The 455,305-nt window shown below is 71.7% G+C and carries 384 protein-coding genes, 9 pseudogenes and 2 riboswitches (1 of these 395 cut by a window edge); of the genes and pseudogenes, 223 read left to right on the top strand and 170 right to left on the bottom strand.

Going from position 1 to position 455,305, the window contains the following annotated elements; translation table 11 throughout:
• Together ACIQ7M_RS05515 and ACIQ7M_RS05510 are read left to right on the top strand one after the other, a co-directional pair.
• A protein-coding gene (locus tag ACIQ7M_RS05515) for a threonine aldolase family protein (protein WP_386979813.1) crosses the window boundary here: on the top strand, window positions 1-127 show its 3' portion. It extends 947 nt beyond the left edge of the window; 127 of the gene's 1,074 nt are visible here — the last part of the coding sequence; its start codon lies beyond the left edge, outside the window; it ends in the stop codon at window positions 125-127.
• A gap of 89 nt (window positions 128-216) precedes the next feature.
• Window positions 217-789 carry a transglutaminase domain-containing protein gene (locus ACIQ7M_RS05510; protein ID WP_403639996.1) on the top strand — a complete coding sequence of 191 codons (573 nt, stop codon included), beginning with the start codon at window positions 217-219 and terminating at the stop codon, window positions 787-789.
• A gap of 40 nt (window positions 790-829) precedes the next feature.
• Here ACIQ7M_RS05510 and ACIQ7M_RS05505 read toward each other — a convergent pair whose 3' ends face one another.
• Both ACIQ7M_RS05505 and ACIQ7M_RS05500 read right to left on the bottom strand, forming a co-directional pair.
• Window positions 830-1,558 (bottom strand): lysophospholipid acyltransferase family protein, encoded by a 729-nt coding sequence (locus ACIQ7M_RS05505; RefSeq protein WP_355769542.1) that lies wholly within the window; start codon window positions 1,556-1,558, stop codon window positions 830-832.
• Window positions 1,559-1,743: 185 nt separating this feature from the next.
• Window positions 1,744-2,160 carry a DUF4395 domain-containing protein gene (locus ACIQ7M_RS05500; RefSeq protein ID WP_403639993.1) on the bottom strand — a complete coding sequence of 139 codons (417 nt, stop codon included), beginning with the start codon at window positions 2,158-2,160 and terminating at the stop codon, window positions 1,744-1,746.
• Window positions 2,161-2,235: 75 nt separating this feature from the next.
• Between ACIQ7M_RS05500 and ACIQ7M_RS05495 the strand changes: the two genes are divergently transcribed.
• The 4 genes from ACIQ7M_RS05495 (at window position 2,236) to ACIQ7M_RS05480 (ending at window position 5,480) form a co-directional block, all read left to right on the top strand.
• Window positions 2,236-2,649: a TlpA family protein disulfide reductase gene (locus ACIQ7M_RS05495; RefSeq protein ID WP_389837104.1), complete on the top strand. Its 414-nt coding sequence runs from the start codon at window positions 2,236-2,238 to the stop codon at window positions 2,647-2,649.
• A 242-nt stretch (window positions 2,650-2,891) separates the two neighbouring features.
• Complete coding sequence (locus tag ACIQ7M_RS05490) at window positions 2,892-3,401, top strand: flavin reductase family protein (RefSeq protein WP_355769550.1); 510 nt, start codon at window positions 2,892-2,894, stop codon at window positions 3,399-3,401.
• A 231-nt stretch (window positions 3,402-3,632) separates the two neighbouring features.
• A complete protein-coding gene (locus ACIQ7M_RS05485) occupies window positions 3,633-4,418 on the top strand; it encodes an electron transfer flavoprotein subunit beta/FixA family protein (RefSeq protein WP_389837100.1) in 786 nt (261 codons plus the stop codon).
• Between the two features lie 99 nt (window positions 4,419-4,517).
• On the top strand, window positions 4,518-5,480 hold the full coding sequence (locus tag ACIQ7M_RS05480) for an electron transfer flavoprotein subunit alpha/FixB family protein (RefSeq protein WP_403639988.1): 963 nt from the start codon (window positions 4,518-4,520) through the stop codon (window positions 5,478-5,480).
• Window positions 5,481-5,534: 54 nt separating this feature from the next.
• On the opposite strand, the gene ACIQ7M_RS05475 is transcribed toward ACIQ7M_RS05480, so the two are convergent.
• Entirely contained in the window at window positions 5,535-6,428 is an 894-nt protein-coding gene (locus ACIQ7M_RS05475; RefSeq protein ID WP_403639985.1) for an endonuclease/exonuclease/phosphatase family protein, read from the bottom strand.
• Window positions 6,429-6,643: 215 nt separating this feature from the next.
• Between ACIQ7M_RS05475 and ACIQ7M_RS05470 the strand changes: the two genes are divergently transcribed.
• On the top strand, window positions 6,644-7,948 hold the full coding sequence (locus tag ACIQ7M_RS05470; RefSeq protein ID WP_403639982.1) for a DUF6986 family protein: 1,305 nt from the start codon (window positions 6,644-6,646) through the stop codon (window positions 7,946-7,948).
• A 15-nt stretch (window positions 7,949-7,963) separates the two neighbouring features.
• Here the strand turns inward: ACIQ7M_RS05470 and ACIQ7M_RS05465 are convergent, their stop codons facing one another.
• Window positions 7,964-9,046: a LacI family DNA-binding transcriptional regulator gene (locus ACIQ7M_RS05465; RefSeq protein ID WP_355769562.1), complete on the bottom strand. Its 1,083-nt coding sequence runs from the start codon at window positions 9,044-9,046 to the stop codon at window positions 7,964-7,966.
• A 236-nt stretch (window positions 9,047-9,282) separates the two neighbouring features.
• Between ACIQ7M_RS05465 and ACIQ7M_RS05460 the strand changes: the two genes are divergently transcribed.
• The 4 genes and pseudogenes from ACIQ7M_RS05460 (at window position 9,283) to ACIQ7M_RS05445 (ending at window position 12,274) form a co-directional block, all read left to right on the top strand.
• Window positions 9,283-10,236 carry an ROK family protein gene (locus ACIQ7M_RS05460; protein WP_403640909.1) on the top strand — a complete coding sequence of 318 codons (954 nt, stop codon included), beginning with the start codon at window positions 9,283-9,285 and terminating at the stop codon, window positions 10,234-10,236.
• A gap of 380 nt (window positions 10,237-10,616) precedes the next feature.
• A pseudogene (locus ACIQ7M_RS05455) lies at window positions 10,617-10,709 on the top strand (DUF6986 family protein); the annotation flags it as partial.
• Window positions 10,710-10,906: 197 nt separating this feature from the next.
• Window positions 10,907-11,104 carry a hypothetical protein gene (locus ACIQ7M_RS05450; protein ID WP_403639978.1) on the top strand — a complete coding sequence of 66 codons (198 nt, stop codon included), beginning with the start codon at window positions 10,907-10,909 and terminating at the stop codon, window positions 11,102-11,104.
• Window positions 11,105-11,233: 129 nt separating this feature from the next.
• Entirely contained in the window at window positions 11,234-12,274 is a 1,041-nt protein-coding gene (locus ACIQ7M_RS05445) for an NUDIX domain-containing protein (protein ID WP_355769573.1), read from the top strand.
• Between the two features lie 164 nt (window positions 12,275-12,438).
• Here ACIQ7M_RS05445 and ACIQ7M_RS05440 read toward each other — a convergent pair whose 3' ends face one another.
• Window positions 12,439-13,794: a dipeptidase gene (locus ACIQ7M_RS05440; protein ID WP_403639975.1), complete on the bottom strand. Its 1,356-nt coding sequence runs from the start codon at window positions 13,792-13,794 to the stop codon at window positions 12,439-12,441.
• Window positions 13,795-13,970: 176 nt separating this feature from the next.
• Between ACIQ7M_RS05440 and ACIQ7M_RS05435 the strand changes: the two genes are divergently transcribed.
• Window positions 13,971-15,227: a geranylgeranyl reductase family protein gene (locus ACIQ7M_RS05435; RefSeq protein WP_355770065.1), complete on the top strand. Its 1,257-nt coding sequence runs from the start codon at window positions 13,971-13,973 to the stop codon at window positions 15,225-15,227.
• A 219-nt stretch (window positions 15,228-15,446) separates the two neighbouring features.
• On the opposite strand, the gene ACIQ7M_RS05430 is transcribed toward ACIQ7M_RS05435, so the two are convergent.
• On the bottom strand, window positions 15,447-15,896 hold the full coding sequence (locus ACIQ7M_RS05430; RefSeq protein ID WP_355770067.1) for a nitroreductase family deazaflavin-dependent oxidoreductase: 450 nt from the start codon (window positions 15,894-15,896) through the stop codon (window positions 15,447-15,449).
• Window positions 15,897-16,129: 233 nt separating this feature from the next.
• On the opposite strand from ACIQ7M_RS05430, the gene ACIQ7M_RS05425 reads away from it, so the two are divergent.
• From ACIQ7M_RS05425 to ACIQ7M_RS05415, 3 genes are all read left to right on the top strand, one after another.
• The gene (locus ACIQ7M_RS05425) at window positions 16,130-16,858 is read left to right on the top strand and encodes a TetR/AcrR family transcriptional regulator (protein ID WP_403639970.1); all 729 of its coding nucleotides are present in this window, start codon (window positions 16,130-16,132) and stop codon (window positions 16,856-16,858) included.
• A gap of 351 nt (window positions 16,859-17,209) precedes the next feature.
• Window positions 17,210-18,448, top strand: a complete 1,239-nt coding sequence (locus ACIQ7M_RS05420) for a sensor histidine kinase (protein WP_403639967.1) — start codon at window positions 17,210-17,212, stop codon at window positions 18,446-18,448.
• On the top strand, window positions 18,445-19,110 hold the full coding sequence (locus tag ACIQ7M_RS05415; protein WP_403639964.1) for a response regulator: 666 nt from the start codon (window positions 18,445-18,447) through the stop codon (window positions 19,108-19,110). The genes ACIQ7M_RS05420 and ACIQ7M_RS05415 overlap by 4 nt, the downstream gene beginning before the upstream one ends.
• Here the strand turns inward: ACIQ7M_RS05415 and ACIQ7M_RS05410 are convergent.
• Together ACIQ7M_RS05410 and ACIQ7M_RS05405 are read right to left on the bottom strand one after the other, a co-directional pair.
• A complete protein-coding gene (locus tag ACIQ7M_RS05410; protein ID WP_403639961.1) occupies window positions 19,071-19,418 on the bottom strand; it encodes a DUF6332 family protein in 348 nt (115 codons plus the stop codon). The genes ACIQ7M_RS05415 and ACIQ7M_RS05410 overlap by 40 nt on opposite strands.
• A gap of 66 nt (window positions 19,419-19,484) precedes the next feature.
• Complete coding sequence (locus ACIQ7M_RS05405) at window positions 19,485-21,011, bottom strand: MFS transporter (RefSeq protein WP_403639958.1); 1,527 nt, start codon at window positions 21,009-21,011, stop codon at window positions 19,485-19,487.
• An 85-nt stretch (window positions 21,012-21,096) separates the two neighbouring features.
• Between ACIQ7M_RS05405 and ACIQ7M_RS05400 the strand changes: the two genes are divergently transcribed.
• Complete coding sequence (locus ACIQ7M_RS05400) at window positions 21,097-21,510, top strand: MarR family winged helix-turn-helix transcriptional regulator (protein ID WP_389837078.1); 414 nt, start codon at window positions 21,097-21,099, stop codon at window positions 21,508-21,510.
• 62 nt (window positions 21,511-21,572) lie between these two features.
• On the opposite strand, the gene ACIQ7M_RS05395 is transcribed toward ACIQ7M_RS05400, so the two are convergent.
• The 4 genes from ACIQ7M_RS05395 to ACIQ7M_RS05380 all read right to left on the bottom strand — a co-directional run bounded on the left by ACIQ7M_RS05395 (window position 21,573) and on the right by ACIQ7M_RS05380 (window position 26,782).
• Window positions 21,573-22,343: a maleylpyruvate isomerase family mycothiol-dependent enzyme gene (locus ACIQ7M_RS05395; RefSeq protein WP_403639954.1), complete on the bottom strand. Its 771-nt coding sequence runs from the start codon at window positions 22,341-22,343 to the stop codon at window positions 21,573-21,575.
• A gap of 282 nt (window positions 22,344-22,625) precedes the next feature.
• Window positions 22,626-23,792, bottom strand: a complete 1,167-nt coding sequence (locus ACIQ7M_RS05390) for an MFS transporter (RefSeq protein WP_403639951.1) — start codon at window positions 23,790-23,792, stop codon at window positions 22,626-22,628.
• A 454-nt stretch (window positions 23,793-24,246) separates the two neighbouring features.
• Entirely contained in the window at window positions 24,247-25,692 is a 1,446-nt protein-coding gene (locus ACIQ7M_RS05385) for a glyceraldehyde-3-phosphate dehydrogenase (protein WP_355775444.1), read from the bottom strand.
• A gap of 310 nt (window positions 25,693-26,002) precedes the next feature.
• Window positions 26,003-26,782, bottom strand: coding sequence for a DeoR/GlpR family DNA-binding transcription regulator (locus tag ACIQ7M_RS05380; protein WP_355775445.1), 780 nt, complete (start codon window positions 26,780-26,782; stop codon window positions 26,003-26,005).
• A 122-nt stretch (window positions 26,783-26,904) separates the two neighbouring features.
• On the opposite strand from ACIQ7M_RS05380, the gene ACIQ7M_RS05375 reads away from it, so the two are divergent.
• The 3 genes from ACIQ7M_RS05375 to ACIQ7M_RS05365 all read left to right on the top strand — a co-directional run bounded on the left by ACIQ7M_RS05375 (window position 26,905) and on the right by ACIQ7M_RS05365 (window position 30,595).
• On the top strand, window positions 26,905-27,786 hold the full coding sequence (locus ACIQ7M_RS05375) for an SIS domain-containing protein (RefSeq protein ID WP_403639947.1): 882 nt from the start codon (window positions 26,905-26,907) through the stop codon (window positions 27,784-27,786).
• 184 nt (window positions 27,787-27,970) lie between these two features.
• A complete protein-coding gene (locus ACIQ7M_RS05370; RefSeq protein ID WP_355775449.1) occupies window positions 27,971-28,822 on the top strand; it encodes a class II fructose-bisphosphate aldolase in 852 nt (283 codons plus the stop codon).
• 540 nt (window positions 28,823-29,362) lie between these two features.
• Entirely contained in the window at window positions 29,363-30,595 is a 1,233-nt protein-coding gene (locus ACIQ7M_RS05365) for an MAB_1171c family putative transporter (RefSeq protein ID WP_403639944.1), read from the top strand.
• Window positions 30,596-30,712: 117 nt separating this feature from the next.
• On the opposite strand, the gene ACIQ7M_RS05360 is transcribed toward ACIQ7M_RS05365, so the two are convergent.
• Together ACIQ7M_RS05360 and ACIQ7M_RS05355 are read right to left on the bottom strand one after the other, a co-directional pair.
• A complete protein-coding gene (locus tag ACIQ7M_RS05360; RefSeq protein WP_403639942.1) occupies window positions 30,713-32,110 on the bottom strand; it encodes an NAD(P)/FAD-dependent oxidoreductase in 1,398 nt (465 codons plus the stop codon).
• Between the two features lie 140 nt (window positions 32,111-32,250).
• The gene (locus ACIQ7M_RS05355) at window positions 32,251-33,393 is read right to left on the bottom strand and encodes a methyltransferase (protein ID WP_403639939.1); all 1,143 of its coding nucleotides are present in this window, start codon (window positions 33,391-33,393) and stop codon (window positions 32,251-32,253) included.
• 71 nt (window positions 33,394-33,464) lie between these two features.
• On the opposite strand from ACIQ7M_RS05355, the gene ACIQ7M_RS05350 reads away from it, so the two are divergent.
• From ACIQ7M_RS05350 to ACIQ7M_RS05330, 5 genes are all read left to right on the top strand, one after another.
• On the top strand, window positions 33,465-34,142 hold the full coding sequence (locus ACIQ7M_RS05350; protein ID WP_355763733.1) for an alpha-ketoglutarate-dependent dioxygenase AlkB: 678 nt from the start codon (window positions 33,465-33,467) through the stop codon (window positions 34,140-34,142).
• 81 nt (window positions 34,143-34,223) lie between these two features.
• Window positions 34,224-35,462, top strand: coding sequence for an ROK family protein (locus tag ACIQ7M_RS05345; RefSeq protein ID WP_386979750.1), 1,239 nt, complete (start codon window positions 34,224-34,226; stop codon window positions 35,460-35,462).
• A 209-nt stretch (window positions 35,463-35,671) separates the two neighbouring features.
• Window positions 35,672-35,971 carry an SHOCT domain-containing protein gene (locus ACIQ7M_RS05340; RefSeq protein WP_355763660.1) on the top strand — a complete coding sequence of 100 codons (300 nt, stop codon included), beginning with the start codon at window positions 35,672-35,674 and terminating at the stop codon, window positions 35,969-35,971.
• On the top strand, window positions 35,968-36,726 hold the full coding sequence (locus ACIQ7M_RS05335; RefSeq protein ID WP_403639935.1) for an ABC transporter ATP-binding protein: 759 nt from the start codon (window positions 35,968-35,970) through the stop codon (window positions 36,724-36,726). The genes ACIQ7M_RS05340 and ACIQ7M_RS05335 overlap by 4 nt, the downstream gene beginning before the upstream one ends.
• A complete protein-coding gene (locus ACIQ7M_RS05330) occupies window positions 36,723-39,284 on the top strand; it encodes an FtsX-like permease family protein (RefSeq protein ID WP_403639932.1) in 2,562 nt (853 codons plus the stop codon). Before ACIQ7M_RS05335 ends, ACIQ7M_RS05330 begins: the two co-directional genes overlap by 4 nt.
• Before the next feature lie 62 nt (window positions 39,285-39,346).
• Here ACIQ7M_RS05330 and ACIQ7M_RS05325 read toward each other — a convergent pair whose 3' ends face one another.
• Together ACIQ7M_RS05325 and ACIQ7M_RS05320 are read right to left on the bottom strand one after the other, a co-directional pair.
• Window positions 39,347-39,862 (bottom strand): ATP-binding protein, encoded by a 516-nt coding sequence (locus ACIQ7M_RS05325; RefSeq protein ID WP_355763668.1) that lies wholly within the window; start codon window positions 39,860-39,862, stop codon window positions 39,347-39,349.
• Window positions 39,863-40,076: 214 nt separating this feature from the next.
• The gene (locus tag ACIQ7M_RS05320) at window positions 40,077-40,400 is read right to left on the bottom strand and encodes a hypothetical protein (RefSeq protein ID WP_403639926.1); all 324 of its coding nucleotides are present in this window, start codon (window positions 40,398-40,400) and stop codon (window positions 40,077-40,079) included.
• A 361-nt stretch (window positions 40,401-40,761) separates the two neighbouring features.
• Between ACIQ7M_RS05320 and ACIQ7M_RS05315 the strand changes: the two genes are divergently transcribed.
• Window positions 40,762-41,886: a PLP-dependent cysteine synthase family protein gene (locus ACIQ7M_RS05315; RefSeq protein WP_386979740.1), complete on the top strand. Its 1,125-nt coding sequence runs from the start codon at window positions 40,762-40,764 to the stop codon at window positions 41,884-41,886.
• Between the two features lie 66 nt (window positions 41,887-41,952).
• Here ACIQ7M_RS05315 and ACIQ7M_RS05310 read toward each other — a convergent pair whose 3' ends face one another.
• On the bottom strand, window positions 41,953-42,432 hold the full coding sequence (locus ACIQ7M_RS05310) for an SRPBCC family protein (protein ID WP_403639923.1): 480 nt from the start codon (window positions 42,430-42,432) through the stop codon (window positions 41,953-41,955).
• A 128-nt stretch (window positions 42,433-42,560) separates the two neighbouring features.
• A complete protein-coding gene (locus tag ACIQ7M_RS05305) occupies window positions 42,561-43,388 on the bottom strand; it encodes a DeoR/GlpR family DNA-binding transcription regulator (protein WP_384783260.1) in 828 nt (275 codons plus the stop codon).
• Between the two features lie 280 nt (window positions 43,389-43,668).
• Between ACIQ7M_RS05305 and ACIQ7M_RS05300 the strand changes: the two genes are divergently transcribed.
• Window positions 43,669-46,032, top strand: a complete 2,364-nt coding sequence (locus ACIQ7M_RS05300; RefSeq protein ID WP_403639920.1) for a hypothetical protein — start codon at window positions 43,669-43,671, stop codon at window positions 46,030-46,032.
• 40 nt (window positions 46,033-46,072) lie between these two features.
• Here ACIQ7M_RS05300 and ACIQ7M_RS05295 read toward each other — a convergent pair whose 3' ends face one another.
• From ACIQ7M_RS05295 to ACIQ7M_RS05280, 4 genes are all read right to left on the bottom strand, one after another.
• Window positions 46,073-48,502, bottom strand: coding sequence for a right-handed parallel beta-helix repeat-containing protein (locus ACIQ7M_RS05295; protein WP_403639917.1), 2,430 nt, complete (start codon window positions 48,500-48,502; stop codon window positions 46,073-46,075).
• A gap of 172 nt (window positions 48,503-48,674) precedes the next feature.
• A complete protein-coding gene (locus tag ACIQ7M_RS05290; protein WP_403639914.1) occupies window positions 48,675-49,280 on the bottom strand; it encodes a hypothetical protein in 606 nt (201 codons plus the stop codon).
• Window positions 49,281-49,453: 173 nt separating this feature from the next.
• Complete coding sequence (locus ACIQ7M_RS05285; protein ID WP_355763712.1) at window positions 49,454-50,296, bottom strand: MOSC N-terminal beta barrel domain-containing protein; 843 nt, start codon at window positions 50,294-50,296, stop codon at window positions 49,454-49,456.
• 45 nt (window positions 50,297-50,341) lie between these two features.
• A complete protein-coding gene (locus ACIQ7M_RS05280) occupies window positions 50,342-50,767 on the bottom strand; it encodes a DUF6643 family protein (RefSeq protein ID WP_355763715.1) in 426 nt (141 codons plus the stop codon).
• Between the two features lie 292 nt (window positions 50,768-51,059).
• On the opposite strand from ACIQ7M_RS05280, the gene ACIQ7M_RS05275 reads away from it, so the two are divergent.
• The gene (locus tag ACIQ7M_RS05275; protein WP_403639910.1) at window positions 51,060-52,385 is read left to right on the top strand and encodes a TerD family protein; all 1,326 of its coding nucleotides are present in this window, start codon (window positions 51,060-51,062) and stop codon (window positions 52,383-52,385) included.
• A 7-nt stretch (window positions 52,386-52,392) separates the two neighbouring features.
• Here the strand turns inward: ACIQ7M_RS05275 and ACIQ7M_RS05270 are convergent, their stop codons facing one another.
• Window positions 52,393-53,568: a glycosyltransferase gene (locus ACIQ7M_RS05270; protein WP_403639907.1), complete on the bottom strand. Its 1,176-nt coding sequence runs from the start codon at window positions 53,566-53,568 to the stop codon at window positions 52,393-52,395.
• A 58-nt stretch (window positions 53,569-53,626) separates the two neighbouring features.
• Between ACIQ7M_RS05270 and ACIQ7M_RS05265 the strand changes: the two genes are divergently transcribed.
• Together ACIQ7M_RS05265 and ACIQ7M_RS05260 are read left to right on the top strand one after the other, a co-directional pair.
• The gene (locus ACIQ7M_RS05265) at window positions 53,627-54,412 is read left to right on the top strand and encodes an aspartate/glutamate racemase family protein (protein ID WP_355763723.1); all 786 of its coding nucleotides are present in this window, start codon (window positions 53,627-53,629) and stop codon (window positions 54,410-54,412) included.
• Between the two features lie 222 nt (window positions 54,413-54,634).
• Window positions 54,635-55,180 (top strand): hypothetical protein, encoded by a 546-nt coding sequence (locus tag ACIQ7M_RS05260; RefSeq protein ID WP_355763726.1) that lies wholly within the window; start codon window positions 54,635-54,637, stop codon window positions 55,178-55,180.
• A gap of 59 nt (window positions 55,181-55,239) precedes the next feature.
• Here the strand turns inward: ACIQ7M_RS05260 and ACIQ7M_RS05255 are convergent, their stop codons facing one another.
• Window positions 55,240-56,301, bottom strand: a complete 1,062-nt coding sequence (locus ACIQ7M_RS05255; protein WP_403639904.1) for an O-antigen ligase family protein — start codon at window positions 56,299-56,301, stop codon at window positions 55,240-55,242.
• A 238-nt stretch (window positions 56,302-56,539) separates the two neighbouring features.
• On the opposite strand from ACIQ7M_RS05255, the gene lnt reads away from it, so the two are divergent.
• The 4 genes from lnt (at window position 56,540) to ACIQ7M_RS05235 (ending at window position 61,653) form a co-directional block, all read left to right on the top strand.
• Window positions 56,540-58,153, top strand: a complete 1,614-nt coding sequence (gene lnt / locus ACIQ7M_RS05250) for an apolipoprotein N-acyltransferase (protein WP_403639901.1) — start codon at window positions 56,540-56,542, stop codon at window positions 58,151-58,153.
• Between the two features lie 94 nt (window positions 58,154-58,247).
• Window positions 58,248-58,721 (top strand): NUDIX hydrolase, encoded by a 474-nt coding sequence (locus ACIQ7M_RS05245; protein ID WP_403639898.1) that lies wholly within the window; start codon window positions 58,248-58,250, stop codon window positions 58,719-58,721.
• 60 nt (window positions 58,722-58,781) lie between these two features.
• On the top strand, window positions 58,782-59,582 hold the full coding sequence (locus ACIQ7M_RS05240) for a 3-hydroxybutyrate dehydrogenase (protein WP_355766449.1): 801 nt from the start codon (window positions 58,782-58,784) through the stop codon (window positions 59,580-59,582).
• Window positions 59,583-59,727: 145 nt separating this feature from the next.
• Window positions 59,728-61,653, top strand: a complete 1,926-nt coding sequence (locus ACIQ7M_RS05235; protein WP_403639895.1) for a helix-turn-helix domain-containing protein — start codon at window positions 59,728-59,730, stop codon at window positions 61,651-61,653.
• Between the two features lie 88 nt (window positions 61,654-61,741).
• On the opposite strand, the gene ACIQ7M_RS05230 is transcribed toward ACIQ7M_RS05235, so the two are convergent.
• Window positions 61,742-63,127 carry an MFS transporter gene (locus tag ACIQ7M_RS05230; RefSeq protein ID WP_386979696.1) on the bottom strand — a complete coding sequence of 462 codons (1,386 nt, stop codon included), beginning with the start codon at window positions 63,125-63,127 and terminating at the stop codon, window positions 61,742-61,744.
• A gap of 216 nt (window positions 63,128-63,343) precedes the next feature.
• Here ACIQ7M_RS05230 and ACIQ7M_RS05225 point away from each other — a divergent pair, with 216 nt between their 5' ends.
• Both ACIQ7M_RS05225 and ACIQ7M_RS05220 read left to right on the top strand, forming a co-directional pair.
• Window positions 63,344-63,820, top strand: a complete 477-nt coding sequence (locus tag ACIQ7M_RS05225; RefSeq protein ID WP_403639891.1) for a hypothetical protein — start codon at window positions 63,344-63,346, stop codon at window positions 63,818-63,820.
• A 178-nt stretch (window positions 63,821-63,998) separates the two neighbouring features.
• Window positions 63,999-66,356, top strand: coding sequence for an FUSC family protein (locus ACIQ7M_RS05220; RefSeq protein ID WP_403639888.1), 2,358 nt, complete (start codon window positions 63,999-64,001; stop codon window positions 66,354-66,356).
• 145 nt (window positions 66,357-66,501) lie between these two features.
• Here the strand turns inward: ACIQ7M_RS05220 and ACIQ7M_RS05215 are convergent, their stop codons facing one another.
• Genes ACIQ7M_RS05215 through ACIQ7M_RS05205 form a run of 3 tightly spaced genes read right to left on the bottom strand, consistent with a single transcriptional unit; the run spans window position 66,502 to window position 68,049 of the window.
• On the bottom strand, window positions 66,502-67,278 hold the full coding sequence (locus ACIQ7M_RS05215; RefSeq protein WP_403640905.1) for a hypothetical protein: 777 nt from the start codon (window positions 67,276-67,278) through the stop codon (window positions 66,502-66,504).
• 41 nt (window positions 67,279-67,319) lie between these two features.
• Window positions 67,320-67,688: a hypothetical protein gene (locus ACIQ7M_RS05210; protein ID WP_355766434.1), complete on the bottom strand. Its 369-nt coding sequence runs from the start codon at window positions 67,686-67,688 to the stop codon at window positions 67,320-67,322.
• 34 nt (window positions 67,689-67,722) lie between these two features.
• On the bottom strand, window positions 67,723-68,049 hold the full coding sequence (locus ACIQ7M_RS05205) for a TraR/DksA family transcriptional regulator (RefSeq protein WP_403639885.1): 327 nt from the start codon (window positions 68,047-68,049) through the stop codon (window positions 67,723-67,725).
• Between the two features lie 356 nt (window positions 68,050-68,405).
• Between ACIQ7M_RS05205 and ACIQ7M_RS05200 the strand changes: the two genes are divergently transcribed.
• From ACIQ7M_RS05200 to ACIQ7M_RS05180, 5 genes are all read left to right on the top strand, one after another.
• Window positions 68,406-69,359, top strand: a complete 954-nt coding sequence (locus tag ACIQ7M_RS05200) for a HAMP domain-containing sensor histidine kinase (RefSeq protein ID WP_403639883.1) — start codon at window positions 68,406-68,408, stop codon at window positions 69,357-69,359.
• Window positions 69,356-70,021, top strand: a complete 666-nt coding sequence (locus ACIQ7M_RS05195; protein ID WP_355766427.1) for a response regulator transcription factor — start codon at window positions 69,356-69,358, stop codon at window positions 70,019-70,021. The genes ACIQ7M_RS05200 and ACIQ7M_RS05195 overlap by 4 nt, the downstream gene beginning before the upstream one ends.
• 742 nt (window positions 70,022-70,763) lie before the next feature.
• Window positions 70,764-73,067, top strand: coding sequence for a protein translocase subunit SecD (gene secD / locus ACIQ7M_RS05190; RefSeq protein ID WP_403639879.1), 2,304 nt, complete (start codon window positions 70,764-70,766; stop codon window positions 73,065-73,067).
• Between the two features lie 75 nt (window positions 73,068-73,142).
• Window positions 73,143-73,922 carry a helix-turn-helix domain-containing protein gene (locus tag ACIQ7M_RS05185; protein ID WP_403639876.1) on the top strand — a complete coding sequence of 260 codons (780 nt, stop codon included), beginning with the start codon at window positions 73,143-73,145 and terminating at the stop codon, window positions 73,920-73,922.
• Between the two features lie 215 nt (window positions 73,923-74,137).
• Entirely contained in the window at window positions 74,138-75,307 is a 1,170-nt protein-coding gene (locus ACIQ7M_RS05180; RefSeq protein ID WP_403639873.1) for a 4-hydroxybenzoate 3-monooxygenase, read from the top strand.
• A gap of 135 nt (window positions 75,308-75,442) precedes the next feature.
• Here the strand turns inward: ACIQ7M_RS05180 and ACIQ7M_RS05175 are convergent, their stop codons facing one another.
• From ACIQ7M_RS05175 to ACIQ7M_RS05160, 4 genes and pseudogenes are all read right to left on the bottom strand, one after another.
• Window positions 75,443-76,954 (bottom strand): DUF4246 domain-containing protein, encoded by a 1,512-nt coding sequence (locus tag ACIQ7M_RS05175; RefSeq protein WP_403639870.1) that lies wholly within the window; start codon window positions 76,952-76,954, stop codon window positions 75,443-75,445.
• 328 nt (window positions 76,955-77,282) lie between these two features.
• Window positions 77,283-77,470: pseudogene (locus ACIQ7M_RS05170) on the bottom strand (hypothetical protein).
• Window positions 77,471-77,597: 127 nt separating this feature from the next.
• Complete coding sequence (locus ACIQ7M_RS05165) at window positions 77,598-78,713, bottom strand: aminotransferase class V-fold PLP-dependent enzyme (protein ID WP_403639867.1); 1,116 nt, start codon at window positions 78,711-78,713, stop codon at window positions 77,598-77,600.
• Between the two features lie 340 nt (window positions 78,714-79,053).
• Window positions 79,054-80,766, bottom strand: a complete 1,713-nt coding sequence (locus tag ACIQ7M_RS05160; protein WP_386975759.1) for an MFS transporter — start codon at window positions 80,764-80,766, stop codon at window positions 79,054-79,056.
• 271 nt (window positions 80,767-81,037) lie between these two features.
• On the opposite strand from ACIQ7M_RS05160, the gene ACIQ7M_RS05155 reads away from it, so the two are divergent.
• Entirely contained in the window at window positions 81,038-81,808 is a 771-nt protein-coding gene (locus tag ACIQ7M_RS05155; RefSeq protein WP_403639864.1) for a TetR/AcrR family transcriptional regulator, read from the top strand.
• A gap of 39 nt (window positions 81,809-81,847) precedes the next feature.
• Here the strand turns inward: ACIQ7M_RS05155 and ACIQ7M_RS05150 are convergent, their stop codons facing one another.
• Entirely contained in the window at window positions 81,848-82,687 is an 840-nt protein-coding gene (locus ACIQ7M_RS05150; protein ID WP_403639861.1) for a TIGR03943 family putative permease subunit, read from the bottom strand.
• Complete coding sequence (locus tag ACIQ7M_RS05145) at window positions 82,684-83,703, bottom strand: permease (RefSeq protein WP_403639858.1); 1,020 nt, start codon at window positions 83,701-83,703, stop codon at window positions 82,684-82,686. The genes ACIQ7M_RS05150 and ACIQ7M_RS05145 overlap by 4 nt, the downstream gene beginning before the upstream one ends.
• Before the next feature lie 498 nt (window positions 83,704-84,201).
• On the opposite strand from ACIQ7M_RS05145, the gene ACIQ7M_RS05140 reads away from it, so the two are divergent.
• The 3 genes from ACIQ7M_RS05140 (at window position 84,202) to pqqB (ending at window position 88,742) form a co-directional block, all read left to right on the top strand.
• The gene (locus ACIQ7M_RS05140) at window positions 84,202-87,069 is read left to right on the top strand and encodes a carbohydrate binding domain-containing protein (protein WP_403640902.1); all 2,868 of its coding nucleotides are present in this window, start codon (window positions 84,202-84,204) and stop codon (window positions 87,067-87,069) included.
• Between the two features lie 208 nt (window positions 87,070-87,277).
• On the top strand, window positions 87,278-87,691 hold the full coding sequence (locus ACIQ7M_RS05135; RefSeq protein ID WP_355772933.1) for an SseB family protein: 414 nt from the start codon (window positions 87,278-87,280) through the stop codon (window positions 87,689-87,691).
• Between the two features lie 169 nt (window positions 87,692-87,860).
• Window positions 87,861-88,742 (top strand): pyrroloquinoline quinone biosynthesis protein PqqB, encoded by an 882-nt coding sequence (gene pqqB, locus ACIQ7M_RS05130; protein ID WP_403639855.1) that lies wholly within the window; start codon window positions 87,861-87,863, stop codon window positions 88,740-88,742.
• 27 nt (window positions 88,743-88,769) lie between these two features.
• Here the strand turns inward: pqqB and ACIQ7M_RS05125 are convergent, their stop codons facing one another.
• From ACIQ7M_RS05125 to ACIQ7M_RS05100, 6 genes are all read right to left on the bottom strand, one after another.
• Window positions 88,770-89,162: a MarR family transcriptional regulator gene (locus tag ACIQ7M_RS05125; protein ID WP_355772927.1), complete on the bottom strand. Its 393-nt coding sequence runs from the start codon at window positions 89,160-89,162 to the stop codon at window positions 88,770-88,772.
• Window positions 89,163-89,220: 58 nt separating this feature from the next.
• Window positions 89,221-89,571, bottom strand: coding sequence for a VOC family protein (locus ACIQ7M_RS05120; RefSeq protein ID WP_355772925.1), 351 nt, complete (start codon window positions 89,569-89,571; stop codon window positions 89,221-89,223).
• Window positions 89,572-89,735: 164 nt separating this feature from the next.
• On the bottom strand, window positions 89,736-90,767 hold the full coding sequence (locus ACIQ7M_RS05115; RefSeq protein WP_403639851.1) for a LacI family DNA-binding transcriptional regulator: 1,032 nt from the start codon (window positions 90,765-90,767) through the stop codon (window positions 89,736-89,738).
• Window positions 90,764-91,669, bottom strand: coding sequence for a carbohydrate ABC transporter permease (locus tag ACIQ7M_RS05110; protein WP_403639848.1), 906 nt, complete (start codon window positions 91,667-91,669; stop codon window positions 90,764-90,766). Before ACIQ7M_RS05110 ends, ACIQ7M_RS05115 begins: the two co-directional genes overlap by 4 nt.
• Window positions 91,666-92,589 (bottom strand): carbohydrate ABC transporter permease, encoded by a 924-nt coding sequence (locus ACIQ7M_RS05105; RefSeq protein WP_403639845.1) that lies wholly within the window; start codon window positions 92,587-92,589, stop codon window positions 91,666-91,668. Before ACIQ7M_RS05105 ends, ACIQ7M_RS05110 begins: the two co-directional genes overlap by 4 nt.
• On the bottom strand, window positions 92,586-93,908 hold the full coding sequence (locus ACIQ7M_RS05100) for an ABC transporter substrate-binding protein (protein ID WP_403639842.1): 1,323 nt from the start codon (window positions 93,906-93,908) through the stop codon (window positions 92,586-92,588). The genes ACIQ7M_RS05105 and ACIQ7M_RS05100 overlap by 4 nt, the downstream gene beginning before the upstream one ends.
• Before the next feature lie 310 nt (window positions 93,909-94,218).
• Here ACIQ7M_RS05100 and ACIQ7M_RS05095 point away from each other — a divergent pair, with 310 nt between their 5' ends.
• The 11 genes from ACIQ7M_RS05095 to ACIQ7M_RS05045 all read left to right on the top strand — a co-directional run bounded on the left by ACIQ7M_RS05095 (window position 94,219) and on the right by ACIQ7M_RS05045 (window position 106,257).
• On the top strand, window positions 94,219-96,240 hold the full coding sequence (locus ACIQ7M_RS05095) for a beta-galactosidase (protein WP_403639839.1): 2,022 nt from the start codon (window positions 94,219-94,221) through the stop codon (window positions 96,238-96,240).
• A gap of 599 nt (window positions 96,241-96,839) precedes the next feature.
• Window positions 96,840-98,399 carry a glycosyl hydrolase 53 family protein gene (locus tag ACIQ7M_RS05090; RefSeq protein WP_403640899.1) on the top strand — a complete coding sequence of 520 codons (1,560 nt, stop codon included), beginning with the start codon at window positions 96,840-96,842 and terminating at the stop codon, window positions 98,397-98,399.
• Between the two features lie 146 nt (window positions 98,400-98,545).
• Window positions 98,546-98,833 carry an ArsR family transcriptional regulator gene (locus ACIQ7M_RS05085; protein ID WP_403639836.1) on the top strand — a complete coding sequence of 96 codons (288 nt, stop codon included), beginning with the start codon at window positions 98,546-98,548 and terminating at the stop codon, window positions 98,831-98,833.
• A 4-nt stretch (window positions 98,834-98,837) separates the two neighbouring features.
• The gene (locus ACIQ7M_RS05080) at window positions 98,838-99,815 is read left to right on the top strand and encodes an SMP-30/gluconolactonase/LRE family protein (RefSeq protein ID WP_403639833.1); all 978 of its coding nucleotides are present in this window, start codon (window positions 98,838-98,840) and stop codon (window positions 99,813-99,815) included.
• A 223-nt stretch (window positions 99,816-100,038) separates the two neighbouring features.
• On the top strand, window positions 100,039-100,515 hold the full coding sequence (crcB, locus tag ACIQ7M_RS05075; protein ID WP_403639830.1) for a fluoride efflux transporter CrcB: 477 nt from the start codon (window positions 100,039-100,041) through the stop codon (window positions 100,513-100,515).
• On the top strand, window positions 100,512-100,916 hold the full coding sequence (locus ACIQ7M_RS05070; protein ID WP_403639827.1) for a DUF190 domain-containing protein: 405 nt from the start codon (window positions 100,512-100,514) through the stop codon (window positions 100,914-100,916). Before crcB (ACIQ7M_RS05075) ends, ACIQ7M_RS05070 begins: the two co-directional genes overlap by 4 nt.
• Window positions 100,913-101,287: a fluoride efflux transporter CrcB gene (crcB, locus tag ACIQ7M_RS05065; protein WP_355770146.1), complete on the top strand. Its 375-nt coding sequence runs from the start codon at window positions 100,913-100,915 to the stop codon at window positions 101,285-101,287. Before ACIQ7M_RS05070 ends, crcB (ACIQ7M_RS05065) begins: the two co-directional genes overlap by 4 nt.
• Window positions 101,288-101,370: 83 nt before the next feature.
• Window positions 101,371-102,207 (top strand): undecaprenyl-diphosphate phosphatase, encoded by an 837-nt coding sequence (locus ACIQ7M_RS05060; protein ID WP_355770143.1) that lies wholly within the window; start codon window positions 101,371-101,373, stop codon window positions 102,205-102,207.
• A gap of 218 nt (window positions 102,208-102,425) precedes the next feature.
• Window positions 102,426-103,367: a glutaminase gene (locus ACIQ7M_RS05055; RefSeq protein ID WP_386975806.1), complete on the top strand. Its 942-nt coding sequence runs from the start codon at window positions 102,426-102,428 to the stop codon at window positions 103,365-103,367.
• Window positions 103,368-103,468: 101 nt separating this feature from the next.
• Entirely contained in the window at window positions 103,469-104,875 is a 1,407-nt protein-coding gene (mptB, locus tag ACIQ7M_RS05050) for a polyprenol phosphomannose-dependent alpha 1,6 mannosyltransferase MptB (protein ID WP_403639822.1), read from the top strand.
• Window positions 104,876-104,955: 80 nt separating this feature from the next.
• The gene (locus ACIQ7M_RS05045; RefSeq protein WP_403639819.1) at window positions 104,956-106,257 is read left to right on the top strand and encodes a glycosyltransferase 87 family protein; all 1,302 of its coding nucleotides are present in this window, start codon (window positions 104,956-104,958) and stop codon (window positions 106,255-106,257) included.
• Here ACIQ7M_RS05045 and ACIQ7M_RS05040 read toward each other — a convergent pair.
• The 4 genes from ACIQ7M_RS05040 to ACIQ7M_RS05025 form a co-directional block, all read right to left on the bottom strand.
• Window positions 106,140-107,426: a D-alanyl-D-alanine carboxypeptidase family protein gene (locus ACIQ7M_RS05040; RefSeq protein ID WP_403639816.1), complete on the bottom strand. Its 1,287-nt coding sequence runs from the start codon at window positions 107,424-107,426 to the stop codon at window positions 106,140-106,142. The genes ACIQ7M_RS05045 and ACIQ7M_RS05040 overlap by 118 nt on opposite strands.
• 267 nt (window positions 107,427-107,693) lie before the next feature.
• Complete coding sequence (gene rho, locus ACIQ7M_RS05035; protein ID WP_403639813.1) at window positions 107,694-108,947, bottom strand: transcription termination factor Rho; 1,254 nt, start codon at window positions 108,945-108,947, stop codon at window positions 107,694-107,696.
• Window positions 108,948-109,510: 563 nt separating this feature from the next.
• Entirely contained in the window at window positions 109,511-110,308 is a 798-nt protein-coding gene (locus ACIQ7M_RS05030; RefSeq protein ID WP_403639811.1) for a nitrilase-related carbon-nitrogen hydrolase, read from the bottom strand.
• A 158-nt stretch (window positions 110,309-110,466) separates the two neighbouring features.
• Entirely contained in the window at window positions 110,467-110,916 is a 450-nt protein-coding gene (locus tag ACIQ7M_RS05025; RefSeq protein ID WP_403639808.1) for a MarR family winged helix-turn-helix transcriptional regulator, read from the bottom strand.
• A gap of 133 nt (window positions 110,917-111,049) precedes the next feature.
• On the opposite strand from ACIQ7M_RS05025, the gene ACIQ7M_RS05020 reads away from it, so the two are divergent.
• The 5 genes from ACIQ7M_RS05020 to ACIQ7M_RS05000 all read left to right on the top strand — a co-directional run bounded on the left by ACIQ7M_RS05020 (window position 111,050) and on the right by ACIQ7M_RS05000 (window position 115,668).
• On the top strand, window positions 111,050-111,883 hold the full coding sequence (locus ACIQ7M_RS05020; RefSeq protein ID WP_403639805.1) for an alpha/beta fold hydrolase: 834 nt from the start codon (window positions 111,050-111,052) through the stop codon (window positions 111,881-111,883).
• Window positions 111,884-111,961: 78 nt separating this feature from the next.
• A complete protein-coding gene (locus tag ACIQ7M_RS05015) occupies window positions 111,962-113,215 on the top strand; it encodes a cytochrome P450 (protein ID WP_403639802.1) in 1,254 nt (417 codons plus the stop codon).
• Window positions 113,216-113,309: 94 nt separating this feature from the next.
• Window positions 113,310-114,056, top strand: a complete 747-nt coding sequence (locus tag ACIQ7M_RS05010) for a nuclear transport factor 2 family protein (RefSeq protein ID WP_403639800.1) — start codon at window positions 113,310-113,312, stop codon at window positions 114,054-114,056.
• Complete coding sequence (locus tag ACIQ7M_RS05005) at window positions 114,053-114,394, top strand: YciI family protein (RefSeq protein ID WP_403640896.1); 342 nt, start codon at window positions 114,053-114,055, stop codon at window positions 114,392-114,394. Before ACIQ7M_RS05010 ends, ACIQ7M_RS05005 begins: the two co-directional genes overlap by 4 nt.
• Window positions 114,385-115,668 carry an RNA polymerase sigma factor gene (locus tag ACIQ7M_RS05000; protein ID WP_403640893.1) on the top strand — a complete coding sequence of 428 codons (1,284 nt, stop codon included), beginning with the start codon at window positions 114,385-114,387 and terminating at the stop codon, window positions 115,666-115,668. The genes ACIQ7M_RS05005 and ACIQ7M_RS05000 overlap by 10 nt, the downstream gene beginning before the upstream one ends.
• Before the next feature lie 397 nt (window positions 115,669-116,065).
• Here ACIQ7M_RS05000 and ACIQ7M_RS04995 read toward each other — a convergent pair whose 3' ends face one another.
• Window positions 116,066-117,685 carry an alpha-amylase family glycosyl hydrolase gene (locus tag ACIQ7M_RS04995; protein ID WP_403639797.1) on the bottom strand — a complete coding sequence of 540 codons (1,620 nt, stop codon included), beginning with the start codon at window positions 117,683-117,685 and terminating at the stop codon, window positions 116,066-116,068.
• Between the two features lie 117 nt (window positions 117,686-117,802).
• Between ACIQ7M_RS04995 and ACIQ7M_RS04990 the strand changes: the two genes are divergently transcribed.
• Window positions 117,803-118,585: a class I SAM-dependent methyltransferase gene (locus ACIQ7M_RS04990; protein WP_403639793.1), complete on the top strand. Its 783-nt coding sequence runs from the start codon at window positions 117,803-117,805 to the stop codon at window positions 118,583-118,585.
• A 22-nt stretch (window positions 118,586-118,607) separates the two neighbouring features.
• Here the strand turns inward: ACIQ7M_RS04990 and ACIQ7M_RS04985 are convergent, their stop codons facing one another.
• Window positions 118,608-119,333, bottom strand: coding sequence for a GntR family transcriptional regulator (locus tag ACIQ7M_RS04985; RefSeq protein WP_355769726.1), 726 nt, complete (start codon window positions 119,331-119,333; stop codon window positions 118,608-118,610).
• 628 nt (window positions 119,334-119,961) lie between these two features.
• Here ACIQ7M_RS04985 and ACIQ7M_RS04980 point away from each other — a divergent pair.
• A complete protein-coding gene (locus ACIQ7M_RS04980; RefSeq protein WP_403639789.1) occupies window positions 119,962-120,906 on the top strand; it encodes an aldo/keto reductase in 945 nt (314 codons plus the stop codon).
• 86 nt (window positions 120,907-120,992) lie between these two features.
• Window positions 120,993-121,694 (top strand): hypothetical protein, encoded by a 702-nt coding sequence (locus ACIQ7M_RS04975; protein WP_403639786.1) that lies wholly within the window; start codon window positions 120,993-120,995, stop codon window positions 121,692-121,694.
• Between the two features lie 248 nt (window positions 121,695-121,942).
• On the opposite strand, the gene ACIQ7M_RS04970 is transcribed toward ACIQ7M_RS04975, so the two are convergent.
• The 5 genes from ACIQ7M_RS04970 to ACIQ7M_RS04950 form a co-directional block, all read right to left on the bottom strand.
• The gene (locus ACIQ7M_RS04970) at window positions 121,943-122,281 is read right to left on the bottom strand and encodes a beta/gamma crystallin domain-containing protein (protein ID WP_355769718.1); all 339 of its coding nucleotides are present in this window, start codon (window positions 122,279-122,281) and stop codon (window positions 121,943-121,945) included.
• Between the two features lie 372 nt (window positions 122,282-122,653).
• Entirely contained in the window at window positions 122,654-123,055 is a 402-nt protein-coding gene (locus ACIQ7M_RS04965) for a nuclear transport factor 2 family protein (RefSeq protein WP_403639783.1), read from the bottom strand.
• A gap of 8 nt (window positions 123,056-123,063) precedes the next feature.
• Complete coding sequence (locus ACIQ7M_RS04960; protein ID WP_403639780.1) at window positions 123,064-124,029, bottom strand: acetylxylan esterase; 966 nt, start codon at window positions 124,027-124,029, stop codon at window positions 123,064-123,066.
• Window positions 124,030-124,129: 100 nt separating this feature from the next.
• The gene (locus ACIQ7M_RS04955) at window positions 124,130-124,582 is read right to left on the bottom strand and encodes a hypothetical protein (RefSeq protein ID WP_403639778.1); all 453 of its coding nucleotides are present in this window, start codon (window positions 124,580-124,582) and stop codon (window positions 124,130-124,132) included.
• Between the two features lie 220 nt (window positions 124,583-124,802).
• A complete protein-coding gene (locus ACIQ7M_RS04950; RefSeq protein WP_403639775.1) occupies window positions 124,803-125,498 on the bottom strand; it encodes a hypothetical protein in 696 nt (231 codons plus the stop codon).
• 522 nt (window positions 125,499-126,020) lie between these two features.
• Here ACIQ7M_RS04950 and ACIQ7M_RS04945 point away from each other — a divergent pair.
• A complete protein-coding gene (locus ACIQ7M_RS04945) occupies window positions 126,021-126,803 on the top strand; it encodes a leucine-rich repeat domain-containing protein (protein WP_403639773.1) in 783 nt (260 codons plus the stop codon).
• A 188-nt stretch (window positions 126,804-126,991) separates the two neighbouring features.
• Here ACIQ7M_RS04945 and ACIQ7M_RS04940 read toward each other — a convergent pair whose 3' ends face one another.
• Entirely contained in the window at window positions 126,992-127,741 is a 750-nt protein-coding gene (locus ACIQ7M_RS04940; RefSeq protein WP_403640890.1) for a ferredoxin reductase, read from the bottom strand.
• A 4-nt stretch (window positions 127,742-127,745) separates the two neighbouring features.
• Window positions 127,746-128,351, bottom strand: coding sequence for a sulfite oxidase-like oxidoreductase (locus ACIQ7M_RS04935; RefSeq protein WP_355769701.1), 606 nt, complete (start codon window positions 128,349-128,351; stop codon window positions 127,746-127,748).
• 364 nt (window positions 128,352-128,715) lie between these two features.
• Here ACIQ7M_RS04935 and ACIQ7M_RS04930 point away from each other — a divergent pair, with 364 nt between their 5' ends.
• Window positions 128,716-129,486: a GNAT family N-acetyltransferase gene (locus ACIQ7M_RS04930; RefSeq protein WP_403639769.1), complete on the top strand. Its 771-nt coding sequence runs from the start codon at window positions 128,716-128,718 to the stop codon at window positions 129,484-129,486.
• A gap of 36 nt (window positions 129,487-129,522) precedes the next feature.
• Here the strand turns inward: ACIQ7M_RS04930 and ACIQ7M_RS04925 are convergent, their stop codons facing one another.
• Window positions 129,523-129,942: a MarR family winged helix-turn-helix transcriptional regulator gene (locus ACIQ7M_RS04925; RefSeq protein ID WP_403640887.1), complete on the bottom strand. Its 420-nt coding sequence runs from the start codon at window positions 129,940-129,942 to the stop codon at window positions 129,523-129,525.
• 408 nt (window positions 129,943-130,350) lie between these two features.
• Here ACIQ7M_RS04925 and ACIQ7M_RS04920 point away from each other — a divergent pair, with 408 nt between their 5' ends.
• The 5 genes from ACIQ7M_RS04920 (at window position 130,351) to ACIQ7M_RS04900 (ending at window position 135,612) form a co-directional block, all read left to right on the top strand.
• On the top strand, window positions 130,351-131,145 hold the full coding sequence (locus ACIQ7M_RS04920; protein WP_403639766.1) for a putative protein N(5)-glutamine methyltransferase: 795 nt from the start codon (window positions 130,351-130,353) through the stop codon (window positions 131,143-131,145).
• Between the two features lie 111 nt (window positions 131,146-131,256).
• Complete coding sequence (locus ACIQ7M_RS04915) at window positions 131,257-132,060, top strand: alpha/beta fold hydrolase (RefSeq protein ID WP_386975874.1); 804 nt, start codon at window positions 131,257-131,259, stop codon at window positions 132,058-132,060.
• A 269-nt stretch (window positions 132,061-132,329) separates the two neighbouring features.
• On the top strand, window positions 132,330-134,345 hold the full coding sequence (locus ACIQ7M_RS04910; RefSeq protein ID WP_386975877.1) for an FAD-dependent oxidoreductase: 2,016 nt from the start codon (window positions 132,330-132,332) through the stop codon (window positions 134,343-134,345).
• 93 nt (window positions 134,346-134,438) lie between these two features.
• Entirely contained in the window at window positions 134,439-134,888 is a 450-nt protein-coding gene (locus ACIQ7M_RS04905) for a spore-associated protein (RefSeq protein WP_355775977.1), read from the top strand.
• Window positions 134,889-135,057: 169 nt separating this feature from the next.
• Window positions 135,058-135,612, top strand: coding sequence for a PadR family transcriptional regulator (locus tag ACIQ7M_RS04900; protein ID WP_403639762.1), 555 nt, complete (start codon window positions 135,058-135,060; stop codon window positions 135,610-135,612).
• An 88-nt stretch (window positions 135,613-135,700) separates the two neighbouring features.
• Here the strand turns inward: ACIQ7M_RS04900 and ACIQ7M_RS04895 are convergent, their stop codons facing one another.
• On the bottom strand, window positions 135,701-136,261 hold the full coding sequence (locus tag ACIQ7M_RS04895; RefSeq protein ID WP_355775441.1) for a hypothetical protein: 561 nt from the start codon (window positions 136,259-136,261) through the stop codon (window positions 135,701-135,703).
• 183 nt (window positions 136,262-136,444) lie between these two features.
• Window positions 136,445-137,428, bottom strand: a complete 984-nt coding sequence (locus ACIQ7M_RS04890; protein WP_403639759.1) for a fibronectin type III domain-containing protein — start codon at window positions 137,426-137,428, stop codon at window positions 136,445-136,447.
• Window positions 137,429-137,793: 365 nt separating this feature from the next.
• On the opposite strand from ACIQ7M_RS04890, the gene ACIQ7M_RS04885 reads away from it, so the two are divergent.
• Window positions 137,794-138,504 carry a glycoside hydrolase family 75 protein gene (locus tag ACIQ7M_RS04885; RefSeq protein ID WP_403639756.1) on the top strand — a complete coding sequence of 237 codons (711 nt, stop codon included), beginning with the start codon at window positions 137,794-137,796 and terminating at the stop codon, window positions 138,502-138,504.
• Between the two features lie 14 nt (window positions 138,505-138,518).
• Here the strand turns inward: ACIQ7M_RS04885 and ACIQ7M_RS04880 are convergent, their stop codons facing one another.
• Window positions 138,519-139,283, bottom strand: coding sequence for an SDR family NAD(P)-dependent oxidoreductase (locus ACIQ7M_RS04880; RefSeq protein WP_403639752.1), 765 nt, complete (start codon window positions 139,281-139,283; stop codon window positions 138,519-138,521).
• 190 nt (window positions 139,284-139,473) lie between these two features.
• Between ACIQ7M_RS04880 and ACIQ7M_RS04875 the strand changes: the two genes are divergently transcribed.
• A complete protein-coding gene (locus ACIQ7M_RS04875) occupies window positions 139,474-140,139 on the top strand; it encodes a TetR/AcrR family transcriptional regulator (protein ID WP_403639749.1) in 666 nt (221 codons plus the stop codon).
• Between the two features lie 85 nt (window positions 140,140-140,224).
• Here the strand turns inward: ACIQ7M_RS04875 and ACIQ7M_RS04870 are convergent, their stop codons facing one another.
• The 3 genes from ACIQ7M_RS04870 to dhaK all read right to left on the bottom strand — a co-directional run bounded on the left by ACIQ7M_RS04870 (window position 140,225) and on the right by dhaK (window position 142,313).
• Window positions 140,225-140,641: a PTS fructose transporter subunit IIA gene (locus ACIQ7M_RS04870; protein ID WP_403639746.1), complete on the bottom strand. Its 417-nt coding sequence runs from the start codon at window positions 140,639-140,641 to the stop codon at window positions 140,225-140,227.
• Entirely contained in the window at window positions 140,634-141,233 is a 600-nt protein-coding gene (gene dhaL / locus ACIQ7M_RS04865; RefSeq protein WP_355766258.1) for a dihydroxyacetone kinase subunit DhaL, read from the bottom strand. Before dhaL ends, ACIQ7M_RS04870 begins: the two co-directional genes overlap by 8 nt.
• 87 nt (window positions 141,234-141,320) lie before the next feature.
• On the bottom strand, window positions 141,321-142,313 hold the full coding sequence (dhaK, locus tag ACIQ7M_RS04860; RefSeq protein ID WP_403639743.1) for a dihydroxyacetone kinase subunit DhaK: 993 nt from the start codon (window positions 142,311-142,313) through the stop codon (window positions 141,321-141,323).
• A gap of 771 nt (window positions 142,314-143,084) precedes the next feature.
• On the opposite strand from dhaK, the gene ACIQ7M_RS04855 reads away from it, so the two are divergent.
• The gene (locus ACIQ7M_RS04855; protein ID WP_403639740.1) at window positions 143,085-143,921 is read left to right on the top strand and encodes a calcium-binding protein; all 837 of its coding nucleotides are present in this window, start codon (window positions 143,085-143,087) and stop codon (window positions 143,919-143,921) included.
• Between the two features lie 568 nt (window positions 143,922-144,489).
• Here ACIQ7M_RS04855 and ACIQ7M_RS04850 read toward each other — a convergent pair.
• The 6 genes from ACIQ7M_RS04850 to ACIQ7M_RS04825 all read right to left on the bottom strand — a co-directional run bounded on the left by ACIQ7M_RS04850 (window position 144,490) and on the right by ACIQ7M_RS04825 (window position 150,919).
• Window positions 144,490-145,671, bottom strand: coding sequence for an acyl-CoA dehydrogenase family protein (locus tag ACIQ7M_RS04850; RefSeq protein WP_403639737.1), 1,182 nt, complete (start codon window positions 145,669-145,671; stop codon window positions 144,490-144,492).
• A gap of 326 nt (window positions 145,672-145,997) precedes the next feature.
• Window positions 145,998-146,570 carry a TetR/AcrR family transcriptional regulator gene (locus ACIQ7M_RS04845; protein ID WP_355766270.1) on the bottom strand — a complete coding sequence of 191 codons (573 nt, stop codon included), beginning with the start codon at window positions 146,568-146,570 and terminating at the stop codon, window positions 145,998-146,000.
• A 280-nt stretch (window positions 146,571-146,850) separates the two neighbouring features.
• Window positions 146,851-147,765, bottom strand: coding sequence for an ATP-binding cassette domain-containing protein (locus tag ACIQ7M_RS04840; RefSeq protein ID WP_403639734.1), 915 nt, complete (start codon window positions 147,763-147,765; stop codon window positions 146,851-146,853).
• 8 nt (window positions 147,766-147,773) lie between these two features.
• Window positions 147,774-148,841, bottom strand: a complete 1,068-nt coding sequence (locus ACIQ7M_RS04835; protein WP_403639731.1) for an ABC transporter permease — start codon at window positions 148,839-148,841, stop codon at window positions 147,774-147,776.
• Complete coding sequence (locus ACIQ7M_RS04830) at window positions 148,841-149,860, bottom strand: sugar ABC transporter substrate-binding protein (protein ID WP_403639728.1); 1,020 nt, start codon at window positions 149,858-149,860, stop codon at window positions 148,841-148,843. Before ACIQ7M_RS04830 ends, ACIQ7M_RS04835 begins: the two co-directional genes overlap by 1 nt.
• A gap of 147 nt (window positions 149,861-150,007) precedes the next feature.
• Window positions 150,008-150,919, bottom strand: a complete 912-nt coding sequence (locus ACIQ7M_RS04825) for an oxygenase MpaB family protein (RefSeq protein WP_403639725.1) — start codon at window positions 150,917-150,919, stop codon at window positions 150,008-150,010.
• 297 nt (window positions 150,920-151,216) lie between these two features.
• Here ACIQ7M_RS04825 and ACIQ7M_RS04820 point away from each other — a divergent pair, with 297 nt between their 5' ends.
• The gene (locus ACIQ7M_RS04820; RefSeq protein ID WP_403639723.1) at window positions 151,217-152,059 is read left to right on the top strand and encodes an enoyl-CoA hydratase/isomerase family protein; all 843 of its coding nucleotides are present in this window, start codon (window positions 151,217-151,219) and stop codon (window positions 152,057-152,059) included.
• Between the two features lie 169 nt (window positions 152,060-152,228).
• Window positions 152,229-152,837 (top strand): DJ-1/PfpI family protein, encoded by a 609-nt coding sequence (locus tag ACIQ7M_RS04815; RefSeq protein ID WP_403639720.1) that lies wholly within the window; start codon window positions 152,229-152,231, stop codon window positions 152,835-152,837.
• 78 nt (window positions 152,838-152,915) lie between these two features.
• Here the strand turns inward: ACIQ7M_RS04815 and ACIQ7M_RS04810 are convergent, their stop codons facing one another.
• Both ACIQ7M_RS04810 and ACIQ7M_RS04805 read right to left on the bottom strand, forming a co-directional pair.
• Complete coding sequence (locus tag ACIQ7M_RS04810) at window positions 152,916-153,935, bottom strand: aldo/keto reductase (protein WP_403639717.1); 1,020 nt, start codon at window positions 153,933-153,935, stop codon at window positions 152,916-152,918.
• A gap of 23 nt (window positions 153,936-153,958) precedes the next feature.
• On the bottom strand, window positions 153,959-154,855 hold the full coding sequence (locus ACIQ7M_RS04805) for a helix-turn-helix transcriptional regulator (protein ID WP_403639715.1): 897 nt from the start codon (window positions 154,853-154,855) through the stop codon (window positions 153,959-153,961).
• 423 nt (window positions 154,856-155,278) lie between these two features.
• Here ACIQ7M_RS04805 and ACIQ7M_RS04800 point away from each other — a divergent pair, with 423 nt between their 5' ends.
• From ACIQ7M_RS04800 to ACIQ7M_RS04790, 3 genes are all read left to right on the top strand, one after another.
• A complete protein-coding gene (locus ACIQ7M_RS04800) occupies window positions 155,279-156,163 on the top strand; it encodes an aldo/keto reductase (RefSeq protein ID WP_403639712.1) in 885 nt (294 codons plus the stop codon).
• A 119-nt stretch (window positions 156,164-156,282) separates the two neighbouring features.
• On the top strand, window positions 156,283-157,317 hold the full coding sequence (locus ACIQ7M_RS04795) for a zinc-dependent alcohol dehydrogenase family protein (protein ID WP_403639709.1): 1,035 nt from the start codon (window positions 156,283-156,285) through the stop codon (window positions 157,315-157,317).
• Window positions 157,318-157,469: 152 nt separating this feature from the next.
• Window positions 157,470-158,393 carry an ADP-ribosylglycohydrolase family protein gene (locus ACIQ7M_RS04790; protein ID WP_403639706.1) on the top strand — a complete coding sequence of 308 codons (924 nt, stop codon included), beginning with the start codon at window positions 157,470-157,472 and terminating at the stop codon, window positions 158,391-158,393.
• A 178-nt stretch (window positions 158,394-158,571) separates the two neighbouring features.
• Here the strand turns inward: ACIQ7M_RS04790 and ACIQ7M_RS04785 are convergent, their stop codons facing one another.
• The 12 genes from ACIQ7M_RS04785 to ACIQ7M_RS04730 all read right to left on the bottom strand — a co-directional run bounded on the left by ACIQ7M_RS04785 (window position 158,572) and on the right by ACIQ7M_RS04730 (window position 172,347).
• Entirely contained in the window at window positions 158,572-159,501 is a 930-nt protein-coding gene (locus ACIQ7M_RS04785; RefSeq protein ID WP_403639703.1) for an LD-carboxypeptidase, read from the bottom strand.
• A 48-nt stretch (window positions 159,502-159,549) separates the two neighbouring features.
• Window positions 159,550-160,716, bottom strand: a complete 1,167-nt coding sequence (locus ACIQ7M_RS04780) for a M20/M25/M40 family metallo-hydrolase (RefSeq protein ID WP_403639700.1) — start codon at window positions 160,714-160,716, stop codon at window positions 159,550-159,552.
• Window positions 160,709-161,548, bottom strand: coding sequence for a M55 family metallopeptidase (locus ACIQ7M_RS04775; protein ID WP_386975974.1), 840 nt, complete (start codon window positions 161,546-161,548; stop codon window positions 160,709-160,711). The genes ACIQ7M_RS04780 and ACIQ7M_RS04775 overlap by 8 nt, the downstream gene beginning before the upstream one ends.
• Window positions 161,545-162,699: an o-succinylbenzoate synthase gene (gene menC, locus ACIQ7M_RS04770; protein WP_403639696.1), complete on the bottom strand. Its 1,155-nt coding sequence runs from the start codon at window positions 162,697-162,699 to the stop codon at window positions 161,545-161,547. The genes ACIQ7M_RS04775 and menC overlap by 4 nt, the downstream gene beginning before the upstream one ends.
• Window positions 162,700-162,729: 30 nt before the next feature.
• Window positions 162,730-163,584 carry a hypothetical protein gene (locus tag ACIQ7M_RS04765; RefSeq protein WP_403639693.1) on the bottom strand — a complete coding sequence of 285 codons (855 nt, stop codon included), beginning with the start codon at window positions 163,582-163,584 and terminating at the stop codon, window positions 162,730-162,732.
• Window positions 163,581-164,612, bottom strand: coding sequence for an ABC transporter ATP-binding protein (locus ACIQ7M_RS04760; protein WP_403639690.1), 1,032 nt, complete (start codon window positions 164,610-164,612; stop codon window positions 163,581-163,583). The genes ACIQ7M_RS04765 and ACIQ7M_RS04760 overlap by 4 nt, the downstream gene beginning before the upstream one ends.
• On the bottom strand, window positions 164,609-165,649 hold the full coding sequence (locus tag ACIQ7M_RS04755) for an ABC transporter ATP-binding protein (RefSeq protein WP_355775343.1): 1,041 nt from the start codon (window positions 165,647-165,649) through the stop codon (window positions 164,609-164,611). Before ACIQ7M_RS04755 ends, ACIQ7M_RS04760 begins: the two co-directional genes overlap by 4 nt.
• Window positions 165,650-165,654: 5 nt before the next feature.
• Window positions 165,655-166,608: an ABC transporter permease gene (locus ACIQ7M_RS04750; RefSeq protein WP_403639687.1), complete on the bottom strand. Its 954-nt coding sequence runs from the start codon at window positions 166,606-166,608 to the stop codon at window positions 165,655-165,657.
• A complete protein-coding gene (locus ACIQ7M_RS04745; protein ID WP_403639683.1) occupies window positions 166,605-167,657 on the bottom strand; it encodes an ABC transporter permease in 1,053 nt (350 codons plus the stop codon). The genes ACIQ7M_RS04750 and ACIQ7M_RS04745 overlap by 4 nt, the downstream gene beginning before the upstream one ends.
• 3 nt (window positions 167,658-167,660) lie before the next feature.
• The gene (locus ACIQ7M_RS04740) at window positions 167,661-169,505 is read right to left on the bottom strand and encodes an ABC transporter substrate-binding protein (RefSeq protein WP_403639680.1); all 1,845 of its coding nucleotides are present in this window, start codon (window positions 169,503-169,505) and stop codon (window positions 167,661-167,663) included.
• A 289-nt stretch (window positions 169,506-169,794) separates the two neighbouring features.
• Window positions 169,795-171,210, bottom strand: a complete 1,416-nt coding sequence (locus tag ACIQ7M_RS04735; RefSeq protein WP_403639677.1) for a M20/M25/M40 family metallo-hydrolase — start codon at window positions 171,208-171,210, stop codon at window positions 169,795-169,797.
• A 120-nt stretch (window positions 171,211-171,330) separates the two neighbouring features.
• Window positions 171,331-172,347 carry a MurR/RpiR family transcriptional regulator gene (locus ACIQ7M_RS04730; RefSeq protein ID WP_403639674.1) on the bottom strand — a complete coding sequence of 339 codons (1,017 nt, stop codon included), beginning with the start codon at window positions 172,345-172,347 and terminating at the stop codon, window positions 171,331-171,333.
• 338 nt (window positions 172,348-172,685) lie between these two features.
• Between ACIQ7M_RS04730 and ACIQ7M_RS04725 the strand changes: the two genes are divergently transcribed.
• The 3 genes from ACIQ7M_RS04725 to ACIQ7M_RS04715 all read left to right on the top strand — a co-directional run bounded on the left by ACIQ7M_RS04725 (window position 172,686) and on the right by ACIQ7M_RS04715 (window position 177,272).
• The gene (locus ACIQ7M_RS04725) at window positions 172,686-173,333 is read left to right on the top strand and encodes a helix-turn-helix domain-containing protein (protein WP_403639672.1); all 648 of its coding nucleotides are present in this window, start codon (window positions 172,686-172,688) and stop codon (window positions 173,331-173,333) included.
• 4 nt (window positions 173,334-173,337) lie between these two features.
• Complete coding sequence (lysA, locus tag ACIQ7M_RS04720; protein ID WP_403639669.1) at window positions 173,338-174,726, top strand: diaminopimelate decarboxylase; 1,389 nt, start codon at window positions 173,338-173,340, stop codon at window positions 174,724-174,726.
• 482 nt (window positions 174,727-175,208) lie between these two features.
• Window positions 175,209-177,272 carry a prolyl oligopeptidase family serine peptidase gene (locus ACIQ7M_RS04715; protein ID WP_403639666.1) on the top strand — a complete coding sequence of 688 codons (2,064 nt, stop codon included), beginning with the start codon at window positions 175,209-175,211 and terminating at the stop codon, window positions 177,270-177,272.
• 62 nt (window positions 177,273-177,334) lie between these two features.
• Here the strand turns inward: ACIQ7M_RS04715 and ACIQ7M_RS04710 are convergent, their stop codons facing one another.
• A complete protein-coding gene (locus ACIQ7M_RS04710) occupies window positions 177,335-177,868 on the bottom strand; it encodes a hypothetical protein (RefSeq protein WP_403639664.1) in 534 nt (177 codons plus the stop codon).
• Window positions 177,869-177,884: 16 nt separating this feature from the next.
• Here ACIQ7M_RS04710 and ACIQ7M_RS04705 point away from each other — a divergent pair, with 16 nt between their 5' ends.
• A complete protein-coding gene (locus ACIQ7M_RS04705; RefSeq protein ID WP_403639661.1) occupies window positions 177,885-178,613 on the top strand; it encodes a hypothetical protein in 729 nt (242 codons plus the stop codon).
• A gap of 214 nt (window positions 178,614-178,827) precedes the next feature.
• Here the strand turns inward: ACIQ7M_RS04705 and ACIQ7M_RS04700 are convergent, their stop codons facing one another.
• From ACIQ7M_RS04700 to ACIQ7M_RS04675, 6 genes are all read right to left on the bottom strand, one after another.
• Entirely contained in the window at window positions 178,828-181,107 is a 2,280-nt protein-coding gene (locus ACIQ7M_RS04700; protein ID WP_403639658.1) for an ABC transporter permease, read from the bottom strand.
• A complete protein-coding gene (locus tag ACIQ7M_RS04695; RefSeq protein WP_403639655.1) occupies window positions 181,104-181,796 on the bottom strand; it encodes an ABC transporter ATP-binding protein in 693 nt (230 codons plus the stop codon). Before ACIQ7M_RS04695 ends, ACIQ7M_RS04700 begins: the two co-directional genes overlap by 4 nt.
• A 58-nt stretch (window positions 181,797-181,854) precedes the next feature.
• On the bottom strand, window positions 181,855-182,265 hold the full coding sequence (locus ACIQ7M_RS04690) for a hypothetical protein (protein ID WP_329297335.1): 411 nt from the start codon (window positions 182,263-182,265) through the stop codon (window positions 181,855-181,857).
• A 289-nt stretch (window positions 182,266-182,554) separates the two neighbouring features.
• A complete protein-coding gene (locus ACIQ7M_RS04685; RefSeq protein ID WP_403639652.1) occupies window positions 182,555-183,727 on the bottom strand; it encodes a 4-hydroxybenzoate 3-monooxygenase in 1,173 nt (390 codons plus the stop codon).
• Window positions 183,728-184,013: 286 nt separating this feature from the next.
• Window positions 184,014-186,665: a glycoside hydrolase family 78 protein gene (locus ACIQ7M_RS04680; RefSeq protein ID WP_403639649.1), complete on the bottom strand. Its 2,652-nt coding sequence runs from the start codon at window positions 186,663-186,665 to the stop codon at window positions 184,014-184,016.
• 38 nt (window positions 186,666-186,703) lie between these two features.
• Window positions 186,704-187,345, bottom strand: a complete 642-nt coding sequence (locus tag ACIQ7M_RS04675; protein WP_355768027.1) for a hypothetical protein — start codon at window positions 187,343-187,345, stop codon at window positions 186,704-186,706.
• Window positions 187,346-187,653: 308 nt separating this feature from the next.
• On the opposite strand from ACIQ7M_RS04675, the gene ACIQ7M_RS04670 reads away from it, so the two are divergent.
• Window positions 187,654-188,475: a hypothetical protein gene (locus tag ACIQ7M_RS04670; protein WP_403639646.1), complete on the top strand. Its 822-nt coding sequence runs from the start codon at window positions 187,654-187,656 to the stop codon at window positions 188,473-188,475.
• Window positions 188,476-188,602: 127 nt separating this feature from the next.
• A complete protein-coding gene (locus tag ACIQ7M_RS04665; protein ID WP_355768032.1) occupies window positions 188,603-189,001 on the top strand; it encodes a hypothetical protein in 399 nt (132 codons plus the stop codon).
• A gap of 246 nt (window positions 189,002-189,247) precedes the next feature.
• On the opposite strand, the gene ACIQ7M_RS04660 is transcribed toward ACIQ7M_RS04665, so the two are convergent.
• Window positions 189,248-190,405, bottom strand: a complete 1,158-nt coding sequence (locus ACIQ7M_RS04660; protein WP_403639642.1) for a Gfo/Idh/MocA family protein — start codon at window positions 190,403-190,405, stop codon at window positions 189,248-189,250.
• A gap of 165 nt (window positions 190,406-190,570) precedes the next feature.
• A complete protein-coding gene (locus ACIQ7M_RS04655; RefSeq protein WP_386976103.1) occupies window positions 190,571-191,134 on the bottom strand; it encodes a PadR family transcriptional regulator in 564 nt (187 codons plus the stop codon).
• An 82-nt stretch (window positions 191,135-191,216) separates the two neighbouring features.
• Here ACIQ7M_RS04655 and ACIQ7M_RS04650 point away from each other — a divergent pair, with 82 nt between their 5' ends.
• Window positions 191,217-191,609 (top strand): nuclear transport factor 2 family protein, encoded by a 393-nt coding sequence (locus ACIQ7M_RS04650; protein ID WP_355768039.1) that lies wholly within the window; start codon window positions 191,217-191,219, stop codon window positions 191,607-191,609.
• A gap of 536 nt (window positions 191,610-192,145) precedes the next feature.
• Here ACIQ7M_RS04650 and ACIQ7M_RS04645 read toward each other — a convergent pair.
• Window positions 192,146-192,730, bottom strand: coding sequence for a histidine phosphatase family protein (locus tag ACIQ7M_RS04645; protein ID WP_403639639.1), 585 nt, complete (start codon window positions 192,728-192,730; stop codon window positions 192,146-192,148).
• A gap of 218 nt (window positions 192,731-192,948) precedes the next feature.
• Window positions 192,949-193,039: riboswitch (cobalamin riboswitch) on the top strand.
• Between the two features lie 62 nt (window positions 193,040-193,101).
• Between ACIQ7M_RS04645 and ACIQ7M_RS04640 the strand changes: the two genes are divergently transcribed.
• Window positions 193,102-193,323, top strand: coding sequence for a CbtB-domain containing protein (locus ACIQ7M_RS04640; RefSeq protein ID WP_355768047.1), 222 nt, complete (start codon window positions 193,102-193,104; stop codon window positions 193,321-193,323).
• Between the two features lie 273 nt (window positions 193,324-193,596).
• Here ACIQ7M_RS04640 and ACIQ7M_RS04635 read toward each other — a convergent pair whose 3' ends face one another.
• Window positions 193,597-194,223, bottom strand: coding sequence for an XRE family transcriptional regulator (locus tag ACIQ7M_RS04635; protein WP_403639637.1), 627 nt, complete (start codon window positions 194,221-194,223; stop codon window positions 193,597-193,599).
• Between the two features lie 12 nt (window positions 194,224-194,235).
• Window positions 194,236-194,982 carry a GntR family transcriptional regulator gene (locus ACIQ7M_RS04630; protein ID WP_403639633.1) on the bottom strand — a complete coding sequence of 249 codons (747 nt, stop codon included), beginning with the start codon at window positions 194,980-194,982 and terminating at the stop codon, window positions 194,236-194,238.
• A gap of 109 nt (window positions 194,983-195,091) precedes the next feature.
• On the opposite strand from ACIQ7M_RS04630, the gene ACIQ7M_RS04625 reads away from it, so the two are divergent.
• The 9 genes and pseudogenes from ACIQ7M_RS04625 to modA all read left to right on the top strand — a co-directional run bounded on the left by ACIQ7M_RS04625 (window position 195,092) and on the right by modA (window position 207,506).
• A complete protein-coding gene (locus ACIQ7M_RS04625) occupies window positions 195,092-195,625 on the top strand; it encodes a YbhB/YbcL family Raf kinase inhibitor-like protein (RefSeq protein WP_403639630.1) in 534 nt (177 codons plus the stop codon).
• A gap of 33 nt (window positions 195,626-195,658) precedes the next feature.
• Window positions 195,659-196,530, top strand: a pseudogene (locus ACIQ7M_RS04620) (hypothetical protein).
• Window positions 196,531-196,799: 269 nt separating this feature from the next.
• Window positions 196,800-197,990 (top strand): acyl-CoA dehydrogenase family protein, encoded by a 1,191-nt coding sequence (locus ACIQ7M_RS04615; protein WP_386976123.1) that lies wholly within the window; start codon window positions 196,800-196,802, stop codon window positions 197,988-197,990.
• 777 nt (window positions 197,991-198,767) lie between these two features.
• Window positions 198,768-200,297: a DUF6531 domain-containing protein gene (locus ACIQ7M_RS04610; RefSeq protein WP_403639627.1), complete on the top strand. Its 1,530-nt coding sequence runs from the start codon at window positions 198,768-198,770 to the stop codon at window positions 200,295-200,297.
• Complete coding sequence (locus ACIQ7M_RS04605; RefSeq protein WP_403639624.1) at window positions 200,236-203,292, top strand: RHS repeat-associated core domain-containing protein; 3,057 nt, start codon at window positions 200,236-200,238, stop codon at window positions 203,290-203,292. The genes ACIQ7M_RS04610 and ACIQ7M_RS04605 overlap by 62 nt, the downstream gene beginning before the upstream one ends.
• A 13-nt stretch (window positions 203,293-203,305) precedes the next feature.
• The gene (locus ACIQ7M_RS04600; protein WP_403639621.1) at window positions 203,306-204,049 is read left to right on the top strand and encodes a hypothetical protein; all 744 of its coding nucleotides are present in this window, start codon (window positions 203,306-203,308) and stop codon (window positions 204,047-204,049) included.
• A 147-nt stretch (window positions 204,050-204,196) separates the two neighbouring features.
• A pseudogene (locus tag ACIQ7M_RS04595) lies at window positions 204,197-204,340 on the top strand (MMPL family transporter); the annotation flags it as partial.
• A gap of 872 nt (window positions 204,341-205,212) precedes the next feature.
• The gene (locus ACIQ7M_RS04590) at window positions 205,213-206,349 is read left to right on the top strand and encodes an FAD-dependent oxidoreductase (protein ID WP_403639618.1); all 1,137 of its coding nucleotides are present in this window, start codon (window positions 205,213-205,215) and stop codon (window positions 206,347-206,349) included.
• A 454-nt stretch (window positions 206,350-206,803) separates the two neighbouring features.
• Window positions 206,804-207,506 (top strand): annotated as a pseudogene (gene modA / locus ACIQ7M_RS04585) (molybdate ABC transporter substrate-binding protein).
• Between the two features lie 70 nt (window positions 207,507-207,576).
• On the opposite strand, the gene ACIQ7M_RS04580 reads toward modA, so the two are convergent.
• The gene (locus ACIQ7M_RS04580) at window positions 207,577-208,221 is read right to left on the bottom strand and encodes a sulfite oxidase-like oxidoreductase (protein WP_403639615.1); all 645 of its coding nucleotides are present in this window, start codon (window positions 208,219-208,221) and stop codon (window positions 207,577-207,579) included.
• A 285-nt stretch (window positions 208,222-208,506) separates the two neighbouring features.
• Between ACIQ7M_RS04580 and ACIQ7M_RS04575 the strand changes: the two genes are divergently transcribed.
• From ACIQ7M_RS04575 to ACIQ7M_RS04565, 3 genes are all read left to right on the top strand, one after another.
• Window positions 208,507-209,712 carry a molybdopterin molybdotransferase MoeA gene (locus tag ACIQ7M_RS04575; protein ID WP_403639612.1) on the top strand — a complete coding sequence of 402 codons (1,206 nt, stop codon included), beginning with the start codon at window positions 208,507-208,509 and terminating at the stop codon, window positions 209,710-209,712.
• Window positions 209,713-209,866: 154 nt separating this feature from the next.
• Complete coding sequence (locus ACIQ7M_RS04570) at window positions 209,867-210,805, top strand: LysR substrate-binding domain-containing protein (protein ID WP_403639609.1); 939 nt, start codon at window positions 209,867-209,869, stop codon at window positions 210,803-210,805.
• A 102-nt stretch (window positions 210,806-210,907) separates the two neighbouring features.
• Entirely contained in the window at window positions 210,908-212,068 is a 1,161-nt protein-coding gene (locus ACIQ7M_RS04565; RefSeq protein ID WP_403639606.1) for an NAD-dependent formate dehydrogenase, read from the top strand.
• An 87-nt stretch (window positions 212,069-212,155) separates the two neighbouring features.
• On the opposite strand, the gene ACIQ7M_RS04560 is transcribed toward ACIQ7M_RS04565, so the two are convergent.
• Window positions 212,156-212,824 carry a DUF4389 domain-containing protein gene (locus tag ACIQ7M_RS04560; RefSeq protein WP_355767233.1) on the bottom strand — a complete coding sequence of 223 codons (669 nt, stop codon included), beginning with the start codon at window positions 212,822-212,824 and terminating at the stop codon, window positions 212,156-212,158.
• A gap of 443 nt (window positions 212,825-213,267) precedes the next feature.
• On the opposite strand from ACIQ7M_RS04560, the gene ACIQ7M_RS04555 reads away from it, so the two are divergent.
• Both ACIQ7M_RS04555 and ACIQ7M_RS04550 read left to right on the top strand, forming a co-directional pair.
• A complete protein-coding gene (locus ACIQ7M_RS04555) occupies window positions 213,268-214,026 on the top strand; it encodes a hypothetical protein (protein WP_403639602.1) in 759 nt (252 codons plus the stop codon).
• Window positions 214,023-214,529 carry a hypothetical protein gene (locus tag ACIQ7M_RS04550; protein ID WP_355767239.1) on the top strand — a complete coding sequence of 169 codons (507 nt, stop codon included), beginning with the start codon at window positions 214,023-214,025 and terminating at the stop codon, window positions 214,527-214,529. The genes ACIQ7M_RS04555 and ACIQ7M_RS04550 overlap by 4 nt, the downstream gene beginning before the upstream one ends.
• 66 nt (window positions 214,530-214,595) lie before the next feature.
• Here the strand turns inward: ACIQ7M_RS04550 and ACIQ7M_RS04545 are convergent, their stop codons facing one another.
• Complete coding sequence (locus tag ACIQ7M_RS04545; protein WP_403639598.1) at window positions 214,596-216,254, bottom strand: acyl-CoA dehydrogenase family protein; 1,659 nt, start codon at window positions 216,252-216,254, stop codon at window positions 214,596-214,598.
• Window positions 216,251-216,904, bottom strand: a complete 654-nt coding sequence (locus ACIQ7M_RS04540) for a TetR/AcrR family transcriptional regulator (protein WP_355767243.1) — start codon at window positions 216,902-216,904, stop codon at window positions 216,251-216,253. Before ACIQ7M_RS04540 ends, ACIQ7M_RS04545 begins: the two co-directional genes overlap by 4 nt.
• Window positions 216,905-217,004: 100 nt before the next feature.
• Here ACIQ7M_RS04540 and ACIQ7M_RS04535 point away from each other — a divergent pair, with 100 nt between their 5' ends.
• The 8 genes from ACIQ7M_RS04535 (at window position 217,005) to ACIQ7M_RS04500 (ending at window position 228,239) form a co-directional block, all read left to right on the top strand.
• Window positions 217,005-217,607, top strand: coding sequence for a TetR/AcrR family transcriptional regulator (locus tag ACIQ7M_RS04535; RefSeq protein WP_403639594.1), 603 nt, complete (start codon window positions 217,005-217,007; stop codon window positions 217,605-217,607).
• Window positions 217,608-218,019: 412 nt separating this feature from the next.
• Entirely contained in the window at window positions 218,020-218,895 is an 876-nt protein-coding gene (locus tag ACIQ7M_RS04530; RefSeq protein WP_403640884.1) for a TauD/TfdA dioxygenase family protein, read from the top strand.
• 77 nt (window positions 218,896-218,972) lie between these two features.
• Window positions 218,973-220,412, top strand: a complete 1,440-nt coding sequence (locus ACIQ7M_RS04525; RefSeq protein WP_403639591.1) for an MFS transporter — start codon at window positions 218,973-218,975, stop codon at window positions 220,410-220,412.
• 92 nt (window positions 220,413-220,504) lie between these two features.
• Window positions 220,505-222,217 (top strand): aldehyde dehydrogenase family protein, encoded by a 1,713-nt coding sequence (locus ACIQ7M_RS04520; protein WP_403639588.1) that lies wholly within the window; start codon window positions 220,505-220,507, stop codon window positions 222,215-222,217.
• Window positions 222,218-222,583: 366 nt separating this feature from the next.
• A complete protein-coding gene (locus ACIQ7M_RS04515) occupies window positions 222,584-224,863 on the top strand; it encodes a tetratricopeptide repeat protein (protein WP_403639584.1) in 2,280 nt (759 codons plus the stop codon).
• Window positions 224,864-225,035: 172 nt separating this feature from the next.
• Complete coding sequence (locus ACIQ7M_RS04510; protein ID WP_403640881.1) at window positions 225,036-225,443, top strand: YciI family protein; 408 nt, start codon at window positions 225,036-225,038, stop codon at window positions 225,441-225,443.
• Window positions 225,444-225,451: 8 nt separating this feature from the next.
• Window positions 225,452-226,597, top strand: coding sequence for an RNA polymerase sigma factor (locus ACIQ7M_RS04505; RefSeq protein ID WP_403640878.1), 1,146 nt, complete (start codon window positions 225,452-225,454; stop codon window positions 226,595-226,597).
• A gap of 76 nt (window positions 226,598-226,673) precedes the next feature.
• Window positions 226,674-228,239: a phytoene desaturase family protein gene (locus ACIQ7M_RS04500; protein WP_403639581.1), complete on the top strand. Its 1,566-nt coding sequence runs from the start codon at window positions 226,674-226,676 to the stop codon at window positions 228,237-228,239.
• A 145-nt stretch (window positions 228,240-228,384) separates the two neighbouring features.
• On the opposite strand, the gene ACIQ7M_RS04495 is transcribed toward ACIQ7M_RS04500, so the two are convergent.
• Window positions 228,385-230,238, bottom strand: a complete 1,854-nt coding sequence (locus tag ACIQ7M_RS04495) for a serine hydrolase (RefSeq protein WP_403639578.1) — start codon at window positions 230,236-230,238, stop codon at window positions 228,385-228,387.
• Window positions 230,239-230,409: 171 nt separating this feature from the next.
• Between ACIQ7M_RS04495 and ACIQ7M_RS04490 the strand changes: the two genes are divergently transcribed.
• Complete coding sequence (locus tag ACIQ7M_RS04490) at window positions 230,410-231,522, top strand: NAD(P)H-dependent flavin oxidoreductase (protein WP_403639575.1); 1,113 nt, start codon at window positions 230,410-230,412, stop codon at window positions 231,520-231,522.
• The gene (locus ACIQ7M_RS04485; protein ID WP_403639572.1) at window positions 231,519-233,069 is read left to right on the top strand and encodes an acyl-CoA synthetase; all 1,551 of its coding nucleotides are present in this window, start codon (window positions 231,519-231,521) and stop codon (window positions 233,067-233,069) included. The genes ACIQ7M_RS04490 and ACIQ7M_RS04485 overlap by 4 nt, the downstream gene beginning before the upstream one ends.
• Before the next feature lie 65 nt (window positions 233,070-233,134).
• Here ACIQ7M_RS04485 and ACIQ7M_RS04480 read toward each other — a convergent pair whose 3' ends face one another.
• Window positions 233,135-235,582: a penicillin acylase family protein gene (locus tag ACIQ7M_RS04480; RefSeq protein WP_403639569.1), complete on the bottom strand. Its 2,448-nt coding sequence runs from the start codon at window positions 235,580-235,582 to the stop codon at window positions 233,135-233,137.
• 151 nt (window positions 235,583-235,733) lie between these two features.
• Here ACIQ7M_RS04480 and ACIQ7M_RS04475 point away from each other — a divergent pair, with 151 nt between their 5' ends.
• The gene (locus ACIQ7M_RS04475; RefSeq protein WP_403639566.1) at window positions 235,734-237,233 is read left to right on the top strand and encodes an acyl-CoA synthetase; all 1,500 of its coding nucleotides are present in this window, start codon (window positions 235,734-235,736) and stop codon (window positions 237,231-237,233) included.
• A gap of 51 nt (window positions 237,234-237,284) precedes the next feature.
• On the opposite strand, the gene paaK is transcribed toward ACIQ7M_RS04475, so the two are convergent.
• From paaK to ACIQ7M_RS04450, 5 genes and pseudogenes are all read right to left on the bottom strand, one after another.
• The gene (gene paaK / locus ACIQ7M_RS04470; protein WP_403639563.1) at window positions 237,285-238,592 is read right to left on the bottom strand and encodes a phenylacetate--CoA ligase PaaK; all 1,308 of its coding nucleotides are present in this window, start codon (window positions 238,590-238,592) and stop codon (window positions 237,285-237,287) included.
• 142 nt (window positions 238,593-238,734) lie between these two features.
• Entirely contained in the window at window positions 238,735-240,069 is a 1,335-nt protein-coding gene (locus ACIQ7M_RS04465; RefSeq protein WP_403639560.1) for an enolase C-terminal domain-like protein, read from the bottom strand.
• A 110-nt stretch (window positions 240,070-240,179) separates the two neighbouring features.
• Window positions 240,180-241,148: a 5-dehydro-4-deoxyglucarate dehydratase gene (locus ACIQ7M_RS04460; protein ID WP_403639557.1), complete on the bottom strand. Its 969-nt coding sequence runs from the start codon at window positions 241,146-241,148 to the stop codon at window positions 240,180-240,182.
• A gap of 69 nt (window positions 241,149-241,217) precedes the next feature.
• Window positions 241,218-241,478 (bottom strand): annotated as a pseudogene (locus ACIQ7M_RS04455) (hypothetical protein); the annotation flags it as partial.
• Between the two features lie 61 nt (window positions 241,479-241,539).
• Window positions 241,540-243,222: an acyl-CoA synthetase gene (locus ACIQ7M_RS04450; RefSeq protein ID WP_403639554.1), complete on the bottom strand. Its 1,683-nt coding sequence runs from the start codon at window positions 243,220-243,222 to the stop codon at window positions 241,540-241,542.
• A 198-nt stretch (window positions 243,223-243,420) separates the two neighbouring features.
• Between ACIQ7M_RS04450 and ACIQ7M_RS04445 the strand changes: the two genes are divergently transcribed.
• The 7 genes from ACIQ7M_RS04445 (at window position 243,421) to ACIQ7M_RS04415 (ending at window position 251,523) form a co-directional block, all read left to right on the top strand.
• Window positions 243,421-244,221, top strand: a complete 801-nt coding sequence (locus ACIQ7M_RS04445; protein WP_386986910.1) for a crotonase/enoyl-CoA hydratase family protein — start codon at window positions 243,421-243,423, stop codon at window positions 244,219-244,221.
• A gap of 78 nt (window positions 244,222-244,299) precedes the next feature.
• The gene (locus tag ACIQ7M_RS04440) at window positions 244,300-245,241 is read left to right on the top strand and encodes a Zn-ribbon domain-containing OB-fold protein (RefSeq protein WP_403639551.1); all 942 of its coding nucleotides are present in this window, start codon (window positions 244,300-244,302) and stop codon (window positions 245,239-245,241) included.
• The gene (locus tag ACIQ7M_RS04435; RefSeq protein WP_403639548.1) at window positions 245,242-246,297 is read left to right on the top strand and encodes a thiolase domain-containing protein; all 1,056 of its coding nucleotides are present in this window, start codon (window positions 245,242-245,244) and stop codon (window positions 246,295-246,297) included.
• Complete coding sequence (locus tag ACIQ7M_RS04430) at window positions 246,294-247,460, top strand: thiolase domain-containing protein (protein WP_403639546.1); 1,167 nt, start codon at window positions 246,294-246,296, stop codon at window positions 247,458-247,460. The genes ACIQ7M_RS04435 and ACIQ7M_RS04430 overlap by 4 nt, the downstream gene beginning before the upstream one ends.
• 83 nt (window positions 247,461-247,543) lie before the next feature.
• Window positions 247,544-247,786, top strand: a complete 243-nt coding sequence (locus ACIQ7M_RS04425; RefSeq protein ID WP_355763416.1) for a DUF397 domain-containing protein — start codon at window positions 247,544-247,546, stop codon at window positions 247,784-247,786.
• Window positions 247,787-248,030: 244 nt separating this feature from the next.
• A complete protein-coding gene (locus ACIQ7M_RS04420) occupies window positions 248,031-250,922 on the top strand; it encodes an ATP-binding protein (RefSeq protein WP_403639541.1) in 2,892 nt (963 codons plus the stop codon).
• Window positions 250,923-251,025: 103 nt separating this feature from the next.
• Window positions 251,026-251,523 carry a hypothetical protein gene (locus tag ACIQ7M_RS04415; protein ID WP_326789595.1) on the top strand — a complete coding sequence of 166 codons (498 nt, stop codon included), beginning with the start codon at window positions 251,026-251,028 and terminating at the stop codon, window positions 251,521-251,523.
• Window positions 251,524-251,544: 21 nt separating this feature from the next.
• Here the strand turns inward: ACIQ7M_RS04415 and ACIQ7M_RS04410 are convergent, their stop codons facing one another.
• The 3 genes from ACIQ7M_RS04410 to ACIQ7M_RS04400 all read right to left on the bottom strand — a co-directional run bounded on the left by ACIQ7M_RS04410 (window position 251,545) and on the right by ACIQ7M_RS04400 (window position 257,444).
• A complete protein-coding gene (locus tag ACIQ7M_RS04410; RefSeq protein ID WP_403639538.1) occupies window positions 251,545-253,863 on the bottom strand; it encodes a PAS domain S-box protein in 2,319 nt (772 codons plus the stop codon).
• Between the two features lie 206 nt (window positions 253,864-254,069).
• Window positions 254,070-256,040 carry an N-acetylmuramoyl-L-alanine amidase gene (locus ACIQ7M_RS04405; RefSeq protein WP_403639535.1) on the bottom strand — a complete coding sequence of 657 codons (1,971 nt, stop codon included), beginning with the start codon at window positions 256,038-256,040 and terminating at the stop codon, window positions 254,070-254,072.
• A 264-nt stretch (window positions 256,041-256,304) separates the two neighbouring features.
• Window positions 256,305-257,444: an aminoglycoside phosphotransferase family protein gene (locus tag ACIQ7M_RS04400; protein WP_355763404.1), complete on the bottom strand. Its 1,140-nt coding sequence runs from the start codon at window positions 257,442-257,444 to the stop codon at window positions 256,305-256,307.
• Here ACIQ7M_RS04400 and ACIQ7M_RS04395 point away from each other — a divergent pair.
• A complete protein-coding gene (locus ACIQ7M_RS04395; RefSeq protein WP_386976526.1) occupies window positions 257,443-257,616 on the top strand; it encodes a hypothetical protein in 174 nt (57 codons plus the stop codon). The genes ACIQ7M_RS04400 and ACIQ7M_RS04395 overlap by 2 nt on opposite strands.
• A gap of 59 nt (window positions 257,617-257,675) precedes the next feature.
• On the top strand, window positions 257,676-259,175 hold the full coding sequence (locus ACIQ7M_RS04390) for a hypothetical protein (RefSeq protein ID WP_389836633.1): 1,500 nt from the start codon (window positions 257,676-257,678) through the stop codon (window positions 259,173-259,175).
• 180 nt (window positions 259,176-259,355) lie between these two features.
• Here the strand turns inward: ACIQ7M_RS04390 and ACIQ7M_RS04385 are convergent, their stop codons facing one another.
• The 3 genes from ACIQ7M_RS04385 to ACIQ7M_RS04375 all read right to left on the bottom strand — a co-directional run bounded on the left by ACIQ7M_RS04385 (window position 259,356) and on the right by ACIQ7M_RS04375 (window position 262,944).
• Window positions 259,356-260,822 (bottom strand): PP2C family protein-serine/threonine phosphatase, encoded by a 1,467-nt coding sequence (locus ACIQ7M_RS04385; protein ID WP_403639530.1) that lies wholly within the window; start codon window positions 260,820-260,822, stop codon window positions 259,356-259,358.
• A gap of 282 nt (window positions 260,823-261,104) precedes the next feature.
• The gene (locus ACIQ7M_RS04380) at window positions 261,105-261,785 is read right to left on the bottom strand and encodes a TetR/AcrR family transcriptional regulator (protein ID WP_403639527.1); all 681 of its coding nucleotides are present in this window, start codon (window positions 261,783-261,785) and stop codon (window positions 261,105-261,107) included.
• Between the two features lie 145 nt (window positions 261,786-261,930).
• A complete protein-coding gene (locus ACIQ7M_RS04375) occupies window positions 261,931-262,944 on the bottom strand; it encodes a Gfo/Idh/MocA family protein (RefSeq protein WP_403639524.1) in 1,014 nt (337 codons plus the stop codon).
• A 202-nt stretch (window positions 262,945-263,146) separates the two neighbouring features.
• On the opposite strand from ACIQ7M_RS04375, the pseudogene ACIQ7M_RS04370 reads away from it, so the two are divergent.
• Both ACIQ7M_RS04370 and ACIQ7M_RS04365 read left to right on the top strand, forming a co-directional pair.
• Window positions 263,147-264,565: pseudogene (locus ACIQ7M_RS04370) on the top strand (basic amino acid/polyamine antiporter).
• Between the two features lie 31 nt (window positions 264,566-264,596).
• Window positions 264,597-265,859 carry an arginine deiminase gene (locus tag ACIQ7M_RS04365; protein WP_403639520.1) on the top strand — a complete coding sequence of 421 codons (1,263 nt, stop codon included), beginning with the start codon at window positions 264,597-264,599 and terminating at the stop codon, window positions 265,857-265,859.
• A gap of 76 nt (window positions 265,860-265,935) precedes the next feature.
• Here ACIQ7M_RS04365 and ACIQ7M_RS04360 read toward each other — a convergent pair whose 3' ends face one another.
• Both ACIQ7M_RS04360 and ACIQ7M_RS04355 read right to left on the bottom strand, forming a co-directional pair.
• On the bottom strand, window positions 265,936-267,504 hold the full coding sequence (locus ACIQ7M_RS04360; RefSeq protein ID WP_403639517.1) for an FMN-binding glutamate synthase family protein: 1,569 nt from the start codon (window positions 267,502-267,504) through the stop codon (window positions 265,936-265,938).
• Between the two features lie 91 nt (window positions 267,505-267,595).
• Complete coding sequence (locus ACIQ7M_RS04355; protein WP_403639514.1) at window positions 267,596-269,173, bottom strand: alpha/beta hydrolase; 1,578 nt, start codon at window positions 269,171-269,173, stop codon at window positions 267,596-267,598.
• A gap of 262 nt (window positions 269,174-269,435) precedes the next feature.
• On the opposite strand from ACIQ7M_RS04355, the gene ACIQ7M_RS04350 reads away from it, so the two are divergent.
• On the top strand, window positions 269,436-270,173 hold the full coding sequence (locus tag ACIQ7M_RS04350; protein WP_403639511.1) for a chaplin: 738 nt from the start codon (window positions 269,436-269,438) through the stop codon (window positions 270,171-270,173).
• Between the two features lie 236 nt (window positions 270,174-270,409).
• Window positions 270,410-271,267 carry a GNAT family N-acetyltransferase gene (locus tag ACIQ7M_RS04345; protein WP_403639508.1) on the top strand — a complete coding sequence of 286 codons (858 nt, stop codon included), beginning with the start codon at window positions 270,410-270,412 and terminating at the stop codon, window positions 271,265-271,267.
• On the opposite strand, the gene ACIQ7M_RS04340 is transcribed toward ACIQ7M_RS04345, so the two are convergent.
• The 3 genes from ACIQ7M_RS04340 to ACIQ7M_RS04330 form a co-directional block, all read right to left on the bottom strand.
• On the bottom strand, window positions 271,250-272,005 hold the full coding sequence (locus ACIQ7M_RS04340) for a class I SAM-dependent methyltransferase (protein WP_389836613.1): 756 nt from the start codon (window positions 272,003-272,005) through the stop codon (window positions 271,250-271,252). The two genes, ACIQ7M_RS04345 and ACIQ7M_RS04340, sit on opposite strands and share 18 nt — an antisense overlap.
• On the bottom strand, window positions 271,989-276,488 hold the full coding sequence (locus tag ACIQ7M_RS04335) for an aminotransferase class I/II-fold pyridoxal phosphate-dependent enzyme (RefSeq protein ID WP_403640875.1): 4,500 nt from the start codon (window positions 276,486-276,488) through the stop codon (window positions 271,989-271,991). Before ACIQ7M_RS04335 ends, ACIQ7M_RS04340 begins: the two co-directional genes overlap by 17 nt.
• A 187-nt stretch (window positions 276,489-276,675) precedes the next feature.
• Window positions 276,676-277,422 carry a TetR/AcrR family transcriptional regulator gene (locus ACIQ7M_RS04330; protein WP_389836611.1) on the bottom strand — a complete coding sequence of 249 codons (747 nt, stop codon included), beginning with the start codon at window positions 277,420-277,422 and terminating at the stop codon, window positions 276,676-276,678.
• A 190-nt stretch (window positions 277,423-277,612) separates the two neighbouring features.
• Here ACIQ7M_RS04330 and ACIQ7M_RS04325 point away from each other — a divergent pair, with 190 nt between their 5' ends.
• The 4 genes from ACIQ7M_RS04325 to ACIQ7M_RS04310 all read left to right on the top strand — a co-directional run bounded on the left by ACIQ7M_RS04325 (window position 277,613) and on the right by ACIQ7M_RS04310 (window position 283,414).
• The gene (locus ACIQ7M_RS04325; RefSeq protein WP_403639504.1) at window positions 277,613-279,145 is read left to right on the top strand and encodes a glycosyltransferase; all 1,533 of its coding nucleotides are present in this window, start codon (window positions 277,613-277,615) and stop codon (window positions 279,143-279,145) included.
• A 72-nt stretch (window positions 279,146-279,217) separates the two neighbouring features.
• A complete protein-coding gene (locus tag ACIQ7M_RS04320; protein WP_403639500.1) occupies window positions 279,218-280,549 on the top strand; it encodes a UDP-glucose dehydrogenase family protein in 1,332 nt (443 codons plus the stop codon).
• Window positions 280,550-280,567: 18 nt separating this feature from the next.
• Window positions 280,568-281,545, top strand: a complete 978-nt coding sequence (locus ACIQ7M_RS04315) for a UDP-glucuronic acid decarboxylase family protein (protein WP_355775864.1) — start codon at window positions 280,568-280,570, stop codon at window positions 281,543-281,545.
• 78 nt (window positions 281,546-281,623) lie between these two features.
• On the top strand, window positions 281,624-283,414 hold the full coding sequence (locus ACIQ7M_RS04310) for a glycoside hydrolase family 15 protein (protein ID WP_403639497.1): 1,791 nt from the start codon (window positions 281,624-281,626) through the stop codon (window positions 283,412-283,414).
• A 98-nt stretch (window positions 283,415-283,512) separates the two neighbouring features.
• On the opposite strand, the gene galE is transcribed toward ACIQ7M_RS04310, so the two are convergent.
• Window positions 283,513-284,568: a UDP-glucose 4-epimerase GalE gene (gene galE, locus ACIQ7M_RS04305; RefSeq protein ID WP_355774868.1), complete on the bottom strand. Its 1,056-nt coding sequence runs from the start codon at window positions 284,566-284,568 to the stop codon at window positions 283,513-283,515.
• Between the two features lie 172 nt (window positions 284,569-284,740).
• Window positions 284,741-285,490, bottom strand: coding sequence for an MBL fold metallo-hydrolase (locus ACIQ7M_RS04300; RefSeq protein WP_403639493.1), 750 nt, complete (start codon window positions 285,488-285,490; stop codon window positions 284,741-284,743).
• A 572-nt stretch (window positions 285,491-286,062) separates the two neighbouring features.
• Here ACIQ7M_RS04300 and fusA point away from each other — a divergent pair.
• On the top strand, window positions 286,063-288,165 hold the full coding sequence (gene fusA / locus ACIQ7M_RS04295; protein WP_403639490.1) for an elongation factor G: 2,103 nt from the start codon (window positions 286,063-286,065) through the stop codon (window positions 288,163-288,165).
• Window positions 288,166-288,304: 139 nt separating this feature from the next.
• Here fusA and ACIQ7M_RS04290 read toward each other — a convergent pair whose 3' ends face one another.
• A complete protein-coding gene (locus ACIQ7M_RS04290) occupies window positions 288,305-288,709 on the bottom strand; it encodes a cupin domain-containing protein (protein ID WP_403639487.1) in 405 nt (134 codons plus the stop codon).
• Between the two features lie 233 nt (window positions 288,710-288,942).
• On the opposite strand from ACIQ7M_RS04290, the gene ACIQ7M_RS04285 reads away from it, so the two are divergent.
• The 12 genes from ACIQ7M_RS04285 to ACIQ7M_RS04230 all read left to right on the top strand — a co-directional run bounded on the left by ACIQ7M_RS04285 (window position 288,943) and on the right by ACIQ7M_RS04230 (window position 300,467).
• A complete protein-coding gene (locus ACIQ7M_RS04285) occupies window positions 288,943-289,503 on the top strand; it encodes a carboxymuconolactone decarboxylase family protein (protein WP_403640873.1) in 561 nt (186 codons plus the stop codon).
• 38 nt (window positions 289,504-289,541) lie between these two features.
• A complete protein-coding gene (locus ACIQ7M_RS04280) occupies window positions 289,542-291,077 on the top strand; it encodes a sugar ABC transporter ATP-binding protein (RefSeq protein WP_403639484.1) in 1,536 nt (511 codons plus the stop codon).
• The gene (locus ACIQ7M_RS04275; RefSeq protein ID WP_403639482.1) at window positions 291,074-292,087 is read left to right on the top strand and encodes an ABC transporter permease; all 1,014 of its coding nucleotides are present in this window, start codon (window positions 291,074-291,076) and stop codon (window positions 292,085-292,087) included. Before ACIQ7M_RS04280 ends, ACIQ7M_RS04275 begins: the two co-directional genes overlap by 4 nt.
• A 109-nt stretch (window positions 292,088-292,196) precedes the next feature.
• Window positions 292,197-293,162 carry a sugar ABC transporter substrate-binding protein gene (locus ACIQ7M_RS04270; protein ID WP_403639480.1) on the top strand — a complete coding sequence of 322 codons (966 nt, stop codon included), beginning with the start codon at window positions 292,197-292,199 and terminating at the stop codon, window positions 293,160-293,162.
• Between the two features lie 228 nt (window positions 293,163-293,390).
• On the top strand, window positions 293,391-294,302 hold the full coding sequence (locus ACIQ7M_RS04265; protein WP_403639478.1) for a LysR family transcriptional regulator: 912 nt from the start codon (window positions 293,391-293,393) through the stop codon (window positions 294,300-294,302).
• Window positions 294,303-294,421: 119 nt separating this feature from the next.
• Window positions 294,422-295,342, top strand: coding sequence for a VOC family protein (locus ACIQ7M_RS04260; protein WP_403639476.1), 921 nt, complete (start codon window positions 294,422-294,424; stop codon window positions 295,340-295,342).
• 86 nt (window positions 295,343-295,428) lie between these two features.
• A complete protein-coding gene (locus ACIQ7M_RS04255) occupies window positions 295,429-296,877 on the top strand; it encodes an NAD-dependent succinate-semialdehyde dehydrogenase (protein WP_403639474.1) in 1,449 nt (482 codons plus the stop codon).
• 5 nt (window positions 296,878-296,882) lie between these two features.
• Window positions 296,883-297,683, top strand: coding sequence for a fumarylacetoacetate hydrolase family protein (locus tag ACIQ7M_RS04250; protein ID WP_403639472.1), 801 nt, complete (start codon window positions 296,883-296,885; stop codon window positions 297,681-297,683).
• On the top strand, window positions 297,680-298,051 hold the full coding sequence (locus ACIQ7M_RS04245) for a VOC family protein (protein WP_389836579.1): 372 nt from the start codon (window positions 297,680-297,682) through the stop codon (window positions 298,049-298,051). Before ACIQ7M_RS04250 ends, ACIQ7M_RS04245 begins: the two co-directional genes overlap by 4 nt.
• Before the next feature lie 50 nt (window positions 298,052-298,101).
• Window positions 298,102-298,884, top strand: a complete 783-nt coding sequence (locus tag ACIQ7M_RS04240; RefSeq protein ID WP_403639469.1) for an alpha/beta fold hydrolase — start codon at window positions 298,102-298,104, stop codon at window positions 298,882-298,884.
• Complete coding sequence (locus tag ACIQ7M_RS04235) at window positions 298,881-299,441, top strand: heme-binding protein (RefSeq protein ID WP_403639467.1); 561 nt, start codon at window positions 298,881-298,883, stop codon at window positions 299,439-299,441. The genes ACIQ7M_RS04240 and ACIQ7M_RS04235 overlap by 4 nt, the downstream gene beginning before the upstream one ends.
• A 3-nt stretch (window positions 299,442-299,444) precedes the next feature.
• Window positions 299,445-300,467 carry a methionine synthase II (cobalamin-independent)-like protein gene (locus ACIQ7M_RS04230; RefSeq protein WP_403639465.1) on the top strand — a complete coding sequence of 341 codons (1,023 nt, stop codon included), beginning with the start codon at window positions 299,445-299,447 and terminating at the stop codon, window positions 300,465-300,467.
• A 101-nt stretch (window positions 300,468-300,568) separates the two neighbouring features.
• Here the strand turns inward: ACIQ7M_RS04230 and ACIQ7M_RS04225 are convergent, their stop codons facing one another.
• Window positions 300,569-300,856: a putative quinol monooxygenase gene (locus ACIQ7M_RS04225; RefSeq protein WP_403639463.1), complete on the bottom strand. Its 288-nt coding sequence runs from the start codon at window positions 300,854-300,856 to the stop codon at window positions 300,569-300,571.
• Between the two features lie 207 nt (window positions 300,857-301,063).
• On the opposite strand from ACIQ7M_RS04225, the gene ACIQ7M_RS04220 reads away from it, so the two are divergent.
• The 12 genes from ACIQ7M_RS04220 (at window position 301,064) to ACIQ7M_RS04165 (ending at window position 314,802) form a co-directional block, all read left to right on the top strand.
• On the top strand, window positions 301,064-302,512 hold the full coding sequence (locus ACIQ7M_RS04220) for an aldehyde dehydrogenase family protein (protein WP_403639461.1): 1,449 nt from the start codon (window positions 301,064-301,066) through the stop codon (window positions 302,510-302,512).
• A 32-nt stretch (window positions 302,513-302,544) separates the two neighbouring features.
• Complete coding sequence (lhgO, locus tag ACIQ7M_RS04215; RefSeq protein ID WP_403639459.1) at window positions 302,545-303,756, top strand: L-2-hydroxyglutarate oxidase; 1,212 nt, start codon at window positions 302,545-302,547, stop codon at window positions 303,754-303,756.
• A gap of 131 nt (window positions 303,757-303,887) precedes the next feature.
• Complete coding sequence (locus tag ACIQ7M_RS04210) at window positions 303,888-304,748, top strand: amidohydrolase family protein (protein WP_389836566.1); 861 nt, start codon at window positions 303,888-303,890, stop codon at window positions 304,746-304,748.
• Between the two features lie 13 nt (window positions 304,749-304,761).
• The gene (locus tag ACIQ7M_RS04205) at window positions 304,762-306,495 is read left to right on the top strand and encodes a thiamine pyrophosphate-dependent enzyme (RefSeq protein WP_403639456.1); all 1,734 of its coding nucleotides are present in this window, start codon (window positions 304,762-304,764) and stop codon (window positions 306,493-306,495) included.
• 20 nt (window positions 306,496-306,515) lie between these two features.
• Complete coding sequence (locus ACIQ7M_RS04200; protein WP_403639454.1) at window positions 306,516-307,589, top strand: Ldh family oxidoreductase; 1,074 nt, start codon at window positions 306,516-306,518, stop codon at window positions 307,587-307,589.
• 250 nt (window positions 307,590-307,839) lie between these two features.
• Complete coding sequence (locus ACIQ7M_RS04195; protein WP_355771049.1) at window positions 307,840-308,490, top strand: GntR family transcriptional regulator; 651 nt, start codon at window positions 307,840-307,842, stop codon at window positions 308,488-308,490.
• 75 nt (window positions 308,491-308,565) lie between these two features.
• A complete protein-coding gene (locus tag ACIQ7M_RS04190; protein ID WP_403639451.1) occupies window positions 308,566-309,354 on the top strand; it encodes a PIG-L deacetylase family protein in 789 nt (262 codons plus the stop codon).
• Entirely contained in the window at window positions 309,351-310,061 is a 711-nt protein-coding gene (locus ACIQ7M_RS04185) for a 4-carboxy-4-hydroxy-2-oxoadipate aldolase/oxaloacetate decarboxylase (RefSeq protein ID WP_403639450.1), read from the top strand. Before ACIQ7M_RS04190 ends, ACIQ7M_RS04185 begins: the two co-directional genes overlap by 4 nt.
• Window positions 310,062-310,185: 124 nt before the next feature.
• Window positions 310,186-311,247 (top strand): 4-oxalomesaconate tautomerase, encoded by a 1,062-nt coding sequence (locus ACIQ7M_RS04180; RefSeq protein ID WP_403639448.1) that lies wholly within the window; start codon window positions 310,186-310,188, stop codon window positions 311,245-311,247.
• Window positions 311,248-311,256: 9 nt separating this feature from the next.
• Window positions 311,257-312,207: a catechol 2,3-dioxygenase gene (locus ACIQ7M_RS04175; protein ID WP_403639446.1), complete on the top strand. Its 951-nt coding sequence runs from the start codon at window positions 311,257-311,259 to the stop codon at window positions 312,205-312,207.
• Between the two features lie 299 nt (window positions 312,208-312,506).
• A complete protein-coding gene (locus ACIQ7M_RS04170) occupies window positions 312,507-313,835 on the top strand; it encodes an MFS transporter (RefSeq protein ID WP_403639444.1) in 1,329 nt (442 codons plus the stop codon).
• A gap of 190 nt (window positions 313,836-314,025) precedes the next feature.
• The gene (locus tag ACIQ7M_RS04165) at window positions 314,026-314,802 is read left to right on the top strand and encodes a GNAT family N-acetyltransferase (RefSeq protein WP_403639442.1); all 777 of its coding nucleotides are present in this window, start codon (window positions 314,026-314,028) and stop codon (window positions 314,800-314,802) included.
• Window positions 314,803-314,823: 21 nt separating this feature from the next.
• On the opposite strand, the gene ACIQ7M_RS04160 is transcribed toward ACIQ7M_RS04165, so the two are convergent.
• A complete protein-coding gene (locus ACIQ7M_RS04160; RefSeq protein WP_403639440.1) occupies window positions 314,824-315,705 on the bottom strand; it encodes a GNAT family N-acetyltransferase in 882 nt (293 codons plus the stop codon).
• 187 nt (window positions 315,706-315,892) lie between these two features.
• Entirely contained in the window at window positions 315,893-316,156 is a 264-nt protein-coding gene (locus ACIQ7M_RS04155; protein WP_355771073.1) for a GlsB/YeaQ/YmgE family stress response membrane protein, read from the bottom strand.
• 300 nt (window positions 316,157-316,456) lie between these two features.
• Here ACIQ7M_RS04155 and ACIQ7M_RS04150 point away from each other — a divergent pair, with 300 nt between their 5' ends.
• Complete coding sequence (locus tag ACIQ7M_RS04150) at window positions 316,457-317,902, top strand: hydrolase (RefSeq protein ID WP_403639438.1); 1,446 nt, start codon at window positions 316,457-316,459, stop codon at window positions 317,900-317,902.
• A 56-nt stretch (window positions 317,903-317,958) separates the two neighbouring features.
• Here the strand turns inward: ACIQ7M_RS04150 and ACIQ7M_RS04145 are convergent, their stop codons facing one another.
• Both ACIQ7M_RS04145 and ACIQ7M_RS04140 read right to left on the bottom strand, forming a co-directional pair.
• A complete protein-coding gene (locus tag ACIQ7M_RS04145; RefSeq protein WP_403639436.1) occupies window positions 317,959-320,685 on the bottom strand; it encodes a glycosyl hydrolase 2 galactose-binding domain-containing protein in 2,727 nt (908 codons plus the stop codon).
• A gap of 123 nt (window positions 320,686-320,808) precedes the next feature.
• Window positions 320,809-321,990: an ROK family protein gene (locus ACIQ7M_RS04140; RefSeq protein ID WP_403639434.1), complete on the bottom strand. Its 1,182-nt coding sequence runs from the start codon at window positions 321,988-321,990 to the stop codon at window positions 320,809-320,811.
• A 238-nt stretch (window positions 321,991-322,228) separates the two neighbouring features.
• On the opposite strand from ACIQ7M_RS04140, the gene ACIQ7M_RS04135 reads away from it, so the two are divergent.
• Entirely contained in the window at window positions 322,229-323,683 is a 1,455-nt protein-coding gene (locus ACIQ7M_RS04135; RefSeq protein WP_403639432.1) for an APC family permease, read from the top strand.
• Between the two features lie 167 nt (window positions 323,684-323,850).
• Here ACIQ7M_RS04135 and ACIQ7M_RS04130 read toward each other — a convergent pair whose 3' ends face one another.
• Window positions 323,851-324,423 (bottom strand): GNAT family N-acetyltransferase, encoded by a 573-nt coding sequence (locus ACIQ7M_RS04130; RefSeq protein WP_403639430.1) that lies wholly within the window; start codon window positions 324,421-324,423, stop codon window positions 323,851-323,853.
• 158 nt (window positions 324,424-324,581) lie between these two features.
• Between ACIQ7M_RS04130 and ACIQ7M_RS04125 the strand changes: the two genes are divergently transcribed.
• Complete coding sequence (locus ACIQ7M_RS04125) at window positions 324,582-326,117, top strand: AMP-binding protein (protein WP_403639428.1); 1,536 nt, start codon at window positions 324,582-324,584, stop codon at window positions 326,115-326,117.
• Window positions 326,118-326,153: 36 nt separating this feature from the next.
• Here ACIQ7M_RS04125 and ACIQ7M_RS04120 read toward each other — a convergent pair whose 3' ends face one another.
• On the bottom strand, window positions 326,154-326,756 hold the full coding sequence (locus tag ACIQ7M_RS04120; RefSeq protein ID WP_355775485.1) for a TetR/AcrR family transcriptional regulator: 603 nt from the start codon (window positions 326,754-326,756) through the stop codon (window positions 326,154-326,156).
• A gap of 174 nt (window positions 326,757-326,930) precedes the next feature.
• Here ACIQ7M_RS04120 and ACIQ7M_RS04115 point away from each other — a divergent pair, with 174 nt between their 5' ends.
• The 5 genes from ACIQ7M_RS04115 (at window position 326,931) to ACIQ7M_RS04095 (ending at window position 332,041) form a co-directional block, all read left to right on the top strand.
• The gene (locus ACIQ7M_RS04115) at window positions 326,931-327,749 is read left to right on the top strand and encodes an MBL fold metallo-hydrolase (RefSeq protein WP_403639426.1); all 819 of its coding nucleotides are present in this window, start codon (window positions 326,931-326,933) and stop codon (window positions 327,747-327,749) included.
• A 161-nt stretch (window positions 327,750-327,910) separates the two neighbouring features.
• The gene (locus ACIQ7M_RS04110) at window positions 327,911-329,236 is read left to right on the top strand and encodes an NAD(P)/FAD-dependent oxidoreductase (protein ID WP_403639424.1); all 1,326 of its coding nucleotides are present in this window, start codon (window positions 327,911-327,913) and stop codon (window positions 329,234-329,236) included.
• Window positions 329,233-329,964, top strand: a complete 732-nt coding sequence (locus ACIQ7M_RS04105) for a DUF1365 domain-containing protein (protein ID WP_403639422.1) — start codon at window positions 329,233-329,235, stop codon at window positions 329,962-329,964. Before ACIQ7M_RS04110 ends, ACIQ7M_RS04105 begins: the two co-directional genes overlap by 4 nt.
• Window positions 329,961-331,238, top strand: coding sequence for a class I SAM-dependent methyltransferase (locus ACIQ7M_RS04100; protein WP_403639420.1), 1,278 nt, complete (start codon window positions 329,961-329,963; stop codon window positions 331,236-331,238). The genes ACIQ7M_RS04105 and ACIQ7M_RS04100 overlap by 4 nt, the downstream gene beginning before the upstream one ends.
• Window positions 331,235-332,041, top strand: a complete 807-nt coding sequence (locus ACIQ7M_RS04095) for a DUF1295 domain-containing protein (RefSeq protein WP_355775748.1) — start codon at window positions 331,235-331,237, stop codon at window positions 332,039-332,041. The genes ACIQ7M_RS04100 and ACIQ7M_RS04095 overlap by 4 nt, the downstream gene beginning before the upstream one ends.
• A gap of 137 nt (window positions 332,042-332,178) precedes the next feature.
• Here the strand turns inward: ACIQ7M_RS04095 and ACIQ7M_RS04090 are convergent, their stop codons facing one another.
• From ACIQ7M_RS04090 to ACIQ7M_RS04080, 3 genes are all read right to left on the bottom strand, one after another.
• Window positions 332,179-332,931, bottom strand: coding sequence for an anti-sigma factor domain-containing protein (locus ACIQ7M_RS04090; protein ID WP_403639418.1), 753 nt, complete (start codon window positions 332,929-332,931; stop codon window positions 332,179-332,181).
• The gene (locus ACIQ7M_RS04085; RefSeq protein ID WP_355775278.1) at window positions 332,928-333,512 is read right to left on the bottom strand and encodes a sigma-70 family RNA polymerase sigma factor; all 585 of its coding nucleotides are present in this window, start codon (window positions 333,510-333,512) and stop codon (window positions 332,928-332,930) included. Before ACIQ7M_RS04085 ends, ACIQ7M_RS04090 begins: the two co-directional genes overlap by 4 nt.
• A 102-nt stretch (window positions 333,513-333,614) precedes the next feature.
• A complete protein-coding gene (locus tag ACIQ7M_RS04080) occupies window positions 333,615-334,208 on the bottom strand; it encodes a sigma-70 family RNA polymerase sigma factor (RefSeq protein ID WP_386976413.1) in 594 nt (197 codons plus the stop codon).
• A gap of 113 nt (window positions 334,209-334,321) precedes the next feature.
• Here ACIQ7M_RS04080 and ACIQ7M_RS04075 point away from each other — a divergent pair, with 113 nt between their 5' ends.
• Entirely contained in the window at window positions 334,322-335,320 is a 999-nt protein-coding gene (locus tag ACIQ7M_RS04075) for a MerR family transcriptional regulator (protein ID WP_403639415.1), read from the top strand.
• Window positions 335,321-335,385: 65 nt separating this feature from the next.
• Here ACIQ7M_RS04075 and ACIQ7M_RS04070 read toward each other — a convergent pair whose 3' ends face one another.
• The 3 genes from ACIQ7M_RS04070 to ACIQ7M_RS04060 all read right to left on the bottom strand — a co-directional run bounded on the left by ACIQ7M_RS04070 (window position 335,386) and on the right by ACIQ7M_RS04060 (window position 339,516).
• Window positions 335,386-336,177, bottom strand: a complete 792-nt coding sequence (locus ACIQ7M_RS04070; protein WP_403639413.1) for a DUF4142 domain-containing protein — start codon at window positions 336,175-336,177, stop codon at window positions 335,386-335,388.
• Between the two features lie 211 nt (window positions 336,178-336,388).
• Window positions 336,389-337,762 carry a cryptochrome/photolyase family protein gene (locus ACIQ7M_RS04065; protein WP_403639411.1) on the bottom strand — a complete coding sequence of 458 codons (1,374 nt, stop codon included), beginning with the start codon at window positions 337,760-337,762 and terminating at the stop codon, window positions 336,389-336,391.
• Between the two features lie 227 nt (window positions 337,763-337,989).
• Window positions 337,990-339,516, bottom strand: coding sequence for an SDR family oxidoreductase (locus tag ACIQ7M_RS04060; RefSeq protein WP_403639409.1), 1,527 nt, complete (start codon window positions 339,514-339,516; stop codon window positions 337,990-337,992).
• Window positions 339,517-339,729: 213 nt separating this feature from the next.
• Between ACIQ7M_RS04060 and ACIQ7M_RS04055 the strand changes: the two genes are divergently transcribed.
• A complete protein-coding gene (locus tag ACIQ7M_RS04055; RefSeq protein ID WP_403640870.1) occupies window positions 339,730-340,188 on the top strand; it encodes a MarR family winged helix-turn-helix transcriptional regulator in 459 nt (152 codons plus the stop codon).
• Window positions 340,189-340,353: 165 nt separating this feature from the next.
• Window positions 340,354-342,495 (top strand): MMPL family transporter, encoded by a 2,142-nt coding sequence (locus tag ACIQ7M_RS04050; protein WP_403639407.1) that lies wholly within the window; start codon window positions 340,354-340,356, stop codon window positions 342,493-342,495.
• Between the two features lie 40 nt (window positions 342,496-342,535).
• On the opposite strand, the gene ACIQ7M_RS04045 is transcribed toward ACIQ7M_RS04050, so the two are convergent.
• Window positions 342,536-342,703 (bottom strand): hypothetical protein, encoded by a 168-nt coding sequence (locus ACIQ7M_RS04045; protein WP_355774671.1) that lies wholly within the window; start codon window positions 342,701-342,703, stop codon window positions 342,536-342,538.
• Window positions 342,704-343,063: 360 nt separating this feature from the next.
• On the opposite strand from ACIQ7M_RS04045, the gene ACIQ7M_RS04040 reads away from it, so the two are divergent.
• The 3 genes from ACIQ7M_RS04040 (at window position 343,064) to ACIQ7M_RS04030 (ending at window position 346,011) form a co-directional block, all read left to right on the top strand.
• Window positions 343,064-343,546 (top strand): hypothetical protein, encoded by a 483-nt coding sequence (locus ACIQ7M_RS04040; protein WP_386976393.1) that lies wholly within the window; start codon window positions 343,064-343,066, stop codon window positions 343,544-343,546.
• A gap of 691 nt (window positions 343,547-344,237) precedes the next feature.
• Entirely contained in the window at window positions 344,238-344,792 is a 555-nt protein-coding gene (ssuE, locus tag ACIQ7M_RS04035) for an NADPH-dependent FMN reductase (protein ID WP_384796070.1), read from the top strand.
• 76 nt (window positions 344,793-344,868) lie between these two features.
• Window positions 344,869-346,011, top strand: a complete 1,143-nt coding sequence (locus ACIQ7M_RS04030; protein ID WP_403639404.1) for an LLM class flavin-dependent oxidoreductase — start codon at window positions 344,869-344,871, stop codon at window positions 346,009-346,011.
• Here the strand turns inward: ACIQ7M_RS04030 and ACIQ7M_RS04025 are convergent.
• Window positions 346,001-347,098, bottom strand: coding sequence for an acyl-CoA dehydrogenase family protein (locus tag ACIQ7M_RS04025; RefSeq protein ID WP_403639402.1), 1,098 nt, complete (start codon window positions 347,096-347,098; stop codon window positions 346,001-346,003). The two genes, ACIQ7M_RS04030 and ACIQ7M_RS04025, sit on opposite strands and share 11 nt — an antisense overlap.
• A gap of 103 nt (window positions 347,099-347,201) precedes the next feature.
• Between ACIQ7M_RS04025 and ACIQ7M_RS04020 the strand changes: the two genes are divergently transcribed.
• The 4 genes and pseudogenes from ACIQ7M_RS04020 (at window position 347,202) to ACIQ7M_RS04005 (ending at window position 351,052) form a co-directional block, all read left to right on the top strand.
• Window positions 347,202-347,555, top strand: a complete 354-nt coding sequence (locus ACIQ7M_RS04020) for a YciI family protein (protein ID WP_403639400.1) — start codon at window positions 347,202-347,204, stop codon at window positions 347,553-347,555.
• The gene (locus ACIQ7M_RS04015; RefSeq protein WP_403639398.1) at window positions 347,555-348,754 is read left to right on the top strand and encodes an RNA polymerase sigma factor; all 1,200 of its coding nucleotides are present in this window, start codon (window positions 347,555-347,557) and stop codon (window positions 348,752-348,754) included. Before ACIQ7M_RS04020 ends, ACIQ7M_RS04015 begins: the two co-directional genes overlap by 1 nt.
• A 305-nt stretch (window positions 348,755-349,059) precedes the next feature.
• On the top strand, window positions 349,060-349,965 hold the full coding sequence (locus tag ACIQ7M_RS04010; protein ID WP_403639396.1) for a universal stress protein: 906 nt from the start codon (window positions 349,060-349,062) through the stop codon (window positions 349,963-349,965).
• A 75-nt stretch (window positions 349,966-350,040) separates the two neighbouring features.
• Window positions 350,041-351,052, top strand: a pseudogene (locus ACIQ7M_RS04005) (zinc-dependent alcohol dehydrogenase).
• Between the two features lie 18 nt (window positions 351,053-351,070).
• Here ACIQ7M_RS04005 and ppk2 read toward each other — a convergent pair.
• Window positions 351,071-351,874, bottom strand: a complete 804-nt coding sequence (ppk2, locus tag ACIQ7M_RS04000; protein ID WP_403639394.1) for a polyphosphate kinase 2 — start codon at window positions 351,872-351,874, stop codon at window positions 351,071-351,073.
• 86 nt (window positions 351,875-351,960) lie between these two features.
• Here ppk2 and ACIQ7M_RS03995 point away from each other — a divergent pair, with 86 nt between their 5' ends.
• Both ACIQ7M_RS03995 and ACIQ7M_RS03990 read left to right on the top strand, forming a co-directional pair.
• The gene (locus ACIQ7M_RS03995; RefSeq protein WP_403639392.1) at window positions 351,961-354,345 is read left to right on the top strand and encodes a phosphoketolase; all 2,385 of its coding nucleotides are present in this window, start codon (window positions 351,961-351,963) and stop codon (window positions 354,343-354,345) included.
• A gap of 133 nt (window positions 354,346-354,478) precedes the next feature.
• Window positions 354,479-356,857, top strand: coding sequence for a glycoside hydrolase family 65 protein (locus ACIQ7M_RS03990; protein WP_403639390.1), 2,379 nt, complete (start codon window positions 354,479-354,481; stop codon window positions 356,855-356,857).
• Window positions 356,858-356,927: 70 nt separating this feature from the next.
• Here the strand turns inward: ACIQ7M_RS03990 and ACIQ7M_RS03985 are convergent, their stop codons facing one another.
• Window positions 356,928-357,632 (bottom strand): response regulator, encoded by a 705-nt coding sequence (locus tag ACIQ7M_RS03985; protein WP_403639388.1) that lies wholly within the window; start codon window positions 357,630-357,632, stop codon window positions 356,928-356,930.
• Between the two features lie 308 nt (window positions 357,633-357,940).
• Window positions 357,941-358,405: a cyclic nucleotide-binding domain-containing protein gene (locus tag ACIQ7M_RS03980; RefSeq protein ID WP_355773113.1), complete on the bottom strand. Its 465-nt coding sequence runs from the start codon at window positions 358,403-358,405 to the stop codon at window positions 357,941-357,943.
• Between the two features lie 353 nt (window positions 358,406-358,758).
• Between ACIQ7M_RS03980 and ACIQ7M_RS03975 the strand changes: the two genes are divergently transcribed.
• Together ACIQ7M_RS03975 and ACIQ7M_RS03970 are read left to right on the top strand one after the other, a co-directional pair.
• The gene (locus ACIQ7M_RS03975; protein ID WP_403639386.1) at window positions 358,759-359,379 is read left to right on the top strand and encodes a hypothetical protein; all 621 of its coding nucleotides are present in this window, start codon (window positions 358,759-358,761) and stop codon (window positions 359,377-359,379) included.
• 190 nt (window positions 359,380-359,569) lie between these two features.
• Window positions 359,570-360,454: a universal stress protein gene (locus ACIQ7M_RS03970; RefSeq protein ID WP_403639384.1), complete on the top strand. Its 885-nt coding sequence runs from the start codon at window positions 359,570-359,572 to the stop codon at window positions 360,452-360,454.
• 24 nt (window positions 360,455-360,478) lie between these two features.
• On the opposite strand, the gene ACIQ7M_RS03965 is transcribed toward ACIQ7M_RS03970, so the two are convergent.
• Window positions 360,479-361,063, bottom strand: coding sequence for a hypothetical protein (locus ACIQ7M_RS03965; RefSeq protein ID WP_355775466.1), 585 nt, complete (start codon window positions 361,061-361,063; stop codon window positions 360,479-360,481).
• 277 nt (window positions 361,064-361,340) lie between these two features.
• Here ACIQ7M_RS03965 and ACIQ7M_RS03960 point away from each other — a divergent pair, with 277 nt between their 5' ends.
• From ACIQ7M_RS03960 to ACIQ7M_RS03950, 3 genes are all read left to right on the top strand, one after another.
• Entirely contained in the window at window positions 361,341-362,033 is a 693-nt protein-coding gene (locus ACIQ7M_RS03960) for a helix-turn-helix domain-containing protein (protein ID WP_403639382.1), read from the top strand.
• Between the two features lie 256 nt (window positions 362,034-362,289).
• Complete coding sequence (locus ACIQ7M_RS03955) at window positions 362,290-362,730, top strand: pyridoxamine 5'-phosphate oxidase family protein (RefSeq protein ID WP_403639380.1); 441 nt, start codon at window positions 362,290-362,292, stop codon at window positions 362,728-362,730.
• Window positions 362,731-362,862: 132 nt separating this feature from the next.
• On the top strand, window positions 362,863-364,404 hold the full coding sequence (locus ACIQ7M_RS03950; RefSeq protein ID WP_403639378.1) for a hypothetical protein: 1,542 nt from the start codon (window positions 362,863-362,865) through the stop codon (window positions 364,402-364,404).
• Window positions 364,405-364,492: 88 nt separating this feature from the next.
• Here ACIQ7M_RS03950 and gndA read toward each other — a convergent pair whose 3' ends face one another.
• The 3 genes from gndA to ACIQ7M_RS03935 all read right to left on the bottom strand — a co-directional run bounded on the left by gndA (window position 364,493) and on the right by ACIQ7M_RS03935 (window position 368,425).
• On the bottom strand, window positions 364,493-365,935 hold the full coding sequence (gene gndA / locus ACIQ7M_RS03945) for an NADP-dependent phosphogluconate dehydrogenase (protein WP_386976347.1): 1,443 nt from the start codon (window positions 365,933-365,935) through the stop codon (window positions 364,493-364,495).
• A 221-nt stretch (window positions 365,936-366,156) separates the two neighbouring features.
• On the bottom strand, window positions 366,157-366,954 hold the full coding sequence (gene thiD / locus ACIQ7M_RS03940) for a bifunctional hydroxymethylpyrimidine kinase/phosphomethylpyrimidine kinase (protein ID WP_386976344.1): 798 nt from the start codon (window positions 366,952-366,954) through the stop codon (window positions 366,157-366,159).
• A gap of 70 nt (window positions 366,955-367,024) precedes the next feature.
• Complete coding sequence (locus tag ACIQ7M_RS03935; protein WP_403639375.1) at window positions 367,025-368,425, bottom strand: purine-cytosine permease family protein; 1,401 nt, start codon at window positions 368,423-368,425, stop codon at window positions 367,025-367,027.
• Window positions 368,417-368,511, bottom strand: a riboswitch (TPP riboswitch). Its footprint overlaps the gene before it by 9 nt.
• A 309-nt stretch (window positions 368,512-368,820) precedes the next feature.
• Here ACIQ7M_RS03935 and ACIQ7M_RS03930 point away from each other — a divergent pair.
• The 4 genes from ACIQ7M_RS03930 (at window position 368,821) to ACIQ7M_RS03915 (ending at window position 372,483) form a co-directional block, all read left to right on the top strand.
• Window positions 368,821-369,654 carry an alpha/beta fold hydrolase gene (locus tag ACIQ7M_RS03930; protein ID WP_403639373.1) on the top strand — a complete coding sequence of 278 codons (834 nt, stop codon included), beginning with the start codon at window positions 368,821-368,823 and terminating at the stop codon, window positions 369,652-369,654.
• Between the two features lie 131 nt (window positions 369,655-369,785).
• Window positions 369,786-371,153 (top strand): RICIN domain-containing protein, encoded by a 1,368-nt coding sequence (locus ACIQ7M_RS03925; RefSeq protein ID WP_403639371.1) that lies wholly within the window; start codon window positions 369,786-369,788, stop codon window positions 371,151-371,153.
• Window positions 371,154-371,245: 92 nt separating this feature from the next.
• Window positions 371,246-371,854: a hypothetical protein gene (locus ACIQ7M_RS03920; protein WP_403639369.1), complete on the top strand. Its 609-nt coding sequence runs from the start codon at window positions 371,246-371,248 to the stop codon at window positions 371,852-371,854.
• Between the two features lie 134 nt (window positions 371,855-371,988).
• Window positions 371,989-372,483, top strand: coding sequence for a hypothetical protein (locus ACIQ7M_RS03915; RefSeq protein ID WP_403639367.1), 495 nt, complete (start codon window positions 371,989-371,991; stop codon window positions 372,481-372,483).
• Between the two features lie 66 nt (window positions 372,484-372,549).
• Here ACIQ7M_RS03915 and ACIQ7M_RS03910 read toward each other — a convergent pair whose 3' ends face one another.
• The 3 genes from ACIQ7M_RS03910 to ACIQ7M_RS03900 form a co-directional block, all read right to left on the bottom strand.
• A complete protein-coding gene (locus ACIQ7M_RS03910) occupies window positions 372,550-372,831 on the bottom strand; it encodes a hypothetical protein (RefSeq protein ID WP_403639365.1) in 282 nt (93 codons plus the stop codon).
• A gap of 198 nt (window positions 372,832-373,029) precedes the next feature.
• Entirely contained in the window at window positions 373,030-373,446 is a 417-nt protein-coding gene (locus ACIQ7M_RS03905) for a hypothetical protein (protein ID WP_403639363.1), read from the bottom strand.
• Window positions 373,447-373,536: 90 nt separating this feature from the next.
• Window positions 373,537-374,280 carry a phosphatase PAP2 family protein gene (locus ACIQ7M_RS03900; protein WP_403639361.1) on the bottom strand — a complete coding sequence of 248 codons (744 nt, stop codon included), beginning with the start codon at window positions 374,278-374,280 and terminating at the stop codon, window positions 373,537-373,539.
• Between the two features lie 363 nt (window positions 374,281-374,643).
• On the opposite strand from ACIQ7M_RS03900, the gene ACIQ7M_RS03895 reads away from it, so the two are divergent.
• Window positions 374,644-375,036, top strand: coding sequence for a VOC family protein (locus ACIQ7M_RS03895; RefSeq protein ID WP_403639359.1), 393 nt, complete (start codon window positions 374,644-374,646; stop codon window positions 375,034-375,036).
• A gap of 92 nt (window positions 375,037-375,128) precedes the next feature.
• Window positions 375,129-376,193 (top strand): adenosine deaminase, encoded by a 1,065-nt coding sequence (locus tag ACIQ7M_RS03890; RefSeq protein ID WP_389848528.1) that lies wholly within the window; start codon window positions 375,129-375,131, stop codon window positions 376,191-376,193.
• Here ACIQ7M_RS03890 and ACIQ7M_RS03885 read toward each other — a convergent pair.
• Both ACIQ7M_RS03885 and ACIQ7M_RS03880 read right to left on the bottom strand, forming a co-directional pair.
• Window positions 376,181-376,690 carry a DUF664 domain-containing protein gene (locus ACIQ7M_RS03885; protein ID WP_355774061.1) on the bottom strand — a complete coding sequence of 170 codons (510 nt, stop codon included), beginning with the start codon at window positions 376,688-376,690 and terminating at the stop codon, window positions 376,181-376,183. The genes ACIQ7M_RS03890 and ACIQ7M_RS03885 overlap by 13 nt on opposite strands.
• Before the next feature lie 231 nt (window positions 376,691-376,921).
• Window positions 376,922-377,815 carry a LysR family transcriptional regulator gene (locus ACIQ7M_RS03880; protein WP_403639357.1) on the bottom strand — a complete coding sequence of 298 codons (894 nt, stop codon included), beginning with the start codon at window positions 377,813-377,815 and terminating at the stop codon, window positions 376,922-376,924.
• A 147-nt stretch (window positions 377,816-377,962) separates the two neighbouring features.
• Here ACIQ7M_RS03880 and mgrA point away from each other — a divergent pair, with 147 nt between their 5' ends.
• Entirely contained in the window at window positions 377,963-378,955 is a 993-nt protein-coding gene (gene mgrA / locus ACIQ7M_RS03875; RefSeq protein WP_386976301.1) for an L-glyceraldehyde 3-phosphate reductase, read from the top strand.
• A gap of 97 nt (window positions 378,956-379,052) precedes the next feature.
• Here the strand turns inward: mgrA and ACIQ7M_RS03870 are convergent, their stop codons facing one another.
• Entirely contained in the window at window positions 379,053-379,430 is a 378-nt protein-coding gene (locus tag ACIQ7M_RS03870; RefSeq protein WP_403639355.1) for a nuclear transport factor 2 family protein, read from the bottom strand.
• A 369-nt stretch (window positions 379,431-379,799) separates the two neighbouring features.
• Between ACIQ7M_RS03870 and ACIQ7M_RS03865 the strand changes: the two genes are divergently transcribed.
• The 4 genes and pseudogenes from ACIQ7M_RS03865 to ACIQ7M_RS03850 all read left to right on the top strand — a co-directional run bounded on the left by ACIQ7M_RS03865 (window position 379,800) and on the right by ACIQ7M_RS03850 (window position 384,548).
• Entirely contained in the window at window positions 379,800-380,210 is a 411-nt protein-coding gene (locus tag ACIQ7M_RS03865) for a hypothetical protein (RefSeq protein WP_355774111.1), read from the top strand.
• Window positions 380,211-380,278: 68 nt separating this feature from the next.
• Window positions 380,279-382,621 (top strand): FHA domain-containing protein, encoded by a 2,343-nt coding sequence (locus tag ACIQ7M_RS03860; RefSeq protein ID WP_403639353.1) that lies wholly within the window; start codon window positions 380,279-380,281, stop codon window positions 382,619-382,621.
• Window positions 382,622-382,627: 6 nt separating this feature from the next.
• Window positions 382,628-383,114 (top strand): annotated as a pseudogene (locus tag ACIQ7M_RS03855) (hypothetical protein); the annotation flags it as partial.
• A gap of 435 nt (window positions 383,115-383,549) precedes the next feature.
• Window positions 383,550-384,548, top strand: coding sequence for a serine/threonine-protein kinase (locus ACIQ7M_RS03850; RefSeq protein ID WP_403639351.1), 999 nt, complete (start codon window positions 383,550-383,552; stop codon window positions 384,546-384,548).
• Between the two features lie 126 nt (window positions 384,549-384,674).
• Here ACIQ7M_RS03850 and ACIQ7M_RS03845 read toward each other — a convergent pair whose 3' ends face one another.
• Window positions 384,675-385,970: a streptophobe family protein gene (locus ACIQ7M_RS03845; protein WP_403639349.1), complete on the bottom strand. Its 1,296-nt coding sequence runs from the start codon at window positions 385,968-385,970 to the stop codon at window positions 384,675-384,677.
• A 188-nt stretch (window positions 385,971-386,158) separates the two neighbouring features.
• On the opposite strand from ACIQ7M_RS03845, the gene ACIQ7M_RS03840 reads away from it, so the two are divergent.
• Window positions 386,159-387,436, top strand: a complete 1,278-nt coding sequence (locus ACIQ7M_RS03840; RefSeq protein WP_403639347.1) for a DUF6777 domain-containing protein — start codon at window positions 386,159-386,161, stop codon at window positions 387,434-387,436.
• A 61-nt stretch (window positions 387,437-387,497) separates the two neighbouring features.
• Window positions 387,498-387,989 (top strand): helix-turn-helix domain-containing protein, encoded by a 492-nt coding sequence (locus ACIQ7M_RS03835; RefSeq protein ID WP_403639345.1) that lies wholly within the window; start codon window positions 387,498-387,500, stop codon window positions 387,987-387,989.
• Between the two features lie 84 nt (window positions 387,990-388,073).
• Here the strand turns inward: ACIQ7M_RS03835 and ACIQ7M_RS03830 are convergent, their stop codons facing one another.
• From ACIQ7M_RS03830 to ACIQ7M_RS03820, 3 genes are all read right to left on the bottom strand, one after another.
• A complete protein-coding gene (locus tag ACIQ7M_RS03830; RefSeq protein WP_355775765.1) occupies window positions 388,074-388,676 on the bottom strand; it encodes an ATP-dependent Clp protease proteolytic subunit in 603 nt (200 codons plus the stop codon).
• A 1-nt stretch (window position 388,677) separates the two neighbouring features.
• On the bottom strand, window positions 388,678-389,331 hold the full coding sequence (locus ACIQ7M_RS03825) for an ATP-dependent Clp protease proteolytic subunit (protein ID WP_403639343.1): 654 nt from the start codon (window positions 389,329-389,331) through the stop codon (window positions 388,678-388,680).
• 195 nt (window positions 389,332-389,526) lie between these two features.
• Window positions 389,527-390,723: an epoxide hydrolase gene (locus ACIQ7M_RS03820; protein ID WP_355775762.1), complete on the bottom strand. Its 1,197-nt coding sequence runs from the start codon at window positions 390,721-390,723 to the stop codon at window positions 389,527-389,529.
• 248 nt (window positions 390,724-390,971) lie between these two features.
• On the opposite strand from ACIQ7M_RS03820, the gene ACIQ7M_RS03815 reads away from it, so the two are divergent.
• On the top strand, window positions 390,972-391,454 hold the full coding sequence (locus ACIQ7M_RS03815) for a VOC family protein (protein ID WP_403639341.1): 483 nt from the start codon (window positions 390,972-390,974) through the stop codon (window positions 391,452-391,454).
• A 74-nt stretch (window positions 391,455-391,528) separates the two neighbouring features.
• On the opposite strand, the gene ACIQ7M_RS03810 is transcribed toward ACIQ7M_RS03815, so the two are convergent.
• Window positions 391,529-392,713, bottom strand: a complete 1,185-nt coding sequence (locus ACIQ7M_RS03810; protein ID WP_403639339.1) for a PP2C family protein-serine/threonine phosphatase — start codon at window positions 392,711-392,713, stop codon at window positions 391,529-391,531.
• A 100-nt stretch (window positions 392,714-392,813) separates the two neighbouring features.
• On the bottom strand, window positions 392,814-393,830 hold the full coding sequence (locus ACIQ7M_RS03805; protein WP_355774117.1) for a zinc-binding alcohol dehydrogenase family protein: 1,017 nt from the start codon (window positions 393,828-393,830) through the stop codon (window positions 392,814-392,816).
• A 140-nt stretch (window positions 393,831-393,970) separates the two neighbouring features.
• On the opposite strand from ACIQ7M_RS03805, the gene ACIQ7M_RS03800 reads away from it, so the two are divergent.
• Window positions 393,971-394,768 (top strand): VOC family protein, encoded by a 798-nt coding sequence (locus ACIQ7M_RS03800; RefSeq protein ID WP_386976271.1) that lies wholly within the window; start codon window positions 393,971-393,973, stop codon window positions 394,766-394,768.
• A 90-nt stretch (window positions 394,769-394,858) separates the two neighbouring features.
• Window positions 394,859-395,566, top strand: coding sequence for a ribonuclease H (locus tag ACIQ7M_RS03795; RefSeq protein WP_403639336.1), 708 nt, complete (start codon window positions 394,859-394,861; stop codon window positions 395,564-395,566).
• A 75-nt stretch (window positions 395,567-395,641) separates the two neighbouring features.
• Here ACIQ7M_RS03795 and ACIQ7M_RS03790 read toward each other — a convergent pair whose 3' ends face one another.
• The 3 genes from ACIQ7M_RS03790 to ACIQ7M_RS03780 form a co-directional block, all read right to left on the bottom strand.
• Complete coding sequence (locus ACIQ7M_RS03790; protein WP_403639334.1) at window positions 395,642-396,874, bottom strand: cytochrome P450; 1,233 nt, start codon at window positions 396,872-396,874, stop codon at window positions 395,642-395,644.
• 255 nt (window positions 396,875-397,129) lie between these two features.
• A complete protein-coding gene (locus tag ACIQ7M_RS03785; RefSeq protein ID WP_403639332.1) occupies window positions 397,130-397,954 on the bottom strand; it encodes a tyrosinase family protein in 825 nt (274 codons plus the stop codon).
• A gap of 32 nt (window positions 397,955-397,986) precedes the next feature.
• Window positions 397,987-398,391, bottom strand: a complete 405-nt coding sequence (locus tag ACIQ7M_RS03780; RefSeq protein WP_355774132.1) for a tyrosinase cofactor — start codon at window positions 398,389-398,391, stop codon at window positions 397,987-397,989.
• A gap of 337 nt (window positions 398,392-398,728) precedes the next feature.
• Here ACIQ7M_RS03780 and ACIQ7M_RS03775 point away from each other — a divergent pair, with 337 nt between their 5' ends.
• From ACIQ7M_RS03775 to ACIQ7M_RS03765, 3 genes are all read left to right on the top strand, one after another.
• Window positions 398,729-399,931, top strand: a complete 1,203-nt coding sequence (locus tag ACIQ7M_RS03775; RefSeq protein ID WP_403639330.1) for an FAD-dependent monooxygenase — start codon at window positions 398,729-398,731, stop codon at window positions 399,929-399,931.
• Between the two features lie 214 nt (window positions 399,932-400,145).
• Entirely contained in the window at window positions 400,146-401,612 is a 1,467-nt protein-coding gene (locus tag ACIQ7M_RS03770) for an MFS transporter (protein WP_355773317.1), read from the top strand.
• Window positions 401,613-401,761: 149 nt separating this feature from the next.
• Entirely contained in the window at window positions 401,762-402,274 is a 513-nt protein-coding gene (locus ACIQ7M_RS03765) for a TetR family transcriptional regulator (RefSeq protein ID WP_355773321.1), read from the top strand.
• Window positions 402,275-402,464: 190 nt separating this feature from the next.
• Here ACIQ7M_RS03765 and ACIQ7M_RS03760 read toward each other — a convergent pair whose 3' ends face one another.
• Both ACIQ7M_RS03760 and ACIQ7M_RS03755 read right to left on the bottom strand, forming a co-directional pair.
• The gene (locus ACIQ7M_RS03760) at window positions 402,465-403,091 is read right to left on the bottom strand and encodes an alpha-ketoglutarate-dependent dioxygenase AlkB (RefSeq protein ID WP_403639328.1); all 627 of its coding nucleotides are present in this window, start codon (window positions 403,089-403,091) and stop codon (window positions 402,465-402,467) included.
• Window positions 403,092-403,147: 56 nt separating this feature from the next.
• Window positions 403,148-403,855 carry an SDR family NAD(P)-dependent oxidoreductase gene (locus ACIQ7M_RS03755; protein ID WP_403639326.1) on the bottom strand — a complete coding sequence of 236 codons (708 nt, stop codon included), beginning with the start codon at window positions 403,853-403,855 and terminating at the stop codon, window positions 403,148-403,150.
• 102 nt (window positions 403,856-403,957) lie between these two features.
• On the opposite strand from ACIQ7M_RS03755, the gene ACIQ7M_RS03750 reads away from it, so the two are divergent.
• Window positions 403,958-404,797 (top strand): helix-turn-helix transcriptional regulator, encoded by an 840-nt coding sequence (locus ACIQ7M_RS03750; protein ID WP_403639324.1) that lies wholly within the window; start codon window positions 403,958-403,960, stop codon window positions 404,795-404,797.
• Between the two features lie 66 nt (window positions 404,798-404,863).
• Here ACIQ7M_RS03750 and ACIQ7M_RS03745 read toward each other — a convergent pair whose 3' ends face one another.
• The gene (locus ACIQ7M_RS03745; protein ID WP_403640867.1) at window positions 404,864-405,745 is read right to left on the bottom strand and encodes an aminoglycoside phosphotransferase family protein; all 882 of its coding nucleotides are present in this window, start codon (window positions 405,743-405,745) and stop codon (window positions 404,864-404,866) included.
• A 341-nt stretch (window positions 405,746-406,086) separates the two neighbouring features.
• Between ACIQ7M_RS03745 and ACIQ7M_RS03740 the strand changes: the two genes are divergently transcribed.
• From ACIQ7M_RS03740 to ACIQ7M_RS03730, 3 genes are all read left to right on the top strand, one after another.
• The gene (locus ACIQ7M_RS03740) at window positions 406,087-407,139 is read left to right on the top strand and encodes a hypothetical protein (RefSeq protein WP_403639322.1); all 1,053 of its coding nucleotides are present in this window, start codon (window positions 406,087-406,089) and stop codon (window positions 407,137-407,139) included.
• Complete coding sequence (locus ACIQ7M_RS03735) at window positions 407,136-408,212, top strand: polyprenyl synthetase family protein (RefSeq protein ID WP_403639320.1); 1,077 nt, start codon at window positions 407,136-407,138, stop codon at window positions 408,210-408,212. Before ACIQ7M_RS03740 ends, ACIQ7M_RS03735 begins: the two co-directional genes overlap by 4 nt.
• A 383-nt stretch (window positions 408,213-408,595) precedes the next feature.
• The gene (locus ACIQ7M_RS03730) at window positions 408,596-410,386 is read left to right on the top strand and encodes a M4 family metallopeptidase (RefSeq protein WP_403639318.1); all 1,791 of its coding nucleotides are present in this window, start codon (window positions 408,596-408,598) and stop codon (window positions 410,384-410,386) included.
• Window positions 410,387-410,459: 73 nt separating this feature from the next.
• On the opposite strand, the gene ACIQ7M_RS03725 is transcribed toward ACIQ7M_RS03730, so the two are convergent.
• Window positions 410,460-411,137: an AIM24 family protein gene (locus ACIQ7M_RS03725; protein WP_386976241.1), complete on the bottom strand. Its 678-nt coding sequence runs from the start codon at window positions 411,135-411,137 to the stop codon at window positions 410,460-410,462.
• 125 nt (window positions 411,138-411,262) lie between these two features.
• Window positions 411,263-411,826, bottom strand: coding sequence for an NAD(P)H-dependent oxidoreductase (locus ACIQ7M_RS03720; protein WP_403639316.1), 564 nt, complete (start codon window positions 411,824-411,826; stop codon window positions 411,263-411,265).
• 127 nt (window positions 411,827-411,953) lie between these two features.
• Here ACIQ7M_RS03720 and ACIQ7M_RS03715 point away from each other — a divergent pair, with 127 nt between their 5' ends.
• The gene (locus tag ACIQ7M_RS03715; protein WP_403639314.1) at window positions 411,954-412,619 is read left to right on the top strand and encodes a TetR/AcrR family transcriptional regulator; all 666 of its coding nucleotides are present in this window, start codon (window positions 411,954-411,956) and stop codon (window positions 412,617-412,619) included.
• A gap of 73 nt (window positions 412,620-412,692) precedes the next feature.
• Window positions 412,693-413,820, top strand: a complete 1,128-nt coding sequence (locus tag ACIQ7M_RS03710) for a sulfite oxidase (RefSeq protein WP_403639312.1) — start codon at window positions 412,693-412,695, stop codon at window positions 413,818-413,820.
• Between the two features lie 126 nt (window positions 413,821-413,946).
• Here the strand turns inward: ACIQ7M_RS03710 and ACIQ7M_RS03705 are convergent, their stop codons facing one another.
• Window positions 413,947-415,143, bottom strand: coding sequence for a glycoside hydrolase family 64 protein (locus ACIQ7M_RS03705; protein ID WP_403639310.1), 1,197 nt, complete (start codon window positions 415,141-415,143; stop codon window positions 413,947-413,949).
• Window positions 415,144-415,384: 241 nt separating this feature from the next.
• Here ACIQ7M_RS03705 and ACIQ7M_RS03700 point away from each other — a divergent pair, with 241 nt between their 5' ends.
• From ACIQ7M_RS03700 to ACIQ7M_RS03685, 4 genes are all read left to right on the top strand, one after another.
• Entirely contained in the window at window positions 415,385-416,071 is a 687-nt protein-coding gene (locus tag ACIQ7M_RS03700) for a FadR/GntR family transcriptional regulator (RefSeq protein ID WP_403639308.1), read from the top strand.
• On the top strand, window positions 416,068-417,450 hold the full coding sequence (locus tag ACIQ7M_RS03695; RefSeq protein ID WP_403639306.1) for a hypothetical protein: 1,383 nt from the start codon (window positions 416,068-416,070) through the stop codon (window positions 417,448-417,450). Before ACIQ7M_RS03700 ends, ACIQ7M_RS03695 begins: the two co-directional genes overlap by 4 nt.
• Window positions 417,447-419,288 carry a GMC family oxidoreductase N-terminal domain-containing protein gene (locus ACIQ7M_RS03690; RefSeq protein WP_403639304.1) on the top strand — a complete coding sequence of 614 codons (1,842 nt, stop codon included), beginning with the start codon at window positions 417,447-417,449 and terminating at the stop codon, window positions 419,286-419,288. The genes ACIQ7M_RS03695 and ACIQ7M_RS03690 overlap by 4 nt, the downstream gene beginning before the upstream one ends.
• A 130-nt stretch (window positions 419,289-419,418) precedes the next feature.
• Window positions 419,419-420,036: a hypothetical protein gene (locus tag ACIQ7M_RS03685; protein WP_403639302.1), complete on the top strand. Its 618-nt coding sequence runs from the start codon at window positions 419,419-419,421 to the stop codon at window positions 420,034-420,036.
• A gap of 128 nt (window positions 420,037-420,164) precedes the next feature.
• On the opposite strand, the gene ACIQ7M_RS03680 is transcribed toward ACIQ7M_RS03685, so the two are convergent.
• The gene (locus ACIQ7M_RS03680) at window positions 420,165-421,985 is read right to left on the bottom strand and encodes a coagulation factor 5/8 type domain-containing protein (protein ID WP_403639300.1); all 1,821 of its coding nucleotides are present in this window, start codon (window positions 421,983-421,985) and stop codon (window positions 420,165-420,167) included.
• Between the two features lie 423 nt (window positions 421,986-422,408).
• On the opposite strand from ACIQ7M_RS03680, the gene ACIQ7M_RS03675 reads away from it, so the two are divergent.
• The 5 genes from ACIQ7M_RS03675 (at window position 422,409) to ACIQ7M_RS03655 (ending at window position 430,463) form a co-directional block, all read left to right on the top strand.
• Window positions 422,409-423,503, top strand: a complete 1,095-nt coding sequence (locus ACIQ7M_RS03675) for a DUF1996 domain-containing protein (protein ID WP_403639298.1) — start codon at window positions 422,409-422,411, stop codon at window positions 423,501-423,503.
• Window positions 423,504-423,706: 203 nt separating this feature from the next.
• Entirely contained in the window at window positions 423,707-425,455 is a 1,749-nt protein-coding gene (locus ACIQ7M_RS03670) for a discoidin domain-containing protein (RefSeq protein ID WP_403639296.1), read from the top strand.
• A gap of 47 nt (window positions 425,456-425,502) precedes the next feature.
• Window positions 425,503-428,274 (top strand): glycoside hydrolase family 3 C-terminal domain-containing protein, encoded by a 2,772-nt coding sequence (locus ACIQ7M_RS03665; RefSeq protein WP_403639294.1) that lies wholly within the window; start codon window positions 425,503-425,505, stop codon window positions 428,272-428,274.
• A 63-nt stretch (window positions 428,275-428,337) separates the two neighbouring features.
• Complete coding sequence (locus tag ACIQ7M_RS03660; protein ID WP_403639292.1) at window positions 428,338-429,378, top strand: LacI family DNA-binding transcriptional regulator; 1,041 nt, start codon at window positions 428,338-428,340, stop codon at window positions 429,376-429,378.
• Window positions 429,379-429,584: 206 nt separating this feature from the next.
• Window positions 429,585-430,463 carry a universal stress protein gene (locus tag ACIQ7M_RS03655; RefSeq protein ID WP_403639290.1) on the top strand — a complete coding sequence of 293 codons (879 nt, stop codon included), beginning with the start codon at window positions 429,585-429,587 and terminating at the stop codon, window positions 430,461-430,463.
• 40 nt (window positions 430,464-430,503) lie between these two features.
• Here the strand turns inward: ACIQ7M_RS03655 and ACIQ7M_RS03650 are convergent, their stop codons facing one another.
• A complete protein-coding gene (locus tag ACIQ7M_RS03650; RefSeq protein ID WP_261707414.1) occupies window positions 430,504-430,857 on the bottom strand; it encodes a hypothetical protein in 354 nt (117 codons plus the stop codon).
• A 107-nt stretch (window positions 430,858-430,964) separates the two neighbouring features.
• Between ACIQ7M_RS03650 and ACIQ7M_RS03645 the strand changes: the two genes are divergently transcribed.
• The 4 genes from ACIQ7M_RS03645 (at window position 430,965) to ACIQ7M_RS03630 (ending at window position 434,223) form a co-directional block, all read left to right on the top strand.
• A complete protein-coding gene (locus ACIQ7M_RS03645; RefSeq protein ID WP_403640864.1) occupies window positions 430,965-431,630 on the top strand; it encodes an NUDIX domain-containing protein in 666 nt (221 codons plus the stop codon).
• A gap of 72 nt (window positions 431,631-431,702) precedes the next feature.
• On the top strand, window positions 431,703-432,689 hold the full coding sequence (locus ACIQ7M_RS03640; RefSeq protein ID WP_403639288.1) for an aldo/keto reductase: 987 nt from the start codon (window positions 431,703-431,705) through the stop codon (window positions 432,687-432,689).
• Window positions 432,690-433,308: 619 nt separating this feature from the next.
• Window positions 433,309-433,794 carry a hypothetical protein gene (locus ACIQ7M_RS03635; RefSeq protein WP_403639286.1) on the top strand — a complete coding sequence of 162 codons (486 nt, stop codon included), beginning with the start codon at window positions 433,309-433,311 and terminating at the stop codon, window positions 433,792-433,794.
• A gap of 66 nt (window positions 433,795-433,860) precedes the next feature.
• Window positions 433,861-434,223 carry a hypothetical protein gene (locus ACIQ7M_RS03630; protein WP_403640861.1) on the top strand — a complete coding sequence of 121 codons (363 nt, stop codon included), beginning with the start codon at window positions 433,861-433,863 and terminating at the stop codon, window positions 434,221-434,223.
• A gap of 191 nt (window positions 434,224-434,414) precedes the next feature.
• Here the strand turns inward: ACIQ7M_RS03630 and ACIQ7M_RS03625 are convergent, their stop codons facing one another.
• The gene (locus tag ACIQ7M_RS03625; protein ID WP_403639284.1) at window positions 434,415-436,685 is read right to left on the bottom strand and encodes a Dyp-type peroxidase; all 2,271 of its coding nucleotides are present in this window, start codon (window positions 436,683-436,685) and stop codon (window positions 434,415-434,417) included.
• A 353-nt stretch (window positions 436,686-437,038) separates the two neighbouring features.
• Here ACIQ7M_RS03625 and ACIQ7M_RS03620 point away from each other — a divergent pair, with 353 nt between their 5' ends.
• Entirely contained in the window at window positions 437,039-438,928 is a 1,890-nt protein-coding gene (locus ACIQ7M_RS03620) for a galactose oxidase-like domain-containing protein (protein ID WP_403639282.1), read from the top strand.
• Window positions 438,929-439,152: 224 nt separating this feature from the next.
• Here ACIQ7M_RS03620 and ACIQ7M_RS03615 read toward each other — a convergent pair whose 3' ends face one another.
• Window positions 439,153-441,699, bottom strand: a complete 2,547-nt coding sequence (locus ACIQ7M_RS03615) for a SpoIIE family protein phosphatase (RefSeq protein ID WP_403639280.1) — start codon at window positions 441,697-441,699, stop codon at window positions 439,153-439,155.
• 190 nt (window positions 441,700-441,889) lie between these two features.
• Entirely contained in the window at window positions 441,890-442,810 is a 921-nt protein-coding gene (locus ACIQ7M_RS03610; RefSeq protein WP_403639279.1) for a LysR family transcriptional regulator ArgP, read from the bottom strand.
• Between the two features lie 66 nt (window positions 442,811-442,876).
• On the opposite strand from ACIQ7M_RS03610, the gene ACIQ7M_RS03605 reads away from it, so the two are divergent.
• The 4 genes from ACIQ7M_RS03605 to ACIQ7M_RS03590 all read left to right on the top strand — a co-directional run bounded on the left by ACIQ7M_RS03605 (window position 442,877) and on the right by ACIQ7M_RS03590 (window position 446,327).
• Complete coding sequence (locus tag ACIQ7M_RS03605) at window positions 442,877-443,488, top strand: LysE/ArgO family amino acid transporter (RefSeq protein ID WP_403639277.1); 612 nt, start codon at window positions 442,877-442,879, stop codon at window positions 443,486-443,488.
• Window positions 443,489-443,601: 113 nt separating this feature from the next.
• Window positions 443,602-444,990, top strand: coding sequence for an MFS transporter (locus ACIQ7M_RS03600; protein ID WP_355768444.1), 1,389 nt, complete (start codon window positions 443,602-443,604; stop codon window positions 444,988-444,990).
• Window positions 444,991-445,028: 38 nt separating this feature from the next.
• A complete protein-coding gene (locus ACIQ7M_RS03595) occupies window positions 445,029-445,847 on the top strand; it encodes a methyltransferase domain-containing protein (RefSeq protein WP_403639274.1) in 819 nt (272 codons plus the stop codon).
• A gap of 111 nt (window positions 445,848-445,958) precedes the next feature.
• The gene (locus ACIQ7M_RS03590; protein ID WP_355768438.1) at window positions 445,959-446,327 is read left to right on the top strand and encodes a DUF6479 family protein; all 369 of its coding nucleotides are present in this window, start codon (window positions 445,959-445,961) and stop codon (window positions 446,325-446,327) included.
• Window positions 446,328-446,394: 67 nt separating this feature from the next.
• On the opposite strand, the gene ACIQ7M_RS03585 is transcribed toward ACIQ7M_RS03590, so the two are convergent.
• Window positions 446,395-447,336 (bottom strand): ATP-dependent DNA ligase, encoded by a 942-nt coding sequence (locus tag ACIQ7M_RS03585; RefSeq protein WP_403640858.1) that lies wholly within the window; start codon window positions 447,334-447,336, stop codon window positions 446,395-446,397.
• A 151-nt stretch (window positions 447,337-447,487) separates the two neighbouring features.
• Window positions 447,488-448,381, bottom strand: coding sequence for a Gfo/Idh/MocA family protein (locus ACIQ7M_RS03580; RefSeq protein WP_403639271.1), 894 nt, complete (start codon window positions 448,379-448,381; stop codon window positions 447,488-447,490).
• Between the two features lie 274 nt (window positions 448,382-448,655).
• On the opposite strand from ACIQ7M_RS03580, the gene ACIQ7M_RS03575 reads away from it, so the two are divergent.
• Together ACIQ7M_RS03575 and ACIQ7M_RS03570 are read left to right on the top strand one after the other, a co-directional pair.
• A complete protein-coding gene (locus ACIQ7M_RS03575; protein ID WP_403639269.1) occupies window positions 448,656-449,444 on the top strand; it encodes a PIG-L deacetylase family protein in 789 nt (262 codons plus the stop codon).
• A gap of 121 nt (window positions 449,445-449,565) precedes the next feature.
• Complete coding sequence (locus ACIQ7M_RS03570; RefSeq protein ID WP_403639267.1) at window positions 449,566-450,993, top strand: M1 family metallopeptidase; 1,428 nt, start codon at window positions 449,566-449,568, stop codon at window positions 450,991-450,993.
• Window positions 450,994-451,025: 32 nt separating this feature from the next.
• On the opposite strand, the gene glgB is transcribed toward ACIQ7M_RS03570, so the two are convergent.
• The 3 genes from glgB to ACIQ7M_RS03555 all read right to left on the bottom strand — a co-directional run.
• Window positions 451,026-453,305 (bottom strand): 1,4-alpha-glucan branching enzyme, encoded by a 2,280-nt coding sequence (gene glgB, locus ACIQ7M_RS03565; protein ID WP_403639265.1) that lies wholly within the window; start codon window positions 453,303-453,305, stop codon window positions 451,026-451,028.
• 129 nt (window positions 453,306-453,434) lie between these two features.
• Window positions 453,435-454,808, bottom strand: a complete 1,374-nt coding sequence (locus ACIQ7M_RS03560) for a phosphotransferase (protein WP_403639263.1) — start codon at window positions 454,806-454,808, stop codon at window positions 453,435-453,437.
• 47 nt (window positions 454,809-454,855) lie between these two features.
• A partial coding sequence (locus ACIQ7M_RS03555; protein WP_403639261.1) for an alpha-glucosidase C-terminal domain-containing protein occupies window positions 454,856-455,305 on the bottom strand: 450 nt, incomplete at its 5' end.

The following is a 455,305-nucleotide window of genomic DNA, read 5'->3' as shown; positions in this document are numbered from 1 at the left end:
GCGCTACCGCTTCTACTTCTGGGACGAGGCCGCGGGCGACGTCCGCTGGATGTGCGCCTTCGACACGACCGAGGACGACGTCGACGGTTTCGTGGCCGCGCTCAAGGAGGAGATGGCCCAGCAGTAGCGGGGCCGGCACCGAACAGAGTGCATAGATATGCGACCACCCGAAGAGTTATTGACTCTCGGGTGGTCGCATTCTTATGCTCTACGGGTATGGAGCTGATCCAGACAACGAGCGACCTGTCCGCCTATCTGGCCGCCGACGAAGTGGTCGACCACCATCATCCACGCGTCCGCGAGACGGCGGCGCGGCTCGCCAAGGATTCCGTGGATTCGTATGCCTATGCGCGATCGGCGTTCGAGTTCGTGCGGGACACCATCCCGCACTCGGCCGATTCCGGTGATCCGCGGGTCACCTGGCGCGCCTCCGACGTACTGGAACAGCGCACCGGCATCTGTCACGCCAAGGCCCACGCGCTCGCCGCGCTCCTGCGGGCCGAGGACATTCCCACAGCGTTCTGCTACCAGAAGTTCGAGGTGCTGCACGGTCTCGTCGCCGTACGCCTCGACGGCGCCTGGCACCGGCAGGACCCCCGGGGCAACAAGCCCGGCGTCGACGCCCGTTTCTCGCTCGACGGCGAACGGCTCGCCTTCGCGCCGGACCCCGGCCTCGACGAGCTGGACTATCCCGGGTTGTACGCCGAACCGCACCCCGCCGTCATCGGCGCCATGAAGGCCGCCCCGGGCCGGGTGTCCCTGCTCCGGACGCTTCCCCTCGCGCTGTGACGCGGGGGGAAGCGTTCCTCACGGTGAGGAGGGGAGAGGGTCAGCGGGCCTCGGCCGCGCGCACCTCTTCGGGGGTCGGTGCGGTGCCGCCGAGGTGGGCGGGCATCCACCAGGTGTCGTCCGGCCCCTTGGGGCGTACGGGATAGGCGCGCTGGGCCGATTCGAGCAGCTCCTGGACCCGCTCGCGCAGCCGCCGGGTGATGGCGCCCGCGTACTGGTCCTTCGGGGCCTCCACCGGCTCGCCGACGCGGATGGTGATCGGGGTGTGGCTGCGCTTGAAGTTGCGCGGGTGACCCTTGGTCCACAGCCGCTGCGTGCCCCACAGGGCCATGGGGATGAGCGGCACGCCGGCCTCCTGGGCCATGCGCGCGGCGCCGGACTTGAAGCTCTTCAGCGTGAACGACTGCGAGATCGTCGCCTCGGGGAAGACGCCGACGATCTCACCGGAGCGCAGCGAATCCAGCGCGTGCTGGTAGGCGGTCTCGCCCTGGGCGCGGTCCACCGGGATGTGCTTCATGCCCCGCATCAGCGGACCGGAGATCTTGTGCCGGAACACCGACTCCTTCGCCATGAAACGCACCAGGCGCTTCTGCGGCAGGGCGGCCAGACCGTCGAAGATGAAGTCCAGGTAGCTGATGTGGTTGCTGACCAGCACGGCGCCGCCCGAGCGCGGAATGTTCTCCGATCCCTGCAAGTCGATCTTGAGGTCCCACGCCTTGAAGAGCGTTTGGGCGAGTCCGACGACGGGACGGTAGACAAGCTCAGCCATGGACGGGGTGGACCCTTCTCTCTGCCTGGGAAGGGGTCTCCCGGCGGGAAAGTTACGCTGCCGTAGGTTTACGGCAATGCGCAGATCGTGCCCGAAGAACGGACGGGTGGCCAGTCCTGGTGCCGCGGAGCGGCGAGATCCTCGTCACGTCGCCCCTTGATCCACCTCGGGGTTTTAACACGCCTTTACTTTGCGCGTACCGTCACACGCCGTACGAGCAGGTACATCTCGCATCCGAGGCAGTACCCGAACGCGGCATTGAGAAACGCCGCCGCGAGGGCGCACGCGGTCGCCGCCGACCCCAGCCACGCCGGCCCCACGGTCCAGCCGATCAGGCCCACCACCGCGAAGCCGAGCCCGACCGCCTGCGCGAACCGCGGGGGCTCCGGCGCCTCGAAGTCCGTCGGCGGGCCGAGCCGCGGCCGTACGGCCTTCCGGAAGACCCAGCCGTACGGCGAGCGCGTCACGCCGCCCGCCGCGCCCAGGGCGAACGCCAGCGTCTGCCACGCCAGCAGCCAGACGTTGCCGGTGATCAGCGTGACCGCCAGCACGACGGCCGTCACCGCCGCGCCGAAACGCGGCCCTCTCGCATCGATGTCCATGAATCAAGCATTCCGCACGAAGGGCGCCCCCCGGACCCGGGAATCTTTGCGGTCTCGTGAATGCTTGTGCATGTGATGAGCGGACTTGTGGTGTGCCTGGTTGTGCTCGCGGCGGCGAGCGTCTTCGGAGTGCTGCACCGACGGCGGAGCGGGAGGGTGCGGGTGAGCGGGCGCGACGGCGGAAAGCGGCTCGGCGCGGCGGAACTGGGACAGGCTCTCGGGGAACGGGCCACGCTCGTGCAGTTCTCCAGCGCCTTCTGCGCCCCCTGCCGGGCCACCCGGCGCGTGCTGGGCGAGGTGGCCGGCATGGTTCCCGGCGTGTCGCACGTGGAGATCGACGCCGAGGACCACCTGGACCTCGTACGCGATCTCGGCATCCTCAAGACGCCCACCGTGCTCGTGCTCGACGCCGGCGGTCTGATCGTGCGGCGCGCGGCGGGACAGCCGCGCAAGGCGGACGTCATCTCGGCGCTCGGCGAAGCCGTCTGACCGGCGGCGATCATGGTGAGCCATCTCCCACATGCCCGTACGCCCTTGACTGCGCCCGCCGCCTCTCGTCAGCCTGACCGTATGTCACCGCACAGCCTTCTCCCCGAGCTCGCCGACACGGACCCGCCCCGCACCGCGGGCGCGCGTCGTCCGGGCTGTTGACCGGTCACGGACCGTCTCCCGCCCCCGGTTCCGCCCGAGAGGCGGGAACCTCCCGCCGGCTCTCGCAGAAGGACAGTTCCATGACGGCCACCCCCGGCCTCGGCACTCCACGGCCCGCGTCACCCGATCTGCTGCGCTCGGTGTTCCGGCGCCACGCGGCCGGTGTGGCCGTGATCACCGCCTCGGGTGCCCGCGGTCCCGTCGGCTTCACCGCCACCTCGCTCACCTCGGTCTCGGCCGAACCCCCGGTCGTCTCGTTCGGCATCGGCACCGGCGCCTCGAGCTGGCCCGCGATATCCGAGGCCGGTCACGTCGGCGTCCACGTGCTCGGCGAACACCAGCGGGAGCTGGCCGCCACCTTCGCCCGCAGCGGCGCCGACCGGTTCGGCGCGCCCACCCGTTGGCGTAAGGGGCCCGAGGAAGTTCCCGTGCTGGACGGCGTCCTGGCCTGGCTGGTGTGCCGTGTCGTGGCGCGGGTGCCGGCGGGCGACCATCGCATCGTCCTGGCGGAGGTCGTGCTGGGCGATCACTCGGGTGCGGGCAGCCCCCTCCTGTACCACCAGGGCCGGTTCAACGGCCTGCGTGACTGAACCGGCAGGCCGGGGGCAGTGGCTTTGCTACTCACCGGTTCTACTCGCTGGTTACACAGCGTTGCGAAGGTCACAGTCCAAAGCGCTTGCTCAGTGCGTGCCCACTGGGTGTACTGGTGAGTAATATTTCGTTCGGAGCGCGGGCCGCCCCGACCGGGATCGGCCGCTTCAGGCGCCTATGCTGCCTGAAAGAAGGCAGCCCAGACATGACGATGCAGTAGGAGAGCCGGCGTGAGCTTGAGGATCGTTGTCACTGTGAAGTACGTGCCCGACGCCACTGGCGACCGGCACTTCGCCGATGACCTGACCGTCGACCGTGACGACGTGGACGGCCTGCTGTCCGAACTCGACGAGTACGCCGTCGAGCAGGCGCTGCAGATCGCCGAGAACGCGGACGACGCCGAGATCACCGTGCTGACCGTCGGCCCCGAGGATGCCAAGGACGCGCTGCGCAAGGCGCTGTCCATGGGTGCCGACAAGGCCATCCACGTCGAGGACGACGACCTGCACGGCACCGACGCCGTCGGCACCTCGCTGGTGCTGGCCAAGGCGATCGAGAAGGCCGGCTTCGACCTGGTCGTCTCCGGCATGGCCTCCACCGACGGCACCGCGGGCATCGTCCCGGCGCTGCTGGCCGAGCGTCTGGGTGTCCCGCAGGTCACCCTGCTCTCCGAGGTCTCCGTCGAGGACGGCGTGGTCAAGGGCCGCCGTGACGGCGACACCGCCTCCGAGCAGCTCGAGGCCTCCCTCCCCGCGGTCGTGTCGGTCACCGACCAGTCGGGCGAGGCGCGTTACCCGTCCTTCAAGGGCATCATGGCCGCCAAGAAGAAGCCGGTGCAGTCCTGGGACCTGTCCGACCTCGACATCGAGGCGGACGAGGTCGGTCTCGAGGGTGCCTGGACCAAGGTCGACACCGCCACCGAGCGTCCGGCGCGCACCGCCGGAACGATCGTCAAGGACGAGGGCGAGGGCGGCAAGCAGCTCGCCGAGTTCCTCGCGGGCCAGAAGTTCATCTAGTCGTCGAGGGCCCGGGGGCGCACCCCCGGACCGTCTCCGCGGCCAAGGCCCACCCGCTTACCGCCCCTCAGACTTCGCAATCCGCAGGAGAGCATTCCCATGGCTGAAGTTCTCGTCTACGTCGACCACGTGGACGGTGCCGTCCGCAAGCCCACCCTCGAACTGCTGACGCTGGCCCGCCGTATCGGCGAGCCCGTCGCCGTCGCCCTCGGCTCCGGTGCCGAGAACACCGCCGCCGCGCTCGCCGAGCACGGTGCGGTGAAGGTCCTCACGCACGACGCCGCCGAGTACGCCGACTACCTCGTCGTGCCGAAGGTGGACGCGCTCCAGGCCGCGTACGAGGCCGTCTCCCCGGCCGCCGTACTCGTCCCGTCCTCCGCCGAGGGCAAGGAGATCGCGGCCCGCCTCGCGGTCCGCATCGGCTCGGGCATCATCACCGACGCCACCGACCTGGAGGCCGGTGACGAGGGTCCGGTGGCCACGCAGTCCGCGTTCGCCGCCTCCTTCACCACCAAGTCCCGTGTCGCCAAGGGCACCCCGGTCATCACGGTCAAGCCGAACTCGGCCGCCGTGGAGGCCGCCCCGGCCGCCGGCGCCGTCGAGGCCCTCGCGGTCACCTTCTCCGACAAGGCCACCGGCACCAAGGTCACCGCCCGCACCCCGCGCGAGTCGACCGGCCGCCCCGAGCTGACCGAGGCCGCGATCGTCGTCTCCGGCGGCCGTGGCGTCAACGGCGCCGAGAACTTCTCGATCATCGAGAACCTCGCCGACTCGCTCGGTGCCGCCGTGGGCGCCTCGCGTGCCGCGGTCGACGCCGGCTGGTACCCGCACACCAACCAGGTGGGCCAGACGGGCAAGTCCGTCTCGCCGCAGCTCTACATCGCCTCCGGCATCTCCGGCGCCATCCAGCACCGCGCCGGTATGCAGACCTCGAAGACGATCGTCGCGATCAACAAGGACGCCGAGGCGCCGATCTTCGACCTGGTCGACTACGGAGTGGTCGGCGACCTCTTCGACGTCGTCCCGCAGCTCACCGAGGAGATCAAGTCCCGCAAGGGCTGATCCCCAAGCGCTGAGGAAGGCCCCCGCGACCGCACCGGTCGCGGGGGCCTTCGGTCATCCCAGGGTCAGCGACGCCCGTACGGGTAGATGGTCGCTCGGGAACTGGCCGTGCAGCGAGAAGGTGTCGACCGACGCCCGGGCCACCTCGGTGCCGGGGCCGGCCAGGATCCAGTCGATGCGGTCACCGTCCGGCGTCAGCGGGGCGTAGCCGTGGAAGGTCGCGTAGAGCCTGCTCCGCGAGGCGGCCGTGTCCCAGGTGTCGGTGAGTCCGGCGCCCAGCAGGATGTCGTAGGCCTCGTTCCGGTGCGCCGGCGCGTTGAAGTCCCCGGTGACCAGGCGCGGCAGGGACGGATCGAACCGCGCGATCCGTTCGGCGACGAGCGAGGCGGCCCGTACGCGCGCGTACTGGCTCGCGTGGTCCAGGTGGGTGTTGAGAACGTGGAACTGCCGCCCGCCGTCCCGCAGATCGCGGAAGCGCACCCAGGTGGCAATGCGGGGGAACGCCGCGCCCCAGGTGTTCGAGGCGATCACCCGGGGGGTGTCGGAGAGCCAGAACGTGTCGTGCTCCAGCGGGGCCAGCCGGCGCGTGTCGTAGTAGATCGCCGCGGCCTCGTCGCTGCTTCCGCCCCCTCTGCCGGTGCCGATCCACGCGTAGTGCGGCGCGAGGTCGGCCTCGATGTCGAGGAGTTGGTGGTAGAGGCCCTCCTGGGTGCCGATGACGTGGGGCGAGGCGCGGCGCAGGAGCTCCCGCATCACCGGACGGCGCACCGCCCAGCTGTTGGGCTCGACATCGCTCGCGAAGCGCAGGTTGTAGGTCATGACGTCGAGACGGGGGCGGGGGCGCCGGGTGGCGGAGGCCTGCGCCGTGGTGAGCAGGGGCAGGGCGACCGCGGCGGCCACCGCGTTTCTCAGCCCGGTGCGTCGGGCCACTCTCCTGGAGTCGGGCACGTGTGATCCTTCGCTCGCGAGTCGGGACGGGGGCGCGCACCACCGAAGGGGAAGGAACCGGGAAAGTCTGCCCCGGGCGACCGGGACGCGAGTGAACGCGGCGGCGCCGTGGCGTTTCCCGCGGTCCACGAGAGTGTTGACCCGCGGGAAGGCCGCCGGATAACTTCATTCAACAGATTGTTGATTCCATGCTGCGGAAAACAGGAGGCTGTCGGATGGGTAAGGGTCAGCAGGAGACGGTGGCGACCAGCCTCTCGGGCGCCGTCATCGAAGCGGTCGGCGCCTCCCTCGCCCCCGTCGACGCCGAACTGGAACGCCGCTATCCAGGAGACCCCGGCTCCCGCCAGCCCGTCCATACCGTGTACGTCCCCGGAGACGCCTTCGCCGCCGACACCGTTCGCGCCTGGGGTGATCGTGCCCTCGCCGCCCTCGACGAACACGCCCCCGACGCCGCGTCCTTCGCCGCCGTCCTCGGTCTCACCGACGAACTCGCCGGACCCGTGTACGACCGCGTCCGGGCCAAGCTGGAACGCGAACCCGTCGAAGACCTGCGCGTCGACTTCGAGGACGGCTACGGCGCCCGCCCGGACGCCGAGGAGGACGCGGCGGCGGCCCGCGCGGCCCGGATCGTCGCCGAGGCGTACGACAACGGCACCGCGGCCCCCTACATGGGCATCCGCATGAAGTGCATGGAGGCCTCGGTCCGCGACCGGGGCATCCGCACCCTCGACATCTTCCTGACGGGCCTGATGGAAGCGGGCGGCCTGCCCGGCGGGCTCGTCCTCACCCTGCCCAAGGTGACGTACGCGCGGCAGGTCACCGCGATGGTCAGGCTCCTGGAGGAGTTCGAGAAGGCCCGCGGCCTGGAACCCGGCCGGATCGGCTTCGAGATCCAGATCGAGACCAGCCAGGCCATCCTCGCCACGGACGGCACGGCCACCGTCGCCCGCATGATCCAGGCCGCTGAGGGCCGCGCCACCGGACTGCACTACGGCACCTTCGACTACAGCGCCTGCCTCGGCGTCTCCGCCGCCCACCAGTCGAGCGACCATCCCGCCGCCGACCACGCCAAGGCGATCATGCAGGTCGCGGCCGCCGGCACCGGCGTACGCGTCTCGGACGGCTCCACCAACGTCCTGCCGGTCGGCCCCACCGAGAAGGTCCACGACGCCTGGCGCCTGCACTACGGCCTCACCCGCCGCGCCCTGGCCCGCGCCTACTACCAGGGCTGGGACATGCACCCCGCTCACATCCCCACCCGCTACGCGGCCGTCTTCGCCTTCTACCGAGAGGGCTTCGAACAGGCCGCCGCCCGCCTCTCCCGCTACGCCGGCCACGCCCCCGGCGACGTCCTGGACGAACCCGCCACGGCCAAGGCCCTCAGCGGCTACCTCCTGCGAGGCCTGGACTGCGGCGCCCTGGACCTTCCGGAAGTCGCCCGCGCGTCAGGCCTGACCCGCCCGGAACTGGTGGGCTTCGCGGGGCCCCGACGGGGGGATCTCACCGCGTCGGGGCGGTAGCGGCGCGGCCGTCGTTCAGCGCGCCGGCGGCAGTTCGCCCGAACCGCGGGTGATCAGGCGGGTCGGGAGTTCGATGCGTTCCGGGGCGATGAGGTTGCCGTCGAGCTGGCGGAAGAGGCGTTCGGCGGCCGTGCGGCCCAGGGCCGCCGCGTCCTGGGCGACGACGGTGACGCCGGGCTCCAGGAGGTCGGCGAGCTCGATGTCGTCGAAGCCGACGAGGGCGACCGGGCGGCCGCGCTCGGCGATGACACGGACGACGGTCACGGTGACACGGTTGTTGCCCGCGAAGACCGCGGTGACCGGGGAGGGGCCCGACAGCATGTCCTCGGCCGCCTTGCGCACGCGCTGCGGGTCGGTGACGCCGAGGGACATCCAGTCGTCCTCGACCGGTATCCCCGCGTCCTCCATCGCGGCCCGGTAGCCGCGCAGCCGCTCGGCCGCGGTGTGGATGCGCGGCATGTCGCCGATGAAGCCGATCCGGCGGTGGCCGTGGGCGATCAGGTGGGCGACACCGTCCCGGGCGCCGCCGAAGCTGTCCGACAGGACGACGTCGGCGTCGATCCGCCCCGCCGGGCGGTCCACGAAGACCGTGGCGACGCCCGCCTTGATCTCCGGCTCCAGATAGCGGTGGTCGTCGCCGGCCGGGATCACGACCAGCCCGTCCACCCGGCGCGCGCACAGCGCGAGGACCAGTTCCTGCTCGCGGTCCGGGTCCTCCGCGCTGGATCCGTTGATCAGCAGCGCTCCGTGCGCCCGCGCCACCTCCTCGACCGCGCGGCTCAGCGGCCCGTAGAACGGGTCCGCGAGGTCCTCCAGCACCAGCCCGATGCTCGCCGTGCGGCCCTTGCGCAGCACCCGGGCGCTGTCGTTGCGGCGGAAGCCCAGCGCCTCGATGGCCTCCTGGACGCGCCGCTCCGTGTCCGGGGTGACCCCGGGCTCACTGTTGACCACGCGGGAGACCGTCTTGAGACCGACTCCCGCACGCGCCGCTACGTCCTTCATCGTCGGACGGTTGCCGTAGCGGTTCTCGGATCGGCGGGCGGTCTCGGCCACGATGTGCTGTCCTGTCCTGTCGTCCACGGGGATGCGTAGGTCCATGGGGTTGTATGAGGATGTGGCGTCGAGCATAGAGCCTGGACAACGTTGTCAGATGCGGGAGACACTGTCCACCGCAATCTCCGGCCTGCGTCTTCCCCAGGGCGCACGGTCCTTGGGGTCCGTCGGCGCACTCCGCGCGGCCTACGACGGGACCCGATCCGAACCGTTCCCGGCCGGAGACCCGGACCCGCGGCGCGGCGGGCCCGTCACCACACCTCATGGGAGACCTGAAACTGATGCACACCGACCTCGTGGCCGCGCTCGACATCGGCGGCACCAAGATCGCCGGAGCGCTGGTGGACGGCCACGGCCGGATCGTTCTGCGCGCGCAGCGCCCGACGCCCGCCCAGGAGGACGGCGACACCGTGATGCGTGCCGTCGAGGACGTCATCGGTGAGCTTGCGGTCTCCCCGCTGTGGAGCGGCGCCAGGGCCCTGGGCATCGGCAGCGCGGGCCCCGTGGACGCCTCCGCGGGCACGGTGAGCCCCGTCAACGTCCCCGGCTGGCGGGGCTACCCGCTCGTCGAGCGGGCCTCCGAGGCCGCGGGCGGACTGCCCGTCGAGCTGATCGGCGACGGCGTCGCGATCACCGCGGCCGAACACTGGCAGGGCGCCGCCCGTGGCCACGACAACGCGCTGTGCATGGTGGTGTCCACCGGCGTGGGCGGCGGGCTCGTCCTGAACGGGCAGCTCCACGCCGGCCCCACCGGGAACGCGGGCCACATCGGGCACATCAGCGTCGACCTGGACGGCGACCTGTGCCCCTGCGGCTCCCGGGGCTGCGTCGAACGCATCGCCAGCGGCCCGAACATCGCCCGCCGCGCGCTGGAGGCGGGCTGGCAGCCGGGCCCCGACGGCGACGCCTCCGCCGCGGCGGTCGCCGCGGCGGCGTGCGCCGGTGACCCGGTCGCCGTGGCCTCCTTCGAGCGGGCCGCGCAGGCTCTCGCGGCGGGCATCGCGGCGACCGCGACCCTGGTCGAGATCGACATCGCGGTGATCGGCGGGGGAGTGGGCAAGGCCGGCGACGTGCTCTTCGCACCGCTGCGCCGGGCCCTGGCCGACTACGCGACGCTTTCCTTCGTACGGCGCCTGACGGTGACGCCCGCCCTGATGGGCACCGACGCCGGGCTGGTCGGCGCGGCCGCGGCGGCACTCACCCGCCGGTCGCGGACGGCTACGGCACGCGTCTGATCCCGTGGTCGCGGGTCGCTTCGTACGCACGTGACCCGCGACCCGGGGGCGCCGACCGGCTCAGGGGATCCGCCGGGCCTCGGCCGGTGGGTGGGGCGGGGCCGTGCCGGTGCATCAGCCCGTCGCCGTTGGGTGAGGTGTGGTCGTCGGTGGCGACGGGCATCGATGTACCGGCACGTCCCCTCGCGTCGGATCCCGGGTGCGGGTGGTTCGTGGTGCCGACGTGCGTCGATGTGCCGGAACGGCTCCTCGCGTGCGCGGCCGGGTGCGGGTGGTTCGTGGTGGCGACGTGGCGACGGGCGTCGATGTGCCGGCACGTCCCCTTGCGGCGGATCCCGGGTGCGGGTGGAGGATGCAATTTCTGCGGCCCGCCTCTCGTCGCCGGCTCCGGTGCATGCGTCTCGGACGGCTCCACCAACGTCCTGCCGGTCGGCCCCACCGAGAAGGTCCACGACGCCTGGCGCCTGCACTACCGCCGACTCCTACCGGCACGGTCTGCTCGCCTTCGGTATCGGCCCGGACGCTCGGCGCCGGACGACAGGGACCAGGCGGGGTGTCGGCGCAGGGCACCAGGTGGCGGTACGCCTCACCCACCGGGCGGATCGGGGTGTCCGAATGAAGGTGCTCCCTCCACCCGTGACTCCGTCCGGCCTGCGTAGTTGAACCGGGCATGAAGAAGCGCAGCATGCTCGCCATCGCCTCCCTCGCCACCGGGTTCGTCGTCGCGGCGATCACCCCGTCCCACGCGCTGAGCGGGGACAGCCTGAGCGACCTGAACGTCAACGACTCGCTCAGCTCGCTCGACCACACCGTCGGCGCCGACGGTGTGGCGGTCGACGAGGCCGCCCCGGGCGGCCAGAACGGCTGAAGGCCCCCGCGCCGCGCCGGTGTCCCCGCCACGGGGGCACCGGCGTCGCCGTGTCCGCGCTCTCATCAGGGGCTGGTTTCCGTGGCAGGGTGGAGCGGGCAAGCCTCAGGGGGCCACAGAAGAGGGGGAATCGTGATCGTCTGGATCAACGGTGCGTTCGGTGCGGGAAAGACCAGCACCGCACGGGAACTGATCGAGCTGATCCCGAACAGCACGCTCTTCGACCCCGAGCTCGTCGGGGCCACACTCACGCAGTTGCTCCCGGCCAAGCACCTCGCCGAGGTCGGCGACTTCCAGGACCTGCCGATCTGGCGCCGGCTCGTGGTCGACACCGCGGCCGCCCTGCTCGCCGAGCTCGGCGGCGTCCTCGTCGTCCCCATGACCCTGCTGCGGCAGGAGTACCGCGACGAGATCTTCGGCGGGCTCGCCGCGCGCCGGATTCCCGTGCACCATGTGCTCCTCGCTCCGGCGGAAACGATCCTGCGGGAGCGAATAGCCGGGCGGGAGGTCCCGCCGGACCTCCCCGATGGAGAGATGCGCGTCCGTCAGTGGTCCTACGACCACATCGAGCCCTACCGCGCCGCGCTCCCGTGGCTCACGGCCGACGCCCACCCCGTCGACACCAGCGCGCTCACCCCGTACGACTCCGCCCTGCGCGTCGCCGAAGCCGTACGCACCGGGGAGGCACCCGTGTGCGACATCGTGCAGACTCCCGAACCCACCGCGGAGACGGTCGCCGCCGGCGTGCTCCTCTTCGACGAGGACGACCGGGTCCTGCTCGTGGACCCGACGTACAAGGCGGGATGGGAGTTCCCCGGCGGGGTCGTCGAGGCCGGCGAGGCCCCCGCCCGCGCCGGTATGCGCGAGGTCACCGAGGAGACCGGGATCACCCTCGACGAGGTGCCCACGCTGCTCGTCGTGGACTGGGAGTCCCCCGCACCGCCCGGCTACGGCGGTCTGCGGCTTCTCTTCGACGGCGGCCGCCTCGACGAACAGGCCGTACGAGGGCTACTGCTGCCGGGACCGGAACTGCGCGGCTGGCGCTTCGTCACCGAACAGGAGGCGGCCGACCTGCTGCCCCCCGTGCGCTACGAGCGCCTCCGCTGGGCCCTGCGAGCCCGCGAGCGCGGCGCGGCGCTGTACCTGGAGGCCGGAGTGCCACTCGGCTGATACCGCCCACCCTGTCGGGTGTCGGGTGTCGGCTGTTCCGTCGGCCGCCCAGTGCGGATCCCTGTGGTCCGGCGCCCTTACGGCCGTCGAGCCCGAGGGGTGAACGAGCGGACATGGCAAGGGCCCTCACCTGTCGGTGAGGGCCCTTGCCATGTCCGGGACGATCAGCTCGCCGCGTAGTTCCGCAGGAACAGGGCCTCCGCGACCGACAGCCGCTCCAGCTCGTCCGGCGACACGCTCTCGTTCACCGCGTGGATCTGCGCCTCCGGCTCGCTCAGACCGATGAGCAGGATCTCCGTGTCGGGGTACAGCGAGGCCAGCGTGTTGCACAGCGGGATCGAGCCGCCCATGCCCGCCGACTGCATCTCCTGGCCCGGGTAGGCGACCGCCATGGCCTCGGCCATCGACGCGTACGCGGGGCTGGAGGTGTCGGCGCGGAACGCCTGACCCTGACCGACGCGCTCGGTGCTCACCCGCGCCCCCCACGGCGTGTGCGCCTCGATGTGCGCCTCCAGCAGCTTCGTCGCCTCGACCGCGTCGACGCCCGGCGGCACCCGCAGGCTGATCAGCGCACGGGCGCCCGCCTGCACCGACGGCGTCGCGCCGACGACCGGCGGACAGTCGATCCCGAGCACTGTGACGGCCGGGCGCGCCCAGACCCGGTCGGCGACCGTGCCGGAGCCGATGAGCTCCACCCCGTCGAGCACCTTCGCGTCCTCACGGAACGCCTGCTCCTCGTACTGCAGCCCGTCCCACGCGGACTCGCCCGCCAGGCCGTCCACAGTCGTCGAACCGTCCTTCGCCCGAAGCGAGTCCAGGACGCGGATCAGCGCCGCCAGCGCGTCGGGCGCCGCACCGCCGAACTGACCGGAGTGCAGGTTCCCTTGGAGGGTGTCCACCTGCACCCGTACGAGGGTCATGCCGCGCAGGGTCGCGGTGACCGTCGGCAGGCCCGCGCGGAAGTTGCCGGCGTCGCCGATGACGATGGTGTCGGCGGTCAGCAGCTCCGGGTGCGCCTCGGCGTACCGTTCGAGACCGCCGGTGCCCTGCTCCTCGGAACCCTCGACGATGACCTTGACGTGCACCGGCACGCCGCCGTTCGCCTTCAGGGCACGCAGCGCCAGCAGATGCATGACGACACCGCCCTTGCAGTCGGCGCTGCCCCGTCCGTACCAACGGCCGTCACGCTCCACCAGCTCGAACGGAGGCGTCGTCCAGGCCGCCTCGTCCAGCGGCGGCTGCACGTCGTAGTGCGCGTACAGCAGGACCGTCTTCGCGCCCTCGGGACCCGGCAGGTACCCGTACACCGACTGCGTGCCGTCCGGGGTGTCGAGCAGTGCCACGTCCTGGAAGCCCTCGGAGCGCAGCGCGTCCGCGATCCAGTTGGCGGCACCCTCGCTCTCGCTCCTCGGATACTGGTCGAAGTCCGCCACCGACTTGAAAGCCACCAGCTCGGTGAGTTCCGCCTTCGCCCGGGGCATGAGCGAGGCGACGGTCTCGGCGACCGGATTCGACGACATGGGCACGCTCCTTGTAGGTGCGACGTTGTACTTCTGTGTACAGATGATCGAGTGATGCGGACTGGTGTACAGGACGCATCCGTGGCAGATCCTCCCACAGCGGCCGGCGGTGACGCCCGCCGTAGGATGCGGGGGACAGGTGCGGCAGACGGCTGGACTGGGAGCAGTAGACCAACGTGAGCAGCGAGAACTCTTCGGCGGGCGACGAGCGGCGTGCGACGGACGACGAACAGCAGGTGTGGGACGTCGTGGTCGTCGGTGGAGGGCCGGCGGGTGCCTCGGCCGCTTACGCGGCAGCGGTCGCGGGACGCAGCGTCCTGCTGTTGGAGAAAGCCGAACTGCCCCGCTACAAAACATGCGGCGGCGGCATCATCGGCCCCTCGCGCGACGCGCTGCCTCCGGGCTTCGAACTGCCGTTCAGGGATCGGGTGCACGCGGTCACCTTCTCGATGGACGGCAAGTTCGCCCGCACGCGGCGGTCCCGGCACATGCTGTTCGGGCTCATCAACCGTCCGGAGTTCGACCAGCAGCTCGTCGAGTTCGCGCAGAAGGCCGGCGCCGAACTGCGCACGGGTGCCACGGTCTCGCGTGTGGAGCAGCACGGTTCGGCGGTGCCGGACCGTCGCACCGTGGCCGTGGTCCTCCAGGGCGGAGAGACCGTTCTGGCGCGCGCGGTCGTCGGTGCCGACGGCAGTGCCAGCCGGATAGGAGCCCACGTCGGTGTGAAGCTCGACCAGGTCGATCTCGGCCTGGAGGCCGAGATCCCGGTGCCGGAGACGGTCGCCGAGGACTGGCGGGGTCGCGTCCTGATCGACTGGGGCCCCATGCCGGGCAGTTACGGATGGGTCTTCCCCAAGGGCGACACGCTCACCGTCGGCGTGATCTCCGCGCGCGGTGAAGGCGCCGCCACCAAGCGGTACTTGGAGGACTTCATCGCCCGGCTCGGTCTCGCCGGCTTCGAACCGTCCATCTCCTCGGGCCACTTGACCCGCTGCCGGGCCGACGACTCGCCGCTGTCGCGCGGCCGGGTCCTCGTCTGCGGCGACGCGGCGGGACTGCTCGAACCCTGGACCCGTGAGGGCATCTCGTTCGCCCTGCGCTCCGGGCGCCTCGCGGGCGAGTGGGCGGTACGGATCGCCGAGGCGCACGACGCGGTGGACGCCCGGCGGCAGGCGTTGAACTACGCCTTCGCGATCAAGGCCGGGCTCGGTGTCGAGATGAGCGTCGGCAAGCGCCTGCTCGGCGCCTTCGAGCGTCGCCCCGGCATGTTCCACGCGGGACTCACCGGCCTGCGCCCGGTGTGGAAGGCCTTCACCGGAATCACCCGCGGCTCCACCACGCTCGGGGAGATCATCCGGACCCACCCGATGGTCGGGCGCGCCCTGACGACCCTCGACCGCCGGCCCCAGGTGGCGGAAGGCGCGGAGGAGTAGGAGCAGGGGGACGGAAGCAGAGGGCCAGGAGCAAGAAGCAGAGGGCCAGGCGCAAGGGGACTGAAAGCAGGGCCACCAGCACCTGGACCTGCCCGACGCTTTCCTCCGGCACTCGAAGACTGCCGGGGTGGACGGGAATCGTCGGGCGGGTTCTGGTTCAGGGGGCGGCGCGCGGAATCGTCGGACACGCGCGGGGTTCAGGAGACGACGCGGTCGGCGTCAGCCGTTGACGGTGATCCGGAAGACCGGGTGATCGGGAGCGATGCGCCGCAGCTCCTCGTCGGACGAGTCGGGGCCCACGCCGCCGAAGAACACGCCGACCTCTGCCTTCCAGCGCTTCAGGTACGCGCGCAGGATCGACGCCTTGTCGTCGTCGGACACCTCCACCGCGGTGAAGGTCTCCACCTTCTTCCCGAGGCGCAGCTCGCCCCCGCCGGCCGCCCGCATGTTGTGCGTCCACTGGACATGACCGCGGGGTGCTACGAGGTACTGCTCACCGCCGAGGGTGAGCGGATTGACCGGGGTCGTCCGCCACTCACCGCTCTTGCGGCCCCGGACGGCCAGAACGCGCGAGCCGCGGAGGCTGAGGCCGCGCTTGGTGATCCAGGCCACGGCACGGTTGAGGACGTTGACGGTGAACCAGCCGGGCTTCTGGACGTGAGTGGACACGGTGACCTCTCGGGGAGGGGCGGGTTGATGAGAGCGCCGATCTGTTTTGTGAGCACCGCTCTCGCTTGAGAAGAGTCTGCATCGGATCGGTGATCCAACGCAAGAGCGGTGCTCTCGTTTTTGTGCGCCGATCTCTTTTGTGGCGGGTGATCGCTAGATGGAGCATCGATCCATTTTCGGATCGGCGCTCTCGTTTGTGTGCACTGCTCTGAAAACGTGGGAGACTGCTCCGTATGAGTACCGCGCGAGGGGCACGTGCCCGAGCCAGGATCGAGGTCACGGCGGCCATCAAGGACGAGGCGCGCAGACAGCTCGCCGCCGAGGGTGCCGCGAAGCTCTCGCTGCGGGCCGTCGCCCGTGAGCTGGGGATGGTCTCCTCCGCCCTCTACCGGTACTTCCCCAGCCGGGACGACCTGTTGACCGCGCTCATCATCGACGCCTACGACTCCCTCGGCGAGGCGGCCGAGTCGGCCCACACCGAGGTCGTCACTGCCGGCCCCCGCGAACGCTGGATCACCGTGTGCGTGGCGGCGCGGCGCTGGGCGCTGGAGCATTCGCACGAGTACGCGCTCATCTACGGTTCGCCCGTCCCCGGGTACGTCGCGCCGCAGGAGACCGTTCCGTCCGCCTCCCGGGTCGGCCTGCTCCTGATCGGAGTCGTCCGGGACGCGTACCGGGGGAAGGGCGTGGCCCGTACGCCGCTGTCCGACGGACTGAAGACAGAGGCGCGGCGGATGGCCGCCGATCTCGCGCCGGATCTGCCGCCCGAGGTGGTGGTCGCGCTGGTGGCCTCGTGGGCGCAGCTCTACGGGCTGATCGGGTTCGAGCTGTTCGGCCAGTTCAACCGGGTCGTGGAGGACCGGGAGCCGTTCTTCCGGCATGCGGTGGGGCGGCTCGCGCAGGACGTGGGGCTGGTGTATCCGGAGACGGGCGAGACCACCGCCGGGTCGTCGGCGTCGTAGGCGTCGTTGTAGGCCGGGCCGCCGTCTACGTGGGTCGGGTTCCGGGCATGGGCGGGGCTTCCCCGGTGTGGGTCGGACCGCACTCGGTGCTCGGCGAGCTTCTGTCGGCGTGCGCCTCTCTCGGCGTGGATCGTGTCGCCCATGGGCTGGACCGGGCCTCGGCGTGGATCGTGCCGCTCTTGGGCTGGACCGGGCCTCGGCGGCGTTGCGCAGGCCGGGTCGTCGTCGGTGCAGGCCGGGCCGCGCCTGGTGCGGGTCGGGTCCCGGCCGCCTCGTACTCCGTGGGGAGTACGGGTGATCACCTCGCCCGGCGGACGCCGCCGTCGCGGTCGGCCGTCTAGCGTGACGGCCATGGAAGAGCAGCACACACCCGCGGCGCCGACGTGGGGCGGTCCGTCGCGCTGGTGGCACGGGCCGCCCGGGTGGGACCGCCGGGACGACGAGGGGCGCCGCGCGCGCTGGCCTTGGCGTTCCACACTGCTGCTCACCGCTTTCGTGTTGATCGGTTCCAACTTCGCCGCCCACGCCCAGCACGGCGATCGGCTCGCTCTGGACCCCTTCTCCCGGGCGCTTCTTCTGGTGGGCTCCGGCCTGTTGCTCTGGCGCCTGCGGCACCCCGTGTTCGTCGTGTTCGGCACGGCCGCGGTGGCCCTGGTCTACGTGGCCGCCGGATATCCCTACGGGCCGGTCTTCCTCCCCGTTGCCGTGGGCTGCTTCAGCGCCGTGGTGGCCGGGCACCGCAAGGCGGCCTGGACGGCGCTCGGACTGCTGTGGGCGGGGCATCTCGTGGTCGCCCACTGGCTGTATCGCGAGTTGCCCCCGACGGGCGACCACCCGCCCTCCTGGATGCAGGAGATCGGCATCGCCACCTGGGTCGTGGCGGTGGTGGCCCTGGCGGAGCTGGTGCGGGTGCGCCGCGAGCAGTGGAACCGTGAACGGGCCGAGCGCGCGCAGGCGGCCCGGCGCCGAGCCGACGAGGAACGGCTGCGGATCGCCCGCGAACTGCACGACGTGCTGGCGCACAGCATCTCGGTGATCAACGTCCAGGCGGGCGTGGGTCTCGCGCTCCTCGACTCCGATCCCGAACAGGCGCGTACGGCGCTCACCACCATCAAGGCGGCCAGCAAGGAGGCGCTCGGCGAGGTCCGGCAGGTGCTCGACACCCTGCGAGCGCCAGGGGAGGCGCCGCGCGCGCCCGCTCCCGGGCTCGACCGGCTTCCCGAGCTGGTCGAGCAGGCGGCGAGCGCCGGTCTGACGGTCGAGGTCGAGGGTGAGGTCCCGGCGCCCGCGCCCGGCACCGACCTCGCCGCGTTCCGCATCGTCCAGGAAGCGCTCACGAATGTCGTACGGCATTCGGGGTCGCGCCGGGCCCGGGTGCGGTTCGATCACGAGGAGGGCGTGCTGCGGCTGCGGATCGACGACGACGGTCCGGCCACCGGCGCGGACGCGGGCGGAAGCGGCAACGGGCTCGCGGGCATGCGGGAGCGGGCGGCCGCGCTGGGTGGCACGATCGAGGCCGGTCCGCGCGACGACGGAGGGTTCCGGGTGCTGGCCGTACTGCCGTGGAAGGCCAAGGAGGAGAATCGGTGATCCGCGTACTGCTCGCCGACGACCAGTCATTGGTCAGGGCCGGCTTCAAGGCGCTGCTCGACGCCCAGCCGGACATCGAGGTGGCCGGGGAGGCCGCCGACGGCGAGGGAGCGGTGCGTGCGGTCCGTGAACTGGTTCCGGACGTCGTCCTGATGGACATCCGGATGCCCGTGCTGGACGGCCTCGCCGCCACGCGCCGTATCACCGGCGACGGAGCGCTCGGAGACGTGAAGGTGGTCATGCTCACCACGTTCGAGCTGGACGAGTACGTCTTCGAGGCCATCCGCTCCGGTGCCTCCGGCTTCCTGGTCAAGGACACCGAGCCCGATGAACTGCTGCGCGCGGTACGGGCGGTGGTCGAGGGCGACGCCCTGCTCTCGCCCGGGGTGACGCGCCGGCTGATCTCCGAGTTCGCGGCGCGCTCGAAGGAGCCCGAGTCGGTCGCGACGCTGGCCGGACTCACCGAGCGGGAACGGGAGGTGATGGCGCTGGTCGGCATCGGCCTCTCGAACGAGGAGATCGCCCGCCGCCTCGTCGTCAGCCCGCTCACCGCCAAGACCCACGTCAGCCGGACGATGGTGAAACTCGGCGCCCGTGACCGCGCCCAACTGGTCGTACTCGCCTACGAGTCGGGGCTGGTACGACCGGGCTGGCTGGGCTGAGGAACGGAGGCTTCCCGGTGGAAGCTGAACAGCACGGTGGCCACCCGTAGCGCGAAGAGGACGGCGGCCAGGGTGCCGCCCACGGTGATGAGCGCGTGCACCGTGGCGGACGACAGGTCCAGGAAGAGAGCGGGACCGGTCACGACGCCGAAGGCGACCGCCGCGACGAACACCGCGCTGGCCAGGGCGTATCCGATCTCGACCGTCACGGCGTCGCGCCGTGCCTGATGCTGTGCTTGGGTGCGCGGCACCCGCGTCACATCCGTACCGCTGCGGCAACTGCCCGTGATTTCCCCGTCGTTGTCCATGGGCCGAGTCAACAGCCGCGCGCCCGGCGGAGCAAGAACCCCGTCGGGCGCGCGCGTCGGACGTGTTCAGCGATCGTGGACGGCGACCCGTTCCGACTCAGACTCCGACTCCGACTCCGCCACTGTCCGGCCGGACTGGCTGGACTGGTCGGACCGGTCGGACCGGGCGACGACGAGGGACTCCCGCTGTCGCCGTGCGCGCAGGCCGGGCAGCGTGATCAGCAGGCCTGCCAGGGCGATGCCGGTCACCACCACCAGGCCGGTGCGGTAGCTGTCGAGGACGTCCTGGGGCGCGGACCCCGCGGAGGAACTCGCGGTGACGACGGCCGTGACGACCGCGAGGAAGATCGCGCCGCCGACCTGCACGGAGGTGTTGAGCAGGCCCGAGACCATGCCCTGCTCGTGGTCGTCGACGCCGTTGGTCGCCTGGATGTTGAGGGACGGGAAGACGAGGGCGCAGGCGGCGCCGATGAGCAGCATGGTGGGCAGGATGAGCGTCGCGTACACGGGGTCGAGGTCGACGCGGAGGAAGAGCGCGTACCCGGCGACCATCAGGGCGAAGCCCGCCGCGATGAGCCGCGGTGTGCCGAACCGGTCGACGACGGCCCCCACCTTCGTGGAGGACAGGGCGACCAGCGCGCCGGCCGGCAGGAAGGCGAGCGCGGTGTGCAGGGCCGACCAGCCGAGCAGCGACTGCATGTACAGCGTGACGAGGAACTGGAAGCCGACGTACGAGCCGAAGAACGCCATCGCGCCGAGCTGGGCCCGGACCTGGCTGCCGGAGCGCAGCACGCCGAGCCGGATCAGCGGGCTCGGGCTGCGCCGCTCGATGCCGGCGAAGACGGTGAGCAGCACGGCGACGGTGAGGAAGGACAGCAGGGTCCGGGCCGATCCCCAGCCGGCTTCGGGCGCCTGGACGACGGTGAAGACGAGCAGCAGCATCGAGGCGGTGCCGATGACGGCGCCCGGGATGTCGTAACCCCCGTGGCCCTTCTCGCGTTCGCTGCGCGGGATGAGCTTCAGGCCCGCGAACAGGGCGACGACGGCGATGGGGGCGGGAAGCAGCATGGTCAGCCGCCAGCTGGCCTCGGTGAGCAGCCCCGACAGGACCAGGCCCATGGAGAATCCGGTGGCCGCGCAGGTGGTGTAGATCGAGAGCGCGCGATTGCGCAGTGGACCCTCGGCGAACGTCGTGGTGATGATCGACAGGCCCGCGGGTGCGGTGAACGCGGCGCTCAGTCCCTTGATGAAACGGCTGGCGATCAGCAGCGGGCCCGAGTCGACGAGACCGCCGAGCAGCGAGGCGAGCGCGAACACGGCAAGGGCCACGAGGAAGACCTGGCGGCGGCCCAGCAGGTCGGCGGTGCGCCCGCCGAGAAGCAGCAGTCCGCCGTAACCCAGGATGTAGCCGCTGACGACCCATTGGAGCGTCGAGGTGGAGAGGTCGAGTTCGGAGCCGATGGACGGCAGCGCCACGCCGACCATCGACACGTCCAGCGCGTCCAGGAACATCGCGGCGCAGAGCACGAGCAGGGTGCCCCACAACCGGGGCGTCCAGCGTCCCGGTACAGGGTGGGTGAGCGGAGAGGTCATACCGCCGACAGTACATGCACATGCATTCAATGCAAGCGCATTTAATTACGACGCAACAAAGTCGATTCTTTGCTACGGTGCGTGCATGGCTGCCGAGAATGCCGAGCAGGGGCTCGTGGACCAGTGGCGCGGCATCCTGACGGTGCACGCCCGCACCCTTTGCGAACTCGACCGCGAGCTGCATCCGCACGGTCTGGGAGCCAGCGACTTCGAGGTGCTCGACCTGCTGACGGCGGGCACCGCGGCGGACGGCGGCCCCAGCTTCCGCGTCCAGGAGATCTCCGAGCGCGTCCACCTCAGCCAGAGCGCCCTGTCCCGGCTCATCGGACGCCTGGAGAAGGACGGCCTCGTGACGCGTGGAATGTGCGCCGAGGACCGGCGGGGCGTGCGTGTGTGCGTCACCGCGAAGGGGCGCGAACTGCACGGCGAGGTACTGCCGTTGCAGCGTGCGGTCCTGGCCCGGATGCTGGCGGGCGACCCGGCGGTGTGCGGGGAGTGACCGGGCCGTCCGGTTCACGGTCCGCCGCCCGGACCCGGAGGCCCGTTCGGCGGACGTGACCCTCAACTCCAGTTGATGGCGGACCTCTCCCGCCACAGGGTGGCGAGTGAGGCGTCCCCCGTCACGGTCGGGAACGGGGCGCGGTTCCACAGGGCCAGGTAGAGGCCCGCGACCGGTCCCGCCAACTCGCAGTCCACCTCCACGTCTGCGTTCTGGTCGGTGTCGGGGTCCGGGTGACCGCCGCGCTCGGCGAACGGCGCTTCGGACGACAGGCGTACGGTCCACACGGCGTCCGCGCGGTCCGTGGCACGCACGCGCAGCACACGGGGTTCCTCGGTGCGGACCTTGCTCCTGTCCCGGCCGTGGAATCCGCGCAGCAACTCGTCGATCCCGTCGACCGCGAAGTCCGGCTGGACGGCGGTGGGTTCTCCGCCGAGCGCCGACTCGGCGTCGACCCGGTGCACGGTGGTCTCGTGCGCCTGACGGCGTGCCCAGAAGGCCAGGGGTGAGGGTGCCGGGAGGAAGGTCCAGCACCGCACGTCCGGCGAGGCGTCGGTCAGGGTGTCCACGAGCCTGCGGTGCCCGTCACGGAACCAGGACAGCAACGCGTCGTGGTCCAGCTCCGGCAGACCGCCGTCGGGGTGGTACGAGGTGTGCCCCTCGGCGACGAACGCGGTGGCCCAGCGGTGGACCATGCCCGTGTGCCGCACCAGATCCCTGACCTGCCAGCCCGCGCAGGTCGGGACCTCGGCGTCGACGCCCGACTTCTCCGCGGCGGTGGCCAGCGACCGGCCCTCCCGGTCCAGGGTTTCCACGAACTCCCGAATCTCCATGCCGAGAAGTGTGCCGGACGCGGGCGCCTCGCGCGGAGGACGGGGCCGAAGTGCGAGGGAGGGACGGGGGCGAAGTGCGGGGGAGAGGAGGCGACTTCAGCATGCCGGAACGGGATCTCGGCCCCGCCGGCGTCTGCTCGCCTCCGTGGGCCCATGGCGGGGCGGTGCCTGCCCGCATCCGCCGGCCCAGGTCGGCCCAGCGCCTCCCCGCCCCGTCGCCACGGCGGTGCTGAGCCTCGCACCGCCGTCGGCCCATGGCGGCCCGGCGCGTCCTCGCCCCCGTCAGCCCACGGCGGCGCGGCGTGTCGCGAATCCGATCAGGGCGGCAACGGCCGCCAGTGCCGCCACGCTGGTGAGCGCCGTAGGCAGTGAGTACCAGTCGGCCATGAATCCGATCACGGGCGGGCCGATCAGCAGACCCCCGTACCCGAGGGTGGAGGCGACCGCGACACCGTTCGCTCCGGCGAGCGCGCCGGCCCGGTCGACCGCCACGGGGAAGACGTTGGCGAGGCCGAGCCCGGTGACGGCGAAGCCGAGGAACGCCGCCCAGACGGACGGCGCGAGGGAGCCGAGCAGCATGCCGAGCGAGGCCGTCGCGCCGCCCATGACCAACGTGCGGGTCCGGCCCAGCCGTTCGAGGAGTGCCGTCCCGCTCAGCCGGCCGATCGTCATGGCGAGGGCGAAGCAGGAGTAGCCGACGGCGGCGGTCCCCGGGCGGGCGTCCAGGTCCTGCTGCAGATGCAGCGCTCCCCAGTCCGCGAGAGCGCCCTCACCGTACGCGGTGCACAGGGCAATCAGCCCGAAGACGAGCACCAGGCCGCGGGTGCGGGAGTCGAGACGGCGTCGCCGCTCGGGCGCGTCGCCCAGCGCCCGCTCCGGTGACACCGGGACGTCCTCGCGGAGCAGCGCGTGTCCCGCGACGCCGGTCACGAGCAGGCCGATGACGGCGATGCCGAGCAGATGGCGGGTCGGTGACAGATACCCGGCCACCAGCCCGCCGAGAGCCGCTCCGAGCATGCCGCCGAGACTGTAGGCCGCGTGGAAACTGGGCATCACGGGACGTCGTAGCGCGGCCACGAGATCGACGGCCGCGCTGTTCATGGCGACGTTGATACCGCCGTAGCCCACGCCGAAGATCAGCAGGAACAGTCCGAGCAGCGGCACGGAGTGGGCGAGCGGGGGCAGGACGATGCTCAAGGACAGCAGCACCGCGCAGGCCACGGTCACCGGGTGACTGCCGAACCGCCGGCACAGGCGCCCCGTCAGCATCATGGTGATCACGGCTCCGGCGGAGACGCCGAGAAGGGCGAGGCCGAGAGCGCCGGCGGAGGCGCCGGTCTGGTGCTTGATGGCGGGGATACGGACGACCCACCCGGCGAAGACGAAGCCGTCCAGGGCGAAGAAGGCGGTGAGGGTGACACGGAGTCGGGTGAGGGAACGATCCGGCACGACACTGTGCGGAACGGGTTTGTTTATTAGCGGCACAAACGTACGTTAGACGGCTGCCACGCTCGGGGCAAGGGGAGCGGCGGGCCGGGATGGGAGGGGTGAGATCGTATGAACGCGCTGGTGGAGGGCGGATGGAACCCGCCTGGGCACTCGTCGAGCCCGGCCCGGATGCGCGCTCGGCGAGCCCGGCCTGGGTGCGCGTTCATCGAGCCCCGGTCGAGCCGAGGGGCGCCGATGCCGGACGAAAGCACGTTCCGCGCGGTCACGGAAGTGGCGCGGGCGCGGGACCTGCGCCCAGCCGCCGATCACTGAGGGCCGCCATCCGGAAACGGATGGCGGCCCTCGGTGAGCGTGGTTCTGCCCGTCGAGCTTCTGTCCCTGAGCGGGTCAGCGGTTAGGCGCGACCGCCCCGGCATCCCCGCCGGAACGGGAGGAGCCGGGGGTGGATCCGGACTCAGACCGCCGGAGCCGGGAAGGTCGGGTACTCCACGCCCGAGACGTGCTGGACGACGCGGATGACCTGGCAGGAGTAGCCGAACTCGTTGTCGTACCAGAGGTAGAGGATCGCGTTGTCGTCCTCGACCTTGGTGGCGCCGGCGTCGACGATCGAGGCGTGCCGCGAGCCGATGAAGTCGCTGGACACCGCGTCGGGGGCGCTGATGAAGTCGATCTGACGCTTGAGCGGCGAGGTCAGCGAGACGTTGCGGAGGTAGTCGAGGACCTCCTCGCGGGTGGTCGCGCGGCCCAGGCGCAGGCTGAGGATCGCGATCGAGACGTCCGGCACCGGAACACGGATCGAGCTGCCGGTGATGGGCGCCTTGAGGTCGGGCAGTGCCTTGGCGACCGCGGAGGCGGCACCCGTCTCGGTGATGACCATGTTGAGCGGCGCGGAGCGGCCACGGCGGTCGGAGCTGTGGTAGTTGTCCAGCAGGTTCTGGTCGTTGGTGAACGAGTGGACGGTCTCCACGTGGCCGCGCAGAACGCCGTACTCCTCGGCCATCGCCTTGAGCGGCGGCACGATCGCGTTGGTGGTGCAGGAGGCGCAGGACAGGATCTGCTCGTCCGGCTTGATCGTGTCGTGGTTGACGCCGTGCACGATGTTCGGGACGTCGCCCTTGCCCGGAGCTGTCAGGACGACCTTGTCGATCCCGGGGCGCAGGTGGTTCGAGAGGCCCGCGCGGTCACGCCACTTGCCGGTGTTGTCGACGAGGATGGCGTCCTTGATGCCGTACGTCGTGTAGTCGATCTCGGACGGGTCGTTGGCGTAGATGACCTTGATCTCGTTGCCGTTGGCGATGATCGTGCTGTTCGCCTCGTCGACGGTGATCGTGCCCTGGAACTGGCCGTGGATGGAGTCGCGGCGCAGCAGTGAGGCGCGCTTGACGATGTCCTGGTCGCCGCCCTGGCGCACGACGATGGCGCGCAGGCGAAGGCCGTTGCCGGAGCCGGTCTTCTCGATGAGCAGACGGGCGAGCAGACGGCCGATGCGGCCGAAGCCGTAGAGGACGACGTCACGGCCCTCGCGGCGCTCGATCTTGTTCTCGCCGGTGGCGCCGGCGACCGCCTCGGCGGTGAACTCCTCGACGGACAGCCCGCGGTCGTCGGCGGCGTACGTCGCGGCGAGCATGCCGATGTCGATCTGGGACGGGCCGAGATCGAGCGTGGTGAGCGTCTGGAGGAACGGAAGCGTGTCGGTGACCGAGAGCTCCTCGCCGGCGATCTGCCGGGCGAAGCGGTGGGTCTTGAGAATGCTCACCACCGACTTGTTCACCAAGGAGCGGCTGTGCAGGAGAACGGTGACGTCCTGCTCCCGGTGCAGCCTCCCGATGATGGGGATCATCGACTCCGCGATCTCTTCGCGGGTCTTCCAGTTGGTGAACGCGTCGTCGTTGACAGTCACAGGAATCATCTTTCGAGCTAGGTGGCGCTCATATGGTAACCGGCCCCTGTTTCCGACGTTCATGCGGTGTCCACTCGTGGGGAGGCCGACGTCCGCCGGGGCGTTCGTGGCATGGGATCGGGGGCGGCCGGGTCCCGCCCCGCGAGCCGGGTTTCGCCCCGTGAACGGGTTCCGCCCGTGAGTGGGGACGCCCCGTGAACGGGGGCACGCCACGCGTGCCGGGTTCCGCTCCACAAACCGGTCCCGCCCCGCGAGTCGGGTCCTTCAGGCGCGGGCGGTCGTCCGGTTGAAGCGCCGGACGGTCATACGGTCATACGGCGATGACCTCGATGCCGGCTTCCTCGAACCGTCCGATCGTCTCGGGTCCCGCCGCCGCGTCCGTGACGAGGGTGTTCACCGACTCGGCCGCGCAGATGCGCGCGAACGCGCGCTGCCCCAGCTTGCTGGAGTCGGCGGCGACGATCACGCGCTCGGCCCGCTCGCACATGAGGCGGTTGATCGCGGCCTCCGCCTCGTCGTGGGCGGCGGCGCCGTGCGTGGCGTCGAACGCGACCACGCCGAGGACCGCGACATCCAGGGTGATCTGCTTGAGGACGGCATCCGCGAGTGGTCCGATCAGCTCGTACGACTGCGGCCGGGCGACCCCGCCGGTCGTCACGATCTTGAACTGGGGGCGTACGGCGAGCTCGTTCGCGATGTTGAGCGCGTTCGTGACCACGGTCAGCGCGGGGGAGCCGGACGTCAGGTCCGGGCGTACGGCGAGAGCGCGGGCCACCTCGGTCGTCGTGGTGCCCCCGGTGAGACCCACCGCTTCGCCGGGGGTGATCAGGTCGGCGACCGCCTTCGCGATGCGCTGCTTCTCAGAGGCGTGACGGGCGGTCTTGTAGCGGAGGGGCAGTTCGTACGAGACGCCGTGCACGACCGCGCCGCCCCGGGTGCGGACGAGCATCTGCTGCTCGGCGAGCTGGTCGAAGTCGCGCCGGATCGTGGCCGCCGAGACCTCCAACCGTGCCGCGGCCTCCTCGACGTCCAGACGGCCCCGCTCCACGAGCAGTTCCAGCAGCGCCTTCCACCGGGCGTCCCGCGACATCAGGGCTCTCCATTCCTCGCTCCTCCGCGACCTTAACGCACCCCATTCGCGCTCAGATGCTTGATTGTGCTTGAAACCTCGCTATATCTTGCAGAAACGAGCATCGGTGGGAGGGGTAAGCCATGACGTATGTCGAAGACGAACTGAACAGCCAGCCCGAGTGCTGGATCCGCGCCGCCGACGAGGCGACAGCGCACGCGGCCGCGCTGCCGGCGCCGGGGGAGCGCGTCGCGATCGTGGGATGCGGCACCTCGTTCTTCATGGCGCAGGCCGCGGCCGCGCTCCGCGAACGGTCCGGGCAGGGGGAGACGGACGCCTTCGCCGCCTCGGAGTTCCCCGCGGGCCGCTCGTACGATCGCGTGGTCGCCCTGACGCGCTCCGGGACGACCACCGAAGTACTCGAACTGCTCGGCCGGCTGCGCGGACGGACCCGTACGACCGCCGTCACCGCCGATCCGGACACGCCCGTGATGAAGTCCGCGGACGACGTCGTCGTGCTCGGCTTCGCCGACGAACGGTCCGTCGTGCAGACCAGGTTCGCGACGACCGCGCTCACCCTGCTCCGCGCCCACCTCGGCCTGCACCGCGAGGCCGTCGTCGCGGACGCGCGCACCGCACTCGACACCCCGCTGCCCCAAGGGCTCGTCGACTGCACGCAGTTCACCTTCCTCGGCCGCGGATGGACGGTCGGGCTCGCCAACGAGGCCGCGCTCAAGATGCGGGAGGCGTCCCTCGCCTGGACCGAGGCCTACCCCGCGATGGAGTACCGGCACGGCCCCATCAGCGTCACGACCCGGGGCACCGCCACCTGGATGCTCGGCGAAGCGCCCGAGGGACTCGCCGAACAGGTTCGCGGGACCGGTGGGCTGTGGGTCGACGGGGGCCTCGACCCGCTCGCCGAACTCGTCCGCGCCCAGCGCCTCGCCGTCGCCGTCGCCGCGGCGCGCGGCCTCGATCCCGACCGGCCCCGCCACCTCACCCGCTCGGTGATTCTCGACGGCTGAACCGGCTGAACCGGCTGAACCGGCTGAACCGGCTGCACTCCCTGCACTCTCTCAAGCCGCTCAAGCCGCTCAAGCCGCTCAAGCCGCTCAAGCCGCCGGAGTCGCGGAGCCGTCGGGCCCTTGGCGCCGCCGGTGCCGCCGAAGCCGCCACTCCGGCTCGATCCCCCATGGAACAGGAGGAGTTGTGCCCCTCGCAGCAACCGGAGAACTGGTCGCCCGGACCGCCGCGGACCGGACCGCAGTCGCCGCCTTCAACGTCATCACCCTGGAACACATCGAGGCCGTCATAGCGGGGGCGGAGTCGGCGGGCGCGCCCGTCGTCCTCCAAGTCAGCGAGAACGCGGTCAAGTTCCGCCACGGAAGGCTGCTGCCGCTGGCCCGTGCCGCCACCGCCGCCGCCGAACGGGCCTCCGTGCCCGTCGCCCTGCACCTCGATCACGTACAGAGCGACGATCTGCTGCGCCAGGCGCCCGGCGCCGGGTTCAGCTCCGTCATGTACGACGCCTCACGCCTGCCGTACGAGGAGAACCTCGCGGCGACCCGCGCCGCCGCCGACTGGGTGCACGCCCAAGGCCTGTGGATCGAAGCGGAGTTGGGGGAGATCGGCGGCAAGAACGGCGAACCTCCGCGGGACGCGCACGCGCCGGGTGCCCGTACCGACCCCCTGGAGGCCCGCGCCTTCGTGGCGGACTCCGGCGTGGACGCCCTGGCCGTGGCGATCGGCAGCTCGCACGCCATGACCACCCGGACCGCGGCCCTCGACCACGACCTCCTCAAGCGACTTGCCGTCACGCTCGATGTCCCCCTCGTCCTGCACGGTTCCTCCGGGGTGCCCGACGGAGAACTCCGGGCAGCCGTCGAAGGCGGTATCGCCAAGGTCAACATCGGCACCGCGCTGAACATCGCGATGACGGGCGCCATACGGGAGTTCCTCACCGCCAGTCCCGACGCCGTGGACTCACGCAAGTACCTGGGCGTGGGGCGCGAGGCGATGGCGCGGACGGTGGCGGGACTCATCGCCGTACTACGGGGGTGAGGGTCCTCGCGTCGCGCGGGTGAGCCGCCGCCGGGTGCGCGCCTCGCGCCGAGGGTCTGAGCGCCCCTCCACATACCGCTACGGCCGGATATGCGCCCCAAAGCGACCGTCCGCCGCGCACCGAGGCGGGCGGAAGCCGTTTTCCACGCATGTGCTTTTGCACCGACGGCAGTTCGAGCGGGTGACAAGGTGGCTAGGGTGAACGACTATGAGGAGGCCGAAAGGGCACGGCAGGCTCGCGGGTGAACCTTCACCCCGGAGGCCACTCGGGCACGCGTCCGGATGCCCCCATGAACGCGGGGAGCAGGGGTTTGCGGTGTTTTCGGGGCAGGGCGGGCACCGGGCCGGGCGCGGGACGGAGAAGGCCTTGAGCGGTCAACTTCTGGCCGGTATAGGTAGGTCGGCGCCCGAGGACGGGTCGTACACCCCGGTGAACAGGGCGATCTCCGCCACCGGCCCTGACCGCGGCCCGTATCGGGGCGTGCGCCCTCGCCGCGGGGACGGTCGGGGACCCCGCCCGCGCGTGCCTCTGGGCCCGCTGTGAACGGACTGATCTACTACCTGGCCGCCGCCGTCCTCTGGATGGGGCTCGCCGCTCAACTCCCCGACCTGCGACGGCACCGCGAGGACCCGCTCAAGCGGTCCTTCTGCGCGGTCATCCTGCTGTCGGGACTCTGTTTCGTGCTCGGCGCGCCGCCCACCGTCATTCTCGTCAACAGCGTTACGGGCATTCCGAACATGGCGGCGCCGCTGACCTACGGCGCGGTGACCGCCTTCGGCGCGGCCTCGCTCATCCTCATCGTGCACTGGCGGGGCAATGACCCCGTCCAGGTGCGGCGCACGTCGCGGGCATGGCTGTTCAGCTACCTGGGAGTGATCGCCGCCGAGGGCGTGCTGTTCTCGCTGGGCGACGCTCCGGTCGAGCGCCGGGCCGACTTCGACACCTACTACGCCTCGACGCCGTTCATCCGGGAGATGATCGTGCTGTACCTGGTGGCGCACATGGTGGCCGCGGTGACGACGACCCTGCTGTGCTGGAGCTGGATACGGAAGGTGAAACGCTGGACCCGGGGGTCCTTGGTCCTGCTCGTTCTGGGCTGGCTGTTCACCAGCGCCTACGGCGTCGTCAAGTCCGTCGCGCTGACCGCTCATTGGCTCGGACACCGCTGGGACAGCCTCAGCACCAGCGTCGCGCCGCTGGTGGCCGTCGGCTCCTGTCTGGCCTCGGCCGGCTACATCCTTCCCCTCGTCGGCCCGCGCATCGATTCGGCCATCACGTTCGTACGGCTGCGTCCGCTGTTCCGGCTGCTGGCGGGGCCGACCAGCCGTCGGCGCTGCGTCACCGCGCTGTCGTGGCGGATGATCGGCGACGTCGAACTGCGGCTCACGACAAGGGAGACCGCCATCCGCGACGGCCTCAAGCGGCTCGCCGGACAGCTCGACGAGCAGGTGCGCAGCCATGCCTACCGGGACGCGCTGGCCGCCGGATCCTCGGCGGCGGAGGCCGAGATGATCGGGATGGCCGCGATGGTCGCCGTCGCCGCTCTCGCCGAGGCGCCGACTCCCATGGCGGAGACCGGCACCATCGGCATCTCGGTGGGTGACGTCGACGTCGTGGTCTCGGTCAGCGCGCGCGTGCGACGGCCGGCCGTCGGTTCGCGGTCGCTGGACACGGGGCAGCCGTCCCTGCTGAGCCTGTCCAAGGCGGTCCGCACACCGATCGTCGACGCCGCGATCCAGTCCCGCAGAACCGCGGTGCGACAGCCGTCCTGACCGCGTATCGCGCGGTGGGCCCGCGCGTCATCGGCCGCCCCCTGCGCTCGTACGACGGCAGGACGGAAGCCCGGAGCGTGAACGGCCGCGACCGCGCCCCTACCGTACCCACCGCCGTCACACGGCGAGCGGGCCCACCGACTCGACGAAGGCGCTCTCCTCGAAGGTCAGCGGAGGCCCGGCCTGCGGCTCCGTGCCGGGGCCCTTCAAGGTGGCCATGAGCAGTTCGCTGTGCAGGAGGCGGCTCGGGTCGGCCTGGAGCGTGAGGACCTTGCACCGGGCCGCGGACACGGCGTACGAGGTGGTCGCCACCCGGGCCATCCGGCCCAGGTACTGGCTGATCAGCCGGTCCGAGAGCGTCGGAGCCCTGCCGACGACCTCCGGGAACCACTGGTCCTGCGACGTGCTCACCGTGTAGGCGGCCGAGACGGACCTGGCGGCCGCCCGCTGCACGTCGCGGGCGAAGCCCGGAGCGGTGACATCCGTCTGCCGCAACTGCCGGCTCAGCGCCTGGGCGCCCAGGGCCGCGACCGACATGCCCTGGCCGTGGACGGGGTTGAAGGTGGCGACGGCGTCACCGAGCACCACCAGCCCTTCGGGCATCGCCGCCTTCTCGAAATCGCGGCGCCTGTTGCGGGTGCTGCGGCTGAGGAACACCTCGCCGAGCGGCTCGGCGGCCGAGATGAGCCGGCCGATCAGCGGGTGACGCAGGCCGAGGGCGAAGTCGGTGAACGCCTCGGGACGGGGGCTGGGTTCGCCGCCGCGGGTGCCCGCGAGCGTGACCAGCCAGCGGCCGTCCTCGATCGGCACCAGCGTCCCGGAACGCCCCGGACGGGACGTGGCCGGGTCGGCCTCGATCTGGGTCAGCGGGAAGTCCTCGGCGCCCCTCGGGACGCGGAAGACCCGGCTGGCGCAGACGAGCCCCGAGTCGACCTCGTCGGTCGGTATGTCCGTCACGCCGAGCGCTTCGAGCCAGTGCTCGGCACGTGAACCCCGTCCGCTCGCGTCGACGACGAGGTCGGCGCGCAGATCCTCCTGGAGGCCTTCGGAGAGGACACGTACACCGGTGACGCGTTCCGCGGTTCCCAGCAGGGACAGCGCCTCGGCCCGGCGGACCCGGACGGGAGTGGTACCGAGGACCGCGTCACGCAGGGTCCAGTCGAGCAGGTCACGGCTGCAGCAGGTGAGCAGCAGGTCCTCGGTCACGGTCGCCCAGCGCCCGTACCAGCCCTGAGGGCCGAAACCCAGCATGTCGGTCATGGACTGCTCGCGCGCTCCCGAAGCGAGCAGGCGGCCGTGCACGTTCGCCACCGGAAGGAGTTCCCGGATCGCGTCGCGTCCGCTCGGCAGCAGGATGTGGGCGTGCCGTGCCTGGGGGATCCGCTTGCGCGGGGACGGTCTGTCGGGCAGTTCGTCGCGCTCCAGGACGATCACCTCGTCCATGGACCGGAACAGGGCAGCGGCGGCGAGCATGCCGGCCAGGCTCCCGCCGATGACGACAGCGCGGCGCGACATGGTTCCCCCAGTTGTCCTTGGTGATCGGCATCACTCTACGGTCGTTCGCGCGACTGTCCAGGGGTGATCAAAAAGTGAGCGGAATGTGCCCTTGGTGCGGAGCGCGGGCATCTCTCCCGAGTCGGTCGGCGCGGGTCGGCCTACTGCCCGGCATCCTTCTTCACGGCCCGCAGAATCACGAACTTGGCGTCGCCCGCGACCAGTTCACTGTTGCCAAAGAGCCGGCGCAGCTTCAGGTGGTAGCCGAGATGGCGATTGCCGATCACCCACAGCTCGCCGCCCGGCCGCAGCGCGCGCCGGGCGTCCGCGAACATCCGCCAGGCGGTCGTGTCCGTCATCGCCTGATGGGAGTGGAACGGGGGATTGTTCAGGACGAGGTCGACAGTCCCGGACGGCACGCCCTCCAGCCCGTCGGCGACACGGAACTCGGCCTTCCCGCCGGCGTTCGCCCGGTAGGTCGCCTCCGCCGAGGCCACCGCCTGGTACGACTCGTCGGCGAACAGCACCTCGGCCTCGGGATTGGCGAGCGCCACGGCCGTACCGAGCACGCCGTTGCCGCAGCCCAGGTCCACGACCCGCTCGGCGCCCCGGCTGCGCGGCAGGTGCCGCAGGAAGAAGCGGGTGCCGACGTCGAGGCGGTCGGCGCAGAAGACACCCGCGTGGTTGACGACCGTGCGGCCGGAGACCGGGCCGACGTCGTCGGGCAGCTCGTAGCGGTACGGCCAGGGGTTGGCCTTCCGGGCGATCCCCTGGAGCGGTGTGCAGAAGATGAGGCGGGCCTTCTTCTCGGCCAGCGACGTACGGGTCGGACCGAGGATCCGCTCGAAGAGGTGCAGCGTCGAGGTGTGGATCTCCTTGACCATCCCGGTGCCGATGACGACCGTGTCCTCGTGCACCCCGGGCGCCAGCCGGTGAAGCTGGTCCTCCAGCAGGGCGAGGCTCTTCGGCACCCGCACGAGCAGCACGTCGATCCGCTCGGGGGGCGGGTCCTGGGTCGTGAGGAGGCGGACGGCGGACTCCTCGGCGCCGGCCCGCGCGAGGTTGGCGCGGGTCGACTCCCAGGCCAGGTGGGAGTCGGTGATCAGCGTCGGCCGCCGCGCGGACAACGCGGTGGTGAGGGCGCCCCACCGGTCGCCGAGGACGACGACCGAACCGGTCAGCGGGGTGCCGCTCTCCGCGAGATGCCGCAGCAGATACGTGTCGGCGGCGTCCCAGGCACGCAGCCGGTCGCGCGGGTCCTCGGGGAAGCGGGCGAGTTCGTACTCGCCCCAGGGTGTCGTCATCCGGTCGTTCATCGTGGGTCCAGGCTAAGGGACCGGGACCGTGTGACGTGCGCGAGGATGGGGGCATGTCGATGGACGCGGAGCTGTTCCCGCGCGGCAGGACGGAGATCGCGCCCGGAGCCGTGCACCTCCCCGACTGGCTGGACGGCGGACGTCAGCGGCACCTGCTGGAAGCCTGCCGCGGCTGGGCCCGTCCGCCGGCGGGCCTGCGTACCGTCCGCACCCCCGGCGGCGGCACGATGACCGCGCGGCAGGTCTGTCTGGGCTGGCACTGGTACCCGTACGGCTACGCGCGGACGGTGGTCGACGGTGACGGTTCGCCGGTGAAGCCCTTCCCCGACCCGCTCGGCGAGCTGGCCCGCGAGGCGGTCACGGACGCCCTCGGCCCCGATGCCTTCGGCGCGGATCCGTCCGCCGCGTACGACATCGCGCTGATCAACTTCTACGACGCGGAGGCCCGGATGGGCATGCACCGCGACAGCGACGAATCGTGCGACGCCCCGGTCGTGTCGCTGAGCCTGGGCGACACCTGTGTCTTCCGTTTCGGCAACACGGAGTCCCGGACACGGCCGTACACCGATGTCGAGCTGCGCAGCGGCGATCTCTTCGTGTTCGGCGGCCCGTCACGGCTCGCCTACCACGGAGTGCCGAAGGTGTACGCGGGCACGGCTCCCCCCGAGTTGGGTCTGACCGGGCGGCTGAACCTCACGCTCCGGGCGAGCGGCTTCCCGCCGGGGCCCGCCCGGTAGCCGCGGACGCCGTCGCGCTCGTGCGGCGGCCGCCGCCACCGGGCGGGCCCCGTGGGAGCGGATCATGGGAGACTCGCCCTCATGAACGGCAAGGCGGCCCCCCGGACGGCGGGGGATGGCAGTACACGGACACGGCTCGACCGGGGGCGCGGAGCACTCGGACCGGCGCTGGAACTTGTGCACACCGGGCGTGCGCCGACGCGTGCCGTGCTCACCGCCGAGCTGGGCGTCACCCGGGCGACCGCGGGCGCGGTGGCCGCGGAGCTGGAGGCCCTGGGACTCATCCGCGTCGACGCGCGGCCCGGTGCCGCCGCCGGTTCGCAGGGGCGGCCCTCGCACCGGCTGGAACTCGCCGACGACGGGCCCGTCGCCTTGGCCGCGCAGGTGCACGCCGACGGCTTCCGCGCCGCGCTGGTCGGTCTCGGCGGCCGGATCGTCGCGACCGCCCCCGGCTGCGAGACCGTGGACGCCGATCCGGCGAAGGTGCTCGGCTCGGTCGTCGACGCGGGCGCCGAACTGCTCCGCGAGACCGGGCGCCGCTGCGTGGGCGCCGGGCTCGCCGTGCCCTCGGCCGTCACCGAACCCGAAGGGCTCGCGCTCAACCCCCTGCACCTGGCCTGGCCCGCCGGTGCCGCCGTACGGGAGATCTTCGCCGAGCGGGTGCGCGCGGCCGGGATCGAGGGCCCGGCGTTCGCCGCCAACGACGTCAACCTCGCCGCGCTCGCGGAGCACCGGCACGGTGCGGGCCGAGGCGCCCGCGATCTGCTGTGCGTGGCCACCGGCCACCGGGGCGTCGGCGGTGCCCTGGTGCTCGACGGGCGTCTGCACACCGGCAGTTCGGGACTCGCCCTCGAAGTCGGCCATCTCACGGTCAACCCCGAGGGCCGCCCCTGCCACTGCGGAAGCCGCGGCTGTCTCGACGTCGAGGCCGACCCGCTGGCGTTCCTCACCGCGGCCGGCCGGACCCCGGGACCCGAGGTGTCGCTGCTCCAGCAGTCCAACGAGCTGATCCGCGACGAGAGCGCCGATCCGGCCGTCCGCACGGCGATCGAGGCACTGATCGACCGGCTGGGCCTCGGCCTCGCGGGTCTCGTCAATATTCTGAATCCGGACCGCATCATCCTCGGCGGACTGCACCGCGCCCTGCTGGACGCCGACCCCGACCGGCTGCGCGCCGTCGTCGCCGACCGCAGCCTGTGGGGACGGAGTGGCGGGGTACCGATCCTCGCCTGCACGCTGGACCACAACAGCCTGGTCGGAGCGGCCGAGTTGGCCTGGCAGCCGGTGCTGGACGACCCGCTGACGGCGCTGCCCGTCTGATCCCCGGGTGCGCCCCGGGGACGGTGGCGTGCCCGGTCGGCCGGGGGAACCGACGCGCGAAGCAGCCCGGCGAGCCCGGCGTACTCCCGGGGAGGTACGCGCACGGCCGCTGGCCGTACGACGACGCGGACCCCCTCACGGAGCGAGTCTCGAGACATCACCAAGAGATCCCGCGCGGACGCGCGGTTCCACCGAGGAGATGACTCGAGATGCAGACCCTGGCGCACTGGGACGGCGGTCCCGGCCCGTGGATCCTGTTCTTCCCGCTGATCTGGGCGGCCGTCGTGATCGGCGTCGTGACCGTACTGCGGCGCACCGCCCGGCGATCGGGCCGTGGCCCCTGGCGGGCGACGGGCGGCTTCGGCCCCGGCGGGTCCCTGCCGGCCGGTGACGCGCCGATCGCCGTGCTCGGCCGCCGCTTCGCCTCCGGAGAGATCGACGAGGACGAGTACTGGCGCCGGCTGTCCGTCCTCGACGAGCAGTTCGGGCGCAAGGGCGGTGCGGTATGACCACCGCGACCGTCCGCCAGGACGCGGCCCGTGTCGTCGACGCCGTGAAGGTGTACGGCGGCGGCGACACCGCTGTCCGGGCCCTGGACGCGGTGAGCGTCGGCTTTCCGGCCGGCCGCTTCACCGCGATCATGGGGCCCTCGGGCTCCGGCAAGTCCACCCTCATGCACTGCGCGGCCGGTCTCGACACCCTCACCTCCGGGGCCGCGTACATCGGCGACACCGAACTGGGCGCCCTCGACGACCGCCGGCTGACCCTGCTGCGCCGCGACCGGATCGGCTTCGTCTTCCAGGCGTTCAACCTCATCCCGACGCTCACCGTCGCCGAGAACATCGCCCTGCCCATGGACCTCGCCGGGACCAAGGGCTCCCGCGAGTGGACCGACGCCCTCGTCGACGTCGTCGGTCTGCGCGACCGGCTCCACCACCGGCCGAGCGAGCTGTCCGGCGGACAGCAGCAACGCGTCGCCGTGGCACGGGCGTTCGCCTCGCAGCCCGACGTCGTCTTCGCCGACGAACCCACCGGCAACCTCGACTCCCGCTCCGGGCGGGACGTCCTCGACCTCCTCGGCCGGGCGGTGCGCCGGATGGACCGTACGGTCGTCATGGTCACCCACGACCCGGTCGCCGCCGCGCACGCCGACGAGGTGGTCTTCCTCGCCGACGGACGCCTCGTGGACCGGATGGAGAACCCGACGGCCGACAGGGTCCTCGACCGCATGAAGGCCTTCGACGGCAAAGGCGCGCCCGTATGAACGCCGCACTGCGCCTCAGCCTCTCGTCGCTGCGCGGGCACAAGCGCCGCTTCGCCGGGACGTTCTTCGCCGTGTTCCTCGGCGTCGCCTTCCTGGCCGGCACCCTCGTCATGGGGGACACCCTGCGCGCCGGGTTCGACACGATGTTCGGCAACGCGACCAAGGGAACCGACGCCGTCGTCCGCAGCGCCGGCGTCATCACCACGCCGGGACAGAGCCAGGGCGTCCGCGCGCCCGTCGGCACCGATCTGGTCGGCGCGATCGAGCGGGTCCCCGGTGTCGCCGCCGCGGCGCCCGACATCCAGGGCGCGGGCCAGCTCATCGGCTCCGACCACGAGCCCATCGGCGGACAGGGCCCGCCCACCCTCGCGGGCAACTGGATCGACGACCCCAAGCTCAACGCGTACCGGCTCGCCGAAGGCCGCGCCCCCGAGAAGTCCGGCGAGGTCGTCGTCAACCGCGGAGCCGCGAAGAAGGGCCATCTGAGAATCGGTGACACGACGGTCCTGCGCACACCCGACCCCGTCCGGGTGACCGTCGTCGGCCTCGCGACCTTCGGCGGCGAGGACGGCATGGCCCAGGTGACGTTCACCGGCATGACACAGGCCGACGCGGAGAAATACCTGACCGCGAAGCCCGGCGAGGCCGCGAACATCCGCGTGCGCGCCGGCCCCGGAGTCGGTCAGGACGAACTCGTCTCCGCTCTGACTCCCGTACTCCCCAAGGGAGTCGAGGCCATCACGGGACAGGAGTCCGCACGGGAGAACACCGACATGGTCTCCAGCCAGTTCCTCACCCTCTTCACCACGCTCCTGCTCGTCTTCTCCGGCATCGCGCTCCTGGTGGCGACCTTCTCCATCCACAACACCTTCGCGATCGTCGTCGCCCAGCGCACCCGCGAGAACGCGCTGCTGCGCGCCCTCGGTGCCTCGCGCCGGCAGGTCACCGTCTCGACCCTGGCCGAGGCGAGCGCCGTCGCCGTGGCCGCCTCGGCCGCGGGGATCGCCGGCGGCATCGGGATGGCGGCCGGACTCCAGGCCCTCTTCCCGGCCATCGGCTTCCCCTTCCCCGACGGCAGCCTGGTGATCAGCGGCCTGTCCATGCTGCTGCCGCTGGTCGTCGGCGTCGTCGTCTGTCTCGGCTCCGCCCTGCTGCCGGCGGCCCGTGCCGGACGGACCGCTCCGCTCGCCGCCCTGCGGGAGACGGCGGTCGACGAGTCCGGTGCCTCGCGCACACGGGCGACGGCGGGCGCGGCACTGGCCGTCCTGGCGGTGACCGTCACCCTGACCGGTGTCCTGCTCACCCCGTCGCTGTGGCTCGCCGGGCTCGGCGCCGTGCTGGCCCTCGCCGCCTTCGTCGTCCTCGGACCGGTCGCGTCCTCGGCGGCCGTACGCGTCCTCGGCGCGCCGGTCGCCAGGCTGCGCGGCGTCACGGGCGGACTCGCCCGGCGCAACGCGCTGCGCAGTCCCCGGCGGACCGCCGCCACCGCGGGCGCCCTGATGATCGGCGTCGCCGTCGTCTCGTTGTTCACGGTCTTCGGCGCCTCGCTCAAGGCCACCATGGACCAGACGGTCTCGCGGTCCTTCGCCGGTGATGTCGCCGTCAGCACACCGTCGTTCGGAGCGGGCGGCAGCGGACTCAGCCCGAAACTGGCTCCCGCCCTCGCGCGCCGGCCGGTGGTCGAGTACGCCGTGGGGCTGGGCAAGGGAGTCGCCGAGGTCAACGGTGAGGGCCGCGCGCTGACGGTCACCGATCCGGTCACGCTCGGCAAGGTCTTCGACCTCGGACAGGTGCGGGGCTCGCTGGACGGCCTCGGCACCGACGGCATCGCCATCACCCGCGCGGAGGCCGCCAGACAGCACCTGACGACCGGCGACACCGCCCGCCTGACCTTCACCGACGGACAGCGGGCGAACTTCACTGTCCGTGCCGTCTACGGCCGTTCGGAGCTCGCGGGCGACTACGTCATCAGCCGCGCCGCATGGGCCCCGCACCGCACCCAGGACGCCGACACGGTCGTCGCCGTCTCCTTCAAGGACGGTGTGAGCACGGCCGACGGCAAGGCGGCGGTGCGGAAGGTGGCCGAGCGGTACGGCAGTCCCGAGGTGCAGACCCGGGAGGAGTACGCGCGGTCCTCGGCGTCCGGCATCGACATGATGCTGACCCTGGTGTACGCGCTGCTCGCGCTCGCGGTGCTCATCGCGCTGCTCGGCATCGCCAACACCCTCACGCTGGCGATCCACGAACGCACACGGGAACTCGGTCTGCTGCGGGCCGTCGGACAGACCCGGGCGCAACTGCGCGCCATGGTTCGCTGGGAGTCGGTCCTCGTCGCCGCGTTCGGCACGGCGGGCGGCCTCGCCCTCGGTGCCTTCCTCGGCTGGGTGCTGGTCGAGGCGTCCGACGGGGCGTCGGACAGCGCCTTCGCCTTCGCGATCCCGGCGTCGCGCCTCGCGGTGGTGGCGCTGGTGGGTCTCGCCGCCGGTGCCCTCGCGGGACTGCGTCCGGCGCGGCGGGCGGCCCGCCTCGACGTGCTGCGGGCCATCGCCACGGAGTGAGCCACCCGGTGCCGTACGTCGTCCGTGAGCGAACGGCGTACGGGAGGGGGATCACCGCCCGGTCAGCCGGCAACGGCCGACCGGGCGGGAGCGTGTTCCGGCCTGAGCACGTCGACGGTGTGCCGGAGCGTGACCTCGGCGGTGGCCTCGTACGGCGGACGCAGCGAAGCCGTCACCACGGGGGTGGACGCCGGAAGGGTGAACCACACGACCTTGCCCGACTCGCCGTCGGGGCGCACACCCCAGCTCTCGCTCACGGCCGCGACCATGGCGAGGCCGCGTCCGCAGGTGGAGCCGGGGTCGGCCTCGCGTACCACGGGAAGCCGGGGGTCGTGGTCGTGCACCGACACCGTGAGCCGGTCGAGCAGCAACTCGATCTCCACGGTGCAGAGTTTGTCCGGCTGGGCGTGCCGGTGCACATTCGACAGCAGCTCGGTCACCCCGAGCGCGGCCCGGTCTATCAAGGGGTCGAGATGCCAGTAGCGCAACTGCGCAGAGACGATTCTGCGGACCTGGCCGATCCGCGACGGCAGGGCTTGGAGCTCCACCGTGCAATGCCTGTTTGGCTGGCTGATCACGGCTGCGACTCCCCGAATTGAGGTCCGGAAGAAGGCGGAGATCGGATCCAGCAGAGTGGCTGAGTCGAACGGCCGCCTGCTGTGATGACCGGCGGGCTGGTTCGCAGCGTTATCGCCGGTAAACCCAGAGTGATGTGACATCAGAGTGACTCAGGGGGCACGGTCCCGCAACTCGCGGTGCTCCAGGGTGTGGGGCGGGCGCGGTCGGCGCACGTCAGCGGCTGCTTCCGGCCGCCTTGCGGACCGCCTCGATGAAGCGGCGCGCCGACGGGGGCCCGGGCCGGCCGGGTGCCGGATCGTGCTCGCCCAGCGTGAGCGAGTACCGCGTGCCGTTGACATCCGCCAACGCCCGGTCCTCGTGAGCGAACCAGGGTTTCGAGGCGCGCACCGCCTGCACCGGCGCGCTGTCGATCTCGCTGCCGTAACTGGTGAGCAGTTCCAGCCTGCCTTCGCTGATCCGGACCTGTCCGGCCCGGGTGAGCGAACGCAGCCTCTTCCCGATCCGCACGCCCGTGGCCGTGAACTCCGGCTCCGCCATGATGCCCCGCCCCCTTGTGCGCTCCGGCTGTGCCCTGTCGTGACCCAGTGTGCATCCGCGTCGGGGACGACCGCCCCGCGCGGTGCAGTCTGCCCGCAGGTGGCGACGAGCACCAGTGCGTATGTCGAGGTGGTCGCGGTGACGGGAGCAAAGGCCGGGATGCGCCCCCCTGGACGGGATCCGAGGGACCCGGAACCGGGATCCGGCGGGCCCCGGATGCGGATTCCCCACCTCCCCCCAGGGGCGGCTTTGGGCTGCCCAAAGGTGTGTTTATGCAGGTGAGAAGCGTGTGGAAGGTGCCTATGATCGAGGTGTCCGACCAGTCGAAGCGGTGTCGGCGCCACGCGTTAGGAGCCTTCCCGTGAGCACTGCCCAGCCGATCCGGACCGGTGAGACCCTCGATGTCGACCGGAGTGACGCGGAGTACCGGAGCTGGCTCAAAGAAGCCGTGCGCAAGGTCCAGGCGGACGCGAATCGCTCGGCGGACACCCATCTGCTCCGCTTCCCGCTCCCCGAGGAGTGGGGTGTCGACCTGTATCTGAAGGACGAGTCGACCCACCCCACGGGCAGCCTCAAGCACCGCCTGGCCCGCTCACTCTTCCTGTACGGCCTGTGCAACGGCTGGATCCGGCCCGGCCGCCCGGTGATCGAGGCGTCCAGCGGCTCGACGGCCGTGTCCGAGGCCTATTTCGCGGGGCTCGTCGGGGTGCCCTTCATCGCCGTCATGCCGCGCACGACGAGCGCGGAGAAGTGCCGGCTGATCGAGTTCCACGGCGGGCAGTGCCACTTCGTGGACGACTCGCGCAAGATCTACGAGGAGTCCGTTGCTCTCGCGGCCGAGACCGGCGGCCACTACATGGATCAGTTCACCTACGCGGAAAGGGCCACGGACTGGCGCGGCAACAACAACATCGCCGAGTCCATTTTCCGCCAACTGGCCCTCGAGCGGTTCCCGGAACCCACGTGGATCGTCGCCACGGCCGGCACCGGCGGCACCTCGGCGACCCTCGCCCGCTACGTCCACTACATGCAGGCGGACACCCGCATCTGTGTGGCCGACCCGGACAACTCCTGCTTCTTCGAGGGCTGGATCACCGGAGATCCGGACGTCACCTGCGACCGCGGCTCGCGCATCGAGGGCATCGGCAGACCGCGCGTCGAGCCGAGCTTCGTGCCCGGGGCCATCGACCGCATGATGAAGGTGCCGGACGCGGCGAGCGTCGCCGCCGTACGCGCCCTGGAGCAGGCCATCGGCCGCAAGGCGGGCGGCTCGACCGGCACCGGTCTCTGGAGTTCCCTGAAGATCGTCGCCGAGATGGTGGCCGAGGGGCAGAGGGGAAGCGTGGTGACGCTGCTCTGCGACCCCGGTGACCGTTATCTCGACAAGTACTACTCGGACGCGTGGCTGGCCGAACAGGGCCTGGACATCGCGCCGTACATGACGGCGATCAACTCCCTGCTGGAGACGGGCGTCTGGCCGGCCTGACCAGGGCCGGGCGCGGCGAACGCCCTTATGCCGGGCCGCCGTTCGGCCGGAGAGGGTCGGGCAGTCTCAGGCGGGCGTCGACGCGAGCCGTCGGTCCAGCGTCGTCACCGCGTCGCGGAAGGCGCGGCCCAGGCCGCTCCGCCCCACGGTCAGTGCCGCCCGGAACAAGGCGGTTCCGTCGGCGGCGAAGGTCCACTGCACGCGCGTCCCCTTGCCCGAGGGCGTCAGCCGCCATTCCTCGACCAGGGCGCGGAGCCCCGGCGCGTTCGTGGCGTCGGCCCGGTAGGTGTACACCTCGGGAGCCTCGCTGACCAGTATGGTCTCCTCGAAACGCGTTCCGCCGCGGAGCCGCACCTCGCGCCCCTTGCCGTCGGCGGCGGGCCGCACGAGCGTCACCGCCGAGAACCACTCGCTCCAGCCGGACACGTCCTCGGCGAGCGCTGAGAAGACGGCCCCGGGAGGTGCGGTGACCTCCCGTGCGAACACCAGTCGCAGCGGAGCGGTCTCGACGAAGTCGGATCCCATCGGACGCAGTCGACGTGCCATGCGCGAACCCCCTTGTGGCAAGCGGAACTTGGCCCCCGCCGGTACGGAACGTCCGTGACGGACCGCGTCACGGACAACACCCACGCCGTGTGTGCGGCGCGGGCGGCGTCACCCTAGCTGACGGACCGTCAGATGTCTGTATCGTCCTCGGGTTCACCGGCCACCACCAGGCGCAGGTGCTCCGAGATCTCCGCGCGCGCCTCGGCGGGCATGCCGCCGTCGGTCACCAGCGTGTCGACCTGGTCCAGCGCGGCGAACGAACTGAGGCCCACCGTGCCCCACTTGGTGTGGTCCGCCACCACGACGACCCGTCGCGCGGACTGCACGAGCCGCCGGTTGGTCTCCGCCTCCGCGAGGTTCGGCGTCGACAGCCCCGCCTCCGCCGATATGCCGTGCACACCGAGGAAGAGGACGTCGAAGTGCAGGGCCGCGATGGCCTGATCGGCGACCGGCCCGACGAGCGAGTCGGACGGCGTGCGCACCCCGCCGGTGAGGACCACCGTCGCGGCCCCCTGACGCTGGCCGGAGGTGCGCTGCGCGGAGTGGAACACGTCAGCCACGCGTACCGAGTTGGTGACCACGGTCAGGTCCGGGACGTCCACCAGATGATGAGCCAGCGCGTACGTCGTCGTACCACCGGAGAGCGCGATCGCCGAGCCCGCCGCGACCAGTTCGGCCGCCGTCCGCGCGATGTCCTCCTTGGCGGTCAGCTCCAGACCCGACTTGGCCTCGAAACCCGGCTCGTGCGTGCTCGCCTCGACCACGGGCACCGCGCCGCCGTGCACCTTCTCGACGACCCCCTGACGGGCCAGCGCGTCGAGGTCACGGCGGACCGTCATGTCGGAGACACCGAGTCTTCGCGTCAGCTCGTTCACGCGGACGCCACCGCGGCGACGTACCTCGTCGAGGATCAGAGCGCGACGCTGCTCCGCGAGGAGGTTCTGATTCTCACTCACGACCGCTCCGGTCCTTTCGTCGCTGCCTGCCCGACACTCCGCCCGAACCCACTCCCACGTGGACATTCTCCTTGCCCGAGGTCTGGAGGACGCCCCATCCTTGCACGGCACACCCTCGGCCGCGCCACTGCCCGGGCACCCGCTGTGCACCTCCTGTGCCACGGCGTTCACACGTATCGGGGAGATTTGGTGCCTTCGGGTGCGCACGACGACCCGAGCGCGAGAGCCTGTGCCTGCACATGACACCTGAGACACGCGTGGCACGGGGAAGTGCGGAACAGTGGAACGTGCACGGGAACAAGCCGTCGACGGGGAGCCCGGCAGCCCCGCACAGCGGCCCGAAGCAGCCGGTACAGCCCTGGAACTCCTGGTCCACGGCGTCGGTGGCGCCACGCCGGAGGAGATGCTGAACGATCCGCGGACGGTGCGCATCACCGGCGACGCGACGGCCGCCGTCTTCCGGCGCGCCGACGACACCGACGCCGAGGAGCACCCCGGCGACCCCCGCGGCGGGCCGGTGCGCGAGGCGTACGTGTGGTGCAACCTCACGTCCGGCAACGGAGCCCGTGCCCTGTGGCTTCTCCTCCTTCCCTTCATGGTGGTCAACCTCGCGCACTGGATGCGTCCCGCCTCGCACGGTCACGGACGGACGGTGCGCCTGTACGGGCTGCTCGTACGTCTGGCCGGACTCACCCTCACGGTGCTGCTGGTCGCCGCCGCCTGCGAGGTCGCCCTCGATCTGGCCGCCTGGCAGTGCGCCGGAACCCGTCTGTGTGTGCGCAACCACTCCTGGCTCGGGTTCCTCTCCCCGGACCGGCCCGACGCCGGCTGGTGGAGCCGTCCCGGCCGCCGCCTCGCCCTGGCCGCACTGGTGCCCGCGGCGCTCACCACGCTCCTGTGGTACCTCTCCCACCGCACGTGGAGCGCGTACGAGTCGCAGCAGCCGCCGGCCCGCGCGGCCGAGGCCGACGAGGAGACCGACGGCACGGGACTCGGCCGCCCCGGCTTCTGGTACGGGCGCCGCCTGGTGGCCCGGCTGCGCGCCGCGCACACCGCCGCGGGGTTCCTGACCGTCGCCGCGGCCGTGGGTTCCCCGGCCACCCACCACGACCGTGCCCCGGGCGGCTCCGCCGTACTGGAGACGCTGGGCGGACTCCTGAACGCAACGCTCCTGGCGGGCGGGGCCGTTGTGCTGTGGGTGGTCTGCCGTCGCGGCCGCAGCGAGAACCGGATCGACCACGGACGCGACCTTGCGCTCGTGCGCCGACTGCCGCTGGGCGCGGTCGCCCTGCTCGCCCTCACCCTGGTGTACGCCGGCTGGTCGCGGCCCCACTGGCGGTCATCGGGGCGGCTCGCGGCCGACGCCACGTTCGGCGGCCTCACCCTCGTCCAGGGCCTGCTCGTGATCGCACTGTGCGCGGTCGCTCACGCTCTGTACCGCACGGCTCCCCAGGCCGAGGATCCTGGCCGGACAGCGGACGGCGCCCCCGGCCCGCGCACCGCGATGCGCGGCTTCGCCGGACCCGCCGTCGCCATGCTCGGCTGCGCGCTCGGCGGCGTGATGTCCGGAGGCGTGTCCCAGCGGGTCGCCGACTGGCTCGACGGCACCCGCCACTCGATCCCCGGGCCGCCCGTCCTGCTGACCTGGCAGGCTTCCGCGATCCCGCCGCTGCTCGTCGTCCTGCTCGCCCTCGTCGTCCTGCTCGCCCGTCGCACCTGGCGGCAGCGCCGCCACGAGATGGGCGCCGTCGAGCGCGAGTACCCGGGCGAGCCCAGGGACTCCGCCCGTACCCGCCGCATCGCGAGCACCCGCGCGATGGCCGCTCTCACCGACCGGGCGCCGCTCATCGTCGGGGTCCTGTCATCCGTGACCCTGCTGCTCGGGGCCGGTGCCCTGGTCGGGGCCCTCGCCACCGGTGACACCCCGAGCGCGGCGGCCCGGGGCGCGAACGGCTTCGTCCACGGCGCGGCCGAGACCGCGCAGGCCCTGGGTTCCTGGCTCATCGGCCTCGGCTTCATCCTCTTCGTCACCTGGGGCCGGCGCGCCTACAAGGACCCGGCCGCCCGCCGCACCATCGGCATCCTGTGGGACGTCGGCACCTTCTGGCCGCGCGCCGCCCACCCCTTCGCGCCGCCCTGCTACGCCGAGCGCGCGGTGCCGGACCTCACCTGGCGGATGGCCACCTGGACCCGGGCGACCGGCGGACGCCTGGTGCTCTCCGGACACTCCCAGGGCAGTGTGCTGGCGGCCGCCGCGGCCTGGCAGCTCAAGCCCTCGGTAAGGGGGAGGATCGCGCTGCTCACCTACGGTTCACCGCTGGAGCGCCTGTACGGACGCTGGTTCCCGGCCCATTTCGGCCCCGCCGCGCTGGCCTCGCTGCACCGTGAGGTCGCCTGCTGGCGCAATCTGTACCGGAGCACCGACCCGATCGGCGGACCCGTCCGGCTGCCCGGCGACTGCGGCCCCGAAGTCGACCGCGAGCCCCTCAAGGACCCGCTCGCCTACGGGCGCACCGACCGGCAGCCGCTGCCCGCGCCGGTTCTCGGTCACTCCGACTATCAGGCGGACCCGGTGTTCGCCGCCGAGCGTGAACTCCTGCTGGAGCGGCTGCTGCCCGAGGTCCCGGGTCAGCGACCCCGCTAGAGCCTGGCGGAAGGGATGCGGGGGACAGGCTCCGGGGCACTCAGGGCAGGTCCGGCAGGTCCTCCGCGTAGAGCAGGGTCAGGTCGTCCGTGCTCGGCTCGTCCAGCTTGGCGACGCGGCCCGCGTGTCGCTCCACCATCGCCTCGAACGTCTGCCGTGCCGTGCGGCCGTTGCCGAAGGCGGGCCCCCTCGGTACGGCGGTGAAGTGCTTCAGAACCGCCTCCGGGGCGCCCGGACCCAGCCGGTACTCGTGCTCCTCGGCCTGTTGCTCGACGATCCGCAGCAGTTCGGTGGGGATGTAGTCGGCGAAGGTGATCGTCCGTGAGAAGCGGGACGCCACTCCGGGGTTGACCGACAGGAACCGCTCCATCTCCGCGGTGTAACCGGCGACGATCACCACCACCGCCTCCCGGTGGTCCTCCATCAGCTTCACCAGCGTGTCGATCGCCTCACGCCCGAAGTCGCGGCCCGAGTCCTCCGGGGAGAGCGCGTACGCCTCGTCGATGAACAGCACGCCGCCGCGCGCCCGGTCGAACGCCTCCTGGGTACGGATCGCGGTCGATCCGATGTGCTCACCGACCAGATCCACCCGGGACACCTCGACCAGATGACCCCGCTCCAGCACCCCAAGCGAGGCCAGGATCTCGCCGTACAGCCGGGCGACGGTGGTCTTGCCGGTGCCGGGGGAGCCGGTGAAGACGAGATGACGCCGTGCGGACGCCGCCTTGAGGCCCGCCTGCTGCCGGCGCCGGCCCACCTCGATCATGTCGGTGAGGGCGCGCACCTCGCGTTTGACGTTGTCCAGGCCCACCAGCGTGTCGAGTTCACCGAGAACGATCTTCGATCCGCGGGCCGGAGCGGCGGGCTCCGCGCCGGTGACGACCGGTTCCCGCTCGGTGCCCCGCTGGCCGGGGATCGTCCCCGGCGCACTCACGGACGAAGCCGAGGTCTCGACCGCCGCCTCGTGCGCCGGGGTACGCAGCGACGCACTCTCGTCACTCGCGCAGTCCTCGACGATCGGACCCGAGCCCGGGGCCGAGCCCGCGTCGGCGAACTCGTAGCCCCCGCGCGCGCATCGTTCCGTCCGGCACTTGCGCAGGGTCGACCGGCAGCCGTCGATCACGTGGAAGCCGTAGCCCCCGCTGTCCGCCACCCGGCAGTGCGTGAAGCTGCCCCGGCCGTCCGCGGAGACGTAGAAGCCCGCCTCGGCGGGCGAGGTGACCGTGCAGCGCTCGAAGGCCGGATCGGCGCCCTTGGTGACGATCACGCCGGTCTGTGTGCCGTCGATGACGCATCCGGACAGCGTGCCGCCGCTGCCGTGGTCGCGGAACCAGGCTCCGGTGGCCGCGTCCCGGATGCGGCAGTCGTCGAGCTGCGCGGTCGCTCCGTCGCTCACCGACACCGCGGTGTTGCGCACCTGGGTGATGTCGCAGTCGACGACGTCCGCGCGCGAGCCCCGGTCGAGGACGAACAGCGCGTCCGGCACGTCGTGCACCCGGCACGAGTCCAGGACGGCGGTCGCCCCGTCGCTCACCCACACCGCGGGGTAGTCGCCCGTGCTGTCGAAGATCTCGCACTGGTTGGCGTCGACGCGCGTGCCCGGGTCCCAGACCGACAGGCCGTTGCGTCCGAACTGCCGCACGCTCGTGCGGGTCAGGGTGAGCACCGAGCGCGAGCGCAGATCGACCGCGTTCTCCGGGATGTCGTGGATGCGGCAGTCGGCGAGCGTGAGCACGGCGTCGGTGTCGAGGGTGACGCCGTCCGCGGTCGTCCGGTGCACGTCGCAGTCGGTGAGGTGGGCCGTGGCCCGGGCGGTGATCTGCACCCCGGAGCCCTTGACCTCGTACACCTCGCAACCCACCGCCTCCAGCAAGGAGTTCTCGCCGGTGGCCGACAGCCCCGGACCGGAAGTGTGGTGTACCCGGCAGCGCTCGAAGCGCGGACGCGCGCCCCCGCGGACCACGACCCCCGACTGACCGGCCGCCACGACCTCGCACTCCTCGAACACCCCGCCTCCGCCGTCCAGTACGGCGATGGCGACGCCCGCCGGGTTGTCGACGGTGCACCGGCGCACGGTCGGGCGGGCACCCCCGCGGACCTCGATCCCGGCCGCGGAACGTGTGACGATCCGTATGTCCAGCAGTTCGGGCGTGCCCTCTTCGACCAGTAGTGCGGGCGAAGCCGAGTCCTGGCCCTCCACATGCAGGTCCTGGACGACGGCCGAGGCGCGTACGGTCAGGGCCACGCCGTCGATCGGCGCGATGCGCACGGAGCCGGGGGAGCCCTCGGGGCCGCGCAGTGTCACCGCGCGCTCCACCACCAGGTTCTCCCGGTAGGTGCCGGGAGCGATGGTCAGCACGTCGCCGTCGGCCGCGGCCTCCAGGGCGGCGGCCAGCGAAACGTACTCACCCGTGCGGCGCCGCCACCGCGAGGTTCCGGTGTGCGTCACCTGGACCGTGCCCTGTGCCATGGCGCTGTTGTGCCCCCACCTCGTCGTACACGGGTCCTGCGAGGCCGTGCTGATGCCCCGTCGGTCGGGATCCCGGTCCCTGCCGGACAGCCTCTCACGACGGTGCCGAACAGTTCGGAGGGTCCACCGTAGCGTGCGCGGGGGTGCCCGGTTGACCGGAGCGGGAAGGCCGTCAGCTGCCGGTGTCTGCCTTGCCCCAGTCGGGACCCGCCTTGGCCCAGGCCCGGTCCCACCGGGCGTGACGCCGGCGGATCATGTGCCACAGGATCAACCGCCTGCCCCCTTCAAGCAGTCCGGCCGACAGCACCGCGGCACCGAATCCGGCCAGGACGGAGTGCGCGGTCGCGGTGGCACGGTCCAGCGGGCGGCCCATTATTCGACCGTGCCGGTCGGTCCAGATCGAGAACCGGTCGCCCGGCCGCGGCGACTTGAGGTCGGCGATCACCGTGCCGCGCCGGGGGGTGCCGTCCGGCGAGGTCCAGTCGGCCACGACACGGCTGTGGGCGTCCCGCCCCGCCGGGGTCTCGGGATCGGGGGCCAGCGGACCCCGCGACAGCTTCCTGACGACGACGGCCGCCACATGGTGCCGGTCCTTGCGCTGGTCCCGCACCGCCTTCTGCAACGTCCCCTGCACCGAGGCCCCGACGGCCACTCCGGCGAGGGGTGCCGCGAACAGGACGAGCAGGAGCGCGGCCAGGGCCAGCCAGGCCTCCACGAGATCTGTCGTGCGGCGCAGCGGATTGCGTCGCCAGCGCCAGAGACCGATGATCGCGCGCACCGTCCCGCACCCCCTTCCGCCTCCGTGATGTCCAGCAGCGGAGCCGTTCAAGCGCGGGGTCCGGGAAGAGAGGCCGACCTCACCCTCCCCCAGGGCCCTTCATGAACATCTCCCGAGGACTCAACGATCCCGCCCAGCCGTAGGGTTCCCGGTGGCCAGGCTCTGGCGGGATGTCATCGGGCGGGCCGCTCCAGGACCGTGACCGGGTCGCCGACCCGCACCGAGCCGCGGTTCTCGGGCACCAGGTTCTGCCCGAACATCGCCTTTCCGCCGAAGCGCCGGTGCCGGGCGAGCGTACGCAGCGGCTCCTTGCCGCGCCGGGCGGTGTCCTGGTCGGTCGTGGTCACGATGCAACGGCCGCACATCTTGGTGACCCGGAACGTGACGTCACCGATGGCGATCCGGGACCAGCCGTCCTCGGCCCAGGCGTCGGTACCCGAGATGACGACGTTCGGCCGGAAGCGGCTCATCGGCACCGGGCCCTCCGCGGCCCGGTCTCCCCGCGCGATCAAGGAGTTGAGCGCGTCCAGCGATCCGAGTGTGGTGACGAGCAGCGGATAGCCGTCGGCGAAGCTGACGGTGTCGCCCGGCAGCGCGAACTCCGGGTCGACGGGCCGGCGGACGGCCGGATCGTCCATGTGGGCGAGACGCACCTCGGCGCCCACGTAACGGCTGCACCAGTCGTGCGCGGCGGCGTCGGCGAGGACGGCTTCCACCTTGTCGCCGAAGATCTCCACCGTGGTCGTACCGACGGTTTCGGTCACGGGCACGGCCACCGTCACCGGCTCGCGGTTCTCGGCGGAGAGACGGAGGCCGCCGCCGGAGAGTATCTCGGCGGCGGCCAGCGCCAGACGCGGCTGCTCGCGTTGCGTGACGACCTTTCCCCCGTCGTCGATCAGGACCCAGCGTCGGTCTCCGGCCAGCCCCCAGGGCTCGACCTCGACCTCCTGGAGCGACGTGCTCCGGAAGGCTTTGACCGGATGGACGTGAATCGAGTGCAGTACCGCGTTCCCCATGACCGCCATGGTGCCAGGAAGCACCGACAATCCGGTCAGGGGTGGTCAGTACCCGCGGTACTGCTGACCGTTGTACGGGTCCTGGTACGGAGCGGGGGCGGGCCGGGGAGCCGCGGGGCGCATGGCCTCGAAGCCCGAGGGGGCCGCCATCGGGCGGGGCTGCTGCGGCTGGGGGCTGGGATAGCCCCGGGGTGCGCCGGCCTGCTGCGGGATGTACGGCGCGGGAGCCTGCTGCAGCGGAGAGGGCTGCTGGGCCTGCTGGTAGCCGTAGGAAGAGGGGCCGGCCGGCAGCGCGGGGAGCGCGGACGGCAGTGCCGGGAGGTTGTTGCTCATGCCCGAGTCGTAGGCGGAAGGGACCCGGATCGGGGCGATCTGAGGGGTACCCCGCTCGGCGACGAGGGAGTCGTAGATCGGGGTGTCAGGGAAGGCGGAGTAGTAACCGCCGCCATAGGTGGAGCGGGGGGAGGTCATGGCACATAAGTTAAGCCCACGATGTGCTGGTTGGGGAGACCGATAAGAGGGTTGTTTTTTGGTGTCCGTGGTGACGTGGGATCCCCAATGCGAGCGAACTTGGCAAAAAAGGACGTCAAAGATGGTTGAGATCGTGTAAAGGCCCAGCCTCGGACGGGTTACCGGCGGTTGACCAGGATCTTCCTGTGAGAGCCATGGGAGTCGGCGGACCTGGGGATTAGGTTTGGCGGGAACGGAGCCGGGGGTCCGTTCGGGACTCGTACCGGCGCGGAGACACGTGATGGGGGCGTACATGTCAATGCCTAAGGGATCTAATGTTCCTGTCCCGACGAGCGCACTCAGGGTGGAATTGGGGTGGCGTTCAGGACAGGGGGTGCCCGACGTCGATGCGTCCGCCCTTCTCCTGGTGGCCGGAAAGGTCCGTTCGGACGGCGACTTCGTCTTCTACAACCAGCCGGCGCACTCCTCGGGCGCCGTGCGCCACGAGGGCAAGCGGAACGACGCCGGCCAGGTGACCGACACGCTGTCCGTCGACCTCGCGCGCGTGGAACCCGTCGTCGAGAACGTGGTCCTGGCCGCGTCGTCAGACGGCGGCTCCTTCGGGCGCGTACCCGGCCTGTACATCCGGGTGCTCGACACACGGGCCGGCACGGAGATCGCACGCTTCGACAGCACCGACGCGACCGTGGAGACCGCCTTCGTCCTGGGCGAGTTCTACCGGCGCCAGGGTGCCTGGAAGTTCCGCGCCGTCGGACAGGGCTACGGAAGCGGCCTCGAAGGGCTGGCCACCGACTACGGCATCACGGTGGACGAGCCGCAGCGCGCGGCCCCACCCGCCGCCGCGCCGCAGGGGCCCGCCACCCTCGTACAGGGGCCCCCGCCCCCCGTCGCGCCACCGGTCACCGCGCCGCCGGTCGCCCCGCCCGTCACCGTGCCGCCACCCACGGCCCCCCGGCCGCCCATGGCCCCTCCGGTGCCCGTCCGCCTCACCAAGGTCACACTGACCAAGGAGGCGCCCTCGGTCTCCCTCGCCAAACAGGGCGGCACGGGCGGCACCATGCGCGTGAACCTCAACTGGGAAGTGCGCAAGCAGTTCTCGGGCTGGGGCAGCAAACGCGGCCGGGCCGTCGCGATGCACGCGGACCTCGACCTCGACCTGTGCGCGCTGTACGAACTGTCCGACGGCCGCAAGGGAGTCGTACAGGCGCTCGGCAACGCCTTCGGGGCCCTGCACCAGCCGCCGTTCATACATCTCGACGGTGACGACCGGACCGGGGCCGTGGCCAGTGGTGAGAACCTGACCATCAACCTCGATCACAAGCAGAGCTTCCGGCGCATCCTCATCTTCGTGACCATCTACGAAGGCGCGCGCTCCTTCGCCGATCTGCACGCCACGGTCACCCTCCAGCCGCAGAACGGCGCGCCCATCGACTTCTCGCTCGACGAGTGCACGGTGCCCTCCACCGTCTGCGCGCTCGCCCTCATCACCGGCAACGGCGCCGACCTCGTCGTCCAGCGCGAGGCCCGGTACCTGGTACCCGCGCGCGGGGTGAGTCCCCAGCGCACCGTCGACCACGTGTACGGCTGGGGCATGAACTGGACGCCCGGCCGGAAATGACCCGTCCTCAGCTCTCGTCGAGGGCGGCGCCGGGGCGCGTGTAGGTGCGGCCCTTCCAGGCCGCGCCGCGCCCCCTGTAGTGCTGCACGGCGGAATCGACCGTCATGAGGAGATAGAGGAACGCGATGACCGGCAGCAGGGGAGCGAGCGCCAGCGGCTGCCGGTAATACCGGAGCATCGGTACGTAGGTCGCCGTCATCACCAGCCAGGCGAGCCCCCCGGCGGCGGCCGCCCCCGCGCTCCCGGCGACGAGGCCCGCCACCAGGGCGACCGGCGGCACCAGATACACCACGGCGAGCCCGGCGACCGTCCCCGCCAGCAGCAGAGGGTTGTGCCGCAGTTGGGCGTACGCGCTGCGCGAGACCATGCGCCACAGATCTCGCAGCCGCGGATAGGGGCGCACACTGTCCACCCGCTCCGCCAGGCCCAGCCAGATGTGGCCGCCGCTTCCCTTGACGGCACGGGCGAGCGCCACGTCGTCGATGACGGCGTGCCGGATCGCGTCCGGGATCCGTGCCCGCTCGGCGGTCTCCGCGCGCAGCAGGACGCATCCCCCCGCCGCGGCCGCCGTCCGCGCGCCCTTCACGGCGATGCGACGGAAGGGGTAGAGCTGCGCGAAGAAGTAGACGAAGGCGGGCACGACGAGCCGTTCCCACAGGCTCTCCACCCGCAGTCGAGCCATCTGCGAGACGAGGTCGAAGCCACCCGTGCGCGCCGCCGCCACCAGGAGCCGCAGGCTGTCCGGGGCGTGCGCGATGTCCGCGTCGGTCAGCAGGAGGAATTCGGGGTCCCGTGCGCGGGCGAGGCCGATGCCGTGGCGCACGGCCCACAGCTTGCCCGTCCAGCCTGCCGGCGGCTCACCCGGTGAGGCGACGGTGAGCGGCAGCCCGCCGTGCCGGCGCGCCAGCGCACGGGCCAGCTCGCCCGTGCCGTCCGAACTGCCGTCGTCGACGAGGACGATCTCGGCCCGCCCCGGATAGTCCTGGGCCAGGAGCGAGGGAAGGCTGTCCGGCAGGACGGCGGCCTCGTCCCGGGCCGGCACCACGACGCAGACAGAGGGCCAGTCCGACGGCTCACGGCAAGCGGGCAGCGTTACGTCCGTACGCCAGAAGAAGCCCTGACCGAGCAGCAGCCACAGCCACGCTGCCAGTGATCCGACGGCGATCCACAGGAGGGCGCTCACCCGCCGCAGTCTGCCCCACCGAGGTCGCCCGTCAACACGGATCGTCTATGGTGACCGGGTGAAGATCGCGCTCATGGACTCCGGAATCGGACTGCTCGCTGCTGCCGCCGCGGTGCGTCGACTGCGGCCCGACGCCGATCTCGTCCTCTCCTCCGACCCCGGCAGCATGCCCTGGGGACCCCGTACACCGGAAGACGTCACCGCACGTGCCCTCGCGGTCGCCGAGGCCGCCGCGCTGCACCGGCCCGACGCGCTGATCGTCGCCTGCAACACCGCTTCCGTACGCGCCCTGCCCGCTCTGCGCGCCCGCCTCGAACCGGAGGTGCCCGTCATCGGCACCGTTCCGGCCATCAAGCCGGCCGCCGCGGGCGGCGGACCCGTCGCGATCTGGGCCACGCCCGCCACCACGGGCAGCCCGTACCAGCGCGGACTGATCGAGGAGTTCGCCGCCGGAGTGGCGGTCACCGAGGTGGCCTGTCCCGGACTCGCGGCCGCCGTCGAGCACGCCGATCAGGCGGCCATCGACGCGGCGATCGAGGCGGCCGCGGCGCACACCCCCGAGGACGTGACGGCCGTCGTCCTGGGATGCACCCACTACGAACTCGTCGCCGAGCGCATCCGCGCCGCCGTCCAGCGCCCCGGCCACCCGCCGCTCGTGCTGCACGGTTCCGCCGGAGCGGTCGCCGCCCAGGCACTGCGCCGCATCGGCGAGCTGCCGGACCCCGGAGCCCCCGCGGACTCCACGGTCGTCGTGCTTCAGGGCGGCCGCGAGGGCGCGCTGCCCGCCACGGCGCTCACCTACGAGGAAGGCCGCATCCTGTCGGCGGTCAGCCCCGCACGCTGAGCGACGGAAACCGCGCCCGCACATCACCTCGCCGTACCGTCCCGGTGCCGTCCCCGTTTGAGGACGTCCGGCCCTGGACACCCGTGGAACACAGGCTGACACCCGCTCCACGGGCACATTAGGTCACCGCCAGGGCACCTTCGGTGGGACCCTCGTCCACCCGGCCGAGTCACGCTCCGCGATCCGGTGCCCGCAGAGCGGAATCTGAGTACTCTCATGGGCATGAGGGACCACCCCCACGGCGAAACCTCCTCGCACCCGGCTATCTGGACCGGGCGCGCGAGGAACCGTGTCCAGTGGCTGCCCGCCCTGGGCGGCGTGGCCTGTCTGGCTCTCGGGATCGAGCTGGCCGTCAGCTCCGGCGGGACGTCGGGAACGGCACCGCTGGTCATGTCCGTCGTCGGATGCATCGCCGCCGGACTGCTCATCCTCTTCGGCACGCTCGCCTTCGTACACGTCGCCGTGCGGGTGGACGAGGACTGTCTGGAGGTGCGCTGCGGCCACATGGGGCTGCCGCGCCGCCGCATCCCGCTCTCCACGGTCGTCGGAGCCGACTTCGCACCCCAGGTCACCCCGCGTCAGTGGGGCGGCTGGGGGTATCGCTGGCGCCCTGAGCAGGGAACCGCCGTCGTCGTCCGGCGCGGCGAGGGCATGGTGCTGCGCCTGGGTGACGGCCACACGTTCACGATCACCGTGGACAACGCCGAGGCGGCGGTCCGGATCATCCGCGGCCGGCTGCGTCCGGACACGACCGGCGTGGGGCGCTGAGAGGCTGTCCGGCCGTCAGACACGTATCGGGGTGACCGCCGGAGTGCGCGCCCCGGGGATCACTCACGTATCGAAGTGACCGTCGAGCCGTCGGCCCCGGCCCGCACGCCGTCCGGCTCCGCCGGTGCGAGCGGCCGCGCGGTCGCGAACCCGGCCAGCAGTCCCGCACCCGCGGTCACCGTCATGAAGCTCAGCGCGTTGCCGATCGACGCTATCGCGGCCACCGCCGTCAGGGCCGCGCCCGCCGTCAGCACGATCGGCGTGGGGCGCGGCGAGCGCAGAAGCGCGTACAGGACCCAGCAGAACGCCGCCGCGAGCAGGGCCACTCCGGTCAGCCCCTGCTCGGCGGCCTGCTGCAGGGGTGCGGAGTGAGGTTTGCCGTCGGGCAGCAGGGACTGGGCGACCGTCGGACTGAGCGCTCCGTAGCGGCCGGGCCCGACCCCCAGACCGGGATCGGTACGGGCCATGCGCAGGGCGTCGTGCCACAGGAGAACGCGGTGCTCGGTGAGCAGTCCCTCCAGGGAGGCGGTCAGTCCGCCCGGCAGCGCGTCCTCGCCGATCGCCCAGGTCGCCCCGGTCACCAGAGCCGTGCCGGCCGCGAACCCCGTGAGTCCGAGGGCCCGGTGGTGTACCCGCGCGGTGGCGAGCGAACAGAGCAGGACCCCGGTGCAGGTGACGACTCCGGTGGTGGAACCGAGGAGTGCCGCCGTCACCGCGGTCCCGGCGGCCGCCAGACGCAGCGCGAACCGCGGGGCGGCGGCGCGCGCCGCCCAGGCCGCGCAGCACGCGGCTCCGCAGGAGAGGGTGAGCAGGGCGGCCGTGGCACCGGTGTGACCGAGCTGCAGGCTGATCTGCGGGCCGGGCGTGGCGATCGCGAGGCCGAGTCCGGCCGCCGCCGCGGCGCAGGGGGCGGCCACCGGCAGGAGCGCCGCGGAGATCCGCCCCGCGGCGTAGCCCGCCGTCACGGCGAGCACCGCGAGCAGCATGCCTTCGGGCCTGCCCTCGTGCGCCGCCGCCGTGATCAGCGACCAGGCGGCGCAGGCCACGAGCACGACCATGCCGACGACGTCCGACGCGCTGCGTCTTTCGCCCGTGGCCACCTCTTCGGCCGAGGACGTCATCCCCGCGGAACCCACCCCCGTCGCCCCCCGACTGTGCCCGCCCCGGGCGCCGTCACCGCATCAGGCCGCACGTCAGAGGCTCGGCCACACGGTAACGGGTGGTGCGCCGGTTTGGGGACCGTTGTGCAGGAACGTTGCGGCAGGTCCGTACGAGGAGACCTGTCAAGGGGTGTTCCGCCCACCGGGACCCGGCGGACCGAGCTGTCCGCGCCCAGGTCAGGCGCCGTACACTCCCCGAGTGACCGCCACCGCAACCACCGTAGACGAGCCGGAACAGCTCGAACCCCAGGTCGCGCCCGCCTCGCGCGGGTCCGCCCTGGTCCGTCGCCTCGTTCCGGCCGCCGCCGCCGCGCTCTCCGGAGTGCTGCTGTACGTCAGCTTCCCGCCACGGACCCTGTGGTGGCTCGCCCTGCCGGCCTTCGCGGTCTTCGGATGGATCCTGCGCGGTCGCTCCTGGAAGGCCGGACTCGGCCTCGGCTATCTCTTCGGCCTCGGATTCCTGCTCCCGCTGCTGGTCTGGACCGGCGTCGAGGTCGGCTCCGGGCCCTGGCTCGCGCTCGTCGCGGTGGAGGCCGTCTACGTCGCGCTGGTCGGCGCGGGGATCACCTTCGTCTCCCGGCTGCCCGGGTGGCCGCTCTGGGCGGCCGCCCTCTGGATCGCCGGAGAGGCGGCACGCGCGCGTGCGCCCTTCGGCGGCTTCCCCTGGGGGAAGATCGCGTTCGGACAGGCCGACGGTGTCTTCCTGCCGCTCGCCGCGGTCGGTGGCACCCCGGTCCTCGGCTTCGGCGTCGTGCTGTGCGGCTTCGGGCTCTACGAGATCGTCCGCCTCGCCCTCGAACGGCGTGCCACCGGCGTCCTGCGCCGCGGCGCTGCCGTCGTCGCCCTGCTCGCCGTCGCAGTCCCCGTCGTCGGAGCGCTCGCCGCGCGGGTGCTCGTCAGCGACAAGGCCGAGGACGGCACCGCGACGGTCGCGGTCATCCAGGGCAACGTCCCGCGCGCGGGACTCGACTTCAACGCCCAGCGGCGCGCCGTCCTCGACCACCACGTGCGCGAGACCGAGCGCCTGGCCGCCGAGGTCAAGGCGGGCAAGGTCGCCAAGCCCGACCTGGTGCTGTGGCCGGAGAACTCCTCCGACATCGACCCCTTCGCCAACTCCGACGCGAGCATCGTGATCGAGCAGGCGGCCAAGGCGATCGGCGCCCCCGTCTCCGTCGGCGCGGTCGTCGAGCGGAACGGCAAGCTCTACAACGAGCAGATCCTGTGGGACCCGGAGAAGGGCCCGGTGGACACCTACGACAAGCGGCAGGTCCAGCCGTTCGGCGAGTACCTTCCGCTGCGTCCGCTGCTCAACGCCATCAACAAGAACTGGACCAGCATGGTCCGCCAGGACTTCAGCCGCGGCAGCAAGCCCGGTGTGTTCACGATGAACGGCACCGGCGTCGGGCTCGTCACCTGCTACGAGGCGGCGTTCGACTGGGCCGTGCGCAGCACCGTCACCGACGGCGCGCAGATCATCTCGGTGCCCAGCAACAACGCGACCTTCGACCGCAGCGAGATGACCTACCAGCAGCTCGCCATGTCCCGCGTCCGCGCCGTCGAGCACAGCCGCACCGTCACGGTGCCCGTGACGAGCGGCGTCAGCGCCGTGATCATGCCCGACGGGAAGATCACCCAGAGGACCGGGATGTTCGTCGCCGACTCGCTGGTCCAGAAGGTTCCGCTGCGTTCCTCGGAGACCCCGGCCACCAAGCTCGGCATCGTCCCCGAGATCATCCTGGTGCTCGTCGCGGCGGGCGGCCTCGGCTGGGCCGCCACGACGGCGGTCCGCTCGCGGCGCGGCACCGGCGCCTAGGACCTGTCCGGTCACTCACGACGGAGGGCGCGGCCGGCACCTGCCGGCCGTCCTGCGCGCGGGGCGCCGGAGTCGCGCGGATAGGGTCGGGGCCATGCCTACTCCCGACTTCATCCGCGAGATCCGTGCCTTCGCCGGCCACCAGCTCCTCTGGCTCCCCGGCGTCAGTGTCGTGGTCCTCGACGACGAGGGCAGGATTCTGCTCGGCCAGCGCTCGGACAGCCACAAGTGGGCGCTGATCTCCGGCATCCCCGAGCCGGGGGAGCAGCCCGCCGCCTGCGCGGTGCGCGAGGTGTACGAGGAGACGGCCGTCCACGTCGAGGTCGAACGCGTCGTGATGATCCAGGCCGGGGGACAGGTGACCTTCCCCAACGGCGACGTCTGCCAGTTCATGGACACCACGCTCCGCTGCCGTGCCGTAGGCGGTGAAGCCCGTGTCAACGACGACGAGTCGCTCCAGGTCGGCTGGTTCGCCGTGGACGCGCTGCCGAAACTGGACGACTACGCGCTCGTCCGGATCAAGCAGGCGCTGCTCGACGAACCCACATGGTTCGAGCCCATGACCTGAAGACGAAGTGTGTGCGCTGACCACATCGGACGGGATCTGGGCGCTGCCTAGGGTCGAGGCATGACCGCGCCCAGCGCCCTTCCGGGCCCCCACGCCTTCAACCTCGACCTCGGCGGACGCACCGCGCTCGTCACCGGAGCCGCGAGCGGCATCGGCCGCGCCTGCGCGCTGCGGCTCGCCGCCGCCGGCGCCAAGGTGAGAGCGGTCGACCGGGACGCCGAAGGTCTGGAAACCCTCGCCGAGCGGACGCACGGCCTGGCCGGGACGGTCGAGCCGCACGTCCTCGACCTCACCGACCTCGACGCGGCGGAACAGGCCGCGGCCGGCACCGACGTCCTCGTGAACAACGCCGGACTGCAACTGGTCCGCCCCCTCGAGGAATTTCCGCCCGACGTCTTCCACACGGTGCTGACCGTGATGCTGGAAGCCCCGTTCCGGCTCATCCGCGGCGCCCTGCCCCACATGTACGGGCAGGGCTGGGGCCGCATCGTCAATGTCTCCTCGGTCCACGGCCTGCGCGCCTCGGCGTTCAAATCGGCGTACGTCGCCGCGAAACACGGACTCGAAGGGCTGTCGAAGACCGCGGCCCTGGAAGGCGCGCCCCACGGAGTCACCTCGAACTGTGTGAACCCCGCCTACGTGCGCACCGCGCTCGTCGAGAAGCAACTGGCCGATCAGGCGCGCACGCACGGCATCCCCCGGGAGCGCGTCCTGACCGAGATCATGCTGCGGGACAGCGCGGTCAAGCGGCTCATCGAGCCGGAGGAGGTCGCGGAAGCGGTGGCCTACCTCTGCGGACCGCAGGCGGCCTTCATGACCGGAACATCGCTGGCGCTGGACGGGGGCTGGACCGCGCACTGAGCCGGAGCCCGGCCTCCTCCCCCTCCCGCCCGCGAAGCGTGCCGCATCCGGGCCGGGGACGATTCGTCCAGCAGGCCGAGGTCCCTCCGCGGATGGTTGTCCACAGGGCCGGGGTGCCGACCCGCATATGCGCGATCCTGTTGCCATGCCCAGCGATCACCTGCCATCAGCCGAGCGCTCCGCCGACAGCGTGGAAGCGCCGTTCCTGGAACTCCTGACCCGAGGAGCGACCGCCGACGCCTACGAGCAGCCGGTGCTGCTCGCCCGCGCCGAGGGCCTGCCCGACCGGCACGTCGCCGCGCTCGAACAGGCCAAGCTGCTCGCGCTGCGCGTGCGCACGGAGATAGAAGGACGGCGCCGCCGCGAGGCCGAGCTCTCCGCGCTCTTCGAGACCGCGCACGACCTCGCGGGCCTGCGGGATCTCGACGCCGTCCTGCGGGCGATCGTGCAGCGGGCGCGGTCGCTGCTGGGCACGGACATCGCGTATCTCAGCCTGAACGACGCGACCAGGGGTGACACCTACATGCGTGTCACCGAGGGCTCGGTCGCCGCGCGCTTCCAGCAGTTGCGGCTCGGCATGGGAGAGGGGCTCGGCGGACTCGTCGCACAGACCGCCCGCCCGTACGTCACCGACGACTACTTCAAGGACGAGCGCTTCCAGCACACCCGGACCATCGACGCGGGCGTGCAGGACGAGGGGCTCGTCGCGATCCTCGGCGTGCCGCTGATGATCGGGCCCCAGGTCATCGGCGTGCTGTTCGCCGCGGACCGCAGGGCCCGGGTCTTCGAGCGCGAGCAGATCGCCCTGCTCGGCTCCTTCGCGGCCCTGGCCGCGGCCGCCATCGACACGGCGAACGCACTCACCGAGACACGCTCCGCCCTGGACCGCCTGGGCCGGGCCAACGAGATCATCCAGGACCGCAGCGCGGTCATCGAACGCGCCTCGGACGTCCACGACCGGCTGGCCGAACTCGTGCTGCGCGGCGGGGGAGTGCACGACGTCGCCGCCGCGGTGTCCGAAGTCCTGGACGGCACGGTCGAGTTCACGGAGCCGGGCAGCACACCGACAGTGGCCGTGGAGGCGGCCCGCGCCGACGGCCATGCCGTACGGCACGGCGACGACTGGGTCGCCGCGGTGGCGGCGGGAGGCGAACTGCTCGGCGCGCTGGCACTGCGCGGGCATCCGGGTCTCGACCCCGTCGACCAGCGCACCCTGGAGCGCGCCGCGATGGTCACCTCACTGCTCCTGCTCGCCAGACGCTCGGCCTCCGAAGCCGAGCAGCGGGTGCGCGGCGAGCTGCTGGACGACCTGTTGGAGGGTCGGGACCGCGATCCGGGGCTGCTGCGGGCGAGGGCGGCGCGGCTGCACGCCGATCTCGACGGACCCCATGTCGTGCTCGCGGCCCGGCTCGACGTCGTGGCCGCCGACGCCGGCCAGGAGGCGGGCGCGCGCAGACGGCTCTGGTCGGCCGCGTCCCACCTCGCCGCCACCCGTCACGGACTGGCCGCTTCCCGCGACGGAGGCACCGTCCTGCTGCTCCCGCTCGGCCCCGGCGACACGGCGACGACACTGGCCCGCCGCACGGCGAAGGAACTGGGCACCGCCGTTCAGGAGGCGGTGACCGTGGGTGCCTCCGCACCCTTCGACCGGCTCGCCGCCCAGCCCGAGGCGGTGGCCACGGCCTACACGGAGGGGCAGCGCTGCCTGGAAGCGCTGCGCCTGCTCGGCCGGACCGGGGACGGCGCGGCGGCCGAGGACTTCGGGTTCCTTGGACTGCTGCTCGCCGGAGACCGGGACATCTCCGGCTTCGTCGCCCGGACGATCGGCGGGGTCGTCGCCTACGACGAACGGCGCGGCACCGACCTGCTGCGCACCCTGGACGCGTACTTCGCCAGCGGCATGAGCCCGGCCCGCACGAAGGACACCCTGCACGTCCATGTGAACACGGTGGCGCAGCGGCTCGAGCGGGTGGGGCGTCTGCTCGGGGACGACTGGCAGAGCCCGGCCCGCATATTGGAGATCCAACTGGCCCTGAGACTGCACTGGTTGTCGTCGGACGGGCCGCGCTGATCCCCGCACGCGACATTGCGTACGGGGATCAGGAACCGCGGGCCGGGGTCGGACCGTGCGGGCCGGCGTCAGACCGTGTGGGCCGGCGTCAGACCGTGTGGGCGTCCGCCGGCGCGACCGGAGCCGGCCGGTCGTCGGTCACGGCGTCGACGGCGGACAGGTCGCGGTCGCGGGTCTCCTTGGCGAAGCCCACCGCGATCAGGGTCAGGACGACCGCCCCGATCACATACAGGGAGATGGGAGTGGAGCTGTCGTAGGAGGAGAGGAGGGCCGTCGCGATGAGGGGCGCGGGCGCGCCCGCCGCGACGGAGGCGAACTGGGCCCCGATGGAGGCACCCGAGTAGCGCATCCGGGTCGCGAACATCTCGGAGAAGAAGGCGGCCTGGGGCGCGTACATGGCGCCGTGCAGGACCAGGCCCACGGTGACGGCGAGGATCAGGTTCGCGAAGCCGCCGGTGTCGATGAGGGAGAAGAAAGGGAACATCCAGAGACCGACGCCCGCGGCGCCGAGCAGATAGACGGGGCGGCGGCCGATGCGGTCGGAGAGGGCGCCCCAAGCCGGGATCACGGCGAAGTGCACGGCGGAGGCGATGAGAACGGCGTTGAGCGCGGTCTGCTTGGAGACGCCGGCGGAGGTGGTGGCGTACACGAGGATGAAGGCGGTGATCACGTAGTAGCTGATGTTCTCGGCCATGCGGGCGCCCATCGCGACGAGCACGTCACGCCAGTGGTGGCGCAGGACGGAGACCAACGGGAGCTTCTCGGGCTCGTCCGTCCCGGCCGACTTGCGGGCCTCGGACCGCGCCAGCGCCTCCTTGAAGACGGGCGATTCATCGACAGACAGACGAATCCACAAACCGACGACGACCAGGACCCCGGAGAGGAGGAACGGGACGCGCCAGCCCCAGGAGAGGAAGGTGCTGTCCGACTGTGTGGCGGTGAGCAGCGACAGCACACCGGTCGCCAGGAGCTGGCCGGCCGGAGCGCCGGTCTGCGGCCATGACGCCCAGAACCCCCTGCGCTTGGCGTCACCGTGCTCGGACACCAGCAGAACCGCGCCGCCCCACTCGCCGCCCAACGCGAAGCCCTGCACCAGACGCAGGGTGGTGAGCAGGACGGGAGCCGCCGCGCCGACGGTGGCGTGGGTGGGCAGCAGACCGATCGCGAACGTCGCCCCGCCCATCAGCAGCAGACTCAGCACCAGCAGCCGCTTGCGGCCGAGCCGGTCACCGAAGTGCCCGAAGACGAGCGCGCCAAGCGGGCGGGCCGCGAACCCGACCGCGTACGTGAGGAAGGACAGCAGCGTGCCGACGAGCGGGTCGGAGTCGGGGAAGAACAGCTTGTTGAAGACCAGGGCGGCGGCCGAGCCGTAGAGGAAGAAGTCGTACCACTCGATGGTGGTGCCGATGAGACTGGCGGCGACGATGCGCTTCAGGTTGGCGGATGTCGGGGGAGCGGATGCTGCGGAGGCCATGTGCGCCACTTCCTCGTGTGCGGTGGGGACGGGTACGTGTCGGCACACCGTAGGAACAGCCAGTTCAGGCGCACATGTGATGGGACAACATAGTTCCGGGGGCGTCTGTGCGTGCGGCCACCATGTCGGCTCACGGAAGGGCGGTTGGCGTCCTTGCGCGGGAACCGACTGCTCATTCATCGCGTCAAGTGCAACTGGTAACGGAGAAAGGCGCATATGAAAAGACTGGCCCTTTCCTTCGGCAGCGGCCTGCTGGTCGCCGGGATCACCGCAGTCGTGTGGTGGAACGGGTTCCGCGAGCCCTATGCCATGGCCGATGCCCCCAGGGTCGACGTGACGGTGCGCGCGGAAAAGTCCAGGTACCCCGACGTACGGGAGACGGCCGAGGACGTCGACACTCTCGTGCGGGTCTACGTCCAGCGGCTCAAGGGCGGAGACGCGAAGGGAATCGCGGAGCTCGCCGGGCCCGCCTACGAGCGGCCCGGGCCTGCCGCGGCACAGTACGTGCGCACGTACGGCCGGGCGGCGGGCGGCCCCGTCGAGGTCACCGTACGGGAGGGGGTCGTCAGCTACTTCAACCCGGTGACGGTGACGTACGAGGACACCGGTCAGCGGCAGGAACTGCTCCTGGTGAAGGACGACGGGCACTGGTGGATAGGCCTCGGCAAGGGCGATCCCGCAGCGGGCATGTAGCGACAACCGCGGACGACAGCGCTTGCGGCACGGCCTCCTCTCCGCGAGGGGCGACGCCTCGCGGCGGAACCAGGGTCGCGCGACCCTCCCGGGGTCGGAACCTGACGTGTCTTCAAAGGACGAGCTGTCAGAGTGACGTGACGTGCGAGAGACCGGATGTGTCTGGGAGGCGTCTGCTGTGAACGTCCTGCGGTCCCTCCTTCGGCGCGACGCGGGTCTGACCGCGCTCCGCAGGTCTGTCAGAGCCGCGATCGTCGCTCCCGGCCTCTTCGCCGTCGCGATGGCGATCACGGACAGCCCGGTCGTCCCGCTCTTCGCGGCGTTCGGGTCGATCGCGATGCTGCTGTTCGTGGAGTTCGCGGGGCCCATGCGCGACCGGCTCGTCGAACAGGCCGCACTCGTCGTGACGGGCGCCGTGCTGATCTCCCTCGGAACGCTGGTCTCCCGCGAGGTATGGCTGTGCACCGTCGCCACGGCGGTCGTCAGCTTCGTCGTGCTGTTCTCCGGTGTCGTCAGCTCGGCCCTGGCGGGCGCCTCCACCCCCTTGCTCGTGAGTTTCGTCCTGGCCGCCACCCTTCCCGGGACGGCACAGGCGATCCCGGACCGGCTCGCCGGCTGGGGTCTGGCCGGTGTGACCTCGCTCCTCGCCGTCCGGCTGCTGTGGCCCACTCCCGTGCGTGAACCGCTGCGGAACGCCACCGCCAACGCGTGCCGAGCGCTCGCCGTACAGCTCAGGGCCGAGGCGGACTGCGTACTGCGCGGCTTCGGCACGGCGGACCGCACGGCGCTCGACACGATCGTGGGCGAGGCGAGCGACGCGGTGACGGCGCTGCGCGAGGCGTACTTCGCCACCCCCTACCGGCCGACGGGCCTCTCCACGTCCACCCGCGTCCTGATCCGTCTGGTCGACGAGGTGCTGCTGCTCGCCACGGTCCTGGACCGTGTGTCCGTGGGCGAGAAGGCGACCCCCTCGGACGCGGTCGTCTGCGGGGTGAAGACGGCCGCCGCGGATCTGCTGCGAGCGAGCGCGGAGGCGCTGTCCACGACTGACGACCAGGAGCCCGGACACCTGACTCCGTTGCAGGAACGCCTTGCCCTGACCCGGTCGGCGATGGAGAACACCGTCACCTCGTTCCGGCCGGTCACCACCGATAGCCGTCGGGCCGGGCAGCCCGAGGACGACAGACGGCCGGATCCGACCGCGACACGCTTCGTGAGCTCGCTGGAACCGAGCTTCCGCGCCCAGGAGATGAGCTTCGCGGTCTCCGCCATCGCCAGGAACGTCGAGCTGATCCTCGCGGCGCGCGGGCGCAGCCTGTGGCAGCGGCTCATCGGACAACGCCCCGAAGGCGCTGCCTCGACCCTGGCCTCGGCCCAGGAACGCGCGGGTGCGCACACCGAGCGACACTCGGCGTGGCTGCGCAACAGCGTCCGCGGCGCGATCGCGCTGGCTCTCGCCGTGCTGGTCGCCGAGCAGTCGGGTGTGCAGCACAGCTTCTGGGTGGCCTTCGGAACCCTGGCCGTCCTGCGCTCCAGTGCCGTGCTGACCGGGCAGAACTCGCTGCGGGCGATCGCCGGCACCGCGGTCGGCATCCTCATCGGTGGTGGACTGATCTACCTCATCGGATCGAACACCCCGTTCCTCTGGGTCCTGCTCCCCGTGGCCGTGCTCTTCACCGGCCTCGCCCCGGCGACCATCTCCTTCGCCGCGGGCCAGGCCGGCTTCACCGTCTCGATCCTGATCCTGTTCAACCTCCTCGAACCCGTCGGCTGGCGCGTGGGAATCGTGCGGATCGAGGACGTCGCGATCGGATGCGCCGTGAGCGTCGTCGTGGGAACGCTGTTCTGGCCCCGCGGTGCTGCGCCTCTCCTCGGGCACGCCCTCGCGGAGGGGTTCTCGGAGAGCACCCGGTATCTGCGCGGCGCGATCGGCTACGGCGTGACCCGCTGCGACAGTCTCGTACGGACCGCTCCGCTCCCGGACGAGGAGCGCTACCGTGCCGCGGCGGCGGCCCGGCGACTGGACGACGCCTTCCGGGGGTTCCTCGCGGAACGCGGCACCAAGCACCTCCCGCTGACCGACGTCACCACCCTGGTCACCGCCGTCGCCGTGCTCCGGCTCACCGCTGACGCCGTACTCGACCTGTGGGAGCGGGACCAGGGGCAGTCGGGTGCCGACCGTACGGCCGCGCGCTCGGAGATCGATCGCTCGGGGGACGCGCTGCTCTCCTGGTACGAGGCGACGGCGAACGCCATGACAGGGTCCGGCGACGTGCCCGAGGCACAGCCCAGGGATGTCGGGGCCGACGAACGGCTGATCCACGCGGTCGAGCGTGACCTCGTCGACGGGAGGAGCGAGCAGTCACCGACCGCCATCCGGGTCGTATGGACCGCCGACCATCTCGAGGCGGCGCGGCGGCTGCAGCGACTCGTACTGAAGCCGGCCCGTGCCGTGGCCGAACGGCAGCGCGAACACAACGCCCGCCTGGGCCTGTTCCGGCCCTCCGCACGCCCCCACGGGAACGGGACACGCTGAACCGGCTTGGCTCCGGGCGGCGCACGGCAGTCGATTGCCGCTCGGCAACCCGAGGGTTGTGCCGCTCCGGCCCGTGAACGCGTGGCGGCCTCGTCCGGTCGTGCGGGGATGTGGGTGGTGGAACGCGGGGTGTGGGGACGGGGGGCTAGCGGCGGTGTGCGGGGTCCGTGATGGCCTGGGCGGAGGGGTGGGCCCGGGCTGCCCGCAGGAGTTTCGCGGCGCCGCGGACCGCCGCCGTGTGCGGCGCGGGGACGGGCTGGACCGGCGCGTGCAGTCGGTCGGCGAGGCGATAGGTGATCTCGGGCCGCAGCGCGCCCCCGCCGGCCAGCAGGGCGCCCCGGTGGAGGGCCTCGTACGTCTGCGAGGTGTGGTCCTGCTCCAGCATGGTGGTCACCATGGCGACGACCGCCTCGGTGATCCTCGCGGGCGGGGTGCGGCCGTCCAGGTCGCTGGTGCCCAGGGCGGTGTGGCGCGCGTCCGTCACCGCGCCGTCGGCGAGCAGCGTGACCTCCGTGAGGTGTGCGCCGATGTCCACGACGAGCAGCGGACAGGTCGGGTCGGCGTCGGCGGCGACGGCCACGGCACGCGCGGTCGGGACGGTCAGGACCGAACGCGGGCGCAGGACGTCGACCGCGCTGCGGGCCTGGGCCCGGTAGGCGATTCCCCCCAGTACGGGCGTGGTCAGGACGACCAACGGACGGCCGAAGCGGGGCAGGCGATGGCCGAGCAGCCGGTTCAGCATCCGGGCGGTTCCGGGTGCGTCGACGATGGTGCCGCGCTGGATGGGGTAAGAGGCGCCGGTGCCCGGGAAGGTCACCGTAGGTACGTCGAGGATCATGCGTCGCCCCGACATCCAAGCACGCGTGCGGGCGCTGCCCAGGTCGAGGGCGATACCGGCGTACGGCCGGCCCCGGGACCACATGCGGTGCCGTACGGGCGCGGGGCCGGGCCCCAGTGGAATCGTCACCGCCTGGCCTCCCGGACGTGTTGGCACCGGCCGCAGTAACGCGCCTGCGGCACGATCATCAGTTGTTCGCGGGCCATGGGCCTGCGGCACAGGTGGCAGATTCCGTAGTGGCCCTGGTCCATCCGCGCGAGGGCGGCTTCGACGTCGGCGAGGACCATGCCCGCGGAGGCCGCGAGCTTGACGCGGACCTCCATCTGGGCGGCCGTCCGATGGTCGAGAAACGCGTCGGCACGGGACGCGGCGTCCGAGAGCTGCTGCAGTTGCTCCCGGCGGAACAGGAGCTGCTCGCGCAGGTCTTGGCGCAGTACGGCGACGTCCTCGGGCGACAGAGCCGTAGCGCGGTCGTCGATGATCTGGTGGTTCACCCATTCACCCCCGGGCAGTGCGGACGGGCGGTTGTCAGCCGGCGCTACGCTGGCAGGGGACGCAGAACGGCGTGTGGGGCAGGATCTCCAGACGCTCGACCGGAATCGCTTCGGAACAGGTCCCGCAGACGCCGTAACTGCCGTCCTGGACCCGGGCGAAGGCGGCCTCGACCTCGGTGAGTACGCGTTTGACGGTCTCTTTCTGCGCGGCCATCGCCTGCTCCTGCCCGTCCGGCGCGACCTCGCCCATGGCGCGTAGCTGCGACAGGCGGGAGGAACGTTCGTGTTCGAGGCGCTGGAGTGCCTCGTGTGCCGTCAGCCGCTCGCGGCGGGTTCCGGCCTGGGGCGTATCGAGTGACATGGTGGTTCCTTCCTTCGACGGGGAGGCGGGTCGCGCCGGGCGGCGCGTCGGCGGGGGAGCCGGGACCGGGGGAGGGCGGTTGTGGTTCATGCCTTCACCGTCGTCGCAAGGCCACGCGGAAACCATCGGGCGCGATACCCATCTCCTGCCGGTCCCGGAGCCCATCGCGGCGTGGGCGGCGCAGGTCCGGAAATGGGCATTGGAGCCCATCGACGCCGGTCCAGGAAGCGGGCAGCCTGGCAATGGGCCGGTCGGGACCGGTGGCCGCGGCTCATCCTCGGGATGTGCGGTGACCGACAGCAGAGGCAGGGCCATGACACACGCGGCCATGTCCCACAGAGAAAGGCGTCATCCGGGTGTCCCTGTTCTGGCGGGTCTTCGCACTCAACGCGGTCGTGCTGGGAAGCGCCACCGCGCTGCTGCTGTGGGCTCCCGTGACCGTCTCCGTGCCCGTGGTGCTGACCGAGGCGGTCATCCTCGTGGCCGGCCTGGTCGTCATGCTGGTCGCCAACGCGGCCATGCTGCGGATCGGACTGGCCCCCCTCGACCGGCTCACCCGGCTGATGGCCACCGTCGATCTGCTGCGCCCCGGGCAGCGGCTGCCGGAAGGGGGCCGCGGCGAGACCGCCGAACTGATCCGCACCTTCAACGCGATGCTCGACCGCCTCGAACAGGAACGGGCCTCCAGCAGCGCCCGCGTCCTGCTCGCACAGGAAGCGGAGCGGCGCCGCATCGCCCAGGAGCTGCACGACGAGGTGGGCCAGAGCATGACCGCGATCCTGCTCGCGCTGGAGCGGGCCGCCGCCGACGCGGACGAGCCCCTGCGCGGTGATCTGCGGCAGGTACAGGAGATCACCCGGGGGAGCCTGGACGAGGTGCGCCGTCTGGCGCGTCGTCTGCGGCCGGGCGTGCTGGAGGACCTCGGTCTGATCAGTGCCCTGACCTCGCTGACCGAAGAGTTCTCCACACACGTCGGGCTGCGCGTGGTGCGCCGTTTCGACACCGGCCTGCCGGTGCTGGACCAGCAGACGGAGCTGGTGCTGTACCGCGTAGCCCAGGAAGCCCTGACGAACGCGGCCCGCCATGCCGAGGCGAGTCAGGTCGAGGTGAGCCTGCGGCACACCGATGAGGCCGTCGTGCTCGCCGTCGTCGACGACGGCCGCGGAAACGGAGTCGCCCGCGAAGGGGCGGGAATCCGCGGCATGCGCGAGCGGGCCCTGCTGATCGGGGCCACGCTGGACGTCACCTCTCCACCGCAGGCCGGCACACAGGTCCGGCTGACCGTGCCCTCCGTCAGGAAGCAGCCATGAGCACGCCCCACACCTCCGTGATCCGCATCCTCCTCGCCGACGACCACGCGCTGGTACGTCGCGGTGTGCGGCTCATCCTCGACCGGGAGCCCGACCTCGAGGTCGTCGCCGAGGCCGGGGACGGCGCGGAGGCCGTCGACCTGGCCCGCACCCACGAGGTCGACCTGGCCGTGATGGACATCGCCATGCCCCGGATGACCGGCCTGCAGGCCACCCGGGAACTCCTCGCGCTCAAGCCGCACCTACGGGTGCTGATGCTGACCATGCATGACAACGAGCAGTACTTCTTCCAGGCGCTGAAGGCCGGAGCCAGCGGTTATGTGCTGAAGTCCGTGGCCGATCGCGACCTGGTGGCGGCATGCCGCGCCGCCATGCGGGACGAGCCCTTCCTGTATCCCGGCGCGGTCACCGCGCTCGTCCGCAACTATCTGGACCGTGTCCGCCGGGGCGAGGAGCCACCGGAGCAGGTGCTGACGGCGCGTGAGGAGGAGGTCCTCAAGCTCGTGGCCGAGGGCCACTCCTCCAAGGAGATCGCCGAGATGCTCTTCATCAGCATCAAGACCGTTCATCGGCATCGGGAGAACCTGCTGCACAAGCTCGGCCTGCGTGACCGGCTGGAACTCACCCGCTACGCGATTCGCGTCGGCCTCATCGAGGCCTGAGCCCACCGACCGCCTCAGGGCCCCGGCCCCCTTCCCCCGAACCGGGGCTCTGAGGCTCGACACCCGGGTTCGCCGCGCAGGCGCAGGCGCAGGCCGAGCCGGACGGCAACCGGGACGGCAACCGGCCCAGGCCGCGGCCGCGGCCACGGCCGCCAGATCATCATCGAGACCGAAGGGGCGGGGATGGCCCGGTACGTGCCTGTCCTTCCGCGCCGCCCCCATGGTCCGGCGGTGGTGCTGGCGTATTTGCTCGCCGCGCTCCTCACCTTGCTCGGCCCGTCTGCTCCGGGCGGCGAGAACTCCCGGGCGTCCGTTGGTTCTGCGCCCGTCGTTACGGCAGCCGTCGACACCGCGTCCGTCAGCACCGCGTCCGTCTGTACGGCGTCCGTCTGTACGGCGTGCGGCGCCGAGGACGTGTCGGTGCACAGCGACCCGTACATGGACCGTGGGGATCCCGCCCTCACCGCCGCTTCCGTGCGAAACCTTCGGGATGCCGCCGGAGAGCGTCAGGCTCCGCCGCTCTCCGCCCCGGGTGCGTCACGTGGTGGCCCGGCCGTCAACCCGCTCCGGCCCGCGCGGCCCCCGCTCTGCGCCGTGGGCCCCCGCGCGTCCGGGCAACCCCCGCACCGTCATGGGGTACGGGCACCTCCATGGCCCTCCGGCATCTGAACCTCCTTCCCCGCTTCTCACTTCCTGGCCGTGGCCGGTGTCCTGGCCGCGGCATGCCTGCCGGAGGCACCCTGTGAACCGATCCCCGCACATCAGAGGCCTGATCGCCCTCGTCACTGTCGCCCTTTCCCTGTACGTCGCACTCACCGTGCCCGTCACCCTCGGACTCGATCTGCGGGGAGGCACCCAGATCGTGCTGGAGACCCGCCCAACCATCCACGCAGACGCAGACGCAGACCCAGACGCCGATACCGAGTCCGAGTCCGACGTCACGGATCGCACCGTGGAGGTGCTCCGCGGGCGTATCGACGCGCTCGGTGTCACCGAACCCACCGTCACCCGCTCCGGAAGCGACCGGATCGTCGTAGAACTGCCCGGCCTGCAGGATCCACGGAAGGCGGCCGACGTGCTCGGCCGCACGGCCCAGCTCACCTTCCACCAGGTGCTCGGCACGGCGGTCAGTACCGACGACGTATCGGATCCCCTGCCCAAGCGGGCCCGCGAGCAGGTGATGCCCGACGAGTCGGGCGGCCTGCTGCGCCTGCGGGACGCCTCCTTGACCGGCAACGACGTGGACAAGGCAGCCGCCCGCTTCGACCCGCAGGGCGGTGCCGGATGGCATGTGACCGTCGACTTCACAGGAGCCGGTGAAGGGCGGTGGGCCCGTCTGACCGGCGAGGCCGCGTGTCACGCGGCCGGGGAACCCACCCGCCGGGTCGCCATTGTCCTGGACAACAAGATCATCTCTTCACCGCAGGTCGATCCATCGGTGGAGTGCCGGTCCGGCATCAGCGGCGGTTCCACCCGGATCACCGGATCCTTCGACGACGGCGAGGCCAAGGAACTGGCCCTGCTCATCAACGGCGGCGCCCTGCCGGTACCGGTCGAGACCATCGAACAACGCACCGTCGGCGCGACCCTGGGAGCGGAGGCGATCACGGCCGGCGCCTGGGCAGCCGTGATCGGTACCGCTCTGACCGCACTCTTCATCATCGCCGTGTACCGGATCATGGGCGTCCTGGCCACCGTGGCCCTGGCCTGTTACGGACTGATCTCCTACGCCGCTCTGGCCGTTCTCGGCGCCACCCTGACACTGCCGGGCCTCGCCGGGTTCGTCCTTGCCATCGGCATGGCCGTCGACGCCAATGTGCTGGTCTTCGAACGGGCCCGCGAGGAGTACGCCTCCCGCCGTCGCCCCACTCCACGGTCGGCACTGAACGCCGGCTTCCGCCAGGCCTTCAGCGCGATCGCCGACTCCAACATCACCACGTTGATCGCCGCCGGCCTGCTGTTCTTCCTCGCCTCCGGGCCCGTGCGCGGCTTCGGAGTCACTCTGGGGATCGGCGTGCTCGCCTCCATGGTCAGCGCCCTGGTCATCACGCGCGCCCTGGCCGAGTACGCGGTCGCCCGCCCCCGACTGCGCCGCCGCCCGCGGCTGACGGGCATCGCCCACACCGGCATCGTCCGCGACCGTCTCAGCCGCACCGCCCCGAACCTGATGGGCCACCCGCGCCGGTGGCTGGCGGCCTCCGTGGCCGTCCTCGTCCTCGCCGCTTCCGGGATCGCCGTACGGGGCCTGGACTTCGGCGTCGAATTCACCGGTGGCCGTCTCGTGGAATACACCACGGCCACTCCCGTCCATCCCGATCGGGCCCGCAGCGCGCTCTCCGAGGCCGGCTTCCCCCGGGCCGTCGTCCAGAGCTCCGGCGAGAACCAGCTCACCGTCCGCACCGGGCAGTTGAGCGACGCCCAGGCGGCGGCCGTCACCGATACCGTCACCGGCCTGGCGGGCCGAGCCGACACGATCCGGGACGAAGCGATCGGGCCCAGCCTCGGCAAGGAACTTCGCCAGGGCGCGCTCATCGCCCTGCTGGTCGCCCTGGCCGCCCAACTCGTCTATCTCGCTGCACGTTTCCGTTGGCTGCTGGGAACCTCCGCGGTCGCCGCGCTCGCCCACGACGTCGTGATCCTCATCGGTGTCTTCGCCTGGCTCGGCAAGCCCGTCGACGGTGTCTTCCTGGCCGCGCTGCTGACCGTCATCGGCTACTCGGTCAACGACTCCGTCGTCGTCTTCGACCGGATCAGGGAACTCGGCCGCCGCGAGGTCGCTGAGCCCTTCGCCCGCATCGCCGACCGGGCCCTCCTTCAGACGCTGCCCCGCACCGTCAACACCGGTATGGGGGCCGCCTTCATTCTCACCGCACTGGCCGTCCTCGGCGGCGACACCTTGACCGATTTCGCCCTCGCTCTCCTCATCGGCCTCGTGGTGGGCACCTACTCCTCGATGTTCACCGCAACACCGCTGGCCATCGAACTGCACAAGCGCCGGACCCGTACGGGCATCCGCGAACTCGCGCCTTCCGGCCGAGCCCGATGAAGCCGGATGCCCCTGCCGGTTTCCGCGAGACCAAGGCCTCGAAGGACGTCGGGGGCACCGGTAATCTGGCACCTGATGCCGAGAACCCGCCAAGCTTCGACGACGCCCGCGCCATCGGACGAGCCGATTCTGCAAGGGGGTGCCTGGCTGCCGCACGGTTTCCGGCTGGACCCGCACAGTCACGCCCAGGGCCAGCTCGTCTACGCCGCCGCGGGGGCGCTCGCCACCGCCACGGAACGGGGAACCTGGGTCGCTCCGGCCAACAGGATCACCTGGACACCCCCGCGCTTCGCCCACGCGCACCGCTTCTACGGACCGACCGACGTGCGCCTGGTGGTCGTCCCGCTCGACCTGTGCGGCGAACTCGTGGACCACCCCAGCGTCTTCACGGTGAGCCCGCTGCTGCGCGAAGCCCTGCTGGCCCTCACCGACGAGCCGGAGAGGCGGCCCGGGGCGCACCGGCGGCTCCTCGCCGTCGTCGTGGACGAGCTGGCCGATGCCGCGGAGTCGTCCCTGCATCTGCCCGAGCCGGTGGACGACCGGCTGCGTGCGGCCACGGATCCGCTGCACGAGGATCCGGCGCGTCCTGCCACCCTGGCGGAGCTGGGCCGGGCGGTGGGGGCGAGCGAGCGCACGTTGAGCCGCCTGTTCCATGCGGAGCTGAGCATGAGCTTTCACCGCTGGCGCACCATCTTGCGCATCCATCACGCGCTCGCTCACCTCACCGACGGCATGTCCGTGACCGACACCGCGGTTGCGTGCGGCTGGTCCAACCCCTCCAGCTTCATCAATGCCTTCACGGAGGTCGTCGGTCAGACGCCCGGCCGCTATCGAGCGACCCTCCGCGCTCGCTGAACGTAGCCGTCCCACCCCTTTTGCGCCGACATGAGGCCCGGCCCCCGACAGGTTGGCGGCTTTTCGGTACCGGCTGTCCGACCGCCGGTGGATTCCGACATCGCGGCACTTCCACAGTGGTGAGTGAGCGCGCGTCGCATGATCGAGGCGGCGCCGATGCGCTGCGATCCCGGCGCGCTCAGCAACCGCCCGGAACACGGAAGGCCCGTACATTCATGACCGAGACACGCGAAGACACGGCCGTCGTCATCATCGGAGCAGGAGTCGCCGGGCTGACGCTCGGCACCTTGCTGCTGCGCAACGGCGTCGACTGCGTCGTGCTGGAGAAGCACCCCCGCGCGTACGTGGAGCAGCGCCAGCGCGCCGGCACCATCGACGCCTTCGGCGTGCGCATGTTCCGCGACTGGGGCCTGGAGGAGGTGCTGGAAGGCGAACCCGTCCCGCACAGCGAGGGCGGCTTCTACATCGACGGCGAAGCGATGCCGATCGACGTGGACGACGACAACGAAAGCCTCTACTGCCCGCAGCAGGTCCTCGTCCGCAACCTCACCGACGTCTTCCTGCGCGAAGGCGGACACCTGCGCTACGAGGCCGCCGACGTCACCCTTCAGGACGTCACCGCCGAGCGTCCCGTCGTGCGGTACCGGAACGCCGACGGCACGTCGACCGCGGTCGACTGCGACCTCATCGCCGGCTGCGACGGCTTTCACGGTGTGAGCCGCCGTACCATCCCCGCGTCAGCGCTGACCCAGTACTCCCACGAATACGGCTACTCCTGGCTCAGCGCCCTCGCCACGGTCCCCACCAGCCCCTCCGGTATGGCGATTCACGGACTGGGCTTGGCCGGCATGATCCCCCGCGGCCCCGAGGCCAGCCGCATCTACCTCCAGTGCCCGGTCGACGACACTCCTGAGCGGTGGCCGGACGAGCGCATCTGGAGCGAACTTGAAGCCCGCTTCGGCTGTCCCGTGTCGCGTGGTGAGATCGTCAGCAAGCAGATCGTGCCGCTGCGCAGCGTGGTCTTCGACCCGATGAGCTACGGCCGGCTCCACCTTCTGGGAGACGCCGCCCACATCGTGCCTCCGATGAGTGCCAAGGGAATCCACCTCGCCCTGCACGACGCGGAGGTCTTCGCCCGCGCCGTCATCCGCAAGTTCACAGACGGCGACGGCAGCCTCCTCGACACCTACTCCGAGACCTGCCTGCCCCACATCTGGAACTACCAGGCGTTCGCGACCTGGATCACCGACATCATGCACGACGCCGGCTTCACCGGATACGAAGGCGCGTTCCGCAAGCAGATCGCCCGCGCCGAACTCCAGCGGCAGTTCACCTCCCACGCCGCGAACAAGCTGTTCGGCGAACTCACCGCCGGAACCAACTAGCCACGCCCCCGCGGCCCTGCCCGGCCGGCCACCGTGGCGCCGAGGTCATGTCGTGCGGGCCGCGCCGGTGGTGCCGCCGCACCACCTCGGCGCGGGCGACGACCTGCACATGCCGAAGCCGACGGGCCGGGATCCTCAGTGCTCGCAGAGGGAGAATTCCCGTTCGTAGAGCTGCTCGTTGTGTTCGTCGACGAAGAACTTGCGTTCCCGCATGAGCTGTTCGCGGTAGTTCTTGGCCTGCTCAAGCGTCATGGTCGAGGTCTCGGACCAGGGTTGCTGCGGTGGCACATCGGAGGTCGAGACGATCGTTTCCGACGGGTCGACCAGGAAGAACGCGAGAATCTTGCGACAGCCCGGGCGGGTGTCGTCCGTGAGGCGGAATGAGCCGACGCGGTGTTGCAGCATGTTCGGGAACGCCAGACAGCGGCCCGCCGGGGTCGACGCCGATCCCAGCACCTGGTTCAGTGCGTCCTCGTTCTCCAGGCCGTAGACCTCACGCACCCCGTTGTCGTCACTCTGTTCGTAGTTCGGGTCGTCGAGCGCCGCCCGGAAGCTCAGCCGGCTCTCGGTGATGTTCTCGCTGTCCCAGTAGTAGATGCCGGTCGAGACGATCCGCTCGTTCAGCATCCCCTCGACATGCCAGGAACCCCCGGCGTACTCGGGCTTGTCCGGGGTGAGTTGAATGGTGGCGAGCTTGACGATGACCTGGAGGCGGCGACCGCGCAGGTCGACCCGGGCGGATTCGTCGGGCGCCTCGGGCGGGGCGAAGGCCGGGGCGTCCGGAATGGCCGGGCGGCGGGTCTCCCACCAGTCGTCGTGGGCCTCTTCCCATGCGCGGACGGCCTCCGCGTAGGCCGTCCCGTCATCGCTGAAGGAGGACTTGTTCGGATACTCCGGCTCCGAGTCGTACCACCCGTAGGGATCGGCCTCGATCCGCAGGGGTCGTGGATGGCGCAGATCGGTGAGCACGTTCTCCAGCAGCGGACGCATGCTCGCGAACAAGTCCGGGAGGACGGAGGCCAGTTCGCGGTGAGTCTCGGGATGGACGTTGTTGACGTAGGAACGGAAGGCGACATCGCCGTCGTCACTGACGTCGACGTCCGTGGGCAGCCACTGGAACTTCTCCGAGAACTCGTACTTCGAGTAGCGGTTTGTCGGGTTCCGCCAAGCCCGCTCGGGTGAGCCGCCGACGTCTCTCACCAGGCAGAACAGTGAGGGGTGGACCAGATCCAGTACCTGGCCGTCGGATCCGGGATGCCAGTCCCGTTCTGCCTCGGGGACTTGCTCCAGAGCCCGAACCGCCTCGCGCAGCCGGGTTCTGAGCTTGTCGTCGACCAGCGTGTCCGACTGCCACACCCCGTCGACGGCGGAGACCTCGACGCCGGTTCGTGCGTCCCGCAGCGCGGCGTAGTGCGCGAGTTCGTCAAGCACGAAACGAACTTGCGCTTCGGTGAGGCCCTGAGCGACCGCTTCCCGTGTCCACTTGGCCACGATGCCGGCGTCGTTCATTTTGTCGAACCACCCCGGCTTCGCTCGGATATGCGAGCTGCACTGCATGATCTGAAGTTCCCGCAGCGTTCGCGGTGTCGCGAACGATATGGAACGCGAAGCATGAAAGGGCAGCGGGAAAGCGGGCAGGGCAGTCAATTCTCTCGGTCCTCCCAGTCGGTGTGCGGTGGCGGGAAGGATACGTGAGCGGACTGACATCACCGGCGTGGCCGAAGCTCGTCCGGGACCGACGCGGATCGTCAGTCGGGCTCGGGACGAAGAAGGAGGGATCCCCGCTCACAACTCGGGTGACGGGGAGACGTCGTTGGCGCCGGCGTGTGGCGGTGATCAGTACAGAGGGAGTACGCCTCGACGTCGAGCACGACCGGCCCTGGTACGAGGGCTGGGGGAAGCGTCCGGTCGACCGGGCGACGGCTTCGGCCACGGCGCGATGGCGGGCGCACTCGTGATCCGTGCTCCCGGGGACCTACCGCTTCTGTTCCCTGTAGCGCTTCATCAGCACGGTGATCCGTGCGGGGTCCGCCTGGCCGTTGAGTTCGGCAACGAGATCGTCAGGACACAACTCGTAGAGATCGCCCCACCAGCGACGTCCGCGGCTGTTCCAGATCCGGTAGCCCCCGGCACGCCGCGGGCGACGTAGCGTCTCCTGCTCACGGTCCCCCATCCCCGGCACCGTCCCGTGCCGTCCTCCCGCGATTCACCCTTGACGCGCGACCATACGTGAGCCTCGGCCAACCGGCGCGATTCCCCGCTGTTCCCCGGTCATCTCGTCAGCCGAACCTCATGAGTTCCCCAGTGACGACAGGGCCGCCGCCACCCGTTCGGAGACCTCCGGCGGCGTCGAGGCATGGGGGGAGAAGCGGAGTGAGTCGGTGCGTACTGTCGGGGTGACACCCTCGGCCTGTAGGGCCTTTGCCACGACGGACGGGTCGCGGTCCGGCATCGTGAAGGAGAGGATGCCCGCGCGGCGTGCCGGGTGGGTGGGGGAGAGGATGCGGCCGCCGTGTGCCGTGACCGTCTCGGTGAGTTCGGCGATCCGGGTGGCGACGGCGCCCTCGATCGCCGCGATGGTGTGTCGCTCCACCAACTCCAGCGCGGCCGCGAACGCCGCTGCCGTCACCGGGCTGAGGTTCGTGATCGACCAGCGCCGCGCGTCCGCCGCCGGTGGGTGTTCCTCGCCGTCGAAGACGCCGACCTCCTCGACGCCCGTCCAGCCGGTGAGGACCGGTTCCAGGGACTCCAGCGCGCGGTCGGACAACGTCGCGAATCCTGTTGCCCAGCCCGCGCGCAGCCACTTCTGGCCGCCCGCCACCACCACGTCGGCCGCGTCCCAGTCCATCTCTGCCACGCCGAACGCCTGGATGGCGTCCACGATCAGCAACCTGTCCGGTCCGATCGCCTCGCGCAGCGCCGCGAGGTCCGCGCGGAATCCGGTGCGGAAGTCCACGGCGCTGACGGACACCGCGACGACGTCGTCGGTCAGCGCGGCACGCACCAGGTCGGGCGTGACGCCGCTGCCCGGCGCCGGGTCGAGCCAGCGGGGCGTGGCCCGGCCCAGGTCCGCGGTCCGTCGCCATGGATAGTGGTTGGCCGGGAAGTCGGTACGGGGGGTGAGGACCACGCCCGTCGGGATGCCGAGGGCCGCGTGGAACAGGCCGGTCGAGGTGTTGGGGAGCAGCACGGTGTGCCGGCTGTCGGTGCCCGCGAGGCGAGCGGCCGTGTCGCGGGCGAGCGACTCCGCGCGCATCAGGCCGTCCACGGTGGTGTGGTCGGCGCGAGCGGCCTCCTCCATGGCCCGCGCGGTGGCGGCCACGGCGTCCCGCGACGGCGGACCGAACCGTGCGAAGTCGAGATACCCGGCGGGTGTGTCGAAGTGGGCTGCGTACGACGTGAGCACGGGGCTCGTCCTCCCGGGACGGTGCGGTGTGGATGACGGTGCGGTGTGGACAGGGGGCCGGGCGGGGCGGTCGGGTGTGACGGCTCCCGCACCTGGTGAGCGGTGCCGAGGGCCCTCGGACCGGCGCACCGCGTCGTGCCGACCCGGGCGCCTTCCACTCGCTTGCACGGTACGCGTCGCGCTCCGCGCCGATGGGCAGGGGGTACCGGCACGGAGCGTCGCCCTGGGAGTGACCGCGCGGAGAACGGGACGGCCGGGCACCCCTGGGGGTACCCGGCCGTCCCGTTCCCGGATGCCGCAGCCGCGGCCCCGCGATGAAGCCCCGCCTCGTGCCCGTGTCTCAGTGCCCCGCCGACTCCTCGGGCCGCGCGTGCCGCGGCAGCAGGAACGCCAGCAGGAACGTCAGCGCCAGCATGCCGTCCACGATCCAGAGCACCGTCTGCATGACGGAGCCGAAACCGCTCCGGAAGGCAGACGACGCGGTGGCCTGGAGTGCGGCCGGTATCCGGGCGCCGTCCTCGGGCGAGGTCACGGCGGACCGGGTCTCCTTCTCCAGGCGGGCGCAGGACGCCGGGGTCACTTCGAAGTCCTTGGCGGTGGCGCGGTCCGCGGCACAGGCACGCAGGCCCGCCACGATGCGGTCCTGGGCTTCGGGCGCGACATGCGCGGCCGTGAGTTGGCTTCGCAGACCGTCCGAACGGTGGTCGACGGCGGTGGCGATCCCGCCGCCCAGCAGACCGAAGAACACCGTGCCGAGGATGGCCACGCCGAAGGCGCCGCCGAGCTGCTGGACCGCGGTCATCGTGCCGGACGCCGAACCCGTCTCGTGCTGCTCCACGCTGGCGAGCACGATGTCGAAGAACGGAGCCATGAGCAGGCCCATCCCGATGCCCGTCACGAGCAGCGACGGAAGGAGCTGCCAGGGGCCGACGTCGGACCCCACCTGGTCGAGGGTCAGCCACACGCCGAAGACGCCGAGGGCCATGACCAGCGCGCCCGCCTGGAGCACGGTCCGGCCGAACCGGACCACACCCTGGGCGACGCCGAAGCCGACGATCATGCCGCCCGACCAGGGCACCATCACCAGACCCGCCTTGAGCGGCGAGTAGCCGAGGCCGATCTGGGTGTAGAGGTTGAAGACGAGCATGAAGCCCTGCATGGCCGAGAAGAAGACCAGTCCGAGGATCATGCCGCCGCTGAAGCCGCGCTTGCGGAAGAGGCTGGGGACGACCAGCGGGTCCTGGCCGGCCTTGTTGCGGCGCGACTCGTACACGGCGAAGGCGACGAAGACGACGACGGAGGCGCCCATCATCAGGAACGTCCACGCGGGCCAGTCGTACTCACGGCCCTGGACGAGCGGGAAGATGAGGAGCAGCGCGGCCACGGAGACCAGGATCATGCCGGGGATGTCGAGCCGGGGCTTGCTCTCGGACCGGCCCTTCGGCAGGTAGCGCACGGCACCGAGGATGGCGGCGGCGCCCAGCGGCAGGTTGATGAGGAAGATCATGCGCCAGCCGGTGCCGAAGTAGTCGGCGTCGACCAGCCAGCCCGCCAGGATCGGCCCGCACACCGCGGACAGGCCCATGACCGGGCCGAACATGCCGAAGGCCTTCTGCGACTCCTTCGGCGGGAACATCTCCTTGATCATGCCGAGGCCCTGCGGCAGCATCACCGCGCCGAACAGTCCTTGCACGACCCGCGCGCCGATCAGCATCCCGGGCGACACGGACACCGCGCACAGCAGCGAACCGAAGGTGAAGCCGGCGGCTCCGACCAGGAACATCGTGCGGCGTCCGTGAATGTCGCCGAGCCGTCCTCCGGTGACGAGCCCGACGGCCATCGAGAGGGTGTAGGCGGCGGCGAGCCACTGGAGCGTGGAGGCGCCGCCGCCGAGGTCGGCCCGCATGGAGGGACCGGCGATGTTCGTGACGACGGCGTCGAGGAGGTCCATCACCTCGGCCGCGAGGATCACGAACAGCGCAGCCCAGCGCCACCGGTAGGGCGCTGGTGAGTCGATGGGCGTCTCGGCGGACGCGACACCGGTGGTGGACATCGGAAACTCCTCGCGAAGAGGCCGCGCCGGGTCGACCGGAGCGCGGTGGGGCGGACGGGTGTGACTGCCCGGCTTGCCGTCTTGGAGGAAGAAACACGAGACGAGACGCCGGTGAACGCCGTTCACCCTAACAGAACAGTGCTCATCAAGAGAACGGCGTTCATTAAGATATAGCGCAACTCGGCGACACGGACAAGATATATCGCGTTGCGGCGAGGTGAACGCCGCTCTCCATGAGAGAACACTGCTCTCCGGCGCCTAGACTGTGGTCATGAGCGACGCGGCCGCCGGCACCCCCGAATCACCCCCGCCGTCCCCCTGGGAGCGCGAGCGTCCCGTCCGCGCTCGCGCCACCCCGGCGCGCGAGCCGCTGTCCCGCGAGCGCATCGTCGAAGCCGCCTTCGTCGTGCTGGACCGGTCCGGACTCGACAAGCTGTCGATGCGTCAGGTGGCGGCGGAACTGGAGGTCGCGGTCTCCGCCCTCTACGCCTACGTCCGCTCCAAGGACGACCTTCTGGAGCTGATGTACACCCGGCTCTTCGCCGGCTTCACGCTGCCGGAACCCGACCCGGAGCGGTGGCAGGAGCAGGTGCGGGACTACGCGCGGTCCTGGCGGTGGCGTCTGCTGTCCCATCGCGACATGGCCAGGATCTCCATGGCGCACGTTCCCTTCACCGCCGAACTGCTGCCGTACGTCGAGGCGTTGCTCGCCATCTTCCGCACCGCCGGACTGCCCGACCGCATCGCCGCCGAGGCCGGTGACCTCATCTCCACGTACATCGACGGGTTCGTCCTGGAGGAGGGCATGTGGCAGGACCGGGCCGCCCAGCACTCCGGCGGTGGCTCGCTGGCCCGCCCCGACTGGCGTGAGATGGCCGACGAGATGCAGAACTACTTCGCGTCGCTGCCCGAAGAGGACTTCCCCCATCTGCGAGCCCTGTCCGGGTCGATGGTGACGGAGTCCTCCGACGAGAGGTTCGACATCGGGCTGGAGATCATCCTGCGTGGCCTCGCGAGCTATCTGCCGGACCGCGAGGCCTGAGCCCAGGGCGGGGTGTCGTGGACTTGCCCCGCCCTCGGCTCAGTTGTTCCAGCTCTCGTCGTACGGATCGCGCGGCGTCGGGACCGGCCGCGCCGAACTGACATCGAGGTACGGGATGATGCCGCCGTTGACCGGGTCCGCCGTGCGCTTGGCGGTGTAGCGGCCGGTGACTTCCAGCCAGGTGTCGGGCCGCAGGACGGGCGGCGTCCGTCCGGACAGGCCGATCTTGACCGGCTGGGCGTCCGCGGCACAGCAGTTGAGGGCCATGCGGACGAGATACGGAGCACCGGAGCGGTCGAGCGCGACGAATCCCGTGATCTTGACCTGCCGGCCGCCGAGGGAGCGGCCGTGGCCGTACGCGGCCCTGCTCGCGTAGTCGACCAGTCCGAGGGCGACCGGGTCACCGGCGGGCAGCTTGGCATAGCCGAAGGGCGCCTGCAGCGCCGTACCGGTGCGCATCGCGCTGTACGAGCCGAGGGCGGGCGGCGCGACCAGGATGAGCGCGAGCAGCGGGAGTACGAGGAGCCACGAGATCCGCGGCTCACGATGACCGTGCCCGTGACCGTGGTCGTCCCCGTGTCCGTCGCTGCCCAGGGGCTCATGCTCGTCGCCGTCCAGGGGCCGGTGTCCGTCACCGTGCCCGTCGTCCTCCGCGTCCGCGGGTTCGTGTCCGGCTCCGGTCCGGTCGGCGGAGGCCCGGTGGTCGCGTATCTCGTACCAGACCGTCGCGAGGGCCGTGACGATGAGCACCACGCCGGCCGCGAGCAGCAGGGGCCGCAACCCGGCCTTCACGTACCGCAGATAGAGGTCCGTGACGCTCGCGTGCAGCACCGCCGCGCCGACGAGGAAGAGCACGGCCGCCTGGGCCTGACGGTTCACAGGAGCACCGCCCCGATCAGTACGGACACGAGGATCGCCAGGGCGAAGGTGGTGGGCGCGAACCGTGTCGCGAAGCCGCGGCCGAACGTGCCGACCTGCATCGCGAAGAGTTTCAGGTCGATCATCGGGCCGACGACCAGGAACGCCAGCCGGGCGGTGAGCGAGAACTGGGTGAGCGAGGCGACCACGAACGCGTCGGCCTCGGAGCAGATCGACAGCAGGACGGCCAGGATCGCCAGGGCCAGGACGGACACCACCGGATTTCCGGCCGCGGCGTGCAGCCAGCTCGCCGGGACGACGGCCTTGAGCGTGGCGGCGGCCATCGCGCCCAGTACGAGGAACCCGCCCGCGTGCATGATGTCGTGCCGCACCGACCCCCAGAACGCGGCCCCCTTGCCCTGGCCCTCGTGCGCGGGGCGGGCCGGCTGGCGCAGCCAGTCGGCGCGGCCGAGGCGCTGCCACAGCCAGCCCATCGCGCAGGCCACGAGAAGGCTGGCCACGAAGCGGGCGAGAACCATCTCCGGGTTGCGGGGGAAGGCGACGGCGGTCGCGGTCAGCACGATCGGGTTGATCGCCGGGGCGGACAGGAGGAACGCCAGCGCGGCGGCCGGGGTGACGCCGCGGCGCACCAGCGCCCCGGCGACGGGCACGGAGGCGCACTCGCAGCCGGGCAGGATCGCCCCCGCCATCCCGGCGACCGGCACCGCGAGCGCCGGACGCTTCGGCAGCGCGCGGGCGAAGAACGACGGCGGGACGAACACCGCGATGACCGCCGACAGCAGGACGCCCAGGACGAGGAAGGGCAGGGCCTGGACCACCACCGCGACGAACACGGTCATCCAGCTCTGCATCACCGGGGCGGACAGCGTCCCGCGGATCGGTCCCTGCGCCGCGACGACCAGCAGCAGGAGCATCGTCAGGGCGAGCGGGGAGTTGAAGTTCCAGCCCTGCCGGCCCCGGCGGTCGTCCTCGTCCCGCCGCCGGACCGGCGGCGGGGCTTCCTTGGTGATGGTCACGCTCGAGGTACCTCCGGTCGGGGAAGGGCGCGGCTGCGGATGCCCTTCCGCCTTGAATACGCCGGTCCGGCCACAGCTTCTCACCGGGTGACGAGGGGATTGCCCGCGCCCGGGGGTTTCTTGACCTCCGCCTGACCGGGGCCCGCCGTGCTCACCGTGCGTAGCGGGGCCTACGCCTGACGGGGTCCGAAATGCCACCGCGCGTGGCCGTCTCCCACCTGACCCGGGGCGTCGGGCACGCACCGCGCGCCACGGTCGTTGTCACATCTCTTTACGTGGCTGTCATGGACCTGTAGCTTCCGGGCCGCAAGTCCTTTCAGGAACTTGCCGGTTCTCCTTGCAAGGCACCTCCTCCCCGCCAACTCCCCTTCCCCGCACCCGCATCGGAGCCGCCCCATGAGCCGCAGACGTGGACGCCCGCCCCTGAGAGCGCTGATGGCGCTCCTGGCGGTGACCGGACTGTTCGGACTGACCCCGCCGGACACGGGGTCCGTCCCCATGGAGAGCACGGCCGCCACCTCCACGACGGCGACCGTCTTCTACTACACGAAGACCAAGAACTGGCCGTCCACCTACCTCCACTACGCGCCGGACGGCGGTTCCTGGACCACCGTGCCCGGCGTGCAGATGGAGGCGGCCTGCACGGACTGGGTGAAGAAGACCGTCGACCTCGGTTCGGCCGCCGGGCTCCAGGCCACCTTCAACAACGGAAGCGGCACCTGGGACAACAACGGCGGCAACAACTACGCGCTGGGCACCGGCACCATCACCGTCAAGGACGGGGTGATCGCCCACAGCGACCCGTGCGCCGACACCGGTACGGGCTCCGGCAACCAGGCCACCGTGTACTACTCGACCGCCACCTCGGGCTGGACCACCGCCAACATCCACTACGCGCCGACGGGCGGCTCCTGGACGACGGTCCCCGGCGTCGGCATGGAGAGCGCCTGCACCGGATGGTGGAAGAAGACCCTCGACATCGGAACCGCCACGTCGCTCAAGGCGGCCTTCAACAACGGCAACGGCGTCTGGGACAACAACAACAGCGCCGACTACGCGATCCCGTCCGGCACCACGACCGTGAAGGACCGGACGGTCACCTCCGACGCCAAGGACCCCTGCGCTGCGCAGGCCCCCGACACCCAGGCGCCGACCACGCCCGCCGGGGTGAAGGCGACCGCCACGAACACCTCGGTGGTGGTGAGCTGGGATCCGTCCACCGACGACACCGCCGTGACGAAGTATCAGCTCACACGCACGGGTGGCACGAAGGGAACCGTCGTCACCGACGTCGGCTCGACGGTGTACTCCGACACGGGACTTGAGGAGGAGACCGACTACACCTACACCGTGAAGGCCGTCGACGCGGCCGGGAACACCTCGCCCGCCTCCGCCGCGGCCACCGTCAGGACCGGGGAGAAGGCGCCCGCACCGGCCGCCGGGACACCGCTCGGCACCGATCCGCGCAAGGACCCCATCTACTTCGTCCTCACCGCCCGCTTCTACGACGGCGACAGCTCCAACAACCGCGGCGGGAGCCAGGACGTCAAGTCCGGCAACGCGGCCAACAACGACCCCATGTTCCGCGGCGACTTCAAGGGTCTCGTCGACAAGCTCGACTACGTCAAGGCCCTCGGGTTCTCGGCCGTGTGGATCACCCCGGTCGTCCTCAACCGTTCGGACTACGACTACCACGGCTATCACGGGTACGACTTCTACAAGGTCGACCCGCGCCTGGAATCCGCCGGCGCCTCCTACCAGGACCTGATCAACGCGGCCCACGCCAAGGGCATGAAGATCTACCAGGACGTCGTCTACAACCACAGCTCCCGCTGGGGTGCCAAGGGCCTGTTCACCCCGACCGTCTACGGAGTGCGCGACTCCCAGTGGAGCTGGTACTACGACGAGAAGAACGACGGCTTCGTGTACGACGGTCTGACCGTCGAGCCCAAGTCGGGGAAGTCGTACTACAACGGCGACCTCTGGTCGACCGCCGAACCCTCCGGCAACACCTGCCTCAACTGGGGCAAGCCCACCGGCGGCAAGAGCGCCGAGGGCTACACCCTGTACAACTGCCAGTGGCCGAGTCCCACCTCGGGCATGTTCCCGAAGGCGTACTACCACCAGTGCTGGATCGGCAACTGGGAGGGCGAGGACTCGCGTTCGTGCTGGCTGCACGAGGACCTGGCCGACTTCAACACCGAGAACGCCACCGTCCAGAACTACTTGATCGGCGCGTACGACAAGTACATCGACATGGGCGTCGACGGATTCCGCGTCGACACGGCCGTCCACATTCCACGCGTCACCTGGAACCGCCGCTTCCTGCCCGCCATCTACGACCGGGTCACCCAGCGGTTCGGCACGGAGGCGGCGAAGAACTTCTTCGTCTTCGGCGAGGTCGGCGCCTTCGTCAACGACAAGTGGAACCGCGGCTCGGTGAACCACTCCGCGCAGTTCTACACCTGGAAGGAACGCAAGGACTACAGCGCCGACGACGAGACGGCCGCCATCGAGCAGTACACCTACGAGGAGCAGCTCGGCACCGGCAACCAGCCCACCTCCACCAACGCCTTCCTGAGCGGGAACAGCTATCACACCCCGGACCGCAGCCAGTTCTCCGGGATGAACATCATCGACATGCGCATGCACATGAACTTCGGTGACGCGCAGAACGCGTACAGCAACGGCAAGGACTCCGACGACTCCGTCAACGACGCCACGTACAACGTCGTCTACGTCGACAGCCACGACTACGGCCCGAACAAGTCGAGCACCCGCTACAGCGGAGGCACCGACGCCTGGGCCGAGAACATGGCCCTGATGTGGACCTTCCGCGGCATCCCCACGCTCTACTACGGATCGGAGATCGAGTTCCAGAAGGGCAAACAGATCGACTGCGGGCCGACCTGCCCCCTGGCGACGACGGGACGCGCCTACTACGGCGACCACCTCGCGGGGAGCGTCACGGCCTCCGACTTCGGCAAGGCCGACTCCGCGAGCGGCGAGGTCGCGACCACCCTCGCACAGCCGCTGGTCAAGCACCTCCAGCGGCTCAACCAGATCCGCCGGGCGATCCCGGCCCTCCAGTCGGGTCAGTACTCGACCGACGGCGTCAGCGGATCGATGGCCTTCAAGCGCCGCTACACCAGCGGATCGACCGACAGCTTCGCCCTGGTCACGGTCACCGGCGGCGCGACCTTCACCGGCATCCCGAACGGCACGTACACGGACGCCGTCACCGGTGACGTGAAGACCGTCTCCGGCGGCACGCTCACGGTGGCCGCGCCCGGCAAGGGGAACCTGCGGGTCTACGTACTGAACGGACCCGGCAGGATCGGAACGGACGGTCCCTACCTGAAGTAGCCCGTCCGCGGACAGATACGGAGGCGGCGGTCACCGCGGCCCCGCCCGGGCGTCCCACGCCCGGGCGGGACGGCCTGACCGCCGCTCTCGCACCGGCCGGGAGCCAGGATGAATGGCGTGCGGAGCGTTGGGTACGCGACCGAACGACACGCCCGGGAGCAAGACCCTCCCGGGTGGCCGCCCGCCCGCCACGACCCGGGGATCTGCCATGGACACGCCCTTGAACAACCACCACCCCAGCGCACCCGAGGCGACGCCCGCCCAGGAAGCCCTGGACACCCTCGCCACGAACACGTCCGACACCGAGGCGCTGGACACCCTCGCCGGCAGCGACGTACTGGTGCCCGTACCGGACGACGCCACGGACGCGGACGTCGCCGACCCCCACGCCGTGGCCCTGCCCATCCTGGACGATCCCGAAGGCGGACAGGTCGTTCCGGTGTTCACCTCGGAACAGGAACTGGCCGAGCTCCTGCCCTCCGTCTCCCGCTACCGCCTCGTGCCGCTCGGCGCGCTCGCGGCCCAGTGGCCCTCGGGCGATCTGGACCTCATCATCGACGCCGCCTCACCGCACGGCCTGACCCTCACCTCCGAAGGCGTACGCACGCTCCTGGTGCGATAGCGACACCCTCGGCCGCGCCACGCGGGCCCCGCCCACGCCACCGCCCCGGGATCCCGTGGGGTGGGCCCGCGGGCGAAGGATGTCCGGATCCGCTCCTCGGCGAGGAGTGGCCCGGAGCGTCCGAAAGGGGAAGATCCCTGGAAAGCCGCCGCGGAGGAGTGGGGTTCCCTTGAGAGTCGTCCTGCTGGGTACGGCCGCCGCCGGCGGCTTCCCTCGGTGGAACTGCGCCTGCGCGCCATGCTCGGCCGCCCGCGACGGAAAACTGCCCGCGCGCACCCAGGAAGGCGTCGCCGTCAGCGGCAACTCCCGCGACTGGTGGCTGCTCAACGCCTCACCCGACATCCGTACGCAGCTCAACGCCACCCCCGCGCTCGCACCCGGACCCGGGGGCACGCCCGTGCGAGGCGTCCTGCTGACGGACGCCGAGGCCGCTCACGCGACCGGGCTGGCCGGGCTGCACGGTGCCCCGGGGCTGAAGGTCTACGCCTCGCCTCCCGTCCTCGCCGCGCTCTCCCCGCTGCGTCCCCTCCTCGACCGCCCGGCCGCGTGGGCCTGGGCGGACAGCTTCACCGAGGGCGGATTCGTCCTGGCCGGGGGCCTGGTCGTCAGCGCCCACGCGCTCGGTTCCCGGCCCCCCGGCCACATCCCCGGGGCCGCCGACGACGACCGCTGGGTGACGGCGTACCGGATCGAGGACCTGGCCAGCGGGGGTGTACTCGTCTACGCACCGTGCCTCGGCCGGTGGACGCCGGCCCTTGACGAACTGCTCGACGGCGCGACCTGCGTCCTGCTCGACGGCACCCTCTACGAGGCCGGCGGGACGGACACCGCCGTACGGGCGCCCCGCGGGCGGACCGCCGCGGCGTGGCATCTTCCGGTCTCCGGCGCCGACGGCAGCCTGGCGGAGCTGGCCCGGCACCCCGGCCCGCGCGTCGTCTTCACCCACTTCGACAGCGCGAACCCGCTGCTCGACCCGGCCACGGACGCCTGCGCGTCGGTGACCGGGGCCGGCGCGGAGGTCCTGCCGGACGGAGCGGAACTCGTGCTCTAGCCGTGCCCTCTCATGAGGGCGGACCGCTCAGCCTCGCAGCATGCGGGCGAGCACCGACCGCTGCAGGGGGAGCACCTCGGCGTGCAGAGCGCGGCCCTTCGGGGTGAGCGCGACCCACACTCCGCGGCGGTCCTCCTGGCAGACGGTGCGTTCCACCAGGCCGTCCTTCTCCAGCCGGCCGATGAGCCGGGACAGCGCGCTCTGGCTCAGATGGACGCGGTCCGCGATGTTCTGCACCCGGCAGTGCTCGCCGGGCTCCGCGACCGTCTCCGCGACGAGGATGTCCAGGACCTCGAAGTCACTGGCTCCCAGGCCGTGCGGATGCAGCACGCGGTCGATCTCGCACATCGTGCGCGCGTGCACCGACAGGATGTCCCGCCACTGGTCCTCAAGGCGGGCACTGGGCGTCTGCGTTGCCATAATTGAACGGTAACAGAGATCCGGCCACTAGTTGAGGATGCAATTAGTGCGCCCGCATTCAGTTGGTCGGGTCCTCGATGAGCCCGTACATGTTGCCCTCCGCGTCCTTCACGGACGCGACCTGCCTGCCGTTGCCGACGTCCTGGAGCTCCTGGAGCGTCTCGGCGCCCGCCTCGATCAAGGCCGCCAGGGTCGCCTTGATGTCGTCGACGTGCCAGAAGGGGACCGGGCCGGTCAGGCCCTTGGCGTGACCGTTCGGGTCGAGTCCGACATCCTGGCCCGCGTCCTTGAAACCGACGTAGTACGGCTCGTCCACATAGGGCTCCACCCCGAGCAGTCGGGTGAACAGGGCCTTGGCCTTCGCGATGTCCTTGACGGGGTAGATGATGGTCTTGACTCCGGCGGTCATCTCGACTCCTGTGCGGTGCGTGCGGCCGTGTCGGCCGGCTGTCGTGCCGTCGGCGTTCCGGCGGCACTTTCACGCTAAGCCGGGGGAGCCGGGTACGGCTTCTCGAATCCTGACCGGTACGCGGGAGAGTTTCCCCCCTGTACCGGCGTCCCCCGGCAGGCTCCTCAGGTGGATTCGCGGCGCACCAGTTCCGTCGGCAGGATGACCGCCGCCGGATCCTCGCCGCCGATCTGGGCGAGCAGCACCCGGACCATCTCGGAGCTGATGCGGTCCCAGGGCTGGCGGATGGTGGTCAGGGCCGTGGCGGCGGCCGTGGCGGCGGGGGAGTCGTCGAAGCCACCGACCGCGACGTCCTCCGGAACCCGGCGGCCCGCCTTGCGCAGCGCGGCCAGCACGCCCTGGGCCATCAGGTCCGAGGCGACGAACACGGCGTCCATGTCCGGGGCGCGGTCGAGGAGCAGTTCGGCCCCCGCCTCACCACTGGCGCGGCTGTAGTCCCCGGAGGCGATGAGACGATCGTCGGCCTCGACGCCCGCCTCGGCGAGCACTTCCCGGTACCCCGCGAGACGCTCGACACCGCCGGGGGTGTCCAGCGGTCCCGTGACCATGCCGATCCGGCGCCGCCCGAGGGAGAGCAGGTGAGCGACCATGTCCCGGGCGCCGTCGCGGTCGTCGGCGGCCACATAACTCACCTTGGAACCGAGCCCGATGGGCTTGCCGCACGCGACGAGCGGCACGCCCGCCTCGCGCAGTTCCTCGGCGACCGGATCGCCGGAGTGGCTGGAGACCAGCAGAACTCCGTCGACATGGCCGGCCGTGATGTAGCGCGTGATGCGCCGCCGCTCGTCCTGGGTGCCGGCGAGCATCAGCAGGAGGGGGACGTCGTGCGCGGCGAGTGCCTGGGTGCAGCCGCGCAGCAGGACGTTGAAGTTCGGGTCCTCGAAGAACCGCTCCTGGGGCTCGGTCAGCAGGAAGCCGACCGAGTCGGACCGTCCGGTGATCAGCGAACGGGCGTGCCGGTTCACGACATAGCCCGTCCTGCGGATGGCGGCGTTGACCGCCTCCGCCGCCGAGGGGCTGACGTAGTGCCCACCGTTGAGCACGCGCGAGACGGTACCCCGCGAGACACCCGCCTCACGCGCGACGTCATGGATCGTCGGCGGCCTGCGCCGGCCCCCCGTGTTGCTCATGGTCATGACTTTACGGCTCCGGACAGCAGGTCGAGGCTCCAGAAGCGTTGGATGACCAGGAACAGCGCGACCAGCGGGACGATCGCGAGCAGGGCGCCGGTGATGACCAGGGTGTACAGGGCCGGGGTGTTGGAGCCCTGTTCCAGAAGCGTGAACAGGCCGAGGGTGATCGGGAACTTCTCGTCGTCGCTGAGCATGATGTAGGGGAGCAGGAAGTTGTTCCACACGGCGACGAACTGGAACAGGAACACCGTCACCAGGCCGGGCACCATCATCGGCAGCGCGACCCGGGTGAAGATCCGCCACTCGCCGGCGCCGTCCATCCGGCCGGCCTCGACCACGTCGTCGGGGACGGCCGCGGCCGCGTAGATGCGGGCGAGGTAGACGCCGTACGGGGACAGGACGAGCGGCAGCAGCACGGAGGCGTACGAATCCGTCAGGTCCGCATTGGCGAGCAGCAGGTACTGCGGGATCGCGAGGATCACCGGCGGCATCAGCACGCCCGCCATGAGCACGTTGAAGATGGTCTCGCGGCCCCGGAAGCGGTAGACGGCCAGGGCGTAGCCGCTGACCGCGGAGACGGCCGTCGACAGCAGGGCGCCCAGACCGGCGTAGAGCGCGGAGTTGCCCATCCACTTCCAGTAGATGCCGTCGCGGTAGGCGCCGAGGTCCTTGATGTTCTGGGTGAACCCGGTGCCGGGCAGGAAGGTGAACGTCGAGAACAGTTCGCGGCCCGACTTCGTGGCCGCGATCACCACCCAGGCGACGGGCAGCAGACAGTAGAGCGCGCCGAGCAGCAGGGTGAGGGTCGGGACCAGGGCGATCCGGCCGAGCGGGGGCGGTCCCTGGGCGGTGCCGGGCGTCGTGCCCGCGGCCGGCGCGGCCTTGCGGAGGGCGAGAGAACTCATCGGGCTTCCTCCTGCTTGGTACGGGAGTTCGCGGCGCGCAGGAAGCCGAAGGACAGGACCAGCGTGACCGCGGCGATGATCACTGCCTCGGCCGCGGCGGCGTAGATGTCACCGGTGTTGAATGCGTCCCGGTAGACCTTCATGAGCGGACTCCAGGTCGTGGAGACGGAGTTGGTGAGGGGTTTGAGGGTGGTCGGCTCGCTGAAGACCTGGAGGGTGGCGATGATCGAGAAGAAGAAGGTGAGCACCAGGGAGGGCGCCACCATCGGGATCTTGATCCGCAGGGCGGTCTGCAGCGGGGTGGCGCCGTCCAGCCTCGCCGCTTCGAGCACCTCGGCCGGGATGGCCTGGAGCGAGGTGTAGATGACGATCATGTTGAAGCCGGTGCCGCCCCAGACCGCGATGTTGGACAGCGCGAGGTACAGCGGGCCGCCGTCCAGCAGGTCGGGCTGGGGCAGGCCCAGCTTGCCGAGGACGAAGTAGAAGGGACTGACGTCCGGGAGGTACAGGAAGCCCCACAGCAGGGCGGCCACGACGCCGGGGATGGCGTACGGCAGGAAGATCGCGAGCCGGGTGAAGGGGGCGAGCCGCACCTTCTCGGCGTCGAGCATGAGCGCGAAGAGCAGCGCGAGGCCGAGCATCACCGGCACCACGATGGCGCCGTATCCGGCCACGCGCAGCGCGCCGTCGACGAGTTCGCTGTCGGTGAGCGCGTCGGTGTAGTTCCCGATGCCCGCCCAGACTTCGTTGCGGGCTCCGGCGCCCAGACCGAGGCCCTTGACCTGGACCTTGTGCAGGCTCAGCCAGATCGCGTAGCCGATGGGCAGTGCGAAGAAGAGGACGAAGAGGATCGTCGCGGGGAGGAGGAAAACGTACGGGGCCCCCTTGACCCCGTACGGCTTCCGGCGTGCGTCGGTCACTGAGCGACCCCGAAGCCCTGCTTCTTCAGGTCGGCGACGGTCGCGTCCTGCATGGTCCTCAGCGCCGCACCGAAGTCCGACCTGTTCTTCGCGGCGGCGCCGAAGGCGTCGTTGAAGGATGTGTAGGCGACGTTCACGTTCGGGCCCCACGCGGACGGCGCGGTGGTCTTCGCGATCTCCGAGGCCTTGGTGTAGAAGTCCGGCTGGTTGGAGAAGAAGGCCGGCGGCTGTGCGAACGCGTCACTGGTCTGCGCGCTCGTGGACGCCGGGTAGATGCCGCTCTCCTTCGCCAGCGCGGCCACCGCCTGCGGGTCGGTGTTCAGCCAGGCGGCGAACTTCGCGGCGGCCGCCTTGTGCGGGGAGTCGGTGGTGACGGCCGTCGAGGAGCCGCCCCAGCTCCCGGTGACGTTCTCGCCCGCCGACCACTGCGGCAGCGGGGCCATCGCCCACTTGCCCTTGGTCTGCGGGGCCGCCGTGGTCAGGGTGCCGGGCGCCCACACCGCGCTGACCCAGGCGATCTCCTTGCCGGTGTTCAGCGCCTTGTTCCAGGCCGGCTGGTACATCGGCTGGTTGTCGATCGCGCCCTCCTTGACGAGACCGCCCCAGAAGTCGGCGACCTTCTGGGTGGCCGCGTCGTCGATCCCGACCTGCCACTTGTCGCCTGAGGTGGTCCACCACTTGGCGCCCGCCTGCTGCGCCAGTCCGGCGAAGAGGCCGGAGTCGTTGGCGGAGAAGGTGGTCAGGGCCTTGTCCGGCGCCTTCTTCTTCAGCGCGCGGGCGGTCTCGGCGAACTGCTCCCAGGTGGTGGGGACGGTCAGGCCGTACTTCTTGAACAGGTCGGCGCGGTAATAGAACATCATCGGGCCGATGTCCTGCGGGATCGCGTAGACCGCGTCCGTCCCCAGCGTCGTCTGCTGCCAGACGCCGTCGGCGAACTTGGTCTTCGCCTCCTTCGACTCGGCGGCTATGTCGGCGAGCGCGTCGTTGCTGACCAGGGTCGGCAGCGCCTGGTACTCGGCCTGGACCAGGTCCGGTGCCTTCTTCGCCTTGTGCGCGGTGAGGATCTTGGTGATGAGCGAGTCGCCCGAGGCCTGCTTCTTCACCTCGACGGTGATCTGCTGCTTCTTGCCCGGCCCCTTGTTCCAGAGGTCGACGACCTTGTCCATGCCCGGCGCCCAGGTCCAGAACGTCAGTGTCGCGGGACCGGACTGGGATTCGCTCTTGTCGTCGTCGGACGAGCCGCAGGCGACGAGCGAGGTGGCGCCGAGGACGACGGCGATGGTGCTGGCCACGAGGCGGCTGTGCTTCGTGTTGGGCATGGAACGTTCTCCCCTGACCTGGGCCTCCGCCTGTTGCGGAAGGCCTGCCCTGTGCTTGCGCGGTTCGCTCTCCGGGGTGCGCCGGCGGCATCGGGACCACGAGCGTGCGCGGGGCTCTTCGAGCCTTCGCGTGGTCGTCCGCCGACACCTGAGCGCCCCTTCGGCTCACTTGCCGTGCTTCTGTGAGCGTTCACAGTAGAGAAACATCCCGGACACTTGTCAATGGTTGTTGCTGTGCGGTTATGTTGGACTCACGCCGCTGGCGTTGTGTGTGCACGTTCCCAAATGATCGATTACATGGGAGAGATCCATGCCGGAGACCAACCCCAAGGGCCTCACCGGGCTCGCCTTCGGTGGGGACTACAACCCCGAGCAGTGGCCGGAAAGCGTCTGGCCCGAGGATGTCCGGCTGATGCGGGAAGCGGGCGTCACGATGGTGAGCGTCGGGATCTTCTCCTGGGCCCTCCTCGAACCGGCCCGGGGCACCTACGAGTTCGGCTGGCTCGACCGCGTGCTCGACCTGCTCCACGAGAACGGCATACGCGCGGACCTGGGCACCCCGACCGTCGCACCGCCCGCGTGGTTCTATCGCGAACACCCCGAAGCGCTGCCCGTGGCCGCCGACGGCACCCGCTACGCCTTCGGTTCACGCGGCGCCATCTGCCACAGCGACGCCCACTACCGCGCCGCCGCCGCCGATATCACCACCCGGCTCGCGACCCGGTACGCCGACCACCCCGCCCTCGCCCTGTGGCACGTCCACAACGAGTACGGCGTCCCCGTCTCCGCCTGCTACTGCGACTCCTGCGCCGCACACTTCCGCCGGTGGCTGGCCGGCACCTACGGGACGGTCGACGAGCTCAACGAGGCCTGGGGTACGGCCTTCTGGGGCCAGCGGTACACCGCCTTCGACCAGATCGACCCGCCGCGCGTGACCCCGACCGTCGGCAATCCGGCGCAGGCGCTGGACTACAAGCGGTTCGCCGACGCGACCATGCGCGAGAACTTCGTCGCCGAACGGGACATCCTCCACCGCCTCGCGCCGGGCATCCCCGTCACCACCAACTTCATGACGGCCCTCAGTCAGTGCGACTCGGTCGACTACTGGGCATGGGGCCGCGAGGTCGACCTGGTCACCAACGACCACTATCTGATGACCGACGGGCGCCGCACCCATGTGAACCTCGCGATGGCCGCAGACCTCACCCGCTCCGTCGCGGGCGGCGCCCCCTGGCTGCTCCTCGAACACTCCACCTCGGGCGTCAACTGGCAGCCCCGCAACCCCGCCAAGGCGCCCGGCCAGATGGCCCGCAACTCCCTCTCCCACGTGGCCCGCGGCTCCGAGGGTGCCCTGTTCTTCCAGTGGCGGCAGTCCCGCAGCGGCGCGGAGAAGTTCCACTCCTCGATGCTGCCGCACGCCGGCACCGACTCACGGGTGTGGCGCGAGGTCGTCGAACTCGGCGCGTCCGTCGACTCGTTGGCCTCCGTCAAGGGCACATGCACGGTCGCCGACGTGGCCGTGCTGTGGGACTGGCAGTCCTGGTGGGCGCAGAGCCTGCAGTGGCGCCCGAGCGAGGACCACGACGCCCGCGAGCGCGCCGACGCCTTCTACGAGGCCCTCTACGACCGTCACCTCACCGTCGACTTCGCCCACCCGGAAGCCGACTTGTCGGCGTATCCCCTTGTCGTCGTGCCCGCCCTCTATCTGATGACCGAGGCGGCGGGGAACAACCTCAGGGAGTACGTCGAGCGCGGCGGTACCCTCCTCGTCTCCTACTTCTCCGGCATCGTCGACGAGCACGACGCCGTCCATGAGGGCCCCCACCCCGGCGCTCTGCGGGAGGTGCTCGGCCTGACCGTCGAGGAGTTCTCCCCGCTGCTCCAGGGGGAACTCGTCCGGATCACCGGGCCCGACGGCTTCGAGCTCACCGGCGACGTGTGGACCGAGTTCGTGGTGCCGCGCGGTGCCGAGACGGTGTGGACGTACGCGAGCGGACTCACCGCCGGACATCCCGCGGTCACCCGGCACCGGAGCGGCTCGGGCTCGGCCTGGTACGTCTCCACGCGCCTCGCGGCCGAGGGACTCGACGCCCTGATCGGCCGGGTGGCCGACGACGCGCGCATCGCCCCGCGCGCCGACCTGCCCCGCGACGTCGAAGTGGTGCGCCGCAGCGGCGAGTCGGGCACCTACGTCTTCGCCGTCAACCACACCGCGTCCGACGCCAAGGTGCCGCTGGACGCGCACGGCACCGAGCTGCTGACCGGCGAACGCGCCGCGGGCCGGCTGGCGGTCCCGGCGGGCGCGGTGCGGGTCGTACGCCTGGACGCGTGACTGGCCGTGGGGCGTTCGGGGGTGAGCGCCGGAGTGGTCCGGCCGGCCGGGGTCGGTGGGTGGAGCGAGGGCCGGGCTCTCTGGGCTCGGGGTCAACCGGGTTCCGCTGCACGGGAGGTGTCGGGCCTGGTCCAACTTGACTCCGCTGTACGGGAAGTGCCGGAGCCGGTCCAACCTGGCTCCGCTGCACGGGAGGTGTTGGAGCCGATCCAACCGGTCACCGGTGTACGGGGTTTGACTGGTCCCGGACCATCCGACCGGCTGCCCGACCGGACAGCCCCGGGCATCTGATCGGCCGTCCGCCGGGCAGCCCCGACAGGCCGCCCCGATGCGCCCTCCCGCCTCGGCTCCGGCCACCGCGCCCGAGTCACGCAGCGCGCAGCGCACCTCCCGGAGATCCCCCACCGGCAGGGCCGAACGGCCCGCCGTTCGCTCCAACCGCCGCCCGGGTCATGGCACTCGGCGGCCACCCGCCCCCCTCCGCCCGTGCGAGCCAGGAAGCCGCGGGCGGAGGGGTTCGCCCCCGAAGCACATCCGCATCACCCCGGATCCACCGGGGGCGTCTTCTCCCCACCACGTCGAAGGGACGACGGACGATGATGTTCCATCCCAGACGCACGCTCAGGGCCCTGTTGTTGCCGCTCGCGGCCGGGCTCGCCCTCGCCGCCCTGCCCGCGGGGACCGCGCACGCGGCGAGCACCCTGACCAATGCCGGGTTCGAGGCCGACGGGACCGGCGCCGCCGTGCCCGCCGGCTGGTCGGAGTCCGGCTCCACCGGCGCCTCCTACGTCGAGGCCGGGGGCCACGGCGGGAGCTACCGCCTCAGCCACTACTCCGCCTCGGCCTACAAGGTGGAGACCTACCAGACCCTCACCGGGCTCACCAACGGCAGCTACAAGCTCACCGCGTGGGTGCGCTCGGGCGGCGGGCAGAACTCCGCCTACCTCGCCCTCAAGAACTGCGGCGGCACCGCACAGCGCACCGACCTGCCGGTCTCCACCAGCGGGTGGATCCACCTGGTCGTGCCCGTCTCCGTGACCGGCAGCCAGTGCACGATCAGCGTCTACTCCGACGCCAACGCCGGGAACTGGATCAACGTAGACGACCTGACCTTCACCTCCGGGACCACCGGACTGTCCGTCAAGGGCTCCGACATCTCCTCCCTCGCCAAGAGCGAGGCCTACGGCGGTGTCTACAAGACCGGTTCCGGCACCACCGGCGACGCGCTCGCCATCCTCAAGTCCTCCGGGATGAACTACGCGCGCCTCAAGGTCTGGGTGAATCCGGCCGACGGCTACAACAACAAGGCCCGCGTCCTCGCCATGGCCAAGCGCATCAAGGCACAGGGCATGAAACTCCTGGTCGACTTCCACTACTCGGACACCTGGGCGGACCCCGGCAAGCAGACCAAGCCGGCCGCGTGGTCCGGGCATTCGTACAGCCAGCTCAAGACGGACGTCTACAACCACACGTACGACGTCCTGAACGCCCTGAAGGCGCAGGGCACCACGGCCGACATGGTGCAGATCGGCAACGAGATCAACGGCGGCATGCTCTGGTCCGAGGGCTCCACGGACAACTTCGCGCAGCTCGCGGGGCTGCTCAACTCCGGCTACGACGCGGCCAAGGCGGTCAGCTCGGCCACCGTCGTGGCCCTCCACCTCGCCCAGGGCGGCGATCTCACCGGCACCCGCTGGTGGTTCGACACCGCGCTCGCCAACGGCGTGAAGTTCGACGCCATCGGCCTGTCCTACTACGGCTACTGGCACGGCTCGCTCTACGACTTCCAGACCACCCTGGACGACGCGGCCGCCCGCTACGGCAAGCCGGTCTTCGTCGCCGAGACGGCCTACCCCTTCCGTCTGGACAGCGACGACGCGCTCGTCAACCAGATCGACACGACGGGCGAACTGGTCTCCGGCTACGCGGCCACGACCACCGGGCAGTCCAACTGGCTTCGTGACGTCATGAGCATCGTGGAGGCCGTGCCGAACGGACGGGGCCTCGGCGTCTTCTACTGGGAGGCCACCTGGACGGCCGTGACCGGCAACGGCTGGGACCCGGCCGATCCCTCCTCCGGCAACGGCTGGGAGAACCAGGCCCTGTTCGGCTTCGACGACAAGGCGCTTCCGGCCATGTCCCTGTTCGGTCACCGCTGAACGGAAAGGGGTCCGGCCGCCGGTGCGGCCGGGCCCCTTGCGTCCTGTGAGGCGTTCGGCTCCGGCCAGGGTCGCGGGAAGACCGTGCGTGCCGCCGTCGGCTGCGGGACAGTGGCGGGAGACCGCCACGACGGAGGGGGACCGCGATGCTGAGGGGAGCCGGCAACGGCCAAAGACTGGACATCCTGGAGTGGTTGCGCACCCCCGCGGCGCACTTTCCGCCGCAGCGCGGTGCCGACCTCGTCGAGGACGGTGTCAGCCCCGAGGCCCTGGCCGCCAAACTCGGAGTGAGCCGGGCCGTGGCGCGCACCCACCTCGACCTCCTCACCGGAGTCGGCCTCCTGCGTGCCAAGAGGCGGGGGCGGCGGACCTACTACCGACGCGACGAGTACCGTATCGCCGAGGTGAGCCACTACTTCGAGAAGGGCTGGTAGGCGCGTGGGAGACGGGTCCGGCACGACGGCCGCAGCTCTTTCGCCGAAGCGCGCGGTGCCGCTCGGCGGCCGCGGCCCCGAGGACGTGGTGGCCGACTCCCGGGGCGGGGTGCTGACCGGACTGGAGGACGGCCGCATCGTACGCGTCGAAGGCCTCGGCGACCCCGACGGCACCACGGTCCGGGTCGTCGCCGAGACGGGCGGCAGGCCACTCGGCCTCGAAATCCTCCCGGACAACGCCCTGTTGGTGTGCGACGCCGAACGCGGACTGCTGCGGGTCGGCCTCGGGGACGGAGTGGTCCGCGTCCTGGCCGACCGGGTCGCCGGTGTTCCGCTGCGCTTCTGCAGCAATGTGGTCGCCCTCTCGGACGGCACCGTGTACTTCACCGTCTCCAGCCGGAGTTACCCCCTCAAGCAGTGGATCGGCGATCTCGTCGAACACACCGGATCCGGCTGTCTGCTGCGCCTAGCGCCGGGCGAGACCGAACCCGAAGTACTGCTGGAGGGGCTGCAGTTCGCCAACGGTCTCGCCGCCTCCGCCGACGAGTCGTTCCTCGTCCTCGCGGAGACCGGCAGGTTCCGCCTCGTCCGCTACTGGCTCACCGGACCGCGAGCGGGCCACTCCGAGACCTTCGCCGACGACCTCCCCGGCCAGCCGGACAACCTCTGGCGCGCCCCGGACGGCCCGATCTGGGTGGCCCTGGCGGGCCCCCGCGTCGGCGCCCTGGAACTCCTGCACCGCCGGGGCCCGGCCGTCCGGCGCACCGCGGCCCGGATCGCCGTGCGGGCGCCCTTCCGGCCGCCGGGCACCACCGGAGTCCTCGCGGTCGACGACGACGGCGCCGTCGTGCACCACCTGGAGAGCCGCCGCGCCCGGTTCCGGATGGTGACCAGCGCCTGTGAGTCCGACGGCCGGCTGATCCTCGGCAGCATCTGGGAACGGGGCCTCGCCGTCTGCGATCTTCCGGGCGCCACCGGCTGAGCCGCCGGGCCGTCCGCAGGGGCCGCCGTGCGCGGTTCGCGGAGCGGACCGGGTGTGCGCGGCCCGCGCGCCCGGCGTTACCCTGGTCACCAGCCGCGATCTTGCAGCGCGGCACGGCGGTGGGGCCCGCCGTACCCGAACCGCGGCGCGGATGCCGCCAACGGTCCCTGCTTGCGATGCCGTGTGCCCGCACCCGGCCCGGCGAGTAGGAGCACCGGAAACCATGACCGTCCCGCACCCCGAGCACGTCGGCGAGTCCGGCGCCCCCGTACGCGCGCCCGCGCGCCCACCGTCCCCCTGGCGCGGCCAGGGCCCGGTCGTCGCGGCGGTCTCCCTGGGCGGCACCATCGGCGCCTCGGCCCGCTACGGCGCGGGCCTGCTGTGGCCCACGCCGGACGGCACCTTTCCCTGGACCACGTTCACGATCAACGTCGTGGGTTGCGCCGTCATCGGCGTGCTCATGGTCCTGGTCACGGACGTACGGTCGGTGCACCGCCTCGCCCGCCCCTTCTTCGGCACCGGAGTCCTGGGCGGCTTCACCACCTTCTCGACGTACGCCGTCGACATCCGCGACCTGGTCGGCACCGGTCACCCGGGGACCGGGCTCGTGTATCTCGCCGCCACCCTGTTCGCGGCGCTCGCGGCGGTGTGGATCGGCACCACGGCGACCCGCCGTGCCCTGGCATGGAGGCGGCGATGACAAGGCTGACCGGCGACGCCCTGAGACTGACGGTGCTCATCGGCGAGAACGACACCTGGCACCACAAGCCGCTCTACGCGGAGATCGTGCACCGCGCCCACGCGGCGGGCCTCGCGGGCGCCAGCGTCTTCAAGGGCATCGAGGGTTTCGGCGCATCCTCCCTCATCCACACCTCGCGGCTGCTCTCGCTGAGCGAGGACCTGCCGGTGGCCGTGATCGTCGTGGACACCGAGGAGCGGGTCCGGGCGTTCCTGCCGCGGCTCGACGAACTCGTCACCGAGGGCCTGGTGCTCCTCGACCCCTGCGAGGTCATCCGGTACGTGGGCCGTGGCGGCTCACCGGGCGGCCCCTCCGGCGCGACCGGCGGCGACCCGTCCGGGGAAGGCGGGACCGCGCGGTGAACTGGCTGCTGGTGATCATCGGCGCCGCGGTCGGCGCACCCCTGCGTTACCTGACCGACCGGGTGGTACAGCTCAGGCACGATACGGTCTTCCCCTGGGGCACCCTCGTCGTGAACGTGGCAGGGTGCCTGATCCTCGGGCTGCTGACCGGTGCCGCCTCGGCGGGGCAGGTGTCGGAGCACCTGCGCCTGCTGATCGGGACCGGGCTGTGCGGGGCGCTGACCACGTACTCGACGTTCTCCTACGAGACCCTGCGGCTGAGCGAGACGGGTGCGGCGTTCTACGCTGCCGCCAACGTGATCGTGAGCGTGACGGCGGGCCTGGGCGCGGCGTTCGCCGGGGTCTCGTTTGCCCAAGCTTTGTGGACGTAGGTGCCGGGCGCCCGCTGCCATAGGTAACACTGTCTCCTGCATCGTCTACAGCACTGTCGACCAACTCCTCAGAACTGGATCCCATGAGCGTCATCAACGTCGGTCAGGCCGTCGTCCTCGGAGTCGTCGAGGGGGTGACCGAATTCCTCCCCGTCTCCTCGACAGGTCACCTCAAGATCACCGAGGGACTGATGAACATCCCCGTCGACGACGACGCCGTCGTCGGCTTCTCCGCGGTCATCCAGGTCGGCGCGATCGCCGCCGTGCTCGTGTACTTCTTCAAGGACATCGTGCGGATCGTCTCCGCCTGGGGACGCGGCCTGCGCGACAAGAACGAGCGCCAGAACCACGACTACAAGTTCGCCTGGTGGGTCATCTACGCGACGATCCCGATCGTGGCCGTGGGCCTCGCGGCCAAGCCGCTCATCGAGGGTCCGCTGGCCTCCCTGTGGGTGGTCGCGGGCTCGTTGATCGCGGGCAGTGCCGTGATGTGGGCGGCCGACCAGATGGGCCGTCACAAGCGCGGTGAGGACGACGTCTCCTTCAAGGACGCGATGCTGGTCGGCAGCTCCCAGATCCTCGCCCTGCTCTTCCCCGGCTTCTCGCGCTCCGGCGCCACCATGTCGACCGGCCTCATCCTCGACCTGGACCGCGTCGCCGCCACCCGGCTCTCCTTCTTCCTCGGCATCCCGGCGCTGACCGGCGCGGGCCTTTACGAGTTGAAGGACGCCCTGGGCACCGGCGTGGGCGCCGCTCCGCTGATCACCGGCACCGTCGTGTCGTTCGTGGTCGCCTACGCCTCGATCGCCTGGCTGCTGAAGTTCGTCGCCAAGCACTCCTTCAACGCCTTCGTGATCTACCGCATCGTCATCGGCGTGCTCCTCTTCGGGCTGCTCGGCGCGGGCGTCATCGACAGCTGACACCGCTCCGGGCGCCGGTGCGAACCGGCTCCGGGCACGAACGGTCCGCCCACAGGGGGCGCGAAGCCGGATTCCGGCTCCGCGCCCCCTGTGCCGTTCCCGCGCACCCGGTTCGATCAGGCGGCAGGGAGGCGGCAGAGGGGACACAGGAGGACAGGAAGGCAGGGGGAGGCAGGGCCGCCGGGCCGCGGGACGGAGCGGGCGGCACAATGGCGATCATGCCCGGGAATTCGCCGTACCCGTCCTCCCACACCTTCCAGCCGATCCTGGAGCGCATCGCCACCGAGATCGCGCAGACCCCGGGACGCGGTCGGCCCGCCGACTACATCCCGGCGCTGGCCGCCTGCGACCCGCGCCGCTTCGGCATGGCCGTCGCGGAGCTCGACGGCACGGTGTACGGCGTGGGGGACTGGCGGCAGCCCTTCTCCACGCAGTCCATCACCAAGGTCTTCACCCTCGCCCTCGACCTGGCCCGCGAGGGCGACGCCCTGTGGGAGCACGTCGGGCGGGAGCCCTCCGGCAACCCGTTCAACTCCCTGGTCCAGCTCGAGTACGAGAACGGCATCCCGCGCAACCCGTTCATCAACGCCGGAGCCCTCGTCGTCACCGACCGGCTCCAGACCCGTACCGGGGACGCGGCCGGCGTCCTGCTGGAGTTCCTGCGCGCCGAGAGCGGCAACGCGGGGCTCGACTTCGACCGGGACATCGCCGCCTCCGAGACCGCGAACGGCGACCGCAACGCGGCACTCGGCCACTTCATGGCGTCCTACGGCAACATCGACAACCCGGTGCCGGTCCTGCTCGACCAGTACTTCCTGCAGTGCTCGATCGCCGCGTCCTGCGCCGATCTCGCCCTCGCCACCGGATTCCTGGCCCGGCACGGCATCCGGGCCGACGGCGGGCGGCTGCTCCCCCGGAGCCAGGCCAAGCAGGTCAACGCGATCATGCTGACCTGCGGGACCTACGACGCCGCGGGCGACTTCGCGTACCGGGTCGGGCTCCCGGGGAAGAGCGGCGTGGGCGGCGGCATCATCGCCGTGGTGCCCGGCCGCTGCACCCTGTGCGTCTGGAGCCCGGGTCTCGACGAACGCGGCAACTCGGTGGCCGGCGTGGCGGCCCTGGACCGGTTCACGACCCTCACCGGCCTGTCCGTGTTCTGAGAACCGTCCCACCACAGGGAGGTCATACTCCGGACCCCGTCCGGAGAGCGCAGCGTCGCCTTCCGGCCACTCGGCGTTGACACGCTTGCGGAGTGTTGGCCATGGCTTTCCCCGTCGATCTCCGCCGCTGCCAGGCTCTGGGCCTGGCCGGTACCGCCGTTCTCGCGCTGGGCGGCGAGACCGCCGGGGCCCTGCCCGCACGGGATCTCCTCGCCCCCGGATCGGGGAGGGCCGTACTCGGCCTGGTCGGGGTGTACTTCGGTGTCGTCCTGCTGATAGCCGCCTGGGCGCTGCTGGGCACCGTCGTACGCGGACCCGAACCGCCGACTCCGCGTGCCCTGCTGCTCGTTCTGGCCACCTGGGCGGCGCCGCTGCTGCTCGCGCCACCGCTCTTCAGCCGGGACGTCTACAGCTATCTCGCGCAGGGCGCCATGGTCGACGCCCACATCGACGTCTACGCCTACGGCCCCACGCGGCTCGGCGGGCCGCTCGCCGACGAGGTGGCGCCGGTGTGGCAGAGCACGACGACGCCGTACGGCCCGGTCTTCCTCGCCGTCGCCCGCGGACTGTCCTTGCTGACCCGCGGGGAGATACCGGCCGGACTCCTCGGCATGCGCGTGGTCGCCCTGCTCGGTGTCGCCCTGATGGCGGCGGCCCTGCCCCGCCTCGCCCGGCACAGCGGCGCCGATCCGGCCGCCGCGCTCTGGCTGGGCGCGCTGAACCCCCTGGTCCTGCTGCACCTGGTGGCGGGCGCGCACAACGACGCCATCATGCTCGGACTGCTCGGCGTCGGCCTGGTGGCCGCGCGCGGCCGGTGGCCCGTCGCGGGCATCGTCCTCGTCACCCTCGCCGCCCTCGTCAAGGCACCCGCCGCGCTCGGCCTGGTGGCGGTGATCGCGCTGCGCGGACGCGGGCAGGGGCGCCGGGGCATCGCGCGGGCCACGGCGACCACGGTCGTGGTCGCCGTGGCGACGACCGTGGCCGCGACGACGGTGGCCGGTACGGGCTACGGCTGGATAGCCGCCCTCAAAACCCCTGTCTCGCCGCACAACTGGTCACCCACCAGCGTCCTCGGACGCGCCACCGGCGCCCTGCTCCAGAAGCTCGGCAGCGGTCTCGCGCCGTTCGCGATGCCCGCCTGGCACGCCGTCGGACTCGTGGCGACCGTGGGGCTGCTGCTGTTCATATGGCTGCGGCTGCGCCCGCACCCGGTCTACGCGCTGGGCCTGAGCCTGGCCGCGGTCGCCGTGTTCGGTCCCGCGATCCGGCCCTGGTACGCGCTGTGGGGCCTGTTCCTCATCGCGGCGGCGGCACCCACCGGTTCGGTGCGCGGGCGCGTCGCGGCCGCCAGCGCGGTGCTCGCGCTCGCGGTCCTGCCGAGCGGTTCGCCGGCGGACGCCGGACAGGTGATCCTCGCCGTCTCCGGCGGCCTGCTCGCGCTCGTCGTGCTCTGGCAGGCCCACCAGGCGGCACAGCCGCAGGCACCCGGACTGGAACGGACGGCATGACGGACGACACGGAACACGGAACGCACCCGGGCGGGGCGAGAGGCACGGGGGAGGCGAGCGGGGCGATCGGGACGAGGGCCATGAGCGCGCGGAGCACGACGACGAAGCCGACGGGTGCGCGGACGCCGGTCGGCGCGCGGGGGTCCGCCGGTGTGACGGCGCCGCTGAGCACCGACCGCCGGCGCTTCCTCCTCGTCCTCGGACTGGCCGTCGCCGTCGGCGTGTTCACGGCCACCGTGCCGCTGCTGCGCGACTGGTTCGACCTGCGCGTCTACTACGGGGCGGTCGACACCTGGGTCCACCACGGCGGCAGCATCTACGACTACCGGGTGCCGGGGACGACGTACGGATTCACCTACCCGCCGTTCGCCGCGGTCGGCATGCTGCCGATGGCGCTGGTCGGGCTCGGTACGGCGATCGCCGTCACCCTGCTCCTCAACCTCGCCGCCCTGACCCTGGTCGTGGCCATCCTGGCCTGGCCCGAACTGCGCCGCTACGGCTGGTTCGGCTGCGCTCTGACGGCGTGTGTGCTGGCGCTGCTCGAACCGGTCCGCGACACCTTCAGCTTCGGCCAGGTCAACCTGGTGCTGCTCGCCCTCGTCCTGAGCGACGCCTGGCTGCTGTCGAGCGGGCGGGGCCGCCGGGCCGGCGTCGGTATCGGTCTCGCCGCCGCGATCAAGCTCACCCCCGCGCTGTTCATCGCGCTGCTGCTGCTCGGCCGCCGCTGGCGGGCCGCCGGTGTCGCCACGGCCGTCGCCGCGGCCGCCACCGCGCTGGCGGCCTGGGCGGCGCCGGACGCCTCGCGCTTCTACTGGACCGACGCGCTGTGGGACACGACCCGCATCGGGCGCCTGGACTATGTCTCCAACCAGTCGCTCCAGGGGGTGCTGGCACGGCTCGTGGCACCGCAGGAGCCGAGCAGGGCCATGTGGGCGACGCTGGCCCTGCTGGTCCTGTGCGTGTGGGTGCGGCGGACCTCGCGCGCCCTCTCCGACGAGGACTGGATCACCGCCTTCGCCCTGACCGGGCTGGCCGCGTGTCTCGTCAGCCCGATCACCTGGGTGCACCACCTCGTCTGGTTGCTGCCGTCCTTCGCCGTGCTGCTGCGACGGCGCCGGCTGCGGGTCGCGGCGGCCCTGTACGCGGTGCTGTGCAGCAGTGTGGTGTGGCTGTGGTTCGACGACGCGTCCGGCCTCGACGGCTTCCTCGGCAGCAACACCTATACGTGGATCACGCTCGGGCTGCTGCTGTGGCTGCCGGTGGGTCAGCCGCGCCCGGACCGGGCCGCCTTGAGCCGCAGGCCCAGAGCGACGCCCGCCGCGCCCAGTACGGCGGCACCGGCGATCTCGGCCGCGCCGGACCAGTCGAGACCCTCGTCCTGAGAGGACGCCGCGGCGGTCGGCCGCGCGCTGTGCTGCGGCCGGGCGGCGGCCGCGGGTCCGGCGGCGCTACCGGGTCCGGCGGCGCGACCGGGTCGCGGGGCGGGCTGGGCTGGGGCGGAGGGTCCGGCCGGAGGGGCGGCGGGCGCTTCGGGCAGCGTCCCCACGGGATCGACCTCTCCGGCCGCAGCGAAGCCCCAGTCGAGCAGCGAGCGCGCCTCCTCGTACACGGTCAGTCCGCCGCCCGCCTGCGGGTTCATCACCGTGACGACGAGGGTGCGCCCGCCGTGCTTGGCCGCGGCGACCAGGGTGTTGCCCGCGTTGGTGGTGTAGCCGTTCTTGACACCGATCAGACCCGGGTACCGCTCGACCCCGTTCGCTCCGGTGAGCAGCCGGTTGGTGTTCTGGATCCCGTACGAGGTGCCGGCCAGGCCGGGGAACATCGCCTCGGCGGTGGAGCAGTACCGGGCGAAGTCGGGGTTGCGCAGTCCGTCCCGTCCGAACACCGCGAGGTCGTACGCCGACGAGACCTGGCCGGGTGTGTCGTAGCCGTCGGGCGAGACGACGCGGGTGTCGTCCGCGCCGAGGGAACGGGCCTTGGCCTGCATCTGGGCGGCGGTGCTCGTCCAGCCGCCGTTCATCGAGGCGAGCACGTGCACGGCGTCGTTGCCGGAGTTGAGGAAGACACCGCGCCACAGGTCCGCGACGCGGTACGTGATTCCCTCGGCCACGCCGACCATGCTGCTGCCCGCGCCGATGCCCTCCAGTTCCCGCTCCCTGACGGTGTGCAGGGTGCTGCCGGGCAGCGTCGGCAGGACGGTGAGGGCGAACAGGGTCTTCAGGGTGCTCGCGGGCGGCAGTCTGCGGTGGGCGTTGTGCGCGGCGAGGATGTCGCCGGTCCGGGCGTCGGCCACCAGCCAGGACAGCGCTGAGACGTCCTCGGGGACATCGGGTGCGCCGGGCCGGGGCCGTACCTGTGTGCCCGGCTGATCGAGCGACGAACGGGGCGGCGTGGCGGGCCGGGGCGCCCCGGGGACCGCGTCGGCGAGTGCGGTGGCCGGGCTCTGCGCGGCGGCCAGCAGACCGGCCGCGCAGACGGCGGAGCAGGCCAGGGCGGCACGCGTGACCGCGGAGCGAGAGGCGACGGTCCGGAATGAGAATCCGATGGTCATACCGCAAACGTAGGAACGGACGCGGGACACGCCGGGGTGGCCGGGCCGAGTGGCGTCATCGAGCACCCGGATGCCGCAGGCGCGGGCGCAAGGGCAGGCGTCGGGGCGGGCGTCGGAGCGGCGGGGGCCGGATGCGGAACGGGGGTCAGGGCGGCGGGCGTCAGGGCGGCGGGGTGGGCCGGATGTGGAACAGGGGTCCGGACGGCAGGGTGGGGTGGGTGTGGAGCGGGGGCCGGGACGGCGGGTGGGCCGAACGCGGGGCGAGGGTCAGGACGGCAGGGTCGGCTGGATGTGGCGCAGGAAGGTCGCGTTGTCCGGAGTGGCGCGCAGCCGCTCCAGGAGCGTCTCCAGACCCGACTGGCCGTCACGCGTCAGCAGGGCGCGGCGCAGCCCCCGTACGGCGGTCGACTCGGCCGCCGACAGCAGGAGTTCCTCGCGGCGGGTGCCGGAGCCGGTGATGTCGGCCGCGGGGAAGACCCGTCGGGCGGCCAGGGTCTTGTCCAGCCGGAGCTCCATGTTGCCGGTGCTCTTGAGCTCCTCGAAGAAGTAGTCGTCGGCGCGGGAGCCGGTCTCCACCAGGGCGGTGGCGAGGATGGTGAGCGAGCCGCCCTCCTCGGCGAGGCGTGCCGCGCCGAAGAGCCGCTTGGGGCCCTGGAGCGCGGCGGCGTCCACTCCGCCGCTGAGGGTGCGCCCGCCGGCGGCGGCCGCGTTGTTGTGCGCGCGGCACAGCCGGGTGAGCGAGTCGAGCAGGATCACGACGTCCTGGCCCGCTTCGACGAGCCGCTTGGCCCGTTCGACGACCAGTTCGGCGAGCGCGATGTGCTGCTTGGGCGTCCGGTCGAAGGTGGAGGCGTAGACCTCGCCGCGTACGGAGCGCCGCATGTCGGTGACTTCCTCGGGACGTTCGTCGAGCAGCACCACCATCAGGTGGCACTCGGGGTGGTTGCCGGCCACGGCGGCGGCGATCTGCTGGAGCAGGACCGTCTTGCCGGTCTTCGGCGGGGCGACGATCAGGCCGCGCTGGCCCTTGCCGACCGGCGAGACCAGGTCCATGACGCGTCCGCTCAGACCGCTCGCCGGGTGCTCCAGCCGGAGCCGGTCACGCGGGTGCAGCGGGGTGAGGTCGCCGAAGTGCGGGCGGCGGCGCGGCTCTTCGGGGCCGCGGCCGTTGATCCGCTCGACCTCGGTGAGGGTCCGGGGCCCGCCGCGAACCCCTTCCACGGTGTCGCCCTTGCGCAGGCCGTGACGGCGGATCAGCGCGGTGGACACCTGGAGGTCGTCGGGTGAGGGCAGGAGGTTCGCGGAGCGAAGGTGCCCCTTCCCGTTGCCGTCGATGTCGAGGACACCGGCGACGGTCCGGGCCTCGGGCCGCTCCTGTACTGGGGGGTGTTCGAGTGTGGTGGTCATGGGATGTTGTCCTCTCGGGGACGGGATCGCATGGGCATGCGTGAGGGAGGGGGGAGGCCGCGATGAGAGGGCGCGGGGCGCGCCTCGGTGCGGCGGGAACATCACCTCGGACACGACGGGAGAAGTCCCCGGTGGTGTGCGGGAGGTGGTGCCGAGAAGCCGGTCCGCCCGTCGGAATCGACGGTGTGGCGGCGGGAGAAAGGAACTGGCACCGGCGCCTGAAGGAAGAGGCGTACACGAGTGCTGTACGCACAGTAGCACGGGTTGGGGTGACGGGGATGTGATCCGCGTCTCGGCGGATCGGGAGCCCGGTGAACGGCGCCGGGGCACGCGCCCCGGCTGACGGGCGCCCACGCCCCGGCTGGCAGGCGCCCACGCCGCGGCGCCATCCCGGCCCGATCCGCGGCGGGATCCGCCGGCTCCCGGTTGCGCCGATCCGCTGGGGCGGGCGCCGGATTCGCCGTGTGCGCGGCACTCCTTGCCCGGTCTGACGTGGGATTCGCCGGTTCCCGGGCGCCCCCATCCGCTGGGCCGGGCACCGGATTTGCCGTATGCCCGGAACCCCTTGCCCGCCCTGACGTGGGATCTGCCGGCTCCCGAGCGCCTCGACCCGCTGGGCCGGGCGCCGGATCAACCAGCTTCCGAAGCGCCTCGGTCCGCCTGGTTCGCGGCCGGATTCACCGCGGCCGGGGAGCCTCGATGGCGAGCACGCGGTCGCGCAGGACGGGGAGTTCGGCGCGCATCAGCGCGACCTGGGCCATGTCGAGGTCCACCGTCAGGGTGTCCTCCGCGGTGCCGGCCTCGCCGAGGACGGTTCCCCACGGGTCGACGGCCACGCTGTGTCCGCCCTGCCGCATTCCGCCGTGCGTGCCCGTCGCGCAGCACGCCAGGAGGAAGACCTGCTCCTCCAATGCCCTTGTCCGCGTGAGGAGTTGCCAGTGGGTGAGCCGCGCCGCCGGCCATGCGGCGGGTATCGCGATCAGCTCGGCGCCCGCGTCGAGCAGGCCCCGGAAGAGTTCGGGGAAGCGCAGGTCGTAGCAGATGGCGAGGCCGATCACCCCGAAGTCGGTGGGCACGGTGACGATGGCGTCGCCCCCGCCCATCAGGGTCGCCTCGCCGGTGTCGAACCCGTACCGGTGGATCTTGCGGTAGCACCCGCGCAGCTCGCCTGCCCGGTCGAAGAGCAGCGCGGTGTTGTACAGCGTTCCGTCCGCGTCCCGTTCGACGATGGACCCCGCGTGCAGCCAGACCCCGGCCTCGCGTGCCGCGGCGGACATGGCCTCCACGGTGGGGCCGTCGAGTCCCTCGGCGTCGTGCCCCCAGCGGTCGTACGCCCACGCGCCGGCCGCCCACAGCTCCGGCAGCACCACCAGATCGTCGCCGGCCCGGGCCCGGACCAGCGAGGCCGCCCGGTGGCGGCGCTCGTCCGCGGAGTCCGCGTCGTCCACGGAAAGCTGCATCAGCGAGGCACGCATGCCTGTCACCTCCGGGACCGCGTTCCACGCGATCCAAGGAAACGTGTCCCTACGAGCGTAAGGAGGCAGGTGCGCATTCCGCTTCCCGTGGAGGGAGCCTTCGGGCCCGGCGGGCCCCGGTCATGTCCCTCCGGGCTGATGGGCCGGCCGGGCCCGGGTCAGCGCAGGCGCCCGAGAACGTCGGGCGACAGCCGTTCGGCGAGCCGTTCCAGGAGGGCGACCGTCTCGGCGATCTCCGCGTCGTCCTCGGTGCCGAGAGCGGCGCCCAGCGCGGCGTCGACCGGGGTCGCCGCGACCTCGGCCCGGCGGCCGGTGACCTCGGGGACGCGCCGGATCAGGGAGCGGCGGCGGTCGGCGGGGTCGGTGACGGTGAGGACCGAGCCCGCCTCCTTGAGGCGCGCCACGCACGCCGACACGGCGCTCTGCGGCATGCCCGTGCGGACGGCGACCTCGCCGACCGTGGTGTCGGGGTTGGCGTACACGTCCAGCATCACGATCAGCATGGACCGGGTGCTCGTGGACCGTCGGCCCACGCCCTCGGCGGGGATGGCCTCCTCGCCGATCTTCATCAGGGTCCGGCCCAGAAGGAAGAGTTCCGCTCCGTTCATGGCTCGAGATCGTATCAAGCAAGATGCATCAGGAATAATGCATCTCTCTTGATGCATCAAAAATGATGGATTATCTTCGAGAAGAGACGCGACACCGAGGGGTGTCCGCGAGCGACCATGTGAGGAGCCCGTCATGCAGGCCACCCGTACCGGCTCACTGTCCGTCCCCGGCGCCGCCCTCCACTACGAAGTGCGAGGTGAGGGGCCCCTGTTGCTCGTGTCGCAGAGCGGCGAGGGCGACGCCAACCGCAGCGACGCGATGGTCGACCACCTCGTCGAGGCGTACACCGTGGTGACGTACGACCGGCGCGGGCTGTCCCGCAGCGTGCTCGACGACCCGGCCCGCGGCGCCACGCTCGACGAGCACGTGGACGACGTGGACCGGCTGCTGGCCCACCTCGCCGACGGGCCCGCGCTGATGCTCGGGTGCAGCATGGGCGCCGTCATCGGGCTCCGTCTCGCCCGGCGACGGCCCGAGCGGCTGAGCGTCCTGGTCGCCCACGAACCCGCCATCCCCGGCATGCTCCCCGAGGCCGAGAAGCTGCGCGCCCGGCGGGAGCTGGACGAGATGCGTGAGGTCTTCCGCGAGCAGGGCTGGATCGCCGGAGTGCGCAGGATCGGCGAGATCCTCGGCATCGACCCGGCCCGCCAGGACGTCGAGCCGGGCGTCAGACCGGCCCCCTTGGACGCGTCCCGCGAGGCGAACTTCACCTTCTTCATCGCGCACGACGCCGTGACCATGAGCCGGGCCGAACTCGGACAGGACGAGATCGCGGCGCTCCGCGGCGGACCGGTCCGCATCGTCCCCGCGGCCGGACGCACCACACCACGCCAGGTGTTCGACTACCGCTGCGCCGAGGAGCTGGCCGCCGGACTCGGCGTCGCGCCGGTCCACTTCCCCGGTGGCCACAACGGCAACCTGACCCACCCGAAGGGCTTCGCCGAGCTGCTGCGCACGCTGCTGTGAGCAGGCACAATCGATCGTCGTACGGGGCCTGTTGGCGTCGTACGACCGTCAACCCGGCCCAGCAGCAAGGAGAACACGGTGGACACCTCGTCCGTCACACCGCACCGCCTGGACCCCGCGGGCGGCTGCCCGCACGCCGACAACGCGCGGCTGCTCGCGCGGGGCGCCGTCGCGACGGTGGAGCTGCCCGGAGCGGTGGAGGGCGCGGTGGTGCTCGGGCACGAGGCGTTGAAGGAGTTCCTCGCCCACCCCGACGTCGCCAAGGGGGCCCAGCACTTCACGGCCCTGCGCGAGGGGAGGATCGCCGCCGGCTGGCCGCTCATGACCTTCGCCACCGTCCAGGGGATGACCACCGCCGACGGTGACGACCACCGGCGGCTGCGGTCCCTCGTCAGCAAGGCGTTCACCGCGCGACGCGTCGAGCGACTGCGGCCCCGCATAGAAGAGTTGACCTCCGGACTGCTCGACGGCCTGCACGCGGCGGCCGAGGCTGGAGGGGGAGCGGCCGACCTGCGCGAGCACTTCGCGCTCCCGCTGCCCATGAGCGTCATCGGCGAACTCCTCGGTGTCGACGCCGAGTACCGCGACCGGCTCCACCATCTGACGAACCAGGTCGTCGCCACCGACATCGGCCCCGAGCAGGCCGTCGCCGCCAACCGCGAACTGGTGGCCGTGCTGAGCGCCGTCGCGACCGCCCGCGCCGAGAATCCCGGCGACGACCTCACCAGCGCACTGATCGCCGCCCGGGACGAGGACGGCGACCGGCTCAGCCAGCAGGAGCTCATCGGCACCCTGGTACTCATGATCATCGCCGGGCACGAGACCACCCTGAACCTGATCACCAACGCCGTACGAGCGCTGTGCGGGCACCGGGACCAGCTCGACTCGGTCCTCGATGGCGAGGCGAGCTGGGGGGACGTCGTCGAGGAGACCCTGCGCTGGAACGCCCCCGTCAGCTATTTCCCCTTCCGCTATCCGGTACGGGACCTGACCGTCGACGGGACCGTCATCCCCCGGGGCACGCCCGTCCTCGCCGGCTATACGGCAGCGGGCCGCGACCGGGCGGCGCACGGGCCGGACGCCGACCTGTTCGACGTCACCCGCCCCGGGCGCCCCGACGCCGTCCGCCACCTCTCCCTCGGCCACGGCGCCCACTACTGCCTCGGCGCGCCGCTCGCCCGGATGGAGGCCACCATCGCCCTGGAACGGCTGTTCACCCGCTTCCCCGACCTGGACCTCGCCGTGTCCGAGTCGGAGCTCACGCAGCAGACCAGCTTCGTCGGCAACAGCGTCCAGGTCCTTCCCGTACGGCCCGGCGCCTCCCGCTTCTGACGGCGTTCGGGAAAAAAGATTTCGCCGCCTGTCGATTCGCCGGAGTGCCGTCCGTCGGTGGGGTGTAGGAAGCTCATGAGTACCAGGAGGAACCATGAAGTACATGCTGCTGGTCTGCGGCGACGACACCGCCGACGCCTCCGGGATGGCGCCCGTCGAACCGTGGGTCGAGGAACTGGGCGCCGAGCGCGGCGTCCGCCTGCACGGCCACCGGCTCCGGCTGCCCGCCGACGCGGTCACCGTCCGCGTACGCGACGGCGAAGTGCTCCGCACCGACGGGCCGTTCGCCGAGACGAAGGAGTACGTCGCCGGCTTCGACATCCTCGACTGCGCCGACATGGAGGAGGCGATCGAGGCCGCCGCGAAGCACCCGGTCGCCACCATCGGCGCCATGGAGGTCCGCCCCTTCTGGGACGACGAGGACGCCGCGGGGGAGATCCGCCGCCTCGACGCCGAACTCACCGAGGCCCTGCGCGAACGGGACCTCGACCGGGCCATGGCCTGCTACGCCCCCGACGTCGAGGTCTTCCACCCCGTGAGCGGTATGGAACAGAGCGGCGCCGACGCCCTGCGCAAGGCGGAGGAACAGTGGTTCGCGGCGCTCGCCGGCCCCGCCGACCGCGAAGTGCTCGACTTCCGGCTGCGCATCGACGAGAGCGTCGCCTTCAGCCACGCCCTGGTGCGCGTACGCGCCCCGCTCGCGGACGGCACGACACTGGATTCCACCACACGCGTCACCACGGGCTACCGCGCGGCCGGTGACCGCTGGCAGATCGTGCACCAGCACATCTCGGTGCCGTCGGACGCCGGCCGCCCGCCGGCCGGCGAGGCACGGCCATGAAGTACGCCCTGTTCATCTGCACTCCGGTCGACGGCGAGGAACTCACCCCCGAGGAGATGGCCGACGACCCCCGGTTCACCTCGTACATCCAGGAGGTGCGAGAGCGCGGCATCGCGAAGGGCGGCGCCCGGCTGCGCCCGGCCGCCGACGCCACCACCGTCCGGGTCCAGGGCGACGAAGTCCTCCTCACCGACGGACCGTTCGTCGAATCGAAGGAGTACGTCGCGGGCATCGACATCATCGAGGTCGCCGACCTCGACGAGGCCATCGCGCTCGCGTCCCGGCATCCGGCGGCGCTGGGCGGCGGCTCCGTGGAGGTGCGGCCGCTCTGGGAGTGAACGACGGCGTCGAGGAGGCGGTCGCGGCCGCGTTCCGTGCGGAGTGGGGCCAGGTCGTCGCCACCCTGATCCGGGTGACCGGCGACTGGGACCTCGCCGAGGAGTGCGCGCAGGACGCCTTCGCCCAGGCGCTCGACCGGTGGCGGCGCGACGGGGTGCCGCGCCGCCCCGGCGCCTGGCTGACCACGACCGCACGCAACCGTGCCCTGGACGTGCTGCGCCGCGAGGCGGTCGGTGCGCGGAAGCTGCGGGAGGTGGCGGTGTCGACGCGCGACGATGGACCGTACGACCCGTACGGTCCGTACAACCTGTACGCACCGGAACCCGACGAGGAGAGCGGGGTCCACGACGACCGGCTGCGGCTGATCTTCACCTGCTGCCACCCGGCGCTGGCCATCGAGGCCCGGGTGGCGCTCACCCTGCGCACCCTGGCCGGGCTCACCACGCCCGAGATCGCGCGCGCCTTCCTCGTCCCCGAGGCGACGATGGCACAGCGACTGGTGCGCGCCAAGCGGAAGATCCACAACGCCGGCATCCCCTACCGCGTACCGCCCGCGCACCTCCTGCCCGAACGCACCACCGGCGTCCTCGGCGTGCTCTATCTGCTCTTCAACGAGGGGTACGCCGCCAGGGCCGGCGCCGATCTGGTGCGCGCGAACCTATCCGCCGAGGCGATCCGCCTGGCCCGCGTGCTGGCCGGTCTGATGCCCGACGAGCCCGAAGTCCTCGGGCTGCTCGCGCTGTTGCTGCTCCACGACGCCCGCAGCGGCACCCGCGTCGACAGTTCCGGCGACCTGGTCACCCTGGAGGACCAGGACCGTACCGCCTGGGACACCTCCGAGGCGGACGAGGGCGCCGCACTCCTGGAGACCGCCCTGCGCCGCGGGCGCCCCGGCCCGTACCAGATCCAGGCCGCCATCGCCGCCTGCCACACCACCGCCGCCACGGCCGAGGAGACCGACTGGGCCGACATCGCCGGCCTCTACGGCGAGCTCCGGCGCTTCGTGCCCTCCGCCGTGGTCCGGCTCAACCGGGCGGTCGCCGTGGGCATGGCCGAAGGCCCCGACGCGGGCCTCGCCCTGGTCGCCGAACTGGAGGCGGAGGGCGAGCTGGACGCCTACCACCTGCTGCCCGCCACCCGCGCGGACCTGCTGCGCCGCGCCGGACGCGCGGCGGAGGCCGCCGAGGCGTACGACAGGGCCCTCGGACTGGTGGAGAACGCGGCCGAGCGGAGATTTCTGGAGAAGCGGCTCGCGGAGTGTCGATCCGCGTAGGGGCCCTTCGTCGGTGGGGTGAAGGCGCCTCCCGGCCATTGTCGGGCCGGGGGCGACCCTGCCACTGTCCCGACGCTCCAGGAGGTTCCGTCCCATGACTGCCCAGGCCCCCACGACCGTGTCGCTCCGGGTATGCGCGACGGATGCTGCGCCGGTCTTGACTGTCCCCAGCCCCAGCCCCAGCCCCAGCCCCAGCCCTGCCCCCGCCCCCGTCCCTGGCCCCGTCTCCGGCCCCGCCGTCGGTACGGCCGCGCCGGCGGCGATGTCCGCCCCGGTGCGGCGTGCCCGGAGAGCCCTCGGCGCGCTCCTCGCCCCCCGCGCGCGGACGAAGCGGTCCGTGTCGGCGGCCCCGCGCTCGGAAGCCGTCCCGAACACCCCGGACGTCTGGCTCGCCGGGCTACGTCTGGGCGGCTGATCCGGGCCGCGAGCCGGTGAGTTCGAAGACGCCGTAGCCGAATCCGCGGGCGCTCACCGTTCCGGCGCCGATCCCGACGCCGTCCGATTCCAGGGAGCGGACGGCGGAGGTCCACTCGACACGACAACTCGCCTGTTCCCGGCGTGGGTTGACCACGACGAGATACCGGCCGCCCCGCACGTACACGAACGGGTATCCGGCGTGCAGCACCTCGACCGAGCCGGTCGCCCCCAGCTCCGGCGCCCCGGTGCGCAGCGCGACCAGTCGGCGTACGAGACGCAGGAGCGAGGTGTCGTCGGCCCGCTGTGCGGCGACCGTCGGGCGGTCCGGGGACGGATCGAGGGGGAGGTACAACCGGTCGGAAGGAGCCGTGGAGAAACCGGCGTTGGGGCTGTCGTCCCACTGCATCGGCGTTCGGGAACCCGCGCGGTTGTAGCGCGGTCCCAGCACGCTGCCCTCCTTCTCGGGCAGTCCGGTAACGTAGCGCATGCCGATCTCGTCGCCGTAGTAGATCGCCGGAAGGGTCGGCCAGGTGAGCTGGAAGACGAACGCGGCGGGAAGCTGACCGGCCGTGCGGGGGCCGCAGTTGAGACGGGAGAAGTCGTGGTTGGCGGTCGGCAGCGCGATGAACCCGCTCTTGCCGACCGCGCCGGTGGCCTTGCGCCAGGCCTCCAGGAACGGGCCCGGTGAGCCGCGACCCTCGGCGTCGAAGAAGCAGTCGAGCGGGTCCCAGGACTCGTTGACCGTGCCCTCGCCGTTGCTCCACAGCGAGCGCAGGGCCAGCCCGTCGGTGGGGCCGCCGAACTGGAGGAAGAAGTCGGCGTGGAACCCGGCCGGGACGGACACCTCGGGTTCGCCCCATTCCGAGAGGAGCACGGCCTCCGGATGCGCGCCGTCCAGCCAGCGCCTCAACTCCGTCCAGATCGCGGCCGTCTCCCGTTTGTCCGGGTCGTCCTTCACGAGCGAGGCGGCCATGTCCACGCGGAAGCCGGCCAGGCCCAGGCCCAGCCAGTGGTCCATCACCGTCCGCAGTGCGGCCCGGTTGGCGCGCGGACCCGGTGCGTCGACCGGCAGGCGCCAGGGTTCGTCCGGACGGGCGCGCCCGTAACCGAAGTTGAGGGCGGGCTGGAACGCGAAGAAGTTCGGCAGGTAAGCCCCCGGGCGGGTTCCGGGGGAGGGGACGAAGCCGTCCGGGGCCTGTCCCTCGGGCGCCCAGATGTAGCGGTCGTCGGCCGGATCGTCCAGTGCGGCCCGGAACCAGGGGTGTTGGTCGGAGGTGTGGCCCGCCACGAGGTCGAGGAGCACACGGATGCCGCGCCGGCCCGCCGCGTCGACGAGACGGGCGAGGTCGTCGGCCGTTCCGTAGCGGGGTGCGACGCGCAGATAGTCGGCGACGTCGTACCCGGCGTCCCCGAACGGGGACTCGAAACACGGATTGAGCCATACGGTGTTGACGCCCAGCCACGCGAGATGGTCGAGGCGTTCGGTGATTCCGGCGAAGTCGCCGATGCCGTCACCGTTGGAGTCGGCGAACGACTGCGGATAGATCTGGTAGAAGACGGCGTCGGCCAGCCAGGCGGGGGCGGGGCGGAACGAGGTCATGCCCCGGACGATAGATGAGCGCACCCGGCGCCCGCTGCCCCACAGGCCGCCGTCCCCCTCATGGCGCCGTCGGCATCCTCCACCCTGACCGGCCGGACAGGTCCTAAGCTCGGCGGGATGTTCACCCCGCAGGGTCCCACCCTCCGCGAGCTGGCCGTGCAGGCTCTCTCGTCGATCGAGCACGGCTACGACCTGCTCGCGCCCAAGTTCGACCACACGCCGTTCCGGACCCCGGACGCGATCCTCGAAGCCGTGGGGAGCGCCCTCGAACCGATGGGGCCGTTCGCCACCGGGCTCGACCTCTGCTGCGGCACCGGCGCGGGCGTGGAGGTCCTGCGGGATCTGTGCCGGGACAGCGTCACCGGGGTCGACATCAGCGCGGGCATGCTCGCGGTCGGACGCTCGCGGCTCGGGACGGGGAAACAGGCGTCCCCGGCGGGCGGGAGCGGGGCGCCGTCGGTCGCCTTCGTCCGGGCGGACGCCCGCGCCCTGCCCTTCGGGCCGGAGTTCGACCTCGTCGTGAGTTTCGGCGCCTTCGGGCACTTTCTGCCACGTGAGCTGCCCGGCCTGTTCTCCGGCGTCCGCGCCGTCCTGCGCCCGGGCGGACGCTTCGCCTTCCCGATCATGGCCCCGCCACGGGCCGACTCACCCTGGTACTGGGCCCTGCTGGGTTTCGACACGGTGATGCGGGTGCGCAACGCCGTCCGGCGTCCGACCTTCGTCATGTACTACCGCACGTTCCGGCTCGGCGACGTCGAGCGGGAGCTGGCGCGGGCCGGATTCCGGACGGAGCTTCACGCGCTGAACGAGTTCGGCCGCCGACGGGACGGCAGTCCGCGCGCCCGCATGGTCGTGGCCACACGTGAGGACACCCCGGGAGCGCCCGGTGGCGGCGTGTGACGCCGTTCCCCGCCCCCGGTGCTCACGTGGCCGCCGGCAGCGTGAACTCGTAGACCAGGGCGTCCTGTTGGGCGTCCACGGTGAGATCGGTGATTTCCAGGGGGCGGTCGTACTGGTCGTGCACGCGGCGGGTGACCCGTACGGACTGCGGGAGTCTGGTGATCGCGTCCCGGTGGTGCAGGGTCAGACCCGCCTTGCGCATCCAGTCGTAGGCGCGTGAGAGTTGTGCCGAGGCGTGGCCGTCCGCCCGGTCGCGGTAGCGGGCGAGCTCCTCCACCTCGGTCACGGCGATGGCGGAAAACGATGTCACGGCCGAGCGCAGTCCGCTTCCGTCGGTCGCGGCCGACTCGTAGCGATGGACCAACGTCGCCCGCCGCGGGGCGAGTCCGAGGGCCTTCGCGTGTTCCGGTGGGGGAGTCTCCCAGGTCACGGTGGTCCGGCGGCACCCCTCGGGTTCTCCGGTGTGCGCGCCGACGGGGAAGTCGAGGGACGGGACGTGTTCGGCTCCGGTGCCGGACAGCGTCGCATGGCTGCCCCGTCGGTCGGTGGAGACCTGGCCGTCGCGCCGCAGCATGTGCAGCGCCTGCCGTACGGTCTCCCGGCTGACGCCGAAACGAGTGGCCAACTCGCGTTCCCCCGGCAGTCGTTCGCCGGGCGGAATGATCCCGTCACGCAGCTCGCCGAGCAGCTGTGCGGCGATCCGCGCGTAGAGCGGTTCGTGGTCGGTCGGATGGGTGGTGCGGGCCATGTCCGCGCCTCCTGCATGGTGACATGAAGTAGCCGTGTGAGCTCGGTGCGCCACCACATGTAGCATTGGTCTAAACCACTAGCAAAGAGCGTCCGGGGACTTCGGCCGAATTCCGCCCGCGCTCCCGATCGCCCCGCGCCGCGCCCGGAGGGCTCCGCCCCCGGCGTCCTCGCGTGCGGACATCCTTGGGCCGAGGGCGATGCGTGGGTCCGCCCGACCGGTCACGCATCTCGGCGCACCCCTGCCTGCGGGGCCGCGAGATCGCGAGACCCACCCGACCCATCGTGTCCGAAAGTCCCCGGCCGGACGCCGATCGCGCGGGCCCCGGACCGAGGGTCTGTCGGCAGGTCCAAGGGAACGTGTGTCAGCCGGCCCAAGGGAAGGTCTGGCAGCAGGTCCAAGGGAACGTCTGGCAGCAGCTCCCAGGGGATGCGGCAGCAAGTCCATCCGATGCTCTCTCAGGAGGTTCAACGGCCGTGCAGGGACGGTTCGTTCCCGAATCGAGTGTGACAATTCGCCCGGCCCGCACCTCTGTCGGCACGCCTCGTGGCCGCCGCATACTCCTGGCTCCGGCCGGAGGGTGAGACGACCGTCCACCCAGGCCCGGGACGAGAGGAGACGGTGCACAGTGAGCGCGGCGGCCGCGGGGACTTGGAAACTGGGCGACCTGGAGGTCAACCGGATCGGCTACGGAGCGATGCGACTGACTGGCAACGGCATGGCCGGGAACTCGGACGGCCCGCCGATCGACCGCGACCTCGCGGTCAACCTATTGCGCCGGGCGATCGACCAGGGCGTCAACCACATCGACACGGCCTCCTTCTACTTCTCACCGCTGCGCTCGGCCAACGAGCTGATCAACCGCGCGCTGTCGTCCCGCCAGGACGACGCGGTCGTCGTCACCAAGGTCGGGCCGGGCCGCGACCCGTCCGGCGAGTGGTACGCCATGGCCCGCCCCGACCAACTGCGCGGTCAGGTGGAGGAGAACCTGCGGCAGCTCGGCCGGGACCATCTCGACGTGGTGAACCTGCGCCGGAACGGTCGTGACACGCACTCCGTCGCCGAGCACTTCGGGGCGCTCACCGAACTGCGCGAGGCGGGTCTGATCCGTCACCTGGGCCTCTCCAACGTGGGCCCCGAGCATGTCACCGAGGCCCGGTCCATGGGTCCGGTCGTCTGCGTGCAGAACTCCTACGGGCTCGACGCGCGCGGGGCCGACGAGAGCGGACTGGTGGATCTCTGCGGCGAGCTCGGCATCGCCTTCGTCCCGTTCTTCGCGGTCTCAGGACTGCGCAGGGAGGCGGCGGCCGGACAGGAGCGGGACGAACGGGTCCGCACGGTCGCCCGCGCCCACGGCGTGACGCCGGCCCAGGTGCGGCTCGCCTGGACCCTCCACCGCGGGCCCCACGTCCTGGCCATCCCGGGCACGGCCGACCCGGCCCACCTCGACGAGAACATCGCGGCCGGCGCCCTGCGGCTCGCCCCGGAGGAGCTGGAACTCCTCGATGCGCCGACGGGCGGCGGAGAGCGGGCAGGCGGCGGGGCGTCGGGCGCACGCGGGGCGTCGGCATAGCGGGTGCCCCAATACGCCGATGCGGGGGAGGCGTTGTCAGGGTCGGCCGTAGTCTCGCCGCGTCAGGTTCGGTGGATGGAGGCGACGTGAGTTTTGACCTTGCGGTGTGGTTCGAGTCCGGGCGCGTCTCGGTCGCCGACGCCACGCGCACGTACGAGCGGCTGTGCGACGGCGACCTGACCGGTGCCGGAGTCGCGGCGAACGAGGCCGTGGCCGCCTTCCACCGGGAACTGACCGACCGGTTCCCCGGGCTCTCGACCGCGGCGGACGACGACGCGCGGACGGAGGCGTCCCCCTGGGCGGCCGGCCTCGACGTCTCCGCCGCGCATGTGATCATGCCGATGTCCTGGAGCCGGGCCGACGACACGGCACCCGAGGTGGTGGCCCTCGCCGGCCGGCACGGTCTGGTCTGCCTCGACCCGCAGGCCCAGGTGCTGCACCGTCCGCCCGCGCAGCGCGGGGCCGACGGGCTGAGCCTTCGGCCGTGCGTCGGGCTGAAGGTGGAGGACGCGGACCCCGAGGTGATCGACCGCGCCGTGCGCCGACTGTCCGCGGAGAACTGGTTCCTGATCCTGGAGCGGCGCAGCGGCCACTTCCTTCAGGTCGGCCACGGCCCCAACGCGGGCCTCGCCACGGACGGCTTCGCCGTCGAACACCGGGAAGGCTCGATGGAACACCACTACCGCTGTGTGCTGAGCGGGCGGGACGAGGTGGCCGCGCTCTGCGCCGACTACGCGGCGGGAGCGAGCACCTGGAGCGTTGACGCGCAGTGGGCCGGCCTCTTCTGACACGACCGAGTCGTCATCGGTGGAGATCGCTCTTCTCCCCGCACGCCCGTGATCGTGCCCCCGGAATGACCCGGAATGACACGGGAACAGGCCGATACAGGCCGCGCGAAAACCGCGCGACCTGTATCGATAACCCGGAGAGAATTCGGTTGATCCCGGTGTGGAATTCAATTCCACGCGGGACGAATTCATATCCGGGAAGGGCGCGCGTCAGTGCGGACCCTCCTGGGGAGTTTCCTGATCGTCCCCTAGAGGATTTCGATGTCCTTGACCAGCGGGGGACGGCTCGGGAAAGTGATGTCGGTCCACCGGTTGATGCGCACGGAGTCGCCGTTCGCGTCGTAGTAGATGAGATCGTTGTTGCCTGTCGAAATGCGGTCGACCCACCAGGAGCCGAAGTTGGTCCGGCCCTTGTTGGCGTAGCAGTCCACGCTGGACCTCCCGTCCAGGTGCGACCAGATCTTCAGGTAGTCCGCCCCGCCACGGCACTCGATGTGGTCGATGGCGAACGCGTTGCCGGTGGGCATGGCCATCGTGACGGCCAGGGTGGACACCGCCGCCACGGCCACGGAACGGGCTACCCTCATCGTCCTTGAGATCACAACTTCTCCTTCTTTCAATATTTTAACGGGGAGAGCACGACACGGCCGGACGCGTGAAGGCTTGCAAATACGGTGCCTTTCTGCCTCCGTGCGATCCTTCCGTCGTCTTGTCTCGGGCTTTCCCCATGAAGATCCTGCAAGGCGGCTGCATGGGGCAAGGATCTATGGCGCCCCGGGCCGGAATGTGCCCCTGAATGTCTAGATCGGGGCCGCTTGGAGCGGGGTTAAAGCCCGGTTTTCGGCCGCCCGTAAGTCCTTTTGGCCAAGGAGAAGAAAGGAGTCTCCGGTCGACAGGAATACGGATTGTCGACGTCCCTTTTCCTGGCGCCGGCAGTCACGGCGGAAGCCGTCGCGGTACTAGGCCGTCCGCCACGGAAGAGCGGGTACGGACCCTTGGGTGCTGTGCCAGTAGTCCCGTGTCTCCACCGCCAGGCCCGCGGCGTCGAAGCGGACGAGGACACAGCCCGCGAGGGTCGTGGGGCGGCCGTCCTCCTGCGCGAGGACGCGGAACTCGGCGACCGCCCGCCCGTCCTGGCCGACCATCGGTTCGGAGAAGCGGACGTCGGTCGTGTTCTCGGACTCGAAGGACCAGCGGAGGTACGCGGCGAGCTCGTCCCTGCCGTGATGGGGCTCGCGGAACGGCATGGACCGGTGGACGCAGTGGTCCGCGTACAGCTCCAGGATCGCCTCGACGTCGTGCGCCGCCCAGGCCCGCTCCCACACCCGGACGAAGCGCCGGGCCGCCGCGGTCGTGTCCATCGCCGGCCTCAGACGCGCCGGGGCAGCCAGCGCAGCTGCGCCGCCTGCTGGTAAGGGCCGCCGCCCTCATGGTCGTTGAAGTCGTACACCTCGATCTCCTTGTCCGCGTTCCCCCAGGCGTTGAAGGCCGCGAAGACCGTCGACGGCGGACAGGTCTGGTCCTCGAGCGCCGCCGAGAACAGGGCGGGTGCCCGGCCGCGCGCCGCGAAGTGCACCCCGTCGAAGTAGGAGAGGGTGCGCCACACCTGTTCCGTGCGACCGCGGTGGGTCTTGAGGTAGTTGCCGATCTCGCGGTAGGGGGCGCGGTCCGTGAGGGTCGTGGCGCGCGGGAAGTCGCACAGGAACGGGACGTCGGGGGCGATCGCCACCAGGTCGGGCACCAGACCGCCGACCGCGATGGTGATGCCGCCGCCCTGGCTCCCGCCGAGCGCGGCCACCCGCGCCGGGTCGACCAGCGGATGCGAGCGGGCAGCCTCCACGGCGCGCACCGCGTCCGTGAACAGCCGTCGGTAGTAGTAGGTTTCCGGGTCCTCGATCCCTCGCGTCATGAACCCCGGGAAGGCGGGCGCGCTGCCCACCGGGTCCGGGGTGTCACCGCCGCCCCACACGCTCGCCTGGCCGCGCGTGTCCATCACGAAGTGCGCGAAGCCGGCCGACGCCCACAGCAGATGCGTGTGCGGGAGTCCGCGCCCGCCGCCGTACCCGATGAACTCGACGACCGTAGGCAGCGGGGAGTTCGCCCACGCCGGCACGGTCAGCCAGCCCTTGATCGGATGTCCGCCGAACCCGGCGAACGTGACGTCGTGGACCGCGACCGTCTTCAGCGGGATCCCGACCGGCTCGAAGCGGGCGGCGAGGTCGTGTTCGCGGGCTTCCTTGAGCGTTCTGGCCCAGAAGGAGTCGAAGTCCTCGGGCTCGGTGGACGCGCTGCGATAGGAGCGGAGTTCGTCGAGCGGGAGGTCGAACAGGGCCATCAGGGACCACCTTTCGGCACGCGAACGAGGATGATCACACCGTACGTCCGCCCTCGCGGGCCCGCCACGGCCACGTGGGCGCACCCACCAGAGCGGTCCGTCAGCGTACGACGGAGGCCCGTGGAACGACCTCACAGCGAGCGATCTCGTCCAGGGGGCCCATGCTGGCGACGGCCACCCGGAGCCTTGTCCTGCCCTTCGCGGACACGGACACCTGGTCGTAGCTCTCGCTCATGGTGAATCCGTCCGCGTTCTTGTAGTGGACTTTCACGGCGAAGAGGCCCTCGCGACTGTTCGGATTCCTGACCTCGACGGTCACGTACGGGTCGTCCTCGTTCGCACAGTGCGTGAGCAGGGCGGTGCCGGCCTTCAGGGGCCGGGCGGTGACGGAGGGGGACGCCGTGGGGGTGGAACGCTGAGTGCCGCCGCTTTCACCGGTACTTGACGCGGAGTCGGCACCGGGGGTGCCGAGCGGGCTGCCGGACGTCGCCGTCGGCGAGGGCCGCGGAGTGGACTTCGCCTGGCCCGATTTCGTGGCACCACACCCGGACAAGGCTATGACTGCAGCCAAAACCACTCCGGCGGTCATGTGCACCCGCTTGATCACGTCACTCTTCCGAAGAACGGAGCCGCAGGACAGATTTCCAGGACGGCTGCGCAGGTCAGCGCGTGCAGAGGCTACCAGCGAGCGGAGATCCGGAGCCGCCGAGGCGAGGTGCCGGCGTCGGGATGCGTGTGCTCGACGATCGGCAGGACGGATGCGAAGCGGGGGATCACAGGTCTCCCGAAGTACCCCGCCCACGGCCGAAGGAAGTGTTCGAGCGGGGCTTGACGATCGATGGGCAGGAGTTCCACAACTCCACACCGGCAGTGACCAGTTCCAGAACAGCCCGTCGCTCTGTGGGTGTCCATGTGGAGCACTCGCCTCCGAACAGCTTCTCGTAGGCGCTGTCATGCACCGCGTTCTGCGGAGGCAGCCGGTGAACTTCACCGAGTCCTCCGGCCAGGTCTTCGAAGAAGTTCCAGGCCTCCAGCAGCGCACCCGAGGGGACATTCCGGCGTGCTGGATTCTCCAGCCAACGCTGGACACGGCCGAGCTCCAGGGTGTCGGCCTCAGGACAGGCGAGCCTCCGCCCCCGTCGGTCCGCGTACATCCGCGCCTGCCGAACTGTCGCGAACAACGGCACCCGAAAGTGATCACCTTCCGGCAACGCCAGCACGTGGTCGGGCTCGTCGTCCTCACCGCCGATCCAGAGGACCACGGCGCTGCGGCCGAGCCCACGCACCCGGTAGGCGTAGAGAAGTCCACGCCCGCCCCGGCGCCCGGCCGCAGGCACATCTGTCGTCTCGATCTTCGCCACGCCCTCACACTGGCACGGCGAGCCCGCGAGCGACGGTTCATTACTTTTCGGCGGAACCCATCGCTGGCCCTGGCCGTCGTGGGTGGCTCGCGCGCTGAGCTGCAGCATGACGCGCATCCTGGTGACTTGCCCGGAGCGCGTCAACCGGCGCCACCTGCGACAATGCCGCGGCAGTGACGATACCGGTGAGGTGGGGGGACGGCTTGATTCAGGGGGTGCTCGCCCTCATCGCGGGCTGCGCTTTCATCGTGGTGGCATGCGGCTATCGCGGCGCGGACATTTGGGTGTGGGACTGGGCGGATGTGATGTTCACGCACAGGACGCGATGGGGCACGCCCTGGACGAGCCTTGAACGTATGAGGCTCCAGTTCGGATTCATGGGAGTCGGGTTGCTGATCGTGGGATCGGTGGCAGTGACCCGCTGACAGCGCCCTGGCGAGAGCGCCCCGCGTTGGTCTGAGCATCGGGCTCGATGCCACCCGCTCCTCTTGCCCCGCCCCCACGGCGGCGTCGACTTCGCCGACCAAGCGTTGAACTGGGTGTTTTTCGAACCCACTTATTCACCGTGACGGATCCGGACACCTTCCGTATTTTGGCGCCATGACGGACGAGGGAGAGCCGCGGCTCCTCGTGAACCGCTGGGGCGACACGTCAGGTCAGGCGCTTGGCGCGGGCGGGCCCCGAAAGGTCGATGCGTGCTCGTGCCTCGACCAGGGCAGGCCGCGCCCGCGGGCTCGGGTCGGTTTCCACGCCGAACGGCAGGACACCTCCGCGCCAGGCTGGCGGCGCTTGCTGGACATGGTCGACGAGGCCGCCGCCGACGGACGTGAGGAGTTCCGCCCGCTGATCGAGCTCAGCCCCCAAGAGCGGCGACAGATCATCACCTTGCCGCCGAGCATCGCCAAGCTCACCGCCGTCAGGCACCTCGTGCTCTACGGCAGCAACCTCGTCCGGATCCCACCCGAGATCGGTGCCATGAGCGGCCTGGAGGAGTTCACCCCCTACACCTCCTACCGGCTGCACTGGTTCCCGTACGAGATCACCCGATGCCGGAAGCTGACCCGTAGCACGGTGAGCACGCGCGCGTTGTTCGGCAACTACAAGCTGCGAGCGCCGTTTCCACGACTTGTGTCTTCCGCGGGCTCGGCTGTGGAAGGTGATCTGGGAAACCTCGAACCGCGGCGCCGGGGCGCCACGGCCATCCGCGGTTGCAGTGTCTGTGACGGTCCGATCGTGCCCGGTGGACTCCATCAGGTGTGGATCTCGCGGCGCGTGGCCACCGACGTGTTACCTCTGCTGGTCAACGCCTGCTCGCCGAAGTGTGTGGCCGAGCTACCCGCCGGCGCCCCGGACCACATCCCCGCACCGCACCAAGGTGGCCGAGTGGACCAGCCGACGTCCGACTGGGACTGACCCGGCCGACCCCTCACGCGGCAGGCTCCGCCAGCGCGTTCATGGTGTCGTTGTGGAAGCGGCGTTCGGCGTCGCGGCATGTGGCGTCGCTCGCCTGTCAGCCCACCGTCCGACGAGGCGTGCTCCTGGTGAATCTCCCCCACGGCTCACGCAGCCCCGACTCGACACCCGCCACCCGACACCAGACCTCAGCCGAACCGTTCGATCCGGATTCGGTCCACCGGCTGGCCTGCCTCGACCAGCAGGCGTGAGGCGTGTTCCGCGAATCCGTTGGAACCGCAGATGTAGGTCTCCCACCCACCGGGCGGCTGTTCAGCCAGGAGTGGCGCCACATGTGCGGCGGTCATACGTCCGACGGGCGCACCGGCCGGGGCCGCGCGCGTGAACACGGCTGTGGTTTCGGCACCGTACTCCCGCGCGTAGATGAGCTCTTCGGGGCTGCGCGCGGAGACCAGAAGGCGCAGCGGTACGTCCAGGGCCCGCGCTCGGTGGTGTCGCAGCATCGACATCAGCGGTACGACGCCGGAACCCGCTCCGACGAGCAGCGCGGGCCGGTCCCCGGGCCAGGCGAAGAAGCCGCTGTTCGGACCGCGGACCTCGACGGAGTCGCCGGGCCGGGCCACGGTGTGGAACCAGCCGGAGACCTCACCGCCGTCGACGTGGTCCAGGGTCAGTTCGATGTGGCCGGTGTCGTCGGGGGAGGACGCGATGGAGTAGTGGCGCTGCGCCACATATCCGTCCCCGGCGGTGAGCCGCAGCATCAGATGCTGGCCGGGCAGATGTCCCGCCCACGCGGGAACGGCGAACCGGAAGGTGGCCGCGTGCGGGGTCTCGGGCCGGATCTCGGTGAGTGTGGCGGTCTGCCAGGTGGTGGCCGTTTGTGTGTCCACCGCGATGCGTCCGGGCACGGCGAACCGTGTCGGCGGTACGAAGGTCATGGTCTCAGTCACCGGAGTAACGCTGCTCTTCCCAGGGGTTGCCGCGGGCGTGGTAGCCGTTCTGTTCCCAGAATCCCGGCTCGTCGCGGTCGAGGATCCTGATGCCCGCGATCCACTTGGCGCTCTTCCAGAAGTACAGATGGGGCACGATGAGCCGCGCCGGGCCGCCGTGCTCGGCAGGCAGCGGGCGCCCGTCGTACTCCCACACGATCCACGCGCGACCGCCGGTGAGGTCGGCCAGCGGCAGGTTCGCGGTGTACCCGGTGTGCGCGTACGCGACCGCGTGCGTGGCCGCCGGATCGGGTCGTACGGCCTCCAGGAACGTGTCCAGTGACACGCCCCCGAACCGCACCCCGAACTTCGACCAGCTCGTCACGCAGTGAATGTCGCCCTCGTACGACGAGGCGGGCAGCGCGTGCGCCTGCTCCCAGTCCCAGGTCCGCGGTTCGGCCACCAGGCCGTCGATCCGCAGGGTCCAGTCGGCGGGCGCCAGGTCCGGGGTCACCTCGGCGGACAGGACGGGCCAGTCGTCGCCGGCGTCGTACTGTCCCGGCGGCAGTCCGGCGTTGTGGACGCGCGGGCGGCCGGTGAAGCCTCGCGTGACGTTCATACGGGTGGTGCCTCCAGGACCGCGGGGGACGACGGCCCGCGGATCGAGCGTGGTCGTCGGCGACGATCGAGCGTGGTCGCCGGCGACGGCGGTCGGCCGGCGGATCGAGGGTGACGGTGGTACGGGCGCGGGTCGGTGTCCCGGCGCACGCTGCTTGACCATTCAACGGTACGCGCACATGGATCGTGCTCCGAGCCGGTACCGGCCGCCGATCATTGCGTGCGTATGAACTCTCCCGCGACCGGGAATAGCCGCGCCCGGATCTTCCTTGCCTCTGGAGCGGACTCCGGTGGCCCGTACACGCACAGACGGTGAGCGGTGTCACGGTGACCGGTGACCAACGCGAAGGAGAGTGAGGGAGCAGATGACCGAGGCGTACGTCTCCACACGGTTCGAGGGCCCGGAGACGCAGGGGACCACCGCCGGCCGTCACCCTCTCGACAACCCGGCGCTCGGCTCCCTCACCGGGCCCCACGCGCACTTCGCCGAACGGCGCGGACGGGTGCTGCGCTACCCCCTGGACGTGTCTCCCTGGCTGGCGCTTCCCGACGATCCCGGGCCGGCGGACTGGGCGGATCTGGCGGTACTGGTGGGCCCCGGGGGCGAGGTTCCGCTGGCCGGTTTCGACGGGCGGACCCCGGACGGCTGGGAAGTGATCTTCAGCCTCGACGGAGTCCAGCTCGTGGACGACGGACTGGACGCGGCGCCCGACGCCGAGGCGGTGCGGCTCGGCCCCGCCGACGTGCCGGACATGCTGGACCTGGTGGAACGGACCCAGCCGGGCCCCTTCGAGCAGCGCACGGTCGAGCTCGGCACGTATCTCGGGATCCGCCGGAACGGAGCCCTGGTCGCCATGGCCGGCGAGCGGCTCCACCCGACGGGCTGGACCGAGATCAGCGCGGTCTGCACGGATCCCGGCCATCGCGGCGAGGGCCTTGCCACCCGGCTGATCCTGGCCGTCGCCCACGGCATCCGGGAGCGCGGTGAGACCCCGTTCCTGCACACCGCCGCGAGCAACACCGGCGCCATCCGCCTCTACGAGTCGCTGGGATTCCGGCTGCGCCGCAACGTCCGCTTCATGGCCGCGCGGGTGCCCGGGCACCTGGGCGACGACCGGACCGCGGGCGTGGGATGACACCGCCGAACGGGTGGCACCACTGAACGTGCCGGGTCAGTCCGTCGTGGCCCGGTTCGGGGTGGTGTCGCGGGCGGTGGCCGTGGCGTTGTAGCGCAGCAGATACGCGGCGAAGCGGGCGAGGTCCTCATCGGGCCAGCCCGCCAGCCGCTCGCGGAACGCCGACCGGCGGCTCCGGGTCACCTGGGAGAGGATCTCCGTGCCCGCGGCCGTCAGGTCCAGCACCTGGACGCGATGGTCCTCGGGATCCATGCGCCGCTCGACCAGCCCGGCCCGCTCCAGTGCCGCCACCTGGCGGCTGACCGTGGACTTGTCCAGCGCGTAGTGCGCGGCGAGGTCCGTGGCCCGGCAGCCGCCGACCTCCTCCAGATGTCCGAGGAGGGTGTACGAGACCAGCGACAGCTCGGGATGCATGCGTCCCGCCGAGGCGCGGGCCCGCCGGGCGAAGACGGTCATCTCCCGCTGGATGATCTCCACCGCGTCGTCGGCCGGCACGTCGTCGGCCGGTGTCCCCGTTCCGACGGCGTGTTCACCGGATCCTGCGGATGCCATGACGGGACCTCCCTGACCTGCCCTGGTTGCATAGTACAACTTGGGACAGGAGGGGCGAGAGTCACCCATGTCGACCCGAGTGAATCCGGTGGCGAGCGGTCGTCGCACGACGGTCGCATGCTCCCGCCCGTCCACTGATCGTTCCTGTAAGGTGGCCGTCCCGGCCGAGGACGACTCGGCCGTCGAGCCGTCGAGGAGGTGAGACCCATTACCGCTGTGTCAGGTCGGGTGCTCTCCTCTCCAGGCAATCCGGTCGCCGTCTGACGGTGGCCGTGGGAGCGCCCTTCGGTTCGTCGAAAGGCCCTCGGCTTCATGCCTCCTCTCTCTCCTGATGCTCCCGACGCGGCAGACCCCCTGGTCGCCGCGCTCCGCTCCGCCGGCTGTGTCTTCGCCGAGGACGAGGCGGAACTGATCCGCTCCGTCGCCCGCACCCCGGACGAGGCCGCCGCGATGGTGGACCGGCGTGTCGCGGGACTGCCGCTCGAACACGTCCTCGGTTGGGCCGAGTTCCACGGCCTGCGGATCGGCCTCGACCCCGGTGTCTTCGTACCGCGGCGCCGTACGGAATTCCTGGTCGACCAAGCCGTCGCGCTCGCGCGCGGCGCGTCCCTCGTGGTGGACCTGTGCTGCGGCTCGGGCGCCGTCGGCGCCGCGCTGGCCGCCTCTCTCGGCGGTCCCGAACTGCACGCCGCCGACATCGACCCGGCGGCGGTGCGCTGCGCCCGCCGCAACGTCGCGCCGTTCGCGGGCCGGGTCCACGAGGGAGACCTCTTCGCGGCTCTGCCCGCCACGCTGCGCGGCCGGGTCGACGTCCTGGCCGCGAACGTGCCGTACGTCCCGACCGACGAGGTCGGCCTGCTGCCGTCGGAGGCCCGCGACCACGAACCCCTGGTCGCCCTCGACGGCGGCGCGGACGGACTCGACCTCGCGCGCCGGGTCGCCGCCGAGGCGCCGCGCTGGCTGGCCCGCGGCGGCTGTCTCCTCGTCGAGACGAGCGAGCGGCAGGCGCTCACGGCCGTCGAGGCCTTCGCCCGCGCCGGACTGATCGCGCGACTGGCCGTCTCGGAGGAGTGGAACGCCAACGTGGTGATCGGCGTGAAGCCCTGACCCGGCGGGCCGGGCGCGGGCGACATGCCGCGTTCGGCCCCTGATCGGCCGTTCCTTCCGCTCCGCGCGCCACACTCTGGCTGACGACAGGTGCCAGCGGAAGGCCCGGACATGACCAGCACCCCCGAGAAGTTCGACGCGTGGGACATCAAGGAGTCGGGGCCCGCCGACGCGGACACCCGGGTCCTGCTGCTGCCCGGCGGGATGTGCGGCACCGTGTTCTACGACGACCTGATGGCCGCACCGTCGCTCGCTTCCGCGCCGGTGCGGCTGGTGGCCGCGACCCTCCCGGGCCACGCGGGCACCACGCCGCCGCGCGATCTCTCCATCGAGAACTACGCGGCGATGGCGGGAGCCCTGGCCGCGGAGCGGGGCTGTGGCGTGGTGGTCGGCCACAGCCTGGGCGCCAACGTCGCCCTGGAGATGGCGGCCGGCGGGCACTTCGCCGGACCCGTGGTCCTGCTCTCCCCGTCGTTCTCGGTGTCCGACGAGGACAAGGCGCTCACGATCGCCAACAGCCTCGGGCGGGTGCCGGGCCTCGGGGCGCTGACCTGGTTCGGCCTGGTCAAGGCGACACCGCGCGTCGTGGGGCAGATGGTGCCCCCGGACCGCCGCGAGGTGCTGGGCGCCGACCTGGCCAAGAACGACCCGGCGTTCTGCCGGGTCATGATCCGCCGCTACTTCGACCACCTGGACCGGTACGGGACGCTCGTCCCCCGGCTCCGTGACTCGGGTGTGCCCGCCTGGGTCGTACGCGGCGACCGTGACGAGATCGGCCTGAAGGACGAGGAGAGGGCCGGGCTGGAGGCCAGCCCCAACGTGACGATGGTCCCGGTCGCCGACGCGGGCCATGTGGTGATGGTCGACCAGCCCGAGGCGGTCGCCGCCCTCGTGGCCCGCGTGGCCCTCGGCTGAACCGCGAAGCGGCCCGCGGCCGACGGTGCCTCCGGCTTCAGGGCGGGTGTCCCACCGGCCGGCGCCCGCGGGTCGCGCTAGCCCCGCGGGTCCCTCGCCTCACGGGACCCTCGCCTCACGGGCGCCCCATGCCCCCGCGGGGTCCCGCGCCGGCGCCGCCCTCCGCCCGCGGCCGTCGGTCAAGTGATCCTCCTCATTGTGCAACTAGTTGCATAACGCGCGGCCCGTCGTCTACAACAGACGTACGACACCGCCCACGGAGGGGCCCGATGAGCCGTTACCCGCATCTGCTGAACCCGCTCGACCTGGGCTTCACCACGCTGCCCAACCGCGTACTCATGGGCTCCATGCACGTGGGCCTGGAGGAGGCCGAGCGCGGCTTCGAGCGCATGGCGGAGTTCTACGCCACCCGCGCGCGAGGCGGCGTGGGCCTGATCGTCACCGGCGGCATCGCGCCCAACGACGCCGGCCGGCCGTACGAGGGCGGCGCCAAGCTGACCACCGAGGCCGAGGCCGCGCAGCACGCCGAGATCACCGCCGCGGTGCACCGCGAGGGCGGGAAGATCGCGATGCAGATCCTGCACTTCGGCCGGTACGCCTATCACCAGGACCTGGTCGCCCCCAGCGCGCTGCAGGCCCCGATCAGCCCCTTCGTGCCGAACGAGCTCAGCGACGCCGAGATCGAGCAGACGATCGACGACTACGCCCGCGCCGCCCGGCTCGCCCGGCAGGCCGGATACGACGGCGTCGAGATCATGGGCTCCGAGGGTTACCTCATCAACGAGTTCATCGCCCTCCAGGCCAACCGGCGCGACGACCGCTGGGGCGGCTCGTACGAGAACCGGATGCGCTTCCCCGTCGAGATCGTCCGCCGCGTCCGCGAGGCCGTCGGTGACGACTTCATCATCATCTACCGGCTGTCGATGCTCGACCTGGTGCCCGGCGGCTCCTCGCTCGACGAGGTCATCACGCTCGCGCGGGCCGTCGAGGCCGCCGGAGCCACGATCATCAACACCGGCATCGGCTGGCACGAGGCCCGCATCCCCACCATCGCGACCTCGGTGCCCCGCGGCGCCTACGCCTGGGTCACCAAGAAGGTCATGGGCTCGGTCTCCATCCCGCTGGTGACCACCAACCGCATCAACACCCCGGAGATCGCCGAGCAGTTGCTCGCCGAGGGCCACGCCGACATGGTCTCCCTGGCCCGCCCGATGCTCGCCGACCCCGACTTCGTCGCCAAGGCCGCGGCCGGACGCCCCGAAGCCATCAACACCTGCATCGGCTGCAACCAGGCCTGCCTCGACCACACGTTCAGCGGCAAGATCACCTCCTGCCTGGTCAACCCGCGCGCCTGCCACGAGACGGAGCTCGTCCTCGCGCCGACCCGGCTGCGCAAGACCGTCGCCGTCGTGGGCGCCGGACCCGCCGGACTCGCCTGCGCCGTCAGCGCCGCCGAACGCGGCCACGACGTCACGCTGTTCGACGCCGCGGACGACATCGGCGGTCAACTGAACGTCGCCCGCCGGGTTCCCGGCAAGCAGGAGTTCGACGAGACGATCCGCTACTTCCGCACCCAGCTCGAACTCCACGGCGTGGAGATCCGGTTGAACACCCCGGCCACCGTGGACAACCTGGAGACGTACGACGAGGTCGTCGTCGCCACGGGCGTCAGCCCGCGCACCCCCGAGATCCCGGGCGTCGACCACCCGAGCGTCGTCGGCTACCTCGACGTCCTGCGCGACGGCGCCCCCGTCGGCGACCGTGTCGCCATCCTCGGCGCCGGCGGCATCGGCTTCGACGTCGCCGAGTTCCTCACCGACAGCGGGGACAAGGCGAGCGAGGACCCGGCGACGTACTTCCGGAGCTGGGGCGTCGACATGGACTACCGGACCCCCGGCGGTCTCGGCGCCCCCGAACGGCCCGCCCCGCCGCGCACGGTGCACCTCCTGCAGCGCAAGGCGTCCAAGGTCGGCGCTGGACTCGGCAAGACCACCGGCTGGATCCACCGCACCGAGCTCAAGCACCGGGGCGTCACCATGGTTCCGGGTGTCCAGTACGACCGGATCGACGACGCCGGACTGCACGTCACCGTCGACGGCCACAGCCAGGTCCTGGAGGTCGACACGATCGTGCTGTGCACCGGACAGGAGCCGCGCCGCGACCTGTACGAGGCGCTGCGCGCCACGGGCCGCGGAGTCCACCTCATCGGCGGCGCCGACGTGGCCGCCGAACTGGACGCCAAGCGCGCCATCAAGCAGGGCACGGAACTGGCGGCGGCGCTCTAGAACGACTTTCGCGGAGAGGTACAACCGTTTCGGGGTGTCGTGGGTCACATCAGGTAGGAGCAAACGCCTCCAAAGATCCACAAGGGGGAAATAATGGGATTCAACCGTTCCGCCCTGATGGCCGGCACCTTCGCGGCGGTGCTGGTGGGAGCCACCGCCGCTCTGGCGGCGCCCGCCTCGGCCGCGGCCAACACCACACCGCAGAAGGTCTGCGGCAGCGCCTACAAGACCGTGAACTCGGCGCCCATCGGCTCCCTGGGCACCGTCTACCTCACGTACAACTCCTCGAACGGCAAGAACTGCGTCACGACCATCCGCAACAGCCCGGGCACCGCCGTGGACATGTCCGCGTGGGTCTACGTCTCCGACACCGGCCTGGGCGACGACGACTACGGCCGGTACACGTCGTACGCGGGACCGACGTACGTGTACGGCAAGGGCCACTGCGTGGACTGGGGCGGCCAGATCAAGAACGTGTACACCCAGGTGTCCGGCTCCAACTGCGGCGCCTTCAAGGAGCAGCGGGTGACCTTCACCCGCTGACCCGCCGCCCCGGACGGCTCCCGCGCACCACCCGGCGGGCGCCCCGGGACGCGTGACCCGGCTCGCCCCGGCGGACTCACCGAGTTCCGCCGGGGCGAGCTTCCATCGCTGTCCGGGGGAGCGTGGCCGGTCATCGGGCGGTGCCCGCGGCGCTCCCTAGGATGACCTCATGTCACTCCCGCACGCGATCCTCACCGCCCTGCTCGAGAAGCCCTCGTCCGGCCTCGAACTGACCCGGCGGTTCGACAAGTCGATCGGCTACTTCTGGTCGGCGACGCACCAGCAGATCTATCGCGAGCTGGGAAAACTGGAGGCCGAGGGATACATCAAGGCCCTGCCTCCCGAGCAGCACAGCAGGGGCCAGAAGAAGAGTTACGAGGTCCTGCCCGCCGGCCGCGCCGAACTCGCCCGCTGGACCGCTGCCTCGCAGGACCCGAAGCCGCTGCGCGACACGATGCTGCTGCGCCTGCGGGCCGCGGCCGTCGTCGGCACCGAGGGAATCGAGGGCGTGGAAGCCGATCTGCGCCGGCATCTCGCCCTGCACCGCAGCCAGTTGGCCGAGTACGAGGAGATCCAGGACCGGGACTTCCCGCCGGGGAAGAGCACGCCCGAGGACCGGCTGCGCCACCTCGTCCTGCGCGCCGGCATCGACCTGGAGACCTTCTGGACCCAGTGGCTGACCCACGCCCTGGCCGAGTTCGAGAGCATGCGCGCGAGCGACTGAGCACCGCGGGGCACGGCCGGACCCGGTCCGAGGCGGCCGTCCGTGACCGGAGTCGGCGGAACGGCCGCCCGTCGCGACGGACCCCGGATCAGAGCCGGTGCGGCTTGGAGCGGCGGCGCAGGAACCAGCCCGCCGCCAACGTGCCGGCCACGACCAGGACTCCGCCGCCGACGACCGTGGCCGTGCCGTAGTCCTTCACGGCTCCGCCCAGCCCGCCCATGACGCCACGCGACGCCGACGGCGACGGCGAGACCGTCGTCGAGATCGTGGGTGTCGCGGGCGCCGCGCTGGCGGCGACGACGATCGCCTGGGTGCCCGCCGTCGTTCCGTCCTGGCAGACGACGATGACCGTGAAGGTCCCGGGGCTCACGCCCGTCCAGGCCGCCGACTGGTTGCCGCTCGTCCCGGTGAGCGGCATCTGGCGGCCCTGGGCGAAGTTGCTCTGCCCGCTGGAGAGCAGCGAGGCGTTGCCGAAGCTGCTCCCGTTGCTCGGGCAGGCGCTGGTGGTGACCGAGACCGAGGTGCCACTGGTGCTCACGGAGATCCCGGAACCCCATGCGACGGCCGCCGGGGCGGCCAGGGTGAGCGGAAGCGCAGCGGTGGCGGCCACGGTCAGGCCGGAGCGGAGAAGTCTCTGAGTGGTACGCATAGGAACTGCCCTCCAGCGGCACGGTTGGCGGTACCCCATGCGCCGCCGAGGATGGGAAAGGCCCGTGCGCCTCAGTGCGAGCCAATGCGCCCCGGCCGGGGCGCGCATGCGGACGGGGACCGGGCAGGTGACGGATTCCATCGTCCGGCGCACTGCGCGGCGCCGATGCCGGGGCGGTGGCGGTCAGCGGCCCGTCGTCACGGAGCGCTCCGGGGACAGCGCGCCCCAGGTGCCGTCGGGCAGCTTCGCCCGGAGCCGTACCCGGTGTGTGACGTCCGCGTCCCGGCCGATGTAGAAGCTGTGGGTGCAGGTGCCGCTGGGCGGGCTGCCGCCCCAGACGAGCGAGGTCACGGCACGGCCGTCGAGCTGGATCCGGTACTCCGTGATCACCCCGTCGACCTCGGGCGCGGTCCACGCCAGGTCGATGTAGTACGCCCCGTCGCGCCCGTGCGTCGTCGCCCGGAAGCCGGCCGGTGCCGTGCTCCGGTCGTCCGCCGGCCCCGGCGCGGTGGTGAGCCCGACGGAGCCGCTCGGCCCCGAGACGTTGTCCGCGGCGTCGCGGGCCCGCACGGTGAACACGTAGTCCGTGCCCGGCCGCAGCCCGGTGACGACGGCGGCCGTCTGTGCGCCCCCGACACTGTGGATCTTCGACGTGCCCTGGTAGATGTCGTACGAGGTCACGCCCCGCGCGTCGGACGACGCCGTCCAGGAGAGCTGGACCGCCCGGCCGCCGACGGCTCTCCCCTCCGGGCTGCCGGGGCGGGTGGGCGCGATGCGGTCGGCCGCGGCCGCCTCGGGGGTGGTGGCCCGCACGGGCCGGCTGAGCGGCCCCGGGACTCCGTCCGCGTTCCGGGCCCGGACCCTGAAGACGTACGAGGTGGACGGCTGGAGCCGCGTGATGTCCACCATGTGCTCCGAACCCGATACCTCCTTGACCTTCGTGGTGCCGCGATACACCTCGTAGCGGGTGATCCGCGGGTCCTCGGTGGTCAGGTTCCACATGACGTGGACGCTGGTCGAACTGCCCGCGGCGGCGGTCACGCCCGTCGCCGCGGCGGGCACCCGTTCGCCCTGGCCGGACGCGGGGGCACCCCAGCCGCAGGAGGTGAGCGCGAGGAGCGCCCCGCACACCAGGGCGCGCGGGACGGTGGGGGGAACGCGTCGCACGGGTCTGCCCTCCCTCGACGGGATTGGTCTGTACCTATAAGACACGGGTGACGCGGCCACATCAAGAGGGCGGACGCCCTCGACCGAACCGCCGCGGGGGTACGTATGCTGATCCTCGACGCGGTGTGAACTCGCCCCGGTTTCAGGGGAGTTCCTGCCCACGGCGCGGAACGCTGTCGTCGCTGATCCCGCGCCGGAGCGTGCGGCCGGGCGGCCGGAGCCGGGTTCGGCTCGGGCCCTCGGCCGTGCGGAGTCCGCGGACGCGGCCGTGCACCGTCCGGCCCCCTCCCGGTGGACGCGCTGTCGAAGGCCCACCAGATTTGGCCAAATGAGCGTCCATGTCCCCCAGGAGAGGGTCTCCCATCGTGCGTGTCCAGTCGCTGACGCTGGCCGCGGCCGCCGCAGCCGCCCTGCTCGCCTCGGCCCCCGTGGTGCTGTCCACGACCTCCGGCACGGGCCGCCCCGGAAGCCCCGCTGCACCCGCGCGGGAGGGCTCCGTCGAGGCCGCCGACCTGCTGGCGAAACTCGGCGGCTGCGTCCCCGTCTCGCACGGGCGATACCGCAGCGACGACGGCACCCGTGCCGACATTCCGGTCTGCGGCATCCCGGGCGCGGTCTTCTGGACGGCCGACATGGACATCGACTGCGACGGCAGGGCGGGCCCGCTGTGCAATAGCCGCACCGACCCGCTCTTCTCCGAGTCCACGGCCTTCACGCAGTCCGACGGCCGATATCTGAGTGCCGAGACCCTGCCCTACATCGTCGTACCGGCGCAGAGCGACATCTGGAACTTCCGGGACCACGGCATCGGGCCCGGCTCGGTCGCGGCCGTCATCTACCGGGACCGCGTCCAGTACGCCGTCGTCGGTGACACCGGCCCGCAGAGCATCATCGGCGAGGCCTCGTACGCGACGGCCGCGGGGCTCGGGATCCGTCCCGATCCCCACGGCGGCGGCACGCCTTCCGGGGTCACCTATCTCGTGTTCAAGAACGCCCGGGTGTCACCCATCGAGGACCACGCCGCGGCGGTGGAGGCGGGGGAGAGGCTGGCCCGGGCGCTCCTGGGCGACGGCTGAGGGCCGCTTCGCCGTCAGACGGCCGCCCAGCCGTTGTCGACGGGCAGGATCACGCCGTTGATGTTGCTCGCCGCGTCCGAGGCGAGGAACACGATCGCCGCGGCCTGCTCCTCGGCCTCGGCGAGCCGGCCGACGTTGCCCATGTAGGCGCCGAGGACGGCCGGACCGTGCGCGTCCGGCTCGATGTCCACGGTGATGCCGGTGCTGGTGCCGCCCGGTGCGATGGCGTTCGCGCGGATGCCCTTGTCCCGGTACATCACGGCGAGCGACTTCGTGAGCCCCACGACGCCGTGCTTCGAGGCGGTGTACGCGGCCCCGGCGGCACTGCCGCGCAGGCCCGCCTCCGAGGCGGTGTTCACCACGACCCCCTTGCCGGCGGCGAGCATGTGCGGCAGCACGGCCCGGGTGAGCAGGAACGGGGCTGTGAGGTTGACGCGGATGACCCGCTCCCACTCCGCGTCGCCGACCTCGCCCAGGGCCGACATGCGGTCCATGATCCCGGCGTTGTTCACCAGCACGTCCACCCCGCCGAACCGCTCCACCGCGGTCGCGGTGACTCGGTCGACGACCTCCTGCTCGCTGAGGTCGCCCGTCACCGCCACGGCGCTTCCGCCGGCCGCCTCTATCTCCGCGACGACCGCCGCCGCGCCCTCGGCGTTGAGATCGGCCACGACCACCCGCGCGCCCCGGGCCGCGAAGGCGAGGGCGGTGGCACGGCCGATGCCCGAGCCGGCGCCGGTGACGACGACGCTGCGGCCGTCCGGTCCCGTGGTGCTCATGACGTTCTCCCAGAGGTTGCTTGCCGGTGCGGGTGACGTCCCGCGCCGCCACAGTACGACTTATTGTCGCTGAATGACAGAAAGTCTTGGGGAGATCGTCCTGGACGGGATCGGAGATCGCTAGACTCACCGCAGCCGCAGTCCCAGGCGGCGGCTTCCGAGGACGGAAGCGAGAACCGAGGAGTCACCAGTGCCGGACGGCGCGATCGGCGAACACCCCGGCCGAGGCCACGGCCGTACCGGGCGGCCGCCGCTCACCGACGAACGCAAGGCCGAGATCCGGCTGGAGATCGCCCGCGCCGCGGTGGAACTGTTCGTGGACCAGGGCGTCGCCGCCACCACCGGCGACCAGATCGCCCAGGCCGTGGGCCTGTCCACGCGGACCCTGTGGCGCTACTTCCCCGGCAAGGAGAGCTGCGTGAGCCCGCTGTTCGCGGCCGGGATCGACGCGATCGCCGCGGCGCTGCGGGCCTGGCCCGCGGGCGCACCCCTGGAGGACGCCCTGGAACGCGCGTCCACGAGCGGCGAGGGCTCGATGCTCAGGCCCGAACCGCCCAGGGTCCGTACGCTGCTGAGGCTCACCCGGACCGAACCGGGACTGCGTGCCGTCTGGCTCCAGGCCCACGACGAGGCCGAGCCCGTCTTCGCCCGCGCGCTCGCCGACCGCGCCGGTCTCGACGCCGTCGACCTGCGCTCGCAGATCCAGGCCGCCATGCTCAACGCGGCGCTGCGCGCGGCCGTCGAACACTACGCGTGGCGCACCGACAAACCGGATCCCGACCCCGCGAAGGCCCGCTCCGAACTGGCGGCGATCATCCGCTCGGCCCTGATCTTCACGGCGAACGGAATCACCTGATACGGGCTGCCACGCTTCCCGGTCCCAGGCGTCACGGCGTCGGCCCCCCTCCACCGAGCAGCCGGCTTCCGGTAGCTTCCGGCTCTCAAACCTTCCGGTAGGTGTACGCCTCCGCCGCCGCGGCCTCCACGGCCGCGAGGTCGGCGCCCGCCGAGGCCGTGACGACCGCGGCCACCGCCCCCTCGACGAAGGGAGCGTCCACCAGCCGTGTCCCCTCCGGCAGTTCGTCGCCCTCGGCGAGCAACGCCTTGACGGTGAGCACGGCACTGCCCAGGTCGGTGAGCACGGCGACCCCGGCGCCGCGGTCCACGGAGGCCGCGGCGGCGGCGATGACGTCCGCACTGGTGCCGAGCCCTCCGTCCAGGGTGCCGCCCGCCGGCGCGACCGGAGCGACCACGCCGCCACCGGCCAGACCCACGGCCAGTTCGGCCACGGACGCGGCGACGGCAGCGCTGTGCGAGACCAGCACTATTCCTACGCGTCGTTCCTCGGTGTCACTCACCGGCCGCCTCCACGAGTGCGGCGATCAGCAGGGCCGAGGAGGTGGCGCCGGGGTCCTGGTGCCCGATGCTGCGCTCGCCCAGATAGCTCGCCCGGCCCTTGCGGGCCTGCAGGGGCGTCGTCGCCACGGCGCCCTCCTCGGCGGCGGACCTGGCCGCGCCGAACGACTCGGTGAGCGCGTCGACCGCGGGAACCAGGGCGTCGATCATGGTCTTGTCGCCGGGAGCGGCTCCGCCCAGCGCCATCACCGCGTCGACGCCCATGCGCAGCGCGTCCGCGAACTGTTCGTCGGTGACCTCGGCGGCCTCGCCGAGCGCCTTGCCGGTCCGGCGCAGCAACGTGCCGTACAGCGGCCCGGACGCGCCGCCGACCGTCGAGATCAACTGCCTCCCGGCGAGCGTGAGTACGGCACCGGGGGTGTCCGGGGCCTCCTTCTCCAGGGTGGCGGTCACGGCGGCGAATCCGCGCTTCAGATTGCTGCCGTGGTCGGCGTCACCGATGGGCGAGTCCAGGTCGGTGAGCCGTTCCGCCTCGCGGTCCACCGAGGCTGCGGTCGCCGTCATCCAACGGCGGAAGAAATCGGCGTCGAGCACGGAATCTCCTTGCGTGGTACGGAACTTGCCCTGGCCGCCGTTCAAGGACCCTCGCGGCATGTGCCGTTCGGGTCACCTCGACGTCGTTCACACGCCCCAGCGCAGCCCCGGCGTCTTCACCGGCGCGTCCCACAGGCGCAGCAGGTCCTCGTCCACCTCGCACAGAGTCACCGAGGCGCCCGCCATGTCGAGGGAGGTGACGTAGTTGCCGACGAGGGTGCGCGCCACCGGGATGCCCCGCTCGGCCAGCACCCGCTGGACCTCCGCGTTGAAGCCGTACAGCTCCAGCAGGGGGGTGGCGCCCATGCCGTTGACGAGGAGCAGCACCGGATTGCGTGGCGCGAGGTCGTCCAGAACGGCGTGCACGGAGAAGTCGGCGATCTCGCGCGCCGTCATCATGGCGCGCCGCTCCCGGCCCGGTTCGCCGTGGATGCCGACACCGAGTTCGAGCTCTCCGGCCGGCAGGTCGAAGGTCGGGCTGCCCTTGGCCGGGGTCGTGCAGGCGCTCAGTGCGACGCCGAAGCTGCGGGAGTTGTCGTTGACCTTCCGGGCCAGTGACTCGACCACCTCCAGGGGCGCGCCCTCTTCGGCGGCGGCTCCCGCGATCTTCTCGACGAACAGCGTCGCGCCCGTTCCGCGCCGGCCCGCCGTGTACAGACTGTCGGTGACGGCCACGTCGTCGTTGACGAGGATCTTGGCGATCTGGATGCCCTCGTCCTGGGCCAGCTCCGCCGCCATGTCGAAGTTGAGGACGTCGCCGGTGTAGTTCTTCACGATGAACAGCACGCCCGCGCCGCTGTCCACGGCCGCGGCGGCCCGCACCATCTGGTCGGGCACCGGAGACGTGAAGACCTCACCCGGGCATGCCGCCGACAGCATCCCGGGGCCCACGAATCCGCCGTGCAACGGCTCGTGCCCGGACCCGCCGCCGGAGACGAGGCCGACCCGTCCCGCGACCGGGGCGTCCCTGCGGACGATCACGCGGTTGTCGACGTCCACCGTCAGCTCCGGATGGGCCGCCGCCATGCCCCGCAGCGCGTCCGCCACCACCGTCTCCGCCACGTTGATGAGCATCTTCATGGGTACCTCCTGGTGAGCTGAACAGACGGGTTCCTGACCTGCGTTTTCCCTGGTCAAACCTAGTGCGGACAGTCCTTGATCTTGGCGCTTCACGACGCTCGCCATCGGGCTCCGGCGGTACCGACGCAGACCCGATGCTGATTTCCGTGACGGCCTGTCAGATGAGTGGGGCAGTGGGATGGGGGTCGGCGGGAGTGCTGTCCCTTGCAGTATTGACCTTGCGGCAGCGAAGGTCACGCGGGCGGACGCTCGGGGATGTGCCCACGTACTCGAACCGCTCTCCGGCCCCCACGTCCGGGTCGGGGGCGAGCTGGACCGGGTACCGGGCGGTGATCGACTCCTCGCATGTGAGAGCTGCTCGGCGGGGCTCCGAAGCGGTCCCGGCATCCCGCCGCTGCCCCACTGTCGCAACAGCCATCCCGTCGAGACTCCTGTCACCGCCACCGTTGAAGCGGAACGCCCCGCCCGTGCCCAGATCAGTACTCAAGCCCGTCACTGGAGGGGGAGCTAGGAAAGAACACATTCCGGCGCCCTAAGGATTAACCAAAGGTAAATCGAGGTTGTCTGCGAGAACTGAGTGACGTTCCTGTGCAACCTCTGCCCGGGATGCGGTGTCTGAACGTGTGATCGGAAACCACCACCCCGCATGTAAGTGCGGGATCGCGACTCGTTCGCCGGCGGCCGTTATGACGGCGGCAGCGGCGACTAATTCACCGGCGCCTTTCTTCGTCGGGCCTGATCATCACTGCTTTCGTGAAGGGTTATTTCTGCATGCGCACGTTACGAACCATTGCCGCCACCGCCTCTCTCGCTCTCTCCCTCGGCGGAGGCGTGTTCGCGGCGTCCACCGCCCAGGCGGCCCCGGCGAGTTCGGCTTCACTCGTCCACGCCGACGGAGAGCTCTGGTACAAGGCCGGCGCCGGACAGGCCAACAATCTGACGGTCACCGCGAAGGTCGTCGACGTCGACCCCTCCCAGTTCGGTGAGGACTACCTCCTCACCTTCAGCGACAAGTTCGACATCACCATCTCCACAAACGCGTGCAGCTATCCGTCTGCGGCCAACCACAAGGTCGCCCAGTGCACGGTGGCCATCCCTCTCGGCTCCGACGACTCGGACGACTACGACGTCGACCTCGGTGACGGCAACGACACCGCGGCGGTCACCGGCTCCGCGTACACCTCGATCCACGGCGGCAAGGGCAACGACGTCCTCAAGGGCAGCCCCGCCGCCGTGTTCTACGGGGACGACGGCAACGACCGCCTCGACGGCGGCGGAGGCGTCTGGGCCGTAGGCCCCTTCGGCGGCGCGGGCAACGACACGATCACCAACTGCAACGCCGAGTGCCACGGCGGTCCCGGCAACGACACGATCACGGGTACCGCCTCGGGGCAGGGCTTCGGCATGTACGGGGACGACGGCAACGACGTCATCCACGGCGGCTCCGGCGCCGACCTCATCCACGGCGGCAGGGGCAACGACAAGCTGTACGGCGACAGCGGCAACGACAAGATCTACGGCAACAGCGGCAACGACCTGCTGCACGGTGGCACGGGCACGGACACGCTCTCCGGCGGCCCCGGTGCCGACAGGATCTACCAGAACTAGACCACTCGGAACGCAGGGCCATCAAGGCCATCAGGGGCGTGAGGGAAAACGTTCTCCCCCACGCCCCAACCTGGCATTTTCGGCGCGCGATACTCGCCACACCCGTTCATTAGCAATACCGCGTGACCGCTCGATCGCGATCTTTCCTCGAAATGAGCCGCGCCTGATGTCCTCCGCCGTGGCGGCGATCGCGCTCATCTTCCCCGCCCCCTGGAGTTGGTCGTCGGCGGCACGGTGCTGGCGGTCACCGCGGTCAGGTGGATGGGAACCACCGTCACGGGTTCCGTGACCATGGTGGCGACCGACCTTGCGGAAGTCGGTGGAATCCTGCGGACGAGATCAACAACAGGATCGGCCTCCAACTGGCGGACGACGTGAAATCCGAGGACGACTGCCTGCGGCACGCCCGGGAGATGTGGACGGCCGGAAAACTCGCCACGCGAATCGACCTGCATTCGGTTCAGCTCAGTGCGGGGGGGCGTACAAGCTCGTCGTGAACCGGCTTGCCCTGTGGGGCGGGTGGGAAGGATGCTCACCGGTTCCACCTGGCGGGTCCGTGCCGCTCTGGCTACTTCCCGGCGTGGCTCACCCGGAGGCTGCCGCGGTCGCTCTCCTTCAGGCCGCGGCCGATGATCAGGCGCTGGATCTGGTTGGTGCCCTCGAAGATCTGCATGACCTTGGCCTCGCGCATGTAGCGCTCGACCGGGAAGTCGCGGGTGTAGCCCGCGCCGCCCAGCACCTGGACCGCGTCGGTGGTGACCTTCATGGCGTTGTCGGTGGAGATCAGCTTGGCGATCGACGCCTCGGACTGGAACGGCAGCCCCTCATCCTTGAGCCGGGCGGCGGCGAGCGTGGTGGCCCGCGAGACCTGCACCGCCGCGGCCATGTCGGCGAGGACGAAGGCCAGTCCCTGGTGCTCGATGATGGGCCGGCCGAACGTCTCCCGCTCCCGCGAGTAGCGCAGCGCGTGGTCCAGCGCCCCCTGGGCCAGGCCCGTGGCGACGGACGCGATACCGAGCCGTCCGCAGTTCAGTCCGGCGAACGCGATCCTGAGCCCCGCGCCCTCCTCGCCGATCCGGCGGCTCGCGGGGACGCGCACGTTCTCCAGGCGCACGGTGGCGGTGGCGGACCCGGTCAGGCCCATCTTCTGCTCCGGCGGATCGGCCACCACACCGGGTGTGTCGGCCGGGACGAGGAAGCAGGAGATGGCGTGCGAGCCCTCGTCGGACGTGCGGGCCATGACCGTGTAGAAGTCCGCGTGCCCACCGTGCGTGGTCCAGGCCTTGGCGCCGTTCAGTACGTAGTCGTCGCCGTCCCGGACCGCCCGGGTGCGCATGGCGGAGGGGTCGGAACCGGCGTGGGCCTCGGACAGGCAGTAGGCGCCGAGCAGCTCGCCGCCGAGCATGTCCGGGAGCCACTCCTTCTTCTGGTCCTCGGTGCCGAACTCGGCGAGGGCGAAGCAGGACAGCGCGTGCACCGAGACGCCCACCGCGACGCTCGCCCACACGGAGGCGATCTCCTCCACGGCCTGGAGGTACACCTCGTAGGGCTGCTCGCCGCCGCCGAACGCCTCGGGGTAGGGCAGGCTGAGCAGCCCGGCCCGTCCGAGCGTACGGAAGACCTCGCGGGGGAAGCGTCCCTCGGCCTCCGCCTCGGCGACGCGCGGGGCGAGCTCCTTCTCGGCGAGCTCGCGGGTCAGAGCGATCAGGTCGACGGCTTCCGACGTGGGGAGAGTGCGGGTCGCGGGCATGGCATGTCCTCGGTGGTGGCGGTTCGCCGGACGATATTGATACGCCAGGCGATACAACAGTATCGTTTTTGGTACCACCAGGCCATGCGGGCCGTCGACGGATTCGTCTCGGGGCGTGGGTGGCGTGGGGGAGGGGCTCTCGCGGCGGCGCTCGACGGGGCTCGGCGGGGCGGTCGGGGTGGCCGACGTCAGGGGTGTCCGGTGCCCGGGGGCCACGTCTGGGGTGGCCGATACCAGGGGTGGGCGGCGCTGGGGCGGACCGCGTCAGAGGGAGTCGGCGCTGGGGTGGACCGCGTCAGAGGGAGTCGGCGCTGGGGTGGACCGCGTCAGGGGGAGACGGCGTGCACGATGAGCGAGGCGAGCTCGGCGTAGGCCTCGGCGTCGCTCAGACCGGTGCGTGCGGCCACCTCGCCGCGCTGGATCTCCTGCATGGTCGCGGCGACGACCTCGCCCACGAACGCGGCGTGGACGTCACGGAACGCCCCGGCGGCCACGCCGTCGGCGATCAACTGCCGGATCCTTCCCGCCGCGAGGCGCGTGTTGGCCTCGTACACCTCGCGGGCGGGTTCGAACTGGGCCATGTCGTCGAGGAACTGCCGGGACAGCGGCCTCAGCCGCTCGGCGACCGTGTCCAGGTAGACCACCACGCGCTCGGAGGGCGCGGAGGTGTCGGCCACCCTCTTCTCGACGGCCTGGGCGGCCTCCCGGAAGTAGTGCTTCACCGCTTCCCGGACCAACTCCTGCTTGCTTCCCGCCAGTTGGTACAGCGTCGTCTTCGAGCAGTGCAGTCGCTCGGTCAGCTCGTCGAGCGTGAACGCCGCGAAGCCCTCCGCCACCAGCAACGCGACCAGCCGCTGGAGCAGGTCGGTCTGGCGCGCGGTACGACGTGTGGACGGCATGATCTCAGCGTAACCGTTCCTCCATCACCGTGACCGTCGCCCCTCCGGGGGTGTGATCCGGGCCATGCGGGGCGCTGTCCTGCGGCGACGCCCCCCGGGGAGGTTCGGCGCCGCCCGCCGGGCCGTCCGCCCGCTCCGGTCCGGGGGACGTCACCTCCCCCGGCCGCCGGTCTCCTCCCCGGCGGCCGTCGGGGAGGAGACCGGTCGCCGGGCCCGTCTGTCACGCCGTCCGCCACTCCGGGTGCGTCGGTTGTGTCGGGCGCCCGACTGACGCGGAGCGTCAGGGGGAATCGCCGGGGGAGTCCGGTGCGGGTGACCCAAGACCGTCCGCCTCCGGGAGCCGCTGTACGTCGACCCCGCGCACCTGCGCCAACTCGTGCTTGAGAGCGGCCAGTTCGACGCCGCCCGCCATGTGGTCGGTGAGCTCCTCCAGGCCGACCTCACCGCGGTCGGCGCTGAGTTCGAGCGTGCCGAGCCGCAGCACGCTGAAGTGGTCGCCGACCATGTACGCGTGGTGCGGGTTGTGGGTGATGAAGATGACACCGAGGCCGCGATCGCGGGCCGCGGCCATGTACTTGAGGACGACACCGGACTGTTTGACGCCGAGCGCGGCGGTCGGCTCGTCCAGGATGAGGACGCGGGCGCCGAAGTACACGGCGCGGGCGATGGCCACGGACTGGCGCTGCCCGCCGGAGAGCGTTCCGATCGGCCGGTCGAGGTCGTCGAGGACGATGCCCATGTTGCGCAGTTCCTCGTCGGCGGTCCGCTTCATACGGGCGATGTCGAGCCGGCGTACGGGCCAGGGGCCCTTGGTCATCTCGGAGCCGAGGAAGAAGTTCCGCCACACCGGCATCAACGGCACCGTCGCGAGGTCCTGGTAGACGGTGGCGATGCCGCGGGCGAGGGCCTCGCGCGGGGTGCTGAAGCGCACCGGCGCACCGTCCACGAGGAGCTCGCCCTCGCTGTGCTGATGGAGCCCCGAGATGATTTTGATGAGGGTGGACTTGCCGGCGCCGTTGTCGCCGAGGACGCAGGTCACCCGGCCGGGATGGACGGCGAGGGAGACGTCGTGCAGGGCGCGGATGTTGCCGTACGACTTGCCCGCGCCGCGCAGCTCGACGATCGCGGCGTCACCGTCACCGGGAGGGGTGTCCCGGCGTACGGCGCCCACGGTTCCGGATCCTTTGTCTGCCATGGGTCGGTTCACCTCCGGGTCGCCGTGCGGCGGACCCACAGATTGACGAGCGTGGCGCCGAGCAGCATCACGCCGAGGAAGGCCTTGAACCAGTCGGGGTTCCAGCCGGCGTAGACGATGCCCTGGTTCACCATGCCGAACATGAAGGCGCCGAAGACGGGGCCGATCGCGGAGCCGTAGCCGCCGGTGAGCAGACAGCCGCCGATCACCGCCGCGGCGATGTAGATGAGTTCCTGGCCGACGCCCTCGCCCGACTGCACCGTGTTGAACGAGAACAGTTGGTGCATGCCGACGAACCAGGCGCCGAAGCCGACCGCCATGAACAGCGTGATCTTGGTGAAGGTCACCGGCACGCCGACCGCGCGGGCGCTGTCCTGGTCGCCGCCGACGGCGAAGACCCAGTTGCCGTACTTGGTGCGCAGCAGCACCCAGGTGGCGAGCGCCGCGAAGACGAGCCACCACACGACCGTGATCTTCACCTGGACACCGCCGACGTCGAACGACGAGGCGAAGACCCTTCTCGCCTGGCCGAAACCGTCCATGTCGCTGATGTCGTCGGTGGCGACGTTGTCGGTGACCAGCTTGGTGACCGCGAGGTTCACGCCCTGCAGGATCAAAAAGGTCCCGAGGGTCACCAGAAAGCTCGGCAGTCCGGTGCGGACCATCATCCAGCCGTTGAACGCGCCGATCGCGAGCGAGAGGACGAGCGCCGCCACGACACCCGCCCACACGTTCACGGTGAGTTGGTAGCTGAGCATGCTCGCCGTCAGCGCCGAGGTGATCACCGCGACACCGGCGGACAGGTCGAACTCGCCGCCGATCATCAGCAGGGCGACGGGCAGGGCCATGAGACCGATCGTCGACGACTGGTAGAGCACCGTCGCCATCGAGCCGCCGGAGCGCACGGACGGCGCCGCGATCAGGAAGAAGACGAACACGGCGGCGGCGCCGAGGAACACACCGACCTCGGGGCGGGCGAGCAGCCGCAGCGCCAGGGGGCGCCGCGCCGTCCGCCCGCCGGTCGTCCCGGGGCCGGAGGCCGGCGGCGCGGTCGCCGTCGGCCCGGCCGCGCTCATCACCGAGTGCCCTTCGTGGCGAACTCGGCGACGGTGTCGACGTTGCTCTTGTCCACGAACGCCGGACCGGTGAGCACCGGCTGCTCGCCACCACCGCTGTAGTTGCCGTTGTTCTTGTAGAGCCACAGCGAGTCGATCGCCAAGTAGCCCTGAAGGTAGGGCTGCTGGTCGACGGCGAACTCGATGGTGCCCTTGCTGATGGCGCCGGTGAGTTCCTTGTTGAGGTCGAAGGTGGCGATCTTCGCCTTGCTGCCGGCGTCACTCACCGACTGCACCGAGGTCAGGGCGTACGGGGCACCCAGCGCGACGACGTAGTCGATCGCGGGGTCCTGCTTGAGCTTGGCGGTGATCGTGGACTTCACGGACGGCATGTCGGTGCCGTTGACGTACAGGTTCACGGTGGTGCCGCCGAACGTCTTCTTGACGCCGTCGCACCGCTGGGTGAGGCCGATGTTGCCCTGTTCCTGGATGACGCAGACGGCCTTCTTGGCCCCTTCCGCGTTCAGCTTCTTGCCGAGTGCCTCGCCCGCGACGGTCTCGTCCTGGCCGAAGAACTCCATCAGGCCGAGCTTCTTCCAGTCGCTGAGGCCCGAGTTGAGACCCACGACGGGTATGCCGGCCGAAGTAGCCTTGCCCACCGCGTTCTTCATGGCGTCGGGCTTGGCCAGGGTGATGGCGATGCCGTCGACCTTCTGGTCGATCGCGTTCTGCACCAGGTTGGCCTGGTTGCCCGCGTTCGGGTCGTGGGCGTAGACGAGCCGGATGTTGTCCTTGGCGGCCGCGGCCTCGGCGCCCTTGCGGACGATGTCCCAGAACGTGTCGCCGGGCGCCTGGTGGGTGACCAGGGCGACGGTCATCCGCGGTGTGTCCGCCTTGCCCGCGGCGCCGCCGTCCCCGCTCTCCTCGGCCTTCTTGCCGCCCGAGCTGCTGGAACACCCCGCGGCGAGCAATAAGGCCGCGGCGGTCAGGGCGACGAGCGGGACGATTCTCCGTGAACGGGCGTCCAATGTGCGATCCATCTCTGCAGCACCTCACTGTGCGACCGGGGCCTGTGTGTCTCCTCCCGTACATCCCCAGCAACAGACGCATCACGCATGTGAACGGAATCGGACCAGCAGGCAACACCCGTGAACGGGACGTGGCTTGAGCCCCTCACGGACGGCGGCTCACCTCGGGGCCAACTGCACAGCGGGGGAAGGGAGTCCGGCGGCCGAGCGGCGCGCGGCGTAGGCGAGGGGGAGGTAACGCAGCCGCTCAGGGAGCAGCGGGACCGTCCTGCGAACGACCGCCCCGAAGCGGCGCAGCCTGCGTTCGTCCCGGGCACTCCATGTGAGTCCGAGCCGCTCCCGTGCCGCGGGCGGCAGCAGGCCGGTCGTGACGAACACGTTCAATCGCGCCAGCGGCGGGCGCAGCAGGGGCCAGAGGCGCCGGAGCAGGGCGGGCGATCCGTCCGGGAGTGCGACGGGGCGGTGCGGGTCGAGGAGTTCCCGGACGACGGCCGTCGCCTCCAACTCGTCGTGGACCATCGCATCGAAGTACCGCCAGTACGCCTCCGGTGTGGGCGGCATGTCGCGGCGGTGGATGCCGAGAATGTCACCGAGCTGGAGGAGTTCGTCGTAGAGGCGGCGCTGTTCGTCCTCGTCCAAGGGGCGGGAGAGACAGTCCGCCGCCCGTATGAAGACGGGGTAGGCGGTGGCGTGGACCCAGGCGTAGTAGGCCGGGGTCAGGGCGTGATAGGCGCGGCCGTGACCGTCCGTACCCGAGATCGTCCGGTGCAGGCGCCGCAGCCGGCGTCCCTCCTCCAGTGCCTGCTCGCCTCCGTAGACCCACAGTTGGAGCGACCGCAGCGAGCGTTGCGCGCGGCCCCAGGGGTCGGTGCGGAAGACCGAGTGGTCGTCGACGCCGGCACCGACGGCCGGGTGCGCGACCTGGAGCACCAGGGCGGCGGGCAGGGAGAACAGCATCCGTACGTCACCCGCGAGGTCCCACAGGACGGATCCCGGTGCGAACGGGACAGGCTCGGGCGACGGCGTTCGAGCCGCGCCACCGGTTCCGGATGCCTTCGACAGGCCCTGCATGATGCCCCCGTCCCTCGTTCCGCCCGGGATGCCGACGTCCCCCGATGAAACAGATGATGAGTTTTCGTCTCTTCGCCTCACTCGACGATACGTCCCGCTCATTCGACGGAGGTAGGCCCGCTGGGCCGAAGTGACCGAGGAAGACGCGGCCGAGGTCCCGGCGGGACTGTCACCAGGTGCCCGTGTCGGCGTACCCATGAACGCGCTCAGGTGTGTCCCCACGTGCCCGCGGTGGGGAGAGGCGCATGCTGGGACTGAGGCTCGGTCCCAGCGTCCACCTCACCTCCGGGAGCCATCATGAGCGTCGACCGTCCGGCCATCCGGACCCGGCTGGAGGACGGCGTCCTGTTCGCCACCCTCGACGCCGGCACCCTGAACCTCCTCGGTGTCGACCTGGTCCGTGACCTGGTCTCCCTGGTCGACATGCTGTACACCGACCCGGGTGACGTGCGCGTCGTCGTCATCGACAGCGCTTCGCCGGACTACTTCTCCGCGCACGTGGACCTCGCGGCGGTACCGCAGTACACCGCGGAGGCCGCGAAGGCGGGCGGCCCTGGTGATGCCTCGCTCGGCATGTTCCTGCACAAGCTGGCGAGGGTGCCGGTGATCACCATCGCCAAGGTCCGCGGGCGCGCCCGCGGCGGCGGCAACGAACTCGCCCTCGCGTGCGACATGATCTTCGCCTCGCGCGAGAAGGCGGTCTTCGGACAGTTCGAGTCCGGCACCGGCGCCCTGCCCGGCGCGGGTGGCGTTCAGCACCTTGCCCGACGGCTCGGCCGGACCCGCGCCATCGAGGCCATCGTCGGCGCCGACGACTTCGACGCCGACACCGCCGAGCGCTACGGCTGGATCAACCGCGCGCTGCCCGACGCCGAGCTGGACGGCTTCGTCGAGCGCCTGGCGAAACGCGTCGCCGGCTTCCCGCCCGAAGGGGTACGGGCGGCCAAGCGTGCCGTCAACGACCTCACGCTGGCGTCCCCCGCGCACATCCGCTCCGACGCCGCGACCTTCCAGAGCCTGATCGCCCGGCCCGAAAGCCGTGAGCGCCTGGACCACCTCGCCGAGCGGGGCCTCCAGACCCGGGGCGACCTCGAACGCGACCTCGGCAAGGCCGTAGGAGACTTCCCCGCTGAGCGCTGAGCGCTGAGCGCTGAGCGCTGAGCGCTGAGTGGGGAAAATCCCCTGGCCACCGACAACGGCAGCACCGACGGACGAGCCACTGATCGCCCATTGGCCCGCGACCGGGGCGCGGAGCGTCTGAGAGGCTGCGCCTCCCGTGCCGTACGCGCCCTGCCTTTGAGGAGATGCCATGCGGGTAGCCGTGGTCACCTTTGACGGATTCAACGAGCTCGACAGCTTCATCGCCTCCGCCCTGATCAACCGGTGCCGGAAGGACGGCCTGGAAGCCTTCATCACGACACCGACGCCGGTGGTCACGTCCATGAACGGCGTCGAGGTGACCGGGCAGCGCCCGATGGAGTTCGTGACAGAAGCCGACGTGGTGCTGATCGGCAGCGGAGTGAAGGCACGAGACGTGGTCGCCGACGACCGGTTGCTCGCCAGACTGCCGCTCGCCCCCTCGCGACAGTTGATCGGCGCGCAGTGCTCCGGCGCGCTGGTGCTCGCCCGGCTGGGGCTGCTGGACGGCATGCCCGCCTGCACCGACGTCAAGAGCCGGCCCTTCGTCGAAGCCGACGGCATCACGGTGCTGGACACGCCGTTCCACGCCGAGGGCAACATCGCCACCGCGGGCGGCTGCCTGGCCTCCCAGTATCTGGCCACCTGGGTGATCACCCGCACGCTCGGGGAGGACGCCGCGCGCGACGTCATGGGCTACGTGGCCCCGGTCGGCGAGAACCAGGAGACCGTCGAGCGCGCCCTGCGGGCCGTCGGCGCCGGTGAGGTCGCCCTGCGCTGAGGTGGCACCCGGCGAGTCCCCGCACCTGCACGTACGAGGACACGGTCCGGGCGCCGGGCGGGCGACGGTCCCGTCGTGTCAGCGGCGCCGCTGGTCGGCCCGCAGTTCGTGGTCGCCGTAGCTGTTGTCGGCGGGGTTGACCGTGACGCCGGGCGCGACGATCTCGTCGACGCGGTCGAGGACGTCGGCCGCGAGCGTGATGTCGGCGGCCGGGAGGAACGCTTCGAGCTGTTCCATGGTGCGCGGCCCGATGATCGCCGACGTGACGCCGGGATGGTTGATCACGAAGGCGACGGCCAGCTCGATCAGCGACAGGCCCGCCTTCTCGGCGAGGAGCGCGAGCTGTTCGACGGCGTCGAGCTTGCGCTGGTTGGCCGCGCTGCTCATGTCGAAGCGGGCCTGCGGGCGTGCGGCGGAGGCCGGGCCGGAGGCGGCGTCCCTGCGGTAGCGGCCCGAGAGCCACCCGCCGGCGAGCGGGCTGTAGGTCAGGGTGCCCATGCCGTGGCGGCGGACGGTGGGCAGGACGTCCTCCTCGATGCCGCGGACCAGGATCGAGTACGGCGGCTGCTCGGTCACGAACCGCTCCAGACGGCGCTCGCGTGAGACCCCCTGGGCCTCGACGATCTGGGAGCCCGAGTAGGAAGAGGAGCCGATGTAGCGGATCTTCCCCTGGTGCACGAGGTCGGAGAGGGCGCCGAGAGTCTCGGCGACATCGGTGTCGGGGCTGGGGCGGTGCACCTGGTAGAGGTCGATGTAGTCGGTGCCCAGGCGGCGCAGGGAGTTCTCGACCTCGCGGATGATCCAGCGTCGCGAGCCTCCCCGGGCATTGGGGTCGTCCTGGCTCATCGGCATGAAGAACTTGGTCGCCAGGACCACGTCCTCGCGCCGGTCCTTGAGCGCCTTGCCGACGATCTCCTCCGAGACCCCGCCGGAGTACACGTCCGCGGTGTCGACGAAGTTGATGCCGGCGTCGAGGGCACGGTGGATGATCCGTACCGAGTCGGCCTCGTCCTCGTTGCCCCAGGGGCCGAACATCATCGCGCCCAGGCAGAGCGGGCTGACCTGGACACCGGTGCGTCCGAGCGGTCGGTAGTGCATGAAGGTGTTCTCCTCGGTGGGTTTCAGTCGTTGCGTGAGGGGACGACCGTGCCGGCGCCGGCCCAGCTGGCGAGCAGGCCCAGGGCCTGCCGCTCGGGCGAGTCCGGTTCGGGCGTGTAGAAGTTGAGCCGCAGACCGGGATCTGCGGGCAGCTCCATCGCCTCGTAGGGCAGCGCGAGCTCGCCGATCAGGGGATGGCGCAGGCGCTTGAGGCCGGAGCGGTGGAACTTCACGTCGTGGCGGGCCCACCGGCGCGCGAACTCCTCGCTCTTGGTCGTGAGCTCGCCGATCAGGTCGGTCAGCGCCTTGTCGTGGAGTGCGCGGCCCGCCTCCGTGCGCAGGAAGGCCACCGAGTCGTCGGCCCCCTTGTCCCAGTCGACCCAGAAGTTCTGCGCGGCGGGGTCCAGGAACAGGAAACGGGCGGTGTTGACCGGCCCGCGCTGGGCGAACAGCGGCGAGTCGAAGACCGGCGCGTACAGGGCCCGCCCCAGCGCGTTGGCGGCCAGGACGTCGAAGCGGCGGTTGCGCACGTAGGCGGGCACGTCCGTCATCGAGTCCAGAAGCCGCACGATCGTCGGCCGGACCTGGGTCATGGTCGCGGTGGGCCGGCGCCCCGAGACACCGGAGGCACGAGCCAGGTCGTAGAGGTGGGTGCGCTCGGCCTCGTCGAGTTGCAGCGCGTGGGCCAGGGCCTCCAGTACCGCGTCGGAGGCTCCGCCGAGGTTGCCGCGTTCGAGGCGGACGTAGTAGTCGACGCTCATGCCCGCGAGCAGGGCGACTTCCTCGCGGCGCAGCCCCGGGACGCGACGCTGTCCGCCGTAGACCGGCAGCCCGGCCTGCTGCGGGGTGATCCGCGCCCGCCGGGTACTCAGGAACTCGCGGACCTCCGCGGCCAGGTTCTTCTTCTGGGAAGCGTCCATGGTCACGGCCCCGCCGGTGCTGCGAGCCCGCCACCGGGACATAGCCCGCCACCGGGACATAGCCCGTCGCCGGGACAGAGCCCGTCGCCGGGACAGAGGCCGCCACCGGGACAGAGCCCGCACGGCACGCCTGCCGCCCGGGACGGAAGGGGTGTGCGGGGCACGGGCTGCTCCTTCGGATCGGTGCGCGACGAAAGGGACGGGGTTCCCTCGGTTCCTTCACCGTAGGTCGGCTCCCGGACGGCTGCGAGGTACTGCCAGTACCCGGAAGAGCAGTGACTCCCACTTGCGCGCGGGAAGACGTTGCATGGAGAAGGCAGAAAGGGCCACCCGGTCCGCGATCGATCCGAAGGAACACCGTGCGGCACCGGGGCGGGGCGCAGAGCGTGCCCGCACGGGCCGGCCGCGACGAAAGGAGCTGTGATGCAGACCCTCACCCTCAACAACGGTGTCGACATGCCCGCCCTCGGGCTGGGTGTCTTCCAGACCCCGCCCCCGGAGACCCGGGCCGCGGTCACCGCCGCCCTCGAGCTGGGCTACCGGCACATCGACACCGCCGCCGCCTACGGCAACGAGCGCGAGGTCGGCCAGGCCGTCCGCGACTCCGGAGTACCCCGCGACGACCTCTTCATCGAGACGAAGATCTGGATCAGCGACTACGGCTACGACCAGACCCTGCACGCCTTCGACAAGAGCGCCACCAAGCTGGGCGTCGACCGGATCGACCTGCTGATCCTGCACCAGGCGCTGCCCTCGGACTTCGACCGGACCCTCGCGGCCTACCGGGCTCTGGAACAGCTCCTGGCCGACGGAAAGGTCCGGGCCATCGGCGTCAGCAACTTCATGACCGACCACCTGACGGCGCTGCTGGAGGCGACGTCCGTCGTCCCCGCGGTCAACCAGTTGGAGATCCATCCCTACTTCCAGCAGCGCGCCGTCCTCGACTTCGACGACCGGCACCACATCCTCAACCAGGCGTGGTCGCCGATCGGAGGCATCACCTTCTATCCCGGCTACGGCGAGCACCGCACCAGCGTCCTCGAGGACCCGGCCGTCACCGCCATCGCCAAGGCACACGGCAAGAGCCCGGCACAGGTGCTGCTGCGCTGGGGACTGCAGCAGGGCCGCTCCGTCATCCCCAAGTCCACCAAGCGCGAGCGGATCGCCGAGAATCTCGACGTCTTCGACTTCGACCTCTCCGCCGATGAACTCAACGCCCTCGACGCACTGGAGACCGGCCGGCGCGGCGGCCCCGAGCCCGACGCGGTCACCCTCGCCGATTTCGGCCGCGCCATCCCCGAAGCCTGAGACCCCACCGCGGCGCGACCGACCTTCATGACACACGCGCGGGCCGCCGCCAAGAACCAACGACACCGTCCGCTGCCGCGGGAACGAACCCTGCCCACCCCATCCGAGGAGCCGCGCCGATGCGAGCCACCCTGCTGTACGGGGCCGACGACGTCCGTGTCGAGGACGTCGCCGACCCGAAGATCCAGAACCCCACCGACGCGGTCGTGCGGATCGTGCTGTCGTGCGTCTGCGGCAGCGACCTGTGGCCCTACAAGTCGCTGCCGCCCACCGACAGCCCCCGCCACATGGGCCACGAGTTCCTCGGCGTCGTCGAGGAGACCGGTTCCGCCGTCACCGGCCTGAGGCCCGGCGATGTGGTGGTGGCCCCGTTCGTCTACAGCGACAACACCTGCGCCTACTGCCGCGAGGGTCTGCACACATCCTGCGTGCACGGCGGCCAGTGGGGCGTGCGCGGGGTCGACGGCGGGCAGGGCCAGGCCGCCCGTGTCCCGCAGGCCGACGGCACCCTGGTGAGACTGCCGGTCGGCGAGGACTCCGATCTGCTTCCGGACCTGCTGACCCTGTCCGACGTCCTGTGCACCGGCTACCACGCCGCCCGCACCGCCGGCGTCACGCGCGGCGACAGCGTCACCGTGGTCGGCGACGGCGCCGTGGGCCTGGCCGCCGTCATCAGCGCGAAGCTGCTCGGCGCCGAACGCATCGTCCTCATGGGCCGCCACCGCGTACGCACCGACCTGGGCCGCGCGTTCGGCGCCACCGACGTGGTCGCCGAACGCGGCGAGGAGGGCGTCGCCCGGGTACGTGACCTGACTCGCGGCGAGGGCACCCGCAAGGTCCTCGAATGCGTGGGGCTGAAGGACGCCCTCGCCCAGAGCTTCGGCGTGGTCCGCGACGGCGGCACGATCAGCCGGGTCGGCGCACCCCAGTACCCCGAAGTCCCCTTCGGGTTCGGTGACTTCCTGCGCAACATCACCCTCACCGGCGGAGTCGCTCCGGCCCGCGCCTACATCGAGGAGCTCATGCCGCACATCCTCGACGGCTCCATCCGCCCCGGCCGCGTCTTCGACCGCACCCTCGGCCTGGAGGACATCGCCGACGGCTACCGGTCCATGAACGAACGCGAGGCACTGAAGGTCCTCATCACACCCTGACGACTGAGCGGGCGGCACGGCGGCCCGAGTCACACTCGACCCACCGCTGAGAGCGCCGGCAACCGCGATCGCTCAGCGCCACGGCCGGATCAGAGGCATGTCCGCGCCGAAATAGGTGGGCCGGTGCGCCCGCGCGCTGTGATACTGCTCCGATGATCAACATTCCCACGGCCGCACTGGACTCGTTGCAGGGGCTTGCTTTCGGTGACGCCTTCGGCGATCGCTGGTTCAGCATCCTGCGCCAGGAGGGTTCGGCAGCCTTGGAGGCGCGGACGTTGCCCCCGGAGCCCCTGTGGCGGTGGAGTGATGACACGGCCCAGGCGCTTGTTCTCGTCCGTGAACTCGCCGAGGGCGGCGGCACCGTGGACCAGGACCGCCTCGCTCTGAGTCTCGCGGCGGCCTACGCCGAGGACACGCACCGTGGCTACGGCGCCTCGATGCACGACGTGCTCCGTCGGATCGGCGCGGGCGAGCCCTGGAGGGAGGTGGTCGCCGGACAGTTCGGCGGTCAGGGCTCCTGGGGCAACGGCGCGGCCATGCGTGCCGCTCCGCTCGGCGCCTGGCACGCCGTCGACCTCGACGTCGTCGCCGAGCAGGCCGCCTGTCAGAGCGCGGTCTCGCACCACCACCCGGAGGCGATCGTCGCGGCGGTGGCGGTCGCCCTCGCCGCGGCTCTGGCGACACGCAGCCGGGGCGGGCCGGCCCCGGCACGCCCGGACCTCCTCCGGGCGGTCGCCGAACGACTCCCCGACAGCGATGTCCGGTCGGGGGTGCGGATCGCGGCCCGGATGCCGCAGCACACCTCTGTTCGGCACGCCGCGGAGGTCCTGGGCTCCGGCTACCGGATGTCCGGGCCCGACACCGTCCCGTACGCGCTGTGGTGCGCGGCGGGACACCTCGACGACCTGCACGAGGGACTCTGGTTCACGGTCGCCGGGCGCGGTGACATCGACACCACCTGCGCCATCGCGGGCGGTGTGATCGCCGCTCGTACGGGCGTGGCCGCCCTCCCCTCCGCCTGGCACGCGGCATGTGAACCGCTGCCACCGGTCGTGTCAGTACGCATCCGAGGGTGAGGACGGCTTCGGCGCTGTCGTCGTGGAACTCCCGGCGGATCCGCTTGCGGTGGAACCGGTGCAGGGCGAATGTGCGCTCGACGAACCCGCGTTCAGTGCCGATTCCGGAGCCGTGCCCGGCACCTCGGCGGGGCCGGGAGGCCCCGCCGAGTGGGGACGAGTGGTCCTTCCCGCCTGCTCAGGCGAGTACGGGATCCAGGAACGTGAGGACGCCCGCGTCGGCGTCGAGCCGGGCCCGGGTGCCGATGGGGAACGTCTGCTGGGGCACGCCGTGGCCGATGTCCGCGCCGACGAGGACCGGGATGCCGAGGTCGCCGAGACGGTCGTGCAGGAGTTCCTCGACGCGCTCGCGTGTGCCGCAGTCGGTGAAGGTGCCGCAGACGATGCCGGCCGCGCCGTCGAAGTATCCGGCGCGGCGCAGCTGGGTGAGGAACCGGTCGAGCCGGAAGGTCTCCTCGTCCACGTCCTCCAGCAGGACGATGCCGCCCCGCGCGGACAGCGAGGTGTCGGTGCCCAGGGAGCAGGCGAGCAGGGTGACCGTACCGCCCAGGGTGACACCCTCCGCGGTGCCGCCGACCAACGGGCGGGAGCCGGGGAAGCGCAGTTCCTCGACGGACGCCGGGTCGGTGAGCAGCGCGGCGAGCCCGTCGAAGTCGGCGCGGCCGGGGCGGAAGCCGCGGATGGCGGGCATCGGTCCGAACAGGCCCGTCCAGCCCAGCTTCACCGCCACCGCCTCCAGCAGCGCCGTGACGTCGGAGAATCCGATGAGGGTGCGCGGGGTGGGCGTGCCGATGGCGTCCCAGTCGACCAGTTCCAGGGTGCGCTGGGCACCGTAGCCGCCGTTCGCGCAGAAGACGGCCGTGAACGCCGGGTCGGTGAGGGCGGCGGTCAGGTCGCGGGCGCGCAGCGCGTCGTCTCCGGCGAGGTATTCGCCCCTCGCCCGCGCGGAGGCGAAGACCTCGGGCTGGAGGCCGAGTCCGCGCAGCGACTCCAGGCCGGTCTCCAGGTTCTCCTGGTCGGTCGGTCCACTGGCGGCGATGACGGCGACTCGGTCACCGGGCTTGGGCGCGGCGGGGCGGATGAGGCCCTCGGAGGGCAGGGTGGGCATGGGGATCCTTGGGGAGTGAGGGAGCCAGTCAGTGGGCTGGTGCGGGGGTCAGTGGGTTTCCAGGAACGTGGCGATGAGCGCCGCCCGCTCCAACAGAGAGGACAGTGAGGCGTGTTCGTCCTCGCCGTGGGCGCCGGCGCCCGCGGGGCCCAGGCCGTCGACCGTGGGGATGCCGAGCGCTCCGGTGAGGTTGGTGTCGCCCGCGCCGCCGGAGGAGCCGAGGGACAGGTCCAGGCCCAGGGTGGCGGCGAGCGCGGTCAGTTCGGCCGCCAGCGGGTTGGCCGGGTCCATCGCCCAGGCGGGGCGGTGGGACAGCGTCTCGGCGGACAGGGCGGCCCGCCGCCGCACCGGGGTCGGTTCCAACAGGGCCGACAACAGGGCTCGTTCGGTCTCGGCGGTGGCATAGCGCAGGCCGATCTCCGCCTCGGCGTGGTCGGCGACCACGTTGGCGCGGGTACCGCCGGTGATCGTGCCGACGTTCAGCGCGGCGTCGGGAAGGGCGGCGGCCGTCGCCCGCAACCACGTCAGCTGGTCCACGAGTTCGTCGATCGCGGAGACGCCGAGCGCGGCGTCGAGGCCGGCGTGGGCGCTGACCCCCCGCACGCTCAGCCGCACACGGGCCACCCCGCGTCGGCCGATTTTCAACGCGCCGCCGGGCAGGGGCGGTTCGAGGCCGAGCACCGCGTGGGCGCCCTCGGCGTGCCGGGCCACGAGGCGGCTGCCGTCGGGGCTGCCGATCTCCTCGTCGTTGACCACCACGAGACGTACCGGACGCCTGGGCGTACCGCCCGTACGGGACAGCAGGTCCATGGCCAGTTCGACGGCCACCAGTGAGCCCTTCATGTCGAAGACCCCGGGGCCGGTGACCGTGTCGCCGTCCTCGGCGAGCGTGAAGGGGCGCCGGGCGACCGTCCCGGCCGGGAAGACGGTGTCGCTGTGGGCCACCAGCAGGGTGTGCCCGTCGCCCGGGCCGTCGTCCTGGGACGCCGTCCCGCGCCCGTTCCAGTACGCCACCAGGTGGTCGCCGCCCGGTCCCGGCGGGTGCTCGATCCGGTCCGCCGTGGCGGCGAGGCCGGCGGCCAGCTTCTTGCCGAACACGGCAGCGCGGTCCGCGTCGTTCGACGGGGTCTCCAACGAGACCAGGTGTTCCCAGCGTTCCAGCACCGGGTCGCCGAACGTGCGGGCCAGTGCGAGGAGTTCGGCGGGCTCAGCCATAGCAGTTCTCCACGGCCGAGGTGACCACCCGGGTCAGCGCGCGGAAGCAGCGGATCGCCTCGTACATCGTCGGCAGCGTGAACCGCACGGTCAGCGGGTCGGTCTGGACGACGCCGGGGATGTAGCTGGCGGCGGGCGCCAGGTGGGCGGCGTCGAAGCACACCTCGTAGGTGTAGCCCCCGGCGGGCGGGGCGAGCGGGCCGGTGGGGGCGGGCAGGGCGGTGAGGCCCTCGCGGGCGGCCTCGGTGATCCGGGCGGCGCTGACCTCGGGCGGCAGACAGATCGCGGCGTAGCGGTCCACGCAGGTCTTGACCACGGCGTGGGCGGCGTGCGGCGCCCAGTCGCGGGCGTCCTCGCAGCACAGGTCGTCGCCGGTGACCAGGACCACGGGGACGCCGTACTCGTCGGCGAGCAGCGCGTTCATCCGGCCCTCGGAGGCCGGCTCGCCGTTGATCCGCACCGCGGTGATGGTGTTGGGCAGATAGGTGTGGGCGAGCACGCCGGGCTGGCCGGCGCCGGTGTGGTAGCCGACGAAGGCGACCGCGTCGGGGGAGCGGTCGACGCCCTCCATCATGCCGAGCGGCTTGTGCGTGCCGATCAGCAGCGTGGCCCGTGTGTCGAGCCGGTCGAGGAGCAGGTTGCGCTGGTCGGAGTGGGCCTCGTTGACGAGGATCTCGGTGGCGCCGGCCGCGGCGAATCCGGCGATCGCGGCGTTGACGTCGGCGGTGAGGAACTGCCGGTTGTACTCCCAGCGGGCGTGGCCGGGCTCGCAGTCGTCGGGGAAGGTGACGCCGGTGACGCCCTCCATGTCGGCGGAGATCAGGACCTTCATGCTGCTTTCCCCTCAGGGGTGGTGAGTTGGGCGCGGGGACGGATGGTCCAGGTGCGGACGGTGTGCCGGCCCAGTTGGCCGAGGTCCACGTCGAGGCCGATGCCGGGCCGGGATCGGGGCACGGCGACCATGCCGTCCACGGCGCGGATCGGCGGTGTGACGATGTCCCGTCGGTAGTACTTGTCGGAGCCGGAGACGTCCGAGGGCAGGGTGAAGCCGGGCAGCCCGGCGAGGGCCAGGTTGGCGGCCCGGCCGATGCCGAACTCGTGCATCCCGCCGCACCACACCGGCACCCCGGCGTCCCGGCACAGGTCGTGCACCGTCCTCGACGGGCCGAGCCCGCCGAGCCGGGACACCTTGATGTTGACGACGTCGGCCGCCCCCAGGTGCAGCGCGGTGCGCAGCACGTCCGGGGTGGTGACCGACTCGTCCAGGCACACCGGGGTGTCCAGACGGGCGGCGAGCCGGGCGTGGGAGAGCAGGTCGGTGGCGGCGTACGGCTGCTCGATCATCAGCAGGCCGCGGCCGTCCAACTCCGCCAGTACGGAATCCTGTTCGGGCCGGTAGGCGGTGTTGGCGTCCACCTGGAGGGGGACGCCGGGGAAGGCGGCCTGGACGGCGCGCACCGGTTCGAGGTCCCAGCCGGGGCGGATCTTCAGCTTGATACGGCGGTAGCCGTCGGCGACATGGCGGGAGACCTGCGCGAGCAGCGCTTCGATCGTCGGCTCGATGCCGAGGCTGACCCCGGCGGGCACCGCGTCGGCGTCGGCGCCGAGCAGGTCGGCCAGGGGCTCGCCGCGCCGCTGCCCGTACAGGTCCCAGCAGGCCATGTCGAGGCCGGCGCGGGCGAAGTGGTTGCCGCTCACCTTGGCGGTGAGCCGGGCCGCGTCCTCGGGGTGGTCCCAGGGCCGGCCGAGCAGCATCGGGGCGAGGTGCTCGCCCAGCACCTGCCAGCAGCTCCAGGTGGACTCGTCGCAGTAGTACGGGTCGGTCGGCGAGGCGCACTCGCCCCAGCCGACGCTGCCGTCCTCGGCGGTCGCGCGGACGACGATGTGCTCCAGGTGCGACTTGCGGTGCGAACTGGTCTCGAAGGAGTGGACGAGATCGAGCCGGACCAGCGCCAGCTCGATCTCGGCAAGGGTGACGGTCATATGGGGTCGTCCTACCGTGCGGGGCCCCGGTCAGGGGCGAGGGGCCGTGCCGGGTGCGGCGGCACGGGGGATGAAGCGGTACGCGGCGAGACCGCCCGGCAGCCGTACGCAGGAGACGGCCGTGCGGTCGGCGAGCAGCCGGGCGAACGTGGGCGTGAGGCGGCCGCGCAGCCGGGCGGCGTGCTCGGGGCCGGCCTCGGCGCGCAGCCGGTGCCAGTCGTCGGGCAGGATCACGATCCGGTCGTCGCCGTCGTCGTACACCTGGCCGACGTTCCAGCCGCCCGGCGGCGGACCGGGAGCGGGTGCGGCGGGCCGTGCCGGGGCGTCCAGGTGCCAGGAGACGATGAAGCGGTCGGTGGACTCGCCGGTGGCGGCGCCGAAGCCCGAGGCGCCGTACATCGCGGGCTTGAACGCGTCCACCACCGTGCCGAGCACGTCCAGGTTGAAGTGGGCGTTTCGGGTCTGCATCGGGTCGTACGCCCAGCGGATCAGCGTCGTCCCCTCGGCGAGGCAGCGGTCGCGCTGGCCGAGCTTGAGCAGCCGTCCGATGCCGAGGCCCTGGCGTTCGTGCGCCACCACGGCCAGCTGCGAGTACTGGTACAGGCGCGGGCCCTGCCCGTCGGTGCCCCGCTCGCGGGCGAGGAAGCTGTAGGTGAATCCCACCAGCGCCTCGCCGAGATAGGCGCCGACGACCAGGCCGCTGTTGTCCTGAAGGGCGGTCAGCAGCCGCGGGTTGAGGCTGCCGTCGCCGGGGCGCAGGCCCATGACCCGGTCGTACAGCGCGATGCAGTCGGCCATCTCCAGGGGGCCGTCCACGTCACGGACGACCAGCGGCGGAGCCTGCCGGGCACCGGCCGCGCACCTCGGGGTCGCCGTCGCGTTCACGACACGCTCGCGAGGTGACACGCGGCCCGGCCGCCCGCGGGCGCCTGCGCCGGCAGGACCGGCAGTGTCCGCCGGTCGCAGCCCGCTTCCGCGCGGCCCGCCGTGTCGAGGCCGGCCCACACCGGGCAGCGCGGATGGAACCGGCAGCCCGCGGGCACGTCCGTGGGGTCCGGCGGCTCGCCCTGGAGGAGCTGGGGCCGCCGCTCGCCGCGCCCGCCCTCCGCGGAGACCACCGACAGCAGTGCCTTGGTGTACGGGTGTTTCGGCGCGAGCAGGACCTCCTCCACGGTGCCCACCTCGACGATCCGCCCCAGGTACATCACCGCCACCCGGTCCGCGATGTTCCAGGCCAGGCCCAGGTCGTGACTGACCACCAGCGAGGACAGGCCGAGGTCGCGCCGCAGGTCGAGGACGAGCTTGAGGATCTCGCCGCGTACGGAGGCGTCCAGGGAGGCCACCGGTTCGTCGGCCACGATCACCGAGGGCTCCAGCGCCAGCGCGCCCGCGATCACCACGCGCTGCTGCTGTCCGCCGGACATCTCGTGCGGGAATCGCGACAGGAACTGCTCCGGAGGGCGCAGCCCGGCCTTGGACAGGGCGGAGTGCACGCGCTGTTCGAGGCCGTCCTTCAGCCGGTGCAGCCGGGGACCCTCGGCGACCGCGTCGAACACGTTCTGCCGCGGGTTCAGGGCACCGCCGGGGTCCTGGAGGACGAACTGGACCTGGCGACGGTGCGCCTTGAGCGCGGCGCTCGTGTAGCGCAGCGGCACGCCGTCGCACAGCACCTCGCCCGACGTGGGCTTGACCAGCCCGGTCAGGGCGCGCGCCAGCGTGGACTTGCCGCAGCCGGACTCGCCGATCAGGGCGAGGATCTCGCCGCGGCCCAGCTGGAGGTCGACGCCGTCCACCGCGCGGGCGGGGCCGCGGCCTGCCCGGGGCGGATAGGTGATGTGCAGGTCGCGGACCTCCAGCGCGGGCGCCGTGGCCGCGTCGGATCCGGTGACCGTGCCCGTGGTGGTGACGGTCATGAGCGGGCTCCTTCCGCGGACGGTTCGGGAACGGGCGGGGCCGTGGAGAGGTTCGGGAAGCCGGGCAGGACCCGCAGGCACGCGGACTGTCGTCCGGGACCGGCCGGCCACAGCTCGACGGGGGTGGTGTCGCAGAGCTCGTGCACGTCGGGGCAGCGGGCCGCGAAGGGGCAGCCCGCGCCCAGCGCGGCCGGGTCGGGCGGGTCGCCGGGCAGGCCGGCGGGCGCCCTGCGGGAGGCGGGGTCGCCGATGGTGGGGAACGCGCGGGACAGCGCCCGGGTGTAGGGGTGCCTCGGGTCGTCCAGGAGCTGCCGGGACGGGCCGGACTCCACCAGCTCACCGGCGTACATCACCGCCAGCCGGTCGCACATCTGGCCGAGGACGGACAGATCGTGGCTGATCATGATCACGCCGATGCCCTCGTCGCGTACCAGGTCCGACAGCAGGTCCAGGATCTGCGCCTGCACCATCACGTCCAGCGCGGTCGTGGGCTCGTCCGCGATGATCAGGTTCGGGCGGCAGGCCAGTGCCATCGCGATCATGATGCGCTGGCGCTGCCCGCCGGAGAACTCGTGCGGATAGCTGCGCATCCGCCGTGCCGGGACGCCCACCGACTCCAGCAGCTCGGCCGCGCGGGCGCGGGCCTGCTTCTCGGTGATCCGGCCGCCCTCCTCGCCGGCCCTGCGGCCGTGCAGCAGGATCGGCTCGACGATCTGGTCGCCGATGGTGTGCACCGGGTTGAGGGCGGTCATCGCACCCTGGAAGACCACGGAGGCCTCCGCCCAGCGCACCGCGCGCATCCGGCTCCAGTTCGCGGTGAGCAGGTCCTCGCCCTGGTAGAGCACCTGGCCGGTGACCTCGGCGGCGGCCGGCAGCAGCCGCAGCAGGCTCATCGCCAGGGTGGACTTGCCCGAGCCGGACTCGCCGGCCAGGCCGAGCGTCTGCCCGGCGTCCAGCGTGAGGTCCACCCCGCGCACGGCGGGCACCGTGCGCCCGCCGCTGCGGTACGTGACCTTGAGGTCCTTGACCTCCAGCATCGCGTTCAACGTGTCTTCACCGACCTCGGGTTGAGAATGGTCTCCACGGCGCGGCCGGTCAGGGTGAAGCCGAGGACGACGATCAGGATGGCGATGCCCGGCGGGTACAGGTACCACCAGGCGCCGGCGGTGACGGCTCCGCCGCTCAGGGCCGAGTTGAGCATCGCGCCCCAGGAGATGCCGGTCGGGTCGCCCAGACCGAGGAAGGTCAGGGTCGCCTCGGACAGGATCGCCGAGGCCACCGTCAGCGTGGAGGAGACCAGGATCAGCGGGGTGACGTTCGGCAGGACGTGCCGCAGCATCACCTGCGGCCCGCCCGCGCCCAGCGCCCGCGCCCGCTCGATGAACGGCTTGGCCTCCACCGCGAGGGTCTGCGCCCGTACCAGCCGGGCCGTGGACGACCAGCTCGTCACCGCGATGGCGATGGTGATGGAGGCGCTGCCCTGCCCGATCACCGCCGACAGCGAGATGGCCAGCGGCAGGCTGGGCAGCGCGATGAACCAGTCGGTGAGGTGCATCAGCGCCTTGCCGATCCAGCCGCCGTAGTGTCCGGCGACCAGGCCGACGGCGCTGCCGAGCACCACCGTCAGCACCGTCGCCATCAGACCGATGGACAGCGAGGAGCGGGCTCCCCAGATGACCAGGAGGAGGATGGAGCGACCCTCCTGGTCGGTGCCGAGCGGATATCCGTCGGTGGGGGAGTGCAGCGAGGGGCCGTCGACCTTGATGACGTCGAGGTCGTCGCCGGAGATGAACAGCGGCGCGCACAGGGCGAGCAGGCCGAACAAGACCAGGATGCCGAGGCCGGCCACGCCGGAGCGGATGCGCACGAAGGACCGTACGAAGGCGCTGAATCCGGCGCGGCGCGGTGTCGGTGCGGCCGGTGCGAGCGGCGGCGCGGGGTCGGCCCCCGCCGGCGGCGGGGTGACGGCCTCGGTGAGGGGTTCGTGGTGGGTCACTGGGCACGCACCCGGGGGTCGAGGAAGCGGTAGATCACGTCGGCGAGGAGGTTCATGAGGATCACCGACGCGCTGAAGACGATGAACGTGCCCTGGAGCAGCGGCAGATCGGGCACCTTCAGGGCCTGGTAGCTGAGCTGGCCCAGACCCGGCCAGGAGTACACGGTCTCCACGGTGATGGCACCGCCGAGCACCGTGCCCAGGTGCATGAAGATCATCGTGACCGAGGGCAGCAGCGCGTTGGGCACCGCGTGCCTGCGCCGTACGACGTCGTCACGCAGCCCCTTGGCCCGCGCGGTGAGCAGATACGGGCTGCCCAGCTCGTCGATGATCGACGAGCGCATGACGGCGACGTACTGGGCGAAGATCACCAGGACCATGGTCAGGCAGGGCAGGACGAGGTGTTCGGCCACGTCCAGGACGTGGTCCGGGCCGCCGGTGATCGCCGGATCGCTCATCCCGCCCGCGGGCAGGAATCCGGGGATCGGGCCGATGCCGACGCTGAAGGTGATCAGCAGGATCATGCCGAGCCAGAAGGTCGGCACCGACCACAGCGTCAGGGAGGCGCCGGTGGCGATGCGGTCCAGCCAACTGCCGTGCCGCCAACCGGACCTGACGCCGAGCCAGAGGCCGAGCACCACCGAGATGGCGGTGGCCGTGCCCATCAGCAGCAGGGTCGGCCACAGCCGGTCGCCGATGAGGGAGCTGACCGGCTGCTGGAACTCCCAGGAGTCTCCCAGGTGACCGGTCAGGGTGTCGGTGACGAAGTGGAGGAAGCGTTCGGGCACCGACTGGTCCAGGCCGAGCTGTTGGCGCAGCTGAGCCATCTGCGCGTCGCTGGTCGGCCGGCCGCGGGTGATGGACTGCACCGGGTCGGCCGGCATCAGGCTGAACAGGACGAAGCCGATGACGAGGGTGGCCAGGAAGCTGACGGCCGCGGCCACCAGCTTCGTGACCAGGTAGCGCCCGAGTCCGGAGCCGGGCCGGCGCCCGCCGCTCGGTGCGGCGGGCGCGGCCGTGACGCCGGTGGCGTCGATGGTGTCGGCCACGGTCTACTCGCGGTCGTCGGAGGAGGAGCGGCGGCGTGCCATGAGCACTCCGCCCGCGGCCAGGACGACCACCACGGCCGCCGAAGCGCCGATCAGCGTGCCGGAGTTGCCGTCCGAGGAGGAGGACGAGGCCTTGGCGGGGGTCGCGTTCACGTACTGGTGGAAGGAGTCCTGTGCGGGGTAGGCGCCGGCGGAGTTCGCCTTGCCGGCCACGATGCCGCTCACGCGGTCGGTGCGGTACGCGGCGAGACCACTGGCGTTGTAGATCATGATGTTCTCGTTGGCCTTGTACAGAATGGCCTGCATCTGCCGCAGCAGATCCGCCCGCTCCTTGTCGTCGAAGGCGCTCTGCTGACGCAGGAACAGGCTGTCGTAGTCCTTGTCGCAGAAGAACGAGTCCGTGCTGCCGCCCTCGCCCTTGCTGTCGGGCAGCGCCGAGCAGGTCTGGATGCCCAGCAGGTACGTCGGGTCGGGACCGGTCGACCAGGAGTCCATCAGGATGTCCCAGTCGCCCTTGGCCAGGTCGGCGTTGAGCTTGGCGGAGCTCATCGACTGGATGTCGACCTTGACGCCGATCTCCTTGAACCAGCCCGTGAGGTACGTGGACACCTTGGCGTCGCCGTCGTCGTCGGAGTGGATGCCCAGGCGGAACTCCAGCTTGCGCTTCGACTTCGGGTCGACGCGGATCCCGTCCGAGCCCTTCTTGTAACCCGCCTCCTCCAGAACGGAGTTGGCCTTGGCCGGGTCGAAGCCGAACTTCTCGGAGTCGGAGGGCTGCCACGCGTACTGCGGCAGCGACTGCGGCAGATAGCTGCCACCGACCTCCGCCAGGCCGTTGCGGACCTTCTTCACGATGGTCGCCCGGTCGATGGCGCGTGCCAGCGCCTCGCGCACCTTGACGTCGCCGAGCGCCGGGTGACCGGTGCCGATCTTCTTGCCGTCGCGGGTACGGGCGCCGCCGTTGACCTCGATGCCGCTCCAGCGGTTGCCGACCTGCTCGTAGGCCTTGATGCCGGACTGGCCCTTGAGCGCCTGGTACTGGGTGGGGTTGAGACCGCTGACGTAGTCCAACTGACCCGAGCGCAGGGCCGCCACCGCGGCGTCCGTGTTCTTGAACGACTGCTCGATCATGTGGTCGTACTTGGGTGCGCCGAGCACGAAGTCCTTGTTCGCGTCGAACTTGGCGTACTGCTCGGGCTTGTAGTCCGTCAGCGTCCAGGGGCCGTAACCGACGATCGGGAAGCTGTCGTTCTTGTAGTTCTTCAGATCCTTGACGTGGGATTCCCATACGTGCTTCGGCACGATCGGGATGCCCGACACCGGGATGCTGACCGACAGCATCGTGGCCTGCGGCTTCTTGGTCTTCACGATCAGCGTGGTGTCGTCCGGCGCGGTGACCGACGCGAAGTTGCTCACCAGGGAGCCGTTGGCGGTGGCCGCCGTGGAGTTGCTCATGATCAGGTTGAACGTCCAGGCGGCGTCCTCGGCCGTGATCGGCTTGCCGTCGCTCCACTTCAGACCCTTGTGGATCTTGAAGGTCCAGGTGAGCTTGTCGCTGGAGGTCGTCCAGGAGTCCGCCAGGTACGGCTTGACGGTGCCGTCCTGCTCCACCGTGTCCAGCGCCGGGTAGATGCCGGCGAACACGTCCAGGCTGCCCGCGAAGTAGGCCAGGAACGGGTTCAGGGAGTCGATGCCGATGCCGGTGATCGGCATCCGGAGCGTGCTGCCGGCGTCGTCGGCCGCGGCGGCCGGCGCGAGGGCGAGGCCCGCGCCGGTGGCGAGCAGCAGTGACGTGGCCAGCGCGGCGGCCTTGCGGCCGATTCTGTGCACAGGGGCGGGCGTGGTCATCGTGGACTTCTCCTGGAGGTGCCGGCGGCGCGGGGCCGCGAGGGGACGGGAGGTGGGACGGGGCCGCTGCGCCGCGGACCCGGGAGTGGGCCGTACGGCGCGACGATAAGTGCACGTTGCATCTATTGGTCCATGCATTGGTGTGTGCATTGGTTCATGCATTGGTGCATGCATGAATGTGAACGTGCTTGCGGTGGGACGGGGGTAGTGGGGTTCTGGTTGGCGGGGGAGGGGCCGGTCCGCGGAGCCGTTGCCGGCCCGCGCGGGGTTCAGCGGAGGTGCGGGGCGGTCATCGCACCGCGTTCCGGGGCCCGGTGCCGGAGCTCGTACCGGTGCCTGTGGCGGTGTTCGCGCCGGTGCCCGTGCGCAGGAAGTCCTCCAGCACCCGTACGCCGAACTCCAGGCTGCTGACGAGGACCTGCTCGTCGACGCCGTGCACGTACCGCCACGCGTCGAAGCCGGGCGGGGTCAGGCCGGGGCCGAACCCATAGCACTGGATGCCCAGTCGGGCGAACGCCTTGGCGTCGGTGCCGCCCGACATGATGAACGGCAGTACCAGCGCCTGGGGATCGGCGCGGCGCAGCGCCGCCGCCATCTCCTCGAACGCGGCCGAGGTGTGGTCCGCGAAGACCGGCGCGGCGAAACTGTGGAAGGACCGGGAGACCTTCTCGCCGAGCAGGGCGTCCACGGTCGCGAAGAAGTCCTCCTCCGCGCCCGGCAGGATCCGGCCGTCCACGCCGGCCGTCGCCTCGCTCGGAATGACGTTGTGCTTGTAACCCGCCTTCAGCATGGTCGGGTTGAGCGTGTTGGCGACGGTGGCCTCGACCAGCTTGGCCGCCTCGCCCAGCTGCGCGAGGGACGCGGGGTCCGCCGGGTCGACCGTGACGCCCAGACGGGCGGAGAGCCCCTCGAGGAGCGCGGCCACCGCCGGCACGATCCGCACCGGCCAGCGGTGCGCGGACAGCGCGGCGAGGGTGGCCGCCAGGGTGGCGACGGCGTTGTCCGTGCCGGGCCGGGAGCCGTGGCCCGCCGCGCCGCGCGCCGTCAGGTCCATCCAGGCGCTGCCGCGCTCGCCGACGGCGATCGGGTAGAGCCGGGAGGAGTCCGGCAGATGGACCGAGTACCCGCCGGACTCGCCGATCGCGGTGGTGACGCCTTCGAAGAGGTCCGCGTGCCGGTCGACGAGGAAGCCCGCCCCCAGCTCGCCGGTGTCCTCCTCGTCCGCGACGAACGCCATCACGATGTCGCGGGCCGGCCTCACCCCGCGGCGCGCCCAGGACCGGGCGGCCGCGAGCATCATCGCGTCCATGTCCTTCATGTCCAGCGCCCCACGGCCGAGGATCGCGCCGTCGCGTATCTCCCCGCAGAACGGGTCGAAGCTCCAGTCGGCGGGCTCGGCCGGAACCACGTCGAGGTGGCCGTGGACCAGCAGCGCCGGGGCGTCACGGTCCTCGCCGGGGATGCGGACCACGGTGCTGGCCCGGCCCGGCGCCGCTTCCAGCACGACGGGCTCGTAGCCGGACTCGGCGAGCAGTCCGGCGGTCCACTCGGCCGCCTCCCGCTCACCGCGGGAGTCGCCACCGCCGTAGTTGCTGGTGTCGAAACGGATCAACCGGGCGCACAGCTCGGTGACTTCGGAGGTCAGTGAAGCGTCCTCGGCGGGGGAGAGAGCGCCGCCGTCCTGGTAGAGGGAGGGGTCGTTCATGGAGGGGTACCACTTGCTTTCCCGGCGGCAGGGCGCGAGGACGAGGCCTCTGCCGTCGATGGCTCAGCGAGACGGGCTCGCGGAAACGGGGAACAGGCGGGACGGGGAAGGAGGGGGCGGTCACCGCGTGGGCGGGGACTCGTCCTCGGGTACGGGTAAGCCGGACGCGTCCGCGGCGCGGGCGCCGGGAAGCCCCGCGGCGGGTCCCGGCAGATCCGGCGTGCCCTCCGCCTCGCCCGGGGCCGCGACGGACGGTGTCTGGCCCATGCCGTAGCTGCCCAGGGAGCGGAAGAGCTCCGTCCGGCGCCGGTTGCGCCTGGCCGCACCCTTGGCACCCGCGGCGGCCAGCGCCGCCAGTACATGGGCCGCCGCCGCCACCGCCGTGGGCGAGTGGTGCGGCGACTCGCTGCGGGTGTCCACCGCCAGGACGTGTGTGGCGAAGGAACACACCGGACTGGTGTAACTGTCGGTCAACGCGATCACCGAGGCGCCCAGCGCGCGGAACTCCCGGGCCACGTCCACCGTCAGGCCGCTGTAGTTGCGGAAGCTGAACACCACCAGGACGTCGTCCGGGTGCGCGTCGCTGATCGCGTTGACCGCCGCGCCCGTCGCCGGCTGCACGAGGAACACGTCCCGCATGCTGCTGGTGAGGTCGCTGGTCAGCAGCGACGCGTACCCGGCCGACTTCAGGTCGCCGAGCACCCACCGCCGCCGCGCCCGCAACAGGGCCGCGGCCGCCAGCTCCAGAGCGCCGTTGGCCTGCAGATCGGCCAGCGTGCGACGGAGGTTGCCCTCCTCCGCGGTGATCATCCGGCGCAGTGCCGAACGCTCCCGCGGCTCGGACTCCGGATCGCGGCTGGTGAACCGCAGATCCGGCTCGGCCAGGCGCAGGCCGCTCTCCCGGGCCGCCAGCAGACGCAGGTCGTCGGTGGAGGCGACCCCGGCCGCCGCGAGCAGTCCGTCGAGGTCCGCGGCGCTCGCGTCGGCCGCCCGCAGCAGTTGACCGGGGCGGCGCTCCAGTGAGGCCGGGTAGTCCTCCGCCAGTACCTCGAACAGGCGCTGCGCGGTGGGACCGCACAGCTCGGCCGCGGCACGCAGCAGTTCGAGGGTCGGCGTAGGCGCCAGAGGACCGGTCACTGCTCACCCCTCCCACTCAGGGCAGCCCACACCTGGGAATCCGGGTGGTGAACTGCATCTCTGCTGACAGTTAAACGTCGGCGTCAGATTGCTTGATCTAAGCGATGCGTGAGTCTTACTGTCGCCGCATGACCTCGTCAAGAGCCACCGGCGCGGAAAACTCTTCGGCCGATCCCCCCACCTCGCAGCAGAACTCGCGTCGCGCCACGGACGGTTCCGCGCGGTCCGAGGGCGAATCGGACAGCAGGGCGGGAAAGACCGACTCCACAGTCACCGGTCGAGGCGCCCGGCCCGACGGCGCGGACACGCGCCGAGGCGTGCGGGCCGGTAGTGCGGACATGAGCGGAGGCGTCCCGGCCGACAGCCCGGACACCGATCGCGGCGCGCCGCCCGCCTCCACGGACACGGGTCGGGGCGCGTCCCCCGAACGCGCGGACACCGGCGACGTGCTCGCCGCCTCCGTCGCCCGTGTCCGCCGCGCCGCCGGGCTCACGCTGAGCGCGGTGGCGACCCGGGCCGGCGTCTCACCGGCCTACGTCTCGCAGATGGAGTCCGGCGCCGCCAACCCCACGGTCCGCACCCTCGGCCAGATCGCCGACGCCCTCGGCGCCACCCCCGCCGAACTCCTCGGCGGCACCGGGCCGGTCACCGCCACACCCGCTCCGGCCTTCCCGCCGCGCTTCGCCCCGGCACCGCTGCTCGCCCAGGCCGACGGCCACCACGGCATCTGGGACCTCACGGCCCCCGGCGCGAGCCGGATCGGAGCCCGGCTGCTCCACGCCGACCTCGGCGACCACGACCACCCGACAGCCCACCCCGGCGAGGAGTTCGCGCTCGTGCTCGCCGGCTCCTGCCGGGTGTCGGTGGGCGGTGTCGTACGGCTGTTGCGCCGCGCCGACAGCTGCCACTTCGCCGCCACCGACGAACACCACTTCACCGACCCCAGCGACGACCTGCTGATGCTGGTCGTCCTCACCGAGGAGTAGCCCCGTGTCCACCGCTCCCTCCCTGCCCGCACCCCGCGCGGGGACCCCGCTGCCCGACGGACTGGCATCGGCCGCCTCACCCGAGACGGCCCCCGAGGTGTGGCCGCTGACCGCCCGCACCGTCGAGGGCCGGCTGTACGTGGGCGGCGTCGCCCTGGACGACCTGGCCGAGGCCTGCGGCACCGCGCTGTACGTGGTGGACGAGGCCGACTTCCGCCACCGGGCCCGGCTGTGGCGCGAGTCCGGCGCCGACCGGGTGCACTACGCCTCCAAGGCGTTCCTGTGCGCCGAGATGGTCCGCTGGGTCGATTCCGAGGGGCTGCACCTGGACGTGTGCAGCGGCGGCGAACTCCGGCTCGCCGTGGACACCGGCTTCGATCCCGCCCGGATCGTCTTCCACGGCAACAACAAGTCCGTACCCGAACTGGAGGCCGCCGTCGCCCACGGCGTCGGCGTGGTGGTCGTCGACTGCCTGGAGGAGATCGACCGGCTCGCGCGTGCCGCCGCGACCGCCGGCCGGGTCCAGGACGTCTACGTCCGCATCGCCCCCGGCGTCGCCGCCGAGACCCACGACTACATGGCCACCGGCGGCGACGACGTCAAGTTCGGCTTCCCGGTGCGCGGCGGCCACGCCGAGCGGGCCGTGCTCGCCGTCGCGGCGCGCCCTTCGCTGCGGCTCGCGGGGGTGCACTCCCACATCGGCTCGCAGATCACCGCCACCGAGGGGCTGACCCTCGCCGCCGAGCGGGTCGCCGCCTTCGTCGCCCTGCTCGCCGAGCGGCACGGCATCACGGTCGCGGAGATCGACCTCGGCGGCGGCGCCGGCATCCCCTACCTGCCGGGCCAGCCCCGCCTGGACCCGGCCGCGTTCACGGCCGCCCTGCGCGCCGGCCTGGAACGGGTCCTGCCCGGCTCACCGATACGGCTCGCCGTCGAGCCCGGCCGGTCGATGATCGGCACCGCCGGGGTGACGCTCTACCGCGTCGGCGCCGTCAAGGACGGGCTGCGCCGCCGGTTCGTCTCCGTCGACGGCGGCATGAGCGACGCCCTGCGTCCCTCCCTCTACCTCGCCCGGTACACCGCGTGGACCGCGAACCGCCCCGCCGAGGGCGAGCCGGTGCACGCCGTGGTCGTCGGCCGCCACTGCGAGAGCGGGGACGTGGTCGTGCCCGACATCGCCCTGCCGGCGGACATCGCCGCCGGAGACCTCCTCGCGGTCCCCGCCACCGGCGCCTATCACCACGCCATGGCCAGCAACTACAACGCCCAGCCCCGGCCCGCCGTCGTCGCCGTACGCGACGGCCGCGCCCGCCTCATGGTCCGCCGGGAGACCCCGGAGGACCTGCGCCGCCGCGACGCCCACGGCGAGCCGGTGCGGTTGACCGCCGGGTGACCCCGGCGGGGCTCCTGTTCGCCTGGACCCGGCCGCCTTCCGGCCGGATCCGTGCGCACCTGTGGCTCACGCGGCGTGCGTGCGCGGCTTCCCGCGGGCGCCGCCGCGACGCCCATGGTGAGCCGGTGCGCTTGACCGCCGGGTGACCCCGGCTGGGCTCCTGTTCGCCTGGCCCCGGGCGCCATCCGGCCGGATCCGTGCGCACCTGTCGCTCACGCGACATGCGTCCACGGATCCCCGCGGGCGCCGCCGAACCGGCACACCGGCCCCGGGACTTTCCTTCCAGGGCCCTTCTCTCCGGGACTGCCCCGAGGGGCTGCCCACCGGGGGCTGCCCCTTGGGACTGTCGCCCCCCAGGTTTCCCCAAGGGGACTTCCCCCAGGGGCCGGTGACCCGCACCCACAACCCCCGCCCCGGCAGTCCACGACTGTCCACCGCCCGCACCACCGCCCAACTCCCCCTCCCGTACTCGGAGTCACCCCATGTCCACCGCGCCCCGACTGCCCTACGGCACCTGGCCGTCCCCGATCACCGCCGAAGCGGTCGCCGACACCTCCGGATCCAACTCCTGGCCCTCCGGGGCCGGCGAAGAGAACTGGTGGTGCGCGAACGACCCGGCCACCGCGACCGTACGGCTGCTGCGCAATGCCCCCGGCCACGAGAAGCCCGTCCCGGTGCTCGCCCCCGGCGTCTCCGTGCGCAACCGCTCCCTCGGCTACGGCGGCAAGCCGTACTGGGTACGCGCCGCAGACCCGGCCACCGGCAGCCACCTGCTGGTATTCACCGACCACGGCGACCAGCGGCTGTACCGCGCCGAGGTGCCCCGTCTCGGGGTCGCCGAGGACGACGCGTTCCCGGTGCCCGTGCCGCTCACCCCGGCCGACCCGGCCGACCGGGAGACCTGCTGGGCCGACCCGGTGACCGGCCCGGACGGGACCGAGGTGTGGTGCGTACGGGAGACCACCCGCGCCGCCACCGGAGAGCACGACGCCGACCCGGCACTCCGCACCGTGCGCGAGATCGTCGCCGTACCGCTGTCCGGTGCCGCCGCCGACGACCCCGGCGCGCTGCGCGTGGTGGCCCGCTCGCACCACTTCCTCTGCGGGCACCGGCTCTCCCCGGACGGCGGGCGGCTCGCCTGGATCGGCTGGGACCACCCCCATATGCCGTGGGACAGCTCGGAGTTGATGGTCGCCGAGCTGCACGACGGCGTCGCGGGCGAGCCCGTCCGGCTGCTCGGCGGCAGCCACGACGGCACCGAGGTCTCCGTCTCCCAGGCCGCGTGGGCGGACCCCGACACCCTCTACGCCATGGCGGACCCGGACGGCTGGTGGAACCTGCACCGCGTGGACCTGGCCACCGACCGGCCGACGCCCACCGCTGTCACCAACGTCCTTCCCCTTCAAGAGGATTGCGCCGGTCCCATCTGGCGCGTCGGCGCGAGCTGGTTCACCGTGACGCCGTACGGCGTGGTGCTGCCGCACGGCAACGGCCGGCAGAAGCTGTCCCGTTGGTCGCCCGACAACGGCGAGTTGACCGAACTCGCCGACGGCTGGAGCAGCTTCGCGGGCGACCTCTGGTCGGACGGCGAACGGATCCTGGTCCGTGCCGCCGACCCGGCCCTCGGCTCCGCCCTGCTGTCGGTGCCCCTGGCCCCCGGTTCCGGCCCGGCCCGCCGCACCAGGCCCAAGTCCGAGGACCCGCTGGCTCCTTGGCAGCCCCGGCCCGAACGCCGCACCGTCCACGACGCCCAGGGCCGGCCCGTCCACTTCGTGCTGCACCGGCCGACCCACCCCACCGCCTCCGCACCCGACGGCGAACTGCCGCCCCTGCTGGTGCAGGTCCACGGTGGCCCGACGAGTTCCACCGGCGTCACCGCCGACCTGGAGTACTCCTTCTTCACCAGCCGCGGCTTCACCGTCGCGGACGTCGACTACGGGGGCTCCACCGGCTACGGCAGGGCCTACCGCGACCGGCTGCGCGGCCAGTGGGGAGTGGTGGACGTCGACGACTCCGTCACCGTCGCCCGCGCCCTGGCCGCCGAGGGTCTGGCGGATCCCGCCCGTACGGCCGTGCGCGGCGGCTCGGCCGGCGGCTGGACCACGCTGGCCTGTCTGGTCCACACCGACGTCTTCTGCGCGGGTACGGTCCTCTACCCGATCAGCGACCCGGCCCGATGGAGGGCCGAGCAGACCCACGACTTCGAGTCCCGCTACGTGGACACCCTCGTCGGCGTCCTCCCGCAGGACCAGGCTCTGTTCGACAAGATCTCACCCGCCGCGAACGCCGACCGCATCACTGCACCGCTGGTGATGCTCCAGGGCGCGGACGATTTCATCTGCCGCCCCGACCAGGCCACGTGCATCGTGGACGACCTGGCCGAACGCGGAGTGTGGCACCGCTTCCTGCTCTTCGAGGGCGAGGGACACGGCTTCCGCCGCGCCGACAGCGTCCGCCGCTCCCTGCTGGCCGAAGTCGCCCTCTATCGCGAGGTCCTCGGCACCCACATCGCCCCCGACGTCCCGCTGGACGCCGACGCCCTGTGATCCGACACGGCCGGGCGACGCGCTGTGCGTCCCCGGCCGTACGAGTGGCAGCGTGCGGGCCTTCAGTAACCGCCGCTCGGTGACGACGGCGGGGTCTTGGTGATCTCCTTGCCGTCGGTGCCCAGCACGTACCACTTGGCGCCGAAGGCGTCGAGCCCCTGTCCGTTGGTCTGCCCGGCCTTGGTGTCGTCGACGAACGTGTAGAGCGGGTGCCCCTTGTACGTGACCTGCTTCGAGCCGTCGCTGCGCGTGATGGTCGACAGCAGCTTGCTGTTGACGCCGGTCCCGGCGGTCGGCTTCCCGTGCGCCTTCAGCGGCGGCCAAGCCTTGGCACAGTCACCGTTGCACGTGGACTTGCCGGTCTTGTCGGACTGGAACAGGTAGAGGGTGTGCCCCTTGTTGTTGACCAGGATCTTGCCGAGCGGACCGGACGTGGCGGACACCGTCGCGGAGGACGAGGCGCTCACCGCCGATCGCGCTGTCTGTACGCTGCGTGCCTCCCCGTGGCCGCTGCCATCGGCGTACGCCGCGGTGGCCCCGGTCAGGAAGAGAGCCGTTCCGGCGGCTGCGATGAATGCTCGGGTGTGGTACCTCACGAGAAGTCCTCCGGCTGTGATCGCCTCGGAGTGTCTTGTGGCCGTTGTGCTTCGGCCTGCATCGCGTACCTTCCATTACACGCCCATCTCGACAACACGGCCACAGGGCCGTCCCGCGACACGCTGCCGACTGGCCGCCGAAGAGATCAACAAGGCCGGCGAGGAGCTCCGGCTGCTGGAGGCCGACTGCGGAGCCCGACCGGAGAAGGCCGCCGAGGAGGTCGAGACACTGGTGGTGACCGGTGCGGTAGACGGGGTGACACCCGGCGCACCGCCCGGACCGCCCGCCGCTACGCCTGCGCGCTGCGGGGCCGACAGGTCGGATCTGTCGAGCGGGATGCGCTCGCAGTTGGGCCCCTTGGTCGCGACGGGCGATCCGGACGGCGCTAGCTGGGTGAGCTGGGCGGAGCTTGCATCGATCGACCACGCCACCGTTCCCGATCTCCGCACCGCCCGACTGACCTGGCACACGAAATCGCATCCATGGGTGCGGCATCGACAGTTCGTGGACGATCCGTGGCCGGCGGAAGTCGTGTCCGCGGTGGGCGTGCCGCCCGCAGGCGTGCGGGGCGCCACAGAACGTGTGGAATGGACCACCGGAGAGCTGGTCTGCACGTACGAACCGTTGACCGTCGGCGCTGTCCTGGGTCCTGACACGCACTGGCCCCATGTCTTCGCCGTGATGAGTGCTCTGGCCGGCCGCTTCGGGGATGAAGCCGTTCGCCTGGTCGTGGCATTCGACTGACGTCGCGGAGCCTGGAGTCGTCTCAGCGGCACGCCGCGCTGCGACGGAGCGTTGATGTTCGGGGGGTTGGTCTGGTCTGGTCTGCTGTCCGGTCTTCGGTTTGGTGGCCTGAGTTCCTTGCCGACGGCGTTGACGGTCCGGGACGACTCGGCTCGGCCCGCTCGATGCGGAGCGGTCCGAGCCGATGGATCAGGTGCGGGGTCGAATGCTGCGGTCAGTCGCGCCGGATCAGTTCCGGGTCGATGCGCCGTCCCACGAGCGGGAGTGTGCCGACGGCGGACACGGCCGCCACGCCCGCGGCTGCGAGCCCGAGCACCGGGATGCCGGCGACGTCCCAGTAGATCTCGCTGCCCCCGGTGACCAGGTAGCACGACTCGGCGACCTTGCCCGTCACGAGCGCCAGTGCGAGCCCGATGCTCAGGGGGAGCACGACCTGTACGCACTGCACGGCTCGCATGGTCCGGGCCCGTGCTCCGATCAGCGTGATGGCGGTGACCTGTGCGCGCCGCTCCACCGCCCGGTCGGTCACCGAGACGACGAAGGCCGCAGTTCCGATGACCAGGCCCATGATCATGCCGACGGCGAGCAGGGTCTCGAGAACGGCGATCTGCTGGAGGCCCTCGATGTTCACACCTATGGGCTCGACTTCGACGGTCGGGGCGACAGCGGCGACACCGTCGAGGACCCTGCGGACCTCGTCATGATCGGAGCTGCTGGTGAGGACGTACCGCGCCCCCTCCGGGCGGGTCGTGGCGGACAGCGCCGACGGCGGGACGAGCACGTCCGCTCCGTGTACCGCCGACGGGTCGTACGCGCTGTAGGTGATGGCGTCCTGCGGAAGTTCGATGTTCAGGGTCTTGCCGGGACCGCCCTTCGGGTTGCCGAAGGGGAGGGTGTCACCAGGGCGAGCCCCCTGACCGGTGCCCGCGTTCGGGTCGCTGAGCCGCATCACCTTGCCGTCGACGCATCCGTGGGAGTGCCTTACCAGCTTGGACAGTTGGCCGCAGGTGGCGACGACGGCACTGGCCCAGGGCTGGTCGGCGGAACCATTGGGGTCGGTCCAGGTCTCCATCGTCACGGCGTGCGCGCGTACCCCTGGCAGGGCGGCGAGATCGTGCTGCTGCCGAGCCGTGAGCGACGACAGAGGGATGGAGTAGTCCTGCACGGGAGAGGACGGCCGGGTGACCTGCTCCAGTTGGATCAGGACGCCCTGGGCCAGGGAGGCGGAGAAGACGAGGAGCACGAGGCCGGTGACGACCCGCATGGTGCTGCCCGGCTCGACCTCGTTGCGGCGCATCGCCAGGTTCAGGGTGAGGGACTGGGTGGTTCGCGCCAGTCGGAGGGCAAGGGAGTAGGAGATCAGGGGCAGCGTCAGTACCAGCCCCAGGCCCGTCAGCAGAATGCCCGCCGGCATCACGAGCGCGTTCGGGCCGAGGCTGTTGGCGGGATGGTCGGTGAAGCCGGTGGCGCAGTAGCCGACGACGATGCCGAGGCCGGTCACAAGGAGCAGGCCGCCCCACTTGGCGGGGCGCTTGGGGATGGCGGTGCGGCGTACCGCCAGTGGGTTGGCGGCGGCATCGCGTGCGCTGGCCCGGCCGACGAACCAGGCGAGGAGCGGGGAGCCGATCAGGCAGACGCCGACGGTCGTCGCGGACAGCTCGCCATCGGCCGGGTACCACCTCAGACTGGGCAGTCCTGTCCGGGTCATCACCTGGTTGAGGACCCAGTACTCGCCGAGGCCGAGAATCGCGCCGAGCAAGGCCGCCATCACGGTTTCGGCGGCGTTGACGCGCTGGGTTCCCCTGGCACTGAGGCCCAACAGACGCAGTGAGGCGAGGCGACGGTTCCGGCTTGCGGCGGAGAGCCGGGCGCAGACGGAGAGGAAGATACCGAGGGGGAGCAGGACCAGTGAGCCCAGGGCGAAACGGATGTACGTCAGGGTCGAGGGTTCGACAGCGGGGAAGGGCGCGTAGCTGTATCCCCATCCCTTCAAGGCGCGGCCCTCGCCGGCGATCTTGTCGCGCGTCGTGCCGATGTAGGCGAACAGCTCGTCGGGGTGGGCGAGTCCCCTCGCGCCGATCAGCCCCTTCTCGTGACCTGGCAGAAGTCCCTTGACGGCGGGTCGGTCACGCAGCAGGTCGTGTACGCGAGGAGAGACGAACACCTCGCCCGGGTCCGGGAGTTCCCTCAGCCCTGGCGGGGTGTTGTCGGCGTTCTTGACCCCCTTGGCGACGAACACCCGGGTGAACGCCTTCGAGCCGTAGGGGTCGGTGCGCTGGAGCAGCAGGGTGGAACCCGTTGGCCGTGCGGAAGTGGTCTGCGGCTGTCGTGCGGCGGCCCGGCCGTCGTGTGCGTCGAGGATCTGCGGGACGGTGAGGACGAGAGCGAGGCAGCAGACCCCGAGGGAGCCGCCGGCCGCCATGAGGAAGAAACGTACGCGGTTGCCGCGGCCGGAGCCGAACAGCAGGCGCAGACCGAGCTGGAACTCCCTCACGCCGCCCCCCGGTGGGCGAGGATTCCGTCGGACATCGTGTAGTGGGTGTCGGCCTGCGCGGCGACGGCGGGGTCATGGGTGACGAGGATGACGGCAGTGCCCTGTGAGCGCGCCAGGCCGAGGAACTCCTTCAGTACGGCGGATGCGTTGGCGCTGTCCAGGGACCCGGTCGGCTCGTCGGCGAACACGACGGCCGGGCGGTGGACCAGGGCCCGTGCGACGGCGACGCGTTGGCTCTGACCACCCGACACCTGCGACGGGCGGCGCTCGCGCAGTTCGCCGAGTCCGAGCCGGGCGAGGACTTCACCGGCGGCCGCGAGCGCGGGCCGCTTGCGCTGCCCGGCCAGTCGTAGGGGCAGGGCGGTGTTCTCCTCGATGGTCAGCTCGGGGAGCAGTTCGCCGTACTGGAAGACGAAACCGAAGCGTTCACGGCGCAGCGTGCTGATCTCGTCGTCGGTGAGATCGCCGAGCGACTTCCCTTCGAACCGGACCTGCCCGCGCGCGGGATGAAGCACTCCCGCGAGGCAGTACAGCAGCGATGACTTCCCCGAACCGCTCTGTCCGGTGATGGCCGTGACCTCCCCCCGGGAGATCGAGATGTGGGCGTCGCTGACAGCCAGGTGTTTGCCGTAGGAAAGGTCGACGCCCTTGGCGGAAAGGACTTCTGACGTACTGATGGCTTCCCCCAAAGAAGCGACCGGGCCCAGGAGGTCAGCCTGGGCCCGGTACTTGGCGGTGTGCTTTTGCTTACCGCTGGTAGTGCTTGGTAGGCGAGCAGTTGTCCGGGTTGAACGAACCCTTGTCACGGCAGACGCGGATGTACGCGTCGTCGGTGTAGCGCTGCGAGGGCGCCCAGTTGGAGTAGTTCAGCGGAACGGTCTGCCCCTGCTTGCCGTTGTAGCGGCTCCAGTCGTAGCCCTCGACCTTCACCTGTACGTACACGTTGTGGTCGTCGCCGTGGTCGGCGTCCTGGAGCTGGCCCTTCCACTCGAAGGCGCCGTGGTCCTCGCCCGCGGGGTGCCACGCGTACTCGCCGTGGTGGAACTTCGCACCGCCGGTCGACAGTGTCGGAATGTCGTGCCACGAGGCGGCGAACGCTGTGCCCGCCCCCATGGCGAAGAGGCCGGCCGCGAGGGCGCCTACTGCCAACTTGCGCACTTTTTCTCCCGTTTGTTTTCTGTTGTATGACTCTGATGGTCAGGTCAGAGCGGTATGAAAACTAACATCAGCTAATTGGCGGGATCATGGCGATGTGTTGGATCTTGCTCCGTCTGTCCGGTCTGACGACAAGTGATCTTTGTGATGCCTTTGCCCAACCCATGCGTTGCCATGACTATGGGGGGCCATGCGCAATGCGTCATTAGTCTGGTTCGCTCCGGTGGGGTCTCACGGCGGATGGATGTGCACTGACACCGTTCGGTCTTCGGACGAGAGCGATCGCGGCCGGCTAGGGACGCAGGGGCCATCCGGTGTAGGCCTCGGAGAGGTAGGCGCGGCCCGCGTCCGACTCGACGACGGAGCGCAGTTCGCCGATCTGGCGCATCCGGTCGAAGCTGCTCGCCCCGGGTTGCAGGTGCAGCATGTTCGTCATCCACCAGGAGAAGTGCTGCGCCTTCCAGATGCGTTGGCGCGCGGTGTCCGGGAAGGCGTCGAACAGGGTCTCGTCGCTGTCGAGCAGCAGCGCATCCAGCGCCTCGGTGAGCAGGACGACGTCCGCGACGGCGAGGTTCATGCCCTTGGCTCCCGTGGGCGGCACGGTGTGCGCCGCGTCGCCGACCAGCACGACCCTGCCGCGCCGCATCTCGTGCGCGACGAAGCTGCGGAAGCGCAGCACGTCACGCTGGAAGATCCGGCCTTCCTTCAGAGAGGTGCCGGGGACACGCGATCGCAGGATCTCCCACAACTGGTCCTCGGTGTAGGCCTCGTTATCGGTTTCCGGGTCGCACTGGAAGTACATGCGCTGCACCTCGGGGCTGCGCCGGCTGATGAGCGCGAAGCCGTTCGGTGAGTTGCTGTAGATCAGCTCCTCGGCGCTGGGCGAGGCGTCGCACAGGATGCCGAACCAGGCGAACGGGTACTCGCGGAAGTAGCCGCCGAACGTACCGCAGACCGCCTCGCGGACAACGCCGCGCGAGCCGTCCGCGCCGACCACGACGTCGGCCTCGATCTGGAACGTGTTGCCGTCCGCGTCCCTGGCGACGACGCGCGGCCGGCTCGATTCGGCGTCCTCGACACGGTCGGCCCTGACTCCGAAGCGGAGGTCCTGGCCGGCGGCGAGGCGAGCGGCGACAAGGTCCTTGAGCACTTCGTGCTGCGGGTAGAGCCACACGGCCCGGTCGACGCTGTCGGCGAAGTCGATCCGGTGACCCTCACCGTCGAAACGGAGTTCGATGCCGTCGTGCCTCTGCCCGACCGTGAGCACCCGATCCGAAGCCTCCGTCTCATGGAGGATCTCCACAGTGCCCTGTTCCAGGATGCCGGCCCGGATGGTGGTCTCGATCTCGTCGCGTGTGCGGGAGTCGAGGACCACTGATTCGATGCCGCGCCGGTCGAGCAGATGGGACAGCAGCAGACCGGCGGGTCCTGCGCCGATGATCGCTACGCGGGTACGTTCAGGCATGTCGACTCCAAGACGGCTCACGGGGGTTGCAAGGAGTCTGGCCGCGGCAGGTCCTCGCCGACGATACCGATTCCCATTGAACGGGAATCGACTTTGTATGCCTGACCTGCCCCCTTCCGCGGCAGGTCGGGCCACCGTGCGCCCCAGGTGGCCTGCGCCGAACAGGATCGAAGCGGGTCTCCATCAACAAGGCCGGGACGCCACGGAGTTCGCAGCCGCCCGTCGCGAGGGGGTACGGCCGGGATGTCTGCCGTCGTAGCGGCAGCCGAATCCGCGACCCTGGCCGTCAGTGCTCTCCCTCGGCGACCATTTCGGCGAGCGGAAACGGCGGGGACGGGTGCCATGCGCGATCGGCGGACGGGCCGGGGTGCGGCACCACGAAGCGATGCCTGCCGCATGCGATCTCCCTGGGTTCGAGGCCCGGCAGGACGACTGTCGCGACCGAACCGGTCGGCACGGTGACGTCGACGCGGAGTTCACCCTCGGCTCGCTCCCACGCCACCTCGGCCAACCCGTAGGGGGTGCGGTGCGCCGTGCGTGCCCACGCGATCCGTCCCCCGGGTCGCGGCTCGATCCGCAGCGACCGGTACCCCGGCGAGCCGGGCCCGAGCCCGGCGACCACCCGATGCATCCAGTCGGCCACCGCGCCCAGGGCGTAGTGGTTGAACGACGTCATCTCCCCGGGGTTGACCGAACCGTCGGGGAGCATGGAGTCCCAGCGCTCCCAGATCGTCGTGGCCCCCATCGTCACCGGATACAGCCAGGAGGGGCACTCGGTCTGGAGCAGCATCCGGTACGCGTCGTCGATCGCTCCCGCGGACGTGAGGGCGTCGCAGATCACCGGCGTACCGAGGAAGCCCGTGGCGACCTTGTGGCCTTTCTCCCGCACCAGTCGGACCAGTTGCCGTGCCGCCCGCGCGCGTTGTCCGGCGTCGGGCAGCAGGGCGAACTCGAGCGCCAGGGCATAACCGGTCTGCCCGGAGTCGGTGATCCGGCCCCCCTGCGTGACGTACTCGTCGTGGAACGCTTGCCGGACCCCGCTCGCGAGTTCGTCGTACCTGGCCGCGTCCGCGTCCTCGCCGATCACCGCCGCGATCCGGGACAGCAGCCCGGCGACGTGCGCGCGGTAGGCGGTGGCCACCAGGTGCGCGTCGGTCTCGGCCTGCCAGGGCGCGTCCGGAGGCGCCGCCGGGTCGAGCCAGTCGCCGAGTTGCAACGCCGGCTTGTCGAAGAGGCCGGCCGACCCCAGCGACGCGGTCACGCCGTCTACCCAGGCCCGCATGCTCGGGTACTGGCGACGGAGCAGCCCCGCGTCGCCGAACCGCTGGTGGAGCACCCAGGGGACGATCACCGCGGCGTCACTCCAGCCGGCCGTCGGAGCGGGCTCCGCGAACGGGCCCGGGAAGTCGATCCGCGGCACGAACAGCGGGACGACGCCCTCCGCGGTCTGATCCGCGGCGAGATCGGCCAGCCAGGACGTGAGCAGGCCCGCGCAGTCGAAGAGGTAGGCGGCCGTGGGCGCGAAGACCTGGATGTCGCCGGTCCAGCCCAGGCGCTCGTCCCGCTGCGGACAGTCGGTGGGGACGTCGACGAAGTTGCCGCGCATCCCCCACACGACGTTCTCGTGCAGACGGTTGAGCAAGGGGTCGGAGCACTCGAACCAGCCGGTCCGGCGCATGTCCGAGTGGTAGACGACCGCCGTCACCTCGAGTTCGTCGTAGTCCCCGCTCACCTCGGCGTAGCGAAAGCCGTGACAGGTGAAGGACGGCTCCCAGTGCTCGCCGCCGGCGTCCCCGGCGAGCACATATCGGTCCGTGGCCGTGGCCGTGCGCAGCGGTCGCACTCCGAGCTCGCCGCTCTCGAGCACCTCGGCGTGGCGCAGGGTGACGGTCGCGCCGCGGCGGCCGCGCACCCGGATGCGGAGTCGTCCCACCAGGTTCTGGCCGAAGTCGAGGACGGTACGACCCAAGGGAGTGGTGATCGTGTCGACCGGTACGCGTTCCTCGACCGCCCGGACGGGCGGCCCCGACGGCGCCACGAGGGTGGCGGGGTCGCGCTCGCCGCGATGCACACCGCCCCACTCCTGGTCGTCGAATCCGGGAGACGACCAGCCGGGGAGTGCCATCGTCGCGTCGTAGGTCTCGCCCTCGTAGAGGTCCGCGGACCGGATCGGCCCGGTCGAGGAGCGCCAGCTCTCGTCCGTGGGGATGATCTGACGCCGGCCGTCGGCGTAGTCGATCTCGAGTTGGGCGAGCAGGCCCAGCGCGCTGCCGTAGGTGTCGCGCCACCCGGGCACGAACCCGACCCGGCCTCGCCACCAGCCGTCGGCGACCTGCGCCCCGATCGCGTTCTCACCGGCGCGTACTTGCCCGGTGACGTCGTAGGTCTGGTAGCGCAGCCGATGGTGGTAGCTCGTCCACCCCGGGGCGAGGGCGTCGTCGCCGACCCGCTCGCCGTTGAGTTCGGCCACATAGAGACCGTGCGCCGTGATGTAGAGGCGGGCGCGGGTGATTTCGCCGTCGGTGACGAAGGAGCGTCGCAGGAGCGCCGCCGGACCCCGCTCGTCCCTGGCCGGCTCGATCAGCGTGGCCTTCCAGTCGGGGGCGTCGAGACCGCGTTCCACGCTGACCGGGTCGCTCCAGTCGGAGACCTCGCCGTCGGTGCCGATGACGCGGACCCGGACCTCGCGCGCCTCGCGGGACGCCAGCGGCCTCGCGGGCCACGGCACCAGCACGGAGTCGGCCGAGTCGACGTGGAAGAACTCGTCGCCGATGGTCAGTTCGTAGGCGGCCTGTCGGCGTCCCTGTTGCTGACCGGCTCGCCCTCTGCCGAGGGCTGTGTCGCCCCTGCGCCTCGCCCGGCTGTGGGTGAACCGGACGGGTCGTGATCCGCCTGAGAGCCCGCCGGGAGTTGGGCTGTGTCGCCGGAGCGTGATCACGTGGCGTCCCTCGCCGGGGCCGGTCTCCCCGGGGCATGTCACAGCGCGAACACCGGCACTCCGGGGGTACGGGTCACAGCGCGCACCCCCCGTGCCCGCGGGCGCGCCGCGGGCGGCGGCGCGAGGGCCGGCCCGATCAGCGGCATGACGGCCGCCAGCATCTCCGCCTCGCTCGCGGTCCCGTCCACGACCAGATCGGCCGCTGCCCGGGAGGGCGCGACATGGGCCGCGTGGCGGTCCCTGCCGGTCTGCAGATAGTTGCGCAGGGACAGCCGGGGGTCCTGCCGCTGCATCTCGATCTTCCGGAGGATCTTGCGGGCCAGGCGTATGTCGTCGGGGGTGTCGACGTACACCCGCCACGCCGCCCGCCGGACCACGGACGGCAGTGACAGCGCGAACAGGCCCTCGACCACCACCAGCAGCACGCCGGGGCGCAGCAGCGCCGCGTCGATGGCGTGTGCCACCGCTGTCTCGTCGATCGACCCCGGATGGTTCCAGTCGAGGACGGCGTGCCCGTCGGCACTGACCGTCCACACACCTGTCAGGGGGTCGTGCGCGGGCACGTAGTAGTCGTCCAGATGGACCAGCGCCACGCTCTCGGGACACTTCAGCGACAGGGCTTCGGCAAGGGTGGACTTGCCGGATGCGGTGCCGCCTGCGACCGCCATTACACCCGTCATATCGGGCGCTCCTCATGTGCTCAAAGGGGATAGACGAAGCGGCCGGACAAGCCGGGTGGAGGGAATGTACGGCGGTGTGATCGCCTCTGGCAAGCGCGGTGTGATCGCCAGTGGCAGGCAGGGAAACGCGGCCCGCTTCAGCTTGGAATGCAGTGATCGTTTCGGGGCTTCCCTTCCTGTCGGTGGGCAGGTCGTCATGCTGGGCACGCGTCGCCTGACACCGGAACTCGTGACCTCCGCCGGCATTGCCTTGACCAGTGGATTTGTGTGGCCGAGAGTGGCCGTACTGATCGACTGGGGTGGGAAGCGTGACGCACGACGAATACGCGGACCGCTGCGAGGAGCTCTTCGCGGTGGGCGGGTTCGCGCAGGTCCGGAAGCTGTCCGAAGCCGGTCTGGAGGAGCTCGGGCCCGATCCGGTGCTCTACCGGTGGCTCGGCCTGGCACACGCGGCGGAGGATGAGGACGACCACGATGCCGAGGCGGAGAAGGCCTACGAGGCCGGGCTCGCACAGTGGCCCGACGACCTCGGACTGCTCGTCTCCTACCTGGAGTTGTGTCTGCGGGCCGACGCTTGGACCTACCCGGGGCGTAGCCGTCGGGCTGTCGTGCTCAAGGAGCGGATCGCCGTCCTGGCTCCGGCGGGTTCGCCCGAGGCTGCGCGGGTGGAGGACGCGCTCGGCTGGGCCGGGCGTGGCTACTGGCAGGACGTACGGGAGAGGACGGCCACCGTGCGGGCAGAGCGGGCGGCTCTGACCTCCCACAGCATGGATGTGGCGGAAGCGCTGGAGCGGGGTGGGCAGGCGCCCGCTCATCCCGAGGACGTGCGGGCCGCCGAGGTGGCGGCCGCGCTGGAGCTGCTGGCGGGTCCGTGGCGGGCCCCACTCCGGCTCATGGTCCGTCATCGGGTGGCCGCATACGTCGTCACGTTCGTGCTCGTCCTCGCCACCAACAATGCGCTCGTACTGAGTGGGACTGTCACATACAGCGTGTGGGGCTGGATCTGGTACGTGCCCCTTCTGCTGGCCGACGGAAAGCTCAAGCTGGCCCGGCGGGTGGCTCGTCGGCGGGTGATCGCCGCGATGGAGGCTCGGCACGCCGACACGGCCGCCTCCGCGGGCCAGAGGTAGGTCCCTTCGCGTCGACGACTCACGGTCCGGCGGGCTGCGTCGATCGTGTGTGGCGGCGCCGCCCGCGCTCTGTCGGCGTGCGGGGCGGCGGGTGTGTACTGGGGGCTTGCCGCATCGAGGGGGAAGCATGCCGCGAACGCCGGATTCGGGAGCGCCCGAGTCGGCGCAGGAGGAGGAGCGCTGGCTCGACCGTCGCGAGGTCGCCGAGCTGTGGCCGGTGCGGGAGGAGTGGCTGCCGGGCGCCGCTCGTCGTGCGGATGTCCGCGTCCGTCAGTACGGAGGGGAGAGCCGGGGCACGTACGGGGCGGCGCCGACCTTCTACTCCTATCACCCCGGGGATGCGCGGCGGGCCGCGACGGCCATCGCCGAAGGTCGCGTCGACATCCCGTCGGTCTGGCGCACCGACACCCCCGAAGGTCGGCGGGCGGAGTACTGGAGCAGGTTCCGGTTCCGAGCCACCTGCGCCGTCATTCTGGCCTTCGCCCTCTTCATCCTGGGGTTGGTGCTCTACAGCGTGGTGACTTGACCGTTGAGCCGGCGGGCCGTGGATCCAGGTCGGCCGGGCGGGTGGCCACGTTGCCCGGTATCCGGGGCCGCCTGCGCCGAGCGACGCTGTCGAGCGGGTGTGTCCGACGGTCATCCGACGGTCCTGGTCCGTCTTCTCCGGGGTCGGCCATCGAGCTGCGCCCCCCACCAAACTCACGTCTGATGCAACAGCGACGGGTGGCGGTCCAGACACGGCTCCGACCCGGCCGGTGACGGGTCCGGAGGGCTACGCCTCCAGCGTCACCCACGCCCCCGACGCCGCCGAACGTGCCATCGCGTCCAGCGCCGTCGCGCTGCGGACCGCGTCGACGAGAGTGGCCCCGTACGGTCTGTTGTCGGCGATGGAACGCAGGAAGGTGTGCGCCTCGATGACCTTGAGGTCGTCGTAGCCCATGCTGTTGGCCGCGCCCGGCTGGAAGGACGCGTAGTCCCCGGTGCCCGGACCGACGTACACGGTGCTGACCGGCTGGTCCTGGTACGTCGTGCCCCGGCTGACGCCGAGTTCGCCCATCCGGCGGAAGTCCCAGAACAGCGCGCCCTTGGTGCCGTGGATCTCGAACCCGTAGCTGTTCTGCTCGCCCACCGAGACGCGGCACGCCTCGAGGACGCCGCGGGCACCGGAGGCGAAGCGCAGCAGGCAGTTGACGTAGTCCTCGTTCTCCACGGCGGCCGGCTCGCCGCCCGCCGCGCGCGTGTGACCCGCGGTCGCGCCGGCCGGCCGGGGTCGCAGCGGTACGAAGACCGCGGTGTCCGCCGCCAGTGCCTCGATCTCGCCCACCAGGAAACGCGCCAGGTCGACACCGTGCGAGGCCAGGTCGCCGAGGACGCCGCTGCCGCCCCGCTCCCGCTCGTACCGCCACGTCAGCGCGCCCTCCGGATGGGCCGCGTAGTCGCTGAAGAGGCGGATGCGTACGTGCGTCACCTCGCCGATGTCACCGGAGGCGATCAGGTCGCGCGCCGCCACGACCGCCGGTGCGCCCCGGTAGTTGAAGCCGACCGTGCCCCGGACCCCGGCCTCGGCCACCGCGCCCGACACAGCCCGGGCGTCTTCGGCGCTCAGTCCCACCGGCTTCTCGATCCAGATGTGTTTGCCGGCCGCGGCCATGGCCACACCGATCTGACGGTGCAGGAAGTTCGGCGCGGTGATACTCACGGCCTCGACACGCGGATCGGCGGCGATCTCCCGCCAGTCATGGGCGGCGGTCGCGAAGCCGTACCGCGCGGCGGCCTCCTCGGCCCGGCCGGGCACCTCGTCGGCGACGACGATCGGTTCGGGACGCAGGGCGAGCTCCGGGAAGTGGTGGAGAACGCGAGCGTAAGCCTGCGTGTGCACCCGTCCCATCCAGCCGAATCCCACGACAGCGACACCGAGCACACGCACCACGATCGCCCTCCTCAGCACCGGACCGAACGCGAACGGACCAAACCAGGCTCACATCAAACCGGCCCGAATCGAAATGAGCTTCTACGAAACGACACGAACCGCTGTCAATCGCCGTGAAACGCAATCGTTGCGGGCCGCGACCAGGCTAGTGCGAACGGGTCGCCTTCAGGGGGAGAGCGACGCCCGCTGTTCCAGGACCCTCAGCGCCCGCTCCGCCCAGTCGATGATCGCCTGCTCGAAGGCACGTCCTCCCAGGAGAGTGAGATACGGGCCGACGCGCTCCGCCCCGGCCAGGTACTCGTCCTCGGTGCGCCCGTCGAGCAGGCGGGCGCCGATCCGTTCGTAGTGCGCCAGCTTGGCGCGTGACCACTTGAGGCGCTCGGCGATGGCCACCCGGACGGCGTCGGCGTCCCCCATGTCGAGGGCGTACACCTTGACCATCAGTTCGTCGCGGATCGCGGTGGGCTTCGCCGGTCCCGAGGTGAAGGAGGCCAGCGCTTCGAGGCCGGTCGTGGTGAGCGAGAACAGTCGCTTGTTGGGGCGGCGCTCCTGCTGGACGACCCGGGCCTCGATCAGCCCCTCGGACTCCATCCGGTCGAGTTCCCGGTAGAGCTGCTGCGGGGTCGCCATCCAGAAGTTGGCCACCGAGGCGTCGAACCCCTTGGCCAGGTCGTACCCCGACGCCTCACCCTCCAGGAGTGAGGCCAGTACCGCGTTGCGCAATGCCATCCCGCAAGGCTAGACGCCCCGCACTCGCAGGACTAATCTTATCCGCACCTAATCAATTAATTGAGTATGAGAGGCGGACGCAATGAACTCCTTCCGCAAGGCAGTGGAGGCCGGAGACCTCGGCGCGGTCGAGGAGCTGCTGGCCGACGACGTCGTGTTCACCAGCCCGGTCGCCTTCAAGCCGTACCCGGGCAAGCCGATCACCGCCGCCATCCTGCGTGGCGTCTGGCGAGTCTTCAGCGACTTCCGCTACGTCCGTGAGATCGCCGGCGCCGACGGCCGCGACCACGCGCTCGTCTTCACGGCCAAGGTGGGCGACAAGGAGATCAACGGCTGCGACTTCCTGCACTTCGACGAGGACGGTCGCATCGACGAATTCACGGTGATGGTCCGCCCGTTGTCGGCGGCCCAGGCGCTCTCCGAGGCCATGGGCGCGCAGTTCGAGCAGATCTCCCGGGAAGCGGCCGGAGCATGAGGCTCCGGCCTCGCGCTGTTTGAACCGACTCCCTCCGGCTACCCGCCTGTTGTGACGACGACGCCTTCACAGCAGGAGCTCTTCCGGTACTTGGAGGACCGCTTCGAGTGTGCTCGGACCTGTGCCGAATGCGCCAGGACCTCCACGCTGCGCGCGAGCCTCATGGATCCGGACGGGCCGAAGCGACAGGAGGCCGCGCGGCGTTCGGGCATTCTGTGCGCGGAGGTCTGCGAGGCGACCTGCCATGTGCTGTCCCGCCATCCGGGGCCGAGTGACCGGGAGCTCCGCGCTCGGCTGGAGTGGTGCCGGGACGTCTGCCTGGAGTGTGCCGAGGCCTTCGACGCGTGTCCGGGGTCGGAGGCCGCCGCGCGGAAGTGCCGTGAATGCGCCCGCTCGTGCGCGGACTTCATCGCCACGCTGGGGTGAGGCGGGCGAGTCGTGAGCGCCGGGCGGCAGGAACCGCCCGGGTCGCGCTCCAGGTTTCGCCCAGGTGGGCCCCGATCCGCCCGGCTCAGGCGGTCCCAGACCCTCCAGCGTCAGGCCGATCCGACGAGCGGGCGTCCGGCGCGGAGGTTCCAGCGTCCCGCGCGCCCGCTCAACTCCGTGACGGTGAGCGGCGGCACGTCCACGCGCCAGAACGCGTGCTCCGGTGCGCCCAAGACCCGTACCACCAGGGCCCGTACGACATCGGGCTCCACCACGGCGACGGTTCGGCCGTCGAAACCGGCCGCCGCGTCCAGGTGTTCCGCCACCCGGTCGCAGAACGTCCGCACCGACTCGCCGTCGTGCGGAGCCGACGCCGGATCGGCGAGCCAGCGCGCCACCGCCTCCGGCTCCTTCGCGCTCACCTCGGCCAGCGTCGCCCCGCGCCAGCGGCCGACATCGAGGGGCGCCAACCCCGGTGCCTCGACGGCGCCTTCGAGCCCGAGTGCCTCGGCGGTCTGCCGGCATCGCACGGTGGGGGAGACGCGCAGCCGCCCGCCCGCCGGAACGGCGCCCGCGTCGGCCGCAGCCCGGACGGCCCGCAGGCCCGAGGCGTCCACCGGACTCCCGTCGTCGAAGCGGGCCTCGCGCAGCGCCTCGCCGATCGCCGCGGAGATCAAGATCACTCGGCTGGTCATGCCATCACTCTCATGGGTCGTGGACCGGGACGATGAGCCATGATCCAGCATGGTGTGTCGTGCACGGGAGCGGAGGTGGAACCCCCGGGTTCATCAGCCGAGTTGCCGTCCACCTCCATGTTCCACGAACCTGGGGCGCACGCTGCGCGGAGGTATGCGCCCTTGGCCGGGTCGGCGGCTTCGCGGTACCGTCACATGGATATTGACGACGGTTCGGCGGAAGCCCGGTGGAAATCCGGCACGGTCGCGCCACTGTAAGCCCGGCACACGTCACTCCGGCCAGGGGTGAGGGACGCGGGCAAGTCAGACCCGTGACTGTCGTCCTGTGCACCACCGAAATGGGACGCGAGTTCCCCGGGAGGTTCTGCCCCATGGCGCAGTCCGTCGTTCAGCCGACCGTCACGCCCACCGCCGTTCCCGCCAAGCTGCCGATCGGCGCGATCGTCCCCTGGGCGGCGTTCTTCGGCATCCTGATGCTGGTCCTGCTCTACTTCGTCGGCGCCGAACAGGGCGCCACCTCCCTCGTCTCCGGCGAGAACGTCCACGAATGGGTCCACGACGCCCGGCACCTGCTCGGGTTCCCCTGCCACTGACGGCCGCGGGGAACGTACGGGCCACGATATTCCGCGAGGGCCGGGAAACCGGCCCGCACCAGGGGCGGTTCCCGGACGACCGGGAGCCGCCCCTCGCGTGTGCGCGCACGCGCCCGGTGCCCCATCGAGCGACGTTCGCCCTCAACCGCCTCGCCGACCGGCCAGACGTGGCCGAACGTGTCCCCCTGTGTACGCCATCGCCGGCGGTGGGGTCATAGCCGAAGACGGCGAGCCGAAGTCGTCTTCCGCCTGGGCGAGTTCGCCGCCTGTCGGTTACCGCGTACTGCCGTCGTCGAGTCCGGCGATGACTCCGACGTCTGCTTCGGACATGCCCAGGACCTTGGAGATCTCCTGGGTGAGAAGCGGCTCCGGGTTGTGCCGTCCGCTGCGAAGCATGTGGATGGTGGACATCGATCGTGCGGTTTCCCTCGCCATCCGCTTGACCGGAATTCCGCGCAGGTCCATCAGCCCGGTGAGCACCCGTGCGAACGGATGTGGCTCCAGCCGCCCGGCAGGGGCAACGGCAGGACCGAGGACCACGTCGTCGATCTTGGCCTGGAATCGGATCAGCCGGTCACCCGCGAACCCGACCTTCGCGACGAAGGGCAGGCTCTCGCCACCGCTGGAAGCAACCGTGCCCGGCACTGACACCTCGGTGAACCTCGAAGGGTGACCGTGGTGATCACTCCCGATCTCCAGGGGAAGACCCGGTTCGACGTGGCTGACCTTCCAGTCGCGGTTCCACCAGGGAAGATCCCGCAGCACCTCGTTGAAGAAAGGGGAGAGAACCGTGAGATCCACCGGGTCCGGAGGGTTCTTCTGACCTCCCCAGATGATGTCGGGCCAGTACGTCAACGCCGCGATCACTTCCACCGTCAGCGTGCGGTTGGCGATTTTCATGACCGCACTCTCTCATCGGTCGAGAGCGCAATCCGCCGCGACCGGGCGGACGTTGGCCGACGCGGCACTAGGGGCTCGACCTGAATCGTCGGTCAGGGCGGCCGCGGTCAAGGTGAGGTGCTGGACCAGGACCGCGGCCGCGGTGTCGGCGTCGCGGGCCAGCGCCGCCTCCTCCAGCATGCGGTGTTCCCTCGCGCCGTCCCGGTCGGGGTTGCGGTGCGCCGACCAACGGCGGGCCAGCTCACTGGCGGTCCACAACCGGTCGAAGGTGTCCAACAGCGCGCGGTTGCCGCACCCCTCCAGCAGCGTGCGGTGGAAGGCCCTGTGTGCCTCGGCCCAGGCGTCGGTGTAGTACTCGCCTTCCTCCAGCACGTACGCCGGAGTGCGCACCAGACGATGGTGCGCGGCCCGCACGCGGGCCTCCCAGTCGACATCGCCGCGCTCGACGGACAAGCGCAGTACGACCGGTTCGATGGTCCGGCGGGCTTCCGCGATCTCCTGCCAGCGCTGGTCGGAGAAGGACGGCACGGCGAAACCGCGGTTGGGCAGCCGGTCGGCGAGCCCGTCGCCGACCACCCGCACGAGCGCCTCGCGCACCACGGCCAGACTCACGCCCTGCTCCTTGGCGAGATCCTGCGGCTTGAGGGGGGCGCCGGGGGAGTGGTCCCCGCGCATGATCGCGTCCCGCAGGTGTGCGTAGACCTGCTCGGAGAGCATCTGCTTCCCCGGCGGGGTCGAGGGGGGCGCCGTCTGAGTCATGGGCCCATCCTAGCGACCGGATAGACGATCGCGAAGATAATCGATTATCCGTGTTATCGTCGATTCTGTACTCGATGAGGGCGTCCTCGCCCGGAAGGGAACGACCGCTGTGCCTGCCAACGACCCCTTCGCCCGCCTCCCCCGGGCGGCCTCGTTCACCGTCACCAGCGCCACCGTCACCGACGGCGCCGCGTGGCCGCCCGAGCAGCACTCCTCCGGCCTGCCCGGCGGGAAGGACGTGTCCCCGCATCTGTCGTGGAGCGGCGCCCCGGACGGCACCAAGAGCTATGCCGTCACCGTCTACGACCCCGACGCCCCCACCGGGTCCGGGTTCTGGCACTGGGCGGTCGCCGACATACCCGTCACGGCCACCGAGCTTCCCGAGGGCGCCGGCGATGACACCGGCTCACAACTGCCCGTGGGTGCGTATCAGTTGCCCAACGACGCCCGCGTGGCCCGCTACATCGGCGCCGCCCCGCCGGCCGGACACGGCCCGCACCGCTACTTCGTCGTGGTGCACGCCCTCGACATCCCCTCGACAGGCGTCCCGGCCGACGCCACACCGGCCGTCCTCGGCTTCACCATGGCCGGTCACACCCTCGGACGCGCGGTGTTGACCGCCACCGCCGAAACGCCCGCATGACACGCCGCCCGACTTCCCGGGGGCACCACCGCCATGTACCTCGACGACCTTCCCGGCTCCGCCCGATCCGACGACGGCCCGATGGACCTGTCGCCGTCGGTGACGTCAGCCGCGCCGTCAGCGCCGCTCACCTGTTCATCTACTTCGCCCCCGAGAGTGCCGAGGAGGCGGCCGAGTTGGGCGTGACCGACCGCGGGCCGGCGTATCTGGCCTTTCGGTCGGCCGCGATGGGCGCGGTTCCGTGGCAGGTCACGCTCGCGGCCTTCTACAACTTCAGCCCGCGGGCAGTGCGGGCCATGGCGGGCGTGTGGGACGCCGCGCCGCCGGAGCGGTGGCAGGCCGCCCGCTTCCTGGCCGCCGGACGGGCGATGCGGCGCGTCGGCGTACACCTCACGGACGACCACCTCACCGAGGCGCGCTCGCTGATCGACCCGGTCCTCGCCGGTGCCGACTACGCCGGCAAGGTGCTGGCCGCCGCGAACGCCTCGATCCCGCTTCCCCCGGATCCTCTCGTCGCGCTCTGGCAGCAGATCACGGTGGCGCGCGAGTGGCGCGGCGACGCCCATCTCGTCGTACTCGCCGACAACGGCCTCGGGCCGTGCGACTGCCTCGTGCTGCACACCGCGACCGGCCGCCTTCCGACAGCTCTCGCGCGAGCGACCCGTCAGTGGGACGACGAGGAGTGGAGCGCGGCGACGGCACGTCTCGTCGCGCGCGGCTGGCTCGACTCCCACGGCGTGATCACCGACGCCGGCAGTGCGGCACGCGAGCGCATCGAAGTGGAGACGGACGAGCACTGCGCCGCCCTGTGGGCACCGATCGGCACCGCGGGTGCCCGCCGCTTCGCCTCGCTCATCACGCCGATCACCGACGCGTTCGCCGCTGTCCCGTCTCATCGGGTCTAGCGACGGCCAATGCCTGCCCGCCAAGGAGTGGTGGCCGGTGCGAGGACAGGGCATGCCGGGCGTCGCGAGGAGGCGAACGCCGCCTGCTGCGGCACCGGCTGCCGCGCCCACACCCTTCAGCCCGGCAATCTCCTGTAGGCGAGGCGAGGCGAGGCGAGGCGCGGCGTGGCGAGGCGGGGCGAGGCGTCGGCGTCATCGGCATTCCCTATTTCTGGAACGCGTTCTACGGTGTGCGCCGTCAGGTCGGGCCCAGGGAGGCAGGAGGCGCCGTGCATCTCGAATACACGCCGGAGCAGCAACGGTTGCGGACCGAACTACGTCTCTACTTCGCCGAGTTGGTGCCGGACAACGCCTACGCGCGCTACGGCGATCCGGCGGCGCAGAAGCGCTTCTACCGCGAGACGATCCGACGCCTCGGCACGGACGGCTGGCTCGGGGTCGGCTGGCCCGAGGAGTACGGCGGGCGGGGCCTGAGCCCGATGGAGCAGTTCATCTTCTTCGACGAGGCGGCCCAGGCCGGGGTGCCGTTGCCGTTGATGGCGCTCAACACCGTAGGGCCGACGATCATGCGGTTCGGTACGGAGGAGCAGAAGTCGTACTTCCTGCCGAAGATCCTCGCCGGCGAGATCGACTTCGCGATCGGCTACAGCGAGCCCGGCGCCGGGACCGACCTCGCCGCGCTCCGGACCAGGGCCGTGCGGGAAGGCGACGAGGAGAACGGCCACTACACGGTCGACGGCCAGAAGATCTGGACGACCAACGGTGACACGGCCGACTGGGTGTGGCTCGCGGTCCGCACCGATCCGGACGCCCCGCCGCACAAGGGCATCACCATGCTGCTCGTACCAACCTCCGACCCCGGCTACTCGTGCACGGTCATCAACACGCTCGCCTCGCACGACACCACGGCCAGCTACTACGAGAACATCCGCGTCCCCGCCACGCGCCGGGTCGGCGAGGAGAACAAGGGCTGGCGGCTGATCACCAATCAGCTCAACCACGAGCGCGTCACCCTCGCCGCGCACGGCACCATGGCGATCCGCGCCCTGCACGACGTCCAGCGCTGGGCGATGGAGACCAAGCTCGCCGACGGCCGCCGCGTCGTCGACCTCCCCTGGGTGCGCCGCCTCCTCGCGCGCACGCACACCCGGCTGGACGCCATGAAACTCCTCAACTGGCGCATGGTGAACGCCGTCCAGGAGGGCACGCTCACCCCGCAGGACGCCTCCGCCGTCAAGGTGTACGGCTCCGAGGCTCGCCGGGACGCGTACGCCTGGCTGATGGAGATCGTCGCGGCCCCCGGTGTCCTCAAGGAGGGCTCCGCCGGCGCCGTCCTGCACGGCGAGCTCGAACGCGGCTACCGGTCGGCCGTGATCTTCACCTTCGGCGGCGGCAACAACGAGATCCAGCGGGAGATCATCTCGTGGATCGGGCTGGGGATGCCGCGGGTACGGCGCTAGGCGTCTGTGACGAAGCTTTCTAGTTGGCACAAAAGCGGGATAGTCGGCACCGTACCGAGGGTGCGGACCGGAGGGCAGCGGACCTGGCTTGCAGACTGTCTGAGACGGCTGACCTGCTGCTTCCTCAGGGTTGGTGAGGTTCGGGCGTCCTGCGCTTTCGTGTCTCTGCCGGGAATGGTCTGTGGCGCCTGCGGCATGGCAGTGGTTTCCCCATTCGAGCGTTGGGCGAACGGCGGCAGTCCGTATGCACCTTCGCCGTTCGCCCAGGGGCGTCGGCGTATGGTGTGCCCCTTTTCTGCGGAGACTCGGCCTCGCGGAAGTGCGCAGCCCGTACCCGGATCTCGAGGTCGCCCGTCTGCACCAAGGCAGCGGGCCGGTCGCAGGTGGTGGCGAGGACGTCGGAGTATGTCTCGAGGCGGAGCAGCAGCTCGCGTTTGCCGCCCTTACTCCCTTCGCGCACGGTCACCTCGTCGAACGTTCCGAGCTCGGCGAGGCGTGAGCCACACCAACCGGCCTTCTCGTCACGACAGATACCGAGTCTGAGGTCTGGCTTCACGGCTTGCGCATGCGTCCCGAGGCGGCCGCCCTCCCGAGTGCGAGCTCGGCCGGGTCGTCACGCGATTTTCCCATCGAACGTCAGTACCAAGTAACTTCGCATGTGCGTATGTGTGGTTGACGGTGTTGGCGTGACGGGGTTGAGTGGTGGCGGGGTATCGGCCGACGGATTGGCATGTGCTGGACCTGGAGAGGGATCCGACGCCGGGGGATCCGGCTCGGGTGAAGTCGCTTGCAAGGAGTCTGCACGACTTCGCCGATGACGTGCAGGACGCGTTGCGGTTGGTGAAGGGGATGGCGGAGGAAGACGCTGTCCTGACGATGGCGGGCAGGACCGCAGAAGTGTTCCGGGACGAGTTCTCGGGTGTGCCGAAGAGTTTGAAGAAGCTGAAGAAGTCGTACGACCTGGCGGGTGACGCGCTGGCGGCGTACTGGCCGAAGCTGGAGCGCGCGCAGGCCCTCGCGGACAAGGCCCTGGCCGACGGGCGGGAGGCCCGGTCCGATCTTTCATCCGCCAAGTCCCGTCTCTCGTCGGCCGATTCGTGGGTCACTCGCGCCAACAAGGAAGCCGAAAAGTACGAGGAGGACAAGGCTGCGGGCAAGGACGTACCGAAGCCGGACGAGGCGAAGGTGCGCGCGGCGACCCGGGACGCGCAAAGCGCCAAGGCCGCGCACACGTCGGCCCAGTCGGACGTGACGTCTGCGCAGAGCGCGTTGGACGCGGCGAAGAAGATGGCCGCGGATGCCCGTCGGATGCGTGAGGAAGCGGCGGGTGAGGCGAAGCGCAAGATCGATGAGGCGTCCGACGCGGGGATCAAGTGGTACGAGGAGGTCGGGGACTGGTTCGTCGACAACTGGGACACCATCGTCGCCGTCTGCAAAGTGGTCGTCGCCGTCCTGGGGATCATCGCGATGATCATCGGTGGGCCGATTCTCGGGACGATCGTGCTGATCGCCGCACTGGTCGTCCTCGCGGACACCTTGAACAAGTACGCCAAGGGGCAGGCGTCGCTGTGGGACGTGGCGTTCGCCGCGCTGGACTGCATACCCGGCATGAAGGGCCTGACCACGCTCGGGGGTCTCGCCAAGGGACTCAGGTCGCTGGGCAAGCTGGGCCTCAAGGGCATGGTCAAGGGCCTGAAGACCGGGCTGCGCAGGGGCGCGGACGACGCGGTGGCCGCCGGCAAGCCCGCCAAGGGCCGGTGCAAGAACGGCGACCCCGTCGACATGGTCTCCGGCGAGATGCTCATGACGCAGACGGACGTCCTCCTCCAGGGAGTGCTGCGTCTGGGTGTGGCGCGAACGCATGTGTCGACCTACCGCTGGGGGCGCTGGTTCGGGCCCTCGTGGGCATCCACGCTGGACCAGCGCCTGGAACTCGACGACGAGGGTGTGCTGTTCGCGACGGAGGACGGGATGATCCTGGTCTATCCCGTACCGGTCGGCGCGGACGCCGTCATGCCGGCGGAAGGCCCGCGGTGGCCCCTGGCCTGGGACAGCGAGCGGCCGGGCGCCATGCACGTCACCGACCCGAGGACCGGTCTGACCCGGCACTTCGCCCCGGTCGGCCGGAACCAGCGGCACGACACCGCCTTCACGCTTCCCGTCACGGCCGTCTCGGACCGCAACGGGAACCGTGTCGACATCGACTACGACGCCTCCGGCACCCCGACCCCCCTGCGGCTACCACGTGATCGTCGAGGCGGACGGCGCGCGCGTGACGGGGCTCGGGCTCCGCCGCTCCGACGGTGAGCCGACCCCCCTGGTGCGGTACGCCTACCAGGACGGACACCTCACCGAGATCTACAACTCCAGTGGCCTGCCGTACAGGTTGACCTACGACGGCGACGACCGGATCACCTCCTGGACCGACCGCACCGGGGACTGGTACCGCTACGAGTACGACACCTTCGACCGGGTCGTCAGGGGCACCGGCGTGGACTCCGTACTGAACTGCGTCATCGCCTATGACGAGGAGGAACGCACCACGCGGTACACCGACTCCCTCGGCCGCGACACGACGTACCGCCACAACGAGCGGCTCCAGCTCGTCTCCACGACGAACGCCCTCGGCGAGTCGGTCACCGCCGAATGGGACCGGTTCGACCGCCTCGTCTCCCAGACCGACCCGCTCGGCGGGACCGTCCGCTACCGGCACGACGCCGCCGGCAACGTCACCGCCGTCGTCCGTCCCGACGGGACCTCGGCCGAGGCGACGTACGACGAGCTGCACCGGCTGGTGCGGGCGGTCACTCCGGGCGGAGCGGTCTGGCGGAACGTCTACGAGGGCGCCAACCATGTCGCCACGATCGGCCCGACCGGTCTGGAGACCCGGTACGCCTACGACGAGCACGGCGGCCTGGTCGCCGCCACGGACCCGGCCGGCCGGACGAGCCGAGCCCGCTGCGACGGCGCGGGGCTCCCCGTGGAGTTCACCGACGTCCAAGGCGCGGTGACCACCGTCGAACGCGACGACTTCGGCAGAGTGTCCGGCGTCACCGACCCGCTCGGCCGCACCACACGCCTGGGGACGACGGTCGAGGGCCGGACCGTGTGGCGCCGGGGTCCCGACGGGCACCGGGAGACCTGGGAGTGGGACGCGGAGGGGAATCTGCTCGCCCAGACCGACCGGGCCGGACACGTCACCTCCTTCACGGTCGGGCCCTTCGGCCAGGTCGCGGCGCGGACGACGAGCGACGGCACCACCCTCTCGTTCGGCTACGACACCGAGCTGAACCTGCTGAGCGTCACGGATCCGCACGAGCGGTCCTGGCGGTACACGTACGACGCGGTGAACCGGCTGATCGAGGAGAGCGACTTCACCGGCCGGACCCTCACCTACCGGCTGGACGCCATGGGCACGCTCGCGTCCCGGACCAACGGCGTCGGCGAGACGGTGGAGTTCGGCCGTGACGTGCTCGGCCGGCTCACCGAGATGCGGCACGACGGCCTCTCGATCAGCTACGCCTACGACGCGGCCGGGCGTGTGGTGCGGGAGAGCGGCCCGGAGGTCACCGTCGAGCGGGAGTACGACGGGCTCGGCCTGCTGCTGTCCGAGAGCATCGACGGCAGGACCACCCGCTACGCGTACGACTCCCTGGGGCGCCGCGTCCTGCGGCGCACCCCCACGGGCATCGAGTCCACCTGGACGTACGACGGCGCCGGTCGTCCCACCGTGCTCGACACCGACGGACACCGCATCACGTTCGGGTTCGACGCCTTGGGGCGGGAGACCGAGCGGGGACTGCCCGGCGGCGTCACGCTCGACCAGTCCTGGGACACCGCGGGCCGGCTCGGCGCCCAGCACCTGGTCCGCGGTTCAGCGGGGGCGGACACGCTCCTCCAGCGGCGTGAGTACACCTACCGGCCCGACGGCATCCCGACCGCCATCGAGGAACTCACCGGGGGAGAGAAGCGGTTCGGCCTCGATCCGCGGGGCCGCGTCACGGCGGTCGACGGACGAGGCTGGACCGAGCGCTACCGGTACGACGAGGCGGGCAACGTCAGCCACGCCGCGCTCCCGGGGACGGACGACACCGACGCGGACCGCACCCACGCCGGCGACCGGATCACGCACCGCGGCCGCACCCGGTACGAGCGGGACGGCGAGGGCCGCGTCGTGCGCTCCGTGCTGCGCCTCCTCAACGGGCAGCGGCGGACGCAGACGTACACGTGGAACAGCCGCAACAGGCTGACCGGGACGACGACCCGGGACGGCGAGCGCTGGACCTACCTGTACGACTCCCTCGGGCGGCGCGTGGCGAAGCAGCGACTCGACGACGGGGGAGCCGTCGCCGACGAGATCCGCTTCTCCTGGGACGGTACGAGGCTCATCGAGCAGGTCGATCGCGCCGGCCGGGCCACGTCGTGGGACTACCGCCCGGGCGGCCACCAGCCGGTGGCCCAGCTCGACCGGCCCGGCGCCGACCGGGACGCGCGCTTCCACGCCGTCGTCACCGACCTGTCGGGCGCTCCGTCCGAGCTGGTCTCCGCCGACGGTGAGGTGGCCCGGCAGCCCCGCACGACCCTGTGGGGGGAGCGCCTCCCCGAGCGTTTTCAGGGCGCCGGCACCGGGGAGACCGAGTGCCTCCTGCGCTTCCCCGGCCAGTACGCCGACCGGGAGACCGGGTGGCACTACAACTACGAGCGCCACTACGACCCCGCGACGGCGCAGTACACCAGCCCGGACCCGCTCGGCCTGGCCGCCGGCCCCAACGACAGCGCCTACGTGCCCAATCCCTACCGGTGGATCGACCCGCTGGGCCTGTCCTGGCAGGACCCGAACAACGGCATGCGGTTCGGGCGGGACCCGGCCCTCCCGGAGGGTGAGCGCGAGTACACGCGCGACAATCAGTACCCTTCCGAATACCGGACATCCACCCACGACTACATGGTCGAGAACTACACCGACGAGGGCCGGGCGCTCGGAGGAGTACCGCGTGACGCGAACGATGTGAGAGTCCCGCGCGACCAGCTCACCTGGCGCAACGGCAACGACGAGCTGATCTGGGACCCGACCGCCGAGAACCCGAAGCCCTTCAACCGGACGGTGACCTACGAGCATCTGGACCCGGTGGTCCAGCACTGGAACCGCGAGGGACGCTTCAGTGACAGGGCGGCGCGCAACGGCTTCTACAACAACACGGATCATCTGGAACCGATGGACTGGAGCGAGAACTCACGCGGCGGTGGCCGTATGACGGACACCTACATCCAGGAAGTCGGAGAAGGCTACTCATGCACCTGATCGTGGAGGAATCATGGACATCCGTGCCGTAGTGAGCGGCTTCCCCAATGTGGAGCCGCTTCCCGGCCCGGCGGACGCCTGGCACTGGGCACCCGCTCCGGGGATCGACTTCGCGGGCGCGCTCTCGGCGGACGGCCGGCGGCTGCTCCAGCTCAGTGCCCGCAATTCGTACGATCAGGAACTGGCTGTCGCCACACTGGAGTTCGCGCGGGAGCACGAGGAGGACATCTTCGCGGGCCATCCCCATCTGGGTACGGTCGGCGGATTCGCGGCGCCCGGGGGAAGGCGTTTCGACGTGGTGGCGGGGGTGGGGCCGCAGGTGCACGGCTTCTACCGGGTCGAGAATCCCGACCTCACTCCGCACGTGCGCCTGACGTTTCCCGCCCATTCCTGCGAGTTCTCCGGAGACGAGAGCCTCGAAGAGGCTGTCTCGCGGTACCGCATGCTCAAGATGAACAACTTCGACCGCGAGCCTCTCCCCTTTCTCAAGATGCGCTACACCAATACGCGCACCCGGGGCCGGAGCGGCAACCCCGGACGCGGCCTGACCGAACCGAAGCGCCTGCTGGAGGAGCTTCGGCTGATGGAGGGCGGTGAGGGCAGCTTCGTCGAGTTCGAGAACCGTCACGGCAAGGTGTGGCGGGTCGAGTGGCACGGAGCGTGGTTCATCGCGGAATGGGAGACACCCGACGGCCGGCCCCGCGAGATCGGGGGCGACGACCTCCTGTTGTTCGCGCAGAGCCGGTTGACCGAGTAGGCCGTGCCGAATCCCCCGGGCCGCCGCTTCCCTTTCCCGCACACTGCTGCTCGGGCGTGCGCTCGCGCAGTATCACGGAACTGCGGCCAGAGCCGGTTTCCACGTGCACCGTCACCCCGTCGGACGCTTGGAGTTCAGAGGCACCCTTTCGGAGCCTTCGTCCTCAGCGGCGACCGTATGCTCCAGCAGTTCGGACTCGGCCTTGCCGTTGCCGTCCTGCTCGACGCCGTCGTCATCCGATGCCTCATCGTTCCCGCGGTCATGCAGATGCTCGGCACATGGGCCTGGTGACTCCCTGCCCCACTGGCCCGAAAGCTGCCCAAGGTGTCCATCGAGTGCCCTGAGCAGAGCTGACATCGGCTCGACGCGGCTCGGATCACCATCAAACCCCCGTCACTTCCGCAGCCGGCGGTCAGGGCGAAGAGGTGCATCGAGCCGACCGCGACATCAGCCCCTGGCTGCAACGCATGGGCCTCGCGGTCCGAATGGCCGTGGTTCGCTCGCAAACCGGCCTGGGAAAGGAGAGTTGGAGCACGGTCGAGCGTGCCGACGGGCACAGGGGGCGGGCGGCGGCGATCCGGACGACCGGGCGGTGATTGAGGACATCCAGGGCTTCAGTTCCTCGCCCCGGGCACCCTCTTCGAGCCCGACCCCGAGGCTGTCCCGCTGGGCCCGGCGGACGTGCCGGAGATCCTCGAACTGATCGACCTGGCGCGCCCCGGCCCGTTCCTGGCGCGCCCGGTCACCCTCGGCGGCCATGTCGGCTTCCGGTGGGAAGGGCGGCTGATCGCCATGGAGTCCAGCCACGGCGACACGCGTTGTGACCTGCGGTGTACCAAAGTGCCAACCATCTTGCTGATTTCATGCGGCCAGCCGCTCAAGCCACTTGGCATCGGTGCAGGTCACGAACGTGACCTGGTGCCAACTATCGAGCCTGGTCACAGCGTCCGTGGCGGAGCCGGTCGTGGCTCACTCGCAAACAGAGCTGGGGCAAGGAGAGTTGGAGCACGACCGAACGTGTCGACGGGCACAGCGTCGGGCTGCGGTGACCCGGCCGGTTCGCTCCGGGCTGACGGCTGATAGAAAGTTGCAGGTCACACCGAAATCCTCGGGGCGTCCGGTTGCCCGGTCGGACCGGATCGTTCACCAAAGGATCGAACATCGTGTCTCCTCGTCGAGTCGTCGTCATCGGCGGCGGGGTCATGGGCTCGTCCGCCGCATGGCGGCTTGCTGCGCGGGGGGACCGCGTCACCCTGCTGGAGCGCTTCCCGCCCGGCCACGACCGGGGCAGCTCGCACGGCACCTCGAGGATCTTCCGGCTGGCCTACGCGGACCCCTTCTACGTCGGTCTCGCCGTGCGGTCGCTGCCGCTGTGGCGGCGGCTGGAAGAGGAGACGGGACGGCAGGTGCTCACCCTCACCGGCGCCGTCGACCACGGCCCGGCCGCCACGACGGAGGCACTGTACGAGGCGCTGACCGCCGCCGGACACCCCGCCGAGCGGCTGGCCCCGGAGGAGGTCGCCGAGCGCTGGCCGGGGCTGCGCGCCGACACGGGTGCCGTCTTCCACCCGGAGGCCGGACGCCTGCACGCCGACGAGACGGTGACCGCCTTCCAGCAGGCGGCGCGGGCGCACGGCGCGGAGGTCCGGCACGGCGTCCGGGTCACCGGGCTGTCGGTGCACGGCGACGCCGAGGTCCGGGTGGTCACGGACACGGAGGAGGAACTGCGCGCCGATGCGGTCGTCGTCGCGGTCGGCGGCTGGGCGCCCGGAATGCTGGGCGGCGGCACCGCTCCGCTGGTCGGCGGCGTACCGGTGCTGCGTGTCACCCAGGAGCAGCCCGCGCACTTCCCCGCGCCGGACGCGCTCACCTGGCCCAGCTACATTCACCACCCAGGTGCCGCGCTGCCCGTGGACGGCCTCACCGCGGACGGGGTGTACGGACTCGGCAGCACCGACGGCGTCAAGGCGGGCTTCCATGGCGTCGGCCCGGTCGTCGACCCCGACCGGCGCGACCGCACCCCGGACGCCGCGATCCTGCGGGAGCTGGCGGCGTACGCCGAGCGCTGGCTCCCCGGCGTGGACCACACCGCGCCCGAGGCCGTGACCTGCCTGTACACCACCACCCCCGACCATGACTTCGTCGTCGACCGGCAGGGCCCGGTCACCGTGCTGGGAGGGTTCTCCGGGCACGGCTTCAAGTTCGCTTCGGTCATCGGCGAGCTGGCGGCCGCGCTGGTACGCGGAGAGCCCGGACCGAGCCGGTTCGCGCTCGGACGCCCGCGTCCCGCGAGTCAGTGAGCCGCTCCCGAAGTGTGTCCCACCGGTCCCTGAGCCGTTCCGAAGCTCGTCCCACGAGTCACTGAGCCGTTCCCGAAGCACGGGCACCCCCATCAAGCGCCGGCCGGGCGCCGCCTGTCGAGCCCGGTCGCGGAGTGCTCGGCTCACCGCGAGGGGCGACACGGTCCGTATGCGCGCGGTATAAGCACTTTCGCCTGCATATGGTCATTTCGCTTGGAGGGTCGGCCTTCCTGGTCTCGCGGCGGATGGCGACGGGCGGGGAGTTCGGCCGCGTCGCCATGTGACCCGCCCGGACACCGGGCAGCCCCGGAGGAGAGCCTTGTCCATGATCCGTGCCGCGCGCCGTGACCGTCGTACGCATCGGACCTCACGGGCGGTCGGTGCGGGAGTCGCCGCACTGCTGACCCTGAGCGCCTGTTCCTCCTCGTCCAAGTCCTCCGACTCCTCGACGGAGGTGGACGCCTCCGCGGCGGCGGCCGCCTCCTCGAAACTGTCCGGCACGGTGACCGTGTTCGCCGCCGCCTCGCTCAAGGAGACCTTCACGGAACTCGGCAAGGAGTTCGAGAAGGAACACCCGGGCACGAAGGTGACCTTCAGCTTCGGCGGCAGCGATTCCCTCGCCGCGAGCATCACCGGCGGAGCCCCGGCCGAGGTGTTCGCCGCGGCCGGCCCCAAGACGATGAAGATCGTCACGGACGCCGGGGACGCCTCCGGAGCGCCGGCCGCCTTCGCGCGCAACCAGTTGGAGATCGCGACCCTGCCCGGAAACCCGGACAAGATCGCCTCCCTGAACGACCTCACCAAGTCCGGCCTCAAGGTCGTCCTCTGCGACAAGGACGTGCCGTGCGGCGCCGCCACCCAGACGGTTCTGGACTCCGCGGGAGTGAATCTCCTACGAGCAGGACGTGAAGGCCGCCCTGAACAAGGTGGTGCTGAAGGAGGCCGACGCGTCCATCGTCTACAAGACCGATGTGAAGGCGGCGGCCGACACGGTGGCCGGCGTGGAGTTCCCCGAGTCCGCCGACGCCATCAACGACTACCCGATCGTCGAGCTCAAGGCCGCGAAGAACGCCGAGGCGGCCAAGGAGTTCATCGCCCTGGTGCGGTCCTCCGAGGGCCAGAAGATCCTGACCGAGGCCGGATTCCTGAAGCCGTGACGGTCGGTCCTCTCCTGGACGGATCACGGGCATGTTCGGGCCGGGTGCCGACGGTGGGTGAGTCCGGTTCTCAGTCGTCGTGCTCCGGACCGTCGCCGTCCTGCTCCTGGTAGGAGTAGCGCTGCTCCTTCCAGGGGTCGGCGATGTTGTGGTAGCCGCGTTCCTCCCAGAAGCCGCGGCGGTCCTCGGTGAGGTACTCGATGCCACGCAGCCATTTGGGGCTCTTGTAGCCGTACAGGTGCGGCACGACCAGACGGAGCGGGAAGCCGTGTTCGGCGGTGAGGGGCTCGCCGTTGTGGTGGGTGGCCAGCAGCGTCCGCGGGGTCGTGAAGTCGGCCAGCCGGAGGTTGGCGGAGTAGCCGTACTCCGCCCAGGCCATGACATGGGTGACCTCCGGAGCCGGCGGGACCAGGTCCAGAACCGCCGTGGCGGGGATCCCGTACCACTCGTGGTCGGTGGAGGTGGGGCCCGTCGCGCAGTGCAGGTCGGCGACGACCGTGACGTGCGGCAGTCCGGTCAACTCGTCGAAGGACCAGCCGCGCTCGGCGCCGTCGGCGGTGGCGCCGAACACCCGCAGGCTCCAGCGCTCGGGACGGAAGCGGGGGACGGGCCCGTAGTGCGACACCGGCCATCCGTTCACATGACGCTGGCCGGGCGGGATGTGGCGCGACGCGCCGGCAGCCGTCCCGGCCGTGCCCTGTCGGTCGCTTGCCACGCGGGGTGTCCTCCCTCCGCCGGAGTCCCGGTCACCGCTACCTTGCCCGTGCAGGGTAGGCGCTCACGCGGGGCGAGGCGGAGGCAGGGGATCGGAGGGCGTCGGAAGCGCCGGTGGGCCCGCCGTCCCGGAGCACGCTACGCCCCGGAGTCCTGCCACGGGGCGGTCGGTCGATCGTCAGCCGCCGATCCTCACCGACGGGCAGGGCCGCGGGTGAGGGGACCCGAGCGCATCGGCAACCTGACGTGCCGCCGGGTGAAAAGCCGCGGTGGCACGGTGGGCGGCATGACCCTCCTCGCCCCGGACCCGGTGATCGTCTCCTGCCACGACGTGCCCTGGGCACAGGCGCGCGAACTGGCCCACGCGGCTCCGCGCCGCCCCCTGCCCGTGCGCCAGGTCCTGCTCGCGGAGGCCGCTGGACTCACGTCGGCCGAGGACCTGCGCACCACGCGGCCCATGCCCGGCTTCGACACCGCCGCCATGGACGGCTACGCGGTGGGCGCGGGCCCCGGCCCCTGGTGGCTGCGGGGCGTGGTGCGCGCGGGTTTCGCCTGGACGGGCGGGGCACTGGCCGGGGCGGACGCCGTCGAGATCTCCACGGGCGCTTCCGTGCCGCCCGGTGCGACAGGCGTGCTGCCGCTGGAGAACGCCGTCCGGGACGGGGCGACGGTGCGCGGACCGGCACCCGTCGGCGGCAAGCACATCCGGCGGGCGGGTGAGGACGCGCCGGCCGGTGCCGTCCTGGTCCCGGCCGGAACCCGGATCGGCCCCGCCCTCATCGGCCTGGCCGCCGCCTGCGGCCATGACACCCTTTCCGTACGGCCTCGGCCTCGCGTCCGGGTCCTGGTCACCGGCGACGAACTCGTCCACACGGGCCGGCCCGGCCCCGGGCGTGTGCGTGACGCGCTGGGCCCGCTGCTGCCCCCGCTGGTCGAGGGCCTCGACGGCGAGGTCACCGCCGTCCATCACATCCCCGACCACCCGGCCGGGGCGCTGGCCACCGCCGTGCACAGCGCGCCGCACGAAACGGACGTCGTCCTGGTGACCGGTTCCACCTCCGTCGGCGCCACCGACCGACTGCGGGTGCTGCTGGCCGACGCGGGCGCCCGGTGGGTGGTGGACACCGTCGCCTGCCGCCCCGGCCACCCACAACTTCTGGCTCAACTTCCCGACGGCCGCTGGACCTTGGGTCTGCCCGGCAACCCGTACGCCGCCCTGGCCGCGGCCCACACCCTGCTCGCGCCGCTCCTGGTCGGCCTCACCGCACGCCCGCTGCCCGTCCTGCCCCGCATCCCGCTGACCGGTGACATCCGCACCGCCCCCGGCCGCACCAGGCTCATCCCGGTGACCTGGGACGGCGCCACCGCCCGACCCGTCGGCGGCCACCGCCCCGCCTTCCTGCACGGCGCGGCTCTCGCGGACGCTCTCGCCGCCGTGGCCCCCGACTGGCGGCCCGGACAGCCGACCCCGCTGATACCGCTCACGCGGTGAACGCGTCGGTGACTCGGGGCCGGCGCAGCTCATGGAGCCAGGCGGCATCCTCTTTGCGGTACGGCCGGAAAGGATCGCCGGCGTGCGGCCTGGCCGATGCTGTACGTCGGCACGCCCGACGCCTGGAGGCGGAGACCCGTCGTGGAGGACGATCATGCTGCTGCGTCAGCTCGAGTATCTCGTCGCCCTCGCCCGTGAGCGCCACTTCGCCCGCGCCGCGGCGGCCTGCTACGTCTCGCAGCCGTCGCTGTCCGCCGCGATACGGCGGCTGGAACACGATCTGGACGTGCCGATCGTGCGGCGGGGGAGAAGGAAGTACGAGGGCCTGACCCCAGAAGGTGAGGTGGTCCTGGCCTGGGCGCACCGGATCCTGGCCGAACAGGTCGCGCTGCGACAGGAGTTGTCGGCGCTGCGCGGCGGGCTGACCGGCACACTGCGGCTGGGCGTGGTTCCGACGGCCCTACCGGTCGCCTCCCTGCTGACCACCCCGTTCTGCGAGCGCCATCCGCGCGCCGGTGTGAGCCTGGAATCGCTGTCGTCGGTGGAGATCACCCACGGTCTGGCGGAGTTCGAACTGGACGCGGCGATGACATACCTGGACGACGACACCCTGCGCCAGGTCCGCCGCTTCCCGCTCTACGAGGAGCGGTACATGCTCCTCACCCCGGCAGACGGCCCACTGGCCGCCTCGGACACGGTGCGCTGGGCACAGGCCGCGGCGTTACCGCTGTGCCTTCTCTCGCCCCGGATGCGCAACCGGCGGATCATCGACGAGTGTTTCGCCGCCGACGGCGCCACCGCCACGCCCGCGATCGAGACGGACAGCGTGGCCGGCCTCTACGCCCATCTACCCGGCGGCCGTTGGTCCAGCGTCATCTCGCACGCCTGGCTCCACATGTTCGGGGTGCCGGAGGGAATGCGCGTCGTGCCCCTCGGCGGCCCGGCCCAGGGACCCCGTGTCGGGCTCGTGGTCGCGCGCAGCGAACCGGAGTCGGTCCTCGCCGGAGCCCTCGTCGCCGTGGCGCGCGAGGCCGGTGTCCGCGACGCGCTCGACACGCTGCTGCGCGCCTTCCTGCGCGAGCGCGACTCATAGGAGCCGGCTATGAGGACATAGCGAAGTTCGCTTTGACCAGTGCGAACGGCCCCGAGGATCGTGAACGGCACCTTCCCGCAACGCCAGTTGAGGAGCCGCGACATGGCCAAGGTGCTCTGCGTCCTGTACGACGACCCCACCGACGGATACCCGACGACGTACGCCCGCGACGACCTCCCCGCCCTCGACCACTATCCCGGCGGCCAGACCACCCCCACCCCCGAGGCGATCGACTTCACCCCCGGCCAGCTGCTCGGCAGCGTCTCCGGCGAACTAGGCCTGCGCGCCTACCTGGAGAAGGCCGGACACACCGTCGTCGTCACCTCCGACAAGGACGGCGACGGCTCGGTCTTCGACCGGGAGCTGGCCGACGCGGACGTGGTGATATCCCAGCCGTTCTGGCCGGCGTACCTGACCGCGGAGCGGATCGCCGCCGCGAAGAACCTGAAGCTGGCCGTCACCGCGGGCATCGGCTCCGACCATGTCGACCTCGACGCCGCGATCGCGCACGGAGTCACGGTCGCCGAAGTGACGTACTGCAACAGCATCAGCGTCGCCGAACACGTGGTGATGATGACGCTGTCGCTCGTGAGGAACTATCTGCCCTCCCACCAGGTGGTCCTCGACGGCGGCTGGAACATCGCCGACTGCGTGGCCCGTTCGTACGACCTGGAGGGCATGCACGTCGGAACGGTCGCCGCCGGGCGCATCGGCCTCGCGGTCCTGCGCCGTCTCGCCCCCTTCGACGTGAAGCTGCACTACACCGACCGGCACCGGCTGCCGGAGGAGGTCGAGCGCGAACTGGGTCTCGTCTTCCACGCCTCGGCCGCCGAGATGGTCCCGCACTGCGATGTCGTCACCATCAACGCCCCTCTGCACCCCGAGACCGAGGGCCTCTTCGGCGACGACCTGCTGGCGACGATGAAGCGCGGCGCGTACCTCATCAACACCGCACGGGCGAAGATCGTCGACCGGGACGCCGTGGACCGCGCGCTGCGCGGCGGGCAACTGGCCGGCTACGCGGGGGACGTCTGGTACCCGCAGCCGGCCCCGGCCGACCACCCCTGGCGGACCATGCCGCACCACGGGATGACCCCGCACATCTCGGGCTCGTCGCTGTCCGCGCAGGCCCGGTACGCGGCGGGCACCCGCGAGATCCTGGAGTCCTGGTTCGCGGGCCGCCCGATCCGTGACGAGTACCTGATCGCTGACGGCAGGGGGCTGGCCGGAACCGGCGCGCACTCCTACTCCGTCACCAAGTGATCCTCGGGAGGCCACCGTCCGGTGGCCGGTGGCCTCCCGCACCGGCCGTCGAGGGAAATGTGGTGGGTGCTCGGGGTCAGCTCAGGGTCACGGCCGCTGCTGTGGAGCAGCGGTCGTCTCGTAGCCGCCCTGGTCCAGGCGGAACGGTGGGTAGGCGTCCGTCATGAGGGTGGCGTAGGCGGTGACGCGCAGGACCCACCTGTTGAGGCCGATGATCAGGTCGAACAGGTCCTTCGGATACTTCTCGGTGAAGGCCAGGATCACCGCCGCGATGATCGTCAGGACGCCGATCAGCCCACCGGACCACCATCCGAACTGGGCGCCGCCGAGGAAGAAGCCGATGACCACGTAGTGCGGGATGGCCAGGAGCCACCACTTGACCAGTACCAGACCGCGGGAGAGCCGCTCGGGGTAGACGATGTCCAGCCGGGCCGGGTAGTCCGGTTCCTCGCCCAGGCTGAACGGCGGGTACCGGTCGGTGCCCAGGGCGTCGTACGAGTAGTACGAGACCCGCCAACTCCAGCGCAGCACACCCAGGTTGAAGTCGAACAGGCCGCGGGGGTAGCGCTCGGTGAACAGGATGGCGAAGAACGCGATCACGGTCACCACGGTGAAGGCGATCCAGAGGAAGAACAGCACCACGTAGTGCGGAATGGCGAGGATCCACTTCACGAGCCACAGCCATCGGGACAGTGGCGAGTCGATACGCGCGTTCACCCGGACCGGGCGCTCCGGGAATCCCGCCAGGTTCGTCATGGTGATCAGCTCCTTCACCTCGGCAGGGACGCCGAGGGGGCTCATGACCAGCCTGGCCGCTTCCGCCCGATGCCGCGAGGGCAGCGTGGGATCGTACGGGCACCCGTCGCACCGCGCGCCCGACGGTTCGGGGCGCAGCCGCCCGGACAGGCGGCGGAGCCGAAAGGGCCGCCTGCCACGCCCGGGCCCACCCGGGGGTCCGCCCGGGTGTTCTCCTCGGGTCCAGCATCGGGCGGTCAGCCCTGCTGAGCAAGCGCCGGCCGGGGTTGCTGTACCGGGTCACGGTGATTCCCCTGGAAGCGCGGGCCGAGGGTCGCCATACCGGGTCGTCCCATCAGGTCCGCGCCGTGAGAGGTCCGCGCCGTGAGAGGTCGAGTTGCGTGCCTCGTGCGCTGCGGGAGACTGAGTACTGTACGCATTTGCTAGGGAAAGAAACCCAGGCCATGAGTACTGAACTGCTCGATCTGGCTATCGCCACGGCCGGCGGCAGGGAACTCTGGGACACGGTAGGTGCCTTGAAGGCCGATGTCTCCATCGACGGCCCTGTCTGGGGGATGAAGGGCTGGCCGCCGGGGACGAGCTTCGATCAGGTTCTGACGATCGACACGGCCAGAGAACATATCGTGTTCACCCCGTTCACCCGCCCCGAGTGGCAGATGACCTTCGATGCGGCAACCGACACTGTCACCGTGCAGACGCTCGACGGCGAACCGGTCGAGACCCTCGCACCCGCCCGCGCCGCCTTCAAGGGAATGCTACGGAACACCGATTGGGACGCTCCGCACCTCGGCTACTTCCTGGGCTACGCCTGCTGGAACTACTTCACCAGCCCGTTTCTCTTCACCTACCCGGGCGTGCGGGCCCGCGAGATCGAGCCGTGGCACGAGGCCGGCCAGACGTGGCGGCGCCTGCAGGTGCGCTTCCCGGCCGACATCGCCACGCACAGCCCGAACTCGGTTTTCTACTATGACGCGTTCGGTATGCAGCGTCGCATGGACTACGTCGCCGAAGTCAACAACAGCTTCCTCGTCGGTCATTACACCGGCCACCACCAGAATTTCGACGGGCTGGTCATGCCGACGCGACGACGCATGTTCCGCCGCAACCCCGACAACAGCGTCAACCTCAACTTCCCCTCCATCACGGTCGACGTCCACGGTGTCGAGCTCATCCGCTCCAACGACGAACAGGGACGACCATGACCACCGCCGGCACCACCGTCGACCACCCCGCGCGGAGGCTTGTCGTGACGCTGCCGCTTCCCTACGACGCGGCTTGTGAGCAGTTCGAGACCCTCGTCCCCGAGGCCGACCTCCCCCGCTTCTACCAATTGGGCTCGTGGAAGGCCGTGCTCGAACTCACCGAGATCAACGGCCCCCACGGGTTCATGCGCTACTACCGCAGCGACGTCTGCGCCCTCATGGCCGGCTCTCAGTCCCTGTGGAAGGCCACCCAGTACCTGATGGGCAACCACGCCGTCGCCGAATCGGCGTTCCGGGAGGACGCGTCGGCCGTGCTGCACGCACCGCTTCCCTCGTTGATCTACGCCGATCCGGACGGCGACACCAAACTAGCCGTCGACCAGCCCAGCTTGTCGTTCGACAGCTACGAGAATCCGCGGATCGCTGAAGTCGGCCGCGAACTGGACGCGCGCCTGGGCCAGTTGATCACGCTCCTCGGCGGTGAGGTGCCACCCCAGCTCTGAGCCCGGCGACCACTCCTGTCGCCGGGCCCTGGAGGCCGCCGTTTCCGTCGTCGGCCCTGGTGGCCGTCAGGCCGGGAGTCGTTCCAGTACCCCCGCGAAGTCGGTCCCCGGCGGCAGGGTTCCGAAGGCCAGGCCCCGGTCGCCGGCCAGGCGCGACGCGCAGAAGGCGTCGGACACCGCGGGCGGAGCGTGGCGGACGAGCAGGGAGGCCTGGAGGACGAGGGCGGCGCGTTCGGCGACCCGGCGGGCGCGCAGGGGCGCGTCCTCCGTGAGGACGAGTTCACCCCGCAACTCCCGCCAGGCGGCGTCGAATCGCGGGTCGGCGCCGGTCGCCGCCTCGATCTCCGCGTGGAACGCCTCCAGCGAGTCGGGCTCACGTGTGAGGGCGCGCAGCATGTCGAGGGCGCTGACGTTGCCGGAGCCCTCCCAGATGCTGTTGAGCGGGGCCTCGCGGTACAGCCGGGGCATGCCGGACGCCTCGTCGTAGCCGTTGCCGCCGAGGCATTCGAGGGCTTCGGCGACCGCGGCGGGCTGGCGCTTGCACACCCAGTACTTGCCGACGGCCGTGGCCAGTCGCAGGAAGGCGCGCTCACCGACGTCCCCGCGCTGGGCCCGGTCCGCGGCACCGGCCAGTCGCAGGGCGAGGGTGGTGGCGGCCTCCGACTCCAGTGCCAGATCGGCGAGGACGTTGCGCATGAGCGGCTGGTCGATCAGCTTGGCGCCGAACGCGGAGCGGTGGCGCGCGTGATGGGCGGCCTGGGCGAGGGCCGCGCGGGTACCGGCGGCGGAGCCGAGCACGCAGTCCAGGCGGGTCATGGTCACCATCTCGATGATGGTGCGCACGCCCTTGCCCTCGTTGCCGACGAGCCAGGCCACGGTGTCGTCGAACTCGGGCTCGCTGCTGGCGTTGGAGCGGTTGCCGAGCTTGTCCTTCAGCCGCTGGACGCGGAACGTGTTGCGGCTGCCGTCGGGCAGCACGCGCGGGACCAGGAAGCAGGAGAGTCCGCCGGGCGCCTGCGCGAGGACGAGGAACAGGTCGTTCATCGGGGCGCTCGTGAACCACTTGTGGCCGCGCAGCCGCCAGGTGCCGTCGCCCTGCTCGGTCGCCGTGGTGGTGTTGGCGCGGACGTCGCTGCCGCCCTGCTTCTCGGTCATGCCCATCCCGGCGAGCAGGCCGGGCTTCTCGGCCGGGGTGCGCAGTCCGGGTTCGTAGACGCGGCTCGTGAGCAGGGGCTCGTAGACCTTGGCGAGTTCGGGGGAGTGGCGCAGGGCGGGGACCACCGCGTACGTCATCGAGACGGGGCACAGATGGCCCGGCTCCAGCATCGTGGCCAGCATGAAGCCTGCGGCCCGCGCGACATGGGCGCCGGAACGGTCGTCGGCCCAGGCGGCGCCCGCGAGGCCCGCGCTCACCGAGGCGTCCATCAGCGAGTGGTACGCGGGGTGGAACTCGACCTCGTCCACGCGATGGCCGTAGCGGTCGTGGGTCCGCAGTTCCGGCTCGTGGCGGTTGGCCTGGTCCGCCCAGGTCTGCGCCTCCGCGCCGCCCACGTACCGGCCGAACCGGTGGAGGTCGTCGAGGTGCCAGGAAGCGCCCTCGCGGCTCACGCCTTCGAGCAGCACGGGGTCGGCCGCGGCGTCGTGACCCGTCAACGGCGGTGCCTGGTTGGTCACTTCGTGCGTCACGGCGGTGGGACGGCTGTGCGCCGTGGTGGTCGCGGTCATGAGGGAACCTCCGGTGTGCGGTCGGCGGGGAGGAGCGGGGAAGAGCGGGGAGGAGCGCCCGCGCACCGCAGGGCCATCGCGGTGATCTCCGCGAGGAGTTCGTCGGGCGTCCCTTCGGTGGGGGCGCCGAGCGGGTCCACGAGCACCTCGCCGATCGCGCCGGTGAGCGCCGCGGCGGTGATCTCGCCGTTCTGCGCGGGCAGCAGACCCGCCGCCATCCCCTGACGCACCACCTCGGCGAACAAGGCGCGGTAGCGGCGCCGGAACGCGAGGCGCTCGGCGCCCACCGCCGCCTCGGCCGGGGCCGCGAGCAGGGCGTAGGCCAGGCCGCGGTTCTCCAGGGCCCGGCGCGCGAACACCTCGATTCCGAGGGCGAGCCGTTCGACGGGGTCGCCCTCGCCGCCCAGTACCTCGCCGAGCACCTCCACCTCGCGGCCCGCGGCGCGCCGGAACACCTCCACGGCGAGGGCCGCCTTGGAGGGGAAGTGCTGGTACACCGAGCCGGCCGAGATCCCGGCCGAGTCGGCGACCGCGGTCACCGACGTCCGGGCCCAGCCCACCTCGGCGACGACCGAGGTGGCGCAGACGATCAGGTGCTCTCTGGCGGCTTCCAGCCGGCGGATCTCGGACGGTGTCTTGCGGTACGCCATAAAAGAAGTGAACCACCATTCAGAACTTCCCGCCAGAGCCCGTTCGACCGCCGAGCGGTGTCGGGAGAACCGGCCCCGGCGCGTCGACTAGGGTCGCGACATGGCGGAACAGCGGGTGGAGGGCGTACGGCGGGGGCCGGGACGGCCGCGGCAGGAGCACGTCACGGCGGCGGTGCTGGACGCCGTGGTGGCGCTGGTCACGGAGAGCGGTATGGGCGCGCTCACCATGGACGCCGTCGCGGCCCGCGCCGGGGTGAGCAAGCCGGCGATGTACCGGCGCTGGCCCACCAAGCAGGACCTCGTCATCGCCGCCGCCGAGTCGCGGATCGGGTCGCTGAGCGTGCCGGACATGGGTGACTTCCGTGCCGAGCTGCGGGCCGTCCTGACCGCGCGCATGGAGGCGTACCGGCAGCCCGGTGTCGCCCGTCTGCTCGCCGGGGTGATCGGCGCCTCCGCCGAGGCGGGTGCCGAGCCCGCCGCCTACCGTGCCTACACGGCACGGGTGATGAGCCAGACCCGACACCTGCTGGAACGCGGTGTCGCCCGGGGCGAGGTGCGTTCCGACGTCGACCTGGCGGACGCCTCGACCCTGGTCGCGGCCTCACTGGTCTTCCGGATGGTCGGGGAGCAGCGACTGCCGGACGAGGCGCTCGTCGACTCGATGGTGGACATGATCGCCCGGGCGGTGGCCGTCCGGCCCTGACGCCGGACGGTTGGCCGGGCTTCTCTCGGACGCCGAGGCCGGCCTGCCCACGCGTCGGCAGGCCGCGCGCCCGTTTCGCCCGAGCGGTGGCCGTCCGGCCCTGACGCCGGACGGCTGGCCCGGCTTCCCTCGGGCGCCGAGGCGGACCTGCCGGTATGTCGTCCGCCCGCCCGCCCGCCCGCCCGTACGTCGACCGGCCGCCCGCCCCTCCGGCGTGCCCTCGGTAGGGCCTCCGGGCACTCCCGGCCCGCGCAGGCCTCTCGAAATCCACCTGCCGCACCCCCTTGCCCTGCCGCCTCTCAATATCGATACTGCCGGTTACGTATTTGGTTCACCGTCGGGAGGAACCCCCGTGCACCCTGTCGTGACCAGTCCCGTCGAGCGCCCGAAGCCCGTACTGGACAAGCCGCTCATGCACTACGGAAGCCGCGTCCTGGAACGGCTCGCCCCCGGTGCCCGGCCCGCCGCCTACGAGCGCCTGCGGATCGACCCGCTCACCCCGCACTTCGGCGCCGTGCTGGGCGGGGTCGACCTGACCCGGCCGATCGACGACGAGCTCGCCGAGGAGCTCAGGCAGGCGCTGCTGGAGTGGAAGGTGATCTTCTTCCGGAACCAGACCGGCTTCACCGCCGACCACCAGCTCGCGCTCTCCGCCGTCTGGGGCTCCCCGGAGCCCAACCCCTTCTTCCCGAAGACGGAGACCGCCGGTGTCTCCCGCCTCGCCAAGGACGCGAAGGCCGCCGGCAACAAGAACATCTGGCACAGCGACCACTCCTTCATGGCCCACCCGGCCCTCGGCTCCGTGCTGCGCGCCGTCGAGGTGCCCGCCGCGGGCGGCGACACCCTGTGGGCGGACATGGCCGCCGCCTACGACAACCTGCCCGACGGCATGAAGGAGCGCATCGAGCACCTCACCGCCGTCCACGACTGGGAACCCAGTTGGGGCGCGCTCATGAACGACGAACAGAAGGCCGCCTTCCGCGAGTTGTGGCCGCGTGCCGAGCACCCCGTCGCGGTGCGCCACCCGCGCAGCGGCCGCAGGACCCTGTACGTCAACGAGCCCTTCACCACCCGCATCCAGGGTCTGACGGAGGCGGAGAGCCGCGAACTGCTTGACATCCTGGTGCTCCAGGCGCGCATTCCCGAGTACCAGGTCCGCTTCCACTGGGAGCCCGACTCGATCGCCGTCTGGGACAACATCGCCACCCAGCACTACGCGATCAACGACTACTACCCGCGGCGCCGCGTCATGGAGCGCATCGCCATAGCGGGCGTCCCGCTGTCCTGAACCCGTTCCGGTCCGGCCCGCACCACCCCGACAGGCCTGCCGCGCAAGGCCGTCGCCCTTCTCCGACAGGAGCAACCATGACCGCGGTACCCACCGTGCACCGGCCGTCGGCCGGGACCTCCCCGGCCACCGGCGGCGGCACCCGTGCCTGGACGGTGACCGCGCTGCTCGTCGTCTTCATGATGGTCAACTTCGCGGACAAGTCCGTGCTGGGTCTGGCCGCCGACGAGATCCGCGCCGACCTCGACCTGAGTGCCACTCAGTTCGGGCTCGCCAACAGCGCGTTCTTCCTGTTCTTCTCCGTGGCGGCGGTGGCCGTCGGACTCGCGGCCGACCGGCTGTCCACGAAGACGCTCATCCTCGTGATGGCCGTCCTGTGGTCGGTGGCCCAGGTCCCGGCCGCGTTCGGCGGCGGCCTCGCGGTGCTCGTCGCCTCGCGGATGTTCCTCGGCGCCGCGGAGGGGCCCGCGTTCCCCGTGGCACAGAAGGCCACCCTCGCGTGGTTCCCCGACGAGCGGCGCAATCTGCCCGGCGCGCTGGTCACGCTGGGCGTCACCCTCGGAGTGATGGTCTCCGCGCCCGGACTGTCGTGGGTGATCCAGCACCACGGATGGCGGGCCGCCCTGGGGGTCCTCGCCGCCGCGGGACTGCTGTGGGCCGCGGCCTGGGCGGCCCTCGGCGCCGACGGCGGACACGCCGTCGGCACGGACGTCCGTACGGAGGTCGGCACGGACGTCCGTACGGAGGTCGGCACGGACGTCCGTACGGAGGTCGGCACGGACGTCCGTACGGAGGTCGGTACGGACGTTGGTACGGAGGGCGGTAGCAGAATCGGTGCGGAGGCCGTTGCGGAAGCGGCCGTCCAGCCGGTGCCGACGCGGGCGGACGCGCCGTACCGGAAGATCTTCGCCAGCCGTACCTGGATCGGCGTCACGCTCGCCTACTTCACCAGCTACTGGTGTGTGGCCCTGATGCTGGTCTGGCTGCCCTCCTATCTGCGCAACGCCCTCGGATACCCGGTCGACGAGGCGGGCACCGTCGTGGTCGCCCCCTGGCTCGTCGGGGCACTCGCCCTGCTGGGTCAGGCGGGCGTCACCGGGTGGTTGATGCGCCGCGGCGTCGAGAGCCGCCGTGCCCGCGGATGGGTGGGCGGCGGGCTGCTCGCCCTCGGTGCCGCCTGCTGTCTGGCCCTGCCGTTCGCCGACGGCAGGACCGCGACGACCGTCCTGGTCGCCCTCGGCTTCGGCCTCGGCGGCTCGTACGCGACGATCGCCGCGACCACCGTCGCCGAACTCGCCCCGGCGACCCGCGCGGGCGGTGCCCTGGGCACCATGAACGCGGTGGTCACCGCCGCGGGACTCGCCGCGCCCGCCGTCGTCGGAGCCCTCGTCGACGCCCGGGGCACCGACGGATACCAGAGCGCGGTCCTGCTGTCCGGGCTGCTCCTGGCCCTCGGTGCCGTCGCCTCCTTCCTGCTGGTCGACCCACGGCGGGACATCGCCCGGCTGAAGGGCTGACCCTCGAAGCCGAGCCGAGCCAAGGCCGGCCCAGCCGAGGCCCCGCTCCGGCCCCCTCGCCCCAACCGCGCCCCACACCACAGGAGTTGTCCTTGACCACCGTCCCGGCCCTCGACACCGCCTCCCTCGACCGCGCGCTCGCCGACCTGCGCGCGAACGCCGGGAGCTGGACCGTCACCCCGCTCGCGCAGCGGATCGGCCTGCTGGAGCGCATGCTCCCGCGGATCGACGCCGCCGCACCCGCCCTGGTCGCCGACGCGGCCCGCGCCAAGGGCTACGACGCGACGGCCGGCTGGGCCGCCGAGGACTGGGTGACCGCGCCCTGGGCGCTCGCCCAGACCGTGGGCGCGTACCTCCACGTCCTGCGCAGGATCGCCGCCGGCAAGGAACCGCTCCCCGCCCGCGCGGTCCGTGACCGGGACGGCCGGACCGTGGTCGACGTGTTCCCGGCCACTGTCACCGACCGTCTCCTGCTCAACGGCTTCTCGGCGCAGGTGTGGACCCGGCCGGGAACGACGCCCGAGCGGGTACGGGAGCGTGCCGCCGGGCCGTACCGGGGAACCGCGTCGCGCCCCGCCGTCGGGCTGGTGCTCGGCGCGGGGAACGTACCGGCGATCACCCCGCTCGACGTCCTGCACAAGCTGTACACGGAGGGGCAGGTCGTCGTCGCCAAGACGAACCCGGTCAACGGCTACCTCCGCCCCCACTTCGAGAAGGTCTTCGAGGAGTTCGTGGACCGCGGCTGGGTCCGCTTCGTCGACGGGGGAGCGGAGGCGGGCGCGTATCTCACCGCCCACGACCACGTCGACGCCATCCACGTCACCGGCAGCGAACGCACCCATGACGCCATCGTCTGGGGCACGGACGAGCGGGCCGACGAGCGCCGCCGCGAGAACGCGCCCCGCATCGGCAAACCCCTCACGAGCGAACTGGGCGGTGTGAGCCCCTGCATCGTCACACCGGGGCCGTGGAGCGCGGCCGACTTCCGCTACCAGGCCGAACACATCGTGACCGGCAAGATGAACAACTCCGGCCACAACTGCGTCGCGACCCAGATCCTCCTCGTGCCCCGCGACTGGGACGGCACCGAACGGCTGCTCGCCGAGATCCGCCGGCTGCTGCGCGATCTGCCGCCCCGCGGCGACTACTATCCCGGCGCGGCCGACCGCCTGGACGCGGTGACCCGGGTGCACCCGGAGGCCGAGGTGTTCGGCGACGGCGCCTGCCGTCTCCTGGTGCCCGACATCACCGACCCGGACGACCCGATGCTCACCGACGAGGTGTTCGCCAGCGCCCTGGGCGTCGTCCGGCTGCCCGGCGAGGACGCGTCCCAGTTCCTGCCCAGGGCGGTCGAGTTCGCGAACACCCGGCTCCCCGGCACGCTCGGCGCGACCCTGCTCATCCACCCCCGCACCGAGCGCGCGCACCGCGCCGCCGTGAACGAGGCGATTTCAGCGCTGCGTTACGGCACGCTCGGCGTCAACTGCTGGTCGGCGTTCGGTTTTCTGCTGGGCTACACGCCGTGGGGCGCGTTCCCGGGACACACGCGGCAGGACATCGGCAGCGGCATCGGGTTCGTCCACAACGCCTTCATGCTGGAGGACGTGGAGAAGACGGTGCTGCGGGCACCCTTCGCGCCCGCGCCACGCGGCCTCCTCACCGGATCGCCCTCCCTCTCGCCCCGGCCGCCGTACTTCGTCACCAACCGCACGGGCTGTACGACGATGCGCCGGCTCACCACCTACGCCGCGAGGCGCAGGGTGTCCGCACTGCCCGGCATCTTCCTGTCGGCCCTGCGCGGCTGAGCGGCCCGCCCGGCGGAGCGCCGACCTCGCTGGGCGCGCACGCCCTCGCTGGGCGCGCTCGACCTCGTGGGGCGTGCGCGCCAGGTCCGCGCGCCCTCTCGTGTCGTCGTGCGCCCACGTCCGGTGCGGCCGCCCCGCACCCGGCTCCCGTCGCAGTGATCCGGCGCCGGGCGTCCTGGGTGCCACCGCGCGCCGTGTCCCCGCACGGCCGCGCCGGAGACTCCCGGTCGGAGACATTCTCCCGGCCGTGTCACGGCTCGGCCCCGGCTCGCCTTCGAGGCCGTACAAAGTCGGCTGATCGCTCGTCATACTGGACGTGGCCGGGGGCGGGCTCGGGGCCGAGCATGACGGGGGCGATCTCAGGAGATGGCGGAGAGCAGGCTGATCCAGGGCCGGTACCGGCTCCTCGATCCGATCGGGCGCGGCGGCATGGGCGAGGTGTGGCGGGCGCGGGACGAATCGCTGGGCCGCCAGGTGGCCGTCAAGTGCCTCAAGCCGCTCGGCCCGCACCACGATCCGTCCTTCGCCCGTGTCCTGCGCGAGCGGTTCCGGCGCGAGGCCAGGGTCGCCGCCTCCCTTCAGCACCGCGGCGTGACCGTCGTCCACGACTTCGGCGAGTCCGACGGGGTGCTGTATCTGGTGATGGAACTGCTGGAGGGACACAACCTCGGCCAGCTCCTTGAGGACAACCGGCCTCGTCCGCTGGCAGTGGACGACATCGTCGACATCGCCGACCAGGTGACCGCCGCGCTCGCCTACACCCACCAGCAGAGCATCGTGCACCGCGACTTGAAGCCGGCGAACATCATGCGGCTGGCCGACGGCACCGTGAAGATCTGCGACTTCGGCATCGCCCGCCTCGGCCACGACATCGGGTTCACCTCGCGGCTCACCGGCACCGGCGTCGCGATGGGCACCCCGCACTACATGTCGCCGGAACAGATCAGCGGCGCCGAGGTCGACCAGCGCAGCGACCTCTACTCCTTCGGGTGCGTGCTCTACGAGATCGCCACCGGAGCCCCGCCGTTCGACCTCGGCGACACCTGGGCCATCCTCGTCGGCCACCGCGACACCGTGCCCGAGCCGCCGCGCAGCCATCGGGCCGACATCCCCGAGTACCTGGAGCGGATCATCCTCGACCTGCTCGCCAAACGGCCCGAACAGCGTCCGCCGGACGCCGGTGAACTCGCCCGCCGCATCACCGCCGGGCGCACCACGCCGATGTACGTGCCGACGGTGGTCGCCCCGGCCCCGCCGCGCCCCGGAGCCGAACGGCACTCACCGGCACCGCGGTTCCCGTCCCGGCCCGAGCAGCCGCCCTCCCGCGCGCCCCGGCTGCCGTCCTGGACCCAGGGCATGACGACCGGCCACAAGGCGACCGGAGCGGTATGGCGCGGCACCCCGCCCGACGCGTCCGCCGGTCTCACCGGAGAGTGGACCACCCGCCCCTCCACCGCCGTTCCGCCCCTCCCCGGCCGCGGCGAACGACCCGCTCCCGCGGCGGAGGCGATCACCGCCCTGGTGAGCCGGCACAACTCCGGTCTGAGCCTCGGACGGCTCGGCCGGTGGACCGAGGCGGGCGAGATCCACCGTTCGGTCGCCGCCGAACGGGAGCGACTGCTCGGGCCCGACCACCCCGACACGCTCGCCAGCCGGTACGAGGTCGGCTTCACCCTCAGTCGCACCGGACGCCCCGACGAAGCACTCGGCGAGTACGCGCGGGTCGCCCAGGCCAGAGAGCGGGTGCTCGGCGTCGACCACCCCGACACCCTGGCCGCGCGACAGGAAATGGCCTACGTGCTCGGCCAGTTGGGCCGCCACTTCGAGGCGCACCAGGCCTATACGTCGGTCCTCGCCGCCCGGCAGCGCGCGATGGGCCCCGACCACCCGGACACCCTGCGCTGCCGCCACAACCTCGCCTTCAACCTCAGCAGACTCGGGCGCCTGGAGGACGCGCACCGCATGGCGGCCGAAGTCGCCGCGGCCCGTGCCCGGGTGCTCGGCCCGGCCCACCCGGACACCCTCGTCACCCGCTACGAAGTGGCCTACGTCCTGGGTCAGTTGGGGCGCTGGCCCGAGGCGCTGCACACGTATCGGGAGGTGGCCGCGACGCGTACCGGGGCGCTCGGCCCCGACCACCCGGACACGCTCGCCGCCCGCTACGAGGTGGGCATCTGCCTGGGCAGACTCGGCCACAGCGCCCAGGCGCTGGAGCTGTACCGCTCGCTCGTAGGCGACCGCACCCGAGCGCAGGGCCCCACCCACCCCGAGACCCTGCGGGCCCGGCACGGGCTCGGCGTGAACCTCGGCCGCCTCGGCCGCTGGGAGGAGGCCCTCGCCGAGGCGCGGGACGTGTGCGCCATCCGCGAGCGCGCCCTCGGGGCCGACCATCCCGACACCCTCGTCAGCCGTCGCGAGGTCGCCGTCGGGCTCGGCTGGCTCGGGCGCTGGGCCGACGCCCTCACCGAGTACCGGCGTGTCGCGGCCGCCCGCGAGCGGGTGCTCGGCGCGGACCACCCCGACACCCTCGCCGGCCGCACCGACGAGGCGCACTGCCTGGAGCAGCTCGGCCACGGACGGGAAGCGGCGGAGCTGTACCGCAGGGTGGCCGCCCTGCGTCAGCGGCGCGCGGCCCAGGGGCGCTGACCGCCCGACCCGGTCGGCGGCGGCCCGTCGGGAGAGCGCGCTGACCTGCGCTTCTCGCCACATGCCGAACGGGAGAAAAAATCTTGGCCGGTGATGTCGAGAACCCGTGGCCCGCTCCGTCCCAGCAGTGAAGGCGACCACAATGGGTCGCACCCGTACCGAGGAGATCACCATGGCCAAGTACCTGCTGCTCAAGCACTACCGGGGCGCCCCGGCCGCGGTCAACGACGTACCCATGGACCAGTGGAAGCCGGAGGAGATCACCGACCACATCCAGTACATGAACGACTTCGCGGTCCGGCTGGAGAAGACCGGTGAGTTCGTCGACGGTCAGGCGCTCGCCCCCGAGGGCCAGTGGGTCCGCTACGACGGCGAGGGGCGCCCGCCGGTCACCGACGGCCCGTTCGCCGAGACCAAGGACCTCATCGCCGGCTGGATGGTCATCGACGTCGACAGCCACGAGCGCGCCGTCGAACTGGCCGGGGAACTGTCGGCCGCCCCCGGCGCGGGCGGCGAGCCGATCCACGAGTGGCTCGAGGTCCGCCCGTTCCTGACCGCCCACCCCACGGTCACGGAGTGACCCCACCCATGGACGAGGCCCTGCTCCGGAGCCTCACTCCGAGCGTGCTCGCCGTCCTCGTCCGCCGCGGAGCAGACTTCGCGGCGGCCGAGGACGCCGTGCAGGACGCGCTCGTCGAGGCCGTCCGCGTCTGGCCGGCCGACCGGCCGCGGGACCCCAAGGGCTGGCTGGTCACCGTGGCCTGGCGCCGGTTCCTCGACGCGACCCGGGCGGACGCCGCCCGTCGCCGGCGCGAGGACCTCGTCGAGGAGGAACCGGAGGCCGGACCCGCGGCCTCGGTGGACGACACGCTCCAGCTCTACTTCCTGTGCGCCCACCCGTCGCTGACACCGTCGTCCGCCGTCGCGCTCACCCTACGGGCCGTCGGCGGGCTCACCACCCGTCAGATCGCCCAGGCCTACCTGGTGCCCGAGGCGACCATGGCGCAGCGCATCAGCCGCGCCAAGCGCACCGTGTCCGGTGTGCGGTTGGACCGGCACGGTGACGTCGCCACCGTGCTGCGCGTCCTCTACCTGGTCTTCAACGAGGGCTACTCCGGCGATGTCGACCTCGTCGCCGAGGCCATCCGGCTCACCCGGCAGCTCGCGGCCCAGGCCGACCACCCCGAGGTGGCCGGCCTGCTCGCCCTCATGCTGCTCCACCACGCCCGGCGCGCCGCGCGGACCGCGCCCGACGGCAGCCTGGTGCCGCTGGCGGAGCAGGACCGCGGCCTGTGGGACACCACGGCGATCGCCGAGGGCGTCGAGATCCTCCAGGCGGCCCTCGCCCGCGACCGGCTGGGCGAGTTCCAGGTCCAGGCCGCCATCGCCGCCCTCCACGCCGACGCCCCCGTCGCCGAGGAGACCGACTGGATCCAGATCGTCGAGTGGTACGACGAGCTCGCGCGCCTGACGGACAGCCCCGTCGTCCGGCTCAACCGCGCGGTGGCCGTCGGCGAGGCCGACGGGCCGCGCGCCGGACTCGCCGCGCTCGCGGAGCTGGACGACTCGCTGCCCCGCCACACCGCGGTGGCCGCGTACCTCCACGAGCGCGACGGGGACCTGGCGAAGGCGGCACGGCTGTACGCGGAGGCCGCGCGCAAGGCGCCCGACCTGGCCGAGCGCGACCATCTGACCCGCCAGGCCGCCCGCCTCAACACCCGCCGGGGAGGCTGACGGACCGATCCGTACGGGTGCCGCCGCTTGCCGCGCACCCCTGGCCGCCGTAGATCATCACGTGCTACGAAGAGGCATGCCTGTACACGAGGGATATGACGTCGTGATCGTCGGCGGAGGCCACAACGGACTGGTCGCCGCCGCCTACCTGGCTCGGGCGGGGCAGTCCGTGCTGGTGCTGGAGCGCCTGGGGAACACCGGGGGCGCCGCCGTGTCCACCCGACCGTTCGCCGGGGTCGACGCGAGGCTGTCGCGCTACTCGTACCTGGTGAGCCTGCTGCCCCGGAAGATCGTGCGGGACCTGGGCCTCGACTTCCGGGTCCGGGGCCGCACCGTCTCCTCGTACACCCCCGTGGAGCGCGACGGACGGCCCACCGGGCTGCTCGTCGGCGGCGGCGAGCGGCGCACCCGCGAGGCGTTCGCCAAGCTGACGGGATCGGAGCGCGAGTACGAGGCGTGGCAGCGCTTCTACGGGATGACCGGCCGGGTCGCCCAGCGGGTGTTCCCGACGCTCACCGAACCGCTGCCCACCCGCGAGGAACTGAGGGCGCGCGTCGACGACGAGGACGCCTGGCGGATCCTCTTCGAGGAACCGGTCGGCACGGCCGTCGAGGAGTACTTCGCCGACGACCTCGTGCGCGGTGTCGTGCTCACCGACGCGCTCATCGGCACCTTCGCCGACGCCCACGACCCGTCGCTGCGGCAGAACCGCTGCTTCCTCTACCACGTGATCGGCGGCGGCACCGGCGCCTGGGACGTGCCCGTCGGCGGCATGGGCGCGCTCACCGACGCGATCACCGGCGCGGCGCGCGCGGCGGGTGCCGTGATCGAGACCGGCCACGAGGTGCTGCGGATCGACACGGACGGCCGCGCCGCCGAGATCACCTATCGCACGGCCGACGGCGAGGGTGTCGTCGCCGCCCGTCACGTGCTGGTGAACGCCTCGCCGCAGGAGCTGGCCCACCTCACGGGAGACGAGCCGCCGACGCCCGCGGAGGGCGCGCAGCTCAAGGTGAACATGCTGCTCAAGCGGCTGCCGAGGCTCCGCGACACCTCCGTCGACCCGCGCGAGGCGTTCTCCGGGACCTTCCACATCGCGGAGGGGTACGAGCAACTGGCGGCCGCCCACGCGCAGGCCGCGGCCGGTGAACTGCCCACCGCCCCGCCCTCCGAGATCTACTGCCACTCGCTCACCGACCCCAGCATCCTCGGCAAGGACCTCGTCGAGCGGGGCTACCAGACCCTCACGCTCTTCGGCCTCCACACGCCCGCCCGGCTGTTCGAGCGGGACAACGACGCCGTACGCGAGGAGTTGCTGAAGTCGACGCTGGCGCAGCTCGACGCGCACCTCGCCGAGCCGCTCGCCGACTGTCTGGCCACCGACGCGGACGGCCGGCCGTGCATCGAGGCGAAGACCCCGCTCGACCTGGAGCGGGACCTGCGGCTGCCGGGCGGCAACATCTTCCACCGCGACCTCGCCTTCCCCTACGTCCAGGAGGACACGGGCCGCTGGGGCGTGGAGACCCCGCACGCCAACGTGATGCTGTGCGGGGCGGGCGCGGTGCGCGGCGGCGGGGTGAGCGGGGTCCCTGGCCACAACGCGGCGAAGGCCGTACTGGAGTCACTGGACCGGAAGGGCTAGGCCGGCGGCTGTGGCGCGCCCGTGTCAGGAGCGGGCGCGCCTCGGCCAGGAAGGGGACGCGCCTCCGGGGAGAGCGCGTGCTCCCGCCGGGAGCGGGCGCGCCTCCGCCGGGCGCGCCTCCGCCGGGCGCGCCCCCGTCCGGCCGTCAGTCCTCGGACGGCACCCACCCCGCCGCCGCGATCCGGCCGGTGTCCGCGGGGCGTGACGCGTCGAAGAGGGCGCGGTCGCCGGACTCGACCCGCAGTTCGTCGACGTACGCGCCACGTCCGACGTACAGGCGGTCGGTCGTGTACCGCCAGCGCAGCGTGAGCGCGGGCGTGCTCGGCAGGTCGGCGGTGAGGCGGTGCCAGGCACGGCCCGACCAGCCGGTGGCCGTTCCCGTCGGATGGTCCTGCGGGTCCTCGGGGCGCCGTCGGGTCGTGAAGGGGACCGGTTTCCAGGTCGCGCCGGTGTCGGTGGAGGCTTCCAGGAACAGGACGTCAGAGCCGGGTTCGGTGTCCCACCACAGCGCGCAGCGAAGCCGGGCGGGACCGGCGCTGGTGTCGAGCGCGGGCAGGGTCAGGGTCGCCGTGGTCGTGCTCGCCATCCCGGAGAACCAGGACGTGCGGCCGTGCGCCGGACGCACCGCGACGGCTCGCGCGAGGTTGTTCCCGGCGGCGACCCGGGGAGCGGAGCCGGATCGCCAGGTGCGCACGGGGTGGACGGAGTTGCCGAGGACGATCAGGAAGGAGTCGGTCGTCGGGTCCAGGACGAGGGATGTGCCGGTGAAGCCGGTGTGCCCCGCGGTGCGCGGTGTCGCCATCGCGCCCATGTACCAATGCTGGTAGAGCTCGAAGCCGAGGCCGTGCTCGTCGCCGGGGAAGGCGGTGTTGTAGTCGGTGAACATCAGGTCCACCGACTCCGGCCGCAGGATGCGCGCTGTGCCGTACGCGCCGCCGTTCAGGAGGGTGCGCCCGAGGACCGCCAGGTCCCAGGCGCTGGAGAAGACCCCGGCGTGACCGGCGACCCCGCCCAGGGAGTACGCGTTCTCGTCGTGGACCTCGCCCCATACGAGCCCGCGGTCCAGTCCCGACCACGGGAGCCGCGCGTCCTCGGTGGCGGCGATCCGCGGTTTCCAGGAGGCGGGCGGGTTGTAGCGGGTGCTCTCCATGCCGAGGGGTTCGGTGATCTCGTCGCGCAGCAGGGTGTCGAGGGTCCGGCCGGTGATCCTCTCCAGGACGAGCTGGAGCGAGATCAGGTTCAGGTCGGAGTACAGGTACGCGGTGCCGGGCGCGGTGGCGAGCTTCTCGTCCCAGATGAGCTGGAGTTTTCCCTCGCGCGTCGGGGCCTTGTACAGCGGGATCCAGGAGCGGAACCCGGAGGTGTGGGTGAGCAGTTGACGGATGGTCACGTCCTGTTTGCCGCCGCCCGCGAACTCCGGGAGGTACGAGGCGACGGTGGCCTCCAGCTCCAGTGCCCGGCGTTCCAGTTGCTGCACCGCGAGGATGGAGGTGAACAGCTTGGACACGGAGGCGAGGTCGTAGACCGTGTCCCCGGACACCGGGATCTGCTGTTCGGCGGGGAACTCGACGCCGGTGTCGGTCTTCTCGTCGTACGCCGCGTAGCGCACGGCCATGCCGATCGGCTCGTGCAGGGCCACGGTGCCGCCCCGGCCCGCGAGCAGGACGGCACCGGCGTACCAGGGGTGTTGGGGCGAGGGGCCGAGGAACGCCCGGGCGTCCGTGACGAGTTGACGCAGATGGCCGGCGAGGAGCCCGGCCTGCCGGGGTGTGCCGTGCCTCAGCGTGCGGTGGCCTTCCCCCGCCGAAGCCGAAGCCGAAGCCGAAGCCGAAGCCCTCGCAGAAGCCCCTGGCGAGGCCGCCGCCGGTCCCGCGGGGAAGGGGGCGAGGGCCAGCGCCCCGCCCATCGCCAGTACACCTCTGCCCCACTGACGGCGGGTCGGACCGCCACCCGTTCCGCCCTGTGTGCCGTTCGCCGGGGCCTTGACGCCTTCGGTCATCGGAAGCCTCTCGCTCGCGTCGCCTGAAAGTATCTTTCCGGATCTGCCGTGCCGAGTGAAACTTTCCCGTCACGGGTGGGCGTGTCAACCCTCCGGAAGGAGCGTCGAGGTATCTGACGGAGTATCAGAAAAGGCCTTCCCTCGTCCGGACGTCTGCGGCATCCTGCGCCCATGCAGACGGAGCTGAGCAAGGAACTGGGAGTCGAGCACGCCATTTTCGGCTTCACGCCGTTTCCCGCCGTCGCCGCGGCCATCAGCCGTGCGGGCGGGTTCGGTGTGCTCGGCGCGGTCCGCTACACCACTCCCACCGACCTGGAGCGCGACCTCGACTGGATCGAGGCGAACGTCGACGGCATGCCCTACGGCCTGGACGTCGTCATGCCCGCCAAGAAGGTCGAGGGCGTCAGCGAGGCCGACGTCGAGGCGATGATCCCCGAGGGGCACCGCCAGTTCGTCGCGGACACCCTCGCCAAGTACGGCGTCCCCGAACTCGCCGAGGGCGAGGCGTCCGGCTGGCGCATCACCGGCTGGATGGAACAGGTCGCCCGCGGCCAGCTCGACGTCGCCTTCGACTACCCGATCAAGGTCCTGGCCAACGCGCTGGGTTCACCGCCCGCCGACGTCGTCCGGCGGGCCCACGAGCGCGGGGTGCTCGTCGCCGCCCTCGCGGGCAGCGCCCGGCACGCGCGCAAGCACGCCGAGGCCGGCATCGACATCGTCGTCGCCCAGGGCTACGAGGCGGGCGGACACACGGGGGAGATCGCCTCGATGGTGCTCACGCCCGAAGTCGTCGACGCCGTGGGCCCGTTGCCCGTCCTGGCGGCGGGCGGCATCGGCAGCGGAGAGCAGGTCGCCGCCGCACTGAGCCTCGGCGCCCAGGGGGTGTGGCTCGGCTCGGTCTGGCTGACCGTGACGGAGGCCGACATGCACTCCCCGGCCGTCACCCGCAAACTGCTCGCGGCCGGCTCCGGAGACACCGTCCGCTCCCGCGCCCTGACCGGCAAGCCCGCCCGCCAGTTGCGCACCGAGTGGACCGACGCCTGGGACGACCCGGACGGACCCGGCACGCTCCCCATGCCGCTCCAGGGCCTCCTGGTCGCCGACGCCGTCTCCCGCATCCAGAAGTACGAGGTGGAGCCGCTGCTCGGCACACCGGTCGGCCAGATCGTGGGCCGGATGACCAGCGAACGCTCCGTCCAGGAGGTCTTCGACGACCTGACCCGGGGCTTCGAGCGAACCGTCGACCGCATCAACCGCATCGCGGGCAGGGGGGAACAAGCATGACCACATCACCCAACGGCTTCTGGGCCCAGGCCGCCGCAGACCCCGGGCGCGTCGTCCTGATCACCCCCACCGGCGAGGAGTGGACCGCCGGGCGGCTGCACGAGGCGGCCAACCGCCTCGTCCACGGGCTGCGCGCCGCCGGACTCGAACGCGGCGACTCCTTCGCGGTCGTCCTGCCCAACGGGATCGAGTTCCTCGTCGCCTACCTCGCCGCCTCGCAGGCGGGCCTCTACCTCGTCCCCGTCAACCACCACCTCGTCGGCCCCGAGATCGCCTGGATCGTCTCCGACTCGGGCGCCAAGGTCCTCATCGCCCACGAACGGTTCGCCGACGCCGCCCGGCACGCCGCCGACGAGGCGAAGCTCGCCCCGGCACAGCGGTACGCCGTCGGAGCGATCGACGGCTTCAGGCCGTACGCCGAACTCCTCGACGGACAGCCAGGCTCCGCGCCCGCCGACCGCACGCTCGGCTGGGTCATGAACTACACCTCGGGCACCACCGGCCGCCCGCGCGGCATCCGGCGCCCGCTGCCCGGCAAGCTCCCCGAGGAGTCGTACCTCGGCGGCTTCCTCGCCATCTTCGGCATCCGGCCGTTCGACGACAACGTGCACCTCGTCTGCTCGCCGCTCTACCACACCGCGGTCCTCCAGTTCGCGGGCGCGTCCCTGCACATCGGCCACCGGCTGGTGCTCATGGACAAGTGGACCCCCGAGGAGATGCTCCGGGTCATCGACGCGCACCGGTGCACCCACACCCACATGGTGCCGACCCAGTTCCACCGGCTGCTGGCCCTCCCCGACGAGGTGAGGGCCCGCTACGACGTCACCTCCATGCGGCACGCCATCCACGGGGCGGCCCCGTGCCCCGACCATGTGAAACGGGCCATGATCGCGTGGTGGGGGGAGAGCGTCGAGGAGTACTACGCGGCCAGCGAGGGCGGCGGGGCCTTCGCGACCGCCGGGGACTGGCTGAAGAAGCCCGGCACCGTCGGCAAGGCCTGGCCCATCAGCGAACTGGCCGTCTTCGACGACGACGGCAACCGGCTGCCGCCCGGCGAACTCGGCACCGTCTACATGAAGATGAGCACCGGCGGATTCTCGTACCACAAGGACGAGACCAAGACCCGCGACAACCGCATCGGCGACTTCTTCACCGTCGGCGACCTCGGCCTGCTCGACGAGGACGGCTACCTCTTCCTCCGCGACCGCAAGATCGACATGATCATCTCGGGCGGCGTCAACATCTACCCGGCCGAGATCGAGGCGGCGCTGCTCTCCCACCCCGCCGTCGCCGACGCGGCCGCCTTCGGCATCCCGCACGACGACTGGGGCGAGGAGGTCAAGGCCGTGGTCGAGGCCGCGCCCGGCCACGAGGCCGGACCGGCGCTCGCCGCCGACATCCTCGCCCACTGCGAGCGGCAACTCGCCGGGTACAAACGGCCCAAGAGCGTCGACTTCATCGCCGTCATGCCCCGCGACCCCAACGGAAAGCTGTACAAGCGGCGGCTGCGCGACCCCTATTGGGAGGGCCGCACCCGCACGATGTGACCCGGCGACGCGCGGTGCCCGGATCCGCTCCGGGCACCGCGCGCGCCGTCACCCACCGCCCGAGGTCAGCGGTGGTCGCTCACCTCGACCACCCGGAGCCCCGGCGACGCCAGGATGTCCTTCTCGCAGAACCGGGACGTCACCCACCGCCCGCCCGAGAACAGCCGCGTCTGATCGCTGAAGTGCGGCGAGTTCGGATTCGAGGACTGGGAGTACGTCAGCAGGGTGCGGGCGACCGGACAGCGGCCTCCGTCCCATCCGACGGCCTGGATGTACGAGGATCCCGTCGTGACCTCCCTATAGCCGCCGGCCGCGGCGTTCCACGGCATCTCCACCTTGTTCCAGACCCCGAGGGACTCCGTGCCGCCCGGTACGGGGATGTGCCGGCCGTCCCGTACGACGAACTGGCCGGAGCCCAGCCGCGCGTCGAGGGCGATTCCCGCCGTCCGCAGCTCCGTCACCGTGTCGGCCAGCGCTGTCGCGAAGCCCGGTACGGAGGTGTCGAGGGTGTTCGGGGTGCGGACCGGATCGGCCGCCGAGAACGGGACCTTCCAGAGTTGCGCCGCCGGTACCGTGGCCGTCAGCTTCCGCCAGAAACGGTCGAAGAGCAGCGCGCCCCGGCTGCCGGTGTCCATCGAACGGTCCCAGGCCCGCAGCACACCGCACGCCTCGCTCACGTCGACGGCCTTGCCGTCGGAGCCCGTCGCCGTGCCGCCCGGCAGCGCGGCACACGCGCGCGCCGCGTCGGCCGCTACGAGATCACCCGCGGGCACCCGGTTCGCGAACTGCTGTGTCTGGAGATCCCGCACGGTGAGCCGGCCCCGCGCGGCCATCGAGGCCACGTCCTCGACCGCGCCGCGCGTGCGCATCGAGCGCTGCGTGCCGATCGTGCCGAACACCCGCTCGTACCCGGTCAACGGCCGGTCCGCGTTCGCCAGCCAGGCGCTGTCGTTCGAGTTCTCCGCGTACGGCGCGTCCTTCAGCACCGGCATGCTCGCCGGACCGAAGATGCCGGGCTGCACGGCGTCGGGATCACTGCCGAGCGCGCAGTCGCCGCGCGACCCGTCCAGCACGGCGACGCCGGACGACGGGTACAGGGCCCGGCCCAGTGGTGTCGAGCAGCGCTGGACCAGCTCGTCGGTGATGCGCGGGAGCACCTGTGACTGGGTGAAGAGGGTGTGGCCGCCGGAGTCGGCGGCGATCGTGTTCACCCACGGCAGGCCCTGGGTCCGGGTGAGCGCCGCGAGGACGCCCGCCGTGTCACGGGCCTTGCTGAAGCCCAGCGCGGTGTCCGGGGCACGGAGGTTGGCCGCGTTCGGGTCGTTGAGCGCGTACGCCGTCGTGGCCGTCCACGGCAGCGGCACCTGGGCGCCGAGCGAGGTGACGACGGGGCCGTACCGGGTCCACCACTGGGCGCGCGTCACCGGCGTACCGTCCCGCACGTCGACGGTGACGCTGCGCCGCGTCATCCGCTCCGGCCTGCCGTCCACCAGATACGTCGTCGGATCGGCCGGATCGAGCGTGAGCTGATGGAGGTTGAGCGTGACGCCCGTCGCGACGGTGTGACTCCAGGCGATCCGGGCGGTGTGACCGACGGACACCGTCGCCGTGCCGAGCAGGGCGCCGCCCTGCACGTTCAGCTCGCCGGGGATCGTCTGCTGCACCTGCCAGAAGCGGCGTCCGCCCTGCCAGGGATAGTGCGGATTGCCGAGCAGCAGACCACGGCCGTTCGCGGTCGAGGCACCGCTGAAGGCCACCGCGTTCGATCCCATGTCGGCGGTGTCGAACTCCTCACGCGCGGCCGCGGCGGTGCGCTTCACGTCGGGCTCACCGGTGCCCGCCGCCGTCGCCGTTCCTGAGGTCGCCGCCGCACCCGCCTGCGTTCCCGTCGTCGGCGGCCGCGCGGCCGTGATGCCGTCGGCGCCGCGCCCCTGGCCGCCGAGCACGGCCAGCGCGAACCCGCGCGCGGCGACGTCCACTTGGGTCACCGGGCGGACCCAGGCGGCTCCCCGGCACGCCGGATCGGTGACGCGGTTCCGCGCCAGCCACGCGTTGTAGCCGGCCGCCCAGCCCCGCATCAGGTCCTTGACATCGCGGCTGGGGCCCCGCGGCGCGGGCTCGGTGAGCAGTTTCTCGACCGTGCCGGCCTCGCGCACACCGCCGTAGTAGAGGTCGCTGGAGAGGTTCGTGGACGCTGAGGAGAGCGAGCCGTCCGGTGTCGCGGCGGGTCCGAACCAGCGGGACCGCTCGCCGCGCAGGGTCACGAACCCGTCGGCCAGGGTGCACACCTGGTCGGCGGCCTGGGCCCAGCCGGTGCCGAAGCCGAGGTTCGCGTAGTCCTTGGCGAGAATGTGCGGGATGCCGTACTCGGTGTAGCGGATCACGGCCGACAGGCCGCCCCGCGAGGGATGTTCCTGTGCGGCGTGCCGCTCGGCCGCGGCCGCGGGCAGCGTGGTCGCGGCGGTCAACAGAGCGACGGCCGCGACGAGTAACCGTCTTCCACGGGTGCGCATCGTGCCTCCCAACATCATTGAGGGAAGGGGCGGTTGAGCGTACCAACGGGTAGTGCGCCGTCGGAGTGTCCGGCCGGCTCCGGCCCGGCTTCCGTCCGGCCCGCGTGCGGTGACTTGACCTCCCCCTCCCGTGGACCGAGGATCACGTGACATGACGCCTGGACACGGCAGTACGGTTGACGGGGTGCTGCGGCGCAGTGCCCGGCGCACACCGGCGCGGCGCGCCGTCGATTATCGAGAGCGCTCCTGGACGTACGCGGAACTCGACGAGGCCGTCTCCCGCGCGGCGACCGTCCTCCTCGGCGAGGGGCTGACCCCCGGGGACCGCGTGGGCGCCTACGGCCACAACTCGGACGCCTATCTGATCGGCTTCCTCGCCTGCGCCCGCGCGGGACTCGTCCATGTGCCCGTGAACCAGAACCTGACCGGTGACGACCTCGCCTACATCGTCGGCCAGTCGGGATGCGCCCTGGTCCTGACCGACCCCGACCTCGCCGGCCGGCTCCCGGAGGGCGTACGGACCCTGCCGCTGCGCGACGCCGACGACTCGCTCCTCGTACGCCTGGAGGCGGCACGCCCGTACGACGGTGACGAGCCCCGCGGCGACACGCTCGTGCAGCTCCTCTACACCTCGGGCACCACCGCGCTGCCCAAGGGCGCGATGATGACGCACCGCGCGCTGGTGCACGAGTACCTGAGCGCGATCACCGCCCTCGATCTGAGCGCCGGGGACCTGCCGGTGCACTCGCTGCCGCTCTACCACTCGGCGCAGATGCATGTGTTCCTGCTGCCCTACCTCGCGATCGGCGCCTCGAACACGATCCTCGACGCGCCGGACGGTGGACAGATCCTCGACCTGATCGAGGCGGGCCGCGCGGACAGCCTGTTCGCCCCGCCCACGGTGTGGATCGGGCTGTCGAACCGTCCCGACTTCGCCGAACGCGACCTGAGCGGCCTGCGCAAGGCGTACTACGGAGCGTCGATCATGCCGGTCCCCGTCCTGGAACGGCTGCGCGAACGGCTGCCGAAGCTGGCCTTCTACAACTGCTTCGGCCAGAGCGAGATCGGTCCCCTCGCCACCGTCCTCGGACCCGACGAGCACAAGGGCCGGATGGACTCGTGCGGAACTCCGGTGCTGTTCGTGGACGCGCGGGTCGTCGACGAGGACGGCAAGGACGTGCCGGACGGGACACCGGGCGAAGTCGTCTACCGCTCACCGCAGTTGTGCGAGGGCTACTGGGACAAGCCCGAGGAGACCGCCGAGGCGTTCCGCGACGGCTGGTTCCACTCGGGCGACCTCGCCGTGCGCGACGCCCACGGATACTTCACCGTGGTGGACCGGGTGAAGGACGTCATCAACTCCGGTGGAGTCCTGGTCGCTTCCCGCCAGGTCGAGGACGCCCTGTACACCCATGAGGGGGTCGCCGAGGTCGCCGTCGTGGGGCTGCCCGACGAGCACTGGATCGAGGCCGTCACCGCGGTCGTCGTCCCCCGGGGCGAGGTCACCGAGGACGAACTGATCGCCCACGCACGCGAGAAGCTCGCCCACTTCAAGGCACCCAAGCGGGTCCTGTTCGTGGAGGAGCTGCCGCGCAACGCCAGCGGGAAGATCCTGAAGCGGGAACTCCGCGACCGGTTCGGCAAGGCGTAGCGGACAGGGCCGCGGGGGTGTCAGGCGCCCCGCGGCCCTGTCCGCGGTCGGTCAGGCGCGCGGGCGCAGGTCCACGATCCGCTTCAGCTTGCCCACCGACCGTTCCAGGGACTCCGGTTCGACGATCTCCACCGTGACCGAGACACCGATCCCGTCCTTGATGCCCGCGGTGATCGCCCGCGCCGCCGCCTCGCGCGCCTCGGGGGTGGCGCCGGAGCGGGCCTCCGCCCGTACGGTGAGGGCGTCGAGGCGGCCCTCGCGGGTCAGCCGGAGCTGGAAGTGCGGGGCGACGCCCGGTGTCCGCAGCACGATCTCCTCGATCTGGGTGGGGAAGAGGTTGACCCCGCGCAGGATGACCATGTCGTCACTGCGCCCGGTGATCTTCTCCATCCGGCGGAAGACCCGTGCCGTACCGGGCAGCAGCCGCGTCAAGTCCCGTGTCCGGTAACGGATCACGGGCATGGCCTCCTTGGTGAGCGAGGTGAAGACCAGTTCGCCCTCCTCGCCGTCCGGCAGCACCTCACCGGTGAAGGGGTCGACGACCTCGGGGTAGAAGTGGTCCTCCCAGATGTGCAGACCGTCCTTGGTCTCCACGCACTCCTGGGCGACGCCGGGGCCGATGACCTCCGAGAGGCCGTAGATGTCCACCGCGTCGATCGCGAACCGCTCCTCGATCTCGCGGCGCATCTCCTCGGTCCACGGCTCGGCCCCGAACACGCCGACCCGCAGCGAGGTGCCGCGCGGGTCCACGCCCTGGCGCTCGAACTCGTCGAGGAGGGTCAGCATGTACGAGGGTGTCACCATGATGATCTCGGGCTTCAGGTCCTGGATGAGCTGGACCTGACGTGCCGTCATGCCGCCGGACGCGGGGATCACCGTACAGCCGAGCCGCTCCGCGCCGTAGTGGGCGCCGAGTCCGCCCGTGAACAGCCCGTAGCCGTAGGCGATATGAACCTTGTCGCCGGGCCGGCCGCCCGCCGCGCGGATCGAACGGGCCACCATGTCGGCCCACATGGACAGGTCGTTCTCCGTGTAGCCGACGACCGTGGGGCGGCCGGTCGTCCCGCTCGACGCGTGAAGCCGCCGGATCCGGTCCTGCGGCACGGCGAACATCCCGTACGGGTAGTTCTCCCGCAGATCCGCCTTCGTCGTGAAGGGGAACCGGGCCAGGTCGGCGAGCGAGCGACAGTCGTCGGGGCGCAGCCCGGCCTTGTCGAAGGACTCCCGGTAGAAGGGGACGTTCTCGTAGGCGTGGCGCAGCGATGCGCGCAGCCGTTCGAGCTGGAGCGTCCGCAGCGCCTCCGCGTCCAGTCGCTCGCCCGCGTCGAGCAGGCCCTTCGAGTCCGTCGAGCCCGCCATCGCGCTCTCTCCCTCGCCAACCGTGCCATAGTGGACGACCGATCATTCGGTCGTTCTGTACCGGACAGTAATTCAGGTGTCCGCCGTCAGTGCAAGGGGTCGGCGGCGCTTTTCGCGGAGCGGGTCCGGGTTCGGGCGGCCGTCAGCGCACCAGGGCGGGCCGCTTGGCGTCGAACTCCCAGCCGGGAACGAGGTGGCGCATGGCGACGGCGTCGTCCCGGGCACCGAGGGCCTCCTTCAGGTACAGCTCGTGCGCCGCCAGCAGCCGGTCCATGTCCAGCTCGACGCCGAGGCCGGGTGCGTCCGGCACCGCGATCTCGCCGTCGACGATGCGCGGCGGGTCGACCGTCAGCCGTTCCAGCCCCTCCTGCCAGATCCAGTGCGTGTCGAGCGCGTTGTACGGGCCCGGCGCCGCGGCTCCGCAGTGGGTGACCATGGCGAGCGAGATGTCGAAGTGGTTGTTCGAGTGGCAGCCCCAGGTCAGGCCCATCGCGTTGCAGAGCTGGGCCACGCGCACCGAGCCCCGCATGGTCCAGAAGTGCGGGTCGGCGAGCGGGATCGAGACCGACTGGAGCGCCAGGGCGTGGGTGAGCTGCCGCCAGTCCGTGGCGATCATGTTGGTCGCCGTCGGCACTCCCGTCGCCCGGCGGAACTCGGCCAGGATCTCCCGTCCCGAGTAGCCGTCCTCGGCGCCGCAGGGGTCCTCGGCGTAGGCGAGGGTGCCGACCAGGGGCCCGCACAGCTCGATCGCCTCGCGCAGCGACCAGGCGCCATTGGGGTCGAGCGTGACGCGGGCCTCGGGGAAGCGGTCCTTCAGCGCGCGTACGGCCCTGACCTCCTCGGCGCCCTCCAGGACACCGCCCTTGAGCTTGAAGTCACGGAATCCGTACAGCGCGTGGGCGGCCTCGGCCTGCTGGACGATCGCACCGGGCGTCAGTGCCTCCTCGTGCCGCAGGCGGTACCAGTCCACGTCCGCGTCGCGCTCGCGGACGTACGGCAGATCCGTGCGGTCCGGGTCGCCGACGAAGAAGAGGTAGCCGAGCACCCGCACCCGGTCACGCTGCTGCCCGTCCCCGAGGAGGGCGGCGACGGGCACGTCGAGGTGCTGTCCGAGCAGGTCGAGCAGGGCCGACTCGACGGCGGTGACGGCGTGGACGGTCGTGCGCAGGTCGAAGGTCTGGGCGCCCCGGCCCCCCGCGTCCCGGTCGCCGAAACGGTCCCCGATCTCGCGCAGGACGCGCTGGTGGTCGCCCACCTTCGTGCCGAGGACCAGGGACCCGGCGTCGCGCAGCGTACGGGTGATCTTCTCCCCGCCCGGCACCTCGCCGAGACCGGTACGCCCCTCGGAGTCCTTGAGGACCACCACATTGCGTGTGAAGTACGGACCGTGGGCGCCCGACAGGTTCAGCTCCATGCAGTCCCGTCCGGCGACGGGGTAGACGGAGAACTCGGTGATCGTCGGCTGCTGACGCTTCATCACATTCCTTGTGTACGCGGGGCGATGGCTGACCGGTGCCGGGGACTCCAGGATGACGGCGGCGGGCGTGGCCGAGGGCCGGTCAGCCCCGTGCCCCGCCGGGCCGTCCCTCACCTGCTTCGGACGGGCCCGCGCACGGCTCCGACGAGGGCCAGGCCGGTGTCGAGGATCCGCTCCAGTACCGCCAGATCGGCCGGTCCCGGATCGGTGAGCGGCGCGCGCACCGGGCCGACGGGAAGGCCCCGCAGCCGGGCGGCGGCCTTGACCAGGGACACGGCGTAGCCGGGCACCTTGTCGCGCAGTTCGACGAGCGGGACGTAGAAGTCGCGCAGCAGCTTGCCCACGGTCGCCTCGTCGTCGGCGCGCAGGGCGGTGAAGAAGGCGCCGGCGATCTCGGGCGCGAAGGCGTGGACGGCCGACGAATAGGCGGGGACGCCGACGGCGGCGTACGCGCGGGCCTGGATCTCGGCGGTGGCGGCCCCGTTGAAGAACAGGAAGCCGTCGGGCGCCGCGAGCGTGAGGCGCTGGAGCCGGTCGAGGTCGCTGTGGCCGTCCTTGAGCCCGATGACGCCCGGGACGGCCGCGAGGGCCCGCAGCCCCTCGGGGGAGAAGGCGACCGGGCCGCGCTGGTAGGGGATGAGCGGCAGCCGCGTGCCGGCGGCGATCCGGCGCACCTGCTCGACCAGGCCGGACTCGGGGGCCTCGACGAGGTAGTGGGGCAGCACGAGAAGGGCGTCCGCGCCGGCCTCCTCGGCGATCCGGGCGAAGCGCAGCGCCTGCGCCCATCCGTAGCCGGTGCCCGCGACCACGGGCGTGCGGCCGTCCGCGATCTCGACCGTGGCGGTGACGACCGCGCGGTACTCGTCCTCGTCCAGCGCGCTGAACTCGCCGGTCCCGCAGGCGGGGAACACCGCGCCCGGGCCCGTGGCGAGCTGGGCGGTGAGGTAGGCCCGGTAGGACACCACGTCGAGGTCGCCGTCCGCCGTGAAGCTCGTGAGCGGGAACGACAGGACCCCGCCCGCCATACCGTCCCGCAGCCGCTCGACCACGCTGTCCGGATCCGCGCTGAACCCTGCCATGAGTCTCATCCCTGTATGCAGACGTCGTCTATGTATGAGAACTCAGATTAGATTCGTGAACCTCCGGGGTCAATGGGCGGGGTCGGGGGTCCCGGGGTTGGGGGCTGGGGTTTCGCCTCCGTCGGGTTCACGGATGCGCGGAAAGGCACGGCGGGCCCGCGGCCGGTGTGGCTGCGGGCCCGCCGTGCCCGAATTCGGGCCGTACGCCGTCATGAAGCGGTCGCGGAACGTGTTCATCGCCCATTCCGGCGCGTCGGCCGCGGGCCTGAGCCCGTCCGTCCAGGAGGCGGTTCCGTCATCCCTCGTACGGCCGTCGGCCACCTGTGGATCGAGGAGGGCCGGCCGCGCACAGAGTACGTCGCGAGGATCAGGCGAATGACACGGCGGGAGGTCACAGATCCGCCGCCACGGCCACCTCCCGGGCCCACCGGTAGTCGGCCTTGCCGCTCGGCGAGCGCTGGATGGAGTGCGTGATCACCAACTGGCGCGGGACCTTGTACCCGGCCAGCCGGGCGCGGCAGTGCGTCTGGATGTCGTCGAGCGACGGCCGCGGCGCGCCCTCGCGCACCTGGACGACGGCCGCCACGTGGCTGCCCCACTTCGGGTCGGGCACTCCGGCGACCAGGGCGTCGTACACGTCCGGATGCGACTTCAGGGCCTGTTCGACCTCCTCCGGGTACACCTTCTCGCCGCCGGTGTTGATGCACTGCGAGCCGCGGCCGAGGACGATGACGATGCCCTCCTCGTCGACCGTGGCCATGTCGCCGAGGAGCACCCAGCGTTCGTCGCCCTTGCGGAAGAACGTCTCGGCGGTCTTCTTCGGGTCGTTGTAGTAGCCGAGAGGCACATGGCCGCGCTGCGCGACCCGTCCCGGCTCACCCACCGCGACCGGTTCGTACGTCACCGGATCCACCACCTGCGTACGGGCGTTGACGCGGATGCGGAAGCCGCGCTCCGGGCCGGAGTCGGCCGTCGCGGTCCCGTTGAAGCCGGACTCCGAGGACCCGAAGTTGTTGAGCAGCATCACGTTCGGGACGAGGGCCTGGAACTGTTCGCGCACCGTGTCCGACATGATCGCGCCGGAGGAGGAGACGCTGAACAGGGCGGAACAGTCCGTGCCCTTCAGCGGGCCGTTCAACGCGTCGATCAGGGGCCGCAGCATCGCGTCGCCGACCAGCGACACGCTGGTCACCTTCTCCTTCTCGATCGTCCGCAGGACGTCCTCGGGCGAGAACTTGCGGTGCAGCACGACCCGTTGGCCGAAGTTGAAGCCGATGAACGCGGTGAGCGTCGACGTGCCGTGCATCAGCGGGGGAGTGGGGAAGAAGGTGATCCCGGCACCTCCGGCCGCGACGCGCTCGGCGAGCTCCTCCGGCTTCGACACCGGATCGCCGGTCGGCGCGCCCCCGCCGAGGCCCGCGAAGAAGAGGTCCTCCTGCCGCCACATGACGCCCTTGGGCATCCCCGTCGTGCCGCCGGTGTAGATGATGAACTGGTCGTCCGCGGAACGCGGGGGGAACCCGCGCAGCGGAGAACCGGCGGCCTCGGCGTCCCCGAACTCCACGACGTCCGACGCGCCTTCGGCATCTGCCGGATCCGCCGCGCCCACCGAACCTTCGGCACCTGCCGTGTCCACCGTGCCCGCTCCGGGTGCGGCAGCCCCCACGCGGACGAGATGGCGCAGCCGCGGCGCCCGTGACCGAGCCGCCGCCACCCGGTCGGTGAACTCCGCGTCGAAGACCAGCGCCACCAGGTCCGCGTCCTGGTAGAGGTAGGCCAACTCTTCCTCGACGTAGCGGTAGTTGACGTTGACCGGCACGATCCGCGCCTTCAGACAGGCCAGCACCGTCTGCAGGTACTCGACGCCGTTGTACAGATGGAGACCGAGGTGCTCGCCGGGGCGGATCCCGCTGTCGATCAGATGGTGCGCCACACGGTTCGCCGCCGCGTCCAGCTCCGCGTACGTCAGACGACGCTCGGCGCCCGTGCCCGGGAGATCGACGTGGACCAGCGCCTCGCGGTCCGGGACCACGTCGACGACCGACTCGAACAGGTCGGCAAGGTTGTACTCCACCGCTCCTCCTGACCGTGCACGTCCGTGGCCGAGTGCCGCCAGGGCGTGTCCCGCCCCGGACCCGACGGTCATCAGAGCAAAGCCCGACCCAAGTGGGAAGGGTCCCGGCAGAAGAAATCTGACTGTCTGTCAGAAAACCCTTGTACTGGATGGACGGCTCCTGCAACCTGTTCTCGCATCCGAGACGGGAGGACGCCCATGGGTGGGACCGAACACCTCACCGTGCACCGCGAAGGCGCCACACTGGTGCTCACGCTCAACAGGCCCGAGGCCAGGAACGCGCTCTCGCTGCCGATGCTGGTCGGCCTGTACGACGGCTGGGTCGAGGCCGACGAGGACGACGCGATCCGCTCGATCGTGCTCACCGGCGCGGGCGGTGCCTTCTGTGCCGGGATGGACCTCAAGGCCCTGGCCGGCCGGGGCATGGAGGGCGAGCAGTACCGGGACCGCCTCAAGGCCGACCCCGATCTGCACTGGAAGGCCATGCTGCGCCACCACCGCCCCCGCAAACCGGTGATCGCGGCCGTCGAGGGGTACTGCGTCGCGGGCGGCACCGAGATCCTCCAGGGCACCGACATCCGGGTCGCGGGCGCCTCCGCGACCTTCGGGCTCTTCGAGGTCAGGCGCGGACTCTTCCCGATCGGCGGCTCGACGGTACGGCTGCAACGCCAGATCCCGCGCACCCACGCCCTCGAAATGCTGCTCACGGGACGCCCGTACACCGCCCAGGAGGCCGCGGACATCGGGCTGATCGGTCATGTGGTGCCCGACGGGACGGCACTGGACAAGGCGCTCGCCGTCGCCGAGCAGATCAACGCGTGCGGCCCGCTCGCCGTCGAGGCCGTCAAGGCGTCCGTGTACGAGACCGCCGAACTGACCGAGACCGACGGGCTCGCCGCCGAACTGCGGCGCGGCTGGCCGGTGTTCGACACCGCCGACGCCAAGGAAGGCTCCCGGGCCTTCGCCGAGAAGCGCCCGCCCGTCTACCGGCGGGCCTGACCCGCAAGCCCGGCCCCGGACGTGCCCCGTCCGCCCCGCGGACACGGCACGACCGGCCGTTGGAAGGAGAGATCCGGGATGCCCGAAGTCCTCAAAGCCCCCCTCGTCGTCGAGTTCCCCTTCACTCGCTCGCTCGGACCCGTGCAGAGCGCCTTCCTCACGGGGCTGCGCGAACAGATCGTCCTCGGCGTACGGACCGCCGACGGACGCACCCTCGTCCCACCCGTCGAGTACGACCCCCTCACCGCCGAGGAACTGTCCGACCTCGTCGAGGTCGCCCCCACCGGCACCGTCACCACCTGGGCCTGGAACCACGAACCCCGCCGCGGCCAGCCCCTCGGCACCCCGTTCGCCTGGGTCCTGGTCAAGCTCGACGGCGCCGACACCGCCCTGCTGCACGCCCTCGACGCCCCCGGCCCCGACGCCGTGCGCACCGGGATGCGCGTCCGCGTCCGCTGGGCCGCCGAGCGCTCCGGCGCCATCACCGACATCGCCTGCTTCGAGCCGTACGACGGCCCCGCCGCCGAACCCGCGGGCCACGACGGCCGGTTCGAGGACATGGTGACCGGGATCGTCGCCCCCGCACGGCTCGACTACGTCTACTCGCCGGGCCGCGCCCAGACCGCCTACATCGCGGGCCTCGCCGAGCGGCGGATTCTCGGCGAACGCTGCCCCTCGTGCCGCAAGGTGTACGTCCCGTCCAGGGGCGCCTGTCCCACCTGCGGGGTGGCCACCGGCGAACAGGTCGAGGTCGGCCCGCGCGGCACCGTCACGACGTACTGCATCGTCAACATCAAGGCGAAGAACCTCGACATCGAAGTCCCCTACGTCTACGCGCACATCGCGCTCGACGGCGCCGGACTCGCGCTGCACGGCCGGATCGGCGGCATCCCCTACGACGAGGTCCGCATGGGGCTGCGCGTGGAGCCCGTGTGGTCCGAGGGGGGCCGCTACCCCGACCACTACCGGCCCACCGGAGAACCCGACGCGGACTACGAGACGTACAAGGAGATGCTGTAGATGGAGCCCATCAGGGACATCGCCGTGGTCGCCTTCGCGCAGAGCGACCACCGGCGCACCTCCGACGAGCTCTCCGAGGTGGAGATGCTCCTCCCCGTCCTGCACGAGGTCCTCGACCGGACGGGCCTGCGCGCCGGTGACATCGGCTTCACCTGCTCCGGCTCCACCGACTATCTCGCGGGCCGCGCCTTCTCCTTCACCATGGCGCTCGACGGCGTCGGCGCCTGGCCGCCGATCTCCGAGTCGCACGTCGAGATGGACGGCGCCTGGGCGCTGTACGAGGCCTGGACCAAACTGCTCACCGGCGACGCCGACACCGCGCTCGTCTACTCCTACGGCAAGTCCTCGCCCGGCTCCGTACGCGACGTCCTGACACGGCAGTTGGACCCGTACTACCTGGCCCCGCTGTGGCCCGACTCGGTCGCCCTCGCCGCTCTCCAGGCGCGGGCGCTCATCGACGCGGGCGAGACCGACGAGGCGGAACTCGCCTCCGTCGCCGCCCGCAGCCGGGCCTCCGCGAGCGCCAACTCCCACGCCCAGCTCCGCGGTCCGAGGCCTCAGGGGGACTATCTCGTACGCCCCCTGCGCACCGGCGACTGCCCGCCCATCGGCGACGGCGCCGCCGCCGTGATCCTCGCCGCGGGGGACCGGGCCCGCGACCTGTGCGATCGGCCCGCCTGGATCCGGGGCATCGACCACCGCATCGAGCCCCACTCCCTCGGCGTACGCGACCTGACCGACTCCCCGTCCACCCGGCTGGCCGCCGAACGCGCGGGCGTCTTCGAACGACCCGTCGACACGGCCGAGTTGCACGCCCCTTTCTCCTCCCAGGAAGTCGTCCTGCGCAAGGCGCTGCGGCTCGACGACAGCGTGCGCGTCAACCCCTCGGGAGGCGCTCTCGCCGCCAACCCGATCATGGCGGCCGGACTCATCCGCATCGGCGAGGCCGCGGCCCGCGTCCACCGCGGGGAGTCCGACCGGGCACTCGCCCACGCCACCTCCGGCCCCTGCCTCCAACAGAACCTGGTCGCCGTACTCGAGGGGGACGCCCGATGAGCAAGGAACCCGTGGCCGTCGTAGGCATCGGCCAGACCAAGCACGTGGCGGCGCGCCGGGACGTGTCCATCGCCGGACTCGTCCGCGAGGCCGCCCGCCGCGCGCTGAGCGACGCCGAGTTGACGTGGGCCGACATCGACGCGGTCGTCATCGGCAAGGCGCCCGACTTCTTCGAGGGCGTCATGATGCCCGAGCTGTATCTCGCGGACGCGCTCGGCGCGACCGGCAAACCGATGCTCCGGGTGCACACGGCGGGCTCCGTCGGCGGATCGACGGCCCTCGTCGCCACCAACCTCGTCGCCGGCCGCGTCCACGGAACCGTCCTGACCCTCGCCTACGAAAAACAGTCCGAATCCAACGCCATGTGGGGCCTGTCGCTGCCCATCCCGTTCCAGCAGCCGCTGCTCGCCGGCGCGGGCGGCTTCTTCGCTCCGCACGTACGCGCCTACATGCGGCGCACCGGCGCACCCGACACCGTCGGCTCGCTCGTCGCCTTCAAGGACCGCCGCAACGCGCTGAAGAACCCGTACGCGCACCTGCACGAGCACGACATCACCCTGGAGAAGGTCCAGGCCTCGCCCATGCTCTGGGACCCGATCCGCTACTCGGAGACCTGCCCCTCCTCCGACGGGGCCTGCGCGATGATCCTCACCGACCGCGCCGGCGCGGCCCGTTCACCGCGCCCGCCCGCCTGGATGCACGGCGGCGCGATGCGCAGCGAACCGACCCTCTTCGCCGGCAAGGACTTCGTCTCCCCGCAGGCCGGCAAGGACTGCGCGGCCGACGTGTACCGCCAGGCCGGGATCGCGGACCCCCGCCGCGACATCGACGCCGTCGAGATGTACGTGCCGTTCTCCTGGTACGAGCCCATGTGGCTGGAGAACCTCGGCTTCGCCGACGAGGGCGAGGGCTGGAAACTCACCGAGTCCGGCGTGACCGAACTGGAGGGCGACCTGCCCGTCAACATGTCGGGCGGGGTCCTCTCCACCAACCCGATCGGCGCCTCCGGCATGATCCGCTTCGCCGAAGCGGCCCTCCAGGCGCGCGGCCAGGCCGGAGAACACCAGGTCGACGGGGCACGCAGGGTGCTCGGCCACGCCTACGGAGGCGGATCCCAGTTCTTCTCGATGTGGCTGGTCGGCTCCGCGCCGCCCACCTCCTGAGACCGTCCCTCCGACATGGCCTGTGCGCGGCACCGGCCGATCGCTAGGCTGGCCGCGGACGACGAACCGGGAGGAGCACGGACGTGGCCGAGAGCACCATCGAGCAGCACCCGCTCGCGGGCTGGGACAAGCCGGAGCTGGACCTCAGCAACGCCGACTGGCAGTCCAGCAGCCGAGGGCGCGGAGATGTCCAGATCGCCTTCGTCGAGGGTTTCATCGCGATGCGCAACAGTGTCCGCCCCCAGAGCCCTTCCCTGATCTTCACGCCCGCGGAGTGGGGGGCGTTCGTATCGGGGGCCCGCGAGGGGGAGTTCGACCTGACCTGACCGACGACCGCCGGAACCCGCTCCGCCGCCCCCAGAGTGAGGAAGGGCGGCGGCCGGGGTCCCCGCGCCCGGGAGGCCGCCCGCCGTCCGGTCCTCCCGCGGCCCCGTCGTCGCGCGAGAGGTTCTGACCAGGAGCGTCCGAACGGGCTGCCCCGTGGATGATCGGGGCGTACGCTGAGGTGCCTGTAGGTCACGGTGCGCATCCGCTCCCCGCGCGGACGCGCGATCGTGGCAGGGGGTGATCATGGGGCAACGAAGCCTTCGCAGCCGTCGGACGCTCTTCGAGCGCGAGAGTGAACTATCCGCCGCGGACGAGGCGTTGAGCGATCTGGTCGGCCTGCGCCGGGAACCCGGCGAGCCGCCGGGCCGCTCCCGCGGCGCGCTCCTCGCCTTCGCCGGACGCGCCGGCATCGGCAAGACGACCCTCCTCGGCGAGGTCCGCAGGCGCTCCGCGGCCAAGGGCTGCACCGTGCTGAGCGCGCGCGGCGGTGAACAGGAACAGCGCGTCGCCTTCCACGTCGCCCGCCAGCTCCTGCAACCGCAGCTCGCCCGGTACTCCGAGGCCGAACTCCGCTCCTCCCTGGGGAGTTGGTACGCCATCGTCGGCCCCGCGCTCGGCCTGTGCGCGCCGTCCGAGGGCGCCCCGCCCGACCAGCAGGGCCTGCGCGCCGGACTCGACTGGGTGCTCACCCACCTCGCCGTGCAGCACGCCCCCATGGTGCTCCTCCTGGACGACGCGCACTGGGCCGACGCCGAATCACTGAGCTGGCTCGCCGCCTTCGCACCCCGCGCCGAACAACTCCCCCTGCTGCTCGTCGTCGCGTACCGCCCGGACGAACTGCCCGAACACGCCGAGGCGTTCAGGGGACTGCCCGGCCGTGCCGGACAGCGTCCCATCGGCCTCGAACCGCTCAGCGCCGGCGCCGTCGCCCGGCTCGTCCGGGAGGACCTCGGCACCCAGGCCGACGACGCGTTCTGCCGCGAGTGCTGGGCGGTCACCGCGGGCAACCCGTTCGAGGCCGTCGAACTGACCGCCAAGGTCCGGGACCGCGGACTCACCCCGACCGAGGACGGAGCGCACCTCCTGCGCGACCTCGCCGCCGCCGTCAAGGGCAGCGGCATCGTCGCCCGCCTCGAACGCCTCGGCACCGCGACCGTCCGCTTCGCCTGGGCCTGCGCCGTGCTCGGCACCGAGATCCGCCCCTCACTCGCCGCCGCCGTCGCCGGACTCGGCTCCGAGGAAGCCGCCGACGCGGCGGACGCCCTGCGCATCGCCCGCATCCTGACCGGCGTCGACCCCCTCGAATTCGTGCACCCGCTGATCGCCACCGCCGTCTACCGCGACATCCCCGGAAGCGTCCGCGTCGCCCTGCACGGCCAGGCCGCCTGGTGCGTGATCGACGAAGGACTCGGCCCGGCCGCCGCCGCCCGCCACCTCATGGAGACCCACCCGGACGGCGACACCTGGATCGTCCAGCAACTGCGCGCCGCCGCCCGCGAGACCCAGCGCGCCGGAGCCCCCGACGCCGCCCGCCGCTACCTCGCCCGTGCCCTGCGCGAACCGCCGCCCTTCGAGGACCGCGCCGCCGTCCTCTACGAACTGGGCTGCGCGTCCCTGCTCACCGAGCCGGGAACCACGGTCAACCATCTGCGCGCGGCCCTGGAAGAACCGATCACCGACCCCGAGCTGCGCCACAACATCGTCTACCGACTGTCCCAGGTGCTCGCCCACAGCGACCGCCTCGCCGAGGCCTCCGAGACCCTCGCCCGCGAGATCCCGGTCACCGGCGACGCCCGCGTACGTCTGCGCATGCAGTCCGAACAGTTCATGTGGGACGCCTTCCGCGCCGACGAACCCGACTCGCCCTCCCGCTCCCGGCGCCTCGCCCGGCTCGCCGACCGGCTCACCGGCCACGACCTCACCGAGCGCTATGTCATCGGGCTGCGCGCCTGGGACGCCACCCTGCGCGGCGAACCCGCCCCCGTCGCCCTCCACCACGCCGAGCGCGCCCTGACCGGCGGCCTCGGCTGGGCCGAGGCCGACCGCGGCTTCGAGGTCCCCGTCCTGGTCGCCATGACCTTCATGTACGCCGACCGGCCGGGCCGCACGGAAGAACTCTTCGCCACCGGGATCGCCGACTTCGAATCCCAGGGCTGGCACGGCGCCCACCTCTCCTTCGGCTACACGATCCTCGGATACGTCCGCTTCCGCCGCGGCCGTCTGGCCGAGGCCGAGGACTTCGTCCGCGCGGGCCTCCGACTCGCCGAACGCGTCGGGCCCGGTACACCCGTCCACTGGTACGCGGTGGGCACCCTCATCCAGGTCCTGCTCGCCCGGGGCCAGGTCGAGGAGGCCGCGCGCACCGGCGAGGCCTACGCCTTCCACGCCCCGTTCCCGGCCGCCGTGACCTTCCCCGACGCCCAGACCGTGTACGGCGAACTCCTGCTCGCCCGCGGCCTCACCAGGGACGCCGCCGTCGAGCTCGCCTCCGCCGGCCGCCGCCTGGACCCGCGCGGCATGCGCAACCCCGCCTGGTGCCCCTGGCAACTCCACCTCGCCCGCGCCGAGAGCCACGACGCCCCGGAACGCGCCGTCGCCACGGCACTCGAAGCGGTGAACCGCGCCCGCCAGTACGGCGCCCCCTCCACGATCGGCCAGGCCCTGCGCGTCGCCGCCGAGGTCTCCCCGGGACCCGACCGCGTCCGGCTCCTCGAAGAGTCCGTCGGCCATCTGGAGCGCTCCCCGGCCGCATACGAACTGGCCTGTTCCCTGGTCGCCCTGGGCACCGAACTGCGCCGCGCCGGACGCCCCAGGGAAGCCGCCGAGCACCTGTACCGCGGCCTCGACGCGGCGGTCCAGTGCGGTGCCGACGGACTGATCGAGGACGCCCGCGACGAGCTGGCCTCGGCGGGACTTCGGCCGCGACGGCTGCACAGCACCGAGACGGACGCCCTCACCGCCCGCGAGCGCACCGCCGCCTCGCTCACCGCGCGGGACCGGACCCCGGCCCAGATCGCCGAGGAACTGCACATCGACGAGCACGCCGTCGTCCGTCTCCTGTCGGCGGTCTACCGCAAGGTCGGCACCGACCGCCGGGGACTGGCCGCGGCACTGGAGGACCAGGCCATCTCCTGACACCGCCGGCCCGCCCTCCGGCCCCGCGCGCACAGAGCCCGCGGGGCCGGTACGTACGGCGCCCGTGGGGCCCGCTACGCGCCCGTGCACGTACCATTGCGGCATGTCCTTCCTCCGCCGCCGCAGCGCCACGCCCGCCGGGCCCGAGTTCGATGTTCTGGCCATGGATCCGGGCGACTGGCCCGGCAATCTCGGCGCGGGCCTGCTGCCCGCCCCCGACGGAAGCTGCCAGGGCGTCTTCCTGCGGTACGACCTGTTCGGCGGCCGCGGTCCCGCGATGATCATCGGCAACCTGCCCGAGGGCTCCCAGGCCCGGGACGTCGCCGAGAACGAGGTCCCCTTCGAGGTGGCCCAGCTCCTGATCGCGCTGGAGAACAACGAGGAGGTGACCGTCACCGGGACCGAGGACATGCCGGTGATGCAGGGCGACAACCTCCTGATCGTGCGCCGGCTGAAGCTCTCCGAGACCCGCATCTCCTGCGTCCAGTTCGACCGCAGCGACAACGTCCTGGTGACCATCGCCGCCTGGGACCGTCCGATCACGGACGACCTGTACGCACTCCTGAAGCCGCTCCCGGCGGAGCTGTTCCAGCAGGGCTGAGGCCGAACACCCCACCCGGCGTCACAGTTTGAGGGTGAACCAGGTCGTCTTGCCCGCGTCGGTGGGCCGTACCCCCCAGTTGTCGGCGAGCGCGCGGACCAGGATCAGGCCCCGTCCCGACTCCTCGTCCTCGCCGGCCGTCCGCGGCTGCGGCAGATGCGGACTGCGGTCGCTGATCTCCACGGTCAGGTCGGTCGCGCTGCGGCACAGATGCACGCCGATGGGCCCCTGCGCGTGTTGTACGGCGTTGGTGAGGATCTCCGAGAGCAGCAGCCGGGCGTCCTCCCCGGCGGGAACGCAGTCCCAGGCGGTGAGCGCCTTGCTGAGGAAGGCGCGGCCCTCCGGGACCGACTCGGGCACCGCGGGAAGGTCCGTGTTGACGGTGGCCAGGGGCCCGTCGGGGAGCCGGGTGAGCAGCAGTGTGACGTCGTCGTTGTGCCCGTCGGAGTCCGGCAGCAGGGCCGACAGCACATGGTCGGCGGCCTCCTCCAGATCGGGTGCGGTGTCGAACAGGCCCGCGAGGGTGACGGTCAGTTCGGTGAGCTGGTCCTCGATGTCGCTGCCGGGCGTCTCGATGAGACCGTCGGTGTACAGGACGAGTGTCGCCCCGGGAGGGATCACCGAGGTCGCCTGCTCGTAGAGGATGCCGCCGACACCGAGCGGCGCGTTCACCGGCGCGGGGAGCTGCCGGGCACCGGTGCCGGGCGTGGCCACCAGGGTCGGCAGATGCCCGGCCGAGCAGACCGTCACCTCACCCGCGTCGGCGGAGATGACCAGATAGCAGCAGGTCACGAGCTGGTCGGGCACATCCAGATCGCCGACGACGGCCTCCAGGGCCTGCATCAGCTGGCGGGGCTGCATGCCGGTCTTGGCCAGGGCGTGTGCGGCGGAGCGCAGTTGGCCCATCACGGCGGCGGCTTCCAGACCGCGGCCCATCACATCGCCGATCAGCACCCCGACCCGGCCGGCGCCGAGCGGGATCAGGTCGAACCAGTCCCCGCCCACGCCCGCTCCCTGCGTGGCGGGCCGGTACCGGCTCGCGGTGGTCAGCCCCGGGATGGCGGGCGGCGTTCCCATGAGGCTGCGCTGGAGGGTGAGGGCGATGTGCCGCTGCTGCTCGTACAGGAAGGTCAGCTCCGCCTCGGCCCGCTTGCGGTCGCTGATGTCCCGGACGATCGCGCACGCGCCGATCACCGTGCCGTCCGCGTCCCGGGTGGGCCACAGCGTGATGTCCACGTCCAGCAGGGCGCCCGAGCGCGTCAGCCGCAGGGTCTCGAAGTGCTCGACCTTCTCACCGCTGCGCAGCCGGTCGAGGAGCATGTCGATCTCGCCGCGCCGCTCCGTGGTCGCGAGCAGGGACACGTGCCTGCCCATCACCTCGGCGCGCGAGTAGCCGTACAGCCGCTGCGCGGCGGCGTTCCAGTAGGTGATGTGACCGTCCAGGGTCTTGGCGAGGATCGCGTCCTGTGAGGACTCGACGAGACCGGCCAGTTCGTTGATGCGTGCCTCGGCGCGCTTGCGGTCGCTGACGTCCCGGACGGCCGCGGAGACGAGGAGTCCGTCGCTGGTCTCCAGCGGGCTGAGGCTGATCTCGACGGGGAACTCGGTGCCGTTCTTGCGCAGGCCGTGGAGTTCGAGTCCCGCGCCCATCGGACGGACCTGGCGGTTGTCCGTGTAGCCGTTGCGGTGCCGGTGGTGGTGGCCGCGGAAGCGGCCGGGTACGAGGAGGTCCACGGAGTGCCCGAGCAATTCCTCACGGCGGTAGCCGAAGAGGGCCTCGGTCTGGGCGTTCACGAGTTTGATCGTGCCGGTGTCGTCGACGATGACCATGGCATCGGGTGCCGCCTCCAGCAGACCCCGAAACCTTTCCTCTGCGGCCTTGCGGTCGCTGACGTCGCGGACGGCGGCGGAGACGAGGAGTCCGTCGGCTGTCTCCAGCGGGCTGAGGCTGATCTCGACGGGGAACTCGGTGCCGTTCTTGCGTAGGCCGTGGAGTTCGAGTCCCGCGCCCATCGGACGGACCTGGCGGTTGTCGGCGTAGCCGGCGCGGTGGAAGGAGTGATGGGCGCGGAAGCGGCCCGGCACGAGGAGTTCCACGGGGCGGCCCAGCAGTTCCTCGCGGGTGTAGCCGAAGAGGGCCTCGGTCTGGGCGTTGACGAGTCTGATGGTTCCGGTGTCGTCGACGATGACCATGGCATCGGGTGCCGCCTCCAGCAGACCCCGAAACCTTTCCTCGGCCCCCGCGGGCGCGTCGTTGCGGGGTTCGCCACCGCACTCGCATCGCCGGGGGACCGCCGCACCGGCCGGCCGCGCTGAAGTCTCTTTGACGAAGTTGCCCATGCCTGCCCCAGGGTGTGCCGTGTTCGTGAACGGCCCATCACAGCGCACGGAGAGCAGACGTGCGGTTACATGTCGTTAACTGGCCCGAGCGCGGCCGAACCTGTCCTGGAGGGCACTTTCCCTGGTCGCTTGCCGGTGTCAATGTCTTCGGCGATCCGGACGCCGGGCCCGCACCGCGCGGACCCGGCCCCGGAACGCCGGACGGACTACCGGACCAGGTCCACGTCCGCCGCCCGCACGAACTCCACCCGGTGCCCGTACTGGATCTCGTAGTACAGGTCCGTACCGATCACGACCCGGTGCGAGGTGGTGTCGAAGGTCGGCGAGAAGAAGTACTCGCCGGGCACCTTGTCACCGGCCGCGTAGCGCTGGCCGGCGAGGATCTTGTACGGCAGCGGCGAGACGGCCTGGACGGGCACGCCCGCCGGGTACGCCTCCTTCTCCGGGTACGCCCTGCCGTACACGGGGATCTCCGCCAGGCCCTCCTTGGGTGTCACGGCCGGCCCCGACGCCCGCACCGCGGTCGGCTGCTTGCGCGGGTTCTCGAACCAGGCCTTCTGGCCCAGGTACCAGATCGCCGTCCAGTCGCCGTCCCGTCCGGCGAGCGCGTACCGCTGTCCTGTGGAGACCCGCGAGGCGACGTCGTTCACCCCGGTCGTCGAGGCGTCGCCCTTCGGGTACAGGCCGATGTCCTGGATCAGCGGTGAGCTCTCGTCCGGCTGGGAGTAGAGGCGCACCTCGCTGGAACCGTGCGCGGCGCAGGGCTCGCCCTTGGTGACGCAGCCCGTGTACACCGGCTGGTTCGCGTCGAAGTCGGGCAGGACCGTCACCAGGTCGGCGCCCTTGCCGTACGTGGGGTGGAAGGGGTGGCCGAGGAGGGTGAAGTAGTGCTGCCAGTCCCAGTACGGGCCCGGGTCCGTGTGCATGCCCGGGATGGTGGAGGTGGTGGGGCCCGGGACGTTGTCGTGCCCGAGGATGTGCTGCCGGTCCAGCGGGATGTCGTACTTCCGGGCGAGATACCGCACCAGGCGGGCGGAGGCCCGGTACATCTCCTCCGTGTACCAGGTGTCGGGCGCGGTCAGGAAGCCCTCGTGCTCCAGACCGACCGACTTCGCGTTGATGTACCAGTTTCCCGCGTGCCAGGCCACGTCCTTGGCCCTCACATGCTGGGCGATGTGCCCGTCGGTCGAGCGCAGGGTGTAGTTCCACGACACATAGGTCGGGTCCTGGACCAGATTCAGCACCCCGTCCCAGGTGCCTTCCGTGTCATGGATGACGATGTACTTGATGCTCTGCGAGGCGGGCCGGTCGCCCAGGTCGTGGTTGCCGTAGTCGCCCTCGCCGAACTCCTCGTACGGGGCGGGGATCCACTCGCAGGACACGCTCCTCGGGCACTCCGTGCCGTCGGCGGAGGCCGTCCGCAGTCCCGCCCCGCGCAGTTGCGCGGTGTCGGGGCTCAGCCCGGGCCGGGCGGCGAGCGTCACCCGCCGGCCCGTGTCCGTGACCCGCGACTCGCCGGTGCGCATCACGTCGTACGCGTCGTCGGCGTAGGTCGCCGCGGTGCCGCTGTCGTCGGCTCCCGAGAATCGCGCCACCGCTCCGTACCAGTCGGCGGGGTCGTCGCTCAGGGGTTCGCCGAGGTCCCGCTGCGCGGCGGCCAGGAGCGCGGCGCCGCCCGCGACGTTCGCCGCCGCGTCGGTGCGCAGTCGTTCCGCTGGCAGGCCGCTGAGGTCGGCTGCCTTCGTCAACGTCTTGAGCCGTGCCGGGAGTTGGGCGTTCGTGGGCACCGTCGTATCGGGCGTGAGGGCGGCGCGCGAGTTGTCGCCGCGGGCGTCCTCCGTGCCGTCGCTGTGGTGCGGAGTTCCGGCGATCGCCGTACGGGCGTCGGTCAGGTGCATGGGGCCGTAGCCGCCCGTGACGCTCGGGGCGCCGGCGTGCGTGTCCCAGCGGGACTGGAGATACGAAACGGCGAGCAGCACGCTCGACGGGACGTGGTACTCGGCGGCCGCGGCGGTGAAGGCGTCCTGAAGCCCGTTCGCGGGCGCCTCCTCGGCCGAGCTCGAAGGGGCCGCGCCGAGCAGCGGCAGCAGCAGTGCCGCCGAGGCGACGGTTCCCGCCGTTCTGCGCGCGCGTCTGTGCCTGGTGGTGCCCTGGGGTTCGGTGACGGACCAGTGCAAAGCAGCCTCCTGGGACGGTCGTGCGCGGTGGGGCGTGCGAGAGCCGAACGCGTCAGTGCTACCGGCTCTCCGACGATCCGTCAATCATGCCCAGGAGGAGGCGATTTCCCATGTCAACGTGGGGTGAGCGGGGTTTCGTGGCGACGGCCTCCCGGCCTGCGAGGCGTCAGTGGCCTGGACCATTGCCCCGAACGGCGGGTCGTGAGCGTGAGGGAGGTCCGCGGCGCGCCGAGTGCCGGCGTCACCGCGGACCTCCGTCCCCCTTCAGCGAGTGCCGACCGCCGCGCGCACGGCCCGGCGGGCCATCTGGCAGTCGTCGTGCAGCCGCCTCAGCAGCAGCCGCTGTTCCTCGCCGGACGGCGCAGCAGCAGGGTGGGTGGGGCCCGCCGCCGCCGGGGCCGCGTCGTGCAGGGAACGCTGCACGGCCATCTCGTACGTACGGATCTCGCGGGTCAGGACGATCATCAGGTTCACCAGGAAGGCGTCCCGTGCCGCCGGGCCCGCCGACTGCGCGAGCTGGCTGATCTGACGGCGCGCCACGGGAGCGTCACCGAGGACCGCCCACAGCGTCGCCAGGTCGTACCCCGGCAGATACCAGCCCGCGTGCTCCCAGTCCACCAGCACTGGACCGGCCGGTGAGAGAAGGATGTTCGACAGGAGGGCATCGCCGTGGCAGAACTGACCCATGCCCTGGCGGCCGGAGGTCGTCGCGATACCGTGCACCAGCTTCTGCAGGTCGCCCATGTCCCGGTCGGTGAGCAGCCCCAGCTCATGGAAGCGGGAGATCCGTTCCGCGTAGTCCAGCGGGGCGTTGAAGGTCCCGGCCGGCGGCCGCCAGGCGTTCAGCCGGCAGATGGCGCTCAGCGCGGCGCGGATGTCCGCGCGGGGCGGTGCTTCGACCGGGTGTCGCTGGAGCGCGGCCACCCGGCCCGGCATGCGCTCGATCACCAGTGTGCAGTTGTCCGGATCCGCCGCGATCAGCCGGGGCACCCGCACAGGCGGGCGGTGCCGGACGAACAGACGGTATGCAGCTATTTCGTGCCGGATCCGCTCGGCCCAGACGGGGGATTGGTCCAGTAAGCACTTGGCGACGGCCGTGCTGCGCCCCGTCGTGCCGACGAGGAGCACGGAGCGTCCGCTGCGGCGCAGCACCTGGACCGGAGCGAACTCCGGACAGATCCGGTGCACCGACGCGATCGCCGTGCGCAGCTGGGCCCCCTGAGGGCCGGACAAGTCGAGTCTCCCGCTGAGCGGTTGGGTGCCGAGCCCCGGCACGCGCCGCGTCCGGCCGGCACCCAGTACGGGGGCCGCCTGACGCGTGGGGTCGAGGTAAGGGCCGCTGCCCACCGGGCGGGGGTGCAACGACCGGGGCGGAGCGGACACGGAGGACGATGCTGTGTACATGGGCGAAACAGATCCCTTCGTGTGCCTGCGAGTTGCCGCGCTGCCCGCCCCGGCCGCCTGGTTCATCCTGGGGAATGTCCCTGGCAACCGGGTCGGGGTGGCGCATTCCTACCTGACACCCGATGCCCACTGGCACACCATCTGGCGCACCCTGGCGAACCCTGGCGAATAGTCGCTCAGCAACTGACAGACGGTTACTGTCGAAATCAGCCGAGAACCTGGGGGCTTGACGTGAACGGACAACCCAACACTCGTCTGTCGGACCTGTTCGGCCTGGCCGGCTGGTCCAAGGGTGAACTCGCGAGGCTGGTCAACCGGCAGGCGGCGGCCATGGGCCACCCGCAGCTCGCGACCGACACCTCGCGGGTGCGGCGGTGGATCGACATGGGAGAGATCCCGCGCGATCCGGTGCCGCGAGTGCTGGCGGCCCTGTTCACCGAGCGTCTCGGCCGTGTCGTGACCATCGAGGACCTCGGTCTGGTCAGGCACGGGCGCGCGGGGAAACGGCAGAGCGGCGGGAGTGTGGAACATTCCGATGCCATGCCGTGGGCGCCCGACCGAACCGCCGCGGTCCTCACCGAATTCACGGGAATGGACCTCATGCTCAACCGACGCGGCTTGGTGGGCGCGGGTGCCGCGCTCGCCGCGGGATCCGCACTCAGCCCTGCCATGCACGACTGGCTCCGCAACGATCCGGCCCTCGCGGCCGACGCTCCGCAGTTCGAGGACCCCCTGCACGCCGACCCCGCCGGGTTCGACCGCTATGAGGCCGCCCCCATCGGGTCGCAGGAGATCGAGGAACTGGAGCGCTCCGTCGAGGTGTTCCGGGCCTGGGACGCATCCCGCGGAGGCGGGCTGCAACGCAAGGCCGTGGTGGGCCAGCTCAACGAAGTGGGAGGCATGCTCTCCTACCGGCACCCCGACCATCTCCAGCGGCGCCTGTGGGGCGTCGCCGCCAACCTCGCCGTCCTCGCGGGCTGGATGTCGCACGACGTCGGCCTGGAGCCAACGGCTCAGAAGTACTTCGTCATCGCCGCCCACGCGGCCCGTGAGGGCGGCGACCGGCCCCGTGCGGGGGAGGCGCTCTCCCGGGCGGCCCGCCAGATGGTGCACCTGGGCCGGCCCGACGACGCACTCGACCTCATGAAGCTCGCCAAGTCCGGTTCGGGGGACGAGGTACTGCCCCGCACCCGGGCGATGCTGCACACCATCGAGGCTTGGGCGCAGGCGTCCCTGGGCAAGGGACAGGCCATGCGGCGCACCCTGGGTGTGGCGGAGGACCTGTTCGTCTCCGACCGCGGGGACGTCCCGCCGCCCAGCTGGATGCAGTTGTTCGACGAGGCCGACATGCACGGCATGCAGGCGCTCGCCTACCGCACGCTCGCCGAGCACGAGCCGGCCGCCGCGGCGATCGCGCAGCGTCACGCCAAGGAGGCGCTGAAACTGCGGGAGTCGGGGCGGGACCGGTCGAAGATCTTCGACCACATCTCGCTGGCGTCGGCCTGCTTCATCGCCGACGATCCCGAACAGGCCGATCGGTACGCGCGACTGGCTCTGACGTCGATGGGCTCCAACTCCTCCCATCGCACCTGGGACCGGCTGCGCGAGATGTACCGGCTCACCGGGCAGTACTCCAGCTATCCGAAGATCAGCGATCTGCGTGAGGAGATCAAACTCGCGCTGCCGAAGGGTTCGCTCAAGCCCCGGCGCGGCGACGGCACGCGCGTCTAGAACGCGGCGCACGCGTCCAGGGCGTGGCGGCTCGGCTGACAACGGCGTCGGTCGCCGTCAGCGCAGGATGCCGGTTCCGGCCGTCCGCGCCGTCTCTGCCCCCTTGTCCGGATCCGGTGCCTTCGGGCTCCGGTGTTCTCGGCGTTCCCATCGGCCTCGTCGCGCTCGGCGTCTCCCGCGTCAGGATCCGATCCGGGCGATGAGTACGCAGGCGTCGTCCTCGCGCTCGGTTCCGCCGAACTCCTCGACAACCATCCGAATACAGTCCTGGGCCGTACGGGCCTCGCCGAAGCGTGGGGCCAGGTCGAGCAGCCTCTGGACGGCCCTCGCTCCTTCCTGACTCCCGGTCTCCTCCGGGAGCGGGGCCTCTGTTCGCCGGGGTACCAGTCCCTCGGTGCGCAGGAGCAGCAGGTCGCCCACGCGGAGGCTTTCCTCGGCCTGCCCGTAGACGGCGCCGGAGGTGGCTCCGAGCAGGACGCCGTCCGGTGCGGACAGCGCGCGCCCCGTCCCGGCGCGGTACAGCAGCGGGGCGGGGTGTCCTGCCTGCGCCCAGCTCAGGGTGCGGGTCGCGGGGACGTAGCGGCAGCAGACGGCGCTGCCCAGAGCGGGCTGGACGGTGGCGTCGAGCAACTGGTTCAGCCACGAGAGGAGTTGACCGGGCTGGGTGCCGGCGACCGACATGCCGCGCAGGGCGCCGAGCAGCATCGCCATTCCCGACGTCACCGTGACTCCGTGGCCGGTGAGGTCGCCGACGCTCAACAGGGTCTCCCCATCGGGGAGTTCGAGGGCCTCGTACCAGTTTCCGCCGATCAGGGCGGTGCTCGACGACGGCAGGTAGTGAGCCGCCACGTCCAGCGCCCGGGGTCCCTGGCGGGGGAGGCGCAGGGAGCCGCGCCAGGGCGGCAGCACGGCCTCCTGGAGTTCGACCGCGAGCCGGTGCTCGGTCCGGGCCACGTGCCGCTGCCGCTGGAGGGACTCCTGGGTCTCGCCCACCGTCCGCTGACTGCGGCGCAGTTCGCTGACATCGCGCAGCACGGCCCACATCGAGGCGGTGCTGCCGTCGGCGTCGAGCACGGGTTCGCCCATCATGTGCACGGTCCGCACGCCGCCGTCGGGTCGCACGATGCGGAACTCCCCGTCGATGGGTTTGGCGTCGATGAGGCAGTCGGTGACCATCGCCGTCAGCATCGTCCGGTCCTCGTCGAGGACCAGTGAGGGCAGCTCGTCGAGGGTGAGCGGGGGTGAGGCGGCGTCACGGCCCAGGATCTGGTAGAGCTCACCGGACCAACTGGCCTCGTCCGTCAGCAGGTTCCACTCGGCGCTGCCCACCCGGCTCAGCAGCGAGCCGTGCGGGGGTGCGGCCGGGGCGGTCCGGGTGGCGACGGGGCCCTCGGGCGGGACGGACAGTTCCGACGGTCCGTCCCGAAGCTGGGCCAAGTGCGCGTCCAGGTCGTTCAGCTGATGCAACGCCAGATTGCACAGCGCGCGCTGCCAGCGCCCTTGCGCGTCCTCCTCGTCGGCGGGAGCCTCACGCCGTACGGCGTCCACCTCGCCGCGCAGGGCGCGGGTCTGCGAGATGAGCGCGTCGACCGTGCCGCGGCTGGGCGGCTGGGCGGCGGGGCGGTCCGCAGAGAGATGGGGTGGCATGACGTACTCCGATGCGGGGACGGTACGACCTCGGTGACGGAAGGACCGCTACGACTGTCGCACAGCCCGCGACGCACTGTAAGTGGTTTGGCAACACCCGATACGGTCATGCTTCTGACATATGCCGCAGTCCTCTCGGAGTGGGTGACCGGTCCCGATGCGGTAGTCGCCGTGTGGAGTCAAGTCGTAGACACCGTACGTGACTTGAGGGGCGGAAGCAGTCCCCCGAGCGGCTTTCATTCTGCTGTTCGAAGGGCGTTTGTGCGAGTGTTCGGGGCTCGTTCACAGCGAGCGGGCGAAGTCCGCCACCTCGGCCTCGTACAGATAGGACGGATCGACGCCCATCGACGCGAAGTTGCCCTCGATCTCCAGGCCGACCATGCCGTGCAGATGGGCCCACAGCAGGGTGGAGCGCGCGGCGACCGCCTCCGGCGCGCCCTCGAAGCCGTGCCGCTCGCGCCACTCCCGGAACTGTGCCGCCGCGCCGTCCGGGGCCCGCGGATCCGGCTCGGCCAGGGCGCCGACCGCGTCGAGGAGCACGGCCATGGCCGGCTGCGAGGCCTCGACCAGGGTCGCGGCCTGGGCGTCGTAACCCTGGAGCGGCGCCCGGAAGAGCAGGCGGTAGCGGTGTGGTTCGGCCAGCGCCCAGGCCCGGTAGGCGTGCACCAGCCCGGTCAGACGGGCGGCCGGGTCCGCCGGACCGGTCTCGGCGGCCCGGGCGAGACTCGACGCCAGGTCCCCGTAGGCGTCGACGACGAGGTCGGTCAACAGGCTGTCGCGGTTGGCGAAGTAGCGGTAGAGCGCGGGTCCCGTCATGCCGAGCTGCTTGGCGATCGCGTTGAGGGACAGTGCCTCCGGGCCGCCCTCGGCGAGCTGGCGCAGCGCCGCGGTCTTCACTTCCTGGCGGACCTGCGCGCGGAACCGGTCGCGCGGGCCGGTCCCGGTCCGACTGTCTGCGGCCATGTCGTCGCCTCTTCGTGTCGGGGTGCGGAACATCGGACCGTTAGATCCTATCACGGACGCGATATCCCATAACGCAGCCGCAGCCGCAACCCCCGGCCGCAGCCTCGACTCGGCCGGAGCGCCCGCACCCCGACGGGCGGGCCGGTCAGGAGTAGAGGGCCGGGCGCGGGACGAGTTCGACGGCTATGCGGCCGCCGCTCTCCAGTGCCAGGACTCCCGCCTCGGCGACGGCGGCCGCCGCGTACCCGTCCCAGACCCCAGGGCCGGTGACCCGGCCGGCCCGGGTGGCGTCCACCCAGGCCTGCACCTCACGGTCGTAGGCGTCGGCGAAGCGCACGAGATAGTCCTGCGCCACCTCCTCGCGCCGCCCGCCCGCGGCGGTCACGGCCATGGAGCGTTCGTCCCCGATCCGCGCGCTCCCCGATTCGCACACGGCCTCGCACGCCACCTGGTAGCCGAATCCGCAGTTCACGAAGACCTCGACGTCGACCAGGGCCCCGCCGGCCGTCTCGAACAGGATGAACTGAGGGTCGATCAGCCCCTCGGGCGCGGTCGCGGACGACCGGGGGCGCGCCACGGTCACCGCGGTGAGTTCCTGCCCCAGCAGCCAGCGCGCCGCGTCGATCTCGTGCGAGACGGAACTGTTGACCAGCATCGCCGAGGTGAAGCCGGGCGGCGAGGAGACATTGCGGTGCGTGCAGTGCAGCATCAGCGGGCGGCCGAGCCGGCCGCTGTCCAGCAGGGACTTCAGGTGCCGGTACTCGGCGTCGTACCGACGCATGAACCCGACCTGGGCCAGCCGTCGCCCGAGACGTACCTCCGCCTCCATCACCCGCAGCGCCCCGGCAGACTCCGGCGTCAGGGGCTTCTCGCACAGCACCGGAAGACCTCGGGCGAACGCCGCGAGCAGCGCCTCCTCGTGCGCGGGGCCGGGGGAGGCGACGAGGACGGCCGCCACCCCGGGTGCGTCGAGCGCGGCCGCCGCGTCGGCGTGGACGGACACACCGTCGATGCCCGCGACCGCCTTCTCGGCTCGCCCGGTGTCGGGATCAGCCACGGCGGCGACCCTGGCCCCGCTCACCACCCGGTCCAGGCGGCGTACATGGTCGGCTCCCATATGTCCGGCACCCAGGACCGCCACACCCAACAGCTCGCTCACGCGGTGCGCACCTCTCCGACGACTGCCGAGGCCGTTCCGGCCCGGTGATCCGATTGTCGGCCGCGGAGATCGATGACGCAGCACCCTGGCGCCGGTCTCTGGCGCACATTCCGGGCAATTGGTTGTTAATGTCGCTCAGGTTGCCAGATGACGTTGCCCGCATCGTGGTCGCGCACGACGATGCCCTCCCCGCAGGACACCCATGACGCAGGTCGAGACCGAATCCGAGGCGGCACCGGCCGCCAAGCTGACCCTGGTCACGCTCGCCATGATGGTCGTCGGCTCCATGGTCGGCGCCGGGGTGTTCTCCCTCCCGCGGCGGTTCGCGCAGGAGACGGGTGTCGCGGGCGCGCTGATCGCCTGGGCCGTCGCCGGTACCGGCATGCTGATGCTCGCCTTCGTCTTCCAGCGGCTCGCCGTCGCCAGACCCGACCTCGACGCGGGTGTCTACGCCTACGCCAAGGCCGGCTTCGGCGAATACCTCGGATTCTTCTCGGCCTTCGGCTACTGGGCCAGCGCCTGCGTGGGCAACGTGACCTACTGGGTGCTCATCATGTCGACGATCGGCGCCATCGCGCCCGCGCTCGGCGACGGGGACACCGTCCTCGCCGTCGTCCTCTCCTCGGTCGGCCTGTGGGCCTTCTTCCTCCTGATCCGGCGAGGGGTGAAGGAAGCGGCGGCCATCAACCGGATCGTCACCGTGGCCAAGATCATTCCGATCCTCGTCTTCGTCGTGCTGGCGCTCTTCTACCTCAAGCCGCATGTCTTCGCCGACAACTGGGGCGGCGCCGCCTACGCGGGCTCACTCTTCGACCAGGTCAAAGGCACCATGCTGGCCACCGTCTTCGTGTTCCTCGGCGTCGAGGGGGCGAGCGTCTACTCCCGGCACGCCGAGCGCCGCGAGGACGTCGGCCGGGCCACCGTCCTCGGCTTCCTCAGCGTGTTCTCCGTCTTCGCCTCGGTCACGATCGTGTCGTACGGGCTGCTGCCCATGGCGGAGATCGCCGAGCTCAGACAACCGTCGATGGCCGGAGTCCTGGAGAGCGCGGTCGGCACCTGGGGCGAGGTCTTCGTCAGCGTCGGCCTCATCGTCTCGGTGCTCGGCGCCTACCTCGCCTGGACGCTGATGGCGGCCGAAGTGCTGTTCGTCGCGGCCAAGGACTAGGACATGCCCCGCTTCCTGGCCCGCTCCACGCGCGCCGACGTGCCGGTGCCCGCGCTGCTGCTGACCACCGTGCTCACCCAGGTGGTCCTGGTCGTCACCCTCTTTTCGGACGACGCCTTCAACTTCGCGCTCGACCTGACCAGCGCCCTGACCTTGATCCCGTTCCTGCTGGCGGCGGCCTTCGCCCTGAAGATCGCCAGGCGCCGGTTCGGCGGCGATCTCGTCGTCGCCGCCCTCGCCACCGTCTACACCGCGTTCCTGCTCTACGCGGCCGGGCTGAAGTACCTCCTCGTCTCCTTCATCATCTACGCGCCCGCCACCGTGCTCTTCGTGATGGCGCGCCGCGAACAGGGCAGGACACCGTTCTCGCCCCGCGAACTGGTCATCCTCGTCGTCTCGGTCGCCGGTGCCGTCACAGGGATCGTCGCCCTGGCGCTGGGCTGGATCAGTCTGTGACCCGTCGGCCTCCGCCGGAGAAAGGCACACCGTGACCAGTCAAGACACCACGAGCCGTCCGCCGTACGGCGTCCACTCCGAGGTCGGCAGGCTGCGCAAGGTCCTGGTCTGCGCACCGGGCCTCGCCCACCGCAGGCTCACCCCGACCAACGCCGACGACCTGCTCTTCGACGACGTGATGTGGGTGGAGAACGCCCAGCGCGATCACGCCGACTTCGTCAACAAGCTCCGCGGGCGCGGGGTGGAGGTCGTGGAACTGCACGACCTGCTCGCCCAGAGCATGGCCCTGCCCGCGGCGAAGGACTGGCTCCTCGACCGGAAGATCACCCCGAACGAGGTCGGACCCGGACTCGTCGACGGCACCCGGGCCTTCCTGGAAACCCTCGAACCCGCCGCCCTCGCCGAGTTCCTGATCGGCGGACTCTCCACCGCCGACCTGCCCGACGAGTTCCGCACCGGCTACCTCTCCCTGGCCCGCGAATCGACCGGCGTGCGCGAATACCTCATGCCGCCACTGCCCAACACCCTGTACACCCGCGACACCACGTGCTGGCTCTACGAAGGTCTGACCCTCAACCCGCTCTACTGGCCGGCCCGGCACGACGAGACGCTCCTGATGAAGGCCGTCTACTCCTTCCATCCGGACTTCACGGGCTCCACGGTGTGGTGGGGCGACCCCGAACTCTCCTGGGGCCAGGCCACGTTCGAGGGCGGCGACATCATGCCGGTCGGCAACGGCGTCGTCCTCATGGGCATGAGCGAACGCACCTCCCGGCAGGCCATCAGCCAGGTCGCGGCCGCCCTGTTCGAGGGCGGAGCGGCCGAGCGCGTCGTCGTCGCGGGCATGCCGAAGCTGCGGTCCGCGATGCACCTCGACACCGTCTTCACCTTCGCCGACCGCGACCTCGTCACCCTGTATCCGGCCATCATGGACTCGGTGCACACGTTCTCCCTGCGGCCCGGCGACAAGGCACCCGGCATCGAACTCACCGACGAGGGCTCACGCGCGTTCACCGACGTCGTCGCCGAGGCGCTGGGACTGTCCGAACTGCGGATCGTCGAGACCGGCGGCGACGTGTACGCCTCCGAGCGCCAGCAGTGGGACAGCGGCAACAACGCCGTCGCCCTGGAACCCGGCGTGGTGTTCACCTACGACCGCAACACCCAGACCAACACCCTGCTGCGCAAGGCCGGCATCGAGGTCATCACCATCGTCGGGTCCGAACTGGGACGAGGGCGCGGCGGCGGTCACTGCATGACCTGCCCCATCGTGCGGGACCCCGTCGACTTCTGACGCCCGGACGAGGCCGGGGCCGACGTCCGACGGAGGTTCGGCGGACGCCCGGGCGGAGCCTTCCCCGCCCGGGCGCTCAGAAGGAGTCCGGATCGGCGGCGCCCCAGTCCGACGCCCAGGACGGGGGCGGCCCGGCGAGCAGTTCCCCGGGCGCCAGCCACTCGTAGAGCTCCGCGTACGAGCTCACCGTCGTCGGCCCGACGCGCCGCAGCAGCAGGTGCGGGGTGAGCTCACCGGGATCCCGTACCCCCATCGCGGCCATGATCCGGCTCGCGCTGAGCACGGTGGCCCGCTGGTAGCGCCGTACCCGCTCGGACTTGTCGGCCACGTCCAGCGCGCGGACCCGGCGCGGATCCTGGGTCGCCACTCCGGTCGGGCAGGTGTCCGTGTGGCAGCGCCGGGCCTGGACACAGCCGAGGGCGAACATCATCGCCCGGGCCGCGTTGGTGTAGTCGGCCCCCTGGAGGAGCCGTTTGACGATGTCCGAGCCGGTGGCGACCCGGCCGCTCGCGCCGATCCGGACCCGGTCCCGCAGTCCGCTGCCGACCAGCGCGTTGTGCACCGTGATCAGCCCCTCGGTCAGCGGCATACCGACGCCGGCGGCGAACTCCGGGGGCGCGGCACCCGTGCCGCCCTCCGAGCCGTCCACCACGACGAAGTCGGGTGTCACTCCCTCGGCGAGCATCGCCTTGCAGACCGCCAGGAACTCGCGCCGCGAGCCGACACACAGCTTGAAACCGGTGGGCTTGCCGCCCGCCAGCTCCCGCATCCGCGCGATGAACCGCACCAGCTCCCTCGGCGTCGAGAACACCCGGTGATCCGGAGGGGACACCACGGTCACGCCCTTCGGCACACCGCGCTCACGGGCGATCTCCGCGTTCACCTTCGCCCCCGGCAGCACACCGCCCGCCCCCGGTCGCGCTCCCTGGGAGAGCTTCAGCGACACGCACTTCACCTCGGGCAGCGCGGCCTTGTCCGCGAACTCCCGTGCCTCGAAGTCCCCTTCGGGGGTACGACACCCGAAGTACCCCGTGCCGATCTCCCAGACGAGATCACCGCCGCCCCGCAGATGGTGGTCCGACAGGCCGCCCTCGCCGGTGTCGTGCGCGAAACCCCCCAGCGCCGCACCCCTGTTGAGCGCCAGGACGGCGTTGGGCGACAGGGCCCCGAAACTCATCGCGGAGACGTTCAGGAGGGCCATGTCGTAGGGCTGGGCGCAGTCGGGGCCACCCACCCGGACGACGGGCGGCTCGTCCGGCACCTCCACCGGGCGCAACGACGGCTCCAGGAACTCGTGGCCGTCCTCGTACACGTCACGCTCCGTGCCGAACGGCTCCTCGGCCTCGACCCCCTCGGCACGCTCGTACACGAGGGCGCGGACGCTCCGGCCGTAGGGCTGTCCGTCCGCGTCGCGCCCGAAGAGGTACCGCCGGCCCCTCGGGCGCAGGGCCTCCGGCAGGAACGGCACACGGCCGAGCAGCGGATAGTTGCGCCGCACGGCGTCACGGCGCTGCGCGAGGTCCCCGGCGCCGAGCGCGGTCAGCGCGAGCAGCGGGCCCGCCGCGCACCACCACCACGCCGAGACCGCGCCCGCCAGGAGCAGCGCCCCGGCCGCACCGAGGGCGACGAGCAGCAGTGGGAGCATCCGGCGCACACCCCGAGTCAAACCCATGGGGACGAAAGCCGCTGATCGGGAGACCCGCCCGGGTCGTCCCGCTCACCCCGTGGGGTGTCCGTCAGTAGCCGTCCGTGTCCTGCGGACCGCAGGAGCTCCCGTCGGCCGGCAGGGACCCGTACAGCAGGAAGTCGTCGACCTTGCGGTGCACGCACTTCGAGGACGCGTACCCGGTGTGCCCGTCGCCCTTGTTGTCGAGCACCACGGCGGACGAACCGAGACGTCTGGCGGTCTCCAGGGTCCAGCGGTAGGGGGTCGCCGGGTCCCCGCGGGTGCCGACCAGCAGCATCTTCGAGGCGGGGACGTCGCGGACCTTCTCGCGTATGTAGTCGGTGCCCTTCGGGCGGCCGTAGCACATCAGCACCTGGGCGAGCCGGTACTGCCCGAAGACCGGAGACGCCTCCTGGTAGGCGGCGCGCAGCCGGGCGACCTGCCGGGCGACCTCACCGGCGCTGGGCCGGTCGGGGTCGTCGGCGCAGTTGATGGCCATCAGGGCGGCGGGGAGGTTGTCGAGGGGGACGTCCTCCGCGTCGACGAGCCCTCCGTTCCGCGGTGACGGCCGCCGGACGGGCGTGGAGGTGGCGGGCAGCGAGGCACCGCTGTAGAGCTGGGTGAGTCCGTGGGTGTCGCCGTCCTGGATCAGCAGGCTGAGGGCCTGTTCGAGGACGGGCCACATCTCCTTGCTGTACAGCGCCTGGCTGATCGCCCCCACCAGGTCCTGTCCGGAGAACTCCTGGCCGAAGTCCGACATCACCGGGTCCTCGTCGAGCGACTTGACGAGCTGGACCATCTGCTCGCCGGCGCCGCGCGCGTCCTGGCCGAACGGGCAGGCCAGGTTCTTCGCGCACCAGGTGATGAAGTCGTCGAGCGCGGTCTGCTGTCCCTCCGCGCCTATGCGGCCCTGCTCGGCGATCGGCTCGGTGAGGGTGTCGACCCCGTCGAGCACCATCCGTCCCGTGTTCTTGGGGAACTGCGCCGCGTACACCGCGCCGAGCCGCGTCCCGTACGAGAATCCGAGGTAGTTGAGCTTCTTGTCGCCGAGGGCCTGGCGTATCACGTCCAGGTCGCGGGCGGCGTCGACCGTGCCGATGTGGGGGAGGACGGCCCCCGAGTGCCGGGCGCAGGTGTCGGCGGCCTTCTTGACCGCCTTGAGCGCCGCCTGCACATCGGTGTCGGCCGCGGCGGCCCCGAAGATCTCGTCCACACCGTCGCCGCAGCTCACCGGCGAGGAACGGCCCACTCCGCGGGGGTCGAAGGTCACCACGTCGTAGCCGTTCGTCAGACCCATGAAGTCCTTGCCGCTCGCGGCGAGGCCGGGAACGCCCGCCCCGCCCGGACCGCCGAAGTTCAGCACCACCGAACCCCGCGAGTGGCCCGTCGCCCGGTAGCGGGCCAGCGCCAGGTCGAGCGTGCCCCGGTTCGGCCGTGCGTAGTCCAGGGGGACGGTGACCTTGCCGCACTGCAGGTCCTTGGGCATGCCCTCGCCCTTGCAGGCCGCCCATGCGACCTTCTGGTGCCGGAAGCGGGCCAGGTCGGGTCCGGCGTCGGCGGTCGCCGCCGTCGGCAGACCCGCCGCCAGCAGGGTCAGCGTCGCGGTGGCGGCTCCGGCGACCGCGAAGCGTTGGTGCACGGACAGCATGCTGCCTCCAGGGTCGCCTGCGGTGGACCGGCGATACCTCCCGGATCACGATAGACGCGGCTTTTGGGGCACGCCTCCGGACGAGCCGATCCGGCCGTCGTCCCCCACCTCGCGCCGCTGTCTCCGTACGGGTGCGGCGGCCGTTCGAAATACGGGACGCTCGAAGGGGTGAAAGGCCGCCAAGCCATAACTCGAACGGTCCGCAGGCGTTCTTGGCAATGTGGGCGATCGCCCACGTCGTTGTCAGGAAGGCAGTGAACGAATGAAACGGGTGACCCGAAATGGTTTGATCGCCGCGGCCGCCGCCTCGGGCGCGCTGGTCGCGGCCATGCCGGCGCACGCCGACTCCGCGGCGGACGGCGCGGCGGCAGGCTCGCCCGGCCTGATCTCCGGCAACACCGTCCAGCTCCCCGTGCACGTGCCCGTGAACCTGTGCGGGAACACGGTGAACGTGGTCGGGCTGCTCAACCCCGCCGCGGGCAACCGGTGCGCCAACCAGGGCGGCGGCACGGCCGCGGTCGGCGGCGTGCGGCACGGCGGAGCCGGAGCGCACGGCGGCACCGCCGGTCATGTCGGCAGGGCCGGTGGCGGCGGCCACGACGGCGGGGGCGCGGTCGCGCACGGCAGCGGAAAGGATTCGCCGGGTGTGCTCTCGGGCAACGGCCTGCAGCTCCCGGTGGATCTCCCGGTCAACGTCAGCGGCAACTCCGTGACGGCGGTCGGCCTCGGCAACGCGGCCGTCGGGAACGAGTCGGTCAACACCTCGGATGCCGAGCCCGTGCGGGCCCACCCCGGTGTGAAGCCCGCCCCGAGGCCGTCCACCCCGGCCGCGGAGGTTCCCCCCGTCGGCCCGGAGCAGATCACGGAGAGGGGCGGGGCCGTGGCCACCCTCGCCCACACGGGCGCGGACGGCGCGATGCCGGCCGTCGCGGCGAGCGCGGCGATGCTGCTGGGCGGCGCCGTCCTGTTCCGCCGGTTCCGGCCGGGCGCGGTGCGCTGACCCCCAGCGGTCACGAACGGGAGGCTCCGTCGGACGGGTGACCGATGGGGCCTCCTTCGAGTGCCGGGTGACGGTGTCGAGCCGGGTGTGTGCGGAGGTGGCCGAATCCCTTCCGGTGCGCGGTGACCGTCGCTGCGGGCGGCACGGAGATCGGGAAGGATGCTGCGCGACCGGCCGGCCGGCGTACCGCGCCCGTCCGCCGACGCGCATCCGACCCGTACGCATTGGAGTGCCCCATGACCCCTCCGGGACCCGACGGCCTCGTCGTCAGCCAGGCCACGCTCGACGACTGGAAGGTCGTCGGCGACTGGGCCGCGGACGAGGGATGGAATCCCGGCCTGTCCGACAGCGCGAGCTTCTTCACGCAGGATTCCGGGGGATTCTTCATCGGACGCGTCGACGGGGAGCCGGTCTCGGCCATCTCGGTGGTCAACTACGGCGCCGACTACGCCTTCCTGGGCTTCTATCTCGTACGCCCCGGTCTGCGCGGGAACGGTTACGGCCTCGCCACCTGGGAGACGGCCCTCGCCCACGCGGGCGGCCGGACCGTCGGCCTCGACGGCGTGGTCGCGCAGCAGGACAACTACCGCAAGTCCGGTTTCGAACTCGCCTACCGGACCGCCCGGTTCACCGGTGTGGTGCCGACCGGGGAGGAACCGGCGGGCGTGCGCGCGGCCGGTCCCGCGGACCACGAGGCGATCTCGGCGTACGACAGCGCCTGCTACCCGGCCGACCGGCCGGTGTTCCTGGAGTCGTGGCTGACCGCCCCCGGACACCACACTTTCGTCCGGCACACCGACGGCGGCCGGCTGAGCGGCTACGCCGTGATCAGGCCGGCGCGCGACTCCCTGCGGGTCGGCCCCCTGTTCGCCGACACCGCCGACGACGCACGCGCCCTGTTCTCCGCGCTCGCCGCCGACGCCGACGGCAGGGCGCTCGCCGTCGACGTGCCCCGGACGAACGCGGCGGCCGTCGCCCTGGTCGAGGAGCTGGGTCTGACCCCCTCCTTCGAGACGGCCCGCATGTACACCGGGCCGGTCAGGGAGTTCGCGGGTGAACGGGTGTACGGGGTGACGTCACTGGAACTCGGCTGAGTCCGTGGAGGTGGCCGCGACCCCGGTGAGCAGGACCATGCCGGAGTCCCCGTAGTCCGGCAGGGTCGGGTCCGACGGGATCCTGCTGACCGTGAGCCGGTCGGTCAGCGGGGTGAACACCTCGGTGATCACGTCGGTGTCCACCGGGCAGCCGGGCCAGCGGGACGCGGCGCCGATCCGGTAGGTCGGCATGTTCTCCATGAAGGCGGCGACCAGATGCCCGCCCGGCACCGCGCATCGGACGAACCGGCGGCAGAAGTCCTTGAACTCCTCGAAGTCCTCGGTGGCCCCCTCGGCCACGAAGTGCATGGAGGCGAGGTCGTAGCCGCCCGGTTCGATGGACCTCAGGTCGCCGTGCACCAGGCGCACCGGGGACAGTGCCGCGTCCAGGGTCTCGGGGATGTCCGGGTTGAGGCCGCGGCACAGCGCGTGGAACGGCAGCCAGCTCTCCTCCGGCGGACCGCTCAACTGCCGTTCCAGATAGGCTGCGTTGGAGGCACCCGCCTCCACGGCGTCGATGCGGCGGCTCGCGGCGGACGCCAGGATCAGCGGATAGAGGTTGGGACCGGCCCCGACTTCCACGGACCGGCCGATGCCGCCCGGCGCGAACGCGCGGTAGAACGCGCTGTGGTGGGTGATGACCGCCGCGTCCGAGGGGTGCAACTCGCGGTAGTTCTCGCTCAGATAGTCCTCGACGGGCCAACTGTCCCAGTTCACGTCGTCATTGAGAACCACCATCGCTGACTCCGTCCTTCGGCCGCAGCCGATAGCGCTCGGTGAGCCGGGTGAGTGTGTCGTTGAGCCGGTCGACGTCCTCGTCGGAGTTGAGCGCGGTGAGCTGGACCCGGAAACCGACCCGGTCGCGTGGTACGAGGGGATAGGCCGCCAGGGTCACATAGATGCCGTTGTCCCACAGGAACCCGCCGACCGCGTCCAGGTCGTCGGCATCGGCCAGGGGGATCTCGATGATCGGCAGCCGGTCCGTGTTGAGCGTGCCCACCCCGAGTCCCTCCAGATGGTCGAGCACCCGCACGGTCTTGCGGTACAGATCGGCCCGGATGTCGTCCCCGCGGCTGTCGTTGACATCGAGGCCGGCCATCGCCGTGGCGAGGGAGGCGGTGGGGGACGGCCCCGAGTAGAGGTAGGGGCCCGCCGCCGTCTTGAGGCGGTCCTTGAGCGCGCTCGGAAGCGCCACGAAGGCCAGCAGCGACGAGTACGCCTTGGAGAATCCGCCGACGAGCACGATCCCCTCGTACGACTCTCCCGCGTGCCGGACGATGCTGTTGCCGCGGTCGCCGTACGGACACGACTCGTGCGGGCCGCGCTCCCCGATGACGCCGAAGCCGTGCGCGTCGTCGACGTACAGCAGGGCGTTCCGCGGCCTGCACACCTCGGCGAGCCTCGGCAGGTCGGGGATGTTCCCGCTCATGCTGTTCACGCCGTCCAGACAGACGAGCCGGGGCAGGTCGGCCGGGACCTCGTCCAGCAGGGCGGCCAGTTCGGCGGGGCGTCCGGCGTGGAAACGGTGCAGCGTCGCGCCCTGCCCGCGGGCCCCCACGCAGCCGTCGAACACGGTCCGGTGTGCGGTGGCCTCGACGAAGACATGACCCTGGCCCGCGAGGGCGGGTATCACCGAGGCGTGTATCAGGGTCAGCGTGGGCAGCAGCAGCGTGTCCGGGGCGCCGAGCAGGTCGGCCAGCCGTTCCTCGATGTCGGGGTACAGCCGCGGACTGCCGATCAGCCGGGACCAGCTCGGGTGGGTGCCCCAGCGGCGCACGGCCGGCTCGATCGCCTGGATGATCTCCGGATCGCAGTCGAAGCCGAGGTAGTTGCAGGAGGCGAAGTCGATCATCCAGTGGTCGCCGCTGCGGATGTGCCGGCCGCGTACCTCGTCCAGCACGGCGTCGCTCATGGGGCTGGTCTGCCGCAGATGCTCGAGGTCGCGCCAGCGCCTGGAGCGGCGGGTGCTCTCCGTCTGCGTGCCGTCGGTCCGCTTGCCGTCTGTCCGTGGCCCGTCTGTCCGTGGCCCGTCCGTCCTTGGCCCATCCGTCCTGGGCCCGTCCGACTGTGGCCCGTCCGACTGTGGCCCGTCCGTCCGTGGCCGGTCCGGCCGCGGGCCGTCCGGCTGCCCGCCGTCGATCCCCGTCGCCTCGGGCAGGGGCGGCGGCTGCTTGCGCGGGCCGGCGGATTCCGGATCCGTCTGTCCCATGGCGTACCTCGTTTCCGCCGCCCTGGCGGCGGACCGTGCCGGGGTACGAACCCCGTCGCGCTGCCGCAGCAGGAACTCGCTCTGCTGCACCGTCATCGGCCGGGCGAAGAGGAAACCCTGTCCGAACCGGCACCCCATGCCGGCCAGGAGGTCCCGCTGCACCGGATCCTCGATCCCCTCGGCGATCACCTGGATGCCCAGGGTGTCGGCCAGACCGACGATTCCCTCGACCAGCGCGACCTGCCGGGTGTCCAGCGCGATGTCGTCGATGAACGTCTTGTCGATCTTCAGGACGTCGACGGGAAAGTCACGCAGGTACCGCAGCGAGGAGTAGCCGCTGCCGAAGTCGTCCACGGCTATGTGTACCCCGAGGTCCTTCAGCGAATACAGGACCGCCTGAATCTGCGCGTCCCGGCGCATCAGCACGGTCTCGGTGAGTTCGAGCTGGAGCGACCCGGGCGCGAGCCCGGGGGTCTCCAGTGCGCGGCGCACCTCGCCCAGGAACCCCGTGTCGCGGAACTGGCGCGGCGAGACGTTCACGCTGACGTACGGCGGGTCCGCCCCGTCGGCCGTCCGCTGGAGTGCGGCGATGTCGGTGGTGGCGTTCGACAGGACCCACGCGCCCAGGGGCGTGATGTGTCCCGTCTCCTCGGCGAGGGCGATGAACTGGTCCGGCGGAACCGGCTCGTGGTGCGGATGCGGCCAGCGGGCCAGCGCCTCGAAGCCGACCACCTCGCCCGCGCTGATGTCGACGACGGGCTGGTACCGCAGGGTGAACTCGGACCGGGCGACGGCGCCGTCGAGGCGAGCCTGAAGATCGTGCCGTTCCACCATCCGCACCCGGAGTCGCGGCAGGAATCTGCGCCACTGCCGCTTGCCCGCGGCCTTGGCCGCGTAGAGGGCCAGGTCGGCGTGGCCGAGGAGTTCCTCGGCGTCCGTGCTGTCCCTGGCGGTGGCCACGCCGACGCTCGCCGACACGCTCACCGAGCCCTCGCGGAGGCTGAACGGCCTGCTCAGCGCCTGGATCACCTGGGCGGCCAGGAGTTCGGCGTCCAGCGGCTTCTTCGCGTCCTCCATCAGCACCGCGAACTCGTCGCCCCCGAGCCGGGCTGCGGTGTCCGTGCGGCGCAGCGCCCCCGAGAGCCGCTCGCCGACGGCGGTCAGCAGATGGTCGCCGGTGGAGTGCCCCATCGTGTCGTTGACCATCTTGAAGTCGTCGAGGTCGATGAAGAGCAGACAGGTGAGCGTCGTCCCGCGGCGGCTGCGCAGCAGGGCGCGCTCGATCCGCTCCAGGAGCAGGGTCCGGTTGGGCAGACCGGTCAGCGGATCGTGGAACGCCCGCTCCGTCAGCTCGTGTTCCAGGCGCCGTTGCTCGGTCACGTCCCGCAGGGTGATGACCAGACCGGCGACCGTGGGGTCCTTGCGGAGATCGCTGCAACGCACCTCGGCCTCGATGCGGTTGCCGTCGCGCAGTACCCACCAGTGGTCGTGGGTCTCGGGGGCGCCGCCGTTCCGCAGGGCGGCGAGTCCCCTGACCACCCGTGTCCGGTCGCTGGAGTCCACCAGCTCGGGCAGCGGCACCCCGGTCAGCTCCACCTGGCCGAAGACGGCTCGCGCGGAGGGGCTCGCGTACCGGACCGCGTTGTCGTCCTCGACGATCAGGATGACGTCCGAGGCGTTGCGCACCAGCGTGCGGAAGTACGCCTCGCTCTCCTTGCGGATGATCTCCTGCCGCAGCGCGATGCGTGCCACGGCCAGACCGGCGTGCGAGGCCAGGATCTCCAGCGAGCTCTGGATCTCTCGCAGTTGCTGTTCGGGGCCCGCCGCCATCAGCACGCCCGGCAGCTCTCCGGTCGGCTCGTCGGGCGGGATCATGGGGCACACCAGGGTGGTGGGCAGACCGTCGAGCCGGCCCGCGATGTCCGGCCCGAGTTCGGCGGTGGGCACCAGATGCGAGTGGCGGGTCTCCAGCCCGCTCGCGTACTCGGCCGACAGGACGAGACTCCCGTGGACGACCTTGGGCCCGAACAAGGTGCTGACGGTGGTGTCGCAGGCCCGCGCCACGTCCTGCGGCCGCGACGCCGCGACGAGGGCCGTGGCCGCCGTGCGCAGCGCCAGCTCGCGTGCCACGGCGCTGCGGTGGGCCACCACCATCCCGGAGAGCCGGAGGATCACCAGCAGGAACAGCGCGGCGGAGAAGACCGCGATCACGGCGGCGTCCTGCGCGTTTCCGCGCCGTCCCTCGTACAGCAGGATTCCGGGCGCCACCAGGGTGGCCGCGGCGAGCATCAGCAGTCGGCGGCGTGTCGGACGCAGGGACTCCTGCCGCTCCACCGGCCGGGTCAAAGCGACCATCGAGGGATGCAGTCCGGCGAGTCCCCAGGCGGTGTAGAACACGATCCAGCCGGAGTCCAGCAGGGTCCCGGTCTGCCACAGGTCGTTGAGCTGGAGAATCCCGTACGCGATGTCGAAGGTGAGCAGGGTCGCGGTGCCCAGCACGAGGAGCTGGACGGAGCGGATACGGCCGGAGCCGGGGCTCGCGGCCAGCAGGCGGGCCAGCATCGCGAGGACGAGGACGTCGCCGAGGGGGTAGGCGATGCTTATGGCGCGCTGCTGCCACGTCATGCCCGGCACATGGGTGAGCGGCTGCACGAGGAAGACCCAGACCGGCAGCGCGAGCCCCAGCGCGAAGATCAGCGCGTCGAGCAGACTGGGGAGGTCGTGGCCGGGCCAGCGGTAGCGGACGAGGCCGTAGAGCCCCGCGGCGAACAGCGGATACACGGCGAGGTAGCAGGCGTCCGCGGGGGACGGGAACGGGTTGTTGAAGTGGAAGTAGGACTCCATCACGTTGTACGACGTGTCGCCCGCGGAGAAGGCCAGCAGCCCGGCGGCCAGCAGGAGCCACGGCCAGCGGTGGGCCGGGCGGTTGACGAGGATTCCGGTGAGCATGGCGGCGACGCCGCCGAGTCCGATGACGGCCCACAGCGGGGTCCGGGTCGCGGGAACAGCCATGTAGATGACGGTGGTCGCCGTCACCAGGATGGCGTAGACACCGAGGCGCCGTGGCCGCAGGAGGCCGCCTGCGCGGTGATGTGCCCGCAGCAAGCCGAACCGCCTCCCTACGTCGGACGGCACTGGACCGTTCGCCGGGTTCTGGGGCACTGTTGATCGTAGGCCCGGGGTGCGGACCGCTGCATCTTCAGTCCTGTGCGAAGCGGTCCAGCAGGGCGTCCAGACCGGCGTCCAGTCCGTCCGGGCCGCCCCGCTCGGCGAGGGTCGCGGTGATCGCGCGGAGCCGGGGGAGTTCCTGGGGCGGCATCCGGTGCAGGCCCAGTCGGAAGGCGGGGTCCTCCTCGTCCGGGTTGTCCACCATCGCGCGCAGTTCCACGGACACATAGCCGAGGACCCAGCCGGTGAAGGCGCGGAAGACGGCCGCGGAGCGGGCACTGCCGAGTCCCGCGTCGTGGAGCAGCGCGAGCACCCGCTCGTGCTCCTTGAGCACGGCGAGCGGCCTGCGGGCCAGTGGAACGGCGAGCATGCGGGTGGCGAGCAGCGGCACGGCCCTGGGGTGGGAGAGGCAGACCTCGTACATCGCCCGCGCGATCCGGTGGAGTTCGTCGCGCCAGGCGGCCGGGTCGGGCGCGGCGGAGCCCTCCGGGGAACCGGCGGACAGACGCTCGTCCAGTTCGACGTGGAGGGCCTCGACCAGTCCGTCCAGCAGGGCGTCCTTGCCCTCGGCGTAGCGGTACAGGGCCATGGCCTCGACGCCGAGCCGGGCGCCGAGCCGGCGCATGCTCAGGGCCGAGAGTCCCTCCTCGTCCACCAGGTCAAGGGCGGCCGCGAGCACGAGCTGCCGGCTCAGCCGCCCGTAGTGGCCCCGGTCGCTGGCGCGCCGCGCCGGTTTGGCGGCCTCACCGCTCTTGTCCCGCGCCCGTTCCCTGGCCATGTCCGCCTCCGTACGCCCCACCCGAAATCCCGCTGTTGTCGACTCTATTCGCCTATGGGGCCTAGGTGTATGTATACGGCGTATGGGGACCGAATGCTCTGGATTGACCGGAACGAGCAGGGGGGTGATGATGTACGTATACGTCGTAAATTTACGTATTTGCAGAGATGTCCATCGGTGGTGATCGTTGATGCTGTACGGGACGCGCGCCCCCCGTCCGGGAAGGCCGGACGGCACGGCCGGCGACAGGACCGCGCCGCTCCCGCCGGTCGCGCCCGTCGGGGCACTGCCCCCGGCACCGGTCCTGCCGCGGATCAAGGTCCTGCACGTCGTCACCCGCTTCTGGGCGGGTGCCGGCGACGGCACCCTGCTGGCGGCCGAGAGCACGGACCCCGACCGCTACGAGGTGTGGGTCGCCGGAGTGCCGGGCGGTGACCTGTGGGAACCGGCGCGGGCCGCGGGCGTGCGCACCCTGGAGACACCGGGTTTCCGGCACGCCCTGGGCCCCGCCGACGTACTCGTCCTCGGACGGCTCGTGCGGCTCATCCGCCGTGAGCGGTTCACGGTCGTACACACCCATTCCGTGAAGGGCGGGTCCCTCGGCCGGGTCGCCGCACGGCTGTGCCGCGCCCCCGTCGTGGTGCACACCCTCGACGGACGGAGCTTCCACCCGTACACGGCACGCCCCGGGCACCCGGTGCACCGCGGACTGGAGCGCGTGACACGGCGACTGGCCCACCGGTTCCCCGCCCTCGCCCCGCGCGTGACGCGTGCGGCGCCCGAGGAACCCGTGGCCCCGCCGGACCGCGGAGAGGTCCCGCCCGCCGCCCTACGGCTGGGCGACATCCCCGAGACGTTCGACCCCGCCGCCCGCGAGCGGCTCGGTGTCCCCCGGAAGGCGGCACTCGTCGGCACCGCCGGCAGCGTCGACACCCGGAACAACCCCCTCGCCTTCGTCCGCATGGCGGCCGCGGTCCGGGCGGAACACCCGGACACCGCGTTCGTCATGATCGGGGACGGCCCGCTGGCGGGAGAGGTGCGACGGCTCGCCGCGGACCTCGGCGTCGAGGTGACGCTCACCGGACCGTGTCCGGACGCCGACCGGCTCGTCGCCGGGCTGGACGTGTTCGTGACCACCTCCCTGTGCGAGGGTCCGGGCCGCGCGCTCACCACGGCACTGGCCGCCGCCCGGCCCGTCGTCGCGACGGCCGTGATCGGGGTGCCCGACCTGGTGGAGCACGGAGCCACGGGACTGCTCGTGGCACCGGCCGCCCCGGGAGCCGCCGCACGCGCGGTCGGCTGGATCCTCCGCCATCCGCGCGAGGCCGCGGTGATGGGCCGTCAGGGCGGCCGCCGAGTCCGCGCCCCCTTCACGCCGGAGGCCCGCCCAGGATCCGGGACCCCCTTCGCGTCCGAGGTATGCCTGACATCCGGGACTCCCTGCGAGCCCGAGGCCACCTTCGCGCCGGATGCACGCTCGGTGCCCGAGGCCCTCTTCGTGTCGGATGGATGCCCGGCATCTGGGACTCCCTGCGAGCCCGAGGCCTGCTGGGCGTCTGAGACCACCCGCGAGCCCGAGGAACGCTCGGCGCCCGAGGCCCGCTTCACTCCCGAGGCCCCCTCCGCGCCCGGGACCCCGCGCGGGGCCGGCGACGTTCGCCACCGCGGACTGCCGGGCCGGGCCGCAGGCGGGCGCGTCCCGGAAAGCGCCGCGCGCCCCTGATTCCTTCGCCCCCGCAGACACCCACCCGCCCGGCGGCCACGAGCCGACCGCACGCCGACCACGGAGAACGACATGCGTCTGACAGTCATCGGCACCGGATACGTCGGCGCGGTGCACGCCGCCTGCATGGCCGACATCGGGCACGAGGTGCTCGGCGTCGACGTCGACGAGGACAGGATCGCCGCCCTGACCGCGGGCACGCCCCCGTTCTTCGAGCCCGGCCTGTCCGAGACACTCATGAAGGCCGTGGACACGGGCCGGCTGCGCTTCACCACCTCACCGGCCGAGGCCGCCCGCTTCGCCGACACGCACTTCGTCTGCGTCGGCACACCCCAGCATCCCGACACGGGCGCGGCGGACCTGCGTTACGTGGATGCGGCCGTGGACGGCCTGGCGTCCGGGCTCCGCGGCAGCGGTCACGAACGGGTCCTGGTGGTCGGCAAGTCCACCGTCCCGGTCGGCACCGCGACGCGCCTCGCCGAACGGCTGCGCGTCGCCGCTCCACGGGCCGACGTGGCCTGGAACCCGGAATTCCTGCGCGAGGGCCGTGCCGTCCAGGACACCCTGCGGCCCGAACGCATCGTGGTCGGCACCAGGAAGGGCGCCGACTGGGCCGAGGCGCGCCTCAGGGAGATCTACGCGCCGCTCCTGGAGGCGGGCACCCCGTTCATCGCCACCGACCCGGCCACCGCCGAACTGGTGAAGGTCGCCTCCAACTCCTTCCTCGCCACCAAGATCTCCTTCATCAACGCCATGGCCGAGATCTGCGAGGCCGCCGGCGCCGACGTGCTCACCCTGGCCGAGGCGATGGGCCGGGACTCCCGCATAGGACCCCGGTTCCTCGCCCCCGGACTCGGATTCGGCGGGAGCTGCCTGCCCAAGGACATCCGGGCCTTCGCCACCCGCGGCGAGGAACTCGGACTAGGCGGCTCAGTCCGCTTCCTGCGCCAGGTCGACGAGATCAACACCCGGCAGCGCCTGCGCACCGTCGACCTCGCCGCGCGCCTCGTGGGAGGCTCCTTCGCCGGCCGGAGCGTCGCGGTGCTCGGTGCCGCCTTCAAGCCCGGCAGCGACGACGTCCGGGACTCGCCCGCACTCGTGGTCGCCGACGAGATCCGCCGCCGCGGAGCACAGGTCCGCGTGCACGACTTCGAGGCGATCGACAACGCCCGAGTGGCGTACCCCGCGCTCCAGTTCGCCCTGGACGTGACCAAGGCCTGCGAGCGGGCCGATGTCGTCCTGCACCTCACCGAGTGGCCCCAGTACCGGGACCTGGACCCCGCCGCGCTCGCGACGGTGGTGCGCTCCCCGGTCCTGGTGGACGCCCGGAACACCCTGGACCCGGAACGGTGGAGCTCGGCGGGATGGGCGCTGCACGCGCTCGGCCGTCCGGGACCCATCTGACCGGCGGGAGGAGAGACCATGCGTGTCGTCGTGTCAGGCGGAGCCGGCTTCCTGGGATCGCACCTGTGCCAGGCCCTGCTGAACCGAGGTGACAGCGTCCGCTGTCTGGACAACCTGTCCTCGGGCAGACCCGCCAACATCGCCCCGCTCCGGCACGATCCCCGGTTCGCCTTCGAGGCGTGGGACGTCACCGAGACGTTCAGCGTCGCCGGGGACGTGGACGCCGTGGTGCACCTCGCGAGCCCCGCCTCGCCCGTCGACTACCAGCGCTTCCCGCTGGAGACGCTGGCCGCGGGCAGCAGGGGGACGGAGCACATGCTGCGGCTCGCCGACGGGCACTCGGCCCGGTTCGTCCTGGCGTCCACCAGCGAGGTCTACGGCGATCCCAAGGTGCATCCGCAGGACGAGTCCTACTGGGGACACGTCAACCCCGTCGGACCCCGCAGCGTCTACGACGAGGCCAAGCGCTACGCCGAGGCCCTTGCCATGGCGTACCGGCGGACCCGGGCGGTCGACGTGGGGATCGTCCGCATCTTCAACACCTACGGCCCCCGCATGCGTTCCTACGACGGCCGGGTGGTCTCCAGTTTCATCCGGCAGGCCCTCTCCGGCGAGCCCCTGACCCTCTTCGGGGACGGCAGCCAGACCCGCAGCTTCTGCTACGTCGACGACCTCGTCCGGGGCCTGATGGCCATGATCGATTCACACCGGGCGGGCCCGTTCAACCTCGGGAACCCCAACGAGCGGACCGTGCGGGAGCTCGCGGAGCTCGTCGTGACGATCACCGGATCGCGCAGCGGGCTGCGCTTCCTGCCCCTGCCGGTCGACGACCCCGTCCGCCGGCGCCCCGTGATCTCCCGCGCGCGGGAGGCACTCGGGTGGTACCCGCGCGTGTCCCTGGAGGACGGTCTGCGGCACACCGCCGACTGGTTCGCGGCGGAGGCCCGGGGACCCCTGCGGGCGACCGAGCCGTTCCCCGTGGGACGGCCCTCGTGACGGGGCCAGGAGGCGAACTCCCGTGTCACGGACGTATCCTGCGGAAGCGGCAATGCACACGGCAGCGCGGCTTCGATCATGAACGCACCCATCGAGGACTACGCCCTCATCAGCGACCTGGAAACCGCTGCCATGGTCGGCAGAGACGGTTCCATCGACTGGCTGTGCCTGCCCCGGTTCGACTCCCCGGCCTGTCTGGCCGCCATGCTGGGCACGGAGGACAACGGCTTCTGGCGCGTCGCGCCGGTCTCCCGAGCGGTGCGCGCCACCTGCACAAGGCGTGCCTACCGGCCTGACACGCTCGTCCTGGAGTCCCGCTGGGAGACGCCCACGGGCGCCGTCCGCGTCATCGACTTCATGCCGCCGCGCAGTCAGCTTCCCTGCGTCGTCCGCATGGTGGAAGGCCTCTCGGGCTCCGTGACCATGCGCAGCGAAGTGCGGCTGCGCTTCCACCAGGGCAGGGTGGTGCCGTGGATCCAGCCCGGTGAGGCCTGCACGGTCGCGGTCGCCGGGCCGGACGCCGTGTGGCTGAACACCGAGGGCCTGGAGGCGCGACCCGGCGGCGAGACCTCCACCGTCCACGACTTCACGGTCCCGGCGGGGCGCAGGACGACCCTGACGTTCGTGTGGGCACCCTCGTACGTGCCGGAACCACCCGCTCCGCTGTCCGTTCCGGCGGAGACGGTGCTCAAGGAGACCGCCGACTTCTGGCGGCGCTGGACCGCCCAGTGCCGCTACCAAGGGCCCTGGCGCGACGCCGTCGTGCGGTCCATGATCACCCTCAAGGCGCTCACCTACGCGCCCACCGGGGGCATCGTCGCGGCCCCGACGACCTCGCTGCCCGGTTGCATCGGCGGAGAGCGCAACTGGGACCACCGCTTCTGTTGGCTGCGTGATTCCGCGCTGACGCTGTCCTGTCTGCTGCGCGGCGGCTACCGCGACGAGGCCACGGCCTGGCTCGGCTGGCTGCTGCGGGCCGTCGCGGGGGATCCGGCCCAACTCCAGAACGTGTACGGCGTCGGCGGACAGCGGCTGCTCCGGGAGACGGAGGCGCCGTGGCTGCCGGGCTACGAGGGCTCGCGGCCGGTCCGCTTCGGGAACTCGGCCATGAGCCAGTTCCAGCTCGACGTGTATGGCGACGTGCTCGACGCGCTTCTGCTGTCGCTGCGGGCGGGCATCCCCATGCCCCGCCAGGTGTGGAGCCTGGTGGAGGCCATGATGGGCCAGCTCCGCCTGCACTGGCGCGAGCCGGACCAGGGGCTGTGGCAAGTACGCGGCTCAGCACGGCAGTTCGTCCACTCCAAGGTGATGGCCTGGGTGGCGGCGGACCGCGCGTTGCGGATGGGCGAGCTGCTCGGCAGGAACGGGTCCTCGGACGTCTGGCGCGCCCTGCGGGACGAGATGCACCGCGAGGTGTGCCGGGAGGGATGGGACGCGGGACGGGGGTCCTTCGTCCAGTCCTACGGTTCGCGGGCACTGGACGCCTCGGCGCTGCTGATCCCCCGGCTGGGTTTCCTGCCCGCCGGGGACGAGAGGGTGCGCGGCACCGTTCGGGCGATGCGGGAACTGACCGACGGCGGGTTCGTGCGCCGGTACGCGCCGAACGGGCGGGGCGTGCACGGGGTGGACGGGATGCCCGGCAGCGAGGGCGCGTTCGTCGCGTGTTCCCTCTGGTACGCCGACGCGCTCGCCGCGACCGGACACCGGGGGGAGGCGACGGAGGTGTTCGAACGCGTGCTGGACATCCGCACCGACCTCGGTCTGCTCTCCGAGCAGTGGGACCCCGGCGCCGGCCGCCAACTGGGCAACGCACCGCAGGCGTTCAGCCACATCGCCCTGGTGGAGACGGCGTTCCTGCTGTCCGAGTGAGCGAGCCGTCGTCGTCCGAGGGGTTCGGACCGCCGCCGTCGGAGGGGCGGGGGCGGGTCTCCGCGGGGGTGTTCGGGTGTCGGTCCTTGCCGGAAGCGTCAGTCCTTGCCGGAGGAGCGCCGGGCGGACCCGGCGTAGCCCTGCGGGTTGAGTTCCTGGAACCGCCACGCGTCCCGGCACATGTCGGAGAGGTCCCGCGAGGGGTGCCAGCCCCAGGCGCGGGCCACGGCCGAGGCGTCCGCCACGAGTTCGGCGACGTCGCCCGGTCGGCGCGGGACCATCTTGTACGGCAGCGGCCTGCCGCACTCGGCGGAGAACGCCGCGATCACGTCGAGGACCGAACTGCCCCTGCCTATGCCGAGGTTGTATATGTGCATGCCCCGCTCGTCGGCGAGGTGGTCGAGGGCGACGCGATGGGCCTCGACGGTGTCCATCACGTGCAGATAGTCCCGGACCGCCGTTCCGTCCGCCGTCGGGTAGTCGTCACCGAAAACGCGGAGGCGTTCCTGCCGCCCGACGGCCACCTGGGCCACGTTCGGCAGCAGGTTCTCCGGGGAGTCGCCCGGGTCCTCGCCGAGGAGTCCGCTGGGGTGGGCGCCCGCCGGGTTGAAGTACCGCAGACACAGCACGGTGTACTCCGGGTGGCGGCGGCAGACGTCGGCGAGGATCTGCTCGCAGATGACCTTGGAGGCGGCGTAGGGATTCGTCGGCCGGGCCGGGGTCGACTCGTCGAGCGGCCCGTGGCCGGCGTCGCCGTACACGGAGCAGGACGAGGAGAAGACGAGCTGGCGCACGCCGTGTTCGTGCATGGTGTTCAGCAGCGCGGTCGTTCCGCCGACGTTGACGTCGTAGTACTCGACGGCCATCCGTGTCGACTGTCCGACGGCCTTGTGCGCGGCGAAGTGCACGACGGCGTCCACGGAGTGCCGGTCGAAGACGGCCGACAGGGCGCGCCGGTCACGGATGTCCAGCTCGTAGACGGTGCCGAGGAAGCGGCCCGCGATGCGTTCCACGCGGGCGAAGACCTGTGGACTGCTGTTGGAATAGTCGTCGACCACGATCAACTCGTAACCGTGGTCGAGGAGTTCGACGCAGGCGTGACTACCGATGAATCCTGCGCCGCCCGTGACAAGAATGGTCGAGGGGGCGCTCATGTGCCCGGCTCCTTCGTGTGCGCGCGGGCGGCGGTCGGGTGAAACCAATGATTCAACGACGTATGTTTACGACGTATATGTAAAACTTTGCACCTTTCCGCCCCCCGCGTCAAGTGGCGGCGGACCCCCGTGGCCGCCGGGCCGGCCGGTCGGGCCCCGCCGCCGGGCTCGGTCAGCCGGCCAGCTCCCGGGCGCGCTGAGCCGCCTGGCCCACCGAGGCGCGATGCACGGGCCCGTGTCCGGGCAGCAGCACGTCGGCGGCGAGGGCCTCGATCCGTTCGAGCGAGGCGAGCGCTCCGGCGCGCTCGGTGTCGAACATCCTGGGCAGGAGCTGGGGACCCTGTATCCGCGAGGTGGGGTGACCGCTCACCAGGGCGTCACCGGAGATCAGGACGCCGGCTTCGGGCAGGTGGTAGACACAGTGGCCGGGCGTGTGGCCCGGTGTGTGCACCGGGACGGGCCGCCCGGGCAGGTCGAGCGGGCCCGTGTGCGGGAAGGCCTCGGGCTTCGTCATGGCCACGTCCGTCGTGCCGCCCGAGCGCAGGGCGTGCACCATCCAGGGCAGCACGCCGGGGCGCCACGCCTGCCGCAACACCTGTCCGACGCTCACCTGGTGGAGGAACTCGCGGCGCGCGTGCGGCACCTCGGCCTCGTGGAGCTGGACCGGAGTGCCGTAGGTACGGTTCAGGAACTCGGCGGAGCCGAGGTGATCGCTGTGGGCGTGGGTGATGAGCACGGCCGTCACCGCCTCGGGCGCGTGGCCGAGGGTCTTCAGCGAGGCCAGGAGCCTCTCGCGGTCCCCGGGATAGCCGGTGTCGATCAGGGTGACGGAGTCGCCCTCGGTCAGCACCACCCAGTTCGTGTTGCTGCCGTGCACCAGATGGACTCCGGGCGCCGCTTCGACGATCGTTTCCTCGCTCATGACCATCCTGACCTCGCACAACCACTGATGCCCAAGGGGCTCTGACAGGGCGAAAGGTATCGCGAACGGCGAATCCGGCCGGAGGTGGAGCCGCGACCGGGCCGTGGCACAGGACCGGCCCGTCGGGCCGGTCACGGCGAACGGGCCGGACAGCGGCCCGCCGGATCGGTCACGGAAAACCCGGTGCCGAGCCCCCGGACCGCCGGATCGGGAAAACCCGGTGCCGAGCCCCGGCCCCGGTCCCTACACTCGCCACGGAATCGCACACCACCGCTCAAGGTGCCGTGTGCGCCGTGACGAACGAGGGGAGCCGGGCCGTGCGTTACCGCACCGCTGTCGTCGTCCCCCCGTCACAGTACGAGGTGATCCTCGTGTCCTCGGGGGCCCGGTACCGGCTGCGCGGCCGGAACCGGACGCCCGCGACGACTCACTGACCTCCGCCCGTACGGCGGCGACCGCACGCCCGGTCGCCGTGCGCCGTGCCCGCCGTGGGTCCGCCACCGCCTGATCCCAGGCATGTCGTCGGGGAATCGCGCCGACCCGTTTCCGGATCGTCCGAAAGGCCCTCGGCCATGCGTACCGACCTGCACCGTCACCTCACCGACCCCGTCACCGGCCCTCTCGCCGTCGTCCGCAACCTGGGCATCCTCGCCCACGTCGACGCCGGGAAGACCACCGTGACCGAACGGATCCTCTACCTCACCGGCACCATCCACAAACGGGGCGAGGTCCACGACGGCACCACCGTCACCGACTTCGACCCGCAGGAGCGCGACCGCGGCATCACCATCTTCGCCGCGGCCGTCACCTGTGCCTGGGACGGCCACCGGATCAACCTGCTCGACACCCCCGGCCACGTCGACTTCTCCGACGAGGTGGAGCGCTCGCTCCGCGTCCTCGACGGAGCCGTCGCCGTGTTCGACGCCGTCGCGGGCGTCGAGCCGCAGAGCGAGTCGGTGTGGCGGCGGGCCGACCGGCACGGCGTCCCGCGGATCGCCTTCGTGAACAAGCTGGACCGCGCGGGCGCCGACCTGGACACCGCCGTCGACTCGATCCGCGAGCGGCTGCATCCGGCGCCCCTGGTCGTCCAGTTGCCGATCGGCACCGAGGACGCCTTCACCGGCGTGGTCGATCTGCTGCGGATGCGCGCGCTGGTGTGGGCCGACGGCGCCGAGGCGGCCGAGGAGATCCCGGTGCCGCCGGACCTGCTGGAGGAAGCCCGGCGCCGGCGCCGGCTCCTGGAGGAGGCGGTGGCGGAACTCCATCCGGCGGCCCTGGAGGAGTTCTGCGCCCGCTCCACCCTCTCGGCGCGGACCCTGTCGTCCGCGCTGCGCGACCTGACCCGCAGCGGTGAGGGCGTCGTGGTGCTGTGCGGCTCGGCCTACCGCAACCGCGGTGTCGAACCGCTGCTGGACGCCATGGTGGCCTACCTGCCCTCGCCGCTCGACGTGCCCGCCGTCCGCGGCACGCACGACGGCGCGGAGCGGGAAAGGGCGGCGGACCCGGCGGCACCGTTCGCGGGCCTGGTGTTCAAGGTGAACGCCACCGCGACCGGAAGGATGACGTACCTGCGTGTCTACTCGGGCACGGTGGAGAAGGGACAGACGGTGCTGGACGCCGGCACGGGACGCACGGAGCGGATCGCCCGCATCCTGCGCGTACGGGCCGACCGCCACGCGGAGTTGGAGCGCGCGGTGGCCGGTGACATCGTCGCCGTGATCGGGCCGAAGTCCGCCCGGGCCGGGGCGACCCTGTGCGCCCCCGGGGCGCCACTGCTCCTCGAACCGCCGGTCGTCGCCGATCCGGTGGTGTCCGTCGCGGTCGAGGCGCGCAGGAGCACCGAGACCGACCGGCTGGTGTCGGCTCTCGCGCGGCTGGCCGAGGAGGACCCCTCGCTGGTCGTCCGCACCGACCCCGAGACCGGGCAGACGGTGCTGTCGGGCATGGGAGAACTGCATCTGGAGGTGGCGGTGGAGAAGATCAGGCGCGCCCACGGGCTGGACGTCGCCGTCGGGCGGCCGAGGGTGGCCTACCGCGAGACGGTGGCCCGTGGGGTGTCGGGTCTGGTGTACCGGCACGTCAAACAGGACGGCGGCGCCGGGCAGTTCGCCCATGTCGTCCTCGACGTGGAGCCGCTGGGGACGGACCCCGGCGGTGCCGGGGAGACGGTGACGGGCTTCGTCTTCCGTTCGACGGTCGTCGGCGGCCGGGTGCCGCAGGAGTACGTCCGCGCCGTGGAGGCGGGCTGCCGGGACGCGCTCGCCGAGGGTCCCCTCGGCGGTCACCCGGTGACCGGACTGCGCGTCACCCTCACCGACGGGGCGACCCACGCCAAGGACTCCTCGGAGATGGCGTTCCGCGCGGCCGGCCGGTTCGGGCTGCGTGAGGCGCTGCGCGCCAGCGCGATGGTCCTGCTGGAGCCGGTCGCCGAGGTCACCGTCACCGTGCCCGGGGAAGCCGTGGGAGGAGTGCTCGGCGACCTCGCGGCCCGGCGCGGCAGGGTCTCGGGCTCGCTCACCCGCGGGAGTACGTCGGTGATCACCGCCGTCGTGCCGCTGGCCGAACTCTTCGGCTACGCGACCCGGTTGCGCAGCCGGACCCAGGGCCGGGGCGTGTTCACCACCCGTCCCGCGGGCCTCGCCCCGGCCCCGGCCCAGGGAGCGCCCGCCCGGTGACCCCGAGCGGTCCCGCTCCTGAGGACGGCGCCTCTGAGGACGGTCTCTGAGGACGGCTTCCGAGGAGGGCTGCTGAGGACGGCCGCTGAGGAGGGCCCCGAAGGCGGCCCCGCCCGAGAAGGGCGGGGCCGTCCTCGCGTCAGCCCATCCGGTCCTCGTCCGAGAGGTGTTCGACCGTCTTCCCGGTCGCGGTGAACGTGCGCGTCACGTGGCCCGAGGAGTAGACCCACAGGATGCGCAGCGGGCCGTCGCCGATGTTCCGGAAGAGATGGGGGACGGGGGAGGGGACGTACGTGGTGTCGAACCGCCTCAGCTTCGTCACCTCCCCGTCGACGACCACCTCCGCCTCGCCCTCCAGGATCGTCACGTGCTCGTCGCAGTTGTGGGAGTGCAAAGGCGCTCCGGAGCCGACCGGGTAGACGCTCATCCCGCTGGTGATGCGGTTCTCCCCGCCCGCCGAGCGGGTGGTGATGAGCGGCGTCGTCACGACGGCGCCGCCCCGGTCCAGCAGGGGCACGGACGCGGCTTCGATGATCGTGGTCATCCGGAGTTCCTCTCCCGTCGACGGTGATGCGTCGACCGACGTTAGGTCGCGTCCCCGTGAACGGGTGCCGTCCGGCGTGCAGTTTTACCTTGCATTCCGGGAAGGGTGAGCTTCCCGCACCCGGCTGTACCGTCGGCTGGCATCGCACGGCATCCCCGTACGTGCCGGAAACATGCCGGAAAGAAAAGGCAGGTAGCAGCCACATGAGGCTCCCCGTTCTGACCGATGAGGACATGGAACCGCGCCAGCGGGAACTGGCCGCCCGCATCGCCGGCCGGCGCGGCGCCGTCCGCGGTCCCTTCCGGGTCTGGCTGCACAGCCCGGAGATGTGCGAGCGCGCCGAATCCCTCGGCGCGTTCGCCCGGTTCGACTGCAGTCTGCCCAAGCACCTGCGCGAACTGACCCTGTTGATGGCCGCCCGGAACTGGGACGCGCAGTACTCCTGGAACGCGCACGTGGACCAGGCGATCGAGGCGGGTGTCCCCGAGGCCGCGGTCAAGGCCGTCGCCGAGAGGCGGGAGGCGGTCTTCGACGACGAGGCCGACCAATCCTTCTACCAGTTCTGCCGGGAGGTCCTCGAAGACCACTTCGTCCGCGACGAGACCTTCGCCCGGGCGCTCGGCCACTTCGGCCCCAAGGGCCTGGTGGACGCGATCGGCGCGCTCGGGAACTTCACCATGCTCGGGATGTGCCTGAACACCTTCCAGGTGGACCTTCAGGTCGACCGCGAGCCCCCGTTCCCCGACATCCGCGGCTACGGGCGTCCCGGCCACGACGACGGACCGCGGCCGTGACCACCCTCACGGACCGGGACGCGCAAGGAGGCGCCGCCGTGACCCCCAGGACCCCGACGACGGCGGCCGGCGGCGCCGGGACCGCCCGCGGACCCGTGCTCCGCGTCCGCGGCGTCACCAAGAGCTTCGGCGGTGCCGCCGCGCTCACGGACGTCGACCTCGACCTGTACCCCGGCGAGGTCCACGCGCTGATGGGCATGAACGGCGCCGGGAAGTCGACGCTCGTGCAGATCCTCTCCGGGGTGCACCAGGCCGACTCCGGCACCGTCGAGGTCGACGGACACACCCAGCACGCGCTGACCGTACGCAGGGCCCGACGGCTCGGCATCGCCTCGGTCCCCCAGCGCCGCGAACTGGCGATGGGTCTGACCGTCGCGGAGAACGTCATGCTCGGCGACCTGCCCACCCGGCGCGGCGCGGTGCACTGGAGGACGCTCAGGTCCGAGGCGGCGCGGGCCCTTTCTGAGCTCGGCATCGCCATCGACGTGGAGCGGACCGCGGGTTCGCTGAGCGTCGCCGAACAGACCATGGTCGAGGTGGCCCGCGAGGTACGCCTCGGCAGCCGGATCCTGGTCCTGGACGAGCCGACCGCCTGTCTGAGCGCGGAAGCCGCCCGGCAGATCAGGGAGTTGGTGCGCACCCTGCGCGACGACGGAGTCGCCGTCGTCTACATCTCGCACTACATCGACGAGGTGATGGCCGTCGCGGACCGCCTCACCGTGCTCCGCGACGGAGCCGTCGTACGCAGCGCGCCGGCCGCCGAACTCGACCCGGAATCGCTGGTGCGCGCCATGGTGGGCCGGGACGTCGTCTCGCGGCGCTCCGAACGCCCCGCTCCCAAGGACGAGATCGGCCTCGCGGTCCGCGCGCTCAGCGACGGCCGGGCCGTCCGGGGCCTCGACGTCGAGGTGCGTCGGGGCGAGATCGTCGCGGTCCTCGGACCGGCCGGCGACGCGCAGTCCCGACTCTTCGACCTGCTCTCCGGCCGCCGCCGCCCCGACTCCGGCGAACTCCTCGTCGACGGCGCCCCGGTGCCGTTCGGCCGGGTGCACGCCTCGCTCGCCGGCGGACTGCGCTGCGTCACGGGCGACCGACGGGCCCTCGGACTGGTCCCGGGGATGTCCCTGGACGAGAACCTGATGCTCGCCGGCGACCGCTTCGCCCGCAGACGACTGCACCGCCGCGGCGAACTCGCCCGCCGCGCACGGCCCTTGCGACGCAGCTACGGAGTCGTCTCGCTCGCCGGCAACCCGCCGGTGAGCGCCCTGTCCGGCGGCAACCAGCAGAAGGTGCTGCTCGCCAAGTGGCTCCAGACCGATCCGGTCGCCTGCTTCCTCGAAGACCCCACGAACGGTGTGGACATCGCCGCCATGGCCGACATCCACACCCTGATCGACGACCTCGCCTCGCGCGGCGCGGCCGTGCTGCTCGCGTCCTCGTCCGCCGAGGAGGTCATGCGGCTCGCCGACCGCGTGATCGTCGTCAGCGCGGGCCGCCCGGTCGCCGAGCACGACATCACCGCCATCACCCGCGACGAACTCGTCGCCGCCGCACTCGGAGGTCAGCCCCAGTGAGCGTCAAGACACGTCCCGATGCCCCGGGGATCGCGGAGCGGCACGGCCGGAGGCGGCCGGGGGACCGGCTCGGTGCTCTGCGCCGCGCCCCGCACACCGGCCTGACCGCCGTCCTGGTCGTCGTGGTGGTGGCCACCGTGCTGCGGACCGACGCGTTCGCCACCGACACCAACGTGATCAACATCCTGCGGCAGGTGAGCGTCACCGCCGTGATCGCCGCCGGCCTGACCCTGCTCATGACCGCGGGCGGCATGGACTTCTCCATGGGCAGCAATGTCTCCGTCACGACCGCGCTCGGCGCGCAGTTGCTGTCGCACGGCCATTCCACCGTCTTCACCGTGATCGCCACGATCGCGCTCGCCACGGCGATCGGCCTGGTGAACGGGCTCGTCGTGACGTTCACCAACGTCGCCCCCTTCGTCGTCACCCTGGCCACCGCCACGCTGCTCGACGGTGTCGCGCTGCTCGTGCTCGACAGCGTCAGCGTCTCCATCGGCACCCGGATGTTCCCGCTGGGCAACGACAAGATCCTCGGCATCCCCTACCTGCTCGTCCTCGCCGTCCTGGTCCTGGTCGCGACGGCCCTGGTCATGCGGTTCACCGTGTTCGGCCGGGACGCCTACGCCATCGGCGGCAACGAGCACGTGGCCAGGCTCAGCGGCATCGACGTCACCGCGCGCAAGCTCACGCTGTACGCCCTCACCGGCGCCCTGTCCGGTCTGGCCGGTCTGATGCTGCTGTCCCGGCTCGGCTCCAGCAGCCCCGGCACGGGCGGACTCTCCCTTCAGCTCACCGCCGTGGCCGCGGTGGTCATCGGCGGTACCTCGCTGGCCGGCGGGCACGGCACCGTGGTCGGTACCGCGCTCGGTGTCGTGCTCCTCGGCGTCGTGGCCAACGCGCTGAACCTCCTTCAGGTCTCCAGCAACTATCAGCCGGTCTCCGTGGGCGGGGTCCTGCTCGTCGCGGCCGTCGCCAACGAATTCCACAAGGCCCGTTCCGCACGGAACTGACGCCGCCCCGCCTTCCTCGCCAACTCCCGCACGGCGCAGGCGATTTCCTTCTCCCGCTTTCCGAAGGCGATCCCCCCTGCCCTCTTCCCGTCATGAAAGGCGTACGACCATGAGACTTTCCGTCCGTTCCCGCCGCGCCCTGATCGCCGCGGCCGCCGGTACCACCCTGGTCCTGAGCGGCTGTGCCGAGAGCGACAACACCGGTTCGGCCGGGGCGAGTTCCGGTTCCGTCACCCTCGGGTTCGTCAACGGCGCCGACACCGCTTTCCACACGTGTCTGCAGAAGGCCGTCGAGCAGACGGCGAAGTCGGAAGGGGCCAAGGTCTACACGGCCAATTCCCACCAGAACGCCGGAACCGAACTGTCCAACATCGAGGACATGATCTCCCGCGATGTCGACGCGCTGATCGTGCAGACCGTCAACGTCGACTCGCTCGACGGCGACATAGCCAAGGCCAAGGCTTCCGGCATTCCGATCTACCTGACCTCGGTCGCCCCCAACGAGGCGAACGACATCCTCGGCGCGGCCGTCGTCGACCTCCAGAAGGTGGGCGCCCTGGACGCCGACTGGGTCGGCAAGGACGCCGACGGCAGGAACGTGAAGGTCGGTGTGATCGCGGGCGCGCCCGGTGCCGCCTCCGACCTGCTCGTGGGCGGGTTCACCAACGAACTGCCGGCCACCGCGAAAGTCGTCGCGAACCAGCCCGGCATGTTCAACCCGGTCAAGGCCCAGGAGGTCGCCGAGAACATGATCCAGGCGCACCCGGACCTGGACTACGCCTTCGTCGCCAACGAGGAGATGGGCTTCGCCGTCCGCAAGGCCTTCGACGACGGCGGCGCGAAGGACGTCAAGATCGTGACCGTCAACGGCACCGACGATGGGCTGGCCGCCGTGAAGGACGGCCGGTTCTCCGCCACCGTGGCCAACTCGGCCATGGTCATCGGCCGGACGGCGGTGAAGAGCGCCATCGGTCTGCTGGACAAAGAAAAGGTTGACAAGATTGCCAACATTCCTCTTCTCTTGGTCACCAAGGACAACCTGACCAAGGCCCCGCAGTACTGCCCCACCTCGTAGCGCCCGCACGGTGAGCGGCGCCTTCCCCAGTGCGTCCCGAGCCACCCGTCCAGTCGTCCTCGGAATGTCCTCGCGGAGCCGCCCGCAGGGACGTTCCGGACCGGCGCGGCACCGGCCCGCACCGCAGTGAGACCTGCCCCCCGGGGAAGGACGTACCGCCCGCACACCCGAACACCGGCACCGCCGCCGGGGCCCACCCCTGGCAGTCGTGGGCCTCCGGAGGGAAACATGGACCGCCTGCTCCTCATGCACAGCTTCGTCACCGTCGCACAGGTCGGCAGCTTCAACGGCGCCGCCAAGAAACTGGGCTCCTCCGGCTCCCTGGTCTCACGTCATGTCGCCGAACTGGAACGGCAGGTGGGCGTCAGACTGGTCAACCGCACGGCCCGTTCCGTCAGCCTCACCGAACCCGGTCAGCGCTACGCCGACTTCGCCGCGCGCATCCTGGAGGAGATCGAGGCGGAGGACGCGGGGATAGCCCAGCTCCACGACCGCGCCGAGGGCACGCTCAGCATCATCTGCCCCAAATGGATCGGAAGCCTGGATCTCGGTGACGCCATAGCGGCGTTCTCCGCCTCCCACCCGAAGATCCAGGTCCGCTTCGAACTGGGCGGCATGTCCGACCGGACCTACGACTTCCTCGACAGCGGATTCGACGTGGCCTTCCACACCCGGGACCTCAGGGACTCCAGTGTCCGTCTGAAGAAGATCGCCTCACTGCCGTTCGTCCTGTGCGCCTCCGAGACGTACCTCGAACGCGGCGGACCGCTCACCGAGCCGAACGAGATCGCCGCCCACGAGTGCCTCGTGCACGTCAACGACCCGGTCTGGCGCATCGGCCACGGACACGCCTCCACCCTGCACAAGATCCGCAACGTCGCCTTCTCGTCGAACTCCTACATCGCCCTGCAGAAGGCGGCCGTGCACGGACGCGGTATCGCCCTGCTGCCCCAGCGGCCGGCGTACGACGATCTCATCTCGGGCGCCCTCAAGGTCCTGCTGCCCGAACTCGCGGTCCCCGACCGCCCCTTGTACGCGATCTACGGCCCCGGGCAGGGCACTCCGCGCAAGGTCAGCGTATTCCTGGATTTCCTCACCACGTGGTTCTCCCAGAATCCCATTCCGGCGCTCCGCTCCTAGGATCCGCACGGCATTCCCCGGCCGCAAGAAACGATTGCGCATTCCGTCGAGCCCGGACCGTTGAGTCCGCAGGAGCCCGAAACCTACGCTCACCAGGCGACCCGCGAAACGAGGAACCCATGGGAATCCAGAGAATCGAATCGGTCACCTACGGCATCGACGACCTCGGCGAATGCGTCCGGTTCTTCGACGACTTCGGGCTCTTCCCGCTGGAACGGACCGACGAGCACGCCGTGTTCGAGACCCGCACCGGCCAGACCCTCCACCTCGACACCGCACCGGGCACCCCGCTCCCGCCCCCGGTGGAGGACGGACCCACCCTGCGGGAAGTCGTCTGGGGAGTCGACACCCCCCAGGAGCTGGAGCGGCTGGTCGCGGCGGCCGGGCGTGACCGCCCGGTCCGGCAGGACGCGGCGGGGGTGTTCCACACCGTGGACGAGACGGGCTTCGGGGCCGGTCTGACCCTCGCCCGGCCCCGGCCCGCCGACGTCGTTCCCCGGCCCGCCAACGCGCTGGGCAGCGTCACCCGCTGGAACACCGCGCTGGAACCGATCAGCCGCGTCCGCCCGCTGCGCATGTGCCATGTCGCGCTCAACATCCGCAAGGAGGGCCGCGAGGAGGCCGTCGCCTTCTACGTCGACCGCCTCGGCTTCCGGCCGACCGACGTCGTCGAACCCATGGGTGTCTTCATGCAGGCACCGGGCGACGACGACCAGCACACCATGCTGCTCTGCCACCGCCCCGACAAGGCGGGCGTCAACCACATCGCCTACGAGGTCCCCGGCTTCGACGACGTCGTCGAGGGCGGCAACCACATGATCGACCGGGGCTGGCGCGAGGCCCGCAGACTCGGCCGCCACACGGTCGGCTCCAACGTCTTCCGCTTCCTGCACGCGCCCTGCGGCGGGCGCGTCGAGTACGCCGCCGACATGGACCGGGTCGACGACTCGTACGAGACCCGCGTCCACACGACCACCCCGCCCCACCACATCTGGGCCCTGCGCACCAACCGCGACCAGCAGGACGCCACCGCCTCCTGACCGGCGCCCAGCCCTCGCCCCACCCCCCGGCCTCCGCGCCGCGGGCTCCCACCGTCTCGTCCGCCGGCCTGAGAGGGCTCCCACCCATGACCACCGACCACGGCTATCCCGCCGTCCACCTGCACATAGCGGGGCAATGGTGCCCGGGCGGCACCGGACGCACCGCCCCGATCGTCAACCCGGCCACCGAAGAGGTGATCGGACAGGTCCCCCTCGCCACCACCGCCGACCTCGACCGCGCACTCGACGCCGCCGCACAGGGGTTCAGGACCTGGCGCGACACCCCCGTCGCCCGGCGCACCGCGATCCTGCACACCGCCGCCGACCTGCTCACCGAGCGGGCCGCCGAGGTCGGCCGGATCATGACCCTCGAACAGGGCAAGCCCCTCGCCGAGGCCACCGGGGAGGCCCGCCGCGTCGCCGACACCCTGCGCTGGCACGCCGACGACGCCCGCCGCGCCTACGGCCGCATCATCCCCTCTGCCCCGGGCACCCTGCTGTCCGTACGCCGTGAACCGATCGGCCCCGTCGCCGCGTTCGTCCCCTGGAACTTCCCGGCCGGCGGACCCATGCGCAAGATCTCCTCGGCCCTCGCGGCGGGCTGCTCCATCGTCATCAAGGCCTCCGAGGAGACCCCGGCCACGGCCGCCGCCCTCGTCGGCTGCTTCGTGGACGCGGGACTGCCGGACGGCGTCCTCAACCTCGTCTTCGGCGAACCGGCCGAGGTGTCGGCCCACCTGATCGCCTCGCCCGTCGTCCGCCTCGTCGCCTTCACCGGCTCGGTCCCCGTCGGCAAACTCCTGGCCGCCGCCGCGGGCGAGGTCATGAAGCCGTCCCTGATGGAACTCGGCGGCCACGCCCCGGTGATCGTGTGCGCGGACGCCGACCCCGCCCGCGCCGCCCGCCGCGCCGCCCAGGCCAAATTCGCCAACGCCGGCCAGGTCTGCACCTCGCCGAGCCGCTTCCTCGTCCACGAGAGCCTCGTCGACGACTTCACCGCCGAGTTCGTGGAGGCGGCCGACGCGGTCGTCGTCGGCGACGGCCTGGCCGAGGGCACCACCATGGGCCCCCTCGCCAACGAACGCCGGCTCCGGGCGATGGAACGCCTGACCGCCGACGCCGTACGCCGCGGCGCCACCGTCCGCACCGGCGGCGAACGCCTGGACCGCCCCGGCTACTTCTTCGCGCCGACCGTCCTCACCGACATGACCCCGGACGCGGACCTGATGCGCGAGGAGCCCTTCGGGCCGCTCGCGCCCATCAGCGCGTTCGGCGACCTCGACGAAGCGTTGCGCACCGCGAACGAGCTGCCCTACGGCCTCGCCGCGTACGCCTTCACCGAGTCCGCCGCCACCGCCGAACACCTGGTGCGCGAACTGGAGGCGGGCATCCTCTCGGTCAACCACTGCGGCGGCTCGGTCAGCGAGGCACCCTCGGGCGGTGTCAAGGAGAGCGGCTACGGCAGGGAGGGCGGCCCCGAGGCCCTCGACGCCTACCTGGTCACCAAGCGCGTCTCCCACCTCCTGGCGGGCTGAACACCATGAGGTACACCCGAGTGTCGGCCGGCGGGCGCGCGGTGTGGGGCCGCGTGGGGGAGGAGGACATCGAGCTGCTGTCCGGGTCCCCCCTGAAGGCCATGGACCGGCAGGCGTACGCGGACGACCCCGGCCTCACCGTCATCGGCACCGTGCCCCGGGCCGAGGCCGTCTGGCTGCCGTCCGTCGTCCCGCCCGTGTTCTACGCCGTCGGCCTGAACTACCCGCGCCACATCGCGCATTGCGGGGCCGAGGTCCCCGGGCGCCCCGAAGTCGGCTACCGGGCCAACAGCGCCCTGACCGGCCACGGATCGCCCATCGTCAAACCGGCCGACGTGTCCGGCCGGTTCGAGGCCGAACCCGAACTCGTCGCCGTCATCGGCCGGACGCTGCGGCACGCCACGTACGAGGAGGCCCGCGACTCGGTCTTCGGCTGGACGATCGGGAACGACGTCAGCGCCCGCGACTGGCAGCACCGGGACCGCACGTTCTGGCGCAGCAAGAACAGCGACACGTTCAAGCCGATGGGCCCCTGGATCGAGACGGACGTCGACGCGCTCGCGCAGACGACCACGCTCCGGGTCAACGGCGAGGAACGGGCCGTGTTCCCGACCGGTGACATGGTCTTCGACCCCTTCGACTACATCGTCGAGATCACCCGGCACATCACCATGCGGCCCGGCGACGTGCTGTGGATGGGCGCCGAGTCGACCTGCCGGATCGAGCCCGGGGACACCGTCGACATCGAGATCAGCGGCATCGGCGTGCTCTCCAACCCCGTACATCCAGAAGGGAATCCCGCATGAGCAAGGCCCCGCTCTACATCCACCACGTCAACTTCCCGACCACCGACCCCGACCGCACCGCCGAGTGGTACACGAAGGTCTTCGGGATGAAGCGCATCATGCCCAGGTCCAACACCCGGGTCGTCCTGATGACCCGCGGCAACTTCGACCTCCACTTCACCCCGGTCGAGGAGATGGAGCGCATGGCGCCCTACCACTTCGCCGTAGAGGTCGAGGACTGGGACGAGTTCCTGGCCCACCTCGAGGAGCTGGGCATCCGGCACACCCGCCCGATCGAACGCCCCGAGAACCAGTCCAAGTTCTGCTACATCCACGACCCCGACCACACCATGATCGAGCTGGTCTTCCACGGCAAGCGCCCCCACTGAGCGCGCGCGGCCAGGATTCCCCTCCCCCGTACCTCCAGGAGCTCCCTCCCATGCCTTTCGCCGACTCCGACGGCACCTCCCTCTACTACGAACGTCACGGCAGCGGCCCGGCGATCCTCCTCGTACACGGCAGCGGCGGCAACCACGCCGCCTGGTGGCAGCAAGTGGCCGCCCTGCGCGAGGAGTTCACCGTCGTCACCATGGACCTGCGCGGCTTCGGCAAGTCCGACTCCTCGATGCCGGAATTCGACGGCCAGGACTTCCCCGGCGACGTGCTCGCCGTCCTCGAAGCCGAGGACCTCACCGACGTGATGCTGGTGGGCCAGTCCATCGGCTCGGTGGCCGCCCTGCGCGCCGGCCTGCTGCGCCCCGACCGGGTCGGGGCCGTCGTCCTCGGCCACTCCCTCGGCGGCATCAGCCACCCCGAACTGCGCGAACTGGCCGCGGCCGACCGCGCCGAGGCCGTCAAGCTCCCCGTCGTCGACCGGCTGCTCACCCGGCGCTTCCAGCGGGAGCACGCCGACCGCACGTTCCTCTTCCAGCAGATGGGCACCTTCAACGTCGCCGGGATGGCCGACCTGCGCAATCTCGACACGGACGGCCCCTCGCTGCGGGACATCGTGGAATCGGGCGTCGAGATCGCCTTCCTCCTCGGCGAGAAGGACGCGGTGCTCAGCGTCAAGACCGTGACCCGCGCCCACGAACTGCTCCCGGCCTCCCGGCTGGAGATCGTCCCGGGCGCCCCGCACTCCATGTACTGGGAGACGCCCGGCCCCTACAACCAGGCCGTCGCCCACCTGCGCCGCACCCTCGGACGGAAGGAAGCCGCATGAGTAGCCTCACCCTCGACGCCGCCGAGGAGATCGTCGCCGCCGCCCTGAAGCGGGCCCAGGCGCTCGGGAAAGCGGTCAGTGTCGCCGTGGTGGACGCGGGCGGCTTCGTCGTCAGCGTCCGCCGCTCCGACGGCGCCCGCCCCCTCACCCCGGACATCGCCCGCGCCAAGGCGTACACCGCGGCCGTCATGCAGCGCCCCGGCAGGATGCTGAAGAAGTGGCAGGAGAGCCAGCCGGTGTTCTTCGCGCAGCTCTCCCAACTGCCGGGCGCCGCCCTGCCGATCATGGCCACCGAGGGCAGCGTCACCATCAAGAGGGACGGCGAGATCATCGGCGGACTCGGCATCGCGGGCGGCACCGCGGACGAGGACCAGCAGGTCGCCGACGAGGTCCTCGAAGCCCTCGGCTACGAACTGGAGTTCGCGGCCTGGGGCGTAGCGGGCGCGGCGGCCGACGACCACGAGAAGACCCCGGCCACCGAGGACGCCGGGACGCTACGGAACACCGGCGGCGCCGAGAAGGCACGGAACGCCGAGAACACCGAGAAGGGTGCCTGAGCCATGGCGGACACGTTCAACTACCGCATCGACCACCACGGCAGCCTGGTCCGCCCGGCCGGCCTCACGAACCCGGGCGACGACCCCGCGGCACTGGACGACGCGGTCAGGGCGGCGGTCGCCCTCCAGCGCACGGTGCGCTCCACCGTCGTCACGGACGGCGGCTTCCCGTACGAGGACTTCCGCGGTGCCGTCCTCGGCGCCGTGTCCGGCTTCCGCCGCACGGGGGAGATCGGGCCCGACGGCCTGGCCCGCTGGGTGGCCGAGGCCCTGCCCAAGGCCGGCGGCCCGCTGGCGGCCGACCGGGCGGCCCGGCTCACCGAGCTGACGCTGATCGCGCCCAAGGTGTCCCTGCCCTCCCCGGCCTACCTCGCCGCCACCACCTTCGACCCCGCGCTCGCGGGCTCCGGCGGTCCGTCCTCGGCCCGCGAACTCGGCGAGGCCCTGGCGGAGATCGTCCACGCGGAGATCGAACTCCTCGTCTCCCGCGGCGTCCGGCTGATCCAGCTCGACAACCCCTTGCTGCTGGGCCACTTGGCGGCCGAGCCGGCCGCTCCCGGCGTGCTGGCCTTCGAGGACGCGCTCGCCGTGGAGGCCCTCGCGGCGCGCCTGGACGAGCGTCCCGAGGGCGTACGGATCGGGGTCTGCCCCGGCCGGCGGGCACCGGACGCGGTGGACAGGGCCAGGGCCGAGCGGCTGTACGGCGAGGTCCCCGCCGACCGCTGGATCCTCCCGTACGACCGGGGGACGGCCGCCGAACTCGACCTCCTCAGGGCGCTGCCGGAGAACCGGGACGCGTGCCTCGGGGTCGTGGACGCGACCACTCCCGAACCGGAGGAGATCGACACGGTACTGGCCCGGATCGACGCGGGCGCCGAGATCAAGGACATCGAGGACATGGCCCTCTCCCCGTCCCGCGGCTTCGCCGACGTCGCGACGCGACCGCTCCTCGGCGCCGAGGACCAGCGCCGCAAACTGGTCCTGGTGGAGACACTCGCCCGGTACTGCTGGGGCAACGAGTTCTGATCCCGCGGCCGGGCCGGCCGGGAGCCACGGGGGTCTCCCGGCCGACGGACACGGGGGACCGGTGGCTTCCCGGCCGACGGCCGCACACCGTGCCCGACGCTTCAGAGCACCTCGGCGAACGTCACCGTACGGTCCGTCAGCAGCGGCAGGACGACGCCCACGACGAACTCCGCGAAGTGGCCCGTCGCCCGGTGCGCCTCGAAGCCCGCGCGGTCCGTGTACCGCTCGTAGAGCACGAACGAGCCCGGCCGGTCCACCTCGGCGTGCACCTCGTAGGCGAGGTTCGCCGGTTCCGTGGGGGTCAGTTCGCGCATCCTCAGCAGCGCGGCGCGCACCGTGTCCGCGTCGGCGGGCGCGCAGCGGTAGTGGGCGACGACGGCGAAAGCCATGTGTTTCCTCCGGAGGGGCGGGCTGTCGGGTCCGCCGATTCCAGCACGAATCCCCTGATGGGCGACCCGTGCGGCGCGCAAGCAATGTGTGCCGCCGCGGGACTGGCCGGCCCCGCCCCCGCTCGTGTGTTGTCGGTGCGGCCCCCCGGGCCGTCCCATCCGGTTGACCGCGGCCCCGCACCGCGGCGGACGAGAGAAGTGATCCTGATGCGAACCCTGGAAACCCTCATCGGTGGGAAGTGGGTGACGACCGGCGCGTGGATCGACGTCCACGACCCCGCCGATCTGCGCGCCCCGGTGGCCCGCGTTCCCGCGCTGAGCGCCGCCGACGTCACCGAGGCCTACGACCACGCCGAACAGGGATTCGCGGTCTGGAAGCGCACCAGCCCCTTCGAACGCGCCCGGATCATGACCGAGGCGGCCCGGCTGCTGCGCCAGCGCGTCGCCCGGATCGCCGAGGACCTGAGCACCGAGATGGGCAAGACCCGCGCCGAGGCGACCGGCGAGACCCTCAAGGCAGCCGACTTCCTGGAGTACTACGCGGGCGTCGCCCGCCAGGGCTACGGGACGCTCGTGCACGACGTACGCCCCGACACCCGTACCCACCACCAGCGCGAGCCCCTCGGAGTCGTCCTCGCGATCACCCCCTGGAACGACCCGCTGATCACCCCGGCCCGCAAGCTCGCCCCCTGCCTCGCGGCGGGCGACGCGGCGATCCTCAAGCCGGCCACCGACACCCCCCAGGCAGCCCTGCACCTGGCCCGCGCGCTGCACGACGCGGGTCTGCCCGCCGGTGTCCTCGGCGTGGTCACCGGACGCGGCGCGGAGATCTCCGACGCGCTGCTCGGCGACCCGCGCCTCACCGCCGTCACCTTCACCGGCAGCAACGAGGTCGGCGAGGGACTGCGGGCCGCGCTCGCCCACACGAACGTCCGCTTCCAGGGCGAACTCGGCGGCAAGAACGCCACCGTGGTCCTCGCCGACGCCGACCTGGGCGCCGCCGCGGGAGCCGTGGCCGCCGCCGGCTTCGCGCAGGCCGGACAACGCTGCACGGCCACCAGCCGGGTGATCGTCGAGCGGCCGGTGTACGAGGAGTTCACCGCGCTGCTCCTCGCCGAGACCGCCGCCCTGCGCGTCGGACCGGGACGGGCCGCCGGCACCACGATGGGCCCGCTGGTCAGCGCGAAGCAGCGGGACAGCGTCCTCTCCGACATCGAACGCGCCGTCGAGCAGGGCGCCACGGTCCTCGCGGGCGGCGACCGGCCCACGGACGAGGCGCTCGGCCACGGCTGCTACGTCAACCCGACCGTGCTCGGCGAGGTGGCCCCGGAGTCCGGCATCTGGCGCGAGGAGGTGTTCGGCCCGGTCGTCGCGCTGCGCGCGGTGGACTCCTTCGACGAGGCGGTCGAGGCGGTCAACGACTCGGTCTTCGGCCTCGCCGCCGCCGTGTTCACCCGGGACCTGGGCGCCGCCCACCGGTTCGCGGACGAGGTGGAGTGCGGCCAGATCGCGGTGAACACCACCACCTCCGGCTGGGACGTCCACCACCCGTTCGGGGGCTTCCGCGACTCCGGCTCGCCGTTCAAGGAGCAGGGCGAGGAAGGGCTGCGTTTCTACACCCGGGTCAAGACCGTCGCCCTCCACTTCGGTGCCTGACGGGGCCGTGGGCGACGAGAGGAGGAGAGCGGATGGCTGACGAGACGATCGCCGTCGTCGGCGCCGGAATCGTGGGTCTGGCCACGGCACGCGAGATCGCGCTGCGCCGGCCCGGTACGCGTGTCGTGGTCCTGGACAAGGAGCACGAGGTCGCCGTCCATCAGACCGGCCACAACTCGGGCGTGGTGCACGCCGGCATCTACTACAAGCCCGGCAGTCTCAAGGCCCGTCTGTGCACCAAGGGCATGGCGATGATCCGGGCGTACTGCCAGGACCGGAACCTGCCCTACGAGGAGTGCGGCAAGCTCGTCGTCGCCGTCACGGACGACGAGGTGCCGCGACTGGAGGCCCTGTACGCCACGTCCCTGGAGAACGGGGTGCCGGGCCTGCGCCGCGTCGACGCGGGCGAGATCCACGAGATCGAGCCGTACGCCGTGGGCCGGGCGGCCCTGCACTCCCCGCGCACCGCCATCACCGACTACACCGCGATCGCCCGGTCGTTCGCCCGCGACGTCGTGGACTCCGGCGGCGAGGTGCGGCTCGGCCTCCCGGTCACCCGCGTCACCCGCCTCACCGGCGGCGGCGTCGAGGTCGCCGCCGGGGACGAGACCCTGCGGGCCGACCGCCTGGTGCTCTGCGCCGGACTCCAGAGCGACAGCGTCGCCCGCCTCGCCGACGACGGTGACGAGCCGCTCATCGTCCCCTTCCGCGGCGAGTACATGACCGTCACACCGAGCCGGGCGCACATGGTCCGCGGCCTCATCTACCCCGTGCCCGACCCGCGTTACCCCTTCCTCGGCGTGCACTTCACGCGCCGTGTGAACGGCGAGGTCGAGGTCGGCCCCAACGCCGTCCTCGCCCTGGCCCGCGAGGGCTACCGCCGTTCCGACATCGACGTCCGCGAACTCGCCCGCATCGCCCGCTTCCCCGGCATGTGGCGCCTGGCCGGGGAACACTGGCGCACCGGCGTCAAGGAGATCCGCGGCTCGCTGTCGGTGCGGGCCTATATGAAGGCCGCCAGGGCGTACGTCCCCGCCATCCACGCCACCGACGTGGTGCGCGGCGGAGCCGGCGTACGCGCCCAGGCGCTCGGCAGGGACGGCTCGCTGGTGGACGACTTCGTCATCCGCCGGACCGGTGCCGTCACCGCCGTACGCAACGCGCCCTCGCCCGCCGCGACCTCCTCGATGGCGATCGCGGAACACATCGCCGACACCGTCCTCGGCGATGCGCGCGCAACCTGAACATGCCCCGTGCGCAGGGCACTTCCGCGCAAGAACTGCTTGCGCTCCCAGCGCTCGGCAAAGACCTCCCGCCGACCTAGCGTTCCCTGCGCACCACCCCGGCACCCCTCCGCACAGAAACGGCAGATGACATGTTCGTTGTCGACACCCAGATCCACATCTGGAAGGAAGAGACCCCGGACCGCCCCTGGGTCCCGGGCGCACGGGAGCGCATCCGCCTCAACGGACACCGCGAGGACCCGTTCTCGTACGAGGAGGCCCTCGAGCTGATGGACGAGGCGGGCGTCAACCGGGCGCTGATCCTGCCCCCGTCCTGGGAGGGCAACCGCATCGACTACGCCCTGGAAGCGTGCGAGGCCCACCCGGACCGCTTCGGCATCATGGCCCGCGTCCCCCAGGACGACGCCGTCGAGGGCACCGCGATGCTGAAGGACTTCGCGCGGAACCCGCACATCAAGGGGACCCGGCTCACCTTCCACCGCCCGCAGGACCGCAACTGGATGATCGACGGGACCAACGACTGGTACTGGCCGATCGCCGAGGAACTCGGCATCCCCACCATGGTCCACGCCCCGATCTGGAAGCGCGAGCTCGGTGAGATCGCCGCCAAGCACCCCGGACTGAAGATCATCATCGATCACATGGGCATCATGGCCCGCTGCGTGGACGATGCGATCGGCTACTGGGTCCAGGAGACGGCCGACCTGGCCGTCCACCCGAACATCTACGTCAAGGTCTCGGCGCTCCCCGGCTACTCGACGCAGCCCTTCCCGAACAAGAACATCGAGAAGTACGTGCGCGAGATGGTCGACAAGCTGGGTCCTCGGCGGTGCTTCTACGGCACCGACATCACCCGGCTGCTCGGCCACGGCATCACCTACACCGACACCATCGAACAGTTCACCCAGCACTGGGAGTTCACGCCCGAGGAGCTGGAGTGGATCCTGGGCCGCGGCATCTCCGAGGTCCTCGACTGGCCGATCGAAGGCTGAGGGCGCACCGGAGATGACGGACACCGAGAACACACCGGGTGCCGGCGGCGGGGACGGCGGTGAAGCGCTCGTATCGGCCTTCAACGCCGTCGGCGCCGACTACGTCTTCTGCTCGTCGGGGTCGGAATGGGCCCCGGTCTGGGAGTCCCTGGCCCGGCGCCACCGCGACGGCGAGCCCGCCCCGCGGTATCTGGACCTCACCCACGAGACGGTCGCGGTCGGCATGGCCACCGGCTACGGCCTCCTCGCCCGCCGCCCGCAGGCCGTGCTCCTGCACGCGGCGCCCGGCCTGCTCCAGGGCTCCATGGCGGTGCACGGCGCCCTGCTCGCCGGCGTGCCCATGGTGGTCGCCTCCTCGGAGTCGACGACCTATGGCGACGGGCCCGGACAGGACCCCGGCGGTCAGTGGTACCGCAACCTGTCCGTCGTCGGCGGGCCGCACGGCATCGCGCAGCCGTTCACCAAGTGGTCCAACGAGGCCGCGGGGGTGCACACCCTGCCCGCCATGGTCACGCGGGCGGCCGAGCTGGCCTGGCGGGCACCGGCCGGACCGGCCTACCTCAACATCCCGCTGGAGATCCTGCTGGAGGAGTGGGACGGCCGCGAGGCCAAGCCGGTCGTCCCGCCGGGCTCGACCCACAGTTCCCCCGAAGAGGTGGACCTCGTCGCCGAGTTGATCCGCGAAGCGGCCGTCCCGGTGATCGTCACCGAGACGGCCGGCCGCGAGGCGGGCGGCTTCGAGGCACTGCTCGCCTTCGCCGAGGCCTGGGACATCCCGGTCGTCGAACCCGACTCGGCCGTGTGCGGCAACTTCCCGCGCACGCACCCGCTGCACGCGGGCTCCGACATCGGCCCCTGGATGGACGAGGCGGACCTCATCCTCCTCGTCAACTGCCGTGCCCCCTTCTACCCTCCGTCGCGCCGCCCGTCCAAGGCGCGGATCGTGGTCGTGGACGAGGTCCCGCAACGCCCGCACGTCGCCTACCAAGTCCTCTTCGCCGACCGCTATCTGGAAGGGAACGTCGCCAACACCCTGCGCCAGCTCGCCAAGCGGGCGCACACACGGCCCCGCGACCCGGAGACCACGGCCGTCGTCACCGCGCGCCGGGCGGAGCAGGAGGAGCGGCACGCGGACGAACAGGCCGCCATCGCCGCCGCCGAGGCGAAGGCGGCCCGGTCCGAGGGCGTCGACCCCGTGCACGTCGCCGCCACCCTGCGCGGGCTCCTGGAGGGCCGGGACGCGATCGTCGTCGACGAGACGATCACGCACAGCCGCGTCGTCAAACGCCATACGCGAACGGCCGCCCCCGACTCGTACTTCTACGTCCAGGGAGGACTCGGCCAGGGCATGGCGGTCGCGCTCGGCGTCAAACTCGCCGCCCGCGAGCGGCCCGTGGTGCTGACGATCGGCGACGGCGCCTTCACGTACAACCCGGTCATCCCGTCGTACGACGCCTCGAACGCGTACGGACTGCCGCTGCTGATCCTGGTCTTCAACAACCGTGTCTACAAGTCGATGAACCTCAATCACCGCAGGTTCTACCCCGAGGGCGCGGCGGCCGGGACCGGCGAATGGCTCGGCACCGATCTGCGCCGGCTGCCCCGGCTCGCGCGGTTCGCCGAGCCGTTCGGCATGCACACCGAGACCGTCGACACGTCGGACGCGCTCGCCCCCGCCCTGGAGCGCGCGCTGAAGGCGGTCGCCGAGGGCACCACCGCCGTCGTCGACGTCCTCGTCACCCGCTGATCCAGGAGGCACCCGCCACCATGACCGACACCTCGACACCCCGGCCGGGCACGGTACTCGTCCCCGCCGACGCGCTCCGCGGCCTCGCCGCCGCGCTCCTGGAGAAGGGCGGCCTCAGCCCCGAACACGCCCGTACCACCGCCGACGTGTTCGTCTGGGCCGCGCTGCGGGGCATCGACTCCCACGGCACCGCGCGCGTCCCCGCCTATCTGGAACTGCTCGCCAAGGGGGTGGCCAACGCCCGTCCCGAGATCACCGTCGAGTCGGGCGGCACGGCCGTCGCCGTCCTCGACGCGGACCGCGCGCCCGGCCCTGTGGCCCTCACCGCGGCGGCCGAGGAGGCCGTCACCCGGGCCAGGGCGAGCGGAGTGGCGGCCGTCGGCGTACGACGTACGGTGCACACCGGGGCCATCGGCTACTACGTCTCGAAGATCGCCGAACAGGGCCTGATCGGCATCGCGTTCGTCGCCGGCATGCCCAACATGGGCTACACCGGGGTCAGGGGAGCGGCCGTCGCGACCAGCCCGCTCGCCGTCGCCGTACCCGCGAACAGCCATGCCCCGCTGCTCCTGGACATGGCCACCGCCACCATCGCCCTGGGCCGGATCAGACAGGCCAGAGCGAACGGGACCGCGCTGCCCGAGGGCGCCGCCGCCACCGCGGACGGCACCCCCACCACCGACCCGGAGCAGGCGGTCATGCCGCTGCCGCTGGGCGGCGCCAAGGGGTCCGGCATGTCGCTCGCCTTCGAGCTGCTGACCAGCGTGCTCGTCGGCGCGCCCATCTTCGCCGCCTTCCACTCCGACGATCCCGCGGGCCGCAAGCACCGCCAGAACGCCCTGATCGTCGCGATCGACCCGGCGGCCTTCGGCGACGCCGGCGCGTTCACCGACGCCGTCGACGCCACGCTCGCCACGCTCAAGGCACTCACCCCGGCGGACGGGGCTCGGGGCGTGTTCTATCCGGGGGAGCGCAGCGCCTCGCTCGCGGCGGCGCGCGCGGGGGAGGGGGTGCCGGTGGCGGCCAAGGTGTGGCGCGAACTGACCGAGAGCGCGGTCGGGTTCGGCGTCACGGTGCCGGAGGTCGAGGGGTAGTTCCCGGACCCGGACCCCCGAGCGGCCCGGTGCCGCGGCAGGCGAACTGTGCCTGCCGCGGCACCGGGCCGCCGTGCTGTCGGCACCCGGCACCCGTCGGCCGACCGCCCCGGCGACCTGGTGACTCCCGGGGCGGCGGCGGACGCGCGGGTTCCGGCGACGAGGTGGTCGGCAACATGCCGAACAAAATTGTTGACAATCTTGTTGGTCTAGATTTACGTTCGACAGGCACTCACTCAGGGAGGGCGCAATGCAGAAGGAAGCCCGTCCAGGCACCGGCGAGCAGGCCAAGCAGCACGCGTTGGTAGAGCTGCGGCAGGCGATTCTGCGCGGAGAGATGGCACCGGCCCAGCGGCTGGTGGAGAACGAACTCGCCGAGCAGTTCGGTGTCACCCGGGCCAGCGCACGGGCGGCGCTGATCGAGCTGGAATCGGAGGGACTGGTCGAACGGATCCGCAACCGCGGATCGCGCGTCCGGGTGGTGACCGTGGAGGAAGCGGTTGCCATCACCGAGTGCCGTATGGCCCTCGAAGGGCTCTGCGCCGCCAAGGCGGCCGTCCTGGCGACCGACGACCAGCTCGCCGAGCTGGCCGACCTGGGCGCCGCGATGGTCAAGGCGGTCGGCGACGGCGAACCGGTCACCTACTCCGAGCTCAACCACGAAGTACACGCCCGGATCAGGGAGTTCTCCGGCCAGCGGACGGCCGTCGAACTCCTGGAACGGCTCAACGCCCAACTGGTGCGCCACCGCTTCCAGTTGGCGCTGCGCCCGGGTCGGTCCCAGCAGTCCCTGAGTGAACACCTGGCCATGATCGAGGCGATCGCGGCCCGGGACCCGCAGGCGGCCGAAGCGGCCGTCCGCGCTCACCTCGGCAGTGTGATCCAAGCGCTGCGCGACTGACGCACCGCGCGGCGACGCGCGGGGCGACGGACAGCCGAGGCGGGCGCCCACCTGTCCACCAAGGAGATTGCTGCAATGACGCACGGCTACGCGCCCGCCGCCCCCGACCCCTCGGCCCCGCCCGAGCCAGGGGGGCGCCCATCACGATCGACGCTGGTCGTCACCGCGCACGCCGGGGACTTCGTGTGGCGGGCGGGGGGCGCCATCGCCCTCGCCGCGTCCCGGGGGGAGAAGGTCACCATCGCGTGCCTGACCTTCGGCGAGCGCGGTGAGTCCGCGAAGGCCTGGCGCGAGGGCAAGAAGCTCGACGAGATCAAGGCGATACGCCGTGAGGAGGCGGAGAAGGCCGCCGCCACGCTCGGCGCCGCGGTCCGCTTCTTCGACGCCGGCGACTACCCGCTGACCATCACGGCCGAGCTCACCGACCGGTTGGTGACGGTGTACCGCGAGACCCAGCCCGACGTCGTGCTCACCCACCCGACCGAGGACCCCTACAACGGCGACCATCCCGCCGCCAACCGCATGGCGCTGGAGGCCCGCGTCCTCGCCCAGGCCATCGGCTACCCCGGCGAGGGGGAGATCATCGGCGCCCCGCCCGTCTTCTACTTCGAGCCCCACCAGCCCGAGATGAGCGGCTTCCGGCCCGAAGTCCTCCTCGACATCACCGAGGTGTGGGAGACCAAGCGCAAGGCGATGGAGTGCCTCGGCGCCCAGCAGCACCTGTGGGACTACTACACCGACCTCGCCGTACGCCGCGGCGTCCAGCTCAAGCGCAACGCCGGCCCCAACCTGGGCCTGGCCCACAGGACCATGGCCGAGGCGTTCATGCGTCCCTACCCGCAGATCGCGAAGGAGCTGGCATGAGCGGCGTGATCGTCACCGGCCCGCCCAGGGCGGACGCGAAGGACGTCGAGGCGATCGCGGGATTCGGCACCGCCACCGTGCACGAGGCGATGGGCCGCACCGGACTCCTCGGCACCGGGCTGCGCCCCGTTCAGCAGGGCGTCCGCGTCGCCGGCGCCGCGGTCACCGTGCTGTCGTGGCCCGGCGACAACCTCATGATCCACGCCGCCGTCGAGCAGTGCGGCGAGGGCGACATCCTGGTTGTCACCACCACTTCCCCCTCCACCGACGGCATGTTCGGCGAACTGTTCGCCACCGCCCTCCACCGGCGCGGCGTACGCGGTCTGGTCATCAACGCCGGCATCCGGGACACCGCCGAACTGCGCGAGATGGGCTTCGCCGCCTGGTCCGCCGCCGTCAGCCCGCAGGGCACCGTGAAGGCGACCGGCGGCTCCGTGAACGTGCCCGTGGCCATCGGCGGCCAGATCGTCCGGCCCGGCGACGTGATCCTCGCCGACGACGACGGCGTGGTGTGCGTGCCGCGCGAGGCCGCCCGCGAGATCGCCGAGGCCTCCGCGGCCCGCGAGCGCAAGGAGGCGCTGGCCCGCGCCGCCTTCCTCGACGGCGAACTCGGCCTGGACCGCTACGGATTGCGCGAGACACTCGTACGCCTGGGCGTGACCTATACGTCGTACGACGACTACGTGCGGGACGGAGCCGCGCCGTGAGCGCGCCCCGCCGCCGGGCCGGATCCGACGGCAGGGCCACGAGCGGGCCCTGCTGCCGGGCCACGAGCGGGTGCCGCCTCCCGGACGGAGCCGTGCTGTGAACGGCCCCGAGGAGGTGCGCTGCATGCTTCTGCGTGGCGGCACGTCCAAGGGTGCCTACTTCCTCGCCGGGGACCTGCCCGCGAGCCCCGCCCGACGTGACGAGCTGCTTCTGCGCGTGATGGGCAGCCCCGACCCCCGCCAGATCGACGGACTGGGCGGCGCCCACCCGTTGACCAGCAAGGTGGCCGTGGTCTCGGTCTCCGCCGATCCGGCCGCGGACGTCGACTACCTCTTCCTCCAGGTCGCCGTGGACGAGGCGAAGGTGTCGGACCGTCAGAACTGCGGCAACATCCTCGCCGGGATCGGCCCGTTCGCCGTCGAACGCGGACTGGTCGAGCCGGGGGAGGGCCGTACGTCGGTCCGCATCCGCATGGTCAACTCGGGTGACCTCGCGCTCGCGACCTTCCCCACCGAGGACGGCCGCGTGGTCTACGAGGGCGACGCCGAGATCTCCGGGGTGCCCGGGACCGCGGCGCCCGTGGTGATCGAATTCCCGCGGGGGAGCGCCCCGTTGCTGCCCACCGGCCATGCCCGGGACCTCGTCGCGGACGTCCCCGTGACGTGCGTCGACAACGGCATGCCGACCGTCCTGATCGCCGCGTCCTCGCTGGGTGTCACCGGGTACGAGACCCCGGAGGACCTGGAGGGGAACCAAGCCCTGGCCGGCCGGCTCCGCGGGATCCGGCTGGAGGCGGGCAAGCTGATGGGGCTCGGTGACGTCGAGAGCGCCACCGTGCCCAAGCTGACCCTGCTCGCCCCGCCCCGCGCGGGCGGAGCCGTCACGACCCGCACCTTCATCCCGGTGCGCTGCCACACCTCCATCGGCGTCCTCGGCGCGGCGAGCGTCGCCGCCGGGCTGCGCGTGGAGGGCGGCGTCGGACGCGCCGTGGCGCACCTGCCCGACCGGGGCGACCGGCTGCGTATCGAACATCCCGCCGGATTCCTCGACATCGAGGCCGGTGTCGACCACGGCCCCGGCGGCGCCCCGCCCGTGGCCCGGCGCACCGCCGTCGTCCGCACCGCCCGCAAGATCTTCGACGGCACGGTCTTCGCCCGGCCGGCCGGAGCCGCACATCAACCCTGAGGAGCCCCCATGGCCCCGCCGCTCGGCGACATCGCCCACCTCGGGCACGTCGAACTGCTCACCCCCGACCTGGACGCCAGCGTCCGCTTCTTCACCGAGTACCTCGGCCTGACCGAGAACGGCCGCTCCGGAGACTCCGTCCATCTGCGGACCTGGGACGACTACGAACACCACAGCCTGACCCTCACCGCCCACACGACCTCGGGCATCCGCCGCACCGCCCTGCGCGCCTCCAGCGAGGAGGCCCTCCAGCGCCGGGTCAAGGAGATCGAGAGTGCCGGCCGCGCGGGCCGCTGGGTGCACGACGAGCCCGGTATCGGCCCGCTCTACGTCACCACCGATCCCGACGGCCACGAACTCGCCCTGTACTGGGAGAGCGAGTGGTATCAGGCGCCGGAGCACCTGAGGCCAGGACTGAAGAACCAGCCGCAGGCCAAACCCGGCCACGGCGTGGGCGTACGACGCCTGGACCACGTGAACTACCTCGCCTCCGACGTCGCCGCGAACGGGGACTTCGTCCGTGACGCGCTCGGGGCCCGTCCGACCGAGCAGATCCGGCTCGACAGCGGCCGGATCGCCGCCCAGTGGCTGACCTTCAGCAACAAGTCGTACGACGTCGTCTACACGGAGGACTGGACGGGTTCGAGCGGACGCCTGCACCACATCGCGTTCGCCACGGACACCCGCGAGGACATCCTGCGCGCCGCCGATCTCGCCATCGACACCGGTGTGTTCATCGAGACCGGCCCGCACAAGCACGCCATCCAGCAGACGTTCTTCCTCTACGTCTACGAACCCGGCGGCAACCGCGTCGAGTTGTGCAACCCGCTCACCCGCCTCGTCCTCGCGCCCGACTGGCCGCTGATCACCTGGACCGAGGAGGAGCGGAGGAAGGGCCAGGCCTGGGGTCTGAAGACCATCGAGTCCTTCCACACCCACGGCACACCGCCCATCGGCTGACGGCCCACCGCGGTATCCCTCCGGATGAACGGCTGAGCGACCAGATCCGGCCAGTACGTGCGTGCGGGCGGCACCGAGCGGGTGCCGCCCGTGCGCGCTTTCACCTGCTTCTCAGCTGCTCGTGCGACGGTCGTGAAGGGTGGCCTGATTGTTTCGTGGATTGTTGACAAAAGCGTTGACACTCCAGGAGTTCACTCTTTAGCGTCTGTCGCACCATCGGGTCAGCCGCACGAGCCGCGTCGGCCCGCACCCTCGACCCCCTTCCAGGGCCCCCACCTCCTGGACGAGAGGAAACAACGATGTCCTCCTCCCTCGCCCTGCCCGCTCGCGGCGGCAGCAGACTGGCCGCGCTGGTCGTCGGCCTCTGCTGGCTGGTCGTCCTCTTCGACGGCCTCGACATGTTCATCTACGGCTCCGTGCTGCCGCACATGCTGGAGACGAAGGCGCTCGGCATCGACCCCGGAAAGGCCGGCGACGTCGGCTCCTACGCCACCTTCGGCATGCTGATCGGCGCCCTGTGCTCCGGCACCGTCAGCGACTGGGTCGGCCGCAAGAAGACGATCATCGCCTCGACCGCCGTGTTCTCGCTGGCCTCCGCGGTCTGCGCCTCCGCCGGGAGCCTGGGAGTCTTCAGCCTCGGCCGCTTCCTGGCCGGCCTCGGCCTCGGCGGCCTGCTGCCGAGCGCGATCACCATGGTCACCGAGTACGCCCCCCGCGGCCGCCGCGCGCTGATCGTGGGCTCGCTGATGACCGCTCACCAGGCCGGCGGCATCGTCGCCGGATTCGTCGCGCTCGGGACGGGCGACTGGCGGGTCTCCTTCTGGATCTGCGTGATACCGCTGTTCATCGGGGTTCCGCTGGCGGCCGCGTACCTGCCCGAGTCGATGGCCTTCCTCCAGGCGAAGGGCCGCACCGAGGAGGCCCGCGCGCTCGCCGACCGCTACGGCGTCGACCTGGCCGCCCGCGCCGAGGAGCGCCAGGCCGTCGCCGACCGCTTCGGCGCCGTCACCGCCCTCTTCCGCGGCGGCCGGTGGATCCAGACCCTGCTCTTCTGGATCGCCTCCTTCGGCGGTCTCCTCCTCGTCTACGGCGTCTCGCAGTGGCTGCCCTCGCTGATGAAGGCCAACGGCTACAACCTCGGCTCCTCCATCGGCTTCGTCATCGTCATCAACCTCGGCGGCATCGTCGGCATGCTGATCGGCGGCCGCCTCACCGACAGGTTCGGCGGCTCGGTCATCTCAGCGATCTGGTTCGGCGCCACCGCCATCGGCATCTACTCCCTCAGCGTCAAGATGCCGCTGCCCCTCACGTACACCGTCGTCTTCCTGACCGGCCTGTTCCTCTTCAGCGCCCAGGCGATGATCTACGCGACGGTGGCCCACCGCTCCGAGGACGACAACCGCGCCACGGCCGTCGGCTGGACCTCGGGCATGGGACGCTTCGGCGCCGTCGTCGGCCCCTGGCTGGGCGGCCAGCTCCTCGCCACCGGCTCGACGACCGCCGGCTTCACCGCTTTCGCCCTCGCGGGTGTCTTCTCCCTGGTGTTCGTCAGCCTCACCGGTCTGAGCCGGGTCCGGGCGACGCCCCCGAGCTCCGTCCCCCAGCAGGAATTGACCGCCGCCGGCTGACCGGAGCGGCACGGAACCGGCGTCCGGGCGGGGCCTGAGGAAGGGCCCGCCCGGACGCCCTCGCCTCCGGGCCGGCGGGAGCGGATCGGCCCCGGGGCCGCCGGAGGAGAAGACCGAACGATGCCCCTCCGGTCACCCGTGGACACGTATTCCCGTTGCCCCGTTCGTCCCGGGATGCTGGAGTGACCCCATGGATCACGCGGCGGTACTGGCGCTGTTCGACCGGGACATGCGGGAAGGCGCGCGGCCCGACGCGCCGGGCGCCCGGGTCGAGCGCGTCGGCAAGGTGGTGCGCCAGTTCGGCGCGGACAAGGGCTGGAACGGGGTGGTCTGGTCCGATCTCGACGCGGCGAGCGCCGACACGGCCATCGCCGAACAGGTGCGCTTCTTCTCGGGCCTCGGGGGCGGCTTCGAGTGGAAGGTGTACGGGCACGACCGGCCGCTGGACCTGGGGCGGCGGCTGCGGGCAGCGGGCTTCACCGCCCAGCCCGAGGAGACGCTGATGATCGCCGAGCTGAGCGATCTGGCCCTCGACGTGCGACCACCGGAGGGCGTACGGCTCTTGCCGGTCACCGACCGTGCGGGTGTGGGCCTCGTCGCCGACGTCCACGAGCAGGCCTTCGGCGGCGACAGCACCCAGCTGCGCCACCAACTGCTCGCCCAGCTCACCGGCGACGCGAACACGGTCGTCGCCGTCGTGGCACTCGTCGGCGACGTCCCGGTCAGCGCGGCCCGCATGGAACTCCCGCCGGGGGCCCGGTTCGCCGGACTGTGGGGCGGCGGCACCGTCGAGGCCTGGCGGGGCCGGGGCATCTACCGCGCCCTCGTCTCCCACCGCGCCCGTGTCGCCGCCGAGCGCGGCTACCGCTACGTCCAGGTCGACGCCTCCAGCCAGAGCCGTCCGATCCTCACCCGCCTGGGCTTCCAGCCGCTCACCACGACCACCCCGTACGTGTACGAGGGCTGACGCCGGCCCCGTACCGGCCCCTCAGAGGTCCAGCCGGTACTCCAGCTCCCGGTGGGTCGGCCGATAGCCCAGTGCCTCGTTGATGCCGATCATGTACGTGTTGCTGTCGGCCGTGTCCGTGAGCAGGCCGGAGAGTTCCGGGTACCGCAGCCGGGCTCCCCGGATCGATTCCGCCTTCATCCACAGCCCGAGGCCGTGGCCGCGGTGCTCGGGCAGGACGCCCGTACCGTAGTGCTGGGCGTCGCCGCGCCCGTCGCCCGGCACGACGAGTTCCGAGAAGCCGACGACGGAGCCGTCCGAGCGGTCCACCACGGCCACCGTGCGCAGCGCCTCGCCCCGTGCGAGAACGGCCTCGGCGACGGCCACGACCCGCTCGACGTCCCAGGCGTCGAAGCCGTGGTCGCTGCCCTCCATCGGCATGTCGTCCATGGCCCGCCGGGAGTCGGCGAAGGTGTGCGCCAGCTCGGTCGGCACGACGCCTTCCCAGCTCGTCAACGCGTAGCCGGGGTGCGGGCGTTCGGCGATCTCCGTCACCGCCGCGAGGTCGAGATCCGGCAGCGCGAGGCGGGCGAACGTCAGGGCCAGCACCGGGCGGAACCCCTGGGCCGCGAGAAACGGTTCGCCGGGTGAGCCGGCCGTGACCCGGGCGACCAGCGACCGCCGTCCGTCCTCCCGCGCGGCGGTCAGGGCGGCGGCCAGCAGGGCGCCGCCCACTCCGGCGCGGCGCTCCGCGGGGTGCACGGCGATCTCCAGCTCGGCGCGATGGTCCTGACCCTTCCGGCCGGACAGCCCGAGGAACGCCGTACCCACCGGGACCCCTTCGGCGTCCGAGGCCAGCCAGGCCGGACGGCGGCTCGACGGGGAGGAGTCCGGATCGGTCAACGGTGTGATGCGTGGCGGCAAGGTGTCTCCGGGGTGGGGGCGCGGGGGAGCGCGGGCAGGCGAAGCCCGCAGAAGGTAGCCGCGCGCGCACCCGCCGCGCAACGCAATTCCCCGCGAGCCGCCCCGCGGGTCGTCAGAGCCCCGCGAGGCGCCCAGAAGATTGCCGGCATCCCGCGCGGCCCGCCCCGCGGCACTCCGGGCCGGACGCTCAGCGGCGTGCCCTCGATCGGTCCAGTGCCGCGACGCCGAACGCGGCCAGGCCAATCTGGATGAGCCACTCGATCCAGTCGACGCCCTTGGTGTCGGCGACGTCGAACGCGGCGGCGATCCCCGACCCGATGAACGCGGCCACGATGCCGACCACGATCGTCCACAGGACGCCGATGCGCTGGCGTCCGGGCACGACGAGCCGGCCCAGTACACCGATGACGATGCCGATGACGACGGCACTGATGACGCCCGAGATCTCCATCTCAGCCCCTCCTGGTCGGTCCCCCGCAGTTATGTATCTGCCCGCTTCGGGCGCGGCCAGTCCGCCGCCGCGCAGGCACCCGCGGTGAACCCGCCGGAGGGCCGTCGGTGAACCCGCCGGAGGGCCCGCGGGGAACCCTTCCGAGGGCCCGTGGCGAACCCCGTCCGCCCCCTGGGCAACTCACGTTTGGACATGTACCGTTCAATAATCTGTTGAACGGGAGACAGTCAACTTCCGTTCTACGCGCGCAGACTTGGCGCCCGCACCGCCTCTCCCCCCTCGTCACCGGAGGTTCGTCGGATGCTCGGATTCAGGAAGTCCCGCCACAGACTCACCACCGCCCTGGGCCTGTTCGGACTGCTCGTCACAGGCGCCGCGCTCCAGGCGGCCACCGCTGTTCCCGCCCACGCGGCCACCCCCCACCGCGTCCTGTTCGACAACGGCCACGCCGAGACCGCGGGCAACGCCGACTGGATCATCTCCACCAGCCAGCCCGACCCGCTCGGCCAGAACTCCAGTCCGTCCTCGGAGACCTCCTGGACGGGCGCCCTGTCCTCCTGGGGCGTGGCCCTGCAGAAGACCGGCAACTACAGCCTGAAGACGCTGCCCTCGGGTTCCAGCCTCACCTACGGCGGCACGGCCGCGACCGACCTGTCGAACTTCGACGAGCTGGTGCTGCCTGAGCCCAACACGCTGTTCACCACGGCCGAGAAGACCGCCATCATGACGTTCGTCAAGAACGGCGGCGGCCTCTTCATGATCTCCGACCACACCGGTGCCGACCGCAACAGCGACGGCTACGACGCGGTCGAGATCTTCAACGACCTGATGAGCAACAACAGCGTCGACAGCACCGACCCGTTCGGCTTCTCGATCGACACGCTGGACGTCGGCTCCGACTACCCGAGCGCCATCAGCGACAGCACGAACGCGGTCCTGCACGGGTCGTTCGGCACCGTCACCAAGAGCCTGATCGCGGACGGGACCACGGCCACGCTCAAGCCGGCGGACAACTCGGCCGTCAAGGGCCTGGTCTACCGCACCGGTTACTCCGGGAACACCGGCGCGTTCTTCGCGACCAGTACCTTCGGCAGCGGCAAGGTCGCCTTCTGGGGCGACAGTTCACCCATCGACGACGGCACCGGCCAGTCCGGCAACACGCTGTACGACGGCTGGAACGACACCGGCGCCACCAACGCGGCCCTCGCCCTGAACGCCACCGACTGGCTCGCCGGCACGAGCAGCGGCGGTGGCGGAGGTGGTGGCGGCACCTGCACGGCCGCCCAGGTGCTCGCCAACCCGGGCTTCGAGTCCGGCAGCACCTCCTGGACCGCCACCAGCGGTGTCATCACCAACAGCTCCAGTGAGGCGGCCCGCACCGGCTCGTACAAGGCGTGGCTCAACGGCTACGGCTCGGCCAACACCGACACGCTGTCCCAGTCGGTGACGATCCCCTCGGGCTGCTCCGCCACCCTGAGCTTCTATCTGCACGTGGACACGGCCGAGACGACCACGACCACGGCGTACGACACCCTCAAGGCCCAGGTCCTCAACAGCGGCGGCACCGTGGTGTCGACCCTGGCCACGTACTCGAACCTGAACGCCGCGTCCGGGTACACGCAGCGCAGTTTCAGCCTGGGCTCCACCTACGCCGGGCAGACGGTCACGATCAAGTTCACCGGTGTCGAGGGCTCCACGCTCCAGACGTCGTTCGTCCTCGACGACACCGCGCTCAATGTGAGCTGAGCACCCCGCGGGACGAGGGGCGGGCCCGCGCTACCGGGTCCGCCCCGCACGTCGTTCTACCGGGACCGGACCGTCCTCTCCGTCGTGTTCCACCCGGAGACCCGCACCCCGGGAACGGAGCCGTGCAGATCGGCCGTTCGGAACGTCGCCGTCAGGGTCACCGACTCGCCCGGCCACAGACTCACCTCGTTGTCCGACCACCGCACCGGCAGCACCGGCCGGCCCCCGGCGTCCACGAGATGCGCGTCCGTGAGCAGGGACGGTGTCGTCCCGGTCCCGTCGTTGCGCAGGGTGACCCTCGTCGTGGAGGTTCCGCCGGGACCGGGGGAGGTCGTCGCGGAGGCCGACACCGGCACCTTCGCCATGGAGCCGAGCCCCCTCAGGTCCGCGTAGCCCGTCGTCGGGGTGTGGTACCAGTCCGTGTTCGCCCAGTCGAGGGTGTCCGGCCGGGTCGACAGCCAGTACACGTTCCGGCTGATCTCCCTGCCACCGGCGTCGCGCAGGACCAGCCGCGCCAGATGGGTCGTCGTGAGACCGTTCACCGAGGCGGGGACGGTCAGGGCGGTGACACGCGCCCCGTCGCCCCGCGCGGTGAGCCCGGTCGCCGTGCGGTCGTACCGCTGGGTTCCGTCCGGGTCGAAGAGCGTGACGCGCGCCGAAAGACCGGAAGCGGGCGTGTGCCGGTTGTTCACGACGACGACGGAACGGTCGTCGTACGAGTACTGCACGTGCAGGGGCTCGTTGGCCTTCTTCGCGCCGAAGTAGGCCCCGCCCTGGTCGAGATACCGGTCCATCAACTGCCAGTGCAGCGAGGTCCATCCGCTGTTGAGCATCCAGTGCACGACCCCGGTCGAAGGCTTCGTTGCGTCGGTAGCGTTGCGTCCGTAGGCCTCGAACTGCGCCCGCACGGCCTCGTACTGGGCGAGCTGCGCCTTGCGCACGTAGTCGGTGAGTCCGGTCGGCGGGCCGTAGCGGCCGGCGAGGGCGGCGTCGTAGATCTTGAGTGTGCCGAACACCGGGGACGGCGAGCGGTGGTACTGCCGGACGTCCGGGTTCCTCCAGAGGGTGTCCAGTTCGGCGGGTGACATCATGCGGCGCAGGGTGTCGAGGGTGGGGATGTCGGGGCCCGCCCCGGTCTCGGAGTTGAAGCCGGTGGCGCCGCCCTCGCGCTTGGCGTACCAGTAGCCCGGCGGGACCCAGTCGTAGGGCCCGGTCATCCTCATGCCCGAACGGCCGGACACGGGCGAGGAGTTGTCGGAGGCGGCGGCGATCACCGGGGTCGGCCAGTCGGCTTCCTCCAGCGCGTCCAGGTAGGTCTTCTCGATCCTGGCGTCCGGCGCGAAGTCGCTGCCGATGAGGAAGGAGACGACGCTCGGGTGGTCGCGCAGCCGGGCGGCCTCGGCGGCCATCGACGCCCGGGCGACGGGGTAGTCGGCGTCGGTCCACCGCTCGCCGGTCTCACCGCCGTTGACCTGCCCCTCCCACTTGTCGCAGCACTCCCAGCCGGGCAGGGTGAGGATGCCGTAGCGGTCGGCGAGGTCGAAGAACTCGTCGGGCTCGATGTGCCCTTCCAGGCGTACGGTGTTGAGGCCCAGGTCGAGCACGTACCTCAGCCGGTCCTCGACGTAGCCGCGGTCCCAGCGCAGGAACTCGTCCGGGGACCAGCCGCCGCCCTTGATGAGCAGCCTGCGGCCGTTGACGCTGTACTGCCGGGCGCCGTCGGAGTTCAGGGGCGCCTTCACCTCGCGGACGCCGAAGGTCTCGTGGGCGGTGTCGGAGGCGGCGCCCGCGACGGAGGCGGTCAGATCGAGCCCGTACAGCGGCTGGCCGCCCATGCCCGCGGGCCACCACACCTTCGGTGACCTCAGACGCAGTCCGGGGACCTCGGACGGTGAGAACGTGACGGCCCTGGTCTGGTGCGGCGCGAGCGGGACCGTCTTGGAGAAGGACACGGAGCCGACGCGGCCGGACACCGTGGCGGTCACGGCCGAGCCGGTCTCATTGCGGGCCCGCGCCCTGACCGTGAGATCGGCGGTGCGGAGCGAGGGGACGTCGAGGCGGGTCAGCACGTGCGCGTCGCGCAGGGCGACCGGGCCGCCCCGGCGGACGAGGACGTCACGGACGATCCCCATGTTCTGGTCGGGCGGCGGCTGGAGCCAGTCGATCCAGCCCATCGTCAGGTTCTTGTCCGGGTCGTTGGGCCTGATACGGAAGGCGACCGTGTTGGTACCGGCGCGTACCAGCGAGGTGATGTCCAATTCGTGGTGCGTGTAGGCGCCGGCGACCTGGCCGGCGTCGGCCACCCGGTGACCGTCGACGTAGACGTCCGCCGCCGAGATCACCCCGCTGAAGTCCAGATAGGTGCGCTCGGACGTGTCGGTGACGGTGAAGTCCGAGCGGTACCACCAGGGAACGGTGAAGTCGGACCTCGGGATGTTCTTCAGGTTCGTCGAGTAGAACGGGTCCGCGTACTTTCCGTTCGCGAGCAGCGCAGCGAGGACCGTGGAACGCGGGCCCGCCGGGTACCAGCCGCTCGCCCGGTAGCCGGGACTGGAGACGGCCGACGCCGGGTCCGGGACCTTGGCGGTGGACTGGATCGCGTATCCCGACAGCGCCGTGGCACTGCCCGGAGCGGAGGCCACCGCCGTGGCGGGGAGACGGGGTGGGGTGGCCGCTCCGGGGTCGGGCCCGTCGGCCCAGGCGCTCGCGGAGAGAGTGCACAGCAGGCCCAGGGCGACGGCGGCCGTCGCGAGGCGCGGCCGGGAGGCAGGGCGGTGGAACACGGTGATCTCCTTGGGGGGGTGGGGGAGCATCCGCGCTTCGGCACTGCAAGTTAGGAAACTTTACTAACTAGGGTCCACAAGCTAGGCCGGTGAGCAATCCATGTCAATCACCGCCCTCCCGGTTCAGGAGCCCGACCTGCGCTCGAACACCACATCGCGTGCCGTACCCAGAGCCGTGGCCACCGCGCCGAGCAGGACCGCGTCCTCGCCCAGACGGCCGGGTGCGATCCTCGGGCGCAGCGGTGTGAGCGCCCGCAGCGTCTCGCGGACGGGCGGCAGCAGCAGGTCGACGCTGTGGCCGACCCCGCCGCCCAGGACGACCAGGTCGGGATCGAGCACCGCCGTCGCGGCGGCCACCGTGTGCGCGATCCGCTCGCCCTCCAGCCGGACCGCCTCGACCGCCGGGCCGTGGCCCTCCCGCGCCGCGTCGAAGACGGCCTTGGCGGTGAGCTGTCCGGTCATGCCGAAGTGCCGCGCGGCCTCCACGACCGCCTCGCCGGAGACCGCGTCCTCCAGGGTCTCGGGCTTGTGCCGGCCCGGCCAGGGCAGGAAGCCGATCTCGCCCGCCCCGCCGTGCGCCCCCGTGAACAGCCGTCCCTCGCTGACGACACCCATGCCGAGGCCGGTGCCGATCATGATGTACGCGAACAGCCGGCTGCCCGCGCCGACCCCGTACGTGTACTCGCCGAGGGCCGCGAGGTTGGCGTCGTTGTGCACCTCCAGAGGGATGCCCAGCTCCTCGCGCATCCGGTCGAACAGGCCCGCCCGGCCCCATCCGGGCAGATGCATGGCATACCGCACCCTGCGCTGCTTCTCGTCGTACACGCCCGGGGTGCCCACCACCGCGTGCGCCACCTCGTGCGCGCCGACACCGGAGTTGGCGACGACCTGATGGGCCGTGGACACCACGAGGTCGGCCATGGCTCCGGAGGTGCGGGCCCGGTTGCGTACGTCGGCGCGGGCGACCACCGCGCCGTCGAGATCGGCGACCGCCACGCGCAGCCAGCTACGGCCGATGTCGATGCCGAGCGCGTACCCGGCGGCGGGATCGGGGGCGTACAGGACGGCGACGCGGCCGCGCTCGGGCGCCAGCGTGCCGGCCTCGCGGACGAGTCCCGCCTCCTCCAGCGCCGCGAGCGCGCTGGACACCGTCGGCTTGGACAGCCCCGTCTCTCGGGCGAGCTGGGCGCGCGACGCGGCACCGCCGGAGCGCAGCCGGTCGAGGAGCAGCCGCTCGTTCGTACTGCGCAGCCGACGGCGGTTCCAGGGCTGTTCGGGGTGCTCTGCGGCGTCGCTGGCGGGCATCGCACCATTCTCACTCATGGGTCACGCCCTCTTGACGCGCTTAGTAAGGCTCCTTAACTTTATCGCCCAGTCAGCCCCGCCGGGCGAGCCGAGGGGAGTCCGGCGCCTGCCGGTCACCGCCGCCCCCGATCCCGTCGGCCGCCTCCACGCCGACCGTCCCCGTACGTCTCCCCGTACTTCCCTGCTCCGCCCGTACCTCCCTCGTGCCTCTCCCCGCGTCCCGTCCTGAGGAGGATCCGTGTCCGGTACCCCGCCACCCGCCGGCGGTTTCGTGCGCCGCATCGGCCTGTTCCAGGCCACCGCCATCAACATGAGCCAGATGTGCGGCATCGGGCCGTTCGTGACGATCCCGCTGATGGTCGCCGCGTTCGGCGGTCCGCAGGCCGTCATCGGATTCGTCGCGGGCGCCCTGCTGGCGCTCGCCGACGGACTCGTGTGGGCCGAACTCGGCGCCGCCATGCCCGGTTCCGGCGGCAGTTACGTCTACCTGCGCCAGGCCTTCCAGTACCGCACCGGACGCCTGATGCCCTTCCTCTTCGTGTGGACGGCGATGCTCTTCATCCCGCTGATCATGTCCACCGGCGTGGTCGGCTTCGTCCAGTACCTCGGCTATCTGGCGCCCGACATGAGCCGGACCACCGGCGACCTCGTCGGACTCGGCATGGTCGCCCTCGTCGTCGTCCTGCTGTGGCGCGGGATCGAGCACATCGCGCGGATCACCGCCGTCATGTGGGGCGTGATGATCACCTCGGTCCTCCTCGTGATCGTCGCCGCCGCCACCGACTTCAGCGCCGGACGCGCCTTCACCTACCCGGCGCACGCGTTCGCGCTGTCCACCAGCCACTTCTGGGTCGGCTTCGCCGCGGGTCTGACCATCGGCATCTACGACTACCTCGGGTACAACACCACCGCGTACATGGGCGCCGAGATCAAGGACCCCGGCCGCACCCTGCCCCGCTCGATCATCTACTCGATCCTCGGCATCATGGCGATCTACCTGCTGCTCCAGATCGGCACGCTCGGTGTCATCGACTGGCAGCGGATGTCGGACCCCGGCGACATCGCCTCCACCTCGGTGGCCTCGGCGGTCATGGAGGAGACCTGGGGCAAGGGCGCCGCCGACACGGTCACGGTCCTCATCCTGATCACGGCCTTCGCCTCGGTCTTCACCGGGCTGCTCGGCGGCTCGCGCGTGCCCTACGACGCGGCCCGCGAGCGCGTGTTCTTCCGCCCCTACGCCAAACTGCACCCCAGGCACCGCTTCCCCATGCTGGGTCTGGCCACCATGGGTGTCATCACGGCGATCGGGTTCCTGATCGGCCGCCACACCGACCTCGCCACCCTCATCCAGCTCCTGACCACGGTCATGGTGATCGTCCAGGCGCTGGCCCAGATCGTCGCCCTGTCGGTGCTGCGCGGGCGGCAGCCGGGACTGCGCCGCCCGTACCGGATGTGGCTCTACCCGGTGCCGAGTCTCCTCGCCCTCGTCGGGTGGCTCACGATCTACGGCTACGCGGACAAGAACTCCCCGGGCCGCCACCCCATCGAGTGGTCGCTGGCCTGGGTCGCCCTCGGCCTGGTCGCCTTCGTCGTCTGGGCCCGGCTGGAGAAGGTGTGGCCGTTCGGCCCGAAGGAGGTCACCGAGGAATACCTGACGGCGCCGGCGGCGGAGACGGAGCCCGCGGGGACCTGAGACCCGGCCTGACGGCGTGGCGCCCGGGGTGTGCGAACGCCGGGCGCCCGGCGACGCGCGGTGCCTCGGCGCCCGCCGCCCTCGGGAGCCGCCACCTTCGGGACCTGCCGGGTCGGGATCGGCCGGGTCGGGCTCGGCCACCATCGGGAGCCGCCGGGTCGGGCGGCTCATTCGAGGCGCGGGCCGGTGCCTTCGAGATGGCTCCAGGTCCACAGGACGACGTCCCGGCCCTTCGCCGTACGGATCATGGGCGCGTCGGCGGTGAGGACGAAACCCGTGGCCCTGGCGACCGCCTCGCTCGCGGTGTTGCCGCCTTCGATGCACAGCACGACGCGCCGGCCGCCGACGCGGCGGTGGGCGAAGTCCACGACGAGCCGGACCGCGCGGGTCGCGAGCCCCCGGCCCCGGTAGGCGGCCCCCACACCGTAGGCCAGCTCGACGTCACGGTCGTCGGTCGTGCCCGGGAACAGCAGGATCTCGCCCCGGGGCCGCTCGCCGTCCGTGGTGATGGCGAGCTGCACCCCCCGCCTCTCGGCCGTCTTCTGCTCGGCCGCCGCGAGGTAGGCGAGCGCCGCCTCGGTGTCGAACGGCGAGACGACCGGCGTCCACCGGTCGATCTCGGGATCGTCGTAGAGCGCGACGAGATCCGCCGCGTCGTCGTCGGACCACTCGCGCAGATGCAGCCCCAGCCCGCCGATGCGCAGGGGGCGGGGAAAGTCGAACGTCGGTCGGCTGTCCATCGGACGATCGTGACGTGCCGGGCCCGTGGAGGCCAAGGACGCCAGGGCACGCACATGGATGCGGACATCACCGTGGGTGTCCGTTCGCGGGTTCTCCGGATGCGCGGGGGCGGAGCCAGGATAGAAAGGGGACATCGTCCGATCTTCGGGAGGCCGTGATGCTCGTCCCCTTCGGAGCACTTGATTTCCTGGACCGCGCCGTCACCGTGTACGGCGACCGCCTCGGCGTCGTCGACGAACCCGACCAGCCGGCCGAGCCCTGGGAGGGGCTGACCTACCGGCGCGTCGGAGAACTGGCCCGTGCCCAGGCCGCCGGGCTCGACGCGCTGGGCGTCCCGCACGGTGCGCGCGTGGCCGTCGTGTCGCCCAACGGCGCCCGGCTGCTCACGTCCTTCTTCGGCGTCAGCGGCCACGGCCGGGTCCTCGTACCGGTCAACTTCCGTCTGACGGCCGACGAGGTGAGCTACATCGTCGAGCACTCCGGCGCGAGCGTCCTGCTCGTCGACCCGGAACTGGCCGACCGCTTCGCCGGGGTCGGCTGCAAGCACCGCTTCACGCTCGGCGCCGCCGCGGACGCCGAGCTGTACCGCTTCGGCACCGAACCCCGCCCCTGGGAGGCGGACGAGAACGCCACCGCGACGATCAACTACACCAGCGGCACGACGGCCCGGCCCAAGGGTGTGCAGATCACCCACCGCAACATCTGGGTCAATGCCACGACCTTCGCGCTGCACGCCGGCATCACCGACCGCGACGTGTACCTGCACACCCTGCCCATGTTCCACGCGAACGGCTGGGGGATGCCCTTCGCGATGGCGGGCCTCGGCGTCCGGCAGATCGCGCTGCGCAAGGTCGACGGCGCGGAGATCCTGCGCCGGGTCGCCGAACACGGCGTGACGGTGATGTGCGCGGCCCCGGCCGTCGTCAACGCCGTGCTGGCCGCCGCCGAGTCCTGGGAGGGCGAGATCCCCGGCCGCGACCGGGTCCGTATCATCGTCGCCGGCGCGCCGCCGCCCACGAAGACCGTAGCGCGGGTCGAGTCCCTGCTGGGCTGGGAGTTCATCCAGATCTACGGCCTCACCGAGACCTCACCCCTGCTCACCGTCAACCGCACCCGCTCCGAATGGGACGGACTCGACCCGCAGGCCCGCGCCGAGAAGCTGGTGCGCGCCGGTGCCCCCGCGCTGGGCGTGACCCTGCGCACCGCGGCCGACGGCGAGATCCTCGCGCGCTCCAACGTCGTGCTGGAGGGCTACTGGGAGCAGCCCGCGGAGACCGAACGGGCGCTCGCCGACGGCTGGTTCCACACCGGCGACGGCGGATCCATCGGCGAGGACGGCTATCTGACGATCAGTGACCGCAAGAAGGACGTGATCATCACGGGCGGCGAGAACGTGTCCTCGATCGAGGTGGAGGACGCGCTCTTCAGCCATCCGTCGGTCGCCGAGGTCGCGGTCATCGGCGTGCCGCACGAGAAGTGGGGCGAGACCGTCAAGGCCCTGGTGGTCCTCGCTCCGGACACGGAGGCCACCGAGGGCGAGCTGATCCAGTACTGCAAGGAGCGCCTCGCCGGGTACAAGGCGCCGACCTCGGTCGAGTTCCGGGACGTCCTGGCCCGGACGGCCACCGGCAAGCTCCAGAAGTACAAGCTGCGCGAGCCGTACTGGGAAGGACACGAGCGGCACGTCAACTGAACCTGGCCGCAGGCGACTTCCCTCGGTGGTGGACCTTCAGGGGGCGGCGAGGAGGCGGGCGACGGCGCGGCGCGCGCGGGCCGGTGCCTGTGGGTCGCGGTGCAGCTTGATCGACTGGCCGGCCGCGAGGATCACGCCGCCCAGCTCGAAGGCGAGCTGGTCCACGTCGGTGTCCGCGGGGAGCAGGCCGGTACCGACCGCCGTGGCCAGTTCCGCCTCGACGTACGCCGTCCATGTGCCCAGCGCGACCAGGACCGCGTCGCGGACCGGGCCGGGGCGGCCGTCGAACTCGCCGGCCACCGAGGTGAGGAGGCAACCGCCGTGCCCCTCGCCCTCGGCCATGTAGGCGATCCACTCGTCGTAGGCGCGGGTCAGCCGTTCTGTGCCGGGCCGGGCCCCGACGGCACGCGCCGGCACCCGCCGGGTGAACCGCTCGACGGCCGCGTCCAGCACGGCGAGCTGGAGCGCCTCCTTGCTGCCGAAGTGGCCGATCACGCCGGCCTTGCTCATCGCCAGATCGGTGGCGAGCCGCCCGATGGTGAGACCTTCGAGGCCCTCGGTGGAGGCCAGCGCCAGGGCGCTCCCGATGATCCGGTCGCGGGTGGCGGCGGTTTCGGCGACGGACTTGCGCGGGCTCATGCGGCCAGCTTAACCTGACGACCGTTCGCTATTAGCTTACGAACGTTCGTTATCTATATCGCTGTGCGGTACCGCCGCTCTCCGTGGCCGTGCGGCTCCGCGCCGACGCCGGAGGGCGTCCGAGCGTGCCCGCCGGCATCAGGCAGCGTCCAAGGACGCCCGGAAGGACTCACCGTGAAGATCCACCACCTGAACTGCGGTTCCCTGCGCACGATCGACACCGAGGAGGCGAGCCTGCCGGCCGTGTGTCACTGCCTCCTCGTCGAGACCGACCGCGACGGGCTCGTCCTCGTCGACAGTGGCATCGGCACGGCCGATGTGGCCCGGCCCGAGGAAAGCCTCGGCGCCGACTTCCTCGGCCGGGCCCAGCCCGCCCTCGACCTCGCCGAGACCGCGCTCCACCAGGTCCGCGCCCTCGGATTCCGGCCCGAGGACGTACGGCACATCGTGCTCAGCCATCTCGACGTCGACCACGCCGGCGGCCTTCCCGACTTCCCCTGGGCCAAGGTTCATCTGAGCGAGGCCGAGCATCGCGCGGCCATGGCGGCACCCGGCGCCCACCCCGAGGACCGCGTCCGCTACCGCCCGTCCCAGTGGTCCCACCGACCGCACTGGGTCACCTACGCGCGGCCCGCGGGAGACCCCTGGTTCGGCTTCGACGCGGTCCGGCCGCTGGAGGGCCTGGACGCGGAGATCCTGCTCGTCCCGCTCGGCGGGCACACCCAGGGCCACAGCGCCATAGCCGTCGAGGACTCCGGGCGCTGGCTCCTGCAATGCGGTGACGCCTACTACTTCCATCGCGAGATCGACCCCGACCGTCCCGTGGGCCACCCGGGTCTCGACCTCCTCCAGACGATCGCCGAGGTGGACCGGCCCCTGCGCCTCGCCAACCACGCGCGACTGCGCGAACTGGTCCGTCTGCACGGCGACGAGGTCGACGTCTTCAGCGCCCACGACCCCTGGGAACTGGCCCGGTACACCGGCGGAGCGTGAGCGTCCCGCGCGCCGCGGCCGGAACGCCTCCCAGGCCGTGATCGAGCGGCTCCCGACTCTTTCGCGGAAGATCATGTTCGGGGCAATCCGTTCGGGCCCCTGCTTCGGAATACCTCCAAGAGCTCCGATCTCCCGATCAGGGGCCCGGCGGGAGGAAACCCATGAGGCAGGGGTCAGCGGACGCTCCGGACGGCGACGCCCGGCGCACCGGAGAGGAACGGCTGAGAGCACTCAGGCGTACGGCGGTGATCGGCGGGGGAGTGGCGGGGCTGACCGCCGCCTACGTGATCGGCCGTGAGCGGCCCGTCGCCCTCTACGAAGCGGACGACCGCCTCGGCGGGCACGCCCACACTCACGACCTGACCTCGTCCGACGGACGCCTGCACCGCGTCGACTCGGGCTTCATCGTGCACAACCACCGCACCTACCCCCACCTTCTGCGGCTGTTCGCCGAACTCGGCGTCGCCACCCAGGAGTCCGAGATGAGCATGTCGGTGCGGTGCGAGGGATGCGGCCTCCAGTACGCCGGAGCCCGGGGCCCCGCGGGACTGTTCGCCCGGCCGCGCAGCGCGCTGCACGGCCCCTACCTGCGGATGCTCACCGAAGTGCCGGCCTTCCACCGCGCCGCCCGCCGCCTGCTGGCCGAGGGCGGCGAGGACACCCTCACCCTGGGCGAGTTCATCACCCGGCAGGGCTTCACGCCGTATTTCACCCGGCACTTCATGACCCCGCTCGTCTCCGCCGTCTGGTCCTGCGACGCCGCCACGGCCCGCCGCTACCCGGCCGCCTATCTGTTCCGCTTCATGGACCACCACGGCATGCTCTCGGTGGGCGGCTCGCCGCTGTGGCGCACGGTCACCGGAGGCTCGCGCTCCTACGTCGACCGGCTGGCCAAGGAACTCGACGCGGTGCACACCTCCACCCCCGTCCGGGCCGTACGCCGCCACGCCGACGGAGTGGACATCACCACCGAGGACGGCACCACCGCCTCGTACGGATCCGTCGTCATCGCGGTGCACCCCGGCCAGGCCCTGCGGCTGCTCGCCGACCCCACCCCGCTGGAGCGCGAGGTGCTCGGGACGTTCCGCTACTCCCGCAACACCACCCTCCTCCACACCGACACCTCCCTCCTGCCGAGCGCCCGCGGGGCACGGGCCTCCTGGAACTACCTGATGCCCGACTGCGACACCGACGCGGACCGGGTCCGGGTCAGCTACGACATGAACCGGCTGCAACGGCTGGACGCGTCGGAGACGTTCGTCGTCACCCTCGGCGGCGAGGACCGGGTCGACCCGGCCCGGGTCCTGGCCCGCATGGAGTACGAACACCCCGTCTACACACCCGAGTTCGTCGCCGCCCAGCGCCGACTCCCGTCCCTGAGCGGCCCGGTGACCGCGTACGCCGGGGCCTACCACGGCTGGGGCTTCCACGAGGACGGCTGCCGGTCCGGCGTCGAGGCGGCCGAGGCCCTGGGGGTGACCTGGTGACCGGCGTCCCGGCCCTCTACCCCTGCACGGTCGCGCACATACGGACCGCACCCACCCGGTACGCGCTCCGCCACCGGACGTACATGTGGCTGACGGACCTCGACCACCCACCCGAACTGCCCTACCCACTGCGTCCGTTGGCCCGCTTCGACCCCCGGGACCACTTCGACGGCGACCAGCCCGGCATCCGGGCCGGCCTCGACCGGTTCCTCGCCTCGCACGGCGTCGACCTGCGCGGCGGACCGGTGCTCATGCTCAGCCACGCACGCGTCCTCGGCCATGTCTTCAACCCGCTGACCCTGTACTGGTGCCACGACCCCGACGGCACCGCCATTTGCGTCGTAGCCGAGGTCCACAACACCTACGGCGAACGGCACTCCTATCTGCTGCGCCCCGACGACAGCGGCACGGTACGGACCCGCAAGGAGTTCTACGTGTCGCCGTTCTTCCCCGTCGACGGCGCCTACCGGATGCGGCTCCCCGAGCCCGGCGACAGGCTCGACCTGACGGTGCATCTGGAACGCGTGGGCACCCGGCCCTTCACCGCCACCGTACGCGGAACGCGGCAGGCCGCGACCGTCGGCGCACTCCTGCGTCAGGCGCTGCGTCACCCCTGGTCCACCCTCGCCGTGTCCGCCGCCATCCGGCTGCACGGCATCCGCCTCTACCTGCGCGGACTGCCCGTCCAGCCCCGCACCCCGCAACGAACCCAGGAGAACGCGAAATGAGGACAGCCGAGTCCTGCCCCGTCGAGACGCCCCGACAGGACACCGACCCGCCGCTCTGGCCGGACGTGGTGACCCGGCCGCCGTCGTCGCGGGCCCGCACGGCCGTCACCCGCTCGCTGGTGCGCCGCGCGCTCGAACGACTGCCGCTCCAGGCACGGTTCGCCGACGGCACCCGGGCCGGCCTCGGCGGCCCGGTCATCGAGATCCACGACCCGGCCGCCTTCCACGGCCGCATCGGCGCCCAGGGCCTCGTCGGCTTCGGCGAGTCCTACATGGCGGGGGAGTGGGACGCGCCGGACCTGGTCGCCGTACTCACCGTCCTCGCCGGGAACGCGGCCGGGCTGATCCCCGCCCCGCTGCAGAGACTGCGCGGCCTCTGGGCACCGCGCCGGCCGGACGTCCAGCGCAACACCCCCACGGGCGCCCGCGACAACATCAGCCGCCACTACGACCTGTCCAACGACCTGTTCGCGCTCTTCCTCGACGACACCCTCAGCTATTCGTCGGCCCTCTTCCGCGGCTTCCCCGCCTCGTGGTCCCTGCTGGCCGACGCCCAGCACCGCAAGATCGACCGGCTCCTCGACCTCGTCGAGGCGGGACCCGGCACGCGGCTCCTCGAAATCGGCACCGGCTGGGGCGAGCTGGCCATCCGTGCCGCCGCGCGCGGCGCCCGTGTCACCTCGCTCACCCTCTCCCGTGAACAACAGGCACTGGCCCGTGAACGGGTCCGTGAGGCGGGACTCGAGGACCGGGTGAGCATCGAACTGTGCGACTACCGCGAGGCCACCGGGACGTACGACGCCGTCGTCAGCGTCGAGATGGTCGAGGCGGTCGGCGAGGAGTTCTGGCCGGTCTACTTCGCCACCCTCGACGCACGGCTCGCCCCCGGCGGCCGCGTCGCGCTCCAGGCGATCACCATGCCGCACGACCGTCTGATGGCCTCCCGCGACACCTTCACCTGGATCCAGAAGTACGTCTTCCCCGGCGGGCTGCTGCCCTCCGTGGAGGCGGTCGACGAGGTGACCGGCGCCCACACCGGCCTGCGCACCACACGCAGGGACGCCTTCGGCGCGCACTACGCGGAGACCCTGCGGCTGTGGCGCGAGCGGTTCACCGAGCGGGCCGACGAGGTCGCCGCGCTCGGCTTCGACGAGACCTTCCGCCGGATGTGGACCTTCTATCTCGCGTACTCCGAAGCCGGATTCCGCTCCGGCTATCTGGACGTCCAGCAGTATGTGTTCACGAAGGACGCGAAGGAGGACCCCACGCCATGACCGGATTCCCCTGGGCGGCGTTCGCCCAGAACCTCGCTCTCGCGGCCGGCGCGGCGTTCGCCGTCATGCTGGTCACCTTCGCCGTCGCCGTACGCCGAGGCCTGCACCGGATCGTGGACGTCGCCTGGGGGATCGGCTTCACCGCGGTGGCCCTCGTCACCTTCCTGGCGTCCGCCGGTGAGGGCGACGAGGCCCGCCGCGTGCTCGTCACCGTCCTCACCGCGGTGTGGGGACTGCGGCTGGCCGCGCACATCGCGCGGCGCGGGCGGGGACACGGCGAGGACCCGCGCTACGAAGCCCTGCTGGCCAAGGCGCCCGGCAGCCGTGACCTCTACGCCCTGCGCATGGTGTACCTCCTGCAAGGGGCGCTGGTGTGGCTGGTGTCGCTGCCGGTGCAGGCCGCGCAGTACGTTCCGGGGCCGCTCACGGGCTTCGCCTGGGCGGGCACCGCGCTGTGGGCCGTCGGCCTGTCCTTCGAGGCGGTCGGCGACGCCCAGCTCGCCCGCTTCAAGGCCGATCCGGCGAACCGCGGCCGCGTCATGGACCGGGGCCTGTGGAGCTGGACCCGGCACCCCAACTACTTCGGCGACTTCTGCGTCTGGTGGGGCCTGTTCCTGCTCGCCTGTGACAGCCCCCAGTCGGCCGCCGTGGCTCTCGTGTCGCCGCTGGTGATGAGCTACCTGCTGATCAACGGCAGCGGGAAGCCGATGCTGGAGCGACACATGGCGGGGCGCCCCGGGTTCGCCGCGTACGCGGCGCGCACGAGCGGCTTCTTTCCGCTGCCGCCGCGAAGGCGCCGCTGACCGGTCCGCGCCGCCGACCACCGGTCCGTGCCGCTGACCGCTCCGTGCCGCCGACCGGCCGGGCGGCCGACCTGCCGAGTGTTCGTCCCCTCCCCCGAACCGAGGGGACGAATCCCCCGAACCGAGGGGACGAACACTCAGACGGGCAGCCCCAGCAGCGCGACGGGCGGGGACGAGGGCCGCGTGGAGCCGCCGGCCGGCTCCACCGTGATCCCCATGCCGGACGCGCCGTCGACGGAACCCTTCATCAGCACGGCCTCGCTGGTGCGGCCCGGGTCCATCAGCCCGGCGGACCGCATGGTGCCCGCGTCGTCGAACCAGAGCTGGTAGACCTTGCCGCCGGGCGGCTTCGCCATCTTCGAGGAGATGAACACGGCCCGGTCCCGGCTCCGGGACACGACGACCGTGCCGCTCGCCCCGTCCGCCAGCTTCGCCGTACGCGAGGTCGCGTCGGGGGCCGTGAGAACCGCGGCCACCTGGTCCGCACGCCGTTCGGCCTGACGGGCCTGCTCCCGGGCGTCCTGCGCGCGCTCGTGCTGCCAGGCCGCCGTACCGCCCAGCGCCGCCGCCGCGGCCAGTGCCGCGGCGAGCGCCCAGTGCCCGCGCCGGCGCCGGCGGATGCCGACGGCCCGGGGAGCGGAGAGGGGCAGCGTGCGCGGCGCCTCCTGGCGGACCGCGGTGATCCGCCGCATGACCTGGTCCTTGAGGGCCGGGCCCGGCGAATCGGTGACGGCCAGGCCCAGGCGGGCGGCCGTGGCGGTCAGCTCACGGACCTCCTGCGCGCAGTCGGCGCAGTCCGCGGCGTGCCGCTCGAAACGCTCGCGTTCGTCGTCGTCCAGCGCGTGCAGCGCGTACGCGCCGGTCAGTGTGTGCAGGTCGGCCGTGGTCACGCCGTCACCCCCAGACAGTCACGCAGCCGGATCAGTCCGTCGCGCAGCCGGGTCTTGACCGTGCCGAGGGGGGTCGCCAGCAGCTCCGCCACCTCCCGGTAGGTCAGCCCGCGGTAGTAGGCCAGCGTCACCGACTGGCGCTGGAGCTCGGTCAGCGTGCGCATGCAGCGCCGTACCTGCTCACGTTCCAGCCGCGCCTCGACCTGCTCGGTCACCTCGTCGAACTCGGGCGTCCGGTCGAGGAGGGCGGCCTTGTGCTCCCGCGCCGTCGAGGCCTCGACCGAGCGCACCCGGTCCACGGCCCGCTGATGGGTGAGCGTCAGGACCCAGTTCATGACCGACCCCTTCTCGGGGCGGTAGCGTGCGGCGGTCCGCCACACCTCGACCAGTACCTCCTGGGCGACCTCCTCCGACTGCGCCCGGTCCCGCAGGACCCGGCGCACGATGCCGAGGACGGGGCCCGCCACCACGTCGTAGAGCGAGGCGAACGCATCCTGGTCACCGCGGGCGACCCGGGCCATGAGATCCGGCAGGTCCGGCCCCGCGGACGGGTTGCGCCCGATCTCCACGGCTTCCTTCACAGTGTGGTCCTCCAAGACGCTTCGAACATTTCGGATGTGATCCGAAGCCGGCGGGGCGGTGGATTGGCCCACGGAGCGGAAAGTGTCGGCGGACCGCCGCGCTCAGACCTCGGCCACCGGGCGGAGACAGTCGCGGAGCTGGTGCATACCGCGCCGGGAGTGGCTCTTGACGGTGCCCAGCGGCCAGCCGGTGCGCTGGGCGATCTGGGTCTGGGTGAGGTCCTCGTAGAACGCGAGGTGCAGGACCCGGCGCTGCGGCGTCGGGAGCTTGGCCAGCTCGTGCCGGACGACGACACGGTCGAGCGAGGCCTCGGGCCGGGCGCGGGAGTCGTCGGCGAGGGCCAGCAGGGCCCCGGCCGCCCCCACCAGTTCGGTGCGCCGGGTCCGCGCGGAGAGCGCGTCGGCGATCTTGCGCCGGGTGATGCCCACGAGCCACGCCGCCACCGGGCCGCGCTCGGGCCGATAACCCCGCGCGCCCCGCCACACGGCGAGGAACACCTGCTGGGTGACGTCCTCCGCCTCGCGCGGGTCGCCCAGCGAACGCCGGGCGAGGGCCTGGACGAGGGGCGCCCAGCGCCGGTACGCGGTGGCCAGGCAAGCCTCGTCCCCGTCGACGATCCCACGGGCCAGTTCCGCGTCCGTGATCGTGTCCCCGGGCTCGTCGGTCGGCTGCTCGGCGATCGGATCTGCGCTCATGGCCACGGCTCCTTGCTCCGGGAACTCCCTGTGCGGGGCCCCGTGAAACCGATTGTGTGAACCATGGGACAGAGGCGACAACTCGCATCGTTTCTGCGTCGTATAGTCGCCGTATGGGTGATGGCCGGTCTGATCAGGAGCGGGAACCGGGCGCGGGATCCGCCGAAGCCGGTGTCACCACGGGCGCGCTGGCCCGCCGCCTGGGAGTGTCACCCACCACGCTGCGTTCCTGGGACCGCAGGTACGGAATGGGACCCGCGGTCCGTTCCGGCGGGCGGCACCGCCGCTGGATGCCGCAGGACGTGGCCATGCTCGAGGAGATGTGCCGGCTGACCTCGTCCGGAGTGCCGCCCGCCGAGGCCGCCAGGGCGGCGAAGGGGTGGTCCGACCCCCTGGAGCCCGAGGGCGGGAGCACGGCCGACGGGCCGGAACCCGCGGCGCGGGCGGCCGGAGCGGAGCCGCTCGGGGACCCCCGGCAGGAGTGCAAGGGTCTCGCGCGCGCCGCCGTACGTCTCGACGCTCCTTCCGTGGACGACCAGTTGACCGCGCTCGTCGAGCGGCACGGCGTGGTCGTCGGCTGGGAGGAGGTGATGGTGCCGACGCTGCACGCGGTGGGCCGCAAATGGGAGTCCGCGGGGGACCGCTACGTGGAGGTCGAGCACCTGCTGTCGTGGCACATCTCCCGTGTGCTGCACCGCGCTTCGGGACCGGTGGAGCCCAAGACACCGGCCACGGGCGGGGGACCGATCGTGCTGGCCTGCGTGCCCGGCGAGCAGCACTGCCTTCCGCTGGAGGCGTTGCACGCGGGGCTCGCCGAACAGGGCCTGCCCACGCGGATGTTCGGCCCCGCCGTGCCCCCCGAGGCGCTGACCGCGGCGGTGCGGCGGCTGGGGCCGGTCGCCGTCGTGCTGTGGTCGCAGACCCGCTCCACCGCCGACCGCCCCCTGGCCCGGCACATCGCGGCCACCACCTGGGGAGTCAAGGGCGCCCGCGGGCGGCCCGCCGTCCTGCTCGGCGGCCCCGGCTGGACCGGACGCCCGGAACAGGGCATGCTCCGGCCGCCGGGACTGAGGGAGGCGCTCACCTCCCTGGTGAGCCTGGCCGAGGGCTGAACAGCAAGGCGGCCGCCCTCGCGAACTCTCGCTCGGGCGGCCGCCGTTCAGATGATCCGGGTTGTTCAGCCCACGGTCGGCGTCGGCGAGGGCAGCACGGCACCGCCCGCCGGCAGCGACGCCCCACCCGAGGGCAGCGAGGCCCCACCCGCCGGCTGGGACGTCCCGCCCGCCGGCGGCGTCAGGACGACCTCCGGCTCGCCGGGCTGCGGCGCGGGAGGCGTCAGATTCACCGCGGGCACCTTCGGGATGGTGGTCTCCTGGATGATCACCTGGTCGAAGTCGACCAGGCCGGTCTTCTCCATCACGGTGATGTGGTCCAGGACGGTGTCGTTGGCCTGGTCGGCGAGCTGCCGTACGAGGGTGTTCTCGGTCGTGGCACGGATCTTCGCGATGGTCGAGAAGATCTGTCCGTGCGTGATGCGCAGGATGTTGGCCATGTCGCTGTCGAACTTCGTGCCGGAGTCCGCGCTCAACGTCGCCACGAAGCCCTGCTGCTGCGGGGACGGCTTGTTGGGCAGCGTGATGCCGAGTTCCTTGGCGATCTTGCGGCTCGAGGCGTCGAGCCCGGCATGACCCGAGATCAGGTGCTCTCCCGCCGTGCGGACCGCCGGGGTGGTCCCCTTCTGCAGGGCGAGCAGTCCGACCGGGTACTCCCACAGTCCCGCCGCGCGCACCTTGACGACGAAGTCGCGGTCGGACTCGGTCAGCGGCCCCGAGGACGGATTGGCGATGATCCGGACCGGCGCTGCGGACGTGGTCTGGATCCCGAGCATGGCCGGATAGGCGAGTGCGGCCAGGGTCAGCGTCAACGCACCGGCCACGAAGAGGGTTCCCACGTTCCGTGTAATGCGCATTGAACAGCCTCCTGGGGGCGGGTGCGGCGGTTCCGGGGCTGTTGGCTCCGGGGTGGCCGCGCGATGGATCCGGTGCGCACGGATCCGGTACGAGTGGTTCGGACGACCATCAATACGGCGGCGCACCGACGAGGAATCTCTACAACAGGTAAAATCCCAGGCAGTTTATCTTCGGATCCGCTCGCTCCCGCACGCGGCTCGGGCGTTGCCGTCAGTCCAGGCCACGGGCCCTCTTGAACCGGGCCAGCCCCTCGGAGAGGTCGACGATCGGGTCCGGGTAGTCGCACGCGGCCCGGTCCAGACCCCGGAGCTTCCACGGTTCGTGCACGGCATGCCCGGCGATCTCGGCCAACTCGGGCACCCAGGACCGGACATATGACCCGTCCGGGTCGTAACGCCTGGCCTGGGTCAGCGGGTTCAGGACGCGGTTGGGCCGGCTGTCCGTGCCCGTTCCCGCCATCCACTGCCAGTTGAGCTGGTTGTTGGCTACATCGCCGTCCACCAGCAGGTCAAGGAAGTGCCGGGCCCCGACCCGCCAGTCCACGTACAGCGTCTTGACCAGGAAGCTCGCGGTGAGCAGGCGCCCCCGGTTGTGCATCCAGCCCTCGTGGCGCAGTTGCCGCATCGCCGCGTCCACCACCGGGTAGCCGGTCCGCCCCTCCCGCCAGGCCTCGATGTCGTCCCGTGCCTCGGCCCCCGTGCGCCAATGGTCGTGCTTGGAGCGGTAGTCGGCGGCGGACGCGTCCGGCCGCGCGGCCAGCACCTGGTGGTGGAAGTCGCGCCACGCGACCTGCCGTACGAACGCCTCGGCACCCGGACCGCCCGCCCCGCGCGCCCGGTGTACCAGCTCGGCCGCCGACAGCGAGCCGAAGTGCAGATGAGGGGAGAGCCGGGAGGTCGCGTCGCCGGGCAGGTCGTCGTGACGGTCCTCGTACGCCCCGATCCCGTTGCGCAGCCAGGCCGTCAGCAGCTTCCGGGCCTCTCGCTCGCCGCCGCGGGCCAGTCCCTCGGACACGCCGGACACGTCCGGGCGCGAGGGGACCGCCTCCGAACCGACGCCGTCCGGCACCCGGACGGTCCGGGGGGCCGCGAGCGGGTCACGCAACGGCTGCCGCGCCCACTGCCGGTGGTACGGCGTGAAGACGGCGAAGTGGTCGGAGGACGCCGGGGTCACGGCGCCGGGAGCGAGCGCGGTGACGACCGCGTCGTGGACGTACAGGCGGCGGCCGTCCGCCTCCAGGGCGGCGCGCAGCCGCTCCTCCCTGCGGTGCGCGTACGCGCTGACCCCCGCCGCGATGTGCACCTCGTCGGCGTCGGTCTCGGCGGCCGCCTGGGCCACCTCGGTGGTCACGTCGCCGGAGCGCACCACCAGGCGCCCGCCGCGGTCGCGGAGCCCGGCGTCCAGGTCCGTCAGGCAGTCGGCGAGGAACGCCATCCGGTTGGGGGCGGTGAACCCGGCGTCCGCGACGGCGTCGTCGCGGACGAAGAGGGGTACCACCGCGTCCGAACCGTCGAGGGCGGCCCGCAGCGGTGGATGGTCGTGCAGGCGCAGGTCGGAGGTGAACAGCACGATCGAGACGGTCATGGGGTGGCTCCGGGGCGGTGCTCAGCGGGGTAACGGCGTCGGTCTGCTTCGGCTCGGAGGACCGATGCGGATGCGGTCCGGCCGGTTCGCGGGGCGGTGCGCCCGCCCGTCGCGGAGGCGAGGCCGGTGCCACGGCCCGGCACGGCGGGTCACAGGTCGGCACGGCGGGTCGCGGCTCGGCGTGGCGGGACAGGGCACAGCACTGTGGGACACGGCGCCGCCGCGGGTCAGCGGGTGAGCGCCGGGGCGGGCGCGTCCGCGGGGGCGTTCTTGGCGGCCAGCGCGATGTTCCGGGCCATGCCGCCGAACACCACGGAGTGGAACGGCGAGACGCTCCACCAGTACAGATGCCCCAGCAGCCCGTGCGGATGGAACAGGGCCCGCTGCCGGTAGCGCGTACCCCCGTCGTCCGTCGCGTCGGCGTACATCTCCAGCCACGCGAGACCGGGCAGTCTCATCTCGGCCCGCAGCCGCAGCAGCCGGCCCGGCTCGATCTCCTCCACCCGCCAGAAGTCCAGGGAGTCGCCCACCCGCAGCCGGCTGGCGTCCCGGCGTCCGCGCCGCAGGCCCACCCCGCCCACCAGCCGGTCCATCCAGCCACGCACCGCCCAGGCCAGCGGGAAGGAGTACCAGCCGTTGTCGCCGCCGATGCCCTCGATCACCCGCCACAGGTTCTTCGGCGAGGCGTCCACGGCCAGTTCGCGGTCGTCCGTGTAGAGGCTGCCGCCCGCCCAGTCGGGGTCGGTGGGCAGCGGGTCGCTGGCCGTCCCGGGATACGACGCCGACGACCACCGCGTCGTCACCTGGGCGTCGCGCACCCGCTGGAGCGCCAGGGACACCGCCGCGTCGAAGCCGATCGGCCGTCCCGGGGGATCGGGAACGTACCGGACGATGTCGTGCTCGCGGCACACGACCTCATGGCGCAGCGACTCGGTGAGCGGACGCGCGATCGACGCGGGCACCGGGGTGACCAGCCCGACCCAGTGACTGGACAGCCGGGGCGTGAGGACCGGCACCGCGAAGATCAGCCTGCGCGGCAGCCCGGCGACGGCCGCGTACCGCCGCATCATCTCCAGATAGGTGAGGACGTCGGGGCCGCCGATGTCGAAGGCGCGGTTGACCTCCGCCGGCATCTTGGCGCTGCCGACCAGGGTGCGCAGGACGTCGCGTACGCCCATCGGCTGGATGCGGGTGTGCACCCAGCTCGGCGTCACCATCACCGGCAGCCGCTCGGTGAGGTAGCGCAGCATCTCGAAGGAGGCCGAGCCGGAGCCGATGATCACCGCGGCGCGCAGCACGGTGGTCGGTACGCCCGACTCCAGCAGGATGCGCCCCACCTCGGCCCGGGACCTCAGATGCGGCGACAGCTCGGCGACCGGAACTCCCGCGGGGGTGAGGCCGCCCAGGTAGACGATGCGCCGCACGCCCGCGGCACGGGCCTGTTCGCCGAAGACGCGGGCCGCCCTGCGGTCCGTCTCCTCGAAGTCGTGGCCCGTGCCGAGAGCGTGCACGAGGTAGTACGCGACCTCGCAGCCGCGCAGGGCGTCGGCGACGGATTCGGCGTCCGTGACGTCGCCGCGCACCACCTCCGCCTCACCCGCCCAGGGATAGTCGCGCAGCTTGGCCGGCGAGCGGGCCAGACAGCGCACCCGATAGCCCTCGGCCAGCAGTTCGGGGACCAGCCGTCCGCCGATGTAGCCGGTGGCACCGGTCACCAGACACCTGGGGCCGGTGCCGGTCTCCTCGTCGCTCATGGGTCCTCCGTCGGTCGCCGCCGGGCCTCCTCGGGGACGGCCCTCGTCCCTGATCCCTTCCACCCGGGCACCGTCCGCGGATGCGCCGGACGGGGCCGCCGCCGGGTGCGGGACGCCCGAACGGGGGAGGCGTCGGGACTTCTATAGGCTGATCACGTGGCCAGACGAGACGACCGTGACGACCGGACGGACGATCCGGACCCCGATACGGTCCTGGACCGGGCCGGGGCGACGGATCTTCACTCCTTCGCGGTCGAGCTGCGCCGGCTGAACGGCGAGATCAACCGGCTGGTCCACGGCTTCGCCGGGGAACACGGTCTGCACGCGACGGACGTCCTGGCGCTCGCGGCGATCCTCGACGCCTCCGAGCCGCTCACCCCCGGCCGGCTGCGCGAGCACCTCGGACTCACCTCGGGCGCGGTCACCGCCTGTCTGGACCGGCTCGAACGCGCGGGTCACATCCGGCGGGTCCGGGAGAGCCCCGACCGCAGGGTGGTCCACCTTCACTACGACCCCGACGCCAGGGCCGCCGCGCGCTCCCACTTCCGGCCGCTCGCCGAGGTCACGGCGAACGTGCGGTCCGGTTTCAGCGAGGACGAGCTGGCCGTGGTCCTCCGGTTCCTGGCAGCGATGAACGAACAGCTCTCCGCCGTACGGTCGCCCGGCCGCTGAACCCGCTGAACCCGCCCGCGGGCGCCCGCGTCCGAACGCGCTCCGACGCATCCGAACGGCCCCCGGGGCCGGAAGTCCGGGCATGGTCTACGATCTGGCCGCAAGATATCTCGATGATTGAGATTGTCATTCATCGAGACACCTGACGGCGAAACCTGGAGAGCGATGTCCCTCACCCCGCGACGAGCCCTGTGGCTGATCCCCGTCGTCCTGCTCGTCGCCTGGCTCGGCATCGGCGGCACCCTCGGCCCCTACGCCGGCCGGCTCGGCGAGGTCTCCACCAACGACCAGGCCGCGTTCCTGCCGCGCAGCGCCGAGTCCACGAAGGTCGTGGCGCAGCAGCGGGCCTTCCAGCAGGACGGGACACTGCCCGCGATCGTCGTGTGGACCGTGGACGGCGACGCCTCCACGGCCACGGCCCGGCGGTCCGCCGCGACCCACGCGCTCGCCGCCCTCGCCGGCACCCCCGGCGTGGTCGGCCGGCCGTCCCCCGCCCTGCCGTCGGACGACGGCACGGCACTGGAGGGCGTCGTCCAGCTCAGGCCCGACCTCGGCAAGCGGCTCCCCGACACCGTCGACCGGATTCGTACCGCCGCCGAGGGCGTCCCCGGAACGACCGCGTGGATCGCCGGACCCGCGGCCAGCCAGGCCGACCTCGGCAACGCCTTCGCCGGGATCGACGGACTGCTCCTCGGGGTGGCCCTGGCGACCGTCCTCGTGATCCTGCTGCTCGTCTACCGCAGTGTGCTGCTGCCCTTCCTCATCATCCTCGGATCGGTGTTCGCGCTCGGCCTGGCCTGCGCCGTCGTCTACGTCCTCGCCGACCACGACGTCGTACGCGTCGACGGCCAGGTGCAGGGCATCCTCTCGATCCTCGTGATCGGCGCCGCGACCGACTACGCGCTCCTGATCAGTGCCCGCTTCCGTGAGGAACTGGCCCTGAGCGCCGACCGGTTCACCGCCGTACGGGCGGCGCTGCGGCAGTCCTGGGGCGCGATCGTGGCGAGCGCGGGAACCGTCGCCCTCGGACTGCTGGCGCTGCTGCTCAGCGACCTCACGAACAACCGCTCGCTCGGTCCGGTGGGTGCCATCGGCGTCGCCTGCGCCGCGCTCAGCTCGCTCACCTTCCTGCCCGCCGTCCTGGTACTCCTCGGCCGCGCCGCGTACTGGCCGGCCAAGCCCCGTCCGGCGGGCGGGGTGAGCACCGGTGACGGCATCTGGAACCGGGTCGCGGCGCTGGTCGACCGCGCACCGCGCAAGGTCTGGGCGATCGCCCTGGCCGGGCTCCTCGCCTGCGCGGCCTTCGCGCCCACCCTGACCGCCAAGGGCATCCCGCTCGCCGAGACCTTCGTCAACGACGCGCCGTCGGTCGCCGCGCAGGAGACCCTCGGACGGCACTTCCCCGGCGGCTCCGGCAACCCCGCCGTGATCATCACGAACGCCGGTCGCGTCGCGCAGGTCACCTCCGCGGCGCGCGCGACGGACGGCGTCGCGTCGGCCGCCGCGGTGACGGGCTCAGGGCGGCCCGGCGGGGGAGCGCCCCGGATCGTCGGCGGCCGGGTCCGTGTCGACGTCACGCTCCGGTCCGCGGCGGACAGCGACGCGGCGAAGGCCACGGTCGCCCGGCTGCGCACGGCGGTGCACGCCGTACCGGGCGCCGACGCGCTCGTCGGCGGCTACGCGGCCCAGCAGTACGACACCCGGCAGACCGCCGAACGCGACCGCGCGCTCATCGTGCCGGTGGTCCTCGCCATCATCCTGGTGATACTGACCGTCCTGCTCCGCTCGCTGCTCATGCCGCTGCTCCTGGTGGCCACGGTGGCGCTCAACTTCGTCGCCACGCTGGGCATCTCGTCGCTCGTGTTCCGGCACGGGTTCGGGTTCACGGGCACCGACGCCTCCGTGCCGCTGTACGGCTTCGTGTTCCTCGTGGCCCTCGGCGTCGACTACAACATCTTCCTGATGTCACGGGTCCGCGAGGAGTCGTTGCGTCACGGGGTGCGCCAGGGTGTGCTGCGCGGTCTCGTCGCCACCGGCGGGGTGATCACCTCGGCGGGCGTGGTGCTCGCCGCGACCTTCGCCGCGCTGTCGGTGATCCCGCTGGCCTTCCTGGTGCAGATCGCCTTCATCGTCGCGTTCGGCGTCCTGCTCGACACCCTGGTCGTCCGTTCCCTGCTGGTGCCCGCCCTGGTCCGTGACATCGGGCGCCGGGCGTGGTGGCCGGGGGCACTCAGCCGCGAGCCCGGTGCCGGCCCCGAGCCGACGCCCGCGCCCGGGACCCGGGGGGACGAGCGCGTCGAGGTCTGAGAGGCCGGGGCCTGTCGATGCCCGTGAGGCAGGCCCCGGTTCAGTCCTCGTCGCCGGCCGGAACGACCACGAGGAACGCGTCCGAGGTCAGGTCCATCACGACCGTCGCCTTCAGGCCCTCGGTCCTGCGCCGGGCCGCGTACTCCTCCGCGGTCCAGGATCCACGCGGAGCCCCGGCGGGAAATCGTTCCAGCACCCTTGTGCCCATGGCGGCAGACACCTCCAGCTCGGACGGCGGACCCGGAGCGACGAGTCCCGTGGACTCCGCTTGCCCGGCGGCCGCCGATCCAAGCCTGCGAGGGGAAGCGAGTCCCGCGGTCCCGACCCGACATCAGGCGACCCGACATCAGGTGACTTGACGTCAGGCGACCCGACGTCAGGTAGGCGTCCTCGGCTGGGCAACCGGGCCCGATCCGCGGCAACTCCCGCGCACCGACGGCTCGTCCACCCGGAAGGCATAGCCGGGGCAAAGCCTGTCGCGGGCTGTTGATCTCCGCCGTCGCGAATCCGACACTGTGGTGGCCGCACGTCCAGACCGGGACGCGCGCGAACGGGGGGCTGACGGGACATGAACGGACCCATACCTGGCACGGTGGAAGTCGCGGTGCGCCACATCCTCAGCGACAGGACGACCGGGTTCCTCACCAGGACCCGCAGGATCACCTGGAAGGACAGCCTGTACCGGGTGCGCAGGCCGGCGTCCGGCAAACAGAGCGTGGAACTGATCTGCCCGGTGTGCGACGCCTCCCTGCTGGCCGAGGTCCGCACCGAGGCCCGTACCCGCCGGACCGGCGCCGTCCTGCTGGTCCTGGCGGTCCTGAGCGTCCTCGTCTTCGTCGCGGCGTTCGGCTACGCCGTCCACGAGGGCGGCCGCACGCTCCCCGAGGGCCAGTCGCTTCCGGCCGTGTTCCCCGTCAGCATCGTCTCGATCTTCGTCACGTTCGTCGCCGCGCCGGTGCTCTTCCTGCGGGGCCGCCGCTACAACGGCGTCAGCATGCTGGACGCCCCCAAACCACGTCGACTGCACGGGATCATGCCGGTACGCGGCTGAGCAGCGGGAACGGTGACGAGCGCACCCGGCGGGCGCGGTCCCCGTCCGGTGCCGCCGCACGGGGGTGCCGGCCGGGCGTAGTCCGCGGAACGCCTGTATGGGCCACAGTCCGGGATGCGAGACCGGACCGCCGTTCCTTGACTGCCCTCGCCCTGGGCTGCGACGATCTCTGTATGAAGCAGCGACTGGATCTCACGCGACGACGCCACGTCGACCTCGCGCGTGTCTGCAGTGCCTTCTGTCGCCGCGAAGTCTGACGACCCCGATCCCGGGTCTCCTTCGCACGGGTCCGTCCGCCCACGGTGGCTTGTTCTCACCGTGAACCGGTGCGTTCCCTCGTCTCCCGCCCCTCGCTCCGGCTCCCGAACTCCGGCTGATCGCGGCTGAGTTCCCGAACCCCGATGCGTCCCGCACAGCCGCCGGCCCCGTCTGCCGGGCAACGGCCCGTGCGGTGCGCCGAGGTCCGACCGCCGCGCAGAGGACGGGAGTCCGTCAGGACTCAGGCCCCTTTCCGACGAGCCACGCGCGTGGAGCGCGAGCCCGGCCCGTCGTCCCCGTTCGCCCATCGCTCCCCGGCAGCCCGTCGCCCCGGAACGCGGGTCACGCCCACGCACCCGGAACCCGGGTCACGGAATCCACCCGCGAGCCCGCTCACGGCACTCACCCGGAACCCGTTCACGAAAGAGGACTCATGGCCACCGTCCTGTCCGTCTCCGGCAGTCCCTCGGTCTCCTCCCGCACCGCCAAGCTCCTGCGCCACCTCGACGCGCGGCTCGCCGCACAGGGCCACGAGGTGATCCCCCTCGATGTCCGGACGATCCCCGCGGAGGCGTTGCTCGGCGCGGACTTCCAGCACCCGGCCATAGTCGAGGCGACCGAACTGTTCGCCCGTGCCGACGGAGTGGTCATCGGCACCCCCGTCTACAAGGCCGCCTACTCCGGCGTCCTGAAGGCCCTGCTCGATCTGCTCCCGCAGTACGCCCTGACCGGGAAGACCGTGCTGCCCCTGGTGACCGGAGGCAGCACCGCCCATGTGCTCGCCCTGGACTACGCGCTCCGCCCGGTCCTCAACTCGATGGGGGCGGCCCATATCGTGCAGGGCTGGTTCACCCTCGACAAGGACATCATCACCGGCCAGGACGGGAGCGTCACCGTGGCGCCCGGCAGCGCCGAGGCCCTGGTCCAGGTGGTGGACCAGTTCTCCGCGGCCCTGGGCCGCACCCCCCTGCTCGCCGCGACGGGCTGACGCCCGTGACCGCCTGAACGGCCGCCGTCCGACGGCCCCGTCGCCCAGCAGGCCCCCACGATCGGAGAACGCCGCCGTGTCCCTCACCTTCCACTGGTTCCTGCCCACCAACGGCGACAGCCGCGATGTCGTCGGCGGAGGTCACGGCACGCCCGCCACCGTGTCGGGACGGGACCGGCCGCCGACGGTCGCCTATCTGAGCCAGATCGCCCGCGCCGCGGAGGACCTGGGCTTCGTCGGCGCCCTCACCCCCACGGGCGCCTGGTGCGAGGACGCGTGGCTGACGACCGCGATGGTCAGTCAGCACACGGAACGGCTGAAGTTCCTCGTCGCCTTCCGGCCCGGCTTCGTGTCGCCCACCCTCGCCGCGCAGATGGCCTCCACCTTCCAGCGCCAGAGCGGCGGACGGCTCCTGCTCAACGTGGTGACCGGCGGCGAGAGCCACGAGCAGCGCGCGTACGGCGACTTCCTCGACAAGGACGCCCGCTACCGCCGTACCGGCGAATTCCTGGAGATCGTCCGGGACTTGTGGGACGGCAAGACCGTCGACCTGTCCGGCGAACATCTCCGGGTGGCGGACGCCCGGCTCGCCCGCGTCCCCGACTCGGTGCCCGAGGTCTACTTCGGCGGCTCCTCGCCGATCGCCGGTGACATCGCCGCCCGGCACGCCGACGTCTACCTCACCTGGGGCGAACCGCCCGCCCAGGTCGCTGAGAAGATCGCCTGGATCCGCGGGCTCGCGGCGAAGGAGGGCCGGACCCTCCGGTTCGGCATCCGGCTGCACGTCATCACCCGCGACACCTCCGAGCAGGCCTGGGCCGAGGCCCGCCGGCTCCTCGACGGTTTCGACCCGGCGACGGTGCGGTCCGTGCAGGAGGGGCTCGCCCGCAGCGAGTCCGAGGGCCAGCGGCGGATGCTCGCGCTGCACGGCGGCGGCCGGGACGGACTGGAGATCCACCCCAATCTGTGGGCCGGCATCGGGCTGGTGCGCGGCGGAGCGGGCACCGCGCTGGTCGGCAGCCACGAGGAGGTCGCCGACCGGATCGGGGAGTATCACGCCCTCGGCATCGACGAGTTCGTGCTCTCCGGCTATCCGCACCTGGAGGAGGCCTACTGGTTCGGCGAAGGCGTCCTGCCCCGGCTCACCGCGCGTGGCCTGTGGCGGCACCCGGTCGCGACCCCGCCCGGGGCGGCGGCGCAGGTGCCCTTCAGCGGCTGAGCCGACCGGGCCGCGGATGCGAACGCGGACCGGGCCGCGGAGGGGAACCCAGCGACCCGAGGTGCGCGGCGCGCACCTCGGCCGTCTGCCCCTGCACGAGGAGGAACATCCCCTCGCGGGCGAGCCGTTGGGCCGGACTGCGCAGATCCATCGCCCGCCCGCCGCCGGCCACGACCGCCGCCGTGGTGGCAGCCCGCATCACGTCGTACGCCCGTGTCTTGCACTCCAGCCGCTCCTCGATCCGCTCGGTCGGCACCGGGTGGTCGGCCAGCTCGTACGCCTGCCGTCGGACCTCGTCGAGACGCGCCCGCAGGGCGGCCGCCGTGTCCCCGGCCGAGGGATCGTCCTCCAGCAGGCCGATCGCCGTCGCGGTGATCCCGAAGACGGCCGGTGAGGCATTGGTGTTCTTGGGCCGGTCGGTGACCGCCCAGGACGCGTACGGGGTGCGCAGCGCCACCGCGTCGTCGGGCAGCCACAGCCCGTCCAGCTCCAGCGAGACCGTCCGGGACGCGGTGAGCGCGGCGAGCCGCATCGGCGGGGACGGGCGCAGCCCCGGCTGCTCGCGCGCCTCCGTGAACGCGAACAGCGCCTCGTCCGCGTCCGTCACCCCGGCCAGCAGCATGACGTCGTTCAGCCCCCAGCCGGTGTACCACGGGACCGTTCCGTCGAAGCGCCAGCCGCCGCGCTCGCGCGTGACCCGTACCGGGACGCGCGGGTGGGCCCGCAACTGGGCGTACGCGACACCGGACAGCAGCTCACCGCGGGCGAGCGGGCCCAGCAGACGCTCCCGTACCGGAAGACCGCTCCTCGCCAGGGTCGCCACCGGCGTGTGGTGCTGGGTCTGCACGAACCACGTCGAGCAGCACGCCCCGGCCAGGATCTCCGCGGTCTCGCGGGCGACCGGGGCGGGCGCCGCCGAGCCGCCGTCCGCGACCGGCGCGCTGATCCCGAGCAGCCCCGACCGCTTGAGGGCCTCGACGCTGCTCACGGGCACACCGTCCCGGTCCACCTCCTCGGCCAGCGGTGCCAGCACCCGGGACGCCAGGTCCCGGGCCGCTGCGACGAGAGGATGCGGTGGGACGGTCATCGAAGGAATCTCCCGCTGTCGTCGTGGCGTGTGTGTCGATCCGGCGCCGTCCCTTTCGTGTAGGGGGAAAGACGCCGAGTGGGACCACCGAGGAGGACACATCATGAGGTACTACCTGTTGAGCGTGATGCAGCCGCAGGGCGAGCCGCCCGCGCCCGAGGTCCTGGAAGAGATCATGCACAAGCTGGAGGTGTTCCACACGGAGCTGCGCGAGGCCGGCGCGTGGGTGTTCGCCGGGGGACTGCACGGGCCGGACACCGCCACCGTGGTGCGGCCCCGGGACGGCGACGTCCTGGTCACCGACGGGCCGTACGCGGAGAGCAAGGAGTATCTGGGCGGGATCTGTCTGATCAAGGCGCCCGACCTGGACGCGGCGCTGACGTGGGGGAGCAAGGCGGCCCTGGCGACGACGCTCCCGATCGAGGTCCGCCCGTTCACGCACGAGACCGAGGACTGATGACCGTCGGCGCCGACGACGTCGAGGCCGTCTTCCGCGCCGAGTACGGCCGGGCGGTCGCCGTCCTGATCCGCTTCCTCGGCGACATCGATCTCGCCGAGGAAGCGGTCCAGGACGCGTTCGCCACGGCGGTGGCGAAGTGGCCGGAGACCGGCGTACCGCCGAGCCCGGCCGGCTGGATCATCACGACCGCCCGCAACCGCGCCGTCGACCGGCTGCGCCGCGAGTCCACCCGCGCCGCCCGGCAGACCGAGGCCGCCCGGCTGCAGGCCCCGGACGAGCCCGTGGAGGAGGGCCCCGTGCGCGACGACCGGCTCCGTCTGATCTTCACCTGCTGCCACCCCGCGCTGGCCCCACAGGCCCAGGTCGCGCTCACGCTCCGGCTCCTCGGCGGTCTGACCACCGCCCAGATCGCGCGCGCCTTCCTCGTCCCCGAACCCACCATGGCCCAGCGGATCGTCCGCGCCAAGGCCAAGATCCGCGACGCGGGCATCCCCTACCGCGTCCCGCGCGACGCGGACCTGCCCGACCGTGTCCGGGGGGTGCTGGCCGTCGTCTACCTCGTCTTCAACGAGGGGTACGGGGGCCGCGCGGACCTCTGCGCCGAGGCCCTGCGCCTCGGACGCCTCCTCGTGGAGCTCATGCCGGACGAACCCGAGGCGCTCGGTCTGCTCGCGCTGATGCTGCTCGTCGAGGCCCGGCGGCCCGCCCGTACGGCGGCGGACGGTGACCTGGTCCTCCTCGCCGAACAGGACCGGACGCTCTGGGACCGGGACCTGATCACGGAGGGCCAGGCCCTCGTGCGCCGCTGTCTGCGCCGGGACCGGCCGGGGCCGTACCAGATCCAGGCCGCGGTCAACGCCGTCCACAGCGACGCGCCGACCACCGCCGCCACTGACTGGGGCCAGATCCTGGCGCTGTACGACCAGCTCATGTCGCTCGCGCCCAGCCCGGTCGTGGCGCTCAACCGGGCCGTCGCCGTCGCCGAGACCCAGGGACCGGACACCGCCCTCGCGCTGGTGGAGGAGCTGGACCTGGAGGGGTACCACGCCTTCCACGCCGTACGGGCCGAGCTGCTGCGCCGGCTCGGACGTGACGCCGAGGCGCTGCGGGCGTACGACGCCGCCATCGAGCTCACCGGCAGTGCGCCCGAACGCGCCCGTCTCGAACGGACCCGAGCGGCCCTCGCCGCGGCCTGACGGCACGGTGCCCCCGGGCCCGCCCTGATCGGCGGCGTCGCGCTGCGGATGTGCGCGGCCGCGGGCATCGTGATGGAGGGGCGTGGTGTGCCGAGCGCGCGCCAGGCACTTGTCGAACGGCTCGCCGGGCATGCCGGTGGAACCGTGCGTCGGCCACCGCCCCGTCCCGGGCGGGTCCGCGCGCGGTACGCCCGCATGGGCCGAACGGCCCGTATCGGGGACCTGCGGCCCCTGCCCCGGGCGACCGCTCGACACGACGCTGGAGTCGGAGCCCCACCGGGCCCCCGATTCAGGAGGTGGACATCATGCCCCGCACCGTCACCGTGGGTCTCGACGGTTCTCCCGAGAGTCTCGCCGCCGCCGAATGGGCCGCCCGCGAGGCACGGCTGCGCGGTCTGCCGGTCAGGCTGGTCAACGTCTGGGAGCCGGCCCCGGACCCGCTGGCCCAGGCCCCGCTGCTCGGAGCCGAGACCCACCAGCACTGGAGCGAGCGGATCCCGCGCGAAGCGGCCGAAGGGCTGCGGGCACGCCACCCGGGAGTCGAGGTCGGCACACAGCAGCTCACGGGCCGGCCCGCCGAGGCGCTCCTGAAGGCCGTGGACGACGCCGAACTCCTGGTCCTCGGCACACGCGGGCTCAGTGGCGCGGGCGGATTCATGGTCGGCTCCGTGGGGCTGGCGGTCGCGGCCCACGCCCAGCGGCCCGTGGTGTTCGTACGGGCCGGTGAACAGGCCGCGGACGAGCACGAGCCGGACCCGACGGGCATCCCCTCCGCCGCGGCGCCCTTCCGCCCCGTCGTGCTCGGACTCGACACCGGCGCCCCGGACGAGTCGCTGATCGGCTTCGCCTTCGAGGCGGCCCTCCTGCGCGACACGGCGCTCCGGGTCGTGCACTCCTGGAACGAACCGCCCTACATCGCGTACGGGCTGCCGCCGGACCTGAAGATGAACGCCCGGCTGGCCGCCGAGGACGCGGCCTCCATGACGGCCGCCCTGCGGCCCTGGCGCGAGAAGTACCCGGCCGTCGAGATCATCGAGGACTCCCTGTCGGGCAAGCCGGCCAACCACCTCGTGGACGCCTCCCGGGAAGCCTCGCTCGTCGTCGTGGGCCGCAGGATCCGCCATGCCGCGCTCGGCGCCCACATCGGGCCCGTCACGCACGCCGTGCTCCACCACGCCACCGCCCCCGTGGCCGTCGTACCGCACTCGTGATCGCCACGGGTCGCACCCGGGCCCGGTGCCGATCGCAGTCCGATCGCAGTCCGATCGCACAAGGAGAGACACCTGATGAAAGCAGCAGTCGTACGAGCGTTCGGTGAGCCGCTGGTCATCGAGGAGCGCCCCGATCCCGAGCCGGGACCCGGCCAGGTCCGGGTCCGGCTGGAGGCCTCCGGGCTCTGCCACACCGACATCCACGCGGCCCACGGCGACTGGCCGGTCAAGCCGAGCCCGCCGTTCGTCCCCGGACACGAGGGCGTCGGCCTGGTCGAGGCGCTGGGCGACGGCGTCACCCATCTCACGGTGGGACAGCGGGTGGCCGTGCCCTGGCTCGGCAAGGCGTGCGGACGTTGCGAGCACTGCCTCTCCGGCTGGGAGACGCTTTGCGAGCAGCAGCTCAACACCGGCTACGGATACGACGGCGGCTACGCCGAGAAGATGCTCGCCTGGGCCGACTTCGCCCAGCCCGTGCCCGAGGGGATCTCGCCGCTCGACGCGGCCCCGCTCACCTGCGCCGGCGTCACCACGTACAAGGCCCTGAAGGTCGCCGACGTCCGGCCCAGCCAGCTCGTCGCCATCTCCGGGGTGGGCGGACTCGGCCATCTGGCCCTGCAGTACGCGAAGATCGCCGGGGCGACCGTGGCGGCGATCGACGTCACCGACGACAAGCTCGAACTCGCCGCGGAACTCGGCGCCGACATCGTGATCGACGCCCGCAAGGAGGACCCGGGCGAGGTCCTGCGGAGCCCACGCGGCGCTCGCCCTCGCGGTCAACGAGGAAGCGTTCTCCGCGGTGTACACCGGGCTGCGGCGGGGCGGGAAGCTCGTCATGGTCGCGATGCCGGCGCACGGCACGATCCAGGTCCCGATCTTCGAGACCGTGCTGAACGGCACCTCCGTGATCGGCTCCATCGTCGGCACCCGGCAGGACCTGGCCGAGGTGTTCGAGCTGCACGCCGCGGGCCGGACCCGGGTCATCCGCGAGTCCCGGTCCCTCGCATCGGTCAACGAGTCCATCGACGAGGTCCTGCAGGGCCGGATCCAGGCCCGCATCGTCTTCGACTTCGCCGAAGGGAGCTGACCCGTCGGCGTGAACGGCTCAGAGGCTCGCCGCGTGGTCCGGGACGAACGTCTGCAGATCGCGCGGCGGGCGCACGTAGCCCGTCGACGGCGGCCGCTCGGGCAGCTCCAGCACCGGCGGCGGCACCTCGCGGTACGGGACGGTGGACAGCAGATGCGCGATCATGTTGAGCCGGGCGCGGCGTTTGTCGTCGCTCTCGACCACGAACCAGGGCGCCTCGATGATGTCCGTGTGCACCAGCATCTCGTCCTTCGCCCGGGAGTACGCCTCCCAGCGGGTGATCGACTCCAGATCCATGGGGGACAGCTTCCAGCGCCGCGTGGGGTCCTTCAGCCGGCGCCGGAACCGCTTCTGCTGCTCCGCGTCGCTCACCGAGAACCAGTACTTGCGCAGCAGCACACCCGCCTCGACCAGCATCCGCTCGAAGATCGGACACTGCCGAAGGAAGACCTGGTGCTCCTCCTTCGTGCAGAAACCCATGACGTGCTCGACCCCGGCGCGGTTGTACCAGCTCCGGTCGAACAGCACGATCTCCCCGGCGGCCGGCAGATGCTCCACATACCGTTGGAAGTACCACTGGGTGCGCTCGCGCTCGGTCGGCGTGGGCAGCGCCGCGATCCGCGCGACACGCGGGTTCAGATGCTCCGCCACCCGCTTGATCGTGCCGCCCTTGCCCGCGGCGTCCCGGCCCTCGAAGACCACGACCACACGGGCGCCCTCGGTCCGCACCCACTCCTGAAGCTTCACCAGCTCCGTCTGCAGACGCAGCAGCTCCTTCTCGTACGCCGCAAGCGGCACCTTCGCCGTCTTCTCACCGGCCATGCCGCCTCCTCCGCCCGATGACGCCTCCCGTGAAGCGCCGCGATGACCCGCCTCGTCGACACACCCCGATGACCTACGGAGTCACCATGCCCAAGGCAGAACACCAGGACAGCACGGTACTGACGGACGACGAACTGCGCACGCTGGACGCCCACTGGCGGGCCGCCAACTACCTTGCCGTGGGCCAGATCTATCTGCTGTCCAACCCGCTGCTCACCGAGCCCCTGACTCCCGCGCACATCAAGCCCCGCCTGCTCGGCCACTGGGGCACCTCACCCGGCCTCAACCTGGTCCACACCCACCTCAACCGGGTGATCAAGGCACGCGGACTGGACGCGCTGTGCGTATGGGGCCCCGGGCACGGCGGCCCGGCCGTGCTGGCGAACTCCTGGCTGGAGGGCACGTACAGCCAGACGTACCCCTCCGTGCCCCGGGACCTGGAGGGCATGGAGAAACTGTTCCGGCAGTTCTCCTTCCCCGGCGGAGTCCCCAGCCATGTCGCTCCCGAGACGCCCGGCTCCATCCACGAGGGCGGCGAACTCGGCTACTCCCTCGCCCACGCCTACGGAGCCGCCTTCGACAACCCCGCGCTGCTGGTCGCCTGCGTGATCGGCGACGGCGAGGCGGAGACGGGACCGCTCGCCGCGTCCTGGCACTCCAACAAGTTCCTCGACCCGGTCCACGACGGCGCCGTCCTGCCGATCCTGCACCTCAACGGCTACAAGATCGCCAACCCGACGGTTCTCTCCCGCATCCCGGAGACCGAACTCGACGAACTGCTGCGCGGATACGGCCACGAACCGATCCACGTCACCGGCGACGACCCCGCCCAGGTGCACCGGGCCATGGCGGCCGCCATGGACGACGCCCTCGACCGCATCGCCGCCATGCAGCAGACGGCCCGCGAGGAGGGGGTGAGCGAGCGCGTCCACTGGCCGATGATCGTGCTGCGCACCCCCAAGGGCTGGACCGGCCCCGCGGAGGTCGACGGCGAGCCCGTCGAAGGAACCTGGCGCGCCCACCAGGTCCCCCTCGCCTCGGTCCGCGAAAACCGCGAACACCTGCGGCAGTTGGAGACCTGGCTGCGCTCCTACCGACCCGGGGAGCTCTTCGACGCCGAGGGCCGGCCGACCGCCGACGTCCTGGCCTGCGTACCCGAGGGCTCCCGGCGCCTCGGCGCCACCCCGCACGCCAACGGCGGCCTCCTCCTGCGCGATCTGCCGCTCCCGCCCCTGGACCGCTTCGCCGTCCCCGTCGACAAGCCCGGAGCCGGCCTCCACGAGCCGACCCGGGTCCTCGGCGACCTCCTCGAACACGTCATGCGCCAGACCTCGGAGCGCCGCGACTTCAGGCTGGTCGGCCCCGACGAGACGGCCTCCAACCGCCTGGACGCCGTCTACGGCGCCAGCGGCAAGGCCTGGCAGGCAGGGATCCTGCCGGTCGACGAACACCTCGACCGGCACGGCCGGGTGCTGGAGATCCTCTCCGAACACACCTGCCAGGGCTGGCTGGAGGGCTACCTCCTCACCGGCCGGCACGGCCTGTTCTCCTGCTACGAGGCGTTCGTCCACATCGTCGACTCCATGGTCAACCAGCACATCAAATGGCTCAGGACCTCGCGCGGACTGCCCTGGCGCGCCCCGATCGCCTCCCTCAACTACCTGCTCACCTCGCATGTCTGGCGCCAGGACCACAACGGCTTCTCGCACCAGGACCCCGGCTTCGTCGACCACGTCCTCAACAAGAGCCCCGAAGTCGTGCGGGTCTACCTCCCGCCGGACGCCAACACCCTGCTGTCCGTGATGGACCACGCACTGCGCAGCCGCGACTACGTGAACGTCGTCGTCGCCGGCAAACAGCCCTGCTTCGACTGGCTGTCCATGGACCAGGCCCGCGCCCACTGCGCCCGCGGCGCCGGCATCTGGGACTGGGCGGGAACGGCCGACGCCGACCGGGAACCCGACGTCGTCCTCGCCTGCGCGGGCGACGTCCCCACCCAGGAGATCCTGGCCGCCTCCGACCTGCTGCGCCGCCATCTGCCCGAGCTCGCCGTCCGCGTCGTCAACGTCGTCGACATGACCCGGCTGCTGCCGCGCGAGGAACACCCGCACGGGATGAGCGACTTCGAGTACGACGGACTGTTCACCACGGACAAGCCGGTGATCTTCGCCTACCACGGCTATCCCTGGCTCATCCACCGTCTCGCCTACCGCCGCACCGGCCACGGAAACCTCCATGTGCGCGGCTACAAGGAGATGGGCACCACCACGACCCCCTTCGACATGGTCGTCCGCAACGACATGGACCGCTACCGGCTCGTCATGGACGTCATCGACCGCGTCCCCGGTCTCGGCGTCCGCGCCGCCGCCCTGCGCCAGAGGATGGCCGACGCCCGCTCCCGCCACGACATCTGGATCCGCGAGCACGGCACCGATCTGCCGGAGGTCGCGGACTGGGCCTGGACCGGCTGAGGGGCCGAGCCCCCGTCAGGAGCACAACGCCGCCGTCCGGACGTACGCGGCGGCGGCCGACGCCCACGGGACGGGCCCGCCGCCGCGCGCGTGCCGCGAGGACGGCGGGCCGCCCGTACCGGAGGATGGAGGCATGGACGACCTCACCTGGGACTACGAGGGCTACCACCCGGCGCAGGAACGCCTGCGCGAATCGCTGTGCACCCTCGGCAACGGGTACTTCGCGACCCGGGGAGCGGCCCCCGAGTGCGCCGCCGACTCCGTCCACTACCCGGGCACCTACGCGGCGGGCTGCTACAACCGTCTGACCTCACAGGTGGCCGGGCAGCAGGTCGAGAACGAAGACATGGTCAACCTCCCCAACTGGCTGCCCCTGCGCGTACGGACCGCCACCGGGACCTGGCTCACCCCCGACTCCCACCGGCTCCTCGACCACCGGCTGCGCCTCGACCTGGTCGCGGGCACCCTGGAACGCACCTCGCGGTACGAGGACGAGGAGGGCCGGCGCCTCGCCGTGCGCCAGCTCCGCCTGGTCCACATGGCCGATCCCCACCTCGCCCTGCTGCGCACGGAGGTGACGGCCGAGGGCTGGTCAGGACCCGTCGAGATCGAGTCGGCGCTCGACGGGACCGTCACCAACAGCGGCGTCGAACGCTACCGCTCCCTCGCCTCCCGCCATCTGACGGACGTCGGCACCGGTACCGGGAAGCCGGACACGGTCTGGCTGCGCTGCCGCACCACCGCCTCGGAGATCGGCGTCGGACTGGCCGCCCGGACCGTCACGGACGCCCCCGTCGACACCACGGACGCGCACACCCCGGGCCGCGCCGCCCAGTCGCTCAGGATCGCGCTGACCGACGGCCGGACGGTGACCGTGGACAAGACCGTGGCCCTGCACACCTCCCACGACCCGGCGATCAAGGACCCGCTGGACGCGGCCCTCGACCGGGTCGGGCGCGCCGCCGACTTCGGGACACTCCTGGACACCCACCGCACCGCGTGGCAGCAACTGTGGCGCAACGCCGAACTCGACGTGCGCGACAGCGTGGGCTCGAACCTGCGCCTGCACCTGTTCCACGTGCTCCAGACGCTCTCCCCGCACACCGCCGAGCTCGACGTCGGCGTCCCGGCGCGCGGCCTGCACGGCGAGGCCTACCGGGGGCACGTCTTCTGGGACGAACTCTTCGTGCTGCCCTATCTGAACCTCCACTTCCCCGAGGTCTCCCGCTCCCTGCTCACCTACCGCCACCGCCGCCTGGAGCGGGCCCGCCGCACGGCGCAGGACGCCGGCCGCACCGGTGCGATGTACCCGTGGCAGAGCGGCAGCGACGGACGGGAGGAGACCCAGCGACTCCACCTGAACCCGCGCTCCGGGCGCTGGCTGCCCGACCACTCGCACCTCCAGCACCACGTCGGATCGGCGATCGCCTACAACGTGTGGCAGTACTGCGAGGCGAGCGGCGACGCCGAGTTCCTGCACACCAAGGGCATCGAGATGCTCGTGCAGATCTCCCGCTTCTGGGCCGGCTTCGCCGAGTACGACGGCACCCTCGGCCGGTACCGGATCCGCGGTGTCGTGGGCCCCGACGAGTACCACGACGCCTACCCGGACGCCGTCCGGCCCGGGCTCGACGACAACGCGTACACCAACGTCACCGCCGCCTGGGTGCTCTGCCGCACGCTCGACGTGCTGGGTGAGATGCCCGAGCTGCTGCGCCGGGACCTCGTCGAGCGGACGGGTCTCGACCCCGCCGAACTCGACCTCTGGCACGAGGTGGCGAACGGACTGCACGTGCCCTTCCACGCCGGTGTCGTCAGTCAGTTCGAGGGGTACGGGGATCTCGCGGAGCTCGACTGGGACGGCTACCGGAAGCGGTACGGCGACATCCGGCGGCTCGACCGGATCCTGGAGGCCGAGGGCGACAGCGTCAACCGCTACCAGGCCTCGAAGCAGGCGGACGTGCTGATGCTGGGCTATCTCTTCTCGCCCGCCGAACTCGGCACCCTGTTCCGCAGGCTCGGCCACGAGGTCGACGACGCCCTCTGGCGGCGCACCGTCGACCACTACCTGAGGCGTACGAGCCACGGTTCGACGCTGAGCAGCCTGGTGCACGGGTGGGTGCTGGGCCGGGCCCGGCGCGCCGAGGCGTGGACGTACATCCACGAGGCGCTTCAGGGCGACATCGCCGACCTCCAGGGCGGCACGACGGGGGAGGGCATCCACCTGGGCGCCATGGCGGGCACCCTCGACCTCGTCCAGCGGGGGCTGACCGGTATGGAGACCCGCGGCGGAGCGCTGCGGTTCGACCCGGTCCCGCTGCCGGAGCTGTCCGAGTACGGTCTCTCGATCCGCTACCGCGGGCACCGCGGTGTGCACCTGCACCTGAGCGCGGGGCGACTGAACGTCAGCGTGCCCGCGTCGGACGAGCCACCGATCGACATCACCCTGGCGGACCGTACGGTCACGGTGGCACCGGGCGAGTCCTGCACGCTCACGCTGCCTGACCGGTGACCTGACCGGTGACCTGACCGAGGACCTGACCGGGGACCGCGGGGTGGGCCGGGCGGGGGCCGGCCGGGACTCAGCGCCCGGAGTGGCGGCCGGCCGCTTCCGGGTGTTCGAGCTGGTTGGCGAGCACCGCGGCCTGGACGCGGCGATGGACACCGAGCTTGGCCAGCAGCCGGGAGATGTGGTTCTTCACCGTCTTCTCCGACAGGTAGAGCTCCTTGCCGATCTCACGGTTCGTGAGCCCGTCCCCGATCAGCGCCAGGATGTCCCGCTCGCGCGGCGAGAGACCGGCGAGCTCCGGCGAGAGGGGCGGCTCCTCGGCCGGGTCCGTGCGCAGCTTGCGCATCAGCCGGGCGGTCGTCGTGGGGTCCAGCATCGACTGGCCGGACGCGACGGTGCGGACCGCCGAGATCAGGTCGGAACCCTTGATCTGCTTCAGTACGTAGCCCGACGCCCCGGCCATGATCGCGTCGAGCAGCGCCTCCTCGTCGTCGAACGACGTCAGCATGAGACAGGACAGCTCGGGCATCTGGCTGCGCAGCTCCCGGCAGACACTGATGCCGTCGCCGTCGGGAAGGCGTACGTCGAGGACGGCCACGTCGGGGCGCAGCGCGAGGCCGCGGACGAGGGCGTGCTCCGCGGTGTCCGCGTCGCCGACCACCGAGATGTCCGGTTCGGCGTCCAGGAGGTCGGTCAGACCACGGCGCACCACCTCGTGGTCGTCGAGCAGGAAGACCCTGATCGGGTTCCTCTCGGAGAACGTTCGCGCCTCGGCCATGACGACCCCTTGTTCAGTAATGGACCCATGGACCGCGAGTCCCCTCAGGTCGATCATCACGCTTCCGGCCCCGCCGCACTAGGGCCGACCGGCCCCAATGCGGTCCGCTCGCGCCTGCGCGTCGCGGCCGGCGGCCGACTCGCACCTCCGGGCCGTTTTCCGGGCCCCTCTGATCGAAGCCTACGTCGACCACTCCTTTCGTCGCGCCCGTCGCTCCGCGTGGCTCACGACGTGCGGACTGCCGTGCACGGTGGCTCCTTGATCGTTCCAGCGGCGGACGGCGGCGGACGGCGGCGCGACGCCCGCTCTCAGCGCGCGCTGCCGCTTCCGTAGGGGGCGTACAGGTCGAGCAGTCGGGTCCGGGCCGACTGGAGCCGGTGGGCGACGATCTCGCCGGTCCACTGCGCCACGGCCATCCCCAGTTCGGGATCGTCGCGGCACAGCGCCCGGACGTCCTCGGCGTCGAACTCGTAGGCGCGCACGGGGCTGGTCGCCTCCGCCCCCAGATGCCAGGTGTGCGGGGCGAACAGCCATGACCAGCCCACGAGTTCGTTGTGTCCGAGGATCTCTATGACGGCCGCACGGCGACCCGGGACCCGCAGGTCGAGGGCCACCGTCCCGGTCCGGATGATCCAGAACCGGTCCGCGTGGCGGCCTTCCTCGAACAGCCGGGCACCCTCGGGGAACGACACCTCGCGGCCCAGCCGCAGGAGCAGCTCCCGGTGATCGGCGGGCAGCGCCCGCAGCATGGTGGATGTGGTGGAAGTGCTCATGATCCTGCCTCTTCCTGGCGCGTGACCCTTCCGCCTCGAATCTCCGCCCGCCGCCCGCCCGCCGCCATGGGCCGTCCGGCCCCGGCGGCGGGCCGCATGGCACGGGTCGGGGGTACCGGGGGGCCGGGCCTCCGTGACTCCTCCGTCACCCGCACGGTCCGGTCGTGCCGGTTCCGGGCGGCACGGAACGCGGAGCGGGGAACGGGGACCTTCGGCCCCGTCGTCAGGGACTCGCGGCCCCTCCGAACTCCCTTGCGGGCACGGGACATTGAAAGCGCAACGGAAGCGGTCGAGGCCAAGGCCGAGACCAGGCCCATGTCGAACGTCGAACACCCCTGGGAGGGACCAGCATCATGGCAGTCCACGAGCAACCTCACCCGCACACAGGGTTCCACCTTCCGTCGCGCGGGACCCGCTCGGCACAGGCATCGGGTGACGCCGCGAACACCTCGGCCACGACGCTCCGTTCGTACGCCTTCGCGGGTCTGCGTCTCCTGACGGGGCTCGTCTTCCTGTGGGCCTTCCTCGACAAGACCTTCGGATTCGGCTACGCCACCGCGTCCGGAAAGGGCTGGCTCGACGGCGGCTCGCCCACCAAGGGATTCCTCGGCGGAGTCGCGGCGGGACCGATGCAGTCGACGTTCCACTCCTGGGCGGGAGCCGCCTGGGTCGACTGGCTGTTCATGGCGGGCCTGCTCGGCGTCGGCGCCGCCCTCGTCGCCGGTGTCGCCCTGCGGCTCGCCGCGGTCGCCGGCACGGTGATGATGGCGTTCATGTGGCTCGCCGAATGGCCGCCCGCCCGCCACCTGTCCGACGGCTCGCCGAGCATGTCGCCCAACCCCTTCGTCGACTACCACGTGATCTACGCGGTCGTCCTCGTGGCGCTCGCCGTCGCGGGCGCCGGCGCCACCTGGGGTCTGGGCCGCCTGTGGGAGCGGCTCCCCGTAGTGAGCCGGAGCCCTTGGCTGCGATAACCGCGACCGAGTCCACCCCGGCGCCCCCGCGTACGCGCGGGGGCGCCGAGGCGGGGGACGGCGTCGTCGTCCGTGAGGCATGAACTCCCGTACCGCATGGGCCGGTTGGTCCCTGTCGGGGACCAGTGGCCCCTCCTCGGGTGCCCGCGCGAACGCGAGACTCGTCACGCATCCCCAAGGAGGTCCCCAGATGTCCCGCACCATCGTCGTCGGTGTCGACGGCTCGCCCGAAAGCCTCGCCGCAGCAGAGTGGGCGGCCGGAGAGGCCCGGCGCACGGACGCCCGCCTGCACGTCGTGCACGCCTGGCTGTGGCATCCCTACGTGTACGGCCTCCCGGCCGGCGCCGCGGTTCCGCTGCCCTCGGAGGACCCGCAGCGCGCATGGGCCGAACGCCTGCCGCGGGACACCGCGGCCAGGCTCGCCGCGGACCGTCCCGGTCTGTCCGCCACGGCCGAGCGCATCGCCGAGCAGCCGGTCACCGCGCTGCCGGCCGCCGCCGAGGGCGCCGAGCTGCTGGTGCTCGGGTCCAGGGGCCTCGGCGGCGTCGCCGGCTTCCTGACCGGGTCCGTCGCGCAGGCCGTGGTGGCCCGGAGCCGGACACCGATCGTTCTCGTACGAGCCGACGCGCGGCCCGCCGACGACGCCACCGGCGGAGAGGTCGTGCTCGGGCTCGACCTGGAGCACCCGGACGCCGCCGTGATCGGGTTCGCCTTCCGGGCGGCTGCCCACAGGGTGAGGGACCTGCACGTCATCCACGGCTGGAGCCTGCCGCCGTACTACGGCTACAGCGGAGCCTTCGACACGGGCCTCAACGCGGACCTGCTCACCGAGGCGCAGCGCCGACTCACCGAGGTACTGACCCCCTGGCGGGAGAAGTTCCCCGCGGTCGAGGTCCGCCAGGAGGCCGTGATCGGTGGCGCGGGGCCGCATCTCGTGGAGGCCTCGCGGAACGCCGCGCTGGTCGTGGTCGGCCGCCGGAACCGGCAGTCCGCGGTGGGCGGCCACGTCGGTCCGGTGACCCAGGCGGTACTGCACCACTCCACGGCACCGGTGGCGGTGATCCCGCACGACTGACCGATCGGTCACCGCGTACCGGTGTCAGGGCGTCTTGTGCCCCCACTGCGGTCCCAGCCGTTCCCACTCGCGCTCCCACCGGTTGTAGCGTCCCTGATCCAGCCGCCAGCGGGCGAGGCCACCGGCGCCGAAGACCAGGCCGCACAGGGCCACGGCGGCGCCGATGCCCAGCAGGGTGGACTCGGTGGCCGCGGCGCTCGTGGTCGGCGGTGCCGTGGTGGGCCGGCCCTGCGCGTCCAGCCAGATCACCACGTGCGATCCGGCCTTCTGCCCGGATTCCACCAGGGCGCTGCCGACGCGTGGTGCCCCGTTCGCGGCCGTCCATCTGACCGTCGCCCGGACGTGGTCGTAGACCGCGCCCTCCCCGGCCGGTACCGCCGATCCCGTACCGACGACCAGGACGGCCGGGACGGCGTGCCGGTCGTGGCGCAGCCGCGTGAAGGATTCCTCGGCGGCGTGCGCCGTCACCAGACCGGCGAGGGTGCCGCCCAGCACCATCACCGTCCAGACGATCAGCACGATCCACGCCTCGAAGACGTCGTCACGGCGACGCAGCGGATTCCTCCGCCAGCGCCAGCACCACTGCCTCGCACCCTGTGCTCCGCGCATGGCACCGCACCTCCTCGTTACACCCCAACAGTGCAAGCGGATCGCCGCGCGCGCGAGCGGTGGCAGAGGACGTCCGGTCCCTCGATGGGGCCCGATCGGCCCATGCGCACGGCATCTTCCCCGGTCAGGGTGGATGTACGAAGTCGATTCACGTACTGAACGAGCCGTTGGCGAGGCAATGCCCGTCCTGGCCGTCGGGACGGTCCGCTCGTCGGGAGACTCCGCTCGTGGAGCCCTCCACCCGCCGGGACGCCCCACCGGAAGGGGAGTGATGGTCATGTCCGAACAGACACGAAGCGTCATGGTGGAAGAGACGCGACGGGCGGCCGGGGCGGGCGACGTCGGGCGGCGTATCGCCGCGCGGCGCGAGGAACTCGGCCTGACCCGGCAGGACGCGGCCCTCCGCGCGGGCATCGCGGCCGGCTACCTCCGGTACCTGGAGCAGCAGCCCAGCGCGACCCCCGGGACGAGCGCCCTGATCCGGATCGCGGACGCCCTCGACACCAGCGTCGCCGCACTGCACGGCGGCGGGGCCGGCCTGCCGCCGGGTGCCGGGCGGGCCGCCGGTCACTCCGAGCTGATCGAACTCGACCCCGCGGAGTGCCGGGCCCGGCTGTCGACGCACGGCGTCGGAAGGATCGCCGCCCACACGACCGAGGGACTGGTCGTCCTTCCCGTCAACTACACCGTCGTCGACGGGGCGGTCGCTTTCAGGACGGCGCCCGGTTCGGTCCTCGCCACGACGGTCGGAGCCCACGTCGCCTTCGAGGTGGATCACCTCGACGAGGCCCTCAGCCAGGGCTGGAGCGTGCTCGTCCAGGGACGCGCCCGAGCCGTGACCGGCGCCGACGTCGTCCGGCGTCTCGACGCCCTCGCCCACAGCCGTCCCTGGGCCGGCGGCGCGGACCGCGACCTGTGGATGCGCGTCGACGAGGAAAGGATCTCGGGCCGCCGGATCGTCGTCTACTGACGGGGGCTCCGGGGTCCGGGGGCGAGGGTGCCGGGTCCGGCGGCGAGGGCTCCGGGTCCGACGACGCGGTACCGGAGCCCGGTGGCACAGCCCGAGCCCGCCGGCACGGGTGCGGTCAAGCGGCCACTTTCCGTCCGCCCGGGACCAACGGTCCCTGTTCCTCCGCGCAAGCCGCCCGAGTCCGAACCGCAAGTCTCGGTACCGCTGTGTTCCTGTACTGCTGTGTCGCCCCGACGCGTGAGAGTTGGATCCGGTGATGAATCCCGACGACGGCTTCCGTGAACTCGGCCGGCAGGAGTGCCTGGACCGGCTCGGTGGCGCGCCGATCGGCAGGCTCGTCCACACGCGGGACGCCCTGCCGGCCGTCCTGCCGGTCGACTTCAGCCTCGACGACGAGTCCGCCGTCGTGCTGCGGACCTCGGCCGACTCGGAACTGGCCCGCTCCATCGACGGCGTGGTCGTGGCGTTCGAGGCCGACTCGGTGGACGCGGCCGCGCACTCCGGCTGGAGCGTGGTCGTCACGGGCCGCGCCCTGGTGGTGAGCGACCCCGCCCAACACGACCACCTCACCCGGACCGGCCCCCGCTCCTGGATGGCCTCGCCCCACGACGTCTTCATCCGGATCACGTCCGAACTGGTCACGGGACGCGAGCTCGTCGAAGGCCGCACGCTGTACGGAGTCGATCCGCCCATCTGAGGTCGAGGGCCGAACCCGCCCTGACCGTACGGGTCCGGGGCCGGTTCAGGGCCCGCGGACTCGCCGCCCGGTGACCTTCGCGCGGGGAAAATCCCGGGCCGCTCCACCGCGGTCCGGGGCAGGATGCCTCCTGTGAACCACGTCCTGAGCGGTCTCGCCGCCAACCCGGCCCTGCCGTCCGAACTGGTCGACCGGCTGATCGCGACAGCGGACACCGACCTCGCCCATGACCTCGCCGGCCGGGAGGACCTCAGCCACGCGCAGGCGGTCGCTCTCTTCCAGCACGCCCCGGAGTGCGGCGTGCGGCTCGCCTACGCCGGGAAGCTGACAGCCGCCGACGTCGATCCCGTGACGCAGCCGGACACCGCCCTCGCCCTGCTCGACGAGGGGTCCGGCGGCCCGGAGTGGGCCCGGCTCCTCGCGGCGGACCCCATGACAGAGCACCGGGAGAAGCTGGCCGCCTGCCCCGGCCTCCCGGTCGACGTCGTGGAGAGACTCGCCGCGGACACGGATCCCCGCGTCGTCGCCGAACTTGCGCTGTGGACCACACCGGAAACCGCCGCGAGGCTCGCGGAGCATCCGCACGCCGGGGTCCGCCGCGCTGTGGCGTGCAACGAGTCGACACCCCCGGACGTATTGGCCGCGCTCATCACCGGCGAGGGACTGCCGCCCGCGCGGCACTGTCCGGTCTGCGACCGCGAGGCGACCCCCTTCACCCACGATCCGGAATGCTCACGGACGGACTGCGACCTGGCTGCCGGCGACTCCTGCGACGGCTCCCACGAATCCACCGTGCACGAGATACAGGTCGCGGCACTCCGCAACCCCGGCACGCCCACCGAGGCGGTCGTCCGCTTCGCGGACCACCCTTCGATGCTGCTGCGCTGGACACTCGCCGCCCGCGAGGACCTGCCCCCGCAGGTGTGCGCCGGGCTCGCCACGGACCCCGTTCCCGGCGTCCGTGCCGACCTCGCCGAGAACCCCGCGACCGGCGAGGACGTCATCCGCGTACTGGCGCGGGATCCGGACATCGCCGTACGCCGTGGCCTCGCCCGGCATCCCCGGGTCCCGCTCGACGTGCTCACCGGACTGGCCCGCGCCGCAAAGGTCGGTGCCACGCTGCTTCCCCGTGTCGCCGCCGCGACCCCCGCCGAGATCGATGACCTGGCCCGGTCACCGGACCCGGCGGCACGCATGCTCGCGGCCCAACGCCGTGATCTGCCGCCCCGGATACGCGACGCGCTGGCAAGTGACCCCGACGCGAAGGTGGTCAAGGCCGTCGCGCCGCACCCGGGGCTCACCGAAGGGCAGTTGAGGGACATGGTCGACCGGCACGGAATCCGGGTCCTCGCCCGAGTCGCGGCCAACCCCGGTGCGACCCCCGGTCTGTTGGAACACCTGACGCTTCAGGCGCCACCGGCGCAGAAGGCGCTCCGAGAAGTCGCCCGGCACCCGGACGCGACGGCCCGGGCCCTGCTCTCCTGTCTCGCTGACGAGCGGGCGAGACCCGTGGCCGCCTCTCACTCGGCCCTCCCGACGGGGGTGATCGTGGAACTGCTCTCCGACCCCGACGGGCGGGTGGTGGAAGCGGCGGCCGCCAACCCGTCGCTGCCGCCCGCGGTGATGGCGCGACTCGTGACCGGGGCCGACAAGGCCCGCACAAGCGCCGGTTGAGACGCCGGGCGGTGACGACGGAGCGGGCCGCACATCCGTCACCACGGATGTGCGGCCCGCCCGGTGCTCATTCAACGCCCGACAGGGCTCACAGCATCTCGGTCTCGCCGCGGGACGCCTCGCCCCACAGTGTGTGGAAGCTGCCCTGGCGGTCGGTGCGCCGGTAGGTGTGGGCACCGAAGAAGTCGCGCTGGCCCTGGGTGAGGGCGGCCGGCAGTCGGTCGGCGCGCAGAGTGTCGTAGTAGGACAGCGCCGCGGAGAACGCGGGCACCGGGACGCCTCTGCGGGTGGCGATGGAGACGACCTCGCGCCACGGGACCTGGGCGTCCTTGATCTCGGTGGCGAACCCCGCGTCGGACAGCAGGCTCACCAGTCCCGGGTCGACGGCGTACGCGGCGCGGATACGGTCGAGGAACGCCGCGCGGATGATGCAGCCGCCGCGCCAGATCTTCGCCACCTCGCCTAGGTCGATGTCCCAGCCGTACTCGGCGGCGGCGTCCAGGATCATCTTCCAGCCCTGGTCGTAGGCGATCAGCTTCGAGGCGTACAGGGCGTGTTCGACCTGGCTGGTGAAGCGCTCGGCCTCGGTCCCCGACAGGTCCCAGTGGGTGCCGCCGGGCAGGCCGCGATAGGCGGAGCGCAGTCCGTCCTGGCTGGAGGCGGCGCGGGCGAAGGTGGCCTGCGCGATGGCGGTGACCGGGGAGCCGAGGTCCAGGGCGGTCTGCACGGTCCAGCGGCCGGTGCCCTTCTGCCCCGCGGCGTCCACCACGATGTCGACGAAGGGCTCCCCGGTGGCGGCGTCCGTGTGCGCGAGCACCTCGGCGGTGATCTCGATGAGGTACGAGTCGAGGCGGCCCTTGTTCCAGCGCCGGAAGATCTCCGCTATCTGCGGCGGCGTGTAGCCCCCGACGCGGCGGAGCAGGTCGTAGGCCTCGCCGATCAGCTGCATGTCGGCGTACTCGATGCCGTTGTGCACCATCTTGACGAAGTGACCGGCGCCGTCGGTGCCGATGTGCGTGGCGCAGGGCTCGCCGTCCACCTTGGCACTGATCGACTCGAACATCGGGCCCAGCGAGGCGTACGACTCGGGGGAGCCGCCGGGCATGATGCTCGGCCCGTTGAGGGCGCCCTCCTCGCCACCCGACACACCCGCGCCGACGAAGTGGATGCCCCGCTCGCGGAGCGACTGTTCACGCCGGCGGGTGTCGGAGAAGTGGGCGTTGCCCCCGTCGATGATCATGTCGCCGGTTTCGAGCAGCGGCGCGAACTCCTCGATGACGGCGTCCGTGGCCGCACCCGCCTGCACCATGATCATGAGGCGACGCGGGCGCTCCAGCGCCGCCACGAAGTCCTCGGCCGACTCGGCCGCGACGAACGAACCCTCGTGCCCGAACTCCTCGACCAGTGCCTTGGTGCGTGCGGGCGTGCGGTTGTGGACGGCGACGGTGTAGCCGTTCCGGGCGAAGTTGCGGGCCAGATTGCGGCCCATCACGGCGAGCCCTGTGACGCCGATCTGTGCGGTCGCCTTCATGGTGTGCTCCTTGGATCCGGATCTGCCTGTCCGCGTACCTGACGGGCGAGCAGACGACTGTCGCTGTGCCGATCAGTACGCCGCCGGGAGCTCAGGTGTTCACCTTTCGGGGCGGGAGCTGTGAGGGACGGTGGATCGGGTGCCGGGTGCCGGGTGCCAGGTGCCGGGCGTCGCGTGGCGGACGTCGGGTGCCGGGCGTGGGGCGTCGGGCCGCGCCGGGGTCAGCCGTCCCGGCGCAGCCGCCATCCGTGGTCCACCGGTCCGATACCGGCACCGAGCGCGAAACCGGACTCGATCGCGGCGGTCACGTACGCCTTGGCCCGCCGTACGGCCTCCGGCACGTCGAGGCCCCCGGCCAGGCCCACCGCGATGGCCGAGGCGAGCGTGCACCCCGTGCCGTGCGTGTGGCGGTTGTCGTGGCGGGGCGCGCGCAGCCAGTGCTCGGCCGTTCCGTCGGTGAGCAGATCGACGGCCTGGCCCGGCAGATGGCCGCCCTTCACCAGCACCCAGCGGGGACCGAACGCGAGCAGCAGGTCTGCGGCCCGGCGCATGTCCGCCTCGCCGTCCACCTTCACGCCGGTGAGCTGGGCGACCTCGTCGAGATTCGGGGTGGCCACGGTCGCGCGCGGCAGCAACCGGGTCCGTACGGCGTCCAGGGCGTCGTCGGCCAGCAGCCGGTCCCCGTGCTTGGACACGCTCACCGGGTCCACGACGACCGGGACGCCCACGTCGGACAGCAACTCGGCGACGGTGGTGACGAGTCCGGGCGACGAGAGCATCCCCGTCTTCACGGCCTGCACGCCGATGTCGTCGACCACACTGCGGTACTGGGCCCGTACCGCCTCCTCGGACAGCTCCCAAGCCCCCTGCACACCCACGGAGTTCTGCGCTGTCACGGCGGTGAGCACGCTCATCCCGTGGGCGCCCAGCGCGAGCATGGTCTTGAGGTCGGCCTGGATGCCTGCGCCTCCGCCGGAATCGGATCCGGCGATCGTCAGGACGCGGGGCGGTGCGGTCATGCGAGGGTTCCTCTCGGGTACGGCCACGGGCGCCAGGGCCCTCGGCCGGCGGAGCGACGGGCGGCGGCCCTCAGGCGCGTCGGCGCAGCCGCAGCGGGGCGTAGAGGGCGAGGGCGACGAGGAACGCCACGTAGTAGGAGAGATCGGCGCCGTGCAGCGCGTCGGCCACCGGACCGACGTACAGGCTCGTGTCCATGAACGGCACGGCCGCGCCGAACGCCACGACGAAGGCCACCAGCGACGGCCATCCAGGGCGCGGACGGGACATCTCGGCGGCGACGTCGACCGGGGCGCCCGCGCGCTCCCGCCCCCGGGCGATCCAGTCGACGACGACGATCGCGACGAACCCGGGGATCCAACAGCCCACGAACAGCAGCACGTTCTGGAAGCGTGCCGTGGTGTCGGCGGCGTGCATCCACAGCACCAGCGGGAAGCCGAGCGCCGCGGCCAGGGCGGCGGCGACCGGTCGCGGTATCCGCACGCCCAGGGTCTGCAGGGCCAGCGAACCGCTGTAGTCGTTCATCGCGTTGCTGCACACCGCGGCCAGTGCCACGGCCAGCAGCCCGAACGCGCCCGCCGCGCCGCCGCCCAGCAGCGCGTCCACGCCCGCCGCGGTCTGGTCGGTGAGCACCGAGGCGCCCCACAGCCCGAGGACCTGAACGGCGACGAAGGACGCGACGAGTCCGAGCAGGGTGCACCAGAACATGCGCGGGCGGGACGTCGTACGCGGCAGATAGCGGCTGAAGTCACCGGCGTACGGCGCCCAGGACAGCGACAGGCTCAGCGCGATGGTGCTGGTGAGGACGAACGCGCCGACGCGGTCGGCGCCGGTGGCGGACCCGGTGGTCGCGGGGTGGACCCCGTCGAGCATCCGCCAGGCGATCACCGCGAAGGCCACGGCGAGCACGAACGTCATGACGATCTGGAGGCGGTGGATGGCTTCGTAGCCGAGGACGCCGAGCGCCCCCTGGGCGGCCATCATGACCAGGACGCCGAGCCAGAACGGCCAGCCGCACAGCCGCGCCAGCGCATCCCCGCCGAACAGGCCGATCAGAGCGTCCCAGGCGACCGAGGACAGCCACTGGAGCGCGCCGGGAAGCGCGACGGACCGGCCGAACGCGAGCCGCGCGAGCGGGAGTTGGCCGGTGCCGGTGAGGCCGCCCCAGGTGCTCAGGTAGGCGGTGGGCAGCGCGCCGAGCACGGTCCCGAGGACGACCGCGGCGAGTGCGGTGGTGAAGTCCAGGCCGAGCGCGATCCCGATCGTGCCGGTGAACACGCCCGTCATCGTCAGGTTCGGGGCGAACCACACGGTGAACAGGCGTCCCGCCCCGCCGTACCGGTTGCCCTCCGGGACCGGCTCGATGCCGTGCCCCTCCACGCGGAGGTCGCCGGGTGCGGCCGGCATCCGCCCGTCGAAGACGGCGGGCCGGCTGTCGGCGGGCAGCCCGCCGGAAACATGCGCCAATGGCATGGAAGACATCCCTCCGCCAGTATGAACTGGTTCAGGTTCGACGGGTGTGATCTCAGCCCTCGGACGGGGCACCCCGTGTCCGGTACGACGGACACCCTAACCGCTCCCGGCGACGGAGCGGGAGTGGGTCCTCACTCCGGCGGATCAGCGCGTGCCACTCCCGCGGATCAGCGCGGACCACTCCCGTGGACCGGCGCGCACCACTCCCGTGGACCGGCGTGCACCCGCGCGCGCTCCGGTTCACCCGCGCGTGCTCCGGTTCATTCGAACGGCGCGGGCGGGCCGGTTCACAGCGCGGCGCGTGCCTCCCCTCGGTACTGTCGGAAGTGATCGCCGCTCGCTCTGCGCTCCCGGGTTCCGGGCCCCGGTGGCAGGGCGGAAGGAGGCAGGGTGCCGTGACCGTGATCTCCCTGAAGTCCGCGCGGGTGCGGGAAGGACTCGCCCTTCCGTACGCCGAGGCCGGCTACCCCAGTGGTACGCCCGTCGTCTTCGTGCACGGCCTCGCCGACTCCTGGTGGTCCTTCGAGCCCCTCCTGAGGCGCCTTCCGGCGTCCCTGCACGGATACGCGCCCACGCAGCGCGGGCACGGCGATGCCGACCGGCCCCCGGAGGGCTACGCTCCCGACGACTTCGCGGCGGACCTGGTGGCCTTCCTGGACGCGGTCGACATCCCCCGGGCCGTCCTGGTCGGGGCGTCCAGTGGCGGCGTACCGGCCCGGATCGTCGCCGGCAGCCACCCCGACCGCATCGCGGGTCTGGTGCTGCTCGGCGTCCCCGGCACCCTCGCGGACAAACCGGCGGTGACCGACCTGGTGACGGCCATGGAGGACCTGGCCGATCCCGTGCCCCGCGCGTTCGTCGAGGACTTCCTGGCCGACACCGTGGCCCGCCCGATCGCCCGGGGGTTCGTCGAGACGATGGTGGAGGAGAACCTGAAGCTGCCCGCGCACGTCTGGAAGGACACCGCCCGCGGGCTCCTGGACGCCGATCTCCGCGCGACCCTCGGGGGCATCCTCGTGCCCACACTCGTCATCTGGGGTGAACAGGACGAATTCCTGCCGCGCGAGGACCAGCAGACCATCGTGGACGCCGTCCACGGCGCCGACTTCATCGCCTACCCGGAGACCGGGCACTCCGTCCACTGGGAACAGCCCGAGCGCGTGGTCGCCGACATCGCCGCCTTCGTCACGCGGATCGAGCACCCCGGCACGCGAGCCGGCGGCCGCTGACCTCACCCGGCGGGGGCGCGGAAAGCCGTCGGCCCGGGGCCACGGTCATTGACGCGATCCGTACCGCAGCCCCCCGCCGACAGGTCTCTGCATGGCATGCTCATGCTCCCCACAGGAAGGGATCACGTGCCATGAGACCGAGCCGACGCTCCCTGCTCGCCGCCACCGCCGTACTGGGATCCGTTGTCGCCGCCCCCGCACCCGCGGGCGCCGCCGAAGTGCCCACCGCGGGCGCCTTTTATGTACAGAGCGCCGTCACAGGACTGAACGCCGCCGACAGCGCGGGCGCGGTCGTCCAGCACAACCCCAAGGGCAACGAGGACCACCAGCAGTGGACGCTGCGCCAGAGCGGCTCCTCCTTCGTGCTCGAAAGCGCCGACGCGGCGGGCAGTTGCCTGGGCCGCTCGGGCGGCCAGGCCCGGACCGTCGCGTGTACCAGCGCGGATGCCGCCTGGGAGGTGACGCCGAGCGGCACCGACCAGTACGCCCTCAAAGCCCCGGGAACGAACGGCTACTTGACCGTCACCGACAGGTCCTCGGGCGCCAACTATCCGGCCCAGTTCGCGATCGGCGCAGCGGGCGCCCTCGCCTCCTGGTACCTCACCCCGGTCGCGCCCACGACCCGGCCGATGCCGTCCCAGGACCAACGCACCCTGGACCAGGTCACGTTCCTCACCGCGCACAACGCCTACGCGAACGGTGTGGACGGCGGATTCGCCCCGCCCTTCGTGAACTTCGTACCCAATCAGAAGCGCGGCATCAATCAACAACTCGCCGACGGTGTACGGGGTTTCATGCTGGACCTGCATCAGACCCCCGACGGAGCCATCCTCTGTCACAACAGTTGCACCCTCGTCAGCAGGCCGGTCGCGCTCTGGGTCGACCTCCAGCGCATGGTCGACTTCCTCAAGCAGCACCCCGATCAGTTCGTCACCGTGTTCCTGGAGGACTACGTCGACCCGGGCGTCCTGCGCGCCGAACTCGCCCGGGTGAACGGCCTGTCCGACGTCCTCTACCGGCCCGATCAGACCGGCGTGCGCGAGCACGGCTGGCCGAAGCTGGCCGATCTCACCGCCGCCGGGCACCGCCTGCTCATCTTCACCGACCACAGCCGTTCGTCCGACGAGTCCGCCGGTCTGACCCGGGACAGCTTCGGCGTCATGTACCAGCGCGAGTGGACCGTCGAGAACTACTGGTCCATGGGATCGGGCCTCGGCTCCTCCGACTGGTCCTGCTACAGCCGCTGGTACGGCGCGGACACGAACGTCCCGCTCACCCGCACCGAGCCCGCCTTCCGTCCCCTCTTCGTCATGAACCACTTCCGCGACGTCACCATCTCGGGGACCGCCGGCACGGACAACACCAAACTCGCCGACCGGGCCCGCCGCTTCTGCGAGCCGGCCGCCCGCAAGAAGCCCAACTATCTGGCCGTCGACCGCTACGACCTGGGCGACCCCGCCTCCGCGGTGAACACGCTGAACACGTACGTGTATCCGTAGCCTGCCGTGGGGCGGCGACGGGGGCGCCGCCCCACGGCGGATGTCAGTGCCGTGCGGCAGGATCCACCTCTCGACCGGAGAGGGGATCAGTCATGGGTATGGGGTACAAGACGTCCTGGCTCGCTGTGCCCGGTGTGGACAGCGGGGCGGTCGCCGACGCGCTCGGACTGGTGGGGCGAGTGGCGATGGACTGGGACGCGGGGACGGAAGCGGCCTACACGCGGGGCGTGTTCGTGGCGTCCCCCGTGGAAGGCTGGACGCTCGCCCACGGCCGGATCCACCTCGACAACGGACGCGACGGCGACGGTCCCGCCATGCTGGCCTGGCTCGAGTCCCTCGGTCGGCGCCTGGGCGAACTTCAGTACTTCAGCACGGATCGCATCGGTGACTGTCACGCCTGGGCGAGAGTGGAGGCCGGCCGAGTGGTCCGGGCCTACTGCTACGACGGCTGCACCGGTGACGTGCCCCTGCGATACGGCGAGCCCACCGAGATCGAGCGCCGACTCGGCGTCGGACAAAGGGGGCTGGAGGAGGTCCGGGAGAACTGGAGCGAGGCCGAATGGGACGACTGGCATGCCGCCATGCCCGACGAGCAACACGTCATGGCCATCGCCCGGAACTGGGGAATCCTCCCTCTGGAGATCCCGGACGGAGCCCCCGTGGACGACGGCATCCATGGACTTCCCCCAGGCGTCGAATAGCGCCGACGCGTCCGCGGCCCGCCGGTGAGCGAGTGACGCCTCATTCAGTGCTCGCGGAGCTCTCTGAGGCTCGGTATCAGGTCGAGACATTCACCGAGGTAGCGCCGTGACCCATGCCTCGTAGACTCCGAAGCGTGAAATGGGGGCGTTCAACCGGCGTCATCGCTCTCGCGCTGCTGCTGAGTGGTTGCGGCGCGGAGTTCGATCCGCTGTTCGTCGAGAGCGGGAGTTCCGGTCCGGTGATCGGCTGGCGCGAGTGCCCGGGCGTCCAGCACGACGGCATCACCGAGGTCGGCCTGTACCGATGGGATCACGACGGCACCGTCGATGATCCGGGCCAACTGCTGTGGCACATCAAGGCCTCCGACGGGACCCCGCTCCACCGCGTACGGCTCGGAAGAGCCCCCCAGGGCTTCACGACACGGCTCCCGCTGACCGTCGAGCTGGACCCCGCCTCCACCTACGCGCTACGCGCCAACATGACGTCGGACGATCTCGTTTCCGGTTTCCTCACGTTCAAGCCGCGCCAACTCGCCACGGGACGCGTCGTCTTCAGTGAGGGCCAGGAAGAGTCACGAGGCTCGTACGAGAGCCGGCACGACGAGGACTTCGGCTGCTTCCGCGACTGAGGGCGACACCTTCGGCTGACCACCGGGGCACACGTCAGGAGTGAGCGCGACAGCAGTGGTGACGGATCACCAGGTGAACCAGCCGGGAGTGGCCGAGTAGACCGGCGCCGGGTAGTCGCACCCGCCTTCACCGAAACCCTGGGCCGCGATCCTCGCCGCACGCTGCTCGCCCGCGGCGTCCACCGTGTCGGCTGCCACGACGCACGCGAGCGCGGCCACCACGCAGGCGATCAGGAACACCGGGTTGGGGCGCGAAGCATTGATCATGACGGCTGCCACTCCGCCGACCACGGCCGCCAGGAGAGCCCCTCCCGCCAGGGCGAGAGCCACGATCGTGAGGTGGTCCACCGCCGATGAAGCGTGGCACAACACGTACTGGCGACCCGATCGGAATCCCTGGACCCGCTCGAACAGAGCGGCCGCTCCAAGTACGGAACCGACAACGAAGGCATGCCACGGTCGCACGACTACATGGTGCTCACCCTCCACGCCACCTGCCCCGTTCACGCCGTTCGTACCGTTCACCCGGGTCTTCACGCGCACTCGTCAGCCCCCTCCGCGCCGCGCCCACTGCCGCAGCCTTCTGATGGCGCGTTCCTTGTGCGTCCGGGCCGCCGACGATTCGCCGGTGCTCGTGACGAATACCGTCAACGGGGTCCATCGCCTGCGCCCATTGCCGGAAGTCCACCTCACGGCTGGAAAGTCCGTGATCCCAGTGATGGCGCCCCGATCGATCACCCGCGTGCGCATGTAGCCGCGAATGGTGATCCGTGAATGGTCATACGTGACGGCGAGCCGATAACCACGAACTGCCAGAGCTGAAAACCCGAGCACAGCCGGAATGGCGAGGAGCCGCTGGACCCCACCCTCGGCCTGTACGGCGTAGGCGACCCCGACAATCGCCGGAACGACCCCGAGGCCACTGTTCGCCAGACGGTTGCGGGACGGCAGCGTTCGCTCCATGACCTTCCTCAAGTGATCTCGGCGAGGGCGCAGCCTACAGCCCGGGCTCCGCGGGGCCTCATGCCATGGGTGCGTTCGCTCCGCTGCGAGCTACGAAGCGGAGCGAGGAGGGGCGTCGCGTCGCTCCCGGGGTCCGTCATCGGGTCCGTCCGGCGTGGGGTCCTCGGGGACCGGCGTCGTCGTCAGCGCCGCGTACCTGTCGGGGAGGAACCGCGTCACGACGTACACGAGCAGGCTCAGCCAGCAGACGGCGAACAGCCAGCCGCCCACGACGTCGGAGAGCCAGTGAACGCCCAGGTAGACGCGGGAGAGGCCGACCAGCGCGGCCCAGCAGCCGATGAGCAGGACCAGTGCTCTCCTGGACTGGGGCGCGCGGGCCAGCACCGCGAGGATGAGGATGCCGCCCGTGACGGCCGAGGTCGTGGTGTGACCGGAGGGGAACGACCAGCCCGAGGCATGGGTGGCCCAGTTCGCCACTGGGGGCCGGGGACGGCCGACCAGTGACATCACCGCGAACCGCACGGCCTGCGCGACGGCCAGAGCGCACACGCACGCCGTGACGGTGGTGACCCGCTGCCGCGCCGTGCGCCCGAGGAGAAGGCCGGCCACGACGACCAGCGCGTACGGGACGGCTCCTGTGCCGGTGTACGTCACGCCGCGTGCCACCGCGAGCGCCACCTCCGGACGGTGCGCGAGCGACCACGAGGCGAGCCCGCTGTCGCCGAACAAGGGAGCACCCTCGTGCGTGGTCACGACCAGCGTCAGCAGCACGAACGCGACCAGACTCCCCACCGCGGCCGACGCGGCGACGGCACCGGTGCCCCCGCGCTTCACGGCCGGGCCGCAACGGCATCGGCCTCGCGCGCAGGCGCGGAGCCCGTGGCGGCGGACATGGATGTGGCCCCTTTCCTCGGCGGGCGCGCACACGGCAGGACACCGCCCCGCGCCCGTCTATCTGCGAGTTCGTCTACATAACTGTAGACGAATGGCGGCCGGGATCGTTCCCGGTTCGACCCGCGAAGATCGGCGTCCTCTCAGCCTGCGCCGCCCGGCGCCCCGCCGCCCGACGGGATCGGTGCCGCGCGACCCCGCCGCCCGGCGGAGGACGCGGCCCCGGTCACCGCCGCCGACGACCCCTCTGGCGCCCGACAGCGAATGCCGTACCCTACGTGTTACGTATAACCCTGGAGAGCCCCGATGAGACGCATCGCCCTGGTCACCCTCGTCGTCGACGACTACGACGAGGCCATCCGCCACTACACCGAAGCCCTCGGGTTCCGCCTCGTCGAGGACACCCCGCGGCCCGACGGCTCCCGCTGGGTCGTGGTCGAGCCGGGCGCGGACGGCGGAGGGACCGGGCTGCTGCTCGCCCGGGCCAAGGACGAGGCTCAGCGCGGCCGGATCGGCGACCAGACCGGCGGACGGGTCGGTTTCTTCCTCCACACCGACGACTTCGCCCGCGACCACGCCAGGATGCGCGCCGCCGGCGTGACCTTCCTGGAGGAACCGCGCCACGAGTCGTACGGCTCGGTCGTCGTCTTCCAGGACCTGTACGGCAACCGCTGGGACCTGCTCCAGCCCGCGGACTGACTGACCCGGTCTCCCGCACGTCGCGCGGGCTGCCGCGCCCCACGCTCTTCCGCTCCCTCCCGCTCCGAACGACCTCACGAGGAACACCGCACATGACCGCGCCCCGCATCGACATCGACACCATCCGCCGCCTGCCGAAGGCGGTCCTGCACGACCACCTCGACGGCGGCCTCCGCCCGGCCACCCTCGTCGAGCTCGCGGAGACCGTCGGCCACACCCTGCCCACCACGGACCCGCAGGAACTGGCCGCCTGGTACTACGAGGCCGCCAACTCCGGCGACCTCGTCCGCTACATAGCCACCTTCGAGCACACCCTCGCCGTGATGCAGTCCCGCGAAGGCCTGCTGCGCACGGCCGAGGAGTACGTCCTCGACCTCGCCGAGGACGGTGTCGTCTACGGCGAGGTGCGCTACGCGCCCGAGCTCATGGTCAACGGCGGGCTGACCCTGCCCGAGGTCGTCGAGGCCGTGCAGGAGGGCCTCGCCGCCGGTATGGCCAAGGCCGCCGCGGCGGGCACCCCGGTGCGCGTCGGCACCCTGCTGTGCGGCATGCGGATGTTCGACCGGACCCGCGAGACCGCCGACCTCGCCGTGGCGTTCCGGGACGCCGGGGTCGTCGGCTTCGACATCGCGGGCGCCGAGGACGGCTTCCCGCCGGCCGACCACCTGGATGCCTTCGAGCACCTGCGCCGCGAGAACGTCCCGTTCACGATCCACGCCGGCGAGGCCCACGGCCTGCCCAGCATCCACCAGGCGCTCCAGGTCTGCGGCGCCCAGCGCATCGGCCACGGCGTCCGCATCACCGAGGACATCGTGGACGGCAAGCTCGGCCGTCTCGCCGGCTGGGTGCGCGACCGCCGTATCGCCCTGGAGATGTGCCCGACCTCCAACCTCCAGACCGGCGCGGCGAAGTCCATCGCCGAGCACCCCATCACCGCCCTGCGCGACCTGGGCTTCCGCGTCACCCTCAACACCGACAACCGTCTGGTGTCGGGGACGACGATGACCCGGGAGATGTCCCTGCTCGTCGAGGAGGCGGGCTGGGGCGTGGAGGACCTGCGCACCGTGACGGTGAACGCGGTCAAGAGCGCGTTCCTCCCCTTCGACGAGCGCAAGGCCCTCATCGAGGACGTCGTCCTTCCCGGCTACGACATCTGAACCAGCCCGCGGACGTAGGCGGCCTGTCCGACGTGCTGGAGATCGTCGGACAGGACGCTGACCAGGCGTACGCCGAGCGTGACCGGCGGGTCCCAGCGTTCGTCCACGACGCGCTCGAAGTCGTGTGCGGCCAGACCGCCGATGTAGGCGAGGGTCCGCTCGTGGACCGCGTCGTAGTAGCCGAGCAGCAGGTCGCCCGTCTCCACCCGGACCCGGGCGACCTTCGCGGACGTGTGGCCGTACCCGGTGTCGCCCCGCGGCAGGTCCAGCCCGAAGCGCTTCGCCCAGTCGTCGGTGAGCCAGACCTGCTCCGTCCCGGCCGCGTCGGCGACGTGGTCGTCCTGGACCCGGGTGAGGTGCCAGACGAGCCAGGAGATCGAGTTCGCCGTCTCGGCGGGGCGGGCGTTGAGAGCCTCCGGCGCGAGGTCGCCGACAGCGGCATGGACTTCTTCCCGGATGCGGCCGAAGCCGTCTATGAGGATGTCCTTCGCAAGCATGGAACCACCATCGCGCATCGCGCCCGTCCCTGCGTCCGGAACGGCCCGATCCCCAGGTCCGGAACGGTCCGACCCCGCACCGGGCCCCGGCCCCGGCATCCCGGGCCCCCGCCCCGGCATCCCGCACCGCGCCCCGCCCCGGCATCCCGCACCGCGCCCCGCCCCCGCATCCCGCACCGCGCCCCGCATCCGGGCCCCCACCTGCCTCAGGAGCCTCGGGTCCGCGACCGCTCAGGCCCCGTCCTTCGAGGCGTCGAGCAGCGTCATCAGGGCCCGTGCGGCCGGGCTGGTGGCCTCCTCCGGCGGCAGCATCGCGACGGTCTCGTACGACCCCTCCGAAGCGCCCTTGAAGGGCAGTGCGGTGAGATCGCGGGCCTCCGGCTTGTGACCGAAGTGGCGCGGGACGACGGCGATCCCGAGGCCCTCGTGGACGAGTTCCAGGAGGCTGTGGACGTCGTTGACCTCCAGGGCCACCGTCCGCTGGACTCCCGCCGCCGTGAACGCCGCGTCGGTGGTGCGCCGCGGACCCCAGTCGGGGTGGAAGTCGACGAAGGCCTCCGCGCCCAGTTCCTCGGGCGTGACCACGGCCGCGGTGGCGAGCGGGTGCTCCGGGTGGAAGAGCACGGTCATCGGCTCGCTGGTCAGCGGCACCGACCGCAGTTGCTCGGAGTCGGCGCGGGTCCGCACCGCGAACGCCAGGTCGAGACGGCCCGCCGCGACCTCCTCCGCCAGCGCCTCGGAACCCGCCTGGCGCAACCGGATCTCCACGTCCGGATGACGCCGACGGAACGCCGCGAGCAGCCTGGCGCAGTGCACGCCGGCGATGCACTGTTCGGTGCCGAGGGACAGCGTGCCGCGCAGCACCCCCTGGACGGCGGCCACGGCGTCGTGCGCCGAACGCACCTGGGCGAGGACCCGTTCCGCCTCGACGAACAGGGCGCGACCGGCTTCCGTGAGGGTGACCCGGCGGGTCGTACGGACGAAGAGCGGCGCCTGGAGCTCCCGCTCCAACGCCCTGATGGACGAGGAGAGGCCCGACTGCGACACCATCAGCCGCTCCGCCGCCCGGGTGAAGTGCCGGTCCTCGGCGACGGCGACGAAGTGTTGAAGGTGACGCAGTTCCATGACATGCAAGAGTAGGTGCCGATCGGCGGGTGCCTCGACCGATTGAGAAGCCGGATCGCTCAATGCCATCCGATCCTCCCGTTGGACCGGTGACCACCGGGCGCGCGAGAGTGGAAGCCTGTTTCCCCGGCCTCACAGGAGTACGCGTTGTACACCCCGCACCCCGATCGTTACGCGGACATGCCCTACCGGCGTACCGGACGCAGCGGCCTGAAGCTCCCCGCGCTGTCGCTCGGCCTGTGGCACAACTTCGGCCCGGACCGGCCCGTGGACGTCCAGCGCGCGATCCTGCGCCGCGCCTTCGACCTCGGCGTCACCCACTTCGACCTGGCGAACAACTACGGCCCGCCGCCCGGCGCCGCCGAGTCCGCCCTCGGTGACGCGCTGAAGGCGGACTTCGGTCACCTCCGCGACGAGCTGGTCATCTCCACCAAGGCCGGCTATCTGATGTGGCCGGGCCCGTACGGCGAATGGGGCTCGCGCAAGTACCTGCTGTCCTCGCTCGACCAGAGCCTCGGCCGGATGGGTCTCGAGTACGTCGACATCTTCTACTCGCACCGTCCCGACCCGGAGACCCCGCTCGAGGAGACGATGGGCGCCCTGCACTCGGCGGTGCAGCAGGGGAAGGCGCTGTACGTCGGCGTCTCGAACTACTCGGCGGAGCAGACCCGTGAGGCCGCGAGGATCCTGGCCGAGCTGGGCACCCCGCTGCTCATCCACCAGCCGCGCTACTCGATGCTCGACCGCCGGCCCGAGGACGAGGGCCTGCTGGACGCGCTCGACGAGCTCCAGGTGGGCTCCATCGCGTACTCGCCGCTGGAGCAGGGCCTGCTCACCGGCCGCTACCTGAACGGCATCCCGGAGGACTCGCGGGCCGCGAGCGACAGCCCGTTCCTGAGCGCGGACACGGTCACCGAGGACCTCGTGGGCCGGCTGCGGACCCTCGACGAGATCGCCAAGTCCCGCGGCCAGTCGCTGGCCCAGCTCGCGCTGGCCTGGGTGCTGCGCGGCGGCCGGGTCACCTCGGCCCTGGTCGGCGCCAGCAGCCCGCGGCAGCTCGAGGACAGCGTCGCCGCCATCGGCAACCTGGACTTCAGCGAGGACGAACTCGCCCGGATCGACGCGCTGGTCAAGGCGTAGCGCCTACGACGGGTGCGGCGCGCCCTCGACTTCTGGCGCGCCCCGACGGCACACCGAGGTCCCCGACGCGCCGCCGCGTCGGGGACCTCGGCGCGTGTCAGGCCGGGACGCGGTCCAGGAATCCGTGCACGCTCCGGATCCGGCCCTCGCCGTCCAGGACGATCACGTCGAAGCCCGCGACGGGTGCCGAGCCGTCCGTCTCGTCGACCAGCTCCCAGGCGAAGCGGGCGATGTCGTGGTGGCCGTCCACCGCGCCCAGCAGACGGAAGGCGAAGCCGGGGAACCGCTCGTGCGCGGAGGCGATCACGGCCGCGATCTCCTCGTGTCCGCGGACGTCGGCGAGCGGGTCGGTGTACGTGCCGTCCGGGGCCCAGGCGGCGGCCACCGCCTTCGCCGGTGTGTCCGGCCCGCTCGCGTTCCAGGCCTCGAAGTAGCGGGTGACGGCGGTCTCGTAGCGCTCGGTGTTCGCGGACATGATGAACCAGCCTCCATCGGGGGACGTAACCATGGTCAAGGTCCGTGTCCCGGGCGGCTGTTCGGGCGCCGGGACGCGATACGCCAACCTTGACGGGCACCGCGCGAAGCGTCGATTACCCCGCGGGTCATGCCGGGGATCGGGGGCGGTCCCGGAGGCCGGAAAAGTTGTCAATGCCCTTTCGGCCACGCGCGGCGGTGAATATGCCAAGAGACTGGCTGGATTCACATGGTGACAGTGTGTCAGTAGTGGCGATACTCAATCAGTAGGGCAATTCAACCAAGCCCGTGCAATTGCACGGAGCAACGCCCAAGAGCCGCAGGGAAAGTGAGGCCGGACCGGCGACGAGCGACGCCAATGGGGGAGATCGTGCACGACGAATTCCTGTGCCACGTCACCGCGTACGGCATGTGCGGCGGTCAGCGAGTCGGTGTACCCCTCGGCACCTATCGGGCGCCGACCCTGGCGCTGGCCCTGTGGTGGATGCGGGACCGCGCGGCCTGGATGGCGGAAAGGCTCGACCCGCAGCCCGAGGACCCCGCCTTTCCGCCCAACTCGATCGCGCCGGTGGGGGACAGCGTCCCCGACGTCCCCACGATGCTGCGCGCATGGTGCGGTGACTCGGAGCAACAGGAGCTGGTCGCCGAGGAGTTGGCCGCGGGCAAACTCGTCCGCGTCTCCACCAACGACGACACCACCGAATACGAACTGCTCGCGGAATCGGTGGACGCGCTGCGCATGCACCGCACCGCCGCGGTGCTGGGGATCTCCGCCGCCTGAGCCTTCGGGCACCCCGGCCACCGAGCGCTGATCAGGCGCGCAAGGGGGCGAATCGTTAGAATTCTGGCATGGCAGAGAGGCCTGTCGCGGCAACAGCACCCGAGCTCGTCCTCGAAACCGAGACGGGCTCGACGGTGATGAGTCCGAACCACGACTACCACGTCGGGCGCGATCCGCTGTGCGACGTCGTGATCGACGACGTCCGGGTCTCGTGGCACCACGCGGTGCTGCGGCCCCACGCCGATCACTGGACGCTGGAGGACGAGAACAGCACGAACGGCACGTACGCCGACGGCCGCCGCGTCCACGAATGGGGCGTCGGACCCGGCAGCGTGATCCGCTTCGGCAGTCCCGCCGACGGCCCGCGCGCCGTCCTCGTCAGCCGCCCGCCCCCCGTCGCGGAGCGCCCCTCGGCCGTCTCCATGCCGGCCGCCACCAGCACGTTCAAACAGCCGACGACCGTACGGCCGCTGCCTTCCCGCACCGTGCGCATCGGACGCGGCCCCGACAACGACCTCGTCATCGACGACCTGATCGTCTCCCGGAACCACGCCGAACTGCTGGCCCGGCCCGACGGGACGTACGAGATCGTCGACCTCGGCAGCCACAACGGCACGTTCCTCAACGGACAGCCCGTCGAGCGGGCCCTCGTCACACCGGGTGACATCGTCGGCATCGGGCACTCCGCGTTCTGTCTCGTCGGAGACCAGCTCCAGGAGTACGTCGACAGCGGCGAGGTCTCCCTCGACGTGCAGGACCTCGTCGTCGAGGTCGACCAGGGCCGCAAGACGCTGCTGGACCAGGTGTCCTTTCCCGTCGGCGAGAAATGTCTGCTCGCCGTCGTCGGTCCGAGCGGCGCCGGCAAATCCACGCTCCTGAACGCGCTCACCGGGCAGCGGCCCGCCGACCACGGCACGGTGCTCTACGACGGCCGTGACCTCTACCGCGACTACGCCGAACTGCGCCAGCGCATCGGCCTCGTCCCGCAGGACGACATCCTGCACGCCCAGCTCACCGTCCGCCGGGCGCTGACCTACGCCGCCGAACTGCGCTTCCCGCAGGACACCGCGAAGGCGGAACGCCTGGCGCGGGTGGACGAGGTGATCGGCGAGCTGGGCCTGCAGCAGCGCGTCGACCAGCCCATCCACAGTCTGTCGGGCGGACAGCGCAAGCGCGTCAGCGTGGCCCTGGAACTGCTCACCAAGCCGTCCCTGCTCTTCCTGGACGAACCGACCTCCGGACTCGACCCGGGCATGGACCGCTCGGTGATGCACATGCTGCGCGGCCTCGCCGACGACGGCCGCACCGTCATCGTGGTCACCCACAGCGTGCTCAGCCTGGACGTCTGCGACCGGCTCCTGGTCCTCGCGCCCGGCGGCAAGGTCGCCTACTACGGGCCGCCCGACGACACCCTGGCCTTCTTCGGATACCGGCAGTGGCCCGAGGCGTTCGAGGCCTTCGAGCGCGACACGGACCGGGACTGGGCGGGGGAGTACCGGGACTCGCCGTTCCACCGTCAGTACATCGACAAGTCGACCTCGCAGCCGAGGATGCCGGACGCGGCCACCGGAGCGCTCGTCGGACCGCCGCCGAAGGCCCAGAGCTGGGGCTCCCAGCTCGGCACCCTGGTCCGCCGCTACGCCGCCGCGCTCGGGGCCGACCGGACCTTCCTCGCCATCATGATCGCCCTGCCGTTCGTGATGGGCGCGATGGCGCGGGCGCTGGCGGGCGGCAAGCTGACCCAGGAGACGGCGATGAACGCGCTGCTCATCCTGTGCGTCGGCGGCGTCCTGACCGGTGCGGCGAACGCCGTGCGCGAACTCGTCAAGGAACGGACGATCTACCAGCGAGAACGGGCCGTCGGTCTGTCCAGATCGGCGTACCTGATGTCCAAGGTCGTGGTCCTCGGCGCCATCACGGTGCTCCAGGCCGTCGTGCTCACCCTCGTGGGCCTGTTCGGCGTGGACCTCAACGCCCCCGGCGGCGAAGGCGTCCTGATGCCACCGCTCCTGGAGATCACGCTGGCCGTGGCCCTGCTGGCCTTCACCGCGATGATGCTCGGCCTCCTCGTCTCCGCCGTCGTGCGCAAGGAGGAGGTGACGATGCCGCTGCTGGTGCTGCTGGCCATCGTCCAGGTGGTGTTCTGCGGCGCCCTGCTGAAGCTGCACGGCGTGCCCGGCCTCGAACAGCTCTCCTGGCTCGTGCCCTCCCGCTGGGCCCTGGGCGCGATGGCCGGGACCATCGGTCTCGCCCGGATCGTGCCCGGCGAACTCACCGGCGACCCGATGTTCCGGCACACGGCCGGCGCATGGCTGATCAACATGGGCATGCTCGTCGTGCTCTCCGTCGTCTTCGGCTGGCTGGTCGCCCGGCTGCTGCGACGGCACGAGCCCGCGGTCATGCGGAAGTAGCCGCCGATGACGAGCCCCGGATTCCGCCCGACGCATGTCGTTCCGCAGGACGGGCTGCCCGCTTGGGAGTCGCCCGACCCGTCGCGGCCCACCGTTCCCCTGGACGCGCTGCTGCCGGTCGAACTCGTCGACCGGCTCGGTGACTGGGGGCGTGTCGTGTGCGCGAACGGCTGGTCGGCGTGGGTCGACGGCCGCCTGCTGATCGCCGTACCGCAGGTACCGCCTGCGGCGACCCGCCCGCTCGCCCGCACGGCCGATCCGCGCCCGCTGCTGGCCCGCGTCGACCAGGCGCTCACCGAGTACCGACGGGCGGCCGAGGAACTGGCGTCCGGGCGACTGGAGGCCGAGAACTTCCGGGCCCGGACGCAGGGCAGCCGGATCGGGGTGATCGTCGACGGCGAGTCGATGTGGCTGTACGACGGCGAGCACGAGCGCTGGGTGTACTGCGACGGAGCACGGCTGAGTACCTTCGCCGCCGAGCGCACCCCGTCGACCGCGCGACGGGAGACGACTCACGAGCCCGTGGAACAGGACCTGCCGCGGGAGCGGGACCGAGCGGAGGAACAAGACCGAGCGGAGGAACAGGACAGGTCGGGAGACCGGGGCCCGGGGCGGGACGGGTCGCGGGTTCCGGATCGTCCGAAGGTGCCGGACGCGTCGCAAGAACCGGACCGGCCGAGTGGGCCGGACGAGGCGACGGCGCCGGGCCGGTCGCGGAGGCCGGACCGGGCGCAGGAACCGGACCGGGCGAAGGAACGCCAGGCGGAGCCGACGCGGATCGTGCGGGGATCCGCCCCGGGCGGACCTCCCGACGGACCTCCCGACGGGCCTCCGAGCGGACACGAGCCCACTCGCCTGGTCACCTTCGACAGCGACGACAAGGGCGAGGACTGATGCGCGGCGCGCGGCACGAGCGGGGTGACCGCTGATGGACGGGACGTCCGGGCCGGACACCAGTCCGTTCTCGGGGCGGCCCTCGGAGCTGATCGGACGGCAGATCGCGGGCTACCGCATCGAGCGGGAGATCGGCCGCGGCGGGATGGCCGTCGTTTACCAGGCCAAGGACCTGCGTCTGGACCGCACGGTCGCCCTCAAACTGCTCGCCCCGGAACTCGCCCGCAACGACACCTTCCGCGGCCGCTTCACCCACGAGTCACGCGTCGCCGCCGCGATCGACCACCCGCACATCGTGCCCGTCTTCGAGGCGGGCGAGACGGACGGCGTCCTCTACATCGCCATGCGGTACGTCGCCGGGCGCGACCTGCGTCATCTCCTCGACCGCGAGGGCCCGCTGACGGTCACCGTGGCCGGCCGGATCGGCATCCAGGTCGCCTCGGCGCTCGACGCGGCCCACGACCACGGCCTGGTGCACCGGGACGTGAAGCCCGGCAACATCCTGGTGGCCCAGGGCACCGACAGCGACCACCCCGAACACGTCTATCTCACCGACTTCGGACTGACCAAGAAGTCCCTGTCGCTGACCGGGTTCACGAGCGTCGGACAGTTCGTGGGCACCCTCGACTACGTGGCGCCGGAACAGATCTCCGGCAAGCCGGTGGACGGCCGCTGCGACGTCTACAGCCTCGGCTGTGTGGTCTACGAGACGATGGCCGGCCATCCGCCCTTCCGGCGCGACGACGACATGGCGCTGCTGTGGGCCCACCAGTACGACCAGCCCCCGGCCCTGACCTCCGTGCGCCCCGACATCCCGGAGGCCGTCGACGCGGTCCTTTCGAAGGCGCTCTCCAAGAGCCCCGACGACCGGTTCGACTCGTGCCTGGCCTTCGTCAGCGCGCTGCGGATCGCCGCACGCGGCCCGGTGACCGGGAGCGGCACCGGCTCGGGTACGGAGGCCGAGGCCGTGCCGGGTGGCCCGGGGCCCGTGCCGCAGCCGCCGGTCTGGGCCCGGCCGGTGTTCCGCCGCTGAGCCGCCACCGTCGACGATCAGCCGTCAGCCGTCAGCCGTCAGCCGTCAGCCGTCAGCCGTCAGCCGTCAGCCGTCAGCCGTCAGCCAGCAGTGGGCAGTGAGCAGTGAGCCGCAGCCGTCAGGCGGTCAGCCGGCCGACTCGACCTCGCCCCTGCGCCGGACGCCCTTGGCCAGCAGGGCGCCCAGGAAACCGGTGACCAGCCCCCACAACAGGGCCAGGCCGAGGGCGCCCCACACCTGGGCCTTCAGGAACAGCTCCCCCTTCAGCCCGCCGCCGATGTCACCCAGACCGAGGATCGACAGACCGTAGTTCGCCGAGATCCGGCCGAGCAGGCAGATCATGAGCACGGTCAGCGCCAGCGCGACCGCCATGCGGAGGGCGTGCTGCCAGGCCCGCGTCCGGGCCGGTGAACGGGCCGCCATCAGGAAGGCCGCCCCGAGCAGCAGGACGGCGTCGACGGCCACCAGCCACCAGATCCGGCCGTCGTAGTCCGCGAGCGAGCCCAGGTTGAGCTCGGACACGTCCGGAGTACGCAGCACCTCGTCGAGCACATGGGGCATCGGGAGCCCGAAGGGCCCGTCCACACGCCCGTCCCAGGTGGCGCCGAGACCGATCGTGAACGCGAGCCAGACGACATTGGGAAGACCCAGCAGCATCACGGCGAAGGTCTCGGCCGCGTGCCCGCGCGTCGCCGCCACCACCAGCCCGATGACCACGCCGAGGCCGACGCAGACGAGCAGCAGGACCACCATCGCGTACGCGGCCGGACGCACCGCCTCCTGGAAGCGCAGCAGCCGGGCGGGGAGCGCCGCGCCGCGCGAGACCAGCAGCGCGATCACGAACACACCCGCGAGCCACAGCACCCCGAAGAACAGGGTCGACGCCCAGGCGGTCTTGAAACCCACCTCGGGGGTTGCGCCGAACAGGTCGCCGATGGCACCGATCGTGCCGTTCCCGAGGTCGATGGTGAAGTTCTGGCGGGCCGCGAGCGCCAGGCCGATCAACGCGAGCAGCCACAGGACGGCGAGCCGCCCGGCCCACCCGGCCAGTTCCGTCGCCCCGGCGACGGCGCGATGCCGCAGCGGCCGCAGGAATCCCGCTCCGAGCACCAGCGCTCCGGTCAGGGTCACGGACAGCGGGATCACCGTGAGGCCCGCCTTCGTCTCGGCGATGGCTCCCGCGTCGCCGGTGAACTCGACGGTCCCGCCGACCGCGGTGACCAGGGTGGCCGCGACCACCCGCGGAAAGGCGTTGTCGGGGAGGTCGGTGGCGCCGGACGCCCACAGGCCGAGAGCGGCGACCACCACCATGAGCACCAGACCGGCCAGTACGGTCACGAGGGCCTGGAGCCAGCCGTGACGGCTGGCCGGAGACGCACCGCTGCTGGGGGCCGGCTGGGCTGACGGTGTCTGGTGACTCACGCTGCCACGCTAAGCAGCACCGACACCGTCCGCCCCTCGGGGAGAGCCGACCGCCGCCCCTCGGGGAGAGCCGACCGCGTCGGCTTGCGGGCACCGGCGGACCGGGGCACACAATGGGTTCGTCGTGTAGGAAAGCGGCGCAAAAGCCACTCGGACGTCCCTGCATCCCTCCAACGGGAGAAGAGCTCGTGAGCGTCGAACAGCCGTCCTCCGGCCGCCCCACCGGCCCGCCCTCGGGCCCGTTGTCGGGCCCGACACAGCCGAGTCCGACCCAGCCCGTCAACGTCCCGCCCACCGGACCGCCCAGCGGCGCGTCCGGGGCGGGAGGCGGTCCCGGAGGACCAGGGGGCGGCGGTTCGGGAGGGGGCGGCGGTGGCTCGGGTCCCGAGGGCCCCGGCGGTGGAGCGGGCGGACCGGGTGGACCGGGTGGGGGACCCGAACGGCCCTGGTGGCGGTCGGCGCCGCGGGTCGCGCTGATCACCGGTGTCGTGGCGGCGGCGGTGATCCTCGGACTGGTCTTCACCAACAACGGCGGCGGTGCCAAGAACGCCAGCAGCGAGGTGTTCGCGCAGCCCGCCGCAAAGTCGGGGCCCGATTCGTTCACCGAGTCGACCGCCAACGACAGTTCCATCGAGTCGGAGTCGCCCGCGGCATCAGCCTCGTCGGTGCCCGCCACCAAGGGCGGCACCTACAGCGGCAGCGCGCCCGGCCTCTACGGCGGCACCCGCAACGTGTCGAGCTGCGACGTCGAGAAGCAGATCAGCGCGCTGAAGGCGGACCCCGCGAAGAACAAGGCCTTCGCCTCGGTCGAGGGCATCCAGCCGAACGCGGTCCCCGCCTATCTGCGTTCCCTGACCCCCGTACAACTGCGGCTGGACACCCGGGTCACCAACCACGGGTACCGCAACGGCGCCCCCACCAGCTATCAGGCGGTCCTCCAGGCCGGCACCGCGGTGCTCGTGGACTCCCGGGGCGTGCCCAAGGTGCGCTGTGCCTGCGGCAACCCGCTGCTCGAACCCGTACCGCAGAAGGGCACCATCAAGACGACGGGCGACCCGTGGCCGTCGTACCGGCCGCAGAACAGCGTGGCCGTCGTGCCGTCGAAGACGGTCATCGACGTGTTCGTCATCTACGACCCCGAGAGCAACGAGTGGATCAAGCGGCACCGGGGCGACGACGTGAAGAAGGACAAGAAGACGCACCCCCCGGTGAGCCCTTCGCCGTCGGTCAGCGATTCGGGCTCCAAGTCCCCGTCGTCCTCGGCCTCCGCCTCGAACTCGCCGTCGTCCGAGAGTTCGTCCCCGTCGTCGTCCTCCTCCGAACCGTCCTCCTCCGCGCCGTCCTCGGAGGAACCGCCGCCGTCCAGCGAGCCTCCGGCGTCCGAGTCGCAGGCGCCCCCGGCGTCCGGTTCGGCCTCCGCGGACCTGACGTCGCAGTCGGCGGGCTCCGCCCCGGCGTCCCCCTGACTTCACCGAGAGCGGAACGCCGCTCCCTTCCCGTACGGTCCCGCGCTTCTAGGCTGAAGGGGTGAGCGACCACGTGACGAACGAAGCCCGCGTCATCCCCCTGCGCCCGGCGGCGCCGGAGCCCTCCCGGACACCGCAGGTGGCCGACGCCCCGGCCCGGGCGCCCCGGCCGCCGGTCCTCGTGCCGCGCCGGGGACCCGCGGCCCCCGCCCCCTCGGCCAGGGAACCTCTGTGGCGCGACCTCGTGGGTGACGTCCTGCGACGCGAGCGGCTGGCCCAGGAACGCACGCTCAAGGACGTGGCCGAGGCCGCCAGAATCTCGATGCCCTACCTCTCCGAGGTGGAGCGCGGCCGCAAGGAGGCCTCCTCCGAGGTCCTCGCCGCGGCCGCGCGCGCCCTCGGTCTCGGCCTGACCGACCTGTTGTCGCTGGCCCAGCGGGAGCTGAACCGGCACACCCGGGCCGAGTCCGTCCGCGGCCGCCCGGCGGCGGCCCCGTCCTCGGGCTCTCGGTCCGCGGGCTCGCGGTACGACGGCATGTGCCTCGCCGCCTGACCCCGGCCCGCACTCCGCGCCCTCGCCGGGCCCGCGCACCGGGGCCCGGCTGCCCGGCATCGGCCCGTTCCGGGCGGGTCGGTGTCAGAGCAGGGCGAGCCGGCGGCTGAGGATCTCGTCCGCGAGCCCGTACTCCACCGCTTCCCGCGCGGTGAAGATCTTGTCGCGGTCCATGTCGGCGCGCAGCGTGGCGACGTCGTGGTGGGTGTGCCGGGACAGCACCTCCTCGACCTGCGAGCGGATGCGCAGCATCTCCTTGGCCTGGAGGCTGAGGTCCGACACCGTGCCCTGATGGCCGCCGCTGGCCGGCTGGCCGAGCAGCACGCGGGCGTGCTCCAGGACGAACCGCCGCCCGGGATCGCCCCCGGCGAGCAGTACCGCCGCGGTGGACGCGGCCTGCCCGACGCAGAACGTCGAGATCGGCGCCTGGACGAAGGTCATCGTGTCGTAGATGGCCATCAGCGAAGTGAACGATCCCCCGGGCGAGTTGATGTAGATCGCGATCTCGCTCTCCGGGCTCGACGACTCCAGATGGAGGAGTTGCGCGATGACGACGTTGGCGACGCCGTCGTCGATCTCCGTGCCGAGGAAGATGATCCGCTCGGAGAGCAGCCGGCTGAAGACGTCGTACGACCGCTCGCCCTGCGGGGTCCGCTCGACGACATTCGGAATCGTGTACGTACCCATGTCAGAGCCCCATCCGTCGCCGTGACGCGGCCGGGCGGACGTCGTCGAGCGACTCCACGACCCGGTCCACCATGCCGTACTCCTTGGCCTGTTCCGCCGTGAACCAGCGGTCCCGGTCACCGTCCCGGGAGATCGTCTCCTCGCTCTGGCCGGTGTGCTCCGCGGTGATCCGTTCGATGGCCCGCTTGGTGAACTCGTGGTTCTGCGCCTGGATCTCGATGTCGGCCGTGGTGCCGCCGATGCCCGCGGACGGCTGGTGCATCATGATCCGCGCGTTCGGCAACGCGAAACGCTTGCCGTGCGTGCCCACGCTGAGCAGGAACTGCCCCATGCTCGCGGCGAATCCCATCGCGAGCGTGGAGACGTCGTTGGGGATCAGTCGCATGGTGTCGTAGATGGCGAGTCCGGCGGTCACCGAACCACCGGGGCTGTTGATGTAGAGGCTGATGTCGGTGCGCGCGTCCTCGGCGGACAGCAGGAGCAGTTGGGCGCACACCCGGTTCGCGGAGACCTCGTCGACCTGGGTGCCCAGGAAGATGATCCGCTGGGCGAGCAACTGCGCGGCCAGATGGTCGTCGTAGCGGGTCGCCGGGGTGTCGCCGTCCTCGGCCCACTGCGTGCGGGCCGGATGCCGGCCGGTGATGAGCGGAGTCATGGTTCCTCGTTCCTCCTGGTCGAGACGCGGCGGGCGTCGCCGCTGACCCCACTCTCGGTCCGGCGCCGGTGCCGGAGCGGATTTCTCGGCCCGTGGCAGATTCGCCGTCGGCAGAGTTACGACGGCGAGGCGGCCGGGCGAGGCGGGCCGGCGGAGGTCCGGCGCCGCTCCTCGTGCTCGTCCTCGTGCCGTTCCTCAGACGCCCGCGCGGAGTTGGCGGAAGAACGCCCGGATGTCGGCGACCAGCAGATCCGGCTCCTCCATCGCGGCGAAGTGACCGCCCCGGTCGAACTCGGTCCAGCGGACGACGGTGTCGGTGCGTTCCGCGACATGGCGCAGCGCGACGAAGTTCTCCTCGGGGAAGACGGCGAGCGCGGTTGGAGCGGTCGACGGCTCGGGCGGTGTGCCCCAGTAGGCGGCGTGGGCGCGCTCGTAGTAGATCCGCGCGGACGAACCGGCCGTGCCGGTCAGCCAGTACAGCATCACGTTGGTCAATAGCAGGTCCCGGTCGACGGCGTCCTCCGGACGGTCCCGCGAGTCCGTCCATTGCATGAACTTCTCGGCGATCCAGGCGAGTTGGCCGACCGGGGAGTCCGTGAGGGCGTACGCGAGGGTCTGCGGCCGGGTGGCCTGGATCGCCGCGTACCCCGCTTCCTCGCGATTCCACGCCTGGCCGCGCCGCCAGGAACGGAGGGTGCGCTCACGCTCGTACGGGCTCAGCGCGGCCAGTTCCCCGGCGGTCGGCTCGGTGACGGCGGACGATCCGGGCAGCAGGTTGAGATGGACGCCGGTCACCCGGTCGGGGTGTGCCCGCCCGAGCTCGCGCGAGACGGCCCCGCCCCAGTCGCCGCCCTGCGCGCCGTAGTGCCGGTAGCCGAGGCGGTCCATGAGCGTGGCGAACGCGGCGGCCACCCGGGTGAACTCCCAGCCGGTGTCCCGTGTCGGTCCCGAGAGCCCGAAGCCCGGGATGCTCGGCACGACCAGGTGGAAGGCGTCCGCCGGATCGCCGCCGTGCGCGCGCGGGTCGGTCAACGGCCCCACGACATCGGTGAATTCGACGATGGACCCGGGCCAGCCGTGCGTCATGATCAGCGGGGTCGCCCCGGGCTCCGGCGAGCGGATGTGCGCGAAGTGCACGCGCGCGCCGTCGATCTCGGTGGTGAACTGCGGCCACGTGTTGAGGCGCTTCTCGGCCGCACGCCAGTCGTAGGTGTGCCGCCAGTGGCGGACGAGATCCTGGAGGTAGTCCTTCGGGACTCCGTAGGCCCAGCCCACTCCGGGCAGTTCGTCGGGCCAGCGGACGGTGTCGAGGCGGCGGTGCAGGTCGTCCAGATCGCTCTGCGGGAAGTCGACACGGAACGGATGGACGACGGGGGATTCGGAGAGAGTCATGTCCGCGGATGCTAACTCCGCGCCGGGCGCGACCGGCATGGGTTTTCCGTGGGGAAGGGGCGCCCAACGGGCGACTCGGGTCGGCGTCACCCGGGCGACTCCGGTCGGCGTCACCCGGGCGGCTCCGGGCGGCGTCACCCGGGGCGGCTCCCGGCCGGCGGGGTGAGGCCGTGCGCGCGCGGCCGATGAGTTTTCGGACGAGGATCGGTCGACAGAGGTGACGACGCTTTCCGCCCGAGGAGGTACACATGCCCGCCGACGGTTTCACCACCTGTCTGTGGTTCGACGGCCAGGCCGAGGAGGCCGCGCACTACTACGTCTCGATGTTCAAGCACTCCCGGCTCGGCCGGGTCGGCCGCTACACCGAGGCCGGGCCCGGGACGCCCGGTTCCGTGCTGGCCGTCGAGTTCACGGCCAACGGCCAGAAGTTCGTCGCGGTCAACGGAGGCCCGCAGTTCACGTTCGACGAGGCGATCTCGTTCCAGGTCCACTGCTACGGCCAGGAGGAGGTGGACCACTACTGGGACAAGTTCGTCGAGGACGGGGGCGAGGCGGGTCCCTGTGGTTGGCTCAAGGACAAGTACGGACTGTCGTGGCAGATCGTCCCGGACGGGCTCATCGAGCTGCTCGGCGACGCGGACACGGAGAAGGCGGCCCGTACGGCCCAGGCGATGTACAAGATGACCAAGCTGGACATGGCGGCTCTGGAACGGGCGCACGCGGGGGAGTGACCGGCGCCCCGGGCGACCGGCGGCGCCCGCCCGCCGGCCGGGACGGGGAGCCTGTCCCGGCCGGCCGGGGCGCCTCAGGCGGGGTGGCCGCGCGGGTGGATCCGGGCCGCCAGCACCGCCACGTCGTCCTCCGCGTGCCGGGCGTCGAGCGCGACCAGCACCTCGTCGAGCAGGGCGTCGACATCGGCACCCGGGGGAAGCCGCAGCGCGGCCAGCCGTTCCAGCGACGCGTCGATGTCCTCGTCGCGGCGCTCGACGAGACCGTCGGTGAACATCACCAGGGTGTCGTCGGGGGAGAGCCTGCGGACCACCTGCTGGTAGCCGCCCACCCCCGTGCCCAGCGGCGGCCCCACCGGCAGCGGCAGCAGTTCGCCCGAGCCGTCACCCGCGAACACCACCGGCGGCAGATGCCCGGCACCCGCGATCACCGCGATTCCGCGCGCCGGATCGACCCGCACGAGCAGACAGGTGGCCGGGCGCCTGCTGCCGTCCTCGGCGACCGCGGTGTCCAGACGGCGCAGCACCCGGTGGGGCGGAAGATCCGTGGAGGCGACGTAGCGCAGCATCGAGCGGTACGCGTTCATGTCCACCGCGGCGTCCAGGCCGTGGCCCATCACGTCGCCGACGACCAGCAGGGTGCGCCCGAAGTGCAGCCGTACGGTCTCGAACCAGTCCCCGCCCACCAGGGAACCGCCGCCCGCGGGCAGATAGCGGGTGGCGAGGTCGAGGTTCGGATGCGGGCGGCCCGGTGCGGCGAGCAGCGCCCGCTGGAGGTCCAGGACCGTGCCGCGGAGGGACGCGTGCTCGCGGGAGTGGCCGAGGTGCACCGCCGCGAGCCGTGCCGCGTGGTGGGCGCCCGCCACGTCGGCGCCGGTGAACGGCGCGCCCTGCCGGACGGCGAGCAGCACCCCGTACAGGCGTCCGTGCGCGAGCAGCGGCACGGCCATGACCTGTCGGGGTGTGCGGCCGGACAGGTCGATCGAGGCGGCGACCGGACGGCCCTCGTCGAGCGCCCGGACGGACAGTGGGCGGGGGCCCTCCGACGGGGTGAGCAGCCGGGTGCGGCCGGCCTCGGCCACGCGGGTGAGCTCCGGGTCCGGAGGACGCCGGCCGGCCGTCACGTCCTTGGTCAGCAGGTCCACCGCGGCGGTCTCGCAGAAGCGCCGGCACATGAACGCGACGAGTTCCTCGCAGGTCGTGTGTTCGTCGAGCGTCGTGCCGATCGACTCGACGGCGTCCTCGGAGGCGTCGGACGGCACCCCCGCACCCGCCGTCCTGGCATTGCCCCGGCCCGCCATCACACCTCCACCGCAGCACTCCCTGTGTCCATCCACGCACGCGGCCGTCCGGCCCGCACGCTCAGTTCCGCGGCGGTCGGTCGTTCACCAGGACCGCCGCGCCGTCGAAGCGGCCCGCCTTGAGGTCGCGCAGCGCCCTCGGCGCTTCCTCCAGGGGATAGGCGTGGGTCGTGGCGCGGATCCCGTGGCGGGCCGCGAGTGCCAGGAAGTCCCTGCCGTCCTCACGCGTGTTGGCGGTGACGCTGCGCAGTTCCCTCTCCTGGAACAGGTCGCTCTCGTAGCGCAGCGGCGGGATGTCGCTCAGGTGGATGCCGGCCACGGACAGGACACCGCCGCGGTCGAGTGCCCGCAGGGCGACCGGCACCAGTTCACCGGCCGGCGCGAAGAGGATCGCGCTGTCCAGCGGTTCGGGCGGCTCGTCGTACGCCCCGCCGGCGGAGGCGGCCCCCAGGTCGAGCGCCAGCCGTCGCGCGGCCGGATCGCGGGTGAGTACGTGCACGGTGGCGCCCTCGGCGAGCGCGAGCTGCGCGCAGAGGTGGGCGCTGCCGCCGAAGCCGTACAGACCGAGCCGCCCGCCCGGCGGCAGCGCGGCCCTGCGCAGGGCCCGGTAGCCGATGATGCCCGCGCACAGCAGCGGGGCCAGGGCGACGTCGTCCACCCCGTCGGGAAGCCGGTAGGCGAAGTCGGCCGGGACGGTCGTGTACTCCGCGTAACCGCCGTCGGCGTCCCAGCCGGTGTACTCGGACGCCGGGCAGAGATTCTCGGACCCGCGCAGGCAGTACCCGCAGGTGCCGTCCGTACGGCGCAGCCAGGCGACCCCGACCCGGTCGCCCGGGGCGAAGCCGCTCACCGCGCCGCCGGTCGCCGCCACCACGCCGACGGCCTCGTGGCCCGGCGTCACTCCGGCGCGGTGCACGGGCAGGTCGCCCTCGGTGACGTGCAGGTCGGTGCGGCACACCCCGCAGGCACGGACGTGGACCAGGAGCTCGTCGGGGCCGGGCACCGGCACCGGGCGCTCGGCGAGGCGCAGCGGTTCCCCCTCGACCGGCCCCGGCCGTACCACTTCCCATGCCCGCATCATCCCGTTCCCCGTCCCGTCGACGGCCGGACCGGCCCGCCTCCAGTGTCCTGCGGGGCCCGCGGTTCGGCGCGCGGCCCGGGTGAAGGCTGGCTAGCGTGAGCAGCGCAATCGTTCACCGAACAGGAGAAGGTCGGGTCATGGCCGTACAGCCTGAAGGAACGCCCTGCTGGGCGGACGCGATGTTCAGCGATGTCGAAGGGGCCAAGAGCTTCTACGGGGACGTGCTCGGCTGGACGTTCGGCGAGTCGTCCTCGGAGTACGGGAACTACACGCAGGCCTACTCCGGCGGCAAGGCCGTGGCCGCCGTCGTACCGCCGATGCCGGGGCAGGAGGGCCAGTCGGCCTGGTGTCTGTACTTCGCCTCGCCCGACGCGGCGGCGACCGCCGAGAAGATCAGGAGCCAGGGCGGCGAGGTGCTGATGGAGCCGATGCAGGTCGGCGAGTTCGGCACCATGGCGCTGGCCCGGGACCCCGGCGGGGCCGTCTTCGGCGTCTGGCAGGCGGGCGTCCACGAGGGCTTCGACTCGATCGGCGAGCCCGGCTCGTACGCCTGGGCCGAGGTCTTCACCCGTGAGCCGGAGAAGTCCGACGCGTTCTTCCCGGCCGTCTTCCCCCTCACCGCCCAGCAGGTGCAGGACGACGCCGTGGACTTCCGCGTCTTCAACAGAGACGGGAAGCCGGTGCTCGGCCGGATGAGGATGACGGACGACTTCCCGCCCGAGGTGCCCTCGTACGTCAACGTCTACTTCGCCGTCGAGAACTGCGACGAGGCGGTGTCGAAGGCGACGGCGCGCGGCGCGGTCCTGCGCTTCGGGCCGATGGACAGCCCCTTCGGCCGGTTCGCCGCGCTGAGCGACCCGCAGGGCGCGTCGTTCTCCGTCATCGACATGAAGACGACCCAGGGCGAGATGCCCGAGATGAAGGACGTGTCCTGACGCCCGTCCGTGGCAGCCACCCCGCCGGTCACCGGCGGGGTGGCTCCGGTGCGAGCCGCTCCGTGCGCGGGGCCCTCGGCCGGGCGTGGCATGATCGGGGTCATGCCTGAACGTGTTGTTGCCGCCTGTGACGGGGCTTCGAAGGGAAACCCGGGACCGGCCGGATGGGCCTGGGTCGTCGCCGACGGGGACGAGACCCCCACCCGCTGGGAGGCGGGGCCGCTGGGCACGGCGACGAACAATGTCGCCGAACTGACCGCGCTGGAACGCCTGTTGACCGCCGTGGCCGCTGATGTGCCGCTGGAGGTCCGGATGGACTCCCAGTACGCGATGAAGGCCGTCACGACCTGGCTTCCGGGCTGGAAGCGCAAGGGCTGGAAGACGGCCGCGGGCAAGCCCGTCGCCAACCAGGAACTGGTCGCCCGGATCGACGAACTCCTCACCGGCCGCTCGGTCGAGTTCCGTTACGTCCCCGCCCACCAGGTCGACGGCGACCGCCTGAACGACTTCGCCGACCGTGCCGCCAGCCAGGCCGCTGTCGTGCAGCGGGCCGCGGGCAGCGACCTCGGGTCCCCGGAGCCGCCCGCATCCCCCGACACCCCGGCCGCCTCGGGTGCCGCCCGCCGCCGCCCCGCGGCCAAGGCGTCCCGGCCGGGCACGTCGAGCCGCACCATCAAGGCCAAGTTCAACGGCCGTTGTGTGTGCGGCCGTTCCTACGCCGCGGGCGAGCCCATCGCCAAGAACGCGCAGGGCTGGGGTCACCCGGAGTGCCGGGGCGAGGCGCAGGGCGGCGCCTGACCCGGCACCGTTTTCCGTGACGCGGGCGCGTCTTCGCGCCCGCGCCTCGGCCACGACGGGAGGCCGCACACCCTGTCATCGAGCCGTAGTGGCTTCCGTGATCGTGCCGGTGCGGACCGGAAGGCCGAGCAGGCCGCGGGATCGCATCGAGGGCCTCCACCGCAGTTCGCCCGGCGGCACGTCGAGGGCCAGGTCGGGGAAGCGGTCGAGGAGCGCGGACAGCGCGATCTCGGTTTCCATGCGGGCCAGCGGAGCGCCGAGGCAGTAGTGGATGCCGTGGCCGAGGGCGAGGTGACCGGTGGCGTCGCGGTCGATGTCGAAGTGGTCGGGGTCGGTGAAGCGGTGTGGGTCCCGATGGGCGGCGGCGAGGGACAGCAGGACCGTCTCGCCGGCGGGAACCGTTACGCCGCTGATGGTGACGTCCTCGGTCGGAAACCGGCGGACGGCCAGAGGCATCGGGCCGTCGTACCGGGCCAGCTCCTCCACCGCCGCGCTCATGCGCGTGGGGTCGGCCCGTAGCCCGGCCAGCTGGTCGGGGTGGCGGAGCAGGGTCAGGACCGCGTTCCCGATGAGATGAACGGTGTTCTCGTACCCGGCGAACAGGATGAGGAAGGCCAAGGACATCAACTCGTCCTCGCTCAGCCGGTCTTCCTCGTCGCGTACGGCGATCAGCGCGGAGAGCAGGTCGTCGGTCGGAGCGGTTCGCTTGTCGGCGATGAGCCGGGTGAGGAAGGACACCATGTTGCCGACCGCTTCCTCGGCGAGGGAGGGCCGCGTCGGATCGGGAGCGACGAGAGCGTCGGTCCATGAACGGAAGTCGAGCCGGTCGGTCGGGCCTATGCCGAGCAGGTCGCAGATCACGGCGATCGGCAGCGGCGCGGCGTACGAGGCGATCAGGTCCACGCGTTCAGCAGCGGCGACCGCGTCCAGCAACTGGTCAGCGGTGCGCTGGATCGGCTCGCGCAGCCGCTCGATCCGGCGCGGGGTGAAGGCCCGGGTCACCAGGCGCCTGATGCGGGTGTGGTCCGGTGGGTCCATGTTGAGCAGGTTCGCGTCCAGCGCCGGGGGTAAGGCCATGCCTCGGTAGCCGCCGGGCAGGGCGTTGCGCTTGTCCAAGGACAGCCGCGGGTCGGTGAGAGCCTCGCGTACGTCGTCATAGCGGGTCACCAGCCAGGCGGGCAGTCCGTCCGTCCCGGTGCTCCGGTGAACGGGCCCGGCTTGGCGGAGCTGTGCGTAAACGCTGTACGGATCGCGGGCGAGTCCCACGGGGTCGACGGAAGCCTGGGGAGCGGGGGTCGCATGAGTCATACCCCGACCCTACTTTTTGGTGATCCGCGCCGAGCGGCGCCGCCTGGATGTGCGGCGCTCCATGATCCGCAGGGTGGCCGAGCGGTGTGCATCAGGGCCTCGCCGGTGGGCGGGTCCTGGTTCTCGTGATCCCGCTCGACTCCGCAGCCCCGCGGTGGGCGACGCCGTCGGAGTCGACGATCGGGTCGGTGGCAACCGGCGCGCCCGTGTGAGCCGGTCCTCCCGGAGGCCCGGCGGTCACGGGCGCGGCCAGGATCAGACGGTGTCGAACGTGTAGAACGCGGAGTGGTCGAGCAGATCGGCCGGCCGGGTGTCGTTCCACGGCTTCATCGTCTCGCCGAGGTCGATGACGTTCGGGGTGTCCTTGAGCGGCAGATAGCCGGAGCCCGGGTGCCGGCGCTGCCACTGGGCCCACAGCCTGTCTATGAAGGCGTGGTGGAGCCAGAACACCGGATCGTTGGGCGAGACGCCCGTGCCCATCTGGCCGCCCACCCACACGTGCACCCGGTTGTGGAGGTTGACGCCCCGCCAGCCTTCGAGGTGATTGCGGAAACCGTCCGACGCGCTGTTCCAGGGGGCCATGTCGTACGTCGTCATGGCGAGCACGGAGTCCACCTCGGCGCGGGTCGGCAGCTCCCGCACCCCGCTGCCCAGCGACCTGCGCAGGTAAGTGCGGCTGTCGACACGGACGTTGACCGGCCAGTTGCCCGCGGAGGCGGCGAACGGGCCGTCCATCACCCGGCCGTCCAGGCTGCGCCCGGTGCCGCCGAGGAAGTCCGGCGCCCACAGGGACGCCCGCGCCGTGCGGTCGGTGCTCCAGTCCCAGTAGGGCAGCGCCACCGAGGGGTCGACGGCCTGGAGGGCCCGCTCGAACTCCAGAAGGAATCTGCGGTGCCAGGGCAGGAACGACGGTGAACGGTGGCCCGTCCGCTCGCCGTTGTCGGTGTCGCCGAGGATGAACGCGTTGTGCGTCGTGACGAAGGTGTCGTACGTGCCGCTGCGCTTGAGCTGCAGCAGCGCGTCGACGAATCGCCGCTTCTCGTCGGCGGTCAGGCTCGCCTGGTTCTTGCGTACGGTCATGTGCGGGACTCCACGATCTGCTTGCGGGTGGTTCAGTTGGCGGCGAAGGGCACGAGCGGCGCCCCCTGCAGCTCCACGACGGCGGCACGGGCCGCGTCGCGCGGGGTGGGTACGGGGTCGTAGTGGCTGACGACGCTGATCCAGCTCCCGTCGGCGTTGCTCATCACGTGCAGCTCGGCGCCGTCGATGAACACGGCGTATCCACCGTGGTGTTGGTGGCCGCCCCCGGTCACCGGGCGGCCTTCTATGCGGCGTCCCCGGAAGACCTCGTCGAAGGGTTGCGGGCCGCCGTGGTGGTGCTCGCCCATCGACTCCCGTGCGGCGGCCGGCCCGTTCGGGGACGCGGACGCGGGGGGTGCGGCGAGGGCCTGGGCACCTGCGCCCGCGGCGAGCGCGGCGGCGGCGCCGAGGGCACGGCGGCGAGTGAGCTCCGGCATGCGGAGACCTCCTGTGATCAGCGGTGTTGATAACCCGATATGCCTATCGGGTCGCCAAACAACAGGAGAAATCGCCGAATGTCGGTTGGCTGTGATCCGGACAATCGCGGATATGTCATGCAGAGTTGAACAAAGATGATCTTGCTGTCCGGGGTGCCCGCCGCGCACCCGTCGACGGAAATCCTGCGGTGGGAGGGTCCCGCGTCGATGATCTTGCGGTGGCGGCCGTCGGCTCGTGGCGCGGCTCACGTCCGTGATCTGGCGTGAACTGCGGGCGCGACACCCCTGCTACTCTTCGTGATCAATTGACCGCATTGTGCAACATAGGGGAGTGCGCGTGAAGATCGCGTGCGTCGGTGGCGGACCCGCAAGCCTGTACTTCTCGATCCTGATGAAGCTCCAGGACCCGTCCCATGACATCACCGTCCACGAACGGAACCCGGCCGGCTCGACGTACGGCTGGGGTGTGACCTACTGGGCGGGCCTGCTCGACAAGCTGCGCGAGGGCGATCCGGCGTCCGCGCTCGCCGTCAGCGAGAACTCGGTGAGCTGGAGCGACGGCGTCGCCCACGTCGGCGCCCGCACGACCGTGGCCCCGGGGGACGAGGGATTCGGCATCGGCCGCCGGCGGATGCTCGACCTGCTCGCGGAGCGGGCCGGCTCCCTGGGGGTCCGAGTCGAGTACGAGAGCGAGATCGCGGCCGACGAGCTGCCCGAGGCCGACCTCGTCGTCGCCGGGGACGGGGTCAACAGCACCCTGCGCGAGCGCCATGCCGACCACTTCGGCAGCGAGATCAGCCACGGACGCAACCAGTACATCTGGCTCGGCACGACGAAGGTCTTCGACGCGTTCACCTTCTCCTTCGTGGAGACGGACCACGGCTGGATCTGGTGTTACGCGTACCGGTTCGGCGACGACCGGAGCACCCTGGTCATCGAGTGCTCCCCGGAGACCTGGACCGGCCTCGGGCTCGACAGCGCCGGCGACGCCGAGGGTCTCGCGCTGCTGGAGAAACTCTTCGCGGACCTGCTGAGCGGGCACAGGCTGATGGGCCGGGAGCGGTCCGACGGCGCGGCCCCGTGGCTCACCTTCCGCACCCTGACCAACCGGACCTGGCACCGCGGCAATCTCGTCCTGCTCGGCGACGCCGCCCACACCACGCACTACTCGATCGGCGCCGGCACCACCCTCGCCCTGGAGGACGCCATCTCCCTGGCCCGAGCGCTGCGGGAGCACCCGGACCTCGAGACGGCCCTGACCCGGTACGGGCGGGAGCGCAGGTCCGAACTCCTGCCGGTGCAGAGCGCGGCCCGCCACAGTGCCCAGTGGTACGAGAACCTGTCGCGCTACATCGGTCTTCCGCCGACGCAGATGTTCGCCCTGCTCGGACAGCGTCACTCGCCGCTGCTGCCGTACGTCCCGCCCCAGCTCTACTACCGGATCGACCGCGCGGCCGGCCGCCTGGAGGCGCTGCGCCGCTTCAAGCGCTGGCTCGGGCCCCGGGTCGCCCGCGGCGTACAGGCTCGCGCCCAGCGATAGGACGCCTGGTCCGGGCCGGGTGACGGGCCCGTGCCCGGCGACAGGAGGTGTCGTCCGGGCCGGGTGACAAGCCCCCGCCCGGTGCCAGGGCTCCTCGTCCGGGTCGGGTGGCACCGGCCCCGGCGCCTGTCGGACGGCCGTCCGGGAAGCGGACCCCACTTGGGGTGAATGACAATTCACCGGTAAGGTGAATTGTCATTCACCTCATTTCTTCATGTCTACTCCTGGAGTGCCGATGGCGGCCCTGCGCGAGCGGCTCGCGATCCCTGTCCTGGCGTTCGGCGGGATCCTCATGGCCGTCATGCAGACGGTGGTCGTCCCCCTGCTGCCCGACCTGCCGCGGCTGACCGGCGCCTCGGCGGGCGCGGTCTCCTGGATGGTGACGGCGACCCTCCTCGCCGGAGCGGTGCTGACCCCGGTCCTCGGCCGCGCGGGAGACATGTACGGCAAGCGGCGCGTGCTGCTCATGGCCCTCGGGATGATGACGGTCGGCTCGCTGATGTGCGCGCTCACCTCGGACATCGGCGTCCTGATCGTGGCGCGGGCGCTGCAGGGCGCCGCGGCCGCCGTGGTCCCGCTGTCGATCAGCATCCTGCGCGACGAACTGCCTCCCGAGCGCACGGGGTCCGCCGTCGCGCTGATGAGCTCCACCGTCGGCATCGGCGCCGCCCTCGGCCTGCCGCTCGCCGCCCTCCTGGTGCAGTACGCCAACTGGCACGTCATGTTCTGGGCGACGACCGCGCTCGGCGTCTTCGGGACCGCACTGGCCTGGTGGGCGGTGCGCGAGTCACCCGTACGCGAGCCGGGCCGCTTCGACACCCTGGGCGCGCTGGGCCTGGCCACCGGACTGGTGTGTCTGCTGCTCGCCGTGTCCCAGGGCGGCACCTGGGGCTGGACCAGCCCAAGGATCCTCGGCCTGTTCGCCGCCTGCGCGGCCGTCCTCACCCTGTGGTGGCGTCAGCAGCTCCGCGCCGAACGCCCCCTCGTCGACCTGAAGCTGGCCGCCCGTCCGCGCGTCGCCCTGCCGCACATCGCCGCGCTGCTCACCGGCTTCTCCTTCTACGGCAACTCGCTGGTCACCGCCCAGCTCGTGCAGGCGCCCACGGCCACCGGCTACGGACTCGGCCTGTCCATCGTGGCGACCGGCCTGTGCCTGCTGCCCGGTGGCGTGACGATGCTGCTGCTGTCGCCCGTCTCGGCGCGCATATCGGCGGCCCGCGGTCCCCGGATCACCCTGGCCCTCGGCACGGCGATCATCGCCTCCGGCTACGTCCTGCGGATCGCCGACAGCCGGGACCTGTGGGCGATCATCCTGGGTGCCACGGTCTGCTCGATCGGCACGACCTTCGCCTACTCCGCCCTGCCCACCCTGATCCTGCGGGCCGTGCCCGCCGGGCAGACCGCGTCCGCCAACGGCGTCAACGTCCTGATGCGCACCATCGGCCAGGCCGTGTGCAGTGCCGCCGTGGCCGCCGTGCTCGTCCACCACACGAGCCTCCTCGCGGGCGCCCCGGTGCCCACCCTGCACGGCTATCTGCTGGCCTTCGCGATGGCGGGTACCGTCGCATTGGTGGCCTGTGCCGCCGCGCTGTCGATACCCACCGACCCCGCCTCCCGCGAGACCCCGCGAACCGGCCGCCGCACCGACGCACCCCGTGACGAGGCCCTCGAAGGAGCCTGAGCACCGTGACCACCCCCCACTCCGGTCTCACGGCGTCCTCGTCCACCCCGGGACCGGGCGAGCCGCCGGCCGCCGCCGCTCCGTCACGCCGGGAGCGGCCGGAAGCCGCGCCCGCCCCCCGCCGTGACGCCGAGGCGAGCAAGGCGGCGATCCTGCGCGCGGCCCGGTATCTGCTGGCCCGGCACGCGCACGCGGACATCACGCTCAAGGCGGTCGCCGACCGGGCCGGGGTGAGCGCGCCGCTGATCCTCAAGTACTTCGGCAACAAGGACGCGTTGTTCGCCCGCGTGATGTCCTTCGAGTCCGACGCCGACGCCCTGCTGGACGCCCCGCTGGAGGAACTCGGCCGGCACATGGTCCGCCATGTCCTCGAAGGCCAGACGCAGCGCGGTGCCGACCCCGTCCTGCGGATCGTCTTCGCCCCGCTCCAGGGGGAGCAGGGCGAGACACTCCGGGCCAACTTCCGCGCCCAGGTCAGCGAGCGTCTCGCCGGGCGGCTGAGCGGGCCGGACGCGGGCCTGCGCGCCGAACTGGCCGTGAGCACCCTGCTCGGCCTCGGCGTGATGTACGGGATCGCGCGGGGCTCGCACCTGCGCGCCACCCCGGTCGACGCCATCGTCGACCGGTACGCGCCCGCCGTGCAGGCGCAGCTCGCGCCATGAGCCGGCGGGCCCGGTGGGAGTGCGGGTGCGGCCGCCGCGCCGGTTCACCCCTGCGGTGCGACAGTGGCCGCGCCGGGCCGGTTCCCCTGTGACGCGGCAGCGGCGGCCACGCCGGGCCGGTTCCCCTGTGACGCGGCAGCGGCGGCCACGCCGGGCCTGTTCCCCCGTGGCGCGGTAGCCGTCGCGCCGCTCAGTTCACCCCGTCCGGGCGGAACTGCACGCTGATCCGGGGCCCCGCGGCCCGCGCCGTCTTGGGGATCGCGTGTTCCCAGGTGCGCTGGCAGGAGCCGCCCATCACGATGAGGTCGCCGTGGCCCAGCGGGCGCCGGACCGTGTCCCCGCCGCCGCGCGGCCGGAGCAGGAGATCACGCGGGGCGCCCACCGACACGATGGCGACCATCGTGTCCTCGCGGGCGCCCCGGCCGATCCGGTCCCCGTGCCAGGCCACGCTGTCGCGGCCGTCCCGGTAGTAGCAGAGCCCCGCAGTGGTGAACGGCTCGCCCAGTTCCCCGACGTAGTGCGCCGACAGCGTGTCCCGGGCCTCGTCCAGGACCGGGTGCGGCAGCGGATCGTCCGCGCGGAAGTACGCGAGCAGCCGGGGTACGTCCACCACCTGCTCGTACATCTGGCGCCGTTCGGCCCGCCAGGGGACCTCGGCGGCCAGGCGGCCGAAGAGCTCGTCCGCCCCGCTCAGCCAGCCGGGCAGCAGGTCGATCCAGGCCCCCTCGCCCAGCGTGGTGCGCCGCAGGCCGTCCAGCGGGCCGAGGCGGAGTTCGTCGGTCTGGTCGAAGAGCGAACCCTGGAGATGCGTGGACATGAGGCCAGCCTACTCCGGAATCGAATAAATGTTCCATTGCCTGGGGGTGCCCACGGTCACCAGGGGACGGGTCCCGACGCGTCGAAGAAGCCGCCGGTCGGTCCGTCCGGGTTGATCAACGCCATGCGCACGATGATCTCGGCGCCCTCCTCCACGGTCTGGAACCCGGTGTTGCCGTTCAGATCGGTGGCGGTGAAGCCCGGTTCCACGGCGTTGACACGGATCCCGGGGAACGCCTTCGCGTACTGCACGGTGATGGTGTTGACGGCGGTCTTGGACGTGGGATAGGCGACGCCCGGGTAGGCGTGGGCCGGGTCGGCGGGGTCGGTGATCCGGGCCAGCGAGGCCAGGCCGCTGCTGAGGTTCACCACGACCGGGGAGGCCGACCGCTGGAGCAGGGGCAGGAAGGAGTGGAGGACCCGGACGACACCGAAGACGTTCGTCTCGAACAGCTCGCGCATCATGCCGGCGGTCACCTCCACCGCGCCGATCACGCTGTTCCCCGTGCCGCGCCCCTCGACGCCGGCGTTGTTGATCAGGACGTCCAGACCGCCCTCGGCCTCGACGGTCTTGGCGGCGGCGGCGACGGACGCGTCGTCGGTGACGTCGATGACGACCGGGCGCGCTCCGAGCTCCGTGGCCGCGCGCCGTCCGCGCTCCGGGTCCCGGCTGCCCACGTAGACGGTGTGGCCCTGCGCGACGAGCCGGCGGGCCGTCTCGAAGCCGAGGCCCTTGTTCGCTCCGGTGATGAGTGTGGTGGTCATGTGTCCACACTCCGGCGGATCGCGGCCCACAGCCAGGAGTCCGGTCTTCCTGGGACCGGCGGTACCAGGCGCGTTCGCCCGGGTGGGTGCACAGTGGGTGGCATGGCGAACACGGAGTTCGGGCGTACGGTACGACGCTGGCGTGACCGCGTCACCCCGGAGGCCGTCGGCCTGCCCGGGGGCGGCAACCGGCGCGCGGCCGGTCTGCGCCGCGAGGAGCTGGCCCTGCTCGCCGGCATCTCGGTCGACTACGTCACCCGTCTCGAACAGGGGCGGGCTGCCCATCCCTCGGAGCAGGTCGTCGAGGCGCTGGGCCGGGCGCTGCGGCTGTCCGGGGCCGAACGCGAGCACCTCTTCCAGGTGGCCGGACTGGTGCCGCCGGGCCGTGGCATGGTGCCGGCCCACATCACCCCGGGCGTCCACCGGCTGCTCGACCGGCTGAGCGGGACGCCCGTCGCGGTGTACGACGCGGCCTGGACCCTGCTGCTGGCCAACCCGCTGTACGGGGCCCTGCTCGGCGATCCCTCCGGGTGGAGCGGCAACGAACGCAACGGTGTGTGGCGCAACTTCGTCGGGCCCGGCAGCCGGGTGCGGCACACTCCCCGGGAGCGGCGCGCCTTCGAGGCGACGCTCGCCGCCGACCTGCGTGCCACCGCGAGCCGGTACCCGACGGACCGGCGCCTCGGGCAGTTGATCGAGGACCTGTGTGCGAACAGCGTGCGCTTCGCGGAACTGTGGGAGTCCGGGGCCGTCGCCCGCCACGACGCGTCCCGCAAGACCATCGACCACCCGCAGGTCGGCACCGTGACGCTGGACTGCGATGTGCTGAGCGTCGCGGGCAGCGACCTGCGGATCATGGTCTACACCGCAGAGCCCGGTACGGAGGACGCCGAACGCGTCGCCCTCCTCGGCGTCCTCGGGACGCAGGCCCTGGTGGAGTGATCGCGCGGTGTCGCCCGGCTATGACACCGCGTGGCCGCAACGCGCCCTGGCCGCAACGGCGCGTTGCTACGACACCCGCTGCTCGGCCAGTACTTCGCGGATCACGTGCTCGGCGTTGCCCGCGATCACCGGGTTCGTGACGCGGTAGTACGGGAGTTGGACGAGGGCCATGGACAGGGCCCAGCCCCGGCCGCGCGCCCAGCCGGAGTCGTCGGCGCCGGCCGCCTCCCGGAAGGCGGGCCGCACCGCGACGGGCAGGAGGTTCCAGGCCGGGATGAAGTCGCACGCCGGATCGCCGGTGCCGAAGGTGCCGAAGTCGAGGACGGCCGCGAGACGGCCCCCGCGGACCAGGAGGTTCATCGGCATCAGGTCCGAGTGGAGCCAGCGCGGCGGGCCCGTCCACGCGGGTGCCGCCAGTGCCTCCTCCCAGGCCGCCGTCGCGGCCCCGGTGTCGACGCTGCCGCGGAGGTCGTCGATCGCGGAGCGCGTCTCGGCGTCCACCGCCGTCAGCGGGGTGCCGCGATAGGCGTCCGGCCCGCCGGTCAGGTCGATCCCGCGCAGGGCGGTGACGAACGCCCCCAGATCGGCGGCCAGTTGCCCCGGGTCGGTCAGGGCGCCGGGCGCCGGGGTGTCGCCGTCGAGCCAGCGCAGCACGGACCAGTGCCACGGGTACTCGGCGGTCGGGGTGCCGAGGCCGAGGATCTCGGGGACGGGGAACGGCAGCATCGGGGCGAGTCGCGGCAGCCAGGCGTGTTCCTTGACGGCGTCGTCGGCACCGTCCGCCACGCGCGGGAGGCGCACGACCATGTCGTCGCCGAGACGGTAGAGGGCGTTGACGGTACCGGCCGACGGCACGCGCTTCAGGGGGAGCCGGGCCCACCGCGGGAACTGTCCGGCCAGCAGGCGCCGTACGAGCGCGTCGCCGATCAGCGTTTCGCCCGCGTGCATCGGCGCTGTGGGCAAGGGTGCCTGCTTTCCGTGGAGGGGCGCTGCCTGTCGCCATCCTCCGAGCCCTCCGGACCGCCGTGCAACGTGTTTTGACGCGGCCAGGCAACCTTCCCGGCGCGATCGTCGTCTTGATCGGCAACGGGCGCGTGGCACACGGTCCTTCCTGAAGCTCACTTCACGGACGGAAACCGGCCGCACTATACCCCTTGCGTATACATGCCGTGTATACGTCGTGTGCATAGCCGGATCGCCGCACGTCACCGCCTTGAACGAGTCGACAACAGCAACACCACCGGGCCACGCCCGTATGCGGACGGACGGTGGCGGACGGAAAGGCACTCATGTACGGCAAAGCCTTCGCCCCGGAGTACCAGGGCGCCTTGACCACCCTGTCGGTGAACTCCTCGCTGACCGACGTCCTCGCGGCGGGCACCGAGCAACTGCGCGCCGCCGAACGGTCCGGCGCCCGCGCGGAGGCCGCCCGGTCGGGCCTCGCGGTCGCCGAGGCGCACCGCCGGCTCGGGCAGGTGACGGACGCCGAGCGGGCGTGGAAGGCGAGTTACCGCACCGCCCGGGAGGCCGGGGACGGCTCCGCGATGGCATGGGCGCTGTGGAGCGGCGGCACCCTGGCCCGCCAGCGCGGAGCGTTCCCGCTCGCGTGGCGGCTGCTGCGCCTGGCCGCCGAACTCGGCGGACGGGCGGGGGACGTCGTGGTGCGCGGTTATTCGCTGGCCGGCATGGCGGAGACCGGCCGCATCCAGGGCGACTACGCGGCCGTGACGGAGCTGCACGAGCAGTTGCTGGCCGAGGCCCGCAAGCGCGGCGAGGCCCGGCACACCGTGTGGGCCCTGGAGGGCATCGCCCAGATCCACCGCAACACCGGCGCGTACGACCGTGCTTACGCGATGTTCGAGGAGGCGGCCGGGATAGCCGCCGGCGCCGAGGACCGGCGCGGCCACGCCTGGGCGCTGCGAGGACTCGCGGACATCGTCTCCGTGCGCGACGGGGACACGGACCGCGCGCTCGGCCTGCTGAGCGAGGCCGAGGTCTCCTGCCGCGCGATGAAGCTGTCCGGCGCGCTCGCCTACAACCACAAGATGCGCGGCAACGTCCTCTACCGTGCCGGGCGTTACGAGCAGGCCCGCGACGTGTACGCGGGCGCCCTGGCCGAGTTCGAGACGATGAGCGAGCCGCGCGGCACGGCCCTGTCCCGTCTCGGCCTGGCCAAGTCCCTCGCCCGCCTCGGCCGTGACCAGGCCGAAACCGCCGCCGAACTGGACGAGTTGGCCGTGACGCTGGAGGGCATCGGGCTGCGGCACGCTCACCGGATGGTCGAACGGGCGCGCACGGAGCTCGGGTTGACGACCGGGACCGACGAGACGGAGGCCGCGTGACGACCACCCCGGCCCTCTACCGAGTGCCCGCCCCGGCGGCCCCGGCCTCCACGCCGCCGCCCGCCGCCGCGCAGGTGTTGCGCCGCTGCCGTGACCTCGTTGCTCCCGCACTGTCGGAGGCGATCGGCACGCTGCACCCCTGGGTGGCCGAGATGGCCCGGTACGCGCTCGGCCGCTGCGAGGTCGGCGGCGCCCCCGCCGATCACAACCAGGGCAAAGGGGTACGCCAGGCGCTGGCCGTTCTCGGGGCGGAAACCGTCTCCGGACCGGCCGGGGCGGGCGTGCCCGCGGCCGTCGCCGTGGAGCTCGTGCATGTCTTCTCGCTGCTCCACGACGACATCATGGACGGTGACGCGCTGCGCCGCGGCCGGCCGGCCGTGTGGAAGGCGTACGGCACCGGTCCCGCCGTTCTCGCGGGTGACGCGCTGTTCGCCCTGGCCGTCGAGACCATGGCTGTCACTCCCCGAGCCGGTTCAGCCGTACGGCAGTTGACCACCGCGCTCGGGGACCTGGTGCGCGGCCAGGCCGACGACCTGCTGTTCGCCGACCGGCCCTGGACCGGACCCGACGCGGTCGGGGCGGGGGAGTACGAGGTGATGGCGGACGGCAAGACCGGTGCCCTGCTCGGCTGTGCCCTGGCACTCGGCGCCCGGCTGGCCGGAGCGCCGGACCGGACCGTGACCGTGCTGGACCGCGCCGGACGCCACCTCGGCGTCGCCTTCCAGATCGCCGACGACGTCCTGGGCATCTGGGGTGATCCCTCGGTCACCGGCAAGCCGGTCCACAGCGACCTGCGGCAGGGGAAGAAGACGTTCCCGGTGCTCGCGGCACTCGGCGGAGCCGGGTACGGCGAACTCGACGAACTCCTCGCGGTCGCGGACTCCTTGGACGAATCAGGGGTCCGCCGTGCGACGGCCCTCGTCGAGCGGGCCGGGGGCCGCGCGGCGGCGGTGCGCGCGGCACGCCGCCGGCTCGCCGCGGCGGACACGCTCCTCGCCGGACTTCCCCTCGCCCAGGAGCCCGCGGTGGAACTCCGCACCCTGCTGTCCGCCCTGGCCGACCGCACGATCTGAGACCTCCCGGATTCCCGGTCTCACCCGGGCCGTCGGTCTCACTCGGGCTGTCGGTCTCACTCGGGCTGTCGGTCCCGCCTCGGCTGTCGGTCCCGCCGCGGCCGCCCGCCTCGGCCGTCGGTGTCGCCTCGGCCGTCGTCCCGCCTCGGTCGTCGGTTTCACCCGGCCCTCGGCCTCCGCTCCGCACGCCCGTCCCCGGCCGCTCCGGGCCGGGCCGGGTCCGTGCGACATCGGTCACATGCGGAGGTTGATCGGCCCGGCCAGGCAACCGTCGCCATCCCTCGCACATCTGTCCGGTCGGGAGCCGGCAGCCCCCGCGGTGCGCAACGGCGCCGCGTCGTAGGGCGGTTGGTCTTCCGGCCGTCCCTGTACGAAGGAACTCAGTGCGTAGACCCCACATACGCCGCGTGGCGATCGCCGTCGCCGTGACGACGGCCGCCACGCTCCCCGGTCCCGCCTTCGCCGCCGCGCCGAACGGGCCCGCCCGTGCGGCGAGTTCGGCCTCGTCGCCCGTGGCCGCCGCCAGGGCGGCGGCGTTCGCGCACGCCTCGGCCACCGGTGTCACCAGCGGCGACACCCTCCAGGCCAAGGACGTGATGACGGACCCGGACGGCAAGCGGCACGTCCGCTTCGTCCGTACCCACCAGGGCCTTCCGCTGCTCGGCGGCGACCTGGTCGTCCACCTCGGCGCGCGGGGCGAGTACCTCGGCGTGACCCGGGCCGCCGACCACGTGGTGAAGCCGTCCACCGTCGAGGCGGAGCTGACGCCCGGTCAAGCGGTGCGGAAGGCCGAGGCCGTCGCGAAGGGCGACGCGGACACGGCCCGGCTCGTCGTGGACGCCCGCGACGGCGCCGCCGCCCTCGCCTACCAGGTGATCGTCACGGATAGCGACACCGCGGAGGCCGGAGGATCGAGCACGGTCGTCGTGGACGCCCGTACCGGCAGGATCCGCAGCAACACCCCGAACACGGACGAGTTCATCTCGCCGTCCCTGGCGGCCACACTGCGCGAGCGCGGCGAGAGCGCGAGCCCGCAGACCGGTATCGCGGCCGGTGCCGCCACCGCCGGGCTGTCCGGCCTCACGGGCATCGCCGCGGCGGGGCACTACCCGGCCACGGCCAAGGGGAGCGGGTCCTCCCTGTTCGCCGGCAAGGTGTCCCTGACCACCACCCGCACCGCGCGGACCAGCTATGTGCTCAAGGACCCGACCCGGTGGAACACCGAGACCCGGGACGCCAGGGGCCAGGAACTGGAGTCCTTCGCGCGGGGCAAGGCGTTCACCGACGGCGACAACAAGTGGGGCAACGGCACCACCTCGGCCCGGACCACCGCCGCCGTCGACGCCCAGTACGGCATCACCCAGACCCTGGACTTCTACAAGAAGACCTTCGGTCGCAAGGGCATCAAGAACAACAGCGCCGGTGCCCGCGGGATGGTCCACTTCGGCAACAAGGTCGGCAACGCCTTCTGGGACTCGTACTGCGGCTGCATGGCCTACGGCGACGGCGACGGCCGGGTGTTCAAGAAGCCGCTCGTCGTCCTCGACGTGACCGGCCACGAGCTGACCCACGGGGTCGTCGACGCGACCGCCGCCCTCGAACCCACCCGGGTCGACGAGGACGGCAACCAGTACGGCGAGGCGGGTTCCCTCAACGAGTCGCTCGCCGACATCTTCGGCATCAACGTCGAGTTCTCCGCGAACAACCCGAAGAACCCGCCGAACTACCTGATGGGGGAGAAGCTGGGCCTCGCCCAGAAGTTCCTGCGCCGCATGGACCACCCGTCCCTCGACGTGCTCGAGGAGTCGATCGACTACTGGTCGCCCGCCGTGTACGACGCCGAGGTGCACGCCGGCTCCGGTGTCTCCTCGCACGCGTTCTACCTGCTCGCCGAGGGCAGCGGCCGCAAGACGATCAACGGCGTTGCGTACGACTCGCCGACGTACGACGGTTCCCGGGTGACCGGGATCGGCCGCACCAAGGCCACCGCCGTCTTCTACCGGGCGCTCACCCGGTACATGGTCTCCACGACCGACTTCCACGACGCGCGGAAGGCGACGCTGAAGGCCGCCGCCGATCTGTACGGCGCGAGCAGCGCCGAGTACAAGGCGGTGGGCAAGGCCTGGGCCGCCGTCAACGTCACGGCCGCCAACACCCCGGCCGCCCGGCGCTGACGTCCTGCTCCGGCAGACGAATCGAGGGGCCCCGCCGACCGACCGGCGGGGCCCCTCGCGCCGTGCGCCCGGATCAGTGCTGCTGCGTCTTCTGCGGGGTCGCCTCACTGGGACGTACGACGACGTAGCCCTCGCCCTCCAGCTTGAGCTGCACCGCCTCGCCCGAACCCCCTCGGATCATCGAGCCGATCGACTGCGAGCGGTGCAGCGAGGTGCGCAGGTGGGCGGTCCAGCCGACGACCGCGTCGGTGTCGACGAACACCGGCTGCTGCTGGGAGACGGGTATGACGAGCGGGTTGCCCTCGCAGATCAGCCCCAGGCTGCCCTGACCGGTGAAGACGCTGTTGAACAGACCGCCCCCGGTGATGCCCGCGCCCTTGACGGTCTTGATCTCGTACGACAGCGAGGCGTCGAAACACAGGACGTTGCGGCCGTTGACCGTGAAGACGTCGCCGGGTTCGATGCCCACGATGAAACAGTTCTGCGCCTCGTGCGCGAACCAGGCCTCGCCCTGCCCGCGGACGGTCATGAGCGGAAGTCCCTCACCGGTGACCGCCCGCTTGAGCATGCCGCCCACGCCCTGGCCCTTGCGCTCGAACTGGAGACTGCCCCGGTAGGCGACCATCGCGCCCTGACGCGCGAACATCTCGCCCTGGACGGCGTACTTGATGGACTTGGCGTTCTGCACGGTCATGCCCGCCGCGACGGCCGGCTGCACCATGTGGTCACTGGAAAAGAGATCGCTCTTCATGCGGGCATCCTGTCGCGGAGGTTGGGGCTCCGCCAGGGTCGTGGCGATCTTGCGACGAACGGTGACCGAGTCACGACATGACGCGGGCCGGCCCGGGTCAACCGGACCGGCCCACAAGGGAGTTGTCAGGCGGCGGTGGGCGCCGAGACGTGGCCGTGCAGACGGTCCAGGACCTCGGAGAGCTGCGCCGCGACCTCGGCGTCGTCGGCCGGGTGCGTCTCGGCGAAGCGGACCACGGAGCCGGGGACGGAGAGCTTGATGTCCTCCAGCACGGTGCCGCCGGCGATGCCCACGGCCTTGCGGGCCTCGTCCTGCGCCCAGACGCCGCCGAACTGGCCGTACGCGGTGCCGACCACGACGACCGGCTTGCCGGTGAAGGCGCCCGCGCCGTACGGACGGGACAGCCAGTCGATGGCGTTCTTGAGGACCGCGGGGATGGTGCCGTTGTACTCCGGCGAGAACAGCAGGAACGCGTCGGCCTTCCCGGCCGCGGCGCGCAGCTGCGCGGCGGCGGCGGGCACGTCGCCCTCGACGTCGATGTCCTCGTTGTAGAAGGGGATCTCGGCCAGGCCCTCGAAGAGCTCGACCTCGGCACCCTCCGGGGCGAGCTTGACGGCCGCCTCGGCGAGCTGGCGGTTGTGGGAACCGGCGCGCAGGCTGCCGACGAGGGCGAGGATGCGAACGGACATGGATATCTCCCGGGGGGATGGAAACGCTGAAACACTGCCGCAATAAAACGGACCGGAGTCCGGTTCAAGGTCTACCACCGAAGCGGACCGCAGTCCAGTTGGCCCCGGATGCCGTTACGCTGGCTTCATGTCCCAGCCACTTCCGCCGTTCCCGAAGCGACCGGAATCATCCGACGAGCCCGTCCTCATGCAGCTCACCGCACCCGAGGCCACCCCGCTGCGCGCCGACGCCGCCCGCAACCGCGCGCGCCTGCTGGAGGCCGCGGCCCGGCTGGTCGAGGAGCAGGGAGTGGCCAAGCTCACGATGGAAGCCGTCGCCTGCGCGGCGGCGGTGGGCAAGGGGACCGTCTTCCGGCGCTTCGGTGACCGCACCGGCCTGCTCATGGCCCTGCTCGACCACACGGAGCAGCGCTTCCAGACCGCCTTCATCAGCGGTCCGGCCCCGCTCGGCCCCGGCGCGTCGCCGGTGGAGCGCCTGCACGCCTTCGGATGCCACGCCCTGCGCCAGACCTCCGAGCAGCTCGACCTGTACCTCGCCGCCGAACCCGAGGTCACCCGCCGCTTCACCTCCGCGCCGTACCGGGTCCGCTTCATGCACGTGTGCATGCTGCTGCGCCAGGCGAACCCGGGACCGGACACGGACATCGAGCTGGTCGCCCAGACGCTGATGGGCTACCTCGACCCCGCGCTGATCGGCCACCTGACCCGCCAGCGCGCCATGCCGCAGGAGCGCCTGGAGGCCGGCTGGCGCGACCTCGTGAACCGAAGCGTCGGCCCGCGCCCGGTCCTCTAGCCGGGCCGGCTGGGCGACCCCCGGTACGAGTCCGTCTGGCGTCCCCGCACCGGGCGGGCGGACAATGGGTTCCATGGGGCACCGCCTCGAGGACGTGAGCGCACCCGCCCGGATCGCCGGCCCGGACGAGGGCATCAGCGCCCAGGAACTGGCACTCGCCGCCCGGAACCACGGACTGCCGCTGGAGGCCCTGCGCTACGAGGTCACCCCTCCGGGCCTGCACTACGTACTGACGCACTACGACATCCCGTACGCGGAGGAGGACTCCTGGCGGCTCGTCCTCGGCGGGCGGGTGCGGCGCCCGCTGCTGCTCGGTGTCGACGACCTGAAGGTGTACCCGGCGGTCAGGCAGCGGGTGACCATGGAGTGCGCGGGCAACGGCCGGGCCCTGCTGACACCCCGGCCGGTGAGCCAGCCGTGGCTGGTGGAGGCGGTCGGCACGGCCGAGTGGACGGGTGTGCCGCTGCGCCTCCTCCTCGCCGAGGCCGGACCCGAACCGGACGCGGTGGACGTGGTGTTCAGCGGAGCCGATCACGGCGTGGAACGCGGGGTCGAGCAGGACTACCAGCGCGCCCTTCCGCTGGACGTGGCGCGCGGCGAGGAGCCCGAGGTCCTGGTGGCCTACGCGATGAACGGCGCCCCGCTGCCCCCGCAGCACGGGCATCCCGTCCGGCTGGTGGTGCCGGGCTGGTACGGCATGGCGCAGGTGAAGTGGCTCCGGGACATCACGGTGACGAGCACGCCGTTCCGGGGATTCCAGCAGACCGTGGCGTACCGACTGCGGCAGGAGGCCGCCGACGAGGGCGAGCCGGTCACCCGAATCGCGCCGCGCGCCCTGCTGGCCCCGCCGGGCTTCCCCGACTTCATGTCGCGGGCGCGGGTGGTCCCGCCGGGCGCCGTCACCCTGACCGGACGGGCCTGGTCGGGCCGGGCACCCGTGACCGGCGTCGAGGTCAGCACGGACGAGGGGCGCTCCTGGCACCCGGCCCGGCTCGACCCGCCGAACGATCACCCATGGGCCTGGCGGGCATGGCGGTTCACCTGGACGGCGACCCCCGGCCGTCACGTCCTCAGCGCCCGGGCCACCGACGCCGAAGGCCACACACAGCCACTCGACCAGCCGTGGAACCGCGGCGGCTTCGTGAACAACCTCGTCCAGCGGGTCCCCGTGCACTGCCTGGGCCCCGGCGACGACGGATGAAGCCGCCGACGCGGACCACGCGCGGCACAGGCAAGGGCAAGCCGAGGCCACAGGGACGGACACGCGTACGGGGACGGTTCCCGTCCGGGACCCGCCCCCGCCCCCGCTCCCGCGACGCGGCTCAGGTCAGCTGAACGGGTCCAGCGTGACGTACGCCTGCTGCGGATTGCCGTCGTTGACGAGGGACTCGTGGTTGCCGACGTCGTCGAACGCGAACGCGTAGGCCTTGCCGTCGGCCATCTGCGCGTGGATGGCGCGGGCGTACTGGTTGGTCACCGCGTCCGTGTAGAAGCCGGCGGACGAGGTGTCCGGCTGATTGGGGTTGGTCAGCAGGGTCGTGCGGTTGAACCCCGCGCACAGAGTGCGTGAAATGGGCCCGCGCACCAGGTCGTTGGGCGCGTCGAGCCGCTTGTAGCAGCCGAATACGCTGTCCGAGTCGGGCTTCTGGAAGCTGGTGACGACCGCTCCGGAGCTGTTGGTGAAGTTCATGACGCCACCGGAGACCCGGCCGAAGTACTTGGTGTTCGGCTGGTCGCCGAAGGGTGTCACCGTCAGCGTCGACGAACCGTACTTCTGCCAAACGCGGTTGATGTAGTCGTCCATGACGGTCCCCGGAAGCGCGCCCGCCTCGATGCCGTGGCCCGGGGCGAGCGCTCGCAGCACCGTGCCGTCGGACCGGGTCTGGACGAGGTTCGCCCAGCCGCCCGGCCGGCCGCGCAGCGCGCTGAAGAATCCGTTGTAGCCGCCGGACTTGAGGTGACCTGTGCTCTTCGTGGTCCCGTCGGCGAGCTTGACCCCGACGGCGTACGGGGCGGAGAACATGTCGACCTGGGTGCTGTTGATCCACAGACCGGAGTCGTTGAGGGTGTACTCGGACCAGTTGAAGAGGATGTTGCGGTTCGGGTCGTTCGGATTCTGGACGGCGGGCTGCACGAGACCGCCGGTCGTCACCCGGAAGTCGAGCTTCTGCCCGAAGGAGAAGTAGAGCCGTCCGGAGAACTTGGGGAGCCGGATCGTCTTCGACTGGCCGTTGGCCGGTCCCGTGATCGACGCGTCGGGCGCGGGCGTCGGCGGGTTGCCGCCCACGGGCCACGCGTGGAAGGTGCCGTTCGCGTCGGCCCAGCCCTGCCGTCCGGTCGAGAGCTGTGTGCCGAGGTCGTAGATGAAGACCTGGTCGCCGCGGCCGGAGTTGTTGGTGAAGGTGAGGGGAATGGTGTCCGGGACCGCGGCTTCGGCGCGGGAGGGCGCGCCGAACGTGAGCAGTGCCGCGACGAGTGTGGCGGAGGCCAACGCCCAGGCAGGCCATCTGATGTGTACGCGCACTCTCTGCCTCCTTGATGTGGGGGTTCAGCGAGGTGGATGCACACGGACGTGACTCGTCCGCTTCCGTTTGAGAGCGCTCTCAGAGTCCTGCGAGGTGGTGCGCCTGTCAACGACTTGCGCAGGATTGGTCCGGTCCAACTCGGCGTTTGGTGAGGTGAGTTGGGCGCCTTGGGGGTTGACGGGCATGGCCGTCCGCTGGTTCAGTGGCTCATCCACTCAGCCACTGCCCGGAGGGGGAAACGTGGAGGCTCTGCCCCGCGAGACCATCGTGGACGTCCTGGAGGACCGGCTGCGGACGGACATACTCGACGGCCGTCATCCGGCGGGGAGTTACCTTCCTCCGGAGCGGCGGCTGGCCGACGGGTACGGCGTCACGCGCACCACGCTCAAGCACGCCTTCGGCCGGCTCGTGCAGGCCGGACTGCTGGAGACCCGGCACGGAGTGGGCACCCGGGTACGGGACTACGCCCGGGTCGGCGGAGCGGACCTCCTGCCCATGCTCGTACGGCACGACGCCGGCTGGGTGCGCGAGGTGTTCGAAGTACGGCGCGGCGTCGGCGCCTTGATCGCCGAACGGGCCGCCGAACGCGGCACCCGCCCGCAGCGGGCCGAACTGGTCGCGCTCCTCGACGCCGTGCTGCGCGCCGAGGGCGTCGACGCGGTCCAGCTCGCCGACGTGGAGGTGCACCGCGCGCTGGCCCGCGCCACGGGCAACCGCGTCTACGTTCTCCTCACGAACACGCTCTTCAACGCCTACCTGCCGGTCCGTTCCCTGCTCAAGGGCCCCTTCACCGACCCGGCGGCCGCCCATGAGCGGCTGGCGCCCGTCGTCGGGGCCGTCACCGCCGGGGACGCGAAGCGGGCGCGCGAGGCGGCCGACACCTATCTGCGGGACACCGAGCACATCATGCTGGACGGCCTCGCATGAGGGGCACGCGGTTCGCCGAGACGATGCTCGGCACCGTCCGCCTCGACGGCGAACCGGGAGAACGGCGCATCCGGCTCGACCTGCGTGCCGCCGCCGACCGGGTCCTGCTCCCGCACCGGACGACCCCGGCCCGCCTGACCGGCCGGGTGCGCATCGCCGGACACGCCGACGACCCGTGTGCCGAGGGCGAGTTGGAGGTGTCACCGATCGCGCGGCGGCGCATCCGCTACCGCCTCACGTTCACCGCCGACGGGCGCCGCCTCACCCTGGACGGCTGGAAGTCGGTGACCCCGCGCCACCCCCTCGCCTCCATGACCACCCTGCCGTTCACCGTGCACGAGGGCGACACGCGGGCCGGCGAGGGTGTCCTGCGCTTCCCCGCCGCCACGGGCCTCGCCCCCTTCCTGCTCAGCTTCCGCTTCCCGCGCCACGAGGACCCCGCCGAGCACATGGCCCCGCGCTGGAACGGCGCCCGGGGCCGCACCGAGGTCTGGTACACCACCCTCACCGACCCCGCCACCGGCACCGGGATCTGGCTGCACCACGAACTCATCGCGCCCACCGACGGATCGGAACCGTTCGCCCACGGCTGGGCCGCCGTGTACCCCCGCGAGGGCGACGTGCGCCACGCCCGCTTCGGACCCGTCCCCTGGACCGGCCCGGCCGACGGATTCACGGCCGAGGGCGTGACCTGCCTCCCCGGACAACTCACCGGCGGCGCGGGCGACTTCCGCTGGAAACTCCTCGAACGCCCCCAGGGGCCCGCACTGTTCACCTTCCCCCGCTGGTCCTCGCGCCGCCCCGTGCTGCCCGCCGCCCAGATGCTGCCGGCCGCCCGGGCCACGTACGAGGGCGAATTCTCGTACGGGGGAACGACCCTGAACCTGAGCGCCGCTCCCGGAGCCTCGGCCCGGATCTACGGGCACGGCAACGCCCACCGGTGGACCTGGCTGCACGCCGACCTCGGCGACGGCGACGTCCTGGAGATCGTCGCCGCCGTCTCCACCCGGCCCGTGCTGCGCCGGCTCCCCCCGCTCGTCTTCCTGCGCCTGCGCCGCGCCGGCCGCACCTGGCCACGGCGGGCGGAGCGCTCGGCCATCGGCCGGCTGGGACTCGGACGCTTCCGGGCCGACATCGGACTGCCCGAATGGACGGTCACCGGACGGACGGCCCTGCGCCGCGTCCGCGTCGAGGTGCGCCAGCCCCCGGAACGGACCCTCACCCTCGAGTACCGCGATCCGGACGGCGCCCGCGCGGTGTGCCGCAACAGCGAGTCCGCCGACGCCCGTGTCGTCCTGGAGCGCTGGTGGGGCCGCTGGCGCCCGGAAGCCTCCTGGACACTGGACGGCACCGCGCACGCCGAGGTGGGGACACGATGACCGCCGACGGCCTCGTCGCCGCGCTCCTCGCCGACGACGGCGGCACCGCCTGGCCCGCCCGGGTGCCGCGGCGCCTCGATTCCGTGCTCGCCGCACTGCCCCGCCCGGCCCGCGCCGGAGTGCGCACCGCCGTCGCCGCCGTCGAGACGTACGCCGTGCTGCGCACCGGCAGACGTCTGGCGGCCCTTCGCCCCGACGAACGCGAGGAGGTGCTCCGCTCGCTGGCCGAGCGGCCCCGGCTCGCCCCCGTACTGGACCTCCTCAAGGTTCCCGTGCTGCTGGCCGCGGGCACCGAACGGATCCCGGCCCCACCCGCGGCGCCCGCCCCCGCCGATCCGCCCCTCGACTGCGTCCCGGCCGAGGAATGGCCGGCCCGCACCACCGCCGACGTGGTCGTCGTCGGCTCGGGCGCGGGCGGCGCCATGGCCGCGCGGACCCTCGCCCGCGCCGGCCTGAGCGTGGTCGTCCTGGAGGAGGGCCGGCACCACCCGACGGCCTCCTTCGGCCGCCGGGCACCCCTCGACCGGTTCACCGAGCTGTACCGGGACGGCGGTGCCACCGTCGCCCTCGGCAGACCGCCGGTCCTGCTGCCGGTCGGCCGTGCCGTCGGCGGCACCACCGTGGTCAACTCCGGCACGTGCTACCGCACACCGGACCACGTCCTGGACCGCTGGCGCGGCGTCTTCGGGTTCGGGCTCGCCGACCGCTTCGGGCCCCTCCTCGACGAGGTCGAGCGAACCCTGCGCGTGGCACCCCAGCCCCTCGACGTCCTCGGCAACAACGGGCTCCTCGCCCTCGCCGGCGCCGGACGGCTCGGCTGGCGGGCCGCCCCGCTGCGCCGCAACGCCCCCGGCTGCAAAGGCTCGTGCCAGTGCGTCGTCGGCTGCCCCACCGGAGCCAAACAGAGCGTGCAACTGTCCGTCCTGCCCGACGCCTGCGCCGCCGGCGCGCGGATCGTCACCGGCGCGCGGGTCCTGCGCATCCTGCTGGATCACGACGCCCCCGGACCGCCGCGGGCCGCCGGAGTCCTGGCGCGCCGCCCCGACGGCACCGACCTGGAGATCCTCGGCCCTCTCGTCGTGGCGGCGGCGGGGGCGCTCCAGACCCCGCCCCTGCTGCGCCGCTCGGGCCTCGGCGGACATCCCCGCCTGGGCCGCAACCTCAGCGTGCACCCCGCCACCAGCGTCGCCGGACGCTTCGCCGAGCCGGTGACGGCGTGGCGGGGCGTGCTGCAGAGCGTCGGCGTCGAGGAACTCCACGAGCGGGGGATCCTCGTCGAGGCGACCGCGAGCCCACCCGGCATGAGCAGCTTCGTCCTGCCCGGACTCGGCCGGGAACTGCGGCGCGAACTGGAGGAGTCGGACCGTCTCGCGACCCTCGGCGCCATGATCGCCGACCGTCCGTCGGGGCGGGTGAGCGGCCGGGACCGGACGCTCGTCCGCTACGACCTCGACCCCCGCGACGGCGACCGCCTGATGACCGCCGTACGGGCGATGGGCCGCCTCCTCTTCGCCGCCGGGGCGACGGAGGTCCTCACCGGAATCCCCGGAGCACCCCGCGCCCGGTCGCTCGACGCGCTCGACGAAGTGCTCCGCTCGGCCGGCCCCCGTGATCTGCACGTGTCGGCGTTCCATCCGACCGGCACGGTGGCCGCCGGCGACGATCCGCGGCGGGCGCCCGCCGACCCCGAGGGAAGGCTCCGCGGTGTCCACGGAGTCCTCGTCGCCGACGGTTCCGTCCTGCCGGGCTGTCCGGAGGTCAACCCGCAGCTCAGCATCATGGCGGCGGCCCTGGCGGTCTCGGAGGCGTGGCTCGAAGGGGCCCGGCGCGGGAGCTGATCCCCGCGCGCCACCCCAATGGGCCCCCGTGGTTCGCCGTGGCCGGGCGTGACACGGAGCATGAGGGAGTCCGTACGGCAGGAAAAGGACGAGCCCCCGTGCCCCGTACGGCAGGAAGAGGCGAGCCCCCATGAGCAGACGTGTTCCCCACGGCCGGAGCGGATCACGGCGTATCGCTGTCCTGTTGTCCGCGATCGCGTGCGGCTCCGTTCTCGTCTCGTGCAGCTCGGACGACGGCGGCAGCAGCAGCACGGCCTCCATCACCCCGCCGAACAAGTCCGACTTCACGGGGTCGGCGCCCTCCGCCATCGCGTCGGCGGCCTCCTCGATCATCGCGTCGGCGAGCGAGCGGGCGTCGTCGGCCGCCGCCTCAGTTGAGGCCAGGGCCTCGGAGTTCGCGGCCTCGGTCTCCGCCGACACCGTCCGCGCCGCGGCCACCGCCGAGAAGGAGCTGAAGGGCGTCCAGGGCAGCGGCAACGCGACGTCCGACGTCAGCATGAAGGGCGTGCCCACGGCGGAGACCGGCGGGCTGCGGGCCGTACTCGTCACCATCACCAACAACACGGACAAGAAGGCCTCGTACGCCGTGCAGGTCGACTTCAAGAACCCCGACGGCAAGGTCGTGGAGACGAAGTTCGTCGGCAAGGAGAACCTGGAGCCGGGGAAGAAGGCGACGCCGATCGTGATCAGCAGGCAGCCCGCGGAGCCCCAGCTCACCGCCGTGCTGGTCAAGGCCCAGCGCTACTGACGCGGGCGACGCGGACGAACACGGGCGTCGGGCACGGTCGGCCACGCCCTCGCCCCGGGAAGCCCGTTCTCCTTTTCGGGACGGGCTTCCCGGGGCGCGTCGGTGGAAGCCGCGCGGACGGGGAACGGTCAGGGATACGAGACCACGGTGGACGGCACGGTGGAGGTGCCCGAGGTGGGGGCGCCCGTGTCGTTGATGACGCGCTCGTACTGCCCGTTGCCGCCGAGCGAGACGACCAGCAGGTCGTGGAACTTCACGCCCGGCCTGTTCGGCGCCGCGAATCCGTGGTGCTGGACGATCGTGGGATCGACGTTGTAGTAGCAGTAACTGCCCAGGCCCCAGCCCTCGTGGGTGGTCACGGAGTCGGCGACCTTGTAGGCCGCGTACCCCTTGACGCTCCCGTTCTGGACGGCGGCCTGGTTCGGCGCGTCGTACGCCTTCTCGTTCTGGAAGAAGATGGTGCGGCCCCGCTGGCCGTACCACTGCACGTCGTACTTGTTGAAGTGCTCGACGAACAGGCCCGTGGCCAGGACGTCGTCGCCGTTGACGCGGAGGCCGTAGTCGGCCCGGTTGGTCTCCCAGCCGACGCCGGTGCCGTGGTCGGCCCGCCAGATCCAGGTGTGGTCGACGATCGTGTGCCGGCTGTTGACGACGATGCTGGTCGTCGCCTTGCCCGCGCCCGCACCCCCGATGCGGACGAAGACGTCCTGCACGGTGGTCGGATTGGCCGAGTGGTCCGCCGACGCCCCGGCCGGGCCGATCTCCAGGAGGGTCGCGGAGTTGACGGGACCGGCGTCGATCAGGAAGCCGGCCAGCCGGATGCCGTCCACGTCGGCCGTCCTGAGCACGGTCACACCGTTGTCCGGGATCAGCGTGGCGTAGCCGAGGCCGAGGACCACGGTTCCCGCGCGGTTCACCTGGATCGGCTGGTTCAGGTGGTAGATCCCCGGCGTCAGCAGCAGGTTCAGTCCCTGGGCGAGCGCCGCGTTCAAGGTGGCGGCGGTGACGCCGGGCTTGGCCACGTAGAACTGGGCGAGCGGCAGCGACGAGCCGCGCGGGGTGCCGTTCCCCCAGGTGGTGCCGCGGGCGTTGACGCGCTTCTCGGGCAGGAACACCCGGTACTCGCCGCCGCTGAGATACAGGAAGGGCTTCTCGCGGGACACCGGTGTCGTGTCGAGCGTGGTGTACGGCGGGTTCGGGAACGACTGCGCGGGCGCGCCCTGGACGCCCGAGAACACCATGTTCCAGACGGCGTTGACCCAGCCGCCCACCGAACTGTCGCGGGTGTACCACTGCTGCTGCGAGTACGGTCCGACCGAGCCGTCGATCCGGCTGTCGGCGATGTAGCCGCCGCTGGCCCAGCCGTAGCCGGCGGGAGCGAGGTTGAGCCCGCCCTTGACGTGCATACGACGGAACGGTGCCGCCTGCGCCACGGCCCACCGGTTGGTGCCGCTGACCGGGCTGAGGGCGAGGTTCTCCGCCGAGCGCCAGAAGTTCTGGGTGGCGTTGCCGTTGAACCAGCCGGCGTCGACGGTCACGTCACCGTTGATCGTCGTGTCGTCCGGTGACAGACCGAGGCCCGCGATCGAGGTGTAGAAGCCGAGCTGGGCGTTGAGCCCGTTGTACGTGCCCGGCTTGAACAGGAAGGCGTAGCGGCCCGTGCCGAACTGCGCGGACTCCTGCTGCCGGAAGACCTGGTCGAGCCGGGCCTGGATGCCGGGCGTCGACGGGTCGAAGACGATGACGTTCGGGCCGAGATCACCGCCGCCGGGAAGGGCCGACGGCTGCCGGGCGGACCGGCTGACGGGCCGGGCGGGGGAGGCGGAGGCGGGCGAGGACAGCGCGAGCAGTCCCGGCGCGGCCGCGCCTGCTGCAACCGCGCCGAGGACGGCGCGCCGCGCGACGGTGGGGCGACCGGGGTCCGGGACGTCTGTGGGGGTTCGAGACATGGGGGGCGACTCTCCTGGTTCAGGAAGTGAACGGTGGGAGGTGCGGGGGAGCGCTCTCTCGCCGATGCATGCTTCAGCCAGGTGAACGACGCGTCAAGAGTTGTGACCGGAGTCCCGGATGTTGTTGCACGACGAAGCGGTAACTCAGCGTGTATTTGCGGTACTTGGTCGATCAATGGGACGGTTCGGAGATCCATTGCGGACCCGGGATTGTGTTCAAGAGGTGCGCACATCGCCGACGAATGATCCTTCGTCAACTCCCTTGACACTCGCGCGCGACCGCCACAACACTCCTCGTCGGGAGAGCGCTCTCCCAATTCCTCGGCACATGTGATGGACCGTCACGCGGACGGCCCGGCGGCGTGCTCGGCGCCGCCGGCCGTCCGACCCCCACCGTCCCCATCGACGTGGCAGGAGGTCTCCATGGCACGGAGATCGAAGATCGTCTCAGGAATCCTGATGTCCAGCGCGCTGGTGCTGACCTCGCTCGGCCTGGCCGGAGTGGCGATGAGCGCCGACCCCGTGTCCGGCCGGGCGGAGTCCGCCGCCGGCGCGAGCACCGTCCACGCGGCGCACGTGATGGCCGCGTCCACGCTCTCCTCACCCGAGGACCCGGACGGCGACGGCTACATCCCGGCGAACCCGCAGGTCACCGGCGTCGTCCCGTCCAAGGCGGAGCCGACGCACCGCTACTTCCACGAGTTCCAGGCGAACTGCTCGGTGACCCGCACCAGGCCCGACGACCCGATCGTCTACCCCGGCCAGCCGGGCAAGTCCCACGACCACACCTTCATGGGCAACACCACGACCGACGCGGCCAGCACCACCGCCTCGCTCGGCGCCGGTTCGACCTCCTGCAGGGCCCCCGGCGACAAGTCCGCCTACTGGATGCCGACCCTGCTCAAGGGCGACACCCCCGTCCTACCGGTGGGTCCGCAGGTCATCTACTACAAGGCCGGTGTCACCGACTACACCAGCGTGCGGCCCTTCCCGAAGGGGCTGCGTTTCGTGGTCGGCAGCCCGATGCAGTCCGCGGCCGACTTCCGTAATCACCGGGGGTTCGTCGAGGGATGGGAATGCGGCAACAGCTACTTCAACACGGACTTCCCGCAACAGTGTCCGACCGGCGCCGACGTCCAGCTCAACATCCGCTTCCAGGCCCCCAGTTGCTGGGACGGCAAGTACCTCGACACACCCAACCACCAGAGTCACATGGCGTATCCGGTGGTCAACCCCGGCACGAACAACAACATCTGCCCGGACGACCACCCGGTCGCCCTGCCGATGATCGAGTTCAAGATGGCCTTCCCGGTCAACGGTGACATGTCACAGGTGAGGCTTTCGAGCGGCACCGGCCACTCCTTCCACTACGACTTCTTCAACGCGTGGGACCCGGCGACCCAGAAGGCACTCGTCGACCACTGCGTCGTGGGCGGACTCCAGTGCGACGCCCGCGGCTACGACCAGACGCACCCCGAGGCGGGCGCGGCACTCGACGCGAACTACCGGCTTCCCTGACGGGCGTCGGAGATGTTCCGCCGGTCCGGCGTACCACCGGACCGGCGGGACCGTCCGCCCCCGTCAACCCGTCACCCTTCGCGCCGGCGCCCAGTTCACCGCACCCATCCCCGCTCGCACCCATCCTCACTCGCCCCCCTTCACTCGGGCGAGCCCCCCGCACCTCTCCCCGCACCCCTCACCCGTACACCGGACGGACACTCATGACCGGATCCCGTACCACCCGGCAGCGCGTCGCCGCGCCCCTCACCGCGGGCCTGCTCGCCGCGGGCGCACTCGTCCTGCCCGCACAGCAGGCCCAGGCGGCCGGCGGCGTCGTCAAGGTCACCGGCTCGCAGGGCAACTGGCGACTGACCGTCGACGGAAGCCCGTACCAGATCAAGGGCCTCACCTGGGGGCCCGCCGTCGCCGACGCCGGGCGCTACATGCCCGACCTGAAGTCGATGGGCGTCAACACCGTCCGCACGTGGGGCACCGACGCCTCCAGCAAGCCCCTCTTCGACGCGGCGGCGGCCCAGGGCATCAGAGTGATCGCCGGTTTCTGGCTGCAGCCCGGCGGCGGTCCCGGCAGCGGCGGCTGTGTGAACTACCTGACGGACACCGCCTACAAGAACCAGGTACTCACCGAGTTCCCCCAATGGGCCGCCACCTACAAGGACAACCCCGGCGTCCTGATGTGGAATGTGGGGAACGAGTCCGTGCTCGGACTCCAGAACTGCTACAGCGGAGCCGAGTTGGAACGGCAGCGCGACGCCTACACCACGCTGGTGAACGACATCGCGAAGAAGATCCACGCCGTCGACCCCGGCCACCCCGTCACCTCGACCGACGCGTGGACCGGCGCCTGGCCCTACTACAAGCGGAACGCGCCCGACCTGGACCTGTACGCGGTCAATGCCTACAACGCCGTTTGTGACGTCAAGTCGGCCTGGCAGCAAGGTGGTTACACCAAGCCGTACATCATCACCGAGACGGGGCCCGCGGGCGAGTGGGAGGTGCCGGACGACACCAACGGGGTCCCCGCCGAACCCACCGACCGGGCGAAGGCCGACGGCTACACCCGGGCGTGGAACTGCGTCACCGCACACCCGGGCGTCGCGCTCGGCGCCACGATGTTCCACTACGGCACCGAGTACGACTTCGGCGGCATCTGGTTCAACCTGCTGCCCGCGGGCGAGAAGCGGCTGTCGTACTACGCCGTGAAGAAGGCGTACGGAGGCGACACCTCGCGTGACAACACCCCGCCGGTCGTCACCGGCCTGACCGTCGAGGGCGACGCGGGCAAGGTGCCCGCCGGGCGCGACCTCACGCTGTCGGTCGAGGCCACCGACCCCGACGGCGATCCGCTCACGTACGAAGTGCTGGACAACAGCGTGTACATCGACCAGAGCAAGCAGCTGAACCCGCTGCCGTTCACCGACCTGGGCGGCGGCCGGCTCCGGGTCACCGCGCCGGACCGGCCCGGAGTGTGGAAGTTCTACGTCAAGGTCAAGGACGGCCGGGGCAACGTCGGTGTCGAGACCCGCTCCGTGCGCGTGGTGCCGCCCACGCCGAGCGGAACGAACATCGCGCTCGGCAGGCCGGCCACCGCCTCCTCGTACCAGACCGGCGGCGGCGACTGCCCCTGCACCGCGGCCGGTGCCGTCGACGGCAACCTCGGCACCCGCTGGGCGAGCGACTGGAGCGACCCCCAGTGGCTGCGGGTCGATCTCGGCGCCCGGAGTTCGTTCCGGCATGTGCAACTGGTCTGGGAGACCTCGTACGCCAAGGCCTACACCGTGCAGACCTCGGACGACGGGCAGAACTGGACCACCGTCCGCACGGTCACCGACGGCAACGGCGGTGTCGACGACCTCGACGTGTCCGGCGCCGGCCGCTACCTCCGGGTCAACGGCACGGCCCGGGGCACCGGATGGGGCTACTCGCTGTACGAGTTCGGGGTCTACAACTGAATCACACCACTGAGGGAGAGCGCTCTCCCAGGGATGAGGCGGCAAGCGTGAGCGGGACGGACGACGCGGCGGAGCGCGAGGCGCTCCTCGGCAAACTCACCCTGCGCGAGAAGGTCCGGCTGCTGACCGGTGCGACCACCTGGCGCACCCGGGCCGAACCGGCCCTGGGACTCAGGGAGATGGTCCTCTCCGACGGTCCCGCCGGAGTGCGCGGGCAGTCCTGGGACGAGCGCGATCCGGCCCTGCTGCTGCCCTCGGCGTCCGCGCTCGGGGCCCTGTGGGACGAGGAGACGGTGGAGCGTCTCGGCGGGCTGCTCGCCGCCGAGGCGCGCCGCAAAGGCGTCGACGTCGTCCTCGCGCCCACCCTCAACCTTCACCGGACACCGCTCGGCGGACGGCACTTCGAGTGCTTCTCCGAGGACCCCGAACTGACCGGCCGCACCGGCGCCGCGCTCGTCCGGGGCATCCAGGCGCGGGGAGTGGCCGCCACCGCCAAGCACTACGTGGCCAACGACTCCGAGACCGACCGGCTGACCGTCGACGTGCGGGTGTCCGAGCGGGTCCTGCGCGAGGTGTACCTGGCGCCGTTCGAGGCGGCCGTCGAGGCCGGCGTCCGGGTCGTCATGGCCGGGTACAACGGCGTCGACGGCGCCACGATGACCGCCAGTCCGCTGCTCGACGACCCCCTCAAGGGGGAGTGGGGCTTCGACGGCGTGGTCGTCTCCGACTGGGGCGCGGTGCGGGACGGGGAACCGGCCGCCCGCTCCGCCCTCGACCTCGCGATGCCGGGGCCGGAGAGCGTCTGGGGCGAGGCGCTGGTGCGGGCCGTGGAGGAGGGGCGTGTCCCCCGGGCAGCCGTCGACGACAAGGTGCGGCGCCTGCTCGCCCTCGCCGCCACGTGCGGCGCACTGGGGGAGCCGGGGGTCGCGCCGGAGGCGCCGTCGTTCCCTGGGGGGTCACCGGTGCCGCCGCCTCCGCTGTCAACGGCGGACCCGCAGCCGGAATCGCCGCGGCTCCCTTCGGTGACGGCTTCGGAGCCGCGGCCCGACTCGCCGTGGGTGCCGGTGCCGATGTCGGCGTCGGAGCCGCGACCGGACCCGGCGTGCTCGCCTGCGGCGGGGTCCGACCCGCATCCGCAGGCGGCGTCGCCGTGCGTGCCTGCGGAGCCAGCGCCGTCGTGCGCGCCCGCGGTGCCGGTGTCCGTGTCGGGCCCGCAGTCGGAGCCGGTGTGCGCGCCTTCGGCGCCGGAGCCGACCCCGTCCGGCATCGGCCGGGACCGCGCCCGTGCGCTGCTGCGCGAGGCCGTCGCCGCGAGCACCGTCCTGCTGCGCAATGGCGGTGTCCTCCCGCTCGATCCCGCCCGGTTGCGCACCGTCGCCGTGATCGGCGCGCACGCGGTCCTGCCGCGCACCCAGGGCGGCGGCAGCGCGGGGGTCTTCCCCGAGCGGGTCGTCACTCCGCTCGACGGGATCAGGGACGCGCTCGGCGACGGCGTACGGGTCCTCCATGTGCCGGGCCCCTCGACCGGCGCGCCCGCGCCGCCCCTGACCCCGGACCTGTGCACCGATCCCGTCACGGGCGATCCGGGCGTCCGGCTGCGTGTCCTCGACGCGACGGGGTGCGAGCTGCTCACCGGACACCGGCTCGGCGGACGCCAGTTGGAGCCACCGCTGCCGCCCGGAGCGCACACCGTCGAGATCGCCGTCGTCCTGCTTCCACGGACCTCGGGGCCGTGGACGCTGGGAGTCGGCGGGTTCGGCCGCCTGAGCATCACGGTCGACCAACACGTGGTTTTGCAAGGGCAGTTCGACAAGGAGACCGACGATCCGGCGGCCGTCCACGTGAACCCGCCCGTCCACGGTGTTCCCGTCCACCTGACGGCGGGACGCCCGGCGCGCGTGGTGGCGCGCCGTGAACTCGCCCCGGGGACCGGCCGGGCCACCGTCGTCACCGCCGCCCCACCGCGCCCCGACGACGGTCCGGCCCTGGCCGGGGCGGTGCGGGCGGCCCGCGACGCCGACGCGGTGATCGTGGTCGTCGGCACCACCGAGCAGGCCGAGTCCGAGGGTTGCGACCGGACGGACCTCGGCCTAGGCGGACGCCAGGACGAGCTGGTGCAGGCCGTGACCGCCGCCGCACCGCACACGGTCGTCGTCGTCAACAGCGGCGGACCGGTCGAACTGCCCTGGCGCGCGCGGGCCGGTGCCGTCCTGCTGACCTGGTTCCCCGGCCAGGAGGGCGGAGCGGGCCTGGCCGACGTGCTGTTCGGCCGGGCGGAACCCGGCGGGCGGCTGCCCACGACCTGGCCGGCGGCCCTCGCCGACGCCCCGGTCACCCGGACCCGGCCCGAGAACGGACGCCTCGACTACACCGAGGGCCTGCACATCGGCTACCGCGCCTGGGCGCGCCACGACCGCGAACCGGCCTACTGGTTCGGGCACGGACTCGGCTTCACCACCTGGGCGTACGAGGGGCTGCGCGTCCCCGACGACATCGTGGCCGGGGAGCCCTTCACCGTGCGGGTCGACGTCCGCAACACCGGCCCGCGACGCGGACGCGAGGTCGTCCAGGTCTATCTCGCCGGGCCTCCCGGCCCGCCGGTCCGCCCGGAACGCTGGCTCGCGGGGTACACCTCGGTCAGCGCCGAACCGGGCGAGCGGGCAACGGTGTCGGTGCGGATACCGCCCCGCGCGCTGCGCCACTGGGCCGAGGACGCACACGCGTGGCGCACGCGGCCCGGCCCCTACCGCGTGCTCGCCGGGAGCTCCGCGGGCGCCCTGCCGCTGACGGCCACCGCACTGGTCCGGGCCGTCGGCTGAGCGCCGGGGCGGACGGGGAGAGCGCTCTATCCCGGGGCGGTGCCGTGCCGTTAGGGTGCCGCCATGAGCAGACAGGCTCCCACGCTGGAGGATGTCGCGCGGGTGGCCGGAGTCTCCCGCGCGACCGTGTCCCGGGTCATCAACGGTGTCCGCAACGTCGACCCCGGGATCCAGGAGGTGGTGCGCAGCGCCATCGAGCGCACCGGGTACGCGCCCAACCGGGCCGCGAGGTCACTGGTGACCCGGCGCAGCCAGACGGTGGCGCTGATCGTCTCCGGCGCCGGCGACACCCCGGGGGAGGAGCAGAACGCCTTCGCGGCACGGGTGTTCGCGGACCCCTTCTTCGGACGGGTCGTCAGCGGCGTCGTGGGATACCTGCGGCCGCGCTCGATGCATCCGCTGCTGATGTTCGCCGAATCGGCGGAGACCAGGGCCCAGGTGCTGGCCGACCTCCGGCAGGGCAGCGCGGACGGAGCCCTCGTCGTCTCCACCCACGCCGACGACCCGCTTCCCGCCCTGCTCGCCGACGCGGGCCTGCCCGCCGTCCTCTTCGCCCGGCCCTCCCGTCCCGTGCCGCTCAGCTACGTCGATCTCGCCCACCGCGAGGGCGCGCGGCTGGCGGCGGAACACCTGTTGAACCGGGGGTGCCGCCGGATCGTCACCGTCACCGGGCCGCTGCGCGTGGCCGCGAGCCAGGACCGGCTCGCCGGGTTCCGCGACACGATGGCCCGCGGCGGACACCCGTACGTCCCGGTCGCGGAGGGCGGGTTCACGCTGGACAGCGGTATGGCGGCGATGTCCGGGCTGCTGGCCGAACACCCGGATGTGGACGGGGTGTTCGCCGCCAACGACCTGATGGCCCAGGGGGTGTGCCAACTGCTGCGGGAGCGGGGCAGACGGGTGCCGGACGATGTGGCGGTCGTCGGCTTCGACGACTCCAGCGTGGCGGTGACCTGCCGCCCGCCGCTGACCACCGTCCGCCAGCCGGTGGAGGAGATGGCCGCGGCGATGGCCGCGCTGCTGGACGAGCACATCCGAGGCGTCCGCACCGAACCAACGTCGCTGATCTTCGACCCGGAACTGGTGATCCGCGCGTCGGCCTAGGACCGGGCGGACGGGACGGGTCGGACACACCCCGGAGCCCCTGCCGCCCCCGCATGTCCTGTCCCACGTCCAGGGCGCGTCCCGCACCACGCGTCCAGGGCGCGTCCCGCCGCGCGTCCGTCGTGGCCGCCGGTGGCGGACACTGGAGCCGTCAGGATGGATCAGCACCCGGCCGGGCAGGCGGGCCGGCGACGGAAGGCAGGCGGATGACCCACCCGATCACCGTGGGCGTGGACGGATCACCCGAGAGCAGGGCGGCGATGGCCTGGGCGGGCCGCGAGGCCGTCCGCCGGGACGTGGCCCTCAGGGTGGTGTACGCCTGGCACTGGCCGCCGCACGACATGGTCGGCGGTGGTGACCGGGAGGACCAGGCACAGTGGGTCCACGGCATGATCGAGGACGCGGCCCGCACGGTCACCGACCGGCACGACGGTCTGGGGGTCACGGTCGACGTGATCGACTCGACCGGAGGCGACGTGGTCGAGGCGCTGCTGGGCGTCGCGGCCGACACGGGGACCCTGGTTCTCGGGTCGCGCGGCTACGGCGCGTTCGTCGGCTTCCTGCTCGGTTCCGTCGGCCAGCGGGTGATCGCCGAGGCGCCCTGCCCGGTGGTGCTGGTGCGCTCGGAGGACCGGCCCGAGGACGAGGCGGGCGGCCGGGAGATCGTCGTCGGCCATCAGGGCGGTCCCGAGGACGACGCCGGTCTCCGGTTCGCGTTCGAGACCGCGGCGGCCCGTGGCGCCGCGGTACGGGCCGTACGGGCGTGGAGCCTGCCGCCGGTGTTCGCCTACAGCCCCGGTTCGCTGAAGATGCTCGACGAGGCCGGCGGCCTGGAGCCGTACGAGCGGAAGGCGCTGGCCGAGGCGCTCCAGCCGTGGCGCGACCGCTTCCCCCAGGTGCCCGTCACCCAGCACATCGAGATGGGCAGCGCGGGCCAGGTGCTGCTGTCCCTCTCCGACCGGGCCCAGTTGATGGTCGTCGGCCGCAGGGCCGACCGCTCCGCGGTGGGTGCCCGGATCGGCTCGGTGGCCCACGCGGTGATGCACCACGCGCCCTGCCCGGTGGCGGTCGTTCCGCACTCCTGACCCGGGACCGAGGGATGAGAGCCCCGGGCCGGCCGCGGAACTACGTGTTGTCGGCCCGGGACATCCGCAGGGCGAGGTCCTGGAGCAGATCGGCCGTCGTGACGTCGGTCCGCCCGGAGTCGTGGAGGTCGGCGAGTTCGGAGAAGAGGAACGCGAAGGCGCCCACCAGCGAGATGGCGGCGGGCAGATAGGCGTCCGCGACCGCCTGTCCCGCCTCCGCGGGCCCGGCGTCACCGGGTACCTCGACCCGCGGGAACACCTCGGTGACGAGAGCGCCCAGGTTGTTCTCGGCCGACTCGACCCCGTCCTCCTCGTCCTGGGCGATCCTGCGCACCATGGCGTTGGTCTCGGTGAGCACGCCGATGGCGCGCAGGATGATCTCCGTCTGTTCCATGCCGTGAGCCTAAACGGGCGAAGCCCCGCTGTAACCGGGATCTTGGTCTCGGGATGGTAGACAATGTTCATGAGCGACAACTCCCGCGCCCGCCGGGCCCGCGCGCGATGACCGCCGGCATCGACACCCCCGACCGCCGGGGCCGCACCGGACTCGACCGGACGGGCCGTGATCTGACCGGCAACCCGCGCGTCAGGATCCGTGACGTGCAACTCCTGTCCTGCCACTGGTACGTGGAGCGCACCACCACCTTCGACCTCCGACTCGCCGACGGAACCTGGAGCACCCAGGAGCGTGAGACGCACGACCGCGGCAACGGAGCCACCCTCCTGCTGTACGACGCCGAGCGGGAAACCGTCCTGCTGACCAGGCAGTTCCGCTATCCCACGTATGTCAACGGCCACCCGGACGGCATGCTGGTCGAAACGCCCGGCGGGCTCCTCGACGAGGACGACGAACACCCCGAGGATGCCGTACGGCGCGAGGTCATCGAGGAGACCGGGCACACCGTCGGGGAGGTCGAGCACGTCTTCGACGTCTACATGAGCCCGGGTTCGGTCACCGAACGGGTGAGCTTCTACGCCGCTTCGTACGGCCCCTCCACCCGTACGCACGAGGGCGGCGGACTCGACGAGGAGGGCGAGGACATCGAGACGATCGAACTGCCCTTCCACGAGGCCCTGTCGATGATCCGCACCGGGGACATCGCGGACGCCAAGACGATCATGCTGTTGCAGTGGGCCGCCCTGGAGGGGCCCTTCGCCAAGGCTTGACCTCAAGAGCACTCCAACGACCAGACTCCCGTTCGGGCCCGGGGACTTCGGGCCCGAACGGGAGGGAACACCATGCGCTACCGCACGATCGGCACGGACCCGGGGACCCGCCGTGAGGTGAGTGTGCTCGCGCTCGGCGCGATGCTGTTCGGCTCACTGACCGACGAGAAGACGTCGTTCGCCGTACTGGACCGCTATGTCGAGGCCGGCGGCAACTTCATCGACACCTCCGACAACTACGCCTTCTGGACCGACGGCGGGCAGGGCGGCCAGAGCGAGGAACTGCTCGGACGCTGGCGGCGCAGCCGCGGTGTCGGCGACGAGATCGTCCTCGCGACCAAACTCGGCGCACGCCCGCTGGCCCCCGGGACCGGCTACGTCGACAACCCCGAGGGCCTGTCGGCCAAGGTGATCCGCGAGGCCGCCGACAGGAGCCGGGAACGCCTCGGCGTGGAGAAGATCGACCTGCTGTACGCGCACATAGAGGACCGCACCGTCGAACCGGGCGAGACCGTCCAGGCGTTCGCCGAACTCGTCGCGGCGGGTAGCGTCGGACTCCTCGGGGTGAGCAACCACGCCGTCTGGCGGGTGGAGCGGGCCCGCGCCCTGGCCGCCTCGGCCGGACTGCCCGGCTACGAGGTCCTCCAGTACCACCACAGCCTGCTGCGCCCGCGTTCCGACGTACCGAGCGGGCTCTTCCCCGAGGGAAACCTCGGCGCCGCGACCGGAGAACTCCTCAGCTACCTGGGGGCGGAGCCGGAACTGACCCTGGTCGCCTACTCGCCGCTGCTGGGCGGCGCCTACGGACGGCGGGACAAGCCGCTGCCGTCCGACTACGACCACCCGGGGAACGCGGCCCGGCTCGGCGTGCTCCGAGAGGTGGCGAAGGAGACGGGCGCGACCCTCAACCAGGTCGTGCTGGCCTGGCAGCTCGGCGGCGAGCTGCCGCTGATCCCGCTGGCCGGAGCGTCCTCGGTGGCCCATTTGGAGGAGAACCTGGCCGCGGTGGACCTGGAACTCACCCCGGACCAGCGGGCCCGTCTGGACGCGGCCCACTGACACCCCCGGCCCCGAGACCTGAGCTCGGGAAGCTTGGGTCTTTTACGGGCTCCGCGATTCCCTGTGTTTCGGCACCGACGACGCCGCTGTCTGTACGGCCCGGAACCTGTCGAGGGAGACTGTGGGCATGGGGGATGTGCTCAGCAGTGGCTCGGACCGACCGCCCTGGAGACCGCCGCGTCGGCTGATCGCTGCGGCCGCAGCCGTGGCCCTGTGCGCGGCGCTCGTGGTGGGCATCGTGGCCGTGAGCGGGTCCGACGAGCAGGACCCGGCGGCACCCGTGAGCTCGTCGTCGGCGTCGCCGTCCGGCCGTGTCTTTCCTGATGGCCCGGACGCTGCTGTCAGGGCGGGGCAGACCCCCGGCATGGTGATCACAGGGTTACGACTGTCTCAGGGTGCCACGCTGATCAGGCGTGATCGCAGGGCGGACGCAGGCCCGTTGACGGTGGTCGTACGACGTTCGGACGGTTCACTGGGACTGCACGGCGCGGTGGTCACGTTCCCCGTACCCGCGCCGACAGGGGGGCGCCCGGTCCGGGTCGGCAGCGTCTCGGGCAGGACCCTCGAGCGAGGGATCACCTGGCCGGTCGGTGGCTCATACGCGCGAGTCCGAGGGGATTTGCCGCAGCCCGAGCTGATCGCTGTCGCCGCCGCCACCAGCGTCGCCTCGGGCCGCCCCGAGATCGAATCACCGCCCGGACTTTCAGTGACGGCCACGGGTACCTCACGCCCGACCTACATACACGAGGCCCGGTACAGCTCGGCCGAGACCGGGGAGGTGGACGGGCTCTCGGGCGGCCTGACCTTCACCGGCGTCGCCCGGTGCGGCGGCCTCGAAGACCAGTTGTACGCCGCCCGTGTTCAGACGGCGGGGACCGTGAAGGGCAAGCCCGCGATCATCACGTCCGCGTTCGGTGGCAACGGCGCGCTGGCCTGGGAGCCGGCGCCCGGTGTCGTGGCGTACATCGGCTACAGCGGGGCCCAGCTCGACGAAGGTGCCATCGCCGCCCTGCGCCGTCTGGCCGCGCGGACACGTCTGCTGAGTCCTGAGCAGTGGCAGGCCACCAGCCCTGCAACGAGCGACCAGATCAACGACTTCGGCTGATTCGACGCTGCGACCTGGGGTTGCGGTACTTGGCTGCTGTACCGCAGGATTCAAACGGGGGTGACCATGGAACGGCATGTGCTGGAATCGCTGTTGGCCGGTGATGACGAGGCGTCTGTGATAGCTCTGGCCACCCTCCGCAGCGGCGCCACCTACTGGGTGGCAGACGCAGACCGGGCACAACCCGCCGGCGTACATGCCGGAGTCTTCAAGGGCCGACTTCAGCGCATGCGGATGCACGGACTCGAACCTCTTGGGCTGGAACGAGCGGTGCAACTCGTCAGTGAACATGGCCGGCCCGTGCGCACGGGGCTGATCGATTCCGCCGATCGGACATGGACCACCCTGCTCTTCCTCACCGAGGACGGCAGCGCACTGGTGGCCTGCGCCGGCTGGCCGCTGCCGCTTGTCAAGAAGCCACCGCTTTAGGAGTTCGATCCCGCGGGCCCAGGACCGCCCTCGCCGTGCTGTCGGTGGAGCGTCGCGGATCGCTCAAGGCCGCCTACGTCCAACGTGGTTGATGTCAACTGGTGATGTCGAGGGCGGCTCCACTGAATCCCGGTTCGGACACTGTCCGAGCCGGGACTTCTTGTTCAGTGGGTGAGGCGGCGGAGCGTGCGTCAGGCGGTCAGGGACTTCCACAGGGTGATCGGGCGGTCCTCGACCGCGACCTGGTCGTTGTGCCCGTGGCCGTCGGCGATGGAGATGATCCGGTATTTCTGCTGGTGGAATACCCAGAACAGGCTCAGCCCGTTGATACGTTGCATGTCCGGTACGGCGAGGAACTCGTCCACTGCGGAGATACCGGCCAGTGACTGCCACAGGCTGAGCGAACGGTCGCCGCGTTCGATGACGTCGTTGTGCGCGGAGCCGTCGGCGATCGAGATCAGCCGGTAGACCTGTTCCCCCATGGAGGAGTGGAAGAGCCAGTAGTGGCTCTTCCCGTTCTGGCGCTGCATGTCGGGCACCGGCAGGAAGGCGTCCACACGCGCGATTCCGTTGAACGAGGCCCAGGCTGAGATCGGTCGGTCAGGCCGGTCGACGGCGGCTGCCGCCTCGGGGGCGAGCCCGGACTCCGCTCCGTCCGCGACCGAGATCAGCCGGTAGACCTGGCGGCCTTCCACGGTGTGGAACAGCCAGTACCGGCTCCGGCCGCCCACGCGCTGCTCGTCCGGCACCGGAAGGATCGCGTCCACCTTCGACACGCCGTCGTAGCACGACCAGGTGGGCAGGGGCCGGTCGGGGCGCTCGACGACGTCCCTGTGCTCGTCACCGTCGGCGATGGAGATGGTGCGACAGGCCGGCCCGTCGCCGCCGGTCCCGTAAGCCCAGTACCAACTCTTGCCCTGGTCCCGTTGGCGATCGGGGATCGGCAGGAAGGCGTCGGTCGGCCGGACCGTGTCCGGGAGCTTGTCGGTGAGGCGGCCGTCGCCCAGCAGTCGCAGTGTGGTGAGCGAGGGGGCGAAGCTGTAGACGGAGCCCTCGGTGGTGACGAACTGATGGAAGCTCAGCTCGGTCGTCGCGTTGGGGCTCTCGAAGGCGACCTTGCCCGTGGGGCCGACCCCCGGGTCGGGGCCGGGCTTCGCAGCGCGGTTCGGCGGGAAGTCGACGTCGTTGATCCACATCTTCTGGATGAACTCGAACTGCTCGACGAGGTCGGACTGGTAGCAGACGAAGAGCAGTCCGCGCGGGTGGTCGGGGCCGCCGGGGCCGTCCGAGGCCGGGTCGAAGGGCGCGCCGTAGGGAGCGCCCCGGCGGATGATCCGGCGTCGGTCCATGACCGGGTTCTCGGGGAACGGGTCCGTTCCGGGCCGCTCCTGCAGGCCGTCCCGGGGGTTGGTCTTGCGCAGGTGGGAGAAGAGCGGGGTGGTGAACCCCTCAGGGTCGTTGCGGTAGCCGAAGTCGTTGTCCTGGCTCGCGAGGGCGTTGTCCGGCATGTCGGCGTGCGGGCACTTGGCGACGGGTGTGCCCGAGCGCCAGCGGCCCACCAGGCGGGCGGCCAGCCATTCGGTGGTCGCCTCGTCCGGCACCACCTTGGCCTTCCTCAGGACCTTCAGTTGCGCGGTGACCTGGGCCCACCAGCCCGGGACGTCCTGACCGAGCCGGCGCACCACCTGGAAGCTGCCGTTCCTGGCCCACTCGGGCATCTCGTCGTACGGAATCCCGCCGACCCGGTCGTGCCCGATGACGAATTCACCGGGCGGAATCAGCCGGGTGCCCGGGTGGTCCTTGACGTACTCCGGCCGCTTCGGATCGGGCTCGTCGAAGCCGATGACCCCCGGCTCGCTGACCCCGTCCTTGAAGCCGAAGTGTTCCTTTCCACGGCGTGTTCCCGGCAGCGTGGCGCCGTTCTGCTGGAAGACGATCACGATCTTGGCCTGCGCGGCTGCCTCGCGCTGGGCCGTCAGCGCGTCCTGCAGTCCCTCGGCGGTGTCGGAGGCGACGGTGATCACGGCGTGCACGGTCTGGCCCTTGCCATCCCCGAACAGCCAGTTCTCGGGTGAGCTGTCGCCGGTGTCGCCCAGTGAGCGCTTGTGGGACCCCTCCTTGAACGCCTCCAGAGTGCCGCCCCTCGGCACCGAGGGCAGTGGGTCCTTGCCGCCGTTGAGGACCTTCAGGCCCTCGTAGGTGAAGCTGACGTTCGTCCAGGTGGCCTTCAGTGTCTGCGGGTCGTCGCCGCCGGTGGCCTGTCTGGCCTTGCGGAACGCCGCGTTGAAGGTGGCCACCTGTCTGGTGGTGGAGATCTGGGAGGCGAGCCGCCGCACCCAGGTGCGTGCCCGCGCGGGGTCCTCGAACTTGAGGAAGAGCAGCGTCATGCGGTCCTTCTTGAAGCCCGCGATCACATCACCCTGGATGTCGTCACTCTGACACAGTTTGAGGTCTTCCCTCATGTTTTCTCCTTGACAGCCGCATATGCCACGAGATCATCATAGTAATCACAACGCCACGCTGCGTGGTCGACGTGAACGTGGGGGCGTCTCCGGGCCGACCGTGTCGCGATCCTGTTTCGTGGCGCAGAACCCCTGTCCCGTAAGGGTTCTGACCCGCCTGGCGGTCGAGGGATCACCCACCTGCCCGGCATCGCGCGACAGCGGCTGTCCGGCACGCGAACACTGTGGGTAGTCATATGCCTGCGTCGTGCGCTCCTGTCACGTGCTCTCGCCATGTCCTCGTCATTGGATCGGTGGCACGAAGTGGCCGCGACGCCACAGCTGCGTGCCCGCCCTCTCTCGCAAGGAGTCCCATGTCCCCCAGGAAGCTGACCGGCCCGTCGCCCAGACGGATGCTGTACGCGGCGATCTCCGCGTGTGCCGCCCCCGCGCTGACCCTCACCATGCTGTCGTCCGGCCCGGCCGCCGCCCACGAGCACGGCGGTGACGCCCACTCGGCCGACCGGGCGCAGGCCGACCCCGACGAGGCGGCGGTCATCGGCGAGGAGCACGCCGAGGAACACGCCATGACCAGGAGGGCCCTCAAGGCCGTCGGCGAGTACCCGCAGTCCACCCGCACCGAGCGGCTCAAGGCACTTGCGGCCTCCCAGGCCAAGGTCAACGCGGACTTCGACGCGCTGGACGCCGGCAGGTTCCGGGAGTACTTCCAGTCCCCGGACTTCGCCGCGCACATCGCCATGCTGCCCACCGGCAAGGTGCTGCTGTTCTCCTTCGAGCGCATCGAGAGCAACCCTCAGAAGGAGCCGGCCCCGACCGACACCATCGGCAAGGAGAACGCGGGCCGCGCGTACCTGTGGGATCCGGCCAAGGGCACCGGCCCGGGCTCGTTCACCAAAGTCACGCCGCCCGTGATCAACATGCCGGACGGGCTCAACCAGCCCCGCCCCGCGCCGTTCTTCTGTGCCGGTCACTCCTTCCTGCCCAACGGGATGCTCGGCGTCTTCGGCGGCAACCTCGGCGGCAACGGGGGTTCCGGCGCCAAGCTCTCCCTCGTCTTCGACCCGTGGGAGGAGAAGTGGTACCAGAACCAGGACATGGTGGTCGGCCGGTGGTACCCGTCGGTGGTGACCGGCGCGGACGGGCGGCAGCTGATCATGTCCGGCCAGTCGGAGCTCGGCTGGGGCACCCCCACCTCGATCGTCGAACGCTTCCCCGCCCTGAACAAGCCCGTGCCCACGGCCAAGACGGACAAGCCGGAGGGCTGGGCGCCGGAACTGTTCAAGGCCGACGCCCCGTTCAAGCGTGACTACCCGCACCTCTTCTCGCTGCGGGACGGCAAGATCTACGGCCTGGGCCGGAACCCCGACCAGCAGTGGAAGTTCGACCCCGCCGCCGAGACCCGGACGGACCTGGCACCTCGCCCGGACAACATGCCGCGCAACTACGGGTCCGCCGTGCCGCTACCCGCCGGCTTCAAGGGCCCGGACTCGGTGCTGGTGCTCGGCGGGGACCGGGACGACCCGAACACCTATCAGCTGGTCGGCGGCCAGTGGAGCAAGGAGAAGGCGAGAGCCTTCGGCCGCACCCAGGACGACACCCTGCTCATGCCCGACGCGACCTTGATGACCGTCAACGGCGCCTTCGACATCCGTGACTACGGCAACGGCACGTACAACCCCAACGCGGATCTGAAGTACCGCCAGATCGAACTGCGCGACGAGAACGGCAACTGGAAGCTCGGCCCGGCCCAGCGGCTGCCGCGCGGCTACCACTCCAACGCCGTGGTGCTTCCGGACGGCCGGGTGATGGTCACCGGTGACGAGCTCCAGCAGCTCGCCAACGACCCCGACGTCGGCGACGACATGAACGGCAGCATCGAGATCTACGAGCCGGCCTACCTCCAGCAGGGCAGCCGCCCCCACCTCGGCACCGTGTTCAACCCGTCCGTCGGATACAACGAGAGGATCACGGTGAGCAGCAACACCGCCTCCGATGTCACCCGCGCCGTCCTGCTGGCACCGACCACCGCGACCCACTCGGTCAACACCAGCCAGCGCCACCTCGACCTGAGGATCAAGAGCCGCAGCGGCAACTTCCTCGAACTCCAGGCCCCGCCGTCGGCCAATGCCGCCCCTCCCGGCTACTACATGCTCTTCCTCCTGAACGAGGAGGGCGTGCCCAGCACCGCCGGCTGGGTCCAGCTCAAGCCGGCCTCGGGCGGCCAGACCCGGGGAGCGAGGTAGTGACTGATTGAGTGGGCGGGGGCCGGGCCGGGCTCTGGTGAAGCGGCTGTGGAACCCGTCTGACCGGCGACCCCGCCCTCTGTCATTTCCGGGGATTCTCCGACTGTTTGACACGGTCCCGGAGAAACCCCTTCGCCGGTCTTGCCGGGGATCCTAGAGACCCGCAATTTCCCTGTTCTGCCCCCGGCAGGATTCGAACCCGCTCCCACGGCTCCGGGCGTCCGCTACGGGCGTTCGGTTCCGGCGGGCGGGCGGCGGGTGGTGAGCAGCAGGGCGATGTCGTCGGGGCGCTCGTTGGCCTGGCGGGCCTCCGCGGTGAGCAGATCGGCGGCGCGGGACAGGGACGGGCCGCCCGCCGTGCGGCGCGGCGGGCCCGCGTCGGCCAGGGTCGCGCGAAGCGCCTCGATCCCGTCGTCGATGTCCGTGCCGGGCCGCTCGACCAGCCCGTCCGTGTACAGGGCGAGGACGGCCTCGGGCTCCAGCACCAGGTCCGTGACGGGGTAGTCGGCGTGCGGGTCCACGCCGAGGACCACGCCGCCCGGCAGGTCCAGGACCTCGGTGCGGCCGTCGGGGTGGCGCAGCAGTGGCTGCGGGTGCCCGGCCCGCGCCGCCTGCGCGACACCGGTCACCGGGTCCACCCGGACGTAGCAGCAACTCGCGAACTGACCCGGGTCGAGGTCGATGAGCAGCCGGTTGGTGCCGCTCATGACCTCGTCCGGCGAGTGGTCCCCGAGGGCGAACGCCCGGACCGCGCTGCGCAGTTGGCCCATGGTGGCGGCGGCCTGGACGCCGTGGCCCTGGACGTCCCCGATGACGAGGGCGAGCCCGTCGCCGGCCTCGACGACGTCGTACCAGTCGCCGCCCACGTCCATGCCCACGGTTCCGGGCAGATAGCGGCCCGTCGTCTGGATGAGAGGGTGCGCCGACAGCCGGTGCGGCAGCAGGGCCTCCTGGAGTCCGCGGGCGAGCGCCGCCTCGTTGTCGTAGCGCCTCGCCCGTTCCAGGGACTGCGCGATCAGCCCGGCGAGCGCGGTGAGCACCGTACGCTCCTCGGTGCTGAAGCCGCGGGGCTTGTCGAACCCGAGGATGCACGAGCCGACCGGGCGTCCGGACGCGATCAGCGGAAGGAAGGCACGGGCCCCGACGGTGGCGTCCAGGGAGATGCCCGGGTAGGCGGCGGCGAGCTGCTCCATCGACTCGAAGAAGAGCGCCCTGCCGCTGGTGAGCGCCTCGACGCCGGGCAGTTTGGCGTCCAGGCCCACGCCGTCGAAGGGGGCGAGGAACCCCTGCGGGAAGCCGGTCTCCCAGGCCAGATACAGGCGGCGGTCCTGCAGCAGGTAGATGGCCAGGCGGCGGCTGCCGAACGCGGGCAGCAGCTCGCGCATCACCACCTCGGACACCTGCCGCGCGGTCACCGCCTCGGTCAGCGCGATCGCCAGGACGATGGGCCGGTACTGCGGTGCCGTGCCCGGGACACCGGTGTCGGGTTCCTCGACCTCGGCGCGTACCGCCTGTGTCGCCTCGACGTCCAACGGGGTGTTCCCGGCGCCCTCCGAGACCCGCCCCAGCGGCGTTATCTTGCAGGTCACCCCGCCCGGTCCCGGATAGACGGAGAAGCTCAGCCAGGTGCCCGTCAGGTGGCCCGGAGTCGTCGCGGTGCCGCTTCCCAGCGGGCTGCGGGCCCGGAAGTGCACCGGGTCCGGCGAGAGCAGCGCGCCGCGCAGATGGTCCTCGTAGGCGGGGTGGTCCATCCAGGGCACCACGTCGAACAGCAGCCGTCCCAGCAGCTCGGCACGCGGGCGGCCGAGCAGCTCGGCGGCGCGCGGGTTGGCGTAGGTGATCAGCCCGATCCGGTCGATCGCGAAGACGCCCTCCGGGAGCTGGTCGGCCGCGCCGTCCGCGGCCGGCCCGGGTCCCGGGTCGACGAGCGCGCCGCTGACCCGGTAGGGCGGGTCGTCCCCTCCTCCCGCGGTCCACAGTTCCAGGAGCCGCAGTCCGCCGCCGCCGGTGCGTACCGGCAGCGGATGGGGCGGCGGCCGGCCGGCGGCGGTCTCGCGCAGGGCGGCCAGCAGCAGCCGGGGTTCGTCGTGGGCCAGCGCGTCCGCGAAGGCCTCGGGGGTGCCCGCGAAGTCCTCCTGGGGGATCCCGAGAAGCGCCCACAGGGCGTCGTCCGCGATCAGTCCGCCGTCGTCCGGATCCCAGGTGAAGCCCCCGACGCACCGGGTGGACGGGCCGTCGACCGGCGGCCGGGTTCCGAGCGGTTCGGCGTCCCACAGGACCGTGGACCCGTCCTTGTCCAGTTTCGCCAGGCGGGCTCCGAGCTCCGCCGCCACAGCCGTCATCCGGTCGCGGTCCGGCAGGACCTCGGTGGCGTCGGAGGCCGGCGGGCGCAGCACGATCAGGACCCCGTACGAAGTGGAGTCCCCGACGACGGGCACGTAGAGCGAACCGAACTGGAACGGCAGTCCCGCAGCGAGCTGGGGGTAGCGGCGCATCGTCTCGGTCGGATCGGCGAGCAGCACCTCCACACCGAGCCGATGGGCGTCCGCGACCGGGAACGGCCGGTCCACGTGCATGCGCGACCAGGGGCGGAAAAGGGGGCCCGGCAGGCCCGCGAGCACGGCGAGACGCAGCAGTCCGGGCGTGCCGGAGCGCAGATACACGCCTCCCGCGAAGCCGCGGGCGGCCCGGATCGCGTCCGTCACCGCGTCAGTGAGCAGGGAGGTCAGGCTGTCCAGCGCCCGGCCCTCACGCTCGGCGCTCCCTCTCATCGATCTGCCCTCGTCCGCCCGCCACCAGGGGGGTAACACAGCAAGAATGCGCCTCTCGGGTCGCTCACCGCACCTCGACGTCCTCCGCGGCACCAGGAGGTCAGGCCATTCTTCCCGGCCGCGCCCGAAAGTGCCCAGCGTGAACATACCGGCTCGCGCCCGGTTCGGAAGCTGTCGGGAAGCGAGCGATTCAGAAGGCCGGGCCGGGCCGCAGCGTCTGGGCCGCGGAGGCCGCCACGGCCTCCGCCACCGCGCCGAGGGCGGGGAAATCGAGCTTCCACTGCTGCCAGAACAGGGGGACGTCGATGTCCCGGCCGGCCGCGATACGCACCAGCCGTCCGGCGCGCAGCAGCGGACCGGCCTGGACCTCGGGCACCATGCCCCAGCCCATCCCGGCCGCCACGGCGTCGACGAACCCCTCCGACGTGGGGACGAAGTGGCGCAGCGTGCTCGCTCCGGGACCGCCGGCGAGGGCGCGGACGAAGTCGTCCTGGATGTCGTCGTCGCGGTCGAAGGCCACCACCGGGGCGGATCCGATCAGCTCGCGCGGGGGTGCGCCGGTCCTGGTGCCGAGCCACTGTTCGGCGAAGCCGGGGCTCGCCACCGGCAGATAGCGCATGATCCCGAGGGTGCGCACGGAGCAGCCGGCCACCGGGTCGGGCGACGAGGTGACCGCCGCCATCACCGTTCCCTCGCGCAGCAGGGCGGCGGTGTGGTCCTCGTCCTCGCGGCGCAGCTCGAAGCACAGCCCGAGTCCGTCCGGCACGCGGGCGAGGGCGGGCAGGAACCAAGTGGCCAGCGAATCGGCGTTCACGGCGATCGACAGCCGGGTGGGCTCACCGGAGCCGGACATGCCGAGCTCGGCGTGCGCGTCCCGCTCCAGCAGGGCGAGCCGGCGCGCGAAACGCACGACGATCTCGCCGGACTCGGTCGGCCGCACCGGCTTCGTCCGCGTCAGCAGGACCCTGCCGGTGCGCTGTTCGAGCGACTTGACCCGCTGGCTCACGGCCGAGGGCGTCACATGGAGGGCCGAAGCCGCCGCGTCGAAGGTGCCCTCGTCGACCACGGCGAGCAGGGTGCGCACCTGGTCGAGGGGCAGGTCCGTCATCACGAACGCTAAGGATACGTAAGAATCTTTAGCTGTACTCCTGACGATCCGCTTTCTAGCGTCGGAGGCATGACAGACGCCCTCGCCGCAGCGGTCGCCGGATTCGGCGCCGGCCTCTCCCTCATCGTCGCCATCGGCGCGCAGAACGCCTTCGTCCTGCGCCAGGGAGTCCGCCGGGACGCGGTCCTCGCCGTCGTGGGCATCTGCGCCCTGTCCGACGCGCTGCTCATCGCGCTGGGGGTCGGCGGGGTCGGTGCCGTGGTGGTGGCCTGGCCCGCGGCGCTCACCGCGGTCGGCCTGATCGGCGGCTGTTTCCTGGTCGTCTACGGAGTTCTCGCCGCCCGGCGCGTGCTCCAGCCGTCGGCCCTCCGGGCGGCCGACGGATCCCCGGGCTCCTGGCGGCGTGCCGTCCTCACCTGCCTCGCCCTGACGTGGCTCAACCCGCACGTGTATCTCGACACCGTGTTCCTGCTCGGCTCGCTCGCGGCCGGCCACGGATCGCTGCGCTGGACGTTCGGTCTGGGCGCGGTGCTCGCCAGCCTGTGCTGGTTCGCCGCCCTGGGGTTCGGCGCGCGGCTGCTCGGCCGCTTCCTCGCCCGGCCCGCGTCCTGGCGCGTGCTGGACGGTCTCGTCGCCACGACCATGATCGCGATGGGCGTCACCCTGATCGCCGGCGCCTGAACCGCCGTGCAGTGCCGCCGACGCCCCGTGCCTTTGTTTCGTTCGCGCCAAATGCCTGCCCCCGGGGGACACGAGCCGTCCACGCTCGGCCATAGTGATCCTCGAATCGAAAGATGTATCGAGCAACCAGGGTGAGCGTGGACACGAGCCAGAGCAGTACGGACAACGGCGCCGCGGGGCCGGACAGCGGCGGCGGCGCCGCGGTGGACCCCGGGAGCGGCGGCGGCGCGGAGTCCCACGGGAGCGCGGAGACCCAGCGGCCCGACCGCTCCGGATGGCGCCGCTGGGCCATGGACACCCGGCCGCTGCGCCGCCCCGCCTACCGCCGGCTGTGGTCGTCGACCGCCGTCACGTCCGTGGGCAGCCAGCTCACCGCCGTCGCCGTGCCCAAGCAGATCTACGACATCACCGGATCCTCGGCCTGGGTCGGCTACGCCAGCCTCGCCGGTCTGGTGCCGCTCGTCGTGTTCGCCCTGTGGGGCGGTGCGATCGCCGACAGCGTGGACCGCCGCAAACTGCTCCTCGTCACCAACATCGGCATAGCCGTCACCTCGCTGCTCTTCTGGGCGCAGGCCGTCACCGGGCTGGAGTCGGTGCTCGTCCTGATGGTCCTGCTCGCCCTCCAGCAGGCCTTCTTCGGCCTCAACTCCCCGGCCCGCAGCGCGTCCATCGCCCGGCTCGTCCCGGCGGACGAACTGCCCGCCGCCAACGCGCTCGGCGCGACGGTCATGCAGACCGGCTCGGTGGCCGGACCCATGCTCGCCGGTGCGCTCATCCCCCTCATCGGGCTGCCCGAGCTCTATCTCATCGACGCCCTCGCCCTGACCGTCACCGTGTGGGCCGTCCTGCGGCTCCCCGCGCTGCCGCCCCTCGGCAAAGCGGCCTCCCGGCGCGCGGGTCTGCGCGAAGTGGTGGCCGGCTTCCGCTACATCGCCCTGCACAAGGTGCTGCTGCTGTCCTTCCTCGCCGACATCATCGCCATGGTCCTCGGCATGCCGCGCGCCCTGTTCCCGCAGCTCGCCGCCGAGACGTACGGCTCCTACGGCGAAGGACTCGCGCTCGGCCTGCTGTTCGCGGCGATCCCCATCGGCGCCGTCGTGGGCGGACTGATGTCGGGCACCTTCTCCCGCGCCCGCCGGCACGGCCTGATGGTCATCGTCTCCGTCGCGGCCTGGGGCGCGGCCATCGCCGGGTTCGGTCTCAGCGGCAGCCTGTGGCTCGCCGTGGCCTTCCTGGCCCTGGCCGGGGTCGCCGACATGGTCTCCATGGTCTTCCGCGGCGCGATCCTGCTGTCCGCCGCCACCGACGAGATGCGCGGACGGCTCCAGGGTGTCTTCACCGTGGTCGTCGTGGGCGGCCCGCGCGTCGCCGACGTCCTTCACGGCACGGCCGGTTCGGCCTTCGGAGCGCCCGCCGCGGTCGCCGGCGGAGGCCTGCTGGTGATCATCGCGGTGCTTGTGCTCGCTTTTGTCACACCGGCCTTGAGGCGTTACACAATCTGAATCTCAAAAACGACCATGGTGGTTCTAGAGTGACCGCCATGGTGGACACGCGGCCTACGTCGGCCTTCCACGCGCAGAACATCAGCGCGGACAGCACCTCCCGTCTGGTGGGCGCTCTCGACGCCCAGGACGTCAACGACGGCGTACAGCGCCTGCGTTCGTGGGCGCACGCGGCACTGGCCGTACGGCCCGGGGAGCGGGCGCTCGACATCGGCGCGGGCACCGGGTCCCAGACCCGTCGTCTCGCCGCGGCGGTGGGTCCCCGCGGCAGGGTGCTCGGCATCGAACCCAACCCCGGGCTGCGCGCCGTGGCCGAACAGCGGGGGACCGAGGAACGCAGTGCCGCGCGCTTCGCCGACGCCGACGCCCTCGCCCTGCCGCTGCCCGACGCCACCGTCGACGTCGTGTGGTGCGAGCGGGTCCTCCAGCACCTCGCGGAACCCGAGAAGGCCGTCTTCGAGATAGCGCGCGTGCTGCGCCCCGGCGGGCGCGTCGCCCTGCTGGACACCGACTGGGCGACCACGATCCTGCACCCCGGTGACCCCGAGACGATCGCCGCGCTCACCACCGGCGCGCTGTCCGCCGCCGCCGACCCGTACTCCGGACGCAAGCTGGTGGGACGGCTGACGGCCGCGGGACTCGTCATCGACGACCGTGGATCGCAGGCGCTGCTCCAGGACCACAAGTCGGTCGCCTGGCCGCTCATCCGCATGCTCGGCGACTCGGCGCTGAACCGCGGGCTCATCGACGAGTCGCGGCGCGACCGCCTGTACGAGGACCTCACGGACGCCGCGCGCCAGGGCGGCCTGCACTTGTCGGTGACCATGTTCGGGGCCGTGGCGCACCGCCCGGAATGACGGGTCCGGATTCGCGGCATAGCGCCCGGATTGATCCGGAATACAATGGAATGGCCGTCGCTGACGGGCCAGTACGCAGATTTCCCCTGGTATTGGGGGTACGCGAACACCATGTACACCGCGAGCCAAGATCTGATCACAGCAAGCTCATCGCTCAATGCCGGCGCCGCCTTCATCGGCGGCCTCATCATCGCCGGGGCCCTCGTCTGGGCCGTCCGGATGGGCATCAGGGTCCGGAACCTGGAATCGCGCCCGCCCACACCCGAGGAGCAGCCCAGGCTGCCCGACAGCGGGGCGGTGCACGAGGAGCGTGAGATGCGGGAACCCGACGAGGTCCCGCACGCCGTGGACGAGAGTGAGCGGCTGATGCCGTACAACATGCACTCCGCGGGAACGAAACACGCCGACGACCAGCACCGCAAGCGCTGGCAACCCGGATCCAGCGGGTCCTTCGGCAGCGGCGGACCCGGCAGAACCTGACCGGGGCCGCGAAGGAGCCGACCGCCGTGTGCGGCCGGCTCCTTCGCCTTCGCGCAGCGGCCCGTGCCTACGGGAGATCGGCCGCCGAGTCCTCGGGAGCGAGGTCGGGGCGCAGCCGCAGCCACGACGGCTGGCGGAGCAGTCCGGCGCGGGTACGGGTGCTGTAGCGGACCTCGCCCACCAGCCGGGGGAGCACCCAGCGCGCCTCGGCCGCCCGCGGGAGGGTGTCGAACGGGCAGCGGCCCGTCTCGGCGGCCCGCAGCAGCCGGGCGAGTTCGGCGCGTTCGGCCGCGTTCCATCCGGTGCCCACGCTCCCGACGTAGCGCAGCCTTCCCTCGTCGCGCTGGCCCACGAGTACCGCGCCGGGCAGGCCCGACAGACGGCCCTTCCCGGGGACCCATCCGCCGACCAGGACGTCCGCGGTCCTCATGTTGCGGATCTTGACCCAGGACCGGGAGCGCACGCCGGGCTCGTACACCGAGTCGAGCCGTTTGCAGACCAGCCCCTCCAGACCGCTCGCCCGCGTCGCCCGCAGGGCCTCCTCGCCGTGCCCCACGAGCGCCGTCGGCGTCGACCAGAACGGGCCCGCCAGGGAGAGACTCTCCAGCATCCGGCGCCGCCGCCCGTAGCGCTGGCCCGTGAGGTCGCCGCCGAGATACATGACGTCGAACAGGACGAGATGAGCCGGTGCCTGGCCGGCGCGCCGGGCCGCCCTGCCCGGCGACCGGGCGAGACCCATGCGGGACTGCAGGAGCTGGAAGTCGCCCCGGCCCTGTTCGTCGAGGACCAGCACCTCGCCGTCCAGGACCGCCGCGGTCGTGCCGAGCACACCGCCGAGTGCCCGCAGTTCCGGGTAGGCGGCGGTGATGTCCTCACCGGAGCGCGCCCGCAGGGTCACGCTGCCGTCCCCGGGCAGATAGACCACGGCACGCTGACCGTCCTGCTTCGTCTCGTACGCCCACCGCATGTCCTGGCCGGGGGCCGGCAGGGATCCGGGCGTCGCGAGCATGGGCGCGATCAACGGCAGCTTCGGCAGATTCACACCACCTGTCTCGACCCGCCACCGCCCCCACACGCTTCCCCACCGGCCGTTTCGCCTGAACGGCCGCGCCGCAGCGATCCGGGGCGGTGCTCGGAGCGGTGACCGGCGGGGCGTCCCCTCAGCCGTCCAGCGCCTGGGTGATCAGGGTCTGGAGGTACAGACCGCGGTGGGCGTCGAGGGGGCCCGGGTGGTTCGAGCGGACGGCCGTCGCGAACTCGCGGCGCAGTACGGGCCAGGACTCCTCGTGGTCGAGGGTCCCGAAGTCCAGGACCAGCTCGGGATGCCGGCCGAACAGTTCGACGCGGGTGATCCCGTGCTCGACCTCGACCGAGCCCGACAGGGAGGCCTGGCTCACGGCGCCGCTCTCGTGCTCGCAGGTGAGTTCGAGCCAACGGCGCGGGTCCCCGGCGCCGCGCACCCGGACGATCGGCCCCAGGGCCGCGTCCAGCAGATCGAGCAGATGCGGTCCGAGGTCCAGGAGCGCCCCGTGCTCCAGGCGCCACGGGGTCGCGAAGTCACCGCCCAGGAAGGCGCCGCTGATACCGCAGGAGCGCGCGCCCGAGACCTCCAGGGTCCGCGCCTTCGCCAGGAACCGCCGGGCGGCCGGATGGTAGCGGTTCGTCAGGACGAGCTGGGAGACCACGCCCGAGGCGTCGATCGCGTCCACGAGCCGCCGCGCCGCGGGCAGGTCGAGCGCGAGCGGCTTCTCCAGGAGGAGCGCCTTGCCCGCCTCGGCGGCCCGTACGGCCAGTTCGGCCTGCACCGCGGGCGGAACCGAGAAGGCCACCGCCTCGCAGTCGTCGAGCAGTTCCTCGAACGTCGCGGCGACCTCCGCGCCGTACGGGGCCGCCGTCTCGTGGGCGGCCTCCGGCCGGCGCGCCCACACCGACGTCAGCACCGTCTCGGGTCCGGCGGCGAGCACCCGGGCGTGCACGGCCCGCGCCCAGGGCCCCGCGCCGACGAGCCCCACCCTGACGGGTGAATGGTTCCAGGTGGGCGAGGTGGTGGTCACGGCATCTCCTCTGCGCTGTACGGGGTCTGACGCGCCGTCGGCCGACGACGCCGTCGAGGGGAGCGGCGGCTTCCGACACCGGCCCCTCGGACGTGTACCTCTACGTGTACGTGTGAACAGACTTCACCACGACGTCCCGCAGTTCGGCCAGCGGCCGGCGGCCGCGGCGGCGCACCACGGCCCGCCGGGCACACCGGGGCGCGTAAGCCCGGCGCGCGAGCCCGGGAAGCGCGCCTCTGTCGGTCTCCGCCCGTCGCGCGCCATCATCCCGGACATGGATCCCACACAGGACAAAGCAGGCTTCGGGGGCGGTACGGGCCTGCCCGCGCTGCCGGAGGACTGGGAGCGGTGTCTCGCCGTGGCCGCCCACCCGGACGACATCGAGTACGGCACCGCCTGCGCCGTCGCGCGCTGGACAGCCCAGGGCAAGCAGGTGAGCTATCTGCTGGCGACCAGGGGAGAGGCCGGCATCGACGGCCTGCACCCGGACCGGGCGGCACCGCTGCGCGAGGCCGAGGAACGGGCCGGCGCACGGCAGGTCGGCGTCGACACCGTCGAGTTCCTCGATCACCGCGACGGCGTCGTCGAGTACGGCACCGCGCTGCGCCGGGAGATCGTGCGCGCGATGCGCCGCCACCGGCCCGACATCGTGGTGTCCGGCGCGTTCACGGTACGGATGGTCGGCGGCATGACCAACCAGGCGGACCACCGGGCGGTGGGCCTGGCCGCCCTCGACGCGGCACGCGACGCGGGAAACCGCTGGATCTTCCCCGAACTCGCCGACGAGGGGCTGGAACCCTGGAACGGCATCCGGATGGTCTGCGTCGCCGGAGCGGAGCAGCCCACCCACGGCGTCGACGTCACCGGCGAACCCCTCGAACGCGGCATCGCCTCGCTGGAGGCGCACGCCGAGTACACCAAAGCCCTGGGCGCGGGCGCCTTCGAACCGCGGCCGTTCCTCACCTGGGCGGCCGGCATGGGCGGAGCGGCGCTCGGCGTCGAGTCCGCCGTCCTCTTCGACGTCCACCAGCTCGTCCCGGACGGTCCGCCGCCCTGGGTGTGAGCACGACCCGGCCAACCGGCCCCCGCGGCACGGCGGCGACTTGACCCGATCGTGGGGGCCGGGGCGGGGAGGGACTCATAGGCTGTGCGCGAGTGATCACCGTCGAACCGGAGGAGCGAACGTGACACCACGCCCGCACGAGGCCGCACGACGCACAACCGTCCTTCGCCGCGAGGCCGTCGTCGCGGCCGTCCCCGTGGCCATCGCCGCCCTGCTCACCGCGGCGGGCCCCGCCACGGCGGCCGGGAGCGTGGGCTCCGCCGGCGCGGGAGACCCGTACTTCCCTCTCTCGGGCAACGGCGGCTACGACGTCCGGCACTACGATCTGACGCTGGGTTACGACCCGCACAGCCGCCACCTCGACGGCAAGGCGGTCATCACCGCCAGAGCCACGCAGCGGCTGAGCCGGTTCGACCTCGACCTCAGCGGACTGAAGGTCACCGGCGTCACCGTCGACCACGCCAAGGCCGCGTTCCGGCGCGACGGCCGCGAGCTCGTCGTCACCCCGAAGGACACCCTGCGCAAGGGCCAGGAGTTCCGCGTCACCGTCACCTACTCCGGCACCCCGAAGCCGGTCACCGACCCCGACGGTTCCCTCGACGGGTGGATCCCCACGGACGACGGCGCGTTCGTGGCCGGCGAGCCCCAGGGCGCGATGACGTGGTTCCCCGCCAACAGCCACCCCACGGACAAGGCGTCGTACGACTTCACCCTGACCGTGCCGAAGGGGAGCACCGCCGTCGCCAACGGCGTCCTGCTCGGGCAGCGGACCGCGAACGGCCGGACCACCTTCCGCTGGCGCCAGTCCGAACCGATGGCGGCCTATCTCGCCACGTCGACCGTCGGCACGTTCAAGGTCGAGCAGTACACCACCCGCGACGGCCTCAAGATCTACAACGCGATCGACCCCCGCGAGGCCGCCGCCGCCGCGCCGGTCGTCAAGAAGCTGCCGTCCGTCCTGGCCTGGGAGAGCAAGCTCTTCGGCCCCTACCCCTTCCGGGCGGCCGGAGCGATCGTCGACCGGGCCCCGCAGGTCGGCTACGCCCTGGAGACCCAGACCCGTCCCGTGTACGACTCCGCGCCCGACCTGGACACCCTCGTCCACGAGAGCGCCCACCAGTGGTTCGGCGACTCCGTCACCCTGACCCGGTGGAAGGACATCTGGCTCAACGAGGGCTTCGCGACCTACACCGAGTGGCTGTACGCCGAGCAGCACGGCGGCAAGAGCGCGCAGAAGGCCTTCGACACGCTGTACGCCACCCCCGCGGGCAAGGACCTCTGGGCGTTCCCGCCGGGTGATCCCGGCAGCGGCGAGCACATCTTCGAGACTCCGGTGTACGCCCGGGGCGCCATGGTCCTGCACAAGGTGCGCACGACCGTCGGCGATCCCGTGTTCTTCCGCGTCCTGCGCACCTGGGCCACCGTCCACCGCGACGGGCACGGGACGACGGCCCAGTTCATCCGGCTCGCCGAGCGGGAGTCCGGCAAGGACCTCTCCGGACTCTTCCACACCTGGCTCTTCACGGCCGGGAAGCCCGCCTCGGCCTGAGGCGGGCTTCCCGGAGGTGGCTGCGGTCCGGCTCAGGCCGGCCGCAGCCACACCGTCGCCAGCGGCGGCAGCGTCAGTTCGATGCTGGTCGGCCGGCCGTGCATACCGATCGCCTCGGCCTTGACGGGTTCGGGGTGGACGACGTCGCTGCCGCCGTAGCGGAGGCTGTCCGTGTTGAGGACCTCCCGCCAGGCGGGGATCTCCTCGGGGACGCCGAGGCGGTAGCCGTGCCGGACGGCGGGGGAGAGGTGGGAGACGGCGAGCAGCGGGGTGCCGTCGGCGGCGTGACGCAGGAAGGCGAAGACGTTGTCGTCGGCGGCGTCGCCGACGACCCAGGTGAAGCCGGACGGGTCCGTGTCGCGTTCCCACAGCGCGGGTTCGCCGCGGTAGAGGGTGTTGAGGTCGCGGACGAGATCCTGGACCCCGCGGTGGTCGGCTTCGGCGCAGTAGGCGGGGTCGAGGAGCCACCACTCGGGGCCCTCGGCCTCCTTCCATTCACCGCCCTGCGCGAACTCCTGCCCCATGAAGAGCAGTTGCTTGCCGGGGTGGGCCCACATGAAGCCGAGGTAGGCGCGGGCGTTGGCGCGCCGCTGCCACCAGTCGCCGGGCATCTTGGAGACGAGCGCCTGCTTGCCGTGCACGACCTCGTCGTGGGAGATCGGCAGGACGTAGTTCTCGCTGTAGGCGTACACCATCGAGAAGGTCATCTCGTTGTGGTGGTACTTGCGGTGGATCGGCTCGTGCTGCATGTACTCCAGCGAGTCGTGCATCCAGCCCATGTTCCACTTGAGGCCGAAGCCGAGCCCTCCGTCGGACGTCGGACGGGTGACGCCTTCCCAGGCCGTGGACTCCTCGGCGATCGTGACGACACCGGGGTTGCGGCGGTAGACGGTGGCGTTCATCTCCTGGAGGAACGCCACCGCGTCGGGATTGTCCCGCCCGCCGAACTCGTTGGGGGCCCACTGACCCTCTTCGCGGGAGTAGTCGAGGTAGAGCATGGAGGCGACGGCGTCGACCCGCAGGCCGTCGATGTGGAACTCCTCGCACCAGTAAGTGGCGTTGGCGACGAGGAAGTTGCGGACCTCGCGGCGGCCGTAGTCGAATTCGAGCGTGCCCCAGTCGGGGTGGTCGGAGCGCCGCGGGTCGGCGTGTTCGTACAGCGGGCGGCCGTCGAACTGGGCGAGGGCCCAGTCGTCGCGGGGGAAGTGGGCGGGGACCCAGTCCATGAGGACGCCGACTCCGGCGCGGTGCAGGGCGTCGACGAGGTACTTGAAGTCGTCGGGGGTGCCCAGGCGCGCGGTGGGCGCGTAGAACCCGGTGATCTGGTAGCCCCACGAGCCGCCGAAGGGGTGCTCGGCGACGGGCATGAGCTGGACGTGGGTGAAGCCGAGGTCGGTGACGTAGGCGGGGAGCTGGTCAGCCAGTTGACGGTAGGTCAGACCGGGCCGCCAGGACGGGAGATGTACCTCGTACACCGAGAACGGCGCCGCGTGCACCGGGCGCTGCTTCGCCCGCTCCTTCATCCACTTCGCGTCCTGCCACGTGTACGACGACCGCGTCACGACCGACGAGGTGGCCGGAGGCACCTCGGTGCGGCGGGCCATCGGGTCGGCGCGCAGGGTGCGGGATCCGTCGGGGCGCGTGATGTCGAACTTGTAGAGCGTCCCCTCACCCATGCCGGGCAGGAACACCTCCCACACACCGGACGACCCGAGCGAGCGCATCGGGAACCCGGCGGCGCCGTCCCAGTGGCAGAAGTCCCCGCAGACCCGGACCCCTTGGGCGTTCGGGGCCCACACGGTGAAGCGTGTGCCCTCCACCCCCTCGTGGGTCATCGGCTCGGCGCCGAGCGCCCGCCACAGCTCCTCGTGCCGGCCCTGGCCGATCAGATGCAGGTCGAACTCGCCGAGTGCCGGCAGGAACCGGTAGGGGTCCTGTGTCTCGAACTCGGTGACGTCGTACGTCACGACCAGGGTGTAGTCGGGAATCGCGTCGAACGGCAGGACGGAGCCGAAGAGCCCGTCGCCCAGGTCGTCCAGCGCCGTACGGTTCCCGTCCACGACCACCGCCACCCCCTGGGCGTACGGCCGCAGCGCCCGGAACACCACTCCGCCCGGCACCGGATGGGCACCCAGCAGCGCGTGCGGATCGTGATGGGCGCCGGAGAGCAGCCGCCCCCGATCCGTGGGGTCCAGCGCTGCGGGCTGCGCGGACGGGGCGGCGGGCTTGGCCCGTCGAACGCGGGAGGATGCGGTGCGGGTCACGGCTTGGGCCTCTCGAAGTGGGGGTGTACGGGTGGTCGGCGGGAGCATTCGTGCTGGTCGGGGTCGGGGTCGGGGTCGGGGTCGGGTTCGGGTTCGGGTTCGGGGTCGGTGACCGGCGGCGGTCGGCGGCGGAGGCCGGGTGGTGAGCCGGTCACCGGGTACCGGGGTTGTAGGTCGTCAGGGGCTGTCGGCGAGCCGTCCGACGGCCGCCATGGGGACGGGCAGCCAGTCGGGCCGGTGCCGTGCCTCGTACAGCACCTCGTACACGGCGCGGTCCGTCTCGTACGCGCGCAGCAGTTCGGGCTCCTCGCGCGGGTCCCAGGCCGCCGCGGCGGCGTAGCCCGAGCAGAAGGCCTCGCGGCAGCGCTCCGCCCACTCGGGACGCCAGGGCTGCCGGGAGCGGGCCGCGTAGTCGAAGGACCGCAGCATGCCCGCGACATCGCGTACGGGCGACTGGACACGCCGACGTTCGCTGATCGGGCGGGCGGGTTCACCCTCGAAGTCGATGACCGACCACCGTTCCCCGGCGCGCAGGACCTGGCCGAGGTGGAGATCGCCGTGGATGCGCTGGGCGGGGCGGACCGCGGAGTCCAGGGCGGCGAGCGCGTCGAACGCCGACCGCAACCCGGTTGCGTGCGGGCGAAGTTCGGGGACGGAGCGGACGGCGGAGTCGAGACGCCCGTGCATCGCCTCCGCGAGCCGCTTGTTCCGGTACGGGCTCGGCGTGTCCACGGGGAAGGCCTCGGCCAGGGTCAGATGCACCTCGGCGGTGGCCCGGCCCAGTTCGTACGCCTCGCCCGTGAAGTCCTGCCGTGAGCCGAGGGACTCGAGTGCCAGCGCCCAGCCGTCGGCGGCGCCCCGCAGATACGGCTGGAGGACGCCGAGGGTCGCTTCCTGGGGCTCCGAGGTCCGGAACCACGCGGCCGGCGCGGGGACGCGGGTGCAGCCCTGCCGGGCCAGGGCGCGCGGCACTTCCAGGTCCGGGTTGATGCCGGGCTGGACGCGCCGGAAGACCTTCAGTATGAACGCGTCCCCGTAAACCAGTGAGGTGTTGGACTGCTCGGCGTCGAGGAGTCGCGGCGCGAGACCGGACGGCACCGTCACACGGGGGTCGCGTTCGAACCGCAGCGGTCCCGCCGTACCCGAACGGCGCAGCCGCTCCAGGAGCAGTCCCGCGGCCTTCGGGTCGTGGAAGGCGTCGTACACGGTCAGGTCGGCCAGCGGACCGGCGCTCGCCCGGCCGATGAAGGCGTGGGCCAGCCGCGGCGGCAGGACCTCCCGCACACCGAGGAGCAGTTGGTAGCAGTCCTCGGCCGCGGGGGTGCCGGCCGTGCCGTGGGCGGGCGGACCGAGGTGCTCGGTGCGGACCAGCAGATGCAGACACCCCGGGTACAGCTCGGTGGTCGACAGCAGGGTCAGATCCGTCACGGGCCTGCCCTTGCCCGCGAACCAGCGCTGCCGCGGCAGCCAGGCGCGCAGCAGCTCGGCCAGCGAGGTGAGCAGCGGAGCGGTGTCGAGGCCGCTCGGACGCCGCAGAGCGGTGTTCGCCATGACGGCACGTCCTTTCAGGGGCGGGCGGGCTGTCGAGGGGGACGCGTTCACGAGCGCCTCGTGGTGCCGGGCCCGACCGCGGGGCGCAGCCGGAACCAGTAGAAGCCGTGGCCGGCGAGGGTCAGCAGGTAGGGCAGTTCGCCGATGGCCGGGAACCGCACGCCACCGATGAGCTCGACGGGGTGCCTGCCGTCGAACTCGCGCAGGTCGAGCTCGGTGGGCTGGGCGAAGCGCGAGAAGTTGTGCACGCACAGCACCAGGTCGTCCTTGTATTCCCGCAGGAAGGCGAGGACGGCGGGGTTGGAGGAGGGGAGTTCGGTGTAGGAGCCGAGTCCGAAGGCTTTGTTCTGTTTGCGGATCTCGATCATGCGGCGGGTCCAGTGGAGCAGCGAGGAGGGCGAGGACATGGACGCCTCGACGTTGGTGACCTGGTAGCCGTAGACGGGGTCCATGATCGTGGGGAGGAAGAGGCGGCCGGGGTCGCTGGAGGAGAAGCC

Origin of the sequence: Streptomyces sp. NPDC096324, from assembly GCF_044763015.1 — a bacterium.
Taxonomy (GTDB): Bacteria; Actinomycetota; Actinomycetes; order Streptomycetales; family Streptomycetaceae; genus Streptomyces.
This window is presented reverse-complemented; position numbering and strand designations above follow the sequence as displayed.

Excerpts from the sequence above, each read along its gene's own strand:
- ACIQ7M_RS05510 (WP_403639996.1), top strand. The coding sequence starts at position 217 with ATGGAGCTGATCCAGACAACGAGCGACCTGTCCGCCTATCTGGCCGCC.
- ACIQ7M_RS05505 (WP_355769542.1), bottom strand. The coding sequence starts at position 1,558 with ATGGCTGAGCTTGTCTACCGTCCCGTCGTCGGACTCGCCCAAACGCTC.
- ACIQ7M_RS05500 (WP_403639993.1), bottom strand. The coding sequence starts at position 2,160 with ATGGACATCGATGCGAGAGGGCCGCGTTTCGGCGCGGCGGTGACGGCC.
- ACIQ7M_RS05495 (WP_389837104.1), top strand. The coding sequence starts at position 2,236 with ATGAGCGGACTTGTGGTGTGCCTGGTTGTGCTCGCGGCGGCGAGCGTC.
- ACIQ7M_RS05490 (WP_355769550.1), top strand. The coding sequence starts at position 2,892 with ATGACGGCCACCCCCGGCCTCGGCACTCCACGGCCCGCGTCACCCGAT.
- ACIQ7M_RS05480 (WP_403639988.1), top strand. The coding sequence starts at position 4,518 with ATGGCTGAAGTTCTCGTCTACGTCGACCACGTGGACGGTGCCGTCCGC.
- ACIQ7M_RS05470 (WP_403639982.1), top strand. The coding sequence starts at position 6,644 with ATGGGTAAGGGTCAGCAGGAGACGGTGGCGACCAGCCTCTCGGGCGCC.
- ACIQ7M_RS05465 (WP_355769562.1), bottom strand. The coding sequence starts at position 9,046 with ATGGACCTACGCATCCCCGTGGACGACAGGACAGGACAGCACATCGTG.
- ACIQ7M_RS05460 (WP_403640909.1), top strand. The coding sequence starts at position 9,283 with ATGCACACCGACCTCGTGGCCGCGCTCGACATCGGCGGCACCAAGATC.
- ACIQ7M_RS05450 (WP_403639978.1), top strand. The coding sequence starts at position 10,907 with ATGAAGAAGCGCAGCATGCTCGCCATCGCCTCCCTCGCCACCGGGTTC.
- ACIQ7M_RS05440 (WP_403639975.1), bottom strand. The coding sequence starts at position 13,794 with ATGTCGTCGAATCCGGTCGCCGAGACCGTCGCCTCGCTCATGCCCCGG.
- ACIQ7M_RS05425 (WP_403639970.1), top strand. The coding sequence starts at position 16,130 with ATGAGTACCGCGCGAGGGGCACGTGCCCGAGCCAGGATCGAGGTCACG.
- ACIQ7M_RS05420 (WP_403639967.1), top strand. The coding sequence starts at position 17,210 with ATGGAAGAGCAGCACACACCCGCGGCGCCGACGTGGGGCGGTCCGTCG.
- ACIQ7M_RS05410 (WP_403639961.1), bottom strand. The coding sequence starts at position 19,418 with ATGGACAACGACGGGGAAATCACGGGCAGTTGCCGCAGCGGTACGGAT.
- ACIQ7M_RS05405 (WP_403639958.1), bottom strand. The coding sequence starts at position 21,011 with ATGACCTCTCCGCTCACCCACCCTGTACCGGGACGCTGGACGCCCCGG.
- ACIQ7M_RS05400 (WP_389837078.1), top strand. The coding sequence starts at position 21,097 with ATGGCTGCCGAGAATGCCGAGCAGGGGCTCGTGGACCAGTGGCGCGGC.
- ACIQ7M_RS05395 (WP_403639954.1), bottom strand. The coding sequence starts at position 22,343 with ATGGAGATTCGGGAGTTCGTGGAAACCCTGGACCGGGAGGGCCGGTCG.
- ACIQ7M_RS05380 (WP_355775445.1), bottom strand. The coding sequence starts at position 26,782 with ATGTCGCGGGACGCCCGGTGGAAGGCGCTGCTGGAACTGCTCGTGGAG.
- ACIQ7M_RS05375 (WP_403639947.1), top strand. The coding sequence starts at position 26,905 with ATGACGTATGTCGAAGACGAACTGAACAGCCAGCCCGAGTGCTGGATC.
- ACIQ7M_RS05360 (WP_403639942.1), bottom strand. The coding sequence starts at position 32,110 with ATGTCGCGCCGCGCTGTCGTCATCGGCGGGAGCCTGGCCGGCATGCTC.
- ACIQ7M_RS05355 (WP_403639939.1), bottom strand. The coding sequence starts at position 33,393 with ATGACGACACCCTGGGGCGAGTACGAACTCGCCCGCTTCCCCGAGGAC.
- ACIQ7M_RS05350 (WP_355763733.1), top strand. The coding sequence starts at position 33,465 with ATGGACGCGGAGCTGTTCCCGCGCGGCAGGACGGAGATCGCGCCCGGA.
- ACIQ7M_RS05345 (WP_386979750.1), top strand. The coding sequence starts at position 34,224 with ATGAACGGCAAGGCGGCCCCCCGGACGGCGGGGGATGGCAGTACACGG.
- ACIQ7M_RS05340 (WP_355763660.1), top strand. The coding sequence starts at position 35,672 with ATGCAGACCCTGGCGCACTGGGACGGCGGTCCCGGCCCGTGGATCCTG.
- ACIQ7M_RS05335 (WP_403639935.1), top strand. The coding sequence starts at position 35,968 with ATGACCACCGCGACCGTCCGCCAGGACGCGGCCCGTGTCGTCGACGCC.
- ACIQ7M_RS05330 (WP_403639932.1), top strand. The coding sequence starts at position 36,723 with ATGAACGCCGCACTGCGCCTCAGCCTCTCGTCGCTGCGCGGGCACAAG.
- ACIQ7M_RS05320 (WP_403639926.1), bottom strand. The coding sequence starts at position 40,400 with ATGGCGGAGCCGGAGTTCACGGCCACGGGCGTGCGGATCGGGAAGAGG.
- ACIQ7M_RS05310 (WP_403639923.1), bottom strand. The coding sequence starts at position 42,432 with ATGGCACGTCGACTGCGTCCGATGGGATCCGACTTCGTCGAGACCGCT.
- ACIQ7M_RS05295 (WP_403639917.1), bottom strand. The coding sequence starts at position 48,502 with ATGGCACAGGGCACGGTCCAGGTGACGCACACCGGAACCTCGCGGTGG.
- ACIQ7M_RS05285 (WP_355763712.1), bottom strand. The coding sequence starts at position 50,296 with ATGGGGAACGCGGTACTGCACTCGATTCACGTCCATCCGGTCAAAGCC.
- ACIQ7M_RS05280 (WP_355763715.1), bottom strand. The coding sequence starts at position 50,767 with ATGACCTCCCCCCGCTCCACCTATGGCGGCGGTTACTACTCCGCCTTC.
- ACIQ7M_RS05275 (WP_403639910.1), top strand. The coding sequence starts at position 51,060 with ATGTCAATGCCTAAGGGATCTAATGTTCCTGTCCCGACGAGCGCACTC.
- ACIQ7M_RS05260 (WP_355763726.1), top strand. The coding sequence starts at position 54,635 with ATGAGGGACCACCCCCACGGCGAAACCTCCTCGCACCCGGCTATCTGG.
- ACIQ7M_RS05255 (WP_403639904.1), bottom strand. The coding sequence starts at position 56,301 with ATGACGTCCTCGGCCGAAGAGGTGGCCACGGGCGAAAGACGCAGCGCG.
- ACIQ7M_RS05245 (WP_403639898.1), top strand. The coding sequence starts at position 58,248 with ATGCCTACTCCCGACTTCATCCGCGAGATCCGTGCCTTCGCCGGCCAC.
- ACIQ7M_RS05240 (WP_355766449.1), top strand. The coding sequence starts at position 58,782 with ATGACCGCGCCCAGCGCCCTTCCGGGCCCCCACGCCTTCAACCTCGAC.
- ACIQ7M_RS05235 (WP_403639895.1), top strand. The coding sequence starts at position 59,728 with ATGCCCAGCGATCACCTGCCATCAGCCGAGCGCTCCGCCGACAGCGTG.
- ACIQ7M_RS05230 (WP_386979696.1), bottom strand. The coding sequence starts at position 63,127 with ATGGCCTCCGCAGCATCCGCTCCCCCGACATCCGCCAACCTGAAGCGC.
- ACIQ7M_RS05225 (WP_403639891.1), top strand. The coding sequence starts at position 63,344 with ATGAAAAGACTGGCCCTTTCCTTCGGCAGCGGCCTGCTGGTCGCCGGG.
- ACIQ7M_RS05215 (WP_403640905.1), bottom strand. The coding sequence starts at position 67,278 with ATGTGGTCCCGGGGCCGGCCGTACGCCGGTATCGCCCTCGACCTGGGC.
- ACIQ7M_RS05205 (WP_403639885.1), bottom strand. The coding sequence starts at position 68,049 with ATGTCACTCGATACGCCCCAGGCCGGAACCCGCCGCGAGCGGCTGACG.
- ACIQ7M_RS05195 (WP_355766427.1), top strand. The coding sequence starts at position 69,356 with ATGAGCACGCCCCACACCTCCGTGATCCGCATCCTCCTCGCCGACGAC.
- ACIQ7M_RS05185 (WP_403639876.1), top strand. The coding sequence starts at position 73,143 with ATGCCGAGAACCCGCCAAGCTTCGACGACGCCCGCGCCATCGGACGAG.
- ACIQ7M_RS05180 (WP_403639873.1), top strand. The coding sequence starts at position 74,138 with ATGACCGAGACACGCGAAGACACGGCCGTCGTCATCATCGGAGCAGGA.
- ACIQ7M_RS05160 (WP_386975759.1), bottom strand. The coding sequence starts at position 80,766 with ATGTCCACCACCGGTGTCGCGTCCGCCGAGACGCCCATCGACTCACCA.
- ACIQ7M_RS05155 (WP_403639864.1), top strand. The coding sequence starts at position 81,038 with ATGAGCGACGCGGCCGCCGGCACCCCCGAATCACCCCCGCCGTCCCCC.
- ACIQ7M_RS05140 (WP_403640902.1), top strand. The coding sequence starts at position 84,202 with ATGGAGAGCACGGCCGCCACCTCCACGACGGCGACCGTCTTCTACTAC.
- ACIQ7M_RS05135 (WP_355772933.1), top strand. The coding sequence starts at position 87,278 with ATGGACACGCCCTTGAACAACCACCACCCCAGCGCACCCGAGGCGACG.
- ACIQ7M_RS05125 (WP_355772927.1), bottom strand. The coding sequence starts at position 89,162 with ATGGCAACGCAGACGCCCAGTGCCCGCCTTGAGGACCAGTGGCGGGAC.
- ACIQ7M_RS05120 (WP_355772925.1), bottom strand. The coding sequence starts at position 89,571 with ATGACCGCCGGAGTCAAGACCATCATCTACCCCGTCAAGGACATCGCG.
- ACIQ7M_RS05115 (WP_403639851.1), bottom strand. The coding sequence starts at position 90,767 with ATGACCATGAGCAACACGGGGGGCCGGCGCAGGCCGCCGACGATCCAT.
- ACIQ7M_RS05110 (WP_403639848.1), bottom strand. The coding sequence starts at position 91,669 with ATGAGTTCTCTCGCCCTCCGCAAGGCCGCGCCGGCCGCGGGCACGACG.
- ACIQ7M_RS05100 (WP_403639842.1), bottom strand. The coding sequence starts at position 93,908 with ATGCCCAACACGAAGCACAGCCGCCTCGTGGCCAGCACCATCGCCGTC.
- ACIQ7M_RS05095 (WP_403639839.1), top strand. The coding sequence starts at position 94,219 with ATGCCGGAGACCAACCCCAAGGGCCTCACCGGGCTCGCCTTCGGTGGG.
- ACIQ7M_RS05090 (WP_403640899.1), top strand. The coding sequence starts at position 96,840 with ATGTTCCATCCCAGACGCACGCTCAGGGCCCTGTTGTTGCCGCTCGCG.
- ACIQ7M_RS05085 (WP_403639836.1), top strand. The coding sequence starts at position 98,546 with ATGCTGAGGGGAGCCGGCAACGGCCAAAGACTGGACATCCTGGAGTGG.
- crcB (WP_403639830.1), top strand. The coding sequence starts at position 100,039 with ATGACCGTCCCGCACCCCGAGCACGTCGGCGAGTCCGGCGCCCCCGTA.
- ACIQ7M_RS05070 (WP_403639827.1), top strand. The coding sequence starts at position 100,512 with ATGACAAGGCTGACCGGCGACGCCCTGAGACTGACGGTGCTCATCGGC.
- ACIQ7M_RS05060 (WP_355770143.1), top strand. The coding sequence starts at position 101,371 with ATGAGCGTCATCAACGTCGGTCAGGCCGTCGTCCTCGGAGTCGTCGAG.
- ACIQ7M_RS05055 (WP_386975806.1), top strand. The coding sequence starts at position 102,426 with ATGCCCGGGAATTCGCCGTACCCGTCCTCCCACACCTTCCAGCCGATC.
- mptB (WP_403639822.1), top strand. The coding sequence starts at position 103,469 with ATGGCTTTCCCCGTCGATCTCCGCCGCTGCCAGGCTCTGGGCCTGGCC.
- ACIQ7M_RS05045 (WP_403639819.1), top strand. The coding sequence starts at position 104,956 with ATGAGCGCGCGGAGCACGACGACGAAGCCGACGGGTGCGCGGACGCCG.
- ACIQ7M_RS05040 (WP_403639816.1), bottom strand. The coding sequence starts at position 107,426 with ATGACCATCGGATTCTCATTCCGGACCGTCGCCTCTCGCTCCGCGGTC.
- ACIQ7M_RS05030 (WP_403639811.1), bottom strand. The coding sequence starts at position 110,308 with ATGCGTGCCTCGCTGATGCAGCTTTCCGTGGACGACGCGGACTCCGCG.
- ACIQ7M_RS05025 (WP_403639808.1), bottom strand. The coding sequence starts at position 110,916 with ATGAACGGAGCGGAACTCTTCCTTCTGGGCCGGACCCTGATGAAGATC.
- ACIQ7M_RS05020 (WP_403639805.1), top strand. The coding sequence starts at position 111,050 with ATGCAGGCCACCCGTACCGGCTCACTGTCCGTCCCCGGCGCCGCCCTC.
- ACIQ7M_RS05010 (WP_403639800.1), top strand. The coding sequence starts at position 113,310 with ATGAAGTACATGCTGCTGGTCTGCGGCGACGACACCGCCGACGCCTCC.
- ACIQ7M_RS05005 (WP_403640896.1), top strand. The coding sequence starts at position 114,053 with ATGAAGTACGCCCTGTTCATCTGCACTCCGGTCGACGGCGAGGAACTC.
- ACIQ7M_RS04995 (WP_403639797.1), bottom strand. The coding sequence starts at position 117,685 with ATGACCTCGTTCCGCCCCGCCCCCGCCTGGCTGGCCGACGCCGTCTTC.
- ACIQ7M_RS04990 (WP_403639793.1), top strand. The coding sequence starts at position 117,803 with ATGTTCACCCCGCAGGGTCCCACCCTCCGCGAGCTGGCCGTGCAGGCT.
- ACIQ7M_RS04985 (WP_355769726.1), bottom strand. The coding sequence starts at position 119,333 with ATGGCCCGCACCACCCATCCGACCGACCACGAACCGCTCTACGCGCGG.
- ACIQ7M_RS04970 (WP_355769718.1), bottom strand. The coding sequence starts at position 122,281 with ATGAGGGTAGCCCGTTCCGTGGCCGTGGCGGCGGTGTCCACCCTGGCC.
- ACIQ7M_RS04965 (WP_403639783.1), bottom strand. The coding sequence starts at position 123,055 with ATGGACACGACCGCGGCGGCCCGGCGCTTCGTCCGGGTGTGGGAGCGG.
- ACIQ7M_RS04960 (WP_403639780.1), bottom strand. The coding sequence starts at position 124,029 with ATGGCCCTGTTCGACCTCCCGCTCGACGAACTCCGCTCCTATCGCAGC.
- ACIQ7M_RS04950 (WP_403639775.1), bottom strand. The coding sequence starts at position 125,498 with ATGCTGCAGCTCAGCGCGCGAGCCACCCACGACGGCCAGGGCCAGCGA.
- ACIQ7M_RS04940 (WP_403640890.1), bottom strand. The coding sequence starts at position 127,741 with ATGACCTTCGTACCGCCGACACGGTTCGCCGTGCCCGGACGCATCGCG.
- ACIQ7M_RS04935 (WP_355769701.1), bottom strand. The coding sequence starts at position 128,351 with ATGAACGTCACGCGAGGCTTCACCGGCCGCCCGCGCGTCCACAACGCC.
- ACIQ7M_RS04930 (WP_403639769.1), top strand. The coding sequence starts at position 128,716 with ATGACCGAGGCGTACGTCTCCACACGGTTCGAGGGCCCGGAGACGCAG.
- ACIQ7M_RS04925 (WP_403640887.1), bottom strand. The coding sequence starts at position 129,942 with ATGACCGTCTTCGCCCGGCGGGCCCGCGCCTCGGCGGGACGCATGCAT.
- ACIQ7M_RS04920 (WP_403639766.1), top strand. The coding sequence starts at position 130,351 with ATGCCTCCTCTCTCTCCTGATGCTCCCGACGCGGCAGACCCCCTGGTC.
- ACIQ7M_RS04915 (WP_386975874.1), top strand. The coding sequence starts at position 131,257 with ATGACCAGCACCCCCGAGAAGTTCGACGCGTGGGACATCAAGGAGTCG.
- ACIQ7M_RS04910 (WP_386975877.1), top strand. The coding sequence starts at position 132,330 with ATGAGCCGTTACCCGCATCTGCTGAACCCGCTCGACCTGGGCTTCACC.
- ACIQ7M_RS04905 (WP_355775977.1), top strand. The coding sequence starts at position 134,439 with ATGGGATTCAACCGTTCCGCCCTGATGGCCGGCACCTTCGCGGCGGTG.
- ACIQ7M_RS04900 (WP_403639762.1), top strand. The coding sequence starts at position 135,058 with ATGTCACTCCCGCACGCGATCCTCACCGCCCTGCTCGAGAAGCCCTCG.
- ACIQ7M_RS04895 (WP_355775441.1), bottom strand. The coding sequence starts at position 136,261 with ATGCGTACCACTCAGAGACTTCTCCGCTCCGGCCTGACCGTGGCCGCC.
- ACIQ7M_RS04880 (WP_403639752.1), bottom strand. The coding sequence starts at position 139,283 with ATGAGCACCACGGGACCGGACGGCCGCAGCGTCGTCGTCACCGGCGCC.
- dhaK (WP_403639743.1), bottom strand. The coding sequence starts at position 142,313 with ATGAAGATGCTCATCAACGTGGCGGAGACGGTGGTGGCGGACGCGCTG.
- ACIQ7M_RS04855 (WP_403639740.1), top strand. The coding sequence starts at position 143,085 with ATGCGCACGTTACGAACCATTGCCGCCACCGCCTCTCTCGCTCTCTCC.
- ACIQ7M_RS04850 (WP_403639737.1), bottom strand. The coding sequence starts at position 145,671 with ATGCCCGCGACCCGCACTCTCCCCACGTCGGAAGCCGTCGACCTGATC.
- ACIQ7M_RS04845 (WP_355766270.1), bottom strand. The coding sequence starts at position 146,570 with ATGCCGTCCACACGTCGTACCGCGCGCCAGACCGACCTGCTCCAGCGG.
- ACIQ7M_RS04840 (WP_403639734.1), bottom strand. The coding sequence starts at position 147,765 with ATGGCAGACAAAGGATCCGGAACCGTGGGCGCCGTACGCCGGGACACC.
- ACIQ7M_RS04835 (WP_403639731.1), bottom strand. The coding sequence starts at position 148,841 with ATGAGCGCGGCCGGGCCGACGGCGACCGCGCCGCCGGCCTCCGGCCCC.
- ACIQ7M_RS04830 (WP_403639728.1), bottom strand. The coding sequence starts at position 149,860 with ATGGATCGCACATTGGACGCCCGTTCACGGAGAATCGTCCCGCTCGTC.
- ACIQ7M_RS04825 (WP_403639725.1), bottom strand. The coding sequence starts at position 150,919 with ATGCAGGGCCTGTCGAAGGCATCCGGAACCGGTGGCGCGGCTCGAACG.
- ACIQ7M_RS04820 (WP_403639723.1), top strand. The coding sequence starts at position 151,217 with ATGAGCGTCGACCGTCCGGCCATCCGGACCCGGCTGGAGGACGGCGTC.
- ACIQ7M_RS04815 (WP_403639720.1), top strand. The coding sequence starts at position 152,229 with ATGCGGGTAGCCGTGGTCACCTTTGACGGATTCAACGAGCTCGACAGC.
- ACIQ7M_RS04810 (WP_403639717.1), bottom strand. The coding sequence starts at position 153,935 with ATGCACTACCGACCGCTCGGACGCACCGGTGTCCAGGTCAGCCCGCTC.
- ACIQ7M_RS04805 (WP_403639715.1), bottom strand. The coding sequence starts at position 154,855 with ATGGACGCTTCCCAGAAGAAGAACCTGGCCGCGGAGGTCCGCGAGTTC.
- ACIQ7M_RS04800 (WP_403639712.1), top strand. The coding sequence starts at position 155,279 with ATGCAGACCCTCACCCTCAACAACGGTGTCGACATGCCCGCCCTCGGG.
- ACIQ7M_RS04795 (WP_403639709.1), top strand. The coding sequence starts at position 156,283 with ATGCGAGCCACCCTGCTGTACGGGGCCGACGACGTCCGTGTCGAGGAC.
- ACIQ7M_RS04790 (WP_403639706.1), top strand. The coding sequence starts at position 157,470 with ATGATCAACATTCCCACGGCCGCACTGGACTCGTTGCAGGGGCTTGCT.
- ACIQ7M_RS04785 (WP_403639703.1), bottom strand. The coding sequence starts at position 159,501 with ATGCCCACCCTGCCCTCCGAGGGCCTCATCCGCCCCGCCGCGCCCAAG.
- ACIQ7M_RS04780 (WP_403639700.1), bottom strand. The coding sequence starts at position 160,716 with ATGGCTGAGCCCGCCGAACTCCTCGCACTGGCCCGCACGTTCGGCGAC.
- ACIQ7M_RS04775 (WP_386975974.1), bottom strand. The coding sequence starts at position 161,548 with ATGAAGGTCCTGATCTCCGCCGACATGGAGGGCGTCACCGGCGTCACC.
- menC (WP_403639696.1), bottom strand. The coding sequence starts at position 162,699 with ATGACCGTCACCCTTGCCGAGATCGAGCTGGCGCTGGTCCGGCTCGAT.
- ACIQ7M_RS04760 (WP_403639690.1), bottom strand. The coding sequence starts at position 164,612 with ATGACCGTCACCACCACGGGCACGGTCACCGGATCCGACGCGGCCACG.
- ACIQ7M_RS04755 (WP_355775343.1), bottom strand. The coding sequence starts at position 165,649 with ATGCTGGAGGTCAAGGACCTCAAGGTCACGTACCGCAGCGGCGGGCGC.
- ACIQ7M_RS04740 (WP_403639680.1), bottom strand. The coding sequence starts at position 169,505 with ATGACCACGCCCGCCCCTGTGCACAGAATCGGCCGCAAGGCCGCCGCG.
- ACIQ7M_RS04735 (WP_403639677.1), bottom strand. The coding sequence starts at position 171,210 with ATGAACGACCCCTCCCTCTACCAGGACGGCGGCGCTCTCTCCCCCGCC.
- ACIQ7M_RS04725 (WP_403639672.1), top strand. The coding sequence starts at position 172,686 with ATGAGCGGAGGCGTCCCGGCCGACAGCCCGGACACCGATCGCGGCGCG.
- ACIQ7M_RS04715 (WP_403639666.1), top strand. The coding sequence starts at position 175,209 with ATGTCCACCGCGCCCCGACTGCCCTACGGCACCTGGCCGTCCCCGATC.
- ACIQ7M_RS04685 (WP_403639652.1), bottom strand. The coding sequence starts at position 183,727 with ATGCCTGAACGTACCCGCGTAGCGATCATCGGCGCAGGACCCGCCGGT.
- ACIQ7M_RS04675 (WP_355768027.1), bottom strand. The coding sequence starts at position 187,345 with ATGACGGGTGTAATGGCGGTCGCAGGCGGCACCGCATCCGGCAAGTCC.
- ACIQ7M_RS04665 (WP_355768032.1), top strand. The coding sequence starts at position 188,603 with ATGCCGCGAACGCCGGATTCGGGAGCGCCCGAGTCGGCGCAGGAGGAG.
- ACIQ7M_RS04655 (WP_386976103.1), bottom strand. The coding sequence starts at position 191,134 with ATGGCATTGCGCAACGCGGTACTGGCCTCACTCCTGGAGGGTGAGGCG.
- ACIQ7M_RS04650 (WP_355768039.1), top strand. The coding sequence starts at position 191,217 with ATGAACTCCTTCCGCAAGGCAGTGGAGGCCGGAGACCTCGGCGCGGTC.
- ACIQ7M_RS04645 (WP_403639639.1), bottom strand. The coding sequence starts at position 192,730 with ATGACCAGCCGAGTGATCTTGATCTCCGCGGCGATCGGCGAGGCGCTG.
- ACIQ7M_RS04640 (WP_355768047.1), top strand. The coding sequence starts at position 193,102 with ATGGCGCAGTCCGTCGTTCAGCCGACCGTCACGCCCACCGCCGTTCCC.
- ACIQ7M_RS04635 (WP_403639637.1), bottom strand. The coding sequence starts at position 194,223 with ATGAAAATCGCCAACCGCACGCTGACGGTGGAAGTGATCGCGGCGTTG.
- ACIQ7M_RS04630 (WP_403639633.1), bottom strand. The coding sequence starts at position 194,982 with ATGACTCAGACGGCGCCCCCCTCGACCCCGCCGGGGAAGCAGATGCTC.
- ACIQ7M_RS04600 (WP_403639621.1), top strand. The coding sequence starts at position 203,306 with ATGGACATCCGTGCCGTAGTGAGCGGCTTCCCCAATGTGGAGCCGCTT.
- ACIQ7M_RS04575 (WP_403639612.1), top strand. The coding sequence starts at position 208,507 with ATGACCCTCCTCGCCCCGGACCCGGTGATCGTCTCCTGCCACGACGTG.
- ACIQ7M_RS04570 (WP_403639609.1), top strand. The coding sequence starts at position 209,867 with ATGCTGCTGCGTCAGCTCGAGTATCTCGTCGCCCTCGCCCGTGAGCGC.
- ACIQ7M_RS04565 (WP_403639606.1), top strand. The coding sequence starts at position 210,908 with ATGGCCAAGGTGCTCTGCGTCCTGTACGACGACCCCACCGACGGATAC.
- ACIQ7M_RS04560 (WP_355767233.1), bottom strand. The coding sequence starts at position 212,824 with ATGACGAACCTGGCGGGATTCCCGGAGCGCCCGGTCCGGGTGAACGCG.
- ACIQ7M_RS04555 (WP_403639602.1), top strand. The coding sequence starts at position 213,268 with ATGAGTACTGAACTGCTCGATCTGGCTATCGCCACGGCCGGCGGCAGG.
- ACIQ7M_RS04550 (WP_355767239.1), top strand. The coding sequence starts at position 214,023 with ATGACCACCGCCGGCACCACCGTCGACCACCCCGCGCGGAGGCTTGTC.
- ACIQ7M_RS04545 (WP_403639598.1), bottom strand. The coding sequence starts at position 216,254 with ATGACCGCGACCACCACGGCGCACAGCCGTCCCACCGCCGTGACGCAC.
- ACIQ7M_RS04540 (WP_355767243.1), bottom strand. The coding sequence starts at position 216,904 with ATGGCGTACCGCAAGACACCGTCCGAGATCCGCCGGCTGGAAGCCGCC.
- ACIQ7M_RS04535 (WP_403639594.1), top strand. The coding sequence starts at position 217,005 with ATGGCGGAACAGCGGGTGGAGGGCGTACGGCGGGGGCCGGGACGGCCG.
- ACIQ7M_RS04530 (WP_403640884.1), top strand. The coding sequence starts at position 218,020 with ATGCACTACGGAAGCCGCGTCCTGGAACGGCTCGCCCCCGGTGCCCGG.
- ACIQ7M_RS04525 (WP_403639591.1), top strand. The coding sequence starts at position 218,973 with ATGACCGCGGTACCCACCGTGCACCGGCCGTCGGCCGGGACCTCCCCG.
- ACIQ7M_RS04515 (WP_403639584.1), top strand. The coding sequence starts at position 222,584 with ATGGCGGAGAGCAGGCTGATCCAGGGCCGGTACCGGCTCCTCGATCCG.
- ACIQ7M_RS04510 (WP_403640881.1), top strand. The coding sequence starts at position 225,036 with ATGGCCAAGTACCTGCTGCTCAAGCACTACCGGGGCGCCCCGGCCGCG.
- ACIQ7M_RS04505 (WP_403640878.1), top strand. The coding sequence starts at position 225,452 with ATGGACGAGGCCCTGCTCCGGAGCCTCACTCCGAGCGTGCTCGCCGTC.
- ACIQ7M_RS04500 (WP_403639581.1), top strand. The coding sequence starts at position 226,674 with ATGCCTGTACACGAGGGATATGACGTCGTGATCGTCGGCGGAGGCCAC.
- ACIQ7M_RS04495 (WP_403639578.1), bottom strand. The coding sequence starts at position 230,238 with ATGACCGAAGGCGTCAAGGCCCCGGCGAACGGCACACAGGGCGGAACG.
- ACIQ7M_RS04490 (WP_403639575.1), top strand. The coding sequence starts at position 230,410 with ATGCAGACGGAGCTGAGCAAGGAACTGGGAGTCGAGCACGCCATTTTC.
- ACIQ7M_RS04485 (WP_403639572.1), top strand. The coding sequence starts at position 231,519 with ATGACCACATCACCCAACGGCTTCTGGGCCCAGGCCGCCGCAGACCCC.
- ACIQ7M_RS04480 (WP_403639569.1), bottom strand. The coding sequence starts at position 235,582 with ATGCGCACCCGTGGAAGACGGTTACTCGTCGCGGCCGTCGCTCTGTTG.
- ACIQ7M_RS04475 (WP_403639566.1), top strand. The coding sequence starts at position 235,734 with ATGACGCCTGGACACGGCAGTACGGTTGACGGGGTGCTGCGGCGCAGT.
- paaK (WP_403639563.1), bottom strand. The coding sequence starts at position 238,592 with ATGGCGGGCTCGACGGACTCGAAGGGCCTGCTCGACGCGGGCGAGCGA.
- ACIQ7M_RS04465 (WP_403639560.1), bottom strand. The coding sequence starts at position 240,069 with ATGAAGCGTCAGCAGCCGACGATCACCGAGTTCTCCGTCTACCCCGTC.
- ACIQ7M_RS04460 (WP_403639557.1), bottom strand. The coding sequence starts at position 241,148 with ATGGCAGGGTTCAGCGCGGATCCGGACAGCGTGGTCGAGCGGCTGCGG.
- ACIQ7M_RS04445 (WP_386986910.1), top strand. The coding sequence starts at position 243,421 with ATGGGTGGGACCGAACACCTCACCGTGCACCGCGAAGGCGCCACACTG.
- ACIQ7M_RS04440 (WP_403639551.1), top strand. The coding sequence starts at position 244,300 with ATGCCCGAAGTCCTCAAAGCCCCCCTCGTCGTCGAGTTCCCCTTCACT.
- ACIQ7M_RS04435 (WP_403639548.1), top strand. The coding sequence starts at position 245,242 with ATGGAGCCCATCAGGGACATCGCCGTGGTCGCCTTCGCGCAGAGCGAC.
- ACIQ7M_RS04430 (WP_403639546.1), top strand. The coding sequence starts at position 246,294 with ATGAGCAAGGAACCCGTGGCCGTCGTAGGCATCGGCCAGACCAAGCAC.
- ACIQ7M_RS04420 (WP_403639541.1), top strand. The coding sequence starts at position 248,031 with ATGGGGCAACGAAGCCTTCGCAGCCGTCGGACGCTCTTCGAGCGCGAG.
- ACIQ7M_RS04415 (WP_326789595.1), top strand. The coding sequence starts at position 251,026 with ATGTCCTTCCTCCGCCGCCGCAGCGCCACGCCCGCCGGGCCCGAGTTC.
- ACIQ7M_RS04410 (WP_403639538.1), bottom strand. The coding sequence starts at position 253,863 with ATGGGCAACTTCGTCAAAGAGACTTCAGCGCGGCCGGCCGGTGCGGCG.
- ACIQ7M_RS04395 (WP_386976526.1), top strand. The coding sequence starts at position 257,443 with ATGGGCGAAACAGATCCCTTCGTGTGCCTGCGAGTTGCCGCGCTGCCC.
- ACIQ7M_RS04400 (WP_355763404.1), bottom strand. The coding sequence starts at position 257,444 with ATGTACACAGCATCGTCCTCCGTGTCCGCTCCGCCCCGGTCGTTGCAC.
- ACIQ7M_RS04385 (WP_403639530.1), bottom strand. The coding sequence starts at position 260,822 with ATGCCACCCCATCTCTCTGCGGACCGCCCCGCCGCCCAGCCGCCCAGC.
- ACIQ7M_RS04380 (WP_403639527.1), bottom strand. The coding sequence starts at position 261,785 with ATGGCCGCAGACAGTCGGACCGGGACCGGCCCGCGCGACCGGTTCCGC.
- ACIQ7M_RS04360 (WP_403639517.1), bottom strand. The coding sequence starts at position 267,504 with ATGCTCCCACTGCTGCTCGTCGCCCTCGGTGCGGCCGGGGCGCTGCTC.
- ACIQ7M_RS04355 (WP_403639514.1), bottom strand. The coding sequence starts at position 269,173 with ATGCTGTCCGTGCACCAACGCTTCGCGGTCGCCGGAGCCGCCACCGCG.
- ACIQ7M_RS04350 (WP_403639511.1), top strand. The coding sequence starts at position 269,436 with ATGAAACGGGTGACCCGAAATGGTTTGATCGCCGCGGCCGCCGCCTCG.
- ACIQ7M_RS04345 (WP_403639508.1), top strand. The coding sequence starts at position 270,410 with ATGACCCCTCCGGGACCCGACGGCCTCGTCGTCAGCCAGGCCACGCTC.
- ACIQ7M_RS04340 (WP_389836613.1), bottom strand. The coding sequence starts at position 272,005 with ATGGTGGTTCTCAATGACGACGTGAACTGGGACAGTTGGCCCGTCGAG.
- ACIQ7M_RS04335 (WP_403640875.1), bottom strand. The coding sequence starts at position 276,488 with ATGGCTGTTCCCGCGACCCGGACCCCGCTGTGGGCCGTCATCGGACTC.
- ACIQ7M_RS04330 (WP_389836611.1), bottom strand. The coding sequence starts at position 277,422 with ATGGCCAGGGAACGGGCGCGGGACAAGAGCGGTGAGGCCGCCAAACCG.
- ACIQ7M_RS04325 (WP_403639504.1), top strand. The coding sequence starts at position 277,613 with ATGCTGTACGGGACGCGCGCCCCCCGTCCGGGAAGGCCGGACGGCACG.
- ACIQ7M_RS04320 (WP_403639500.1), top strand. The coding sequence starts at position 279,218 with ATGCGTCTGACAGTCATCGGCACCGGATACGTCGGCGCGGTGCACGCC.
- ACIQ7M_RS04315 (WP_355775864.1), top strand. The coding sequence starts at position 280,568 with ATGCGTGTCGTCGTGTCAGGCGGAGCCGGCTTCCTGGGATCGCACCTG.
- ACIQ7M_RS04310 (WP_403639497.1), top strand. The coding sequence starts at position 281,624 with ATGAACGCACCCATCGAGGACTACGCCCTCATCAGCGACCTGGAAACC.
- galE (WP_355774868.1), bottom strand. The coding sequence starts at position 284,568 with ATGAGCGCCCCCTCGACCATTCTTGTCACGGGCGGCGCAGGATTCATC.
- ACIQ7M_RS04300 (WP_403639493.1), bottom strand. The coding sequence starts at position 285,490 with ATGAGCGAGGAAACGATCGTCGAAGCGGCGCCCGGAGTCCATCTGGTG.
- fusA (WP_403639490.1), top strand. The coding sequence starts at position 286,063 with ATGCGTACCGACCTGCACCGTCACCTCACCGACCCCGTCACCGGCCCT.
- ACIQ7M_RS04290 (WP_403639487.1), bottom strand. The coding sequence starts at position 288,709 with ATGACCACGATCATCGAAGCCGCGTCCGTGCCCCTGCTGGACCGGGGC.
- ACIQ7M_RS04285 (WP_403640873.1), top strand. The coding sequence starts at position 288,943 with ATGGAACCGCGCCAGCGGGAACTGGCCGCCCGCATCGCCGGCCGGCGC.
- ACIQ7M_RS04270 (WP_403639480.1), top strand. The coding sequence starts at position 292,197 with ATGAGACTTTCCGTCCGTTCCCGCCGCGCCCTGATCGCCGCGGCCGCC.
- ACIQ7M_RS04265 (WP_403639478.1), top strand. The coding sequence starts at position 293,391 with ATGGACCGCCTGCTCCTCATGCACAGCTTCGTCACCGTCGCACAGGTC.
- ACIQ7M_RS04260 (WP_403639476.1), top strand. The coding sequence starts at position 294,422 with ATGGGAATCCAGAGAATCGAATCGGTCACCTACGGCATCGACGACCTC.
- ACIQ7M_RS04255 (WP_403639474.1), top strand. The coding sequence starts at position 295,429 with ATGACCACCGACCACGGCTATCCCGCCGTCCACCTGCACATAGCGGGG.
- ACIQ7M_RS04250 (WP_403639472.1), top strand. The coding sequence starts at position 296,883 with ATGAGGTACACCCGAGTGTCGGCCGGCGGGCGCGCGGTGTGGGGCCGC.
- ACIQ7M_RS04245 (WP_389836579.1), top strand. The coding sequence starts at position 297,680 with ATGAGCAAGGCCCCGCTCTACATCCACCACGTCAACTTCCCGACCACC.
- ACIQ7M_RS04240 (WP_403639469.1), top strand. The coding sequence starts at position 298,102 with ATGCCTTTCGCCGACTCCGACGGCACCTCCCTCTACTACGAACGTCAC.
- ACIQ7M_RS04235 (WP_403639467.1), top strand. The coding sequence starts at position 298,881 with ATGAGTAGCCTCACCCTCGACGCCGCCGAGGAGATCGTCGCCGCCGCC.
- ACIQ7M_RS04230 (WP_403639465.1), top strand. The coding sequence starts at position 299,445 with ATGGCGGACACGTTCAACTACCGCATCGACCACCACGGCAGCCTGGTC.
- ACIQ7M_RS04225 (WP_403639463.1), bottom strand. The coding sequence starts at position 300,856 with ATGGCTTTCGCCGTCGTCGCCCACTACCGCTGCGCGCCCGCCGACGCG.
- ACIQ7M_RS04220 (WP_403639461.1), top strand. The coding sequence starts at position 301,064 with ATGCGAACCCTGGAAACCCTCATCGGTGGGAAGTGGGTGACGACCGGC.
- lhgO (WP_403639459.1), top strand. The coding sequence starts at position 302,545 with ATGGCTGACGAGACGATCGCCGTCGTCGGCGCCGGAATCGTGGGTCTG.
- ACIQ7M_RS04210 (WP_389836566.1), top strand. The coding sequence starts at position 303,888 with ATGTTCGTTGTCGACACCCAGATCCACATCTGGAAGGAAGAGACCCCG.
- ACIQ7M_RS04205 (WP_403639456.1), top strand. The coding sequence starts at position 304,762 with ATGACGGACACCGAGAACACACCGGGTGCCGGCGGCGGGGACGGCGGT.
- ACIQ7M_RS04200 (WP_403639454.1), top strand. The coding sequence starts at position 306,516 with ATGACCGACACCTCGACACCCCGGCCGGGCACGGTACTCGTCCCCGCC.
- ACIQ7M_RS04195 (WP_355771049.1), top strand. The coding sequence starts at position 307,840 with ATGCAGAAGGAAGCCCGTCCAGGCACCGGCGAGCAGGCCAAGCAGCAC.
- ACIQ7M_RS04190 (WP_403639451.1), top strand. The coding sequence starts at position 308,566 with ATGACGCACGGCTACGCGCCCGCCGCCCCCGACCCCTCGGCCCCGCCC.
- ACIQ7M_RS04185 (WP_403639450.1), top strand. The coding sequence starts at position 309,351 with ATGAGCGGCGTGATCGTCACCGGCCCGCCCAGGGCGGACGCGAAGGAC.
- ACIQ7M_RS04180 (WP_403639448.1), top strand. The coding sequence starts at position 310,186 with ATGCTTCTGCGTGGCGGCACGTCCAAGGGTGCCTACTTCCTCGCCGGG.
- ACIQ7M_RS04175 (WP_403639446.1), top strand. The coding sequence starts at position 311,257 with ATGGCCCCGCCGCTCGGCGACATCGCCCACCTCGGGCACGTCGAACTG.
- ACIQ7M_RS04170 (WP_403639444.1), top strand. The coding sequence starts at position 312,507 with ATGTCCTCCTCCCTCGCCCTGCCCGCTCGCGGCGGCAGCAGACTGGCC.
- ACIQ7M_RS04165 (WP_403639442.1), top strand. The coding sequence starts at position 314,026 with ATGGATCACGCGGCGGTACTGGCGCTGTTCGACCGGGACATGCGGGAA.
- ACIQ7M_RS04155 (WP_355771073.1), bottom strand. The coding sequence starts at position 316,156 with ATGGAGATCTCGGGCGTCATCAGTGCCGTCGTCATCGGCATCGTCATC.
- ACIQ7M_RS04150 (WP_403639438.1), top strand. The coding sequence starts at position 316,457 with ATGCTCGGATTCAGGAAGTCCCGCCACAGACTCACCACCGCCCTGGGC.
- ACIQ7M_RS04140 (WP_403639434.1), bottom strand. The coding sequence starts at position 321,990 with ATGCCCGCCAGCGACGCCGCAGAGCACCCCGAACAGCCCTGGAACCGC.
- ACIQ7M_RS04130 (WP_403639430.1), bottom strand. The coding sequence starts at position 324,423 with ATGGACAGCCGACCGACGTTCGACTTTCCCCGCCCCCTGCGCATCGGC.
- ACIQ7M_RS04125 (WP_403639428.1), top strand. The coding sequence starts at position 324,582 with ATGCTCGTCCCCTTCGGAGCACTTGATTTCCTGGACCGCGCCGTCACC.
- ACIQ7M_RS04120 (WP_355775485.1), bottom strand. The coding sequence starts at position 326,756 with ATGAGCCCGCGCAAGTCCGTCGCCGAAACCGCCGCCACCCGCGACCGG.
- ACIQ7M_RS04110 (WP_403639424.1), top strand. The coding sequence starts at position 327,911 with ATGAGGCAGGGGTCAGCGGACGCTCCGGACGGCGACGCCCGGCGCACC.
- ACIQ7M_RS04100 (WP_403639420.1), top strand. The coding sequence starts at position 329,961 with ATGAGGACAGCCGAGTCCTGCCCCGTCGAGACGCCCCGACAGGACACC.
- ACIQ7M_RS04095 (WP_355775748.1), top strand. The coding sequence starts at position 331,235 with ATGACCGGATTCCCCTGGGCGGCGTTCGCCCAGAACCTCGCTCTCGCG.
- ACIQ7M_RS04080 (WP_386976413.1), bottom strand. The coding sequence starts at position 334,208 with ATGAGCGCAGATCCGATCGCCGAGCAGCCGACCGACGAGCCCGGGGAC.
- ACIQ7M_RS04075 (WP_403639415.1), top strand. The coding sequence starts at position 334,322 with ATGGGTGATGGCCGGTCTGATCAGGAGCGGGAACCGGGCGCGGGATCC.
- ACIQ7M_RS04070 (WP_403639413.1), bottom strand. The coding sequence starts at position 336,177 with ATGCGCATTACACGGAACGTGGGAACCCTCTTCGTGGCCGGTGCGTTG.
- ACIQ7M_RS04065 (WP_403639411.1), bottom strand. The coding sequence starts at position 337,762 with ATGACCGTCTCGATCGTGCTGTTCACCTCCGACCTGCGCCTGCACGAC.
- ACIQ7M_RS04060 (WP_403639409.1), bottom strand. The coding sequence starts at position 339,516 with ATGAGCGACGAGGAGACCGGCACCGGCCCCAGGTGTCTGGTGACCGGT.
- ACIQ7M_RS04050 (WP_403639407.1), top strand. The coding sequence starts at position 340,354 with ATGTCCCTCACCCCGCGACGAGCCCTGTGGCTGATCCCCGTCGTCCTG.
- ACIQ7M_RS04045 (WP_355774671.1), bottom strand. The coding sequence starts at position 342,703 with ATGGGCACAAGGGTGCTGGAACGATTTCCCGCCGGGGCTCCGCGTGGA.
- ACIQ7M_RS04040 (WP_386976393.1), top strand. The coding sequence starts at position 343,064 with ATGAACGGACCCATACCTGGCACGGTGGAAGTCGCGGTGCGCCACATC.
- ssuE (WP_384796070.1), top strand. The coding sequence starts at position 344,238 with ATGGCCACCGTCCTGTCCGTCTCCGGCAGTCCCTCGGTCTCCTCCCGC.
- ACIQ7M_RS04025 (WP_403639402.1), bottom strand. The coding sequence starts at position 347,098 with ATGACCGTCCCACCGCATCCTCTCGTCGCAGCGGCCCGGGACCTGGCG.
- ACIQ7M_RS04020 (WP_403639400.1), top strand. The coding sequence starts at position 347,202 with ATGAGGTACTACCTGTTGAGCGTGATGCAGCCGCAGGGCGAGCCGCCC.
- ACIQ7M_RS04015 (WP_403639398.1), top strand. The coding sequence starts at position 347,555 with ATGACCGTCGGCGCCGACGACGTCGAGGCCGTCTTCCGCGCCGAGTAC.
- ACIQ7M_RS04010 (WP_403639396.1), top strand. The coding sequence starts at position 349,060 with ATGCCCCGCACCGTCACCGTGGGTCTCGACGGTTCTCCCGAGAGTCTC.
- ppk2 (WP_403639394.1), bottom strand. The coding sequence starts at position 351,874 with ATGGCCGGTGAGAAGACGGCGAAGGTGCCGCTTGCGGCGTACGAGAAG.
- ACIQ7M_RS03995 (WP_403639392.1), top strand. The coding sequence starts at position 351,961 with ATGCCCAAGGCAGAACACCAGGACAGCACGGTACTGACGGACGACGAA.
- ACIQ7M_RS03990 (WP_403639390.1), top strand. The coding sequence starts at position 354,479 with ATGGACGACCTCACCTGGGACTACGAGGGCTACCACCCGGCGCAGGAA.
- ACIQ7M_RS03985 (WP_403639388.1), bottom strand. The coding sequence starts at position 357,632 with ATGGCCGAGGCGCGAACGTTCTCCGAGAGGAACCCGATCAGGGTCTTC.
- ACIQ7M_RS03980 (WP_355773113.1), bottom strand. The coding sequence starts at position 358,405 with ATGAGCACTTCCACCACATCCACCATGCTGCGGGCGCTGCCCGCCGAT.
- ACIQ7M_RS03975 (WP_403639386.1), top strand. The coding sequence starts at position 358,759 with ATGGCAGTCCACGAGCAACCTCACCCGCACACAGGGTTCCACCTTCCG.
- ACIQ7M_RS03970 (WP_403639384.1), top strand. The coding sequence starts at position 359,570 with ATGTCCCGCACCATCGTCGTCGGTGTCGACGGCTCGCCCGAAAGCCTC.
- ACIQ7M_RS03965 (WP_355775466.1), bottom strand. The coding sequence starts at position 361,063 with ATGCGCGGAGCACAGGGTGCGAGGCAGTGGTGCTGGCGCTGGCGGAGG.
- ACIQ7M_RS03960 (WP_403639382.1), top strand. The coding sequence starts at position 361,341 with ATGTCCGAACAGACACGAAGCGTCATGGTGGAAGAGACGCGACGGGCG.
- ACIQ7M_RS03955 (WP_403639380.1), top strand. The coding sequence starts at position 362,290 with ATGAATCCCGACGACGGCTTCCGTGAACTCGGCCGGCAGGAGTGCCTG.
- gndA (WP_386976347.1), bottom strand. The coding sequence starts at position 365,935 with ATGAAGGCGACCGCACAGATCGGCGTCACAGGGCTCGCCGTGATGGGC.
- thiD (WP_386976344.1), bottom strand. The coding sequence starts at position 366,954 with ATGACCGCACCGCCCCGCGTCCTGACGATCGCCGGATCCGATTCCGGC.
- ACIQ7M_RS03935 (WP_403639375.1), bottom strand. The coding sequence starts at position 368,425 with ATGCCATTGGCGCATGTTTCCGGCGGGCTGCCCGCCGACAGCCGGCCC.
- ACIQ7M_RS03925 (WP_403639371.1), top strand. The coding sequence starts at position 369,786 with ATGAGACCGAGCCGACGCTCCCTGCTCGCCGCCACCGCCGTACTGGGA.
- ACIQ7M_RS03920 (WP_403639369.1), top strand. The coding sequence starts at position 371,246 with ATGGGTATGGGGTACAAGACGTCCTGGCTCGCTGTGCCCGGTGTGGAC.
- ACIQ7M_RS03905 (WP_403639363.1), bottom strand. The coding sequence starts at position 373,446 with ATGGAGCGAACGCTGCCGTCCCGCAACCGTCTGGCGAACAGTGGCCTC.
- ACIQ7M_RS03895 (WP_403639359.1), top strand. The coding sequence starts at position 374,644 with ATGAGACGCATCGCCCTGGTCACCCTCGTCGTCGACGACTACGACGAG.
- ACIQ7M_RS03890 (WP_389848528.1), top strand. The coding sequence starts at position 375,129 with ATGACCGCGCCCCGCATCGACATCGACACCATCCGCCGCCTGCCGAAG.
- ACIQ7M_RS03885 (WP_355774061.1), bottom strand. The coding sequence starts at position 376,690 with ATGCTTGCGAAGGACATCCTCATAGACGGCTTCGGCCGCATCCGGGAA.
- ACIQ7M_RS03880 (WP_403639357.1), bottom strand. The coding sequence starts at position 377,815 with ATGGAACTGCGTCACCTTCAACACTTCGTCGCCGTCGCCGAGGACCGG.
- ACIQ7M_RS03870 (WP_403639355.1), bottom strand. The coding sequence starts at position 379,430 with ATGTCCGCGAACACCGAGCGCTACGAGACCGCCGTCACCCGCTACTTC.
- ACIQ7M_RS03860 (WP_403639353.1), top strand. The coding sequence starts at position 380,279 with ATGGCAGAGAGGCCTGTCGCGGCAACAGCACCCGAGCTCGTCCTCGAA.
- ACIQ7M_RS03850 (WP_403639351.1), top strand. The coding sequence starts at position 383,550 with ATGGACGGGACGTCCGGGCCGGACACCAGTCCGTTCTCGGGGCGGCCC.
- ACIQ7M_RS03830 (WP_355775765.1), bottom strand. The coding sequence starts at position 388,676 with ATGGGTACGTACACGATTCCGAATGTCGTCGAGCGGACCCCGCAGGGC.
- ACIQ7M_RS03825 (WP_403639343.1), bottom strand. The coding sequence starts at position 389,331 with ATGACTCCGCTCATCACCGGCCGGCATCCGGCCCGCACGCAGTGGGCC.
- ACIQ7M_RS03820 (WP_355775762.1), bottom strand. The coding sequence starts at position 390,723 with ATGACTCTCTCCGAATCCCCCGTCGTCCATCCGTTCCGTGTCGACTTC.
- ACIQ7M_RS03815 (WP_403639341.1), top strand. The coding sequence starts at position 390,972 with ATGCCCGCCGACGGTTTCACCACCTGTCTGTGGTTCGACGGCCAGGCC.
- ACIQ7M_RS03805 (WP_355774117.1), bottom strand. The coding sequence starts at position 393,830 with ATGCGGGCATGGGAAGTGGTACGGCCGGGGCCGGTCGAGGGGGAACCG.
- ACIQ7M_RS03800 (WP_386976271.1), top strand. The coding sequence starts at position 393,971 with ATGGCCGTACAGCCTGAAGGAACGCCCTGCTGGGCGGACGCGATGTTC.
- ACIQ7M_RS03795 (WP_403639336.1), top strand. The coding sequence starts at position 394,859 with ATGATCGGGGTCATGCCTGAACGTGTTGTTGCCGCCTGTGACGGGGCT.
- ACIQ7M_RS03790 (WP_403639334.1), bottom strand. The coding sequence starts at position 396,874 with ATGACTCATGCGACCCCCGCTCCCCAGGCTTCCGTCGACCCCGTGGGA.
- ACIQ7M_RS03785 (WP_403639332.1), bottom strand. The coding sequence starts at position 397,954 with ATGACCGTACGCAAGAACCAGGCGAGCCTGACCGCCGACGAGAAGCGG.
- ACIQ7M_RS03780 (WP_355774132.1), bottom strand. The coding sequence starts at position 398,391 with ATGCCGGAGCTCACTCGCCGCCGTGCCCTCGGCGCCGCCGCCGCGCTC.
- ACIQ7M_RS03770 (WP_355773317.1), top strand. The coding sequence starts at position 400,146 with ATGTCTACTCCTGGAGTGCCGATGGCGGCCCTGCGCGAGCGGCTCGCG.
- ACIQ7M_RS03760 (WP_403639328.1), bottom strand. The coding sequence starts at position 403,091 with ATGTCCACGCATCTCCAGGGTTCGCTCTTCGACCAGACCGACGAACTC.
- ACIQ7M_RS03755 (WP_403639326.1), bottom strand. The coding sequence starts at position 403,855 with ATGACCACCACACTCATCACCGGAGCGAACAAGGGCCTCGGCTTCGAG.
- ACIQ7M_RS03750 (WP_403639324.1), top strand. The coding sequence starts at position 403,958 with ATGGCGAACACGGAGTTCGGGCGTACGGTACGACGCTGGCGTGACCGC.
- ACIQ7M_RS03745 (WP_403640867.1), bottom strand. The coding sequence starts at position 405,745 with ATGCACGCGGGCGAAACGCTGATCGGCGACGCGCTCGTACGGCGCCTG.
- ACIQ7M_RS03740 (WP_403639322.1), top strand. The coding sequence starts at position 406,087 with ATGTACGGCAAAGCCTTCGCCCCGGAGTACCAGGGCGCCTTGACCACC.
- ACIQ7M_RS03725 (WP_386976241.1), bottom strand. The coding sequence starts at position 411,137 with ATGAAGAGCGATCTCTTTTCCAGTGACCACATGGTGCAGCCGGCCGTC.
- ACIQ7M_RS03720 (WP_403639316.1), bottom strand. The coding sequence starts at position 411,826 with ATGTCCGTTCGCATCCTCGCCCTCGTCGGCAGCCTGCGCGCCGGTTCC.
- ACIQ7M_RS03715 (WP_403639314.1), top strand. The coding sequence starts at position 411,954 with ATGTCCCAGCCACTTCCGCCGTTCCCGAAGCGACCGGAATCATCCGAC.
- ACIQ7M_RS03710 (WP_403639312.1), top strand. The coding sequence starts at position 412,693 with ATGGGGCACCGCCTCGAGGACGTGAGCGCACCCGCCCGGATCGCCGGC.
- ACIQ7M_RS03695 (WP_403639306.1), top strand. The coding sequence starts at position 416,068 with ATGAGGGGCACGCGGTTCGCCGAGACGATGCTCGGCACCGTCCGCCTC.
- ACIQ7M_RS03690 (WP_403639304.1), top strand. The coding sequence starts at position 417,447 with ATGACCGCCGACGGCCTCGTCGCCGCGCTCCTCGCCGACGACGGCGGC.
- ACIQ7M_RS03685 (WP_403639302.1), top strand. The coding sequence starts at position 419,419 with ATGAGCAGACGTGTTCCCCACGGCCGGAGCGGATCACGGCGTATCGCT.
- ACIQ7M_RS03680 (WP_403639300.1), bottom strand. The coding sequence starts at position 421,985 with ATGTCTCGAACCCCCACAGACGTCCCGGACCCCGGTCGCCCCACCGTC.
- ACIQ7M_RS03675 (WP_403639298.1), top strand. The coding sequence starts at position 422,409 with ATGGCACGGAGATCGAAGATCGTCTCAGGAATCCTGATGTCCAGCGCG.
- ACIQ7M_RS03670 (WP_403639296.1), top strand. The coding sequence starts at position 423,707 with ATGACCGGATCCCGTACCACCCGGCAGCGCGTCGCCGCGCCCCTCACC.
- ACIQ7M_RS03660 (WP_403639292.1), top strand. The coding sequence starts at position 428,338 with ATGAGCAGACAGGCTCCCACGCTGGAGGATGTCGCGCGGGTGGCCGGA.
- ACIQ7M_RS03655 (WP_403639290.1), top strand. The coding sequence starts at position 429,585 with ATGACCCACCCGATCACCGTGGGCGTGGACGGATCACCCGAGAGCAGG.
- ACIQ7M_RS03650 (WP_261707414.1), bottom strand. The coding sequence starts at position 430,857 with ATGGAACAGACGGAGATCATCCTGCGCGCCATCGGCGTGCTCACCGAG.
- ACIQ7M_RS03645 (WP_403640864.1), top strand. The coding sequence starts at position 430,965 with ATGACCGCCGGCATCGACACCCCCGACCGCCGGGGCCGCACCGGACTC.
- ACIQ7M_RS03640 (WP_403639288.1), top strand. The coding sequence starts at position 431,703 with ATGCGCTACCGCACGATCGGCACGGACCCGGGGACCCGCCGTGAGGTG.
- ACIQ7M_RS03630 (WP_403640861.1), top strand. The coding sequence starts at position 433,861 with ATGGAACGGCATGTGCTGGAATCGCTGTTGGCCGGTGATGACGAGGCG.
- ACIQ7M_RS03625 (WP_403639284.1), bottom strand. The coding sequence starts at position 436,685 with ATGAGGGAAGACCTCAAACTGTGTCAGAGTGACGACATCCAGGGTGAT.
- ACIQ7M_RS03620 (WP_403639282.1), top strand. The coding sequence starts at position 437,039 with ATGTCCCCCAGGAAGCTGACCGGCCCGTCGCCCAGACGGATGCTGTAC.
- ACIQ7M_RS03615 (WP_403639280.1), bottom strand. The coding sequence starts at position 441,699 with ATGAGAGGGAGCGCCGAGCGTGAGGGCCGGGCGCTGGACAGCCTGACC.
- ACIQ7M_RS03605 (WP_403639277.1), top strand. The coding sequence starts at position 442,877 with ATGACAGACGCCCTCGCCGCAGCGGTCGCCGGATTCGGCGCCGGCCTC.
- ACIQ7M_RS03600 (WP_355768444.1), top strand. The coding sequence starts at position 443,602 with ATGTATCGAGCAACCAGGGTGAGCGTGGACACGAGCCAGAGCAGTACG.
- ACIQ7M_RS03595 (WP_403639274.1), top strand. The coding sequence starts at position 445,029 with ATGGTGGACACGCGGCCTACGTCGGCCTTCCACGCGCAGAACATCAGC.
- ACIQ7M_RS03590 (WP_355768438.1), top strand. The coding sequence starts at position 445,959 with ATGTACACCGCGAGCCAAGATCTGATCACAGCAAGCTCATCGCTCAAT.
- ACIQ7M_RS03585 (WP_403640858.1), bottom strand. The coding sequence starts at position 447,336 with ATGCTCGCGACGCCCGGATCCCTGCCGGCCCCCGGCCAGGACATGCGG.
- ACIQ7M_RS03575 (WP_403639269.1), top strand. The coding sequence starts at position 448,656 with ATGGATCCCACACAGGACAAAGCAGGCTTCGGGGGCGGTACGGGCCTG.
- glgB (WP_403639265.1), bottom strand. The coding sequence starts at position 453,305 with ATGCTCCCGCCGACCACCCGTACACCCCCACTTCGAGAGGCCCAAGCC.
- ACIQ7M_RS03560 (WP_403639263.1), bottom strand. The coding sequence starts at position 454,808 with ATGGCGAACACCGCTCTGCGGCGTCCGAGCGGCCTCGACACCGCTCCG.